Raw genomic sequence first — 461,373 nt, 5'->3', positions numbered from 1 at the left:
TGCTGGTGTTGCTTCCTCCTTCAGAAACCAAGTCCGATGGTGGCGCCGACGCCCCCCTCGACCTGGCCGAGCTGTCCATGCCGCAGCTCACCGACACTCGTGAGGTGCTGGTGTCGGCGCTGGTGGCCCTCGCCGCCGATGCGGAGGCGTCGCAGGAGGCCCTGGGCCTCGGCCCGACGCAGGCCGAGGAGATCGAGCGGAACGCCAAGCTGTGGGTGTCGCCGACCCGACCGGCGTTGGAGCGATATACCGGCGTCCTGTTCGACGCGCTCGACGCGAAGTCGTTCACCAAGGCACAGAAGTCGAAGGCGCTCTCGCGCCTCGCGATGGGATCGGCACTGTTCGGCGCGGTGCGCGCGGGTGACCTGATCCCCGCCTACCGGTTGTCCGGCGGGTCGAAGCTGCCCGGTCTGGGGACCCTCCGGTCGTTGTGGAAGCCGGAATTGAGCCGCGCGATCACGGCGGAAGCGGATGGCCTCGTCGTTGATCTGCGATCCGGGACGTATCAGCAGCTCGGACCGATTCCGGACGCGGTGATCGCCACCGTGCTCACCGAGAAGCCGGACGGCACCCGCACCGTCGTGAGCCATTTCAACAAACACCACAAGGGGCTGCTCGCCCGCGCACTCACCCTTTCCCGCGCCGAACCCCAGGACGTGCGCGGCGTCGCCCGCGTGGCGTCGAAGGCCGGACTCCGCGTCGAGGTCGCCTCGAAGCGGGAGTTGATCATCCTCACCGACTAACCCCTGTGAGTACTTGTCAACCGCGGGCGGTTGACAAGTACTCACGGGGGTCTACTCCGGTTTGACGGCCAGGACGGGCTTGCGGCAGGACAGCAGCAGGCGTTGCGCAGTGCTCCCCATCAGCAGCTTCCCGACGGGGGTGCGGTCGCGGATACCGATGACGAGCAGCTCGGCGGTCGGTGCTGTCGTCGCCTCGATGATGACGTCGACCACCTCGTCGCCGACGATTTGCCGGACCTCGTGTTCGACACCGCTGTCCGCGAGCTTCTCTTCCAGTTTCTGCAGCTGCGTGTGGTCGGCGAACGACTGATCCGCAAGAGCGTCGCCCTTCGAGGAGTTGATCACCACCAGCGACGTCCGGCGCAGCCGTGCTTCTGCGAGGCCGTGGTCGAGGGCTGCCTCTCCGTACCGGTCCGGGGTGTAACCGACGACGATCATGCGTGCGCCTTCTCTCTGGTGTCCGGGGAGTCGTCAGCGGACGGTCCCTCCGGGAGGTCGAGTGTGGGGACGGGAAGCCGCGAACGGACGAACTTCGCGACGAGCGGGGCGAGAAGCAGAAGCGCGATGATCACGTAGACGATGATTGCCACCGGCTCGGTGAACAGACTTCCCCAGTCGCCTCCACCGAGTTGCAGACTCTGCCGCAGTTGCCGTTCGATGCGCGGACCGAGGATGACACCGATGATCAGTGGCAGCACGGGCAATCCGAATCTGCGCATCATCAAACCCATCAGGCCGAAGACCAAAAGCAGCGCCAGGTCCAGCCACTGCAGGTTCACGGCGAAGGCGCCGAGTGCAGCGAAGAACAAGATTCCCGCATACAGGTAGGGGCGCGGGGTGCGGAGCAGCTTGGCCCACAGCGGCGCGAGCGGCAGGTTCAGGACGAGCAGGAGGAAGTTGCCGATGAACAGGCTGGCGATCAACGTCCAGATGAGAAGCGGTTCCTTCTCGAACAGGGTCGGTCCGGGCTGGATTCCGTACGAGACGAAGGCGGTGAGCATGACAGCCGCGGTCGCGTTGGTGGGCAGACCGAGCGACAGCATGGGCACGAGCGTGCCCGCCGCGGAGGCGTTGTTGGCCGCCTCGGGGCCCGCGACCCCTTCGATGGCGCCCTTGCCGAATTCGTCCTTGTGCTTCGAGAGCTTCTTCTCGGTGATGTAGGACAGGAAGGTGGGGAGTTCGGCGCCACCGGCGGGGAGTGCGCCGAACGGGAATCCGTACGCGGTCCCTCGCAGCCATGGCTTCCACGACCGCTTCCAGTCCTTCTTGCCCATCCACGGCCGGCCGACCGGAATGACCTCGGCCGGTCGGCGGCGCAGGTGCGCCGCCACCCAGAGGGCTTCACCGAGCGCAAAGACTGCGACTGCCACGACGACGATATCGATGCCGTCGGACAGCTGCGGGATTCCGAACGTGGCGCGCGGTTGCCCTGTGAGGAAATCGATCCCGACCAGCCCGATCGCGAGCCCGAGCAGGAGGGAGATGCATCCACGAAGCTTCGAGCTTCCCAGCACCGCCGTGACGGCAACGAGGGCGAGCAGCATGATAGCGAGATACGAAGGGGCACCCAAGGTTACAGCGAAACTCGAGACCGCGGGGGCGAAGAGTACGAGCAGCATCGTGCCGATCGATCCGGCGACGAAGGAACCGATCGCCGCGGTCGCCAGAGCCTGCGCCGCTCGTCCTGCCCTCGCCATCTTGTTGCCTTCGATGGCCGTGATGACCGAGGACGACTCCCCCGGGGTGTTCAGCAGAATGGATGTAGTCGAGCCGCCGTACATTCCGCCGTAGTAGATGCCGGCGAACATGATGAAGGCGGCGCTCGGACTGACGTTGTAGGTGACGGGGAGCAGGAGCGCCACGGTCATGGCGGGGCCGATGCCGGGAAGGACACCGACAGCGGTACCGAGCAGGACGCCCAGGCATGCGTAGAGGAGGTTCATCGGGGTGGCTGCCTGCTCGAACCCCTGCAGCAGCCAGTTCAGATTGTCCATGTCAGAGAATTCCGTCCAGAATGCCTGCGGGCAGCGGGATTCCGAGCCCGACGTAGAACGCGTAGAAGCTACCGAAGCCGAGCACCGCGCCGATGGCGATGTTGCGTACCCAGTGGCGGCTGCCGAGAATTGTTGCCGCCCCGGCGAAGAGGAACGTTCCGGTGATCGCCCATCCGAGGAAGTCGATCAGCGCGATAGTGGCGGCGAACAGACCGACGAGCAGCCCCACCGTTCGCCAGTCACTCGACGAATCGAGATCGACGTCCTCACCTCCGTCGGCCTCCCCCGTGGAGCCGCGCAGGATCGCGACAGCGAGGATCGCGGTGAGGACGAGCAAGCCGATGCCCACCGCCAGCGGAAACAGCCGCGGCCCGACCGGGTCCACCTTCGCGAACCCGGCGCTGAGGGTCAGTGCGTCGACGATGAGAAACACGCCCACCGTGAGCATGACCGCACACACGATGAACTGCGCCAGGTCCCGTTTGCGTGGCGCCGGGACCACGTCGGGGGCGCCGGCGGGCGGTGTCACGGGCGTGGTCATGCCAACCCCAGTTCGGACAGGGTGGACGAGACCCGCTCGTCCTGGTCGCGCAGGAACTGCTCGAAATCCGGTCCCGTCATGAAGGCGTCACTCCAACCGTTCTTCACCAGGGCCTCCTTCCATTCGGGTGTGTCGTGCAACTTCTCCAGCGCCTCCACCATGTCGGCCCGGGCACTGTCCGAAAGGCCTGGGGGCGCAAGGACTCCACGCCAGTTGGTGAAGGTGAGATCGATTCCCGCCTCCGACAACGTCGGCGCATCGACGCCCTCGACCCGTTCGCTACCCGACACCGCGAGCACGCGCACCTGACCGGCTTCGATCTGGTCGACGTACTCCCCCAGCCCCGAGGTGCCTGCGGTGATCTTCTGTCCGAGCAGCGCCGTCAACAGGTCACCTCCACCGTCGTAGGAGACGTAGTTCACTGCATTGGGGTCCACCCCTACCGCGCGGGCGGTCTCCATCGGAAACAGGTGGTCCGGTCCGCCCGGTGACGATCCCCCGCCGATCGTGACCGAGGCCGGGTCGGCCCGCCACGCCGCGACGAAGTCGTCGATGGTGCGCAACGGCGAATCCGCAGGCACCAGAATGCCTTCCTGCTCTTCCACTACCTTCGCCAATGCGGTCGCGTCGGACACCCGGGCGGACGACCCGTTGGTGTAACCGGCACCGACGACTCCGAGACCCATCATCATCATGAGATCGTCGTTGCCCGACTCGTTCATCAGTCGAGCCATGGCGACCGTTCCACCTGCACCGATGACGTTGAAGACCTCGACTCGGCCGGTAATGTCCTGATCTTCCATGATCTTCACCGCAGTCCGCGCGGTGAGGTCGTAGCCGCCGCCGGGGCTGTTCGGAACCATCATCCGTACCCTGTGCAAGCCTTCGTCCTCGCCACGGGTAACTCCGCACCCGGCCACGAGAAGGCCTACGAGCGCCAGCAGGAGCACCGCGCGTACGCTGCTTCCGCCACCTGTTCTCGCCATCGTTCCCCATTTCGCCATCGATGTGATCTTCGGCAATACTGTCCCCATTGGTGACGCACGTCACCTATGCGAACGAAATGGAACTTAAGTTCATTGTGGTCACCACGTCACCCCAGAGTGCGAAGTCTTGCCGGGCAGGTCCTGCTGCTCCAGCTGGTGGTCGTCGGCGTCGTCCTTCTCGCGGTCGCTGCCGTCTCGGTTCACCAATCGACGGTGGAGTTTCGCGAACTGCAGGGCCAGCGCATGATCGCCGTTGCCGAGAACGTCGCCTCGACCCCGGTGGTGCGTGACCGCCTCTCGGACCCGTCGGTCGAGCGGGTCCTCGCCCCCGAAGTGGATCGGGCAGTCAATCTGTCGGGCGCGACACTGGCGGAGATCGTCACACCCGAAGGGGTGACGGCAGTGTCCTCCGACCCCACCCGGATCGGGCTGCCCGCGGAACTCGGCGGCAGCGACGTGCTGACCGGCCGCGCCTGGTCGGGTGATGTCGTGGTCGACGACCGGCGCGCCATCGTCGGCCACGTTCCTATCCTCACGGCCACCGGTGACGTCCTGGCAGCGGTGTCGGTCAGCGACGACTACCCGTCGACCTGGGCCCTGCTCAGCAGTGCCGGTGCGCGCCTGCTCCTCTACCTCGGGATCGGCGCCGGGCTGGGACTTCTCGGTTCGTGGCTCCTCTCACGCAGAATCAAGACACACACCCGGGGGCTGGAGATCGCCGAGATCGCCAGTCTCGCCGACCACCGGGAGGCCCTGCTTCACAGCATTCGTGAGGGTGTGGTCGCGGTGAACACCGACGGCATCATCACGCTCCTCAACGACAGCGCCCAGGATCTACTCGACCTCAGCGGTGACGTCGTCGGCAGGCACGTCGACGACGTCCCACTCGACCCGGGCGTCCGGCGGTATCTGCTCACCGGCGAGGACGGCCGTGACGTGGTGCTCTCGACGTCCTCGCGCATGCTGGCGCTCAGCCGGCGGGCCGCTACCAGCCAGGGCCACAAGATCGGCACCGTCACCACCATGCGCGACAGCACCGAACTGGCGTCGATGCAGAGCCAGCTGTCGTCCCACAAGAGCGTCACCGACACGCTGCGCGCGCAGACGCACGAATTCGCCAACCAGTTGCACACCATCTCGGGACTCACTCAGCTCGGTGACTACGACGCCGTCACCGAATTCGTCGGAACCCTCACTCGACGCCGAGCAGAGATCAGCGACGCGGTGACGCAAAGGATTTCCGATCCCGCCGTGGCCGCCCTCCTGATCGCGAAGACCTCGTTGGCGGCGGAGACCGGAGTGTCTCTGACACTGGAGCCCGATTCACGCCTCCACGCACTCGACCCCGAACTCGCGACCGACGTCATCACCGTCGTCGGAAATCTCATCGACAATGCCGTCGACGTGTCCGAAGGCGGACCGCACGCGACGATATCGATTCGAATCACGGACGGCGACGGCATTTTGATCGAGGTCGCCGACTCGGGCCCCGGGGTACCCGAGTCGATGCGCGAGGAAATCTTTTCCCGGGGAGTCACGTCCAAGACGGGTGTGCCAGGCGGTCGCGGGATCGGGCTGGCCCTGGTGCGACTGGTCAGCGCGCAGCACGGCGGATTCGCCTCCGTGTCGGACGCGCCCGGCACCGGAGGCGCTTTGTTCACCGTCCACGTTCCCCGTAGTTAGACTCTCCGACCATGACCGTTCGGCGGAACGATGTATGAGGTGCTGGTCGTCGACGACGACTTCATGGTCGCGGAGATACACCGCCGGTTCGTCGACAAGACGCCGGGGTTCACCACCGTCGCAGTCGCGCGGACCGCGGCCGACGCCCTCGATGCCGTGCGCTCCCGTCGGCCGGATCTCGTGCTTCTCGACGTGTACTTGCCGGACATGTCCGGACTCGATGTCCTCCAGTCCCTCCGGGCGGAGGGAAATCCGGTCGGCGTGATCATGATCACGGCTGCACGAGAAATCGACACCGTCAGCAGGGCGCTGCACGGCGGCGCCTCCGACTACCTGGTGAAACCGTTCGAGTACGCCCACCTGCAGGAGAAGCTCGAGAACTTCCGGCGACGGGCACGGGCACTCGAATCGCAATCCGGCGCGGATCAGTCGTTGATCGACTCCCTGTTCGGCAGCGCAGGCAAGAACGCCGACCCGGGCCGTCTGCCCAAGGGGCTCAGCGTCGAAACTGGCAGGTTGGTCCTCGACATCGTGCAGGAGCGGGGCGAGTTGTCGTCCATGGAATGCGCCGAGCTCGCGGGACTGTCCCGGGTGAGCGTGCGCAGGTACCTCGAGCATTACCTGGCCGAGGGTTTGCTCGAAGTACGCCTCGAGTACGGGGGCGCGGGCAGACCTGTTCGCCGGTACCGGCCGGTTCGCCGCTGAGGCAGTCCGGCATCAGGACAGTCTGCCGTGGCCGGTCGCTACCCCACCGGCGTGCCCGCGTCGGCGGACACTTCGTAGGCTGCGATGTCGAAACGCTGTGTCTGGCGGCGGAATTTGAAGGTGAAGTCGGGCCACAGTGTGGTGTTGTTGCCATGCCGATCGAGGTACCAGCTGGCGCATCCGCCCGTCATCCAGACGCTGTTCGACAGCTTCTCCTGAAGGTCCCGGTTGTAATCGTCCTGAACCTCCTTGCGGATCTCGACCGTGCGAATTCCGTTCTGCTCCAACGCCGCAATGGCATCGGCGACGTAGTTGATCTGCGATTCGATCATGTACACCATCGACGTGTGGCCGAGCCCCGTGTTGGGTCCGACGAGAAAGAACATGTTGGGGAAGTTGGCGACAGTCGCGCCCTTGTAGGCCTGCATACCGGCTTCACCGAAAACCTGCGCCAGACTGCGTCCGTCCCGCCCGAAGATGACCTCGAACATCGGTGAATCCGTCACCTGAAATCCGGTCGCGATGACGATGGCATCCACCGGACGCACGGTGCCGTCCCTGGTCACCACCGCATGCTCTCGTATCTCCGCGATCGGGTCGGTGACGAGTTCGACGTCGTCCCGGTCGAGGGCCGCGTAGTAATCGTTGGAAATCAGCATTCTCTTGCAACCGATCCGGAAGTTCGGAGTGACCTTCTCACGCAGGGCCGGGTCCTTGATCTCCGTCCGGATCTTCATGCGCGCCATCCATTCCAGCGGTTTCATGAAGACGGGTGCCTTGGCGAGACCGACCACCTGCACTTCCCGGCCTCCGTAGATTGCGGCGCGGAGCAGTCGCTGGACGCCGGGCACGTGGTGGAAGGCCCACCGCTCGATCCGGGTATAGGCCCGGTCGAATCGCGGCAGCAACCAGGGGGCGGTGCGCTGATACACGTCCAGGTGTTGCACCTGGTCGACGATGGCAGGAACGATTTGAATTGCCGATGCTCCCGTGCCGATCACTGCCACGCGTGTGCCGGTGAGGTCGGCATCGTGATTCCATTGCGCCGAGTGGAAGATCTCGCCGTCGAATATGTCGATCCCGGGAATGCTCGGCAGAGAGGGCTCGGCCAGCGCCCCGAACGCGCAGATCACGGTGTCCGCGGAGAAGTGGCCGCGGCTGGTGGTGAGCTCCCACCGCGAGACGCCGCAATTCCACCGGGCCTCGGTCACGTCGCAATCGAAGACGTGCTTTTCGAGGACGTTGTACTGACGCGCAACCCTGCGAATGTAGTGCTGGATCTCCGGTTGTGCCGAAAACGAACGTGACCATTCGGGGTTGAGTGCGAACGAGTAGGAGTACAGGTGCGAGGGCACGTCACAGGCCGCGCCGGGATAGGTGTTGTCGCGCCAGGTGCCCCCGACGTCACTGTCCCGCTCGAGGACGAGGAAGTCCTCCCGCCCGTCCTTGCTCAGTCGTATAGCCGCACCGAGTCCCGCGAAACCACTGCCGATGATCACCGTGCGGACGTGCCGCACGCTGTCCTCCGGAACGACGCCGACCGCTGCAGTGTCTGTTACCCGGTCATCCATATAAATGACCCTAGACAGTTACAGAACGCCAGGCACAACGATTCCGGATGTTTTCGCCCGCACGCCCCGGGGAGGGAAAGTCAGGACTGCTGCGCTGCCTTTTCGGCCGCTTGCGCCTGCGCAACCTGTTGCGGAGTGAACCGGATGAACAGTGCCGCCAGACCGGCGATCAGGGCGCAGACGGCGCTGCCTACCAGGGCGAAGGTATAGCCCTCACCGAGCGCACTGATCTGCGCCGGCGTCATGTCGGCGATCTTGCCCGACACCCCACCGAGGGACAGCGTCCGAGATGTCGCCATCGCCCCGATGAGAGCGAGGGCGAGCGGGCCGCCGAGCGTCTGCGCTACCTGAGCAATGGCGGCCACCGGTCCGATCTCGGTTTCCGGCACTCCCGCGATGGCGCACAGAGGAAGCGGAACAACGGCAAGTCCGACGCCGAAACCGATTCCCACGACCGGCACGAACAGGTTGGCCGGATACGTCGCCGACGCGTCCAGGGTGGAACCGTAGAGCAGGCCCACCACCATGATGGCCGCCCCGGCGATCACCAGCCAGCGCGGCTGGATGCGGACGGCGAGTTTCGACGCCACGAAGGCCGCGGCTCCCAGACCGAACGCGAACGGGATGAAGGCCAGGCCCGCTTCGAGTGGGCTGTAACCGAGGATGTCCTGGACGAACAGCGCCACGAAGGCGGCGACTGTGAACATCACGGCGCCTGCGAAGAAGATGGCGACGAAGGTGGCCACCCTGTTCTTGTCGGTGAACAGCGAGAAGGGAAGCAACGGGTTGTCGGCGGTGCGCTCGACGTACAGGAACGCGACGAACAGCAGCAGACCCGCAATGAGCGCACCGATCACGAAGGGACTGGTCCACCCCAGTTCCGGACCCTCGGTGAGAGCGAACACCACACCGGTTGCCGCGACCGTCGCCAGAACGGCGCCCGGTACGTCCAGCGCCAGGCGCTCACCGGCCGTCTCCTTCAACGACGTGAAGGCGAACAGCACGATGACCACACCGATGGGCACGTTGATGAGGAAGATCAGCCGCCACGACACTTCGGTGAGTGCACCGCCGATGATCAGCCCCGCAATCGATCCGATCCCCGTCATTGCAGCGAAGATCGCGATGGCCTGGTTGCGCGCGGGACCGGCGGCGAACGTCGTGGCCACCAGGGCCAGCGCGGTGGGCGAGGCCACCGCAGCACCCACACCCTGCAGGAAGCGGGCACCGATCAGCATGAATTCGTTGACCGCGAGGCCGCACAACAAGGAGGCGACGGTGAAGAGCGCGACGCCGCCGATGAACATCTTCTTCCGGCCGAAGGCGTCCCCCAGCCGGCCCCCGAGGAGCATGAGCCCACCGAACGCCAAGGCATAGGAGGTCAGCACCCAGTTACGGCCGCTGTCGGTGAGACCGAGGTCTGCCTGCAGGGGGGCCAGGGCCAGGTTGGCGACGGTCCCGTCGAGGACCACCATCATTTGCAAGCCGCTCAGGACGATGATGGCGAGACCCAGCACGCGGGTCGCCGCGGCCGGGACCGCTGGGGCATCTGCCGCAGAGTTCACTGAAGCAGATTTCGGCACTCGGGAATCAGACACGAGCGTTCACGTTACCCAGCGTCCACGCTAAACCCTGCCACCGGTCCGATGACCACGATGGCGGGCGGCCGAATCTGCTCTTCCTTCACCCGGGCCGCGACACTCTGCAGATCCGCGCGGAGCGTGCGCTGAGTGCGCAGTGTGCCCTCCTGGATGACGGTGACCGGGGTATCCACGGGCCTGCCGCCCGCCATCAGGACCGTCGCGAACGCGTCGATGCGTTCGACCGCCATCAGCAACACGATGGTGCCCTTCAGCCGCGCCAGCGCCGACCAGTCGACGAGAGAATCGGGATGGTCGGGAGCCACATGCCCGCTCACGACCACGAACTCGTGGGTGACTCCTCGGTGGGTCACCGGAATTCCGGCGGCCGACGGGACCGAGATCGCGCTGGTGATACCGGGGACCACCGTGACGGGGACGCCTGCTGCCGCGCACGCCTCGAGCTCTTCGTACCCCCGTCCGAACACGTAGGGGTCGCCGCCCTTGAGACGAACCACGAACTTGCCCGCCTTGGCGTTGTCGATCAGGGCGGCGTTGATGGCTTCCTGCGCCATCGCGCGGCCGTACGGAATCTTCGCAGCATCGATCACGTCGACATCGGGACCGAGTTCGGCCAGAAGCTCCGGCGGCGCCAGGCGATCGGCCACCACGACGTCGGCGCGCGACAGCAGTCGACGGCCACGGACGGTGATGAGGTCGGGGTCGCCGGGACCTCCGCCTACCAGCGCCACACCGGCTGCGGGCGCCTCGTCGGTGTCGGGAACGACTCCGGACTGCAGGCCCTCCACCAGGGCGTTTCTCACGGCCGCGGAGCGGCGGTGATCGCCGCCCGCCAGCACACCGATGCTCAAGCCGTCGTAGCCCGCACTGGCCGGGGTGACGGCTGTGCCGTACCGGGCGTTGTCTGCCCGGACACAGAACACCCTGTTCCGTTCGGCCTCGGCGACGATCGCCGCATTGGTGTCGGGTTCGTCCGTGCAGGCGATGGCGTACCAGGCGCCGTCGAGGTCACCGTCCCGATAGTCGCGCAATTCCAGGGTGATCTGACCGGACGTCGCCATCCCCTCGACCGCGGGAGTGACGGCGCGGCTGATCAGGTGCACGCGTGCTCCCGATGCGATGAGCAGGCCCAGTCGACGCTGTGCGACGCTTCCGCCACCGATCACGACCACACGGCGATCGGTCAAATTGAGGCCGACCAGGTAGTTGGTCTCGTCTCCGGTGGCGGCAGTCACGCGCTATCCCCGTTTCTCCAGATTTTCCGGTAAGTCTTGTCTCGAACCTACGAAACTTTACGGGCTGCCGCGACGACGACGCCATTCGCGGACCGTTTGGGAATGATCAGTGGCCCGCCGCCGGCGCTCAGTACCGCCGCCGCCTCCGCGATACTCGGCGACCCGGTGTGTGCATGCACCACGTCGGACGGGTGTGGGACGACGACGGCAGCGAGAGTCTCGGTGTCGAATCCGAGGACCGGAACCCCGAGTGCCGCGGCCGCACCCACGACGGCAGGCTCGTTCGCCTTGCGGTCGAGAGTGCCCAGGCAGATCACTGTCACGGGCGCCTCGACGCTCGCGGACTCCAACGCCGCGCGCACCGCCGAGACGATGTCGGCGCTCGACGCACTCGTGCGGAACCCGACGCCCACGCAGACCTCAACCACGGTCGGCGAAGTCGCGGGCGGCGCTCACGAACCGCGCGACAGCGGTGGGGTGTCCCGCCGGATGCGTGTGAAGGTACGACGCGTGAATGCCCCCTCCGGCGAAACCTTCGCGCGCGGGTGCACCGTCCCACGGCCGCCATCCCCACGCCGGCGTATAGCCGGGCGCCTCTGCCCGGGTGAGCGACGTTCGATGAAATTCGTGCCCCACCACCCGCTCGCCCGCAGCGAAGAGCGGCGAATCGGTCAATGCCACGGCATCGCGGTAGCCCAGAGTCAGGCGTGAGCCGAACGAGGCGTCGACATCGATCACCGATGCCATCGCCGAACCATCGAGGCTGCGCGCGAGATACAGCAGTCCGGCGCATTCGGCGTGTATCGGTGCGCCGCCGTCGGCGAGTGCGCGTATCTGAGCGAGGAGGCGCCCGTTCCCGGCGAGCGCGGCGGCATGCTCTTCCGGGAAGCCGCCCGGAAGGACGACTCCGGACGTGTCCGCGGGCAGTTCGTCGTGCAGCGGGTCGAAGGTCACGACGCGCGCCCCGGCCGCCGCGAGCAGTTCTCGATGTTCGGCGTACCCGAAAGTGAAGGCCCGGCCGCCGGCGATTGCCACCGTCGGGCGAGCACCGGCGGGCACCTCACCCACCTCGACGGTGGGATCCCACGCCGGTCCGTCGACCGCGGAGCTCGCAAGCGCCCGGATCGCCGCCAGATCGAGATGCCGGGCGGCCAGCCGAGTCATTGCCTCCACGGCCTGCATGGCAGCGGCGCCGTGTTCGGCAGCGGGAATGAGGCCCAGATGCCGGCTCGGCACTTCCAGCTCCGCCATCCGGGGAACCGCGCCCAGCACGGGGAGCCCGACACGCTCGCTCGCCTGCCGCAGCACCTCCTCGTGCCGGGCGCTTCCGACCCGGTTGAGGATCACACCGCCGATGCGCACCGACGCGTCATACGTCGAAAATCCGTGAAGCACAGCGGCCAGAGACTGGCTGTGCCCGCGGGCATCTACCACCAGCACGACGGGAGCGCCGAGCAGTGCCGCGACCTGTGCTGTCGACCCCTCGGCCGACGGCTCCGCAGACGCGGCGTCGATCTTGCCGTCGAACAATCCCATGACACCCTCGACCACGGCGATGTCGCACTCGGTGCTCCCGTGACGGTAGAGCGGGCCGATTCGGTTGGCGCCCACCATCACCGGGTCGAGATTGCGTCCGGGCCGACCCGCGGCCAAGGCATGGTAGCCGGGATCGATGTAGTCGGGGCCGACCTTGAACGGCGCCACCGCATTTCCCGACTGACCCAGCGCACCCATCAAGCCCGTGGCGACTGTCGTCTTTCCGCTCCCCGAGGCAGGGGCCGCAATGACTACGGCGGGAACCGCGGAGTGCGCAGTCACCACTCGATGCCTCGCTGGCCCTTGCGGCCGGCGTCCATCGGATGGGCGATCTTCGTCATTTCCGTCACGAGGTCGGCCGCGTCGATCAACGCCTGTGGGGCATCCCTGCCTGTGATGACGACGTGCTGAGCACCCGGCCGGTCACGCAGCACCGCGACGACCTCGTCGACGTCCACCCACCCCCATTTGAGGGGATAGGTGAACTCGTCGAGCACATAGAAACGGTGTTCCTCGGCAGCGAGCCGCCGGGCGATTTCACGCCATCCCTCGGCAGCGGCCGCGGCATGGTCTTCCTCGGAGCCGTGCTTCCGCGCCCACGACCAGCCCTCACCCATCTTGTGCCATTGGACGGCGCCGCCGACCCCGGTGTCCTCGTGAAGTTGCCCCAGGGCACGGAACGCCGCCTCCTCCCCCACCTTCCACTTGGCGCTCTTCACGAACTGGAACACCCCGACATCGAAGCCCTGGTTCCACGCACGCAACGCCATCCCGAAAGCCGCGGTGGATTTTCCCTTACCCGGGCCGGTGTGGACCGCGAGTATCGGTGCGTTCCTCCGCTGCCGTGTGGTGAGGCCGTCGTTCGGGACGTTCTCGGGAACACCTTTGGGCATGTCCTACTCTCCTACCGTTCGATAACACCCGGCTTCTTGTATGCCGGTTCCGTTACGTCGAATGTCGTTAAGCCGCAGCGCGAACGACACCTGCGACGTGCTGCGCGGAGAGTTCACCGAGTCGGACGTACCCACCACGCAGATGCCGGGCGAGTTCCGCCGCCAGACCGAGCCGGACCATTCCGGTCTCGCAATCCACCACCACCGAGGCGACTGCACTGTCGGCGAGCAACCCTGCCGCCACTCTGGCGCGGAGCAGAGCGTCCTTGCCGCCCGTGGCCCGTCCGTCGGTGAGTGTGACCACGAGCGCCCGCCGTTGCGGGTCACGGAGCCGCTCACGCAATACCACCTGCCGAGCCCGCAGAAAGCCTTCCGCCAGAGGCGATTTACCGCCGGTGCGCATCCCGCGCAGCCGACGGACCGCGATGTCCACCGACGAGGTCGGTGGCAGAACCAACTCGGCGTCTCGTCCACGCACGGTGATGACGGCCACCTTGTCCCGGCGCTGATAGGCATCGCGCAGGAGTGAGACGACGGCCCCGGTGACCGCGGACAGCCGATCTCGTGCCGCCATCGAGCCGGACGCGTCCACGACGAACACCACGAGGTTTCCCTCGCGGCCTTCTCGGACAGCGCCTCGCAGGTCGGCCGAGTCCAGAATCATCCGGCCGGCCGTGCGTCCGCGAGCGGCCTGCCGTTCCGCTGCCGCGAACAGCGTGCCCACGAGGTGCAGGCCGTGACCTTGCTCGCTCGCCGCCCGCACCGCTCGACCACGCGACGAGCGGGAACGCGAGCGCCGACCCGGCGCGCCTTCACCGACACCGGGAATCTCGAGCAGCTTGGTGGTGAACTGCGAGCCCGCCGGCCCGGCAGGCCGCTCCGGCGGCGGCGCTCCGCCCCCGGGTCCGCCCGGGTCGTCGGGTCCGTCGGGATCCTCCGCGGCCTCGCCCGCGGTCGGCTCGGACGAATCCTCGCTCGACGGTGCTTCGGCGGGCGGTTCGTCGGCCGCCGCCCTGGTGTCCTCGTCGGCCTGACGCAACGCCTCGTCGAGTTGATTCTGGTCGAGGCCCGGCTCGTCGAACGGGTCCCGCCTGCGCCGGTGCGGCAACGTCAACTCCGCAGCAACCCGCACGTCCTCTGCCGTCACGGCGTCCGCACCGCGCCAGGCGGCGTGCGCGGTGGCCGTGCGAGCGAGGACGAGATCGGCGCGCATACCGTCGACGTCGAACGAGGCGCACAGGAACGCGATCCGGCGCAGTTCGGTGTCGTCGAGCTGCACCGAATCGAGTCGATTGCGAGCTTCCAGGATGGCGGTAGCCAGAGCGTGATCCTGCTCGGCATAGCGAGCGGCGAACGTCTGCGGGTCGCGTTCGAAGTCGAGGCGCCGCCGCACCACCTCCATCCGCACATCGACGTCACGCGATGCAGCGACATCGACAGCGAGGCCGAAACGGTCCAGAAGCTGCGGCCGCAGTTCGCCTTCTTCCGGATTCATGGTGCCCACCAGAACGAACCGCGCCGGATGCGAATGGGAGATGCCGTCCCGCTCGATATGCACCCGGCCCATCGCTGCGGCGTCGAGAAGAACGTCGACCAGATGATCGTGCAGCAGATTCACTTCATCGACATAGAGAACGCCCTGATGGGCAGCGGACAACAGGCCCGGACGAAAGGCGCGTTCACCGTCGCGCAGAACTTTCTCGAGGTCGAGTGAACCGACCACACGGTCTTCGGTGGCTCCCACCGGCAACTCGACCAGCCGCGCGGGCCGCGGGCCGTTCTCGTCACGGACCGCCGGCAACAACGTGGTGAGCGCCCGGACGACCGTCGACTTGGCCGTGCCCTTCTCGCCCCGCACCAGGACGCCGCCGATGCCCGGGTGGACGGCGCACAGGACGAGCGCCAGACGCAGCTGGTCCTGGCCGACCACCGCACTGAACGGAAAACCCGTCGAGGAGTCCCGTGGAGACTGGTCCACGTCACGGTTCGTGCGCACGATGCATCCCTTCACGCCCCGGTTTCCTCGCCGAGAGCTGTTGGCTGGTACGAATGCCGCGGCGATCTGGCTGGGACTTCCTATTCGCCGCGCCCGTGGCAGCAGCGAATCAGAGATCCGTCACAGTGGCGGGACCGCGCCTGATTGGAACAGGACTTCCCCGCGGACATTCCTTCGCCGACCCTAGTCGGCGCTCACCGGCCCGCCGTCGACGGGGCACCCTGCGCATCCGATACCGACGCCGTATCCCCCGCACCGCGGGGCGCCCCGCCACCACGCTTCATGGGCACGTGCGGGATACCGTCCTCGACGAACTCCTCGCCATCCGGCGTGAATCCGTGCTTCGCATACATATCCACCAGGTAGGTCTGGGCGTTGATCCGGCAGGGTGCGGACCCCACCTCAGCGAGCGCCGCCCGCAGGAGACGAGTGGTATGGCCCTGCCCACGCGCGGGCCGCGACGTGCACAGTCGCCCGATGCGGAACGAGGTGGTGCCGTCGCCGTGCTCCTCGAGTAACCGGAGCGTGCAGACCACCTGGCCGTCCTGCTCCAACCAGAAATGGCGCGTCTCCGCCAGCAGATCCTGCCCGTCCAGCTCCGGGTACGGGCAGGCCTGCTCCACGACGAACACCTCGACTCGAAGCTTCAGCAACTCATAGAGCGTCTTGTTATCGAGATCGAGTGCCCACGAACGCTTCAGTGCTGCAGTTGCCGTCATGACAAGCAACTATGGCACAGGCGCGCTCGGCGCGCGCCCGCAGCCGAGCCCGCCCGTCGTCGTCAGACCGCGGCGACCGAGGCCTCTTCCACCGCGATGGTATCGAGCTGAAGAACCTTGGACGTGTGCTCCCAGACCTGCGCGAACAGCCCCGGTTCGTCAGTGAGCTTCACCCCGAGCGACGGCACCATTTCCTGCAGCTTCGGCTTCCAGGACTCGTACCGGTCCGGGAAGCAGCGCTCGAGCACGTCGAGCATGGCCGGCACAGCCGTGGACGCGCCGGGAGACGCACCGAGCAGACCGGCGATGCTGCCGTCCTCGGCATTGACCACGGCGGTGCCGAACTCGAGGACACCGCCCTTGCCCTTGGCCCGCCGGATGACCTGGACACGCTGGCCGGCGGTGATCAGTTCCCAATCCTTGCCGACGGCCTTGGGTACGAACTCGCGAAGCGTGTCGATGCGTCCGGCCTCCGACTTCGTGAGCTCGCTGATCAGGTATTTGACCAGGCCGAGTTCACTGACACCGACGCCGAGCATCGACAGAAGGTTGTCGGGCTTGACCGAACCGGGGAGGTCGGTGACGCGACCTTCCTTGAGGAATTTAGGTGACCAGCCGGCGTATGGGCCGAACAGCAGTCCGGGCTTGCTACCGATCACCCGGGTATCGAGGTGCGGCACCGACATGGGCGGAGCGCCCACGGCAGCCTTGCCGTACACCTTGGCGCGGTGCTGGTCGATGAGTTCCGGATTGGTGCAGCGCAGGAATGCTCCGCTGACCGGAAATCCGCCGAAGCCCTTGGCCTCGGAGATACCCGACTTCTGCAGGAGATGCAGGGCACCGCCGCCGGCGCCGACGAAGACGAACTTGCTGCGCACCACCTTTTTGGCACCGTTGCGACGGTTCGTGACCTTGACGACCCAGCTGCCGTCGGACTGCTTGGTGAGATCGGTGACCTCGTGACCGAAATGCACGATGCCGCCGGATGCACCGACGTAGCCGAGAAGCTGCTTGGTGAGAGCACCGAAGTCGACGTCGGTGCCGTTCTCGGTCCAGTTCAGCGCGATCGGATCGCTGTAGTCACGGCCCTTCGCCATCAACGGCAGGCGGCGGGCGAACTCGACCGGATCCTCCACGTATTCCATGCCCGCGAAGAGAGGGTGTCCGGCGAGCGCGTCGTAACGGGCGCGCAGATACTTCACGTTGGCCTCGCCGTGCACGAAGCTGACGTGGGGAATCGGGTTGATGAATTCCTTCGGCTTGGTCAGGACGCCGTTCTCCACGGCGTGCGCCCAGAACTGGCGCGACACCTGGAACTGCTCGTTGACGTTGACGGCCTTCGCGATCTCGACGGTGCCGTCGGGGTTCTCGGGCGTGTAGTTGAGTTCACACAACGCGGAGTGACCGGTGCCGGCGTTGTTCCACGGGTCGCTGCTCTCGGCCGCGACGGCGTCGAGCCGTTCGAAGGTGGTGATCGACCAGTCGGGCTGCACCTGCCGCAGGATCGCCCCCAACGTCGCGCTCATGATGCCCGCGCCCACCAGCACTACATCCGTCTTCGTCTCTACCGCGTTCTGATCTGACACTGGAGAATCGACTTCCTTGTCCATTAGCCGTGCGCGCATCCGCCTGCCGTGTTCGCCGCATAGGTTACCCGCGCGTATGAGCGGAAGTTACCTGCCCCAATTGTGCCCCTCCCCGCGGCCCGGGATCGCCCATTAGATTGTGATCTGTGACTACATGGGCTCCCGACGTCCTCGGCGACGGATATCAGCAGTTGACCATCCCCCTCGGTACCGATCCCGACGGCGAAGGTGAGGTCGAGGCAACGTTGATCCGTTACCAGCCCGCACAGGAGACGAAGCGGACCGGCCGAGCCGTGCTCTACGTGCACGGGTTCACCGACTACTTTTTCCAGAAACACCTGGCCGAGCACTTCGCCGACCAGGGATACGCCTTCTTCGCCCTGGACCTGCGCAAGTGTGGTCGTTCCCTCAAACCCGGTCAGACGGCGCACTTCGTGTCGGACCTCACGCTGTACGACGCCGAACTGGACGAAGCGCTCCGCGTCGTGCGCGAGCAGACCGGCGAGGGCCAGGTCCTGCTGGTCGCACACTCCACCGGGGGACTCGTACTCCCGCTGTGGCTGCACCGACGGCAGAAGAAGGCCGGCGGCACCGCGGCCCTCGGCGTCAGCGGCGTCATCCTGAACAGCCCGTGGTTCGACCTGCAGGGGCCGTCGTATCTGCGAAATGTGGGAACGGTGGCCGTCGACGCACTGGGCCGTGTCAAGCGGAAGTCGATCGTTCCGAAGACCACCCTCGACACCTACGGGGTGAGTCTCCACGTCGACGGCAACGGAATCTGGAACTACAACCTGGACTGGAAACCGCTGGGCGGCTTTCCCGTCACCTTCGGCTGGCTCCGGGCGGTGCGCCGCGGGCATGCGCAACTGCACCGGGGTCTCGATATCGGTGTTCCTGCGCTGATTCTGCGTTCCAAGGCGTCGTACTTCGCTCCGAGGTACGACCCTCAGGTCGACACAGCCGATGCAGTCCTCGATGTCCGGCAGATCGCCCGGTGGGCCGGGTGTCTCGGCGACCGCACGACGATAGTGCCCATTCCGGGCGCCCGGCACGACGTCTTCCTGTCTTCGGACGAACCCCGCGCCCAGGCGTTCGCCGAGGTGGACCTCTGGCTCGACTGGCTGCACGGCCACAATTCCGCGGAGGCGCCGCGATGACCCACTTCGATCTCGCTATCATCGGCTCCGGGTCGGGCAATTCCCTTCCCGACGAACGCTTTTCGGACAAGAAGATCGCACTCCTCGAGAAAGGCACGTTCGGCGGGACGTGCCTGAACGTCGGGTGCATTCCGACCAAGATGTTCGTCTACGCCGCGGAAGTGGCCCGCACGGTCACCGATACCGCGAAATTCGGCGTCGACGCCCAGCTCGAGGGTGTGCGCTGGCCCGACATCGTCAAAAGGGTCTTCGGCCGCATCGATCCCATCTCCGCGGGCGGTGAGCGCTACCGCGCGGAAGACACCCCGAATACGACGCTCTTCCGCGGGCACGCGTCCTTCGTCGGGCCGCGGACGATCGACACCGGAACAGGTGAGGTCATCACCGCGGATCAGGTGGTCATCGCTGCGGGATCGCGGCCGATCATCCCGGACGTCGTGCGCAGTTCGGGCGTGCCGTACTACACCAACGACGACATCATGCGGCTCCCCGAGCTCCCCGAGCGCCTGGTGATCATCGGAGCCGGGTTCATCGCCGCGGAGTTCGCGCACGTGTTCTCGGCACTGGGCACGCGGGTGTCGCTGATCTCGCGGGGCGAGCACCTCTTGCGCCATCTGGACGACGACGTGGCCCGTCAGTTCACCGATCTGGCGGTCTCGAAGTGGGATGTGCACCGTGGCCGGACGGTGGCGTCGGTCCGCCCGGACGGTGCCGGGATCGCGGTGGAACTCGACAACGGACGGGTCGTGTCGGGCGACGCCCTCCTCGTGGCCACCGGCCGTCGATCCAACGGGGACGTGATCGATGCTGCCGCCGGCGGCATCGACCTCGACCAGGGGCGCGTCGTCGTCGACGAGTTCCAGCGCACCAGCGCCGAGGGGGTGTTCGCGCTCGGCGACGTCTCTTCGCCCTATCAGCTCAAGCACGTTGCCAACCACGAAGCGCGCGTCGTCCAGCACAACCTGTTGCGGGACGCGTGGCAGGACACGTCGGGCCTGCGCCGTACCGACCATCGTGTCGTGCCCGCGGCTGTGTTCACCGACCCGCAGATCGCCCACGTCGGGCTCACCGAGCGCGAGGCTCGGGACGCGGGCTGGGACGTCACCGTGAAGATTCAGGCCTACGGCGACGTCGCCTACGGGTGGGCCATGGAAGACGACGAGGGTTTCTGCAAGATCATCGCCGAGCGTGGCACCGGGCGACTGCTGGGCGCACATGTGATCGGCGCACAGGCCTCCACGGTGATCCAGCCCTTGATCCAGGCCATGAGTTTCGATGTGACGGCACACCGGTTGGCCCGGGGCCAGTACTGGATACACCCGGCTCTCCCCGAGGTCGTCGAGAACGCCCTGCTCGGACTCGACGTCGACGACAGCGGCCTGTAATCGACTCGGCGCTCGCTACCAGGGGCTGGTGCGGAGAACGATCTCGGTGGCGAGCGCGGCGGCAGCGGAGGCCGGGACATTGGTGACACCGTCGAGGTCCACGACGCGGAAATCCGAGTAGACGAACCGACCACTCGCATCGGCCTCGGCTCGCCGCGTGGGGCTTCCGACCATCACGGTGGTCGGGAGCTCCACCGGTGGGCATCCCGCCTCGCGGACCACACCTTTGTCGTCGGGCGCCGCCGGGTGACCCCGATCGGCAACGACGAGACTGGCGAAGCGCCCGAACTGGCGAGCGGCCAGCGTCCAGGCGAGCTCGGCGCCCTCGCGGCTTCCCACGAGGTTGACCCATCCCACCTTCAGCTCGTCGAGCAGCCCCATCACAGCGGAGTCGTCGAGACCTTCGATGGACTCGGGCACGATGGTGCGCAGATCCGAATTGTGCAGGCGGGCGCACACATCGTCGTAGACGTCCGGGGCGTCCCCCGCACCGGGCAGCAGCAGGACAGCGTGCCTGGTCGCCGGCCCGTCGAGCCGAACAGTGCAGTCTCCGTCTCCCACAGCCACGTGTGTCAGTTCCATGGCAGAAAACCTACGCGATCCGCGCCGCATTGCGCTCGCGCCTTACCCGGTCCGGTTCACAACGCTGGTCCGGCAGATCGGAGCATGGCCGATCGTGCGCGGGCAACTGCCTAGAAAGAGAGGCGGGAGCCGATGGTGGCCAGCCCCTCCGGGGCACCTTCACCGATCAAGATGTCCAGGGCGCCTACATCCACGTGCTTCTCGACGAGATCAGCCAACAGGTCGAGCTGCGCGACCCGCACGGCGGCCACGTCGGTGTCGGGGGCGGGGACGAAGCCGGTTCGACCCGAATGCTCCGCGACATCGTCGAGGAGTAGACGGCGGAATCGATCGTTCTCGAGCAGACCGTGCCAGTGCGTTCCGTAGACAGCTCCGCGGATACTGCCCTCCGCCGCCCCGGTGCTCGCGTAGAGCAGCGGCTGATCACCGTTACGCCGGACCCGACCGTGGTGTATTTCGTAACCGTCGACCGGGACGCCGTACGCGTCACCGGTGACCCGGCCCAGCACTTTGTCTGCCGCGAACTCCACCTCGAGGTCGAGCAGTCCCAGACCCGGGGTCTGGCCGCGACCGGATTCGACGTCGTCGACGATCACGGAGCCGAGCATCTGGTAGCCGCCGCAGACGCCGAGTACCGGGCGGCCGAGTTTCGCCTGCGCCACCACGGCATCGGCAATTCCGTTGCGCCGCATCCACTCGAGGTCCGACACCGTCGACTTGCTGCCGGGCAGGACGATCAGGTCGGCATCCTGCAGGCGGGAAGGGTCATTGACCCAGCGAACCGAAACTCCGGGTTCGCACGCCAACGCTTCCACATCCGTCGAGTTGGAAATTCGTGGCAGGCGGATCGCCGCCACCCGCAGCCATTCGCTTCCCACCGGCGATCCGGGACGCCCGACGGGGGCGTCGCCCACGACGCCGAGCGAATCTTCCGCGTCCAGCCACAGGTCGTCCGCGAACGGAATGACACCGAGGGTCGGCCGGCCGGTCAGAGCAGTCAACTGTTCGAGGCCGGGGGTCAGCAACGACACGTCGCCGCGGAACTTGTTGACCACGAAGCCGGCGATCAACGCCTGATCTTCGGGCGAGAGCACAGCCACCGTGCCGAAGAGGTGGGCCAGCACTCCGCCGCGGTCGATGTCGCCGACCACGAGCACCGGAATCCGGGCGGCGCGGGCAAGGCCCATGTTGGCCAGATCCGTTGCGCGCAAATTGACCTCGGCGGGTGAGCCCGCGCCCTCACAGATCACCACGTCGAACTCGTTCCGCAGGGACGCCAGTTCCTCGGCCACCACCACCCGGAGATGGTCGCGGTGCTCGATGTAATCGCGGGCACCGACGGAAGTGACCGCGCGGCCACGCACCACCAGCTGGGACGTCCGATCACTCCCCGGTTTGAGCAGCACCGGGTTGAAACGCACGCTCGGCTCCAGTCCACACGCGGCGGCCTGCAGCGCCTGCGCACGTCCGATTTCGCCGCCGTCGAGAGTGACGACGGAATTGTTGGACATGTTCTGCGCTTTGAACGGCGCCACCCGGACACCGCGACGCGCCAGCATCCGGCACAAGCCGGCGACGAGCACGCTCTTCCCCGCGTCCGACGTAGTTCCGGCGACGAGTAGTGCGCCCTTCAGTTGGCCCGGGCTCAAGGCAGGGTGAGAATCTCGGCGCCGGTCTCGGTGACCACGATCGTGTGCTCGAACTGGGCAGTCCACGAGCGATCCTTGGTGACCACGGTCCAGTCGTCTTCCCAGACCTCCCAGGCGATGTCACCGAGATTGATCATCGGCTCGATCGTGAACACCATTCCCGGTTCGATCACCGTGTCGACCGACGGCTCGTCGTAGTGCAGGATGACGAGGCCGTTGTGGAACGTGGTGCCGATGCCGTGGCCGGTGAAGTCCCGGACCACGCCGTAGCCGAAGCGGTGGGCATACGATTCGATGACCCTGCCGATCACGTTGAGCGCGCGTCCGGGCTTGACCGCCTTGATGGCCCGCATCGTGGCCTCGTGCGTCCTCTCCACCAGCAAGCGGTTCTCCTCGGCGACGTCGCCTGCGAGGAAGGTCGCGTTGGTGTCTCCGTGCACCCCGCCGATGTAGGCCGTGACGTCGATGTTGACGATGTCACCGTCCTGGATGACGGTCGAATCCGGGATCCCGTGGCAGATCACCTCGTTGAGCGAGGTGCAGCAGGATTTCGGAAAACCCTTGTAACCCAGCGTCGACGGATAGGCGCCGTGGTCGATCATGTATTCGTGAGCGATGCGGTCGAGTTCATCGGTGGTGACGCCGGGCGCCACCGCCTTTCCCGCCTCCTGAAGAGCGCGGGCGGCGATCTGGCTCGCCAGGCGCATGGCCTCGATCGTCTCGGGTGTCTGCACCCACGGCTCGTGACCCTCGTTGGCCGTCGGCTTCCACGCGTACTCGGGCCGCTCGATACTCGCAGGCACGGCGAGGACGGGTGACACGGTTCCGGGGCTCAATGCTGTGCGGACAGACATGGGTATCAGGGTAGACCTGCCCTTCTCCGTGCGCCTTTCTGGTAGCGGGAACTACCAGAAAGGCGCACGAGCGCGAAGCGCCTACCGCTGGCGCAGGAGGTAGCGCTGCACCTTGCCGCTGGGAGTCTTGGGAAGGTGCGGAACGAAGTGCACGGTGCGCGGATAGGCGTGTGCAGCGAACTTCTTCTTCACCAAGGTCTGCAGCTCGGCTTCGAGTGCGTCGGTGCCCTCGACTCCGTCGCGGAGGACGACGAAGGCTTCGAGTACCTCACCGCGCAGGTCGTCGGGCATTCCGACGACCGCGGCCTCGACAACGGAGTCGTGCATGACGAGCACGCTCTCCACGTCGAAGGGCCCGATCCGGTATCCGGCCATGATGATGACGTCGTCGTCGCGGGCCGAGAAGAAATAGAAGCCGTCCTCGTCGGTCTGGCCCGCGTCGCCGGTGAGGTACCAGCGGCCGTCGCCGGTGAAGCGCTGCGCGGTCTTCTCGGGGGCGTCGACGTACCCGGTGAACCACAACAGCGGGCTGTTCCGGGTGTCGATAGCGACCCGGCCCGGTGTCCGGGGCGGGGCGATCGCGTCGGAGTCGTCGGCGAGTACCGCGCAGGACCAGCCTGGGAGCGGCTTGCCCATCGAGCCGTCGCGGACCTCGTCCTGCAGACCGTCCGCCCACGCATTGGCGATGAACATTCCGTGCTCGGTCTGGCCGTAATGGTCGCGCACGAGCACCCCGAGGTTCGCCTTCGACCACGAGATCACGTCCGGGGTGAGTGGTTCACCGGCAGACGACGCACGCCGCAACCGCACCGTCTCGGGGATCGGCGTCGGATCCGCCCGCAGACTCCGGTAAACGGTCGGGGCGGCCGCAAAGTTGGTGACCCCGAAGCGTTCCATGACCTTCCAGGTGAGCGGCGCCGAGAATCCCGCGTGCAGCAGGATGCTGCGCGTCCCCGCGGCGAGCGGCCCGAGCAGTGCGTAGTAGAGGCCGTACGCCCATCCCGGGTCCGCGGCGTTCCAGAAGACGTCGTCCTTGCGAACGTCGAGCCCGAACTCCTGGTAGGCGTGGAACGACGCCAGCGCCCGAACCGGGACCGGCACGCCCTTGGGGGTTCCGGTGGTTCCACTGGTGAACAACTGGACGAGGGGTCCGTCACCGCCGACGGCAACGGCCGCACCCCGGGCATCGCTGGGATCGTGCGACGTCAACAGCGTCTCGAAGTCCACCGTGCCGGACTTCTCGCCGCCGACGACCACCACCTGCCAGGGCGCGTCTGCCGGAATGTCCTCACCGGGCGTCAGCTTGTCCAGCTGGTTCGCATCGGCGATCACAACTTTCGCTTTGCTCGCCTCGAGTCGGAACGCGATGGCCGGGGAGGCGAATGCCGTGAACAACGGAACGTGGACCGCCCCGCGACGCCAGATCCCGAGCAGGGCTACGACCAGTTCGGCCGACTTGCCCATCAGCGTCGCCACGTGCTCACCCGGTTCGACACCGAGGTCCGCCAAGGCTGCCGCACACCGTGACGACTGTTCACGAAGGAATCCGTAGGTGAGGTCCGTCGAGGTCAGATCCGCTTCCACAACGGTGAACGCCACGTCGTCGGCAGGGTGTCGATCACACAGCAACTCCGCCGCGGCGGCGGTCGGCGTGTCGTACTGGTCGAGCAATTCACGCACGCGTGCGGTGGGATCGGTGGTCATGCGGTACTCCTCGTATTCTGCGGGCTGGTAAATCGGGGTCCGAACGTTCGCGGGGCCGGGTCGGCGACGGCGTGGCCTCATCCGAACTCGCTACGGTTATGATCTAGCTCACAGACCGCCCTGACTACCCCCGGAAAGGGGTGACCCACTTGGTTCTCCCGTCGCTACTACGCCCCCGGGACGGCGACGCCCTGCGCGGTGAGCTGCGCACGATCGCCGCCCAGGGTGTCGTGCCGGTCCTCTTCGGCGGCGAAGTGAGCGACGACACTCTCCATCTCAGCGAATTCTTCGGAACGCGTACCAACAACCTCAAAGGGCTGGCCATCCCACCGCTGTCCGGCCTCGGCGGCCGAGTGGTGGCTCAGCGCAGGCCTGTCTCGGTCAACGACTACAGCTCCTCCCAGACCATCACGCACCACTTCGACCGCCCCGTCCTCAGCGAGGGGCTCCGCTCCATCCTGGCCGTGCCCGTCATCGTGCAGGGCAAATCCCGGGCCGTCCTCTACGCCGCCATCCGCGAGTGCGCCCCGATCGGTGATCGGACCGCGGATGTCGTCGTCGCGGCCTCGCGCCGACTCGGTACGGAGATCGCCATTCGTGACGAGGTCGACCGCCGCCTCCAGATGCTCACGACACTGGACGCGCAGGGTGTCGACGGCGCCACCACCGAAGAGCTTCGCGACATACACGCTCAGATGCGGAGTGTGGCCCAGACTGTCAACGATCCGTCGTTGCAGGAGCAGTTGCGCGGGTTGTCCGAGCGGCTCGCGGCAGTTGTCAGCCCCGGTGGCGGCGATGGTGCGGACGCGTCTGACGACCCTGGTATCACCCTCACCCCCCGAGAGATCGACGTGCTGGCGCACGTCGCGCTGGGATGCACCAACGCCGAGGTCGCCCAGCGGCTGTCGGTGGGAGCCGAGACCGTCAAGAGTTACTTGCGCAGTGCCATGAACAAGCTGGACGCGCGGTCCCGCCACGAAGCCGTGGTCACCGCACGGCGGCTGGGATTACTCCCTTAGCGACAAGCGTCTTCTCGGCCGGGAAGCGCGAGCGCAGCGAAAGGCGGTGGGTCATGGGATCGACAACGGATTCGAACGCGTCGAGCTCGAATGCGTCCGGTGCGAGTTCTTCCGAGCAGCCGAGCCTGAAGCGGGTCATGGGTCCCGGTCTGCTTCTGTTGTTCATCGTCGGCGACATCCTCGGAACCGGCATCTACGCGCTGACCGGCAAGGTGGCGAATCAGGTCGGTGGCGCGGTGTGGTTGCCCTTTCTCATCGCCTTCCTCGTCGCCATCGTCACGGCCTTCAGCTACCTCGAACTCGTCACCAAGTTCCCCAAGGCAGCGGGAGCTGCGCTGTACACACACAAGGCTTTCGGGGTGCACTTCCTGACGTACATGGTGGCTTTCGCCGTGATGTGCTCCGGCATCACGTCTGCCTCGACAGCGTCGCGTGCCTTCGCGGCCAACTTCGTCGAAGCCTTCGATCTCGATTTCACCACCGGAATCGGGATCACCCTCCTCGGTCTCGCGTTCATGACGGTCGTGGGAATCATCAACTTCCGTGGGGTCAGCGAGAGCGTCAAAACCAATGTGGTCCTCACGTGCATCGAGTTGTCCGGGCTTCTGATCATCATCATGATCGGACTGTGGGCACTCGGCGTGGGCGACGGCGACTTCTCCCGGGTCGCCACGTTCGACACCGGTGAACGGTCCCCGGTCGGCGCCGTGATCGCGGGTACCGCGCTCGCCTTCTTCGCGATGGTCGGTTTCGAGGATTCGGTCAACATGGCCGAGGAGTGCAAGGAACCCAGCCGAATCTTCCCCAAGGTGTTGCTGACGGGACTTCTCGTCACGGGGGCGATCTACGTGTTCGTCTCCATCACGGCCATCGCGCTCGTACCTGTGAGCGACCTCGGCGAAGGTGACACACCACTGCTCAAGGTGGTGCAGGCCGGCGCCCCCGGCTTCCCGATCGGGATCTTCGCCTTCATCACCATGTTCGCGGTCGCCAATACCGCACTGATCAACATGCTGATGGCAAGCCGGCTGCTGTACGGCATGAGCCGCGAGAAGGTACTCCCTCCTCCGTTCGGGAGAGTGCACGCCCGCCGCCGCACTCCGTACGTGGCCATCGTCTTCACCACGCTCGTCGCGTTCGGCTTGATCACGTTCGTCGGTGAGGTGCCCGAACTCGGCGGCACCACGGCCCTGCTCCTGCTGTGCGTGTTCACGATCGTGAACATCACCGTGCTGGTCCTCCGGAAACAGCCCGTGGAGCACAAGCACTTCCGGGTTCCGACGATTCTCCCGATCGTCGGCACCCTGACGTGTGGCTTCCTCGCCACACCCTTCGCCGACCGCCCGATCGTGCAGTATCAGATCGCCGGCGTGCTACTCGGGATCGGCGTCGTCCTCTGGGCGGGCACAGTGCTCGTGAACAAGAGGCTCGGAAAAGGCGGCCCGGAACTCGATCCCGAAAAGCTCGCCGAACACGAGTAGCACCTCAGAGAGCATCCCTCAGAAGGCGAGCGTTGCGGACGCTGACGCAGGGCACCCCACGGGCCCTCGCCTGCTGCATCGCCATGGCTTCCGCTGGGGTGCAGAGTCCGTCGAGGACGTCTTCGGTGGCGATGACGCACAGGACGTCTCCGTCGCAGGAGCTGATCGACGCGATTCCGCGGCCCGACGCCCACTGCTTCATCGCCAGCCACTGAGTCAATTCCGTGCCTGGGTCCGGATTGCCGACGAACAACAATGTGCGGACGCCATCCGATGCGTCCACCCGAGTTTCTTCCGAGACGAGTGTCATGTGTGAAAGTTCCTGTTTGCGTCGCTCTTCGATCCCGCGGTTGCGAAAATCTTCTGCCACCCACTATGGGCGCTCCCGGCGGCGGTGTCTGTCCCCCGACCGGGTCCCTGAACCGACTACACCTGTGTCCCCCGATCGGCCGATGGCTCCTCGGCACAACCCGATATCGATGGACACCGGCGCGGGGTCAATACCCTTCGGGCAACGCCGCGAACATGTCCCGGGTGACGGCGACGGCGTTGTCGGAGCTCCCGCCCCGGACCACCAGTGTGGCGAAGGCGAGATCGCCTCGATAACCGACGAACCAGGCGTGCGAGCCACCCTCGACTTCGGCCTCCCCCGTCTTTCCGTATACCTCGCCCTGATCCTCGATCCGTTCAGCTGTGCCACTGGTCACCACGAGCCTCATCATCGAGCGCAAACCCTCGACCATGTCGGGGCTGATCGGCGGATGGTCACCCTCGATCACGGTCTCGCGTCCGGCGATCAACCGCGGAACGGGAGTCGAACCGTGCGCGATCGTCGCCGCGGCCAGGGCCATTCCGAACGGACTGACCACGACCTTGCCCTGGCCGAAGCCGTCCTCTGTTCGTTGCACCAGCTCTTCGGCCGGCGGGACGGAGCCGGAATCGGTCGGCAGGCCCACGACCTGGTAGTCGGGGCCGATCCCGTACTGCGACGCCGCGACCGTCAGCGCGTCGGGCTTCATCTCACTGGCCAGTTTCGCGAACGAGGTGTTGCACGAGCGGGCGAATGCCGTGGCCATCGGCACGGTGCCCAGCGCGAACTCGTTGTAGTTGGGAACGCTGCGCTCCCCGATCTCGATACGTCCCGGACACGGCACCATCGTGTCGGGGCTCGCGATCCCCGAAGAGATGGCTGCCCCGGCGGTGATGATCTTGAACGTCGATCCCGGAGGGTAGAGACCTGTCAGGGCGACCGGCCCGTCCCGGTCTGCCGCCTTGTTCTGCGCCACCGCGAGAACGTCTCCGGTCGACGGCTGGATCACCACCATCATGGCCTGGTCGGTCCTGGCATTGACGGCGTTCTGCGCCGCAACCTGAATGGGCCGGTCGAGGCTGATCGAGAAGGACGGGGAGGTCTGCGGCGGGGTCTCGGTGAGGACATCCGTGTCGACGCCGTTCTGGTTGACGGTGACCACGCTCCACCCGGCTTTGCCGTCGACCTCGTCGATCACCGTCTTCTTCACCTGTCCGACGAGGTCCGGGGCGAAAGTGCGATCCGTGGCCACCAGGTCCGCCTCGTCCGAGACGCTGACTCCGGGAAGGGCACCGAGGACGCCCGCGACCCGCTCGTAGTCTTCGGACCGCAGTCGGGTGACGAGGTAGTCACCCTCGACCGCCGTCGCAGATTCCGCGATCGACTGCGCGGTGAGCGTGGTGTCGAACGGGGAGAGCGCGGCGGCAAGACCCTGCGCCGTGGAGATGACGTTGCCCGACTCCCCGGCGTCGAACTTGACGCGGTACACGACTCCGGGAACCAGAACATCCGAACCGGAGTGCTCGTTGACGCGAGCGCGGGGCGCCGCGGTCGACCGGAGCGACATCGTCTGCCGGTCGCCGAGCCGAGGGTGGATGTTGGTGGAGCTCCACCGGACCGCCCACTCCCCGTTCCGGCGCCCCATCTGCAGCTCACCGGAGTAGGTCCAGACTCGATTCTTCGGTAGATGCCATTCGTAGGCGTAGCCGACGGTGGCCGTGTCTCCCTTGATGTCCACGTCGGTCGTCTTCGCCTCGAGCGACTCCGCCTGCAGCGACTCCCAGGCCGACTCGAGAACTCGTTGAGCATCGTCGGGCCGATCGGACAATTGTGCGGCCTGCCCGGAATCGCGGTCGGCGAAGGCGGTGAGAAATGCCTGAGCGGCGGGCGCGGGGCCGTCGGGCTTCGGTGTGCACGCCGTCGAGCCGAGGATCAGCGCGGCCGCGCCGCCGAGGGCGATGGACCGCACGACGCGGAATCGAGTGGTTGGCCAGAGGTTCATCGCCGCTCATGGTATGTCTCCGACCACCGTCGGCACGGTAGGCGGCCAGCGAGTCAGTCCAGGAGAATTGTGGCGAACGTCGCGACTTGGCTGAAACCGATGCGCGCGTACGCACTGCGGGCCACGGTGTTGAAGCTGTTGACATACAGACTGGCGATCCGGCCGTCCGCGATGACGGCCTCCGCCACGGTTGCCGTTCCCGCGGCCCCGAATCCCTGCCCTCGATACATCGGGTGGACCCAGACGCCCTGGATCTGTCCCACCCGCGACGACACCGACCCGACCTCGGCCTTGAAGATCACCTGTTCGTCCTCGAACCGGGCCCAGGCTCGGCCGGCGGCGATGAGATTGGCGACCCGGCGCCGGTACCCGCGACCGCCGTCATTGGCGCGGGGGTCGACGCCGACTTCCTCGATGAACATGGCCACCGCTGCGGGAAGGTACTGCTCGAGTTCGTGCATCCGGACTTGGCGGACGAGCGGATCGGGGCGGCAGTGCGGCTTGCCGGCCAACGCGAGGAGAGGCTGGTCGGCCCGGACCTCGCGAGCGGGGCCCCAGTCCATTTCCAGCATCTCCCACAACGGCAGTGTCAGCTCGGCCCGGCCCACCAGCGACGAACACATGCGGGGCGTTCGGCAGGCTCGGTCTGCGAACGCGCGCATGTCGTCGACGCTGCCGCGAAGCGGAACGAAGTTGGCACCGGAGAAACACAGAGACTCGAGCGGTCCTCCTCGACTCCACAACTCCCCGTGGATCATCCGCGGATCGACTCCGCATTCTTCGACGCGCGCGGCGACCATGCAGGCGGCGACAGGATCGGCGTCGAGAACGCGGAGCACATGTGCCGCGTCTCGACTGCTCAACTGTTTGGCACCGAGGAGCTTGAGCATCTACCCAACCTTGTCAGCTAGTGGTTCTGCCCACCAGATTGCCACGAACACGCCAGAAACGGGAGACGTTTCGATGCCCAGGGGCGGGCGAGTCAGCTGACGGTCACGACGGGGGACCCGGCCGACGCGTCACCCTCCATCTCTTCCGCGATGCGCATCGCTTCCTCGATGAGCGTTTCGACAATCTGCGCTTCCGGCACAGTCTTGATCACTTTGCCCTTCACGAAGATCTGGCCCTTGCCGTTTCCGGAGGCCACTCCGAGGTCTGCCTCGCGAGCCTCGCCGGGACCGTTCACCACGCAGCCCATGACGGCGACGCGCAGCGGGATTTCCATGCCTTCGAGCCCGGCGGTCACTTCGTCGGCCAACGTGTAGACGTCCACCTGGGCGCGCCCACAGGAGGGGCACGACACGATCTCGAGCTTGCGCGGTCGCAGGTTCAGCGATTGCAGGATCTGCGTTCCGACCTTGATTTCCTCAGCGGGCGGCGCCGACAGCGATACCCGGATGGTGTCGCCGATGCCCTCGGAAAGGAGCGCACCGAAGGCGACGGCCGACTTGATCGTTCCCTGGAACGCCGGACCGGCCTCGGTCACGCCCAGGTGCAGGGGGTAGTCGCACTGCGCTGCCAGCTGACGGTAGGCCTCCACCATGATCACCGGGTCGTTGTGCTTCACCGATATCTTGATGTCGCCGAACCCGTGTTCCTCGAAAAGCCCGGCTTCCCACAGAGCCGACTCGACGAGCGCTTCCGGCGTCGCCTTGCCGTACTTCTGCATCAGCCGGGGGTCGAGCGACCCGGCGTTGACTCCGATGCGGATCGGAATGCCGGCGTCACCGGCCGCCTTGGCGACTTCCTTGACGCGTCCGTCGAACTCCTTGATGTTGCCCGGGTTCACGCGCACCGCGGCGCACCCCGCCTCGATGGCCGCGAAGATGTAGCGCGGTTGGAAGTGGATATCGGCGATAACCGGGATCTGGCTCTTCTTCGCAATCGTCGCGAGTGCGTCGGCGTCCTCCTGGCGCGGGCAGGCGACTCGGACGATGTCGCAGCCGGACGCGGTGAGCTCGGCGATCTGCTGGAGGGTCGCGTTGACGTCGTGGGTCTTCGTGGTGCACATCGACTGCACGGACACCGGAAAATCGCTGCCGACGCCGACTGTCCCGACCTGCAGTTGGCGGGTCTTGCGGCGGGGCGCGAGAACGGCGGCCGGGCCTTCGGGCATACCCAATCCGACAGGGCTGGTCACGTGGGTGCCTTCTTTCGTAGCTTCAGGTCCGAGTTTAGCGATCACTGGAAGAGCTTGATCGGGTTGACGATGTCGGCGGTGAGGGTGAGCAGCATGTATGCGCCGCCGATGACGATCACGACATAGGTCACGGGCAGCAACTTCAGGTAGTCCACGGGGCCGCCTCGGGGCAACCCTCGCCTGCTCCGGAACCAGTCGCGAATTCGCTCGTAGAGCGTCACTGCCATGTGTCCGCCGTCGAGTGGGAGCAGCGGGAGCATGTTGAACATGCCGAGGAAGAAGTTGAGGCTTGCGAGGAGGAGAACGAACGCTTCCCAGATCCCCTGTTCGGCGATCTGGCCGCCGATCACGCTCGCGCCGTACACGGAGATCGGTGTCTCCGGGTCCCGTTCCCCGCCGGTCACGGCGTGCCACAGGTCGACAGCCTTGCTCGGCATCTGCACCAGACGTTCGGCTGTCATGACGAACATGTCACCGGTGAATCCGAAGGAGGCCGGGACCGCGGACACCGCCGAATGCTCGACGACGGCCGGGGGCGCGGCGATGCCGACAGCACCGACGGTCGCCTCATGCGGTTGACTCTCCCCCTCCTCCTGGACCCACCGCTGCACCTGCTGGACGGGAACGACGACCGTCTGCTCGGTGCCGTCCCGTTCGATCGTGAAGTCCACTGCACCCGACAGAGGTCGCGTTGCGGCGGCGACGTCCGCGAAGGTAGGCGTCTCCTTGCCGTCCACCGCGACGATGATGTCGCCCGCCCGGATACCGGCCTCCTCGGCGGGCCCGGTACCGGTGCACGGAGACAGCGCGTAGTCGGGAGCGGGACCCTGGGTGGCGGCAACACAGCCGACCGCACCGACCTCGGCATGGCTGGGCCGGTTCAGGTCGGGCAGACCCCACCCGACGGCAAGGACGTACACCAGGACGAGACCGAGGAGGAAGTTCATGCCGATGCCCCCGGACATCACGGCGAGGCGTTTCCAGGTCGCCTTCTTGTACATCGCCCGGTCTTCTTCGTCCGGCGCGAGTTCGTCGAGGGCCGTCATTCCCGCGATGTCACAGAAGCCACCGAGCGGCAGGGCCTTGAGCCCGTACTCGGTTTCACCGCGGCGGAAGGAGAAGATTCTGGGGCCGAAACCGATGAAGTATCGACGGACCTTCATGCCGGTGGCCTGAGCCACCCACATGTGACCCGCTTCGTGAAGCGCGATCGACAGTGCGATTCCGAGGGCGAAGAGAACAACGCCCACTGCGAACACCATGCAGTTCTAGCCTTCCTGCTTGACGAGCTGACGTGCTCGGTCACGCGCCCAGCCGTCGGCGGCCAGTACGTCCTCCACGGTAGCCGGTGGCGCCGCCCACTCGTCCGCCTCGGATAGCACGGCGGCGACGGTGCGGACGATGGCCGGGAATCGGATGATCCCGTCCAAGAATGCCTGAGCCGCGACTTCGTTGGCAGCGTTGTAGACGGCGGTGAGGCAACCGCCACGCCTGCCGGCTTCCCGCGCGAGGTCGACAGCAGGGAAGACCGCCGAGTCGAGTGGTTCGAAGTCCCAGCGGGAGGCGCTGGCGAAATCGCACGGGGCGGCAGCTCCTGCGACCCGGTCCGGCCAGCCGAGCGCGAGCGCGATCGGCAGCTTCATATCGGGCGGGCTGGCCTGTGCGAGCGTGGAGCCGTCGGTGAAGGTGACCATCGAGTGCACGATCGACTGCGGGTGAACCGTGACGTCGATGCGGTCGTACGCGATCCCGAACAGCAGGTGGGTCTCGATCAATTCGAGTCCCTTGTTCACCAGCGTCGCGGAGTTCAACGTGTTCATCGGGCCCATCGACCAGGTGGGATGGGAGCCGGCCTGTTCGGGAGTGACCGAGTCGAGTTGCTGAGCGGACCATCCCCGGAAGGGACCGCCCGAGGCCGTGAGAACGAGGCGGGCCACCTCGTCGGCGCTGCCTCCCCGCAGGCACTGGGCGAGCGCGGAATGTTCGGAGTCCACGGGCACGATCTGGCCGGGGGCCGCGGCGGCGGTGACAAGCGGCCCGCCCGCTACGAGGGACTCCTTGTTCGCGAGCGCGAGCCGCGCGCCGGACTCCAGGGCGGCCAGGGTCGGTTCCAGACCGAGGGAGCCGACGAGGGCGTTGAGGACGACGTCCGCTTCGGTGTTCTTCACCAGTTCGGTGACCGCGCCCGGACCGCTCAACACTCCCGGCCGATCGAGTGTGGCAGCGGCCCCCGGATCGGCGACTGCGACGGATGTCACAGCCGTTTCGGCGATCTGCCGTGCCAGAAGGTCGACATTTCCACCACCGGCGGCGAGGCCGACAACGGAGAACTTGCCGGGGTTGGCCGCGATCACCTCCAACGCCTGGGTGCCGATCGAACCTGTGCTGCCGAGCAGCAGGACGCGGGTGGGCCTGGTTTCATCCACCCAGCCATTGTTCCTGATCGAACAGCGGTCGCCCGCCATGGATGGCCCCGGTACATACGACGGACGGTCGTATGTCACGATATGGCGAGTAGCGCAACCGAATCTGCAGGAGGATCGATCGTGGCCGGTACCCAGTTGGAGCCCTCGTCCAGCGACCCCGTCGTGGCCGCACACGTCGATACGGCCGAGGTCCCGTCGGCGGCATGGGGCTGGAGTGGTGAAGCGCCCAAGACGTTCCGCTTTCTCGGCTGGTTTTTCGCGCTGTTCCTGCTGCTGATGATCATCGGTAACCACACCGGCCGGGTCGAGGACCTGTGGCTGGTCGGCTGCGCAGGCCTCATGGTCGTCGTGCTGGTCCGCGACATTCTCCAGCGGCGCAAGCCCCGGTAAACCCCCGCTTTCCACGAAAACCCCTCGACCGAAGTCCTCGGCGAGGGGTTTTCGCGTGCCTGTTGTCGCTACTCGTGGCGGCGAATCAGTTTTCGGCGGCGAGTTGGCCGCACGCCGCGGCGATCTCCTGCCCCCGGGTGTCCCGCACGGTGCAGGACACACCTTGCGCGATGACGCGGCGAACGAATTCCTTCTCCACCGGCTTGGGGCTGGCATCCCATTCGCTGCCCGGTGTGGGGTTGAGCGGGATGAGGTTCACGTGCACGAGGGGACCGAGAGCCTTGCGCAGCTTCTTGCCCAGCAGGTCCGCTCGCCACGGCTGGTCGTTGACGTCCCGGATCAAGGCGTACTCGATCGAAACGCGTCTGCCCGACTTGTCCGCGTAGTAGCGGGCGGCATCGAGGACCTCGGCTACCGACCACCGGTTGTTCACAGGCACCAGGGTGTCGCGAAGTTCGTCGTCGGGTGTGTGCAAGGACACCGCGAGGGTGACGCTCAAATTCTCGTCGGCGAGCTTGCGGATGGCAGGCGCCAGTCCGACCGTCGACACCGTCACCGAACGCTGCGACAACCCGAGGCCCTCGGGCGGCGGGGAAGTGATACGACGCACTGCCGCGACGACCCGCTTGTAATTGGCGAGCGGCTCCCCCATACCCATGAACACCACATTCGACAGGCGCCCCGAACCTCCGGCAACCTCACCGTCGCGCAGGGATGCGGCTGCGGCCCGCACCTGGTCGACGATCTCGGCAGTCGACAGGTTGCGTTGCAGACCGCCCTGGCCGGTCGCGCAGAACGGACACGCCATTCCGCACCCGGCCTGACTCGAGATACACAGGGTCGCACGGTCGGGGTATCGCATCAGAACACTCTCGAGAAGTGTTCCGTCGTTCGCCTTCCACAGCGTCTTCCGGGTATCTCCACCGTCACACGCCAGATGTTTGACGGGTGTCAGCAGCGTCGGGAAGAGGGCGGCCCCCACCTGCTCCCGGACCGCAGCCGGAAGATCGGTCATCCTCTCCGGATCCGCCTCCAAGCGCGCGTAGTACTGCCGGGCCAGCTGGTCGGCACGGAAACCGGGCAGACCCAGTTCCTGGACGACCTTCCGGCGTTCGGCGGAGTCGAGGTCCGCGAGATGCCGGGGCGGCATCCCGCGCCGGGGCGCGGTGAACACGAGGGGGAGCGAGACAGCCATAGTTTTCCCATTGTCCCATTGATTCGGCGGCCGATGTCGCGCGGATACGTGATCGACGCCATTCCGCCGTCCGATGCGGGTGCAGAACCGCGCCGAGTGGGTGAAGATCGAGTTATGTCGACAACACCGGACGACCCCTCGCAATCCCCTACGGATGTCCCGGCCGGCGGTGGCCCTGTCGGCGGGCCCACGCCTGGCGATCCGCCTTACCCGGACACCACCCACCCAGGACCCCAGCATCCGGACGTCGCACGAAAGAAGGGCATCAGACACACCAGGGCGGGCGCGACCTGGACCGGCCTCGTCATCGGAATCATCGTTCTCGTACTGCTTCTCGTGTTCATCCTGCAGAACCTCGACAGCGCAACACTCGAACTGTTCGCCTGGGAGTTCACGCTTCCGCTCGGCGTGTCGTTGTTGCTGGCGTCGATCGCCGGCGCCGTGATCATGGCCCTCGCCGGGGGGGTCCGGATCATCCAGATCCGGCGAGCGGCAAACCGGCAGCAACGCCTGAACACTAATTACTGACTGAACAATAGTTACGCAAGTGGATCGGGTCGGCGCCGACCGCGCATGATGGTTGTCGTGGATATCACCGGAACGGTACGACTGTGAAGGCCGACATGGAGACGACTGTGGCACCGCGCATCGCTGCCGAGCAGGCGCGATCCTGGCTGCTGGTTCCCGCCGGCAAGCCCGAAGGTTTCGAGGCGGCGCATGCGAGCGCCGCGGACGCCGTCATCCTCGACCTCGAGGACGCCGTCACCCCCGACCGTAAGCCTCGCGCGCGCGCCGACGTGGTCGCCTGGCTCGGCGAGAATCGGCGGGCGTGGGTCCGCATCAACGATGCGACCACCCCTTTCTGGGCCGACGACCTCGCGGCACTGAACCACGTTCCAGGACTCGAGGGCGTCATGCTCGCCAAGACCGAGAGTGGAATGCAGGTCGACGCCACCGCCGATCGCCTTCCCGCCGGGACCAAGGTGCTCGCTCTCGTCGAATCCGCCATGGGTCTCGAAGCTGCGCCGGAGATCGCTCGCGCCGAGGCGACTTTCCGGCTCGCCTTCGGTAGCGGCGACTTCCGGCGCGACACGGGGATGGACGATTCGCCGCTGGCCATGGCCTATCCGCGCGCACGGCTGACGATCGCGAGCCGCGCCGCCCGGATCGCCGCACCGATCGACGGGCCTACCCTCGGTTCGGACGTCGAGGCGCTGGTGCGCGCGTCGGCGCTCACGCTGTCGATGGGAATGACCGGGAAGCTGTGCATGACCATCGCTCAGACGGCGTCCGTGAATGATGCGCTCAGCCCCTCCCCCGCCGAAGCCGAGTGGGCGATGGATGTGATCGCCGACCTCGGCGAAGACGGATCGCGGGTACGCGATGGTAGTGACCTGCCCAAACTCGCGAAGGCGAAGAAGATTCACGCGCTCGCGAAGCTGTTCCACATCGCGCCGCGTCGGTAATCATTAAGTGCGCGGTCCTTCCAGCCCGGCCGGCTTTCGGCGAATATGCACGCGGTAGCGCACGTCGACGGCCAGGCCGGGCGTCTGCCCATAGGCTTTCGCCGCCGTGCTTCGGGTGAACTCGATGCCCAGGACTCGGCGCAGCGACTCCCGATCCGGGAACAGCCACCGCGTCTGAACCCGGGTCAGGTCGAACCCCTGCGCCGCGAAGAAGGCTTCGACCGCGGCCGGTCTGTAGTGCGGCATGTCGGCACGCATCCATGCACCGTAGGGCTCCGCCGTCGCGTCGAGATCGATGACTGCGAGCGCTCCTCCCGGTCGGAGCACCCGCATCGCCTCGAGTATTCCCGGTCCGCATCCTGGGCCGAAGAAGTAGGCGGTTCGGGCGTGCACCAGGTCGACGCTCGAGTCTCCGAGGGGAATCTGCTCGGCCGATCCGGCGAGTATTCGCACGTGGGACAGGCCGGAGACCCGCTGCCGGGCGAGGTCGAGTAGAGGCGGATGCGGTTCGACGCCGATCACGGTGCTCGCTGCTTCGGCGAAGACCGGAAGATGAAAACCGGAACCGCAGCCGATGTCGACGACGGTCTTGCCTCCCCAGTCCAGGATGGACCGTAGATGCCGGAACAGCGCACCCTCGACGTCCTGCGCCCGGTTCTCGAGCTCGTAGGTGTCGGGCCAGTGCCAGATGTTGGGGCTGGGAATGGTCACGGCCGGTCGGTCACACGAGGACCGTGAGCACCAGCCACGTCACGAACGCCGACGGCAGCAGGGAATCGAGACGGTCCATGATTCCGCCGTGTCCGGGAAGCAGGGTGCCCATGTCCTTGATCCGCAGTTCACGTTTCACCTGGGATTCGATGAGGTCACCGAGCGTGGCCGTGACCACCAGGACCACGCCGAGCAGTACACCGATCATCGGGTTCTCGCCGAGGATGAGGGTGACCGTGAGCAGACTGCCGATCACACAGAACAGCAGGGAACCGAAGAAACCCTCCCACGACTTCTTCGGGCTGATCGCCGGCACCATCGGGTGCTTACCGAAGAGAACTCCGGCGGCGTAACCACCGACGTCGGAGCAGACCACTCCGATCATGAGGCAGAGCACCCGGCCCGCCCCGTCGTCCTGCAACACCATCAGCACCGCGAACGAGGCCAGAAGGGGAATCCACGCGGCCACGAAAACGGTGATCGCCGTGTCCCGCAGGTAATTTCGTGGGGTCGCCTTGAGTCCGTGGTCGAACAGGCGCCACACCATGCACACCAGAGCGGTTCCCGCGAACGCGCTGAGCACACCCTCCGGGCCGAATGGCCAGCCCAGCCACAGTACGGCTTGCCCGCCCACGAGCAACGGTATCCGAGGCGCGCTGATGTCCGCTTCCCGCAACCGCTTGGTGACCTCCCAGGTGGCCACGGCCATCGCGACGGACACGACACCGATCCACACCAGCGGTACGTACACGAGTATCAGGATCAGCGAGACACCGAGGCCGACGCCGACAGCGATCGCGGCGGGAAGATTCCTTCCCGCCTTCGATCCTGTGGCCGGGGGCACCTCCGACTGTGCGGGGCGCGTTCCCTCCGACTGCGCGGAAGGCTCGCCCTCGGACGTTGGCCCCCCTGGCGTCCCGTGTTCTGTTGGCACGGTCACTGTCCCCGATCCACTCCTCGTCCCGCGCTCAAACCTCGAGCAACTCGGCTTCCTTGTGCTTCACCAGCTCATCGATCTGCGCGACGTAACGAGCAGTCGTCTTGTCGAGTTCCTTCTCGGCGCGCCCGACCTCGTCCTCGCCGGCCTCACCGTCCTTCTGGATGCGGGACAGTTCGTCCATCGCCTTGCGGCGCACGTTGCGCACCGACACCTTCGCGTCCTCGCCCTTCGCCTTCGCCTGCTTCACGAGTTCACGGCGGCGTTCCTCCGTGAGCTGCGGCACGGAAATGCGGATCAGGTTGCCGTCGTTGGACGGGTTGACGCCCAGATCGGAGTTACGGATCGCGTTCTCGATCGGGCCGAGCTGAGAGGCCTCATAGGGCTTGACCACCACGAGCCGCGCCTCCGGGACGTTGATGCTGGCCAGCTGTGTGATCGGGGTGAACGCACCGTAGTAGTCGATACCGATCCGCGAGAACATTCCAGGGTTCGCCCGGCCCGTCCGGATGGAACCCAGGTCATCCTTGGCCACCGTGACAGCCTTCTCCATCTTCTCCTCGGCTTCGAAGAGAGCTTCATCAATCACGGCTGTTCCTCCATGTCATTCTGCATCGATTCGTCATGACTTGACGAGCGTTCCGATCTTCTCACCAGATACTGCCCTGGCAATATTGCCCTCGGTGAGCAGATTGAACACCATGATCGGCATTTCGTTGTCCATGCAGAGACTGAATGCGGTCGCATCGGCCACCTTGAGTCCCTGTTCGATGACCTCGCGGTGGGTGATCTGCGTGTACATCGTCGCGGTGGGGTCGAGATTGGGGTCCGCTGTGAATACGCCGTCGACCGCCTTCGCCATCAGCACCACCTCGGCGCCGATCTCGAGAGCCCGTTGAGCAGCCGTCGTGTCGGTCGAGAAATAGGGCATTCCCATCCCCGCCCCGAAGATCACGACGCGACCCTTCTCCAGATGACGCTGCGCGCGCAGCGGAATGTACGGCTCGGCCACCTGCCCCATGGTGATCGCTGTCTGCACGCGGCTGTCGACGCCTTCCTTCTCCAGGAAATCCTGAAGGGCAAGGCAATTCATCACGGTGCCGAGCATGCCCATGTAGTCGGAACGAGCACGGTCGAGGCCTCGCTGCTGCAGTTCGGCACCGCGGAAGAAGTTTCCGCCGCCTATCACTACCGCCACCTGCACGCCGGACCGCACGACCCCGGCGATTTGTTCGGCGACCTTGGTCACCACGTCAGGGTCCAGGCCGACCTTCCCGCCACCGAACATTTCGCCACCGAGTTTGAGAAGGACTCGATGAAATCCTGGACGTTCGCTGGCTGGTTCGGACATTGCTCTCCTCGGTTCATCCGCACTCGTCGGTTCCACTACAGCCGAGCGGACCGACGGGCCGGCTCGACACCTACAGACGGCCATCCTCATCCTGCCTCATCGAGGCAGTGGCGGCACACGTAGACCCCGCCGGGCGAGCGCACTCGTCCGACGGGGTCATACGACTGACACGACTAGCTCGAAGAACCGACCTCGAAGCGTACGAAACGCTTGATCGTCACGCCGGCCTCGTCGAGGATCGCCTTCACGGACTTCTTGGAATCCTGAACCGAGGACTGCTCGGTCAGCACGACGTCCTTGAAGTATCCGTTGACACGGCCTTCGATGATCTTCGGCAGCGCCTGCTCGGGCTTGCCCTCCGCGCGGGCGGTCTCTTCGGCGATGTGGCGCTCGTTGGCGACGATGTCCTCGGGGACCTCGTCGCGCGTCACGTACTTGGCCTTGAGCGCAGCAACCTGCATGGCGGCGGCGCGAGCGGCCTCGGCCGCAGCGTCGCCTTCGCCGGTGTACTCGACGAGAACGCCGACGGCGGGCGGCAAGTCGGCACTGCGCTTGTGCAGATACACGGCAACCGGCCCGTCGAAGGACGCGATCTTGCTCAGTTCGAGCTTCTCACCGATCTTCGCGGACTGTTCCTGCACGACGGTGTCGACAGTCTTGCCGTCGAGCTCGAGCGCCTTGAGGGCGTCGATGTCGGCGGGCTTCTCCGCGGCGGCGACCGAAACGATCGACTCGGCCAACTTCAGGAAGTCTTCGTTCTTGGCGACGAAGTCCGTCTCGCAGTTGATCTCGAGCAGGACGCCGTCCTTGGCAACGACCAGGCCCTCGGCCGTGGTGCGCTCCGCACGCTTACCCACATCCTTGGCACCCTTGATGCGCAGCTGCTCGACAGCCTTGTCGAAGTCGCCGTCGGCCTCGGCGAGGGCGTTCTTACAGGCCATCATTCCGGAGCCGGTCAGCTCGCGGAGCCGCTTGACGTCAGCGGCGGTGTAGTTCGCCATGGTGAGCGAGCCTCCTCATATGTCTGTCGGGACGTAAGTCAGGGTAGTACTCGGTGCAGACCGTGAAACGGCCCTGACCACTCGAGCTTCTGGTCAGGGCCGTTGTCATCGGATCAGGCCTCGGTGGCCGGTGCCTCTTCTGCGGGAGCTTCGGCTGCGGGCGCCTCGGCTGCCGGAGCGGCAGCGGCCTCGTCCGCGGGGGTCGCCTGGGACAGCAGTTCCTGCTCCCACTCGGCGAGGGGCTCACCGGCGCCGGCCTCGGGCTTCGCGTCCTTGTCGGCGCTCAGTCCGGCACGGGCCTGCACACCCTCGGCCACTGCGGAAGCGACGACCTTGGTGAGGAGCGCGGCACTGCGGATGGCGTCGTCGTTACCCGGGATCGGGTAGTCGACGAGGTCGGGGTCGCAGTTCGTGTCCAGGATCGCGATGACCGGGATGTTGAGCTTGCGGGCCTCGGCAACCGCCAGGTGCTCCTTGTTGGTGTCGACGACCCACACCGCGGAAGGAACCTTGGCCATGTCGCGGATACCGCCGAGGGTGCGGTCCAGCTTGGTCATCTCACGCGTGAGCATGAGGATTTCCTTCTTGGTGCGTCCCTCGAAGCCACCGCTCTGCTCCATCGACTCGAGTTCCTTGAGGCGGAGCAGACGCTTGTGGACGGTGGTGAAGTTGGTGAGCATGCCGCCGAGCCAACGCTGGTTGACGTAGGGCATCCCGACGCGAGTGGCCTCGGCCGCAATGGACTCCTGGGCCTGCTTCTTGGTGCCGACGAAGAGAACGGTGCCGCCGTGGGCAACGGTCTCCTTGACGAATTCGTACGCCTTGTCGATGTACGTCAGCGTCTGCTGCAAGTCGATGATGTAGATGCCGTTGCGGTCGGTGAAGATGAATCGCTTCATCTTCGGGTTCCAGCGACGGGTCTGGTGACCGAAGTGCGTGCCGCTGTCGAGCAGCTGCTTCATTGTTACAACAGCCATGGCTGTGTATCTCTCTTTCATTGCCGGTTGATGCACAGCACCGGTGATGCTGTGCCCTGACGCCCGTGACCACCGGAACTCACACCGAGATGCGAGACCAGCCGATGGCCGATAACCTGCGCGGGCGCGCGAAGTCGGACTGTGCGAGCACAGACCGCTCGATCAGTGTACGGCCTCGGCGGCGTTCGCCCTAACCGCGCCGCCTCACCCGGGCACACACGCGCCCGTCGCGCAAGTGGTGCCCGCGCATCTGTGGATCGACCCGGACCTGTCCACAGATTCCCCGGGCGCCGGGTTCGGGTCCCCGGACTGCGGCATGGTTCGAGCCGTGACGATGATCGGTGCAACCCTTCGGACGCTGGTGTCGGCAGTCGCCGTCGCCACCATGCTGTGCGCCTCGCTCGTCGCCGCCACGCCCGCTGACGCGGCTCCCACCGCGGAGTTCGATTGGCCGCTCCACCCACGACCACGCGTCGTCCGGGTATTCGACAATCCGGAGCACGACTGGCTTCCCGGTCACCGCGGCGTCGATCTGGGCGGCGTGCCCGATCAGGCGGTGCTCTCTGCGGGGGAAGGGGTAGTGGTATTCGCCGGCACGGTGGCCGGCAAACCCGTCGTGTCCGTCGACCACCTCGGTGGGCTACGCACCACGTACGAACCGGTCACCGCCCGCGTCACCGCCGGTCTCCGGGTAGGCAGGGGAACCGTGCTCGGCACGCTCGAACCCGGGCACCCGGGCTGCATCGCGCCCGTCGCCGCGTGCCTGCACTGGGGCCTTCGCCGCGACCGCGTCTATCTCGACCCGCTGGGTCTGGTCCGGGTGGCACCGATACGGCTCAAACCCGTCGTTCCGCGGTGATCCGGGGACTTACCGCCATTCCGCGACGGCGTGCCGGCCAGCCGACTCGGGGAAGTCGTCGGCCACCATCGCCGCCAGTTCCACGAATGCCTGACGTGTCTGCGGTCGCATGAGGTCGAGATCGACGACCGACCCCTCGGCGAGATGCTCGTCGAAAGGCACCACCTTCACAGCCCGGCAGCGCTGCAGGAAGTGATTGGCCAGCTCCGTCATATCGATTCCGGACGACCCCGGCCTGGCGGCACTGATCACCACGACGGTGCGGGAGACGAGGTGACCGTAACCGTGATGCCCCAGCCAGTCGAGAGTGGCCGCCGCGCTCCGCGCTCCGTCGATCGCGGGCGAGCTGACCAGAACCAACGAATTTGCCAGTTGCAGAACGCCGTTCATCGCAGAGTGCATGATGCCCGTGCCAAAGTCCGTCAAGATGATGTTGTAGTACACCTGCAGGATGTCGATCACGCGGCGGTAGTCGTCCTCGCTGAAGGCCTCGGAGATGGCCGGGTCCTGTTCGCTCGCGAGCACCTCGAGCCGACTCGGCGCCTGCGACGTGTGCGCGCGGACATCCGAATAGCGGCGGATCGTCGACTCTGCCGCAATGAGATCGCGGACCGTCGAATGGGTCTGAAGAGGTACCCGCTGCGCCAGCGTCCCGAAGTCGGGGTTTGCGTCGACAGCGATGACGCAGTCTCCACGCAAGGACGCGAAGGTCGAGCCCAGTCCGATGGTGGTCGTCGTCTTGCCGACACCGCCCTTGAGGGACAGGAACGCTATCCGATAATCCCCCTGAATCGGTTGCCGAATACGGGCGAGGAGTGCGGCGTCGCGCGCTTCCCCCGCGGACTCCCCCGGATTCAGCGTTCCGCCCGTCAGCCGGTGCAGACCCCGCCGCCACCCGCGGGCAGGGGCACGTCGCGGCCGCCTGAGCAGGGCATCCGCCACCAGGTCCTGGTTGCTGATCTGATGCTGGCTCGTCGCCGGAGGGTGTTCGTCCCACGACTGTTGCCCCCACGGATCCGTAGCCGCGGTCCCCCTCGGCGCTTCGCCGCCGTCGTTCAGCCACGCCGGCTGCGGCCCTGTCACGTTTTCGCGGTCCACGATTCCCCCGGGATAGTGCAGAAAAACTGCAGATTCGTGGGGCGACGCTACCAAATGGGCTCAGGCGCGGGGATGCGCCTGATCGTGCACGGCGCGCAACCTCGCCACGGACACATGCGTATACAGCTGAGTAGTGGCCAGGCTCGCGTGACCGAGCAGTTCCTGAACCATGCGCAAATCGGCTCCACCTTCGAGCAGATGCGTTGCCGCAGTGTGCCGGAGACCGTGCGGACCGAGGTCGGGGGCACCGGGTACGGCGGACAGAACCTCGTGAACGGCTGTCCTCGCCTGACGTTGATTCAGCCGCCTCCCGCGCTTCCCGAGCAGCAATGCCTGCCCGGACGCCTCGGTCGCCAGAGCCGGACGGCCGATATGCAGCCAGACGTCCACCGCCTCGGCCGCCGGCTTGCCGTACGGCACGGACCTTTCCTTGTCGCCCTTGCCGATCACACGCAGCAGCCGCCGCTCGCGATCCACCGAGCCGAGGTCCAGCCCGCACAGCTCACCGACCCGAATACCCGTGGCGTAAAGCATTTCGACGATGAGGCGATCACGCAGGGCAAGAGGGTCCTGCTCCCGCGCACCCGTTTCTGCGGCGTCCATGGCGTCGGCAGCCTGCGACTGTCGCAGAACCGCCGGCAACGTCCGGTGCGCTTTCGCCGCGCCCAGCCTGGCGCCCGGATCGAGCGGGATTCGCCTCGTACGTAACAACCAGGCTGTGAAGTTTCGCACGGAGGACGTCCGCCGAGCGAGTGTCGTGCGCGCGACTCCCGCAGCGGACTGGCCGGCCAGCCAGGAGCGCAGCACCCGGATGTCCAATTCCGCGAGTTGTGCGCCGGGGGCTGTCGACAGCCAGTGGTGCATCAGCGATCTCGCGTCCGTGAGGTACGCCTTCACCGTGTGCGGGGAGCGTCCGCGTTCGAGCCCGAGATGCCGCGCGTACTCGTCGAGTACCGTCTCGAGATGCGGCGGCAAGGCGGTACTCATGGTGGCAAGAGTCGCCGTGCGGGGACGACGAGTCAAGCGGCCGCGCCGGTAGAGTTCATTCGTGCAGCGAACGATCTCCATAGTTCAACTCACACTCACCACCTTCATGGCCGGGCTCGGCATCGGCCAATTGGTGGTGGGTCCACTGTCGGATGGTCTGGGTCGACGACGACTTCTCCTTGCGGCCACCGTAGTCACGACGATCGCGGCGATGGTGTGTGCTCTGGCACCGAGCGTCGAAACGTTGATCGCGGCACGACTTTTCCAGGGCCTCAGTGGCGGCGCCGCGATCGTGCTCGCACGTGCCTGCATTGCGGACCGCGCCCGCGGCGACAACGCCGCGCGGCTCTTCAGCATCATGATGATCATCGGCGGGGTCGCGCCCGTTATCGCTCCGCTGATCGGAGGAGCGCTGCTGGGACCGGTCGGCTGGCGGGGAATCTTCTGGGTGCTCGCCGGCGCGGGACTGGTGATGATGCTCGGCGTGCTCACGCTCGTACCGGAAACACTCCCTGTCGAGAAGAGGCACGGAGGCGGTCTCGCGGCTCTCGTCCGGAATCTCCGGTATGTGGTCGACAACCGCGTGTATCTCGGCTATGCGTTGACGTTCATCTTCGGATTCGGCGCACTCTTCGCCTATATTTCCGCTTCACCCTTCGTCGTTCAGAACGTGCTCGGGCTCAGCCCCGGCCAGTTCTCCGTCGTGTTTGCGATCAATGCTTCGGGCATGGTGATTGCCGCGATCGCGAACACGCGCCTGCTCGGCACTTTCCGCGCCCGTCAGCTGCTCGGGTTCGGGGTCACGGCGCTGCTTGTCGGCGGCGCGGTACTGCTCATCGCCGCAACAACGATCGATGCCCCGTCGTGGTGGATGATCCTGGTTCCGTTGTTCGTCTCGGTGGCGAGCATTGGGTTCGTCATGGGAAATGCGACCGCGCTTGCTCAAGGCGAGGTGACCGAGGCATCGGGAACTGGTTCCGCCCTGTTGGGTGCCGGCCAGTTCGGGTTGGCGGCACTCGTCTCCCCGCTGGTCGGAGTCGCCGGCCCCGACAGCGCGGTCCCGATGGCTGTCGCGATTCCGCTCTCGGGCGCCGTCGCGATGCTCGCGCTCGTGCTGCTGACGCGGCGGACGCACACTGCGTAACGTCCGCCGCGAAGATCAGCGCGCGGCGCCCTCGCTGGCGGCGAGTTCGGACTTCCACACGCGGAAGCCTTCCTCGGTGCGCCCGCGACGCCAGTAGCCGGAGATCGATGCGGAGGAGGCCGGCACTCCGCGCTCGTGTCGCACATAGGACCGCAGATTGTGCATGACGGCCTGGGCTTCGCCGTGGATGAAGACCTGCGGATTGCCGGACAACCAGTCGGCGTTCTTCACCGCCTCGATAAGAGGCGCGCTGTCTCCGGACGCGTCGTCACCGATTCGGTCTGCTGTGTCACCGCGGTGTATCCACGCTATGTCGACCCCTGCCGGTGCGTCGAAGCCGACCTCGTCTTCCGGTCCTGCCACCTCGAGGAAGACGTACCCCTTCGCCGCCGCGTCGAGCTTCTCGACCGACGCCGAGATGGCGGGGATCGCGGTCTCGTCGCCGGCGAACAAGTACCAGTCGGCCGCGCTGTCCGGAGCGAAGGCGCCGCCGGGACCCCGAAGCCGCACAATGTCACCCGCCGTGGCGGCTGCCGCCCACGGCCCTGCGACGCCGGCGTCGCCGTGGACCACGAAGTCGATGGCGATCTCCCGCTCGACAGAGTTCACCGAGCGGATCGTGTACGTGCGGAGCGTGGGCCGTTCGCTGGGGCCGAACTCGAGCTTCGCGTAGGCGTCGGTGAATACGTTGGGCACAAAGCTGTCGAATCCCGGGTCACCCAGGAAAACGCGAACCATGTGGGGGGTAAGCCACTCGGTCCGGCGAACGGTCAATGTGGCACTCGGCTTGGCCATACGTCACCTCTCCACTGCACATCAAGTTGGTTAGTCTTACCTAACTACGGTACAGGAGGGGTAACCAACGGCCTCGCACAGCGGGACTCCGACCCGTTTTGAAGAGGATCGGACCCCACCGCTTTCGGCTCTACGAGCCGGACGCAATCAACAAGCTCAACACGTGTGCGACGAAGTTCCGCCACAGATCACCCGCTGATCCCATGTCTCACTCCTTTACGTGATCCCGAACCTTGCCGGTTCGTCTGCGATTGGGAGGTGCGCACTACGAAAGTTGTACCTCAGCTCGTAGCCGATCGGGTGCTTCGACTCGCGCTTCACGTCACCGAACGAAGCGCCGACCATCTTCATCGCTGCCGCGACCACCCCGTGTCGCCGGAGTCCACGAAACCTTCCATTTCGAGCATCGGCAGCACCGCCCGCACCTTCTCGACCGCGATGCCGGAGGCCTCCGACAGCTCTCGCACTCCGCTGGCACCGAGCGCCGGCAACGCCTCGTACACCAGCAACGCATCCCCCGACAGTCCGTCGAGAGCACGCACGGCATCGAGATCGCGTTCGACATCACCATCGACTCCCGCACGCAACCCGATCGGACCTGCCTCGTCGACCACATCCACCGCATTCGCCACCAGACGAGCCTCCCCCTCCCGGATCATGCGATTGCACCCTGTCGAGGACACCGACGTCACCGGCCCCGGCACCGCCATCACCGGGCGCCCGAGCTTGCGCGCCCAACTCGCCGTGTTCCGGGCGCCACTGCGCCACCCTGCCTCCACCACGACGACACCGTCGGACAAGCTCGCCACAAGCCGGTTCCTGGCAAGGAACCGGTACTTCGCCGGTGTCGTCCCCGGCGGATACTCACTGATCACCGCGCCGTTCTGCGCGATCTGGCGCAACAAGCGGGCATGACCGGCCGGATACGCCCGGTCCACTCCGCATGCCAGCACCGCCACGGTCAGACCACCAACACCCAACGCCGCCCGATGCGCGGCGCCATCGATCCCGAACGCCGCCCCCGACACAATGGTCCAACCGTCGACGGCGAGGTCACCCGCCAGCTCTGCAGTGACGTGTTCGCCGTAGCCACTCGCCGCGCGGGTGCCCACAACAGAGATCGCACGTTCAGTCAGCTCGGTCAGCGAACGTGAACCCAGCACCCACAGCGCAAACGGCGCGCCGTCCTCCCGCGACGCCGACAGAGTGTCGAACCCGAGTAGCCGCCACTGTGGCCACTCGTCGTCGTCGGGAGTGATGAGCCGACCACCCATCCCGGTCACCAGATCGAGGTCGTGGTCAGCAGTATCTACGTGCGCCCGCGCAACAGTCTTCTCCCCCAGCAACTCCGACAGATCCCGTTCACGTACCGCGCGCGCAGCCTCCTCCGGTCCCACCTCGTCGACGAGTCGCGACAGCGCCGGGCACGGACCTTGCACCACCTTAGACAGATAGGCCCAGGCCAACCGGCGCGGATCGTGCGCACCCGGCCGATTGTCGGTACCGCCGCGGATCTCCACAGTCATTGAAAACTCCGATCACGAAATCCCAAGGCAGTCACCACTTGCTCCGGTCCGGGCATCGCGAGACCGGCCAGATCGCCTACCGTCCATGCCACCCGCAGTGCCCGATCGGCGCCACGCGCGGTGATCATTCCCTTCTGCAGCGCACGCTCCACCGGTGCAAGTGCGGGCCGGGACAAGCGGAACTTCTGGCGCAGAGCCGGCCCCGGCACCTCCGCGTTGGTACGCCAACCGTGGTCGTACCAGCGCTCCCCAGCCGCGGCGCGGGCATCGGCCACCCGCCGGCGGACGTTCTCGGTGCTCTCACCGACCTCGTCGATGAACGCGCCGGTCGCCACCGCCTGCATCCGCACACGCAGGTCCACACGATCGAGGAGCGGCCCCGACAATTTCCCCAGATACCGCCGCCTCGCCGTCGGAGCGCAGATGCAGTCGGCCTCACGGGCCGGGGCACACGGACACGGGTTCGCGGCGAGGATCAACTGGAAACGAGCGGGGTAGCGCGCCACACCGTCCCGGCGGGCGATCCGCACCTCGCCGTCCTCCAGGGGCGTACGAAGGGCCTCGAGTACCTTGGTGCCGATTTCGGCGAATTCGTCGAGAAACAGCACGCCCCGGTGTGCACGGCTCACGGCGCCCGGCCTCGCGACGCCACTGCCCCCGCCGACGAGAGCGCTGACCGTAGCCGTGTGGTGTGGCGCGATGAAGGGTGGGACGTCGATCAGCGGCCTATCCGGTGGCAGCAGGCCCGCCACCGAGTGAATCGCGGTCACCTCGAGCGACTCGTCTTCGGTCAGCGGTGGCAGTATGCCCGGAAGCCGCTGTGCCAGCATCGTTTTGCCGACTCCGGGTGGACCGGTGAGCATGAGGTGGTGCGCACCCGCCGCAGCAACTTCGATGGCCCAGCGCGCCTCCGCTTGACCGACCACCTCGCTGAGGTCACCGCGCACAGGCTGAATCAGACGCTCCGTCGGTTCGGGATACTCGAGTTCGTACTCGCCGCGCATCCATGCGACAGCGGACCGCAGATCACGCGCGCCCAGGACCTCGATCCCGCTGACGAGTCCGGCCTCGGGCAAGGTCTGCACGGGTACCACGACCGTCGACCATCCCGCGTTCTTGGCCGCGAGAACCGCAGGGAGCACACCGCGCACCGCACGAAGCCGGCCGTCGAGCGCGAGTTCGCCGAGCAACACCGTCTCACGGAGCCGATCCCGCTTGACCTGCTTGGCCGCATCGAGCACCGCCGCCACCAATGCGAGGTCGTATGCGGACCCGACTTTCGGCAAGGTCGCCGGCGACAAGGCCAGGATGACCTTCGAATCCGGCCACTGTTCGCCCGAATTGGTCACGGCGGCGCGAATTCGGTCGCGCGCCTCCTGTAGCGCCGTGTCCGGCAGTCCCACGAGGTGCACGGCCGGAAGACCGCGTCCGATGTCCGCCTCGATTTCCACCAGTTGACCGTCCACCCCCGTCACCGCTACCGAATGCGCGCGCCCCAGCGCCATCAAAACGCGTCCCGGACATGCTCGATCTGTGGTTCCCCGGCACGGTTCACCATGATCGCAACGACATCGAACCGCACCCGGGACCAGTGCCGGCCCGAGTCGCGCAGCCATTCCACCGCCAGCAATCGGATCCTTCGCTGCTTGGAGAACGTCACCGCCTCGGCCGGGCTACCGAAACCGAGACCGCGGCGTGTCTTCACCTCGACGAATACGAGCCAGTCACCCTCTGCTGCAATGAGATCGACCTCCCCGTACCGCGACCGCCAGTTGCGGTCGACGATCTCCATACCCGCATCGGTGAGATACCGGGCCGCCAGATCTTCCCCATGTGCGCCGAGCGCAAGATTGTGCGCCATCGCAGCCTCCGTCGACTCCCCCGGCGGTCCACCGATGCGGACCGCGCCCCTGCCTCACTGTGCCGCAGGGCGAATCGTGCGGGACCCTGCGAGCTGGTCGAAAAGATTGACCTGTGGAGCAACCACAGGTTGTGGACAACTAGGCGATCTACGCCTCGGATCAGCACTCGAACCGCTGGTCAATCGTGTCAAGCTCGGAAAATACATCACGATTCGAACTTCGCTGGCGGCCGACCGCACCGGGCGGAATGCTGGACGAAAGAACGTGCACCGGAGAACGAGAAGGAGAGTCGGCGCCATGGTGGTCGGATTCGACTATTGGCAGGTCATCAGCCACTATCCCGAGTATTTTCGCGAGCTCGCCGACATGCATCGGTCGGCCGGCCACGAGGTGGTCATCATCTCCGCCGTCGGGGATCGCACCGCAGGCACCGTCGAACGTGACGTCCGGACACTGGGATTCAGTACCGCCATACCGGTGTACGAGGTCAGGTTCGACCATCCGCGCCAAGCACCCGAACTGAAACTCGACAAGTGCCGGGAGCTACGGGTGAGCGTCTTCTACGACGATCGCGACGACGTGTGCCGCCTGATGAACGCCCACGGCATCCTCGCTCTGCGGGTGACTCGCCGAGACGGCTCGACGTACGACCTCGGTTCGGAGCGGGGTTAGGTCCCCGACATGCCGGTGTCCGATCCGGTGACGCCGGCAGAGTCCTCGACCGTGGGAGTCAGTCCGGCGTCAGCAAGGGCACTTTCGGTGCGGGCGCGACCCAGTTCGATCATCTCCGCCGCGCGATGGAAGTCGAGACTGCGACATGCGGTGCGCGGAATGCGGACGAGGACGTCCGGTGGGTACGCAGCGAGCTGGTATCGAGCCAGTGTTGCCTGCATCATGTCCAGCGAGCGATTCATTACTGCGAATCGGCTGAACTTGGGAACAGCCATCGCCCCGTCCGCATTCACGCTGTCCCCGCCCGGCACCTCGACCGTGTCGTCCAGCGAATCGAGCTCCGCATGGGCAGTACCGAATCGGCCGACGACCGATCGCACGATATCCAGTTCACGTAGCTGGGCAGTACTGCGGCGGAACCTCGCGAGCCACTCGTCGACAGGTCGGGAGTCCGCGCTCGCGTTCTCGGGAGCCTGAGACCGGTTTTCCCTGTCGTCGGCACCCAGACTGACCGCGATTCTGAGCGCCGGCCCCGCAGCCACGAGGGGGGCCAACGGCAACGGATCGAGCACCCCGCCGTCGGCAAGTACGCGACCATTGAGCACGGAGGGCGTGATAACTCCGGGGATGGCGATCGATGCTCGGATCGCGGCGTCGACAGGCCCCCGCTGGAACCACACCGATCGTCCCGCTGCCAGATCGGTCGCGACCGCGGTATACGGAATAGGAAGGTCCTCGATCCGGACCTCGCCCAGAACCTCACGAACTCTGTGGAGAATTCTCTCCGCGTGAATGGCACCGGGAGCCGAGACCGACAGATCCAGCAGGCGCATCACATCGAGCTGAGTCAGGCTCAACGCCCAGCGCGTGAAGTCGTCGAGCTTTCCGGCCGCGTACACACCCCCGACAAGAGCGCCCATGGACGACCCCGCAATCCCGACGATCTCGAAACCGTGCTCCTCGAGCACCTGAATCGCTCCAATGTGCGCATAACCGCGCGCTCCCCCGCTGCCCAGAGCGAGCGCAACGCGCCTCTGTTCGGCCATCGGCTGATCGTACGTGGACGAAACCTCAGGACAACCCGTTGTCGGGCAGCCGCAGGTCGGGTTTGTCCAGTTCCTCGATGTTCACATCCTTGAAGGTGATGACCCGGACATACTTCACGAACCGCGCGGGCCGATACATGTCCCAGACCCACGCGTCGGACATGCGCAGCTCGAAGTAGATTTCACCGTCCGCGTTGTGCGGCAGCAACTCCACCGAGTTGGCCAGATAGAACCGGCGCTCGGTCTCCACGACATAAGAAAACTGACCGACGATGTCCCGGTACTCGCGGTAGAGCGACAGCTCCATCTCGGTTTCGTACTTCTCGAGATCCTCGGCACTCATCGGTCTCGGAGTCCTCCTGCTCTGGTGTGAATAGTCATCATCTCGCACTTTCCGAACGGTTATCCACTCGGTGCCGCGGTGCCCTGCACTCGGTTCCGTACCGCGGCGACGTTCGCCCACGACCGGCGGTGCTCGCGACAGGGGCCCAACGCCTCGAGCGCGCTCGTGTGTGCGGATGTGCAATAGCCTTTGTGGATCGCGAACCCGTAACCCGGATACTCGTCGTCCATCTCCACCATGACGCGGTCGCGGGTGACCTTCGCCAGGATGCTCGCGGCCGCGATGCATGCCGCCGCGCCGTCACCACCGATGACCGGCAAGGAGGGAGCGGGGATGCCCGGCACGCGGAAACCGTCGGTGAGGACGTAACCCGGCGTGGTGGACAACCCGGCAACCGCCCGACGCATGCCCTCGATGTTGGCCACGTGTACTCCGATGCGGTCGACCTCCTCGGCCGAAATGGACACGACACTCCATGCCAGGGCAAGCCGGGTGATAGCCGGGTAGAGCTCCTCACGCGTCCGCTCGGTGAGCTTCTTGGAGTCGTCGAGCCGAGCCAGGGCGGGATAGGGCTTCGGGGCCAGGACGCAGGCCGCAACGACGAGTGGACCCGCACATGCTCCCCTGCCTGCCTCGTCCACGCCCGCCACCGGCCCCAGCCCGCTACGAATGAGGGCCGATTCCATCGTCCGCAGACCAGCCGACCTGCGGATGACGATACGTGGCGGCCAGGAAGTCACTTGCCCTGAATATCGGGGGAGCTGATGGTGCCCATCCGCGACGGTGGCAATGCGATGACGACCGCCTTGCCGATGACGTTGTCGAGCGGAATGGTGCCCTGCATGTCGTCGCCGACGTGATACCGCGAGTCCGCCGAATTGCTGCGGTTGTCACCCATCACCCACACGTGCCCCTCCGGGACGGTAACCGGACCGAAGCAGCGCGCCGATTTCAGCGCGGTGTCGCAGGCCTGCGAACCGGGCACGAACGGGAAGTCCGTCACGACGTACGGCTCGTCGAGGGGTTTGCCGTCGACGAGGATGCGTCCGTGTTCGTCGCAGCATTCGACGGTTTGGCCGCCGGTGGCAATTACTCGCTTGACCAGGTCGTTCTCGTCCGGCGGCACGAGGCCGACCAATGAACCGAGTTCCTGGGCGCCGCGAACCACCACATTCGAGGAACGAATGGAGACGAAATCCTGCGACCAGGAGTCGGGACCACGAAAAACGATGACGTCACCCGGCTGAGGTTCACCGAAGTGGTAACCGACCTTTTCGACGACGATGCGGTCGCCGGTGCACCCGGCACATCCGTGAAGGGTGGGTTCCATCGACTCCGACGGGATGAGATAGACGCGGGCAATAAAGGTCTGCAGAAGAAAACTCAGCACGAGCGCGACCAGAATGAGGATCGGCAACTCGCGCAGGAAAGAGCGGGGCTTCTTCTCCGGCTTTGTCGCACCTGCAGGGGCGGATGCGACCGCGGGATCGCCGGTGGTATCGGATTCCGACGACAATGCCCGCTCCTTCGAAGAATCTGTCACGAAATCAGATTAGCCCGGCACTGCGCGAACGCAGTGCCGGGCTTCTGGGAAAGCTCAGCGCTTTTCCTTGATCTTGGCAGCCTTGCCACGGAGATCGCGGAGGTAGTACAGCTTGGCGCGACGGACGTCACCGCGGGTGACGACCTCGATCTGGGCCAGGTTGGGGCTGTGCACGGGGAAGGTGCGCTCGACGCCGACGCCGAAGGACACCTTGCGGACGGTGAAGGTCTCGCGGACGCCGCCGCCCTGGCGGCGAATGACGACACCCTTGAAGACCTGCACACGCTCCTTCGAGCCTTCGATGACCTTGACGTGCACGTTCAGGGTGTCACCGGGACGGAAGTCGGGGATGTCGTCGCGGAGGGACTTCTTGTCCAGGAAATCGAGCGTGTTCATCGGTGTTCCATCCTTGCGTATTCGCAGGAGCAGAGGAACCGAGCGGCACCCGGACGTTCGTGAAACGCCGTTGCTCGTCTGGTTCGTGCCCAGTTCACGTAATGCTGCCTGGTCCAGGCAACCCGTCCATTGTGCCAGACGCGACCGCGCGAGACGAAATCGGCGGGGGCGCCGGATGCACCACCTCGTCGAGTTCCGCCTCCGCGGCCACCTTGGCGTGCTCGGCAGCCTCCTTCACGTGCTCGGCGCTCGGAGTCCCCGCGATGAAGTCCTGCACGAAGATCTTGGCCCGGATCACCGGCCGGCGCAATTTCCGTTCGCGCTCGAGCGCGCGAAGCATTCGCTTGGGCTTGCTGGTGTATCGCCAGCGGGCCCACGGCGCGCTCGGCCTGCTCAACCGGATGGCACCCACTAGCAGGATCGGAAAAATGAACAGACCCAGCAGCCCGGTCCAGATCTTCCCTTTGAGCAGCACCACGCCGGCGATGAGCAGATTGACCACGGAAAGCACGCCGATCGCCACCCGAACCCACGGATCGGGTGAGTCACGGAAACTGGTGACGTCCATCAACTCGAGCGGTCTGAGTCCGAGCAGCAGCAGGCCTGTGACGGCGATCGCCACGAAGACGGCGTCCACCGACGCCCTCCCCTCGTCGGCCCAGTACACGTCCTGCAGATAGAAGATCAGTGCGAACTCGTCGAGTACCAGTGCGGCGCCGATTCCGAACAAGGTGGCGAGCACCGCGCCAGTGGTCTGTGTCCCGTCCACGTAGACGGCGACGAGCGCGACACCCGAGATCAGCATGGTGACTACACCGAACACGACGTGGTGCACATGGTGCCCGCCGGGCTTGACATTCCCCGGCCACCACGACACCTCCGCGCGGATCATCCGGACGCTCAGTCGAATGAACAGGAAGGCCCCGAGAAACCCCAGCAGGAAGAAGAGCAGGGGCAGGCGCCCGTGCCCGACGATCTCCCGATCCAGCCATTCGTACATGGACATCCACTATCCCAGCAAAGAACTGGTCACTCCATCGAAAAGCGAATGCTCGTGCCCGACACGGTGCTGATTACTTGCCGAAGCCTGCCTTCCGCAAAGCATCCGCCATCGAACCACCGGCGGGGGCCGGGCGCGCGTCCCGACCGCCTCGTTCGCGGCCACCTTGCTGGGGCTTACCGCCCCCGCGGCGATCCTGCCGTTGTCCCCCGCCGCGCTGGCCCTCGCTTTTGCGCGCCGCCGCGCCCACCTCGTCGTCGAGCCGCAGAGTCAGCCCGATGCGCTGGCGCGCCTCGTCCACCTCGAGCACCTTCACCTTCACCACATCACCCGACTTCACGACGTCGCGCGGGTCCTTCACGAAGTTGTGAGACATGGCAGAGACATGGACGAGGCCGTCCTGGTGCACGCCGATGTCGACGAAGGCGCCGAACGCTGCCACGTTGGTGACCACGCCTTCGAGCGTCATCCCGGGCTTCAGGTGCGCCACTTTTTCGATGCCCGCGGCGAACGTCGCCGTCTTGAACTCCGGCCTCGGGTCGCGCCCGGGCTTCTCCAGCTCACTGATGATGTCGGTGACCGTGGGCAGTCCGAAGCGGTCGTCGACGAAGTCTGCGGGATTGAGGCGGCGGAGAACCGCCGTGTTGCCGATGACGTCGCGCACACCGCTGCCGCTGGCGCCGACGATCTTGCGCACCACCGGGTACGCCTCCGGGTGCACGCTGGACGCATCGAGCGGATCGTCGCCGTTGGGGATGCGGAGGAAGCCGGCGCACTGTTCGAACGCCTTGGGCCCGAGTCGAGCGACATCCTTGAGTCCCTTGCGGCTCCGGAACGGGCCATTCTGGTCCCGGTGCGCGACGATGCTCTCGGCCAGGGAGCCTGCGATACCGGACACGCGGGACAACAACGGCACGGACGCCGTGTTCACATCGACACCGACCGCGTTCACCGCGTCCTCGACTACAGCGCCGAGGGACCGGGCGAGCAGCGTCTCCGAAATGTCGTGCTGGTACTGCCCGACACCGATCGACTTGGGGTCGATCTTCACCAGCTCCGCCAGGGGGTCCTGCAGTCGACGGGCGATCGACACGGCGCCGCGGATGGAGACGTCGAGGTCAGGCAGTTCCTGCGACGCGTACGCGGACGCCGAGTACACCGACGCACCGGCCTCGGACACCACGATCTTGGTGAGGTTGGTGGCACCGGACTTCGCGATCAGTTCGGTGGCGAGCGCGTCGGTCTCACGCGAGGCGGTGCCGTTTCCGATAGCGATCAACTCCACGCCGTGGCGAGCCACCAGGTCGGCGAGGGTGGCGAGCGCGGCGTCCCACTTGTTGTGGGGCTGGTGCGGGTAGATGGTGTCGTGCGCAACTACCTTGCCGGTCGCGTCGACGACGGCCACCTTCGTTCCGGTGCGGAAACCCGGGTCGAGACCCATCGTGGCGCGGGTGCCTGCCGGCGCCGCGAGCAACAGGTCGCGGAGATTGTTGGCGAAGACGTCGACCGCGTCCTTCTCTGCCGACTGACGCAACCTCATCCGGACGTCGATGCCCAGCGTGACGAGCAGCTTCGTCTTCCACGCCCACCGCACCGTGTCGAGCAACCACTTGTCGGCCGGCCGGCCACGGTCGGCGATCCCGAACCGGCTTGCGATTCGGCCCTCGTAGACGGTCGGTTCACCGGGAACCGGCTCATCCTTGTCCGGTGCCAGCGTGAGCGTCAGTACCTCTTCTTTCTCACCACGCAGCACGGCAAGGATTCGGTGCGAGGGGAGGGTGGTGAACGGCTCGGAGAACTCGAAGTAGTCGGCGAACTTCGCGCCTTCTGTCTCTTTGCCCTTGCGGACGACGGAAACCAGCTTCCCGCGCGTCCACATCAGCTCGCGCAGATCGCCCACCAGGTCGGCGTCCTCGGCGAAACGCTCGACGAGAATCGCTCGCGCACCCTCGAGTTGCTCGGCCGTGTAAGACGCGGGGTCGGTAGCGGGATCGGTGATCAGCGCATCGGCGACAGGCTCGTGACCCGCCTCGCGGGCGATCTGCGCCTTGGTGCGCCGCTTCGGCTTGAAGGGCAGATAGATGTCCTCGAGCCGGGCCTTGGTCTCGGCCGTCATGATCTGTCCGCGCAACTGGTCGTCGAGCTTGCCCTGCGATTCGATCGATTCGAGTACCGCGGCGCGCCGTTCGTCGAGCTCACGCAGGTAGCGGAGCCGTTCTTCGAGCTGGCGAAGCTGAGCGTCGTCGAGGGTTCCGGTGACTTCCTTGCGGTAACGGGCAATGAAGGGAACGGTGGCCCCGCCGTCGAGGAGGTCCACAGCGGCCGCGACCTGTCCCTCCCGGACGTCGAGCTCCTCGGCAATGCGTTGGTTCACGGTCTTCAGAGTCACAAAAATGGACCCTACCGCTACCCGGGGACACCCTCGTCGGCGGTGAGGCGGTCGGGAGCGCAAAAGCGGCGTTTCGTGCGGACCGTCGCCCCCCGCGAGCAGATCCGGTGCGCGGGCATCGACGACCGGGGACAGCCGCTGGGCCGACTCAGGGCAACAGGTCCGGCCGGCGCTCCGCGGTGCGCTGCAACGATTGCTCGTGGCGCCACTGCGCGATCTTGGCGTGGTCACCCGACAAGAGCACCGGTGGGACGTCGAGTCCTCGCCACGTGGCAGGCCGGGTGTAGCTCGGGCCTTCGAGGAGCCCGTCGCTGAACGAATCTTCCTGGTGTGACTGCTGATTGCCCAGGACACCGGGAATCAGCCGAACGAAGGCCTCGACCATGACGAGCACTGCCGCCTCACCCCCGATGAGGACGTAGTCGCCGATGCTGACTTCTTCGACCCGCACGCGCCGGGCAGCGTCGTCGATGACTCGTTGGTCTATGCCTTCATATCGCCCACAGGCGAAAACGATGTGGCGCTCCCCTGCCCAGCGTTCCGCCGTCGCCTGGGTGAAGGGGACGCCCGCCGGTGTGGGGACCACCAGAAGTGTGTCGGCGTCGTCGCCGCCCCTGGCGAGGACGTCATCCAGGGCCGGTCCCCACACACTGGGTTTCATGACCATTCCGGGGCCACCGCCGTAGGGCGAGTCGTCGACAGCTTTGTGGACGTCGTGCGTCCAGTTCCTCAGATCGTGCACGTCTACCGAGAGGAGTCCCTTGTCGATCGCCTTGCCGAGCAGGGCAGCGCGAAGGGGCTCGAGATACTCCGGGAAGATGGTGACCACGTCGAGACGCATGGTTACCGGCTCATTCGCCGACAGGAGATTCACCGAAGTCAGGGTCGAGCAACCCTTCCGGTGGGTCGATCTCGACGACACCGTCCGCAACGGACACCGAGGTCACGATCGCGGTGACGAACGGAACGAGTAATTCCGGCGCCCCCTCACGACGGACGGACAGGAGTTCGCCTGCCGCCGAATGCAGTACCTCGACGACGGTACCCACCGGAGTGCCGTCCGCCAGCCGAACGGCAAGGCCCTCGAGTTCGTGATCGTAGAACTCGTCCGGGTCGTCGGACGGTTCGAGTTCCGCACTGTCGATGACGAAGAGCGTGCCGCGCAACGCATCGGCGGCGGCACGATCCGCTACACCCTCGAGGCGCAGCAGAAGCCGCCCGGAATGCTCCCGGGCGGCTTCTACCGTGTACGTGGTGAGCTTCTGCTCGCGCGGCTTCCGTCCCCGCAGCACGGCACCGAGAGCGAAACGCTGTTCGGGTTCGTCGGTGCGAACCTCGACGACGACTTCCCCTTTGATGCCGTGTGACTTGGCGACACGGCCGACGACGAGCTCCACTGCTGTGCGGCCGCTACTGATCGGTGTCGACGACGTCGACACGGATCCCGCGGCCACCGATACCGGAGACCAACGTGCGCAGCGCTGTCGCCGTGCGACCGCCACGTCCGATGACCTTGCCGAGGTCGTCAGGATTGACGTGAACCTCGACAGTGCGCCCCCGACGCCCGGTGATCAGCTCGACACGAACGTCGTCGGGATTGGCGACGATGCCACGAACGAGGTGCTCCACGGCATCGGCGACGACGGCACTCACTTGTCAGCAGCCTCGGAGTTCTCGGCCTCTGCACCCGACGCGTCGGCAGCAGCCTCGGCGTCGTCGGCCTTGGCCTTCTTCTTCTTGGGGGTGATGGCCTCGGACACCGGCTCGTTCTCGGCCTGCGCCAGCGCAGCCTGGAACAGCTCCAGCTTGGACGGCTTGGCTTCCTTGACGCGGAGAGTGCCCTCGGTACCCGGCAGGCCCTTGAACTTCTGCCAGTCGCCCGTGATCTTCAGGAGTGCCTCGACGGGCTCGGTGGGCTGCGCGCCCACGCCCAGCCAGTACTGCGCCCGCTCGGAATCGATGTCGATCAGCGAGGGCTCTTCCTTGGGGTGGTACTTGCCGATGGTCTCGATCGCGCGGCCGTTGCGACGGGTGCGGGCGTCGGCAACCACGATGCGGTACTGCGGGTTCCGGATCTTGCCGAGCCGGGTGAGCTTGATCTTGACAGCCACTGCTGTACTTCTCCTTCGGTGCGCACACCAAGTGCACACATTGTCACGTGCAATTCAGCGACGCACAGGAATAGTGCGTCCGGTTTTGCCTCTCACCTGTGACCGCCGCGCGGTACGGAACCGGATGCGACGAACAGCGGATCATTCTGCCAGACGAGCACCGTCAGGGTAAAACCAGGTCATCGCGTCTTGACGACATTTCCGCGCAGCACCACGATGTCGGGTGCGGCGAGGGCATCGTTTCCGGTACGTGGGTCGTCCCGGTAGACGAGCAGATCCGCGGGTGCGCCCGGTTCCAGCCCGGGATGCCGCAGCCAGGTCCGGGCGTTCCAGCACGCAGCGCCGAGCGCGTCGGTCGGCGACAGCCCGACGGCCTTGAGCTCCTCGACCTCGTCGGCGATCCGGCCGTGCACGATGGATCCGCCGGCATCGGTGCCCGCGTAGATCGGAATCCCGGCGTCGTGGGCCGCGCCGATCGTGTCTTTCACCCGCGAGTGCAGGTCCCGCATATGAGCCGCGTACACCGGGTAGCGCGTCGCAGAGTCGGCGATCTCGGGGAAGGTGGCGATGTTGATGAGCGTCGGGACGAGGGCAGTGCCGTGCCCCACCATCAGCTCGATCGTCTCGTCGGTGAGCCCCGTACCGTGCTCGATGCAGTCGATACCGGCGTTGATCAGACCGGGAAGCGCGTCCTCGGCGAAGACGTGGGCCGTGACCCGTGCGCCTTCCCGGTGGGCGGCGGCGATGGCTTCCACCAGAATGTCGTCGCTCCACAAGGGTGCGAGGTCACCGATCGACCTGTCGATCCAGTCACCGACCAGCTTGACCCAGCCATCACCGGCGCGCGCCTGCCGCGCAACCTCGGCCGGCAACTGCTCCTCGTCCTCGAGGTCTACCGGCAGCCCCGGAATGTATCGCTTGGGTGCGGCAATGTGCTGACCTGCCCTGACGATTCGCGGCAGGTCGACCCGCTCGTCGAGGAATCGGGTGTCCACGGGAGACCCGGCGTCGCGGATCAGGAGGACACCGGCATCGCGCTCGGTCTCCGCCTGCGCGATCAGCCCCTCGATGCTCTCACCGCCGCCGCCGCCGAACTTGATGCCGACGTGGCAGTGCGCATCGACCAGTCCGGGAACTATCCACCCCGAATCACAGATGGTCTCGGCACCGGCGATCGGCTCGGTGGAAACGACCCCTTGATCCACCCAGTATTCGACGGGCTGTTCGCCGGGCAGGCCGATACCCCGCAAGTGCAGTGCGCTCATCGCTCTACTTCTTCGGCAGCTTCAACTGCGACAGGTCGATGCCTTCGAGACCGGGCGGTAACTCGTCCAGCCCCTTCGGCATGCTCGACAAATCCGGCATGCCTGCCGGAAGGCCACCGGGCATTCCGGGGAAACCACCCGGCATGCCCCCGGGGAATCCTCCGCGCACCTTCGGCGGCGTCGGACCCTTCCCGCCCTTCTTGCCTTTCTTGCCCTTCTTGCTGCGCTGCGGCTTGCGGGATCCGGGCATGCCCATCCGACCGGCCATCGCCGCCATCATCTTGCGAGCTTCGAAGAAGCGGTCGACGAGCTGATTGACGTCGGACACCTTGACGCCCGAGCCGTTGGCGATCCGCAGCCTGCGCGAAGCGTTGATGATCTTGGGGTCTTCGCGCTCCGCCGGCGTCATGCCCCGGATGATGGCCTGCACCCGGTCGAGTTGCTTCTCGTCGACGTTGGCGAGGGCGTCCTTCATCTGTCCGGCGCCGGGAAGCATCCCGAGGAGGTTGCCGATGGGCCCCATCTTGCGGACGGCCATCATCTGTTCGAGGAAGTCCTCGAGGGTCAGCTGCCCCGAGCCGATCTTCTGTGCGGTGGCCTCGGCCTGCTCGGCATCGAAGTGCTGCTCGGCCGCCTCGATGAGGCTGAGGACGTCACCCATGCCGAGGATGCGGCTGGCCATCCGGTCGGGGTGGAAGACGTCGAAGTCCTCGAGCTTCTCACCCGTGGAGGCGAAGAGGATGGGCTGTCCGGTGACCTCACGGACGCTCAGGGCCGCGCCGCCGCGGGCGTCACCGTCGAGCTTGGTGAGCACTACACCCGTGAATCCGACGCCTTCACGGAAGGCTTCGGCGGTGCTGACCGCGTCCTGGCCGATCATCGCGTCGAGAACGAAGAGAGTTTCGTCCGGATCGACAGCATCGCGGATGCCCGCGGCCTGCGCCATCAGATCGGCATCGATACCCAGGCGCCCCGCGGTGTCGACGATGACGACGTCGTACTGCTTGTTGCGAGCCTCGTCGATTCCGGACCGCGCGACTTCGACCGGGTCTGCCGCGGTGATCCCGAGCGGGTTGTCACCGCCGCCGATCGACGTGCCCGGGTGGGGCGCGAACACGGCGGCGCCTGCGCGTTCACCGACGATCTGCAGCTGGGTGACGGCGCCCGGACGCTGCAGGTCGCACGCCACCAGCAGCGGGGTGTGTCCCTGATCGCGCAGCCACTTGGCGAGCTTGCCGGCGAGAGTGGTCTTACCGGAACCCTGCAGACCGGCGAGCATGATCACGGTCGGCGGTGTCTTGGCGAACGCGAGTCGACGGGTCTCACCGCCGAGGATTCCGACGAGTTCCTCGTTGACGATCTTGACGACCTGCTGCGCCGGATTGAGCGCCGCGGACACCTCGACGCCCTTGGCCCGCTCCTTGATCCTCGCGATGAACGCGCGCACCACGGGCAGCGCGACGTCCGCCTCGAGGAGAGCCAACCGGATCTCACGACACGTGGCGTCGATGTCGGCCCCGGAAAGGCGACCCTTGCCACGCAGATCCTTGAGGGCTCCGGTCAACCTGTCGGAAAGGGATTCGAACACCGAGTGCGCTCCTGAAGTCGTGCGAGTATGCGGTGGATATTCTCGGGCACCAGCGTAACCGCTCCGGTCCGGCCGATCACTCCCGCCCGCTGCCCTCCTGCTTCTTCGGCTTCGGCAGCGGAACGACGCCGAGGATGGCGCGCTCGACCTCTTCCCTACTCGCCCGCGTGTCGTGATCACCGAGATCGAGGCAGAACGAGTCGACGACCGATGATCCCAGCGTCGTCACCTTCGCCCACCGGACGTCCGCGCCGCAGTTGTCGAACGCGGCGGCCAGCCGGCACAGGAGACCCAGCCTGTCTTCCGCGCGCAGTTCGAGAATCACCTCACCGGGGGCCGCGGTGTCGAACCAGATGACCCGCGGCGGGGCCTGCGCATACAACACGGGAACGGCGTCTCCCCGCTCTTCCTCCGCCGCGACGCGCTGGCTCTCGCGGGCCTCGTCCTCCTTGGCCGTGAGCATGTCGAGCAGATCCAGTTCGCCGGCCAGCGCCCGGATCAACTCCTGCCGGAGCAGCCCTGCCTGCGGCGGTGCTCCGAAGCGCGGCGACACGACGAAGGAATTGACGGCCGAATCGCCGGAGCTGCCCAACGAGGCCGAATAGACCCGAAGGGAATGCAGCGCAAGCACTCCGGCGGCTTTCGACAACAGTCCGCGCTCGTCGGGGGCGATCACGGTGACCACGTAGGTGTGGGGACTGTCGGCCGGGTTCAGCGCGACATGGACCCCACCGCCCGCCGCCAGCGCGACATGTTCCGGATCGAGCGGATCCGGCGCGGGAAGATCCTCACCCGCCATGACCATGCGGCACCTGCGGACCAGCTCCCCGATGAGCGACGACTTCCAGTCGCCCCACACGCCAGGACCCGTCGCGAGCGAATCGGCCTCGGCCAACGCGTGCAGCAGCTCCAGGAGTACCCCGTCCCCGCCGAGCGCCTCCACGACCCGTTCCACCGTTTCCGGATCGTCGAGGTCGCGTCGGGTCGCGGTCTGCGGCAACAGCAGGTGATGGCGCACCATCGCCGTCAACGTCGCGATGTCCGACGGCCACAGCCCGAGCCGCTTACCGATCTGGATCGCCAGTTCGGCTCCCACGACGCTGTGGTCACCTCCCCGCCCCTTCCCGATGTCGTGCAGCAGGGCGCCGAGCATCAGCAGGTCGGGCCGGGCGACGCGCGTGGTGAAACCGCTCGCGTACGCCGCGGTTTCGACGAGATGACGATCCACGGTCCAGGTGTGCACGGCGTCCCTCGGCGGTAGGTCGCGGACGGCTCCCCACTCCGGCAGAAGCCGCCCCCACAGTCCCGTACGGTCGAGCGCTTCGATCGCGGCGACGGCCCTGCTTCCCGAGCCGAGAAGGACCAGAAGGTCGTTCACCGCCTCCTTGGGCCATGGTTCCCGCAGCTCCGGCGCGTGGTCGGCCAGGCGGTTCAGCGTCGAAGCGGACATCGGCATGCCCGTGGTTGCCGACGCTGCCGCCACCCGCATGACGAGACCGGGGTCCTTGCCGGGCCGGGCATCGCGCGCCAGAACCACTTCGCCGGCATGCTCGACCACACCCTCGTCGAGAGGTCGCCGCACAGGCGGCCTCCGCAGGCGCGCGAGACCACGGCGGGGCAGGGCATTTCCCGCCGTCCGCACCCCGACATCCACCGAGTAGCTGATGGTGCGGGCGGCGTCGCTGAGCATGCGGGCCAGGTCGAAACGATCCCCGATCCGCAGCGCCGCGCCGATCTCGTCGGCGTCCTGGGCCCGCAGCTGGTCGCGGGGGCGTCCGGCGACCCGGTGCAGCTCGGTACGCACGTCGAGGAGACGACGATGCGCCAATGCGAGTCCGCCACCGGGCGATTCGGGTCCGAGTCCGGGCATGCCGTCGGTGAGCTGCGCGATGGACAGCGCGTTGAGCAGCTGTACGTCCCGCAGTCCACCGCGACCGCTCTTGAGGTCCGGTTCGGCGCGATGGGCGATTTCACCGCTACGTTCCCACCGCGACCTGGTCTGGGCGATCAGCTCGTCGAAGCGGTTGCGGATGTCGGTGCGCCATTGGCGCCGCACTCCGCTGATGAGAAGGTTGCTCAATTCGACGTCGCCGACGATGTGCCGCGCCTCGAGCATCCCCAGTGCGGCAGTGATATCCGTGGATGCGACCTGCAACGCCTGCGGGATGGTGCGGACACTGTGGTCGAGTTTGATGTGTGCGTCCCACAGCGGATACCAGAGCTGATCCGCAACCCGAGACACCACGGCGGGATCCATGTCGTCGTGGAGGAGCACGAGATCGAGGTCCGAGTACGGCAGCATTTCGCGGCGGCCGAGCCCGCCGACCGCGACGAGCGCGAACCCGCAGTCGGGCTTGATACCGAGTTCGGCGCCTTTCGTGGTCAGCCAGAATTCGTGCAGGTCGACGAGGGCGTGCCGGAGCGCAGGCGCGTCCAGCCTTCGGCCGTGTCCTCCCCTTGCACCCGGAGTGCTCTCCGAACCGCCACTGAGGAGCTGTCGGCGTGCGCGGGCCAGGTCCGCAGCTTCGTTCGATCCGCCTGACGCAACCGGCCCTGGTGCCGTCGCCTTCGCGACGGGACCAGGGCCGGTCTTACCGGACCCGTTGGGGTCAGAGCGCATCCGCGCCGCGTTCCCCGGTGCGTACCCGGATGACCGACTCGACGGGTGACACCCACACCTTGCCGTCACCGATCTTTCCGGTGCGGGCCGCTTCGACGATCACCTCGACGACCTTGTCCACTGCCGCATCGTCCACGACGACCTCGACTCGAACCTTCGGTACGAAATCGACCGAGTACTCGGCCCCGCGGTAGACCTCGGTGTGACCCTTCTGGCGGCCGTAACCCTGGACCTCGCTGACGGTCATTCCGAGGACGCCCGCCTGCTCGAGTCCCGTCTTGACGTCCTCGAGAGTGAACGGCTTGACAATTGCGGTGATCAGCTTCATTTCCTCATCCCTCCTTGCCGGACACGCGAGCGGTTGACGAATTTCCGCCGAGTGCAGCGAAATCGTAAGCCGTTTCTGCGTGTTCCGACTCATCCACTCCCAGTGATTCACCCTCGTCGCTGACCCGCAGACCGATGGTGAACTTCACGATCAACGCAACGATGGCCGTACCGACGAGCGAGTAAAGCAGTACTGCTCCGGCGCCCACTGCCTGACGCCAGAGTTGATCGAAACCTCCACCATAGAACAGTCCGTCGACGCCCGCGGGTGCCTCTGTGGTTGCGACGAGTCCGACCATCAGAGTTCCGACGATGCCGCCGACGAGGTGCACTCCCACCACGTCGAGTGAATCGTCGAAGCCGAAGCGGTACTTGAGCCCGACGGCGAGTGCGCAGAGGGCACCGGCGACAACACCGATCGCCAACGCACCGAGGACGTTCACGGACGAGCAGGAGGGGGTGATGGCAACCAGACCGGCCACGATTCCGGACGCGGCACCGAGGGTGGTCGCATGCCCGTCGCGGATGCGTTCGACGAGAAGCCACGCGAGCATCGCTGCACACGTTCCGACGACGGTCGTGATGAAGGTCGCGCCGGCAATCCCGTTGGCGCCGACGGCAGAACCTGCGTTGAAGCCGAACCAGCCGAACCACAGCAGGCCCGCGCCGAGCATCACGAAGGTCAGGTTGTGCGGGCGGAAGGGCGTGCCCGGCCAGCCGCGGCGCTTCCCGAGGATGATGCAGAGGACGAGTCCGGCGGCGCCGGCGTTGATGTGCACGGCCGTACCACCGGCGAAGTCGATGGCGGCGAGTTTGTTGGCGATCCAGCCACCGGTCTCGGCGGTGACGCCGTCGAAGGCGAAGACCCAGTGCGCCACCGGGAAGTACACGACCGTCGCCCAGAGGCCGGCGAACAGCAGCCAGGGACCGAAGCGCAGGCGATCTGCGACGGCACCCGAGATCAGTGCAACGGTGATGATGGCGAACATGGCCTGGAAGGCCACGAAGACCGTCGCGGGGATCGTCCCGACGAGGGGGATCGCCGAGTCGGCGATGACCGAACCGGCGTCATCGGTTTCCGCGAGGTACGAGCCGCCGATCAGTCCCTTCAAGCCGAAGTACTGGAACGGGTCACCGAAGAGGTTCGACTGGTCTTCACCGAACGCGATGGAATAGCCGTAGAGCACCCAGAGGATGCCGACGACGCCCATGGCGCTGACGCTCATCATGACCATGTTCAGCACGCTCTTGGCACGAACCATGCCGCCGTAGAAGAACGCAAGACCCGGAGTCATGAGCAACACGAGCGCGGCGCTGGTCAGCATCCACGCTGTGTCCCCGGTGTCCGGTGCACCGATAGTGGGGAAATCCACCTTGAGCCTCCTCCTTCTCAGCCCAGCCCGTTGCTGGCTGACGACCTGAGAAGAAGGGTGCTCATGCGGTGTTTCAGCCGTGCCACTGCACTGTTTCGCGCAGGTGAACGCATCACCCATTTGTGTTGCGTACAGGTTTCGTCACGGCAGTTCCATGTTTTTTCGGGGGTCGTTCCGCTCAGCCCAGCAGGGCGTCGACGAATGCGCCCGGCTCGAACGGGGCGAGATCGTCGGCGCCCTCGCCGAGTCCGACGAGCTTCACCGGAACACCGAGTTCGTGTTGCACCTGAAAGACGATGCCACCCTTGGCCGTGCCGTCGAGCTTGGTGAGCACCACTCCGGTGATGTCGACGACCTCGGCGAACACGCGTGCCTGCGCCAGACCGTTCTGGCCGATCGTTGCATCGAGAACCAGAAGCACGTCGTCGACCGACGCCTTCTTCTCGATCACCCGCTTCACCTTGCCGAGCTCGTCCATCAATCCTGTCTTGGTGTGAAGGCGGCCCGCTGTGTCGATCAGCACGGCGTCGACGCCGTTCTCGATGCCCTTCGATACGGCGTCGAAGGCGACCGCAGCCGGATCCGCTGCTTCCTTGCCCCGAACCACCTCGGCACCCACCCGTTCCGCCCACGTCTGGAGCTGGTCCGCGGCCGCGGCGCGGAACGTGTCCGCTGCCCCGAGCAGGACGCGTCTGCCGTCGGCAACGAGCACACGCGCGAGCTTGCCGGTGGTGGTCGTCTTGCCGGTGCCGTTGACTCCCACCACCAAGAGGACCGCAGGGTGGTCGTCGTGCGGCAGCGCACGAATCGACCGATCGAGCTCGGGCCGCAGCTCGGCGATCAACACTTCGCGCAGCAGTGCCCGGGCGTCTGCCTCGGTACGGACGCTCCGCGCCGCCATCTGCTCGCGCAGCGCGGTGACCACCTTCGTGGTGGTCGCCGAGCCGAGGTCCGCGATCAGAAGAGTGTCCTCGACCTCTTCCCACGAATCCTCGTCGAGGTCACCGCCACCGAGCAGGCCCAGCAAGCTCTTCCCGACAGCGGATTGAGAGCGGGACAGCCGACCGCGCAGGCGGTCGAGTCGGCCCTCGGTCGGGGCGATCTCGTCGAGCGCGGGCACGGGCGGCGCTGCCGGTTCCGGCGTTACCACCGGCTCGGGTGCGACCACGGGTTCGGGTGCGACTACCGGCTCGTATGCGACCACGGGCTCCGGCGCGACCACGGGCTCGGGCGCGATCACGGAATCCGTGTCCGCGGGCTTTTCGGGAGCCGGAATCACCTCGTCCGGCGTCGTCGTCGGCTTCGCGGGCGGGACCACCTCGGGAGTGGGCGCCGGTGTCGGGGCCGGGGGTCGTGGCGCCGGCGCGGGTTCGCGCGGCGGAGCAGTCGCCGTCGACCCTTCACTGAAACTGAAACCGGTGCCTGCGCGATAGCCGCCCGAGCGGTCCTTCTCCGCGGCGATCTGTGGAGTGTCGGGCGCCTTCAGGGAGATCCGGCGTCGCCGGTACAGCACTGATCCGACAACGAGAACGACGAGAAGAACGGCCAATGCGGCCGCGATGGCAATCCAGGCTCCGGTAGTCACGCCGCCCATTGTTTCAGGCTCCGGTTTCGCCCGCGCAGTGCCTTCCCACGTGCGAGGGCTCCCACCGCACCCGGATCAGGCCCCGGCGGCTGCCATGTCCTGACCCCGCAGGCGCTGGGAGATGACGGTAGTGATGCCGTCACCGCGCATGCTCACACCGTAGAGAGCGTCCGCAACTTCCATCGTCGGCTTCTGGTGGGTGATGACGATCAGCTGCGACTTCTCCCGCAGCTGCTCGAACAAGCCGATGAGACGACGCAGGTTCGTGTCGTCCAGCGCCGCCTCGACCTCGTCCATCACGTAGAAGGGTGACGGCCGGGCCCGGAAGATCGCGACCAGCATGGCGACCGCGGTCAGTGACTTCTCGCCACCTGACAGCAACGACAGTCGTTTGACCTTCTTTCCGGGCGGACGGGCCTCGACCTCGATGCCGGTCGTCAGCATGTCGGACGGGTCGGTGAGCACCAACCGTCCCTCACCACCGGGGAACAATTTCGCGAACACCTGCACGAACTCCCGTTCGACGTCGGCGTACGCCTCGGTGAACACCTGCAGGATCCGGGCGTCCACGTCGGCGACGACACCGAGCAAGTCCTTGCGGGCCGTCTTGACGTCTTCGAGCTGAGTCGACAGGAAGTTGTACCGCTCCTCGAGTGCCGCGAACTCCTCGAGGGCCAGCGGGTTGACCTTGCCGAGTGTCGCCAGATCTTTCTCGGCGCGCTTCGCGCGACGCTCCTGCGCAGCCCGGTCGTAGGGAATTGGCGCAGGCATCGTGACCTGCTCCCCCCGCTCCTTCGCCTGCTCATACTCCTCAATCTCCAGCGGCGAGGGCGGCAACGGCACATCCGGCCCGTATTCTGCGATCAGGTCGTCCAACCCGATGCCGTGCTGTTCGAGGATCGATTCCTCCAGCTGCTCGATGCGCGTCGCGGCCTGGGCGCGAGCCACCTCGTCGCGGTGGACGGCGTCGGTCAGGGAAGCCAGCTGTGCCGTCAACTGACGCACCTTCTCCTTGACCTGCTCGAGCTGCTCGGTCCGCTCGGTGCGCGACCGGGCGAGTTCGTCGCGGTGCGCCATCGCCGCTGCAACCACCTCGCCGAGATGGTCGGCCACCCGCTGTCCCGATTCGGCCACCGCAGCCGCGACCGCGGCCGCGTTCTGCCGTGCCTTCATCGCACGTTCCGCACGCGCCCGGGCGTCGCGTTCCACCTGTGCTGCCCGGCGCAGCGAATCCGCCTTTCCGCGCACCGACTCCGCCCGCTCCTCGGCTGTGCGAACCGCGAGCCGGGCCTCCACCTCGACGGCGCGCACTTCGGCGAGCGCAGCGGCTGCCATTTCGCGCTCGTAGCTCGTGGAGTCGGACCCACCCGATTCGGCGCCGCCGGGCTCCTGCTCTGCCATGCGCAGCCGCTCTTCGAGTTCGGCGAGAGCCGCCAGGGTCTCCTCACGCCCGCTTTCCGCCTTCTCCCGCTGCCGGGTGAGGCGATCGGATTCGGCATGTGCCGCGCGAGCGGCCTGCCCGAGGCGGCCGAGCCGCTCGTAGATGGCGGACATCGCGGCGTCGGACTCGTTGAGGGCGGCGAGGGTCTGCTCGGCGTTCTCCTGTCGGGCGACCTGTTCGGCAAGCGCTCCCGACAACGCCGCGGACAATTCCTCGGCACGCCGTTCGGCTTGAGCCAGATCGCTCACCGAGTTGTCGATCGCGGCCTGAACCTCGAGGGTGCTGGGCTGCCTGTCCGAACCGCCACTGATCCACCCGGCACCGAGCAGGTCTCCGTCCCGGGTGACGGCGCGCAGTTCCGGTGCCGAGTCGACGATCTCGACGGCGTCGTCGATCGAGTCGACCACCACTACACCGGCGAGGAGCGCGAATAGGCCTGTTCGTAGCTCGGCAGGGCACTCGATGACGTCGGCCGCCCAACGAGCGCCGAGGGTGAGCGAGGCACCGGACGAGGGAATCCGGTCACTTCCGATCACCAGAGCGGCCCGTCCGCTGTCGGTATCTTTCAGCGCGCCGACCGCTGCGCGGGCCGCATCGAGTGAGTTGGCGACGACGGCATCGGCTGCCGGACCTAACGCCGCTGCGACCGCGCCTTCGTACCCCTTCTCTACGGTGATGAGGCCGCCGAGCGGTCCCGCAATGCCGTCGTCGCGGCGATTCTCGACGAGCCAGCCTGCCCCGTCTTTGCGTTCGAGTCCCATCGACAGGGCGTCGATCCGGGCGCGAAGCGACGCCACTTCCTGACCTGCCGCACGTTCGGCGCTCTGCAGTTCGGTGACACGCTCGGTGACCAGCCGCAGCGCTTCGACGGCTCGCTCGTGGTGGGAGTCGAGTCCGACCTCCCCCGCGTCGAGGTCACCGATCTCGTCCTGGACCACTTCGAACTCGGCTTGCGCTGCGTCGCCGCGCGCCCTGGCTTCCTCGATCGCCACCGTCAACCGCGACACCTCGGCGTCCACCGAGTCGGCGCGAGTCCGCAGGGTGTCGACCTGGCCCGACAGTCGGGCAAGCCCCTCCCGGCGGTCGGCGATGGCACGGACGGCTGCCATGTGCGCGCGTTCCGCTTCTGCGGCCGCCTCCTCCCCCGCGGCGAGCTGCTCCTTGGCCGCGTCGAGTGCCGCGCGCGCCATCTCGACAGCCTCGGCCAGTTCTTGTTCCTCCGCGGCGAGCCGATCGGCACGCGCCTCCATCTCGTCGGGATCCTGACCGCGATGCGCTGAAGGCTCCGAATCGAGATGCCGAGCCCGTTCGCGGGCGATCCGAATGGTGGCATTGACGCGCTCCGCGAGGGCGGACAACCGAAACCACGTCTGGGCTGCCGCCTCGGCGCCCGGCGTCAACCGCGACAGCTCCTGCTCGTGACGGCCGAGCTCGAGAGTGGCCTCGTCGAGTGCCTCGGTGACGGCATCGTGCTGCTCACGGGCTCTCTTCTCGTCCTGCGCCTGATTCGCCAGCTCCGCCCGGCGGGTCACCAGGTCATCGGCAGCGAGCCGCAGCTTGGCATCGCGAAGGTCGGCTTGCACGGTCTGCGCGCGCCGAGCCACCTCCGCCTGCCGCCCCAGTGGCTTGAGCTGACGACGCAACTCGGCGGTCAGATCGTTGAGCCGGGCGAGGTTGGCCTGCATGGAGTCGAGCTTGCGGACGGCCTTCTCTTTACGCTTGCGGTGCTTGAGCACTCCCGCTGCTTCTTCGATGAACGCACGCCGGTCCTCGGGCCGCGACTCGAGGATGGCCGCCAGACGCCCCTGCCCGACAATGACGTGCATTTCCCGACCGATGCCGGAGTCGCTGAGCAGCTCCTGCACATCCATCAGTCGGCAGGAGCTGCCGTTGATCTCGTATTCGCCTGCACCGTCGCGGAACATTCGACGGGTGATCGAGACCTCGGAGTAGTCGATGGGGAGTGCGCCGTCCGAGTTGTCGATGGTGAGCGTGACCTCGGCGCGGCCCAGCGGCGCCCTGCCCGCCGTGCCCGCGAAGATGACGTCCTCCATCTTGCCGCCGCGCAGGGCTTTCGCGCCCTGCTCCCCCATCACCCAGGTGAGGGCATCGACCACATTGGACTTTCCCGATCCATTGGGTCCCACGACGCACGTGATACCGGGTTCGAATCGCAGAGTCGTTGCGGACGCAAAGGATTTGAATCCCTTCAGCGTCAGACTCTTCAGATGCATGACGGACGACTTTACCTTCGGTTCACCGTTCGACGAACCCGGTGACGTCTCCGCGAGCGGAATCCCATTGCTCGACCACCAGGTCCACGGTGCCCGGTGTGTTGCCCGAACGCAGGAGTGCGAGCAGCGCCTCCAGCTTGTCGCGCGGGCCCTCGGCGATCACCAGCACCCGGCCGTCCGCCTGGTTGGCCGCATAACCGACGAGACCGAGTTCCAGCGCCCGCGCGCGCGTCCACCACCGAAACCCCACGCCCTGCACGTACCCGTGAACCCATGCTGTCAGTCGTTCCGTCGTCATGTCACGGCCGTTCCAGTCGGTAAATGGTTCCGGTGAAACTCGTCACGTACAGCGCGTCCGCGTTCCAGCCCGGTCCGGCGCCGAATCGCACCGACGACACCAGCGGAAGCCCGGACGCGAGTGCACAACTCTCCCCGGTCGCCGGATCGACGCGCACCACCTTGCCACCGCCGTTGTACGCGACGTACACGATGCCGTCCGGCCCTACGGTGAGGTCGTCAGCGGCATTGAGCGGACCGGCCCCTGGCAACGGTATCGACACCACCGGGCCGGTCAGGTCGTCCTCTCGCAGAATGCGCAACGTGGTGGTCGTATCGAACGTCGTCACCGTGTAGATGTTCCCGTCGTGGGCAGCGAGGCCGTCGACGGTTCCCAAGTCGGTGCGCACCACTTCGGGTGTGTGTGGATCCGCGGCCGGAACACGGGTCACTCCTGCGCCCGACCCCAGATTCCGCGCGGTGAGGAGGTCACCGTTCCCGAGGCGCACCAGCCCGTTCGGCATGACGAGTCCCTCGGCCACCGTGTGCGTATCCCGGGTGTCGAGATTCACGACGTCTATCGTTCCACTTTCCGTCCCGGCAACTCCGGCGGAGAACGAATTTCCGGTGGCGAAGTAGGCGTCGGAGCCGTGCATCGCGATTCCGCCCGGCGCGTCGACATCGGGCACGATCGAGCGGACCGTTCCGTCCGGCTCCACGCCGTCCAGGGCGCCGCCGCCGACGAGACCGGTCCGCGACACCAGCATCGTTCCCGCCCCGTCGAATGCGAGGTTCTCGAGGATGCCCGCGCCGGAGACCACTTCGGACACCGACCAGGGCGTGCACGCTCCGACCGGCGGCGCGAACGCCGGTCCGGCAGCAGCGGGCGCGGCCGCGAGAAGGCCGGCGCTCAATACCAACCCTCCGGCGAGGGCGGTCAGCTCACGCCGCATCATGCGTCGCTTTCGATGGTCAGTGTGACTTTCGTTCCTGTCTTCAGAGTCCGGCCCACGGTGCATACCTTGTCGATCGAGCGCTCCACCAGCGCGACGAGACGCTCCTGCGCCGCAGCGTCGAGCTCACTCAGGTCCAGTTCGAAGACCTCGTCCAGCTGCGGGTACACCTCGTTCTCCCGGTCGGCCGCACCCGACACCCGGATCGTGGCGTCGTAGTTGTCACCCAGCCGTCGAGAGAGAGGGAAATCAGAACTCATCCCGCTGCATGCCGCGAGCGCGATCTTCAGCAATTCACCCGGAGTGAATACACCTTCGACGCCCTCCGAGCCGATCAGGACCTCGGCGCCGCGTGAGCTGCGTCCCGTGTAGCGGCGGGTGCCCGTTCGCTCGACCCACAACGACGTAGTGGCCGGCGTGTCGGAAGTCTGTTCTGCCATGCGCACAATCCTGCCACCCGGGGCCGACGGACCTGCACCGTGGGCGTCCATCCTCCCGACGGGCAGTCGTGGGGCGGCTGTGGATTTGCAGGCACCGAAGCACGGCACGGTCGATCGGTGCACCGTAGGGTGAACCGACCAATGACACCGACACGTAAGCGGGGCAATGCAGATGGGCCAGATCGGTAGCGCGGGTGAGCGCACCCTTCAAGTCGAGTACGGCACCGAGGACCGCGCCGCGAAATTCTACTCTGACCAGGTGCTCGACCACCTCAATCCGACGATGATCGATTTCGTCGGCCGCCAGGAACTCGCGTTCGTCGCTACCGCCGACGCATCCGGCGAATGTGATAACAGCTTGCGCGCCGGCGCACCCGGTTTCATGCACGTCATCGATCCGAAGACGGTGGCGTATCCGGAATATCGTGGCAACGGAGTGATGGCGAGTCTCGGCAACATCCGGGAAAACCCACACGTGGGAATCATGCTCGTGGACTTCGTCCATGACCTGATCGGCTTGCACGTCAACGGTTCCGCCCGGATCGTGGAAGACGCGGACCTGCGTTCCGAGATCCCGGATCTACCAGCAGATCACACCAAGGGCCGGGTGCCCGAGCGATGGGTCGTCGTGGACGTGGAGGAGGCGTATATCCACTGCCGCAAGCACATTCCACGAATGGCGCCCGTACCGCACCACCGGGAGTGGGGCACGGACGACGTCAAGCGCAAGGGCGGCGACTATTTCGAGGCGAAATCGACTCTGCGACACGATGAAGAGCTCAGGCAGGGCGTTTCGGCGGACTTCGCCGCGGCGCAGGCTGGCACCTCGGGCAGCTGAACGACGAGCGATTCATGAACTTTTCACGACGAATTGCAGTGCCGCACCGCGGGCAGGGACGATCCTCCTGCCCGTATGCGGACAGCGATCGATCGAAGTAACCGGACTCGCCGTTCACGTTCACGTACAAGGCATCGAAGGACGTGCCGCCCTGATCCAAGGCTTCGCGCATGACCTCTCGAGCGGCCCCGAGTAGCTGGCGGAGTGTCGCAGCAGTCAATCGATCGGTGAGGCGGGTCCCGTGGATCTGCGCGCGCCACAGGGCCTCGTCGGCGTAGATGTTCCCGATTCCCGACACCACCGTCTGGTCGAGAAGAGCACGTTTGATCTCGGTGTGCTTGCGGCGCATCACCGTAACGGTCGCCGCAGAGTCGAATCTCGTGTCCAGTGGATCCCGGGCGATGTGCGCAACCGAATCAGGGACGAGTGAGCCGTCGACATCGACCAGAGGCGCGAGCGCCCATCCACCGAAGGTGCGCTGATCCACGAACCGCAGATCGAGCCCGGAATCGAGCCGCGCCCGAATGCGCAGATGCTTCTCGGTGACGGCCTCGGGTGGCTGCACGAGCATCTGCCCGCTCATCCCCAGGTGGACCACGAGCGCGACGGCACTGGGTTCGAGGACCAGCCACAAATACTTTCCGCGGCGGTCAGCTCGCGCGATTCGTTCGCCCGTGAGCTGTCCGGCGAGATCCGCTGCGCCCAGAAGGTGCCGCCGGATCGCGCGGGGGTGCAGGACGTCGACCGAATCGATCGAAGCTCCTACAATGTGCCGTTCGAGTCCGCGGCGAACTACCTCGACCTCGGGAAGTTCAGGCACTGACGTCGTCGGCTGCTACGTCCGGACCACCGTCGGACAGAGCGTTCCACGCAGTACTCGCGGCCTTCTGCTCGGCTTCCTTTTTGGATCTGCCGATTCCGACACCGAACGCCTTGCCGCCCACCACGACGGTGGCGGTGAATTCCTTGTCGTGGTCCGGTCCCGTCGCGGTGATCTCGTACGAGGGCACTCCGACACCACGTTCCGCAGTGAGTTCCTGCAGGCTCGTCTTCCAGTCGAGCCCTGCGCCGAGACGCGGAGCGCGTTGGAGTAGGTCGCTGAACAGATCGAGTACCACTCGCCGCGCCGTCTCGATCCCGTGCTGCAGATGGATCGCACCGAGTATCGACTCCATGCCGTCCGCCAGGATGCTCGGCTTGTCGCGCCCGCCGGTCATCTCCTCACCCTTGCCGAGGAGCAGATGGGCCCCCAGCCCGCCGTCACCGAGTGCACGAGCCACCTCGGCGAGCGCGTGCATGTTGACGATGCTCGCCCGGATCTTCGCGAGGTCGCCCTCGGACTTTTGCGGATGCGCAAGGTACAGCTGCTCGGTGATGGTGACTCCGAGCACGGAGTCGCCGAGGAACTCGAGTCGCTCGTTGGTGGGAAGGCCACCGTTCTCGTAGGCATACGAGCGGTGGGTCAACGCCAACGTGAGCAGCGAAGGTTCGATTTCTACGCCGAGAGCGGCGAGGAGGGAAGCATGATCCTCCTCGCCGCCGGCGGGTGTATTACTGATGTCGCTCGTCACGACGCCTCTCCGTGGCGAACTAGACGGCGGCAGTGACCTGGCGGCCCTTGTATGTGCCGCAGGACGGGCACGCGATGTGGGGCAGCGTCTTCTCGCCGCAGCCACGGTTGGGGCAGGTAACGAGGGTGGGCACAGTGGTCTTCCACTGGCTGCGACGCGACCTCGTGTTGGATCGCGACATTCTGCGCTTGGGGACAGCCACTTCTACTTCTCCTCGGCTTCGTTGTTCACAAGATTCTTGCTGGGATCTGATTCCACGCCAAATTTGGCTGCAAGACCAGCCCAGCGAGGATCAAGTATGTCATGCCCATGGCCAGATTCGGCAATCGCCAGGCGAACGCCACATTCTGGGCACAGTCCTTGGCAGTCGTCGCTGCAGAGCGGCTGCAGAGGAAGCGCGAGTCCGACCGCGTCGATGATGACGGGCTCGAGGTCGATCTCGTCGTCCTCGACGCGATAAATCTCATCCTCGTCCGTGGTCTCCTCGGTGGCGCTGTCCGGGTAGGCGAACAGCTCGGTGAGGCTGAGATCGACAGATCCGCTGAACGGCTCGAGGCATCTCGAGCACTCGCCGACGGTGTCGGCGCTGACGGAACCGGTGACCAGGACGCCCTCGGACACGGCTTCCAGGCGGAGATCGAGATCAATCTCCGATCCCTCCTCGATTGCAATCATGTCGAGTCCGATGCGCCGCGGCGCCGTCACCACCCGTTCGACGGTGCGCATCGAACCAGGACGACGGCCTAGCTTGACCGTGTCCAGCACGAAATCCGCGTCCCTACGGGAACGCGATGAGCTGCGGCGATGGGTTGACAAGACACTTCACTTTCGAGATGAGGAGAACGACTTTGGGCAACCACTCCACGATACGCAATCGGCGTGGATGATCCAAATGCCGGTCAGCGGCGGCGCTCGGCCCGCCGGTCGTCTGCGTCGTAGTCGGAAGCATAGTCGGGCACGCCCGAACCCGTCCGTAGCTGCTGGCGTCCCCGTCCGACGGAGCGAATAGTGCCGGACAGGAACTCTTCGAACTCGGCGAGTTTCGTGTCGACATACAGGTCACAGTCGGACCGGAGCCGGTCGGATTCGGCGTGTGCGGCGTCGATCACCCGGGCGGATTCGGCATGCGCCTGCTGCACGACCTCGGTCTGGGATACCAGGCGTTCCTGCTCGGCGGTGCCTTCCGCAACCGAGCGCTCGTACGACGCCTTCCCCGCCTCGATCATGCGATCGGCCTCGGACCGGGCGCGGGTGGTGAGAGTGTCGTACTCGCGCTGGCCCTCGGCGATGGTCGCCTCGGATTCTGCCTCTGCGTCGGCGACCAGCTGCTCGGCGTGCGCACGCGCCTCCGCGACCATCCTGTCGGCCTGAGCTTTTGCGTCCGCGAGGATGCGATCGGCGTCATCCCGTGCATTCTCGATCGTCGACGTAGCTTCGGCGTTGGCGCTGGCGACTGTCTTTTCAGCGTTGGACCTGGCGTCACCGACCAGCTTGTCGCGGTGGTCCAGCACGTCCTGGGCGTCGTCGAGTTCACCGGGAATGGCATCGCGCACATCGTCGAGCAATTCGAGAACATCGCCGCGTGGGACCACACAGCCGGCGGTCATGGGCACACCGCGTGCCTCTTCGACAATCGCGACAAGTTCGTCGAGCGCCTCGAAAACCCGGTACACGAGCAACCCCAATCTTTCATGACCTCAGCAGGTCGGCGCAGCCTTCTTCGTGCAAGTCTGCCGGATGGGGACGCCAGGGGTGTGCCGTGACGGCCGGTGTGTCGGGTATCAGCTCTCGGCGGCCCGCTCGGCGATCCTCGTCAGCAGACGGGCGTGCACTTTCTCGGGCAGCATTCCCGTGACGTCGCCGCCGAAGGTGGCCACTTCCTTGACCAGTGAGCTGGAGAGGTAGCTGTAGGCCGGGTTGGTGGGAATGAACAACGTGTCGACGCCAGTGAGTTTCTGGTTCATCTGCGCCATTTGCAGTTCGTAGTCGAAGTCGTTGGCGCCACGTAGACCCTTGACGATCGCTGTGATCCCTTGCTGCTTCGCGTAATCCACGAGCAGGCCGTGCCAGGAACTGACTCGCACGTTCGGCAGTGCACTGATGGCATCCTCGAGCATCTCGATCCGCTCTTCGACCGTGAAGAGGCCCCGCTTGCTCTTGTTGATCATCACCGTGACGATGACCTCGTCGAACTGCGCGGCAGCTCTGCCGATTACGTCGAGATGACCATTGGTCACAGGGTCGAAGGATCCGGGGCAGACAGCGCCAGTCATGAGTCCAGACCGTAGCAGGTCGCCAGCTCGATCCGAGCCTCGCCGTACTTCTTCGCCTTGACGGGCGCATAGCCCTCCGGCCACGACGTCTCCGGTGACCGCGACGAGCGCTCCAGGACCACGATCGACCCGTCGGCCACCCAGCCGTGGCCCCGCAAATCACTCAGCACCGTCTGCACTGCGCCGTCATCCACCGCATACGGCGGATCCGCGAGAACCAGGTCGTACACGCGGTCGGCGGTGCCGGCCAGCACCGCGGACACCGGAGCCGTCCGCACCGCGGCACCCGGCAATCCCACCGTACTCACATTCTGCGAGATGACCCCCGCAGCTTTCGCATCCGATTCGACGAGCAGGACACGATCGGCGCCCCGCGAGAGCGCCTCGAGCCCCAGGGCCCCCGAACCTGCGTACAGGTCGAGAACCGAGGCGCCCTCGAGATCCATCCGGCTGTTCAGGGCGCTGAACAACGCCTCACGGACCCGGTCCGAAGTGGGCCGGGTTCCGCTCGGCGGGACCCGCAGGCGTCGGCCGCCCGCGAGCCCCGCGATGATGCGGGTCATCGAACGTCCGTCACTCGCTTGCGGACTCCTTCGTCGAGACGACGGCGAGGAGGTCGCCGCCCTCGACTTGCTGGACCGAGCCGATGGCCAGGCGAGTGACGGTTCCGCCGCGAGGCGCGGTGATGGCCGCTTCCATCTTCATCGCCTCGATCGTGGCGAGAGTATCGCCGGCCTCGATGTGCTGCCCCTCGGTGACGGAGAGGGTGACGACGCCGGCGAACGGGGCGGCGACGTGGCCGGGATTGCTCTTGTCGGCCTTCTCCGTGGCGGGGATTTCGCTGGCGATGGAGCGGTCACGCACCGACACCGGACGCAACTGGCCGTTGAGAATGCACATGACGGTGCGGTAGCCGCGCTCGTCGGGCTCGGAGATCGCCTCGAGACCGATGATCAGCTCGACACCCGGGGCGAGCCGCACCCGATGCTCGTCGCCGCGCCGAAGGCCGTAGAAGAACTGGTTGGCCGACAGCTGGGAGGTGTCGCCGTACTTGTCGCGGTGCTCGAGGAATTCCTTGGTCGGACCGGGGAAGAGCAACCGGTTGAGCGTCGCCCGGCGTTCGGCGGAGGTACCGGACAGCGCCTTCTCGTCCTCCACCGACAGGGCGACTTCGGGTTTGGCCGGCCCGCGGCCCTCGAGAGCCCGGGTACGGAACGGTTCGGGCCACCCGCCGGGCGGGGTGCCCAGCTCGCCGCGCAGGAAGCCGATGACCGAATCGGGAATGTCGAAGCGGGCGGGGTTTTCCGCGAACTCGTCGGTGGAGGCACCGGATCCGACGAGGTGCAGGGCGAGGTCGCCGACCACCTTCGACGACGGCGTCACCTTGACCAGGCGTCCGAGCATGCGGTCGGCGGCCGCGTAGTTGGCTTCGACGTCCTCGAAACGGTCGCCGAGACCCAGGGCGACGGCCTGGGTACGCAGATTCGACAACTGCCCACCGGGGATCTCGTGGGTGTAGACGCGACCGGTCGGGGCCGGCAGCCCGGACTCGAACGGCTTGTACACCTTGCGCAGTGCCTCCCAGTACGGCTCGAGGTCGCACACCGCTTGCAGGTCGAGCCCGGTGTCGTACTCCGAGTGCGCGGCCGCCGCCACGATCGCCGACAACGCCGGCTGGCTGGTGGTGCCGGCCATCGCCGCGGAGGCGCCGTCGACGGCGTCTGCGCCCGCCTGCCAGGCGGCCAGATAGGTGGCGAGCTGGCCACCGGGGGTGTCGTGGGTATGCACGTGCACCGGCAGGTCGAAGTTCTGGCGCAGCGCCGTGACCAGGGTGGTCGCGGCCGGGGCGCGGAGCAGCCCGGCCATGTCCTTGATCGCGATGATGTGCGCTCCGGCCTCGACGATCTCCTCGGCCAGGCGGAGGTAGTAGTCGAGGGTGTAGAGCTTCTCGTTGGGGTTCGACAGGTCGCCGGTGTAGGACAGGGCGACCTCGGCGAGCGCGGTACCGGTCTCGCGGACGGCGTCGATGGCCGGCCGCATCTGGTCGACATTGTTGAGGGCATCGAAGATGCGGAAGATGTCGATACCGGTGGCCGCGGCCTCGTCGACGAACGCCCGCGTCACCTTCTCCGGGTACGGGGTGTAGCCGACGGTGTTACGTCCGCGCAGCAGCATCTGCAGGCAGATGTTCGGTACGGCCTCCCGCAGCGCCGACAGCCGATACCAGGGGTCCTCGTGCAGGAACCGCAGTGCTACGTCGTACGTCGCACCGCCCCACGCCTCGATCGAGAGCAGTTCGGGAGTCATCCTGGCCACGTGCCCGGCGACGTCCAGCAGACCGCTGGTCCGCACCCGGGTCGCGAGCAGCGACTGGTGGGCGTCGCGGAACGTGGTCTCGGTGACGGCGAGGGCCTTCTGCTCCCGCAACGCCCGGGCGAATCCCTCCGGCCCCAGGGCGAGCAGCTTCTGGCGGCTGCCGTCCGGCGGCGGGGTGGAGAGGTCGATCTGGGGCAGCTTGTCACGCGGGTACACCGCGGACGGCCGTTCCCCGTGCGGCTTGTTCACCGTCACGTCGGCGAGGTAGGTGAGGATCTTGGTGCCGCGGTCCGCGGAGCTGCGCAGCGTGAGCAGCTGGGGGCGTTCCTCGATGAACGAGGTGGTGACCCGGCCCGCCTTGAAATCGGGGTCGTCGAGAACCGCCTGCAGGAACGGAATGTTCGTCGAGACCCCGCGGATGCGGAACTCCGTGACCGCCCGGCGCGCCCGGGCGACGGCGGTGTCGAAGTCGCGGCCGCGGCAGGTGAGCTTGACGAGCATCGAATCGAAATACGCCGAAACCTCGGCCCCGACCGACGTACCGCCGTCGAGGCGGATACCGGCACCGCCCGGAGTGCGGTAGCCCGTGATCCGACCGGTGTCCGGGCGGAACCCGTTGGCCGGGTCCTCGGTGGTGATCCGGCACTGCAGCGCCGCGCCACGCAACGTGATCTTGTCCTGACTCAGGCCCAGATCGGCGAGGGTCTCCCCCGAGGCGATCCGCAACTGCGACTGCACCAGGTCGACGTCCGTGACCTCCTCGGTCACCGTGTGCTCGACCTGGATCCGTGGGTTCATCTCGATGAACACGTGATTGCCGCGGGTATCGAGGAGGAACTCGACAGTGCCCGCGCACGAATAATTGATCTCCTTCGCGAACGCCACCGCGTCCGCGCAAATCCTCGCCCGCACCTCGTCCGGCAGGTTCGGGGCCGGCGCGAGCTCGATCACCTTCTGGTGACGGCGCTGCAGCGAACAATCGCGCTCGAACAGGTGGATGACGTTGCCCTGACCGTCGGCCAGGATCTGGACCTCGATGTGACGCGGATCGATGACCGCCTGCTCGAGGAACACCGTCGGATCGCCGAACGCGGACTCCGCCTCCCGCGCGGCCGCCTCGATCGATTCCCGCAACTGGTACCGCTCGGCCACCCGGCGCATGCCGCGGCCACCGCCGCCGGCGACCGCCTTCACGAAGATCGGGAACTGCATCGACTCCGCCGCCGCGAGCAACTCGTCCACATCCGCCGACGGCTCCGACGACGCCAGCACCGGCAGGCCGGCCGCCTTCGCCGCCGCGATTGCGCGGGCCTTGTTACCGGTCAGCTCGAGGACCTCCGCGGACGGGCCCACAAAGGTGATACCCGCCTCGGCGCACGCCGCAGCCAAATCCGGATTCTCGGACAGGAACCCGTACCCGGGATAGACCGCGTCGGCACCTGCCTGCTTCGCGGCGGCGACGATCTCCTCGACCGAGAGGTACGCCCGAACCGGGTGCCCCTCCTGACCGATCTGATAACTCTCATCGGCCTTCAGACGGTGGATCGAGTTCCGATCCTCGTACGGAAACACCGCAACAGTTCCAGCACCTAGTTCGTAGGCGGCACGGAAAGCGCGGATCGCAATTTCGCCACGGTTGGCGACCAGGACTTTGGAGAACATTGGAGCAAACTACCCCGCCAACTCCGGCAGCGGAGAAACGGTATCCCATTATGCAGGATCGTCCGCAATCTTCACAAAGCGGCCCCTGACGTGTGCGAATTCTGCAATGGGCCCGAAACAGAGCAGCGAAGAATTACGTGACCGGAAGTAACTGCTTCACCTTGCTCGTCGACTTCTCACGTTTTCTCGAGAAATTCGATCCGGTCCGCATCGAGAGCCGAAGTGACCATCGCAGAAAGACCCGGGTGGTTCTCCAGGCGTGGATCGTCGGCAGTCACCGACCGGGCGAACTCGGCAGCCGCGGCGATCACGTCCTCGTGGCCGAGAAGTGAGAGCAACCGCAGCGTCGAGGTGGTACCCGACTGCGCTGCCCCGAGAATGTCACCCTCCCGCCGGGTCGCGAGGTCGAGTTGGGCGAGTTCGAAGCCGTCGTTGGTGGAAGCCACGTTCTGCAGGCGTCCGAAGGCAGGCGCACCCGGATTCATCTCCGTGACGAGAATGCACAGCCCCTGGTGGGCACCCCGGCCGACCCGGCCGCGGAGCTGATGGAGCTGGCTGACCCCGAAGCGGTCGGCATCAAGGATCACCATGATCGTGGCGTTCGGGACGTCGACGCCCACCTCGACCACCGTGGTGCAGACGAGGACGTCGATGTCGCCGGCCGTGAAGTCGCGCATCACGGCGTCCTTCTCGTCCGTGGGGAGCCTGCCGTGCAGCAGACCGACGCGGAGGTCGGGCAGGATGGTGCCGCCCAGTTCCTCGAAGACTTCCACGGCCGACTTGGTGTCGGGTTGCTTGTCGTCGACAGTGTCCTCGCCGTCGCCCTTCTCACCGTCACCGATGCGCGAGCAGACGACGTATGCCTGCCGTCCCTCGGCCACGTCCTCGCGGATCCGTTCCCACGCGCGTGTGACCCACTGCGGTTTCTGGGACGCTGGTACCACACTGCTCTTGATCGGCGAACGGCCCTTCGGAAGCTGGCGCAAGGTGGACACGTCGAGGTCACCGAGCACCGTCATCGCGATCGTGCGGGGTATGGGCGTCGCCGTCATCACCAGAAGATGCGGGCTCAGGCCTGCGCGCGCCCGCGACCGGAGCCGGTCGCGCTGTTCGACGCCGAACCGATGCTGTTCGTCGACCACCACCATGCCGAGGTTGAAGAACTCGACGTTGTCCTGGATGAGGGCGTGCGTGCCGATGACGATGCCTGCGTCGCCGGTCACCACCTCGAGTAGTGCGGCCCGTTTCGCAGCGACCGGCATCGACCCGGTCAGCAGCGCTACGCGGGTCGCCTTCTCGTCGGCGCCGAGTTCGCCCGCCGTCGCCAGTGAACCCAGCAACGCCCGCAGCGAACGCGCATGCTGCGTCGCGAGCACTTCGGTGGGGGCGAGTAAGGCGCACTGATACCCCGCATCGACAACCTGCAGCATGGCGCGCAGGGCAACGATGGTCTTACCGGACCCCACCTCACCCTGCAGGAGCCTGCTCATCGGATGCGGCTGGGACAGATCCGCGGAGATCTCCTCGGCCACGGCGTGCTGGCCGTCGGTCAGCTGGAAGGGAAGTCTGCGCTCGAACTCGTCCGCGATTCCACCCGGCACCGGCGGGCACTCGGGCGCCACCCGCTCGGCGTTGTCGTGCCGGCGTCGAGCGAGCACCAGCTGCAGGGCCGCCGCCTCGTCGAAGCGGAGCCGGTCGTGCGCATTCTCGATGTCGTCACGAGTGTCGGGGAGGTGGACGAGGCGGAGCGCCTCGTCCAGACCGATGAGGTTGCGCTCGTGACGAATCCGTTCGGGGAGCGGGTCGTCGATCCGGTCGAGTTGGTCGAGGACCTGCCGAACGCACTTCATGATCGTCCAGCTCTCCACCTCCCGCGTCGCCGGATACAGCGGGATCAGGGCGCGGTCGAACACGGACATGTCCACGCCCGCGCCCGGCTCCTGGGCGGCCCGGGCGATACCCGCGAGATCCCCCGCCCCACGAATCCGCCCGACGTTCACCACCGGGTCGTCGCTGCCCGCACGGGGCTCCGGGAGGATCAGGTAACTCGGATGAGTGAGGCTCCACTTGCTGCGGAAATACTTCACGGTGCCGGAAAACATCGCGCGCACACCGGGTTTGATGACGTGTTTGACCTTCTGAGGACTGAAGAACGTGACGTCGACGTTCTGCGTATCGGTCGCGAGAACCACCTTCAGCATGCTGCCGGGACGGTTCTTCATCTTCACGACTGCCGCCGACGACACCCGCGCGATGATGGTGATGTGCTCGCCCTCCGGCGGATCCTTCTCGGCAAGTTCACGGCCCTGGGAGGCGTACCGGTGCGGGTAGTGCCGCAACAGGTCCTCGACGGTGCGAATGTCGAACGCCGCCTCCAGCGCGTCGGCGGTCTTGCGCCCCAGCAGGTGGTCGAGCCTATCGGCGAGTGTGGCCATCGAATTCCTCATTCCACCCCGAGTTGCAACAGATCTCCCGGTTGTCCGCCGTGGTAGACCATCACCTCGACGCCGGGATGCCGCTGGGAGATGTGATCGGCCAGTTCCGTGTCCAGCCCGGCCGGTGCTTCCGCGCCCATCAGGAGCGTGACCAGTTCGCCGCCTGCCCCGAGAACGACGTCGACCAGACGCTTTCCGGCGGCGACCGCGTCCGGTTCGATCACGATCACCTCGTGCCCCATCAGACCGATACCGTCTCCCGGTTCGCAGGTGCCCACATAGGTCAGGGCCCGCTCCCGCGCGATGCGCAACGAACCCCACCGGGTGGCGGCCGCGGCCTCGGACATCGCAAAGGCGTCGTCGACCGCTTCGCGTTCCGGATCGTGCACTGCGAGGGATGCCAGCCCCTGCACCATGGACGAGGTTGCGAGGAGAAGTACCTCGTGCCGGGAATCGCGGGCTGCGGCACTCACCGCGACGAGTTCCTGGGCCGACAGCGCCCCGTTGGGAAGGACCAGCACCTCTCGGCGTCCCAACTGGCGGATGATGCCGAGCAACTGCGCGCGGGTGACGGGGGCGGCGTCGCATCGGAGCACGGTCGCACCCTCCCCCGAGAAGAGGTCGGCCGCGCCGTCGCCTGCCACGACCGCGACGATGCCCCGATCGTCCTGATCGGGGCGAGTGCGGACGGGAGGTAGAAGCCTGCCCTGTTCGCGCGCGTCGACGAGAAAACTGCTGACGCGAATCCTGTGTAGGCGTCCGGCATCGAGACCGGCCTCCACAGCAGCCCCGGCGTCCGCACAGTGCACGTGCACCGACCATCCCCCGTCGCCGTCACCGACGATGACCGTGGAATCCCCCAGCTCGTCGAGTGCGTTCCGCAGTTCTGCCATCCGGGCTTCGTCTGTGTCGGCCACCAGATACATGACCTCGAAATCCTGATGTGAGCTCTCACAGGCTGAGTGGTGGCCACGATGCGCGAGGTCGTCGCCGGCGTCCGGCAACTCGACGTCCGACGACTGCGTGCCTGAATCCGGGGACGGCAGGCGGCGCGGCACTCGCAGCGCGATCGGGGCGCGGACGGGCCGCTCACCGGTGACCGCCGCGACGAAGGCATCGAGAATGACGACGAGCCCCAGCCCGCCGGCATCGACCACACCGGCGGTCCCGAGCGCGTCGAGCTGGCCGGGCGTGCGGGCAAGTGCGGCGGCCGCGGCATCTGCCGCGGAGCGCGCTGTGTCGGCGACAGGCGCATCGTCCGGGAATTCCGCTGCCGCGTCCGCAGCGCAACGCAGGACCGTGACAATCGTTCCTTCGACCAGGTAGCTGACCGCGTCGGTCACCAGGTTGGTGGCCATCAACAGTCCGGTCCGGACAGTCCTGGTGTCGACGACGCCGGAGACCGCTGCCTCGGCGACACCGCGCAACACCTGGGAAAGGATGACCCCCGAGTTGCCCCGGGCACCCGCCACAGCGCCGCGGGCCAGCGCGATGGCCACTTGACGGACGTCCGTTTGGTGGCCGTCGCTCCCGGCATACTTGTCGATTGCCTCGAGGGCAGCCCGCATGGTGAACAGCAGATTGGTTCCCGTGTCGGCGTCCGGAATCGGGAACACGTTGAGACTGTTGATCTCCTCGCACCGTGCCTCGAGTCCCGCGACCGCCGTCCTCGCCCACGACGTCAGGACTCGGCCGTCCATCGGGCGCTCAGGAACCACTGGCATCCTCTCTCACGGGTTCAATCGAAGGTGCCGTCAGACTAGTCGCGGGACGCCGATCGAGCCTGACGTGCTCGGCCATCCGGCCGAGTTTGGCCAATCAGCACTCGAGCGGCTACTCTTGCACGGTTGCCTCGTAAGGGCCGCGATCACTGCGGCCTGCCTACGTGGGGCCAGTTAAATTTCACAGTTCACTATCTTGAAGGAGTTCGCGACTATGGCTGCCGTCTGCGACGTATGCGCCAAGGGGCCCGGCTTCGGTAAGTCGGTCTCGCACTCGCACCGGCGTACCAATCGTCGCTGGAACCCGAACATTCAGACTGTTCGTGCCGAAGTTGCCCCCGGAAACACCCGGAAGCTCAACGTCTGCACGTCCTGCCTGAAGGCTGGAAAGGTTGCTCGGGGCTGACCCGACGCTGCGTGTGTTCCGAAGCCCCCGACACCTCGGTGCCGGGGGCTTCGTCATGTCGCATCGATGCAGCACATCGGGTCCTGGTGATGCCGGGTCGGGCGCCACGTAGGGTGCAACCGTGACTTCTCTCGATGGACTCAGCAAAGTACAGCTCGACGAGGGCGTGCTCCGCATCACGATTTCGACCGCCGACAACGGCACATCGCTGGACGGCGAAGGCCTCGATCAGGGCACACGTGCCCTCGAGGCCGTGGGCGATCGGATCGGCAGCGTTCTCCTCGTCGGCGAGGGGCCGAACTTCTGTGCCGGCGGTAATGTCCGCGCCTTCGCCGCCGCACCCGTGCGCAGCGAGTACGTCGCCGAGATCGCGCGCGTCTTCCACGCCTTCGTGCGCGCTCTCGACGCGGTGACCGTTCCGGTGATCGCCGGTGTGCACGGGTGGGCTGCGGGCGCGGGAATGAGCCTCGTCTGCCTCGCCGATGTCGCGATCGGCGGGCCCGGCACCAAGATGCGTCCGGCGTACCCCTCGATCGGTTACACACCGGACGGCGGTATGTCGTGGACTCTTCCGCGGATCGTCGGCATCGCCCGTGCTCGCGAAATCCTGCTGACCGATGCGGTTCTCAGCGGCGACGAGGCAGTGCGCCTCGGAATTCTCAGCCGCTTGGTCGGTGACGACGTGGTGCAGGACGAGGCGCTTCGACTCGCGCGAACCCTGGCTGCGGGTCCGACCTCCTCGTACTCCGGGATCAAGACCCTGCTCTCCGCATCGACCACACGCACTCTGGCAGAGCAACTCGACGCGGAGGCCGCCTCGATCGCCGTCGCAGCGGACAGCCCGATCGGACGTGAAGGCGTCGATGCCTTCGTCGAGAAGAGACGCGCAGACTTCGCATCGATCAAGGAAGTGCGGGCGTAAACGCTAGGGAAGTTCCCAATTCACGGGTTCGGCGCCGAGGCTGTCCAGCAGTTCGTTCGCTCTGCTGAACGGACGCGAACCGAAGAAGCCTCGTGAGGCGGACAGCGGTGAAGGGTGAGCGCTCTCGATCGTCGGCACGTCTGCAAGCATCGGCTTCAAGGTGGACGCGTCCCGGCCCCAGAGAATGGCGACGAGGGGTTCGGTTCGCTCCACCAACGCGCGAATTGCCTGTTCCGTGACAGCTTCCCACCCCTTCCGCCGATGGGAGGCCGGAAGTCCGGGCTGGACGGTCAGGACCCTGTTCAACAGCAACACACCCTGCCGGGACCACGGTGTCAGATCCCCCGTGGACGGCGTCGGAAAACCGAGGTCCTTGCTGTACTCGGCGAAGATGTTGCCGAGACTGCGGGGAACGGGTCGCACGTCGGGCGCCACCGAGAAGCTGAGCCCCACGGCGTGCCCGGGAGTCGGATACGGGTCCTGACCGACGATCAGCACCTTCACTTCGGCGAAGGGGTGCGTGAACGCGCGCAGCACGTTGTCGCCGGACGGAAGATACTCCCTGCCCGCGGCAATTTCCGCGCGGAGGAATGCACCCATCTCGGTGATGCGATCGGCTACCGGAGCGAGAGCCTCGGCCCAGCCGGCCTCCACCAGATCGGATAGCGGCGCAGCCATCAGTCGAGCCTGCGCAGGGCGTCGCGGTAGTACGCCGCGTTGGCCGAGTACATCTTCACGTTCATTTCCACGTGCCCCTCGGGAACCTCGTAGCCTTCTCGGATCTTGGCGGGCACGCCGAGTGCCATCCGTCTCGGCGGCACCTCGAACTTGAACGGAATGACAGCGCCCGCCCCGACCACGGAACCGGCCCCGATCACCGAACCGTTCAACACCACCGAACCCGACGCGATGAGGCAATAGTCGCCGATCGTGGAACCCTCGATGTGTGCCGCGTGTCCGACGACGCATCCGGACCCGATGACGGTGGGGTCGATCGGCGTGCAATGGATGACGGTGCCGTCCTGGATGTTGGTCCCGGCTCCGATGGAGATGGTGCCGTAATCGGCGCGGAGCACGGCCTGCGGCCACACCGATGCGCCCGCCGCGAGCGTGACGTTCCCGATCACCACCGCGTCGGGGTGGACGTAAGCGTCCGGGGAAATGTCCGGTTCCTGCTCGCCGAGTGCGTAGATAGCCATGGGTGCAACCTATACCGAGAAACTCTGCCAGCCGGAGGCCCCCGGCCACCGCCCGCCGTCGACCGTGATGCCCGTCCCGTCATGGACCGTTCCGATGCGAAGCCAGCCCTCGGGTAGCGGCACGCCGGAGGGGAAGGTGGCGGCGAAACCGTGGTCTTCTCCCCCGGTCAGTACCCACTCCCAGTAGTCGGTCCCCAGGATCGCAGCTGCGGACACCAGGTCCGGCGACACGGCGATGTCGTCCCGCGCGAGCGCCATCCCGACTCCCGACGCGGCGCCGATGTGCCCGAGATCGGCGAGTAGCCCGTCGGAGATGTCGGTCATCGAGTGTGCGCCCGCCTCGGCGGCGGTCCACGCCGCTGCATACGGTGGGTGCGGTACGCGGTGGGCGGCGAGAAGGCCAGGAAACCGAGTCGATTCCGCGAGGAAGAGAGCCAGACCGCAGGCGGATGCACCCAGCGTGCCTGCGACAGCGACGACGTCGCCCGCCTGGGCGCCCGAACGAAGGACGGCACGCTGCCCCGCGAGGTCACCGAGCACCGTGACAGAGATCACGACGGAATCCGCCTGAACCAGATCGCCGCCGACCACGCCGGCACCGAGTTCCTCGGCAGAATCCCAGATTCCCGCGGAGATACCGTCCGCCACCTCCACCGGGGTATCCGGCGGCAGACCGAGCGACACGAGAAACGCGGTGGGCCGCGCCCCCATCGCCGCGACATCGGCCGCGTTCTGGGCCACCGCCTTGCGCCCGACCTCACGCGGAGACGACCAGTCGAGCCGGAAGTGCCTGCCTTGCACCAGCATGTCGGTGGACACGACGACGCGGCCGTCTCCCGCCCGGACGAGCGCGGCATCGTCGCCGGGCCCGAGAAGTGTGGTGGGCGGCTGGACGCGACCCTCCACGGCGCGGTCGATCACGGCGAACTCCCCGACATCCGCGACGGTGCGGGGAACGGGGGAACCCGGGGTATCCGTTGGTGTGATGGTGTGCCTCCACGAGCGCCGTTGTGTCGGATCACCCGGCGCAGCGCCAGTGTGGCCGGTCGACGGAATGTGCGACTGCGGTACCTTTTAGCTGTTGCCGGGACTCTCCGGCACGTGACCGATCAGCGCGCCGAAGCACCCGCGACTCTACCGAGATCCATGCGGGGCGGAGCAGGGAAGGGCCGGAGCGAGAGTGCAAGCGTTCATCCTGATCCAAACCGAGGTCGGACGAGCTTCGGCCATTGCGGCGCAGATCGCGCAGATCACCGGGGTGCAATCAGCGCAGGACGTGATCGGGCCGTACGACGTGATCGCGCGGGTCAGCGCCGACGACATCGCGCCGGTGACGCAGGAGATCCGTCGGGTCCCCGGTATCACCCGCACCCTCACCTGCGACATTCCCGAGAAGCCGAAGACGATCTGAGCATGCCCGAACACGAATCGCGCCCGACCGACGCAGCTACCGATACCGAACCCGTCGAGCGGCGTAATCCTGCTCTCATCGCCACTGCGGTGGCGCTTCCGGTCGCGTTGGTGATCGGCATCGTCGTCGCCGCGGTCATTGCCGGGCGCAACCCTGCGAAATCCCCCGTGTCGCTGGGTCCGGTGCCCGCTCCCGCGGCTGCCTCCGCGGAGTGCACGGCGTTGATGGCCGGTCTCCCGGACGCATTGGGCGAGTACACGCGAGCCGAACTCACTCCACCGGCACCCGCGGCGACCGCGGCGTGGCAACCGGCCGAGGGTGAACCACTCGTTCTGCGATGCGGCCTCGACCGTCCCGCAGAGTTCGACCAGGCGTCGTCATTGCAGGTGATCAACGGGGTGCAGTGGTTCGAGATCTCCGGGGAGAGCGCAGGAATCGACGCGAGCAGCTGGTTCGCCGTGGACCGCGGGATCTACGTGGGACTTACCGTCCCCCGGGGCGTCGGACCCACGCCGCTGCAGGAAATGTCGGATGCGGTGTCGAAGGTTCTGCCACAGAAGCCGCTGGATCCCGCACCCGTCCCCCATCCGTGAACCACAGCGCGCACAGCGAGCCGGGCGCGCACATCGTCTAGCGCAGCCCGGTGCCCCGGGCGAGCGCCGTATCGACCAGGGTGGACACGAGGGTGCCGTAGTCGACTCCGATCGCTCCCCACATGCGCGGATACATCGAGATCGAGGTGAACCCGGGCATGGTGTTGATCTCGTTGATGACCGGACCGTCTTCGGTGACGAAGAAGTCGACACGCGCGAGACCCTGGCAGTCGAGGGCGGCGAAGGCGCGCACCGCGAGAGCGCGAATGTCTTCGCTCACCGATTCGTCGAGTTTCGCGGGCACATCGAACTCGCACACATCATCGAGGTACTTGCTGTCGAAGTCGTAGAACGCCTCGTCGCTGCCCGACGCAGCCGGCATCCGGATCTCGGCGACGACGCTGGCCCGGACTTCGCCGTCCGGGAATTCGAGAACCCCGCACTCCACCTCACGTCCACTGATCCCCGATTCGACGATCACCTTGGGATCGTGCTCACGGGCGTGGGCGATGGCATCGTCGAGGGCGGCCCAGTCGGCGACCCGGGTGATACCGATGGACGAGCCCCCTCGCGCGGGCTTCACGAACACCGGCAGATCGAGGCGGGACTTCTGCTCCTCGGTGAGATTGTCGGTGCCCGGCCGCAGCACCACCTGAAATCCGATGGGCAACCCCTCGGCAGCAAGCAACTTCTTGGTGAACTCCTTGTCCATTCCGGCAGCGCTCGCGAGTACGCCTGGGCCGACGTACGGGATTCCGGCGAGCTCGAGCAAACCTTGGATCGTGCCGTCCTCGCCGTAGGCGCCGTGCAGGACGGGGAATACCACGTCCACCGAGGCGAGGATCTTCCCTGCTTCACCGTCGTCGAGAGCAACGAGGTCGCCCGAGCGGGTGGGGTCGGCCGTCAGGGCCAACGCGGAACCACCGGCATCGACGCTGGGCAGGGACCGGCCGCGGATGGACAGGGAGGCGGGATCGGTGGAGCCGAGAACCCACGACCCTTCGGTCGTGATACCGATCGGCACCACCTCGTACCGTTCGGGGTCGAGGTTCCTCAGGACGCTCCCGGCGGAGACGCAGGAAACGGAATGCTCGTTGCTACGGCCACCGAAGATGACGGCTACCCGGGTACGCGGTGTGCTCACGAACAAACCGTACCGCCGCCGCGTCGTGCTCACCGCACCCACCTCCGATCGCCGATACTTCGCCGACCTCACGACTTCGAGCCGACAACCGCGGTCACACTCCCGACAGTGCCCGTTCGACGTCGGCAAGGAGATCGTCGGTGTCCTCGATCCCGCAGGACAGTCGTACGAACCCGTCGGGAACCGCATCTCCCCACCTCGCCCGGCGATCGGCCGTGGTGTGGATGCCACCGAAGCTCGTCGCCGAAACGAGTAGTTCGCTGCCTGCCACGAAGCGATGGAACTGCTCGGCGGAGCCGAGCTCGAAACTCACCAGCCCACCGAATCGGCGCATCTGCCCCGACGCGACGGCGTGGGAAGGATCACTCGCCAGGCCCGGATAGCGCACCCGTTGCGCCGCGGGGTGCGCGGCCACAAGGTCTGCGACAGCCGACGCGTTGGCGCACTGCCGCTCGAAACGCAGCCCCGCAGTTCCGAGACTTCGGTGGGCAAGCCATGTCTCGAAGGGTCCGAGCACCGTTCCCGACAAAGCTCTTTCCCGCTCCATCGCGGCGAGGAATTCGGGGTCCGATACCGCGATGTAGCCCATGAGGAGGTCGCTGTGCCCACTCAATGCCTTTGTGCCACTGGCAACAACGACGTCTGCGCCGAGTTCCAGAGGTTGCTGGGCGAGCGGGGTCGCCGTCGTGTTGTCGACGACGAGCACGGCCCCGGCGTCCCGGCACCGCTGCGACAGCGCGCGTAGGTCGACGACGTCGAGGGACGGGTTGGCGGGAGTCTCGGCGACGACAACCGTCGTTCCTTCCGCCGACGCCAACAGCGCCGCGGTGCTCTCGCTCGCCATGTCCGAGGTCGCCACTTCGTGCACGGTGATGCCCAGCGGCTCCCACCGCTCCCGCGCGTAGGCGCGGACTTGGTAGTACCCGTCCGCGGGAACGATCACCGTGTCCCCTGCCGTGAGAAGAGTGCGCACTGCGACGGTGACCGCAGACATCCCCGAGCCGACCACCAGTGCCCCGGAGGCGCCTTCGAGCATGGCGAGCGCCGATTCGAGATCGCGCCAGCCAGGATTCGATGCCCGGGCATATGTGTCCGACTCGGTTCCTTCGTCGGCGCTCAGCTGGTACGGGGCGGCGAACACCGGACCCCGCTGCATCGGAGACCCTGGTTGCTCTTCTGTCGCAACAGCTTTGACACAGCGGGTGGAATCTCCGCTCACCCGGTCACTCCGACTTCGTACGACGGCCGAGCAACTGGCCGATCGCGTCCTGCACGACGAGACCTTCATGACACACGCGGTGCACGGCGTCGGTGAGCGGCATTTCGACGTCGTAGCTGGATGCGAGCGCCCGAACCGACGAGCAGGATTTCACGCCCTCGGCCACCTGTCCGTGAGTGGCCTCCTGCGCGGTCTCCATGGACCCGCCCTGCCCCAGCCGCTCACCGAAGGACCGGTTCCGCGACAGCGGTGACGAGCACGTGGCTACCAGGTCGCCCACGCCGGCGAGCCCTGCAAGGGTGGTCGGTTTTGCGCCCAAGGCAACACCCAGACGAATGATCTCCGCCAGGCCGCGCGTAATGATGCTCGCAATTGTGTTGTCTCCCAATCCACTTCCGGCTGCCATGCCGCACGCGAGGGCGATCACGTTCTTGCATGCGCCGCCGATCTCGCAGCCGATCACGTCGGAGTTCGTGTACGGACGGAAGTACCCCGTGGCCGACGCCTTCTGCAGCGCGAGCGCGCGCGTCGAGTCGGTGCACGCGATCACTGTCGCCGCCGGTTGTTCGATCGCGATCTCGCGGGCCAGATTGGGTCCCGACAGGACGGCGACACGCCCCGGATCGGCGCCCGTGACCTGGACGATGACCTGACTCATCCGCATCAGAGTGCCGGTCTCGATCCCCTTCGCGAGGCTGAGGAGGGTGGCATCCTCACCGATCATCGGACTCCACTCCGCCAGATTGCTTCGCAACGACTGGGAGGGAACGGCGAGAACGACGAAATCGGCACCGTCCAGCGCGGCCGCCGCATCATCGGTGGCAGTCAGCGTCGACGGAAGCGCGACGCCGGGCAGATAGTCGACGTTTTCGTGCCGCCCGGCGATCGATTCGGCGACCTCGGCGCGGCGCGCCCACATGGTGACATCGGTTCCGGCATCGGCCAGGACCTTCGCAAAAGCCGTCCCCCACGAGCCTGCCCCCAGTACAGCAGCCTTGCTCACACAGCCCCCTCATCATCGATTCTCTTCGTATCCCGCTCACAGTAGCGCCGATACCGGGGCACGACACCGCAGCGTCTGGACTGGCAAGATATCGGGCATGAGCACCGCGACTCCACCCGTGATGCCGCGCGCGCACGTACTGGTCGCGGTCAAAGAACTTCACGTGGCCAAAACCCGCCTGTCCGGAGTGTTCGACGTCGCCGACCGCACCGGCCTGGTGCTGTCGATGCTGCGCGACACCCTGACGGTGGTCCGTGACGTCGACTCCGTGGTGGGTGTCACGGTGGTCACGCCCGATGCGGCAGTCGCGCGTCTCGCGCGCAGCGTCGGCGCCCACGTCTATGCCGATCCCACATCGACGCCGGTCGAGGGCGGTGTGGACGAGCAGGGTGGCGAGGGAGACCAGGGCGAGCACGGACTCAATGCGGCGCTGGCGGCCGCGGCCGACCATGTTCGGAAGAATGAGCAGGGTGTGGATGTCGTCGCCCTGCAGGCCGATCTCCCGTCGCTGCGCAGTGACGAATTCGGCGAAGCTCTCGCTGCGGCCAGAACCGGCGGCCGATCGGTGGTCGTCGATCATCACGGAACCGGCACCGCGGCACTGTTCTCGTGCGACCCTTCCGTTCCGCTCGATCCGCAGTTCGGGCCAGGATCGGCGCGGCGACACCTCGAGTCGGGGGCCCGCCCGTTGCACGGGCACTGGCCGGGTTTGCGAACCGATGTAGACACGGCCGACGACCTGGATTCCGCTCGCGCACTCGGAGTCGGGCCTGCCACGCGCGCTGCGCTCGACGCGGCAACCCCTATCGCCGCTTCCCCGGGCGGAAAGTCGTAGCCGACGACCAGTGTGAATTTGCCCCATCGATTGTCCGCAGGAGTTTCCTCGAGGGATGATCGTGATGTGAGTAATGGCGAAGCACTCGACCAGCAGACCGACGTCGACGACAAGAATGGATCGCACGACGGGACCCTCGTGGTGAACTCGACGAGCATCCCCATGGCGCCTCCTGCGGCTACGAATGCTCCCGCGAGCGTCCTCACCGAGGGACTGCCCGAAGATCGTTATCTCAATCGGGAACTCAGTTGGCTCGACTTCAATTCGCGTGTTCTCGCGCTTGCCGAGGACACGTCACTGCCGCTCCTCGAGCGTGCCAAGTTCCTCGCAATCTTCGCGTCCAACCTGGACGAGTTCTTCATGGTGCGGGTCGCGGGCTTGAAACGCCGGGACGAGACCGGTCTGTCCGTGCGTTCCGCAGACGGTCTCTCCCCCCGTGAACAGCTCGCGCTGATCGCAAAGCGCACCCAGGAAATTTCCGACAGGCATGCTCGGGTGTTCCTCGACTCCGTGCGTCCGGCGCTTGCCGCGGAAGGGATCTCCATCATCGGGTGGTCCGATCTCACCGACGACGACCGGGTACGCCTGTCGGTGCACTTCCAGGAGCAGGTCTTTCCGGTACTCACTCCCCTCGCTGTGGATCATGCGCACCCGTTCCCCTACATCAGCGGGCTCAGTCTCAACCTCGCGGTGACGGTGAAGGACGCGGCCACCGGCGGCGAACACTTTGCTCGCGTCAAGGTTCCGGACAACGTGGGTCGGTTCGTACGCGTCAACCGCAACGAGACTCCGTCGTCGATCGACGCCTTCCTCCCCATGGAGGACCTCATCTCGGCCCACCTCGACGTGTTGTTCCCCGGTATGGAGATCGTGGAGCACCACGCTTTCCGCATCACGCGCAACGCCGATTTCGAAGTCGAGGAAGATCGCGACGAAGACCTCCTGCAGGCGTTGGAACGGGAACTGGCCCGTCGGCGCTTCGGATCACCGGTGCGTCTCGAAGTAGCCGACGACATGACCGAGCACATGCTCGAATTGCTGCTGCGCGAACTCGACGTCGACCCGGGTGACGTCATTCAGGTACCCGGACTCCTGGACTTGTCGTGCTTGTGGCAGGTGTACGCGGTCGACAGGCCGGCACTCAAGGACCGGCCGTTCGTGCCTGCGACCCATCCGGCTTTCGGCGAGCGGGAGACTCCGAAGAGTGTCTTCTCCACACTTCGCGACGGCGACGTGTTGGTGCACCACCCCTACGACTCCTTCTCCACGAGCGTGCAACGTTTCATCGAGCAGGCGGCGGCCGATCCGCAGGTTCTGGCGATCAAGCAGACCCTGTACCGGACTTCGGGTGATTCGCCGATCGTCAACGCCTTGATCGCCGCCGCCGAGGCGGGCAAACAGGTTGTGGCTCTAGTCGAAATCAAGGCCCGGTTCGACGAGCAGGCCAACATCAAGTGGGCCCGCAAACTCGAACACGCAGGCGTTCACGTGGTGTACGGACTCGTCGGACTCAAGACGCACTGCAAGACCTGCCTCGTCGTCCGGCGTGAAGGTTCGGCGATCCGCCGCTACTGCCACATCGGTACCGGCAACTACAACCCGAAGACGGCCCGGCTCTACGAAGACGTGGGGCTGCTGACAGCCGCTCCCGAGATCGGCGCGGACCTCACCGATCTGTTCAACTCGTTGACGGGCTATTCCCGCAAGACCCACTACCGCAATCTCCTCGTTGCGCCCTACGGAGTCCGCCGGGGAATCATCGAGCGGATCGACGCCGAGGTGGCCCGCAAACTACAGGGCCACGAAGCCGGAATTCGCATGAAGGCCAACGCGCTGGTCGACGAACAGGTGATCGACGCGCTCTATCGTGCGTCCAAGGCCGGCGTTCCGGTGGACATCGTCGTCCGTGGAATTTGCGCTCTGAAACCGGGAGTTCCGGGGATGAGCGAAAACATCGTGGTTCGTTCCATCCTCGGCCGATTCCTCGAACATTCCCGAATCTTCCATTTCCGCGGCGCCGACGAGTTCTGGATCGGCAGCGCCGACATGATGCACCGCAATCTCGACCGGCGCGTCGAAGTGATGGCGCAGGTGAAAGATCCTCGCCTCACAGCGCAGATGGCGGACATTCTCGACTCTTCCCTCGACCCCACCACTCGGTGCTGGTTGCTGCAGCCGGACGGACGTTGGGCGGCGGCACCGGCGGACGGTGAGGATGTGCGCGAGCACCAGGAGGCCATGATGCGGACGCGGATGGGTGGCGGATCCTGAACGCGACGACGGCGCGGCAGAAGGAAGGAACCCGTTGAGCAGCTCAGGTGACAAACCCGTCAGAGCCAACATCTTCGCCGCCGGTGCGGTGTTGTGGCGAAAGTCTCCCGACAATCCCGACGAGACGGAGGTCGCGCTCGTTCACCGGCCGAAATACGAGGATTGGTCTTTCCCGAAGGGCAAGCTCGATCCCGGTGAGACCGCGGTCGTTGCCGCGGTGCGCGAGGTAGAGGAAGAAACGGGCCTCCGAGGACGTCTCGGTCGCCACCTCGGGGCATTGACCTACCCCATCCCCGGACACCGGCGATTGAAGCGCGTCGAATACTGGGCAGCCGAGGCGCGGGAAGGCGCTTTCGAGGCCAATGACGAAGTAGACGAATTGCGCTGGCTTCCCGTCCCCCAGGTCGCCGATCAATTGTCGTATCCGATGGATCGCAAAATTCTGCGCCGATTCAGCGCCTTACCTCCCGACACCGCAACAGTGTTGCTGGTGCGCCATGCGAAGGCAGGGAGTCGGAAACGGTACAAGGGTGACGACGACACCCGACCGCTCGATCCGACCGGCGAATTGCAGGCAGACGCACTCGTCACGCAGCTCCGGGCTTTCGGAGCCACCGAGATTTCTTCTGCAGATCGCACGCGGTGCACCCAGACCATGGAACCGCTGGCGCGCTCGCTGGACACCACGATCCGGGTCGAGCCGCTGCTGTCCGAGGAGAGCTACAAGGCCGATCCCGCCGCCACACGGACCCTGGTGCGCAAAATTGCCGCACGCGGTGGAGTACAGGTGATCTGCAGCCAGGGCGGGGTCATTCCCGATCTGCTCGAGTGGTGGGCGAAGACTGATGGTGTCTCACTACCGCCGGCGCGCAACCGGAAAGCGAGCACGTGGGTGCTCTCGCTCTCCGGCGGCAAGCTCATCGCAGCCGACCACATCGACAGCCCCCTGCCACTGTCTCGTCAAGACTGACCTGCCCGGAGCATCACCCGGGGCCGTACACACACAGGCGCCGACCACGAGATCGTGGTCGGCGCCTGCTGTCACGCGGAGCGCTGCGTGCGCGCAGCTCTACTTGCTGCGCTTGGCCGGAGCCTTCTTGGCGGCAGTCTTCTTCGCCGTCGTCTTCGCCGGAGCCTTCTTGGCGGCAGTCTTCTTCGCCGTCGTCTTCGCCGGCGCCTTCTTGGCGGCGGTCTTGGTGGCCGTCGTCTTCGCGGGCGCCTTCTTGGCGGCGGTCTTGGTGGCCGTCGTCTTCGCGGGCGCCTTCTTGGCGGCGGTCTTGGTGGCCGTCGTCTTCGCGGGCGCCTTCTTGGCGGCGGTCTTGGTGGCCGTCGCCTTCGCGGGCGCCTTCTTCGCGGCCGTCTTCTTGGCCGCCGACTTCTTCGCCGCTGCCTTCTTCGCCGCAGCCTTCGTGGCGGTTGCCGATGCACCGCGCTTGACCGCGGGACCCGTGGCCGGAAGCTTCTGGCCGCCAGCGATAACCGCCTTGAACTGGGCGCCCGGGCGGAATGCCGGCACCGACGTGGGCTTGACCTTCACGGTCTCACCCGTGCGGGGGTTACGTGCGACACGGGCCGCACGGCGGCGCTGCTCGAAAACGCCGAATCCGGTGATGGTCACACTGTCGCCGCGGTGCACTGCCCGAACAATGGTGTCCACAACATGCTCGACAGCTTCAGTTGCCGTGCGCCTGTCCGAACCCAGCTTCTCGGTCAGAACATCGATGAGCTCTGCCTTATTCATTGAAAATCCTCCGCGAACTAATGGCCCACCATTGGACCGACTACGAACTACGGTAAACCTGAATACCGCAGGAGTCTATGTGCCACGCCAATTCTCATACAACGCGGCACCATTCTCAGGGAATTGTTATCTGGCGGAGAGACTCGGATTCGCTCTGTCAGTCGGTCGAAACAGGCTCCGGAAGCGTCGTTGGTTTCCAAGAAGGCCTTGACTTTTCGAACTCAGAAATGGCCTCTACCTGCCGTAATGTCAATCCGATGTCATCCAGACCCTCGATCAGACGCCAACGGGTGTAGTCATCAATCTCAAAGGGCACCACAGTGGTTCCGGCCGTGACCGTCTTGTTTTCGAGATCGACAGTCAATTCGAGACCCGGCTGCTCGTCGAGCAACTTCCAGAGCAGTTCCACGTCCGACTGGGCCACCTGAGCGGCCAGCAGACCGGCCTTGCCGGCGTTCCCACGGAAGATGTCGGCGAACCGCGACGCGATCACGACCCGAAAGCCGTAGTCGGATAGCGCCCACACCGCGTGCTCCCGGGACGACCCCGTGCCGAAGTCGGGACCAGCGACCAGAACGCTGCCCTTGTCGTACGGTGCGACGTTGAGAACGAAGGAGGGGTCGCCCCGCCACGCGGCGAAGAGGCCGTCCTCGAAACCTGTGCGCGTCACTCGCTTCAGATAGACGGCCGGAATGATCTGGTCCGTGTCCACGTTGGATCGCCGCAGCGGAACGCCGATACCTTTGTGTGTGCTAAAGGATTCCATCGAAAAATCTCCTAAATTCCTTGAGTCCTAGGCCAGATCTGCCGGAGCGGACAACGTTCCCCGGACCGCGGTCGCGGCGGCCACGAGCGGCGAGACGAGATGCGTCCGACCTCCCTTGCCTTGACGTCCCTCGAAGTTTCGGTTGGACGTGGAGGCCGAACGTTCCCCCGGCGCCAGCTGATCCGGGTTCATTCCGAGGCACATCGAGCACCCGGCCTGACGCCACTCGGCACCCGCGGCGGTGAAGATCTCGCCGAGTCCTTCCTTTTCCGCCTGCGCGCGAACCCGCATCGAGCCGGGCACAACGAGCATCCGGACGCCTTCCGCAACGTGGCGGCCACGCAAAACCTCGGCAACGGCACGAAGATCCTCGATCCGGCCGTTGGTGCACGAGCCGACGAAGACGGTGTCGATCGCAACCTCACGCAACGGGGTCCCGGCTTCGAGTCCCATGTAGGTCAACGCTTTCTCGGCCGCCTGCCGTTCACTCTCGTCGGCGATATTTGCCGGATCGGGAACGGCCTCACCGAGCGGCAGACCCTGACCGGGGTTGGTGCCCCACGTCACGAACGGCGTCAAAGTGCTCGCGTCGATATGGACCTCGTTGTCGAAAACGGCGCCCTCGTCAGTCTTCAGCTGTTCCCACGCCGCCACTGCGGCGTCCCAGTCGGCACCCTGGGGAGCATGGGGACGACCCTTGATGAATTCGTAGGTGGTCTCGTCGGGTGCGATCATCCCGGCGCGGGCACCCGCCTCGATCGACATGTTGCAGATGGTCATCCGCGCTTCCATGGACAGCTTCCGGATCGCCTCACCGCGATATTCCAGAACGTAGCCCTGACCGCCGCCGGTTCCGATCTGCGCGATGACGGCGAGAATGAGGTCTTTACTCGTGACACCGTCGGGCAATTCGCCGTCGACGGTGACGGCCATCGTCTTGAAGGGCCGCAGCGACAGCGTCTGGGTCGCCATGACGTGCTCGACCTCGCTCGTGCCGATTCCCATGGCGAGTGCGCCGAAGGCACCGTGCGTGGAGGTGTGGCTGTCACCGCACACCACCGTCATGCCCGGCTGTGTCAGACCCAGCTGAGGGCCGACCACGTGCACGATGCCCTGATCGATGTTTCCCATCGGATGAAGACGGACACCGAACTCCTCGCAGTTCCGCCGGAGCGTGTCGACCTGAGTCCGGGAGATGGGGTCTGCGATCGGCTTGTCGATGTCCACGGTGGGAACGTTGTGATCCTCGGTGGCGATCGTGAGATCCGGCCGGCGCAGGGGCCTGCCGGCGAGCCGCAATCCGTCGAACGCCTGCGGGCTCGTCACTTCGTGAACGAGATGCAGGTCGATGTAGATGAGATCGGGATTGTTCCCCTCACCCCGAACAACGACATGGTCGTCCCACACCTTCTCTGCCAGGGTGCGTGCTTTCTCCGCCATCTTCTCCACCTCTGTGTGTCACTTCGCACAGCGGGCTTCGGGCCGGTCCGCGGTGCGCTTGATGTCGTCAGTCTCATCCCGGTCACGCACTCGACGGAAGCCGTAGGTGCGCTATGATCCCACCATGCGAGAAACTGGTATCGACCTATGAGACAGCATAGCGGCATCGGAGTGCTGGACAAAGCGGTAGGCGTGCTACATGCCGTGGCCGAGAAGCCCTGCAGCCTCACCGAACTGTGCTCGCGCACCGGACTACCCCGCGCCACCGCACACCGGCTGGCCGTAGGTCTCGAAGTGCACCGCCTCCTCACCCGGGACACGGACGGACTCTGGTGCCCCGGTCCCGGCCTGGCCGAACTCGCTGCCACAGCCAATGATCCGCTCGTGTCGGCAGCAGCGCTCGTGCTTCCGCGCCTGCGCGAGATCACCGGGGAGAGCGTGCAGTTGTACCGCCGGGAAGGCACCCAGCGCATCTGTGTGGCGGCCATGGAACCGCCGACCGGTCTGCGCGACACCGTCCTCGTCGGTGCCCGGCTTCCGATGAGCGCGGGCTCGGGCGCCAAGGTGTTACTCGCGTGGGCGGATCCCCAGACTCAGCGCGCCGTTCTTCCCGACGCCGCGTTCGGCGAACGCGTCCTCCTGGAAGTCCGTCGGCGAGGCTGGGCGCAAAGTGCCGCCGAACGCGAACCGGGCGTCGCCAGCGTCGCCGCGCCCGTTCGCGACGGGAACGGTTCTGTCATCGCCGCCATTTCGGTGTCGGGGCCCATCGACAGAATGGGTAGACGGCCCGGTGCCCGGTGGGCGGCTGATCTCCTCGCCGCTGCGGAAGCGTTGCACAAGCGACTGTGAATATGCTCGGTCTCATCCGTACCGCGACAGGAGAGACTTGATGGGCAGCAATCAGCGAGCACAGATCACGATGACGGATTCGGAGATCACCGAATTCGTCGACCACAGCAGGGTCGCGACTCTCGCAACGGTGGGTGCGGACGGCCGCCCGCACCTCGTGGCCATGTGGTACGCCGTGATCGACGGCGAGATCTGGTTCGAGACCAAGGCGAAGTCGCAGAAGGCCGTCAATCTGCGCCGAGACGACCGTGTCACGATCCTCATCGAGGACGGTGACACCTACGACACCCTGCGGGGTGTGTCGATCGACGGACGGGCCGAGGTCGTCGACGATCCGGACGCGCTGTTTGCCGTCGGCGTCAGCGTCTGGGAGCGGTACACGGGGCCCTACTCCGACGAACTCCGGCCCGCGGTCGACCAGATGATGCACAAGCGGATCGCTGTTCGGGTGGTTCCCGACCGTGTCCGGAGCTGGGACCACGCAAAGCTCGGTCTCCCGGCCATGCCCGTCGCCGGGACCACCGCCGCCTACCTGACACAGCCCGCTCGCCGACAGTGACGCGCGACGGCTGATTCTTCTGCCACTGCCGCGCGCCCCGGGAAAAATGAGGGGCATTCTCCATTCCACCGGCGTAACTTCACACAGTGAACCATCTACCGAGGGAGTTCGCCGTGGCCGAAGCGAGTAACGAAGAAATGCGAAAGAAATTCCGTGAGGCACTCGAACGGAAGAATCATCAGGCCGGAATGTCCACTCAGCACAAGGACGGCAATTCCAAAGTGCATCACGTGCACGGCCCGGCCGATCACAAACGCGAATTCCGCCGCAAGAGTGGATAAGCGAGCACACTGACAGAAAGAGAAACACCCTCCACCGAAGTGGAGGGTGTTTCTTGTGTAGCCCCGACGGGATTCGAACCCGCGCTACCGCCTTGAGAGGGCGGCGTCCTAGGCCGCTAGACGACGGGGCCAAGAACTTGGTATTGCACTCACTGGTGTTGCACGAACCTGGTGTTGCTCTGGAAGCTCAGCAAGCATAACTTGCTGAAGTTCGGTAACAAAATCGGCCGAACTTCCGCTGGGGTACCAGGACTCGAACCTAGAATGGCGGTACCAGAAACCGCTGTGTTGCCAATTACACCATACCCCAATGGCCTGTTCGGACCGCTGAGCCGGAGGGCTCCGCGGGCCGCTCGGGCCGAAGAAGAGATTACCAGCCTAGTGGCGGGATTTACCAAATCGCCTGGTCAAGGGCGGTTTCTCTCATCCTTCGGCCGTCGGCCACTCTCACTCGGCGATACTCGCGCGAGCTGAACGCAACCGGGACAGTGACACGTCGCGCCCGAGCAGTTCCATCGACTCGTAGAGGGGCGGGCTGATGTGCGAGCCGGTGATGCCGACTCGGACGGGGGCGAACGCCTTCCGCGGCTTGAGACCCAGTCCGTCGACGAGCGACGCCTTCAGGGCCTCCTCCAGCGCCGCTGCATTCCACACCGCGACGGCTTCCAACGAAGCCAGGGCGGCGTCGAGGACGGGCGCGGCATCGGCACCCAGGTTTTTGGCTGCGGCGGCGGGATCGATGGTGAAATCGTCCTCGTCCACGAACAAGAATTTCAGCAGTCCCCAGGCGTCGGACAGCACCACGATCCGCGTTTGGACGAGTTCTGCTGCCGTCGCGAACACCGCCTCGTCGACCGTCTCCCCCAGATGTCCGTGCACGGTGAGGAAGGCGCGCAACCGCGCCGCGAAATCGGCGGGCTCGAGGAGCCGGATGTGCTCGGCGTTGATGGCGTCGGCCTTCTTCTGGTCGAAGCGCGCGGGATTGGAGTTGACCTTCGTGATGTCGAAGGCTGCGACCATCTCGTCCAGCGAGAACACGTCGTGATCGTCGGAAATGCCCCAGCCGAGGAGGGCGAGGTAGTTCAGCAGACCCTCGGGCACGAAGCCGCGGTCGCGGTGAATGAACAGATTCGACTCGGGATCCCGCTTGGACAGCTTCTTGTTGCCCTGACCCATGACGAACGGGAGGTGGCCGAATTGCGGCGTGAAATCCGCCACACCGATGCGCTGCATAGCCTCGTAGAGGGCCAGCTGCCGGGGCGTCGACGAGAGGAGATCCTCGCCGCGCAGCACGTGGGTGATCTTCATCAGGGCGTCGTCGACCGGATTGACCAGGGTATACAGAGGAATGCCGTTTCCACGGGTGAGCGCGAAGTCGGGCACCGTACCGGCCTTGAACATGGTGTCACCACGGACGAGGTCGACCCAGCCGAGGTCGTGCTCGGGCATACGCAACCGGACGACGGGCTTGCGCCCCTCGTCCAGATAGGCCTGGCGCTGCTCCGGGGTGAGATCTCGGTCGAAGTTGTCATACCCCAGCTTGGGATCGCGGCCGGCGGCCTTGTGCCGCTCCTCGACCTCTTCCGGCGTGGAGAACGACTCGTAGGCTTCACCCGCCGCGAGAAGCTTCCCGACCACGTCCAGGTGGAGTTCGCGTCGCTGGGACTGCCGGTAGGGCTCGTAGGGCCCACCGATCTCCGGGCCCTCGTCCCAATCCAAGCCGAGCCAGCGCAGCGCATCCAGGATCGCCTGGTACGACTCCTCACTGTCACGGGCAGCATCGGTGTCCTCGATACGGAACACGAACGACCCGCCGTTGTGGCGGGCGAAGGCCCAGTTGAACAGGGCGGTACGGACGAGCCCCACGTGCGGGGTTCCGGTGGGCGACGGGCAGAAACGGACGCGAACTTCGCTTGTGGTCATGGCTCACTTGGGTCGGCGCTGGGAAAACGGACCTCTACAGGCTAGTCCGCCCCCCCAGGTCGACACGAGAGCCGTCAGCGCTTTGCGGTCACGGGGTTGGTGAGTGTCCCGATACCACCGATGGTCACGCTGACACTCTGACCCTCGACGATCGGCCCGACGCCTTCCGGCGTGCCAGTGAGGATGACGTCGCCCGGGAGGAGAGTCATGACCGCGGACACCCATTCGATGATCTTCGGAATGTCATGGAGCAGAAGCGAAGTGTTGCTGCTCTGCTTCACCTCTCCGTCCACCTCGGTCGTGATGTCGACGTCCGACGCATCGAGCTGCGTTTCGATCCAGGGCCCGAGGGGGCAGAAGGTGTCGTGGCTCTTCGCTCGAGTCCACTGAACGTCCTGGCGCTGATGATCACGCGCCGACACGTCGTTGGCGGCCGTGTAGCCGAGAACGACGTCGAGAGCCTTGGCCGCTGGGACGTCCTTGCACGGCCGGCCGATCACCACGGCCAACTCCCCCTCGTAATGAACCTCGTTCGAGGATTTCGGCAGGACGATCGCCGCGTCCGGGCCCACGATCGACGTATTGGGCTTGAGGAAGATCACCGGGTCCGCAGGCGCTTCCCCACCCATCTCCGCGGCGTGGGCGGCATAGTTCTTGCCGACACAGATCACTTTGCTGGCGAGTATGGGGGCGAGCAGGCGAACGTCGTCCAGTGGCCAGCTCCGACCGGTGAAAGTAGGAGTGCCAAAAGGGTGCTCGGCGATTTCCCGGGCAGTCAGGGAACCGTCCTCCCCCTCGATACTCACAAACGCAACACCATCGGGACTTGCCACTCGACCAAGACGCATGCCCGAGAGTCTATCGCCCGGCGGCGGGCGGCCTCCGGCATTCCCACCCGGGAGGGTATAGACTCCGACCGTTCGCCAATATATGGGACCTTCATCCTAGATACTGAGATTGACATGACTACAACGAACGTCGAGGCCACCGCCGTCGGATCGGCGCGCAAGTGGTGGATGCTCGCACTCGGGATGTTTGCGCAGGCGGCGCAGGCTGTCTTCGTCAATGGCGTGGCCTTCCTCATCCCGGAACTACAGGCGAGCCACGGCCTGAGTTTGGCCCGCACCGGACTTCTCGTCGCCGCGCCCACCGTCGGCGTGATGCTGACGTTGATTGCGTGGGGCGCGCTCGCCGACCGGTACGGCGAACGCACCGTGCTCGCCATCGGAATGGCGGTGACCGCGGCCGCCGGACTCGGAGCCGCCTCGTCCGGATCACTCTCCGCCACGGGCGTGTTCCTCGTCCTCGGCGGTATGGCCGCAGCCTCCGCGAACGCGGCGAGTGGACGAGTCGTGGTCGGCTGGTTCCCACCCGAACGCCGGGGTCTCGCCATGGGAATCAGGCAGATGTCCCTCCCCCTCGGGATCGCGTGTGCTGCGCTCACCATGCCCTCCCTCGCACACGAACACGGGATCGGCTGGGCCCTGGCCTTGCCGACCGCCCTGTGCGCGGCCGCAGCACTCGCCTGCGCAATCGGAGTCGTCGACCCGCCACGACCGAGTCGCACGTCGGCCGCGGGTCTCGAGATGCTGGCTAATCCGTACCGGAACAGCAGTACCCTGTGGCGAATTCACGCCGTATCGGTTCTACTCGTCGTCCCGCAATACACGGTATGGACCTACGCCCTCGTCTGGCTCATCTCCGAAAGGCATTGGGAGGCAACCGCTGCAGGCCTACTGGTGACCGTCGCTCAGGTTCTCGGCGCACTCGGACGGATGGCAGTCGGCGTCTGGTCGGACGCCGTCGGTAGCCGATTGAAGCCACTTCGCTGGGTGGCCGCCGCCGGTGGACTGTCGATGGCGGCGCTGGCCCTGTCGGATTCGGCCCCGTCCCTACTGGCGATACCGGCGCTCGTCGCCGCTTCCGTTGCCACCGTAGCTCCCAACGGCCTCGCGTTCACGGCCGTCGCCGAGATCGCCGGTCCGTTCTGGGGCGGACGCGCACTCGGAGTCCAGAACACGGGACAATTCGTCGCTGCGTCACTGGTCCCGCCCACCTTCGGGGCGCTGATCGGAATACTCGGCTTCCCACTGACCTTCGCTATCGCGGCGGCCTTTCCGGTGATTTCCATACCGATGATCCCCCTGGCCGGGTCCGCAGACCCGGCCAGGGGGACCGGAAAAGATTAGAGACCAACCGCGTTTCTAGAGCGCTGCGGCAATCCGGTCGCCCACCTCTGCGGTCACGACCGCAGCGTCACCCCGCGAAGCCAGATCCGCTTCGACAGCGGTCTCGATACGGACGGCATCCTCGTCACGCCCGAGGTGGCGCAGCAGCAGGGCCGCAGACAAGATGGCCGCCGTGGGATCGGCGATGCCACGACCGGCGATGTCCGGGGCACTACCGTGAACCGGTTCGAACATCGAGGGATTGGTGCCGGACGCATCGATGTTGCCCGACGCCGCCAGACCGATACCCCCGGTCACCGCACCCGCGAGATCGGTGATGATGTCACCGAACAGGTTGTCGGTGACGATGACATCGAAGCGCGACGGATCGGTCACCATGTAAATGGTGGCCGCGTCGATGTGGCAGTACGCCGTCTCGACGTCCGGGTACTCGGCCGAGACAGTCTCGACCGCACGGGTCCAGATTGCACCGGCATTCGAGAGCACGTTCGTCTTGTGGATCAGGGTGACGTGTTTGCGTCGAGTCTGCGCGAGCTCGAAGGCATAGCGCACCACTCGCTCCGCGCCGAACCACGTATTGACCGACACCTCGGTGGCAATCTCGTGGGGAGTACCGACTCGGATTGCGCCACCGTTACCCGTGTACGGACCCTCGGTCCCCTCGCGCACGACCACGAAGTCGATGTCCGGTTGCGCCGCGAGCGGCGACTTCGTTCCCGGATAGAGCTGGGAGGGACGAAGATTCACGTGGTGGTCGAGCGCGAACCGCATGGTGAGCAGGAGTCCTCGCTCGAGGATGCCCGGTGTCACGGACGGGTCGCCGATGGCACCCAGCAGGATCGCGTCGTGGGTGCGGATCGCCGCCAGATCAGCGTCCGGCAGGAGTTCACCGGTGGCGTTGTATCGACGGGCGCCGAGGTCGTACTCGGTGGTTTCCAGGTCGGGTACGAGCTTCCGCAGCACCTTCAGCGCCTCGGCAGTGACCTCGACACCGATTCCGTCACCGGGAATGACCGCAAGCTTCATGAACGTCTCACTTCATCAGAGAACTGTGCGCGTGTTCCGGCACGAGGTGCCGGAACACGCGCACGAAAGGATTTCAGGCCAGGTCGACGAGTTCGATCTTGGTGGCGCCCACTGCGGTGGAGATCGCGTCACGCACGTCGGCAGGAACCTCCCGGTCGACCCGCAGGAGAATGGTGGCACCCTCACCCTCGGCGTCCTGGCTGAGCTGTGCGGCCTGGATATCGATGCCGGCGTTGCCCAGCTGGGTGCCAATCTTGCCGAGCGCACCCGGCTGATCGGTGTAGTTGATCACCAGGTTCAGGCCTTCGGCGCGCAGTTCGAAGTTGCGTCCGTTGATGTTGACGATCTTCTCGACCTGCTGAGGACCGGTCAGGGTACCCGACACGCTGATGACGCTGCCGTCACCGAAGACGCCGCGAAGGTCGACGACGCTACGGTGGTTGGGGCTCTCGGCGGCCTTGGTGACCTCGGCCGTCACGCCACGCTCTTCCGCGAGGGCAGGCGCGTTGACGAAAGTCACGGCGTCCTCGATCACCGCCGAGAACACGCCACGCAGAGCCGACAGTGCCAGCACCTCGACGTCCTCGGAGGCGAGCTCGCCGCGCACATCGACGGACAGATTGACGGGGACCTCGCCCGACAGCGCCCCGAGGAGCACACCCTGCTTGCGAACGATTTCGAGCCACGGGGCGACTTCCTCACCCACGGCGCCACCGGACACGTTGACGGCGTCGGGAACGAAATCGCCTGCAAGAGCCAGCAATACGGACTTCGCGACATCGGTGCCGGCGCGGTCCTGAGCCTCACTCGTGGAGGCGCCGAGGTGCGGCGTCACGACGACCTCGGGAAGGTCGAACAACGGGCTGTCCGTGCAAGGCTCGGTCTCGAACACGTCGAGGCCCGCAGCACGCACGTGACCCGACTTGATGGCCTGGGCCAGCGCCGCCTCGTCGATCAGGCCACCGCGGGCGGCGTTGACGATGACGACACCCTTCTTGGTCTTGGCCAGGTTCTCCGTACCGATCAGGCCCTTGGTCTCCGGAGTCTTGGGGAGGTGGACCGAGATCAGATCGGCGCGCTGCAGCAACTCGTCGAGCGAAACCAGCTCGATGCCCAACTGGGCGGCACGGGCCGCGGACACATAGGGGTCGTAGGCGATGACGTGCGTCTCGAACGCCGCAAGACGCTGAGCGAAGAGCTGACCGATTCGGCCGAGCCCGACGACGCCGACGGTCTTGCCGAAGATTTCGACACCGTTGAACTTGCTGCGCTTCCACTCACGGTCACGCAGGGTGGAATCGGCTGCGGGGATCTGGCGGGCCGCGGCGAGCATCAGCGCGACAGCGTGCTCGGCTGCGGTGTGAATGTTGGACGTCGGCGCGTTGACCACCATGACACCGCGCTCGGTGGCGGCCGGTACGTCGACGTTGTCGAGCCCGACACCGGCGCGGGCGACGATCTTGAGCTTGGTACCGGCGGCGAGCACCTCGGCGTCGACGGTGGTGGCGGAGCGGACGAGGATCGCGTCGGCCTCGGGCACCGCCGCGAGCAGGGCCGGGCGATCAGGTCCATCGACCCAACGCACCTCCACACCGTCGCCCAATGCCTCGACGGTGGACGGCGCGAGCTTGTCGGCGATCAGAACAACAGGACGGCCTGGCTGGCTCACGTGCAAACTCCCTGATTAGGTGGGTGTGGAGGTGTTTTAACCACACACAGCTTAGTCCGCCCTCACCGGGAATCCGCATCCCGGTAGGCAATACCACATAGTGGACGCCCGCGACAGCGCAGATGGTCCGATACGACGCCGGCCCAACGCCACACCCGGGTGCTCTGTCGAGACCGAGGTGACATTGGGCCGGCGTCGTGCGCGCAACGGTAAAGCGATGAAACCTAAGCGGTTTCGGTGATCGGCCGGTCGACCCAGCTCATCAGGTCGCGCAGCTTCTTGCCGGTGACCTCGATCGGGTGCTCGGCGTTGGCCTTGCGCAGGCCCTCGAGCTCGGTGTTGCCGTTCTCGACATTCGCGACGAGGCGGCGGGTGAACTCACCGGACTGGATGTCGGCGAGGATCGCCTTCATGCGCTCCTTGGTGCCGGCGTCGATGACGCGCGGGCCGGAGAGGTAGCCGCCGAACTCCGCGGTGTCGGACACCGAGTAGTTCATGCGGGCGATGCCGCCCTCGTACATGAGGTCGACGATGAGCTTGAGCTCGTGCAGCACCTCGAAGTACGCCATCTCGGGCGCGTAGCCGGCCTCGACCATGACCTCGAAACCGGTCTTGACCAGTTCCTCGGTGCCACCGCACAGCACTGCCTGCTCGCCGAAGAGGTCGGTCTCGGTCTCTTCCTTGAACGTGGTCTTGATGACGCCGGCGCGGGTGCCGCCGATGGCCTTGGCGTAGGACAGCGCGAGCGCCTGGCCCTCACCCTTGGGGTCCTGGTCGATCGCGATGAGCGCGGGAACACCCTTGCCGTCGACGAACTGACGGCGAACCAGGTGGCCGGGTCCCTTCGGGGCGACCATGCCGACCGTGACGAACTCCGGGGCCTTGATCAGGTCGAAGTGAATGTTGAGGCCGTGTCCGAAGAACAGCGCGTCGCCGTCCTTCAGGTTGGGCTCGATGTCGTTCGTGAAGATCGACGCCTGAGCGGTGTCGGGTGCGAGCACCATGATCACGTCGGCCCACTCGGACACCTCTGCCGGCGTGCCGACCGTCAGGCCCTGCTCCTCGGCCTTGGCGCGCGACTTCGAGCCTTCCTTCAGACCGATGCGGACATCGACGCCCGAATCGCGCAGGCTCAGCGAGTGCGCGTGGCCCTGGCTTCCGTATCCGATCACAGCGACCTTACGGCCCTGGATGATCGACAGATCGGCATCGTCGTCGTAGAACATCTCGACTGCCACAGTTCAACCTCTTTCTTGGAATTTGCGTATCTAAAGTACTAGCGAGTGGCCGTGATGGACTTCGGCCCCCGTCCCACGGCCACGACCCCGGACTGCACGATCTCCCGGATGCCGTACGGATCGAGCATCCGCAACAATGCATCCAGCTTGGATCGCGTTCCTGTCGCCTCGATCGTGACCGACTCCGGGGAGACGTCGATCACCTTGGCGCGGAACAGATTCACTGTCTCGATCACCTGAGTGCGCACGCTGGCGTCGGCACGCACCTTGATGAGCAGCAACTCGCGGGCGACGGAGGCGTCACCGTCCTGCTCGACGATCTTGATGACGTTGATCAGCTTGTTGAGCTGCTTCGTCACCTGCTCGAGCGGGAACTCGTCGACGGTCACGACGATGGTCATACGCGAGATCTCGGGGATCTCGGTGCCGCCGACGGCGAGCGACTCGATGTTGAATCCACGACGGGAGAACAGCGCGGCCACCCTGGCCAGCACGCCCGGCTTGTCCTCGACGAGAACACTGAGGGTGTGGCTGGTGCTCACTGATCTTCCTTCCCGGCCGCTGTGGCCGCGCCCGAACGCTGTTCGCGTTCCATGGCCTCGTGAATGACTGCGGGCTCCGCCGCGGCCTCGTCGTCGTCGAACAGCGGCCGGATGCCCCGAGCCGCCATGATCTCGTCGTTGCTGGTGCCCGCTGCGACCATCGGCCACACCTGGGCGTCGGCGCCGACGATGAAGTCGATCACCACCGGCCGGTCGTTGATGGACTGCGCCTCACGGATCGCCGCCTCGACGTCCTCCTCGCGCTCGACCCGGATTCCGTGACACCCCAACGCTTCTGCGAGCTTGACGAAGTCGGGGATGCGGATCGCACCGTGCGTACCGAGGTTGGTGTTGGAGTAGCGCTCGTCATAGAAGAGCGTTTGCCACTGGCGAACCATGCCGAGGTTGCCGTTGTTGATGAGCGCAACCTTGATCGGGATGCCCTCGAGCGCGCACGTCGCAAGTTCCTGATTGGTCATCTGGAAGCAGCCGTCGCCGTCGATGGCCCACACCTCGGTGTCCGGCTTGCCCATCTTCGCGCCCATGGCGGCAGGCACGGCGTAGCCCATCGTGCCGAGGCCACCGGAGTTGAGCCACGTACGGGGCTTCTCGTAGTTGACGAACTGCGCAGCCCACATCTGGTGCTGTCCGACTCCGGCGCAGTAGATCGCGTCGGGACCGGCGAGCTTGCCGACCGCCTGGATGACGAACTCGGGAGACAACGCTCCGTCCGAGGGGCGGTCGTAGCTGAGCGGGTACGTCCGCCGGATCCCGTCGAGATACGCCCACCACTCGGTGAGGTCGAGAGTCGTCCCGGTCGCCCGGTCCGCCTTGATGGCCTCGATCAGCTCGACGATGACCTCTTTGCAGTCGCCCACGATCGGAACGTCCGCGTACCGGTTCTTCCCGATCTCGGCCGGGTCGATGTCGGCGTGGATGACCTTGGCGTCGGGCGCGAACGAGTCGAGCTGACCGGTGACGCGGTCGTCGAACCGCGCGCCCAGGGTGATCAGCAGATCACTGCGCTGCAAGGCGGCCACGGCCGCGACCGTGCCGTGCATGCCGGGCATGCCGCAGTTCAGGGTATGACTGTCCGGGAACGCACCGCGCGCCATGAGGGTGGTGACAACCGGGATACCGGTCAGCTCGGCGAGCTCGAGCAGTTCGGGTGAGGACTCCGACTTGATCACACCGCCACCGACATACAGCACCGGCTGCTTGGAGTCGGCGATCAGGCGCGCTGCCTCACGGACCTGCTTGCCGTGCGGCTTGGTGACGGGACGGTAGCCGGGCAACCGCATCTCCGGCGGCCACGAGAACGTCGTCTGCGCCTGCAGGACGTCCTTCGGGATGTCGACGAGTACCGCACCCGGGCGCCCACTCGACGCGAGATAAAAGGCTTCCGCGATGATCCGCGGGATGTCGACGCCGTCGGTGATGAGGAAGTTGTGCTTGGTGATCGGCATCGTGATGCCGGAGATGTCGGCTTCCTGGAAGGCGTCGGTTCCGATCAGGCTGCGGCCCACCTGGCCGGTGATCGCCACGACAGGAACGGAGTCCATCTGAGCGTCCGCCAGTGGCGTGACCAGGTTGGTGGCACCCGGGCCGGACGTCGCCATGCAGACACCGACCTTGCCGGTCGCCTGGGCGTACCCGGTGGCGGCATGGCCTGCACCCTGCTCATGACGAACGAGGACGTGCCGGACCTTCTTCGAGTCGAAGAGAGGGTCGTAGACAGGCAGAACCGCACCACCCGGAATACCGAATACCGTGTCGACCTCGAGCTCCTCGAGGGCTCGGACCACGGACTGGGCGCCGCTGACCCGCTCGGGGGCGAGTTGGCGGCGGCTACCGGTCTGCGTCGCGGCGGCCGCGGTCGTAGGGCTGGCAGCCCCCGACTTGCGCGGCGTGGGTTGAGGCCGTGCGGTTGGTGCGCTCACTGGGAAATCCTCTGATTCTGGCTCCGGGCAACAAAAAACCCCCGTCAGCGAATGCTGTACGAGGGTGGCGCGTCGTTTCTGGCGAGTTGAAGAAATCGACTCAGGCGACGACGCGCCGGCCGATTACGAGCAACTCATTCTGTTTCACGCGCTCGACGGTAGGCGCGCTAATGGTGAACAGTCAACTTGGTGAGTCGGCCGTCCCAGAATGTGAGATACGTCGGCTGCGGTGCGAAGATGTAGAGGTGTCAACTCCGCAGCAGCCCGTGCCACCAGACTCATCATCCCACACGACCGACATCCCCAAGCAGGTCATCCGAATTTCGCCACTCGCCTATATCGGATGCGCCTTCCTGCTCTTCGCCGTCTCGTTCCCCATCTTCGGCTGGCCGGCCGCCTTCGGGTGGCTCCTCGTGGCCCCGATCCTCGCCGCGGCGTGGGTCGCCCGGGTTCGGACCACGGTCACACCCGAGGGGCTTCACGTGCGAAGACTGGTCGGCGGGCGGGCCCTCTCGTGGTCGGAGATCACCGGATTCCGCTTCCCGAAACGCGGCTGGGCGCGCGCCACGCTGACCGACGGCGGCGAGGTGGCTCTCCCTGTCGTCACCTTCGATCGCCTTCCCCAGCTCGCCGCGGCGAGCGGTGGGCGGATCCCCGACCCCTACGCGGCGGCCGCAGCGGACGCGGAGCAGGCGCCCGACCCGGCCTCCGACGGTGAAGACCCGGACAAGAACCAGCCGCGCACTGACGGCGGATAACGCGCGAGTAGCGTTGATCAGTACTTCCGTACGCTGACTAAGGAATACGCTCATGCCCCCGCTGAGGTCCCGAACCACCACCGCAGGACGAAATGCCGCCGGCGCCCGCGCGCTGTGGCGTGCCACCGGAATGACCGACTCCGACTTCGGTAAGCCGATCGTCGCGATTGCGAACTCCTACACCCAGTTCGTCCCCGGGCACGTCCATCTCAAGAACGTGGGCGACATCGTCGCCGACGCCGTGCGCGCTGCCGGTGGGGTACCTCGCGAGTTCCACACGATCGCCGTCGACGACGGAATCGCCATGGGACACGGCGGCATGCTCTACTCCCTCCCCAGCAGGGAAATCATCGCCGACTCCGTCGAGTACATGGTCAACGCCCACACCGCCGATGCACTCGTGTGCATCTCGAACTGCGACAAGATCACTCCGGGCATGCTCAATGCCGCACTGCGGCTGAACGTTCCCACGGTCTTCGTCTCGGGTGGGCCCATGGAAGCCGGCAAGGCGGTGGTCGTGAACGGTGTGGCCCAGGCGCCGACCGACCTCATCACCGCCATCTCGGCGAGCGCCAGCGACGAGGTCGACGACGAAGGGCTCGCCGAGGTCGAGCGCAGTGCCTGCCCGACCTGTGGGTCCTGTTCGGGCATGTTCACCGCCAACTCGATGAACTGCCTCACGGAGGCACTCGGACTCGCGTTGCCCGGCAACGGTTCCACGCTGGCAACCCACGAGGCCCGGCGCGCGCTCTTCACCCGCGCGGGCACCACCGTCGTCGAAGCAGCCCTGCGCTATTACAAGGACGACGACGAGTCGGTCCTCCCGCGCAACATCGCGACGCCCGCCGCGTTCCGCAATGCGATGGCCCTCGATGTCGCGATGGGTGGTTCCACCAACACGGTGCTGCACACCCTCGCTGCTGCCCAGGAGGGCGAGGTGTACGACTTCGATCTCGACAAGATCGACGAGATCAGCCGCAAGGTGCCGTGCCTGTCCAAGGTCTCACCCAACTCGGACTATCACATGGAAGACGTGCACCGAGCGGGTGGAATCCCCGCGATCCTCGGCGAACTCCGCCGGGCCGGGCTGCTCGAAAGCGACGTCTCGACCGTGCACACCAAGAGCTTCGACGAGTGGCTCGACACGTGGGACATCCGGTCGGGCAAGGCTTCCGACGAGGCCGTCGAACTTTTCCATGCCGCACCCGGTGGTGTCCGCACCACCGAGCCGTTCTCGACGAACAACCGCTGGTCGTCACTCGACACGGACGCCGCGAACGGCTGCATCCGCGACTTCGAGCACAAGCACACGGTCGAGGGCGGTCTGGCCGTGCTCCGCGGCAACATCGCCGTCGACGGCGCAGTCATCAAGACGGCGGGAATCGACGAAGACCTGTTCCACTTCCAGGGGCCCGCGCGCGTCGTGGAGTCGCAGGAAGAGGCGGTGTCGGTGATCCTCGGTAAGAAGATTCAGCCCGGTGAGGTCCTCGTCGTGCGCTACGAGGGTCCCGCCGGCGGGCCGGGAATGCAGGAGATGCTGCACCCCACGGCATTCCTCAAGGGTTCCGGCCTCGGGAAGAAGTGCGCGCTGATCACCGACGGCCGGTTCTCCGGCGGTTCCTCGGGACTGTCCATCGGCCACATCTCCCCCGAGGCGGCCAGCGGCGGCGCCATCGGCCTCGTGGAGGACGGCGATCAGATCCTCATCGACATCGCGACCCGCACGCTGAAGCTCCTCGTCGACGACGAGGTGCTCGCCGAGCGCCGGGCGAAGATGGAGTCGTCCGAGCGTCCGTGGCAGCCGGTGAACCGCGAGCGCACGGTCACTACCGCACTGCGCGCCTACGCGGCGTTGGCGACCTCCGCCGACAAGGGAGCGGTGCGCCAGGTCCCCTGACCGACGATCTATTCGGGTGCACGATGCCGGGCACCGCTGCGGAGATTCCTTCGCCGCGGTGCCCGGTTTCTTTCTGCATCAGCGAGGGCCGTCCGCCGTGACGTGACCGCAATCACGAGGTAGTCAACTCGCTCAGAGCCCGAGCCGCTCGCCCGACCTCCACTGATCATTCTGATCAGTTACCGGCCCGCTCCTTGCACATGGCGCTCAGTAGTGGTTCCCTCAGTTGGCCGATGAGACCTACATCACATCGGCGCACAGCCACCATCCTCCGGCCCACGAGGCCACCGGGAACACAACCTAGGAGCGACACATGCCAGGAGTCGGCATATGGCGAACGAAATCCGTCGAGCAATCGATCGCGGACACCGACGAGCCTGACACTCGGCTGCGGAGGGAATTGACCGCCAAGGATCTCACCGTCTTCGGCGTGGCTGTCGTGATCGGTGCCGGCATCTTCACGCTCACGGCCCGCACCGCAGGCAACGTCGCCGGGCCGTCCATCTCGCTCGCGTTCGTACTCGCCGCCATCGCGTGCGGGCTCGCCGCGCTGTGTTACGCCGAGTTCGCGTCCACCGTTCCGGTGGCCGGAAGCGCATACACCTTCTCGTACGCCACCTTCGGCGAATTCGTCGCCTGGATCATCGGCTGGGACCTCATCCTCGAATTCGCACTCGCGTCGGCCGTGGTGGGCAAAGGCTGGTCCCTGTATCTGGGCAACGCGCTCGGCTTCAGCGGCGCCACCACAGCACATCTCGGGCCGATCGACTTCGACTGGGGTGCGCTGATCATCGTCGGCGCCATCACCGCCGTGCTCGCCATCGGCACCAAGGTCTCCTCCCGCGTCTCTGCGATCATCACGGCCATCAAGATCGCCGTCGTTCTTCTCGTCATCGCAGTGGGCGTCTTCTACATCAAGAAGGAGAACTACGCGCCCTACATTCCGCCCGCCGAGGGTGCGTCGAGTACTGCGCAGGGCGTGCACCAGACCCTGTTCTCCTTCCTCACCGGCGCCGACGGCAGCAGTTACGGCTGGTACGGCCTGCTCGCCGCGGCCAGCCTCGTGTTCTTCGCCTTCATCGGATTCGATGTCGTCGCCACCACCGCCGAGGAAACCAAGAACCCGCAGAAGGGTCTGCCCCGCGGCATCCTGGGCTCCCTCGCCATCGTCACCGTCCTCTACGTCGCCGTCACCCTCGTCCTCACCGGCATGGTCAAGTACACCGATCTGAAGACCGGGAGTCCGCTGGTCGGTGACAGCAGCGCCACTCTCGCCACCGCTTTCGAGGCACACGGCATCACCTGGGCGCAGACGGCCATCAACTTCGGCGGCCTCGCCGGCCTGACCACCGTGGTCATGGTCATGATGCTCGGACAGACCCGAGTGCTCTTCGCGATGTCTCGGGACGGACTGATGCCGCGCGGGCTCGCCAAGACGGGCACCAAGGGGACGCCAGTTCGGATCACCCTGATCGTCGGGGCGGTCGTGGCTTTCCTCGCCGCGTTCTTCCCCATGGGCACGCTGGAAGAGATGGTGAACATCGGCACGCTGTTCGCATTCGTGCTGGTCTGCATCGGTGTGATCATTCTTCGCCGCACGCGGCCCGACCTGCCGCGCGGTTTCCGCGTCCCGCTCGTTCCGCTGGTTCCGATCCTCGCCGTCGCCGCCTGCGGATGGTTGATGCTTAATCTCTCGGTGGAGACGTGGATCCGGTTCGTCGGGTGGATGGCACTCGGTGTGCTGATCTACTTCGCCTACGGCCGGCGCAAGTCCGTCCTGGGCCGGCGTCTCGCCGCCGAGGCGGAGCCGCCGGAAGAGGAGAAGCTCCCCGAGTTCGCCCAGAACTGATTCGCACAGAACTGACCTGAGAGACACGACTCCGCCGCACCTCCCTGAGGAGGTGCGGCGGAGTCGTCTGCGAAGTCAGATGAGCGGGTTGGCCCCGTTGAGGAAGATCCAGGTGCAGACGCCGGCAGCGACACCCAGAATCAGCGCGACGAACGAACCGATGAACGGACGGGTCGCCCAACCCCGCCGCCCGTCGAGAGAGATACGACCGGGACCGGTGAGAATGATGACCCCGGCGCACACACCGAGCAGGGTCTCGTACTCGGTTCCCGCAGGCGCGAAGTACTCGAGGCCCGGTTCCGCCGTCTGGCGGAACGCCCACGCGTTGATCATGACCGCGAGAACCGAAGCAGCGGCCAGTGGCGTCACCAGTCCGAGGATCAGCAGCGCCCCACCGGCGACCTCACCGACAGCACCCAGGATTGCAAGGAGCTTCGCCTGCTGGAATCCGGAGTTCGCCAGCATCTCCTCGAACCCGTCGAGACCCGGGCCGTTCCATATCCCCGTCAACTTCTGCAGTCCGTGCACCAGAGCCGTACCGCCCACTGCCAGGCGCAGAGCGAGCAACCCGAGGTCCAGGGTTCCGCGACCGATTTTCACGTCACCGTCATCCGCCGTCCCGACCGCGGTCGTACCGGGCGATGCGGCCGCTGCGGCGGAAGTGCCGCCGAGAACCTCCGTCGGCTGATCCGATCCGAAAGACCCCGAGTCCCGGTAGGCCGGGATCTGCTCGGTCGGCAGACCCGCGCCCCGCGCGTCACCGAAATCCAGTTCGTCGTCGGTGTGCGGAAGCGTGCGTCCCCCGGAACCCGGCGCCGGCGTGGCCGTCGGAAAACGCTCCGTCGGAGAGTCGTACGGGCTGGAGACCTTGCCGTAGTCCGGTGAGGCGCCGTGGTTCGGGGCACCGGGGTCCGGCGACTCGCTGGGATCTTTCCGCATGTCAGTCACACCGTCCAGGGTAGGTCGGCGCGGGGAACATCGCCGGGAAGCAGGTGCGGCGTGGCGGTGACGCCGCACCCTTCCGTAACGTTTCACTCATGATGGTGGGTGGGCTGAGCCGCAGGGCGACCGGCAGATCGACATGGATGGTGTCTGTGCTGTGCGTCACCGCGTTGCTCGCGGCAGGCTGTGCGAAGTTCGACGATTCGGCGTCCTCACCGTTCAGCCCCGAACCTTCCGAGGCGTCGGGTGCCGAGGTAGAGCCCGAGAGTCCGCCTCCGTCCACCACCACACCCCCACCGCCCAGCGGGCCGCTCGGACCGTGCCAGGATCCGGACCCCAGTGTCATCGCCACCTGTCTCGACACCACGGGCGGGCTCGTCGTCCTTCCCGACGCAGCCACCGCGCTGGTCGCAGAACGACGCACCGGACGCATCCTCGAGGTCGCACAGGGCCGCCAGCCCAGAGAGATTGCGCACATCGACGTCGACGCCAGTTCCGACGGTGGACTCCTCGATATCGCCCTGTCACCGAGCTTCGTCGAGGACAACTTGATCTACGCCTACATCTCGACTCCCACCGACAACCGGGTGGTGCGCGTCGCACCGGGCGATACGGCCAAGGAAGTGCTCGGCGGGATTCCGCGGGGAAATGTCGGCAATGCCGGTTCACTCGAATTCTCCGGCGACGAACTCATGGTGCTCACCGGAAACGCCGGCAACCCGGCCGCCGCGTCCGATCCCGCCTCACTCGCCGGCAAGCTGTTGAAAGTCACCGCACTGTCACCCGCCCCGACCCCCGCACAGCCCCGCCCGCAGGTCGTCCTGTCCGGCATCGGGACCGCCGGTGGGGTGTGCGTCGACCCCGGTGTGGCGGTCTGGGTCACCGACCGCACACCCCTCGAGGATCGCCTGCAGCGCGTAAGCGCCGACGGTGCCGTGTCCTCCCCGGTGTGGACGTGGCCGGAGCGCCCCGGAGTGGGCGGCTGCGTGGCCGCGCAGGATGTCGTCGCGGTGTCGTTGAGCACGGCCAAAGCAATGTCCGCGCTCGCCGCCGACCCGAGCACCGGAGCGGTCACCACTGCCCCGGGCGTCATCGTCCAGGACCGGTACGGCCAGCTCGGTGGGGCCGCCCTCGGACCGGACGGGCTGATCTGGGTCAGCACGGTGAACAAGACAGCCGGTCAGCCCGGCCCCAACGACGACCGCGTGATCAAGATGCCATTGCCCTCGGGCGGCGGCGGGTTCGACTGATCGGCTCCGCTCCGCCCCGCGTGCACCCCCTGCACCCATGTACGAACGGGACGTCCGTTCGGTTGAACCGAACGAACGTCCCGTTCGTGCACCGGCGGGCGTGGCTGACTCGACCGCCGTGGCCAGCGCGACAGCGAGAGACTAGCTGCACGCCTCGATGACGAGTTCCTTGACGCGTGCGGGATCTGCCTGACCCCGCGTCGCCTTCATGACGTCGCCGACGATCTTGCCTGCAGCGGCCAGCTTTCCGCCGCGAATCTTGTCGGCGATATCAGGGTTTGCTGCCAAGGCCTCGTCGACGGCCGCCTTCAGCTTGGTGTCGTCCCGCTCGACCACGAATTCCGGATGGTTCGCAACAACCTGCTTGGGGTCGCCCTCGCCGTCGAGGACGCGGTCGACCACCTGGCGTGCCACCTTGTTGTTCAGTGTGCCGTTGTCGATGAGCGCGACCACCTCGGCCACCTGCGCCGGGGTGATCGGCAGGGCCGTCAACTCCACGCCGCGGGTGTTGGCCTGCTGGGCGAGGTACGACACCCACCACGACCGTGCGGCTTCCGGGGAGGCTCCGGCCTCGGCCGTGGCGATCACCAGGTCGAGGGCACCTGCGTTCACGAGGTCGCGCATCACCTCGTCGGAAACACCCCAGTCGGCCTGGATCCGGGCCCGACGGACCCACGGCAACTCCGGCAGTGTGCCGCGGAGTTCCTCGATCCATTCGGCGCTGGGCGCTACGGGCTCGAGGTCGGGTTCCGGGAAATAGCGGTAGTCCTCGGCGGTCTCCTTGCGCCTGCCCGGCGAGGTGGTGCCGTCCGCCTCCTGGAAGTGGCGTGTTTCCTGGATCACCGCACCCCCCGACTCCAGCACGGCGGCCTGACGGCGCATCTCGTACCGGACCGCCACCTCGACGCTCTTGAGGGAGTTGACGTTCTTCGTCTCGGTCCGGGTTCCCAGTTCGGTAGCACCGATCGGCATCAGCGACACGTTGGAGTCGCAGCGCATCGAGCCCTGGTCCATGCGCACGTCCGACACCTTCAGCGACTTCAGCAGATCACGGAGGGCGGTGACGTAGGCGCGGGCCACCTCGGGCGCGCGCGCACCGGCACCGCTGATGGTCTTGGTCACGATCTCGACCAGCGGCACGCCCGCCCTGTTGTAGTCGAGCAGCGAGTGGCTTGCTCCGTGGATACGGCCGGTCGCGCCGCCGACGTGCAGCGACTTCCCGGTGTCCTCTTCCATGTGTGCACGCTCGATCTCGACGCGCCAGGTGGTGCCGTCGTCGAGGACGACGTCGAGGTAACCGTCGGTGGCGATCGGCTCGTCGTATTGCGAGATCTGATAGTTCTTGGGCTGGTCCGGGTAGAAGTAGTTCTTCCGCGCGAAACGGCCCCACGGCGTGATCGAGCAGTTCAGCGCCAGACCGATCCGGATCGCGGACTCCACGGCCGCCTCGTTGACCACCGGCAACGACCCCGGCAGGCCCAGGCACACCGGGCACACCTGCGTGTTCGGCTCCGCACCGAACTCGGTGGGGCACGGGCAGAACATCTTGGTGTTGGTGCCGAGCTCTACGTGTACCTCCATGCCGAGAACAGGCTCGTACTTGGCGAGCACATCGTCGTAGTCGAGGAGGGCAGGCGCGTCGACAGCAGTCATGCAGAAGAGTTTATGCGCCTGCTCGTGTGCCGAAAAACGCGGTCAGCCGAAAAAGGCGGCTGCCTCGTCGTACCGCTCGCGCGGCACGGTCTTGAGGTGACGGGTGGCGTCGGTGAGCGCCACCAATTCGATCGACGTGCCGTGCAGGGCGACCATCTGCCCGAAGTCTCCGCGGTGGACCGCGTCCGTGGCGTGCACCCCGAAGCGGGTAGCGAGTACCCGGTCGTACGGGGTGGGAGTGCCGCCCCGCTGCACGTGCCCGAGAACCGTTGTCCGTACTTCCTTGCCGATGCGGCGCTCGATCTCGGCGCCGAGCTGCTGCGCGACACCGGTGAATCGTTTGTGCCCGAACTCGTCGATGCCGCCTTCGCGCAGCGTCATCGACTCGGGGGTGGGTGCCGCACCCTCGGCGACGACACAGATGAAGTGGGAGTCGCCCCGCTGGAACCGCTTCTTCACCATGTCGCACACCTCAGCGACGTCGAACGGCACTTCGGGAACGAGCGTGAGGTGCGCGCCCGTCGCCAGACCCGAGTGCAGCGCGATCCAGCCGGCGTGTCTGCCCATCACCTCCACGAGCATGACCCGTTGGTGCGACTCTGCCGTGGTGTGCAACCGGTCGATCGCATCCGTCGCGATGGACAGCGCGGTGTCGAAGCCGAACGTCACGTCGGTGCAGTCGATGTCGTTGTCGATGGTCTTCGGAACCCCGATGACCGGGACACCGCTTTCTGCCAACCATCCTGCGGCAGTGAGCGTTCCCTCACCTCCGATCGGAATGAGGGCGTCGATCCCGTTGTCGTCGAGTGTCTGCCGGATCTGGTCCAGTCCGGCTTTCAACTTGTCCGGGTTCACCCGGGCCGTTCCGAGGATGGTGCCACCGCGGGTGAGGATGCGGTCGATCCGGTCGTCGTTGGACAACGGAACCTTGCGATCCTCGAGCAGGCCGCGCCACCCGTCCCGGAATCCGACCACCGAGCTGCGGTACCGACCGTCGGCAGTGCGCACCACCGCCCTGATCACCGCGTTGAGTCCGGGGCAGTCGCCGCCGCCGGTCAGGATCCCGATCCGCATCCAAGCACCCCTCGTTCTCCCGTTGCGGCGCCGTGCCCTAGAGGGACGGCACCTCGTGTGGTGATGGTGGTTCTCTTTATCCATCTTGCCGCTCCGGCGCCGTGAGAGCACCTCGGACCGCCGGGTTCTTTTTCAGCCCGGTGTGACGAGGCCACTCTCGTAGGCGAGTACCACGGCCTGTGCGCGGTCGCGGAGATCGAGCTTGGACAGCACCTTTCCGACGTGCGTCTTGACGGTCTGCTCGGCGACGAACAGGCGGTCGGCTATCTCGGTGTTGGACATCCCGCGGGCGATGAGTTCGAGAACCTCCCGCTCGCGCGGGGTGAGCGCCGACAGCGCAGCGGGTTTACGACGCGTAGTGCTGCGTCGGCTGGTCACGTCGGCGATGAGACGCCTGGTGACGGTCGGCGCCAGAAGTGCCTCCCCGTCGGCGACGACGCGGACCGCACGAACCAGTTCTTCGGCGGGCGCATCTTTGAGCATGAAACCGCTGGCTCCGATGCTGAGTGCTTCGTAGACATAGTCGTCGACGTCGAAGGTGGTGAGCATCAGCACACGAACCGGGGGGTCGAATCCGGCCGACAGGATCAGGCGCGCCGCATCGAGGCCGTTCATCTCCGGCATCCGGACATCCATGAGCACCACGTCGGGACGCAGACGTTTGACCTCGGTCACCGCCACAGCCCCGTCCGGTGCGTCGCCGATCACGCTGATGTCGGGCTGTGAGGAGAGGAGGGCGCCGAAGCCCTGACGGACCATGGCTTGATCGTCTGCGATGAACACGGTGATGGCCACGCCCGTCAGCCTAGGCTGACGCGGCCGCAAACTCGGCGTGCACCTCGAATCCACCGTTGTCGTGCATCCGGGTGGTGAGCACTCCCCCGACGGCCTGCGCACGCTCGCGCATGCCGATGATTCCATTGCCTCCGGTGGACTCGTGCCTGGTCAGCGCGGACGCGAGACTCCGTTTCGCCGGACCGTTGACCACGGCAAGCGACACGATCGGAGATTGGTACGTGATTTTCACCTCGACCGCCGCACCCGATGCGTGCCGCGCAGTATTGGCCAGTGACTCCTGCAGGATGCGATACATCACCAAGCCGACCGACTCGGACACGAGTGTCTGATCACCGGACACAGTCCAGGTGACCGGAATCCCGGCCCGCCGACTGCCCTCGAGCAACTCGCCGATCTGGTCCACCCCCGGCTGCGGGGCGTGCTCCGCGAGCTGGCCGTCGCTCCGCAAGACGCCGAGCAGTCCGCGTACCTCGTTCAGTGCGGCGCGCCCGGCGGCGCCGATCGACTCGAATTCCGCGCGGGTCTCGTCCGACACGTTCGCGATGCGGTATGGGGCGCTCTGCGCCTGCACGACGACCATCGACATGTGATGTGCGACAACGTCATGCAGGTCGCGGGCGATGCGTGCCTTCTCCTCGAGAATCGTGCGACGCGTGCGTTCGAGCTCGCTCAACTCCTCCTGCCGGGCGAGTTGCCTGCGGGAGAGCACGAGCCAGCGGATCAGCAGGCCGAAGACGACGATCGCCGTGAGCCCGACGGCCCAGCCGCGGCCGTTGGTGCCGGGAGTGTCGGCGAGGAAGAGGAGCACCGTCGAGATCCACGCGACACCGACCACGGGAATGGCCGCCCGCATACTCACAGCCGCCAGGAGTGCGAGGATCACCAGGATATGGACTACCTGCCAGGGATAGTCGTAACCCTCCTGCAGTCCGAAGACCCGCGGAATGACCAGAGCGGACACTGCAGAGACAGCCCACCCGAGTGCGGGGTTGGCGCGGATCAGAACGAAAGGGAACGCTGCGAGGGCCGCAACGAACGGCTGAATCGGCGGGCTGACCTGGTGCGTCAATTGCAGTGTCGGCCACGCGACAGCGAAGAGAATCGCTGTGACCGAGGCAATTGCCACGTTGAGCCACTGACCTCGAGCAACGCTCCGGATTCGCGTCTTCTTGTCCACACGTCGAGCGTAGGAGCTGCCTTCGCAGCGCGTCCTCACTCCGCGGGCCGAGGTACTTCTAGTACCGAGGTATGAGATTGCAGCCGACTGGTCCTCCGAAGCCAGGAATCGAACCGGACTCCGGTGTGATGTGGCTGCGTAACGCTTGTTCATACCGTCGTCCTCATGCGAACGACGGGGACACGGAGAACTACGTGGGCAGCAGTGGCCTGTGCCGCAACGGCACTTCTGACCACTACCGGGTTTTCCGGCACCGGGACCGCGGGCACACCCCGGGCGGAGAACGCCGCCGCATCGGACGCGGTACGCACGCTCACCTCCGCCGAGGAGTTCGGCGAAGCGTCCATCCCCGAGGACTTCGAATCCGTCATGGGGTACACACCCCAGCGCGTCGAGGGAATGCTCGCCGACCCGGACGGCGACTGCTCGTCCCCGGTTCCGCTGCCGGTCGAATTCGTTGCGTCGTGCAAGGCCCACGACCTCGGATACGACCTCCTCCGTTACGCCTCCCTGTCTGGGAACGACCTCGAGCCGTGGGCCCGACAGAGCCTGGACGCACAGCTCGATCGACGCATGCACGCGGCCTGTGACACGCGCGTCGACGAACGAGCTCGCGCATCCTGCTACGTCATGGCGAACATCGCGGCCACTGCCGTCACGGGAAATAGCTGGCGCCAGGGATATTCCGCGCCCGTCACGGAGTCCGGAGTCAAGTACGGGCTCGCAGGCGGTCTCGGTGTGACGCTTCTCGCGGGCGCCGTCTGGTCCCTCCGCCGCCGTCCGGAACCCGAGGGAGCCGTCGCATGAGCACGACCACCGTCCTGGGCACCCGGCCTCCCGGGGACTACGGAAGCCCGGTACCGGCATCTGCGCTGCGCCGGGCCTTCGCCACGACGATTCCGGTGTCGGCACTCCCTCGGGCGTCCTCCACGATCGTCGTCACTCTCTGCGTACTCGCTTCTCTCACACCGTCATTGCTCCCTCGAAGCGCCCTGACGCAGGCACTGTTCACCGGGGTCTTCGCTGCGGCGGGGCTCGGGATGCTCGTCCTCGCTCGTCGGTTGCGACAGGTGCTCACCCGCTCCTCCGGCTCCCGGGTACCACGGGAATCCGTTCGACTCCTCGCCTTGCTCGGCGCGATGGTCACCACCACCTGGGCGATGGTCGCGGCCGATCACTGGCAGGACTCCCTCCGGCAGGTGATGGGGATGAGCAGCGTCGGCCCGGGCCACTGGATGCAGGTGATCCTCGGAGCCGTAACGACGTTCGTGGTCGTGGTCGCCGCCGGTGCGACCGTCTCCTCGGTGGCCCACCGTCTCGGCTGGATCGGCAGTGCTACGACGGCCGTCGTTCTCGCGACCGGTCTGCAACTGGTTGCCGGGCCCGCCGTGTGGGAGATGATGTCGCGTTCCTACAGCGATTCCAATGACGTGGTCGACGTCTCGTCGCAGCGCCCGATGTCCGCCGCACGAGCGGGGAGCCCCGAGTCCGTTGTCAGCTGGGAGTCACTCGGGCGACAGGGACGTCGCTTCGTGGCAGCCGGTGAACAGTCCGGGAGTATCCGCACGTACGTCGGAATGAACTCGGCACCGGACGTGAAGTCCCGTGCGGCGCTGGCAGTCTCGGAACTCGAGAGGGCCGGCGGATTCGCCCGCTCGGCCATCGTCGTCACCGTCCCCACCGGCTCCGGCTGGATCGACGAGAACGCGGCGGAAGGATTCGAGGACCGCTTCGACGACGACGTCGCGATAGTCGGGCTCCAATATTCCTACGCACCGAGTTGGATCACCTTCGTCTTCGGCCGTTCGGCGGCCGACGAATCGGCGGCAGCATTGTTCGATGCGGTCGCCGATCGCATCACGGCACTACCCGATTCGATCCGTCCCGCTCTCTACGTCTACGGTCAGAGCCTCGGATCCGTCGGCGGGAGTGCGCAATTCACCGACGCGGCAGACCTCGGTCGCCGAGCATGCGGGGCGCTGTGGGCCGGACCGCCCGCCGGGTCTGTGATGACCGACGGCGCAACGGTTCTGGCCAACACGTCCGATCCCGTCGTGTGGTGGTCACCCGACCTGATCCTGCGCCGGCCCGATCTGTCGCGGGCCGTGGCCGATGCTCCTGTCCCACAATGGATTCCCGGCCTGACGTTTCTCCAGGCGAGCGTCGACCTGGTGTCGGCGCTGAATTTCCCCGCCGGGCACGGGCATCGCTACGGGACGGAACAGGGCACCGCCCTACCCGACTGCGACCTCACTCGGTGATTCGAGGGGACCACGAGCAGCTTCGAACGCCGCACCCACCCGGTAGAGCCGCTCGTCGGCCAGCGCCGGCGCCATGATCTGCAACCCGACCGGAAGACCGTCGTCCGCCGACAGCCCGGACGGAACGGACATCGCGCAGTGGCCCGCGAGATTGGTAGGCAGGGTGCACAGGTCCGACAGATACATCGCGAGCGGATCGCCGACCTTCTCCCCCAGCTTCCAGGCCGTGAACGGACTGGTGGGCGACACGAGTACATCGACCTTCTCATAGGCCCTGTCGAAGTCGCGGGAGATGAGAGTCCGGACCTTGAGCGCCTGGCCGTAGTACGCGTCGTAGTACCCCGCCGAGAGTGCGTAGGTACCGATCATGATGCGACGCTTGACCTCCGGGCCGAAGCCCGCGGCACGGGTAGCTGCCATCACCTGATCCGCGCTCATGTCACCCTCGTCGATGCGCAGTCCGTAACGCATGGCATCGAACCGGGCGAGATTCGAGGACACCTCACTCGGGAGGATCAGGTAGTACGCCGCGAGCGCGTACTCGAAGTTGGGACACGACACTTCGACGACCTCGGCACCCAGTTCGGTGAGCTGTGCCACGGCAGCGTCGAACGAGGAGAGGACGCCGGGCTGGTAGCTGTCGGAGTGCAGTTCCTTGACTACGCCGACCTTCACACCTCGCAGGTTGCCGCCCGCGCCCTCCCGCGCCGCGGCGACCACCGGGCGGACCGGCGCATCGATGGAGGTGGAGTCGCGCGGATCGTGCCCGGCGATCACCTCGTGCAGCAGGGCGGTGTCGAGAACTGTGCGACCACAGGGCCCACCCTGGTCCAGCGACGACGCACAGGCGACCAGGCCGAAACGGGACACCGTGCCGTAGGTCGGCTTGGTGCCCACCGTCGCGGTGAGGGCGGCGGGCTGACGGATCGATCCACCGGTGTCGGTACCGATCGCGAGCGGGGCCTGCCGGGATGCGAGCGCCGCGGCGCTGCCGCCACCCGAGCCACCCGGGACGCGCGTGGGGTCCCACGGGTTGCGGGTGGGGCCGTACGCGGAGTTCTCGGTGGAGGAGCCCATGGCGAACTCGTCGAGGTTGGTCTTGCCGAGGATCGGGATTCCGGCGGCGCGGAGCTTGCCCGTGAGAGTCGCGTCGTAGGGGGCGACCCAGTTCTCGAGGACCTTCGAGGCACACGTGGTGGGCATGTCGGTGGTCGTGAAGATGTCTTTGAGCGCCAACGGAACTCCCGCCAACGGCGATGCAGGAGCCGCACCGGCCGCGAGTGCGCTGTCCACCGCCTTCGCCGACACGAGGGCCTGCTCCCCCGCAACGTGCAGGAAGGCTCCGAGTCCGCCGTCGACCTCCGCGATGCGGTCGAGATGCGCCTGGGTGACCTCGACGGACGACACCTCACGGCTGTGAATCTTCGACGCCAGTTCTGCCGCGTCGAGTGTGGTCAGTTCGGCGCTCATTCGCCCTCTCCGAGAATCTGCGGGACGGCGAAGCGATCCTGCTCGACAGCGGGCGCGCCGGACAGCGCCTGCTCCGGGGTGAGCCCGGGAACGATCACATCCGGACGGGTCACGTTGGTGACCGCGTTCGGGTTCGCCATCGGCTGGACGTCTTCTGCGGGAACCTCGGTGACCACCTTCACGTGGCTGAGAATCGAGTCCAGCTGACCCGCGAACTCGTCGAGTTCGGCGTCGGTCAGGGCGAGTCGAGACAGCCGCGCGAGGTGCGCGACCTCGTCACGGGAGATGGCAGGCACCGCGGGGCCCCTTTCAGGTCGGACGTACACAATGTCCTTCCCAGCCTAGAGCGTGGCCGGATCAGCCGTGCAGCCAGCGCCGCTTCCTGACGGTCGGGAAGGGTGGTGGAACCACCAAGACCACGACCGGAGTGGTGGTGATGGGCCCAGGTTTCGAGTCGACATGTTTCGCGAATGAGGCGATTCGGTATCGGGGGTGTCAACTAATCGAGCGCGACCAGCAACTCCCGCGCAGCCGGTCCCCGAAGGCGGAGGGGGGACCGCATACTCGGAACCGAAAGTGCAAGGATGGTCGTGACGGGGGTCGCAGGTAGCACTCCCGCGTTTATCTCGTGGTGAAAGGGACGCACGTGTCGTATCTGCTTCGCGTCCAGCTCCCCGACCGACCAGGTAGCCTCGGCTCGCTCGCCGTCGCCCTCGGTTCGGTGGGCGCTGACATTCTGTCGCTCGACGTGGTGGAGCGGGGTGCAGGATTCGCCATCGACGACCTCGTGGTCGATGTCGAGCCGGGGTCCCTCCCCGACACCCTGATCACCGCCGCCGAGGCCCTCCCCGACGTCACCATCGATTCCATTCGTCCCTACGCCGGAATACTCGACACCCACCGCGAACTCGAGTTGATCGATCAGGTGGCCACCGCGGCGGACGACCGTCTGCAGGTCCTGGTCGACGGCGCTCCGCGGGTGCTGCGCGTCGGCTGGTCCGTGGTCGCGGACCTGGGACCGCGGGGCGCTTACCGCGTGGTCGGAAGTTCCGGAGCTCCGGAAACCCATGCCACGGACATCCCGTGGATGCCCCTCGAGAAGCCGATGGCGCTGGACGGTGAGGGTGACTGGGTACCGCGGGTGTGGCGCGATATGAACACCACCCTGGCCGCGGCCCCACTCGGCGCCACCGGCCGCGTGCTGATGCTGGGCCGGCCCGGGGGTCCAGAGTTCCGCCCGTCGGAAGTCGCGCGGCTGGGGTATCTGGCCGGCATCATCGCAACCGTGCTGGGCTGAGGGCCTTACCCGCGGCCTGCCTCACACCAGTTCGCGGACCAGGACGGTCAACTCCACGCCAGGTACCGGATGCCAATTCCGTTCGGCCACAGGAACAAATCCGTTGCGGTCGTAGATGCGCCGGGCAGCTTCCATCGACGGCTGCGTCGACATCACGACGGCCCGGTCGCCCCGGTCGTAGGCGGTGTCCAGTACGTGCCGCACCAACGCCGAACCGACGCCGGAGCCGCGCGCGTCCGGCGACACCGCGAGCATGCGGAACTCGAGTTCGCCCGGCTGTGCCACATCCGCGTAGGGCGACGCCGGATCCGCGATCGTGACGGAGCCGACGACCCGGCCGTCGATGACGGCAACCCGGACATCCGCCTTCTCCACACGTCCGGCCGTATCGCGCAGGCGTTCGGTGTACGGATCGTGTGCTTCGACGAATCCGCCGCCGACGTACGCGATCACCGTCAGGTCGCCGACGACCTCGTACTCGTCCGGGGTCACATCCCGTATTTCGATCATGTCCAGAACTATGGCAGGACACCTCACGGTGCCCAAAAAACGGGAGTGAGGTACCGGTCACATCGCCGAATCGGTCACAGCCTCAGGCCCACCTTCGAGCAGTCGCCGGAATCCGTCCTCGTCGAGAACAGGAACACCGAGTTCGACGGCCTTGTCATGCTTCGAGCCCGGTGATTCCCCGACCACCACATAGGCCGTCTTCTTCGACACCGAACCTGCGGCCTTGCCGCCTCGGACGAGGATGGCTTCCTTGGCCTGATCACGCGAGAACGTCTCGAGCGATCCCGTCACCACGATCGACAAGCCTTCGAGGTTGCGCGGGATCGATTCGTCACGTTCATCTTCCATGCGCACCCCGGCCGCCGCCCACTTCTCGACGATCTGCAGATGCCAGTCGACTCCGAACCATTCCGCGACCGCGGCGGCGATGGTGCCGCCCACGCCGTCCACTGCCGCCAACTCCTCGACAGAACTCTGGCGGATCCGATCGAGCGAACCGAACTCGCCGGCAAGCGCACGGGCAGCCGTGGGTCCCACATGTCGAATCGACAACGCCACAAGCACCCGCCACAGCGGTTTGTCCTTCGCGGAGTCGAGGTTGTCGAGGAGCCGCCGGCCGTTGGCGGAGAGAGCCCCCGCCTTGGTCCGGAAGATCGACGTCTTCAGGAGATCGTCCTCCGTGATCGAGAACAGGTCACCCTCGTCCTCGATCGCCCCGGCCTCGAGCAGACCCGTCGCGGCCTCGTAACCGAGCACCTCGATGTCGAACGCGCCCCGGCCCGCGACGTGGAAGACCCGCTCCCGGAGCTGCGCGGGACAGTAGCGCTGATTGGGGCAGCGGATGTCGGCATCCCCCTCCTTGGCCGGGGCCAGGAGGGTGCCGCACTCGGGGCAGTGCGTCGGCATGACGAACTCGTGCTCGTCGCCAGTACGCACATCGACGACGGGCCCCAGAACCTCTGGGATGACGTCACCAGCCTTGCGGATCACCACGGTGTCACCGATCAGCACACCCTTGCGCTTGACCTCGGAGCCGTTGTGCAGGGTGGCGAGTGACACGGTGGAACCGGCGACGGTGACCGGTTCCATGTAGGCGAAGGGTGTGACCCGTCCCGTCCGCCCCACATTGACCCGGATGTCGAGGAGCTTGGTGGTGGCTTCCTCGGGCGGGTATTTGTACGCGATTGCCCACCGCGGGGCTCGCGAGGTGGAACCGAGCCGGCGTTGCAGCGACATCTCGTCGACCTTCACCACCAGTCCGTCGATTTCGTGCTCGACGTCGTGCCGGTGTTCGCCCCAGTACTGGACCTTCGCCACCACCGCGTCGGCGCCCACGACGCGGGAGGTGTGTGAGGAGACGGGCAGACCCCACGCGGCGAGCGCCGTGTAGGCGTCGTACTGCGAGACGGGCTCGAACCCTTCGATCCGGCCGAAACCGTGACAGATCATTCCGAGACGGCGACGGGCAGTGACCGCGGGATTCTTCTGCCGCAGCGAGCCGGCTGCGGAGTTGCGGGGATTCGCGAAGGGCGCCTTGCCTTCGTCGACGAGCGCGGCGTTCAGAGCCGCGAAATCCTCGAGCCGGAAGAACACCTCGCCGCGCACCTCGAGCAAGGCGGGAACCGGGTATTCGTCTGTGCCGGTGAGTCTTTCCGGAATATCGTCGATCGTGCGTGCGTTGAGTGTGACGTCCTCGCCCGTGCGCCCGTCACCGCGAGTGGCTGCGCGCACGAGTCGGCCGTTCTCGTACACGAGGTTGAGTGCGACGCCGTCGATCTTCACCTCGCAGAGGTAGGGCAGATCGGCGCCCGCCTCCTGTTCCACCCGGCTGATCCAGGTGCGCAACTCGTCGGTGGCGAACACGTTGTCGAGACTGAGCATGCGCTCGAGGTGGTCGACGGAGGTGAAATCGGTCGCGAAGCCGCCGCCGACGAGTTGGGTCGGCGAGTCGGGGGTGCGCAGGTCCGGGTACTGGTTCTCGAGGTCGTTCAACTGTCCGAGCAGCGCATCGAACTCACCGTCGGAAATGACGGGCGCGTCGCGGACGTAGTAGCGGAACTGATGCTGCCGCACTTCCTCGGCCAGTTCGTTCCACCGCTCCCGTACGTCGCCGGGGGCGGGTGTCGGGGCTTCGGTCGATTCAGTCACGTCCGAAGATTAACCGGTCGGGCCGACAGCCAACCCGCGAGTCACAGTGATTCGGGGTCGTCGGTGAACGCACTACTCACTTCAGTGCTCAGACGCAGGGCCTCACGACTCCACTGCTCGTCTGCTCCGGCGAGCCCACATGCCGGCGTGACCGCCACCTGGGTGCGCAGTGTCGTGCGGGGAAAGCCGAGTCGGTCGATCAGCGTCACGGCCGGTGCGGCGAGGTCACGCCACGTGGTGGGGATCGACGGCGCCACGCTGGGAATCAATCCGAGAGCCAGCTCCTTCCCGGCGTCGAGCAGTTCCCCGATGCCGTCCAGATCGGCTGCTGTCAGCTGCGCCACGTCCAGGCCGACCGCTCGTGCCGTACTGCGCCGCAGCAGGTCGGTGGGTATCCCCGCGGCGCAGCAGTGCACCATCGTGACACCACCGGAGCCGGTGAGAGCCGCCTCGAGCACCGCGAGGCCCTCCGGCTCGGGCAGCGCGCGAACCGTCTCGAGACGGGTCCGGCCGGACAACGTGCCAGCCAGCACCGCAGGCAACCGCGGTTCGTCGAACTGGATCAGGACCTGCGCACCGAGACGTCGGGTCACCTCGGCGGCATGCCGGGCCACACCCTCGCCCAGCGACTCGGCGAAGTCCCGCACCGCGCCCGGATCGGTGAGGACGCGGCGGCCCGTGCCGAACTCCACTTCCGCGGCCAAGGTGAGCGGTCCGACCGCCTGCACTTTCACCACATGGTCGGCGCCGACCAGACCGGCTGTCTCCCAAGCTTCTTCGAGTGCGTCGAGGTCCTGGTTCAGCAGGTCGGTGGCCCGCTTGGCCACCGAACCTCTCCGCGAGACCACTCGGTACGCCGTCGTGGATACGTCCAGCTGCAGATCGACGAGAAGTGCGCTCGCACGGCCGATCATGTCTGCTCCGAGCCCCCGCGCGGGCAACTCCACCAGGTGGGGAAGCCTGCCCAGTTCACCGAGAACGATCGTGGCGGCTTCGCGTGCATCGGTTCCGGGCCACGAGCCGACGCCGGTGACGGCACCGGCCAGCGAAACAGTTTGTGTCACTGCGCGGTCGGACGGGAGTCGGTACCCGAGATCGTTCCACTGCCGAGGACGATGTCGCCCGCCGGATCCGTTCGGTAGAGGACCACTGCCTGACCCTTGGCCACACCGGTGAGGGGTTCGCGCAGCGAAATGGCAATGCCGCCGTCGACTGCCTCGGCCACGGCCTCGGCCAGGCCGCCGTGCGCGCGTACCTGAACCGTGCACTCGATCGGCGCGTCCGGCACCCGGCCCGACGTCCAGACGGCTCGCTCGGCACTGATCGTGTGCACCTCGAGGTTGCGAGCAGAACCCACGCGGACGGTGCCCGTCTCCGGCTCGATCGCCGTGACGTACCGCGGCTGTCCGTCCGCTGCGGGACCCTGGACGCCGAGGCCCTTGCGCTGGCCGATGGTAAAGCCGTGTACGCCTTCATGCTCCGCGAGAACTTCACCCGAGTCGGCGTCGACCACACTTCCGGGGCGCACACCGATCCGCGCGCCGAGGAACGCCCTGGTGTCGCCGGAGGGGATGAAGCAGATGTCGTGGCTGTCGGGCTTGTTCGCCACGGCCAGACCGCGCTCGGCCGCCTCCGCCCGGATCTGCTCTTTCGGAGTGTCACCTACCGGGAACATCGCCCGGGACAACTGCTCGGCGGTGAGCACACCGAGAACGTAGGACTGGTCCTTGTCGGCATCGACAGCGCGCCGGAGAACCCCGTCGTGAAGCTGCGCATAGTGACCCGTGGCCACTGCGTCGAACCCGAGTGCGATGGCGCGGTCCGCCAGCGCCGCGAACTTGATCTTCTCGTTGCAGCGCAGGCAGGGGTTGGGTGTCTCACCGGCGGCGTAGGACGCCACGAAGTCGTCGATCACGTCTTCCTTGAAGCGATCGGCGAAATCCCAGACGTAGAAAGGGATTCCGAGAACGTCCGCCGCACGCCTGGCATCACCGGCGTCCTCTTTGGAGCAGCACCCCCGCGATCCGGTCCGCAAGGTTCCCGGTTCGGCGGACAACGCCAGGTGCACACCGACCACGTCATGCCCTGCAGCCACAGCCCGGGCCGCAGCGACGGCGGAGTCGACTCCGCCACTCATGGCCGCCAGTACTCGCATCAACGATTCCCTCCACGCGCTCCGACACCGGCGAGCCCCGCGGCGCGGGCTCGCTCCACTACTTGCGGCAGTGCCGCGATCAACGCTTCCACGTCTCCCGCCGTCGACGTGTGCCCCAACGAGAACCGCAGCGAACCCCGCGCGGTGGCTGGGTCCACACCCATCGCCGTCAGGACGTGACTCGGGCGAGCCACGCCCGCCGTACACGCCGATCCGGTGGAGCACTCGATTCCCGCTGCGTCGAGCAACATCAGCAGGGAATCACCCTCACAGCCGGGGAAAGTGAAATGGGCGTTGCCGGGCAGGCGTGCAGCACCGACCGGCCCGTTCGACACGGCGTCGGGAAGAATTTCCTGCACTCGGGTGATCAGCTGGTCCCGCAGGACGGTCAACTCCTCGGCGCGCGCGTCGAGGTTTGCGGTGGCGTGCCGCAATGCCGCTGCCATCCCCACGACACCGGCCGTGTCCGGGGTACCCGAACGCAGGTCGCGCTCGTGACCGCCGCCGTGCAGTAACGGAACGCATGCCACCTGCCGTCCGAGCAGCAGTGCACCGACTCCCTGCGGGCCGCCCACCTTGTGCGCGGCGATACTGAGCGCGGAGAGACCGCTCGCGGTGAAATCGACGGGCAGATGGGTGACGGCCTGGACCGCGTCGCTGTGCATGGGAATCTCGAACTCCGCCGCGACCGCTGCCAGTTCGGCGATCGGCATGATCGTGCCGACCTCGTTGTTGGCCCACATAATTGTGACCAGTGCGGTTTCGTCGGCATGGCGGGCCAATTCGTCGCGCAGCACGTGCGGGGACACCCGACCGCGTTCGTCGACCGGAAGCCACGAAACCTGGGCGCCTTCGTGCTGCTCGAGCCACTCCACCGCGTCGAGGACGGCATGATGCTCGACGGAACTCGTGATGATCCGCACCCGGGCGGGATCGGCGTCGCGGCGGGCCCAGAAGATGCCTTTGACCGCCAGGTTGTCACTTTCGGTTCCGCCGGAGGTGAAGATCACCTCGGACGGACGGGCCCCGAGGTCGGCCGCGATCGATTCGCGCGCCTCCTCGATACGGCGGCGGGCGGCACGCCCCGAGCCGTGCAGCGAGGACGCATTGCCCACGGTCGAGAAGACGTCGGTCATCGCCTGGACGGCCGCGGGCACCATGGGAGTGGTAGCTGCGTGGTCCAGGTAGACAGGGCTGTCGGCACTGCGGGCAGAGGTCATGACCCGACCAGGATAACTCAGGCGATCAGGCGCTCTTCCGTCTCGATCCGGGTACCGGTCCGCTGGGCGGGCTCCCGCGTCGGATCGAGGATGTCGTGCGCTGCGAGATCGATGGGCTCGGAACCCCGCACGGCGCGCTCACAGCGGGCGGCGAGATCGCGGCGCGACTCTCCCGGGTACTCGATCGGCGCCAGCCGGACTTCGGCGACGACGCCTTTGTGTCGAATGATTCGCCGAATCGACCCGCCGATCGTCTCCTCACCCACGAAGCACGGCCCGGTGGTCAATTCTCCCCCGCGCATCGTGTATCGCAGGGACACCGGCTGCACCGGGCACTCCGCGTCGATCGCCGCCTGGAACAGCGCCGGGCGGAAACCTCCGTACGCGCGCCCGCACCACGTCGTCCCCTCCGGGAAGGCGGCCACCCTTTCGCCGTCTCGCAGTCGTGTCGCTGTTGCGGCCACGGTGCCGGGCAGCGCCCGCAGGTCGTGCCGGTCGATCGGGACGATCCGCATCCGCCGCGCGAGCGACCCCAGGATCGGCCAGTCGAGAAGGTCTGCCCGCGCAACGAAGCTTGCCGGGTGAAGAGCACTGAGAACCAGGACGTCGGTCCAGGAGACGTGGCCCGCCACCACCAGGATGCCACCCTCGTGCCGCCGCTTGCCGCGGTGATCGACCACCTCGAGCCGCAGGCCCACACACCGCAGCAGCATTGCCGCGTACCGACGTTGAAGACCGGTCCGCCACGTCTGTGGCATCACGCACCCGGCCGTCAGCAGCGGCGCGGTCATCAGGGCGGAGGCTACGAGGAACCAACGGATCGCGACGACAACGGCCGAGACACCCGGCGCCTTCGGGGGCAGGCATCTGCTGCCGCATGGACTCGACGGCATCCAGGCGTGGACGGGAACCGGCGTCTCGCTCGAGGTGGTGCTCACGCCTGCGTCCCGGTTTCGAGGTACGCCGACGCCGAACGCAGCCGTTCGAGGTAACGCTCGTTCGCGTGATGCAGTCCCTGCAGCGCGACGAAGTCGGCGACACCGAATTCCGGGTCATGGGCCGGCTCCCCGCACACCTTCGCGCCCAGACGGAGGTACCCCCGCAGCAACGGGGGCAGCGAAGGCCGGGCAGGTGGCTCGATCTCGTCGAGGGATCGGCCGGCCACGCGGACCGGGTTGCGGGGAACGACCCGGGCCGCAGGGTCGTTGCCGTGCTTGCTCAGGAGCAGATCTCGCACGCCGCGCACGTTGGAGCCGGCCGGGACATCGGGATGCTCCTGCATGGGCACGGACACGCAGCCCATCACCCAGTCGTAGCCGGTCAGCTGCAGGTAGTGGAGGATTCCGGACCACATCAGGCTCAGTACCGAGCCGGAACGGTGGTCGGGGTCGACGCACGCCCTGCCCATCTCCACGATCCGATTGCCTCGCGGGTCCAGGGCCGAGATGTCGAACTCGGTGGCCGTGTAATAGCCACCGGCCTGCGCGGCGGCATCCGGCGGAAGCATGCGGTAGCAGCCGACGAATTCGCCGGTGGCCTCGTGGCGGACGAGTAGATGGTCACAGAATTCGTCGAATCGGTCGGCCTCGAGCCCAGTGGTGGTGGCGGGAACCGAAAAACCCGGCTCCGCGGCGAACACGCGGTAACGCAGCCGCTGGGCCGCCACCCGATGCTCGCGGTCGGAGGAGACGACGAGGGAGTACCGGGGTGGAACTACAACGGTATCGGCGGTGTCACTCGCTGCGCGAAGAACAGACGAAGTTGTCATGGCGCAGGTTTACCGAGCAGGGGCGGCGGCGGGGCATCGACGAGGTGTCGTGTCGATGCAGCCGGGGTGAACGGTATAGATACGACAGCGGCCCCGCTCCCTCGAGGGGAACGGGGCCGCCGACAAGGCGATTTCTAGCCCTTGTGGGTCTTGACAGCCTCGGTGAGCTGCGGAGCCACGTTGAACAGGTCGCCGACGATGCCGAAGTCGGCGATCTCGAAGATCGGCGCTTCCTCGTCCTTGTTCACGGCGACGATGGTCTTCGAGGTCTGCATACCGGCGCGGTGCTGGATGGCACCGGAGATGCCGAGCGCGATGTACAGCTGCGGGGAGACCGTCTTACCGGTCTGACCGACCTGGAACTGGCCCGGGTAGTAGCCGGAGTCCACAGCGGCACGCGAGGCGCCCACCGCGGCGCCGAGCGAATCGGCGAGTTCCTCGACGACGGAGAACTTGTCTGCGCTGCCGACGCCACGACCACCGGAGACGACGACGGTCGCCTCGGTGAGCTCGGGCCGGTCGCCGCCGACGATCGGATCACGCGAGGTGATCTTGACGACGCCCTCGTCTTGTGCGGGAACCTCGACCTCGACCTTTTCGCCCGCACCTGCCTCCGGCTTCGCCTCGATGGCACCCGGACGCACGGAGATGACCGGGACGTCACCGTTGGCCTTCGCCTCGACGGTGAACGCGCCACCGAAGATGGAGTGCACAGCGCTGCCGTCGGACTTCACGTCGACGACGTCGCAGAGCAGGCCGGATCCGATGCGGGCGGCGAGACGTCCGGAGACCTCTTTGCCTTCGATGCTCGCGGCGGTGATGACCGCGGCCGGGGCAGCGGACTCGACGAGCGACGCGAGGACGTCGACCTTCGGGGTCACCAGGTAACCCTCGATGTCGTCGGACTCGGCGACATAGATCTTGGCTGCGCCGGCGGCCGCGAGCGCGTCGGCGAGCTTGTCCGCGGTACCGGCGGGACCGGTGACCACTGCGGCCGGCTCACCGAGCGCGCGAGCGGCGGTGATCAGTTCGGTGCTGACCTTCTTCAGTGCACCCTCTGCGTGCTCGACGAGCACCAGTACTTCTGCCATGTCTAACTCTCCCTGTATATGTCTGCTGGTCTGTGGAGGGCGCGGATCAGATGATCTTCTGGCCGACGAGGTATGCGGCGATCTTGCTGCCGCCGTCGCCCTCGTCGACGATGCGCTCACCAGCGGTACGCGGGGGCTTGGGCGTCGAGGCGGTGACGGTGGTGCCCGCGTTCGCGACACCGACGGTCTCCGGGTCCACACCGAGGTCGGCCAGGGTGTAGGTGATGACTTCCTTCTTCTTCGCGGCCATGATGCCCTTGAAGGAGGGGAAACGGGGCTCGTTGATCTTCTCGGTGACGCTCACGATGGCCGGCAGGTTCGCCTCGAGGCCGAACACACCCTCGTCGGTCTCCCGCTCACCGGTCGCGACGCCGTCGGCAACCGTGAGCTTGCGCAGCTGCGTGAGCTGCGGGATGCCCAGGTATTCGGCGATGATCGCGGGAACCGCGCCCATCCGGCCGTCGGTGGCCTCGTTGCCGGCGATGATCAGGTCGGCGGGCTCGTCGTTCTCGAACGTGATCTGTCCGAGAGCGGCAGCAAGCGTCCACGCCGTCTGGATCGCGTCGGAACCGTGGAGTGCGGGGTCATTGATGTGCACAGCCTTGTCGGCACCCATGGACAGGGCCTTGCGGATGGCGTCGGTGGCGCGGTCCGGACCTGCGGACAATACGGTCACCTCGCCGCCCTGCGCCTCCTTGATGAGAAGCGCTTCTTCGACGGCCCGCTCGTTGATCTCGTCGAGCACGGCGTCGGCGGCCTCGCGGTCAAGCGTGTAGTCACCGTCGGTCAGCTTGCGCTCGGACCATGTGTCGGGGACCTGCTTGATCAAAACAACGATGTTCGTCATGGGTCTTCGTCGACCTCCTGTGTGTACTTGCCTGGTTATCGCGAGTTGCTCCGCATGAGCGGAGCTCCCGTCTTCGTATGTCCTCGCACAAATGCTCTGCGACAGATTACCTCACGCTAAGTTACCCACTGGTAACTTGCGCGAAAGCCTCGTTCACCATAAGCCTGAACATCACTTTCGGTGCTGTGATGTGGACCACCTGGACGAGCGACCTCGTCGGTGGCACTAATCTCGCACCGGTGAGCGAATCATTTGTCGGCGACCGCGAGAACGCACCGCTGCCCGCAACCGGAGACGAGCAACTGCCCCTCACGGGCGAGCGGACCGTGCCCGGCATCCCCGAGGAGAACTACTGGTTCCGGCGTCACGAGGTGGTCTACCGCGACCTCCTGCCCCGCTGCGCCGGCCGGACCGTCCTCGAAGCAGGGTCGGGAGAAGGCTACGGCGCCAACATGATTGCCGACGTGGCGAAGCGCGTCACCGGCCTCGACTACGACATTTCCGCAGTCGAACACGTTCGGGCCCGGTACCCCCGGGTCGAGATGCTGCACGGCAACCTGGCCAAGCTTCCCCTCGGCGATGCCTCGGTGGACGCCGTCGTCAATTTTCAGGTGATCGAACATCTCTGGGATCAGGCGCAGTTTCTGCGGGAGTGCTTCCGCGTGTTGACGCCGGGCGGAGAACTTCTCGTCAGCACCCCTAACCGAGTTACGTTCTCGCCCGGTCGGGACACACCGCTCAACCCTTTCCACACCCGTGAACTCGACGCCACCGAGTTGACCGAACTGCTCGAGGAAGCGGGGTTCACGGTGTCGCTGATGACCGGTGTCCACCACGGTGAACGGCTGAAGGCCCTCGACGCCAAGCACGGCGGTTCTTTCATCGGCGCCCAGATCGACCGGGCCCTCGCGGGCGAACCCTGGCCGGCGGAACTCACCCGTGACGTCGAGGGCATCACGGTCGGCGACTTCGTCTTACGCGAGGGCAACATCGACGACAGCCTCGACCTCGTGGCCGTCGCGGTGAAGGATCCCGTGCAGTGACCGATTCCACACGAACGGGGGGCGTGGGAAGCGGGACACGCCCGCCGGACCACACGGAGCCGGGCATGTTCTGTCTGGTTCTGCACTCGCACCTGCCCTGGCTCGCCCATCACGGCCGCTGGCCCGTCGGAGAGGAGTGGCTGTACCAGTCGTGGGCCGCGTCGTACCTCCCTCTCACGGCCCTGTTGCGGCGACTGTCCGACGAAGGCCGCTCCCATCTCCTGACTCTGGGGATCACCCCGGTCCTCGCTGCACAACTCGATGATCCGCACTGCCTGACGGGCATGCATCACTGGCTGGGGAATTGGCAGATCCGAGCTCACGAAGCTGCCGGAATGCCCGATGACGCACACCGCGCTCTCGGCGCCCGGGAGCACCGCGCCTCCGCCGACGCCCTCACCGATTTCGAACTGCGGTGGCGGCACGGTGGCTCGCCCGTCCTACACGATCTCCTCGATCGGGAAGCCTTCGAGCTTCTCGGCGGCCCCCTCGCGCACCCGTTCCAGCCGCTGCTCGACCCACGACTGCGCGAGTTCTCCTTGAAGGAGGGACTCGCCGACGCGAAGAACAGGTGGAACACCACACCCACGGGCATCTGGGGTCCCGAATGCGCCTACACCCCGGGCATGGAGATCGGCTACGCCGAGGCGGGGGTCACCCACTTCATGGTCGACGGTCCCGCCCTGCGCGGGGACACCTCCCTCGGCCGGCCGGTCCGAGACTCCGACGTGGTCGCATTCGGCCGCGACCTGCAGGTCAGTTATCGGGTGTGGTCGCCGAAGTCGGGTTACCCCGGCCATGGCGCCTACCGGGACTTCCACACCTACGACCATGCCACCGGACTGAAGCCCGCCAGGGTCACCGGCCGCACGGTGGACTCGGCGGACAAGGCGCCGTACGACCCGGAACTGGCGTCCGCCGCCGTCGACCGGCACGTCGCCGACTTCGTTTCCACGGTCCGCAGGCGACTGCGCGGAGAGGCCGAGCGAATCGGGCGCCCAGCGGTCGTCGTCGCGGCCTTCGATACCGAATTGTTCGGGCACTGGTGGCACGAAGGCCCCGAGTGGCTCGAGAAGGTGCTGCGCGCTCTCCCCGAGGCGGGAATCCGGGTCGGCACCCTCGAGGACGCCCGCACCCAGGGATATGTCGGTGCGCCGGTCCCCCTGGAGAACTCGTCGTGGGGGTCCGGCAAGGACTGGCGGGTGTGGGCGGGCGAGAAGGTGTCCGATCTGGTGGCACTCAACTCCGAGGTGGTCGCGGCCGCACTGGACACGGTCGACAAAGCCCGTAGCCTCGGGTCTGCACCCGGAAGACCCGAACTCCGCAACCGCGTCAACGATCAGATTCTGCGAGAGGCACTCATGACGGTGTCGAGCGACTGGGCATTCATGGTCAGCAAGGACTCTGCGGCGGAGTATGCGCGCGACCGGGCACACAAGCACGCGCACGCGATGCGCGAGATCGCGGCCGCGGTGGCTGCGGGCAACGACGCGTCGGCGGCGCGCCTCGCGGCCGGATGGAACGCTGCCGACGGCCTGTTCCCCGGCCTCGACGCCCGGCGCCTGCCTGTCCGTTCCGCAGCATCGGCGGTCGGCGTCTCGGGAGTGGCCTCGTGAAAATCCTCATCGTGTCGTGGGAGTACCCGCCCGTGGTCGTGGGCGGCCTCGGCCGCCACGTGCACCACCTCGCGACCGCTCTTGCCGCCGCCGGCCACGAGGTGGTGGTGCTGTCGCGGCGGCCGTCGGGAACCGATGCGTCCACACACCCCACCGTCACCCACATCGAAGAAGGCGTACTCGTCGTCGCCGTCGCGGAAGATCCGCCGCATTTCGTGTTCGGCGAGGACATGCTGGCGTGGACACTCGCGATGGGGCATGCCATGGTGCGGGCCGGCGTCGCCCTGCACAAGCCCGGTGTCGGAGAAGGCTGGCAGCCCGACGTGGTGCATGCCCACGACTGGCTGGTGGCACATCCGGCCATCGCACTCGCCGAATTCTACGATGTCCCTTTGGTATCCACGTTGCACGCCACCGAAGCCGGCCGCCACAGCGGCTGGGTGTCGGGCCGCATCAACCGTCAGGTGCATTCGGTCGAATGGTGGCTGGCCAACGATTCCGATGCGCTCATCACCTGCTCAGCATCGATGCAGGATGAGGTGACCACCCTCTACGGGCCGCAACTCCCGCCGATCACTGTGATACGCAACGGGATCGACGTGACCACGTGGAATTTCCGTCGACGCGCGCCGCGATCGGGTCCACCCAAACTGTTGTTCGTCGGCCGCCTCGAGTACGAGAAGGGGGTGCAGGATGCGATCGCCGCGCTTCCCCGTATCCGCCGGAGTCACCCGGGGACCACACTGTCGATCGCGGGTGAGGGCACCCAGTTCACCTGGCTCTATCAGCAGGCCCGCACTCACCGCGTTGCCCGCGCCGTCAACTTCCTCGGCAATCTCGACCACTCCGAACTGCTGAGCTGGCTGCACGGCGCCGATGCCATCGTGCTCCCCAGCCGTTACGAGCCGTTCGGCATCATCGCGCTCGAGGCTGCCGCCTCCGGAACTCCGCTGGTGACGTCTACCGCCGGCGGTCTCGGCGAGGCGGTCGTCGACGGAGTGACCGGCATGTCTTTCCTCCCCGGCGATGTCACGGGACTCACCTCCGCGGTTCGGGAGGTTCTCGACGATCCGGCGGCGGCGCAGCAACGAGCAGTGGCCGCCCGCGACCGCCTCACCGCGGATTTCGACTGGCGCACAGTGGCCGAGGACACGGCGCACGTGTACGCCGGCGCCAAACGCCGCGTGCGACATCCCTTGGCGCGCCCGGTTATTCCCGAGCGCCCCCTGCCCGGACGCTGAGCCGCGGGGCGAATGTACCGCCGGACGCCTCCAGCGCGCCGAACGGTACATTCGCCTCACTCACGGACACGGCGAATCCGGATCGGACCGCGCACCGAGTCCGGATCCACCACCGCACCCCGCTGGGTGATCTCGACTTCCCCTGCCGCGACAAGGCGTCGGGCGGCCTGGCGCACCGGCTCCATGAGAGGTCGCCACTCGTCGGGGGCGATCGCGCGGGCCACATCCGACGGGCAGATACTCGAATCCGCCGCCCGCGCATACAGCAGCTCGCGGATACGATCCTCGAGTTCGCGGTCCGAGACGCCCATGGGTCGACTATGCCACCCGGCTCAGCCCTCCCGGGCCGCCTTCTTGCGGGCAATGTCCTCGAGTGCGGCGATGTACTTGGCCCGCTCCTCGGCGCCGGCCTCCCACTCGGCCCTGCGATTCTTCACGGCCTTCGCGGGCGATCCCACTGCGATGCTGAAATCAGGGATGTCGCCCTTGACGACGGCGTGGGCGCCGAGCACGCAACCGCGTCCCACCCGGGTGTTGCGGAGCACCGTGACCTTCGCAGCCACCCAGGTATCGGGACCGATGCGTACCGGGCCCTTCACGATGCCCTGATCCTTGATGGGCACGTTGATGTCGTCCATGCGGTGATCGAAGTCGGTGATGTAGCACCAGTCGGCGACGAGCGTGGACGCTCCGATCTCGATGTCGAGGTACGTATTGACCACGTTGTCCTTGCCGAACACCACCTTGTCGCCGATGCGCAGCGACCCCTCGTGGCACCGGATCGCGTTGCCGTCACCGATGTGGACCCAGCGACCGATCTCGAGGCGGGACAGATCCGGAGTCGAGTGGATCTCCACGCGCTTGCCGAGGAACACCATGCCCCGCAGGATCACGTGCGGGTTGGCGAGCTTGAACTTGGCCAGCCGGTAGTACCGCACCAGGTACCACGGGGTGTACGCCTTGTTCGCCAGCACCCAGCGCAGCGAGTCGAGGGTCAGGAAGCGGGCCTGCTCGCTGTCCTTCCGCCGGGATCCCTTCCACCTCGTACGCAACGGTGCGCCCCACATGCTCGTCATAGCCCGTCAGCCTACGTTCACCCGCCGGAGCCGTGCGCGGGTGTGTCCGGACACCGACACCGTTCGGGGTGTGCCGATCGTGCGTGCCTCGGCGGGATAGTCTCTGGGCCGAGCGTTTGTCGAAAACTGAGGAGATGTAATGCGGCGGGTCCTACGTTCGTCAGTACTGGCGCTGGCGACGATCTCGGCTGTCGTCCTCAGCGGCTGCGGGGGCGGGGCGCACGTCGACGACATCTTCTCCGCGGGTGGGTGGCCGGGGATGCATGCGGACGCCCGCAACAGTGACACCAGTCCGGTGACCGGGTCGCGCGACATCGCACTCGCGTGGTCGCGGCCCCTCGGTGGGCCGGTGGCGAACTACGCATCCGTGGCGGCAAGCGGCCAGATCTTCCTCACCGCTCGCACCGAGAAGGGGTGCAATCTCTTCTCCTTCCAGATGGAGAGCGGCCGCAAACGCTGGTGCCGCCAGCTTGCCCCCGGAGTCGTGGCGTCCACCCCGGTGGTCGACGGCGCCGCCAATGTCTACGTGGGCGAGAACGGGGCCATGAACTCGTTCAACGAACACGGCCAGTTACGTTGGCGCACACCGGTGGTCGGAACGCCGCTGTCGGCACAATTCACGGGCGACGGCAACCTCCTGTTCATCACCCAGCTCGGGCAGATCAGCGTGCTGGATCCGCAAACCGGGCAGAAAGTGGTGGCGTCGTACGACCTCATCCCACCGCCGTCCGTCGCCGACGGCGCGAACGTGAACATCCTTCCCGACGACAAGGGCCTCAGCGGCTGCTTCTTCGGCTCCCCCGACTGCCCGGTGGCCAACATGCCGGCCATCGACCTGGCGTCCGGCACGTTCTACTTCACGTTCTATGCGCCCGGCGCGACCGAGGCGGACCTCGTCGCGATGAAATACTCCGGCGGCGACAATCCCACGATCAGCCAGGAGTGGTCCAGCGACACCCTGCCGGGGGGCAGCGCATCGAGTCCCGATCTGTCGGCTGACGGTTCCGTCGTGTACATCAACGACAACTGGGGCACGGTGTGGGCGATCGACGCTGCGACCGGTGGTCCGAAGTGGAGTTACGACATCGGGTACGCCGCAGCGGGTAGCCCGTCGACGTCCGCGGACGGTCTGATCATTCCCGCGGGTGGACTCGACGGCCATCTCCTTGCACTGCAGGACAAGGGCGACCACGCAGAACTCGCCTGGGAGCGCAGGGATCTACGGCATTGGGGAGTCCCCGCCCAGACGGCCGGATCCACCGGCTACTCGGTGGTCCGCGAGGGTGTGGACGGACTGGCGATGCTCACGTTCGACACCTCCACCGGCGAAACGCTCGATCAGGACACCTTGCCGGGAGCCAAGGGATTCACGGTCGGCACGTCTATCGGCCCTGAGGGTGAAGTCCTCACTCCGACGCTGCTCGGTGAGCTGTTCGTCCTCCGCTGACCCCGTGAGTACTTGTTAACATCCCGTAGTTGACAAGTACTCACGGGGCGGAGCGCAGATGAAGGCGACGCCCGATCGGCCGATCCGCGTGATCACCACACTGAGCGAACGGCTTCCGCGGAGCTTCAACTTGGGACGCAGCACGGCCGGATCGACGTCGACGCCGCGCACGAGGATCTCCGCCGCACCGCAGTCGTGGCGGGCGAGCTCCTGCCGCAGCGACTTCTCCGAATATTTCACCTGCTCGAGAATCCGAAAGCCCCGCACGCCCGCGGGAACCGAATCGCCCGTGAGATAAGCGATCCGAGGATCGAGTTGCCACAGTCCGTGCCGGGCGGCGTAGTGCCGCACCAAACCCGCCCGGACCACAGCGCCGTCAGGATCGACGATCCACTCCCCCGGCGCGCGTTCGGGGATGTCGTCGTCCTCGGCGTCCGTCACCGTCCACACCGCGCCTCCGGAGTCGAGGACGCTTGCCCGGCGAGTGACTCCGGCGCCCGACAGTCCGGCCGACCACAGGCACGCCTCACGGACGCCACCGTCGAGGGACACGACCTCGACCTCGCCTTCCCAGTCGAGCCGATCGAAATCGAGGCCGGGAGCGCACTTCACCGCGAGATCACGGCCTCGGTACGCGTCGATGAGGTCGGGTAGTGGCGGCTCGAGAGCAGCGGGATCATGTGTGCGCCTGCCACCCGACCGCCGCGCCGGATCTGCGAGCACGACGGTGTCGCGGGTACACGGCACCAATGCGTCTGCGCGCACGATCGCCGCAGCGGGAACATTGTGCCGGGCCATGAGCAGCCGGACGGGATCGATGTCGCTGCCGACCACCGTATTGGCCGTCCCGATGACAGCTGCGAGTTCCGCACCGATCGAGCAGGTGACGTCGTGAACGTTCCGCTCTGCCAGGCGCGTCGCGCGGTGAGCTGCCACGGCACGCGGAGTCGCCTGTTGCAGTGCATCATCGGTGAAGAGCCAGTGCTCGCTGCCGGGCAACTTGACCGAGGCCTTGCGCCGCAACAGCACCGTCTCCACCAGCATGGCCACCCGAGAGCCGAAACGCGAACGCGCCTGGCCGATATCGGCCAGGCGCGTCGACGTGGTCAGCGCAAGTTCGTCTACCTCGGCGAGAGCTGCTGCGCCTGCAGCACTCTGCAGGAACTCCACGTCTTCGGGAGTGAACGCATAGCCCAATTCAGTTGCCGGGCTTCACGCCGGTGATCATGACGTTGTAGAAGAAGCCGCGCGGCACCACATGGCGGAGGATCTTCTCGTCGACCCAGCTGAGCGTCTTCCATCCGGTGAACGCGAAACGGCCCCAGCCCCAGCCCAACTTCTCCGGCGGAACAGCGGCCTCGAAGGTGCGGACGGGCCACCCGAGCAGGGCGGCTGCGAACTCCTCGGTGGCGGCGTGCACCTGCGCGGCGCCCGCGGACTCGGCGATCTTCTCGAGATCACTCGGATCGAACGTGTGGAGATCGACGACGGCTTCCAGTGCCGCAGCGCGGGATGATTCGTCCAGCTCCGCCTGCGGGCGACGCCAATCGGCAAGGAAGGGCAGCTTGGTGACACGCGTCGTGGTCTCCCACGTGACGCGGCCGAGCCAGCGGGCGTAGAAGTTGCCGATGGTGGTGGGCTCGCCGGCGAACACGAAGCGCCCACCGGGCTTCAGCACCCGCAGTACCTCGCGGAGCGACTGCTCCACATCCGGGATGTGATGTAGCACAGCGTGCCCGACCACGAGGTCGAACGTGTTGTCGTCGTACGGAATCGTTTCGGCGTCGGCGACACGACCGTCGACGGGCAACCCGAGACCCTCGGCGTTGCGCAATGCCACCTTGACCATGCCTGGCGAGAGGTCGGTCACCGAACCGGTCTTCGCGACCCCGCCCTGCATCAGATTGAGAAGGAAGAAGCCGGTACCGCAGCCCAGTTCGAGCGCCCGCTCGTACGGAAGGGGCTGATCTCCCGCGACGGCGTCGAAGCGACCCCGCGCATAGTCGATGCACCGCTCGTCGTACGAGATGGACCACTTCTCGTCGTACGTCTCGGCTTCCCAGTCGTGGTAGAGCACCTGGGCGAGTTTGGTGTCCTTCAGCGCCGCCTCGACCTCTTCGGCGGTGGCGTGCGGATGAGGAGCGGGGTCGTCGTGGGCGCTAGCAGTCATGCGGCAAATCCTACTCGCTGGTAAGAGTGAACAGGTTCTAGTTTTCCCGGGCTCAGACTACTCGCCGGTGAACTGAGCCTTACCGGGGCCGTTCTCGATGAACGATTCCATCCCGATCGTGCGGTCCTGGGTGGCGAACAGGGACGCGAACAGCTGGCGCTCGACCGCCAGTCCGCTGTGCAGGTCGACGTCCAATCCCTGGTCGATGGCAGCTTTCGCCGCGGCCAGCGCGCGGCCGGCGCCCTTCGTGAACTGGGACGCCCATCGTCGAGCTGCCTCGTACACGTCGTCGGGCGCCACCACCTCGTCGACCAGACCGATCGCCAGCGCCTCGTCGGCGTTGACGAAGCGCCCGGTGAACACCAGGTCTTTCGCTTTCGAGGGACCGATCAGCCGAGCGAGACGCTGAGTGCCGCCGCCACCGGGAATGATGCCGAGAAGGATCTCGGGGACACCGAGCTTGGCGTTGTCGCCGGCGATCCGCCGGTCCGCCGAGAGTGCGACCTCGAGGCCGCCGCCGAGCGCGTACCCCGTGATCGCGGCGACGGTCGGCTTGGGAATCTCCGAGACCGCGGCCAGGTCCGATTGCAGATCGGTGATGACATCCGCCATCTGGCCGAAGCTCATCTCGGCCATTTCCTTGACGTCGGCGCCTGCGGCGAACACCTTCTCTCCGCCGTACACGATCACTGCCTTGACGTCGGGATGCACCGTCGCTTCCCGTGCGGCGGCCCGCAACTCCTGTTGCACCTGCCGATTCAGTGCATTCATCGGGGGACGCGCGAGTCGAATGGTGCCGATGCCTTCGGAAACCTCGAGAGTGACGAATTCAGCCATGAGGCAAGAGGCTACTTGCTCCGCTCGGCCGACTCGGCGCGACCCGGCGGTGTCCGCTTCCGTCCCCGCACCGACCACGGGTGCGGGCCTGCCTCGTAATAACCGTCCTGCCCGGGAAACTCGACCCGAATCGTTTCCTCGTCCGTGATGAGAGTCGGCAGGATCACCGGGATCTCCGGCTCCGCGGCGAGGACCTCTGCCACCGAATCGAAGTTCTGCAATGCCGTCAGCTGACTCCACGTGGGTGGGAGCAGGACGCTGCCGCCCCCCTTCCATGCGTCCAGGGCCGCCGCGGGGCTCAGCCACGTCACTTCCTCGGCTTCGGACGTGGCTCCGTCCGCGATCTGCCCGTCGGGAGCTGCCGCGACGAAGAACCGGGTGTCGTAACGCCGCCCTTCGCCGATCGGCGTGATCCAGTTCGCCCAGGGGCGCAGGAGGTCGGCTCTGAGCACGAGTTCCTCGCGCGCCAGGAAGTCACCGAAGGAAAGTTCACGTCGTTCGAGCGCAATGCGCGCCTGCGCGTAGTGCGACGTGTCGGCCACTACCGTGTCCGTGCTTCCGCCCGCGAGCAGCACGCCACATTCCTCGAACGTTTCACGTACCGCCGCGCACACCAGAGCCTTCGCCCGGGCGGGGTCGGTGGAGAAGCGTTCGGCCCACCACTCGACGGGAGGTCCGGCCCACTGCACGTCCGCCACGGCATCCGACGGGTCGACACCGCCTCCCGGAAACACCGTCATACCTCCGGCGAACGCCATGCCCTTGACGCGGCGCAGGAGGAATACCTCGATGCCGCCCCCCGCGAGTTCCGGTGTTGCATCCCTGATCAGGATGACCGTCGACGCGTCCTTCGGTGACACGTCGACTGCCGCCCGTTCTTGCTTCGAGACCATGATCTTGGAACCTACGCCTCCGGTGATGTGCGTCGCACCGGCACCCCACTGGAACAGGTGCCCGTTTCGACCCTCACGCCCGGTGGGCGCCCGGGATCCGGCTGCGCCGCGCGAAGTACCGTCCATCGACCTTGTCGAGGCTGATGGACTGGCTGAAGGCCTCACTGAGGTTCTCCGACGTGATCACGTCGTCGAGCAGCCCCTGCGACACCACCCGGCCCTCGTTCAGGAGCAGCGCGTGGGTGAAGCCGGGTGGGATCTCCTCGACGTGGTGGGTGATGAGAACGGTTGCGGGAGCGTCGGGATCTGCAGCCAGGTCGGTCAGTCGCGCGACGAGTTCCTCTCGCCCGCCGAGGTCGAGTCCGGCGGCGGGTTCGTCGAGGAGGAGAAGTTCGGGGTCGGTCATCAGTGCACGGGCGATGAGCACGCGCTTGCGCTCCCCCTCGGACAGGGTGCCGTAGCTGCGATGGGCCAGGTGCTCGGCCCCGAGACTTTCCAGCATCTCGACCGCCCGCTCGGTATCCATGTCTTCGTACCGCTCCCGCCAGCGACCGAGTACGGCGTAGCCGGCGGACACGACGAGATCGCTCACCACCTCCTCGGCAGGCACCCGGTTCGCCAGCGCCGACGACGACAGCCCGATCCGCGGTCGTAGCTCGTTGATGTCGACTCGCCCGAGCCGCTCCCCCAGAAGGTGGGCGCTACCGCTCGTCGGATGCAATTCGGCAGCCGCGATGCGGAGCAACGAGGTCTTGCCGGCTCCGTTCGGGCCGAGGACCACCCATCGCTCGTCGAGCTCCACTTTCCAGGACACCGGCCCCACGAGAGTGTTACCCCCGCGCCGGAGGAGGACGTCGTCGAAATCGATGAGGAGATCAGGATCAGGTTGATGCACGGATCCATCTTCCCGCACATCTTCGGCGCATTCGCGGCAGGATCAGTTACGTGTCGTCTCACATCGATTCACGTGCCGGCGAGAGAGCGTCGTTCCCGCCGAGCCTGCGCCTGCCCGGATCGCCGTTTCCCCTGGGAGCACACGTGCGAGGCACCGGCACCCAGTTCTCGGTCCACGCTCCGGACGCGGAGCTGGTACAGGTGTGCCTGATTTCTCCGGACGGTGCGGAGACACGAATCGACCTCGTGCAGCGGACCTACGGAATCTGGCACGGGGTGGTCGACGGCGTCGGTCCCGGCCAGCGCTACGGCTACCGGGTGCACGGAGAGTGGAATCCCCGCGCGGGAGTCCGGATGAACCCGGCCAAACTCCTCGTCGACCCGTGGGCGAAACGCATTACCGGCGGGATCGGCGACCACCGTGCCCTGATCTCGCATGCCGGAGACCCGTTCAGCGAACCTTCGCAGCTCGACAGCCTCGGCCACGCGCCGCTGTCCGTGGTCACGCCCGCCGCCCCCCGGACCACCGGTCCCAGGATCGAAAGGCCCTGGGAGGAAACCGTCCTCTACGAACTGCACGTCGGCGCGTACACCGCCCGACATCGGGGCGTCCCTCCCCAGTACCGCGGCACGTATCTGGGGCTGGCGGAGCCCGCCGTCATCGGTCATCTCGTTCGACTCGGGGTGACCGCGGTCGAGCTACTTCCGGTACATGCACACCTGACCGAACAGACGGTGCGTGAACGGGGAATGCGTAACCACTGGGGCTATTCGACAGCGTCGTTCTTCGCGCCCCATCCCGGTTACGCGGCCGTGGAGGGCGAGGAGATCGCCGAATTCCACACCATGGTCGACGCCCTGCACGCTGCCGGAATCGAGGTGATCCTCGACGTCGTCTACAACCACACGTGCGAAGAGGGCGTCGACGGGATCAGCCTCAGCTGGCGTGGTCTCGACGCCCCGGGCTACTACCTTCTCGATGCCGACGGCCGCGACGTCGACCTCACGGGATGCGGCAACACGGTGGACGCGCACTCCCCCATCGTCGTCCGGATGATCTGCGACAGCCTTCGGTACTGGGCACACGACATGGGGGTCGACGGCTTTCGTTTCGACCTGGCCTCCGCCCTCGGCCGACCCGGAGGAGGCCGATTCGACTCTCGCGCTTCGGTGTTTTCCGCCATCACCGCGGATCCTGTTCTGTCCCGCTGCAAACTCATCGCCGAACCCTGGGACGCCACGTCCGATGGTTACCGGGTCGGGCACTTCGGCGCCCAGTGGTCGGAGTGGAACGACCGATACCGCGATACTGTCCGCCGCTTCTGGAATGGCAACACCGGCGTTCGCGAATTGGCCTCCAGAGTGGCCGGCTCGGAGGACCTGTTCCACAGTCGCCGGCCCTGGGCCTCCATCAACTTCGTGACCGCACACGACGGCTTCACCGCGGCGGACCTCGTCGCGTACCGGCGCAAGCACAACGAAGCGAACGGGGAGGACAACCGGGACGGCGCCGACCACAACGAGTCCGTCAACCACGGCGTGGAAGGCCCCACCGACGACCCGTCGATCACCGACGCCCGCAAGCGTCATGTCCGCGCTCTGCTGGCCACCCTCGCCCTCTCCACGGGCACCCCGATGTTCACGGCAGGCGACGAATTCGGCCATTCGCTGGGCGGGAACAACAACGCGTACTGTGTCCCCGCCGACACTGCGCGCGAGGATTCCTGGGCGCTCGACTGGAGCACCGGTGACCGGACGCTCACCGCGTTCGTCACGCGCGCTCTCGATCTGCGCCGTGCGTCCCCCGCACTGCGGCAACCGGAATTCTTCGAAGGACGGCATACTCCCACCGGTCACCCGGACCTCGTGTGGTTCGGCGCCGACGGTGCGGAGATGGACGACGATGCGTGGCACGACGACTCACGCCGCACGCTGCAGGCATGGATCGACGGGTCCGACATCCGGTCCCACACCGAGGACGGATTTCAGCTCACCGACGACAACTGGCTCCTCGTCTTCCACTCCGGCGGACCGGTCGAGGTGGCATTGGGCAGCCCCGACTGGTTCTACGGAATCCTGCTCGCCGAATTCGATTCCAACTCCCCTGACGGCGCGCCGGAACCGGGTGGCCCCATTTCGGGAGACTCGACGATCAGACTGTCCGGACCCGGGCTGCTCGTCTTCCGAGCGGTCGGATAGAGACCGCCGGCGCGCATCATCAACTGGATCAGCGGACCGATCCCCAGCGCGTAGACCACGGTCCCCACTCCCACGGTGCCGCCGAGCAGCCACCCGGTCACCAGCACCGCAACTTCGATCGACGTCCGAATGAGGCGCACGGACAATCCGCTTCGTCGTACCAGACCGGTCATCAGTCCGTCCCGCGGTCCCGTACCCATACCGGCGCCGATGTACAGCACGGTCGCCAGAGCGTTGAGCACGACACCACCGACCATCATCGCCACCTGCACGGCCGGCGACCCGACGGGCCGGAGAAACACCAGTGACGTGTCCACGGACACCGCAATGACCACAACGTTGGCGATCGTGCCGAAACCCGGCTTCTGACGCAGCGGAATCCAGAGCAGCAGAACACCGGCACCGGTGAGGGCGGTCACGGCGCCGAAACTGAGCGACGTGCGGCCCGCGACGCCTTGATGAAATACATCCCACGGATCGAGGCCGAGGCCGGCTGTAATCATCATGGCCATCGAGAAGCCGTACAACCAGAGTCCGGCGAAAAGCGTGATCACGCGTCGAGCGAGCATGGGGGCCAGTGTTCCCCGATTGTTCCCGGCGCCCCATAGCCAAGCCGCGGGCACTGGACCCGCCGCGCCTCACAGGGCGGCGATCACCGTCACGGATCCGGGAGCCACCTCGGTGAAACCGGCATCGCGCACCGCGACCGCATGCCCCGCGGACTCGAGCTCGCGCAACGCCGTCCACCTCGCCGCATCGGCGTCACGGACGGCGCAGCGGTAACCCGTATCCGCCCAGTGCCTCGCATCTTCGACGCTCATCGCTCCCGCGAGCAGCATCGACGCGTGGCCCACTTGTGCAGCGGCCTTCCCGACGGTCATGTCCAGGGTCGAGTCGATCCACAGCACGGGTGTCCCGTCGGGCGCCGGGCCGGGGTCGTCGTGCTCGAGGTCGGTTCCGCCGATCTGCAGCTTCTTGATGCGCGGGTCGAGCGCACCGACCGCGACGGGGACGAGTGCCCGCGCCTCGGCGCCGTCGACCTCCACGGTGATGCCGTCCACCTCCTGCGCGGCGCGCCACTGCGCACCGCGAGCCCGGCGCGACACCTTGCGGATGCGAGACCCCACCCACGCGAGGTAGTCGGAGCGCCAGGGGCCCGGTTGCCCGTCCGCATCGACGCCGACCCGTGGGTCGAGGCACAGCGCCACCGACGCCGTCGCGGCCGCCGCCAGCACCGCACTACGCGCAGGCGGGTTCGACTTCGGGATGTGTAAAACGATCGGCATCGCGAGGACCAGGGCAGCATCCTCGGGATCGGGTCGTCCACCGTAACCGGCCGCGAGGACCGCGTGGCGTGCCTCCCACAGCGCGGCGTCGCCGGCGATCGCGGCTGCACACGGTTCCGTCACGACAGGGGAACTCGTCTCACCACGCCGTCCACGGCGTCGGCGGCTTCGACCTCGTCCCGAGTGACGCCGAGGATGAACAGTACGGCGTCGAGGAAGGGATGCGAGAGCGCCGTGTCGGCGACCTCACGTAACGCCGGCTTCGCGTTGAAGGCGATACCGAGACCGGCGGCATTGAGCATGTCGATGTCGTTGGCGCCGTCACCGACCGCGACCGTCTGCTCCATCGGCACGCCCACCTGGGCAGCGAACTTACGCAGCGCCGTCGCCTTGGCGGCCCGGTCGACGATGTCGCCCACGACTCGTCCGGTGAGCTTGCCGTCCACAATTTCGAGAGTATTGGCTTGAACGAAGTCGAGCTCCAGTTCGTGAGCGAGCCCCTCGATCACCTGACGGAAGCCACCCGACACCACCCCGCAGTGGAATCCGAGGCGTCGCAACGTGCGAATGGTGGTCCGGGCACCCGGCGTCAGTTCGAGGCCCTCGGCGACGTCGTCGATCACGGAGGCGTCGAGACCGGCGAGCGTCGCGACCCGCTGGTGCAGCGACTCCGTGAAGTCGATCTCGCCGCGCATCGCCGATTCGGTGACCGCACGGACTTCGTCCTCGACCCCGGCTCGCGCTGCGAGCATCTCGATGACCTCGCCTTGGACCAAGGTCGAGTCGACGTCGAAGACGATGAGCCGCTTGGCCCGGCGCGCAAGACCACCCCGCTCGACCGCGATGTCGACGCTTTCCGCCACAGCAACCTCGGCCAGCACCGTGCGCAGCCGCTTGTCCACCGCCGCCGTCGCGGGAGCACTGACGAGGAGTTCGAGACCGGTCACCGGATAATCGGCGACGCCCCGGATGGAGTCGATGTTGACACTCAGCTTCGCCATCTCACGCGCGACCGATCGCAGGGCCCGCGCGGACACCGGAGAACCGAGAATGACCACCGCGTGCGTGGACAGCGACTGCCGGCCGGGGTCCGCCCCGATCTCGACATCCACCGACATCCCGACGGTGGCCATCGCCTCCTCCAGTTCCTCCTGGAGGGCTTCCCCGTCCTCCGGGCACGCCACGAGCACGCCGAGGGTCAGGCGGCCACGGATCACCACCTGTTCCACATCGAGCAGGCTCACGTCGTGGCGGGAGAGCGCCGCGAAGAGCACCGATGTGACACCGGGGCGGTCGGGCCCCGTGACGGTCACCAGGACAGTCGTGTCAGCTGCGCCCACTACGAACTCCGTTCGTGTTACTCACGCTGGAAAGAACTCCGTTCGTCTCACGTGCGCAGAAGCACGGAAGGTCGTCGTGCTCGCGCAGCTTGTCCGGCACCCATTGTGCCAAGGGAAAGGCCCCGCCCGATGGTGGGGCGGGGCCTTTCGGCAACGATCTGTATCAGCGGCCGGAGTCGGTGCCGGGCTCGCCTTCACCGCTCACGGTGAGCGGTGCGTGGCGTTCCTCCTCCAGGACCGTGCTGGCGTGCTTGCCGCCGTGCCCGGGTCCGACGTGCGCTTCTGCCTTCATCCGCTCCACCATGTGCGGGTAGTGCAGCTCGAACGCAGGACGCTCGGAGCGGATGCGCGGCAGTTCCGTGAAGTTGTGACGGGGCGGCGGGCAGGTGGTGGCCCACTCGAGCGAGTTGCCGTAACCCCACGGGTCGTCGACGGTGACGACCTCGCCGTACCGGTAGCTCTTGAAGACGTTCCAGATGAACGGGAGCGTCGAGGCACCGAGGACGAAGGCGAAGATGGTCGAGAACGAGTTCAGCATGGTGAACCCGTCGGACGGCAGGTAGTCCGCGTACCGGCGCGGCATACCTTCGGCTCCCAGCCAGTGCTGCACGAGGAAGGTGCCGTGGAAGCCGATGAACGTGGTCCAGAAGTGCCACTTGCCGAGGCGTTCGTCCATCATCCGCCCGGTCATCTTCGGGAACCAGAAGTAGATACCGGCGTAGGTGGCGAACACGACCGTGCCGAAGACCACGTAGTGGAAGTGGGCGACCACGAAGTAGCTGTCGGTGACGTGGAAGTCGAGCGGCGGGCTGGCCAGGATGACGCCGGAGAGGCCACCGAAGAGGAAGGTGATCAGGAAGCCGACCGAGAACAGCATCGGCGACTCGAAGGTCAATTGCCCCTTCCACATGGTGCCGATCCAGTTGAAGATCTTCACACCCGTCGGCACCGCGATCAGGAAGGTCATGAACGAGAAGTACGGCAGCAGCACCGCGCCCGTGGCGTACATGTGGTGCGCCCACACGGCGATCGACAGGGCAGCAATCGCGATCGTCGCGTACACCAGACCGCTGTAGCCGAAGATCGGCTTACGGCTGAAGACCGGGAAGATTTCCGAGACGATGCCGAAGAACGGCAGCGCGATGATGTACACCTCGGGGTGACCGAAGAACCAGAACAGGTGCTGCCACAGCAGAACCCCGCCGGTAGCCGGATCGAAGATGTGGCCGCCGAGGTGACGGTCGACGAACAGACCCAGCAGCGCGGCCGTCAGCAGCGGGAACGCCAGCAGGATCAGGATGCTGGTGATGAAGATGTTCCAGGTGAAGATCGGCATACGGAACATGGTCATACCGGGGGCGCGCAGGCAGATCACCGTGGTGATCATGTTGACGCCACCGAGGATGGTGCCGAGGCCACCGACCGCGAGGCCCATGATCCACAGGTCGGCACCGACACCCGGGGAGTGCAGGGCACTGGTGAGCGGCGTGTACGCCGTCCAGCCGAAGTCGGCCGCGCCGCCCGGAGTGATGAAGCCTGCGGTCGCGATGATGGCGCCGAACAGGTACAGCCAGTAGCTGAAGGCGTTCAGACGCGGGAAGGCAACGTCGGGTGCGCCGATCTGCAGCGGCAGGATGTAGTTGGCGAAGCCGAAGACGATCGGGGTCGCGTACAGCAGCAGCATGATCGTGCCGTGCATGGTGAACAGCTGGTTGAACTGCTCGTTCGACAAGAACTGCATACCGGGCACAGCGAGCTCGGCACGCATCATCAGGGCCATCAGACCGCCGATGAGGAAGAAGATGATCGAGGTCGTCAAATACATGATCCCGAGCACCTTGGGGTCGGTGGTCGTGATCATTTTGAAGATGAACGAGCCCTTGGGTCCCTGCCGCGGCGGGTAAGGCCTGGCTGCAGCTATCGCGGGGACTGGCTGGGGCGCTACGGCAGTCACTGATCCTCCTGAATGCGCGTCCGTCCCCGGGCTGCGAGGCGAACGGTCTCTGGCTTGCGCTCATCGAATCGTAGACGGTGCCCCGAGCGGCCTCGGACTCGGTCCTACCTCCTGTCGTACTTACCCCGGCTCAGCGCCCACGGGGGTATCGCCGACCAGCGGATTGTCGGCAGGAGCGTGCTCTTTCTCACCCGAGACGGCGTGTCGCGGATGTCGGCGGGAGAGGCGGGGAGACCACCCGGATTCGGACTTCTCCGGTGCTAAGGTATCGCTCACCTAACTTCTACCAGGAGCTCCACGTGAACATTCTTTCCCGACGCCGCGCCCTGGCCGCCGTCGTCGCTTTCGCGGCCGCGGTCGCCGTCACGTCCTGTTCCAGCAGCGACGACGCGTCCTCCACGGCCGACGCCGCCGCATCGGCGCAGTTCCCCCGCACGGTCGAACACTTCCGCGGCAACACCGAGATTCCCGCGGCACCGCAGCGGGTCGTGGCCCTCGACAACAGCTTCACCGATGCCGTACTCCTCCTCGAGACGCCGCTCGTCGGGTATGTCGACTACCGGGACCCCGGGCTGCCCGACTACCTCGGCAGCACCCGCGACGAGTACGCAGCCGAAGCCGAATCGGTGGGCAAGGTGAGCACCGCGAGCCTCGAGAAGATCGCCGCACTGCAGCCGGACCTCATCATCTCGGCCGAGGTTCGCGACGGTAAGAACTACGAACAGCTGTCGGCCATTGCGCCGACCATCTTCACCGAGACGACCGGTCCCACGTGGAAGGAGAACATCCGTCTCGTCGGTCAGGCGCTCGGCAAGGAAGAACTCGCCAACGAGAAGATCGCCGCCTACGAGCAGCGCGCCGCGGCCGTCGGTTCCGCCATCAACACCAAGGCGTCGAACCCGGTGGTATCGGTGATCCGATTCGCCGGTGAACCCACCGCCCGCCTCTATCGCACCACCTCCTTCAGCGGCATCGTGCTCGAGGATGCGGGCATTGCCCGGCCCGCCAGCCAGGGACCGGACCCCGCCGACCCGACCAGCATCATGCAGTCGATCAGCCCGGAGTTGCTCAGCGAGGCCGACGGCAACGTCATCTTCGTCAGCACCTGGCAGGATCCGGCGGGAAAGAGCGCCGAAGCCGCCCGCCCCTTCCTCGAAAGCCCGCTGTGGCAGACCCTGCAGGGCCGCAAGGTCGACGTCGACGACGCCCGCTGGATGTCGCCCGTCAGCATCCAGGGCGCGCACCTGATTCTCGACGACCTGTCGGACACGTTCGAGGTCGACAAGCACAGCGGCTAACCTGAACGCGCCCGCTCACACAGGAAGTCGCCGCATTGTCCCTTCGCAGGTTTTCGACCGTCCGCCGCGCGTCCATCGGTCTCGTTGCCGGTGTCGCCGCCTTCGCTCTCGCCGGTTGCTCCCAACCGGCCGACGACGACCCCGCGTCCTCGATCGTCCGGACCACGACGAAGATTGCGGGCGCGGCGGTGGTCGGCATCGAGAGGGACACCACGACGGCGTGCCCGGAGCCGGCACCGGTCGACCCGGAGCTGTCGGGGTCGACGACGCATCGGGTGGTTCATACGACGGGCACGAGTGAGGTGCCCGCCGATCCGCAGCGAATCGTGGTGCTCGACAGTGCCGCGCTGGACGCGGTATGCGCACTCGGTCTGTGGGAACGCGTCGTCGGCGCCGCCACGAGCGGAGACGGCGACTCCCCACAGCCGGGGTACCTCGGCACGGGCATCTCCGAACTTCCGAGTGTCGGGCCGGCCGGCGCACCGGATGTCGCCCGGATCGCGCAGGCGGCGCCGGATGTGATCCTCGGTTCGAGTCCGGCCACCGGCGCACTGTACGGCGAACTCTCCTCCATCGCGCCCACCGTGTTCGTCGGTTCCGACCCCGTGTACTGGAAGACGCAGTTCCTCCTCGCGGGCAACGCCCTCGGCCGGGCCGATGCCGCCGCAGCCGCGCTCGAGCGATACCAGGCGGACGCGAAGCAACTCGGCATCGATATCGACGCCGCCCAAACCCAGGCTTCAGTCGTGCGTTTCGGCGCCGACAGTCTGGAGGTGGAGGGACCGGCGGCGTTCGCCGGTCAGGTACTCACCGACGCGGGAGTCCGCAGGCCCGCCTACCAGAACCTCGACGGTGCGGTGACCGAATCGATCGACGATGCCGAACTCGACCGCGCCGAAGGCGATCTCATCTACGCCGTCCTCGTCGGCAAGGACGGCACCGAGCATGCCGAGGAGGTCATGTCCGGGCAAGCGTGGGAAGACCTCGGGGCCGCCGCCGACAGTCGCGTGTTCGCCGTCGAGGGCGAGGTCTGGAACGGCAACGGCCTGGTGGCCGCGCGGGCTGTGCTGACGGATCTCCGGAACACCCTGAACGGATACGCCGGCTAGGAGGACTCGTGCCCGTCCCGGAGTTCGTGGCCGCACTGCGCAGGCATGTCGGACACGCGCCGCTGTGGTTGTCGGGAGTGAGCGTCGTCGTCCGCGATGACGACGGGCGGCTACTGCTGACCCGCCGCGCCGACAACGGCCGGTGGGCGGTGGTGTCGGGCGTTCTCGAACCCGGCGAGGAGCCCGGGCCCGCCGCGCTCCGGGAAGTACGCGAAGAGACCGGCGTCGACGCGGAACTGGTGCGTATCACCAGCGTCGATGTGACCGGACCCATCGCCTATCCCAACGGCGATGTCGCGCAGTACCTCGACGTGTGCTTCCTCGCGCGATACGTCGGCGGAGCCGCGGCGGTGTCCGACGACGAGAACCTCGAGGTGGCATGGTTTTCCCCGGAGGCAGTGCCGTCCGACCTCACCCCGTCTTCGCGACTGCGACTCGAGAAAGCGCTGCAGGACGTGCCCGAGGCGTGGTTCCAGCGCTGAACGCAGTTCGCCCAATGTCGCACCGGTGCAGTCGAACTGCGCCGGTGCGGCATTGGGCGAAACTGTCCGGGCGTTAGAAATCCTGAGCGGGTCGCTCTAAAAATCCCGAGCGGGTCGCTCTAGAAGTCCCGAGCGGGTCGCTCTAAAAATCCCAGTCTTCGTCTTCGGTGTTGACGGCCTTACCGATGACGTAGGAGCTGCCGGAGCCGGAGAAGAAGTCGTGGTTCTCGTCGGCGTTGGGTGAGAGCGCGGACAGGATGGCCGGGTTGACGTCCGTCTCGTCCTTCGGGAAGAGCCCCTCATAGCCGAGGTTCATCAACGCTTTGTTGGCGTTGTACCGCAGGAACTTCTTGACGTCCTCGGTGAGACCGACCTCGTCGTAGAGGTCCTGGGTGTAGTCGACCTCGTTGTCGTAGAGCTCGAAGAGCAGCTCGAACGTGTAATTCTTCAGGTCGTCGCGCTCGGCCTCGGTGAGCTGCTCGAGACCCTTCTGGTACTTGTAGCCGATGTAGTACCCGTGCACGGCCTCGTCACGGATGATGAGACGGATGAGGTCGGCGGTGTTGGTGAGCTTGGCGCGCGACGACCAGTACATCGGCAGGTAGAAGCCCGAGTAGAACAGGAAGCTCTCGAGCAGGGTGGACGCCACCTTGCGCTTGAGCGGCTCGTCGCCCTGGTAGTAGTCCATGACGATCTCGGCCTTGCGCTGCAGGTTCGGGTTCTCCTCGGACCAGCGGAAGGCGTCGTCGATGTCGCGGGTGGAGCACAGCGTCGAGAAGATCGAGCTGTAGCTCTTGGCGTGCACCGACTCCATGAACGCGATGTTGGTGTACACCGCCTCCTCGTGCGGGGTGATCGCATCGGGGATGAGGCTGACCGCACCCACGGTGCCCTGAATGGTGTCGAGGAGCGTCAGCCCCGTGAACACCCGCATCGTGAGCTGCTTCTCCTGCGCCGTGAGCGTTCCCCACGACGGAATGTCGTTGGACACCGGGACCTTTTCGGGCAGCCAGAAGTTGCCGACGAGACGGTCCCACACCTCGGCGTCCTTCTCGTCCTGGACGCGGTTCCAGTTGATCGCGGATACGCGACTCACCAGCTTGACCATTGAATCCTCACTTCGTTCGGCTGTGAGTACTTATTAACCGCCGCCGGTTAATAAGTACTCACGGGCGGCGGAGCCGCCTACAGCATGCAGGAAACGCAACCTTCGACCTCGGTGCCTTCGAGGGCCATCTGACGCAGACGGATGTAGTACAGCGTCTTGATCCCCTTGCGCCACGCGTAGATCTGCGCCTTGTTGATGTCGCGGGTGGTGGCGGTGTCCTTGAAGAACAACGTCAGCGACAACCCCTGGTCCACGTGCTGGGTGGCCGCGGCGTAGGTGTCGATGATCTTCTCGTAGCCGATTTCGTACGCGTCCTGGTAGTACTCCAGGTTGTCGTTGGTCAGGTACGGCGCCGGGTAGTAGACGCGGCCGATCTTGCCTTCCTTGCGGATCTCGATTTTCGACGCCACCGGGTGAATGGAGCTGGTGGAGTAGTTGATGTAGGAGATCGACCCGGTGGGCGGGACGGCCTGGAGGTTCTGGTTGTAGATGCCGTGCTTCTGCACGGACGCCTTCAGCTCACGCCAGTCGTCCTGGGTGGGGATGTGCACACCGGAGTCGGCGAAGAGTTGACGCACCTTGTCCGTCTTCGGCTCCCACACCTGATCGGTGTACTTGTCGAAGTACTCGCCGGACGCGTACTGCGACTGCGGGAAGCCCTTGAAGTACGTTCCCCGCTCGATGGCAATCCGGTTGGACGCCTGCAGCGCATGGAACACCACGGTGTAGAAGTAGATGTTCGTGAAGTCGACGCCCTCGTCGGAGCCGTAGTAGATCCGCTCGCGCGCCAGGTACCCGTGCAGGTTCATCTGGCCGAGCCCGATGGCGTGAGAGTCGTTGTTGCCCTCCTCGATCGACGGCACCGAGTAGATGTGCGTCTGATCGGACACCGCGGTCAGTCCGCGAATCGCCACCTCGATGGTCCGCGCGAAGTCCGGCGAGTCCATCGTCTTGGCAATGTTCAGCGACCCCAGGTTGCAGGAGATGTCCTTGCCCACCTTGCTGTACGAGAGGTCGTCGTTGAACAGCGACGGCGTCGACACCTGCAGGATTTCGGAGCACAGGTTGGAGTGCGTGATCTTGCCCTCGATGGGGTTGGCCCGGTTCACCGTGTCCTCGAACATGATGTAGGGGTAGCCCGACTCGAACTGCAGCTCGGCGATGGTCTGGAAGAACTCGCGCGCCTTGATCTTCGACTTCCGGATCCGCTTGTCGTCGACCATTTCGTAGTACTTCTCGGTGACGTTGATGTCCGCGAACGGAACGCCGTAGATGCGTTCGACGTCGTACGGCGAGAACAAATACATGTCCTCGTTCTTCTTCGCCAGCTCGAAGGTGATGTCCGGGATGACCACGCCGAGGGACAGCGTCTTGATGCGGATCTTCTCGTCGGCGTTCTCACGCTTGGTGTCGAGGAACCGGTAGATGTCCGGATGGTGGGCGTGCAGGTACACCGCGCCCGCACCCTGACGCGCCCCGAGCTGGTTGGCGTAGGAGAAGGAGTCTTCGAGGAGCTTCATGATGGGGATGACACCCGAGCTCTGGTTCTCGATTCGCTTGATCGGGGCGCCGTGTTCACGAACATTGGTGAGCAGCAATGCGACTCCGCCGCCGCGCTTGGACAGCTGCAGGGCGGAGTTGATGGAGCGGCCGATCGACTCCATGTTGTCCTCGATGCGGAGGAGGAAGCAGGAGACGGGTTCACCGCGCTGCTTCTTGCCGGAGTTGAGGAACGTGGGGGTGGCGGGCTGGAAGCGTCCGGCGATGATCTCGTCGACCAGCTTGGTGGCCAGGTCCTCGTCGCCTGCTGCAAGGGTGAGCGCCACCATGCACACTCGGTCCTCGAACCGCTCGAGGTAGCGCTTTCCGTCGAACGTCTTGAGCGTGTACGAGGTGTAGTACTTGAAGGCGCCCAGGAAGGTCGGGAAGCGGAACTTCTTGGAATACGCGTGGTCGATCAGGAACTTCACGAAGGTACGCGAGTACTGGTCGAGCACCTCCGGCTCGTAGTAATTCTCCTCGACGAGATAATCGAGCTTCTCGTCGAGGTTGTGGAAGAACACCGTGTTCTGGTTGACATGCTGCAGGAAGTACTGGCGGGCCGCGGCGACATCCTTGTCGAACTGGATCTCGCCGTTCGGCCCGTACAAGTTGAGCATCGCGTTGAGCGCGTGGTAGTCGAGACCGTTCGTCGAGTCCCCACCGCGCGCGTCACGCTCTACGCTCCCCGCATCGATGGTGTCTGTGATGGTCGGCGCCACAGCTCCTGCTCCTTGTCGTCTAAGTGTTCCCAGAATTCACCCAGACCGACCTTCACCCGTTCGACGTCCTCGGCTGTGCCCATGAGTTCGAAGCGGTAGAGGTAGGGAACGTGACACTTCTGAGAAATGATGTTTCCTGCAAAGCAATAGGACTCACCGAAATTGGTGTTTCCCGCCGCGATCACTGCTCGGATCAGCGACCTGTTGTGTGGATTGTTGAGAAATCGGATGACGGGCTTCGGAACGTAACTGGTGTCCCTGCCCATCGCCGTGGTCCCGCCGCCGTACGTGGGGAGGATCAAGACGTAGGGCTCGTGCACCTCGAAGGTGCCGTCGCGGTCGTGGATGGGTATGCGCGTCGCAGGCACCCCGAGCCGCTGAACGAATCGGTGCGTGTTCTCCGAGGCGCTGGAGAAGTACACCAGCGAAGTCATCGGTACTCACCATCTCGAGTGGAACTGTCGGTCAGTGCTGCTCCGGAATCGGTTCGCTCTCGCTCGCGGAGGGTGCGATCGTGTCGCTTCAAGCAGCGTTTGCCGAGAGGGTCTTGATCCGGTCGGGCCGGAAGCCCGACCAGTGGTCGTCACCGGCTACGACCACGGGCGCCTGCAGGTATCCCAGCGCCATCACGTAGTCCCGGGCTTCGGCGTCTTCGGTGATGTCGACGACGGCGTAGTCGATACCCTCCTTGTCGAGGGCCCGGTAGGTGGCATTGCACTGAACGCAAGCGGGCTTGGTGTAGACGGTGATGCTCATGAAGTCCCTCTTTCCACTGCCGAAAATGGAGCTGACGAAGTGTGTGTTCAGCACCCGAGATCTCCCCTGATCGAGAGGACGGTCACCCCAGCGGAGGGGTTCACCGAGCCGATTCCCGTAGTGGTCTCTCAGTGCTCAAGACACTACACCTAGTGGCCGACAGAAACACTTAACCCGAGATGTTGTGAGTCACATCGATGAAATTCCCTGGTCGACTTCTGCTGGACGGCAAATTTCGTCGTCCCGTCGGCGTGTCGCGCATCACTTTTCGGCGAGCCTCGGAACGCTCCCGCCGGCAAGGTTCGTACACCCGAGGCTCGAGGAGCCTACGTCACCTGTGAGCAGGCTCCAGCATTCCCCAGCGCACCCCGAGCAGTGGACTGTAGCGGCCCTCATTTCAACCGGATTCCACTCGACCCACTCGACCCGCTCGGCGGACGCCGACCTTCGGCCGAGACCCGACTCCCCCCGCCGCCGCGTGCACCCGGCGCCCCGCCTCCACCGCCGCTTGCCGGCCGGTAACTGCCTGGCTCCCGGTACCGTGACCGGATGCCCGTGCACTCCTCCGAGCAACCCGACCGCTGGGCGCCCGTCGTCCACACGGAGCGGGTGACGCCGAACATGCTGAGGATCACCCTGTCTGGTGGTGATCTGACGGAGTTCGAGTCGAGTGGCGTGCCCGACGAGCGCGTATTGCTCGCCTTTCCGCCCGGTGGCGAGGAGCAGAGGAGCTTCACCGTCCGCCGCTGGGACCCGTCGGCCTGCGAGATGGACATCGATTTCGCCGTCCACGCGGGCGGCGCTGCGATTCGGTGGGCGCTACAGGCGTCGCCCGGCGATGTTCTGGGGTTCTCGGCCGCCGCCGGTTGGTATTCACCGCCCAGCGATACGGCATGGCAACTTCTCGTCGCCGACATGACCGGTTTACCTGCCGTCGGCCGGATCGTGGAGGAATTGCCCGGTTCTGCGCACGTGCACGTGATCGCCGAGATTACGGCCGCCGAGGATCGGCAGCACTTCACCACCGAGGCCGACGTGACGGTCACCTGGTTGCACGGCAGCGGCAACGGCACCGGACCCAGCAGGCTGGCGGAGGCTGCACGCTCCTGGCCGCGACCCTCCGAGCCGGGATACGTGTGGTTTGCGGGCGAAGCGCGTACATCCCGAGACGTACGCCGCCGCCTGCGCCACGAATTGGGCTGGCCGGCGAATAGATATGACGTCATGGGTTATTGGCGCCCAAACAAGGAGGATTGGGTCGCGCGGTACGAGACGGTCCGTGAGCAGATAGAAGCCGCCAGGGACTCTGCCCTGGCGGCCGGTGAAGACTTCGACGCGGTGCGGGACGCCGTCGACGCAGCCCTCGAGAGATCAGGGCTGTAGCGACGGCGGTCCCGCGAGCGACTCAAGCGTCGACGAGCTGCTTGGTGGCGTCCACGAGGCTGGTCACGACATCGGCGACCTGCTGTGCGACCTCGGCGTTCTCCCGCGGGTGGCGGTCACCGAACTTGTCGATCGTGCCGCCGATGGCGAGCGTGACGTCCTCGAGCACCTTGCCGCCGGCGATACGGACTGCCTTGCGGGTGTCTTCATGGGCCCACTGCGCACCGTTGCCGCTGGGGGACGCGCTGATGACGGCGACCGGCTTGTCCTTGACGGCGCCGGTTCCGTACGGACGGGAGATCCAGTCGATGGCGTTCTTGAGCACGGCGGGAATCGTGCCGTTGTACTCGGGGGTGAGGATCAGTAGCGCATCGGCGCGGCCGGCGGCGTCACGCAACGCCTCGACGGCGGGGAGGGAACCTGCGACGTCGATGTCCTCATTGTAGAAGGGCACCTCACCGAGCCCTTCGAACACGGTGACGTCGGTCCCTGCCGGAGCAACCGAGACTGCCGTCTCGGCGAGCTGGCGGTTGACCGACGCGGCGCGCAGGCTGCCGACGAGTACGAGAATGTTGGTCTTCGACATGTCAATTTCCTTCGATGGTGCGGTGGGCGACTCGAAACAGGTATATCAGCTAAACGGACCATGGTCCACTTACATTCCCCGCGCGGTAGGATTGGCGCCGTGACCCGCCTCCTCCTTCCCCAGATCGGGGTCGAACCGCCCGAACGGTGTGATGCCGCACGTAATCGGCGGCTACTGCTCGATGCTGCGGCCCTCTTGGTGTCCGAGCGGGGCGTCGACGCGGTGACGATGGACGCCGTCGCCTGCAGGGCTGGTGTGGGCAAGGGCACAGTGTTCCGCCGGTTCGGAAGCCGATCGGGACTCATGCTCGCCCTCCTCGACCATTCCGAGCGCGAACTCCAGCAGGCGTTCATGTTCGGACCCCCACCGCTGGGGCCGGGCGCCGATCCGGTCGAACGGCTCATCGCCTACGGCCGGGCGCGCATCGCCACCGTCGAGGTCGAGGGCGAGGTCCGGCGGGCCGCGGAGAATTCTCCGGGCACTCGTTTCGCTGCGCCGGCTCGCGCGGTGTCGGTGACGCACGTCGTGTCGCTGCTCCGCGAGGCGGGCGTCGAAGGAGATCACGAACTGCTGGCGTGCTCGCTCCTCGCACCCCTCGAGGCGACGCTCGTCCTGCACGAGATCCGCGACCTCGGGATGTCGACCGAGCGCCTCGAGGCTGCCTGGGAGGATCTCGTCAGGCGTGTCACCCGCGCCTGACGGTCACAGGGTGCGCAGCCACAGCGCCAATTCCCTGGCGCTTGCGTCGATGCGCGCCGGCCAGTCGAGCGCCGAGTCGTCGGCCGTATCGCTCACGTGCTTGACGAGGCGGCATTGTGCACCGACCTGTGCGCACGCGTAGGCGACGGCGAAACCTTCCATGTCGACGAGATCGGCCCGCTCCGCGAGCACGTCGCGCACCCCCGCGTCGGATACGAAGACGTCCCCGGTTGCCAGCACCGAGCCGTCCCCCTCCGGCATCTCGAGCCGGTCCGCGACCTCGTGTCCCAAGGCCCGGATGGCGTCGCCGCTGATGTCGTGGTTGAGCACGGTCGACGGCGTGAAAAGGCCACTGTGGTGTTCGTGCAGGGCCCCCGCGGTGCCGATGTTGACCACCAGCGGTCTCTGCGACGACGGATAGTCGCCGAGCGCCTTCGCGACGGCCACCGCGGCGCTCACCTTGCCGATGCCCGTGATCAGCACGTCGAACTCCGGTGGGACGTGCACAGCCTCCGCCTTGGTAGCGCTGACGACGAGGATGTCCGATCTGCTCATGCGCGGAACCGTACCGGGCCTTCCCCACCCTGCGTCCCACGTGCCCACTCGCTACAGTTTCTGGCATGGCGAATCTACGTGCGCAGATACTCGAGGAACTCGGTGCCCAGCCCACCATCGACGCGGCGAAAGAAATTCGCACCCGCGTCCAGTTCCTGAAGGAGTACCTCCTGTCGACACCCGCGAAGGGCTTCGTCCTGGGCATCAGCGGCGGCCAGGACAGCACTCTCGTCGGGCGTCTCGCTCAACTCGCGGCGAGCGAACTTCGCGATGAGGGACACGAGGCCGAGTTCGTCGCTGTCCGTCTTCCCTACGGCACCCAGGCGGACGAGTCGGACGCACAGATCGCGCTGAAGTTCATCCAGCCCGACCGGTCGGTGTCGGTCAACGTCAAACCCGGCGCCGACTCCACTGCCAAGGAATCGGCCTCAGCCCTGCGGGACATCCTCGGCGACGGCGGCGAACTGCGCGACTTCGTCCGCGGAAACATCAAGGCCCGAGAGCGCATGGTCATCCAGTACTCGATCGCGGGGCAACTCGGCTACCTCGTACTCGGTACCGACCATGCAGCTGAAGCCATTACCGGGTTCTTCACCAAGTACGGCGACGGTGGCGTGGACCTCACTCCCCTGACCGGCCTCTCCAAGCGTCAGGGCGGCGCCCTGCTCCGCGAACTGGGGGCACCGGAGACCACCTGGAAGAAGGTGCCCACCGCCGATCTCGAGGACGACCGCCCGGCGCTCCCCGACGAGGAGGCGCTCGGTCTGACGTACACGCAGATCGACGACTACCTCGAGGGCAAGGACGTTTCCCCGGAGGTCGCCGAGAAGCTCGAGACCATGTACCTGAACACGCGTCACAAGCGCACGGTTCCCGTCACGCCTCTCGACACCTGGTGGCGGTGATCCGGTGACCCTGGCTCTGGTCGCGGGCGGTACCGGTACGGCGGGCAGGCAACTGGTCAAGGAGTTGCTTGCCCGCGGGCACTCGGTCCGTGTCCTCACCCGGCACGGTGGTGCGCCGGGCACCGAGATCGTCCATGTCCACGGCGACTTGGTGACGGGCGAGGGGCTCGCAGAGGCGCTGGACGGGGTCGACGTGGTGGTGGACACGACCGACGGCAAGACCCGCCGCACTCGGGCCGTGCTGGACGAGGGCGCCACCAATCTGCTGGCGACAGCGGACGGTGCGGGTGTGCGACGCGCGGTGCTGCTGTCCATCGTGAACGTCGACCGCGGCGAGTTCGCCTACTATCAGGCCAAGCGACGGCAGGAACGGGTCTACGAGAGCTCGCCGCTCGACACAGTCGTCGTGCGCGCCACCCAGTTTCACGACTTCATTCCCATGGTCGCGAAGCCGCCGAGCCATGTCGGGGTGATTCCGGCGTTCACGAGAACGCGATTCCAGTCGATCGACACCCGCGATGTCGCGCGGGCGCTTGCGGACGCCGCCCTGGCGACCGAGCCGGCGGCCGAAAATCTCATCACCATCGGCGGCCCGGAAGTCCGCACGGCCCGTGACCTCGTTGTGGCATGGAAGAAGGCCACGGGGACGCACGGACTCGTCGTCGATGTGCCCCTGCCGGGAGCACTGGGTTCCTTCCTGAGGGCAGGGCACAACCTGGCTCCGGGAAAAGAGTTCGGGTCGATCACCTTCGACCGGTGGCTGGCCGACACGACGATGGCCTGAGCGGCTCCCGGAGTGCTGTAAATCCTCTAGCCTCCCGCGAACGGCGGCAGGACGTCCACCTGGTGTCCGGCGGTGCGCGTGAGGTCGCGCGTGAGCTCTGAATCGACGAGGAAGGCCGCCACCGACAGCACCCGCTCCATGTCGGCTCCGTACTTGGCGACGAGGGCGGTCTTCACCTGATCGAGTGGGGCGTCCGTCGGCAGATCGAGGGTTTCCTTCGTACAACCGGCGGCGTCGGCGGCCGCCGCGAAATACCGCACCGAAATGCCTGTCACCGTGTCAACCACCGATAGCTCCCATACTGCGCTGCGGCGGCGCGAATCCGTCCGCATTGATTCCGTGTCCCGCCCACTTGTTCCACATCGCGCCACGCCACAACTGGGCCAGGTCCTCGTCGCCGGCACCGGAACGCAGTGCCCCCCGCAGGTCGACCTCCTGGTCACTGAACAGGCACGACCGTACCGTTCCCTCGGCGGTCAGACGGGTTCGGTCGCAGTCGGAGCAGAACGAGCGGGTGACCGACGCGATGATCCCCACGGTGGCCGGACCACCGTTCACCAACCACTCCTCCGCCGGTGCGGACGCGTCCTCCCTGCCGTGTTCGACGAGGGTGAACCGCTCACCCAGAACCGACAGCAACCGGTCGGCGGACACCATCTGCTCACGTGCCCACTCGTGGTCCGCGTCGAGGGGCATCTCCTCGATGAAGCGGAGCGCAATCCCTTCGGTCAGGCACCATTCGAGGAGATCCGCCGCCCCCGCCAGTGTCTCGGGCATCAGAACTGCGTTCACTTTGAGCGGCGCGAGGCCTGCATCGGCCGCGGCCCGGATCCCGGCGATCACCGACGGCAACCGATCGCGTCGCGTGAGCCTGGCGAAGTGCTTCCTGTCGATCGAGTCGAGGGAGACGTTGACGCGGGTGAGGCCGGCGCGGGCGAGTGCAGCAGCCCGGTGTTCGAGCCCGACTGCGTTGGTGGTCATCGACAGCGGCACACCCGGAACCCGTTCGGCGCACCCGGCGATCATGGCTTCGAGGTCGGCGCGCATCAGCGGCTCGCCCCCGGTGAACCGGACCTCCCGGACCCCGAGCTGATGCACCGCGATACCCACCAACCGGACGATTTCCTCAGCCGTGAGCAGATTGTGCGCCGGGATGGCAGGCAGGCCCTCCTCCGGCATGCAATAGGTGCAGCGCAACGAGCATTTCTCGGTGATCGACACCCGAAGGTCGCGCGCTACCCGACCGAATCTGTCGACGAGATCCCCCACGTCGGGGCGGCCCGCGAGCGAGACGGCCGACCGCACGGTGGGAATACCCATCTCCACCATTGTCATCGCGTTGCCTTTCCCCGCATTGGTCCAGTATGCCGTGAGGCGGTGATCCGTGCCGCACCGCCGTGCATAGGATTGGTAACCATGGCCGGAGGAACGTCGTGACCACGCGGACGGTGGAGCAGCATGCTCAGCACGTCGCCGAACTTCTCGCACCGCTCCATACGCGCCCCGGCGAGGAGATTCCACTCGGTGAGGCGCTGGGACGCGCCCTCGCCGCCGACGTCCATTCACCCGTCGATCTGCCCCTGTTCCGGAACTCCCAAATGGACGGCTACGCCGTCGACGCCGCATCCATCACGACGGTCCCCGTGATGCTGCCCGTGCGCGGGGTGATCGCGGCCGGGCCGGCCGAACCCGTCACGCACCTTCCCGGCACGGCCTACCGAATCATGACCGGAGCACCGGTTCCGCCGGGCGCAGACGCGATCGTCCCCGTCGAGGACACAGTCACCTCGGATGGCGAGGTGCGAATTGAAAAACCCCGCTCTGCCGGGGAATTCGTGCGCGAACGTGGCAGCGACGTCCGGGCGGGAACCCTTCTCCTCGCCGCGGGCAGCCTTCTCGCTGCCCGTCACATCGCCGTGCTCGCCGCTGTCGGGCTGCAGCGCGTATCGGTACGCCCGCGGCCGCGTGTCGCGGTGATCACCACCGGCGCCGAGCTCGTCGACGCGGGAAGCGCACTGCGTCCCGGCCAGATCTACGATTCGAACGGCATCGCACTGGCGTCGAGTGCACGAGCCAACGGTGCAGAGGTGGTCTCCATCGCCCGTAGCACCGACGACCCCGCCGAGTTCCGCACCCTGCTCGCCGAGGCGGTCCTCACCGCCGATGTGGTGCTGACGTCCGGCGGTGTATCGATGGGCGACTTCGAGGTGGTGAAGGAAACGCTGTCCCCGCTGGGCGCGCAGTTCGCTCACGTGGCCATGCAGCCGGGCGGGCCGCAGGGGACAGCCGTGGTCAACGGCGTCCCGGTATTGAATTTCCCGGGCAATCCGGTGAGTACCCTCGTCTCCTTCGAGATCTTCGCCCGTCCGGACATTCGCCGCGCAGCGGGCCTTCCTCCCACGGAAGCCGTGGAGGGGCCACTCGCGGCGCCGCTCACCTCCGTCCGGGGCAAGCGGCAGTTCCTCCGCGCCCGCCGCACCGACACCGGGGTAGAACTCGTCGCCGGTCCAGGCTCACATCTTGTCGCAGCGATGGCGTGGGCGGATGTCCTCGTCGATGTTCCCGCCGATGTCACCGCACTCGACGCCGGCCAACTCGTGAAGGTGATTCCCCTGTGAGCGATTTGACGCACCTCGACGGCGAGGGTCGTGCACGTATGGTCGATGTGAGCGCGAAAGCCGATACCACCCGGACTGCCGTGGCGGCAGGACGACTCGTCACGACCCCCGAAGTCATTGCGCTCGTCCGAGCCGACGATCTCCCCAAGGCAGATGTACTCGCGACTGCCCGGATTGCGGGTATCTCGGGTGCGAAGAAGACGTCCGAGCTCATTCCGTTGTGCCATCAGCTTGCGCTCTCGTCGGTCAAGGTGGAGTTCGGATTCGCCGACGATGCCATCACGATCGAGGCGACAGCGAAGACGAAAGGGCCGACCGGCGTCGAAATGGAGGCACTGACCGCGGTGGCCGTGGCCGGGCTGACTCTGCACGACATGGTGAAGGCCGTCGATCCCGCTGCCACCCTGGACGGTGTCCGCTTGCTCACGAAGGACGGCGGCAAGCGCGGGCACTGGACCCGGGAGCCGGCAACCGACTCCGCATCACCGAGAGGGCGCACCGCCGCGGTCCTGGTCGCCTCCACAGGCGGCGCCGCGGGCACGCGGGAAGACACGACCGGTCCGGCCATCACCGCCTGGCTCGACGAACGCGGGTTCCGAACGCGCGGCCCCCTGGTCTACGCCGACGCCGAGATCGCGGCCGGCCTCGCCGACGCGCTGTCCGGTAGCCCCGCACTGGTCATCACCACCGGCGGGACGGGTGTCTCCCCCACCGACGCCACTCCCGAAGCCACCCGGGCCGTACTCGACCGCGAACTGCCCGGCGTCGCGGATGCCATCCGCAATCGGGGAACGACAGTGACGCCGCATGCGTCACTGAGCCGGGGCCTCGCCGGTGTGTCGAATGGCACAGTGATCGTGAATCTGCCGGGTTCACCGGGCGGAGTGAAGGATGGACTTGCGGTGCTCGACCCCATCGTCGATCACCTTCTCGCACAGATCGCCGGTGGAGGTATGCACGATGAGTGACATTCTTGCCCAGATTTCGGACCTGCCCCTGGACGCGGCCGTTGTCGATGCGGCCGTGGCGGGACCGGAACACGGCGCAGTAGTGGTTTTCACCGGGGTGGTACGTAATCACGATGCCGGACAATCCGTTTCGGCACTCGAGTATCAGGCACACCCCGATGCCGAGCGCTTTCTCCGCACGTGTTGCGAGGAGGTTGCGTCGTCGACGGGACTGCCTGTTGCCGCGATCCACCGGGTGGGTGCGCTGACCGTCGGGGACCTGGCGCTCGTGGCTGCGGTGGCGGCACCGCACCGGGCCGAGGCGTTCGCGGCCTGCGCCGAACTCGTCGAACGGATCAAGCACGAGGTACCCATCTGGAAGCGGCAGCATTTCGCCGACGGCGCGTCCGAATGGGTGGGACTGTGAGTCCTGAGTCGGACCGGCGTCGCATCACCGGGTAGACTCGGCGGCACTAGGTGACCATGACGGTCACCCAGCGTCGTAGAACGCATTCAGTTCGGGAACGTCCGAATCCTGTTGGGTGTGCACACGCGTGTGCATCCGCTCTTCTTACGGCGAAGAAGCTTGCCGACCGGCAACGCCGCCAACCTGTGCTCGAGCTCCGACGGGATCGCTTTTCCGTGTCGGCCCTCCGGGCACAACCCTGTGCCCGAAAGGCTCTGACACTTGTCTGACACGACGACACCCGACACCACCTTCGCCGCTCTCGGCGTCCGCGAACCGCTGGTGCGGGTGCTCTCCTCGCAGGGCATCACCGCGCCCTTCCCCATCCAGGTCGACACCCTCCCCGACACGCTGTCGGGCCGCGACGTGCTCGGCCGGGGCAAGACGGGCAGCGGTAAGACGCTCGCCTTCTCCATCCCGATGGTGTCCCGCCTCGCGGGTGAACTGTCGGGCGGAAAGCGTCGGCCCGGCCACCCCGTCGGTCTGATCCTGGCCCCCACCCGCGAGCTGGCCACCCAGATCACCGCCACACTCGAACCGCTGGCGCAGGCGTACGACCTGAAGGTCACCACCATCTTCGGTGGCGTCTCCCAGAACCGCCAGGTGTCGGCGCTCAAGGCAGGTGTCGACATCGTCGTCGCATGCCCCGGACGCCTCGAAGACCTGATGAAGCAAAGGTTCGTGAGCCTCGACGCCGTCGAGATCACCGTGCTCGACGAGGCCGACCACATGGCCGACCTCGGCTTTCTGCCCGTCGTCACGCGCATCCTCTCCGCCACGCCGCAGCAGGGCCAGCGACTGCTGTTCTCCGCCACGCTGGACAACGGTGTCGACAAGCTCGTCAAGCGGTTCCTGAAGAACGAGGTCCTGCACTCGGTCGACGAGGCGAACTCACCCGTCGCGGCCATGACGCACCATGTATTCGACGTCGACAGCCCCGAGACCAAGCGCAAGCTGGTCGAGAAGCTGGCGTCGGGCACCGGACGCCGAATCCTGTTCATGCGCACCAAGCATCAGGCGCGGAAGCTGGCGCGTCAGCTCACCGAAGCGGGGATCCCGTCGGTGGATCTGCACGGCAATCTGTCGCAGGCCGCCCGCGACCGCAACCTGGCCTCGTTCTCGGCCGGTGAGGCGCGCGTGCTGGTGGCCACCGACGTGGCGGCGCGAGGCGTCCACGTCGACGATGTGGAACTGGTGGTGCACGTCGATCCGCCCGCCGAGCACAAGGCTTACCTGCACCGTTCGGGCAGAACCGCGCGCGCAGGCAGCGCCGGCGACGTCGTCACCGTCGTACTGCCCGAGCAGCGCAAGGATCTGTCCATCCTCATGCGGAAGGCAGCGATCAAGGTCACTCCCGTCCGCAGCACCGCGGACTCCGCGCACGTTCTCGAGCTCGTCGGTGACCTCGCACCGCATGTGACGCCGGCGCCGAAGGCCACGCCGGTGTCCAGCACCGGCGGACGCACTCAGCGGCCCGGCGGTGGCCAAGGCGGTCAGGGTGGACGAGGCGGCCAGGGCGGACGCGCCCACGGTCAGGGCGGCGGCGCTCGTCGCTCCCGTTCCGGCGCTGCGGGCAGGCCACGGGCGGCGTCGTCCACGGGCGGCGGAACTCGTACCGCGTCGGCCGGCGCGTCACGCCGCCGTCAAGGCTAGAACTCGTCGAGGTGGATGGCGTCGGCCAATGGCCGGCGCCCCCGCCACCCGAAGCGCTCGAGGTCGGGTACCTGCTGGAACTCGGCGACGTGTCCCACACACAACCAGGCGATGGGACGCACCGGCTCGGGAATCCCCAGCAATTCGGTGAGGTAGGGCTCGTCGTAAAAGGACACCCAGCCCACTCCGATGTTCTCGGCGGCGGCCGCGAGCCACAGATTCTGAATCGCCAGCACGGCTGAGAACAAGCCGGTGTCGTCGACCGTGTGCCTGCCGAGAATGTGCTCGCCGCCGCGACTGCGGTCATAGGTGACGACGACGCCCATGCCGCTCTCACGTATTCCTTCGATCTTGATCGGATCGAACGTCGTCCTGCGATCGTCGGGTAGCGATTCGGCGAACCTTCTGCGGGCATCGGCGACGTGCTCGGCGAACACGTCGAGAGTCTTCGGCCTGCGCACGACAACAAAATCCCACGGCTGCGTGTTGCCGACGCTCGGGGCGCTGTGCGCTGCCCCCAGGATGCGGTTCAGAACCTCCTCCGGTACCGGCTCCCCCGTGAACTCCGCTCGCACGTCCCGTCGGCGGCGGATCGCCTCATACACGGACAGCATCGGTTCGGGATACGACGGCGTGCTAGACGCGGGCTCGGTCACGCCGTCACGGTATAGCGGTGCACCCCCAGCATCGCGCCGGGGTCGACATCTTCGCCCTCGGCCACGATGCAGTCCTCGAGGCCCGCGCGCACCTTCTCCGGTTCGATGTCCGCACCGATGAGTACCAATTGCGTCGTGCGTTCCTCCCCCGATTCCCAGCGCGTGGAGGTGAACCGGATGTGTGGCCCCACCGTCTGCACCTCGAACTTGCGCGACTGCCCTGGTACCGCGAAGTGCACGAATCCCTTGATGCGATAGATGCCGACGGGCCTGCTTTCGAGGAAATCGACCAGCCGCCGTGGATCGATCGGATCGGCCGACGTGAAATCGACTGACTCGTAGGACGAATGCAGGTGGTCGTGACCGCCACAACCCTCGTCGCAGTGCTCGTGCTGATCCAGCAACAGCCGATCGAGCGTGAGCTGTTCGCCGGGGGCCGGATCACGTCCCGGTTCCTGATCGAAGAGCAGAGTGGGCTCGATGCGCCCGTGCGCGGTCGCGAGAATCGGGGCACGATCGTTGTAGTCGCGGACCAGCTGCTTCACCGCACCGAGTCGTGGTTCGTCGATCCGGTCGGTCTTGTTGAGTACGACGAGGTCGGCCAGGGTCACGTGCTTCCCGAGATCAGGATGCCGGGCGGACGTTTCCTCGAACTGCTCACCGTCGACCATCACCACCAGCCCCCCGTACACGACGTGCGGATTCCTGCTGCCGAGCACGAGCCGAATCATGTTGCGCGGCTCGGCAAGCCCGCTGGCCTCGACGATCACCACATCGATCTGCGAAGAGGGATTCGCCAGACGATCGAGCATGTCGTCCATGTCGCTGACGTCGACGGCGCAGCACATGCACCCGTTGCTCAGAGACACCATCGAATCGACCTGCCCGGCCACCATCATCGAATCGATGTTCACGGCTCCGAAGTCGTTGACGATGACACCCACCCGGACACCGCGATTATTGCGCAGCACATGATTGAGCAGGGTGGTCTTACCGGAACCGAGGAATCCAGCGACGATGACCACCGGAATCCGCTTCTTCGCCAACTGCCCCGACCTCCATGGATTTCGCTGAGCCACCGGGCGCCCATGGTAGCGCCCGGCCGAACGATCTCAGCTCACCGCGCCGACTATCGCCGCGCCGATGGCGGCAGGCACCATCGGCATCGTGTGGTGAGTGGCTCCCTCGATTGTCGTGACCCTCGCCGAGGGAAGCCTGCGCCGGATCGTGGCCGCCACCGCCGCCGCGTCGTGCGCGCGGCTACTTCCTGCCAGCAGCACGGTGGTCGGGACGGTCATCCGGGCGAATGCGGCAGGCTTCGGACGGCGCGGAACCACGACCTTCGCGCCGGCGAAGGCAACCGCCCCGAGGGCGGCCACCTCGAGCCATCGGTCGTCCAGGCCGACGCCACCTGTCTCCCAGCGGATCAGCGCGCGTTGACGCTCCGCAGTGGGACGAAGCAGCAGCGGTGCGGCCCGAAGCAGGTAGCGGGTGCTCAGTCCCGCAAAACACGATGTCGGGTCGAGCAGCACCACACTGTCGACGTTTCCGCGTCCGCTCGACGTGTATCCGAGGGCGATCATCGCCCCGTAGGAATGTCCGACGAGTGCGGTCGATTCCAGACCTAATCCATCCAGTACCTCATCGAGCCAGGTGAACAAGTCGCTCGTGCTGCGCAACGGGGTGCCATCGCTTACGCTCCGCCCGGCGTCCTGCATGATGTCGACGGCATAGACACGATGGCGACGCGCCAGGACCTCGACGTTGGCCGCCCAGACCGTGGAAGTCGCTCCGCCTCCGGGCAGGAGAAGCAGTGGTGCGCCCGATTCGGGACCGCACACGTTCACACGAGTGATGCCGTAGGCCGTCGGCACGTCGACCGGTGTAGCCGCCACCGGCCAGCTGCCCAGCAGGACGTCGTAGGCGCGATAGAAGTCATCGAGTTTCGCCACAACGCCTCCTCCATTTATCTCGATGATCGAGATATTATCTCCTCGGCCGCGCTCCGGCAGTACATTCAGGTCTCGTGAATCTCGACGAAAGCGCGCAGACAGTGCACAAGCTGCGCGCTCTCGCGGTGGAGCTGAATCTGCTCGGCGCCGAGTTCGCCCAGCTGCACGGACTGCACACCACCGATCTCCGGGCACTTATCAGCATCCTGGACGCCGGTCGCGCAGATATCGCTGCAACCCCGGGTTGGCTCGGCGACCGCCTCGGGATCAATTCGGCATCCGTCACTGCACTTCTCGACCGCATGGAGAAGGCCGGGCTCGTCCGTCGCACGCCGGACGCCGAGGACCGGCGCCGCTCCCGAATCACGGTCACTGCCACAGCGATGAACCTCGGTGAAACCTTCTTCGGCCCGCTCATCGACCGGACGACAACCATCCTCGAAGGGTTCGAACCTTCAGACCGACAGACTATTTCACGATTTCTCGACGGCATGAACGCCGCTGTCGCCGTCGAACGGCAAGGGGCCGTTCAGCCGAGCGAAGACTCGGTGTCGAGATCGCGGACGCGTCGCGCGGGTGAGCCGACGTAGAGTCCGTTCGGCGCGCAGTCGCGGGTGACTACCGCTCCTGCACCGACGACACAACCTTCGCCGACCGTCACTCCGGGCAGGATGATGGCCCCTGCGCCGATCCAGCAGCCGTCACCGACCACGATGGGAAGGTCTACCGCCGCCCCGCACCGCCCCGACACCGGACCCAGCCGATGTGTGCTGGTAATGAACTGGACGCGGTGACCGACCGCCACTTGCCGGCCGAGGGTGATGGAGGCGGTGCCATCGAACAGCACGCCGCGGTTGATGAAGGTACCGAGACCCAGACTGACATCTTTGCTGCCGAAATAGCATCCTGAGTAGATTCCAGCACCCCACACTTTCGCCCCGGCAGCCAGCAACAAGAGAATCCGCAGCCAGATCGGCACAAATGCGGACGATTGGACGATCGTGAGGAAGCGCACCCGCCAACCCTAGCCAGTGATCGCGCCCCGCGCTGGATGGTCGTCTGCTCGGTCGGCACGAATGCGACTCGGTAACGGATCCGACACCGAGCCCGATGATGTTCCCGAGACCCAAGGGGGCCGAGTGGCACAACTCGATAGCGAAGGATTCGCTGCCATGCTCGAATCAATCCCGCATGCGATCAGCGTCCACGACAAGAACCGCCAGGTCATCTTCCGCAACTCGGCCTGCGCCGCTCTGATCGGCGCCGGCATCCACGAGTTCGACAGTCTCCGGCACGAACAACTCTTCCATCCCGACGACAGCGACCTGTGGAGCGAGATGCTCGCCCGCTCGCTGGGCGGTGAGAGGGCAAGCGCGACGGCACACCTGCGTATCCGTCACCGCAATGACCATTGGCTCTGGGTTCACGTCGCAGTGTCCGCCTTTGACGTGGGCGATGAGACGTTGATCGTTCTGGTTCTCCAGGATCAATCCGACACCATCTGGGGCGACCCGCGTTCCGTCAAGCAGAAACTCTGACATCTACCGACCGTGACAGGTCGGCCGACTGCGACAAGGCGGTGTGCGGATCGTGACACCACACCGCCGGCAGAAATGCGTGCGGTGCCCGCCGTTCTTCGACGTGCCGCAGTCGCACACTTCCCACCCGACAAGGCAGGTGTTGGCACCGAGCAGGTGCCCGTTGGGGCATCGCCGTGGGGCGAACTCGGTCCGGCGCGTCACAGAGCCGAATCTACACGTTCATCGAACGTATGTTCTATTCACATGTAGTTGCCCGGAGCCCCCGCACTGCCATCGGCGCGCTCCACCAGGAACCAACTTCCCGGCGCATAGACCAGTTCCCGGTCTTCGCGGACGATGACGAGCGCACCACTGTCATGGATGCTGTAGGTGTCGTCGCCGCTGAAGTCGGTGACGGCGAACTCTGCCAGTTGGTCGAACGACCGATGCGTCACGGTGAAAGTCATACCGCCAGTGTCCCACTGCGACAACGTGCCGACCCGAGATCGCTGACGTAGCTACTACTTCACATGTGGGGCAGGGCGGCAGCGAGAAAGACGATTCCGACCGCGATTCCGAAGGCACCGGTGAGTATGCCGATCAGAGCCTCCAGGGATGTCGACTCGTCCGCCTCGACCGACGGATTACGAGATGCGACGATGCCCGTCGCTATGGCTCCGGCGCCGAGGAGAATTCCGAAGCCGAACATCCAGAACATCACAATCGACAGCGCGCCGAGCATCACCGAGACGTCGCTGCAGTAGGCGCCGAGAGGCCGCGTCGACGTCATCAGCCATGGCAGGTGGCCGCGCCGGCGATCGGACGAGGGAGACGGTGACGTAGTCGTGGTCATGGTTGCGGTAAATCCTCTCCGTGCAGACGTACGGGGACAGTGACGGGGCGCGCGATCGACTCAGCGGCTCACCGTTGCGCGTGATCCGACCGCGACTGCCCTCAGCTAAGCGTCGGCGACCGAGCGGGACTGCGGACCGGGCCCGAAGGGAAGCACAGCAATCCATCCTCCGGGTTCGGTCCACAAGCGCCTGCCACCTGGTCGGACGCCGCATCACTGTGCATCAAGAATTTAGCACTCTCCTACATTGAGTGCCAATTCAGAAGAGGTTCACAGCGGCAGTTCACAGACTGCCCATACTGGTTACTTTGTCGTTACCGATCGGTAGCGCTGGCACGCGACCGATGTGAGTGCTAATTTCCGAGATGCACAGGCATCCGTGTCCGTCGCCGTGGCGGGCACGCCGGGTAATGGGGAGGTGCACAGCTGTGCGGTACCGCAAGCACGGATCATCCGACGTGAAAGACCGACGCGACCATCGAACAGCGCATACCGAAGAGTGTGTGCGCTGGCCGGATCCGAGTCCACTGAGCAGCTGGTGGGAACGCGTCGTGTGGGGTGATCGGAGCGTGACATGAGCGGTGGAACTGTTCCCCCGCGCCCCCGCGCATGGGACTTCCATTGTGACCACTGTGACCACACGTACCGCGCCCTGGCTGACAGTCGAACCGCTGCCCGCTGCACAGCCCGGTTGAACGGCTGGGTCACGGACGGCACGACTCTCTGCCCGGGATGCGCCGTCGTCGCCGCCGTCGAACAACAGCTTCTGCTGCCCGGGAAGGCAACGGGCTAGTCGCCGGCCAGGTTCGACTGCCCCGACCGGCAACAGCGGACGAAGGCCACGGGAAAGGCATGTGGTCACGCTCATGAAGAAGTCCCCCACCATGCGCTGCATGGTGGGGGACTTCTCAGTGGGTGGAGCTAAGGGGACTCGAACCCCTGACCCCCACACTGCCAGTGTGGTGCGCTACCAGCTGCGCCATAGCCCCGTATTCAGTTCTTTCTCTCGCACCAGGAATGACTTCCGCGTGCTCGAAGAAAGTTACACCATCGTCGACCTGGCCAACAAATCGCCTGCTCAGAGGCGCTTCGCGCCCGTGCGCCTTTGTGGTTGCCGGGACAACCAGAAAGGCGCACGGGCGGCGGAGCCGCCTACAGCTGGGACACCCAGTTCTCGTTGGAAAGCGCGTCGATGACGGTGCCGTCCTGAACCACTGCCGGGGTGCCCGTTGCACCGCTCGCGCTCAGAGCTTGACGGCCGGCCTCCGCGTCGATCGCAGCCTGGTCGACCTTCGCCCCGGTGGTGATGCACTGCGCGGCCTCGTCGGACGCTCCGGCGTCGCGGGCCATCTGCGCCAGTTCCTCGTTGGAGTGGTCGGAATCGCCGTTCTCCGCCGGTTGGTTCTCGGGCGCGAACAAGGCAGCGTGGAAGTCCGAGTACGCCGACGCGTCACCGGTCGCCGCAACGCACTGTGACGCCGCGACAGCGCGCGTGGAGTAGTCACCGCTGGCCGACAACCGGTTGAGGAAGTTCAGAATGTGGTAGCGGACAGCCACTTTCCCGTCGTCGACGGCCTTGGCCAGTTCCTGTCCGTTCTTGTTCTCCAACTCGGCGCAGTAGGGACACATCGGGTCCTCGAACAGATCGATCGTGGTGGCTGCGTCGGGACGGCCGAGGAGCACCACGCCGTTGTCTTCGACCGACACCCGGACCTCGGAGTTCTGCACTCCCCCGTAACCGTCGTTGCGCGGCTTGCTTCGGTTGTTCTGCCAGATCACGCCGCCTATCACGAGGGCTGCGATGACGAGTACGGCGAGCCCACCGAGGATGTAGGTGGACCGGCTGGACTCCGGCTGCGGGGTGTACTTGTTCTTCGAGCTCACGTGGATGCAGTCCTTCGATGTCGGATCGATTTACCAGGTGCTTACTCTGCCATCGTCGGCTGAGGGGCCACTGAGAAAGGCGCCCGCGATGCGAGCCCCAGCGCGAACGGAGTACGGGGGAACACGATCAACCAGGCCGCCAGCGCGAGGAATCCGATGTCCCGCAGGATTTCCTTGGTGTAGTCCCAGCCATCGACGTCGGCCGCTCCTCCACCGCCGAAACAACCGCAGTCGATGGACAGGCCACGCGCCCACACCGAAATGATGACGCCGACGAGGACGAGCAGCAGGGCCGCCGACACCACCGCCGTGGCCCGGACCCCGAGCCCGATCAGAAGCAGTAGGCCGAGGGCGATTTCGAAGAACGGTAGGGCGTTGGCAACGGGACGGACGAGGTCTTCCGGGAGCAGTTGGTAGGCGCGAACCGCGATGATCGTCTGTGCGGGATCTGCCACCTTGAGCGCGCCGGAGACGAGCCAGACGGCGGCGAGGGACACGCGGGCGACGAGGGAGACGATCCTGATCCACACCGAAACGAGAGTACAGACGTCGCCGGTCAGAGCGCTTCGACCGACACCTTCGGGGCCGGCTTGTTCGGCACCAGCAACCAGCCTGCTGCGGCGACGAGCATCACACCACCCGTAACGGCAAAGGAGACCGCGTAGGACAGGTGCTGGGCGAGTAGACCGGCGCCGACCGGACCGAGAACGCCGCCCACGTCGGCCACCATTTGGAACGTGGCGAGGACAGGCCCGCCACGCGACTTCGCACCTACGACGTCCGCCACGGCCGCCTGCTGGGCGGGACTCATGATGCCGGAACCGATACCCGCGACACCGGAGAGCACGAGGAAAACGACGAGATCCTCGCTGAGTCCCATGCCGACGGTGCTCGCCCCGCACACCAGGAGGCCGAGCACGACGAAGAGCTTCCTGCCGTAGGTGTCGGAAAGCCTTCCCGACACGATGAGAACCAGCGCGTTGCCGACGGCGAACACGGCGAGTGCGATTCCGGCGAGCGCTTCCTCGCGGTGGAGCGCCTCGACGACGAACAGCGGGACCATCGCGACCCGTACGCCGAAGATGACCCCACCGAAGGCGAAGTTGGATCCGAGCGCGGCGCGGTACACGGACGACCTCAGGGCCTCTCGCAAGGTCATGGCGGCCCCCGCAGCGGTGGCGTCCGGTGCGGTGAGATGCGATCCCTTGAGGCTGATGAAAACGACTGCGGCTGCGATCACGAGCGCGATGGCGTAGATGACGAACGGGACACGCAGACCGAATCCGACGAGAAGCCCGCCGACGAGCGGTCCGCTGATCGAGCCCAGCAGGAAACTGGTGGCATACAACCCGGATACCCGGCCGCGACTGTCGACCGGTGCGATCCGGATGACGAGACCCATTGCGGACACGGTGAACATCGTCGAGCCGATCCCGCCCAGTGCGCGGAAGATCAACAGCTGCCAGTAGTCACCTGCCACCGCGCAGGCCGCCGTGGACGCCGCAACGATCAACAGACCGGTGATGTAGACCGGTCGCTCCCCCAACTTCTGCACCAGCCGCCCACTGAGCGGGGCGAACACCAGCCGCATGAAGGCGAAGGACGAGATCACGACCGTCGCGGCCGTCACGCTGACGTCGAAGCTACGCGCGAACTGCGGCAGCGCCGGCGCGACGATGCCGAAACCCAATGCGATGACGAAGCTGGCCGACACCAGCACCCAGATTTCCGAGGGAAGTCGGGGTTTGGTCCCGGAGAGCGGCCCAGCTTCACGAGTGTTCATCGGGAATCGATGCTATGTGCAGCCGCCGACACGGAGACACTCACCCCGGGTCGCCTCGGCGCGGGGTTACCGCAGTGCGTCGGCCACCAGTTCCTTGGCGGCCGCCTGCACCTGTGCGAGATGCTCGGGACCTTCGAACGATTCGGCGTAGATCTTGTACACGTCCTCGGTCCCCGACGGCCGGGCCGCGAACCACGCGTTGGCCGTGGTGACCTTCAACCCGCCGAGCGGTGCCCCGTTTCCCGGAGCAGTCGTCAGGGTCGCGGTGATGGGCTCCCCCGCGAGTTCGGTTGCCGTCACCTGTTCCGGCGACAGCTTGGCCAGGACTGCTTTCTGCTCCCGCGTCGCGGGCGCATCGATACGGGCATACGCCGGACTGCCGAACTTCTCTGCCAGCTCCCCGTAACGAACCGATGGTGTCTTACCGGTGACCGCCGTGATTTCCGAGGCGAGCAGCGCGAGGATGATGCCGTCCTTGTCGGTGCTCCACACCCGGCCGTCGTGTCGCAGGAACGACGCCCCCGCGCTCTCCTCCCCGCCGAATCCGAGTGATCCCTCGAGAAGTCCGGGGACGAACCACTTGAAACCCACCGGGACCTCGAGTAGGTCGCGGCCCAGGCTGTCGACCACCCGGTCGATCATCGACGAACTGACGAGTGTCTTGCCCACCCGAACCGCCGGACCCCACCCCGGCCGGTGGGCGAACAGGTAGTCGATGGCTACGGCGAGATAGTGGTTGGGGTTCATCAGTCCGCCGTCGGGAGTGACGATTCCGTGCCGGTCCGCGTCGGCATCGTTGCCCGTGGCGATGTCGAAGCGGTCCCGTGCTCCGATCAGGGACGCCATGGCATCCGGGGACGAGCAGTCCATGCGAATCTTGCCGTCGGTGTCGAGAGTCATGAACCGCCAGGTGGGGTCCACGAGCGGGTTCACGACTTCGAGATCGAGATGATGCGTGTCGGCGATGGCACCCCAGTAGTCGACACTCGCACCGCCGAGCGGATCGGCTCCGATCCGCACTCCCTCGCGGCGAATGGCATCGAGGTCGAGCACGCTCGGTAGGTCGTCGACGTAGAAGCGGAGGAAGTCGTATCGCTCGGCGCGCTGGATGGCCCGCTCCGCAGACGCGCGCTTGACTCCCGACAGATCGCGGCGCAGTAAGTCGTTCGCGCGGTCGGCGATGATCGTTGTCGCCTCGGAACCAGCGGGACCCCCGTGTGGTGGGTTGTACTTGAATCCGCCGTCGCGCGGCGGATTGTGCGAGGGCGTCACCACGATCCCGTCCGCCACGGACTCGGGACGGCTGCTGTTGTACCGCAGGATGGCGTGGCTGACCGCGGGGGTCGGCGTGTAGCGGTCCCGTGAATCGATGAGCACCGTCACGTCATTGGCGGCCAGCACCTCGAGTGCCGACATCCAGGCGGGTTCGGACAGCGCGTGCGTATCGCGACCCAGGAACAGCGGACCGTCGATACCCTGCGACGCCCGGTATTCGACGATGGCCTGCGTCGTGGCGAGGATGTGGGCCTCGTTGAACGCCGAGTCGAGGCTCGATCCGCGATGCCCGGAAGTCCCGAACAGCACCTGCTGCAAGGGATTTTCGGGATCGGGCACACGGCTGTAGTACGCAGTGACCAGATGCGCAATGTCCACCAGATCCTCCGGCAGTGCCACCTGACCCGCCCTGTCGTGCGCCACGAGACCTCCTCCACATCGACGATGCCGTACTCGACTATCGGTCCCATCCTGCACCCTCGCGGCACAGTCCGCGATCAATACGTCCATCGGAAGCCGAGCCAGGCGGCGCCCAATCCGGCTCCGACGCTGGCAACCACGTAAAGGAGCGAGGTCGCGGTGCGCCGGATACGCGCGAGCCCGACCGACTCGACCGCGAAGGTGGAATAGGTGGTGAGACCACCGCAGAAACCGGTGCCGAACAACGCGAACAGCTGCGCAGACATCGCTGCGCCCGACACCATTCCGAGGATCAGGCAACCGCTGATGTTCACCACGAACGTGGCGACGGGAAAACTGCGGTACGGCACCACATAGCGCGCAGCGAGGTAGCGGGCGGCGGATCCGAGTCCGCCACCGAGGGCAACGAGGAGCAGGGTCATACGAGCGCTCCACGAGCCCGGCGATGGCGGTGGCCGACGAGCATGCCCAGTCGTGCCGCCAGGAGGGCAGGCAGCAGAGTGGCCGTCACATACAGCGCGGCGCGTCCGGCATCCTCCCCCACGGCATCGACGGCAAAGGTCGAGAACGTGGTGAATCCGCCGAGGACACCGACCCCGAGGAACAGCCGCAACGGTCGGTCCGGCCCGAGCATCTCGGCGAGGTACCCGAGCAGCAACGAACCGACGACGTTGATGGCCAGAATGGTCCAGATACCTGGCCACTGCTGGGCCAGTATGAACCGGACGGTGGCTCCGAACGCTCCTCCCGCGGCGACCACGAGGACGGATTTCGACACGGGCACCGGCGTTCCTTCCCTCGCGGACACGATTCGGGCCGGACACCTGGTGTGGTGTCCGGCCCGGAATCGGGGTGGAGCTGCCGGGAATTGAACCCGGGTCCTACGCAGCAAAGCTAGGGCTTCTCCGTGTGCAGTTTGCTATGCCTCTACTTGGATCTCCCAGTCTCGCAAACAAGCCAGGATGACGATCCCAGTCGCTGTGAGTTGTCCCGTTCGGCTCCGCGACCGAGCCGAACGGTAAAGCCCTCTAGCTGATGCCAGTACCCGGGCCGAGGGCGAACCCGGACTGACAGACACGCAGTCGCTACTTAGGCAGCGAGTGCGTAGTCGCGCTGATTGGAATCGGCGCTTATATGTTTGCAGCGACGCTTACGGTGGTCTCTTGCCTGCACCGACACGCTTCCCCTACCTCAACGTACGCAGTCGAAACCGTTCAGCCCCGTACGTCCCCCACGACTCTCGGGGGGCCACCCAGTGTAACGCGAACCCGGCGCGGTTTCATCCCACTTGTCTGCAGCGGCGTGTGGGCGGTCTCAACTGGCGACGGCGATCATCCCGACGGCCGCCAGCGCCAGCAGCATTCCGGCCTGTTGCACCTTGCTCACCCGTTCGCCGAGCATCACCATGGCCAGCAGCACGGTCGCTGCGGGGTACAGCGATCCGATCACACTGACCAGGGAGAGCAACCCGCCCTGGAATGCGTAGAGCATTGCGGCGTTGGCCGCGACATCGAGGAAACTGACGTAGACGGCGAGCTTCATCGGCTCTCCGTGTGGCAGAAGGAAATGACCGGACGCCAGCGCCACCACCCACACCACGGCTGTGGCGGCGGCGCGCGAGACGGCCAGGGGCCACAACCCGCCCTCGGCACCGATCTGGTGCAGCGCCACGAACGCGATGGCGAAGGCGACACCGGAACCGACGGTCAGCAACGCGACGGACTTCGTGAACGTGAGCACTCGCCCACCCGCCACCTCGCCGGCCGTCTCGTCGGGCGACTCTCGGCTGACCAGCACGACGGCGACGAGCGCGACAGCAATCCCGGCGTACGCAATCGATCCGGGCCGTTCCCCGAAAGCGAGACCGACGAGAACAGGGATGCCCGCCACCAGGACGGCAGTCAACGGCGACACCACCGACATCGGGCCTGCTGCCAGCGCCAGATAGAACCACCACACGGCGACACCGCCGGCCACGCCGGAGACCGCGCCCCACAACAGGGACGAGGTGGTGAACGTGCCCGCCACGAACGGCGCGATCACCAGCACGATCACCAGCGACAGCGGATACGAGACGATGACCACCCGCAGTGCAGCCACCCGCCGAGAGGCCACTCCACCGACGAAATCGCTCACGCCGTAGCCGATGGCAGCGACCAGCGCGAGCAGGACGCCGGTCAGCGCATTCCCTTGACTCGTCGTCCGAGTTCGCGGGTCACCTCACGTTCGGCGGTGCGCTTGGCCAAATCCTGACGCTTGTCGTAATCCTGCTTACCCTTCGCGAGCGCAAGTTCCACCTTCACCTTGCCGTCCGAGAAGTACATCGACAGCGGCACGAGGGTCTGATTACCCTCTCTCGTCTTCCCGACGAGGTGATCGATCTCACGCTTGTGCAGCAACAGCTTCCGGGTGCGCCGTGGCGCGTGGTTGGTCCACGTGCCCTGGGTGTACTCGGGAATGTGGAGCGATCGCAACCACACCTCGCCGTTGTCGACGGTGGCGAATGCGTCGACGAGCGACGCCTTTCCCTCGCGCAGGCTCTTCACCTCGGTTCCCACGAGTGCGATGCCCGCTTCGTAGGTGTCGATGATGGCGTAGTTGTGACGCGCCTTGCGGTTGGTCGCAATGACCTTGCGGCCCTTTTCCTTCACGTTCCGGGCCTTTCAGTCCGCGATGTTCATGAGCAGTTCGTTGTCTCCAGCATAGGAGAGGGAGCAAACCGAATTATTCGCGCACATACAAGCGCAACGTCACGTAGGCGGTGACCGCCGCCATGCCCACACCGACCAGCAGGAGCACGGGTGAGACGAACAGCACGTCGCTGTTGGAGATCCGGGCGACAATGTTCGCCTCGTACACATCGGCCAGCACGTCGTCGATGAACATGTTCTTCGCGGTGAACAGGCCGACGATGGCGAGTACGGCACCGATCACCGCCGCGACCACCGCCTCGAGGAGGAACGGCAACTGCGTGTACCACCGCGTAGCGCCCACCAACCGCATGATCCCGACCTCCGTCCGCCGGGTGAACGCCGCGATCTGCACCATGTTCGCAATGAGAAGCACAGCGGCGACCGCCTGCACGACGGCAATCGCGAACGCCGCATTGCGCACGCCGTTGAGGACGCTGAAGAGACGCTCGACAAGTTCACGTTGGTTGAGCACGCTCTCGACCCCGGGACGGGTACCGAACTGGTCGTTGATCACCCCGAACCGTTCGGGGTCGCTCAGCTTGACCTTGAACGACGCCGGGAAGCTGTCGGGGCTGACCAGTGCAGCGAGCTCGGGCTGATCCTTGAACACCCGCTCCGTCGCGTCCTTCACGGCATCGTCCCGGTTGAGGTACTCCACCGATACCACCGACGGGGTGTCGTCGAGTTCCGTGCGTAGCGAACGGCAGATCTCCGCCTCGCAGCCGGGATCCGAGGTGGAGATGTCGTCCGTGAGGAAGATCTGCACCTCCACCCGGTCGAGGAAGATCTGCTGCGTCTTGCCCGCCATCTGCACCACGAGGAGTCCGCTTCCGAACAGCCCGAGGGAGATCGCGGTGGTGAGGATCATCGCGATCGTCATGGTGACGTTGCGACGGAGTCCGGTGAGGAGCTCACTGACAATGAAACTGGCACGCATCGGAAATCGGAGTCCTTCGTCGAATGGCTTGCGGACGGGCTGGCGTCGAGGGAGGGCGGGCGGCTAACGCCCCACTCCGTACACACCTCGGGCTTCGTCCCGCACCACTCTTCCGAGGTCCAGTTCGACCACTCGACGACGCATCGAGTCGACGATGTGATGATCGTGCGTCGCCATCACCACGGTCGTGCCCGTGCGGTTGATCCTCTCGAGCAACAACATGATGTCCTGGCTGGTCTCCGGGTCGAGGTTGCCGGTGGGCTCGTCGCACAGCAACACCAACGGCCGATTCACGAACGCCCGCGCAATCGCGACGCGCTGCTGCTCACCACCGGAGAGTTCGGTCGGCAAGCGGTCCGCCTTGCCGGACAGACCCACCATCTCGAGTACCTCGGGAACCGTGCGCGCGATCATCGCTCGCGGCTTTCCGATCACCTCCAGAGCGAAGGCGACGTTCTCCGACACCGTCTTCTTCTGCAGAAGCCGGAAGTCCTGAAACACCACGCCCATGCTCTGACGCAACTTGGGCACACGCCGAGCCGACAGCTTGTTGACGTGGAAATCGGCGATGTGAATGTCGCCCGAGGTCGGTGACTCCTCCTTGAGGAGCAGACGCATGAAGGTCGACTTGCCCGAGCCCGACGGGCCGATGAGGAAGACGAACTCACCCTTGTCCACTTCGACGCTCACCTTGTCCAGGGCGGGTCTCGTGGAGGTCTTGTACGACTTCGACACATTCTCGACGCTGATCACGAGGAGCCAGTCTAGCCGTTATCGAACAGTGACCAAGTGACGCGCAGGCCGAGCGTCATGGCCCCGTCTGCGAGCTGGGCGCGGTCGGGACCGGGGACATCGTTGTCGGCGTTCCGGGTGCTGCAGGAGCGGGGAAGAGTTGCGGCAATCCGAACGGCTGCGTGGTCGTGGTCGGCTGCGTGCTCTGCGACGGCATCGTCAACCCAGGGGTGGATTGGGGCGTCGGCTCGGTAGTGGTCGACTCCGTCGTCTCGGTGATCTCGGTCAGGGTGTCGACCGTCGACGACGGCAGTGACGTCACCGGAACCTGTTCCTCACTGGGCACGGGAGTGGTGATGGTCGGGGCCGGCGGGGGTGCCTGTCCAGCGTCCTCGGCGGGATTGAGCGAGGTGTACAAGGTGTACAGCGCCACCCACAGCAAGCACAGCACCAGCGTCGACGTCCGTACCCGTCCGCCGAACAGCTTCGACGGAACGACATGCGAGTGCAGGATCCGATCGAGTCCGCGCCTCGGTTCTTCACTCATACCGCGTCCTCCCCCACCCGGACGGTCTGCAGGTCCGGGGACACGGTGATCCCCTGCCGGCGCATCGCGGTGGCGACGCGCACCCGGAGAGCCCGCCCGACCTGGAACTGCTTACCCGGAAGGGTCCGGGCGACCATACGAACGCTCACCTCGTCGACGGTCAGGCGTTCGACACCCATCACCGTCGGCTCGTCGAGCAGCAGCTTCTTCAGTCCGCGATCCGCATAAGCTTCGACGCCGACCTGGTGCAGTACTTCGTTCACCTGGTTGATGTCGGCGGCCGCGGGCACCGGAACGTCGATCACGGCGCGCGCCCAGTCCTTCGACAGGTTGATCGCCTTCACGATCTGTCCGTTGGGAACGGTGATGACTTCGCCGTCGGTGTTCCGCATCCGCGTCACACGCAGCGTCACGTCCTCGATGACACCCTCGGCGTCATCCGAGGCCCCGGTGACGGAAAGCCGGACCGTGTCACCGAAGCCGTACTGACGTTCGGTGATGATGAAGAATCCGGCGAGGATGTCCTGGACCACGCGTTGCGCGCCGAAACCCAGCGCCGCACCGAGTACGGTGGCCGGCGCCACGAGACTGCCGATCGGCAAGCTGAGCTGATCGAGCACCTTCATGGTGGCGATGACATAAATGATGGTGATGACCACCCAGGTGATCACCTGAGCTACCGAGTGCCTGTGCTTGGTGGTCTCGGATCGGACCAGGGCGTCGCCCTGCATGTAACTGTTGTCGATGCGGTCGGTGATCTTGTCGCCGCCCCAGCTGACGAGTCTCGCCATCAGCAGGGCACCGAGCACCGTCAACGACACGGCCAGCCCTGTGGAGCTGAGCCAGTCGAGGAGATTCCGAGTGGGAGCGAACATGGTTGCGGTGATCTCCATAGGCGTCTAGGCCTGGTTCTCGCGCATCCGCCACCGGATGCCGGACTCCAGGAATCCGTCGATGTCGCCGTCGAGGACGGCCGACGGGTTGTTGACCTCGTACTCGGTACGCAGGTCCTTCACCATCTGGTAGGGGTGCAGCACGTAGGAACGCATCTGATTGCCCCACGAACTGCCGCCGTCGCCCTTCAATGCATCCATCTCCGCGCGCTCCTCCTTCCGCTTGACCTCGAGCAACTTCGCCTGCAGGACGCGCATCGCCGACACCTTGTTCTGCAGCTGCGACTTCTCGTTCTGACAGGTGACGACGATTCCGGTCGGAATGTGCGTCAGGCGCACCGCCGAGTCGGTGGTGTTGACCGACTGCCCACCCGGACCGGAGGAGCGGTAGACGTCGACGCGGACGTCGTTCTCGTTCACGTCGATGTGGTCGGTGGTCTCGACGACCGGCAGTACTTCCACCTCGGCGAAGGACGTCTGCCGACGCCCCTGGTTGTCGAAGGGGCTGATCCGCACGAGGCGGTGGGTGCCCATTTCCACCGACAGGGTGCCGTAGGTGTACGGCGCCTTGATCGCGAACGTCGCGCTCTTGATTCCGGCCTCCTCGGCATACGAGGTGTCGTAGACCTCGACCCCGTAGCCGTGCTTCTCCGCCCACCGAATGTACATACGCATCAGCATCTCGGCCCAGTCTGCGGCATCGATACCTCCTGCGCCGGATCGAATGTTGACCAGCGCGTCACGCTGGTCGTATTCGCCGGACAGCATGGTTTTGACTTCCATGGCCTCGATGTCGGCCCGCAGCGACTCCCGCTCGGCATCGGCGTCGGCGAGCGCCTCGGCACCCGCATCCTCCTCCGCGAGCTCGTAGAGAAGAGGAAGGTCGTCGAGCCGCTGGCGCAGCTCCTCGACGCGGCGCAGTTCGGCCTGCGAATGCGAGAGCTGGCTGGTGACCTGCTGTGCATGCTCCTGGTCGTTCCACAGGTCAGGGTCGGCCGCCTGGTGTTCGAGTTCGTCGATGCGGCGACGCAGCTCCTCCACATCCAGCACCGATTCGACGGTACGGAGGGTGGTGTCGAGCTCGCCTAGTTCTGCAGATACGTCGGGATGCACGGTGTTCAAGGTTACCGGGTAATTCTGCGGGCGATTTCACCCCCGCGCGCGATGGCAGTCACCCCTTCCGATCAGCCGACGTCGAACCCTTGCGGTCGCCGACGTGCCAGGCGTTCGATGCACGGGTGCGCACATGCCTGTGCGGTCCCCATTCCGCAGTTTCCCCGGACGGAGTCGACGATGACGGTGACAGACGAGTACCTGAAGAACAATGCACGGTACGCCGAGACGTTCAGCGGACCTCTGCCGCTTCCGCCGAGTAAGCACGTCGCCGTTGTCGCCTGCATGGACGCGCGTCTGGACGTGTACCGGATCCTCGGCCTCCAGGAAGGAGAGAGCCACGTGATCCGAAACGCCGGCGGGGTGGTGACGGACGACGAGATCCGCTCACTCGCCATCAGTCAGCGGCTACTCGGCACCACGGAGATCATCCTGATCCATCACACCGACTGTGGGATGCTGACCTTCACGGACGACGACTTCAAGCGATCCATTCAGGACGAGACAGGCCTGAAGCCCACCTGGGCGGCCGAGGCATTCTCGGACCTCGACGAGGACGTCCGGCAGTCGCTGCGCCGGATCGAGTCGAGTCCCTTCATCACGGCCACCACCTCACTGCGCGGATTCGTGTTCGACGTGGCCACGGGAAAACTCAGGGAAGTCACGAGCGACTGAAGCGGGGCGGGCGCCGCCGAGTAATCTGTGCGACCGTGACCGACCTCGACGCCGACCTCCAGCTCGCACTCCACATCGCAGACGAGGCGGACGCGATCACCACGGCCCGGTTCGGCGCTCTCGATCTCGCGGTCGACGACAAACCCGACCTGACTCCGGTGTCCGACGCCGACCTGGCGGTGGAGCGGGCGGTCCGGTCGACGCTCGAATCGGAGCGCCCGGGCGATGCCGTGCTGGGTGAGGAATTCGGCGGCGATGCCCAATTCTCGGGACGTCAGTGGGTGGTGGACCCGATCGACGGGACCAAGAACTTCGTCCGCGGCGTTCCCGTGTGGGCAACTCTCGTCGCCCTCCTCGACGACGGAGTGCCCGTCGTGGGCGTGGTCAGCGCTCCTGCACTGGCTCGCCGATGGTGGGCGGCCGCGGGCGCCGGCGCCTGGGCCTCGTTCGCAGGGGCCGCGCCGAGCCGTATTTCCGTCTCCGCCGTGGACCGAGTCGAATCGGCGAGTCTCACGTTCTCCAGCCTGTCGGGGTGGAGGGATCTCGGCATCCGCGAGCAGTTCCTCTCCCTCACCGACGACGTCTGGCGGGTCCGTGGCTTCGGCGACTTCTTCTCCTATTGTCTGCTCGCCGAGGGCGCCGTCGACATCGCCGCGGAACCCGAGGTCTCGCTATGGGATCTCGCTCCGCTCGATGTACTGATCCGGGAGGCGGGCGGGCGCTTCACCGACCTCACCGGTGCTGACGGACCGCACGGTGGGAGCGCTGTGGCCACCAACGGCCTGCTGCACGACGAGGTCCTCGACCGTCTACGAAAGCCCCACCTGCACGCTCACTGACGTCGCCGAACGACGAACGGCCCGGCCTGGAACTTCAGGCCGGGCCGTTCGTCGTTCAGGACCTGACGCCCGCAACTTACTCAATAGTAGACACCAACCTTACTGCTGAGTAAGATAGCTGGTGTCCACGCCCGAACACCGAGAAACAGCTGGTGATCATGAGCAAGCAAGACACAGTTGCCCCCCACGACAGCGGAAAGCGGAAGCCCCGCGACACGTCCGCGGTCGGACTCAACCCCGTCAGGCGCGACGCCATGGGTGCCGCGATGCGAGTGTTGACCAAGATCACGGGTTCCGATCTGGCAGAGAAGTACAACTTGCGTCAGACGATCGATCGGGTGACCTACGAAGGCACGAAGACGGGTTTCCGAACCCTCGGTGCCGCCACCCGCGGTTTCAAGAAGGTGTCCGGCGGGGGCGCGCCGAAACGGCTCCCTGACAATCCGAGCGCTGCAGCGGGCTATTTCGACCTGACCCCGACCGACGAGCAGCAGATGATCGTCGAGACCGTGCACGAGTTCGCCGCCGAGATCCTGCGCCCGGCCGGCCACGACGCAGACGCCGCCGCGGCCGCCCCGGCCGATCTCGTGAAGCGCGCCGCCGAACTCGGTATCACCCTGATCAACGTCCCGGAGGAACTCGACGGCGCGGCCAGTGAGCGCGGAGCCGTCACCAACTCGCTCGTCGCCGAGGCCTTGGCGCACGGAGACATGGGCCTCGCGCTTCCGATCCTCGCTCCCAGTGGCGTCGCGGTAGCCCTGACGCAGTGGGGTACCGACGCCCAGCAGAAGACGTACCTTCCCGCGTTCACCGGTGAGCAGGTTCCCAATGCCGCTGTCGTCGTGAACGAACCACGGGCGCTGTTCGATCCGTTCGCGTTGCAGACCAAGGCGGTTCGCTCGCCGAGTGGGTACCGGCTCAACGGTGTCAAGAGCCTGGTTCCGGCTGCCGCAACGTCCGAATTGTTCATCGTGGCAGCAGAACTGGACGGCAAGCCGTCCTTCTTCATCGTCGAGGCCGACTCGAAGGGACTCGTTGTCGAAGCCGATCCGAGCATGGGTCTGCGCGCCGCCGGACTCGGCCGCCTCGAGCTGACCGATGTCGCGGTGCCGGAGTCGGCGCTGCTCGGAGACGGTGACGCCGACGTGCGAAAGGCCGAGTACGCGGACGCCATCCGCCTCGCCCGCCTCGGTTGGGCATCGCTCGCGGTGGGCACCAGCCAGGCCGTGCTCGACTATGTCATCCCGTACGTGAACGAGCGGGTGGCGTTCGGCGAGCCGATCAGCAACCGTCAGGCAGTGGCCTTCATGGTCGCCAACATCGGTATCGAGCTCGACGGAATGCGTCTGGTCACGCTGCGTGGTGCATCACGGGCGGAACAGGGCCTCTCGTTCGCCCGCGAATCGGCACTCGCCCGGAAGCTCGCTTCCGAGAAGGGTATGCAGATCGGCCTCGACGGCGTGCAGTTGCTCGGCGGCCACGGCTACACGAAGGAACACCCCGTGGAGCGCTGGTACCGCGACCTTCGCGCCATCGGTGTTGCCGAAGGCATCGTCCTGATCTGAGCGGCCGGATTCGAACTAAGGAAACAGTCATGATCAACCTCGAACTTCCCAAGAAGCTCAAAGCCTCCGCGAACCAGGCACATCAGGTCGCCGCGGAGATTTTCCGGCCGATCTCGCGCAAGTACGACCTTGCCGAGCACGCCTACCCCAAGGAACTCGACACCATGGCCGCCATGGTGGAGGGGCTCAACGACTCCGGCAAGGGTGCCGCAGGCGCTGCCCTCGGGCGCGGTGACGAGCCCAAGGTCATCGGAAACGTCAACGGGGGCAACATGTCCTCGCTGATGAACGTGATCGAGACCTGCTGGGGCGACGTGGGACTCACACTCGCCATTCCGTACCAGGGGCTCGGCAACTCTGCGATCGCCGCGGTCGCCACAGACGAGCAGCTCGAGAGGTTCGGTAAGGTGTGGGCCTCGATGGCCATCACCGAGCCGGGCTTCGGTTCGGATTCCGCCGCGGTCACCACCACCGCGGTGCTCGACGGCGACGAGTACGTCCTGAACGGTGAGAAGATCTTCGTCACCGCCGGTGAACGTTCCACGCACATCGTCGTATGGGCCACGGTCGACAAGACCAAGGGCCGGGCAGCGATCAAATCGTTCGTCGTCCCCCGGGATGCACCGGGACTGAGCGTCGCGCGTCTCGAGCACAAACTGGGGATCAAGGCGTCCGACACCGCCGTACTTCTGTTGCAGGACTGCCGGATTCCGAAGGACAACCTCCTCGGTACGCCCGAGGTGAACGTAGAGAAGGGTTTTGCCGGCGTCATGCAGACGTTCGACAACACCCGTCCGATCGTCGCCGGCATGGCCGTGGGACTCGGCCGCGCCGCACTCGAGGAACTGCGCCACATCCTCACCGACGCGGGAGTCGAGATCTCCTACGACACCCCGGCATACAACCAGCACGCGGCCGCCGCAGAATTCCTGCAGCTCGAGGCCGACTGGGAAGCTGCCTACCTGCTGGCGCTGCGCGCCACCTGGATGGCCGACAACAAGAAGCCGAACTCACTCGAAGCGTCGATGTCGAAGGCCAAGGCCGGTCGCACCGGAACAGCGATAACCGTGAAGGCCGTCGAACTTGCCGGCACGTGGGGATACTCCGAGCGTCCGCTTCTCGAGAAGTGGGCTCGCGACTCGAAGATCCTCGACATCTTCGAGGGCACACAGCAGATTCAGCAGCTGATCGTGGCCCGCCGCCTGCTGGGGAAGTCGTCTGCCGAATTGAAGTAACAGCTCAGGACTAGTTTCAACGAGGGGTGTAGCCCCCGCTGCGGTCACCTGCGGCGGGGGCTTCTTCGTGTCCGAAATCCGGTGACGAGGACCGCCGTAACGGCAGTACACGACACCGACCGTCCTCTAGTCTGAACGTGACATCCGTCACGCCGGAAGGGGCATCCATGCCAGCTCAGCACCTTCTCACCAAGATCGCGGACACCGCGGGAGCAGTTCGGGTGATGAACCGCTCCGGCCTCGTGCCGTTCCCCCGGGTCGACCAGGGCATTCGTTCACTCCTGGCAGTCCGGAAATACGGCCCGTTCGCGGGTCCGGTGCACGCTCACGCCGAGGCCCGACTCGACGCGGTGGCGTTGATCGACGAGCGCGGGCCACTCACCTATATCGATATCGACGAGCAGTCGAACGCCCTGGTGCGCGCGTGGCAGGCAGAGGGCATCACCCCAGGGTCCGTCATGGGATGTATGTGCCGCAATCACCGCGGCCTGGTACTCACCATGCTCGCGGCCGCCAAGAACGGCACCCGCCTGGTACTGATGAATACCGGTTTCGCACGGCCGCAGCTCGTCGACGTGGCCGCGCGCGAGCAGATCGAAGCGTTCGTCTACGACGACGAATTCCGACAGGTCGCCGAGGCACTCCCCGATGACGTCACCTCGTACCGGTCGTGGGCAGAAGACGGCTCCGCGTCGCAGGTGCGCACCCTCGACGACCTGATCGACGGCGTCGATCGCGGCCCCGTCCCGGCCCCTTCCACCGAGGGTGGTTTCGTTCTCCTCACCAGCGGCACCACCGGAACGCCGAAAGGTGCGCCGCGGGGCCACACCTCGCCGCTGGCGTCCGCCCAATTCCTCGACCGGGTTCCCCTGCGGCGCGGGCAGACGATGATGATGGCCGCACCCGCGTTCCACGGAACGGGCGTCTCGCAGTTCGCGCTCGCGCTCGCCCTCGGCCAGACGGTGGTCATGCACCGAAAGTTCGACCCGGAGAACACGATCCGCCTGGTGGAGAAGCACCGCTGTGACGTTCTCGTCGTTGTTCCCACCATGTTGCAGCGCATCATCGATCTCGGCCCGGACACCCTGTCGAAGTACGACACCTCGAGCCTGACCATCATCTTCGCGGCCGGGTCGTCGCTGTCCCCCGATCTGTGCAAACGGACCACCGCAGCGTTCGGACACGTTCTGCACAACCTTTACGGGTCCACCGAGGTCGCCGTTGCCACCGTGGCGACACCCGCCGACCTCGCGTTGGCCCCCGGCACCGCCGGCCGTCCACCCGTCACCTGCCACGTGGAACTGTACGACGAAGCGGGACAACAGATCACCGAACCGGAAACGGTCGGACGAATATTCGTGGCCAGTGGGCTCAGCTTCTCCGGCTACACCGACGGCCGCGACAAGGAACGGATCAACGGCCTGCTCTCGACCGGCGACGTGGGCCACTTCGACCGCAACGGACTGCTCTTCGTCGACGGCCGCGACGACGACATGATCGTGTCCGGTGGCGAGAACGTCTACCCCCTCGAAGTCGAGAATCTCCTCGCAGACCGGGAAGACGTGATCGAGGCAGCCGTCATCGGTGTCGAAGATGCCGATTTCGGGCATCGGCTCCGGGCATTCGTCGTCCCTGTGCCGGGGTCCGCGAAGGATGCCGAGGAGATGAAGGCGTACATCAAGTCGAATCTCGCCCGGTACAAGGTTCCGCGCGACATCGTGTTCATCGACGAACTCCCCCGCAACGCCACCGGCAAACTGCTCCGTAGGGCGCTCATCGAGATGGAGCCCTGAGCCCAGACACACAGCGCGCAGCCATACACAACGAAGAACGGCGCCCTGGGAATCCAGGGCGCCGTTCTTCGTTGTGGTAGCGGGGACAGGATTTGAACCTGCGACCTCTGGGTTATGAGCCCAGCGAGCTACCGAGCTGCTCCACCCCGCGCTGCATGAACAAAGTTACACGAGCGAACGAACGGAAAGCAAATCGCGTCGACGGCCGCTCCCCAGGGGTCGCCGGCGGGCCGAGTGGACGGTCACGAGTTGCCGGGTTCGGCTTCCAGAATGCCCTTCAGGCGTGCGAGGTCCTTGTTGTTGGCTCGGCGCATGGCGCGGGCCGACACCGGCGCGCCGATCCTCGCGAACCCTGACGGCTCCCCACGGTTGCGCAGGGTCATTCTCGTACTCCCATCGGCTGCGTCTTCCCATTCATAGATCGTTCCATCGGGAAGGGACCCTCAGCAGTACGCATCACGAGGCGCGTGTCCGGTACGTGCTCGACGACCTCGTAGGTGTACACGAGACATCGCCCCAAGAACTCGGCGACGAAGGCGAACTCGGCGCCCGTCTCCACAGGGCCCGCGCAATCACCCTGCACCTCGGTGATATTCGCGTACCACGCGGTCGCATTTTCCGGGTTCGACGCGTACGCCGCGACCTCGTGTCGTGGTCGCGCAATCGTGGCCTGAGTCTCGACGTCCACAGCGACCATCCAGCTCTCCCATCGGCTACTTTCCAGCACCTCAACAGTCACTGGCGTTACCGGAACGTTATGATGCTCGTCACATTCTAGCGAATTCCTGTAACGGTCTCCGTGACCATTTCTCACCTTCCGACCTGCGGAAATCCCGACCATACGTCCCACTATTTGGACGGGCGTCACAAAAAACGACCCCGTGACCATTCCGTGATCGACGCGTACGTTCGTTGCCAGCCCGAAACTACCGGGCAACGCCGACCCGCCGCAGCTCGACCTGCCCCCGCGGATTCGGAATCCCGACACCTCGAGGGGCAGGGACGAAAACCGACCAGGGTCGGCACACCAGCCGACACGTGACGTACTTCGTCAGCACATTGCGGAGAGGAAACAGACTTATGACCAACACCAGCATCGTCAAGCGGACCATGGGCGCGATCGCACTCGCCGGAGCAGTCGTCGGCGTGCCGCTCGGACTGAGCACCGGTACGGCATCGGCCGCCTCCGGCAACTGGGACGCCGTCGCACAATGCGAGAGCGGCGGCAACTGGGCCATCAACACCGGAAACGGCTACTACGGCGGACTCCAGTTCTCTCAGAGCACCTGGGAGGCCAACGGCGGCAGCGGCACCGCATCCAACGCCTCGCGCGAAGAGCAGATTCGGGTGGCCGAGAATGTTCTGGCAACTCAAGGCCCGGGCGCCTGGCCGGTCTGCGGTCAGTACCTCTGATCCGCTTACCGCGATCGAACGATGCCCTGCGTGCAGTACGGCTGCGCGCAGGGCACTTTCGCGTCGCGCGTGTGCTCGAAGGCTGCCGGACAACGGAATTCGCGGACACGCTGACGTGAGCTACTCCACAAAAACGGCGTGATACGCACCACATAACGCGAAGGTAACGACGCGGCTCCGAATTGGTCTCGACACGCGTCTACCAGCAGATACGCCGGATTTCCCGGATCAGTGCTGTACCGGCGTACCACAAAATCGCCGGGTGAATCGGCGGCAAAGCTCCCGTACGGTCGCTCTCGGCCCGAAACAACCGGGCACAAGCCGGCCCGCCGCTGCCAACTCTGCCCCGCGGGTTCGGTAATCCCCGAAACCTTCGAGGGGCAGGGACGTGGCAACCGGTACACGTGCCGGGAACGACGAGAACGTCGCCCGCAGGCCGGCCACGCCAGCAAGCGCGGAGAGGATTTACCCCACATGACCAATTCCACCTTCAGCAAGCGCGCCCTCGGCTGGATCGCCGTCACCGGTGCTGTCGTCGCCGTCCCGCTCGGACTGAGCACCGGCACCGCCTCGGCTGCTTCCCACAACTGGGACGGTGTCGCGCAGTGTGAGAGCGGCGGCAACTGGGGCATCAACACCGGAAACGGCTACTACGGCGGACTCCAGTTCTCCCAGAGCACGTGGGAAGCCAATGGCGGCACCGGCACGGCGTCCAACGCCAGCAAGGCCGAACAGATCCGCGTCGCCGAGAACGTCCTCCAGACTCAAGGCCCCGGTGCATGGCCGACCTGCGGTCAGTACCTGACCACCGGTGGTGGCGACGTCGCCGAGGCCCCGGCCCCGGCCCCTGCGCCTGCGCCTGCCCCCGAGCCCAGCCCGGCGCCGGCACCGGTCACCGAGGTGCCCGCACCGGCTCAGCCGATTGCCCAGCAAGGGATCGACACCGCCCGTCAGCTCGCCGAGCAGAACGGCTTCGGACAGCAGTTCCAGCAGCTGATCGATGCGAACCCGCAGCTGATCGCCGCGTTGCGCTGATCGACCATTACACGACGAGGCCCTGTCATCCGCGCGGATGACAGGGCCTCGTCGTTCGTACTTTTCGTGAGGCTTACTTGGGGATGGCCTCGTAGGCGGCAACCGCCCGCTGTACGCGAGCGAGGGCGTCGCCGTATGCGGCGAAGTCACCGCTGCGCTGAGCCGCAGTCAGCGCATCCAGGGACGCATCCAGCTCGGCGACGGCGGCCGCAACATTTGACGAGGGCGGCGGCGAAGGTGCCGCGGGTGCGGGTGCCCCGCCCTGGCTGGCCGGCGGCGTGCCCCCGTCGGGGTCAGGGGGTGTGCTCTCTGCTGCGCTGGGCGCCGTGGCCACCGCACCGGTGCCCGCACCGAAGACCTGGTCGAGCGCCTGGGCCAACGTGGGGGCGTAGCCGACGCGAACGCTGTTACTCGGCGGTGGCTCGCGGTAGCTCACGAGAACCCGCGACAGCTGTGGGAACGTGGACGTGTTCTGGCCGGTCGAACTCCGCTCCGTATACATCGGCTCGACGTACAGGATTCCGCCGTCGGCGATGGGCAACGTCAGTAGGTTGCCGTACTGGATCTTGTTCGAACGCTCGAGCAGAGTTCGTTCCGAAGCCACCCGCGGATCGGAAATCATCGAGTTCTGTGTCTGCTGCGGACCCTGGGTCTGCGTATCCGTCGGCAACTGGAGCACGGTGAACTTGCCGTAGTCCTCCGGATCCGATTTGACCGACAGATAGGCGGACAGGAACTCGCGACTGTAACCCACCATCGCACTGGTCAGGTTGAACGAGGGTTTCCCGGTTTCGGGGTCGCCCACGAGGACGTAGTACGGCGGCTGATTGGCGCTCGTGTCGATCGTGGGATCACTCGGCACCGACCAGAAGGCGTTGTTCGTAAAGAATTCCTTCGGGTCGTCGACGTGGTACTTGGCCAGCATTTCGCGCTGAACCTTGAAGAGGTCCTCGGGGTAACGGAAGTGCGCGCCCAGTTCCTCGGGAATCGAGTCCTTGGCTTCCACGGCCCCGGGGAACACTCCCATCCAGGCGTCGAGGACGGGATCGTTGTCATCCACCTGGTACAGCTTGACGGTTCCGTCGTACGCGTCGACGGTGGCCTTCACGGAGTTCCGGATGTACGAGACCTCTTTGCGCGGAAGCAATCGACCTGTGTTCTGGTCGATACTGTCCTCGACGAGTCCGTCGAGGGAGCTGCGCTGCGCGTACGGGTAGTTCTCCAACGTGGTGTAGGCGTCGACGATCCACACGATCTTCCCGTCGATGACCGCCGGGTACGAATCCCCGTCGGCCGTGAGCCACGGTGCCACATGCGTGACACGCTCGCGGGGATCACGGTTGAAGATGAGCTTCGAATCCGAGCCGATGGCACCCGAGAACAGGATGTTGCGTTCCGTGTACTTGGCTGCGAAGGCCAGCCTGTTGAACCAGTTCCCGATGGGAACACCCCCGGCCCCGGTGTAGCGGTACCGCGCCTGGTCGGTGTCGTACTCGCGAGGATCGGAACCGTTTGCACCACCGACGATGGCGTAGTCGGCATCGGTGTCCGCGATGACCTCGCCGTAGTAGATACGCGGCTGTTCGACCGGGATGACCTGGTTCCCGGCCTGCTGCGACGCGATGTCGCTGACCATGTACACCGGGTAGCCGCTGTTACTGTTGGCGGCCTCCTCGGCGGATTCGCCCGCGGCGGCGTTGACCCGGTTGGCCGGCGCCGCGACCAGCCCGTTGCCGTGGGTGTAGACGGTGTGCTTGTTGATCCAGTCCGTCTGGTTACCCGTGAGGCTCTTCGACGACAGTTCACGCGCCGCGACGATGTAGTCACGCACTTCGCCGTCGATGTCGTACCGATCGATGTCGAGCGACGGTGGGAAGCCGTAAAAGTTCTTGAGCTGCTGCTGCTGCGTGAACGTCCGGGACAGGATGTTGGGATCGAGCAGGCGCGTGTTCGCGATGGTGGACACGTCTGCCGGTACGTCTCGTGGCGGCTGTGTGCCGTACCCCTGATAGTCCTTGTACTCGACCTTGTCGTCGGTGATGCCGTACGCCTGCCGGGTGGCCGCGATGTTGCGTTCGATGTACGCGCTCTCCTTGTCGGCCGCGTTGGGACGCACCGAGAATTGCTCCACGACCAGCGGCCACACGGCCCCGACCAGAATGGACGACAGCACGAGAAGCGCGGTGGCCATGGCCGGGATGCGGAGGTCACGCAGAACGATCGCCGCGAAGAAGGCGCCGGCACAGATCACCGCGATGGCGAGCAAGATCAGCTTCGCCTGCAGCACTGCATTCATGTCCGTGTAGCTACCGCCGGTGAAGGTGGGTTCCTTACGACTACTCGACAGAAGTGAATAGCGATCGAACCAGTAGGCGACCGCCTTGAGCAGGATGAAGGTACCGGCGAGCACGGCCAGCTGGACACGGGCCGCGTTGGTGAGCGCACCTCCCCGGCCGGCCAACTTGAGCCCACCGAAGATGTAGTGCGTCACCAGACTTGCGAAGAAGGCGAGCAGCACTGCGACGAACAGCCAGTTGAGAACGAAACGATAGAACGGCAGATCGAACGTGTAGAAACCGACGTCGAGCCCGAACTCGGGATCGGTGACCCCGAACGCGCCACCGTTCATGAACAACTGCACGGTGACCCAGCTCGACTGCGCGATCAGCCCGGCAAGAAGGCCCACAGCGATCGGAATGGCCAACCCGAACAGGCGCAGACGCGTCATCACTGTGGTCCGGTACCGCGCCACCGGATCGCTCGGCCCCGAGACCGGAACGAACACGGGACGCGAACGGTACGCGAGCAGCAGTGCCAGCCAGACGATTCCGCCGACCACCAGGCCGACCACGAGGAAGAGGAGCAGCCGGGTGACGAGCACCTTGGTGAAGACGCCGCGGAAGCCGACTTCACCGAACCACAACCAGTCCGTGTAGGTAGTGATCAGCCGAGGGCCCACCAGCAGCAGGGCAGCGACGACAAGCGCCAGCACCAGCAGCACTCGACTGCGTTTGGACAACGACGGTAATCCTGCGGGGGGCCGCATGCCCACGTGCCACACTCCAACGACTCGGCGACGCTGACGCGCCGCGATCAACTGCACCGTTCTGCCGTCCACACCCGAACTGCGTGGGCGTGACCGTTTCGTCCCACTCTACGTAACAACGGGCGGACGCGACCGCCGGTCCTCCTCGGAGGGTGCGAAGATGAGTCCGTGAGTGAAGAGAATGTGAACCCGGAGTCCGACGCCCTTGCCCGTTGTGTGCGCGAGGTCGTCGAATTCGTCGATGCAGGAGGGTGGGACCAGCCCCCGCAGATGTTCGCACTCGTCCCGACCGAGCTTCTCGCCGCCGCCGAACCCAGCCTGCTCGACCAGCTGGCCGACGGTGCGGAATTGACTCCTATAGAACAAGATCCGTTCCCCGACGACATTTCCGGCGGGTCACGCGCTCTCGACGAGTTCCTCGCCACCACCAGCTGGCCGGAATCGGTGGCGGGATGCGCGCTCGTGCAGGAAATCGTCATTCTGCCGCCCGAGGCGGAATCCGACCTCGACGAGGCACTGGTACCCCTGCTGTCCGATCGGGACGCCGCCGACGACGCCGCGCGGGCCGCCGCCGAGTCCCATCCCGACCGTCGATCCGCCCGATTGATCGCAGCGGTACTGCGAGACGGACCGTCGCTGTGCCTGATGCAGCTGCGACCCGACGAGGACGCCGATCCCTACGCGCCGATCGAGCTGCTGACATACGAGAATCTGGCACCGAATCTCGTCAGCGCCCTGTACGCCACCCTCGATGCAGCCGAGGACGACGACTAGGCCGGACCCGGTCTCAGCAGACGACTAGCCGGGCCGGTCTCAGCAATGGGGGGCGTCGGCTCCGGAGTTGACGGCCGCGAGTGCGTCGACCGCCCCGTCGAGGTTCTCGACCTTCACCAACCGCAGCCCGTCGGGAGCACCCTGTCGCGCCTCGTCGCAGTTCATCGCGGGAACGAGGAACGTCTCGGCGCCTGCCTCGCTCGCGGCGATCAGCTTGTACTTGATACCGCCGATCGGCCCGACGTCTCCGTCGGAGTCGATCGTGCCGGTGCCCGCAACGAACTTGCCGCCGTTCAGTTCACCCGGGCTGAGTTTGTCGATCAGCGCGAGCGCGAACATCAGTCCCGCCGACGGGCCGCCGACGTCGGCGAGATTGAAGTCGACGGTGAACGGGACGTCCGGCGACTCCTCCGGAGTGATGCCCAGATAGCCTTTCGACCCGTCGTCCGGGCGCGCGCCCAGGACCACCGGGACGGAAGTTTCGACGCCGTCGCGGACCACCACGACCGGCACCTCCGTCTGCGGCGCGGTGTCGGCCACGGCTTGCTGGACGTCACCTACCGTGGACACCGGTGTGCCCGCGACACTGACGAGCCTGTCGCCCTGCTTCAGGATGTCCCTGGACGGGCCGTCCTCGCCGACCTTGGCGATCTCGAGCACCACCGGCTTGTCGAGAAAATGAAGGGCCGCCAGTTCGGCGCTGTTCTCGGACTGCTGGAAGTCTGCATCGTTTTCCTGCTTCACTTCGTCCTTCGACTTGTCCGGCGGGTACACCTCCTCGCGGGGAACGATTCCCTGGCGCCCGCTGGCCCACAGGCCGAAAGCCTCGAACACGTTGAGGTTGTCGCGCACTGCCACGGTGGTCATGTTGAGATGTCCGGTGGTGTCGTCCACCTCGGCCCCCTCGATGGCGACCACCTCTTCGCCGTCCACCTCGCCGAGCGTGTTGAAGGTCGGGCCGGGACCGAGGGCCACATAGGGCACCGTGATGACCGTTCCCAGCACTCCGAGCACCACGATCGGGGCAAGGGCAGCCAGGAGTGTCACTATCCGTCGATTCACCTGGACCAGGGTAGAGCGCGCAGCCGCCGTCACCCCGCGCGACCGCGGGCGTGTTCGCCGTCAGCGTGACGCGGAGAGGGACCCCGGGACTGTCGGCCTTGTACCGTTGAGTCATGAGCAATATGCCGTTCGGCTTCTCGAACTCCGACGACGATCCCGACCGTGACAAGGACAAGGGAGACCAGTCCGGGCCCGACAGCGCCAAGAATGCGGGCGGCCCCGGGGACTTCGGTTTCGGGGCGGGTGGTTTCCCCTCGGGTGATTTCGATCCGGCGGCCCTCGGCCAGATGCTCACTCAATTCGGTCAGATGCTGAGCGGCATGGGGTCGTCGATGGGTTCGGGCGAGCAGACCGGGCCGGTCAACTACGAGATCGCGAAGAAGCTCGCGCGCCAGCAGATGGGGTCGGTCACACCGATCACCAAGGGTAATTCGGAGGCGATCGCCGACGCGTCGCGCCTCGCGGAACTGTGGCTGGATGCGGCGACGACCCTGCCTGCCGGAGCGACGAGAACCGTCGCGTGGACGCCCAACGACTGGCTCGACAACACCCTCGACACGTGGAAGCGGCTGTGTGATCCCGTCGCCGAGAAGGTGTCGGGAATGTGGGTGCAAGGGTTACCCGAAGAGGCGAAGCAGATGGCCGGGCCCATGCTCGGCATGATGAGCCAGATGGGGGGTCTCGCGTTCGGGTCACAGTTGGGCCAGGCTCTCGGCCAGCTGTCGAAAGAGGTGCTGACCTCCACCGACATCGGGTTGCCCCTCGGCCCGGCCGGTACCGGAGCACTTCTTCCCGCCGCCGTGGAAAGGTTCAGCAAGGGCCTCGAACAGCCCGACCGCGAGATACTCGTCTTCCTCGCCGCCCGGGAGGCCGCCTACCAGCGCCTTTACAGCCATGTCCCGTGGCTGCGGCAACGACTCCTCGCCACCGTCGAGGAGTACGCGCGCGGAATCACCATGGACTTCTCCGCCATCGAAGACATGGCGAAGGGACTCGACCCGTCCGCACTGACCGACCCCTCGCAGCTCGAGAACATCCTCCAGCAAGGCGCATTCGAACCGCAGACCACGCCGGAGCAGAAGCAGGCCCTCGAGCGTCTCGAAACGCTCCTCGCCCTCATCGAGGGGTGGGTCGAGGTGGTCGTGTCCGCCGCACTGAACGACCGCCTGCCCGGAGTCGCGGCGTTGAGCGAGACACTCCGGCGCCGACGTGCCAGCGGTGGACCGGCAGAGCAGACATTCGCGACCCTCGTCGGTCTCGAACTACGCCCCCGCAAGGTGCGCGAGGCTGCCCAGCTCTGGAGCCGTCTCACCTCGGAGTCCACCATCGACGCCCGCGACGGTGTCTGGGCTCACCCCGACTTGCTGCCGGACTCGTCCGACCTCGACAATCCCGGCATGTTCGTCGATCGCGTCCTCGGCGGTGGGGAGAGCGGAAACTTCGACGATCCGATGGCGCAGCTCGAGGCGACTGAGGCGCGCGAGCGAGCCGAGGAAGCCGAGCGCGGCGATTCCGGCGCGGGCGACGAACCGATCTCCTGAAAGTCGCCGTGTCCGAAATTTCGGTGCGGCCGAGAGTTGGCAGGTCAGCCACCGTTTCGTCCTGTGGATAACCGTCGTCGGACCGGTAGGGGCGCGGATGCGTCGTGACACGCTCTGCGTGTGACCGTCCAGCATCCGCGTCCCATCGGCCCCACTCTCGACCCTCGCATCGCGGTACTGACCCGCCCCGACGGCCGCGTCCAGTTCGGCTGGGATCCCGAGCGTGCTCTGATCCTCGAGCCGCCGCCCGGAATCCTCACTGAGCAACTCCTGGCAATTCTCCGACTACTCGACGGCAAGACCTCACGACCGCACGCGCTCTGGACGGCGGTCGAAAGCGGTATGTCGCCCACCGACTTCTCGAAGCTTCTCGGGGACCTCGACAGGGCAGGACTGCTCGACGTCACGGACTCCCCCGACGCCGCCGAGACCCATACGGTTCGGGTGCACGGTCGCGGACCGCTCTCGGACGCAGTCTCGGCCGGACTGACCGATGCCGGCATCCGCGTCTCGCGGTCGTCCCGCTATTCCGCAGAAGGCGACGTGCGACGGTGGAACTCCACCTGCGCCGTGCTCGCCGACGATCTGGTTGCCGAGCCGCGACTGGTCGCCGATCTCGTCCGCAGCGGGATCCCCCACCTCCCCGTGCGGGTACGTGACGGGCGAGGAGTCGTAGGTCCCCTCGTTCTCCCCGGTCACACCAGCTGTCTCCGCTGCGCTGATCTGCTTCGCTCGGCCTACGACCAGGACTGGCCGCATCTGGCCGCACAACTCCTCGGCACGGTGGGGCATGCAAGCCCCGCGGTCATCATGGCGACCACTGCCGTGGCGCTGGGGCAACTCGAGGTCGTCCTGTCCTCTCCTCGCGGGCATGCACCTGCCAGCCTCGACGCGACCCTCGAGATCGACCTCGGCGCTCACCGACTGGTGACCCGAAGGTGGCCGAGGCAGGTGACCTGCAGCTGTGCGTACCTGGCACCCGCTGTGGGCGAATCGAGCCGTCTTCCGTCATGATGGTGGAGTGTCCGACATCCCCCGCAGGAGTTCTGCCCGCACCGCCAAACTCGCGAGCATTCCCTTGGGGATCGCCGGTCGTGCCGCCGTCGGGTTCGGCAGGAAGCTGACCGGCGGCGACCGGGTGGAGATCGACGCGCAGCTGAGCGCACGGGCAGCGGAGCAGTTGTTCGCCGTACTCGGTGAACTCAAGGGCGGGGCCATGAAGCTCGGTCAAGCCCTCAGTGTGATGGAGGCGGCGATCCCCGAGGAGTTCGCCGAACCCTACCGGGAGTCGCTCAACAAACTTCAGGCGCAGGCTCCTCCCCTTCCTGCACGCGCTGTGCACAGAATGCTGGACCAGCAGCTCGGTACCAAATGGCGTGAGCGGTTCATGTCCTTCGACGACACGCCGACCGCCTCGGCCAGCATCGGACAGGTACATCGCGCCGTGTGGGCCGACGGCCGGGACGTCGCCGTCAAGGTGCAGTATCCGGGGGCCGACGAGGCCCTGCGAGCAGACCTCAAGACCCTCGGACGTTTCGCGGGTCTCTTTGCGTCGGTGATGCCCGGCGTCGACGTGCGTCCCGTCATCGACGAGTTCACTGCCCGCACCGAAGAGGAACTCGACTACCGCATCGAGGCGAACAATCAGCGCCGGTTCGCCAAGGTCTACGACGGCGATCCGCAGTTCGCGGTCCCGCATGTCGTCGCCAGCTCCCCCAAGGTGGTAGTGAGCGAGTGGATGACCGCGAAGCCGCTCTCGGCCATCATCGCCGACGGAACACCCGAGGAACGCAACACTGCGGGTGCTCTGCTGGCCGAATTCCACTTCGCCTCCCCCGCGCGGGTCGGACTGCTGCACTGTGATCCCCATCCGGGAAACTTCATGTTGCACAGCGACGGTCGGCTCGGCGTCATCGACTTCGGCGCTGCCGCACCCTTTCCCGACGGCCTGCCTCCCGTCCTCGGCACGATGGTGCGTCTGGCACTGCACGAGCAGTTCGACGAGCTGACGGAGTTGCTGCACGCCAACGGATTCGTTCTTCCCGGTCGGACAGTAACCGACAAGGAGATCGCCGACTACCTGCGTCCGCTGACGGATCCGATTCGGACCGAATCCTTCCACTTCACCCGTGCCTGGCTACAGAAGGCTGCCGGCACCGCAACGGACTTCAACAGCGCACAGTTCCGGACGGCCCGAGCCCTGAGTCTGCCACCCGAGTACCTCATGATCTTCCGAGTCCTCGTCGGCTCGGTAGGTATCTGCGCTCAGCTCGATGCGTACGCACCCTATATGGCGATCCTCACGCGGTGGCTACCCGGATTCGACGATCCGACGCAGGAGGGCGACGGCACCACCGTCCGCTGAACGACGTCAGGCGTCCGCCCAGACAACTCGTGTGAGTTCCCGGGCGGACGCCGTTGTCATGCACTCGGTCGTCAGGCACACACCAGAGTCTGCGCCTTGCGCGGGCGGCCGCGAGGACGCTTACGGGCGACCACGACTCCCTGATCGAAGATTTCGCCGCCCCAGACGCCCCACGGCTCGCCCCGATCGAGCGCTGCATCGAGGCAGCGCAACCGGATCGGACACGACGCGCACAGCGCCTTGGCCTGCTCCAGTTGGGTGGGGGAATCCGCGAACCACAGGTCCGGATCGTCGGCCCGGCAGGGCAGATCCCGTCGGGTGGAAACAATGTCAACAAATCCGCTTGTGGCGGTTGAGGTTTCGGATACCCCTCGGCATGTCACGGTAGACACGTCGTTCTCCTCTGCTCTCAGTGCGTCGGTCGTTTGTCGGTTCGATGTACAAGGTGCGAACCAGAGCCGAGGCTGCGAGCGAGGAAAGTGCTCGAACTACGAAGGCCACGGTCCGCGATGCGGGTCCGTGGCCTTGGAAAGACGGGTGGGAGTGTTCTAGCGAGGAATTCCTCGACAACTCCGCGACACGGACTCGGCTGCTGCTGCGGGACGACGACGGGATGCCGACCAGGCAATTGCCGGTGCCGCCTCCGTCGCGCTCATGCCGAGCAACGCAGAGGTGGCAGCGACTGCCGTCTTGTGTACGGAGTAGAACTTCATGTCGGGGCCACCTCCATTTCTTGTCGAACCGATGTGAACTGCACGAGTCCCCCCGTGCGCTGAAACCACAGTAGGCAAAATTCCATATCCGCACAACCTATTTTTGACCTGCGGCGATGCGCCTATTGTTCGCCTGCGGACGGAGGGCCGTCATGGCGATCCGCTCGACCTGATCACACCGAGCACATCCTCACCGAACTGTTCGAGCTTCTTGGCGCCGATCCCGGGGATCGCAACAAGTCCCCGGTCGTCCTGCGGGCGCTGTTCGGCGAGCGCCGTCAGCGTGTTGTCGCTGAACACCACATACGCGGGCACCTTCAACTCCCTGGACTTCTCGAGCCGCCACGACCTCAGCGAATCGAGCAGTTCCACATCCACATTCGACGGGCAGCCTTCACACCGTCCGAGCATCGTGGCCGTGGTACCGATCAGTGGCTTCCCGCACAGTCGGCACCGCGGACGCTTCTTCGCGTTCTGGGGCGGAGCGGCGATGCGCGACGCCGGCGAGTCTTCCGGAATCAGCCCGTGCAGGAACCGGGAACGCCGACGGCTCTTGCGGCCGCCCTCGTTGCGGGAGAGCGCCCAGGACATCTGCAGGTGTTCGCGCGCGCGGGTGACCCCGACATAGAGAAGCCTGCGCTCCTCCTCGATCGCGGCCTCGTCGGGGGCCGAGTTGGCATCGCCCAGCACGTGCTGAATCGGCAAGGTGCCGTCCGTCAGACCTACCAGAAACACCGCGTCCCACTCGAGTCCCTTCGCGGCATGCAACGAGGCCAGCGTGACGCCCTGTACCACTGGTGGGTGCCGCGCCTCCGCGCGAAGGCCGAGTTCGCGGAGCAGTCCGTCGAGCGTCAGATCGGGATCCTGCGCCAGCTGTTCCTCCGTGAGAGCGACGAGCGCGGACAGCGAGGACCATCGCTCGCGGGCCTGCGCACCGGAAGGTTCCGTGTCGGTCAAACCCAGCGGCACCAGCACGGCACGCACCAGGGTGACGAGGTCGGCACCGACCGCATCGGGCAGGTCGTCGCGACCGGCCGCCTGACGCAGTGCTGATACGGCCTGACGAACTTCGGTCCGCGTGAAGAAGCCCTCGCCGCCGCGGACCTGATACGGGATGTCGAGCTTGGTCAGGGCCTGCTCGTGCACCTCGGACTGGGCGTTGATCCGGTACAGCACCGCGATCTCCGCGGCAGGCGTTCCGCGGGCGATGAGCCGCTTGATCGCACGGGCCACTCCGGCGGCCTCGGCAGGCTCGTCGTCGAACTCCGCGAAAGTCGGTTCGGGCCCCGACTTCCGCTGGCCGATCAACTGCAACCGCGTACCAGCGATCCTGCCCCGCGCCGCGCCGATCACCCGGTTGGCCATCGAGACCACCTCGGGGGTCGACCGGTAGTCGCGCTCGAGGCGGACAACGGTGGCTTCGGGGAACCGTCGCGAGAAGTCGAGCAGATAGTTGGGCGTGGCGCCCGTGAACGAGTAGATGGTCTGGTTGGCATCGCCGACGACCGTGAGATCGTCCCGTTCGCCGAGCCAGGCATCGAGCACCCGCTGCTGCAGTGGCGTCACGTCCTGGTATTCGTCGACCACGAAGCACCGGTACCGGTCCCGGAACTCTTCGGCAACCGCCGAATGCTCCTCCAGGGCGGCCGCGGTGTGCAGCAGGAGGTCGTCGAAGTCGAGCAGCATCGCATCCTGGCCTCGAGCCTTGAGTTGCTCGTAACCGTGATAAACCTCGGCCACTTTGGCGGCGTCGGCAGGCGCCTCGCGGTGCACCTTCGCCACCGCGCGCGGATAGTCCTCCGGCGCGATCAGTGACGCCTTGGCCCATTCGATCTCACTTGCCAGGTCCCGAACACTCTCGGTACTGGTGGACAACCCGACACGGCCGGCCGCAGCGGAGACCACCGCGAACTTTCGGTCCAGCAGCCGCCATTCGGTGTCCCCGACCACCTGCGGCCAGAAGTACCTCAGCTGGCGCAGCGCGGCCGCGTGGAAGGTGCGCGCCTGTACCTGGGTGCCACCGTCACCGATTCCGAGGCTCCTCAGCCTGCCTCGCATCTCCCCCGCAGCCCGGGCCGTGAACGTGACCGCCAGTACCTGTCCCGCCGCGACGTGTCCGCTGGCGACGAGGTGGGCGATCCTTCGGGTGATGGTCCGCGTCTTTCCCGTGCCCGCGCCCGCCAGCACGCACACCGGACCACGAGGCGCGAGGACGGCCGCGGACTGTTCGGGATCGAGGCCGGTACTCGTCACCTCGGGGGCACCTGCTGACATGGCGTCCATCATGGCAGGGACAACCGACACCCCGCGCAGCGGTGGAAGAGCCGCATGGGAACACTTCACTCGGCCGTGGTGTTATATGCGCCGTGACTGCTACAGACAACAAGGCCCTGACCATCTACTCCACCACCTGGTGTGGCTACTGCCGCCGCTTGAAGAAGCAGCTGGACGAGTCCGGCATCGGCTACGTGGAGATCGACATCGAGGAGGATCCGGCTTCGGCCGAGTTCGTCGGTAGCGTGAACGGTGGCAACCACGTCGTCCCCACGGTCAAGTTCGCCGACGGCAGCACCGCGACCAACCCGTCCCTGTCCCAGGTCAAGAAGGCACTCGGGGTCTAGGCCTTCGCCCCGTCTGCTCCCACCCAGGATTCGATCATTCCGCGGGCAATGGAAATCGAGCCGGGGAGCAGCAGGGGTGCGTCGCCGTCGGATGCCCAGTCACCGAACTCGAGTGCACTGCGCACCTCGTCGCGGGTGAACCAGCGAGCCTCGGCGATCTCGCCGTCCGCGAAGATCAACGCGGCGTCGGGATCGCCGACGGCAGAGAAGCCGATCATCACGGACCGCGGAAACGGCCACGGCTGACTACCGAGATACTGCACGTCGCGGACCTCGAGACCCACTTCTTCCTTGATCTCGCGCATCACACACGTCTCGAGCGACTCCCCCGCCTCGACGAAGCCGGCCAGAATCGAGAACCGGCGCGGCGGCCATGTGGGTTGCCGTGCCAGAAGCACCCGGTCTCCATCGTCGTGGACGAGGCAGATGACGGCGGGATCGGTGCGCGGAAACTCCTCATGCCCGGTGCTGGTCGAAATTCGTGACCAACCCGACATCGTCGGTTCCGACGCAGCGCCGTCGAGGGCGCTGAAACCGGCACTGTCGTGCCAGTTCAACATCGCGATCGCGCCGGTCAGCACGCCGGCATCCGCATCGTCGAGCGTTCCGCCAACCACGCGTAGGTCGGCCAGCTCGCCGGTCATGGCCTGCACGCGCACCGCCCAGACGTGCCGGTCCTTGCGGATGCCCAGAAACACCGCACCGCGGACGGGCTCCGGACCGAGCTCGGTTGCCGCTCCGAACACGAGGCCGTCGTCGTCGACACGGACCTGACCGCGATGGTTGACCCGCAGAAGTACCGCATCCTGCCATCCCGTTCGCAGGGCGTCGGTGTCCGAACGCAATTCTTCGGCGCGGCCGACCGCGGAGCGCGACAGGAGCGGGGTTTCGTTCAACCGGAATGCAGTCACACGTCGACAGTACTGCCGGTCAATTAGCGACCCTACGGATGTACAGCAACCGGTCGTTCTCCTCCACCGAATCGACCTCCGGGGAGCCGACCCGCACCAGTCGCCCGTCCCGGACGACACCCAGGACGATGTCGGCGAGATGCCGCGGTGAACCGCCGATCTCGTCGCGTTCCACTGCCCGTTCGGCGATCGCGAAGCCGGCCTCCGGAGTCAGCAGATCCTCCATCATCTCGACGACACTGGGAGTGGTCGTCGCGATACCGAGCAGCCGGCCCGCGGTCTCGGAGGACACCACCACCGAGTCGGCGCCCGACTGCCGCAGCAGGTGGGTGTTCTCCGACTCTCGAATGGCCGCGACGATCTTCGCTTGCGGCGCGATCTCGCGTGCCGTCAAGGTGACGAGAACGGCGGTGTCGTCGCGGTTGGCCGCCACGATGATGGCCGCCGCATTCTGGGCCCCCGCCAACCTCAGGACATCCGACTTGGTGGCGGAACCGTGGACGGTGACCAGCCCTTTGCTTGCCGCCGATTCGAGGACCGCCTGATCGGTGTCGACGACGACGATGTCCGACGGGGTGACCCCGTCGCCGAGCATCGCGTCGATCGCGGTGCGCCCCTTGGTTCCGTAACCGATCACGACCGTGTGGTTGCGCACGTGCTGCCTCCAGCGCTGGATTTTGAACGCCTGGCGGGAACTCTCCGTGAGTGCGGAGAGAGTCGTACCGACCAGGACGATGAGGAAGAAGATTCGAAGGGGTGTGATGAGCAGAACGTTGATCAGTCGCGCCGACGGCGTGAACGGGGTGATGTCGCCGTACCCCGTCGTCGACAGCGACACCGTGGCGTAGTAAACGCAGTCGAGCAGTGACAACTCGTTGTCCTGGGCGTCGCGATACCCGGCGCGATCGATGTAGACGATCAGGACGGCCAGGGCCAGAGCGGCGAGAGCGATCGCCACTCGGCGGTAGATCGCCCGCGCAGGACTGGTCTGCAACTGGGGAATCCTGAGGACACCCACCAGTGCGAAGTCCGGCCGGTCCGTCAAGGTGTCCGACCTGTTCAATCTCGCACGTAGCCTACCGGCCATATATTCGTCTCCACTGGGCACAGAACTCCGACATCGGCTGGCAGCCTAACCCCGATTCTCCATGAATCGACACAGCGGCGTCTCGCTCAATCGACACAGCGGCGTCTCGCTCAATCGACACAGCGGCGTCTCGCTCAATCGACACAGCGGCGTCTCGCTCAATCGACACAGCGGCGTCTCGCTCAATCGACACAGCGGCGTCTCGCTGTCGTGCCGGGAGTGATTCGGGCAAGCTGTCGTCATGCAACGTGACAGCACCCTTTCCCGGACCGGCCGCACGCCCGCGCTCCGACTCGCCGCCCTGCTTCTCGGCATGGGCGTGCTTCACTTCGTCACCCCCAAGTTCTTCGACGCGATCGTTCCCGAGCGACTCCCAGGCGACCCGCGGACGTACACCTACGCGTCCGGTGTGGCCGAACTGGCGGTGGGTGCGGCGCTCGTGGTACCGAGAACCCGCCGGCTCGGCGGCGGACTGGCCGCGCTTCTCTTCCTTGCGGTTTATCCGGCCAACATCTCGATGGCCGTCGACTGGCTGAAGAGCACCGAGACGTCGCGCCTGCAGAAAACTGGTGTGCTGCTGCGCCTTCCGTTGCAGATCCCGTTGGTCACCGAGGCCCTGAAAGTGCGCCGTCAGGCCTGACGCGCTTCCTCGTCCGCGCCGGCGGTGCGGATGAGGCCGGCGAGAGCGTCGGCGTCCGGCAGGGTGTCCGGCGCGATCGTGCGGCCTGTGCGGACGTAGTGGAACGCGGCCCGCACACGCTCCAGGGGTACGTCCATCAGCTCGGCCCAGGCAAGCCGATACGCGGCGAGCTGCATCACCACTGCCTTCTCCTTGTCGGCACTCGGCTCCGCTCCGGTCTTCCAGTCGATCACCGTCCACCCGCCGTCCGGGTCCGCGAACACCGCATCGATCCGCCCCCGCAGAACCGTCCCTGCCACCGCCGTCTCGAACGGAACCTCCACCTCGATGGGACTGCGATGAGCCCACGACGAACGCAGGAATGCGTCCTGCAAAGTCACCAGGTCCGTGTCCGGTCCTGCATCGGTGTCGGCCGCCCCCGGGAGTTCGTCGAGGTCGAGCAGCCGGGTCGCCCCGAACCGGCGCTCCACCCAGGCGTGGAACGCGGTCCCTCGCCGTGCCAGCGGGTTCGGCGGATACGGAAGTGGCCTGCGTAACCGCGCAGCCAGCGCATCCGGGTCCGCTTCGAGTTCGACCAGCTGACTCACCGACAGCTGCGCAGGCAGAACCACTTCGAGGCGAGCCTGCGCGCGGGCTTCGCGTTCAGCGAGGAGCGCGTCGACGTCGGCCGCCCAGTTCTCGGGGTCTTCTTCGCCTTCCAGGGACGCATCGCCGATTTCGGTCAGCGCCGCGAGCACCAGGGAAGCACCGTGTTCGACCGACTCACGTCGCAGACCTAGCGGGTCCGGCGGCCACGCTGCCGCTTTGGGGGTTCGGGTGAGCGGATTCTGCGCCTCGGGGTCGGGTGCGGGCGCCCATACGTCCACGACGCCGAGACCCTCGTGTGTCTCGTCTGCGATCGAGTCGCGGAGTTCGGTGAGGAACTCGGACGGGCCCTTCGGTTCGCTGCCCGACTCCGCCCAGTGATGACCGGAAGCGAACAGCACCCGCTCCGTCCGCGTGAGCGCAACGTAGAAGAGCCGGCGATCCTCGTCGAGTTTGCGTGCCGCGAGGGCCGCCTTGTGCGACTTCACCGCATCCTCGAGATCCTTGCGGCTGTACAGGTTTTCGAGATCGAGAACCGGTACGCCGTCTGCGGCTTCTCCCATCCGCGCGCGGTCGCCGCGCAACGACGGCGGCAATTCACCGAGCGCGCCGAGCCAGGTTCCGGTCGCGGTCCGTGACGGGAACACGCCTGCGGTGAGATGGGGCACCGCCACCACTTCCCATTCGAGCCCCTTCGCCGAGTGCACCGTGAGCACCTGGACGCGGTGCGGATCGACCTCCACTTCGCCGGGCGCCAATCCCTTTTCGACGGATTCGGCCGCGGAAAGGAACGCGAGCAATCCGGTGATGGTGGCCGAGGACCGGCTGGCGTATCCGGCAACGACATCCGCGAAGGCGTCCAGGTGTTCGCGCCCTGCGCCTGTTCCCGCGCCAGTGCGGGTCCGGGCCTGCGCCTCGATGCCGATGCCGAGTACCCGTTCCACCTCGGCCACGAGTTCGGTGAGGGGCTGCCCGATCCGCTCACGCAGGGATGCCAGCTCGGCTGCGACTGCGGTGATGCGCGCGTACCCCACCGGTGAATATCGTTCGGCTGGTCCGGGATCCGCCAACGCGTCGGCGATCCCGGCCTGCTCGGCCTGTTCGCCGGGCAATGCGCCCTCGACCGCCTCCGCCAGTGCCGAGGAGTCGGTGACGGCGCCGGCGGTGCCGTATCCGGTTCCGATGGCCAGCTCCCTCGCTCGCCGGGACAACGCCGTCAGGTCTGCAGCCCCGATCTGCCACCGCGCACCCGTCAGCAACCGGACCGCAGCGCTGCCTGCCATGGGGTCGGCGACCACGCGCAGCATCGCGATCACGTCGGCCACCTCGGGAGTGTGCAGCAGGCCACCGAGGCCCACCACCTCGACGGGAAGCCCGCGCGAGCGCAGCACCTCCGCGATCGGGGCGGCGTCGGCGTTGCGCCGGATCAGTACCGCCGCAGTCGGTGGATCCTCTCCCCTGCTCGAGGCCTGCGCGTACTGCTCGGCGATACGGTCGGCAACCCACGCACGTTCCTCGGCCACGTCGCCGGTCAACGCGAGCCGCACATCGCCCGGAACAGCCTGAGGCCGCGCCCGCAGCGTACTGACCTGCACTCCCCGCTCCCGTAGCGGCGCCGAGACCAGGTTGGCGAGCGCCAGCGCCTCGGGCGGGTTCCGCCAACTGGTCAGCAAGTCCAGTGTCGGCGCCGGTGTGCCGTCGGGCAGCGGAAAATCGGTGGCGAACCTCGGAAGGTTGGCCGCCGACGCGCCACGCCAACCGTAGATCGACTGCATCGGGTCACCGACCGCGGTGAGGGCGAGCCGCCCGTCGAGGCCGCCGCCGAACAATGACGACAGCAACACACGCTGGGAGTGCCCGGTGTCCTGGTACTCGTCGAGCAGCACCACCCGAAAGCGCGCACGCTCGGCGTGCCCCACCTCGGGGTGGTCCGACGCCACACGTGCCGCGAGCGACATCTGACTGCCGAAGTCGAGAGCGCCCTCCCGCCGGAGCGTCTCCGCCAGGCGGTGCACCAGCGGAAGAAGTTCCACCCGCCGATGCTGTGTGTCGAGAATGTCGAGCAATTCCTTACCCGGCCCGCCTCGCTGGCGCGGTCCCGCCGGCAGTGTGTGCACAAGCTTGTCGAGTTCGGTGTGCGCCTCCCGAAGATCCTCGGGTTCGACGAGGTGCTCTGCCAATTGTCCGGAAAGCGCCAGCACGGCCTCGGTGACCGACGCCGGATTCCGGTCGGTGTCGAGGTCGCCGTCCCACGAACTGACCACGCGATGAGCGAGCTGCCACAGTTCCGTTTCCGACAACAAGGTGGCCGACGGTTCGATGGGCAGTAACAGCCCGTGCTCGGACAGCAGCCGCCCGGCGTACGCGTGATAGGTGCTCACCTCCGGCTCACCAGCGAGGAGCTTCGACCTCAGCTCGCCGCTGGGATCGACTCGCCGAAGAAGATCCGAACCCGCCAGCCGGGCAAGCCTTTTCCGGATTCGACTGGTGAGCTGCTGAGCAGCCTTGCGGGTGAAGGTGAGGCCCAGCACCGCTTCCGGGTCGACGAATCCGTTGGCGACGAGCCACACCACCCGCGCCGCCATCGTCTCGGTCTTTCCCGCTCCGGCGCCGGCGACGACCAGCGTCGGCCCCAGCGGGGCGGCGATGACCGCCGCCTGTTCCGGTGTGGGTGGGTGCTGACCGAGTCCGATGGCGAGTTCCACCGGGTCGATGTGCGCTGTCATTCGGACGTCACCTGCCTGCCCTCGTCGTGCGCTGGGCAACTCGTCCGCACCGGGCAGTGCCGGCAACCGTCATTGACGCGGGCAAGGAACTGTGGCCCCCTGGTGGCGGCGGCCGCGGCGGAAATGACGGCCAGCCAGGTGTCGACGTCCTCGTCCGACAACGGCGCCTGCACACGTTGCGTAGCGCCCTCCTTCTTGTGCGGCTTGGCCACGAACACGAGTCGGGCCCCGCCGGGTTTCGACGCCGGTTCGCCCTCGATCGCACCGACGGCGGCCGCCACCTGGTACGCCGCGAGCTGCGCGTGTTGCTGCGCGTCCTCCTTGCTCACGGGCGCACGAGCGGTCTTGACGTCGACGATCACGGGCCTGCCCTCGGCGTCACGTTCGAGCCGGTCGATGCGTCCACGCAGTCGAATCGCCGGCGCACCCTCCTCCCTCGGCTCCAGCACACCGTCGACGGCGACCTCGACACCGACCTCGGTGAGCTCGGACCGTGTAGTGCCGAGCCATGCGGTGAACGTGGCCAGCATGTCCCGGGTGCGTGCGAGTTCCCGTCGCGAATACCACTGTGAACCCAGATCGATGGAGTCCCAGGCGTCTTCGAGGGCCCGTTCCACCTGATCCGCCGGTATTCGCCCGGCGAGCGCCTGCACCAGCGTGTGCACGAGCGTTCCCGCGATGGCGTGCGTGTTGTCGCCGTCGGATCCGCCGTGGCGTTCGAGTAGCCAGCGCAGCGGGCAGGTATTGAGGAGGTCCACGGTGGACGGTGACAGCGACACCGGCCCGTCCTCCTCCGTCCACAACGCCACTGCGGTACTGGGCTCGGCCGTGCCGTACCACTGGTCCGGATGCGCGCCACGGACACCGGCCCGGGCGAGTCGGGCCAGTTGACGAGCAGCCCGGCGCTGCCGATCCGGGTCGTCTCGGGACACTCGAGGATCACACACCACTCCGCGCAACTCGGCGACGAGTGCGGGCAGGGCAAGGACCCGGGTGGACGGATCCGTCACCGGTACCACCGCGTCCGCGACGTCCGCGCCGTCCGCGCCGACGAGTAGTTCGTCGACGAACCGGGAGTGAACGAGATCGGTGTCGCTCCCGGCAGAGTCGACGGCGGTCACCAGCAGACTCCGCCGTGCCCGGCTGCATGCGACCAGGAAGAGACGGCGTTCTTCCGCGAGAAGCGGTGCGGTGCGCGACAGCCGATCGGCCGCCTCCGCAGTGCCGTCGGACACTCCACTGACGAGGTCGATCAGCGCCTCGGTTCCGAGCAGGCTTCCGCGCGTCCGCAGACTCGGCCACAACCCCTCCTGCACGCCTGCGACCGCCACCACGTCCCACTCACGACCCGCCGCGGAATGCGCGCTCAGCACCGTCACCGCGTCACTCGGCACTACCGAAGCGGTTCGCGACGAACTCGGGATGGCCTGGCCGGTGAGATAGTCGACGAATCCGGCGAGCTGAGCGCGCGGCAACCGGTCGACATACCCCGCGGCGGCGTCGAACAGGGCGACCACGGCGTCGAGGTCGCGGTCTGCCTGCGCACCGATGGGGCCGCCCCGCGCCGACGCCGACGCCCAGCGTCGTTCCAGTCCCGTCGCCTGCCAGGCAGCCCACAGGACCTCCTCGACACCGCGTCCGCGGTCGAGCTGCGCACGCGCTTTGCGGAGTACGGACAACACTCTGTTGAGGGAGGCCGCCTCCACATCGGTGAGTTTGGCGACGACCTTGCGGGTACTGCCGGTCTCCCCGGTCAGGATGAGGCGCAGCAACTCTGCCGAGTCGCGGTCACCGCCGGAGGCGAGTTCTGCGCGACGCAGACCGCGCCGGAGCCGTCGGAGAGCCACTGGTTCGGCCCCACCGATCGGTCCGGCGAGCAGAGCGAGCGCGTCCTCACCGGTGAATTCCTCACCCGACAACGCGCGGAGCACCAGCATCAGACCGGACACGCCGTGCCTGCGGGCCAGCGGCAACTCGGACGCGGGTGTGGTGACGGGCACTCCCGCACCGAGAAGTGCCCGCCGGAGCGGCGCCAGGGCACGGGGCACCGAGCGCACGATGACGGCCATGTCGGACCACGGGATCCCGTCCAGGAGATGCGCGCGGCGCAAGGTGTCGGCGATGACCGCGGCTTCCTTGGCGGGTGTGCTCAGTACATGCACGGACGTTCGGCCGCCGTCGTTCGACGGTACCCACGTCCGGTGGGGCAGCCGGCCGGGCAGCCGGGAAGTGATGCGTGCCGACGTCGCCGCCACCTCGGAGGCGCTGCGGAAATTGAGTGGAAGAACGATCTGACGCTCGTCACCCTTGTCCGCGAGCCCGATCAGGAATGCGGGATCCGCTCCACGGAAGCCGTAGATCGACTGGTCCGGATCGCCTGCGACGACGGTGGTCCGGGTACCGGTGCCCACGAGGCGGACCAGCTCCGCCGCCTGGGGATCGAGGTGCTGAGCATCGTCGACCAGGAGGTGGCGCACGCGTGCCCGTTCCGTCCGCAGGAGGTCGGGGTCGGTGGCGAAGGCCGTGAGTGCGGCACCGATGAGCTCGGCGGCGTCGAGAGCGGGGGCCGTGGCCTCGGGAGCCTCCACACCGACCGCCCCTCGCAGCAGCATGCCGTGTTCGTATCGCGCGGCAAACTTTCCGGCAGCCACCCACTCGGGTCGCGAGTGCCGACGCCCCAGCGCGACGAGATCCTCCGGGCCGAGCCCACGTTCGCTCGCACGCAGCATGAGATCCCGCACCTCGACCGCGAATCCCCCCAGCCCCAGGGCGGGACGCAGCCGCTCCGGCCAGAGGTGGGCGCCGTCGGCGATGTCGCCGTGCAGCATCTCGCGCAGCACCGCGTCGTGTTCGGCGCCCGTGATGAGGCGCGGCGGCGGGTTTCCGTGTGCTGCCGCCTGGAGTCGCAGGACTGCGAAGGCATAGGAGTGCACGGTCCGCACGAGTGGTTCGCGCGTGGCACGGGCACCGTGCTGTTCGCCCTGTCCGAGCAGCGCCGCGGTGATCTCCTCACGCAGACGGCCTGCCGCCCGCCGCGACTGGGTGAGGACCAGCACGTGCTCGGGATCTTCTCCACCGGTAATGCGGTCGACAGCCACGTCGACGAGCAGTGACGTCTTGCCCGTTCCCGGACCGCCGAGTACCTGCCAGGGATTCCAGCCCACACCCGGTGCAGTGGTGGCGAAGACGCGCTTCGTCGATTCGTCCCAGACCCGGGGTGCTTGCTCGGGCCGACGACGGTGCACGAGCCGGGCACGAGGAGCAGCCGTCCTGGTGCGCACCGTCGAATCCGTCATGCGGGCATTCCATCAGAACGGTCCGACATCTCGCCCGTCGGCCCGATCCGGCATCATGGACCCGTGTCAGCACTGCATACCTATCTGTTCGGCGCCGAAGACGGTCCCGAGATCCTTGCTCTGCACGGAGTGACCGGTCACGGCAAGCGCTGGCAGGCCCTGGCCACCGACCACATCCCCGACGCGCGCTGGATCGCGCCCGACCTGCTCGGTCACGGCCGGTCCAGCTGGTCACCGCCATGGAATTTCGAATCGCACGTCTCGTGCGTGATCGACACCTTGCGTACTCACGCACGGGGTCCGGTTCTGGTCGTGGGCCACTCGTTCGGCGGCGCGCTGGCTCTCCACCTAGCCCGGGCACTCCCCGAACAGGTCCGGGGTCTTCTCCTGCTGGATCCGGCGATCGGGCTGGATCCCGAGAAGATGCGATCGGCGGCGGACGACACGATCTCGTCGCCCGACTACACCGATGTCGACGAGGCACGTGCCGAGAAGATGCACGGTTCCTGGGGTGAGGTGGACGCCGAGGTACTCGAAGCGGAGATCGCCGAGCACCTGATCACTCTCGCGAACGGCCGGGTCAACTGGCGAATGTCCGTACCGGCGCTCGTCGCGGCTTGGGGCGAACTAGCGCGTCCCGCCGTCCTTCCGCCGGCGAACCTGCCCACCGTTCTCGTTCAGGCGGCCAAGGTGCAGCCGCCGTATGTCACGCCCGAGTTCCGACGCGCCCTCACCGACCATCTGGGTGAACAGCTGACCGCCGTCGATCTCGACTGTGACCACATGCTCCCGCAGGCCCGGCCCGACGAGGTGGCTCAGCTCATCCGCACGCTCCTCTGATGCCCGCCACAACCGAGGAGCAGGTCGAACGCGTGCGCGAACTGGTCGCGTCGATTCCTCCCGGCCGCGTGGCGACCTACGGCGACATCGCCACAGCCGCCGGGTTGTCGAGCCCACGGACGGTCGGCTGGATCATGCGCATCGATTCCGCGGATCTGCCCTGGCACCGGGTGCTGGGGGCCGGCGGTCGTCCGGCTGCGCATCTCGCGGACCGCCAGATCGCGAAGCTGGAACTCGAAGGCGTGCCGGTGCGGGACGGCCGCGTAGATCTCGCGGCGGCACGCCACCGGTTCTGACGGACTGCTCAGCAGGTGCTGGGAGGGGGATCCCCGCGGAAGCGAGCGTCCATCCAGTCCAGCCCCTGGAATACCCCGAGAGCGGCCGCGGACAGATGGTCGGGTGTCGGAGTGAGCAGCGTCTGCACGGGTGTTCCGGCTTCGCAGTAGCGCCGGAGCGTGTTGTCGATGGAGTCCACCGGTATCAGGGCGTCGGTGGGGCTGTGCCATTCGAAGATCGGCGCCTTCGGCACGCCGGGATACAGCTCGACGCTGTTCTCGTCCATCACCTTCCAGGCTTCGGGGTTGTCCATGAAGTTCTTGTTGTCGGTCATTTCCGCCGCGCTTCGGCCAACGCCGAACAGCATGATTTCGTTGGTGCACCCGTTGCCGATCATCTGCTTGAGCCAGCGGCCCTGAGCGTTGAGTTGGCCGCTGACGTCGATGCGGTCGGGATACTCACGTTCCAGCCCGAGCGCCGCGGCCATCGCAAGGCCGAAGGCAGGGTGGGGATTGGTACCCAGACCTTGGGCCATCTTCCCCAGATTCATCGGTGCACCACCGATGGCCGCACCGACGATGTCGAGTTCCGGCGCGTACGTGGGGGCCAGCGCAGCCGCCCAGGCGGTGGCCATTCCCCCACCGGAATATCCGCCCAACCCGACCGGGCTGTTCGTGACCTGGAGTTCCGGCACCCGCTTCACGGCCCGGATCCCGTCGAGGGTGATCTGGCCACCCAGCTTCGCCGCGCCGTAGGCCATCCGCGGTCCCAGGTGATCGGGCAGCGACACCGCCCACCCCCGTGCCAACGCGATGTTGAGGCCGGCAGCCTCACGAATCTGATGGAGCGGGTCGCTGGTGTACAGCTCGGTGACGATCTTGCACTTGTGCCCGAGCGAATTGATGATGTGCTGGTACGACACCAGGGGCCCGTCGGGGGCGTGATTCGCCGGGAGTACATAAGTGGTGTTGGCCGCGATGGGGTTCCCTTGCGAGTCGGTGGACCGGAAAAGCACCTCCCACATCGCGCTGCCGGGGAAGTAGTACGACGGCGGTAGCGGGCGCACCTTCAGGACGTCGCCTGGCGCTCGCGCCGCGATGTTCGGCGTCGGCTGGTAGAACGGATCCGGGTCCGGGATGGGAAACGCTACGTCCGCCGCCGGGGGCGGCGGCAACAGCGGCTGCGCTGCACCGGTGCCAGCACTTGCGAGGGTGACGGCCAGGCCGGCAACGAGGACCGCGGCGGCGGCGCCCAGAGATCGACGAATCAACGAGCACATGAGAAACCCCACAATCCGGCGAGCAGGTCGGCGGCCATCACTATGCCAGACAGTTGCGGAGGACCCGCCGGTTTTCCGGGTACCGAACAGGTCTCTGACCGATACTCCGGTTCACAGGTATCTTTTTCCGGCCATGACCGGGCAGTCAGATTACGACGGTTGTCGCCGCGGACAGCGGCGGTTCGCCCGACATCACCAGGGTGGCCAGCACGTCGACGGCGGCGGTCAACTCGGTGACCGGTCTGGTGAAAGGGAGTCGCTGGTGGTCGTCGAACAGATGACCCGTACCGAAGCGGGGTCCGGGCGCGAGCAGAAGATTCCTGGCGCGTGCGGCTGCTACGAGTTCGCTCGAACCGATCCCCGCCGGGAGGCGGCACCACAACGACAGCCCGCCCGAGGGCAGCTGGAAGCTCCAAGCCGGCAACCGCTCGGTGACGGCCGCTGCGAGGGCGTCACGCTGCCCCCGCAACTCGCGACGACGGCGTACCACCAGTCCTTCGTGCTGGGCGAACAGCCGCACAGCGGCGAGTTGGTCGAGAACGGAGACCGACAACTGTCTCCGCGCCATGATCTTCGCCATCTGCGCGGTGCGGGCGGCCTCGGCGCGCACCCAGCCGATGCGGATACCTCCCCACACGGTCTTGCTGAGGCTGCCGATCGCCACGGTCGCCGATTCCGGGACCGGGACACCGAACGGCTCGAGGTCGCCCGAACCGTCCAGCACGAGTTCCGCCGCCACCTCGTCCACGACGGTCACCACGCCGTGGTGGGCCATCGTCGCGGCCAGCCGCCGCCTGCCGTCGGGAGTCGCCCTGGCTCCCGACGGATTGGAGAAGTCCGGCATCAGGTACGCCACGGTGGGAGCGCTCTGCCGGGCAGCGCGATCCGCCTCGGCGACGAAGGCGTCGGGATCCCTCGCATCGATCGGCACAGGGACAGGGCGGCCCCCCGCCGCCTGCACGGACTCGACCGCGCCGGGATAGGTCGGATGTTCGACCAGGACCCGGTCGCCCATCTCGACCAAAGCCTCGAACACCACTTCGGTCGCATCACCCGCGCCGCCGGTGACGAGGATCTGGTCCGGGGTGGTCGGGCGACCCCTGCGGGTGTAGTGGCCTGCTATCGCCGCACGCAGCGTCGTCAGTCCACCGGGGTGGTAACCGTGCTGAGGCATGAAACGGGGCAGCTCGTCGACGGCGTCCAGATAGGCCTCCCTGAGCTCAGGGGCCGCGGCCGGCGCGGCGTTGACGAGGTCGATGACACCGTCGACGGGCGCACCCACCATGCTTCCCCACGCCGGCGGACCGGAGGGCATCGCCACGTACGTCCCTGATCCGTGTCGCGCCGATGCCCAACCGGCCTCGCGCAGTTCGCGATACGCGGCACTGACGGTCACCCGGCTGAGCCGGAGTTCCTCCGCGAGGGCCCGTTCGGCGGGCAGCCGAACTCCCACGGCCATCGATCCGTCGGCGACCCTCTCGCGGAGGGCGTCGGCGAGTCCGCGGTACAGCGGTTGCCCACCGGTGGGCGCCGCGCCGAGCAGCACCGCCAACTCGGCTGCCGAGACGGTTCGGACCGGTTCACCACTCATACAGGCCACTTTCCCACAGAGGACTGGAAATCGCGGTCCACTTTGCATCGACAATCGATACATGCTGGTTATTGGAATCCTCTTGGCCCTCAGCCTGGCGTCGGTGGCCTGGCTCTGCGTCAGCACCACGAACGGTGGGCGGTCCGGGCTCGCCGGACCTCCGCGCAGCCACCTGCACAGCGACTGAGGGTGTGCGGCAGCATGAAGGAATGAACCCTGCCGCACCCGTTCACGCGATCGTCCTCGCCGGTGGACGAGCCACTCGTATGGGCGGCGTCGACAAGCCTGCCGTGGTGGTCGGCGGACGCCGGATGCTCGACACCGCTCTCGACGCCGTCGACGACTGTGCGCGCATCGTCGTCGTGGGACCCCGGCGCTCCGACCTCGATTCGACGGTGCTCCAAACGCAGGAGACGCCGCCGGGCGCCGGGCCGGTGGCGGGGGTGGCCGCCGGACTGGCGGTGCTCGACGCCGAACCGGGAGACCGGGTGATTCTGCTCGCGTCGGACCTGCCGTTCGCGGAACCCACGATGGTGGAGGCTCTCGCCGCCGCCGTGCAGGACGCCGACACCGTGTTCGCGGTCGACGAGTCGGGCCGCTTGCAGTTCCTGTTGTCCGCGTGGCGCGTCGGCGCGTTGACCGACCGTGTGCGCTCGCTCGGGTCGGCGGTCAATCAGCCCATGAAGGCGCTCGTTCCCGAAACGTTCGACACGGTCCTCTTCCGCGGCGTCACCGACTGCGACACACCAGAGGACGTCGAGCGGGCCCGCGGCCGGGCCGCTGCGTCGCCGGTCTCGATCGCCGAGGCCAGGCGCGCGATCCTCGAGGCGGTTCCCCCACTTCCGCCGCGATCCGCGGCGCTCGGCACGTCGCTCGGCGCCACACTCGCCGAGCCGCTCCTTGCCGCCGAAGCTCTGCCGCGCATCGCCGTCTCCGCCATGGACGGATACGCCGTTGCGGGCGACGGTCCGTGGGTGCTGCGCGACGACATCCGGTATGCGGGAAGCTCCGAGGAACTCGAACTGGCGGACGGCGAGGCGGCCCGGATTGCGACGGGCGCGCACCTCCCCAGCGGCGCCACCGCCGTCGTGCGCGACGAATTCGCCGTGGTGACAAACACTTCCGACGGACCGAAACTGTCCCGCAGTCAGGACGCCCCCGTGCGCGACGACGCGCGGCGGCGCGGCGAGGACTGGCACGAGGGCTACCGGCTCGCGGTGGAGGGCACGGCCGTCACGCCGGCACTCGTCTCCGCAGCCGCGAGCGCGGAGGTGACCACTGCGGGGGTACGCGGCCCCGTCCGCGCGCACGTGGCGGTGACCGGAGACGAGATCCGGCGGGAAGGTCCGCTGCGACGAGGGCAGACGCGGGACGCTCTGGGACCCGTTCTTCCCCAGTTCCTCTCGTGGTGTGGCATCCGGACGGTCGCGGACACGCACCTGCGGGACACGTCCGACAGCTTCGACGAATTGTTCCGGGAGGTCCGCCAGCCCGATCTGATCGTGATCGTGGGGGCGACCGGTGGCGGCGCGGCGGACCAGTTGCGTGCGGCACTCGACCGGGCGGAAGCCCGGATCGTGGTGGGGAGGGTGCAGTGCCGCCCCGGTGGTTCGCAGGTGACCGCCCTGTTGCCGGACGGACGGGTGGTGCTCGGGCTGCCCGGAAATCCGTACGCGGCGGTGGTGACGTTGCTCATCACTGTTCCGTCCATCGTGGCCGCACTCACGGGTCGCACCCCGGCGCCACGTCAGCTGGCGCGTATCGCGAATGCATCCGAGGTCAGTGGCGACGCCACCCGGATCCTGCCCGCCGTCCCGCAACCCGACGGCATGTGGCGGGTCGACCCCGGAATCCGGACCGCGCATCTCGCGGGCATCATCGACCGCGAAGCGTTGGCGTTGGTCCCGGCGGGCGCAGCCGACGGGGATCTGGCAGAGCTGGTGCCGCTGCCGCGCTGACGGGTCAGCGCTGGAACGACAGGGTGTGCTGAGCGGCAGGTATGCCACTGCGGTAGCGCTCGGACACCAACCCGACGATGGCCGGATCGACTCCCAACGGCTCCGCGACACCATCCGCGCCTGCGTCACCGAGTCGGGCGTGGAAGAGTCCGTGCGCGAGGAGGTAGGAGGCGATGAACACCCGCTTCTCACCCTGCGCGCGAAGCGACGCGACGACAGCCGGTACGCGGGGCTCGGCGGTCGCCACGAATCCTATGCGGACCCGCGTCGCCGCGAGTTCCGCCAACATCGCCGCGGCGCGGCGCACGTCACGGAGTGCGCGTGGGTCGGACGATCCCGCCGCAGCGAGGACGACGGCATCCCCCGGCTGCCACCCGGCATCGACGAGACGCCGCAGGAGCACCTCGGCGAGTACGGGGTCAGGACCGAGTGCCCGCGTGACGGCGACCGACGGGTGCCCGCTGTCCGCGACTTCCCGGGGAACGTCGGTGTGGACGTGATACCCGGACGCCAGAAACGCCGGAACCACGACCGCGGGGCCGGTGATGTCCCGCAGTACCTCGGACGGCGACGGTCCGAGAACGTCCACGAAGGCGACGCGCGTCGGACCGACCTGCTCGGCGACGGCATCCGCGAGCGTGGCGATCATCTCCACGCCGCGCGAACTCCGCGTGCCGTGTGCCACCAGTACCAGCGCTGTCTCGTTCATCGAACGCCCTCCTCACGAGAATCGACGCAGTCGACCGGGTCGAGCGCCAGGCGATAACCGCGCTTGACCACCGTCTGCACCGCTTTCGGTGCTCCCAGGGACGCGCGGAGCCGAGCCACAGCCGTCTCCACCGCATGGGTGTCACCGCCGCCCCCGGGCAACGCGGCGAGCAACTCCTCGCGGGGAACGACGCGCCCCGGACGTGCGCCCAGTGTCCGCATCAACGACATCGCTGCGGGCGGCAACTGCCGGACCTCACCGTCGACCACCACACAACCTCCCCGGATGCTGAGTTCATGGCCCGCAGTCTGGATCTTGTTGGCGCGCCGGGGCAGCTCGTCGGCGATGTGCCGGGCCAGGGCGCCGAGTCGCGAACGTTCCGGCATCGTCGTCGGGACCTCCAACTCACGCAACGGTCCGGCCGTCACGGGTCCCACACACACGGCGAGCACGCGATGGCGGAGCGAGTGCAGCACCATCTCGATCAGTCCGGTTTCCTTGGCTCGCGTCAGGAGCGACGCCACTGCCGGTGCGCTGGTGAAGCTCACCGCGTCGAGTCCGCCGCTGGCGATGAGATCGATCATCCGGTCCATCGGGGCCTGATCTTCGAGCGGTGTCCACCGATAGACCGGCACGGCGATCACGTCGGCGCCGGCGCACCGAAGCACCTCGCAGAAGTCGGCGATCGGTTCCCATTCGGTGGTGGCGCCATGTAGCTGCACGGCGATCCGTTTGCCTTCGACGCCCTCACCGAGGAGGTGGTCGAGTACTTCCGCCGACGACTCCGACGCCGGGGACCACTCCTCCCTCAGGTCGGCGGCGCGGATAGCACCCTTGGCCTTGGGACCCCGGGCCAGCAGTCGGCTCTCTGCCAGTGCCCGGCCGAGCTCTTCCGCTTCGCCCCAGCCTTCCGCGGCCTCCATCCAGCCGCGGAAACCGATTCCCGTCGTGGCGACCACGATGGCGGGCGGACTGTCGATGATCTGGCGCGTGACGCGCTCGAGCTCGGTGTCATCGGCCAGCGGAATGATCCGGATCGCCGGAGCGTGAACCACGGTGGCGCCGCGCCTCGTCAGAAGTGTCGCGAACTCTTCGGCACGTCGTGACGCAGTGATCCCGACCGTGAACCCACACAGGGGTGTCCCCTCGTTCACGAACTCGAAGCCCCCGCCACGGACACGTCGTCAGCCGGTGCTTCCGCGACATTCCCATGTGAGCTGTGAATCTGGACGACACCGGCCCAGACGCGCACGTCGTACACGGGCAGGCGAACTGATTCGTCATCGAGGCAACGACCGTCGATCAGCGAGAACACCTGCTTGAGCAGCGGCGACGCCACGGTGGGCTCGCCTGCCCGGTCACCGACGAGGCCGCGGGACATCACCGCTGCGCGCCCGTACGGATCGATGTTCCCGACTGCGCGCAGGGATCCGTCCTCGAGAAGAAACAGCGCCACCTGCTCACCGCCGCGCAGCAGGACTGCCACGCCGAGTCCGGGGATCAATCGGCTGAGTGGGCATGCGGACGTCCATTCGAGCCGGCCTGACTGGACGCTCTCACGCCTGTTTCCACTGGCACTGTGCACGCTCACGTCGACGACGGTCATCACAGTCCTCCTTTGGGGCTGGTGCATTTCCGTGTGGGGTACATACTTCGGGTCTGGTGTTTCCTGGGCGTTAAGAAGGGATTACTCCGAGGTAGAAGCTGCGAATTTCGGCATTCCCATCAGCACGGGAACCTTCCGGACACCGGTCTCGTCGAAGGCGACGGTCGGATCGGCCTCCTCCGGCGCGTTGACGAACGACACGAATCGGGACAGCTTCTCCGGATCCTCGAGCACACCCGCCCATTCGTCCCGATATCCCTCGACGTGCTTGTCCATCGCTGCTTCGAGCTCGGCCGCGATGCCCAGGCTGTCCTCGCACACCACTGCCTTGAGGTGCTCGAGCCCGCCCTCCAGGGAATCCACCCACGGCGCCGTGCGCTGGAGGCGGTCCGCAGTGCGGATGTAGAACATGAGGTAGCGGTCGATGTAGCGGACCAGCGTCTCGTCGTCGAGTCCACCTGCCAGCAGCTGCGCGTGCTTCGGCGACTGACCGCCGTTACCGCCGACGTACAGGTTCCAGCCGTTCTCGGTGGCGATGACGCCGACGTCCTTGCCGCGCGCCTCGGCGCATTCGCGGGCACAACCCGAAACACCGAACTTGAGCTTGTGCGGCGACCGCAATCCGCGGTAGCGGTTCTCCAGGTCGACCGCCATGCCCACGGAGTCCTGGACTCCGTAGCGGCACCAGGTGGACCCGACACAGCTCTTCACGGTGCGCAGCGACTTGCCGTAGGCCTGACCCGACTCCATGCCGGCGTCGACGAGGCGTTTCCAGATGGCAGGCAACTGCTCGACGCGGGCACCGAAGAGGTCGATGCGCTGACCACCGGTGACCTTGGTGTACAGACCGAAGTCGCGGGCCACCTCGCCGATGACGATGAGCTGCTCCGGCGTGCACTCGCCGCCGGGCATCCGCGGCACCACCGAGTAGGTGCCGTTCTTCTGGATGTTCGCCAGGAAGTGGTCGTTGGTGTCCTGCAGGCCGGCCTGGTTGCGGTGCAGGATGTGATCGGAATCGGTGGACGCGAGGATCGAGGCGACCACCGGCTTGCAGATGTCACATCCGGAACCTTTGCCGTACTTGGAAATCAGCGCGGAGAAGGTGCGGGTGTCGGTGGCCTGCACGATCTCGAAGAGTTCGGCACGCGACTGCTCGAAGTGCTCGCACAGCGCCTTCGACATCACCACGCCCGACGAAGCCAGCAACTGCTTGATGGTGGGAAGGCAGCCGCCACAGGTGGTTCCGGCGTTGGTGCAGCTCTTCACCTGCGCGATGTCGCAGGCGCCCTCCGCGATGGCCCCGCAGATCGCGCCCTTCGTGACACCGTTGCAGGAGCACACCTCGGCGTCGTCGGGAAGCGACCCGGCACCTGGCTTCTCGCCAGCCGGGGAGATGAGGGACGCCGGATCACCCGGCAGTTCGCGTCCCACCAGCGGACGCAGCGACGCATACGCGGACGCATCGCCGACGAGAATGCCACCCAGCAGGGTTTTGGCGTCGTCCGACACGACGAGCTTGGCGTACGTGCCCTTCGCGGCGTCGTTGAGGACGACCTCGAGCGCGCCGGGGGTCTGCGCAAGGGCGTCACCGAAGCTGGCGACGTCCACACCCATCAACTTCAATTTGGTCGACAGATCGGCGCCCGGGAATTCGGCGTCGCCTCCGAGGAGGCGGTCCGCGACGATCTCCGCGGTGGTGTAACCGGGAGCGACGAGCCCGTAGCAGCGGCCCTCCACCGCGGCGCACTCCCCGACCGCATAGATGTTCTCGTCGGACGTACGGCACCCGAGGTCGGTGACAATTCCGCCGCGCTCGCCGACGTCGAGCCCCGCGTCGCGGGCCAGCTGATCCTGGGGCCGCACGCCGGCGGAGAAGACCAGAAGCCCTGCCTCGATGGTCGAACCGTCCGACAGTTCGACAGTGATGCCGTCGGGGCCTTCGGTGATTCCCGCGGTACCGACACCCGCGTGGACGGTGACGCCGAGGTCGGTGACGAGTTTGGCCAGCAGCGCTCCACCGCCCTCGTCGACCTGGAGCGGCATCAGCCGGGGTGCGAACTCGACCACGTGCGGGGTCATGCCCAGCAGCTTGAGTGCATTCGCTGCCTCGAGACCGAGCAGACCGCCGCCGACCACGACGCCGACAGCGCCGGGACCGGCCGCCTCCGCCCGGGCCCGGATACCGTCGAGGTCGTCGAGCGTGCGGTAGACGAAACACTCCGGCCGATCGTGGCCCGGGATCGGCGGAACGAACGGGTACGACCCCGTCGCCATGACCAGAGCGTCGTAGGCGACGACCTCCCCCGAATCGGTCGTGACCTTGCGCGACTCACGATCTATGGACGCGGCCCTGCGGCCGATCCGGAGGTCCACCAGGGCATCACCCTGGTAGTCGTTGCCCGCGAGCGCAAGCTCCTTGGGGTCCCACGCACCCACATAGGAGGAGAGGCCCACGCGGTCGTACGCGGGGAGGGGCTCCTCGCAGAGCACCGTCACCGACCAGTCGTCCGACTCGTCGCGTGCGCGGAGCGCCTCGACGAAGCGGTGCCCGACCATTCCGTGCCCGATAACTACTGCTGACTTGCGGCTCATGCCGTCGCTCCTTCTAGCTGAAATACTCGAGTTCTTGCGGTAACTGCTCGTTGGTCACGCCGAGACGGAGACCTTCTCGTCGCCGTCGGTGACGGAGATGCCGCGAGCGATGGACGGGCGGCGCAGGAAGACGACCCAGGTGACGGCGATGCAGGCGACATAGAAGGCGAGGAACACCCAGAACGCCATGGTCGCCGACTTGGCAGACCCGCCGTAGGAGGCGCGCAGCACCAGGTTGATGCCGACACCGCCGAGGCCTCCGATAGCGCCCGCGAAACCGATGAGGGCTCCTGACATTGCACGCGACCAGGCCGCCTTGGCCTCCCGGCTCAGCCCGTCGAGGCCCTGCGCCTTGGCCTCGAAGATCGACGGAATCATCTTGTAGACGGAACCGTTGCCGATTCCTGCCAGCAGGATCAGGGCGATGAAGCCGAAGACGAAGGCCACCATCACTCCTGCCGTGGCGGCGCCGGGCGTGCCGTCGTCGATGGTGCCGGCGGTCACGAGCACGGAGGCGGCGAGCGCCATGGCAACGAAGGTGTACAGCGTGATCTTCCCGCCACCGATCCGGTCGGCGAGCTTGCCGCCCATCGGTCGCGCGATGGAGCCGAGCAGCGGACCGATGAAGGCGATCTGCGCCGCATGCAGTGCAGCCTGTGCGGGAGTCTCACCACCGGCGAGGAAGTTGATCTGCAGAACCTGGCCGAACGCGAAGCTGAACCCGATGAAGGATCCGAAGGTGCCGATGTAGAGGAAGCTGATGACCCACGAATCGGAGAACTTCAGCGCCTTGGCCATCGAGCGGAGATCGGACTTCTGGTTACCGAGGTTGTCCATGAACAGGGCGGCGCCGACCGCTGCCACCGCAATGAACACCAGGTAGACCGCACAGACGATCCACGGTTCCGTGTTGCCCACGGTGGCGATCACGAGAAGACCGACCAGCTGGATCATCGGGACACCGATGTTGCCGCCGCCCGCGTTGAGGCCGAGGGCCCAGCCCTTGAGCCGCTGCGGGTAGAAAGCGTTGATGTTGGTCATCGACGAAGCGAAGTTTCCGCCGCCGACTCCGGCGAGCGCGGCCACGAGCATGAACGTCGTGTACGAGGCCCCGGGGTTCATCATCAGGTACAGGGTGAACAGCGTCGGGATCAGCAACACCAGGGCACTGAAGATGGTCCAGTTACGGCCGCCGAAGCGGGCCGTCGCCACGGTGTAGGGAATCCGGAGCACCGAGCCGACCAAAGTGGGAACGGCGACGAGGAAGAACTTGCCCGCTGCGTCGATGCCGTAGATATCGGTGGGCATGAAGAGAACCATGACCGACCAGATCGACCAGACGGAGAAGCCGACGTGTTCGGCGACGACCGACCAGATCAGGTTCCGCTTGGCAATGTTCTTGTTGCCCGCCTCCCAGGCGTCGACGTCTTCTGCGTCCCAGTGCTCGATGTAATGCTTCACCCGGGCCTCCTCGTTGTGTGGGAGACCCAAAGGTAGAAAACGGGTGTTGCGGCGGTGCTGCGGTCGGTGACCGCAACGTCAACTGATCCTCACTTCCCGACGGAGTCGATGTGAGGTTTCGTGGACGTTTCCGCAGCGTGTCGACGAGCGTCCGAAACGCCGTTCCAGCTGTCCTCGAGCATCCGCGGCTTACAGGCCTGAGCTCCCGCTATGACGAGGATCACTACCGCGACGGTCAAGAATCCGAACGACAGCGCCCAGCCGTCGGTGGAATCGTGGAACACGCCGAACAGTAGCGGACCGAGACACGCGACGGCGTACCCCACACCCTGCGTGAAACCCGACAACGTCGCCGAGCCGAGGTGTGTGCGGGTGCGCAGATTGATGAGCGTCAGCGACATCGGGAAGGTACTGGGCCCGAGCCCGAGCAGCACCACCCACAGGACCGGGGCCGCCATCGGCGCGAACAGCAGGCCGGAGAAGGCCACGAGGTAACAGAGCGCGCAGCCGATCACCACCGGGAAGGGATTACGCATTCGTGCGCACAGAGTAGGAGCACCGAACGCGGACACGAGCCCCATGAAGGAGAAGAGACCCACCATCGCGCCACCGAACGCCTCGCTCGCACCGGCATCGGCGAGGACGTCCGGAATCCAGGTGAACATCGAATACGTGATCATCGACGTCATCCCGAACATTCCCGCCATCCCCCAGCCGACGGGTGATCGCCACGCCTTGCCGTGTGGCGTTCCCGGGGGAACACCGACAGCCGCTCCCGCCGGCGTGGAGGCTGCCCGGCGACGCGCCCGCGCCAGCACCACGGTCCACGGAAGTGCTGCCGCGAAACCGAGCACGGCCCACACACCGATCGAAGTACGCCAGCCGAAAGCCTCCGCGAGGGGGACTGCAACGAAGGCCGGGACGATGGTCCCGATCTGCACGCCGACGATATACACCGAACTCATCGCCGCCAGGGAGTCGGAGAAATAGCGCTTGACGAGCGGGGGGATGACAACATTGCCGATACCCATCCCCGCGAGCGCGAGCGCCGACAGCGCCAGCAACGACCACGTGTCGTTCACCAGCGCCCGGGTGAGCATTCCGACCCCGGCCATCAGCATTGCCACGAGCGCCGTCCGTTCCAGCCCCCACCGCTTGGCGGCGAGCGGGGTGGTCAGGCCGAACAGCGCGAACATCGCCGTCGGCACCATCCCGAACACTCCGACGACGGTGGGTGAGAAGCCGATGTCCTCACGAATCTGAGACGCGAGAGGGCTGAACGACGTGACCGCCAACCTGAGGACGAGCGCAGACATGGCGATCGCGCTGAAGACGAGTAGGCGACCGCGCAGAAGTTTCACCTGAGAAATCATAGGATGACCGGATGACCTTTGGAAAACCGATTCGGCGTGCGAGCCTCATCTCGCAGGTCACCGAGCAGTTGCGGGAAGAGATCTGCAGCGGACGCTGGGCGGTCGGCGAGAAGATTCCGACCGAGACGGCGTTGTCGGAACTGACCGGAACGGGACGCAACACCGTCCGGGAAGCCGTCCAGGCGCTGGTCCATACCGGGCTGCTCGAACGGAGGCAGGGGTCGGGGACCTACGTCGTCGCCACCTCCGATGTCGGCGGAACGCTCGGAAAGTACTTCGCCGGGGCCCACGAGCGCGACGTCCTGGAACTACGCCAGGCCCTCGACGTGACCGCCGCCACGCTCGCCGCCCGGCGGCGCACGCCCGAGGACGTCGCCCGCCTCGAGGATCTGCAGCGCGAACGCCGACGCCTGTGGGAGGAATCCGCGACGGATGCCGCGATCACAGCCGATGTCGCCCTGCACCGCGCGATCGTGGAAGCCAGTCACAACGCGGTGTACCTGGAGTTCTACGACTCGCTGCTCCCCGCTATCGAGCACACCGTGGATCAGCACGTGCACGCCACCGGTGAGGGATTACACAAGGAGCACGAACGCCTCGTGCGGGCCGTCATCGACGGAGACGAGCATCGCGCATCGCTCGCCGCGCGGGACCTCTTCGCCGAACTTCTCGACTAGCCGGGCCTCCTTCGGCACGTCCACTCAGAGCAGCAGCCGCACCACGTCGGCGGTACGGGCGAGTCCGGGGAAGGCTTCGGCCGTGGATCGGGGATGCAGCACATGGACGGCAAGACGGAACAGAACGGCACGCAACAGCATCTGCGGCCACTCGGGAAGGTCTTCCCAACGTCCGATCAGGGCCTCGTCCGCCCCACCCCAGGAGATGGCGTCCACGACGGCCACCGCGGCCGCCCACGCCGCGGGCCGCCAGTACGGGGTGATGTCGGTGATGCCGGGTGCCAGGGCACCCGAGAACAGCACGGTGCCGAACAGATCCCCGTGCACGAGCTGATCGGGGCTGATCACGGGTTTACGCAGAGTCGCCAGCCCGGTGATCAGTTCCAGGCTCTTGCGCCCGTCCGGCGACGGCGTTTCGAGTTGCTCGGCACCCTTCGCGCCGCGCAGGGGAATCTTCTCCCACGCGGCCCGATCGGCCGCCACGAAGACGTCGACCTCCGCCCACGGGGCGACGGGAGGCTGCACCAGGAATCGGGGACGCTCCAACTGGGACGTCGCGGCGTGCAGCCGTCCCGACATCGACACCACCTCGTCGTGCCGGGGTTCGGGCGTGCCCTCGATGAACGTGTCCGCACGCCACCCCGACACCACGTACCGGCCGTCGGTGGAACGCACCGGACGAGCGAGCCGCACCCCGTCCACTTCGAGGGTTTCCCGGACCTTGGCCGACCAGGCGGCACGGGCGTGGTCGGCGACGGCTGAGAGGACTACGTCTCCACAGAGCCACCCGCCGTCCCAGTCCGCACCGAGTGGAATGGGCTCGACTTCCCGGAGGCCGAACGTGGAGCACACGTGCTGAGGGGGTTGTCCTGTGCTCACGATGTCAACGCTACCGCCGGGTGACCCGGCGACCCCGGAAGGCGCGCTGACCAGGTGCCGCCGAAGTCAGTAGACAGGCAGGCTGGTGTCCACCTGCCTGGCCCACGCGATGACTCCGCCCTGTAGATGTGTCGCGTCGGAGAAGCCCGCCTTCTTGAGGGCGGCCAGCGCTTCGGCCGAACGCACCCCGGTCTTGCAGTGCAGCACGATCGGCTTGTTCTGCGGCAGCTCGGCGAGAGCCTCCCCCGACAGGATGCGGTCCTTCGGGATCAGCACCGCGCCGGGCAGATGGACGATGTCCCATTCGACGGGTTCGCGCACATCGACGATCTGAATGTCCTTCCCCGCATCGAGAAGGTCCCGCAGCTCCGTCGCAGTGATGGTCGACCCTGCCGCTGCCGCCTGACCCTCGTCGGAGACGACGCCACAGAAGGCGTCGTAGTCGATCAGTTCGGTGATCGGCGTGCGTGCCGGGTCACGGCGAAGGGTGATGGTGCGATACGTCATGTCGAGCGCGTCGTAGACCATGAGCCTGCCGAGCAGCGATTCACCGATTCCGGTGATCAGCTTCACCGCCTCGGTGGCCATGATCGACCCGATCGAGGCGCACAGCACCCCCAGCACTCCCCCTTCGGCGCACGACGGGACCATTCCGGGTGGCGGCGCCTCCGGGTACAAGTCGCGGTAATTGAGTCCGCGCCCATCCGGTGCGTCCTCCCAGAACAGCGACGCCTGTCCCTCGAAACGGTAGATGGAACCCCACACGTACGGCTTGTGCGCCAGGACCGCGGCATCGTTGACCAGGTAGCGGGTGGCGAAGTTGTCGGTACCGTCGAGGATCAGGTCGTACTGACCGAACAGCTCCACGGCGTTGTCGGGTTCGAGCCGGAACTCGTGCAACCGGACGTCGACGTGTTCGTTGATTTCCTTGATGGACTCGCGGGCGCTTTCCGCCTTCGGCCTGCCCACGTCCGAGCGGCCGTGGATGACCTGACGTTGCAGATTGGACATGTCGACCTCGTCGAACTCCACGATCCCGAGGGTTCCGACACCTGCCGCGGCGAGATAGAGCAACGCCGGCGAGCCCAGGCCGCCCGCGCCGATGACGAGGACCTTGGCATTCTTCAGCCGCTTCTGCCCCGCCATGCCGACGTCGGGGATGATCAGGTGCCTGCTGTAGCGAGCCACCTCGTCACGCGAGAGTTCGGCGTCCGGCTCCACGAGCGGTGGCAGTGGCTGCGGGGTTTTTCCAGAACGGTCAAGCGACACGATCCACTCCTGACGATTGCACAACGGCTTCCGACTCCGTCGAGGCGCCTTGAGGACACCTCGACGGTGTCCTCAATGTCGACTCCTCGACGATGTCACTGTCAACACCCCGGCAACCCCCATTCTTCCCCCCGCCACGCCGGCGGGACACATGGGCTCAACTCAGCCACGCGGGAACGGCCAAGGATTGAAATGGCACGTCAGGCCATTCTTGGGCACTATGCCTTCGGGGTCGAGTTCGGCGATGTCGTTGTTGGAGGTGCCGAACGACTGCTGCATCATCACCGGGGCGAGACCGCCCTCCGTTTCGCAGGGTTGGTGATCCTGGTAGCCGATGGCATGACCGACCTCGTGGTTGATCTGATACTGCCGATACGAACCGATGTCGCCTTGGAAGGCGATGGCTCCGCGCACCCAGCGGGGTTCGTTGAGGAGGACGCGGTCGATCCCGGGGTTGTAGCAGGACACCTCGAGCTGGATGTCGTATCCGCAGGCCTCCCTGATGGTCATTTGGGAGGTCAGGGACACGCGGAAGTCGGGGTCGCCCTGGTCTACCCGCCGGAACGCGAACCGTGGGTCCTTGGTCCAGCTCTTCGGGTTGGACAGGGTCTGGTCGACCATGCGCCCGAATGATTCGTCGCCCCCGAATCCCGAGGTGTCGACACCGTCCTCGATTTCGACGGAGTAGGTGAACTCCCGCTCGGTACCCTGTCCGACCTTGGGACCCGAGCCGGGCACCACCCGCCACGTGCGGGCCCCCGCAGTGGTGAACGGGCCGCCTTCCGGCAACGCTCCGGACGGCAGATCCGCCGCGAAGTTTCCATCCGCCTCGGGAGGCACTCCGATGACGCTCGAGCCGTCCGTGTCCCGGGACAGCGTCCCGAATCCGGGACTGTCGGTGCTCGCTGCCGAGTCTCCGGCGCCAGTGCCGCGCACCGCGTCGACCACGACGAAGATCGTGACCACGAACAGGATCGGTATCGCATAGGCGCGCCACCCATAGGTGGAGACGAATCGGCCCACCCTGCTCTGTTTCCGAACCTGCCGTTCCGGCCGCGGGGTCCGGGGTTTGGTGACGTCCCCGGTGATCGGATCCCACTGCGCACGGAGAGGTTGATGGGATTGCGCCCGGGAAGTGGACCGAGAGGCACCGGGTGCGGCGGCACGCTGATTCAGGCTGCGCGATTGCCACTCCCCGTGATCGGAGCTCTCGGGAGCCCTGCCGCGCACGCGCGGTCCTCCTCGGTCAGTCACGACGCCAGAATCTCACAGTCCGGCATCAGCTCGTCCCAGCCGTCCACCGATGTCCTCTTCGGCGTGTCCGCCCCGGACCACCCGCAACACTGCGGCAACCCGTGCCAGCTGGTATGGCCGCAAGCGGGGATCCGGGCAGTTACCGGTCAGGCAATATTGCAGTCGGACATCGACCTGTGAGTCCACCATGAACGGATTCCTACGCGCGGGTATCGTTCACACAGTTACACAGAATGTGACGCGGAATACTTGTGCAGATTGGAAAGCGCTATGACTGAACTCGCAGATCGGACGAACTCCGATCGCGACGCCACCACCGGAAAGGGTAACGGGCCGCGGCGCAGTACGCGTCTCCCCCGCGACGCCCGGCGACTGCAGCTACTCGCTGCAGCCAGCGAGGTCTTCGTCACGCGCGGGTACCACGCTGCCGGTATGGACGAGATCGCGGAGTGCGCCGGTGTGAGCAAGCCCGTCCTCTACCAGCACTTTCCCGGCAAGCTCGAGTTGTATGTCGCCGTTTTGCAGAGCTATGTCGACAGCCTGATCTCGGGTGTCCGTCAGGCATTGCGATCGACCACCGACAACAAGCAGCGCGTCCGTGCGGCGGTCCAGGCGTTCTTCGACTTCGTCGACAACGATTCGCAGGGCTTCCGGTTGGTGTTCGAGTCGGACCTGATGGGAGAACCTCAGGTTCAGAGCCGTGTCGAGCAGGCCACCGAGGCGTGCGTCGACGCCGTCTTCGACCTCGTCAGTCACGACTCCGGTCTCGATCCCTATCGCGCCCGCATCCTGGCCGTGGGATTGGTCGGCGCAAGTCAGTTCACGGCGCGCTACTGGCTCGAAGCGGCGCGTCCCATTCCCAAGGAAGAAGCGGTCGACACCACCGTCACCCTGGCGTGGGGTGGTCTGTCCCGCGTGCCGCTGCATCCTGAGCAGCGCTAGAACCTCGGTGTACGAGAAAGGGCCCGCAGCCGGTTACGGCTGCGGGCCCTTTCTCGTACACCGTCACGCAGTGGGGGCGAACCCGACCTTGCGGATATCCGACGGACCGATCTCCACGTACGCAATCTTCGCCGCCTGGATGAGGAACTTGCGTCCCTTGTCGTCCTGCAGGGACAGGATCCCGTCACCGCCACCGAGGGCGCCCGAGACCAATGTCTCGACCTCGTCCGGGGTCTGCTCGCTGCTGACGATGAGCTCACGTGGGCTGTCGATTACACCGATCTTGACCTCCACGGTCAACCTCCGAACTCTCCGAGAAACATCAGCTGTCCTGGCCAGGCTAATGCAGTCGGCCCCGCCGGGGCGCGCAGGTGCGCTGTGCCCTGAGCGAACAGGCCGCCCGCACGGGCGATGTCACACGAGACCGAGCACCGCCATGCGCTCGGCGTGCATCTTCTGCATGCGGTCGAACAGGGCGACGACACCATTGAGGTCTCCCGACGCGGAGATCACGAGATCGGTCAGCGCCTCGCGCTGCGCCAACACGAACTGCGCCTGCGTGATCGCTTCACCGAGCAGACGCCGGCCCCACAGCATGAGGCGGTCCTTGTCCCGGTTGCTGGCGGCGATCGCCCGCTGCACCTCGTGCACGACGAACTCCGAGTGGCCCGTCTGCGACAGCACTTCTTCGACCGTTCCGGCCGCCTCGGCGGGCAGGGAATGGCCGATTTCGCGGTAGAAGTCGGCGGCGATTCCGTCACCGACATAGGCCTTGACGAGCGCCTCGAGCCAGGTGGAGGGCGTCGTCGAGGCGTGGTAGTTGTCCAACGCGCGCACGAACGGGTCCATGGCTTCGTAGATGTCGAATCCGCGCGCGGTCAACGCGTGCTCGAGCATTTCGAAATGGCCCATCTCGGCGGCTGCCATGCTGGCGAGCGCGACCTTGCCCTCGAGGGTTCGCGCCATCTGCGCGTCCTCGGACAAGCGGTAGAAGGCGGAGATCTCGCCGTATGCAAGGACCGCGAAGAGTTCGCTGACACCGGGATGATCAGCGGGAATGGTCGAGTTCGACGAGGCAGGGGTGTTGGGCTCCATGGCGCCCCAGCCTAGTGCGTCGGGGAGTGACATTCCCCATGAGCAACCGGCGAGCGGGCGTTGTCCGGCTACAATGATGGTGGATAGCCGCTCGTCGCCACGTTCGTCACCATCGAACGCCGGTCCGGCAATGATCGCGTTCACGATGTGATCAGCGGTTCTCCACCGATAATGTGCGCGCACCTGATCGACGGTCCCAGCCGCGCCTCGCCGAAATTTTGCGAATTTCCGCGCTGAGGCAGAGGCAGGATCACTCGGAAGAGGACCTCGACAAGCGTCGACTGGGAAATCGGGCCGAACAGCGGCCTGGCCCTTACCTCGTGCGTGCGTGCAGCTACGAGGAAGGCTAGTCCCCTGAGCAAGATCACTGTCGACCATGAAGACGACGCGACCGAGACCACGCTGTCTGCGCAACTCGACTCCACTCACGTTGCTCCCACCTTCGCTGAACTCGGTGTCCGTGACGAAATCGTCCGGGCTCTCGACGAGCAGGGCATCGAGCGCACGTTCGCCATCCAGGAACTGACCCTGCCGCTCGCCCTCGCAGGCGACGACCTGATCGGTCAGGCCCGCACGGGCATGGGAAAGACCTTCGGTTTCGGTGTCCCGCTGCTCCACCGCATCTCCAGTGGCACCACCGGAACGGCCAAGCTCGACGGCACCCCCCGGGCACTGGTCATCGTGCCGACCCGCGAGCTGTGTATCCAGGTCACCAAGGACCTCGACAACGCGGCGAAGTACCTGAAGGGCGAGAAGAACAAGCTCGAGGTCCTCGCCATCTACGGTGGCCGCCCTTACGAAACGCAGATTGCGACGCTCCAGAAGGGCGCCGACGTCGTCGTGGGCACCCCGGGCCGCCTGCTCGACCTCGCCAACCAGGGTCATCTGATCCTGGGCAAGGTCGAGGTCCTCGTTCTCGACGAGGCCGACGAGATGCTCGACCTGGGCTTCCTGCCCGACATCGAGCGCATCCTCGGGATGGTGCCGGACAAGCGTCAGACGATGCTGTTCTCGGCGACCATGCCGGGCCCGATCATCACGCTGGCCCGCACGTTCCTCACCCAGCCGACGCACATCCGCGCCGAGCAGGCCGACGACTCTGCGGTGCACGACCGGACCAGCCAGCACATCTACCGGGCGCACGCGCTCGACAAGGCGGAGATGGTGGCCCGCGTGCTCCAGGCTGACGGCCGCGGCGCGACGATGATCTTCACCCGCACCAAGCGCACCGCCCAGAAGGTCGCCGACGACCTCGCCGAGCGCGGTTTTTCCGTGGGCTCCGTCCACGGCGACCTCAATCAGGTCGCTCGTGAGAAGGCGCTGAAGGCGTTCCGCACGGGCAAGATCGATGTCCTCGTCGCCACCGATGTCGCCGCCCGCGGTATCGACATCGACGACGTCACCCACGTCATCAACTACCAGTGCCCGGAGGACGAGAAGACGTACGTCCACCGGATCGGCCGCACCGGCCGGGCGGGCCGCACCGGCATCGCGGTCACCCTGGTGGACTGGGACGACATTCCGCGGTGGCAGCTCATCGACAAAGCCCTGGGCCTCGACATTCCCGACCCCGTCGAGACCTACTCCAGCTCACCCCACCTGTACGAAGAGCTGTCGATCCCGGCGGAGGCGACCGGCTCGGTGAAGGCGGCTCCGGTGGCGAAAGCCGAGAAGCCCGCGCCCGTCGAGGACGGCGACAGCACCGAGCGGGCTCCTCGCCCGACTCGCACCCGTACCCGGCGCCGCACACGGGGTGGGCATCCTGCCGACAGCGTCGGCCCCAAGTCGGTCTCAGCCGAGACGACGGCCCCCGAATCCGCTGCTTCCGGCGACACCGAGGGTGACGGTGCATCCACGCCGCGCCGTCGTCGTCGCCGCCGGACCTCGAAGGTCGGCGCCACGACGAACGCGGAGTAAATTACTACCGTGCTCGCACCTGAGCGGCGCTCGCGCGCCGATCTCGCCGTCGCGGCCGGAATCGCACTGATCGTGACGGTCGCCCTGGTCGTCGTGTGGTTCCGTAGCGACGCCCGGGGCACCACTTCGGTGACGGCGGCCGAGCCGCCCTCTGCACTCGTCACGGCTCTGGCCGTGCCCGAGACTCTCGATCCGCTGTGGGAAGCGTCGAGCGCCGTCACCACTGCACCTCTCGTCGTCGCCGGCGCCGTGGTGACCGCGGACGGTGGTGACGTCGTCGGACGTGACCGTACGTCCGGTGACGAGCTGTGGCGGTACTCCCGGGATCGTGAGCTGTGCGGTGTGACCGCCTCGTGGGACAAAGTCGTGGCGGTCTACCGCGACGAGCGAGGGTGCTCTCAGGTGACGGAACTCGACGGCGGCACCGGTGCCCGGGTAGCGCAGCGTTCCAGTGATGCCGACCCCGAGGTGATGTTGTCGGCGGATGGAACCTATGTCACCGCGCGTGGGAACAGCCGCCTCGAGCTGTGGCGCTCCGATTTGGTGCGCACCGTCGAATACGGCCACGTCGGCGCACCCGTCAACCCCGGTAAACAGCCTCGCAGCGGATGTACGTTGCTCGACGCCGGTTCCAGCAGTAGCCGGCTCGCCGTGCTCGAGCGTTGCCCCGGCGAGGAGGGCGACCGACTGACCGTCATGAACCCGTCACCGAAGGACAATCAAGAGCCTGAAGAGTACGGGTCCAGCGTCCTCGCCGGCGTCGAGGCAGGGGTCGAGGGTGCTCGGGTTCTCGGCGTGTCCGGTGAAACCATTGCCGTTTATCTACCCGGCGGGATGTCCACCGGTCCGCGGATCGGTCTGTTCGACGGCACCGGCAACGCAGTCTCCGAGTACTCTCTCACCACTGCAGTCGGGCCCGATTCGGTCACTGCGGCAAGCAGTTCCGTCATCACGTGGTGGACGGGTTCCGATGCCGTGACTTTGGGCGCCGCCGATCTTGTGCCACGGTGGAGCTTTCCCGGCGCCCTGGGTCCCGGGGCCGTCATGGCGGGCAGCCTCCTCGTCCCGGTCGACGACGGGATCGCCGTTCTCGACCTGTCGACGGGTGCACGGCTGAGAACCATTCCGGTCGAACGCGATCCCGGTACGGGACCGATCACCACCGCTGTGGCGGGCGACCTCGTCATCGAGCAACGTGGCGACCGGATCACCGTCCTACGCTGACGGGGTGGAGGATTCCGCGATCACAACAAGGTAGCCGTCGAGGTCACGCAACCAGATTTCCCGGTGGCCCGCATTGGGATTGAAGTGAACGTCGGTGACGACGTCGGCATCCGAATCCCGTATTCGTGTCAGCACATCGTCGAAGTCACCGGCCTCGAACCAGATCGCCACCCCGTTACCCCTCGGCAGCGCCGGGTCACACAGCGCGCCGTGATGGTGGCCGAGGTCGATCCTGTGCAATTGCAGGATCAGAACTCCGTCGACGAGAAGTTGCTCGTACTCGCATCCCCCGTGGCCGCTCACCGCTCCGAGGACGTGGCAATACCAGTCGGCGGCCCGTTCGACGTCGGCTACGGAGACGAGCGGTTGCGCCCGCATCTTCGGGATCGTGCTCGGTGGCGTCATGCCTGCGACGGTAACGTGGCCGAACCCCAGGGGCTTGGACGAATGAGCACACACACGACGCGTCCGGTCAGCGGAAGGTGGCACGGTAGGCAGTTGGGGACACCCCGAGCGTGCGGCCCAGATGCTGCCGCAGGGAGGTGGCGGTGCCGAAACCTGATGCGTCCGCGACCTCGTCGACCGGCAGGTCGGTGTTCTCCAGCAATTCCCGGGCGCGGTTGATGCGCTGCTCGACGAGCCACCGGGTCGGAGACATGCCTGTTTCCCTGCGGAATTTCCGCGTGAACGTGCGCACGCTCATCGACTCCTGCGCAGCGAGTTCGCGCAGGGACACTGGTTGGTCGAGCCGGGACAACGCCCAGGCCCGCGCAGCCGAAGTCGAGGTGGTGCCGGTCTCCGGAACGGGTTCGGTGATGAACTGGGCTTGACCCCCGCTCCGATGCGGCGGCACCACGGTGCCCCTGGCCACCTCGTTCGCTGTCGACGCCCCGTGGTCGCACCGAATCATGTAGAGACACAGATCGATTCCCGAAGCCACACCCGCCGCGGTGAGCACCTCGCCGTCGTGGGTATAGAGCACCCCGGGGTCGAGATCGACGTCGGGATAGAGCCGTCGGAACGCGTCGGCCGATTTCCAGTGCGTGGTCGCGCGGCGGTTGTGCAGCAGGCCGGCGGCCGCGAGAACGAACGATCCCGTGCAAATCGACGCGACACGGGTGCCGGGACGGATTCGCGCGAACACGTCGGCCAGCGGACGTGGCAGTTTCCCGTCCTCGGGAGGATCGTAATCCTGCTCCGACGCCGGGACGACCACGGTGTCGGCGGTATCGAGCAGTTCGGGTCCGTGTGTCACCGAGAGCGTGACGTCGGTGTCGGTACGGATGTTTCCGGGGGCGAGCGCGCAGGTCCGGACCTCGTACAGCCGCTCACCCTCCGCCGTCCTCGCCTCACCGAACAGTCGGTGGACGATCCCGAATTCGATCGGGAGGACACCATCGCGCACGAATACGACGACACGGTGAGCCATGGCCCGATTCTTTCACATAGTGGCTGCCCGGCCACTGTTGGTGCGCTCGCGTCCGGTGAACACTCGACAAAGACGAGGAACCCGACACGAAGGGGTGCTGATGAGAATTTTGTGGGTATCCGCTCATCCCGAACCCAGGTCGCTGAACGCCGCGCTGCGGAAGGTGGCGCTTCGAACCCTGACGGTCGACGGGCACGAGGTCCGGTCGTCCGATCTCTACGCGATGGACTGGAATCCCGTGGTGACGGCAGCAGACTTCCGCCACGAGCACGATCGACGCCTCCATATCGGGCAGCGCTCACGCCAGGCGCTCGAGCAGGGGACACTGGCCGCCGACATTCTCGCCGAGCAGCGCAAACTGGACTGGGCCGACGCACTCGTCGTTCAGTTCCCGCTCTGGTGGTACGGGATGCCGGCCATCCTCAAGGGATGGTTCGATCGGGTCTTCGTGGAGGGGTACGGCTACGGAGTGCGAGGGGCGGACGGTTCGACGCGGCGATACGGCGATGGAATGCTTGCCGGCAAGCGGGCCCTGACGGTGGTGAGCTTCGGCGGTAGCGCGGACAGTGTCGGGCCGCGTGGCATCAACGGAGCAATGGACGAATTGTTGTTCCCTATCCAGCACGGGATCTTCTGGTACACGGGCATGTCGGTGATGCCACCGTTCCTCGTCGACAGTGCCGACCGGCTCGCCGAGGAGCAATTCGGCCAGGTAGCGGCGCGTCTCGAGCGACATCTCGCCGGCTTGTTCACGAACCGACCGATTGCCTTCCGCTCCCAGAACGGTGGCGACTACGACTCCCGATTCGTGTTGCGCGCCGATCGCTCTCCCGGAACCACGGGATTCCGGGCTCACTATGGCGAAGTGACACGATCCGAGCAGAACTCCCACCCTCGCCAGACCTGTAACGTGTTCTAATTCTTCAATGGCAACCTACGTGATCACGGGCGCCGCGTCAGGCATCGGCGCCGCCACCGGTCAGCTACTCACCTCTGCCGGTCACACCGTCATCGGTGTCGACCTCGCGAACACCGACGTCGTCGCCGACCTGTCGACCCCGGAAGGCCGGTCTGCGGCGGTGGCGGCAGTAACCGAGGTCAGCGAAGGAGTCGTGCACGGGCTCGTGTGCTGTGCGGGACTCGGACCGCTCTCCCACGCTCCCGGCGGGACACTCGTCGCTGTCAACTACTTCGGCGCTGTCGACCTCGCCACCGGACTGCGGCCGGCGCTCGAGCGGGCCGAGGGTGCGTCGGTGGTCCTGATCTCGTCGAGCAGCACTACCACCCAACCGGGCATCCCGGAACACCTCGTAGCCGCATGCCTCGATGGCGACGAGGCCAGAGCCCTGGAACTCGGGGACGAGGCCACCGCCATTCCGGCATACCCGGCGTCCAAGCTGGCGCTGGCCTGGTGGGTCCGGCGCGAAGCCGTCCGCGCCGAATGGGTCGGGCGGAAAATCCGCCTCAACACGGTTGCACCCGGGATGATCGACACACCGATGACGAACGGACCCGACCTCGACCCCGAGCTGGCGAAAGCCCTGGATTTCTACCCCGTACCACTGGGACGCCGCGGTCGGCCCGAGGAGATCGCAGCCGTGGTCGAGTTCCTGGTGGGACCGGGCTCCACACTACTCTGCGGAAGTGTCGTTTTCGCCGACGGCGGCACCGATGCACTACTCCGGCAACAGGATTGGCCCGCGGCCTGGAACCCGACCCCTGAGGACCTTACTCGGCACTTCCAGTCGAGAACGTGACCAGCTCGGATCCGGCCCAGTGCTTCGCCAGGTTGTCCGCCAGGTCACGATAGGCCTGCGCACCCTTGTTCTTGCGCCCTGCCAAAACGGTGGCGCCGGACGCCGTCGCCTCCGCGAACCGGACGGTCCGCGGAATCGGCGGCGACAGGACCGGCAGATCGTATCTGTCGGACACATCGGACAGTACGTCGCGACTGTGCGTCGTCCGGGCGTCGTAGAGCGTGGGCAGCGCACCGAGCAGCACGAGGTCGGGGTTGGTGATCTGCTGGACCTCCCGGACCGTCCGCAGCAGCTGGCCCACACCGCGATGGGCGAGCGTTTCACATTGCAGCGGGACCAGCACCGATTGTGAAGCGGTGAGACCGTTGAGCGTGAGCACCCCGAGCGACGGCGGGCAGTCGATGATGACGGTGTCGTAGTCGTCCAGAAGCGATGCCAGAGCGCGCTTGAGGGCGAACTCGCGGCCGGGCCGCATCAGGAGCAACGCTTCCGCACCGGCCAGGTCGATCGTGGCAGGAAGCAGATCGACACCGTCCTCGGTGGGGATCACGGCATCCTTCGCAGCAAGATCGCCGGTCAGCACCTCATGGACCGAGGCCTCGAGACGGTCAGGATTGTGGCCCAGGGAGAAGGTCAGACATCCCTGCGGATCGAGATCGACCACCAAAACTTTGTTGCCCAGCGCAACGAGCGCCGCACCCAGAGAAGCGACGGTGGTGGTCTTGGCGACCCCACCCTTCTGATTTGCCACTGCAAGAACCGTTGTCACGGCTCGATCCTGTCCTACTTCGCCCCTCGAGGCGAGCCTTACACGCGATTCGACTGACATGATGGATCAATGCCACCGAGTGATTCGCCGTCAGAACGTCGGATCGTCCTCCTCCGGCACGGCGAGACAGAATGGGCGCGTTCCGGTAAACACACAGGTCGCACGGATATCCCGCTCACCGACGTGGGCGAACGGCAGGCCCGGACGCTGGGCACCGCACTCGACGCTCTGCGACTGCGCAATCCACTCGTGATTGTCAGCCCCCGCCGCCGCGCCCAGGACACCGCTCAGCTCGCGGGACTGAAGATCCACCGCACGTGGGACGCGCTCGTCGAATGGGACTACGGCGCCTACGAGGGTCTGACGACGCCGGACATACGCACGAAGGTGCCCGACTGGACGGTGTGGACTCATCCCTGTCCGCGCGGAGAACAGGCGGAGCAGATTCATGCCCGGTGCGATCTCGTCCTCTCGGTTGCCCATTCGCAGCTTCCCGACCGCGACGTGATCCTCGTCGGGCACGGCCACTTCTCTCGCGCCCTCATCGCGCGGTGGGCGGATCTGCCGGTCAGCGAGGGCCGCCGATTCGCACTGTCGCCCGGCGCCTACTCGATACTGGGTTTCGAGCACGGCGCACAACAACTGGTCACTCACAACGTGACGATCGAGGAAGGTTCCCGATGATCAGACGCGCACGACCCGAGGACGTCTCTGCCATCACGGCCATGATCTACGAGCTCGCCGAACACCAGAAGGCGCGCGACGCGTGCACCGTCACGGCAGAGCAAATGCAGGACGCGCTCTTCGGACCGCAGCCGTCCACCTTTGCGCACGTCGCCGAGAGCGACGACGGGCGCGTGGTCGGTATCGCAGTCTGGTTCCGCAACTTCTCCACGTGGGACGGCACCCACGGTATCTACCTCGAGGACCTGTTCGTCAGCCCTTCCGAACGAGGTGCCGGGCACGGCAAAGCGCTGCTCGCCACACTCGCCAAGGAGTGCATCGACAACGGCTACACGCGACTGTCGTGGTCGGTGATCAATTGGAATACTCCGTCGATCGAGTTCTACGAATCGCTCGACGCTCATCCTCAGGACGAGTGGACCACCTACCGGCTCACCGGGGACCCGCTGGGAAAGCTGGCATCCGAGGTGAGCTGAGCTGTCATTCGTTCTGACCGTATTCGGCGGCCATCCACTTCGACGTGGGGCTGCTGAACAGGCAGCCGAGAGCACCGATCACCACGACCCCGAGCAGGACACCGAACACGGGCTGGTGTGAATCGGTGAGAAGCGACCACGCCACCGGGAGCAGGAGCAACTGCGCGACGATCGCGATGGCCCGACCCCAGCGCCTGCCGAAGATCAACGCCACGCCCGCGGCGAGCACTGCGCCACCGAGGATGGCGAACCATGCCGCGGTTCCATAGCCGCTGCTCACACTCTGATCGTGGCCGAGCAGCCCACGCACGACCAGCACGACGGCCACCCCGACGGCGACGGCACCCTCGAGCGACACCAGTGCACCCGCGGAGCGGACCGTTGCGGGTGTGGACTGGCTGAGAGGCGGCTTCGGCACGCGGCAAGCCTAGAACACCGAGACGCCGGCAGGCTCGGGACGGTGACACACCACGCCCCACTAGTCTTGGTCCCTGTGCGCGCGCTGCTGATCGTCAATCCGAATGCCACCTCGACGACCCCCGCCGGGCGCGACCTCCTCGCCCATGCACTGTCGAGCAGAGTGCGATTGACGGTGGCGCACACGACGCACCGCGGCCACGCCGCCGAACTTGCGCAGCAGGCCTGTGTGGACGGAATGGGGTTGATCATCGTCCACGGCGGCGACGGCACCGTCAACGAAGTCGTGAACGGCCTCCTGGGTACTCCCCCGCCGGGGTCGACACGAGTCGAGTCGGTGGGACTGGTTCCGCCGATCGCCGTCGTACCCGGAGGTTCGGCGAACGTGTTCGCCCGGTCACTCGGCATCGCCGCCGATCCTGTGGATGCCACCAACCAGCTCATCGACCTGCTGGCGCGCGGCGAGCTGCGCAGGATCGGTCTGGCCCACTGCGACAATCGCTGGTTTGCGTTCAACGCGGGTCTCGGGTGGGACGCCGCGGTCTGTGAGGCCGTGGACGCCCACCGCAAGAACGGCCGACCGGCCACGCCCGCCCAGTACGTGCGGGCAGCGGTCCGGGTCTTCTTCCGGTCGAAGAACGCCGAGCCGACGCTCACGGTGCACGTTCCCGGGCAGGAACGGGTCGAGGGCGTCCACTACGCATTCGTGTCGAATGCCAGTCCGTGGACGTATCTGAACAAACGGGAGGTCCACACCAACCCGGACACGAACTACGACAGTGGGCTCGGCCTCTTCGCGATGACCTCCACGTCGATCGTCACCACACTTCGTGTCGCCCGCCAGTTGTTGACCCCCGGTGCCAGTCCGCGCGCGAAGAAGCTCATCAGGGTCGACGACGTGCCGTCGGTGCGGATCTCGGCGTCCCGGCCGATCGGACTGCAGATGGACGGCGATTACATCGGCCTGTGCAACGACGTGGAGTTCGTGTCGGTGCCGGAGGCCCTGGACGTGGTTGCGCCCAAATCCTGAGCAGACCTCGAGAAATTGGGTTTTCCACCTCGCGGGCCGGGCTGCCATGGGGTACAAAGGACGGCGCGCCTCATAGGGTGACCTTAGAAAGTGAGTTCCCCCACGGTGCGGCGGATTTCTATTGACATCCCGCCAGTTCGTGAAAGCATTCACAAGCAACAGTGCGGAAACATTCTCTACGCACAGATGAACTCACCAAGACAAAACGGTGCATTACGCACCCAGTTAAGGAGCAGAAGGATGGACTGGCGCCACAAGGCAATCTGTCGCGACGAAGACCCCGAGTTGTTCTTTCCCGTAGGCAACAGCGGTCCGGCTCTCGCGCAGATCGCCGATGCCAAGGTTGTCTGCAACCGCTGCCCGGTCACCGCCGAATGCCTGTCCTGGGCTCTCGAGTCGGGCCAGGACGCCGGTGTCTGGGGCGGCATGAGCGAAGACGAGCGACGCGCACTCAAGCGCCGTAACGCGCGCACGCGGGCCCGCACGACCGTTTAGAAGTACTTCGAGGAAGACGGGCCCGGCACCACATGGTGTCGGGCCTCTTGCTTTGTGCACCCTCTTGCTTTGTGCACCCTCTTGCTTTTGTGGGCCGTCACGTCGCGTTCCAGTACCGAGGTCCGCGGCGGCCGAGCGGAACCCGCAGCACTGCGTCCGTTCCGCCGTCCGTTCCCGGGTGCAGACCCAGGGAACCGTTCAGTTCGGCGGCCACGAGTGTCCGCACGATCTGCAGGCCGAGACGATCGGAACGTTCGAGGCTGAAACCGGGCGGCAGGCCTTTACCGTCGTCGTGGATCACCACGTCGAGCCAGCGTGCGGACCGCTCGGCGCGCATCGTGACCGTCCCGGGCGCACCGGGCTCGAAGGCGTGCTCGATGGCGTTCTGCACGAGTTCGGTCAGGACCATCACGAGCGGTGTGGCCCGTTCCGCGGAGAACACCCCCAAACTTCCCTCACGCCGGACCTTGATGGGTGTGCTCACGGTTGCCACGTCGGACAGGATCGGCACCAGCCGGTCCACGACCTCGTCGAGGTTCACTTCCTCGTCCACGGACATCGACAACGTGTCGTGCACGAGCGCGATCGAGGTGACCCGGCGCACGGATTCCGTCAGCGCCTGGCGCGCTTCCTCGTTGTTGGTGCGCCGCGCCTGCAATCGGAGCAGGGCGGCGACAGTTTGCAGATTGTTCTTGACTCGGTGATGAATCTCACGGATCGTCGCATCCTTGCTGAGGAGCGCTCGATCGCGCCTCTTGACTTCCGTGACATCGCGTACGACGACGGCAGCGCCCACCCGCTTACCGCCGGGCTTGAGGACCAGCGCACGCAGCAGCACCGTCGCTCCCCGCGCCTCGATCTCCATCCGCCTGCCGGGGATATCTGCCAGAGTGTCGCGGATATAGCCGGCAACCTCCTGCGACTCGAACGGGTCGGTGACCAGTGACCGCGTCGTGGCCGCCAGGTTGCGTCCCACCAGGTCGGAGCTCAGACCCATGCGGTGATAGGCGGACAACGCGTTGGGGCTGGCATAGACGACGCGACCCTCGGTGTCGAGGCGGATGAAGCCGTCGCCGGCGCGGGGACTGGAATTGGTGTCCGACCGCGACTCCCGGATCGGGAAGGTGCCGTCGCTGATCATCTGGCACAGGTCTTCGGCGCAGTCGAGGTAGGCCACTTCGAGCGGGCTCTGCGCCCGCTGATGCGACAGGTTCGTGTCCCGGCTGAGTACCGCGATCACCTCGCCGCCCCAGCGCACCGGGACGGCCTCGCCCCGCGGCGGCAGACCGGCATGCGTGCCACCATCCGTCGGCCGCACCACCCGCTCCTCGACGAGGGCCTGCAACACCTGCGGATGCTGGGACTCCGAGGCCACCGTTCCGACGACGTCCTCGGGATACGCGGTCGACGCGGTGGTGGGCCGGCAGTGGGCGACGCAGATCACCGTCCGCGTTTCTTTCGGGGACGCAGAATCCTCGACCCACAGCAGCACGTCGGCGAACGACAGATCGGCCAGGAGTTGCCACTCCCCGACCACTCTCTGCAGGTGATCGACGGCGGATCCGGGAAGATCGGTGTGCTCGGCGAGCAGATCGCTCAGTGTGGACATCGGCTGAGGGGACTTCGGGTCAGCTCACGAGATGACGGCGATGAGGTCGCCCTGCTGGATCACGTCGCCGACCTTGACGTCCACGGAGGTGACGGTGCCGGGCTCCTCGGCGATGACGGGAATCTCCATCTTCATGGACTCCAATATGACGAGGGTGTCGCCTTCCTTCACCTCGTCACCGGCACTGACCACAACCTGATACACCGTCGACACCATCTCGGCGCGCACGTCTTCTGCCATCGTGATCCTTACTCCCGGGGTCGAGAAAGCCCTGTTGCACAGACACCCAACCACACGTGGAACACTGTAGTGAAAAGAAGGGAGATCTACTCATGGGTAAGCGTGGTCGCAAGAAGCGCAGTCGCAAGGGCAATGCCGCCAACCACGGCAAGCGTCCCAACGCCTGACGCGCCGTAGAACGCACATCAGGGGCCGGAAAGCAGCACGCTTTCCGGCCCCTGATTGCTTGTCTGACGCCCTAAGCCTCGCGTTCGGTCTCGGTGATCAGGATGGTCCGCCGTAACTCGACGGAGAGCCGCTGGCGCAGGCTCTCGGGGGCGTGCTCGCCACCGCACTTGCGGCTCACCAAGCTCTTGACCTTCTCCTCGATCCCGTAGGCCTCGAGGCAGGAGCCACACTCGTCGAGATGCCGCTGCAGCCGCGCGCGCGCGGCTGCATCACATTCGCGGTCCAGCATCAGCCAGACGTCGGCGATCACCGCGGAGCAGTCGAGCTGCTCGAATTCGTCCTGCTCGCTCACCGGGAAACCTCCTGATCCGCACCTACGGCTGCCTCGGCCGGCAGCTCTCCGTCACCCCGGTTGAAGCCGCGTTCACGTGCGACGTCACTCAGCAGGCCGCGCAGCTGCTTACGTCCGCGGTGCAGACGCGACATCACGGTCCCGATGGGGGTACCCATGATGTCGGCGATCTCCTTGTACGGGAATCCCTCGACATCGGCGTAGTAGACGGCCATCCGGAACTCCTCCGGCAGCGCCTGCAGCGCCTCCTTGATGTCGTCGTCGGGAAGGGCATCGAGCGCCTCCACCTCGGCGGACCGCAAACCGGTGGACGAATGCTCTGCCGTCGCGGCCAGCTGCCAGTCCGTGATCTCGTCGGTGGGATATTGCGCGGGCTGCCGCTGCTTCTTCCGATATGAGTTGATGTAGGTGTTGGTCAGGATCCGGTACAACCAGGCCTTGAGATTGGTGCCCTCACGGAACGACCGGAATGCCGTGTATGCCTTCACGTACGTTTCCTGCACCAGATCTTCGGCATCCGCAGGGTTGCGCGTCATCCGCAGCGCAGCACCGTACAACTGATCCAGAAGTGGAAGCGCGTCCCTTTCGAAACGCGCGATCAACTCGTCCTGGGGCTCGGGTCGGTCTGCCTTCGGACGGTCATGTTCGTGCACGCTGATCCCTTCGGTCGCCGTGGGCGTCAAGGTTACCGCCAACTGCAGACGCGACGTGGGCTCCGCTACCGTGGCCATCACGAGTAGGACCACTCCCTTCACTGGACGCTTGCTTCTGCCCGTACCAACACGGCTGCCCCCGACTGTGTTCCCGGGACGTACTCCTGAGGCCGCCGGGAGGAGATGGCACAGTGTTCACCCATGGCCGGAACTGCGACCCCCGCGACCACCCTGCTCGGTAAACAGCGCGTCGCGCACCGGATACACACCTATGCGCACGACGCGCGCGCCGAGTCGTACGGCTCCGAGGCCGTCGACGCGCTCGCCGAAACGGTAGGGGTCGCGGCCCGTCAGATTCTGAAGACCCTCGTGATCAAACTCGACACCGGCAAGCTCGCCGTCGCGGTTGTGCCGGTGCCGGACATGCTGTCGCTGAAGGCCGCAGCGGCGGCACTCGGGGCGGGTAGAGCCGTGATGGCCGATCGGAGCGAGGCGGAGCGGTCGACGGGTTACGTTTTCGGCGGCATCTCGCCGCTCGGGCAGCGGAAGATCCTTCCCACCGTGATCGACGCCTCCGCCATGAACTGGGATCGGGTGCTGTGCAGTGCGGGACGCCGGGGTGTGGAGATCGAACTCGCGCCGGCCGACCTGGTGCGGCTGAGCGGAGCGGTGGTCGCCGCCGTCACAGCAGGCTGAGCTGCTCCCCTGCCCGCGCTTCGTCGGGCGTGCCCGGATCGGGCTCGAGTAGCTCGGGTCCGTTGTTCCGGACGCTGTTCACTCGCGTCGACACCCGGACGATCCCGATGTCGGCGATGGCCTCGGTCGAGGCCGTGAGTAGATCGGCCGACGCGGGTTGCCGAGGATCGAGCCAGGCGTCCCACCGATCGCGCGGCAACACGAGCGGCATCCGGTCGTGCACCTCCGCCAACTGGGCAGCGGAGTCGACCGTGACGATGGCGCAACTCAGGACAGGTGCGGGGTCGCGCACCGACCGGTCGTGCCATACGGACCACAGACCCGCCACGTACAGACGGGAACCGTCCTGCGGCGACAGATAGTACGGAATCTTCTCGGTTCGGCCCGACGCCCGTCCCTGGCCGCCCGCGGCTTCGTTCTTCCACTCGAACCACCCGTCCATCGGCACCAGACACCGCGTGTGGGTGAACGCGTTCCGGAACGCGGGTTTGTCGATCGAGTCGGCGCGGGCGTTGAACAGGACCGGTCCGCCGCCGACTTTCCTCGACCACGGCGGGACGAGCCCCCATCTCATCCGCCGGACACGACGCGCGTCGTGACGGTCGAGGACAGTGAGTACCTCGGTGGTCGGGGCGACGTTGAAATCCGGTCGACCCGGCTCCTCCCCCACCTCGTCGATGGCATTGAGGTCGGTCGCCAGCGTTGCCGGATCCGCAGTGGTCGCATACCTGCCACACATACCTACCAGAGTGGCACAGACAACCGACAACGGGCCGAGCCGTCCATCCACCCACCCGACACGCCGCCCAGCCGTGTCCCTCACCCCTCGCGTAGGCGAAGATGGAGACCGTGAGCCTGAGCCAGTGGAAAGCACCCCGCGCCGAAGAGCCCGTCGTTGCGACGGTTGTCCTGCCCGGATCGAAATCCATCACCAACCGTGCACTGATCCTCGCCGCGCTCGCGCAGGGCCCCTCGACTTTGCGCGGTGCGCTCCGCAGTCGCGACACCGACCTCATGATCGACGCTCTCCGCACACTAGGGACCACTGTCGAAGAGCAGGACGACACCACGACGCTCGAGGTCACCCCCGGACCCCTCCGCGGTGGATCGGTGGAGTGCGGTCTGGCGGGCACGGTCATGCGCTTCCTGCCACCGGTGGCAGCACTCGCGTCGGGCACGGTCCGGTTCGACGGGGACGAACAGGCCCGCACGCGACCCTTGGGCACCATTCTCGACGCGCTGCGCGGGCTGGGCGCGGACATCGACGGAAACGCACTGCCGTTCACCGTCGAGGGCCGCGGCTCACTCCGAGGCGGACACGTCACGATCGACGCGTCCGGTTCCTCACAATTCGTCTCGGGCCTGCTGCTGTCTGCGGCTGCGTTCGACGAAGGTGTCACCGTGCATCACGACGGCAAGTCCGTTCCCTCGATGCCCCACATCGAAATGACCGTCGAGATGCTGCGCGCAGCCGGTGTCGCGGTGTCCACGCCGGCAAGCGGCGGCGACGCCGACACGTGGCGGGTGAGCCCAGGCGCGATCCGGGCCGTCGATTGGGCGATCGAACCGGACCTGTCGAACGCCACGGCCTTCCTCGCGGCCGCCGCCGTCACCTCCGGAGAGGTGACGGTGCCACGATGGCCCAGCCGCACAACGCAGCCCGGTGATGCGATACGCGAGATTCTCCTCGCCATGGGTGCGCAGGTGCGGCTCGACGGCGACGAGTTGACGGTCACGGGACCGGGCACACTGACCGGAATCGACATCGACCTGCACGACGTCGGCGAACTCACTCCCACCGTCGCCGCCCTGGCAGCCCTGGCCGAAGGGCCCTCCCATCTGCGGGGAATCGCGCACCTGCGCGGTCACGAGACCGACCGGCTGGCAGCGCTCTCCACCGAGATCAACGCGCTCGGCGGGAACGTCACCGAAACAGAGGACGGTCTCACCATCGTTCCCACGACGCTGCACGGCGGGACCTGGCACTCCTACGCCGATCATCGGATGGCGACGGCAGGCGCCATCATCGGACTCGTCGTCGACGACATGACGGTCGAGGACGTGGGCACCACGGCCAAGACGCTGCCGGGCTTCGAAAACCTCTGGGCCGCAATGGTGACCGCAGCTGCGGGCACCGGTCGGAAGGCGAGCTTCTGAGCCGCCGCGAGTACGACGAGTCCGATGTGCGGGTCCGTCCGGGTAGGGGGACGCGGCCACGGACCAAGACACGACCGGAGCACCTGAGCGCGGAGTCGGCCATGGTGGTGTCCGTGGACCGGGGACGGTGGGGCTGCGTACTGGGCGGCGATCCGGACCGCCTGATCGTCACCATGCGCGCCCGGGAATTGGGCCGCACCCCCATCGTGGTGGGAGACCAGGTCAGCGTAGTGGGCGATCTCTCCGGCAAGCCCGACACTCTCGCCAGGATCGTGCGGGTGGCCGAGCGCTCCACCGTTCTGCGGCGGACGGCCGACGACACCGATCCGTACGAGCGGATCGTCGTCGCCAACGCCCAGCAGTTGCTGATCGTGGTCGCGCTCGCCGATCCCCCACCGCGCACCGGTTTCGTCGAGCGTGCGCTGGTCGCCGCCTACGTCGGCGGGCTGAACCCCATCATCTGCCTCACCAAGAGCGACCTCGAGCCTCCCGAGGAATTCGCGAGCGCTTTCGCGGAGCTCGATGTTCCCGTGGTGGTCGCCGGACGAGACGATCCCGTCGACGACGTCATGACCATGTTGTCGGGAAAGCTCACCGCATTGATCGGTCATTCCGGTGTGGGCAAGTCCACGCTGGTCAACCGGCTCGTTCCGGACGCCGATCGGGCGGTGGGTGTGGTGTCCGGGGTCGGGAAGGGGCGGCACACCTCGACACAGTCCGTCGCGCTGTCCCTACCGACGAGTGGATGGGTGATCGACACCCCCGGAATCCGGTCGTTCGGGCTTGCCCATATCTCCCCCGAGAATGTGGTGGCCGCCTTCTCCGACCTGGCCGCGGCGATCGAAGACTGCCCGCGCGGGTGCACCCATCTGGGCCCGCCCGCCGATCCGGAGTGCGCGCTCGATCAGCTCGAAGGGAAAGCGGCCCGACGCGTCGACGCGGTCCGCCACCTCCTCACCGCGATCGCTTCCAACGAAGCGTGGTGACGAAGGGGCGAACCGCGCCCGGTGAAAACTTCTTCTAGCGCGACAACAGCGCACGCAGGCCGCGGCGCCCGCGTGAGCGCTGGATCGCGCTGCGGAGCCCCTGCCGACGGCCGGTCACGGGATCGATTGTGGCTGTGGTCTTTCCACCGAACTTGCGCTCCGACGCGGTTTCCGGTGCGTCGTCCGCCGTGGCCTTGAGGTACTTGTTCGGCAGCGACAACTTGGCGATGGTGCGCCACGACTTCGCGTACTGCACGAGGAAGGGTCCCGTCGTATACGGCAGGTCGTACTTGTCGCACAGCTCACGAACGCGGACCGCGATCTCGGCGTAACGGTTGCTCGGCAGATCGGGGAACAGGTGATGCTCGATCTGGTAGCTGAGGTTGCCGGACATGAAGTCCATGACCTTGCCGCCCTCGATGTTTGCGCTACCCAGCATCTGGCGCAGGTACCACTCGGCGGGCGTTTCCTTGTCGATATCCGCCTTGGTGAACTTCTCTGCGCCGTCCGGGAAGTGACCGCAGAAGATGATGGCGTTGGTCCACACATTGCGGATCATGTTGGCGCTCACGTTGGCCGTCAGCGTGCTCTTCCACGCCGGGCCGGTGATCGCGGGGTGCACGACATAGTCCTTGAGGAGCTGCTTGCCGATCTTCTCGCCGACCTCGCGGAGCTTCCGCTGAGTCTCCTCCTTCGGCACCCGCCCCTTGGCGACCTTGCCGAGCTCGAGGTGCTGGGCCGCAATGCCGTATTCGAAGAACAGTGCCAGCAAGGTGTTGTACACGAGGTTGCCGGTGTTGAACGGCTTCCACCGCTGATCACGGGTGACGCGCAGAAGCCCGTATCCCACGTCGTCGTCCATACCGAGGACGTTGGTGTACTTGTGGTGAATGTAGTTGTGAGTCTGCTTCCAATGGGCGGACGGCCCCGTAACGTCCCACTCCCACGAGGTGGAGTGGATCTCCGGGTCGTTCATCCAGTCCCACTGGCCGTGCATCACGTTGTGGCCGAGTTCCATGTTCTCGATGATCTTCGAGAGGGCGAGCATGGCGGTGCCCGCCAACCAGGCCGGGCGGCGCTTGCTCGCGAAGAGAACGGCCCGGCCACCGATTTCGAGCGACCGCTGCAACCGAATGGTATTGCGGACGTACCGTGCGTCACGTTCGCCGCGAGATTCCTCGATATCGCGCCTGATCGCATCCAGCTCGCGTCCGAGCGCCTCGATGTCGGCTTCGGTGAGATGTGCGTATTCCTTGACGTCTGCAATCGCCATGGGGAACCTCCTCCTGGCTGGGTCGACAGTTCACACCCGTAGGCGCTGACATGACCTACCGTACCGTAAGTTACGACACCGTAGGTTACCTCAGCGTAGGTGTGAGGGAAATCACCGTCGACGGCGAGGAATCTTGGCCTCAGCACGGGCCCGGAGGGCCGACAGCAGACCTCGACGCTGCCCCGTCACAGGGTCCGTACGCAGCGTTTCGACCATGGCGGCACCAGCGTCGCGAGCGTCGCGGAACTTGCGCTCCGAGGAGGTCTCCGGAGCGTCGTCCGCCGTCGCCTTGAGCATCCAGTCGGGTAGCGCAAGTTTGTGGATGGTGCGTAACGCCAGCAGGTACTGCTTGGCCAGCGAGCCCGTCGTGTAGGGCAGGTCGTACTTCTCACACAGCGCCCGCACCTTCACCGCAATCTCGGGGTAGCGGTTGCTGGGCAGATCAGGGAACAGGTGATGCTCGATCTGGTAGCTGAGGTTCCCGCTCATGAAACCCATGACTTTGCCGGAATCGAAATTGGCGCTGCCGAGCATCTGTCGCAGATACCACTCGTGCCGGGTTTCGTTCTCGTATTCCTCCACGGTGAACTTTTCGGCACCGTCCGGGAAATGGCCACAGAAGATCACCACGTACGCCCACAGGTTGCGGACCAGATTCGCGGTGGTGTTCGCCGACAACGTCGACTTCCACGCGGGTCCCGCGAGCACCGGGAAGAGAAGGAAATCCTTGCCGACCTGGCGGAAGATCTTGCGTGCGAAATCCTTGTTCGCCTGCGAGTTGAGCTGACCCTTCTCCACACCCTCGAGCTCGGCCGCGAACGTGAGGTCGTGCAGCGCGATACCCCATTCGAAGGTAGCTGCCAGAACGATATTCGCGATCGGCTGCAGCAGATTGATCGGCCGCCACTCCTCGTCGCGGGTCATCCTGAGAATGCCGAAACCCACATCGGAGTCCATTCCCACGATGTTGGTGAACGTGTGGTGGGAGTAGTTGTGGGCGCGCTTCCAATGCTCCGACGGACCCGTCTGGTCCCACTCCCACGACATCGAGTGGATCTCCGGATCGTTCATCCAGTCCCACTGGCCGTGCATCACGTTGTGGCCGAGTTCCATGTTCTCGATGATTTTCGAGAGGGACAGCATGGCGGTGCCGGCGAGCCAGGCCGGGCGGTACTTGCTTCCGAACAACGCGAGCCGGCCACCGAGCTCCAGCAGCCGCTGGGTCCGGATCGCTCGGCGAATGTAGCGGGCGTCGCGAACGCCCCGCGAATCCTCCACATCGAGCCGAATCGCGTCCAGCTCCCGCCCGAGCGATTCGATGTCCGCTTCGGTGAGGTGTGAGAATTCTTTGATGTCGGTGATTGCCACCGTGCTCCTCCGTCTGGTCAGAGACTCCGAGAATAGCCGAGACAGATGAACAACACGCCGACGCTCACGCGTCGAGCGTGCAGTCACCCGCCGCGGACGAGATGCACGTCTGGACGCGGTCTCCCTCGGCGTGCTGCTTCCCGGACCTCAGATCGATGGCGTGTCCCGACAGAATCGGCACGACGCAGGTCTGGCAGATACCCATCCGGCAGCCGAAGGGCAGCAGTGCCCCGGCCTTCTCGCCGGCCTCGAGCAGGGTGGTGGCGCCGTCGATCGTCATCACTTTGTCCGCTTTGGCGAAGGTCACGGTGCCGCCTTGACCCGAGGTGTCCGCCCGGGAGACCGCGAACCGTTCGAGGTGCAAACGATCCTCGATGTCCTCGTCCCGCCACAGCGTCTCGATTTCGTCCAGCATCGGCAGCGGCCCGCAGGCCCACGTCTGCCGCTCCCGCCAGTCCGGACACACGTCGTCGAGGGAGGACAGCGCAAACTTGCCTTCGGTGCGGGTGAGCTGGATCTTGCACCGGAAGTCATCGTGTTCGTCGTGCAGGCGGGTCAGTTCGTCCGCGAACATCACGTCGGCATCGGTGGGCGCCGAGTGGACGTGGAAGACGTCGGGAAGCTGGCCGCGCCGGTTCATCGTGCGCAGCATGGCCATGACCGGAGTGATCCCGCTGCCGGCGGTGAGGAACAGGATTCGCTCCGGCGGGGGGTCGGGCAGGGCGAAGTTCCCCGTAGGCGTCGCGAGTCGCACGATCGTCCCGGACGGCACGCCGTTGACGAGGTGACTCGACAGGAATCCCTCGGGCATCGCCTTGACCGCAATGGAGATGAGCTTGTCGTCCCAGTTCGGCGGGGAGGTGAGGGAATACGAACGCCAGTGCCATCGGCCGTCCACGTGAAGTCCGATGCCGATGTACTGACCGGGCTCGTAGTTGAAGTCGAATCCCCAGCCGGGCTTGATGACGATCGTGGCGGAATCGGCCGTCTCGGCGCGCACGTCGACGATCTGGCCGCGCAGCTCCCTGGCCGACCACAGCGGATTGGCCAGATGTAGATAATCGTCCGGGAGCAACGGCGTCGTGAGCCGTGCGGCCGCACCACGCAACCAATTGAGTTTGGACCGCTTGGCGGGCACCACCGCTGCTGCGGGCGCCTCGATCCAGTCCTTCAGACCCATCAGACCTCCACCTGTCTCGTCGTGACCTACGGTACCGTAGGTTACCGACTTACGGTACCGTAGGTTACCTTGAGGTAGGGATGCGGTCCTCTCGGGACGACCCTGAGGTCAGAGCAATTCCAGAAGAAAAGAAATCTCCTGGGTGGCATACCATGCGAGCACGTGATCCTCGGCGTCGCCGAGCACGAATTCCGCATCCGGATCGCCCAGGTCCGCCTCGTCGATCGCCGCGACGGCCCGCTCGATGTCCGGTTCGGCCTCCGCCAGATCCACATGGACCGACGCCACCTGCGAAAGAGTCACCGGTCCCGGCAACCGCACCACGGCATCGTCGAGATCGGGGCGCGGCGTGACGTCGTCCACGTCTGCTGCGACGACCACCCGCCGGAAACGGATTCCGTCGCCGCCCTCTGACAACCGGCCCGCGATCAGCCGGAGCGAAGCCCGCGCGGCCTCACCCATCGCCACCTCGGCCAGCTCCTCGTCGTCGCCCGACGAGTAAGCCTCACGCAGGGTGGCGGTGACAGCGAACGCGGTCCGGCTCATCGGATCGAACTTCGACTCGGTCACCAGCTCGTGCAAAATTTCGATGGTCGCGGGAACGTACACCCTCGTCATGTGTCACCCGTCATTCGCAATGCGGACTTTTCACCGGCTGGCATCCAACAACTCCTCCAGAGATTGGTACAGCAGCGCCGCCACCACGTCCACATCGGCCATCGCATCACGGTCTGCATTCAAACCGTAGTAGACGTTGCCGTCGTAAGAGGTCAGCGCAATGCTCAATGTCTGATTTTTCAGCAGCGGCGACACCGGGTACATCTCGAGCATGCGCGCTCCGCCGACGTACAGCGGCATCTGCGGACCGGGCGCATTGGTGATCATCAGATTGAACATCCGCTGCGAGAAGCTGCTCGCCGCACGGGCACTCATCGCGTGCAGGGTGGCAGGCGCGAACCCGGACAGCCGCACGAGCGTCTGAGCCGTCACGCGCCGACTCTGCTTCGCGTGCGCCTCCATCGCATGCGCCACGTGTGAGAGTCGCACCACCGCATTCGGTTCCCCCACGGGCAGGTCGATGAGGAACGACGACACCATGCTCCGCGGATCCGACCACTCACCACGCTGGCCCAGGTCGACGTCCGTGTCGGGGTCGACGTACACCGACATCGGTACCATGGCGCGCACCGTGGTCGATTCGGCGACCGGCTCGCCGCGCGAAAGCAACCAGTTCCGCAGGGCACCCGACACCACGGCGAGGATGACGTCGTTGACCTCGCACCCGTACCGAGCGCGGATCTTCCGGTAATCCCCCAGTTCGGTCTTGACCACGGCGAAGCGCCGGTTACGGGAGATGGTCGCATTCAGCGGGGTCGCGGGCGCGACCTGTGTGGCGGTACGCACCACAGCGGCCAACTTCCCCACCGCGCGCACGGTCTCGCCGAGCGCAGACGCCATGCCGCTCAGGGTCATTCGCAACGACGCCAGCCCCTCCCCGGGCCGCGCCAGGATGTCGGCGAGGGCGCCGGCGACGAGGGTGGTCTCGCTCGGCTCCGGGCTGGGCATCCACAATTCCTCCGCCATGGGTCTGCGTGTCTTCGCCGAATCGAGAATCACCTGACCGATTTCCGGTGCCGTCTCCCCGTCGACGAGGGAGGAATGCGACTTGGTGAAGATCGCAAAGCGGTTGTTCGACAAGCCCTCCACCAAGTACATCTCCCACAGGGGGCGGGTGTTGTCGAGCGGCCGCGAGGTGAGGCGCGCGACCAGATCATGCAGCTGCGCGTCCGAACCCGGCTTCGGCAACGCCGAACGCCGAACGTGGTACTCGATGTCGAAATCCTGATCGTCCACCCACACCGGACGTGACAATCCCAGCGCCACCTCCCGCACCTTCTGCCGGTACCGCGGCACCAGACTCAGGCGTTCCTCGACGAGACGAAGTAATTCCTCGTAGGACAACCCATTTCGGGGCTTGCGAAAGATGGCGAGCGAACCGACGTGCATCGGCGTGCTACTTGCCTCGAGAAAATAGAACGACGCGTCCTGCGTTGTCAGTCTCGTCACCATGTCGACGCCTGTTCCCCTTGCATTCCGTCTCGATCCACGTCGAGAAGCACCGCCAGCTCGCTCGCGGTCACCACGCCGTCGACGTGGTGCACACCCACCATCCCGACAGACACCGCACCGCGAACGTTGACCGCCAGGTCGTCGACGAAGATACAGTCCCGCGGTTCCAGGCCGAGCACTTCGGCCGTCAACCGGTAGATGCGCGGATCGGGTTTGGCCACACCGACATCGCCGGACAGCACCACCCGGTCGACCAGCCGGCCGTCACCGAGTTCCCGCAACCACTCACCCCCGGGACCGCCGGGGTCGTTACTCAGGATCGCGGTCCGGACGCCGCGACGCCGCGCGTCGGCGAGGACCGCCGACAGCCCGTCGAAGTCCGAACCGGGGCCCATGAGCACACCACCGACGTCCACAATCAATCCCCGCACGACCCCACCCTAGGGTTCCCTGCGGGGTTCGGCGACACGACCGCTGAATCCGTGCAAGGATGGCCGCTACGACGGCCGTCTCATGCCGAAACCGGGGGGAAGAAATGAGTGAGTCCTACACGTTCCTGTCACGCGTGCCCAACTACGAACCGCCGACCGGTGAGGCGCTGGGCGCGGCCGGTCCAGCCGGGTCGTCCGGCACTCGGCGAGCACCGGGTCGGGGCCGTCACTCGTCACCGGCGCGTAGCTCGGCGCACTCCGGCACCTCGCCGCGCTCCTCGCCCGACGTCACTCGTCCTCGCGCCGCACCCGACGCACAGCGCTTCACCGAACGCGCGTTCCGGCTGGTGCTGGAAGTACTGGATCGGCGGCGCAACGTGCGGCAGCTGCGGCCCGTGGTCGTTCCCTCACTGCTGGACGTGGCTCGGACTCTCGCGCTTGCCGAGTCACCGTCGAGACGGCTCGGAGTGGCAACCCTGCTCCGTGTCCACCTTCGGGTACTCGACGACAACACACTCGAGGCGTTCGGCACCTACGGACGGGGACCGCGGGTGTTCGTGATCGCAGCCCGTGTCGAACGGAAATCCGACACGGGCTGGATCGTCACCTCGATGGTGGTCGGCTGACGAAGCGGCTCAGCGCTTGCGCTTGGACCGCGGCGCCTTCTTGCCCTTCGACTGCGACCGTGCAGCATCGCGTCGCTGGCGCCGGGTTCCTGGGTCCGAGTTGGTGTCGCTGCCGGTGCCGCGGCGGCTGAGCTGGGCGTTGCCGTCCTCCGCCGGGCCCGAATAGGTCAGGCCACGCGGCTCTGCCTCGTCCAGTCCCTTCGCGCGCAGGGCGGACGGTGCAGCGGTGCCCTGAGACTGACGTGCCGCCTCCTGGGTGGGCAGCGGGCGGGCAGGAGCGGGCGTCGGCGAGGCGGACGCCGTCGCGGCCGCCGAGGACGCCGTCACATTGACGCCGGGGGCGGCCGCCTGCTGCGGCGCAGCGGCCTCGACCTGCAGATTGAACAGGAATCCGACCGACTCCTCCTTCAGGCCCTCGAGCATGCCGGTGAACATGTCGAAACCCTCGCGCTGGTACTCGACCAGCGGATCGCGCTGCGCCATCGCACGCAGACCGATTCCCTCCTTGAGGTAATCCATTTCGTACAGGTGCTCGCGCCACTTGCGGTCGAGCACACTCAGCAGCACACGCCGCTCGAGTTCGCGCATGGCACCCGCACCGGCGGCGGCGTCAATTTCTGCTTCCCGGCGTGCATACGCCTGGTGTGCATCCTCGAGAAGCATCTCGCGAAGTTCGTCGCTGGTGACGTCCTTCACCTCACCGTCGGAGCCGTCTCCGACGATTTCCTTGTAGTCGAGGCCGATCGGGTAGAGCGTCTTCAGCGCGGTCCACAGCTGTTCGAGATCCCAGTCCTCGACGTACCCCTCGGAAGTGGCACCGTCGACGTACGCGGTGACCACGTCCGTGATCATCTTCTCGACCTGGCCCTCCATGTCCTCGCCTTCGAGGATCTGGCGGCGCTCCTTGTAGATGACCGTGCGCTGCTGATTCATCACCTCGTCGTACTTCAGAACGTTCTTCCGGATCTCGAAGTTCTGCTGCTCCACCTGCGTCTGCGCGCTCTTGATGGCCTTCGAGACCATCTTCGCCTCGATCGGAACGTCGTCGGGAAGATTGAGCCGGGTCATGATCGACTCGAGCGCCGCGCCGTTGAACCGTCGCATCAACTCGTCACCGAGCGAGAGGTAGAACCGGGACTCGCCCGGATCGCCCTGACGTCCGGAGCGACCACGAAGCTGGTTGTCGATTCGCCGGGACTCGTGCCGCTCGGTACCGAGTACGTACAGTCCGCCCGCTTCCCGGACCTTGTCCGCATCGGCTTTCACCTCGGCCTTGACCTGCTCGAGGACCTCGTCCCACGCCGCCTCGTATTCCTCGGGCGTGTGGACGGGATCGAGTCCCCGCTTGCGCAGGGCGATGTCCGCGATGATGTCGGGGTTGCCGCCGAGTACCACGTCGGTTCCACGACCGGCCATGTTGGTTGCCACCGTGACAGCCCCGGACCGGCCGGCCTCGGCGATGATCGTGGCTTCCTGCTCGTGGAACTTCGCGTTCAGCACGTTGTGCGGCAGGCCCCGCTTGGTGAACTGCTTCGACAGATACTCGGACCGCTCGACGCTCGTGGTTCCGATCAGGACGGGCTGTCCCTTCTCGTGCCGCTCCACCACATCGTCGACGACGGCGTCGAACTTTGCTTCTTCGGTCTTGTAGATGAGGTCGCCGTTGTCGACGCGGACCATCGGCCGGTTGGTGGGGATCGGGATGACACCGAGGTTGTAGATCTGGTGTAGCTCGGCGGCCTCGGTTTCCGCGGTACCCGTCATGCCCGACAGCTTGTCGTACAGCCGGAAGTAATTCTGCAGCGTGATGGTGGCGAGCGTCTGATTCTCGGCCTTGATCTCCACCTTCTCCTTGGCTTCGATCGCCTGGTGCATGCCCTCGTTGTAGCGGCGACCGACGAGGACACGACCGGTGAACTCGTCGACGATGATCACTTCGCCGTCACGGACGATGTAGTCCTTGTCCTTCGTGTAGAGCTCCTTCGCCTTGATGGCGTTGTTGAGGTAGCTCACGAGCGGCGAGTTGGCAGCCTCGTACAGGTTGTCGATACCGAGCTGGTCCTCGACGAGCTCGACGCCCGCTTCGTGCACACCGATCGTGCGCTTGCGGATGTCGACTTCGTAGTGGACGTCTCGCTTCAACATCGGCGCGATGCGCGCGAACTCCGCATACCACTTGCTCGACGCATCGGCGGGTCCGGAAATGATGAGGGGGGTTCGGGCCTCGTCGATGAGGATGGAGTCGACCTCGTCGACGACGGCGAAGGCATGACCACGCTGAACGAGATCGTCCAGCGAGTGCGTCATGTTGTCGCGGAGGTAATCGAATCCGAACTCGTTGTTCGTGCCGTAGGTGATGTCTGCGGCATAGGCCGCGCGCCGCTCGGCGGGAGACATTCCGGACAGGATCACGCTCGTCTCCATACCCAGGAAACGGTGAACTCGTCCCATCCACTCCGAGTCGCGCTTGGCGAGGTAGTCGTTGACCGTCACGACGTGGACGCCGTCGCCGGCGATGGCATTGAGATAGGCGGGCAGAACGCAGGTGAGAGTCTTGCCTTCACCGGTCTTCATTTCGGCGATGTTGCCGAAGTGCAGCGCAGCCCCACCCATGATCTGCACATGGAAGTGCCGCTGGTCGATGACGCGCCACGACGCCTCGCGGGCCACCGCGAACGCCTCGGGGAGCAACTCGTCGAGCGATTCACCGTCGCGGTACCGCGAGCGGAACTCGTCGGTCTTCGCCCGCAACTGCTCGTCGGTCAGGTCTTCGACCTCGGACGACAGCGAGGAAACGTGGTCGGCGATGTGCTTGAGCCGCTTGACCATGCGACCTTCACCAACACGGAGCAGCTTGGATAGCGACAGCGACGGCACAGTCTTGTTCGTCCTCAATCTTCGGCGGTGGGTGGGTGACACACAAAATCCGGCCGGAGGTCCGAGAACCCCGGCCGGATTCCATGGTAGGCGCTCTTCGGTGCGGACGAGTAGACCGACCGCTCACACCGTCACGTGGGACGAGTGCAGATCACGCCAGGCGGATGAGTCCGTAGTCGAACGCGTGCCGCCGGTAGACGACGGAAGGCTTGTCCGACTCCTTGTCGTGGAACAGGAAAAAATCGTGTCCTACCAGCTCCATCTCGTACAGAGCATCGTCGATGGTCATCGGTGTGGCCTTGTGTTCCTTGGTCCGCACCACCTGACCCGGCCTGTGCTCGTGCGGCTGCGATTCCTGGCCGTCGAGGGAGATGTCGGGGTTGATACCGAGACTCTCGTCCTCGGCGAGTGCTGCAGTGGCCTCTGCCACCGATACCGGGGTCTTCTCCCCGTAATGGACCTTCTTTCGGTCCTTGGTGCGGCGGAGCCTGCTCTCGAGCTTCGCGGTGACCGACTCGAATGCTGCATAGAAACTGTCGGCCGACGCTTCGGCTCGGGCTACCGGCCCTTTGCCTCGGGCAGTGATCTCGACGCGCTGGGCGCTCTTCCTCTGGCGTCGATTGCGTTCGTGCTGTAGTTCGACATCGAACAGGAAAATGGAGGGGTCGAAGCGCTCGAGGCGCGACAGCTTCTCGGAGACGTACACACGAAAGTGGTCGGGAACCTCGACGTTGCGTCCCTTGACGACAATATCGGCGCTAGGGGCATCGGTCTTCTCTTGTGCATCCGTGGTGCGTTCGTCGATGAAAACCGAAGCTTGCGAAGGGGTCGTCACTCGTACCTCCCGATTACGGCCCCGCCCCGAAATGGGCGGCGGCGGATTTGAGCAATGCCGGGAAGGGGTCCGCCCGGCACCAGGTTCGAAGTACCACCTCCTACCTGTGTTTCGGGTGTGTCCGCGACGCTAGTACGTAACTCGCGCGAGTGCCACTGTTCGGCGCAATTTCATCCAGCCGACACCGAGATTGTCGCGGCCTCGCCGCGAGGTCAGCCGACTCCGGCCAGGACGACCACCGAGGAAACCGGAATGCCGGCGCCGGACAGCACCCGGATCGACTCGGCCGCGGTCGCCCCCGTGGTCGAGACGTCGTCGATCAGGACTACCGTCTTACGTTGCGCCGCAGACCTTTCCGAACACAGATGCTGTGCGAATCGGTGGCCGCGCGAGGTGAGGAGAACACCACCCTCGAGGTTTACTCTACGTTGATCCGCGGACAGTCCGACGGAATCCCGCACCCCTCTGCGCATGGCCAGCGCCGGACACACCCGGGACGCTCCCACCGCGGCGACAGCAATCCGGGTTACGGGATCGCCACCCCGCATCCTGGCCGCCCGCGAACGCGTGGGAGCGGGCACGAGGACCACCGGCGCGACCTCGGGCGGCGCCAGTTCACCCCATTGGTGCAGCCGCGCGAGTGCGCCCGCGACAGCGGAACCGAGCGGCACCGCGAGGTCGCGCCGGCCCCGTTCCTTCGCAGCGATCACCGCCCGGCGACGTGGACCCGAGTACGGTCCCAGCGCCCACACCGCGACTCCCGGATCGACCCGCGGCTGCAGGAGAATCGGATCGTCGGCCAACTCGGCGGCGCAGCCCTGGCACCATTGCGTGCCCGGCTCCGCGCACCCACCGCATTCTGCCGGCAGAATCAGATCGAGCAGCGTCCGTGAGCCGGGCAGTATGCGCATGCCGTCATCTTCCGCACCCCCACCGACAGATCGCCCCACCGGAATCAGCCCGGCAGAATCGGTATCGCTTTCACACCCGTCAGCCCGGGAACCTCGCGCCAGTACCGATCCCCCGCCGGATCGTTGTTGTTCAACTGGAAGACGGCGCGCGAATCGGCGACGAACTCCGTCGTCGTCGAGGCGTCCACAGCCACCACCGGGGCCGTGAGGTTACGGCTCGGCAGGGCGTCCATCCGTGAGCCGTCGACCGCGATCTGCACCACCGGAATATCCGAGGCCGCACGCGCGACGACGATCGTGTCACTCGTGCTCCAGTCGAGCGACAGAGCCGGACTTCCGAGGCCGATCGCCACCGCGCGCGGGTTGGTGAGGGCGTACCCGCCACCGGGCTTCTGCGCCACGATGGCCAAATACACCTTGCCGTCCACGATGAGCGCCGCACGCACTCCGTCGCGAGAGAGCCGAAGCTCGGTGATGGTAGACCCCAGTGCAGTGACAGCACCCACATCCACGTTCTCGACCGAGGTCCGCCCTGTTCCTGGCTCGCGCAGCACCCGGATCACGGCATTGCCGTTGACCGCCGCCCAGATGGCCGAGTTGTCGGGCGCCCACGTCGGACGGGTTATCGCGCCCCCCTCGAGCACGGACGCCGCGCCGTCCTCATAGGCGCCGACCATCAGGGCACTCGCCGGCTCGGGCGGTGGACGTCCGGTGTCCGCGACGGCGGCCACGAGTTTGCCGTCCTGCGACAGCGCGAGGGAACGCATGCTCCGCGCCGAACCGAAGTATCCCGGCACCGGGGTCACCCCGGTCTCGGTGACACTCACCATCGACCCGTCGCGGAGGGCATGCAGACCCACCGTGGCACTCGAGGTCGCGAACGGATTCATCGACGCGACGTCGGCGGTGGTCCAGCCGTTGGGGAAACGATCGTCGAAGGGCTCACCGTCCGCGAGCAGCACGTAGGGACCGGAGATTTCCGCGTTCGCGAGGGTCCAGATCACCTGCGCCGCAAACAATCCCTTCGCCTGCTGATCCATCGGCCGTACACCGGAGAAATCGATCCGGATGCCCCCGAGCCCCACACCCACCTGAGCGGTGCGCCCGTCCGCCTTCGTGATCGGTCCCCGGACCGACACACCCTCGCCGAGCTCGTTACGCACAGCGGGGGCGAGTGCCGACTTCGGCCCGTCGATCAGCAGACCCATCAATTGGGCCGCCATCTGATCCTGCGCGCCCGACACCCAGCGTGGATCCGGCACCACCGTCGTCCCGGCAGGGTCGAGGAAGTACAGCGATTTGCGTTGATAGGTGTTGAGGAACTGGGCCCGGTCGAGAATTACTCCGGACGGCAGCTCCGAGATCCGCCACTCCCCGCCCTGCATCTCCAGACTGATCTTCGTCTCGAAACTTCCCTCTTCTGCGACGTACAGTCCGCCCGGTTCCAGTTGCCCCACCTTGTTGGCACGGATGGTGTAGGTCGCGCGATCGGTAGACCGGGCCTCGGGCAGAACGTCGACCTTGTCGACGATGGTGGCGCTCGCCGCATCGTCCCACCTGCCGGACACCCCGGGGGTGAGGAACTGCCGTGCAGCAAGGTGGCGGCTCGACGGATCGGTGCTGGCCTTGAAGAAGTCGCGCAGGAGCAGGTCCGGTTCCCGGCCCGGTGCGGGTGCGGCCACGCTCGATCCCGGCGAATCGCGGTTGATCGTGCCGATTGCCTGGGGTGTCGACGAATCAGGCAGGCTGGCGCATCCACCGACCGTGACGAGTACGGCTCCGACCACAGCAGCCCAGATCGATCGGATCACGGGCGTCGACGACGAGCGCATCATCCGTCCCGCTCCGTTGTATGCGGCCCTTCACGGTCGCCGACGTGGGCACTCTCGCGCTCGCGTGGCCCGGGGGGCCCGGAATGTTCAGGCAACTCGCGTTTCTGCGGCACGGTCCGGGATTCGTCGACGGCGGTTTCGGGGCTGTCGTTACGCAGCGGCATCGACGTGTCCCCCGGGAAGGGCTGTCCCTGAACGTATTTGCCGGTGCCGGGTTTGAGCGGCAGCGGACTCGAGACCACTTTCCGGCCCCGCACCCTCGGCAACGTCAACCGGAAGCAAGCGCCCTGACCGGGCTCACCCCACGCCTCGAGCCGGCCGTCGTGCAGGTTCGCGTCCTCGACACTGATGGCCAGTCCGAGTCCGGTGCCGCCGGAGCGGCGCACTCGCGAGGGGTCCGACCGCCAGAACCGATTGAACACAAGTTTCTCCTCGCCCGGCCGCAACCCGACACCTTGGTCACGCACGATGAACGCTGCGGCACTGTCGTCGGCACGCAGACGCAGGAGCACCGGTTTGCCCTCCCCGTGGTCGATGGCATTGGCGAGGAGGTTGCGCAGTATGCGTTCGACGCGGCGCGGATCCACCTCCGCCATGACAGCCTGGTCCGGCAGGTCGACGATCAATTCCGTCCCGCTCTCGCGCGCGAGGTGCCGCACCGTGGACACGGCGGCTCGCGCGCACATCCGCAGGTCGAGTTGCTCGGCCGCCAGCTCGGCGACACCGGCGTCGTGGCGGCTGATCTCGAGCAGATCGACCAACAGGCCCTCGAACCGGTCCAGTTCGGCGACAAGTAGCTCGGAGGAGCGCCGGAGTACGGGGTCGAGTTCGTCACTGCCGTCGTGGATGAGATCGGCCGCCATCCGCACGGTGGTGAGCGGCGTGCGGAGCTCGTGACTGATGTCCGAGGTGAAGCGCTTCTGCAGGTTGCCGAACTCCTCCAGCTGGGTGATCTGCTTGGACAGACTTTCAGCCATCTCGTTGAACGACATCGCCAGCCGGGCCATGTCGTCCTCACCGCGCACGGGCATACGCTCCTTCAGACGGCCGTCGGCGAACCGCACCGCGATCCGGGAGGCGGACCGAATCGGGAGGACCACCTGCCGGGCCACGAGGAGCGCGATGGCCGCCAGGAGCACGGCAAGCACCGCGCCGCCGACGAGCAGAGTCCCGCGTACCAGCGACAGGCTGCGGTCCTCGCTCGCCAACGGGAAGATGAGGTAAAGCTCGAGTGTCGAGATGGCCGAGGCCGTCGGGCTCCCGACGATCAGCGCGGGACCGGAGTATCCCTCGGGGTCGTTCACGGTGGCGAACTGGTAGCTCACCTGACCGGCCTGCACGAACGCCCGCAGCGACTCCGGTATCTGATCGGCAGGACCACTCGAGGTCGGCGCCCGCGACCCGTCACCGGGCACGATCAGCACCGGGTCGAAGGTGCCTGCCGATCCGGAATCCTGACCGGCGTCCGGCTCCCTGTTCGTGAGGGCAGCGCGGGCGCCGTCGAGCTGTGTGGTGGGCGAACTGGTGTCTTCGGCCCCGGCCAGCTGCCCTTCGACCGTGCTCCGGGCGCGGTCCATCTCCTCGGTCGCGGCGTTGATCTTCGTCTCGAGCAGCCGATCGGTGATCTGGCTGGTGAGCACGACTCCGAGGACGACGATGACGATGAGCGACAACGTCAGCGTCGACACGACCACCCTCAACTGCAGCGAGCGACGCCACGTGTGCGCGAGGGTATTACTCAGTGAGTGACCCCACCGAAGGATCGGCGATACGCGTCGGTTGACACGACGCCGCCATCGGGAAACACCTGTCACGGCGGTCCGGCCTTGTAGCCGACCCCCCTGACCGTCAAAACCACTTCGGGATTCTCGGGATCAGTCTCGACTTTGGCGCGCAGACGCTGAACGTGCACGTTGACCAGTCGGGTATCGGCTGCATGACGGTAACCCCACACCTGCTCGAGCAGAACCTCACGGGTGAACACCTGCCGCGGCTTGCGGGCCAGCGCAACCAGGAGGTCGAATTCGAGGGGTGTGAGGGAAATCAGTTCTTCGCCCCGGCTCACCTTGTGAGCGGGAACATCGATGACGATGTCGGCGATGCTGAGCAGTTCGGCGGGTTCGTCCTCGGTCCGGCGAAGCCGCGCGCGAACCCTCGCCACCAGCTCCTTCGGCTTGAACGGCTTCATGATGTAGTCGTCCGCGCCGGATTCCAATCCCAGAACCACGTCGACGGTGTCCGTCTTCGCCGTCAGCATCACGATCGGCACACCGGAGTCGGCGCGGAGCACCCGGCACACGTCGATACCGTTCATCCCTGGCAGCATCAAGTCGAGTAACACCAGGTCCGGGCGAGTCTCCCGGACTGCGGTGAGCGCCTGGGTCCCGTCCCCCACCACGTACGGGTCGAAACCTTCGCCGCGGAGAACGATCGTGAGCATCTCCGCGAGCGCAGTGTCGTCGTCGACAACCAGAATCCTTGGCTTCATGTCCCTATCGTTGCATCTTCGGAGCCCGTAACAGTCCGTTCGCCGTTACGGCGTGCCGTGTTCTTTCTCGCCACGGCGTCCCGTGCCGTCATTCAAGAGTGCCAGGTTTTCGGCGAGCGTGAGCGGATCGGTGTCCGGGGACAGCACCCACCACGGCGACATCCAGTCGGCCGCGGCCAGTTGTCGGTACACCTCACCGGTGCGTTCCTGCAGCCCGCGGTCGCGCTCGTAGGCGTCGAGCGCCCGGCTCGCGTCTTCCGACTCACGTCCGCGCGCACGTTGTTCGGCCAGAGCCACGGGCACATCGAGGTACAGCTGGAGGTCGGGCCGGGGCAGTGCCAGGCGACCGAATTCGAGCTCCCGTACCCAGTCCACGAATTCGCCGTCTGCGCCCTGATGCAACCGAGCGGCCCCGTAGGCGGCGTTGGACGCCACGTAGCGATCGAGGAGGACGATGTCGCAGCCGGCGAGCAGTTCGGACATCTCCGCGATCGCGCCGGACCGGTCGAGGGCGAACATCACCGCCATCGCGTGCACCGATCCGCTGAGATCGCCGTGTGCCCCCTTCAGCGCCTCCGATGCCAGATCGGCATGGACGGAGCGACCGTATCGAGGGAAGTCGAGGGTGCCGACCCGGAGCCCCGCCTCGTCAAGTCGCTTTTGGACGGCCGTGACCAGTGTCCGCTTGCCTGCGCCGTCGAGGCCTTCGAGCGCTACGAGCGTTCCGACAGAAGTGGTTCCCACGGGGAAGAAGGCTATCCCCCGGCCCGCACGCAGCGGACCGGGGGACGCCATCATCTCTAGTAGCGGTAGTGCTCGGGCTTGTACGGTCCCTCGACGTCGACGCCGATGTACTCCGCCTGCTCCTTGGTGAGCTTGGTGAGCGTGCCACCGAGTGCCTCGACGTGGATCTTCGCGACCTTCTCGTCCAGGTGCTTGGGCAGCCGGTACACCTCGTTGTCGTACTCGTCCGGCTTGGTCCACAGCTCGATCTGAGCGATGACCTGGTTGGAGAAGCTGTTGCTCATCACGAACGACGGGTGGCCGGTGGCGTTGCCGAGGTTCAGGAGTCGTCCTTCGGACAGCACGATGATGGAGTGACCGTCCCCGAAGCGGAACTCGTCCACCTGGGGCTTGATGTTGATACGGGTCACCTCGCCGGATCGCTCGAGACCGGCCATGTCGATCTCGTTGTCGAAGTGACCGATGTTGCCCAGGATGGCCTGGTGCTTCATCTGCTTCATGTGCTCGAAGGTGATGATGTCCTTGTTGCCGGTGGACGTGATCACGATGTCCGCCCAGCCGATAGCCTGCTCGACCGTCTTCACCTCGAAGCCGTCCATGAGCGCCTGCAGCGCGTTGATCGGGTCGACCTCGGTCACTGCGACGCGCGCACCCTGTCCGCGGAGCGCCTCGGCGCAGCCCTTGCCGACATCGCCGTAGCCACAGACCAGCGCGGCCTTGCCACCGATCAGGACGTCGGTACCGCGGTTGATGCCGTCGAGCAGCGAGTGGCGGGTGCCGTACTTGTTGTCGAACTTGCTCTTGGTGACCGAGTCGTTGACGTTGATCGCCGGGAAGGTGAGCTCACCGGCAGCCGCGACTTGGTACAGGCGCAGAACTCCGGTAGTGGTCTCCTCGGTGACACCCTGCACGGATTCGGCGATCTTCGACCACTTGCCCTTGTCGGCCTCGAGGGAGCGGCGCAGCAGGTTGAGGAAGACCTTGTACTCGTCGGAATCCTGGTCGTCGTCGGTGGGGGGCACGACGCCGGCCTTCTCGAACTGCGCACCCTTGAGGACGAGCATCGTGGCGTCGCCGCCGTCGTCGAGGATCATGTTCGCCGGCTTGTCGGCGTCCGGCCAGGTGAGCATCTGCTCGGCGGCCCACCAGTACTCCTCGAGTGTTTCGCCCTTCCACGCGAAGACCGGGGTTCCCTTCGGCTCCTCCGGCGTCCCGTGCGGACCGACCACGATGGCGGCAGCGGCGTGATCCTGGGTGGAGAAGATGTTGCACGATGCCCAGCGGACATCGGCGCCCAGCGCGGTGAGCGTCTCGATGAGAACTGCGGTCTGAATCGTCATGTGCAGCGATCCGGAGATGCGTGCGCCCTTCAGTGGGAGCACCTCCGCGTACTCGCGGCGAAGCGCCATCAGTCCCGGCATCTCGTGCTCGGCGAGCCGGATCTCCTTGCGGCCGAACTCCGCGAGCGAAAGGTCCGCCACCTTGAAATCGATCCCGTTACGGCTCTCGGCCACGGGCGTGGTTGAAACTGAGGTCGTCATCTGCCTCTCCTGGTTGGCTGCTGTTTCGATCAAGGCTATCGGTACGGCCGCCGAAGGGTGACACTCAGACGACCGTCCGCGGACTCAGCCTTCCAACCGATCGGCCCCGTCGACTGCCCTGTCCACGAAAGGTCCGAGAAGAGCACCGAGATCCTCGGCAACGTTGGCCTCCGACTCGGGGGGCATCGAGATGTAACTCATAGCCAGCCGCACGATGGCGCGACTCAGAATTCCCGCGTCCACCACACTCGCTCGCACCCAGCTACGGTGGAAAACTTCTGCCAGCCGGGTCGATGCACGCTCGATGATGGGTGCACTCTCGGTCGTGATCAACCGCAGCAGGTCCGGTTTGGTCTCACCGCGTAGCAGCGACTGCACCAGCGGATCGGAGAGACTCGCGGCGAAGAACGCGGTGAAGCCCGACAGCAGTGCGGCTCGCCCCTGCCCGACGTGGGCGACCAGCGCCTCGTCGACCGCATCGACCAATTCGTCCGCCAACCGAAGGGCGTATGCCTCCGCAAGCCCCTGACGGGACTTGAATTCGTTGTACAGGGTCTGCCTGCTTACCCCGGCACCGGCCGCGACGTCCGACATCGTGATGTCGGACCAGTCCTTCTCGAACAACAGATCGCGCATGGCGTCGAGCACCGACTGACGCAGCAGCAGCCGCGTGGCCTCCTGGTAGGTCACTCTGACACGCGACGAAGTCATGCTCACGACATTAGTGCCCGGCATCGCACGCCGGTGCGTCCGGTACGTGGCCACGCCGGGCACTGTCATCCGGAAGTCAGCTCCGCTCGATCTCGACCATGAAGAAGTCCGCTTTCGCAGCGCCGCAATCCGGGCAACTCCAGTTTTCCGGTATGTCGTCCCAACGAGTTCCGGGTTCGATGCCGTCTTCCGGCCACCCCAGCGCCTCGTCGTATTCGAACCCGCATTGCACACACTGGTAGAGCTTGTACTCGGTCATGTCGTGCCTCCTGTTGTGGTCGCCGCCTTCTCGAAGTCGAGCTTCTCCCGCACCCCGCAGTCGGGGCAGCACCAGTCCTCGGGGATCGAATCCCACTGCGTGCCAGCCGGGAATCCTTCCCGGGGTGCGCCGGTCGCCTCGTCGTAGACGTACTCACAGACCGGACAGCGGTACGCGCTCATGCCCGGGCCCCGTACTTCGCGAGAACCTCGGCGCGCTTCGCGGGGTGGATGTTGACGCGGGTGACGTCCCCGTCGTAGTGAGCGAGGACCCGGGGATCCATCACCTTGCGCCACAGCGGCGGGAAGTAGGCGAGCGTAATCATGCTCGCGTAACCGCTGGGCAGATTGGGGGCGCCGTCCATGCTCCGCAGCGTCTGGTAACGCCGGGTCGGGTTGGCGTGGTGATCGCTGTGTCGCTGCAGGTGGTACAGGAAGATGTTGGTGCAGATGTGGTCGCTGTTCCAACTGTGCTCGGGAGTGCAACGTTCGTAGCGACCACTGGCTGTCTTCTGCCTGCGCAGCCCATAGTGCTCGAGATAGTTGACCGTCTCGAGCAGACAGAAGCCGAAGACGGCCTGGATCACCAGATACGGTGCGATGCCGAGGCCGAACGTTGCCAGCAGAGCGCCGAACAGCACCACCGACATCGCCCAGGCGTTGAGGACGTCGTTGTGAATCGTCCACGGCCCCTTACCCAGGCGGTCCAGCCGGGCCTTCTCGAGTCGCCAGGACGACGTCAGGCTCCCCCACACGCTGCGCGGCAGGAACGCCCACAAGGTCTCGCCCATACGGGAACTCGCGGGATCCTCGGGCGTGGCTACCCGCACGTGGTGACCGCGGTTGTGCTCGATGTAGAAATGGCCGTAGAACGATTGCGCCAAGGTCACCTTCGACAGCCACCGTTCGAGCTCGTCCTTCTTGTGGCCAAGCTCGTGTGCGGTATTGATCCCGATTCCTGCCACACAGCCGATGCTGATCGCGAGGCCGATCTTCGAGAGCACCCCGAGGCCACCCTCGATACCCAGCCACCCGAGATCGGACGCGGACCATAGGTAGCAGGCCGTCACGAGACTGAGAATCTGGAAGGGAATGTAGGCGTAGGTGCAGTACCGGTAGTACCTGTCGTTCTCGAGCCGGTCCATCACCTCGTCGGGCGGGTTCTCGCCGTCCGGACCGAAGAACACGTCCAGAATCGGCAGCAGGACGTAGACCAGCAGTGGACCGATCCACCACCACACGAGCGCCACCGCGTCGAGACCGAGTCGACCCGAGGCCCACACGAGTCCGATCGCGAGAAACACCGCAGTGGGCGGTATCAGTCCCAGTAGCCATAAATAGCGCTTCTTGTCCCGCCACTGTTCGGTCGGTATCGCCGGTTCCGCTTGTGGACGTGTTGCCATGTCCGCTCCTTCGCTTTCACCTCATACGTGAGGCAGGTCACCAATGAGGTAGACAATATCTGGCTTTACGTCCTTGATCTATACAAATCTACCATTTTGTAAACTTGATCGATCAAGAAGGTCGCGGGCAAGACAAATCCGCCGGGAAAGCACCGTGGTGCTTTCCCGGCGGACCGGATACCCGAGGCGGGTTGCGGGTCAGATCACCTCGCCGCGACTGCGCCTGCCCATCATGGAATGTCTGCGGCCGTACGCGAAGTAGATGATCACGCCGAGCAACATCCACACGACGAACCGGATCCATGTTTCGACGGAGAGGTTGAACATCAACCACAGGCAGGCCAGTACCGCGAGAATCGGCACCAGCGGCACCAGCGGGACGCGGAACCCACGGGGCAGATCGGGCCGGGTCCGGCGTAGCACGATGACGCCGACCGAGACCAGGACGAAAGCGAACAACGTGCCGATGTTCACCATCTCTTCGAGGGTGCCTATCGGAAAGAAGCCGGCGAGAACAGCTACCACGACACCGACGAGCACGGTGATGCGGACCGGCGTGCCGTGCTTGCCGGTCGGCGCGAGACGCCTCGGCATCAGGCCGTCACGCGACATGGCGAACAGCACCCGGGTCTGGCCCAGCATGAGCACCATTACTACCGTCGTCAGACCGGCCAGTGCACCGAACGAGATGAGATTCTTCGCCCACGTGATGCCGTGAATGTCGAAGGCGGTAGCCAGATTGGACGTGTCGCCGGCCAACTCCTTGTAGTCGACCATCCCGGTGAGAACCAGGGTGACTGCGACGTAGAGAACGGTGACGATCGCGAGTGAGCCCAGGATGCCGCGGGGCAGAGCCTTCTGCGGATCCTTGGTCTCCTCGGCGGTAGTGGCAACGATGTCGAAACCGATGAATGCGAAGAACACGAGACTGGCCGCGGCGAGGAGCCCGTACCAACCGAACGTGCTGCCACCGGCGCCCGTCACATAGGAGAACAGCGACTGGTGAATACCCTCACCGGTCTCGGCGGGCTCGGACGGCGGGATGTACGGCGAATAGTTGTCACTCTCGATATAGAACGCGCCCACCACTACCACCACGAGCACGACCGCCACCTTGATCGTCGTGATGACGAGCGACACGCGTGACGACAGCTTTGTACCGGTGACGAGCAGAACGGTGATGACCGCGACGATCAGCACCGCGCCCCAGTCGAATTTCCACGACCCGAACTGGGCGATCGGCGTGTGATTGCCGATCACCTCGCCGAGATAGAGGGACCACCCCTTGGCGACGACCGAGGCGGCGAGGGCGAACTCCAGGATGAGGTCCCAGCCGATGATCCAGGCGACGAACTCACCGAACGTCGCGTACGAGAAGGTGTATGCACTGCCTGCCACCGGAACGGTCGACGCGAACTCGGCATAGCACAGTGCCGCGAGACCACACGCGATTGCGGCGATCACGAACGCCGCCGACACTGCAGGTCCCGCGACGTTCCCGGCGGTCCGGGCGGTAAGGGTGAAGATGCCGGCACCGATGACGACGGCGACACCGAACACCGTGAGGTCCCACGCCGTGAGGTCTTTCCGGAGCTTGGTCTCGGGCTCGTCCGTGTCGCGGATCGACTGCTCGATCGACTTGGTCCGGAACAGTCCATTGGCGCGACCGCTCACCTCCGGTCCACTGCCTTTGTCCTGGATGGCCACATCAGCCTCCTCATTCGAAAGTTGCGGTTCAGCCTATGCTTCGGCGGCCCTGAACAGGTCGGGTTCGAGGTAGATGCGACGGCCGCCGAAACCGCTCGTCGCACCCGGACCTCGGTCCGCAAAGGCGGCTCACAGGCTACGCGATGGGTGCGCCGACTCTCGCATTGAACAGCTGGACTCGGTCCGATGTCGCGGTCACCGACACGTCGGGGTCCTCCGCGGCGATCCAGACTGCACTGCCCTGTTCCACATCGAGGCGCTCGCTACCGCACGCCACCTGAACCGAACCCGCGGTGCAGAGCAGAATCTGCGGACCTTCCGTCCGGAAGCGATGTTCGACAGCACCGTTCGACGACAGATCGATCCTCGTCAAACAGAATTCGGGAGCGGGCGAGACGTACATGGCCTCGGCGCTGCCGGGCAACTCCTCGGCCTCGAGGACAGGGATGTCGACGGAATCGAAGTCGAGCACCCGGAGGAGTTCGGGAACGTCGACGTGCTTGGGAGTGAGTCCACCGCGGAGAACGTTGTCGGAGTTCGCCATGATCTCCACGGCCATCCCGTGCAGGTACGCGTGGAGGTTTCCCGCGTCGAGGTAGAGCGCCTGCCCAGGCTCGAGGGTGACCCTGTTCAGCAGGAGAGCGGCGAGGACGCCCGCATCACCGGGATACACCTCACTCAACTCGAGTGCGGTTCGGACCTCGGCAACGAAGTCACCGTCCTTGGCTCCTGACAGATACTCGACGCACCCGTCGAGCACACGCGGCATCAGCGCACTGAGGACGGGCTGGGGCAGAGTGATCCAGGTGGTGAACAGGGCACGCAACCCATCCGAGTCGGGTTGCCCCGCAATGAGCCCGGCGTAGGGCTGGAGTTCGGGCACCGCGATCGCGTCGAGCAGCTCCACCGTCCGCTTCGGATCCCGGAAACCGGCCAGAGCGTCGAACCGGCTCAGCGCGACCACGAGCTCCGGTTTGTGGCTGTCGTCCTTGTAGTTGCGAATCGAGGATCCGAGCGGGATGCCCAGCTCGTTCTCGCGCGCGAAACCTTCGCGGGCCTGTTCCGCACTCGGGTGCGCCTGGAGCGACAGCGGCTCCTCGGCGGCAAGCAGTTTGAGGAGGAACGGAAGGCGTTCGCCGAAGGTCTCGACGCTGCGGCGACCGAGTTGGCGCTCCGGCTCGGTGCGCACCAGGTCCAGGAGCGACCGCTCCCCTTCGTCGGTGACGACGCGTGCGGGATCCGCCGGATGAGCACCGAGCCACAGTTCCGCCTCCGGATGTGCCGTCGGAACGGGCAGTCCGCGCAGCTCAGCGATAGCGGTGCGCGATCCCCATGCATAGGATCGGAGCGCACCTTCGAGTCGGTGCACTAGATACCGCCGATCAGCTGCAGGTATGCGGCAGTCATGTCGAGCCGCCCTACGAGGACCGCGGCCTGCTCGAGTTCCGACCGCTGCGACGGCGACGGGCCCTCGTCGGAAGCTGCGACGACGATGTCGGCGTCCCCCAGCACCGCGGTCTTGCGTTCGGTCAGCATCAGCTCGGCCTCGGCCGAGAAGACAAAGGTGCGGACGGGACTGGCGGAGGGCGGGCCGTCGAGTTCCGGATCGTGGAAGATCGAATCGGGAACGGCCGCCGGCGCACGGAATGTGTTTGCCGCACTCAGGACGTCCGACAGTTCGGACGCGGTTGCCACCCGGCCCGCGTGCAGTAGCGCCTCGGCGCCGTGACGCGCCAGTTCCATCGCGCTTTCCGTGTCGCCGGTGAGTACGACTCGTCGTCCCTGCATCCGGGAGGCGAGAGACTTCGCCGGATTGTGGAAGACCTCGTTCGTCGGTCGATCGCGGAGGGCTTCGCTGTCGACGGCGTCGGCGAGCTGCTCGAGATCGGGCACCTCGTCGCCCCACCGCTCCGATCCCACCACGCGCAGGACCGCGAGGAGGACCGCGAAGTATCGCAGCAGACCATGACGGGTCAGAGCCCGAACCCTGGGCGCGAACATCAGCACGCGCCCCGCCGCGGCCGCCTGCAGAGGCCCCTCATCGGGTGCAGCCACCACTACCTCGGCGCCCCGGCGCACCGCCGCATCGATGGCCTGCACGAGTCGAGGATCACCGGCGTCGTCGCCGGCCACCACGACCACGTCGAGGGGTCCGACCCATACCGGCGTACTGGCGGCACGGACGAGGGGGAACCCGATCCGTTCGGCGAGGACCGCCGTGAGGATCGCCGCGCCACGGCTAGCCCGTCCCGAGCCGGTCACCACCACCACACTGCGCGGCCGAAGACCGTGCAGGCGTTCGAGAACCCCCTCCTCGACGGCGGCTCTGGTGGCCCGGATCTGGGCGCCGCCCATCGCCGCGGACCGAAGGACTCCCACGGTGTCCGCGGCAACCAGTGCGTCACCGTCGTCGAGATCCAACAGGGGCGTCGGCGCTGTCATGACACCGCACCCCCTTTCTCTTTTCTCGGAACAAGCCTCATCGAAACTTGTGTGCGTGCAAAACCTGTTATTCCAACTATGGCAGTCAGGATCGGACGATGCCCAGTATCTCGGTAACGAGTGCGTCTACGTCTTCCGCCGTGGGCGCTTCCACGTTGAGCCGTAGCAGCGGTTCGGTATTGGACGCCCGCAGATTGAACCAGGCACGGCCGGCCAGATCGACGGTCACGCCATCGAGCCGGTCGACACCCGTGCTGCGATCGGCGAACGCAGACACGACTGCAGCGGTGCGCTCCGCAGCGTCGGCGACGGTGGAGTTGATTTCCCCGGAGGCCGTGTACCGCTCGTACTTGGCCATCAGCTCGGACAACGGACGCTCCTGCTCCCCCAGCGCAGCGAGCACGTGCAGTCCCGCCAGCATCCCCGAGTCGGCGCCCCAGAACGAGCGGAAGTAATAGTGCGCGGAGTGCTCACCACCGAAGACCGCACCGGTTTCCGCCATCTGTTGCTTGATGAAGGAATGGCCGACCCTTGTGCGCACCGGCGACCCGCCCAGCTCGGTGACCAGTTCCGGGACCGCCCGCGACGTGATGAGGTTGTGGATGATGGTGGCGCCGGGCTCCTTCGCCAGCTCCCGCTCGGCGACGAGGGCCGTCACCGCCGACGGCGAAACGGGATTTCCCAGCTCGTCCACGACGAAGCAGCGGTCGGCGTCACCGTCGAATGCCAGACCGATGTCGGCACCCGTCTTCCGCACATGCTCCTGCAGATCGACCAGATTGGCAGGGTCGAGCGGATTCGCCTCGTGGTTGGGGAACGTGCCGTCGAGTTCGAAGAACAGCGGTTCCACGGTCACCGCCATGGGCTCGAGCACGGCAGGCACAGTGTGCCCACCCATCCCGTTCCCCGCGTCGACCGCGACCTTCAAATGTCGCATGTCGGCGAGATTGACGAGGCCGCGGACGAAGCTCGCGTACCGCTCGAGTACGTCCTCGTCCGTCACCGCGCCGGGCGCTCCGTCGAACTCGGGAACTCCCTCGATCACCTCGGCGGCGATCGTCGCCAGGCCGGTCTCCTGACCGACCGGCTTGGCTCCGGCACGGCAGAGTTTGATCCCGTTGTACTCGGCGGGATTGTGGCTCGCAGTGAACATCGCACCCGGGCAGTCGAACAGCCCCGACGCGAAATACAACTGGTCGGTCGACGCCAGGCCGATGAGAACCACGTCGACACCCTGCGCGGTGACACCGTGGGCGAAGGCCTTCACGAGGTCCGGGGAGGATGCCCGCATATCGTGGCCGACGACCACCTTTTTCGCCCCGTCGTCGCGCACGAGTCGCGCGAAGGCGCCGCCGACATCCTGGACGAACGCGGCATCGATGAGTTCACCGACCACACCACGCACGTCGTAAGCCTTGATCACGGCATGTACGGACTCGGCTGATCGCGCCACTTCTGTTTTCTCCTTTACGAGCACCAGTGCTGGCGCCAGCCTAATGCCTGCCCGGCGCGGGCACGTCCCGGCAACCGCGAGACGGCGCTCACGCCAAGGACGGACGAACAGGAAGTCAGTTGGCCGGGTCGGGAAGAACCCGCAGGTGACCACGGCGACCGGTTCGGACCGGTGGGGTGTGCATGCCGGTGTCGGCACGTTCTTCGGCGGAGGCGGCTCGTTCGGAACGCCCGCGCTCGCCCAACCCGGCCTCGCGCACGGCCTCCGCCAATGCGGTCAGATCATCCTCGTCCGGCGTGCTCGAGGAGAATCCGCCCTCGTACCGGACCAGTTCCCACCCCTTCGGTGCGGTGATCCGCGAAGCGTGGGTGTCGCACAGATCCCAGGAATGAGGCTCGTCGACGGTGGCCAGAGGACCCACGACAGCGGTGGAATCCGAATAGACGTACGTGAGCGTCGCGACAGCGGGGTTCTTGCACCCGGGGCGGCAGCATCGACGCAGAGATCTCACAGCTAGGGAGCCTAGCCCCACGGAGGCCCGGCACCTACTCGGACACACCGAGAGTGTGCGGCTGTCGTAATGTCCAGTCCATGTCCAGAGCACGACGCAGGCGTCCGGTGACCACCCGATCAGTCGACCGTCGGGGACGCGGAATTCGCGGGTCGGTGTTCCCGCCCGACGCGCCCGCACGGCGCAGTCGCGCGGAAAAATTCGATCTCGTGGTGCTCGAAGCGTTTGCGCCGATCGACGCACAGTGGCGTGAGCGCCTCACAAAGCTGGACATCGCCGTTGACGAGGTCCCGAAAATTCATGCGCTCGATCCGGATTCGGTGAACTGGCCGCCGGAGGTCGTGGCGGACGGACCGGTGCCGCTGTCGCGGCTGATACCCGCGGGCATCGACCGGCACGGCACCGCTACCCGCGCGCGGGTGGTCCTGTTCCGCCGTCCGCTCGAACAGCGTGCTAAAGACCCGGACGATCTGACCGACCTGGTGCACGACGTGCTCGTACAGCAGGTGAGCACCTACCTCGGCGTCGAACCAGAAATCATCGACCCCGATCTGCCGGGCGAGGAGGACTGACTAGACGATCCCCCGCTTGAGCCGACGGCGCTCGCGCTCCGACAGGCCACCCCAGATGCCGAACCGCTCGTCGTTGGCCAACGCGTAGTCCAGGCACTCGTCCTTGACTTCACAGCCCAAGCAGATTCGCTTCGCTTCCCGCGTGGAGCCGCCCTTTTCCGGGAAGAAGGCCTCAGGATCGGTCTGCGCGCACAGCGCGCGTTCCTGCCACTGATCCTCGATGGTCTCGAAAAGATGGTCGAAACCCGTCACCACGCTCAACGCCGGGCGAGTGCCCGCCGTCTCGATCTCCTGCGCGACGAGTTGTCGCACCGGATTCTCACTTACCTTGTCTTCTTGCACACAGACTTCTTGAACACAGACGCCGTCTGCTGCGCCTGCTTCGGAATTGGTCTGCGGTTCGTCGCTTACTGTGCTCCAGCGAGTCTCCGACTCGACCTGCTCATTGGGCATCGCTCCGCCTCCTCACCTGTGATAGCGCAGAAAATTTCGATCGTTCACGTACCCCGAACCGAACACCCCTGCCATCCGTTCGAACAACCGTTCGAATTGATCCCCGCTGCAAGCGATTCCACGCCTACAACGTCGGAATGACATATTTGTGATTAGACACGCCCAGCGTGTCGCGGTCAAGCTAAGCCGAAAATGTCCATTACTATTTCGCGCTCGAATTCGCGGAGGGAAGCGGCCGACCGCCTCCGCCGGAGCACCGCCTAGGCTTTGCTTCGTGAACGTGACTGTATTGGTTGGCGGAGTCGGTGGGGCTCGATTCCTGCAAGGCGTACGCAGACTCCTCGGCACCGACGGGGCGCAGGAGGGCGACTCTCCCACCCCTCGGATCACCGCTGTCGTCAATGTCGGTGACGACGTGTGGATGCACGGCCTGCGCATCTGCCCCGACCTGGACACCTGCATGTACACCCTCGGCGGCGGCATCGACACCGAGCGTGGATGGGGTCATGCGGGAGAGACCTGGAACGCCAAGGAGGAACTTGCGGCGTACGGTGCCAAACCCGATTGGTTCGGTCTGGGCGACCGCGACATCGCCACACACCTGATTCGCAGCCAGATGCTGCGCACAGGGTACCCGTTGTCGGCTGTGACCGAGGCCCTGTGCAATCGCTGGCAGCCGGGTGTCGCCCTGTTGCCGGTCACCGACGACCGCAGTGAGACGCATGTCGTCATCACGGATCCGGAAGACGGTGAGCAGCGCGCAATCCACTTCCAGGAATGGTGGGTCCGGCACCGCGCCCAGGTCCCGACACACAGTTTCGCGCACATCGGAGCCGAGCAGGCGAAGCCCGCCCCCGGAGTGGTGGAGGCGATCGAGTCCGCGGACATCGTCCTGCTCGCCCCGTCGAATCCGGTGGTCAGCATCGGGGCGATCCTCGCCGTCCCGGGCATCCGCGGGGCCTTGCGCACGACGGCCGCGAAGGTGGTCGGCGTCTCCCCGATCATCGGCGGAAAGCCGTTGCGCGGCATGGCGGACGAATGCCTGGACGTCATCGGGGTCGAGACGTCGGCGGAGGCGATCGGGCGCTACTACGGGGCGCGCAGCGGGACCGGAATCCTCGACGGCTGGCTGGTCCACGACACCGACACCGCCGACGTTCCCGGGGTCGAGGTCCGGAGTGTGCCGTTGATCATGACCGACCCCGACGCGACCGCGGCAATGGTCCGGGCCGCCCTGGACGTGGCAGGGGTGCCGCTGTGAACGATCACGCGCCGGGCGGCCCGCTCGAAATCCTGCCGGTCCTCGGTCTGCCCGAGTTCCGCCCCGGCGACGATCTCGCCGCCGCCGTGGTTGCGGCGGCATCGTGGCTTCGCGACGGTGACGTGCTGGTGGTGACCAGCAAGGTGTTCTCCAAAGTGGAGGGCCGCATCGTCGCCTCCCCCACCGATCCCGACGAACGAGACGCCGCCCGGCGGCGCCTCGTCGAGCAGGAAGCCGTCCGCATCGTCGCCAGGAAGGGACGCACACTGATCACCGAGAATCGCCTCGGGATCGTCCAAGCGGCCTCGGGGATCGACGGTTCGAACGTCGAGGGGTCCGAACTCGCTCTGCTGCCCGAGGATCCGGACCGCAGCGCTCGTGGTCTCCGGGACGCGATCAAGGCCGCCCTCGGTGTCACCGTCGCTGTCGTCGTCACCGACACGATGGGACGGGCGTGGCGTAATGGTCAGATCGATGCCGCGATCGGTGCGGCCGGTCTTCCCGTCCTGCACGCGTATGCCGGGGCCCGCGACGGCCAGGGCAACGAGCTGATCGTCACCGAAGTGGCGATCGCCGACGAGATCGCCGCGGCAGGCGATCTCGTGAAGGGAAAGCTCGGCGGCGTGCCCGTCGCTGTCGTGCGGGGCCTCGACGTCGGCGACGACGGGTCCCGCGGGGCGGATCTGATCCGGCGCGGACCTGAAGACTTGTTCTGGCTCGGCACCGCCGAATCGCTGGCTCAGGGCCGATCCGAGGCCCTTCTGCTGCGGCGCTCGATCCGGCAGTTCTCCGACGAGCCTGTCGACGCCGACGCCGTTCGCGCCTCGATCTCCGAAGCGCTCACCGCTCCTGCGCCGCACCACACTCGCCCGGTCCGGTTCGTCTGGATCCGGACCCGCGCGATCCGGGACGAACTGCTGTCCCGCATGCGGGATCAGTGGCGGGCCGACCTCATCTCCGACGGCATGGACGCGGCGGCCGTCGAAGCCCGGGTGGCGCGGGGGAACATTCTCTTCGACGCCCCCGAGGTCGTCATCCCCTTCTGTGTTCCCGACGGCGCCCACAGCTATCCCGACGCACGCAGGCAAACGGCCGAATCCACGATGTTCACCGTGGCCGTCGGCGCGGCTGTGCAGGGATTGCTCGTCTCCTTGGCCGTCAAGGGGATCGGCAGTTGCTGGATCGGCTCGACAATTTTCGCCGCCGACGTCGTGCGCAGCGTCCTCGAATTGCCCGCCGACTGGCAGCCTCTCGGTGCCGTCGCGATCGGCCATCCCCTGGAGCCGCTCGCGCCGCGAGATGTTCCCGACCCCGCCGACGCCCTTCTCGAACGGTAATCGCCGCGACATGAGCGCCGAATCTCTGCACCGGTCTGCGACCGAGGTACTCGAGGCCTGGAAAACAGGTAGCGAGAGCGACGAATCGTTACGCCACACCATGCTTGCGTTCCTCGGTTCCGCACCTCTCGGCTGTCTCCGCGAGCACGCCCCGGGTCACATCACGGCGTCGTCGCTGGTTCTGGACGAAGGCGGCTGCCACGTGCTCCTCACCTTGCATCCCCGTGTCGGCCGGTGGATCCAGCTGGGCGGGCACTGCGAGGCCACCGACGAGACCGTCGTCGACGCGGCCCTGCGCGAGGCCTGCGAAGAGTCGGGTATTCCAGATCTACGGATCGACCCCGAATTGCTTTCGGCGCACACACATCCCATCACCTGTTCACTGGGACAGCCGACCCGCCATCTCGATCTGCGCTTCCTCGTACGAGCCCGGCCCGACGCACACATCGTGCGCAGTTCCGAATCCACAGACCTGCGCTGGTGGCCGGTGGACGCGCTGCCGCCCGCCGCGGAGAAGTCGACGATCGACCACCTGGTCCATCTCGCCGGGCTGCGCTGAGCAGGACTACCTGCGCCAGGTGGCGCAGTAGTCCTGTGTGCCTACGCCTTTCACACGTCGGTGCTGAACCGCACTCCGCCGTCCGGAAGCGTCACACCCGGCCACACCCGGGCCCCACGCAACAGCTCACACCGGGCACCGATGTCGGCTCCGTCGCCGATCACCGCATCGCGGACCAGAGCCCGCGGACCGATGCGCGCACCGAAACCGATGATGGACCGTTCCACGGTCGCCCCTGCCTCGACGACCGCACCGTCGAACAGCACGGCGCCGTCGAGGCGTGCACCCGCCCCGACCTCGGCCCCCCGGCCGACCACGGTGCCGCCGATCAGCAAGGCACCCGGGGCGACACCCGCTCCTGGGTGAACCAGGGATTCGCCGCGGGGCCCGTCGAGTGCCGGCGAGGGGGCAATGCCCCGGACGAGGTCCGCCGAGCCGCGGACGAAGTCCTCCGGAGTGCCCATGTCACGCCAGTACGACGAGTCCACGTGCCCGTACACTCGGGCGCCCTCCGCCAGCAGAGCCGGGAAGACCTCGCGCTCCACCGACACCGGCCGTCCGGATGGGATCTGTTCGATGATGTCGCGCTTGAACACGTAGCAGCCAGCGTTGATCTGGTCTGTCGGCGGGTCCTGAGTCTTCTCCAGGAACGCCGTGACGCGTCCGTCCGCGTCGGTGGGAACGCAACCGAACGCCCGCGGATCGCCCACCCGCACGAGGTGCAGCGTGACGTCGGCTTCGGTGGTTCGGTGTGTGTCGAGGATCCCGCCGAGGTCGGTGCCGCCGAGCACGTCACCGTTGAACACCATGGTGTTCTCACCGCGCAGTTTCGGAAGCACGTTGCGGATGCCGCCACCGGTTCCGAGCGGCTCGGTCTCCGTGACGTAGTCGATCTCGAGACCCAGCTTCGACCCGTCACCGAAGTATTCTTCGAACACCTCCGCTTTGAAGGACGTGCCCAGGACGACGTGGTTGATTCCCGCCGCCGCGATACGCGCGAGCAGGTGGGTGAGGAACGGCAGACCTGCCGTCGGCAGCATCGGCTTGGGCGCCGACAACGTCAGCGGGCGAAGCCGAGTGCCCTTGCCCCCCACCAGCACCACTGCATCGGTCTTCTGTTCACCTGTCATCGGACGTCGCCCCCTCGTTGGTCATTCTTGTGTCGTTCGCGCACTGCCGCGGCCACCGCCAACCTCGACCGCACCGCCAATCCTCCCCGGAGGGCCCACCGCAACGGCGCCTGCCACCAGTGCGGGTGCCGGTCTGCCTGGAAGCGGTAGGCACTCTGGTGATGGGCAGGCAACATCAATTCGGGATGCTTCCCGGCTGCATGCCCCTTGGCGTGCGTGACCTCGGCCGACGGGACGTAGACGTTGAGCCAACCCGCCTTGCCCAGCCGGTCACCGAGATCGACATCCTCCATGTACATGAAGTAGCGGGAGTCGAAACCGTTGATCGAATCGAATGCCGCCCGGCGCATCAGCAGGCATGAACCGGACAACCAGCCGACCGCGCGCTCGCTGAGCGACTCGTTCTCCTGGCGGTAACCGGCGGTCCAGGGATTGGACGGCCACACCGTGCCCAGGACCGCGTGGCCTGCCCCCGACACCAGGTCGGGCACCTGGCGCGCCGAGGGATACACGCTTCCGTCAGGTTCGAGCACGAGGGGACCGAGGGCTCCCGCCCGTGGCCACCGCTCCGCAGCCGCGAGAAGAACGTCGATCGATCCGGGCGCCCACCGAACATCCGGATTGGCCACGACGACGAACTCGATCTCTTCGTCGATCTCCGCCACAGCCCGGTTGACGGCACCGCCGTAACCGATGTTCCCGCCGGTGCGTAACAGGCGCACATGCTCGTACGCCTTGTCCGCAGCCTCGGGAGCGCCGTCCGTCGAACCGTTGTCGGCCATCACGACCTGCGGCTCTTCTTTCGTCGCCTCGGCGAGAGTGTCCAGGAAATGCTCCAGATGCTCGCCTGGCGAATAGGTCACCGTCACCACGGCCAGCTTCGAACTCACGCGGGCAAGCGTAGCCGTTCCGGCGCGCTCCGCCTCACACGACCGTTGTCAGCGCTGCGCGCAAGGCGTCACGCCACGGCCGCATAGGTGTGAGCCCTGCGCCTACCCAGGCGTTCTGTGACAGAACAGAGAACGCCGGGCGCGGGGCGGGGCGCACGAACTGCGTACTCGAGCATGGGCGAACCCGCTCCGGGTCGGCCCCTGCCTCCTCGAAAACCGCCCGGGCGAGGTCGAACCAGCTGGCCTTCCCTGCGTTGGTGGCATGCAGTACCGGGACCGTGACATCGGTGCGGAGTACCAGTTCCAGGAGGGCGGCCGCGAGGTCGCCGGCGAAGGTGGGCGAACCCACCTGATCGTTCACCACGTCGATCGTGTCGCGCTCACGTTCGAGGCGAAGCATTGTGGCCACGAAATCGGAACCCGCACCGCTGTAGACCCACGCGGTCCGCACGACGTGGGCGGTGGGAAGCGCTGCGTGCACAGCGCGCTCACCCGCCAGTTTCGTGCGCCCATACGCTGTCGCCGGCCCGGTCGGCGAATCCACCTCGTACGGCGTGTCCGCCTGGCCGGCGAACACGTAGTCGGTGGAGACGTGCACCAGCCGCGCACCCGCACGGGCACACGCCGCCGCGAGATTCGCCGGGCCTCGCTCGTTGACGGCGAGTGCCGTCGCCTCGTCGGATTCGGCGGCGTCCACTGCGGTGTACGCAGCGCAGTTGATCACGACCGATCCGCTCTCCACCTGCGAGTCCACGGCGCCGCGGTCGGTGATGTCGAGTTCGTCCGATCCCACGCCGCGCACCGCGATTCCTGCCGCCTCCGCGCATCGGACAAGGTGTCTGCCCAGTTGTCCCCGGGCACCGGTCACCAGTATTTCCGTCACGCGGTCAGTCTGGCACGCCGATCGCCGCGTCCCGACTCCGAACGCGCCGACCAGTAGCCTGGTTTGCGTGTCACACGAGCAACCCGTTCCGGGCGACCCCCCGAGGACGCGCCGGCATCCCGTCCACATCGCGGCGGCCGTGCTGTCGGTGCTCGCACTCGTCGTCACGGGCTTCGCGTGGCGGAGCATCGATTCCTTGCGGAACAATCTGGCGACGGCGGGCGGTCTCGGACTCGGCGGAAGCGCCGACGGCGCCGTCGACATCCTCATGGTGGGTACGGACAGCCGCACCGATGCGCACGGCAACCCGTTGTCCCAGGAGGAACTCGATTCGCTGCGGGCCGGCGAGGAGGTGGCGTCCAATACCGACACCATCGTCCTGATCCGCGTACCGAACGACGGCAGTTCCGCCACCGCCATTTCCATCCCCCGCGACTCCTACGTCAACGTTCCGGGAATCGGCAAATCCAAGATCAATGCGGCATACGGCGCCACCAAAGAAACGGAGCGGTTGAAGCTCGTCGAGGGCGGCGCGACCGATGAGGAGGCCGAGGAGCAGTCGACGGAGTCCGGCCGGGAGGCACTCATCAAATCGGTCGCGGAATTGACCGGCATCACCGTCGACCACTACGCCGAGGTCGGGTTGCTCGGATTCGTCCTCCTGACCAACGCGGTGGGCGGCGTCGACGTGTGCCTCAACGAGCCGGTGGACGAGGACATGTCCGGGGCACATTTCCCCGCTGGTGAGCAGTCGCTGAAGGGCGCCGACGCGTTGAGCTTCGTCCGGCAACGCCACGACCTCCCCCGGGGTGACCTCGACCGCATCGTGCGACAGCAGGTGTTCATGGCGTCGCTCGTCGGCAAGGTTCTGTCCGCGAAAACCCTCAGCGATCCGGGCAAGCTGAACGAACTGAGCGCTGCGGTCCAGCGTTCCGTCGTACTCGACGACGACTGGGACATCATCGAATTCGCCACCCAACTCCAGGACCTGGCCGGTGGCAAGGTGCAGTTCGACACCATTCCGGTAGCCGATCTCAACGGCATGACCGACTACGGCGAGTCCATCGTCGAGGTCGATCCGAAGGCCGTGAAGAAGTATGTGGCGGGTCTCGTCGGTGAAGAACCGAGCGACTCGGAGGACCCGACCACCACCACACCGAACATCGACGCGTCCACTGTGACCGTGGATGTCGCGAACGCCAGCGACATCGGGGGCCTCGCCACCGGTGTCTCCGATGCCCTCACCGCGCTGGGCTACATACAGGGTGAGGTGGGTAACTACACCGGCACCTCGGTGAGTTCCACCACGGTCTTCGCCCACTCCGCGGACGACGACAGCGCCAAGGCGGTTGCATCGGCACTCGGTGGGCTGCCCACCGACACCGATTCGTCTCTGCCCGAAGGCTCGGTTCGCGTGGTGCTGTCCGACGACTACAACGGCCCGACCTCTGCGGAGACCACCGCCACGAGCGGAACTACCGAGACCGCCGGCACGTCCTCCGCGGCAGGCACCTCGCCCACTCCGGCACCGTCCGGCCCGCCCATCGACGCCGGCTCCTCCGGCCCGCGCTGCGTGAACTAGAGAACGAGAAACGAGCTGTGTCCATGAACCATGCCTCCCGCACGCTGACCGATGCCCTTCTCGACCCCATCCTGGCGAGCGACCCGGCGGGTCCACGAGTGACGTTCTACGACGACGCCACCGGCGAACGGGTCGAACTCTCCGCGCTCACCCTGACCAACTGGGCCGCGAAGACCGCCAATCTGCTGCGGGACGAGTTCGCCCTCGAACCGGGGGCGCGGGTGTGCGTGCTGCTTCCCGCGCACTGGCAGACCGCCGCAGTCCTCCTCGGTGCCTGGTGGGCTGGGGCCGAGGTCGTCCTCGAGCCCGACGAGCGGGCGGAAGTCGCACTTGTCGCGGTAGACCGTCTCGACGACGTCGACGACGTACCCGAGGTCGCGGTGCTTTCTCTCGACGCATTCGGACGCCCCGTCCCCGATCTCCCGGTCGGCATTACCGACTACGCCACCTCCGTCCGCGTCCACGGCGACCAGTTCCGGCCGACCGTCGCCGGACCGGCACTCGCCGGGGCCGGCGTGGACGACGTTCTCGAGGCCGCACGAGCGTCGGCCGACGCGCAGGGAATCACGTCGACGGATCGGGTGTCGTCCGATGCCGATTGGGATTCGCCCGATGCACTGATCGGCGGGCTGATCGCCGTCTTCGCGGCCGGCGCGTCGCTGGTGCAGGTGGCCAACGCAGACCCGTCGGCTCACGCGCGGCGGATCGATACCGAGAAAATCACGCGTCAGCTGACGCGGTAGCCACCGTCCGCCAGTCCCGCGGCGATCTCGAATCTATTGCGCCTCCCGGGATGCCGTAACTCCTCGAACAGGTACCGCAGCGCGAAGGTCCACCCGTACGTCGCCCACTGGTCGGCATGCACCGACTCGTGTCGCAGTAGCGGTCGCGCCGGCATCCGGCCCGTGAGGAACGCGCCGCCGATGGTGGTGCCCCCACGCGCGAAACCGCCCCTCATACCGCTGCACACGAAGATGCCGAACTCGTCGTCGAAGGCAATCCGTCCACCCCACGCCCGCGCATACACCAACGCCAAGCGGGTGATCGCCGCCGACTGTGCATTCCCCCGTGACGCACGGATGACCGCGATCCCACGACTGCGTCTCATCCGTGGAGGATAGGTGCTTGCGGCGAGCTTCATCCACAACATCACGCCCATCCACAGACCAACCGGAAGTCCCAGTTCCCCGCAGGAGTGACCCAGCGGTCACCGCGATGCTGTCGACCATGACCACAAGCATTCGTCCCCTGAAGGAACTGACCGACGCCGGAATCCCGCGCAGCACGATCGCCGCCCGGTGCCGGAGTGGCCGCTACCACCGCGTCCTGCCATCGGTGTACTCCCTCGTCGAACCCGACACGTATATCCGGTGCGCCGCAGTGTCCGAGTGGCGCCCGGACGGGGTCCTGAGTCACCGCACAGCAGCCTGGCTCTACGGGTGGTTACCCGAGCCGGTGGTCGTCGAGGCGACGATCCCCAGGCGCTCCGCGTGACGCCCCCGGACTGGTTACGGCTGTACCGCCGCGACCTCCCGACATCGTCGGTATCGATGGTGTCGCTGCTCCCTGTGGTCTCGTCCGCTCGAGCGCTCTTCGACTGCGCCGTCGTCATGCCAGAGCGCGACGTCGCGTCGCTTGTCGACGCGAACTCAACCGAAGCGTCGATCCCGACGAATTCCGGGACCTCTGCATCACCCACCGCGGTCGGCACGGCGCACCCGCAGCACGGCTGCTTCTACGCCACGCGGCCCTCCGCGCCGCGTCGGAACCCGAGCGGGTACTCGGTAGAGAGCTCAGCCTCCGCGGTTGTCCGCTCGAGGCCAACCACCCAATCGGTCCGTACTCGGGTGATTTCGTCGATGAGCAGGCGCAGATCGTCGTCGAGGTCGACGGCCGCGAATTCCACAGCGACCCGAAGGTGTTCCGGAACGACCGACGGCGTCAAAATTGGCTCGTCAGGGAGGGGTGGATGGTGCTCCGCTTCGCGGCCTACGACGTCCTGGCGCATCCCGATGTGATCGCCGACGAGATCGTCACTGCGGTGCGTCGGCGCCGCCGCAGTCGGCGCTGACAGTGCACTCAGCCGAGCAGCTTCTCGCGCAGGGCTTTGTCCTTGTCGAGAACCATCGATTCGAGCCCGTCCTGGAACGCGGCCATCTGCCGTTGCAGGGTGGGGTCGGCGGCACCGAGGATGCGGACGGCGAGCAGACCCGCATTACGGGCTCCGCCGATGGAGACCGTCGCGACGGGAACGCCCGCAGGCATCTGCACGATCGAGAGCAGGGAATCCATGCCGTCGAGGTACTTCAGCGGAACCGGCACACCGATGACGGGCAGTGGGGTGGCCGAGGCGACCATGCCGGGCAGATGCGCGGCGCCGCCGGCACCGGCGATGATCACCTTGACGCCGCGACCGGCAGCGGACTTCGCGTAGTCGAGCATCCGCTGCGGTGTGCGGTGGGCGGAGACGACACCGACCTCGAACCGGACACCGAACTCCGCGAGGGCCTCCGCGGCGGCTTCCATGGTGGGCCAGTCGGAGTCGCTGCCCATGATGAGCCCGACCTGCGCGCCCTGCTGTGCTGCCGATTCACTCACCGTGTACATCCCATCCGTCGGTCCATTCCGCGTGTGAAAGCCAATGCGCCGCCCGCTCGGCCCGCTCACGCACCGCGGCCACGTACTGGGGGTCGTCGACGGACCCGGGGCCGCCCACGATGTTGACGTGGCCGATCTTGCGGTCCTTGCGTTCGCCCTTGCCGTAGAGGTGCACCTTGGCGTCGGGCATCCGCGCAAACAGGTGGTGGACCCGTTCGTCCATGCTCATCTCCGGAGCGGTGGGCGCCCCGAGGACGTTCGCCATGACGGTGAGCGGCGCGATCGGCGCGGTATCACCGAGGGGGTAGTCGAGGACGGCACGCAGATGCTGCTCGAACTGCGAGGTGCGGGCGCCGTCCATGGTCCAGTGGCCCGAGTTGTGCGGGCGCATCGCCAGTTCGTTGACCACGAGGGTGCCGTCGGAGGTTTCGAAGAGCTCTACCGCCATGGCGCCCACCACACCGAGTTCGGAGGCGAGCCGCAACGCCAATCCCTCTGCCGCTGCGGCGAGGGACTGGGGCAGCTGCGGAGCCGGAGCCAGGACGACGGCGCACTGGCCGTGCCGCTGAACGGTTTCCACGACCGGCCACGTGGCCCCCTGGCCGAACGGTGACCGTGCCACCATCGCCGACAGTTCGCGGCGCATGTCGACCTTCTCCTCCACGAGGAGGGCGACACCGTTGTCGAGTTGCTGCGTGACGATGCGCTCGGCTTCGTCCGAATCGTCGGTGATCCAGACACCCCGGCCGTCGTATCCGCCGCGGACGGCCTTGATCACCAGCGGCCATCCGTGCTGCGCGCCGAACTTCACGACGTCCTCGGCCCACGTCACTTCGGCGAAGGCCGGGACGGGCGCACCGAGCTCGCCGAGCTTGCGACGCATCGCCAGCTTGTCCTGCGCATACACCAGCGCCTGCGGCGGCGGCTGCACATTGACGCCCTCGGCGACGAGGACGTCGAGGTGCTCGGTCGGGACGTGCTCGTGGTCGAAGGTCAGCGCATGCGAACCGACTGCCGCCTCACGCAGCGCGTTCAGGTCGGTGTGGCTGCCGAGAACGACGTCGGGGCTCACCTGTGCGGCAGGTTCGTCGAGCGCACCCGAGAGCACGCGCAGCGTCTGGCCGAGCGCAATCGCGGCCTGGTGCGTCATCCGCGCGAGTTGGCCACCGCCGATCATCGTCACGACGGGTTGCCCGGCGTGCAGATCGCGGGGGGTCGTGGGACGCGGTGAGGAGTCAGAGTTGCCGGTCACGGGTCATAAGTTTGTCACGTCCGGTGCCGGGTCCCCGCGCCGAGGTGGTAGCACGTCACTTTCTGTGATTCTCCTGATGATTTCACCGCCAGTTAGTGGTATTGCGTCCTGCTTTCGTAAACTTCTCCGTTGTGTCATTCGTCGATGGTGTCCTTGCACGCGTACCCCAGCCTTTCCGGGCTCTCGCGTTGCGGCATCACGAACTGATCAAGTTCGCCATCGTCGGCGGCACCACTATGGTGTTCGACCTGGCCATCTTCTACTCGCTCAGCCTCACGATCCTGGAAGAGAAGCCGGTCGTCGCGAAGGTTCTTTCCGGCGTCCTGGCAACAGTGCTGAGCTACATCCTCAACCGCGAATGGTCCTTCAAGAATCGCGGTGGACGCGAGCGCCACCACGAGGCGTTGCTGTTCTTCACCATCAGTGGCATCGGAGTTCTCATCGCCGCTGCCCCCTTGTGGACCGCCAACAACGTCTTCGATATCCGTGCCAACCAGGAAAATCTCACCACTCTGGTGATCGTCGACTTCGTGCTCAACTACATCATCGGGAATCTTCTGCAGATGGTCTTCCGGTTCTGGGCGCTGCGCCGGTTCGCCTTCCCGGAACAGACCGTCCGCATCGATCCAGATCTGGTCGACGAGGCCGCCGAGGAAGAAATCGGCCACGCTTGAGCCGAGGGAGCGCTCCTACCGTGGCTCCCTGATCCCGGCCACCCGGGTCGGCACGTGCTCCCGCGCGACCGGGACGAAGATCGCGAACAACGCCGGCCGGCGCCGCTGCAACTCGAGCCGGCCCCCGTCGGCCTCTATCAGCGCCCTGGCCAGCGCGAGCCCGACACCGGTGGATCCGGCCCCGGAGAACCCGCGGTCGAAGATGTGCGGCGCGAGGTCGTTGCTCACCCCGTCGCCTTCGTCGGAGACCTCCACGCACACCGTCGCTTCGCGGATGGAAGCATCCGGACCCGCCGCCCTGAGCGTCTGCCCGTGAATCAGCCGCACCGCGACAGTGCAGGTACCGGCGCCGTGCATGAGGGCATTGTCGACGAGCACCGCGACGGCCTCACGCAGCCGTGAGCCCGTCGTCGACGCCATCACCGTGGCATCACCGCGCAGCACCAGGTCGCGGGAGGCATCCTCGAAAGGCCGCTTCCAGTCGGCGATGACAACGCCGAGTTCCCGGATCACGGAGACATGGTTTTCGGTACCGCTGTTACGCGAGGAGCGCACCAGTTCGTCGATCGCGACGGTGAGGCGGTCCACCTGCGCCATCGCCTCGTCCGCCTCGACCACGACAGCGGGGTCGGAGTGCTCCGACAGTTCGTCGAGGCGCAGGCGCACAGCGGTCAGGCGGCTGCGCAACTGGTGCGACACATCGGCGACGAGGGCGTGCTCACGCTGCAGCCTGCCGGCGATCTCGACAGTGGCGGAATCGAGGACATCGGACACCCTGTCCAGTTCGGGAATGCCGTGGCGACGACTGTCCGGGCGAAAATCGCCCTCGGCGAGACGGGCAGCGCGGCCGGCCACGTCCCGCAGCGGGTCGGCGAGCCGGTTGGCCGTGACGACCGCGACCACGGTTCCGGCTGCGACCGACACCAGGACCAGCAGCGCCACGGCGCCCACCGCCTGGCGTTGCTGAGTGCGCATCTCGTCGGACGGCACCTCGAGGCGCAGGGAACCGGACGTGCCCATCGCCAGCGACTCGACCAGCGGTGAGGGGACGACGGGTTCCCCGATATCGACGCGGGCGGCGCCGTCGTCGGGGGTCGGATATACCACCACCAACCGGCCGTCCGATGGGGTCAGAAGACGCAGCGAATCGATGTCGAGGGCCCCCTCCACGACACCGTCCGCACCTTCTTGGGCGATGATTTCCGTCGCCATCCGGTCGAGGCGAATTTGGAGGTCACTGCGGGTGAAGTCCTCCACCCACAACCAGGCGGTGTAGATCAGCGGGACACCGAGCAGTAGCGCCGTGAGGATGACGACAGCGAGGATCGACTGGAGAATTCTGCGGCGCACGAACCGGCCTAGTCGGTGTTGATCCGGAAACCGACGCCGCGGACCGTCGCGATCCGTCGTTCGGCGGCGGGCCCCTCGTCACCGATCTTTCGGCGCAGCCACGACATGTGCATGTCCAGCGTCTTGGACCCTCGCAGTTCGACGTCGCCCCACACCTCCGCGAGGATGGTGTCGCGCGAGACCACCTGTCCCGCATGCTCGAGCAGGACCCGAAGCAGTTCGTACTCCTTGTTGGCCAGCGCAATTTCGGCGCCGTTCACCATTACTCGCCGGGCGGCCGGTTCGAGACGGATGCCCCCGACCTCGACGACGGAATCCTCGCCGCCGCCGCGGCGACGCAGGAGGGCACGGACCCGCGCCATCAGCTCCGCCAGCCGAAACGGCTTGCCGACATAGTCATCGGCGCCGGCGTCGAGACCGACGACGAAATCCACTTCGTCGGTGCGGGCGGTGAGCATGAGCACCGCCAGGTCCGAACTGTGGGCGCGGACTTGCCGGCAGACCTCGAGACCGTCCATTCCCGGCAATCCGAGGTCGAGGATCAACAGGTCGTACGCACCGTCGAGCGCCTGTTCCAACGCCGCCGGCCCCGTGTGCTCGATGGTGACGTCGTATCCCTCCCGACCCAGTGCCCGCGACAGCGGGGCGGCAATGGCTTCGTCATCTTCGGCAAGCAATACGGCAGTCACCTACACAGGGTACGGAGATGCGCGAACAGCTGTGACCGGTTACCAGCCTTTGCCGGGATCGACGTCCCCGCGAGGGTCTTCGCGCTCGCGACCACGGTGCAGATCCATCGCGTCGAACACCTGGTGGTAGAGGAGCGAGTGGACACGCTGCACGTCGGGAATGTCGTCGAACTCGAGGGGATCGTCGGAGGACGAGACGATGACCAGTGTGCCGGTACGAAGCATCCGGTCGAGCAGGCCGTGCCGGAACTGGACGTTGCTGATTCGTCCCATCGGAATGTCGATGCCTGTGTGGGTCAGCACGCCGTGCCGGATGAGTACCCGACGGTCGGTGGCGATGAAGTGTGTGGACTTCCAGCTGAGGAACGGCGCCAGGCATCGCCAGATCACGACCGCGAGCCAGAGCGAGACCACGACGATCATTGCGACGTTCAGCGACGACCCGTCGAGTTTGTTCCCGGCGAAGCCGAGCGCGAATCCTGCAACGGCCGTTGCCGCTACCAGGGTGACGGCAGGCAGCAGCAACATCTTCCAGTGCGGATGACGATGGAGTAAGAGTTCCTCGTCGTCGGCGAGGGCGTCCTCGGGGTATCCCATACGGAAGAGTCTGCCCTCACCGCATACGGCTCAGCACGATCGGGGTGATGACGATGACGATGCCGTACAGCACCATCCATACTCCGACGACGATAACGAATACCTCGAGCGAGAGTTCGGGTTGCAGCAGCACGATCGCTCCGGCCACGACGCTGATGACGCCGAGCACGATGCTCAGCCCACGGTCCGCGGCAGTTCCCGACGCGCCCTCGACAATCTCGAGCACGCCACGGAACACCCACCACGCACCGACGACGAGGGCGATGATCACCACCGTCTGGAGCGGGCTCCGCAGCACCAGGAACGCCAGAAGTATTGCGAGCGCACCGGATACGCCGACGAGCGTTCGAGCGGCCCCGCCCGCGTCGACGTCGGCGAACGCCCGGATGATCTGCACCAGACCGAAACCGAAGAACTGGATGGCGATGAGGACGGCGACCACTGTGAGGGTGACGTCCGGCCATACCAGCACCGCGACCCCGAGACCCAGCGTCAGCAGTCCGAGTACCACGGTGAGACCGGTCATTGTGCGCCGAACGGTGAGGTCGGCCGATTCGGGACTCGAGGTACTCATGTACCACAGTGTGGCATCACTCCATGCGCACCGGACGCAAATGTGTGATGTCGCCCGCGGAGACCGCTACCGTGTCTGCTCGGCCGTCCGGCGCGATCACCACCCGCCCTTCGGTGTCGATGTCCGTCGCGATCCCGAGAAGTTCAGTGCCGCCAGGCAATTCTGCGCGCACCCGCTGACCGAGTGTGCCGCAGCGGGCACGGTAGGCGTCCGCGAGATCGGTGACGTCCCAGTTCGTGTCGTGCCATTGCTGCCACCGATCCGCGATGGCGCGCAGCACCGCTCGCACGAGTGTGTTCCGGTCGGTGACCTCCGCGCCTTCGAGCAACAACGACGTCGCGTGTGGAACGGGCAGCTCATCCCGGGCGAGGGTGACGTTGATCCCGATTCCGACGACGACCGCCGGATCAGGCGTCGTGGTGGCCACTTCGGCAAGAATTCCAGCCACCTTGCGGCCGTCGATCAGCACGTCGTTCGGCCACTTCAATTCGGCGGGCACCTTCGCGACGGCGCGCACCGCGTCGACCACCGCAACTCCGGTCAGCAACGGCAGCCAGCCCATGTCGCCGACGCTCATGCCAGGCATCGTCAGCAGCGCGGAGACGGCGATCTGCGCCTGGGGTGGGCTGACCCAGGCGCGCGAGTGGCGCCCACGCCCGCTCCCCTGAAATTCGGCCAGCAGGACGTGCCGGTCACAGTCCGCGTGGGCAGCCCGCGCAAGGAGGTCCGCGTTGGTGGAACCGGTCTCCTGCACGACGTCCAGCCGCGACCAGAACGCGCGCGGATCGCCGCCGGCGGATCCTTCGTCGTCGCCGCGGACGAGGGCTTTACGCAGTGCGTCGGCGTCGAGCGGGGGTCGGTTCAGATCAGTCCACATTTCTCCAGCCTATGGTGGGCCCGAAAATGTACTGGTCAGTAGCCGCGTTCGGACGCCCACCTCCCTTGGCCACGGCCCCGCCACTCTCGTTAAGCTGACCTGTCATGACCACTGTTCAGGAGCCGAGCGCGCCGGAGTCGGCGAGCACGCCCGATATTCACACGACCGCGGGAAAGCTCGCCGACCTGCGTAATCGTCAGGCCGAGGCGCAGCACCCCAGCGGTGAAGCAGCGGTCGAGAAGGTCCACGCCAAGGGCAAGCTCACCGCCCGCGAACGCATCACCGCATTGTTGGACGACGGCAGCTTCGTCGAACTCGACGCCCTCGCCCGCCACCGCAGCGTGAACTTCGGCCTCGCCGACAACCGCCCCGTCGGCGACGGCGTCGTCACCGGCTACGGCACCATCGACGGCCGCGACGTGTGCGTCTTCTCCCAGGACGCCACCGTCTTCGGCGGCTCCCTCGGCGAAATCTACGGCGAAAAAATCGTCAAGGTCATGGACCTCGCCCTCAAGACCGGCCGCCCCCTGATCGGCATCAACGAAGGCGCCGGCGCCCGCATCCAGGAAGGCGTCGTCTCCCTCGGGTTGTACGGCGAAATCTTCCACCGCAACGTCCAGGCCTCCGGCGTGATCCCCCAGATCTCGCTGATCATGGGCCCCGCCGCCGGCGGCCACGTCTACTCCCCCGCCCTCACCGACTTCGTCGTGATGGTCGATAAAACCTCCCAGATGTTCGTCACCGGCCCCGACGTGATCAAAACCGTCACCGGCGAAGACGTCACCATGGAAGACCTCGGCGGCGCACACACCCACATGGTCAAATCCGGCGTCGCCCACTACGTCGCCTCCGGCGAACAAGACGCCCTGGACTACGTCAAGGACCTGCTGTCCTACCTGCCCAGCAACAACCAGGCCGCCGCCCCCCGCACCCAGCCCACCGACCCGATCCCCGGCGCCATCGAAGACTTCCTCACCGACGAGGACCTCGAACTCGACACCCTGATCCCGGACTCGGCCAACCAGCCCTACGACATGCACGAGGTGATCCGCCGGATCCTCGACGACGACGAATTCCTCGAAGTCCAGGCCGAACGCGCCGGCAACATCGTCGTCGGCTTCGGCCGCGTCGACGGCCGCTCCGTCGGGATCGTCGCGAACCAGCCCACCGTCTTCGCCGGCTGCCTCGACATCGACGCCTCCGAAAAAGCCGCCCGCTTCGTGCGCACCTGCGACGCGTTCAACGTCCCGATCATCACCCTCGTCGACGTCCCCGGCTTCCTGCCCGGCACCGACCAGGAGTTCAACGGCATCATCCGCCGCGGCGCGAAACTGCTCTACGCCTACGGCGAGGCCACCGTCGGGAAGATCACCGTGATCACCCGCAAAGCCTACGGCGGCGCCTACGACGTGATGGGCTCCAAACACATGGGCGCCGACGTCAACCTGGCCTGGCCCACCGCCCAGATCGCCGTCATGGGCGCCTCCGGCGCCGTCGGCTTCGTCTACCGCAAACGCCTCCTCGAGGCCGCCAAGAACGGCGACGACGTCGACGCACTGCGCCTGCAACTGCAACGCGAATACGAAGACACCCTCGTCAACCCCTACGTCGCCGCCGAACGCGGCTACGTCGACGCCGTCATCCCGCCCTCCCACACCCGCGGACAGATCGTGGCCGCCCTGCGCCTCCTCGAACGCAAAATGGTCACCCTCCCGCCCAAGAAGCATGGGAACATCCCCCTATGACCGCTTTCACTGAAGAGCGCACGGAGAACGGTTCGGACACGGCTGCCGAGAGGTCGTCGGTCAACGGTTCCGCCGCCGAGGCCGCCCTCGCGAACGCGGACACCACGCTGTTGCCCGGTGCGGAACCGGGTGCCGCCGCCACCGAACCCTTCGTGACGGTGATCAAGGGCTCGCCCACCGATGAGGAGATCGCGGCCCTGGTCATCGTGTTGACGGCCGCCGCGAACAGCGGCAGCGGAAACCCCGATTCGCATCTGCCACCGGAGTCCTGGGGCGCTCCCACGCGTATGCACCGCAGTGTGGCGCCCTTCTCGCCGTACGCGTTCCCGAATGTGTCGGCATCCCGGCGTTGACGGTGACGCTGCCGGTGGTCGTGAGGCGCCAACTGTGACGGCGTTCGTACTTGCCTCGGCCTCCCCGGCGCGGCTCGCTGTGCTGCGCAGCGCCGGGGTCGAGCCGATCGTCCGGGTGTCCGGCGTCGACGAGGACGCGCTCATCGCGGCACTCGGTGCCGAGGCGCCCCCGGAGCACGTCGTCACCGAACTGGCCCGCGCCAAGGCGAAGGATGTGCTGCCCGGCCTGACGAGCGAGGGCCTCTCCGACTTCGTGGTGGTCGGATGCGACTCCATGTTGCTGCTCGACGGCGAGTTGCAGGGCAAACCCGGGTCGGTCGAAGTGGCGCGCTCTCGCTGGGCGTCCATGGCCGGCCGTAGCGCGACCCTGCTTACCGGGCACAGTGTTCTGCGGGTGGTGAACGGCTCCGTGATCGGCGACGCATACGAGTCGAGCGCCACGGTGGTTCACTTCGCCAGCCCTGAGGACTCCGACCTCGAGGCGTACCTAGCCACGGGAGAGCCCCTGCAGGTTGCGGGCGCGTTCACACTCGACAGTCTCGGTGGGTGGTTCGTCGAGCGCATCGACGGTGATCCGTCGAGCGTGATCGGGATCGGTCTACCCCTCGTGCGCACTCTGCTCGGCCAGGTGGGCGTCGGTATCGCCGAGTTGTGGGCGACGTCGGGCCGTACCGCCTGACTCTGCTTCGCCCTGCCGGTTCCGCCGCGGAAGGGTGAGCGACGCCACGCCGATTGCCGCGGCCACCGCCGAGATGATCCACAGGATGCGCCGCTCCGCCTGCAGGAAGGCCTCACCCGCCGCCGCACGCGTGGATTCTCGGGCGGCGACCAGGGCGGAATCTGCGATCTGCTGCCCCGAAGCACCCAAGGCCGTAGCGCTTCCCGACCCGAGCGACCGGCAGTCGTCAGGCACCTTCATCGGCGAGGTCGACCCGAGCTGGTCCGTGGCACACCGCACGAAGGTCTCCTCGGCCCGCGGAACGAGGGGCGCCGGCACACCGACCCGTACCAGTTCCGCGGTGAGGGAAGATCTCTCCGCCTGGACAGCCTCCGACGACTGCGTAGCCACCAGGTTGAAGAACACCACCCCGATCACGGCGAGGCCGAGGGAACTGCCTACCTGCTGGACCGTGGGAAGCAACCCGGACACCGAGCCCGCATTGTCCGGTCGCACAGTGGCGAGGATCGCCGTCTGCAGCGGGGCGACGAACAACCCGAGCCCGGCACCTCCCAGGAACAACGGACCTGCCAAGGCCCCCCACCGTGGATCGGTTCCCTCGTGCTGTAACTGAGCGGCCAGCACGACGAGCGAGCCCGCGAACAGGAGCATCCCCAGCGGAAGTACGAGGTTGCCGATTCGCCGGTAGACCACCGAAGACGTCAGCGCGGCGAGACCCGTACCCAACGCCCACGGCAACGTCATCACCCCCGCCCGCAACGGCGAAAATCCGAAGCCGAACTGGAGCGTGAGCGAGATGGTGAAAATCAGCGAGGTAAGTGTCCCGAAGAATACGAAGGCGATGACGGCGCCGATCGAAAACGCACGATCGGCGAACAGTTCCACCCGCAGCACCGGGTCACCACCCCGGCGCCCGAGACGCCACTCGTACACGACGAAGGTGATGAGCACCGGCACCGAGCAGGCCAGCATCACCACGATCGAGGTCGGCCAGTCCCGCTCGCGTCCCTCCGCCAGCGGGAAGATGAGCAGGAAGAGGCCCACCGCCGACAGGACGGCGCCGCCCACGTCGAGTCGCCGGACACCGTCAGCCTTGGCGTCGACGAGATAGAAGTACCCGAGCACCAGCGCGGCGATGCCGAGCGGGATGTTCACGAAGAAGATGAGGCGCCACCCCCAACCGAGCAGATCCCACTGGATGAGAAGCCCCCCGACGAGGGGACCTGAGATCGTCGCAAGCCCGATGGTCGCTCCGTAGATACCGAAGACCCGCGGGTGGGCACGTTGGGGAAACAGGCCCGAGATGATGGCGAAGGTCTGGGCAGACATCGATCCGGCAGCCAGGCCCTGCCCGGCCCGCGACAGGACCAATTCCATCGGCGTCTGTGCCAGCCCGCAGAGCAGGGATGCGAGAACGAACACGGCCAGAGCGGTGAGGAAGACCCGGCGCCTGCCGAGCAGATCACCCAACCGAGCGGCCGTGATCAGCGAACATGCGAACGAGAGGGTATACACGCTCACCATCAGCAGCTGGGCAGACACCGAAGCGCCGAGGTCGACCGCGATGCTCGGCAGCGCGACGTTGACGATCGTGGCGTCGAGGAGTTGCATGAACACGGCAGCGAGACTGGTGGTGAGACCCAGCCACGGGGCCCATCGACCGAGCTCTCTGCGGTCGGGGATTTCATGCTGTGTCACAGGCATCCGCACAGGCTAGTAGCCCGAAGTGTGCCGCGGGTTGTGAGGTAGTTCAAAAAACCGAGATATTACGCCAGGAAGTTGCAGCGTAGGGGGCGTTTGATCGACACTTGACTGGACCGGAACCGACCTGTAATCAGTCTCCGTACTCCGTTACCTCTCGCGGTAAGGCACTCAGTGCCGCATCCTGTTGCGAGACGCGCGTGCACGACCGAACTCGCACACCTCGACATTCGACTACCTCAGGAGCCGCTCGATGGACTTGAACTTGATCACCCACTGGACACCACAGCCTGGGAGGGTCGTCGAGTGGAAAGTCACGGACATAAGTGCACGAGCGGCTGCGCAGGCCCCGGTCGACCCTGCCCTGCCGACCACCATGCAGGAACGACACCTGAGGCGGGCACGACTCGCCGCGCAGAACGGGGAGACGCAATCCCCCTGGATCGGTATCGCGTTCGATTTCCCCGGCAGACTCGACAGGGCCGCCATGACGCGAACCCTCGAGCGGTACGTTCTGCGGCACGACACCCTCCACAGCTGGTTCTCGTTCGCCGACCCAGCAGCAGATCCCACGGATACGACGAATCCCGTTCGGCGACACGTCGTTCCGGCCGAGTCCATCAACCTCGCCCCAGCCGAGGGCGCCGTTCTGGACAGGCCTGAGCAGGTACGCGACCACGTCGCGGCGCGCTTCGCGAACGACACCAGTGCACTCGCCTGGCCGGCCTTCGTATTCGGTGCGGTAGAGCACTACGCGACTGACGCCCCCGACGCCGAGGAGAGCTTTACTCTCTTCCACGCGATCGACCATGCGCACACCGACATGCAGTCGATGATCCTGATGTTCGCCGAGACAAGAATGATCTACCAGGCCGAACTCGACGGCGTGGAGCCGGAATTGCCGGACCCCGGCAGCTACGTGGACTACAGTCGGCGCGAGCGTGAGAAGGCCGCGACGTTGACGATGGCGTCTCCGGAGGTGCACGGCTGGATCGGTCACCTCACCCGTAACGGAGGAAGCTTCCCGAGCTTCCCCCTCGACCTCGGAGCGTCCGACGCGCCGAAGCCGGCCATCGGCAGCCGGTTCGAGCTGGCCGACGCACGGGACTGCGAACTGTTCGGGGTCGCATGCAAGGCCAATGGTGCCAACTTCATCGGTGGTGTATTCGCGGCGCTGGCCATCACCGAGCACGAGCTCGTCGGACGCGACCGTTACATGGCGCTCTCCCCGGTCACCACCCGCAACGATCCGCAGTTCTACTGGTCACAGGGGTGGTTCATCAATCTTGTTCCGGTCGGATTCGAATTGGACGGCGCCACCACGTTTTCCGGGCTCGCGCAGCGCGCGCAAGAGGCATATCGCTCAGGGAAGACTCTCGGCGAAGTCTCGGTGCAACAGGTGATCGACACGGTGCTGGCCGCCTCGGGCCCCGGCACCCTGTCACAGCACACGACACTCACGCCTCCCCCGATCGTGTCGTACATCGACGGACGCAGGTTGCCCGACACCGAGAACTTCTCGTCCACCCGCGCCACCGGCATCGTGGGAGGGAAAGCAACCCAGATCGCCTCCATCTGGATCAACCGGGTCCTCGAAGGAACGTGGATGGCCATCTCCCATCCCGATACCCCGGAAGCACATCGCTCCGTCGCCGCCTATGCAGGACGCCTGTCGACCATCATGAAAACGGTAGCCCGCGAGGGTGATTACCGCTCGCCGGAGGGGGTGCGCTAGTGCACGTCACGTCCATCGACAAGTACATGCTCGAACCCGGCATCGTGACCGAATGGTCCGTGGACCCGGGGGTGGTGTCGCAATCGGCGGTGCCGCCGTCCTACAACCAGCAATTCCACCTCGACACGGCGCGCACCCACGGTATCGGCCGGAGTGTATGGATGGCAGCGGCTTTCGATCTTCCGGGCCGGCTCGACAAAGAAGCCCTGGAACTCGCGCTCGTTCACTTCATCCGGCGTCACGACACCCTGCAGACCGGGTTCGATGTCACCTCCGACGTGTTGATGCGGGTCGATCTCGACCCTGCCCTCGCCTCGGTGGTCGCCACCGATCCGGTGCTCACGTCGTCACCAGACGAGCTTCGTGACCATCTGCGACGCCGCTTCACCGAGGCCTGCGACCCGTTGACGTTTCCCGCGTATCTCTTTGCGACCATCGAGCGGGACGACCACTACACCGTGGTCAGTGCCTTCGATCACACTCTGGTCGATGGCTACTCGCTGGTCATTGCGCTGGGTGAACTCCGACAGATCTATCAGAAGCTGTTGTCGCACAGCGTGTCCCGCGACATCACCGCGGCGGAGTTGACCGAGGGACTCGGCGATCCCGGCAGCTTCCTGCGGTATTGCGAACTCGAGGCCGAGACACCGGTCACCGAGCTGGGTGACCCCCGGGTTCGTGAATGGGCACGGTTCTACGAGCGGTGCGGTGGCACCGCGCCGAGTTTCCCGTTGGACCTGGGTGTCGAAGCCGGCAAGCCTGCACCGCAGGGCGCCGACGTCCGCCCACTATTGGGCACCGCCGACGCCGAACGCTTCGAGGAGATCTGCTTCGACTCCGGCGGAAGTCTGTTCACCGGCACGCTTACCGCGATGGGGTTGGCTGTCCAGTCGATCAACGGCACATCCCGGATGCCGCTGCAGTTTCCGCTGCACATTCGCCAGGACCCGCAGTGGGCAAACGCACTCGGATGGCTCACGACGAGTGCCCCCCTGACCGTGGAGGTGACTCCCGACGGCGACTTCCAGTCCTCGCTGGCGCACACGCATGCGTCCTTCCGCACCGCCCTGACCTTGAAGGGCGTCACGATGGCCCAGGTCCGCGAATCGCTCGGCGACGCGTACCGGCGAACCCGGACGGACGTGTTCATGGTGTCCTACATCGACTACCGCCGACTCCCGGGCACCGACGATCACGACGAGTTGAACGCCCACCACATCAGCAACGTGACGGTGGCCGACGACGCACAATTCTGGATCTCACGAACAGGGAGGGGCCTTGCGCTGCGCTCCCGATTCCCCGAAACCCCGACGGCAAGGCGTGCGGTCACCGACTTCCTCGAACGGCTGCGCGAGATCATGCTGAACATTTGCGAGAACGGTGTCGCACCCATCGCCGAACTGACCACCCAGCTGCACCTCGAGGGCACTCCCGTCATCTGACGCCTGCCCAGCTCGCTCGGACGGATCGAGAATGCGTTGCCGCATGGTCAGCGCGATGTCGGCCGCTCGCACCCGTGCACGGCATGCGACCTCGCCGCCGAACAGGTCGTCGACACTGGCGGTCCACAGCTCGACCCATCGGTCGAAATGCCGGTCGGTGAACCCGTGCTGACCGTGCAGCGCGCGGTGGACGGCGAGGACGCCGCCGCGGTAGCTGCCGGACCCCAGAAGGACCGACTCCCAGAAGTCGCACATCACGGGAAGATGGTCGTCGAGTCCGACGGTCGCGAGTGTGTCGAACGCTGTTCGGAGGATCGGATCGGTGAACGCCCGTGCGTAGAAGTGCCTCAGCAGCAACTCCAGGTCGGCACGGGTCGAGATGTCGGGCATGAAACCTCCGTTCACGGGGCGAATCTACGCATGCCGAACGCGCTGCGGCGAACCCCCGGACGGTTACTGTGAACGCCGTTCGGACGAACTCGAGCCGTCGGCCTAGAATTGGCTTTCGTCCCACCGAGTCTGCCCCGTCGTCCAATCCCGCAGGAGCCCGCCCGTGCCCGTAGCGCCAGATCCCACGCCCTCCTTCGCCGAGTACGCCCACCCCGAACGGCTGGTGTCGACGGAGTGGCTCAACGCACATCTGGGAGCGCCCGGCCTCAAGGTGGTGGAGTCCGATGAAGACGTCCTTCTCTACGACGTCGGTCACATCCCCGGCGCCGTGAAGGTCGACTGGCACCTCGACCTCAACGATCCGGTCACCCGCGACTACATCGATGGCGAGAAGTTCGCGGAACTGATGAGCCGGAAGGGCATCAGCCGCGACGACACCGTCGTGATCTACGGCGACAAGAGCAACTGGTGGGCCGCATACGCGCTGTGGGTGTTCACCCTCTTCGGGCACGAGGACGTCCGCCTCCTCGACGGTGGCCGCGACGCGTGGATCGCCGAGAACCGGGACACCGCATTCGACGTACCCGACATCACACCCACCGACTACCCGGTGGTGGAACGCAACGACGCCCCGATCCGGGCGTTCAAGGACGACGTGCTCGCCCACCTCGGCAAGGGCCCGCTCATCGACGTGCGTTCACCACAGGAATACACCGGCGAGCGCACACACATGCCCGATTACCCGGAGGAAGGCGCACTGCGCGGCGGTCACATCCCGAGTGCGCAGAGCATTCCGTGGGCCAAGGCGGCGGCGCCGGACAGTCGTTTCCGCTCCCGCACGGAATTGAACGAGATCTACAGCGGCGTGTCCGCCGCCGACGACATCGTCGCGTACTGCCGAATCGGTGAACGCTCGAGTCACACCTGGTTCGTGCTCACCCACCTGCTCGGTTACCCGCAGGTCCGCAACTACGACGGATCGTGGACCGAATGGGGCAACACCGTGCGCGTTCCCATCGTCAGGGGTGAGGAACCGGGCGAGGTCCCCGGCTCGTCGTCATGACCCTGATGCCCGATTCGCTTGCCGAGATCGTCGACGACTTCGCTGCCGTCGACGGTTCCGACAAGCTGCAGCTGCTGCTCGAGTTCAGCCGTGAACTGCAACCTCTGCCCGCCGAACTCGAGCAGGACGCCATGGAGCCCGTTCCGGAGTGCCAGTCGCCACTGTTCCTGTCGGTAGACAGTTCCGATCCCGAGCACGTGCGACTGCATTTCAGCGCGCCCCCGGAGGCGCCGACGACGCGCGGTTTCGCGTCGATCCTCCAGCAGGGTCTCGACGGCCACAGCACGGCCACCATCCTCGGCGTACCCGACGACTTCTACTCCGCCCTCGGGCTGGCCGACGCCGTCAGCCCGCTCCGGTTGCGCGGCATGTCCGCGATGCTCGCACGCATCAAGCGGCATCTGCGCGGCTAGGCAGATTTAGACGACAGCCTATGGAATTCACAGAACTCGCCGATTACCCCATACCCGTGGGAGCACTCACCGAGTGGTTGCCGTGTGCGCGCTCGGCGTGGATCGACGATCCACGCCCGGCGTCGTACATCCATGAGGCGCACCTGCGCCGCTGCGCCGCTGCCGACGGGCGTGAGTCCTGGCTCGGGACCGCTTTCGAGATCGAGGGCCGCCTCGATGTCGCCGCTTTTCAGTCGGCACTCGAGAAGTGGACCGACCGGCACGAGGTGCTGCGCTCACACACCTCGTTCGATCCCGCCCACGACACCATCCGACGGCGCACAGTGCCGGCCGGCGGATTACACATCGGCGTCATCAGCCACGGTTACGACGCTGCGGGCGGTGACAACTTCGCCCACCTCCAGCAACTGTTCGACGAGTACGCGTCTCCGCACAGCTGGCCGTCCTATGTGTTCGCGACGCTCGAACCGGTGGAGCGCGATCGGTTCACCGTGTTCTTCGCTGCCGACCACTCGATCATCGACGGGTTCTCGATCGTGCTGGTCGCGCACGAGTTGACGGCGCTGTACGAAGAAATTCTGTCGGGCCGCGCCGCCAACCTGTTTCCGGTCGGAAGTTACGTCGATTTCGGGCGGGACGAGCGGGAGTCACCCGCCGACGCCGACGTGCAGCGCGAGGCACTCGACGTGTGGCGGGGTGCTCTCGCCGATCGAGGACTGCCCGAGTTTCCACTCGAGATCGGGCCGCGCACACACGATGCGCAGCAGAACCTGTCGGCCTGGATTCTCGACGCCGATCAGGCAGCGGCCTTCTCTACGGCTTGCAGAGACGCCGATGTGGGGTTCTTCTCCGGGCTCCTGGCGTGCTTGGGCCTGGCAGGCGCGGAAGTCGCCGGGCAGCAACGTTTCCGCACCATCACGCCGGTCCACACCCGGCATGCGCCCCAGTGGGCGTCGGCGCTCGGATGGTTCGTCGGACTCAGCCCGGTCGATTTCGAGCTTCCCTCCCACGAGTTCGGGGAGGTGGCCCGCGCCGCGGAAGCGAGCACGGCCCGGACCAAGCCGATCGCCGTCGTCCCGTTCGACCGGATCGAGCGAGAACTCCACCTCCCCATCCGGCCTCGCTTCGTCGTCTCCTACATGGACGTCCGATTCGTCCCGGATGCGGGCCAGTGGGTCGACCGCAATGCCCGGGCGCTGCGGAGCCGGCAATACACCCACGATGTCTATGCATGGATCAATCGCACACCTCGGGGAGTCAATCTGGCGGTCCGATATCCGGGCAACGACATCGCTGCGGCGAGCGTCCACACCTGGGTGGCGAGCCTCCGGCGGCAACTAGAACAGGTTGCAGTAACCTACTCGTCGGTAGGGCGCGAAGTGTCGCTGAAGCCCTGACGGAAATCTCGATCCGGTGACGACCGCGTTCGGTTCAGTGCTTAGACTCCGAAGTGATGCCCGTATCCCACCGCTGGTGCGACTTCACGGAACCACCGCGGCGACCGACCACATGAACCACAGGAGGCTCAGTGCCCAGTCATGCCAGCGCGCACATCACGAAGGTGCTCGTCGCGAACCGCGGTGAGATTGCAGTGCGGGTGATCCGGGCCGCCGCCGATGCCGGGTACACCAGTGTCGCGGTCTACGCCGAACCCGACGCCGATGCCCCGTTCGTGCGCCTGGCCGACGAAGCGTTCGCGTTGGGCGGGCAGACCTCCGCCGAATCGTATCTGGTGTTCGACAAAATCCTCGACGCCGCCGCCAAGTCCGGTGCCGATGCCATCCACCCCGGCTACGGCTTCCTCTCCGAGAACGCCGACTTCGCCCAGGCCGTGATCGACGCCGGCCTGATCTGGATCGGCCCCTCCCCGCAATCGATCCGCGACCTCGGCGACAAGGTCACCGCCCGGCACATCGCCGAAAAAGCGAAGGCCCCGATGGCCGCCGGCACCAAAGACCCGGTCAAAAACGCCGACGAGGTCGTCGCGTTCGCGAAGGAATACGGGGTTCCGGTCGCGATCAAGGCCGCGTTCGGCGGCGGCGGCCGCGGCATGAAGGTCGCGCACACCATCGAGGAAATCCCCGAACTGTTCGACTCCGCCACCCGCGAGGCCGTCGCCGCGTTCGGCCGCGGTGAATGCTTCGTCGAACAATATCTGGACAAGGCCCGCCACGTCGAAGCCCAGGTCATCGCCGATCAGCACGGCAACGTCATCGTCGCCGGCACCCGCGACTGCTCCCTGCAGCGCCGCTTCCAGAAACTCGTCGAGGAGGCCCCCGCCCCGTTCCTCACCGACGACCAACGCAACCGCATCCACACCTCCGCCAAGGCGATCTGCAAAGAGGCCGGCTACTACGGCGCCGGCACCGTCGAATACCTGGTCCAGGGCGATACCGTCTCCTTCCTCGAGGTCAACACCCGCCTGCAGGTCGAACACCCGGTCACCGAGGAAACCGCCGGGATCGACCTGGTGCTGCAACAGTTCAAGATCGCCAACGGCGAGAAACTCGACATCCTCGAGGACCCCACCCCCCGCGGGCACGCCTTCGAGTTCCGGATCAACGGTGAGGACGCCGGCCGCGGGTTCCTGCCCGCCCCCGGCCCGGTCACCAAGTTCGTCCCGCCCACCGGCCCCGGTGTGCGGATGGACTCCGGTGTGGAAACCGGGTCGGTGATCGGCGGCCAGTTCGACTCGATGCTCGCCAAACTCATCGTCACCGGCGCCACCCGCGACGAGGCCCTCGCCCGCGCCCGCCGCGCCCTCGCCGAATTCCAGGTCGAGGGGCTGGCCACGGTCATCCCGTTCCACCGGGCCATCGTCTCCGATCCCGCGTTCATCGGTGACGGCACCGGCTTCGACGTCTACACCAAGTGGATCGAAACCGAGTGGAACAACCAGATCGAACCGTTCACCGGCGGCCAACCGGTCGACGAGGACGACTCCCTGCCCCGGCAGAACGTGGTCGTCGAGGTCGGCGGCCGCCGCGTCGAGGTGTCCCTGCCCGGCCAGTTCAGCCTCGGCGCCCCCACCACCGGTGGTAATGGTGCCGTCCGGAAGAAGCCGAAGGCCCGCACCCGCGGCGGCGCCGGTGGCGGTGCCGCGTCCGGTGACGCCGTCACCGCCCCCATGCAGGGCACCGTCGTCAAGGTCGCCGTCGAGGAAGGCCAACAAGTCGCCGAGGGCGACCTCATCGCCGTCCTCGAGGCCATGAAGATGGAAAACCCGGTCAACGCCCACAAGGCCGGCATCGTCACCGGCCTGACCGTCGAACCCGGCGCCGCCATCACCCAAGGCACCGTCCTCGCCGAACTCAAATAGGTCCGAGATCACTCGCATGTCCGACCTCCCCGACATCCGTATCGGCACGGCCGAACGTGAGCAGGCCCTCGACCTGCTGAGCGAACATTTCGCGGCCGGCCGCCTGACGGTCGTCGAGTTCGACGAGCGCAGTGCCACAGTGGCCGGGGCGACCACCCGCGGCGAGCTCGATCGGGTGTTCGCAGACCTCCCGACTCCCGCCGTCGCCGCCCCGGCCACAGCTCGCCCCACGTCGACGAAACCCGACGGTGACCACAACTGGCGTCGCATCGTGATGTCGGTGATCCCATTGGTGGCGCTCGTGTTGTTCTTCGTCGTCCCGGTCGACAACAGCTGGCTGTTCTTTCTGATGATCCCGGCCGGCGGAGCAATCCTTTTCGGGATGCGGAACGACCGCGAGCGGGATCGCTGACATGGAACCGGTCGAAGTCAATGCCGGCGGCTGGTATCTGCGGGCACTCCGCGCGGATGAACGAGTCGACGACCGGCCGGCCCTCGCCGACGGCGGTATCGACGACGCCGACTACATCGCCCGACGGACCGCGCAGTGGTCGAGCGACGAGCACTATTCGTGGGCGATCTGTCAACCCAACACCGGTGAGATGCTGGCCGAGGTCGGGCTGACTCGATCGGGTGATACCGCGGTGCTCACCGGATGGGCTCGGAGCGGGCACGACGCCGCCCTTGCCAGTGGCGCCGATGCCGTACAACGCTTCGCGGAGGGCGCGTTGGGGTTGACGGTCCAGCGGTTACGATGCGGTCCGTTCCCGTAGTCGCGCTCACTGGGTTGGCGCTGATCATGCTGCTGTCGCCGGCGTCGGCGACGCCATCGGGTCCCGAACACGCCGACAAGGTGGTGCACGCCCTGCTGTTCGCGGCGCTCGCAGGCGCCTCCCGCTACGCACTGCTACCGGTTCGGGTCACGGTGCTGTGGCTCACAGCCTTCGCTGTGGTCACAGAGATCCTGCAGGGCATTCTGCCGATCGGGAGACACGGATCCGTGTGGGATCTGCTTGCGGACACGCTAGGTGTAGGACTGGGCCTCGCCGTTCACTCCGCAGTCATGCGCTCCCGGAGCAACGCCTGACGCTCCGCGTCGAGGCCCAGGCCGTCGGAGAAATAACCCTCGATTGTTCCGAATGACGTCCGCATCGTGGCGAGGGACACCTCCAGATATTGCCGGCGTACACCGAGCACCGGCTCGAGCAGCGAGGGGTCTCCACCTGCATCGGTGAACTTCTCGAAGACCCCGGCGAAGGACGGCAGTAGAAGTTCATTGGTCAGCAGGTAGTCGTCGAACACGTCCTCTTCACTGACACCGAGCAACAGCAGCAGGGCTGCGGTAGCCCATCCCGTCCGGTCTTTGCCGGTGGTGCAGTGCACGAGGGCGGGTGTGCTGTCATCCGCCGCAAGGTCCCGGAAGAGCTCCCGGTACGACGACACCGCGCTCGGCATCGATACGAAGTCACGGTAGCTGCCCTCGAAGTATTCGATCGCCCGGCCGCCGCCGAGTTCACGTTCGGCAATCATCGGGTCGGCGATCACCTGGAGCATCTGCGCGGGGATCGATCGGATCCCCTTGTCGGCGAGAACGTCCAGGGCAACTGCTCGGGCCCCGTCCGGCAGCTTGTCGGGTGCGACTTCGCGTTCGTCGGCGGTACGGAGGTCGTAGACGGTCCGAATTCCGAGGTCCGCGAGTAGCGGCATGTCTGTGTCCGCTACCCGACTGAGATCGGTCGAGCGATACAACACGCCGGTGCGCACCTTGGCCCCACTCTCTGTCCGATATCCGCCGACGTCTCTGAGGTTGGGCACGGAGGTGAGCGCAATGGGGGTCATCCGTCGACGGTACCGCCCACCACTCGGCCCAGCGCATCGACGGCGGCGTCGAGTTCTGCGGTAGTGACGTTCAACGGAGGACGGAACCGTATCCCGCACTTACCTGTCGGGAGAACAAGTACCCGTTCGCGCTCTCGCAGTGCCGTGACCACTTGGTCCCGCCGCGATGTCGTCGGCAGGCTGATTGCGCACATCAGACCGCGACCACGCGGCTCGGTGATCTCTGGCACTGCCGCGGCCAGCTGGCGGAGCCGCTCGAGAAGGTGCGCCCCCATCAACCGGGCGCGGTCCACCAGCCGATCGTCCTCGATGACCTCGAGGATCCGGCGCGACCGCACCATGTCGGTGAGGTTGCCACCCCAGGTGGAGTTGATGCGGGAACTCACTGCGAACACGTGGTCCGGGATCTCGTCTACCCGGCCACCGGCCATGATTCCGCACACCTGGGTCTTCTTGCCGAATGCCACGACGTCGGGGCGAACACCCAGTTGCTGATACGCCCAGTTGGTTCCGGTCAGTCCACACCCGGTCTGCACTTCATCGAGAACGAAGAGGGCATCGTTCTCGCGGCACAACTGCTCCATCGCCTGGAAGAAGTCCGGCCGGAAATGGTGGTCGCCTCCTTCGCCTTGGATGGGCTCGGCAATGAAACATGCGATGTCGGAGGGGTTGTCGGCAAACGCGCGCCGCGCTTGTTCCAGGGCACGGCGCTCGGCCACCTCGACGTCGCGTCCCTCGGACAGGTAGGGAGCGTCGATCCGCGGCCACTGGAATTTGGGGTATCGCGCTACTTTCCCCGGTTCGGTGTTCGTCAGCGACATCGTGTATCCGCTTCGGCCGTGGAAAGCCTCGGTCAGATGCAATACCTTCGTTCCGAGCGCGGGGTCGATACCGCGGCGTTCGTTGCATCGGCTCTTCCAATCGAAGGCGACCTTCAACGCATTCTCGACCGCGAGGGCACCGCCGTCGACGAAGAAGAGATGCGGCAGTGCGGGATCCCCGAGTACGCGGAAAAAAGTGTCGACGAAGCGCGCCATCGGCACCGTGTAGATGTCCGAGTTACTCGGCTTGTTGATCGCCGCTTCCACCAGCTCCTCGCGGAAGTCGTCGCTCTCCGCCAGAGCCGGATGATTCATGCCGAGCGCGGATGAACCGAAGAACCCGAACATGTCGAGGTAATCCGTTCCGTCCCGCTCGTCCACGAGGTGCGTTCCCCGAGACTGCTCGAGATCGAGCACCAGGTCGAAACCATCGACCAGAATGCGCGCACGCAGTACGTCCTGGACCTGGTCGGCGGACAACTCGCCCCCGCCGCCGGGAAATCGAATCGCTGTGCTCATATCGAGAGATTACGTCATATTTCCTGCCATCCGCGTGTCAACCGAGAAAACATACGGTGATCCCGCTAGCTATCGTAAAATGTCTGGAGGATGATCGTGCTGCGGGTGTGTACGTTGGCGGTAGCGCGGATCTCCTGAAGGAGATGTTCGAGCTCCCGGGGGGACGCCACCCGCACCAGAAGAACGTAGCTTTCGTCCCCCGCCACCGAATGACACGCCTCGATGGCGGGCAAGTGGCGCAGACGGGCAGGCGCATCATCCGGCTGAGACGGATCGAGAGGGGTGATGGCGACGAACGCCGACAAACCATGGCCCAGCGCTTCGGGGTCGATCTTCGCGGTGTACCCGCGGATGATCTTTCGGGCTTCGAGCCTGCGGACCCGGGACTGGACCGCAGAAATCGACAATCCCGCCTTCTCGGCGAGAGTCGCCAGGGTCGCACGGCCGTCGGCAACCAACTCCTGCATCAGAACCCGATCGATGTCGTCGAGAGGAGTATGGGGTGTGTCGCTGCGAAAAGATTCCACCACCAGCGCAGGCTAGCCCAGCGGAGGTGCGTCATGGTTGAAACGTGGGAGCTCCGAGCCCGGTTCGCCCGTGCACTGTCGGTGATGTACGGCCGTGAGGTACCGACTTACACCACGCTCCGACAGGTGACCGGAGAGGTCAACGCCGATTTCGCCGAACGCGAGCCCGCGGAGGCGGAGCGATGGGGCAGCCTCGATCGAGTCACCGCGGAGCTGCACGGCGCGATCCGCTTGGGTAGTGCCGCAGAACTGCGTCAGGCCGCGATACTGTTTGCCGGATTCGGGATGCACCCCGTCGGCTTCTACGACCTGCGCGATGCCGCCACCCCTGTACCCGTCGTCGGGACCGTCTTCCGTCCGATCGACTCGTTCGAACTGAACCACAACCCGTTCGGCATTCTCACCTCGGTGCTCACGACTGCGGATCACCGGTTCTTCGACGCCGATCTACACGCACGCCTCGAGAGGTTTCTCGCCGGGCGGTCGCTCTTCCCGACGGAGCTGCTGCATCTCGCCGCGCTCGCCGCCGAGGAGGGAGGTGTGACTGCTCCCTCGGCCGAGCGGTTCGTGTCACTCGCGACCACGGTGTTGGCGCGGACGGAACTACCGGTCGACAAGGGGTGGTACTCCCAGCTCGAAGCGGTGTCGCCGGTCGCCGCGGAGGTCGGCGCAAGCGCCGGCACCCACATCCACGCCCTCAGGCCCCGCGTGCTGGACATCGACGAGTTGAGCCGCCGCATGAGGGCGCTGGGCTTCACGATGGTCGACGGCATTCAGGGACCTCCCGAATGGGATGGGCCTGCCGTTCTCCTCCGTCAGACCTCGTTCCGTGCGATGTCGAAGCCCCACCGGTTCATCTCGAGCGGCGGAACAGTCGTGGGAGAACGGTTCGCGGGGGCCGAGGCTCGTGGCCTGGCCCTGACGCCTCCCGGACGCGAAATCTACGACCGGTTGGCTGCCGCGGACGCCGACGCGGCCGAGTGGGACCGCCGGTTCCCGCGCACCGAAGCCGAACTCGGCAGTCGAGGGATGGCGTACTTCACGTATCGGCGCGAGGGTGACCGGCACATCGCCGAACCGATCGTCTACGAAGACTTCCTCCCTGCTCCGACGGAAGACGCCTGCACCCGCGCCGAGGTCGACTGCGGCGCCCGGTACCACCTACCCTGGCTCGCCGAGACACTCGGCCGGGCCGTGCACGACCCGTTCGCGCTCTATCAGGAGCAGCAGGACAGATCCCGAGAGAGGACAGCATCGTGAACCTTCCCGACCCCGAGGAGTTGCGCCGACGCGCCGAGGAAGCACTGATCAGGTGCGGTGCCGACATCGGTGCTCCCAGCGGTGCACTCGTGGCCCGAAGCCCCATCACCGGAACCGACTTGCGGACGGTCGACACGAGTAGCGCCGACGACGTCGACGCGGCGATCTCCGCGGCACACGAGGCCTTTCTCACGTGGCGCTCGGTTCCGGCACCCCAGCGCGGTGCCATCGTGCGGCGGCTCGGACAGCTACTGACAGAACACAAACGCGAACTGGCGGAACTTGTCACCCTCGAGGCCGGAAAAATTCCCTCCGAGGCGCGGGGCGAGGTGCAGGAGATGATCGACATCTGCGAGTTCGCCGTCGGTCTCTCCCGGCAGCTGTACGGCAGGACGATGGCATCGGAACGTCCGGGGCACCGCTTGATGGAGACCTGGCATCCGCTGGGTGTCGTCGGTGTGATCTCCGCCTTCAACTTCCCTGTCGCGGTGTGGTCCTGGAACACGGCGATAGCGTTGGTGTGCGGGGACACCGTGGTATGGAAGCCCTCGGAGAAGACTCCGCTGACGGCGATCGCCTGCGACGCCCTGCTGGCGCAGGCCGCACACGATGTGGGAGCGCCCACGGGCCTGCACGCACTGGTGCAGGGATCCGTGGACGTCGGCGAGCAACTGGTGGACGACGCCCGGGTCGCCTTGGTCAGTGCCACCGGATCTGTGCGGATGGGCCGCGCCGTCGGACCGCGGGTCGCCGCGCGTTTCGGCAAGAGCCTGCTGGAATTGGGCGGCAACAACGGCGCAGTCGTGGCCCCGTCAGCCGATCTCGACCTCGCTGTGCGCGGCATCGTCTTCTCGGCTGCAGGGACTGCAGGTCAGCGTTGCACATCGCTGCGCCGGTTGATCGTGCACTCCTCCATCGCGGACGAGCTGGTGAACCGGATCTCCGCGGCCTATCGAACATTGACGGTCGGAAACCCCTTCGACGACGGCGTCCTCGTCGGCCCCCTCGTGGACTTGCAGGCATTCGACGCCATGCAGACGGCCCTCGACAAGGCTCGCGCCGACGGCGGGATAGTAATCTGTGGCGGCGAACGTCGCGGGACGGACAGCGCCGCCTACTACGTCTCCCCCGCATTGGTACGCATGCCGGCACAAACATCGGTGGTGCGGGAAGAAACGTTCGCGCCCATCCTCTACGCCCTCACCTACGACACATTCGACCAGGCCATCGCGATGCACAACGAAGTCCCGCAGGGGCTTTCGTCGTCCATCTTCACCACAGACCAGCGTGAGGCCGAACGGTTCCTCGCCGCGGACGGTTCAGACTGCGGCATCGCCAACGTCAACATCGGCACGTCGGGGGCGGAGATCGGCGGGGCGTTCGGCGGAGAGAAGGACACCGGCGGCGGACGGGAATCCGGATCCGATGCCTGGAAGGCCTACATGCGTCGCGCCACGAACACCGTCAACTACTCCGACCAATTGCCGCTCGCGCAGGGTGTCGAGTTCACCTGATCGCGCCGGTGGAGCGGTTACGCTCGGGACGTGAGCAACTGGGCCGAAATGGCGCGAGAGATCGCCGAGAACGTCCTGTTCCCGGTGGCGGACAGCGTCGATGCCGATGGCGAGATCCCCGACAGCCATTTCGAGACTTTGGCCGCCGACGGTTTCTACGGTCTCGCAGCGCCTGACGACGAGAGCGTGACACCGTCCGTCCTGGTCGATGTACTGGAAACCTTGTGCGGCGGGTGCCTCGCGACTGCCTTCACGTGGATGCAGCATCACGGAGTGGTCGCCGGTCTCGCGGCCTCACCCAACACCACCCTGCAGGGACGGTACCTCGACGGGCTCGTCGACGGCACCGTGCGAGCCGGAGTCGCGCTGGCCGGAGCCATTCCGGTACCACCCACGCTGTGGGCGCGCCGGGTCGAGGACGGGTACGTGCTGGACGGCGTCGCACCGTTCGTCACCGGTTGGGGCATCGTCGATCTGCTTCAAGTTTCGGCCCGCGACGAGTTCGACGACACCATCGTGCACGTCATCATTCCCGCCCAACCGCTTCGCGGGCTCACCGCAGCAGACCTACCGCTGATCGCCGCCCGCGGTTCCAACACCGTTCGCCTCACCTTCGACGGCCTCGCAGTGCCAGGCGAACTGGTAAGCGCCGTCGTCTCGCCCGACGACTTCGCGAAGAGCCAACTGTTCGGCTCCTGGATCAACGGGTGCATGGCCATGGGCATCACCCGCCGCGCGATCAGTGAACTCGAAACTCTGGGGGTCGATTCGGATCCGTTCGAGGAGCAAGCTGCCCGGGCACGACTCGACCTCAACGCGGCGCTGGAGGGCAGGGCCGACATCGCCGACGCGCGGGCACGGGCATCCGAACTCGCCGTGCGGACCGCGACGGCGCTCGTCACCGCCAAGGGCAGCTCCGCTCTGATCGCGGGCAATACCGCCGAGCGGTTGGTGCGTGAAGCTACCTTCACCCTGGTCGCCGCCGGACGTCCTGCAATCAAAGCCGCACTGCTGGAACGCCTGAGCCGCGACTGACCGTCCCACTCCGACGTGTCGGTACGTTCGTCTACGGTCTGACGATTGCCCCGCGAAGCCGGGCCCCTCCGACCGAAGCGAGTCAACGTGTTCAGGATCGTCCGCGCAGTGGCAGTGGTGTTGCTCGCGTGCGTCATCGGTGCGTATGCCGCGGCGGCCGCGCAGCCGCCCGACACGGTCGAAGTGCCGTGGCCGTTCGCGCCGGCGTCCGCAGATTCCGACGTCGTCTGACCAAGCTTGGCAGCGGCCACAACTTCGCTACGGCACACCATCATCCCCTTCTCGTGGTGCACGCATTTCACGCCGTGCGTGGTCGATCAACTCGCCGGGATGATGGCGATGATTGATGCGAGGTCTTCGGTCGGGGTCGACGTGCGGCGGCGGAATCCATTCGGTCCTGCCGGGATATCGACCCTCGGCAGTCCTGGTGACCCACCCGGTGGCGCTGTCATCGACCCGAGCGTGGCAGGCATCGCAAGCGAGAGCGAGGCCGTCGATGTCGGTGGTACCGCCTTTCTGCCAGTCCGTGACGTGGTGGACCGCGCACATGCTGGCCGGCGTCGCGCATCCGGGGCGGGTGCATCCGCCGTCGGCGGCGATCAACGCAAGCCGCTGATCCGCACTGGCCAGACGTCGGCGGCGTCCAAGATGCAGGGGACGGCCGTCATGGTCGAACAACACCAAGACCGGGTGGGCCTGCTCGGCCAGCGCCAACGCATCCTCGATCGGTAGAAGGCCCCCGCTGGCTGTGGTGGCAACCCCTCCGATCGCCCTCTCGAGTTGCTCAAGCGTCATGGTGATGATCGTGGTGGCAGGCAGACCCCGGTGCCGGCCGAGAATTCCTGATTCCAGCACGGCTCGAAACATGGCACTGAACGCGTCGTGGTTGCGTTGCGCCGTGGTGCGCGTGTCCCGGGCGGCCGCGGCGGCGAGAACGTCCGAATCCACAGTGGGGTGCTCGGCATCACCGGTGGGCGAGGATGGATCGGCCGGATTGTTCATGCCCGGTCGCGCCCACTTGTCGAGAATCGGATCGAGCAGTGCCCGCGCCGTGGGGTCGAGTTCACCGGAGATTCGCGACATCAGTTCTGTGTCCTGCCGGCCGAGGGTGAGTGCCCGGCGGCGGGTGCGGTCGATGTCGTCGCCGAGATTCCCGTCCGGATTCAGATACGCGACAAGTCGGTGCCCCGCCTGCTCGACGTCCTCGGGTGTCCCGTCACAAGCCACTCGCGCGAGAGTCGATTCCGCGGCCTTGATGTCGTCGGCGTCGACCGCGTGCGGGATCTTGCGCAGAATTCTCGACACGGCTCGGGCATGATCGGCGCCTATGTCGCCGTTCCGCTGCGCGGCCGCGGTATCCGGCAGCGCGGCCGGGAGAGATTCTCCGGTCGAGGTGTGCCACACCCCCAGTTGGCGGGCCGCGCTGACCCGGGCTGATGCGTCGGCCGCGGATATTCGCAGGACGTCGACGAGGAATTTGTGGGGCGAACGTAGCCGAAGGATGCGGGCAGGGACCGTTCCACGCTCTCCACAACCAGCCTGTGCGACACCGCACCGGCGCGGCGAAGGGCGCGTTCCAGGTTCCTGATCGCGTCGACCACCTCGGCGTCCGACAACCCCACCACGTCAGCGCCCAGCAACCCGTCCACCGCAGCGGTGAGCAGCGACAGCTGCCCCGCCACCCGGCTCTCCGCCGACCCCCCAGTCGAACTCATGTGCGAAACCTATCTCATCGCTCCGACACACTTCTCCAGGCGCACTCTCGCCCTCTCGGCCGTTCCGAGCAGACGTGCGGTGTCTGTCGGACCTCCGGTGCACTATGGAACGGTGACCGAAGTCCTCGGCAAGTTCTCTGCCGCCACCAGGGAGTGGTTCGACGGCGCCTTCCCCGCGCCGACGAACGCGCAGCTCGGCGCCTGGGAGTCGATCGCCAGCCGCGCCAACACGCTGGTGGTCGCACCTACGGGGTCGGGCAAGACCCTCTCGGCCTTCCTGTGGTCCCTCGACCAGCTCGCGGCGACGGGCGAGAAGAACCGGTCCACCAAGGTTCTGTACATCTCACCGCTGAAGGCACTCGGCGTGGACGTGGAACGCAATTTGCGAGCCCCACTGGTCGGCATTACCCAGACAGCGAAACGGCTCGGCCTGACTCCGCCCGAGATCTCGGTCGGTGTCCGCTCGGGCGACACCCCGCCCGCCGACCGCCGCGCGCTGATCAAGAATCCGCCGGACATACTCATCACCACCCCCGAGTCGCTGTTCCTCATGCTCACCTCGTCGGCGCGGGAGACGCTGACCCGGGTCGATACGGTGATCGTCGACGAAGTGCACGCTGTCGCAGGAACCAAGCGTGGGGCGCACCTGGCACTGTCGCTCGAGCGACTCGACCGGCTCGTCGACACCCCAGCGCAGCGCATCGGACTGTCGGCGACGGTGCGCCCGCACGAAGAAGTCGCACGCTTCCTCTCCGGTTCGGCGCCGATTCGGATCGTCGCTCCGCCGTCACCGAAGACGTTCGACCTGACCGTTCAGGTTCCCGTCGAGGACATGACGGAGCTGGGTCTCGCCGAGCCTGCCGAGGGCTCGGCATCGTCGACTCCCCAGGCCGGGTCGATCTGGCCACACGTCGAGGAACAGATCGTGGATCTCGTCCTCGCACACCGATCGTCCATCGTGTTCGCCAACTCGCGGCGACTCGCGGAGCGACTTACCGCACGACTCAACGAAATCTATTCCGAGCGTAGTGGCACCGACGTCGACAGGAACCCGAAGCCCGCCTCGCAGATCGGCGCCCCTTCCGAGGTCAACTTCGGCGCCGACCCTCTGCTCGCGAGGGCTCACCACGGTTCGGTCAGCAAGGATCAACGAGCCCTCATCGAGGACGACCTCAAATCCGGACGGCTCCGCTGTGTCGTCGCGACGAGCAGCCTCGAACTCGGAATCGATATGGGGGCAGTGGATCTCGTGGTCCAGGTGGAGGCTCCGCCCTCGGTGGCGAGCGGCCTGCAACGTGTGGGCCGCGCCGGACACCAGGTCGGGGAGATCTCCCGCGGCGTCGTGTTCCCCAAGCACCGCACCGACCTGATTCACTGCGCCGTCACCGTCGAACGCATGGTGACCGGCAAAATCGAAGCACTCGCGGTGCCGGCCAACCCACTCGACATCCTCGCTCAACACACCGTTGCGGCCACCGCACTCGAACCGCTCGACGTCGACGACTGGTTCGAGACGGTCCGCCGCAGTGGATCCTTCGCCTCTTTGCCGCGCTCGGCTTACGAGTCCACGCTCGACCTGCTGGCAGGGCTGTATCCTTCCGACGAGTTCGCGGAACTGCGCCCCCGGCTCGTCTGGGATCGCGAAGCCAACACACTGACGGGTCGTCCCGGCGCGCAACGTCTCGCGGTCACCTCGGGGGGTGCCATCCCCGATCGCGGACTGTTCACCGTCTACATGGTGGGCGAAAAAGCTTCTCGGGTCGGCGAACTCGACGAGGAGATGGTGTACGAGTCTCGGGTCGGGGACGTCTTCGCGCTCGGTGCCACCAGCTGGCGGATCGAGGACATCACCTTCGATCGGGTACTGGTCAGCCCGGCGTACGGTCAGCCCGGCCGTCTCCCCTTCTGGCACGGTGACGGCCTCGGCCGACCGGCGGAACTCGGTGAGGCGCTCGGACAGTTCCTCCGGGAGATTTCGCTCGGCCACGAAACGGAGGTGAAGGAACGGTGCCTCACAGGAGGTCTTGACGACAATGCCACGAACAATCTAGTTCAGCTGGTCAACGAACAGAAGACCGCCACCGGTCAGGTTCCCACTGATCGCACCCTGGTGGTCGAGCGATTTCGCGACGAGCTCGGCGACTGGCGTCTGATCCTGCACTCACCTTATGGACAGCGTGTGCACGCACCGTGGGCTCTGGCTGTCAGTGCTCGGCTCAGCGAGCGCCACGGTCTCGACTCCAACGCGACCGCATCGGACGACGGCATCATCGTCCGCCTTCCCGACACGGAGGACACACCGCCCGGGGCAGACCTCTTCGCCTTCGATACCGACGAGATCGAGGACATCGTCACGGAACAGGTGGGCGGGTCTGCGTTGTTTGCCTCGCGGTTCCGTGAATGTGCCGCTCGCGCTTTGCTGTTGCCGCGCCGCAATCCTGGAAAACGGGCGCCGCTGTGGCAGCAGCGTCAACGTTCGGCGCAGCTCCTCGACGTCGCCCGCAAGTATCCGACGTTTCCGATTCTGCTCGAGACCGTGCGCGAATGTCTGCAGGATGTGTACGACCTTCCGGCGCTGAAGGATCTGTTCCGCCGGATGGCGCGGCGGCAGATCCGCATCGTCGAGGTCGAGACACAGTCACCGTCACCCTTCGCCGGCGCGTTGCTGTTCAACTATGTCGGTGAATTCATGTACGAGGGCGACAGCCCGCTGGCCGAACGCCGGGCCGCCGCCCTCTCCCTCGATTCTGCCCTACTCGCAGAACTGCTCGGCCGTGTCGAGCTGCGCGAACTTCTCGACGCCGATGTCATCACGCAAGCGGAGCTGGAATTGCAACGCCTTCTCCCGGACCGCAAGGCGAAAGACCTCGAAGGCGCGGCCGACCTGCTCCGCATTCTCGGCCCCCTCACCACGGAGGAGGTCACCGCACGCTCGACGCAGGATCCCACACCGTGGCTGGACGAGCTGGTTCGCGCCAAGCGTGCGCTCGCCGTCTCCTTCGCCGGTGCCCGCTGGTGGACGGCGATCGAGGACGCCGCGCGCCTGCGAGACGGACTGGGTGTTCCGTTGCCCATCGGTACGCCGGCCGCATTCATCGAACCCGTCGACGACCCACTCGGTGACCTGCTCAGCCGGTACGCGCGCACCCACGGACCATTCTCGCTCGGTGACGCAGCCGGGCGCTTCGGCATCGGGTCCGCTGTCGCCCGCGACGTTCTGCAACGACTCGCCTCGGAAAAGCGGGTCATGGAAGGGGAATTCCGCCCCGGTGCCTCCGGTAGTGAGTGGTGCGATTCGGAGGTCCTCCGTCGCCTCCGCAGGCGTTCACTCGCTGCGGCCCGCCAGGAAGTGGAGCCCGTCAGCACTGCCACCCTGGGCCGCTTCCTCCCGAGTTGGCAACATGTCGGCGGCACTCTGCGCGGAATCGACGGAGTCGCCACGGTTGTGGAACAGCTTGCCGGCGTGCCGGTTCCCGCGTCGGCGCTCGAGTCGCTGATCCTGCCGTCCCGTGTCGCCGACTACTCCCCCGCCATGCTCGACGAACTGACCTCCACCGGAGAGGTGTTGTGGTCGGGCGCGGGAAACATTTCGGGAAAGGACGGGTGGGTGTGTCTTCACCCGGCCGACACCGCCCCCCTGACGCTGACGACCCCCGCCGAGTCGGATCTGTCCGACCTGCAACGTCGGATCCTGGACACGCTGTCCGGCGGCGGTGCGTACTTCTTCCGTCAGCTCGCCGACACGCTGGAGATGTCCGAGGACAGTGCATTGGCCACTGCTCTGTGGGATCTCGTGTGGCTCGGGCACATCGGCAACGACACCCTCGCCCCGTTGCGTGCTCTCCTCTCGGACACGTCGAGAACCACCACCAGCCACCGTTCGCCGCGGCGCCCACCGCGCGCCCGTGCGTACCGCAGCCTCGCGACCCCGGTTCGCACGGCGCCGCCCACCGTCGGCGGCCGGTGGTCGATTCTTCCGGGCGCCGAGACGGATGCCACCCTGCGTGCCAGCGCTACTGCCGAACTTCTCCTCGAACGCTACGGCGTGGTGACACGCGGATCCGTGACGACCGAGAACGTTCCGGGTGGATTTGCTCTGATGTACAAGGTGCTCGGCACCTTCGAGGACAACGGGCGGTGCCGCCGTGGGCACTTCGTCGAGTCGCTCGGCGGCGCACAATTCTCCACTCCCCATGTCGTGGACCGGTTGCGAAGTTACGGTGATTCGCTGGAGGGCCGGCACACGTCGCTGCCCGCCGTGACACTCGCCGCCAGCGACCCCGCCAACCCGTACGGTGCGGCGCTGCCATGGCCGAAGCGCGGCGACGACGCACCAGGTCATCGCCCCGGGCGCAAGGCAGGCGGCCTTGTGGTCCTGGTCGAGGGCGAGTTGATCCTGTTCGTAGAACGCGGCGGGCGAACAGTTCTGACGTTCACCGACGATCCCGGTGTACTACGCACTGCGGCGTCTGCTCTCGCCGGAGTGGTCAAACGTGGGGGAATCGACCGAATCGTCGTGGAGAAGGTCGACGGCGAGACCATCCATGGCAGCGATTTCGCGCCGATTCTCACCGAGGCGGGGTTCGCGCCGACGCCCCGCGGCTTCCGGTTGCGAGCCTGACATGCCCGAAGGCGACACCGTCTGGCGCACGGCCAACTCGCTGCGTGACGCACTCGAGGGTCACGTACTGACCACGTGTGATGTGCGGGTTCCGCGGTACGCCACCGTGGACCTGTCCGGGTTGAAGGTCGACGAAGTCGTCAGCCGTGGCAAACATCTCCTCATCCGGGTCGGTGGGTACTCGATCCACACCCATCTGAAGATGGAAGGTGCGTGGCATATCTACCGGGCGGACGCACGGTGGCGTCGCCCAGCCCATCAAGCCCGTATCGTGCTGGCCACCGAAGAACGTGTCGCTGTGGGCTTCTCCCTCGGCATCACCGAGATACTCGACCGGAGTGCGGAAGCCGCCGCGGTCGGTCACCTCGGGCCCGACCTTCTCGGGCCGGATTGGGATGCAGACACGGCCGTCCGCAATCTCCGGGCTGCCGGTGATCAACCTATCGGTGTTGCCCTCGTCGATCAGCGCAACCTCGCGGGTCTCGGCAATGTCTACCGAAACGAGGTGTGCTTCCTCCGTGGCGTCGATCCCTACACTCCCGCGCGCGAGGTGACAAACCTGCCGGCCATGGTCGCGCTTGCCCATCGCATGATCCACGCAGACAAGAACAATCCGGTCCGGCACCGTCCGTGGGTGTACGGCCGCGCGGGCAAGCGTTGCCGCCGGTGCGGAACGGTGATCCGAAGCCGGGAACTCGGGCAGCAGGACATCTTTTTCTGCACCTACTGCCAGCCACCGTTCGACCGCTAGCGCAACACCGTGGTCGGCGGTCCGAGCGGTGGAGGCTTGCGCGTCACTCGGCGGCCGAACAGCCAGGCGGTGACGTCCGGTATCCACAGCACTGCCGCGGTCGCCAACGTCAGTAGGTAGGTCGGTGCGACCACCGGAAGGAGTATGCATCCGAGCAGTGCCACGGGAAAGTCCCTGCGCCACAGGAGTGAGAGGACACACGGAAGTGTGAGAAGGCCGACCGCTGCTGGGTAGTGGGAGGTGGTGATCGCCCACGGCACTCCCAACACCCAGCACACCATTCCGAGGATGTGATGGGCGATCAGCAGGAACCTCGTGTACGTGGTGAAAGTCCAGATCCGCCCGACCTCTACCCCGACCCAGAAGATCCGGCTGCGAAACGGTCCGACGCCCTCGTCGAGCAGCGCAGTCCGGAACAACTCGTCGGCCCGGCGGCGTAGCGCCATGCCGGATTTTCCGTGAGCTTCCGCATGGTGACACAGATCGTCGTGCATGATCGCGGGAAGCAGCTGGCGGCCGTACGGAGCGAGCAGCCCCCGGAGCGGCGCGGGCACGGAGGCGAGGTCGGTCCGGAGTACACACTGCTCCGGCGCGCAACCGGGCACCGTCTCACCGTGGACGTACACGAAGTGGTCGGTGAGCTGAAAGTATTTGTGGTCGAGCACCCGAAGGGACGGCTGTGGACGAGCCGGATCGTCCGCTGATACCTGAAACGGCATGCTCACCTCATTCGTGGCCGGACCGGTTGGCCTCCATCACCAGAGTGACGCAATGGGCGACGAATTGCTCGCGCGACGCGGCAACGGTTCCGTCGAGATATCCGATGAACAACGTCGTAAGCGCGCCGACGACGCCGATCGCGACGAGCTGCTTCTCCACCTCGTCGTCCACGGCCGAGAGTTGGTCGTGGACGAGCGCTACGAACCCGGGCATGAGGTCCATTCCCCGCCGGCTCAGCGCGGGTTCGGACAGCGGCGCGAGCAGCAGTACCCGGCCCCTCTCGGGGTTGTCGACCATCAGCTCGACGAACGCTTCGACGGCGGCCTCGGCTCGCGCCCGCGCGGTGTGGGTCGACGACACCGCGCCCAGAAGCACCGCCTGCGCCTCGTCGCCGACCGCGGCGTAGACGGATCGGACGAACTCGTCGCGGTCGGCAAACGACTCGTAGAAGTAGCGCTCGGTCAACGAGGCCGCACGGCAGACGGCCCGGACGTTGACTGCAGGCCCTGCAGGGGCGCCCAGGAGCGTGATTCCTGCCCGCAGGAGCGCCGTTCGCCGGGCCTCGCGACGGTCTTCCAGCGTCACGCTTCCAGTTCCCACTGTTGACTACGCACGTTGTCAGATCCTAGTCTGACAACGTGCGTAGTCAATCGATGTCGAACAGCGCGTCCGTGCAGGACACCGCGCCCACACCGCTTGGACCCGACTCCCTGACCTGGAGGTACTTCGGCGACTGGCGCGGAATGTTGCAAGGCGTCTGGGCCGGCTCGATGCAGAACATGCATCCGGGCCTCGGCGCTGGAGTCGAAGAGCATTCCGAGTTCTTCGACGAGCGGTGGGAACGCTTGTATCGCTCGCTCTATCCGATCGGCGGCGTGGTGTTCGACGGTGAACGCGCCCAGCACACGGCCGAGCAGGTCCGGGGTTACCACAACACCATCAAGGGCGTCGACAAGCACGGGCGGAAGTATCACGCGCTCGATCCCGACACGTTCTATTGGGCGCACGCCACCTTCTTCATGGGCACGATCCTCACGGGCGACAATTTCATGGGCGGCCTCACCGACGAGCAGAAGCGGCAACTGTTCACCGAACACATCCAGTGGTACCGCCTGTACGGAATGAGCATGCGTCCGGTCCCGGAGACCTGGGAAGCGTTCCAGGAGTACTGGGACCACATGTGCCGCAACGTCCTCGAAGACAACAAAGCCACCCGTGACGTGCTCGATCTGTCCGGCCTGGGCGTCCCACCGTTTCTGAGATGGCTACCCGACCGAGTATGGGCCCTCGCGCGCATCCCAGTCGCCAAGGGCTTCGTCTGGCTGACGGTGGGAATGTACGACGAAGCGGTACGAGAGCGACTCGGGTACCGCTGGACGGCGCGCGACGAACGCCTGCACACCCTGGTAGGCCGGACGGTGAATGCCCTGTTCCGCCTCGTCCCGTGGCGCTACCGTTACCATCCTCGCGCCCGCGCCGGGTGGGACCGTGAGACGGGGCGCACCCGCCGGGACGCCCCGCTGGTGCATACGCCGCCGCGGAACCTCCCGCCCCTCGGGCGTCGCGACGACCCGAAGCACTACAGCCCGCGGGTGTGATTCCCAGGGAGAACACAGGCAAATCGTGACATGCTCGAAGGATGGAGTGGGACCTTCCGAGGCTCTTGAATCGCCCGCCGCTGATGAGCGAGAAAACGCTGTCGCCCGACCATGCGGCAAGCCGCATCAGCGCGTATATCTACGGCAACATTCTTGTGCTCGCCGCGCTCATTCCCGTTACCAAATCCCAGGAGACCCTGGGCATTGCCATCGTGGTGGGCGCCGCTCTGTCCACGTTCCTCGCCCACGCTTTTGCCGAGTCCGTGGGCCAGACACTCCGGCTCGGCAGATCGCTGTCCAGAACCGAAAGAGTTCGGGAATTGCGGGACGGTCTCCCTATCCTGACCTCCGCGGTGGTGCCCACCGTGATCCTCGGCACAGCTTATGTGGGTTGGCTCGAGCCGCGAACGGCGCAACTGACCGCGGAGATCGTGATGATCGTCCGCATCGGCTCGATCAGCTACGTGATCAGCCGGCTGCGGCGCGAAGAGGTCACCCACATGACGCACTGGGCGGCGATCGGCCTAGCGTTCGTTGCCGCAGTGATCGTGGTGGTCAAGGTACTTCTGACACACTGACGGGCGGTTCGAGCAATTCGACGCGAGATTCGGGTGCCGCCGCCCGCAACGCGTCCGCGGAGAGGTCGTCCGGCTGCGCTTGGGACTGCACCTCCGCCTCCACACGCGCACGGTAGGTCTTCAGTTCGCGGTCGATCATGTCGGCGTCCCACCCGAGGACGGGGGCCACCAGCTGTGCGACCTGCTCGGCGCAGTTCACACCACGATGCGAGTATTCGATCCCGATACGCGTCCTTCTGGTCAGGATGTCGTCGAGGTGCAGCGCGCCCTCCGCCGCAGCGGCATAGACGGCCTCGACCTGAAGGTAGGCCGGTGCGTCGGTAATGGGCTGCAGCAGTTCGGGTTTACCCTCCGCCAGATCGAGCACTTCACCGATCAGCGAACCGTACCGATCGAGGAGATGCTTGACGCGGTAGGGGTGAAGTCCGTACAGCTGACCCAGGTGCACGGTCTGGTTGACCAGCGCGTAGTAGCCGTCCGCACCTGCCAGCGGCACCTTCTCGGTAATCGAGGGCGCGACCCTGGCTGGAATGTCATCGGCAGCCAGATCCACCGCGTCCTCGGCCATCACCCGGTACGTGGTGTATTTGCCGCCCGCGATCGCGACCAATCCGGGCGCCACGCGCGCGACTGCATGCTCGCGCGACAGCTTGGAGGTCTCGTCGCTTTCCCCCGCGAGGAGGGGGCGCAAACCTGCGTAGACACCGTCGATGTCCTCGTGCGTGAGGGCCGTCACCAGGACCTTGTTGACGTGCCCCAGAATGTAATCGATATCGGCTTTGGTAGCTGCCGGATGGGCGAGGTCGAGATTCCAGTCCGTGTCGGTGGTTCCGATGATCCAGTGGCTGCCCCACGGAATCACGAACAGCACCGACTTCTCGGTCCGCAGGATGATGGCGGCATCGCTCACGATGCGATCCCGCGGTACCACGATGTGCACACCCTTGGAGGCGCGGACACGGAATCGGCCGCGCTGTCGGGAAAGCGCCTGTATCTCGTCCGTCCAGACACCGGTCGCGTTGATGACGACGTGCGCCTGCACCTCCGCGGTTCGTCCGTCTTCACAGTCACGGATCCGAACGCCGGACACGCGATCCGCTTCCCGCAGGAAACCCACGACCTGAGTGGACGTGCGTACCACCGCGCCGTAGTGGGCAGCGGTTCGGGCGACGGTCATGGTGTGGCGCGCGTCGTCCACGACGGTGTCGTAATACTGGATGCCGCCGGTCAGCGAGTTCCGCTTGAGTCCCGGTGCCATCCGCAAGGCACCTGCCCGGGTGAGGTGTTTCTGCGCAGGCACCGATTTGGCCCCGCCCATCCGGTCGTAGAGGAAGATCCCCGCCGCCATGTAGGGGCGTTCCCATACTCGATGGGTGATGGGAAACAGGAACTTGAGCGGCTTCACGAGATGGGGAGCCAGCGTCGTCAGCGACAATTCACGTTCCCGCAGGGCCTCCCGCACCAGCCCGAACTCGAGCTGTTCGAGATAGCGCAACCCGCCGTGGAACATCTTCGACGAGCGGCTCGACGTTCCGGACGCATAGTCCCGCGCCTCGACCAGGGCGACCTTGAGTCCGCGGGTGGCTGCGTCGAGGGCCGCACCGGCTCCGACGACACCGCCGCCGATCACGACGACGTCGAACTGTTCGGTCTGCAGCTTCTCCCACGCAGCGTCGCGCTGCCCGGGACCGAGGAACTGCACACCTGGCGAACTACTCAACTCGGGCTCCTGTGAGATGACGACGGATTGATGCCCAGGCTAGTAGCTTCATGCGTGTGATTCAGTACATCGCTGCGATAGACCAGGGCACCACCTCGAGCCGCTGCATGATCTTCGATCACGACGGAGCGGTGGTCAGCGTCGCTCAGAAGGAACACCAGCAGATCCTTCCCCGTGCCGGTTGGGTGGAGCACGACCCGAAAGAGCTGTGGATCAATACGCGCGAAGTGGTGGCATCCGCCCTTGCGAAGGCGGATCTCACCAAACGTGACATCGCCGCCATCGGTATCACCAATCAGCGCGAGACTGCGGTGGTGTGGGACCGGAACACCGGAGAACCGGTGTACAACGCCATCGTCTGGCAGGACACCCGGACCGACGAGCTGTGCATCCGGCTCGGCGGCGACGAGGGGCCCGGGCGTTATCAGAAGCGTACGGGTCTGCCGCTGTCGACGTATTTTGCAGGACCCAAGGTGCGGTGGATCCTCGACAACGTCGACGGCGCCCGTGCGCGAGCAGATGCCGGCGAACTGTGTTTCGGCACCATCGACAGCTGGATTCTGTGGCATATCACGGAGGGCACGCACGTGACGGATGTCACCAACGCCTCGCGTACGTTGCTGATGAATCTGGAGACGCTCGACTGGGATCCGGACATCTGCGCCGACTTCGAGATCCCACTGTCGATGCTTCCCGAAATACGCAGTTCCTCCGAGATCTACGGCGTGGGCCGTCCCCACGGCACCCTTCCCGGAGTACCGGTCGCAGGGATCCTCGGTGATCAGCAGGCCGCGACATTCGGGCAGGCCTGCCTGTCCGAGGGGGAAGCGAAGAACACGTACGGGACGGGGAACTTCTTACTCCTCAACACGGGGACCACCCCCGTGCACAGTAAGCACGGCCTCTTGACCACGCTGTGCTACAAGATCGGGAACGCTCCTGCCGTGTACGCGCTCGAGGGGTCGGTGGCGGTCACCGGTTCACTGATCCAATGGCTGCGGGACAACCTGGGGATCATCTCGTCGGCCGAAGACATCGAGCCGCTGGCGAATTCGGTCGACGACAACGGAGGTGCCTATGTCGTCCCGGCGTTCTCCGGGTTGTTCGCACCTCGGTGGCGACCGGACGCGCGCGGTGTGATCGCAGGCCTCACCCGTTTCGTGAACAAGGGTCACCTCGCCAGGGCGGCTCTCGAAGCCACCGCCTATCAGACCCGGGAAGTGATTGAGGCCATGCGTGCCGACTCCGGAGTCGAGCTCGCCTCACTCAAGGTGGACGGCGGCATGGTCGTCAACGAAACACTGATGCAGTTCCAGGCCGACATCCTGGGAGTTCCGGTCATCCGCCCCGTCGTCAGCGAGACCACCGCGCTGGGCGCCGCCTACGCCGCGGGACTGGCCGTCGGCTTCTGGTCCGGTGAACAGGATATTCGCGACAACTGGGCCATGGACAAGCGGTGGGAACCCGGGATGGACGAAGCGGAGTCCACCAGGCTGTTCGCCGAGTGGAACAAAGCCGTCGAGCGCACCTACGACTGGGCGTGAGCCAGGTAGGCGCTGCCGAGTCTCTCGCAGGCACCTGCCAGAACTTCCTCCGGGCAGGTGGCGAAGCACAGTCGTAGTGCGGCGCCGAGATCTGCACCGACACCGAACGCCGACCCGGGGACGAACGCCACCCCGTGCTCGACCGCCGTCGGCAGCAGATCCGCAGTGTCGATGGTGTCGTCGGTGAACTCGACCCAGCAGAACATCCCGCCCTGCACGTCGGACAGCGTCGCAGCATTACCGAAAGTGGTCGTCATCGCGGCGGTCAAGGCTCGGGCCCGGGCACCGTAGCGGGTACGGAGCGTGTCGAGGTGAAGTGCCAGCCACGCCTCGTCCGACAGCATCGCCGCCGTGATCTGGTGAGTGAGCGAGGAGCCGCACAGATCCGCGCCCTGTTTGAGAAGTTCCACCGCCTCGCACACAGCGCGATCACCGTGCAACCAGCCGACCCGCAACGCCGGAGCCAGAATCTTCGAGGCACTGGACAGGCGGATCACCCGGTCCGAGAATGTAGCGACCGGAGGGGGCGGCGTAGCGTCGAAGAACAACTCGCCGTACGGGTCGTCCTCGATGACCCAGAAACCGTACCGGTCGGCTAGCGCCGCCAAGTGCTCCCGCCGATCGGCGGCGAGAACGACGCCACGCGGATTGTGGAAGTTACTCACCGTGTGGACGACAGTGGGGCGCACGCCCGCTTCGAGTAGTTCCTGCAGTGCGGTCGTGTCCATGCCGTCGCGATCGAGCGGCACCGCGCGGACGTCCGCCTGAGCCGCCCGAAATACCTGCAGCGCACCGGTATACGCGGGCTCTTCGACAACCACGATATCGGCCGGGTCGAGTAGAACCTGAGCGAGGAGGCTCAACGCCTGCTGCGATCCGTGGGTGACGACCACCTGGCCCGGGTCCAACGGCCGTCCGATCCGGCGGCCCTCACGGGCAGCGAGCACGTCACGCAATCGGCGCAGGCCCGTGGTTTCACCGTACTGGACCGAGGCAGGATCGGCGAGCGCACACTCCGCTTCCTTCCGAATCCGTTCTCGCGGAATGAATTCGGGGTCAGGGAGACCGCCGGCCAGGCTGACGACGTCCGGGCGGGCGGTAAGGGTGAGGAGGTCACGGATGGCGGAACTGCGCAAGCCGTCCATCCGGCGGGAAAATGTGTGCGGCATATCGACTCCCAGGGGCACATCGAGACAGAGGTCAGGAGAAGAACACCCTGTCCGTCCTGGGTCTGCGGGGCGGTAGAGCGCCGAGGCACGGCCGATGATTGTGGACCGTGCCTCGACTATCCCACCACTGCTGTCAGTATGTGAAATGCATTTCCCAGATATCGGGATCAGTCAAGGTCGTCGTGGCGCATCAGCTGGCGGGCGGCCTCGGTGATCGAGCCGGTGAGCGACGGGTAGACCGAGAACGTCGCTGCCAAGTCGTTGACGGTCAGGTTGTTCTGGACGGCGATCGCGATGGGCAGGATCAGCTCCGACCCGTTGGGCGCCACCACGACGCCACCGATCACCACACCGGTGGCAGGTCGGCAGAAGATCTTCACGAAGCCGCGCCGCAGGCCGGACATTTTTGCCCGCGGATTGGTGTTGAGCGGGAGCATGACGGTGCGGGCCGGCACTTCGCCGTTGTCGATCGCGGCCTGACTGACGCCTACCGTGGCGATTTCGGGCCGGGTGAACACCGCCGAGGCCACCGTCTTCAGCTTGATGGGACTCACGCCCTCGCCCAGAGCGTGGTACATCGCGATGCGACCCTGCATGGCGGCAACCGAGGCCAACGGCAGCAACCCAGTGCAGTCACCCGCAGCGTAGACGCCCGAGACCGGCGTCCGCGACACTCGGTCGACTCGCAGATATCCGCCCTTGTCCAGTTCGATGCCGACCTTCTCGAGTCCGAGGTTCTCGGTGTTGGGAACCGAGCCGACCGTCATCAAGGCGTGACTGCCCTCCACGGTTCGTCCGTCGGCGAGCACGACGACCACACCGTCTTCGGTGCGCTTGACCGCGTCGGCCCGCGCGTGCTTGACGAGGGTGACACCACGTTCGGCCAGAACGTCCTCGAGTACGAGTGCGGCGTCGGCGTCCTCACCGGGGAGCACCCGGTCTCGGCTCGACACCAGCGTTACCTTGACACCCATTTCGGTGTAGGCGGACACGAACTCCGCGCCGGTCACACCGGAACCGACGACGACGAGGTGGGTGGGCAGTTCGTCGAGGTCGTAGAGGTCACGCCAGGTGAGGATGCGCTCACCGTCCGGCTCGGCCCCGGCGATCACCCGAGGACTGGCACCGGTGGCGATGAGGACGACGTCGGCATCGAGCGTCTTCTGCTCGCCGTTCGCGAGGGTGGCGCGGACCTGATGTGATGCCATGCCGAGGCGCGGGTCGGTGAGCTCCGCAGTACCCGAGAGCAGCTCGACACCAACCGTCTGGAGCCTGGTTCGGATGTCGGCGGACTGAGCCTGAGCGAGACTCTTCACCCGGGCGTGGATCTGAGGCAGGGCAATGGTGGCCTGCGCCGGATCGAGAGCGATACCCAGATCGGTGGCGCGTCGCATGTCCGTGCGCACACCCGTCGAGGCGATGAATGTCTTGGAGGGCACACAGTCGTACAGAACGCACGCCCCGCCCACCCCGTCCGAATCGATCAAGGAGACGGCGGCGCCGTGCTGAGCGGCCACCAACGCTGCCTCGTATCCGGCAGGCCCGCCACCAATGATCACGATTCGGGTCATCTGTCCTCCAAATAGACGTGCCGACCAGGGTCTCCGGTCTGCAACTCGAGCATCACAGCGCGTCGTGTCGTGCACTGCCAGGGAACAGATTACTAGTCGCAGATCGGGGCCGTCGCCGCGTAGACCGCGGGCGGCGACTCGGCGCGGGATCGAGCGGTCAGGTCAATGGAGTGCCGCCGGTGACGCCGATGATCTCACCGGTGATGTAGCTCGATTCCTGGGAAGCCAGGAAGACGTACGCGGGCGCCAGCTCCGCCGGTTGCCCCGGGCGGCCCAACGGCACGTCGCCTCCGAACGACTCGAACTTCTCGGTCGGCATGGTCGCCGGAATCAACGGCGTCCAAATCGGCCCCGGGGCAACGGCGTTGACCCGAATGCCCTTCTTCGCGACATCGGCGGCGAGCCCCTTGGTGAAATCGATGATGCCGGCCTTGGTGGTGGCGTAATCCAGCAACTCCGGGGATGGGTTCGCGCCCTGGATCGAGGACGTGTTGATGATGGTCGATCCCGGCTCCATCACCGCGACCGCAGCCTTGCACAACCAGAACATCGCGTAGAGGTTGGTCTTCAGAACACGGTCGAACTGTTCCGTACTGATCTCGGCGATTCCGCCCATCCGCACCATTTGATAGGCAGCGTTGTTCACCAAGATGTCCAGCCCACCGAGTTCGGACACGGCAGTATCGACGAGCGCTCGGCAGTGATCCTCCGACCTGATGTCACCGGGCACCGGCACCGCCTTACGGCCGGCGTCCTCGATGAGCCGAACCGTGTCCCGGGCGTCCGGCTCTTCCGCTTCGAGGTAGCTGATCAGCACGTCGGCACCCTCGCGCGCGAACGCAATTGCGACCGCTCGCCCGATACCAGAATCACCTCCGGTGATGAGAGCCTTCCGCCCTTCCAGCCGCCCGCTCCCCCGGTAGGTCTTCTCACCGTGGTCGGGTGCCGACACCATGTCCGAGGTGAGCCCCGGATGTTCGATCTCGCCCTGCCCTTCGCGGTCCGGCATCGGGTACGCGGTGGTGGGATCCTGTTTCGTGTACTGATCTGTCATTGCTCTCACCCTTTCGCTACGCCGACCAGGTCCCCTCCGATGTACCCAGTTTCACGGATCGAAATCGAGTGAACGACAGGTGAGCTGCGCCTCGCGCGTCTCCCGCGCGGTCGTGCAACTCCTCACGGTTCATGCCTACGCCTTTGCATCCCTGAGCAACCCGGTATGTAGTCTGACCTGCGTGAGTTACTACGCCGCCTATGGGTCCAACATGCATCCGGAGCAGATGCTGCAGCGCTGCCCTCACTCGCCGATGGCGGGAACGGGCTGGTTGCACGGTTGGCGGCTCACATTCAGCGGCGGTGACATCGGCTGGGAAGGCGCGCTCGCCACGGTGGTCGAAGACCCCGATTCCAAGGTCTTCGTGGTGCTGTACGACGTACCGGAGGAGGACGAGGTGAGCCTCGACCGCTGGGAGGGCTCCGAACTCGGGATTCACCGCAAGATCCGGGTACGGGTCGACACCGACGGAGAACCGGTGCTGGCCTGGCTGTATGTGCTCGACGCCTACGAGGGTGGGCTCCCGTCTGCGCGGTACCTCGGTGTCATGGCCGATGCCGCCGAAATCGCCGGGGCACCCGCCGACTACGTGCGCGACCTGCGTACCCGCAACAGCCGCAACGTCGGCCCGGGCACCGAATAGGGCGTCTCGGAGCAGTCAGCCCAGCACGAGGCTGGACAACACCCGCACGCCGACACCGAGCGCCCGCTCGTCCAGATCGAATGTGGGTTGATGGATGTCGAGCTGTTCACCGACGCCCGACCACACGCCCAGCCTGGCCATGGCACCCGGAACTTCCTCGAGATACCAGGAAAAGTCCTCGCCACCACCGGACTGCGGGGTGTCGGCGAGGGCGTCCGCACCCACGGTGCGGATAGCATTCTCGAACATTCGGGTCGACACCTCGTCGTTGACGACGGGCGGCACGCCCCTGCGGTAGTTGAGTTGGTATCGCACTCCCGTGGGCGCCAGCAGTCCGTGCACGATGTCGCGAACGAGCGGCTCGAGCATTTCCCACGTCTCGTGGTCACCGGTCCGCACCGTGCCGGTCATCATGCCGGTCTGCGGAATGGCGTTGGGGGCCCGGCCCGCGCTGACCGCTCCCCACACCATGACGGTGCCTGTACGTGGATCGATTCGCCGGCTCAGCATGCCCGGCAGGCCGGTGACCACGGTGCCGAGCGCGAAGACCAGATCGGTGGTGAGGTGCGGCCGCGACGTGTGACCGCCGGGTGAGTCGAGCACAACCTCGATCGTGTCGGCAGCAGAGGTGATGGCGCCGAGCCGAATTCCGACGCGCCCGGCCGCGAGACGGGGATCGCAGTGCAGCGCGAAGATGCGGGAGACGCCTTCGAGTCGTCCTGCCGCGACCACCTCCAGTGCGCCGCCGGGCATCACCTCTTCGGCGGGCTGGAATATCAGGCGGACACCGACCGGTAGTTCCGGAATCTCGCTGAGGGCCAGGCCTGTCCCGAGCAGGATCGTGGTGTGGGCGTCGTGGCCACACGCGTGGGAGACACCCGGCACTGTCGACGAGTACGTCGCCCCGGTGAGTTCTTGCAGCGGAAGCGCGTCCATGTCGGCGCGCAACGCGATCCGGGGTCCGGTGTCCGGGCCGAGATCACAGGTGAGTCCGGTACCTCCCGGGAGCAGTTCCGGTGAAAGACCCGCGGCAGCAAGCCGGGTCGCCACGAACTCCGTCGTGGCGTACTCGTGCCGCGCCAACTCCGGGTTGGCATGGATGTGCCGACGCCAATGCGAGAGGTCATCGGTGTGAGCACTGATCCATTTGTCGACGGCCGCATTCACCGGCGATCAACTCCTTCCAACAGCCGCACCCGCTGTGTGTCGTCCGTTGCAGCGCGAACTGCCGTACGAGCCAACGCAATTGCCCCGTCTACCACGGCGCGATCCGCCGACTCGGTGATACATGCCGCCGCGAAGCCGGGCTGATGCGTGACAGCACCGCCCGAGTCCAGTCCGATGATCGGATGGATTCCGGGTAGGACGTTCGTGACGTTCCCCATGTCGGTACTGCCCAGCGGACGTGTGCCTTCCCACTCGAGTGGCACCGGTGTCCGTCCCATATCGAGAATCTCTTCCCGGTAGGTCGCGACGAGCCACGGGTCGGGGGTGAGTTCCGTGTACGTCGGGGACACCGTGCGGATCTCATGGGTACATCCGGTTGCGAGTGCGCCTGCAGCGAAACACGCCTCCGCACGCGCGGTCAGTTCGGACAGCGCCCACGCCGTCTCGGCGCGCAGGTAATACAGCATCTCGGCCCGCGCCGGCACGATATTGGGTGCGGTGCCACCGTCCGACACGATCCCGTGAATCTGCTGGCCCGGCGAAAGATGCTGGCGCAGCAGGCCGATACCGACCTGCGCCACAGTCGCGGCATCTGCCGCATTGCGGCCGAACTCGGGCGCGGCCGACGCGTGCGCCTCCCGCCCGGTGAAGGTGATCGCGATGTCCGCGAGCGCCAGCGATGTGGCACCCGTGATGTCGACCGGCCCAGGGTGCACCATCAGGGCGGCTGCCACACCGTCGAAGATGCCCTGCTCGAGCATGGTGATCTTTCCGCCACCACTTTCCTCGGCAGGAGTCCCGATCACTCGCACCGTGATGCCCAGGCGCTCGGCGACCGTCGCGAGGGCAACTCCGGCACCGACCGCCGATGCCGCGATGATGTTGTGCCCGCAGGCGTGGCCGATCTCGGGAAGCGCGTCGTATTCGGCGCAGATGCCGAGCACCAGATCACCGCTGCCGAAGGTCGCGTCGAACGCGGTCGGCAGGCCCGCCACTCCCTGCCGCACCTCGAAACCGCTCCGTTTCAGCAGCTCGGTGACCTTTGCGACACTCCGAAACTCCTCGAACGCCAGTTCCGGTTCCGCGTGGATCGAATGGGACAGCGCAACCAGATCGGTCTCGATGGACCGGACCGCCGCCTCCATATCCGCATTCACGTGCTCATTCTCTCACCCGAAGCTGAAGTTGCTCTTGTCCGTCACCGTGGCGAGGGCGGTGAGGGCTTCCTGATGGATTCCGCGCTTGATGCCGGCCAGATTGTCACCGCGTGTCGCGGTGAGCGCGGATGCCCGGGTCACGGCCGCCGTGAGCACGGAATTCCCGTCCGCAACCTCCTCCACGATGCCCGTGGCGAGCGCATCTGCGCCGCCATAGCGACGGCCCGTCGTCATGGCCTCCACGGCGGTCTGTTTCGGCAAGCGGGTGGTGAGCAGCGCCGACATACCCACGGTGAACGGCATGTTCAGCGTCACTTCCGGCAGGCAGTAGAACCCGCGGTCGGCGCGCATCACCCGGAAATCGTGGGATGTCGCGAGCATGGCGCCCGCGCCGAATGCGTGCCCCTGGACGGCCGCGACCGTGGCCATCGGAAAAGTCAGCAGCCGGGTGTAGAGAGTGTGGACGCGGTCGAGGTACTCCGGGAGCTTGTCGGCGTTGGAGAAAATCCAGGTGGTGTCCAGTCCATTGGTGAAGAACTTGCCCGTTGCGGTCGTGACCAGCGCGGCGGGACCTTCGTGCGACTCGATCTCGTCGAGCGTGGCGTGGGTGGCATCGATCCAGTCCGGGGAGAAGCGGTTCTCGTTGTCCACCTCCCCCTCGTTCCCGAGGTACAGGATGAATACGTCACCGTCGCGATCGACATAAGGCATGAGTGGAAGACTATCGCCTCATGGGAACGCCAGACGCCGCGGCTGCCGCGCTCGCCGAGTACACCGACTGTGCCGAACACCCGATTGCCGTCGTCCTCGGATCGGGGTGGAACGCCGCCGCCGACCGGTTCGGGGAACCGTTCGCCACCGTGCCGATGGCCGAACTACCAGGCTTCACGCCGCCGTCGGCGCTCGGGCACGCAGGGACGATCCGATCCGTCGACGTGGGCGGGCGGCGGGTACTTCTTCTCCTCGGACGTACGCACGCCTACGAAGGTCATCCGCTGGACTCCGTCGTGCATCCCGTGCGGACTGCCGTCGCCGCGGGCGCGCGCACCGTCATCCTCACCAACGCCGCCGGCGGAATCCGGAGCGAGTACGCGGTCGGGCAGCCCGTCCTCGTCAGCGACCACCTCAATCTCACCGGACGTTCGCCCCTCGTCGGCGCGGAGTTCGTCGATCTCGTCGACGCCTACGACCCCGAATTGCGGGCACTCGCCCGCGACATCGACCCGAGCCTTGCCGAAGGGGTCTATGCCGGGCTGCCCGGACCGCATTACGAGACCCCGGCCGAAATTCGGATGCTGCGCACGCTCGGCGCCGATTTGGTCGGTATGTCCACCGTGCACGAGACGATCGCGGCGCGTGCCCTCGGTGCCCGGGTCCTCGGAATCTCACTGGTCACCAATTTTGCTGCCGGGATTACCGGTGAACACCTCGATCACGAAGACGTGCTCGCCGCGGGCCGCGCGTCCGCTGACCGCATGGGCGGGCTTCTGCGCAAACTGGTGGAGCGCCTGTGAGCGACGTCGTCACCCGGTGGATCGCCGAGGACCCCGAGCCACAGTCGCGCGCCGAACTCGCCTCGCTGTCCGCCGACGAACTCGCTGACCGCTTCTCCGCGCCGCTGAGCTTCGGCACCGCCGGCCTGCGCGGGCCGGTCCGGGCGGGGCCCAACGGCATGAACGTCGCGGTGGTGGTCCGCACCACTGCCGGCCTCAGCGCCTGGTTGAAGGACCGGTGCCTGGGCGGTTCCACCGTCGTGGTCGGCCGTGATGCGCGGCACGGGTCCGAGAAGTTCGCCCTGGCCGCGGCGGAGGTACTGGCCGGTGCCGGTTTCTCCGTTGTCTTGCTGCCGCGTCCGCTCCCCACGCCGATCGTCGCGTTCGCGGTACGCCGGCTCCGCGCGGCGGCCGGAGTGCAGATCACCGCGTCGCACAACCCGGCATCCGACAACGGCTACAAGGTGTACCTCGACGGCGGCGCACAGTTGATCTCGCCGTCGGACCGGGAGATCGAGGCCGCCATTGCCGCGGTGGGGCCGGCACACCTCGTCCCGCGCAGCCCGGTGATCCCGGCGTCCGACGAACTCGTGCAGTCGTATCTTGCGCGGGTCGCCTCCCTTCCGAGGGGAACGTCGCGCACGGTGCGCATCGCACTCACCGCGATGCACGGCGTCGGCGGCGAGACAGCGGTGGCGGCCCTAGGGGCTGCCGGGTTCACCGATATCCACACCGTCGCTTCCCAATTCCACCCTGACCCCGACTTCCCGACTGTCGAGTTCCCGAATCCGGAGGAACCCGGAGCGTCGGACGAGCTTCTCGCACTCGCCGATCGGGTCGACGCCGACCTCGCACTCGCCCTCGATCCCGATGCGGATCGTCTCGCCGTGGGTGTGCCGGGACCGGACGGCTGGCGCATGTTGCGTGGCGACGAGACCGGGGTCCTGCTCGCCGACCACGTCCTCGCGTGCGCACCGCCCGACCCGCTCGTCGCCACGACGATCGTGTCCTCGGACCTGCTCGAGAAGCTGGCGTCGGCGCGCGGTGCGCGAAGTGCGCGGACGCTCACTGGTTTCAAATGGCTCGTCCGCGCAGGGCACGGGCTCGTGTACGCCTACGAGGAAGCGATCGGCCATTGCGTCGACCCGGAGGTGGTGCGCGACAAGGACGGAATCTCCGCCGCCGTCGTCGCCGCCGACCTCGCCGCTACCCTGCGCAGCGAGGGCTCGACCCTGCTGGACCGCCTGGACGATTACGCGCTCGAATTCGGTCTGCACGCCGGCGACCAGGTGTCCCGTCGAGTCGCAGACATCAGCGAGATCGGGGCCATGATGCAGCGCCTGCGGGCGAACATGCCGACGGAGTTGGCCGGCGAGCCGGTGCGGGCAACCGACCTGGCGGAGCTGCGCGGCCCATCCCGCACCGACGCCGTCGTCCTCACCGGTTCCTCCGTCCGGGTGGTGGTCCGGCCCTCCGGAACGGAACCGAAGCTCAAGTGCTACCTGGAGGTCGTGGTCGGGGCACCGGACCGGGAGGGGCTCGGCGCTGCCCGCGCCACGGCACGCGAGCGGCTGACCGTTCTACGCCACTTCGCCCACGCTCTCTGAGTCAGCGGGGGCCGAACTGACGGTCACCGGCGTCCCCCAGGCCTGGCACGATGAAGGCGTCCTCGTTCAGCCCCTCGTCGACGGCAGCGGTGACGAGCCTGACCGGATGTCCCGACTCTTGCAGCGCCGCAACACCTTCGGGCGCCGCCACGACACAGACTGCGGTGACGTCGGTGGCCCCACGGGCAACAAGTAGATCGATGGTGTAAATCATCGACCCACCCGTCGCCAGCATGGGGTCGAGAACGAAGACCGGCATCCCGGAGAGGTCCTCCGGCAGCGACTCCAGGTACGGAACCGGCCGGTGCGTCTCCTCGTCGCGGGCCATCCCCACGAAACCGACCCGGGCCTGTGGGATCAAGGAACTGGCCTGCTCGACCATGCCCAGTCCGGCACGCAGCACGGGAACCAGGAGAGGTGGCTGTGCGAGCCGCACCCCGTCCGCGACCGCGACCGGAGTTACCACGTCGAACGTTGCGACGGGAGCCTCACGCATCGCCTCGTACACCAACATGTGCGTGAGCCTTCTCAACGCGCCGCGGAAGATGGCATTGTCGCTGCGCGCGTCGCGCATGGTTGTCAGGAGGACCGCTGCGAGCGGATGGTCGACCACGTGCGTGTTCATGCTCGAAGAATAAGGGGATCAAGCGGGGATTCCCTCGGGATCGACTTCGCCGGGCCACACGGGTCCGTCGACATGGGTATTCGGATTACCCGTGCAGCACGTCTCGGGTGTCAATGGGGGGTGGAACCGTATCGATGTCGACGGCGTCCAATAAGGTGACCGGTATCAAATCCGACTGGGGGGATTGACGATGAACGACTTGAGGGCGGATACCGCGAGTATCGCCACGTTCGCGGCCACGGCCGCGACCATGGGGGCGGAGATGCAGGCGGCCGGGCTGGCCGCTGCAGCGGCGGGCCCGCTGCTGCTGGGACCGGTGTTCGGCGTGATCGGCGCAGACTTCGTCGCCGCCTTCGCCACGGCGCACGCCGCGCACCTGGCGTCGATCGAGAAGCTAGCGGGTGTTCTCGGCGGGATCAGCACGACCGCGCTGGCCAACGCCGCCAACTACGACAGCACCGACATGGCCACGACGGCTGCGCTCGCCGCCGATGCTGTCGGGCTGGGGGCCTGATCATGATCCCCATCGATCTGCTCGCCCGCCCAATGCTCGATCTCCTCGGCGCCTTCGGCAGCGGTGTCCTCCCCGCGGGCGGTCCGGCTGACGCTCTCCGTACATCCTCGGTCGCCATCGACGCCGTGCACGACACCGGGCGAACCGGGATCAGCGCCGTCTACGGAGACTGGGAAGGCCGAGGCGGTACGGGCGCGATCGTGAAGACCGAAGAGGCGCAACGATCCACGGTCGCCGTCGCCGATCGCGGCAACGACATGGCTGCCGTCGTGGCCGAGGCGTCCGAGATCGTGCGGGCAGGAATGGCGCAATTGCAGGAGATCCTGCAGTCGTTCCTCTCCCTCGCGATCGCGGCCGGACCGGCGCTCGCCACCCCTCCGGGACAAGCCATGATCATCGCTGCCGCGATCGACCATCTCGGGAGAGCGACCACCGTCGTCGCCGCGGTACGGACCCAACTGAGTGAGCAGACCGCGCGAATGGTGGAGCTCACCCCTGCCGAGGACACACCGACCGCGCCCGCCGCAACCGCGCCCGCGAGCACGTCCACCGCGAGCACGTCCGCCGCCAGCACCGTGCCCGCGTCCGCAACGCCGGTGTCCCCCGCGGGCGCCGACCCGATGAGTCGCGCGGCGTCCGGATTCGCGAGTTCGTCGAGCGCGCCGTCGATGTCCGGATTGATGAGTCCGGTGTCGAACATCGCCTCTTCGGGTGGCCGGGGCGCGAGCGGGAGCCGATCGGATTCCCTCATGGGCAATTCCGGAGTTACCGGCCGCGGCGCCGCCACTTCCGACGCCACGCACAGCGGTGAGGGCGTCGAGGTTGTTCTCCCGGACGGCAGCACTGCCCTGGCACCCAACAAGGAAGCCGCCGACGCCGTCCGCAATGCGCTGTCACAACAGGGTGTCCCGTATGTCTGGGGTGGCACCGCTCCCGGCGAGGGCCTCGACTGCAGCGGTCTGACGCAATGGGCGTATGGCGAAGCCGGAGTAGGGATTCCGCGTCTTGCACAGGAGCAGAACGTGGGTACCGCGGTCGACCCGGGCGACTTGATGCCGGGCGATCTGGCCGTGTGGGACGGACACGTGGCAATGGTGATCGGCAACGGCCAACTCGTGGAGGCCGGTGACCCAGTGCAGGTGGGTCCCATCCGAACCAGTAACAGCGGCATGGGCTTCTACGGCTTCTATCGACCTACCGAATGACAGGAATCATGTTTCCTCCCACCCCACCCCCGGCCGGAGTCACGGCAGCAGTGAGCAATCGATCGGGCACCGTGTCGGTGCGCACCACCGAGCACGGTCTCCCCCTCGAACTTCGCATCGATCCACGAGAACTGCGCTACGGCGGCCAGCGCCTCGCCGACGAGATTCTGACGCTGTGCCGTCGTTCCGCCATGGAAGCCGGCGCACGGCGCCGCGACGAACTGGCCCGTGACGGAATGCCTGCCGACGTGCTCGACAAGCTCGGTCTGCCCACCCGCGCCGACGTGGCAGCGGCCCAGGCCGCCGCGGACGAGGAAGAACCCGCCCCGACGAGCTGGATGCGACCACTGTGAGCGAACACGAAATGGACACCATCGTCGGCCGTGCCACCGAACAGGTCGCGCTCCTCGAGGAAGCACTCGAGGGACTGCGGTCGATCAAGGCCCGCGCCTCGAGTGAGTCCGATCACGTCACCGCCGAGGTGGACGGCAACGGAACCCTGACCGGCCTGTGGATGAACGATTCCATCGCCGGCCTCGACCCCGTGGCCCTGGCCACGCTGATTACCGGCACCACCCAGGAGGCCGCGAGCCTGGCCGCCGAACAGCGCAGCCAGGTCATGACGACGTTGCACGACGAGTTCGGGAAGGTCTAGCCATGGGCCGGGTATATCTTTGGCCGCCGGGTCGATAGGCTTCCCGCCATGGCTGGAGACATCGTCCCGATCGAACTAGGTCTCACCGACGGCGACCTCGTCACACTGTGGGCCCCACGGTGGCGTGAGGGCGACGACGAGTGGGAAGCATTCCTGGGTCACGAGGAAGACCTGTACGGGTTCGAATCGGTGGCGGAGTTGGCTGCGTTCATCCGCACGAATACCGACAACGATCTCGTCGAGCATCCTGCGTGGAGCGTCGTATCCGGGCTGTCCGCCGCCGAACTCGAACCGGACGAGAACTTCTGTTTCGATCTGATCGGGGTGCCGGAACTCGCTGCGAGCGACCCCGACGCCATCGTCGTCAGCGAACTCGAAGACACGCTCAACATGGTGCGCAACATCGGCGAAGTCTGCGAGCTCGACGCCGTCGTCAAATTCTTCAGCGCCAATCCGATCCTCGGCGCGCTCCCCGCAGGTGTGAGTGCATTCGAGGGTCGCGAAGGCGAAGAGCTCTGGAGCCAGATCGGAACGGCCATAGCGAAAGGCTGGGACGACGTCCTCGACGCCATCGACGGCATCGTGTCCACCCCCGACGTCGACGCCGATGCGGTGGCCGTTGCGGAAGCAGAGTTGCTGGCCGCCGACGAGAACACCGTGGACGTGGACGACGCCGCGGAGGCCGAAGAAGAGGAGGAGTTCGTTCCCCTCGATCTGGAAGAAGAAGACGACGACGAGGACGACTCGTTCTGGGGTTCGGTGGGCGTCGATCCCATCAAGATCATCACCTCGGGCGGCACGTACTTCACCCTTCGGTGCTATCTCGACGATGACGCTCTCTTCCTGGGAAGTGAAGGCATGATCTTCGTGTTCACCTCGGAGCGCGCCCTCTCGCGTTACCTTGCCGACAACCACGATCACGCCCTTGCCCAGGTCAGCACCTACGAAGAGATCCAGGTGGCGGCCGTGGACGGCTCACTCGAGGTGGAGGTCACGGACGAGAACGTGTACGTCCTTCCCGGTTTGGCCGACGACCTGGCCGCCGGACCGAAAGCCGTGGACGCGGACCAACTCGACCTCGCCGTCGAATTGTTCACCGATGCAGCGGACTTCGCCGACGACGACTCTGTGGAAACCGCGCTCGCCACGTCCAACCCGCTCGGCTGGTACGTGTCGTTCATTCTCGACCCCGACCCGACCCGCCTGGCGCCCAGCGCGCCGTACGACGCCGAGGCCGACGCATGGCGCACCCTCGAGCGCGAATTCGAGGCTCGCCTGCGCGCGGTCTAGGCACGAAAACGCTCAGCCCACGAGGACGGCGAATCCCGGCTTGATCACTTCGTCGATCAGCTGGAGTCGCTGATCGAACGGGATGAACGCCGACTTCATGGCATTGATCGTGTAGCGCTCGAGGTCCGTCCAGCCGTAACCGAACGTTTCGACCAGTCGAAGCATCTCGCGGCTCATCGTGGTATCGCTCATCAACCGGTTGTCGGTGTTGACCGTCACCCGGAACCGCAACTGTGCGAGCAGGCCGAACGGATGATTCTCGAGGGCATCGACCGCCCCGGTCTGAACGTTCGAACTCGGACACAGCTCCAACGGAATCCGCTTGTCGCGCACATAGTTCGCGAGCGATCCCAGAACGGGGACACCGTCGTCGCCGATCGTGATGTCGTCGGTGATGCGAACCCCGTGCCCCAGCCTGTCCGTGCCGCAGAAGGCGATGGCCTCGTGGATCGACGGCAGGCCGAATGCCTCGCCGGCATGGATGGTGAAGTGTGCATTGTTGTTGCGCATGAATTCGAAGGCGTCGAGGTGACGGCTCGGCGGGTTACCGGCCTCGGCTCCGGCGATATCGAAACCGACCACACCGCGGTCGCGGAACCGCACTGCGAGTTCTGCGATTTCCCGGCTTCGCGCCGCGTGCCGCATCGCGGTGAGCAGGACTCCCACGCGCACTCGCTGACCGCGCGTCTCCGCGGCCGACTCCCCCGCCCGGAAGCCGAGCAGTACCTGCTCCACCACCTGATCGAGCGTCAGCCCCTCCTCGAGGTGCTGCTCGGGAGCGAAGCGGACCTCGGCGTACACCACGCCGTCGTCCGCCAGATCCTCCGCGCATTCCCGGGCCACCCGCTCGAGCCCGGTCGGTGTCTGCATCACCGCAACCGTATGAGCGAACGTCTCCAGGTAACGCTCGAGCGACCCGCTGTCCGCAGCCTCGCGGAACCAGGTGGCGAGTGCCGGCGCGGTATCGGCGGGCAATCCGTCGTACCCGCAGTCGCGGGCCAGTTCGAGAACTGTCTCGGGCCGGAGACCTCCGTCGAGATGGTCGTGCAGCAACACCTTCGGCGCTCGGCGCAGGGCCGACAGATCCAGTGCGGTCATGCGTCGACGTTAGCCTGAGGGCTCCTCGATTCGCTCGATGACGAGCGGAGCCGTCACGCTCGGCGCGTCGGCGACGATGGTCCATGCATTGGCGAGCGACACCTTCGCCGCCCTGAACCGCTCCGGCGTGTCCGTGTGCAGCGTGGCGAGCGGAGTGCCGACCGTGACGGTCTGCCCGGGTTTCGCGTGCATCTCGATGCCTGCCGCCGCCTGCACCGCCTCACCTTGGCGCGCTCGACCCGCGCCCAGCCGCCACGCAGCGAGACCGACCGCCATGGCGTCGAGACCACACACCACACCCTCGGTCTCCGAGAGAATCACCTCGGTGTGGCGGGCCTTCGGAAGCGGGGCGTCGGGGTCGCCGCCCTGCGCCCCGATCATCGCCCGCCAGCGGTCCATGGCGGATCCGTCCCGGAGCTTGTCCGCGGGGTCGACTCCGTCGATTCCCGCTGCTTTCAGCATCTCTCGGGCCAGCTCGAGGGTGAGCTCGACCACGTCGGCGGGGCCGCCGCCCGCCAGCACCTCCACCGCCTCCCGCACCTCGAGGGCGTTGCCGGCGGTGAGCCCGAGGGGTGCGTCCATCGCCGTGAGCAACGCCAGTGTCCGCACCCCGGCGTCGTTCCCCAGATCCACCATCGTCTGCGCGAGCTCGCGCGCATCGTCGAGCTTCTTCATGAACGCGCCCGACCCCACCTTCACATCGAGCACCAGCGCTTCGGTGCCTTCCGCGATCTTCTTGCTCATGATCGAGCTGGCGATCAGAGGAATCGATTCGACGGTCCCGGTCACGTCGCGGAGCGCATACAGCCGCCGGTCGGCGGGGGCGAGGTCGGCGCCGGCCGCGCACACCACGGCCCCGATAGCCGGGTCGGACAGGATTTCGGCCATCTCGGAGGTGTCGAGGTCGGCGCGCCAGCCGGGGATCGCCTCCAGCTTGTCGAGTGTCCCCCCGGTGTGGCCGAGGCCGCGGCCGGACAGCTGCGGTACGGCGGCCCCGCACGCGGCGACAAGCGGCGACAACGGCAGGGTGATCTTGTCGCCCACTCCCCCCGTCGAGTGCTTGTCCACCGTGGGGCGTCCCAGGTGCGTGAAGTCGAGCCGGCGACCCGAGGAGATCATCGCGGTGGTCCATCGGCTCACCTCCTCGCGGGTCATGCCACGGAAGTAGATCGCCATCGCCAGCGCCGACATCTGCTCGTCGGCGACGACTCCGTGGGTGAATGCCTCCACGACCCAGTCGATCTCTGCACCGGTCAGCTCCCGGCCGTCTCGTTTGGCGGCGATGATCGAGGCAGCATCATGCACGGCGGATCCTTTCGGTCTCGTCCGGACCGAAGGCGTCCGGCAGCAACTGGTCCAACGGCCGGATTCCGGCTCGGTGATCGACGAGCAATCGAGGGCCTCCGTGCTCGAGGAGTAGCTGACGACAACGTCCGCACGGCATCAGTATCTCCCCGGCCGCGTCACAGCAGGTGAAGGCCAAAAGCCTGCCTCCCCCGCCCGCAAATAAGTTACCGACCAGTACACACTCGGCGCAGAGCCCTAACCCGTATGAGACATTTTCCACATTGCATCCGACGACAATTCGCCCATCGTCCACCAGTGCAGCCGCACCCACGGCAAATCCCGAGTAGGGCGCATAGGCCCTACTCATCACCCGTTGCGCGTTGGCGCGCAACAGATTCCAATCGATCTCGCTCATGGTTGACCATCCAATCATGCCCACTGAATGGATGCAGAGAATCCCCCCGAAGCCGTCATTTCGATTTGGGGAGGCAAACCTAACTTCGTTTCCGCAGGCTGTACGAATCCGGAGTCGAGTTAGTTCCCGAGATTCTGTTGGGTTTACAGTTCAGAGAAGTCGGTTCAGGATCTCGTCGGGTCCAGCTGAGGTACCCCCGAAAAGCTACGCAGGCTCGACGCGTCCACCAATGACGTTGGAGGCACAGCACTCGATGAGTAGCACGACTGAAGCCGCTCCGGCCAAGGAGCGCACACGGTCGCTTTACCGGGGCGACCCCGGAATGTGGTCCTGGGTTTTGCACCGGATCACAGGCGTAATGACGTTCTTCTTCCTTTTCGTCCACGTGCTGGATACCGCGCTGGTGCGCGTGAATCCCGACACGTACGACAGTGTCATCGAGACCTACAAGAACCCGATCGTCGGGCTCATGGAACTCGCGCTCGTCGCCGCGGTGCTGTACCACGCACTGAACGGTGTCCGGGTGATGCTGGTGGACTTCTGGTCCAAGGGGCCGCAATACCAGCGCCTCATGCTCTGGGTCATTCTCGCGATCTGGTTCCTGGTGATGATCCCGGGCGCCGGCCGCATCTTCTACAACATGTTTGCGGGGCACTGACATGACGACAGAAGCCAAGAGTCTCGGCAAGACCTACGACCGTCCCGCCAGCCTGGACAACCCGCGCTCACCACGCCGGACGTCGAAGAACAACTTCGAGCTGTACGCCTGGCTGTTCATGCGGTTCTCCGGTCTCGCGCTGATCTTCCTCGTCCTCGGCCACCTGTTCATCATGCTGATGCTCGACGACGGTGTGCACCGCATCAACTTCGCGTTCGTCGCAGGCCGCTGGTCCAGCCCGTTCTGGCAGTTCTGGGACCTCACCATGCTCTGGCTTGCCCAGCTGCACGGCGGCAACGGACTCCGGACCGTCATTGCGGACTACTCCCGCAAGGACTCCACGCGCTTCTGGCTGACCACGATCCTCGTTCTCTCGATGATCCTGATCATGGGCCTGGGCACGTACGTCATCTTCACCTTCGACCCCAATATCTCGGCGAGCTAGGGGAGCACAGACTTCATGCAGGAACACCGTTATGACGTGGTCATCGTCGGTGCCGGCGGCGCCGGCATGCGCGCAGCGATCGAGGCCGGGCCGCGCGCCCGCACCGCGGTACTGACCAAGCTCTACCCCACCCGCAGCCACACGGGCGCTGCCCAGGGCGGCATGTGCGCGGCACTGGCGAACGTCGAGGAAGACAACTGGGAGTGGCACACCTTCGACACCGTCAAGGGCGGCGACTACCTCGCCGACCAGGACGCCGTCGAGATCATGGCGAAGGAAGCCATCGACGCGGTGCTCGACCTCGAGAAGATGGGTCTGCCGTTCAACCGCACTCCCGAGGGCAAGATCGACCAGCGTCGTTTCGGTGGCCACACCCGCGATCACGGTAAGGCCCCCGTGCGCCGTGCGTGTTACGCCGCCGACCGCACCGGCCACATGATCCTGCAGACGCTCTACCAGAACTGCGTCAAGCACGACGTCGAGTTCTTCAACGAGTTCTACGCGCTCGACATCGCCATCACCGAGACGGAGAACGGCCCGGTTGCCACCGGCGTCATCGCCTACGAGCTGGCAACCGGCGAGATCCACGTATTCCACGCGAAGTCGATCGTGTTCGCCACGGGCGGCTCGGGACGCATGTACAAGACGACGTCCAACGCCCACACCCTCACCGGTGACGGCATGGGCATCATCTTCCGCAAGGGCCTGCCGCTGGAGGACATGGAGTTCCACCAGTTCCATCCCACAGGCCTGGCCGGGCTCGGCATCCTCATCTCCGAGGCGGTGCGTGGTGAAGGCGGCATCCTCCGTAATGCGGACGGTGAGCGCTTCATGGAGCGGTACGCCCCCACCATCAAGGACCTCGCCCCGCGTGACATCGTCGCCCGCTCGATGGTGCTCGAGGTACTCGAGGGCCGCGGCGCCGGACCGAACAAGGATTACGTCTACATCGACGTGACCCACATTCCCGAGGAAGTTCTCGACGAGAAGCTCCCGGACATCATGGAGTTCTCCCGCACCTACCTCGGTGTCGACCCGGTCAAGGAACCGGTGCCGGTGTACCCGACGTGCCACTACGTCATGGGCGGTATCCCCACCAAGATCAACGGTGAGGTCCTGCGCAACAACGAGGACATCGTCGCCGGCCTGTACGCCGCCGGTGAATGCGCCTGCGTCTCCGTGCACGGCGCCAACCGCCTCGGCACCAACTCGCTGCTCGACATCAACGTCTTCGGACGCCGCGCCGGCATCGCCGCCGCGGAGCACGCGAACACCACCGAGTTCGTGCCGCTCCCCGACGCCCCGCAGAAGATGGTCGAGGACTGGATGGAACTCATCCTCTCCGATCACGGCCACGAGCGTGTCGCGGACATCCGCAGCGAACTGCAGCAGTCCATGGACAACAACGCGTCGGTGTTCCGGACCGAAGAGCGCCTCACTCAGGCCCTCAAGGACGTACGCGCCCTCAAGGAGCGCTACAACCACATCACGGTGCAGGACAAGGGCAAGCGCTACAACAGCGACCTGCTCGAGGCCGTCGAGCTCGGCTTCCTGCTCGAAATGGCAGAGGTCACCGTCGTCGGTGCGCTCAACCGCAAGGAATCCCGCGGCGGCCACGCTCGCGAAGACTTCCCCGACCGCAACGACGCCGAGTACATGAAGCACACGATGGCATACAAGGAGGGCGACGGCCTGCTCTCCGACATCCGTCTCGACTACAAGCCGGTAGTCCAGACCCGTTACGAGCCGATGGAGCGTAAGTACTGATGAGCGCACCTGCAGTCGACAAGAGCGAAGACAAGTCGGATCTCCCTGCCATCCCCGAGGGCGCCGTCATGGTCACCCTCAAGATCGCGCGGATGAACCCGGAGTCGGGCGAGGGTCAGCACTGGGACAGCTTCCAGGTGCCGGCGCTGCCCACCGACCGCATGCTGAACCTGCTCCTCTACGTGAAGGGCTACCTCGACGGCACCCTCACGTTCCGGCGCAGCTGCGCCCACGGCGTGTGCGGCTCGGACGCGATGCGGATCAACGGCGTGAACCGTCTGGCCTGCAAGCTCCTCATGAAGGACATGCTGCCCAAGGACGGCAAGCCGGTCACGATCACCGTCGAGCCCATCAGGGGTCTGCCGGTGGAGAAGGACCTCGTCGTCGACATGGAACCCTTCTTCGACGCATTCCGCGCCGTGAAGCCGTTCCTCATCACCACCGGCAACGAGCCCACCCGCGAGCGCATCCAGTCGCAGCACGATCGCGCACGTTTCGACGACACCACCAAGTGCATCCTGTGCGCCTGCTGTACGACGTCGTGCCCCGTGTACTGGAGCGACGGCAGCTACTTCGGTCCCGCTGCCATCGTCAACGCGCACCGCTTCATCTTCGACAGCCGTGACGAGGGCGCCTCGGAGCGCCTCGACATCCTGAACGACAAGGACGGTGTCTGGCGCTGCCGGACCACCTTCAACTGCACCGACGCATGCCCGCGTGGCATCCAGGTCACGAAAGCGATCCAGGAAGTCAAGCGCGCATTGCTGTTCGCGCGCTGAGCGAATTTCCCAGCACACCAGCAGTTCCCGAGCGCCTGCGGTAACCGGACACGGTTACCGCAGGCGCTCGTCTGCGTCGAGCAGCATGCGGGAATCACCTCGCCGTCGACAACCTCGGTCCAGCCGGTGACACGGGCACGCTCTGCTCGAAATTGAAGACGTTGTCCGGATCGTAGGCGGTCTTCACCTGACGTAGCCGCTCGCAGTGCGAGCCGTAGTACTCACGCTCCCAGTCCGATGCGGCAGCGTTGGGTACGTTGACGTAGGCGCCGTCGCCGTAGGGGCGCAGTGCGCGCCAGAAGTCGGCCGCCCAACTCAGTGCCGTGGAGTTCAGGGCGGGGTCGTTCCAGGCCGCGCCCGGCTCGCAGTAGAACAACGCGTCGCGGTGCGGGAACGCCGATCCACCGGGTGGCGCGTGCCGTACGGCTCCGCCGAAGCTCGAGCAGAAGAAGTTGCTCGGCGGACTGGGCGTGTTGCCCATATAGCGGACGATCAGATCGATTGCCTCGTCGGGGAATGGACGACTGACGAACTGGGAGTGGAACTTCCAGAACGGAACGTCGTCCGGACCTCTGTCGACGTCGCCGTAGATGGTCGGCCAGGCGCCCTCCGTCACGGTGACGTCGGGCGTGCCGATCGCGAGTAGCGAACGTAGCTCGTCCTCGAGCCCTGCCCGTGAGCCACCGTGCAGCAGGGCAGACAGCTCGACCGCCGTGGAATCCACTTCCAGCGCACTGGTCAGCCGCTCGTCGGCGATCGGCGCCTCGCGCTGCCATGTGCGCAGCAGTTCGCCCAGGTGGTCATGGCCGGTCCACCTCGCGACCAGGTAAGTGGCGGTCGAGAGCTCGTGCAGCTTCAACGTGTACGAGGTCGCAATTCCGAAGTTGCCTCCACCGCCGCCGCGGCACGCCCACAGCAGGTCCGGGTTGTCGTGCTCGGTGGCCTGGACGACCGTCGCCGAACGGGAGCCGTCGGCCACCACGATGTCGGCGGCGAGGAGATTGTCGCAAGCCATGCCCAAGCTGCGGGTCAGTAACCCGAAGCCACCGCCGAGGACCACACCGCCCAGACCGACCCCACCCTCCGAGCCGGTCGGAACAACGAATCCGCGTTGTCCCAGCGCCGCGACCGTCTCCTGCTGTGTCAGCCCCGTCCCGACCGTCGCCGTGCGCGCGGTGTCGTCGATGACGACGCTCTTCATCCGACTGACGTCGATGACCAGGCCCCCGTCGAGCGAAGACCAGCCTTCGAGACTGTGGCGTCCGCTGCGCACCCGCAGGGCAATGCCTTCCGTTCGTGCCCATCGGACCGCGTTGATCACGTCCTGGGTGCTGCAGCAGAACACGATCGCCTCGGGATAGTGCGAATACACACGGTTCCAGCCGACCCGCGCCGCTTCGTAGCCGTCGTCACCCGCACGCACGACCTCGCCCGTCAGATTTGCCGTGGTGAGAGTCATCGGTTCACTTCCAGGTCAGTGCGAGAAGACATCGGCGTCTCCCGGCTCGGTTTCCAGTACCTCGCGTGTGAACACCAGTAGGTAGAGGAAGTACACCCCTCCCGCGAGGAGCACACCGAGCGCAATCAGGAGTGACGTCACAGCACTCGAGGGCGACATGATCACGAACAGCACCACAGCCGACCACACGAGGGCGCCGTACGCGATCGGCATCTCGAAGTGCCCGAGGTCGAACGCGCCCTCCTTACGATCCAAACGCTTGCGCACCGCAAGGTAGAGGACAATTATCGCGCCGTAGAGGACCGCTGAAATGACCGTCCCCACTGTGAGCAGCTCGAGCAGTGCCCCACCCGGCAGCGCGGCCATCAGGACCACCCCCACGACGACGATCAAGATGGTCGCCGGAATCGGTGTCTGCGTGCGCGGGTTGACCCGGCGCATCAGCCGGTGAGCAGGGAAACGTGCGTCGCGCGACATGGCGAACACCATCCGCGAGCAGGTGGCCAGGGTCACCATCCCGGCACCGAAGAAGGCGAACGCGATCGCGACCAGCAGCGTCCTCTCCATCACCGGACCCAACTGATCGCGCAGAATCGCCGCCACCGGTGTGTCGCTGGCGCTGACCCGGGCGACGTCGTCGATCGCAATGGTGAGTGCAACCAGGAACACCAGTCCCAGCACGCCTGCCGCCACCACCGAACCCACGATCGCCCGCGGAACGCTGCGGAACGGGTCTTTCGCCTCCTCGGCCATGTTCGCCGCGGAGTCGAACCCGACAAGCGTGGCAAGCCCCATGATCATCGCAGCCATCAATCCACCGCCGACGGCGAAATAATTGGGGGCGCCCTCGGCGATACCGCGTGAGGTGAGGTTGCCGATCGAGCCCTTGCCCGAGAACGCCACAGCGACGAAAAGCCCGATCGCCAGCACCACGACGATGACCAGCTCCAGCCCCACCGCGCCCGACGTGATCAAGCCGACGAGACGCGTGGAGAACACGACGAAGACCGCCTGAATGAGCACCACGACGAGCGTGATCACCCGCGCGGTGCCTTCGTCGGGCTGCATGCCGAACAGGGGCATGAGAGCACTGCTTGCCATCGCATTGTCGACCGTCACCACACCGATGGCGAGATAACAAAAGGTCAGCCACCCGAACAACCAGCCGACTTTCGGGTTCGCCAGCCGCGACGCCCATTGGTAGGAGGAGCCACTGAGCGGTATTCGGGCCGCGAATTGAGCGATCACCAAGGCGATCAGGGTCTGACCTAGCGCGACGACGACCCAGAGCCAGATGCCGACCGGACCGGCGTCCCGAAGGACGTCGTTGTACGTGCCGAAGATCCCGACCGCCACCGAGATGAACGCGAACGACACCGCGAACACCTGGAAGGAGCCCAGAGTGCGCTTCAGCTCCGGCTCGTAGCCGCTATCGCGACATTCTCGGTCTGCGGTCTGCGCGCCCACCACATCTTCTGCCGTCATCTCGGCCGCCTCACATCAGAATCGGGAATTGCCGGAAGTGCGGATCGCTGGGAACGACGATGTCGCGACGCTCGCTGCCACCATTAGAGCGAGACTGGTCTGTTTCATACTCCCCCTACTGGGCACGTATGTCAGCGTTGGTTCGGCTCCCTAAATACTCTGCTCCGGCACATTCGGGGTGAGGCCTGCCACACTCGGCGCGACGTCTTCGCTCGGGCAGGAGGGCACGCGCTCGCCCCGACGTCACGAATGGATGTCACTCGGCCAGTGCTTTTCTCGCGCTCGGTACCCATGACATACGCTCCTTCTCCGATGAGGTGGCGTCGAGTGGGTATCGCAGTCGTGTCCGGGGTTCTCTTCGCCGGACTCTCGGTGACGTCTGTGGGCGCCATTCCTCCCGTCGTTCCGTCGCCGCCCACGTCGACGCCGTTCACCACTCCCAACACCGACAACTGTCCGAACCGGTCGTCTCCCGCTCCCGCCGTCGACTCTTCAGAGGTTCCTCGGCCGGGTGATCCGACACCGAGCGCGATGGCCGTGCCCGACCGCCCTGTCGGTGGTGCGAAGCTCGGTGCCTGCGGGGTGGTCCTTCCCGACGACGCACCGCCACCTCCCGCGGACATCTCCGCGTCGGGATGGGTCGTCGCGGACATCGACAGCGGGGCCGTGCTCGCTGCCAAGGACCCGCACGGCCGATACCGGCCTGCCAGCACCATCAAGATGCTGCTGGCGCTCGTGGCTCTCGACGAGCTCGACCTCGACAAGACTGTGACGGCCACCGCCGAAGACGCCGAGGTGGAGGGCAGCGCCGTAGGAATCGGCAAGAACGGCCGATACACCAATCGACAACTGATGCAGGGCCTGGTGATGGCGTCGGGCAACGATGCGGCTCATCTACTGGCACGGCAGTTGGGCGGCGACGATATCGCGGTCGAGAAGATGAATCGCCTCGCCGACACTCTCGGCGCCCACGACACCCGTACGGCGACGCCGTCCGGGCTGGACGGGCCCGGCATGAGCAGCTCCCCGTTCGACCTGGCCCTGATCTTCCACGCCGCGATGAAGAACCCGACGTTCGCCGAGCTGATCTCCACGGAGACTGTGCAATTCCCCGGATTCCCCAGGGACCCCGCGATACCCGGGGATCAGGACCGTCCCCCATTCGCGTTGGCCAACGACAACCAACTGCTCTACAACTATCCCGGCGCACTGGGCGGCAAGACCGGATTCACGGACGATGCGCGCCACACCTACGTCGGCGGCGCCGACCACGGTGGCCGTCGATTGGTGGTCACCCTCATGGGCGCCGAAGCTCAACCCATCCGGCCCTGGGAACAGGCCGCCCGATTGCTGGACTACGGGTTCGGGCTCGGTTCAGACGCGGAGGTGGGTTCCCTCATCGATCTCGAACCGTCCGAGGACTCCTCCGGCGCGGTACTTGCAGCAACGCCGGATCAGAATTCGGCTGACACGACCAGCTCTGGCGTCGCCTCCAGCTCCGATCGCGCCGACGACACCACGGCTCTGCGCATCGGTGTAGGCGTCGGCGGTTCGGCGATCATCCTCGTGCTGCTGCTGTGGGCGTGGCGCCTCCTGCGCCGTCGTTGACTGCCGCCGTCAGCGTTTACTGCGGAACAGAAGGCCGGACAGTCCCAGCGCGGCGAGTGCGCCTGCGCCGACGAGAGCGAGTCCGCCGCCGATCCCGGGACCTTCGTTGACCTGGACGCGAGGCGTGATGACCGCCGGATCCGGCGGGGGGACGAATGCGAGCGCCAGACTCTCCTGGGTAGTGGCCGCCCACGCGGTCGCGAAGAGCAGCATCCGGCACGTCAGATAGATGAAGACCAGGAGACCGATGATGGGTCCGAACGCCACGCCGGCCGGACCGCTGGTGACGATCGAAAGATAGATGGCCCCGACCTGCTTGAAGGCCTCGAACACCACCGCGGCGAGCACAGCCGCTTTCATCGCACTGCGGAAGGCAACAGGTTCGCGGGGCAGGCGGGAGATGACCCAGGTGAACACTGCCCAGGTGGCGACCAGGGACACCAGCGTCGACAGGACGCGCAAACCGAGGTCGATGCCCGCGATGTTGTCGAGGTTCAACACCCTCACGACTGTGCCTGCCACCGGACCACTACTGAGGGCCGACGCGCCCAGCGACACCACCATCGCCAGACCGAGTCCGATGAGAGCCCCCGCATCACCCAGCTTGGTCTTCAGGAAGCCCGGGGATTCGTGGGTACTTTCCCACATCGCGGTGAGGGCATCGCGCAGATTCGCCATCCACCCGAGCCCCGCGTAGGCGGCGCCGAGCAGGCCGAGGACACCCACGCCGGCGCGGGACGCAATCGCCGAATCGATGACGGTGTTGAGCGTGTCCCCGAGACTCCCGGGAACATTCTTGGTGATGCTCTCTTGCAGTTCCTGCAACAACTCCGGCTGGCCGGCGAGTATGAAACCGGCGATGGCGAACGCGATCATCAGCATTGGAATGAGTGACAGCACACTGAAATACGTGATTCCGGCGGCGTAGTAGTCGCCCTTCTGCTGCTGGTATCGCCCGGCGGCCCTTATCACGTGGTCGAACCAGGGGCGCGCTGCCCGCTGTTTCTCGAGGATGCTCGCTTCGTCCGCCACAGTGCTCAACCCTTCGGTGTCAGGAACCCGACCTTCTCGTACACGGTCGCCAGCGTCTGCGACGACACCTCACGGGCGCGGTGCGCACCGGCGGCGATGATCCGATCCAGTTCGGCCTCGTCCGCGAGGAACTCGTCGACCTTCGCCCGTAACGGTGTCACGAAGTCGGTGAGAACATCGGCCGTATCGGATTTCAGATCGCCGTATCCCTTGCCCTCGTAGCCCGCCACCAATGTCTCGATGGGCGTGCCGGACAGTGCGGACTGAATGGTCAGCAGGTTGCTCACACCGGGTTTGGTCTCCCGGTCGTAGCGGATCTCCCGCTCGTTGTCGGTCACCGCGGACTTGATCTTCTTCGCGGATACCTTGGGGTCGTCGAGCAGATTGATCAAACCGGCGGGACTCGGCCCTGATTTGCTCATCTTCGACGTCGGATCCTGCAGGTCGAAGATCTTGGCGGTGCCCTTGATGATCTGGGCCTCGGGGATCACGAACGCCTTGCCGAACCGGGTGTTGAACCGCTGGGCGAGATCGCGGGCCAGTTCGAGGTGCTGGCGCTGGTCTTCGCCGACCGGTACACGCTGCGGCCGGTAGAGCAGGATGTCGGCGGCCATCAGCACCGGGTAGGTGAACAGGCCGACGCTGGCGTTCTCGGTGCCCTGCTTTGCGGACTTGTCCTTGAACTGCGTCATGCGGCTGGCCTCACCGAAACCGGTGATGCAGTTGAGGACCCACGCCAACTGCGCATGCTCCGGAACCTGGCTCTGCACGAACAGCGTCGAGCGGTCGGGGTCGATTCCGACGGCGAGCAACTGGGCCACAGCGATCTTGGTGCGACGACGCAATTCCTTGGGATCCTGCGCGACGGTGATCGCGTGCAGATCCGGGATGAAGTAGAACGCGTCGAATTCGTCCTGCAGAGGAACCCACTGCTGCAGCGCGCCCAGGAAGTTACCGAGATGGAACGAGTCGGCGGTGGGCTGGATGCCGGAGAGCACCCGGGGCCTGGCGGTGGGCTTCTGATCTGCAGGGGTCGACATGAGTACTGATCTTTTCACGTGGGGCGGAACGAGACGAATCAGATACCGGGGTCAGCGGTACTGGACGGTGACGGGTGCGTGATCCGACCACCGCTGGTCGTAACTCTCCGCTCGCTCGACCACGGCCTGCTTGGCGCGTTCCGCGAGCGCTCTGGTGGCGATCTGGTAGTCGATGCGCCACCCGGAGTCGTTGTCGAACGCCTTTCCCCGGTAGGACCACCACGAGTACGGGCCGGCGATGTCGGGGTGGAGGAGACGCACCACGTCAGACCAATAGGCGTCCTCCGCGAAGAGAGCGCTCATCCATTCACGCTCGTGCGGCAGGAACCCGGAATTCTTCTTGTTGGTCTTCCAGTTCTTCAGGTCGAGTTCGGTGTGAGCGATGTTCCAGTCGCCGCACACCACCATGTGCCGCCCGGCGGCGACCGCGGCGCGCGCGCTGTCTGCCAGGTAGCGGCCGAAGGACTGCATGAACCGTTCCTTCTCCTCCTGCCGAGGCGTTTGTGCCTCGCCGGACGGCAGGTACAGGCTCGCGACCGTCAGATCGTCGAAGTCGGCCTCGAGGTACCGGCCCGCTCCCAGGAACTCCTCGTCACCGTGACCCACCCGAAAGGCGTCCGCCGGTCTACGCGAGAGGACGGCGACACCGTTGCGTCCCTTCGCCGACGGCTCCGCGGACGCGAGATGCCAGCCGCTCGCCAGTGCAGGCGCGAGAGTCTCGGCCAGCTGTTCGTCGGATGCCCGCGTCTCCTGCAGGCACACGACGTCGGCCTCGGTGCGCTCGATCCACTCGGTGAGCCCCTTGCGGGCGGCGGCGCGAACGCCGTTGACATTGACGGTGGTGATGATGTGTGGCACGGCAAGCACCGTAGCGGACGCGTACGACAGCGCGACTACCGAGACGAACGGGCGCTGCGGCGTTCCATGGCGACCGCCACAGTGAGGACCACGAGGCCCGCCACGGCGAGCAGCGCACCGACCGCGGCGGGCGCCGTGTACCCGTAGCCGGCCGCAATCACGACACCACCGATCCAGGCTCCGAAGGCGTTCGCGATGTTGAGCGCGGCGTGGTTGAGGGACGCCGCGAGCGTCTGGGCGTCCGCGGCGACGTCCATCAGCCGGGTCTGCAACCCGGGCACCATCGAGGCACCCGCCGCGCCCACACCGAAGACGAGCACCAGCGCCGTGTACGGGTTGTGGGAGGCGATGACGAAAACCGCGAGGAGCACCCCGAGCGCCGTCATCGAGACGAAGAGACCGGGAACCAGTGCCCGGTCGGCCAGTCGGCCGCCGAGGAGATTGCCCGCCACCATGCCGAGCCCGTAGATCATCAGCGCCAGTGGCACCAGGGAACGGGAGAGGCCGGCGACGTCGGTGAGCGTCGTACTGATGTACGTGTAGACGGCGAACATGCCACCGAACCCGACCATGCCGATGATCAGCGTCATCCACACCTGCGGGCGGCGGAGGGCGCCGAGTTCGGTGAGCGGATTGGTCATCCGCATCGCCGCGAGTGGAGGCAGCCAGGACCAGATGGCGACGAGGGTCACCGTGCCGATGCCGGCAACGAGGACGAAGGCGCTACGCCAGCCGAGATTCTGGCCCAGCCACGACGCGGCGGGCACACCCACGACGTTGGCCACGGACAGACCCATCATTACGAGGGCCACCGCCTTGGCCCGCTTGCCGCGCTCCGCGAGGTGCGCGGCGACGAGTGCTGCGACACCGAAATAGGCACCGTGCGGTAGGCCCGCCACGAAGCGTGCAGCCATCAGGACCCCATAGTTCGGTGCCAGCACGGTGGCGGCGTTGCCGAGCGTGAAGGCGGCCATCAACGCGATCAGCAGCGTCTTGCGTTGCACTCGCGCCGTCAGGGCGGCGATGAGCGGCGCCCCGACGACCACTCCCAGCGCGTACGCCGAGATGACGTGCCCCGCAGTCGGCTCGCTGATGCCCAGGCTCGCCGCCATGTCGGGCAGGAGGCCCATGGCGACGAACTCGGTGGTCCCGATGCCGAACCCACCCAGGGCGAGCGCGACCATGGCGAGCGTGCGGACCGATGAATGATGCGCGACGACACCGGCCGGCTCGGGGCGGACGGACGTGGAGGTGCTCACAGAAGACACACTTTCGGATAGAGACGTACACGACTACACGGCAGAGAGCGCCTCAGTCGGCAACCACCTCCGGAAGGATTCTCTTCCCTGATCCGGCCCCGCCGTGCATGGAACGGCCGTGAGCTCACTCACCCACGGCCGACCTGCGAACACAGAACGGGACGTCCCCACAGAGGGAACGTCCCGTATCTGTACCGCTGGAGGTGCTGTGCGCTTACTGCTCGGCGATGGCCTTCTGGAGGTTGATGTCGAGCGCACCGAGGAACTCCTCGGTGGTCAGGAAGCCCTGATCGCCGCCGACCAGCATCGCGAGGTCCTTGGTCATCTGGCCACCCTCGACGGTCTTGATGACCACGTCCTCGAGCTTCTGCGCGAAGGCGATGACGTCGGGGGTGTTGTCCAGCTTGCCGCGGTGCTCGAGTCCACGGGTCCACGCGAAGATGGACGCGATGGGGTTCGTGGACGTCGGCTTGCCCTGCTGGTGCTGACGGAAGTGACGCGTCACGGTGCCGTGTGCGGCCTCCGCTTCACAGGTCTTTCCGTCCGGGGTCAGCAGCACGGAGGTCATGAGGCCGAGCGATCCGAAGCCCTGGGCCACGGTGTCGGACTGCACGTCGCCGTCGTAGTTCTTGCACGCCCAGACGTAGCCGCCCTCCCACTTGAGCGCCGACGCCACCATGTCGTCGATGAGGCGGTGCTCATAGGTCAGACCTGCCGCGTCGAACTCCGACTTGAACTCGGTTTCGTAGACGTGCTGGAAGATGTCCTTGAACGCGCCGTCGTAGGCCTTGAGGATCGTGTTCTTGGTGGACAGGTAGACCGGGTAGTTCTGCTGCAGGCCGTAGTTGAGCGAGGCCCGGGCGAAGTCCGTGATGGACTTGGTGAAGTTGTACTGACCCTGGACGACGCCGCCGTCCTCGGGGAAGTTCACCAGCTCGTGCTCGATCGGCTCGCTGCCGTCTTCGGGCGTGTAGGTGATCATCACCTTGCCGGGGCCGGGAACCTTGAAGTCGGTGGCGCGGTACTGGTCACCGAAGGCGTGGCGGCCGATGATGATCGGCTTGGTCCAGCCCGGAACCAGTCGCGGAACGTTGGAGATGATGATCGGCGCACGGAAGATCGTTCCACCGAGGATGTTACGGATGGTGCCGTTGGGCGACCGCCACATCTTCTTCAGGCCGAACTCCTCGACACGGGCCTCGTCCGGGGTGATGGTCGCGCACTTGACGCCCACGCCGTGCTTCTTGATGGCGTTGGCCGCGTCGACGGTCACCTGGTCGTCGGTCTCGTCCCGGTATTCGATGCCGAGGTCGTAGTACTCGAGGTTCACATCCAGGTAAGGATGGATCAATTTGTCTTTGATGAACTGCCAGATAATGCGCGTCATCTCGTCGCCGTCGAGTTCGACGACGGTGCCCTCAACCTTGATTTTGGACATGGGTGCTTCGCGTCCTCCTAGGAAGTTTCCCTGGTTACACGGTTGCGGGCACACTTTGTGAGTGGGTCCGCGAACGGTTCGCTTATCAAACGTAGACGGTCAGGACGGTCGCTGGGAGACCGCGCCTAAACAAGACAAGCGTACTGCTATGCGCCGGGCTCGCAACACCTGGGGCCCTGCAACCTGCTCCTACTCGCGGGTAACTTTTCCCTGCTAGGGGCCCTGATCGGTGCAGTTTCCGGTCGTTCGGCTCCAGCCGCTAAGATCACCAGAGGTCATGAGTGCCAGCAACGAGCCCCGGCTAGCTGGCCGGCAACCCTCCACCGCGGTGGGGTGCCCCGGGTGATGACCTGGTTCCCTGATTAACACGCAGTCGGGTGACAAGCGCGGGTCCGACATCGGAGGTTCATGATGTGTTGTTGTTGTCGTAGATAGACCCCAGCCACGCCCTGTGCGCGAACGATCCCGAATATGTCGTCCGCGCCTCGTCAGACCACTGGAGTAGACAGCACATGACCGAGAACTGGTCGTTCGAGACCAAGCAGATCCACGCCGGGCAGACATCCGACGCCACCACGAAGGCGCGGGCACTGCCGATCTACCAGACCACCTCGTACACCTTCGACAACACCGATCATGCTGCCGCACTGTTCGGCCTGGCCGAGCCGGGCAACATCTACACCCGCATCATGAACCCCACCCAGGACGCCGTCGAGCAGCGCATCGCCGCACTCGAAGGGGGGGTCGCCGCGCTGCTGCTGTCTTCCGGACAGGCCGCGGAGACCTTCGCGATCCTCAACCTCGCCGAGGCCGGCGACCACATCGTCTCCAGCCCCCGTCTCTACGGCGGCACCTACAACCTCTTCCACTACACGCTGCCCAAGCTCGGCATCGAGGTCTCGTTCGTCGAGGATCCCGACGACCTCGAGCAGTGGCGCAGCGCGATTCGCGACAACACCAAGGCCTTCTACGGCGAGACCGTGTCGAATCCGCGTAACGACGTCCTCGACCTCCCGGGCATCTCCGGCATCGCGCATCAGCACGGCATTCCGCTGATCGTCGACAACACGGTGCCCACGCCCTACCTCATCCGCCCGCTCGAACACGGTGCGGACATCGTGGTGCATTCGGCTACCAAGTACCTCGGCGGGCACGGCACGGCGATCGCCGGTGTGATCGTCGACGGCGGCACCTTCGACTGGACCCAGGGCCGTCACCCGAACTTCACCACCCCCGATCCCAGTTACCACGGGGTCGTCTTCGCGGAACTCGGTCCGCCGGCGTACGCGCTCAAAGCGCGGGTGCAGCTGCTGCGCGACCTCGGTTCCGCGATCTCGCCCTTCAACGCGTTCCTCATCGCACAGGGCCTCGAAACGCTGAGCCTTCGCATGGAACGGCACGTGTCGAACGCGACCACCGTGGCCCAATACCTCGAGGCCCGGCCCGAGGTCATCTCGGTCGGCTACACCGGGCTCGCTTCCTCACCCTGGCACGAGCGCGCCAAGCAGATCGCTCCCAAGGGCGCAGGCGCCATCGTGACGTTCGAACTCGCCGGCGGAATCGACGCCGGAAAGAAGTTCGTCAACGCTCTCACCTTGCACAGCCACGTCGCCAACATCGGTGACGTGCGTTCCCTGGTGATCCATCCCGCGTCCACCACCCATTCGCAGCTGACCCCCGAGGAGCAGGCCGCCAGCGGCGTCACCCCCGGGCTGGTGCGCCTCGCCGTGGGCATCGAGGGAATCGACGACATCATCGCCGATATCGAAACCGGCCTGACGGCGGCGGCATCTTGACCGTGAGCGCACTGCAGCAGCTGCCCGTGTCGGACGGACGTCTGGGCTATATCGACATCGGTTCTCTCGAGCTCGAGAGTGGAGCCGTCCTTCCGTCGGTCACCCTCGCCGTGCAGCGCTGGGGCGAGCTGTCCCCCACCCGGGACAACGTGGTTCTGGTCGAGCACGCTCTGACCGGCGACTCCCACGTGACCGGCCCCATGTCCGACGAACATCCTTCCCCCGGCTGGTGGAGCGGGATGGTGGGTCCGGGTGCACCGATCGACACCGACGAATGGTGCGTCGTCGCCACCAACGTGCTCGGCGGTTGCCGGGGCACGACAGGGCCGGGTTCGATCGCCGAAGACGGCCGTCCGTGGGGCAGTCGCTTTCCCGAGATCTCCATCCGCGACCAGATTGCGGCCGAGAAGAAGCTCACCGACCTTCTCGGCATCGGGAAGCTGGCGTCTGTCATCGGCGGGTCGATGGGCGGAATGCGCGCCCTCGAATGGGCCGTCACCTACCCCGACCGGATCGCGTCCGCACTCGTCCTGGCTGTCGGTGCCCGCGCGACCGCGGACCAGATCGGTACCCAGACCACGCAGATCGAAGCGATCATCAGCGACCCCGACTGGCAGGGCGGCGACTATCACGGCACCGGGCGGATTCCCCGTACCGGGCTCGGCATCGCCCGCAGGATCGCGCATCTCACCTACCGCAGCGAGAGCGAGCTCGATTCACGGTTCGCGAACTCCCCGCAGGTGGGCGAGGACCCGTGGCGTGGCGGCCGGTATTCCGTCGAGAGCTATCTGCAGCACCAGGCGGACAAGCTGGTCGGCAGGTTCGATCCGAGCACCTATGTGCTTCTCAGCGAGGCGATGAACAGGCACGACGTCGGCCGCGGCCGCGGTGGGGTCGCCGCTGCGCTCGCCACCGTGACTGCACCGGTGATCGTGGGCGGCGTCGATTCGGATCGGCTGTATCCGATCCGCCTGCAGGAGGACCTCGCCAACGAGATCCCCACCTGCGACGGCCTCCGGGTACTCAACTCCCGGGACGGCCACGACGGGTTTCTCACCGAGGCCGATGCCGTGGCCAAGTTGCTTGCCGAGACGATGGAATTGGCCCGCACAGGACGCTGACGTTCCGCCTGCTCGGGACCGTCAGTCGGTCCCGAGCGGGTCGATCGACACGGCGAGCCAGACGATGGCTCCCCCGACGGCCACCAGCGCGCCGACGTCGAACGACTTGCTGCGGACGGCGAGAAGGCCCACGCGCTCCGAGGGCATCGTCAAGCGGAAGATCGCGGCCAGCAGCGTCGCGGCGCCGAATACGAACGCTCCCCGTCGCCACCGTTCGGCCAGCACGAAGACGACGGCAACCGCGATGACGAGGAGAACGGCGAGCATCGGCAGATTCTTCTTCGCGAACTGCCCCCAGTCCGCCATCTCAGCCGCGAGAAGCCGCGACGCGTTCGGCCCGCTCCACGACGTTACTCAGCAGGAATGCGCGGGTGAGCGGTCCGACACCACCCGGGTTCGGTGACAGGAAGCCGGCGACCTCGGCGACATCGGCCGCCACGTCTCCGCGCAAACCGTCCTCGGTGCGGCTGACACCCACGTCCAGCACGGCGGCGCCGGGCTTGACCATGTCGGCCGTGACCAGCCCGGGGACACCCGCCGCGGCGATCACGATGTCGGCGCGGCGAACCTCGGCGGCCAGGTCCCGCGTGCGGGTGTGGCAGAGCGTGACGGTGGCGTTCTCGCTACGCCGGGTGAACAGCAGACCGATCGGCCGGCCCACGGTGACACCGCGACCGACGACGACCACGTGCGCCCCCTCGATCGGCACCTCGTAGCGCCGGAGCAGGTGCAGGATTCCGCGCGGCGTGCACGGCAGCGGCGCCTCCTTGCCCAGGACGAGCCGGCCGAGGTTGACGGGGTGCAGTCCGTCCGCGTCCTTATCGGGGTCGATGCGCTCGAGGGCGGCGTTCTCGTCGAGCTGCCGGGGCAGCGGCAGCTGCACGATGTATCCCGTGCAGTCCGGGTTGGCGTTGAGCTCGTCGATCGTGGCGTCGAGCTTCTCTTGGGTGATGTCACCGGGAAGGTCTCGTCGGATCGACGTGATCCCGACCTTGGCGCAGTCGTTGTGCTTGCCGCGCACGTACGCCGCCGATCCCGGATCGTCGCCCACCAGGACGGTCCCGAGCCCGGGTGTGATGCCCTGGTCCCTCAGTGCGGTCACCCGCACCTTCAGGTCTTCGAAAATCTCGTCGCGGGTGGCCTTGCCATCGAGGATCGTTGCAGTCACGGAGCCCATTCTCTCAGGTACCCGATACCCGCGTCAGGTCGGTTCCACCACCAGCCCGTGGGCGGCGGCGTAGGCGATGGCCTGGGTCAGTTCGATCTGCGCCCCGTCGAGTGAGGCCGCCGTCCACAGATGTGCGTCGACGTGGGCGCCCCGCAGGTCGGCGCCGCCCAGTTTCGCGCCCCCGGTGCGGGCACCGAGGAGGTCGGCCGCACGCAGAACCGTGCCCCGCAGGTCGGTTCGCACGAGGTTGGCCTCACGGAACCGGCAGTCGGTGAAGTCGAGGTCCCGCAGATCGGCGCCGCCGAGCGAGGCGAGCGTGAAATCGCATTCCTCGACGGTCATCGGGCGCAACCGGCAGCCGTCGAACTCGGAACCGAGGAAGCTGCAATGCCGGAACGTGCTGTGCCACAACGTTGCCCGCGTGAACGAACAGGACCGAAAGGCCGTTCCGATATGCTGCGACTCCGACAGGTCGGCACCGGTGAAGTCGCAGTCCGTGAAGATCACCGATTCCGTGCGGAGTCCACTGAGATCGGCGTCCCGGAAGTGGCACTTCGTGTAGTGCCGCCGACGCCAGTCCTGACCTGGGAGTCGCGCGTCGCCGAAGTCCTCACCCACCACTTCTTCCACTGCATCCATCCGTCCATCATGCCGCCCGACGGTGTACCCCTAAGCTGTGCGGGTGTTCCGAGTGATGTTCCACGAACCCCGTATCCCACCCAACACCGGCAACGCCATCCGCCTGGTGGCAGGCACGGGATGTGAGCTGCATCTGGTGGGGCCGCTGGGGTTCGACCTCTCGGAACCGAAACTCAAGCGCGCGGGGCTCGATTACCACGACCTGGCGTCCGTGACCGTCCACGAGAATCTGGAGGCCGCGTGGGCAGCAGTCGAACCGGCGCGAGTGTTCGCCTTCACAGCCCATGCCACCGTGTCGTACGCCGATATCTCCTACGAACCGGGCGACGTACTGCTCTTCGGCCCCGAACCCACCGGGCTGTCGCAGGAGGTGCTGTCCGACCCGCACGTGACCGAACGCCTGCGCATCCCGATGTTGCCCGGCCGGCGGTCGTTGAATCTGTCCAATGCCGCTGCCCTGGTGACGTACGAGGCGTGGCGGCAGCACGGATTCAGAGGGGCTGCGCTGTAAGTCCCGCTCCCGCGGTGGCCCCGACCGCGATGTCGAGGAAGTCCCGTGCGGCCCCGCGCACTCCCCGCACCGGATCCCAGACGGCCGACAACCGCCGCGGGAGGGTCAACCCCTCCACCTGTACCGAGGCCAGCCGCCCGTCGGTGAGGTCGGCTGCTACCGCGAGGGAAGACAGCACCGCCGGGGCGTTTCCGGCGATCACCGCAGCCTTCACCGCAGTGCACGAGGTGAGCTCCAATAGAGGTGGGACACAGTGCGGTACCGCATTCTCGAGCGTGGTGCGCGTTCCCGAACCCGACTCCCGTTGGATCATCGGCGTGGTTGCCAACTCCGACACGGGGATCGGCGAGCGTCGAACCCAGTGATGGTCGGGCGGGACGACCACGACGAGATGATCCCGGCCGATCTCCCGGGACTGCAGCCCCGGCGGAATGTCGGGTCCCTCGACGAAACCGAGGTCGGCCTCACCGGACAACACCCGCGCCGTCACCTCGGACGAGTTGAGCAGACGCACCGATGTGACCACGTTGGGGTACTTGCGCCGCATCGCAACCGTCCAGCCCGGAACGAGGTACTCGGCGATGGTCATGCTGGCCGCCACCGTGAGCCCGGCCTGCCTCTCCCCCCGCAGTGCCGCGACTCCGGACGCGAGCTCCTCCGCTGTCGCCAGGATGTGACTGGCCCATTCGAGAATGAGAGCCCCCTCGGCCGTGGGCCGCACTCCGCTGGCGCCGCGGCTGAACACCTTGATGCCGAACAGACGCTCCGCCGTGCGGACCCGCGCGCTGACCGCCTGCTGACTGAGTCCGTGTTCGCGGCCCGCCGCACCCATGCTCCCGAGACGCTCGACCGACAGCAGTACATCGAGGGCATTGAGTTCGGGGACTCGGGGAGAGAGCGGCACATCCCAAGGCTAGTCCCACAAACGCGATTTGTGGGTACGCAACCGCAAGCCTTCTACCGGCGACGACAGGTACTCGGCAGGCTGTGAGCATGACGCCGAACTGGTTCGCAGCAGTGATGGGAACCGGCATCGTCGCGGTGGTGGCCGCCTCGCTGCCGACCGAGGTTCCCGGCGTACGCGGCGTGTCCGAGGTGTTCTGGCTGCTCGCCGCCGCGCTACTTCTCACATTGGCCACCGCTCTCGGGCGCCACTGGTTCCGGTGTCGCGACCAGGCCCTGGCCGACGTCCGCAGCCACACCATGTTCCCCTTCTACGGCGCCGTGTCGATGGCTATGTCGACGGTCGGCGCTGCCACCGGCTCGGCCGGTCACCACCGTCTCGGCGAACTGTCGGTGACCGTGGCGGCAGCACTGTGGTCGATCGGGACGATCGTCGGCGTCGTCACCTACACGGTGATGGCCGGCCGACTGCTGCAGCCGTACCGGGTGACGCCCACGCCGTCGTGGTTGCTGCCGGTGGTTCCCCCGATGGTGTCCGCCTCGGGCGGCGCCGCACTGGTCCGGCATCTCCCGGAAGGCGCGCCGCAGATCACATTGCTGGTGTTCTGCTACGCACTGTTCGCGCTGGCTCTCACGGCGGCAGTGGCGGTCACCGTCGTCGTCGGCCGGCAGTTGCTACGCGACGGCCTTCCGGGCACCGCACTCGTCCCGACCTTGTGGATACCGCTGGGCGTGATCGGGCAGTCGGTCGCGGCGATCAACCTACTCGGCGCCGCGTCCGGGCACACCTGGCTCCACACGGTCGGCGTCGTCTACGGAACTACCGTGGGCGCGGGCGGTGTTCTCGCCCTCGCAACCGTGATCACGGTGACGGCGCGGGCATTCCACCGAGGACTCGACTTCACGCCCGCCTGGTGGAGTTTCACGTTTCCCGTCGGCACCTGCGCTCTGGGCGCCAACGCACTGGGCAGCGCGATGCACTCGACGGTGATCGTGGGCGCGGCAACGATGCTGTGGTGTGCGCTGCTTCTGATCTGGAGCGTCGTGGTGTTCCGCACGCTGCGCTACCTGCATCGACTGCTGGTCGAGCGTGCGCTAACCGGTTTCGACAGGTCGTCCCGACTGCAACCACGCCGAGGTGCCGCCGGCGACGGACACCGCGTTGATTCCTCGACCGTTCAGGTATTCAGCGGCCTGCAGGCTGCGCCCACCGACCGCACAGATCACGTACACCACATCGGCGTCGGGTATCTCCCCGACCCGGGAGACGAACTCGCTCAACGGGATGAGGGTCACGCCCGGCACCCTCACTTGCGCGTACTCGTCGGCTTCACGCACGTCGATGACGGGGGCGCCTGACGCCAACGCCTCGTCCAACGCCGACAGGTCGACTTCGATCATTCTGTGTTCGCCTCTTCTTTCTGCGGCGCCGTACCGGTCGTGGGCCGGCGCGGCGTGTTGTACATCCGGCGCAGACGGTACGCGCCGTAGACGACCAGTGCGATGACGGCCACGAAACCGAACCAGGGAATCAGCGCTCCGACGACCACCGCGCCACCCTTGATCGCCGACAGCAGAGCATGCCACCCGGCGACGAGACCCTCCCAGAAGTTGTCGGGGCCAGAGCTCGGTCTTTCCGTGTCAGTGGTGGTGACGTCAATCGTGAGGGTGGCGAGTGCGATCTGATCGCTGAGCAACCGCTTCTGCGCGGTCAGGCTGTCCAGTTCACCCTGCCGCTCCGACAGTGCCCTCTCCGCTTCGATCAGATCGGCCGTGTTCGCAGCCGACGTGATGAGCCCCTGGAGCCGGGTGACCGACGCTGTCAATGCACCGATCCGGGCATCGAGATCCTGCGACTGCATCGTCACATCGCTCTTGGTGACGCTGACGCTGGTGACCTTGCCGAGTTCTCGCAGATCGTCCAGCGTGCGGGTGAGGTCGTCGGCGGGCACACGGATGGTGAGGGAACTGCTGGCATCCTGATCCTCGGAGCCGGGCTGCTCGGTGAGCTGATCGACGCGACCACCCACCGCATCGACCTTGTCGACGATCTGCCTGCCCACCGCAACCGGGTCGTCGGCAGTGATCGATACCTGGCCGGTGATGATTTCCTGCCGTTCGGTGGGTGCCTGATCCTTCGCGGGCGCCTGCAGCGCACCCCCGGCTTCCAGCGACCTGCTGTCGCCGGGCACCGGCGCGGGCTGGGAAGAGTCGCTGTCGGAACCGCCACACCCCGCGAGCCCCAGCGACATGAGGACGATGGCCGACAGAACGTATCTCTTCATGCCCGAATGCTAGCGGTGTGCCGAAGGCCCGGTTGACGATCGACGACGACATGCGCCCGCGCCCGATCACCGAGCGCGTTCAGCGGAAGTCCCGGGACTTGGCCTTCATCCGCAAGTCCATCAACTGCAGGCGATCCGCCACCACCGTGACGGCCCCCTCCGCATTTTGCACCTTGCCCCGCACCAGGAGCGCAGGTGCAGTGTTCGCGAGCTTCCGGTACTTCGCCCACAGCCCCACCGAACACACCACATTGACCATCCCGGTCTCGTCCTCGAGATTGATGAACGTGACACCGGCTGCAGTCGCCGGGCGTTGCCTGTGTGTCACGGCACCGCCCACCAGGACCCGATCCCCGTCGGGAATCTGCAGCAACCGGGCTGCCGGAATCACCCCGAGCGCATCGAGTTGCGGGCGCAGGAACTCGGTGGGATAGGTATCCGGGGACACTCCGGTGGCCCACACATCCGCTGCCGCCAGTTCGAGATCACTCATTCCCGGCAGGGTCGGCGCCCGAGTGGACGCCCCCATTCCGGGAAGCCGGTCACGCCGCTCCCCTGCCGCGGCGCCCGCGGCCCACAACGCCTCCCGCCGGGTGATGCCGAAACTGTCGAGGGCCCCTGCAGTGGCGAGCGACTCGGCCTGGGCAGTGTTCAGTTCCACCCGGCCCGTGAGATCGAGGAAGGAGGTGAACGGACCCCCGTCGTTCCGGGCTTCGACCATGCGCTCGGCCAGTGCGGTACCGATGTGCCGCACCTCTCCGAGACCGAGCCGCACTTCCATGCCCCCGGCCTCGACGGTGGCGTGCGCGAGGCTGGCGTTGATGTCGGCACCGTGCACCCGCACACCGTGCCGTCGGGCGTCGGCCACCAGCGACTGCGGCGAGTAGAACCCCATCGGCTGTGCCCGCAGCAGACCTGCGCAGAATGCGGCCGGGTGATGCAGTTTGAACCACGACGAATAGAACACCAGCGCCGCAAAGCTCTGCGAGTGACTCTCGGGAAAACCGAAATTGGCGAAGGCGTACAGCTTCTCATAGATCCGGTCGGCCACGTCGCCACCGATTCCGTGCACGTCCCGCATGCCCTGATAGAGCCGGTCCTTCAGCTGTTCCATCTTCTCCGTCGAGCGTTTGGACCCCATGGCCCGGCGAAGCTGGTCGGCCTCGGCCGGAGTGAACCCCGCGACATCGACCGCTACCTGCATCAGCTGCTCCTGAAACAACGGCACACCCAGGGTGCGTTCGAGTGCCTTCTCCAGCGACGGGTGGTCGTAGGTGACCGGTTCGAGCTTGTTGCGACGGCGGATGTAGGGATGCACCGAACCACCCTGGATGGGTCCGGGCCGGATGAGAGCCACCTCCACCACCAGGTCGTAGAAATTCCGCGGCTTCAGCCTCGGGAGGGTGGCCATCTGCGCCCGCGACTCCACCTGGAACACCCCGACCGAGTCGGCCCGCTGCAACATGTCGTAGACGGCCTCCTCGGACAGGTCCAGTTGCGCCAGATCCACTTCGATCCCTTTGTGCTCGGCCACCAGATCGATCATGTAGTGCAGGGCGGAGAGCATGCCGAGTCCCAGCATGTCGAACTTCACCAGACCCACCGCCGCGCAGTCGTCCTTGTCCCATTGCAGGACGCTGCGGTTCTCCATGCGCGCCCACTCCACCGGGCACACGTCGGCGATGGGCCGATCGCAGATCACCATGCCGCCGGAGTGGATGCCGAGATGCCGTGGATATCCCTCGATCTGGGCCGCCAGTTCGAGCACGGCAGGGGGTATGTCGGTGCCCTTCCCCTTTCCGACGCCTCCCCAGCGATCGACCTGTTTGCTCCACGCATCCTGTTGGCCCTGCGAGAAGCCCAGGGCCCGTGCCATGTCCCGCACCGAGGACTTCCCCCGGTACGTGATGACGTTGGCCACCTGCGCCGCGTACTGCCGCCCGTACTTCGCGTAGACGTGCTGGATGGCCTCTTCGCGGCGGTCCGATTCGATGTCGACATCGATGTCCGGCGGGCCGTCGCGTTCGGGTGAGAGAAAACGTTCGAACAACAATTTGTTGCGCACAGGATCGACGTTGGTGATGCCGATGGCATAGCAGACCGCCGAGTTGGCCGCCGAACCCCTTCCCTGACAGAGGATGTCGTTGTTCTTGCAGAACGACACGATGTCGTGGACCACCAGGAAGTAACCAGGGAAGTTCAACGTCGTGATGGTGTCGAGCTCGTGCTCGATCTGCCGGTACGCCTGCGGGTGGTCCTCCGGTGCACCGTAACGGCGGCGCGCCCCTTCCATCGTGAGCTGACGCAACCAACTGGCCTCGGTGTGGCCGTCGGGCACGTCGAAGGGTGGTAGCTGCGGTGCGATGAGCCGGAGGTCGAAGGCGCATTCCAGCCCGAGTTTCGCCGCACCGCTGACCGCTTCCGGGTACGCGGCGAAGAGATGGGCCATCTCCTCGCCGGAACGCAGGTGGGATCCGCCCGTCGGAGGTAGCTGCCCGGCCGCGTCGTCGAGGCTGCGGCGACCCCGGACCGCGGCCATCGCCATCGCCAGCCGCCGGCGCGGGGGGGCCGCGAAATGTGCTGCAGTGGTGGCTATTACACCCAGTCCGTGCTGCTGCGCGAGTTCGGCGAGGCAGTCGTTGCGTTCACCGTCCTCCGGAATGCCGTGGTGTGTGAGTTCCACCGTGACCCGCTCGGCCCCGAACCGGTCGATCAGCTCGCGCAACCGGCGGGCCGCCGCGTCCGGACCGCCGTGGGCCAAAGCCTGACGCACGTGCCCCTTGCGGCAACCGGTCAGGATCTGCCAATGACCTCCCGCCGCATCGGCGAGCCGGTCCATGTCGTAGAGAACTTTGCCTTTCTCGCCTCCCGCCAGGTGCGCTGCCGCGATCTCCCGAGACAGACGGCGATACCCCTCCTGCCCTCGTGCGAGCACCAGCAGATGGGCGTCGCCCACGGTGAGCTCGGAACCGAACACCGTGCGCATGTTCAATTCCTTCGCCGCCTCCGCGAACCGGACCACACCGTAGAACCCGTCGTGATCGGTGAGCGCGATGGCCTCGAGACCCAGTCGGACCGCCTCTTCCACCAATTCCTCCGGCGGGGAGGCACCGTCGAGGAAGCTGAACGCCGAATGCGCGTGCAATTCGGCGTAGGGGACGGTGGAGCCGGCACGTATCTGCTCGCCTGCCCGATACTCTCCCCGCTTGCGTGACCACGCCGGACTGTCGCTGCCGTCGCCCGGATACAGCGACTGCGGGTCGACGCGTCCGGGCCTGCCCGACAGGACCCGCTCCATCTCCGACCACGACGGCGGACCGTTGCCCCAACCCACTACTACACCTCTTCATGCCGCGCACGTGCCGTGCCGAAACCATGGAAGATGCCACTGGGGAAGACGCATCATTCGAACGCGCGTTCGAACACTCTCAGTGTGCCATCACACTCGCGGGCAGGTCAACGCGGGCCACCGGAGTCAGGTCACGAGCGCGGCCAGACCACTCAGACGATCCTCGGCCGGCCTCCGCGGGCAGCTCACACACTTGGCCGACCCGGGGGTCTCGTAGATCAGGCAACACGACGCCCGCTGCGTGAACCGGCGGGTCACCGCACCGGCATGCACGTCGACGAACCGCGGCCGGGGCAGTACCGTCCCGTCGGCACGCATGGCGTCGACGAGCTGCCGGGCGAACATGCTCCCTCTCACACGATCACCGATGCCGTCGCCGGCGTCGAGCGCGCGGTTGGCGATCGAATCGGTGGTGATCGCCCACAACACTGCCCGCCGCACCCCGGACGCCTCGGCCAGTGCGTCGATGAGAACGGTCAACGTTCCGGCGAGTTCCGACGCCAGATCCGCCACCGGCAGCACCGATGATGCCGTCAGACCGCCGAGGTATCCATCGCCGGTCAGGAACGCCCGGGCGCCCTCCAATCGAGGGCAGGCAGCGACACCGGCGACGAGGGCCGTCGCGATCGGGATCCCGGTCAGGGTGGAACTGGCCGAATACCACCACAGGATGCCGTTGACCCGGGGATTCCCACTGCCCCACCGGCGCGCGGTGTCCGTAAGCCGGTGGGCCATCCACTCGGCGTCCGCCATGTCTGCTGCCGGAAACGAGCGGCCGTCGGGAAGCGCCGTCCAGGTGGCCAGCAGCGGAACCCGACGGGCGGTCAGCGCGTACGTCTGAGCCAGGTGCTCATCCATCGGCCAACCCCAGAATGTCCATCGACCGCCTCGGCCCCGACCGCACAACGGCGCGGATTCCGAACACCTCGCCCAGCACCGTGTCGTCGAGGACGTCGGGAGGTGGGCCGGCGGTGATCACCCGTCCATGCTGCATCACCGCCAGCGTGTCGCAGTACTGCACCGCCAACCTGAGATCGTGCATGGTCACCACGAGTGCGAGTCCGCCGGCGGCGAGATCGCGCAGCAATTCCATCAGGATGAACTGATGACGAAGGTCGAGGTGATTAGTGGGTTCGTCGAGGAGCAGGACGCGCGGTTGCTGCGTGAGCGCCCGCGCGATCGCCACCCGTTGACGCTCACCTCCCGAGAGCGCCTGCACGTCGCGCCCCGCGAGTTCCGCCAACCCCACCTGCTGCAGGCACCTGTCGACGATCTCGCGGTCGGCGGCGCTGTCGCGCTCGAACCAACCCTGGTGGGGAATCCGGCCCAGCGACACCGACTCGCGCACCGTCACCCCCGCCGACGACTGCGGCTCCTGCGGAACCGCCCCGACCGTGCGGGCGAGTTGTCGCCGCGCCAGGTCGGCAACGTTCACCCCGCCGACGACGACGGCGCCCGCGGTGGCGGACACCGCGCGGTAGCAGCAGCGCAGCGCCGTCGTCTTGCCGGACCCGTTGGGCCCTACCAGACCGAGCATCTCGCCGGGCCGGACAGCGAAGTCGACCCCGTGCAGCACGTCGCGTGACCCGAGTTCGGCCCGGAGTCCTTGCACGCCCAGCCCGCTCATCGTTCGGCCCGTCGGTACCGGCGCTGCAGCATCCACACGAACAGCGGGGCGCCGACGAGCGCAGTGACCACACCGACCGGCACCTCGAGGCTCGATGAGATCGACCGTGCCGCGGTGTCGGCTCCCACCATGGCGATCGCACCGAGCAGCGCGGCGACCGGTAGCAACCGGGCGGCGCGGATACCGACGACGTAGCCGGCCAGGTGTGGCACGAGGAGGCCGATGAAGCCGATACCCCCTGCGACCGAGACTGCAGCGCCGGCCAGTAGTGACACTCCCAGCAGGTGGACGATCCGGAAGCGGGGCACGTTCATGCCGAGCACGGTCGCTCCGTCGTCCCCGGTCTGCAGTACGTCGATCCGGCGGGCACTCCACAGCATGGCAGTGCCGACCGTCGCGAGCGCCGATACGGGAAAGATCATCGTCGACCAGCGCGCGTCACCGAATCCGCCTGCGAGCCAATGCATCACCGAACCGAGTTGTCGTTCGTCGGCGAGCACGAGAAGCGAGAAGGTGATCAGTGCCGAGAAGACCTGTGCCAGCGCGACACCGACGAGGATGATCGCAGTGGGTTGCGGATACCGTCCGCCGATTGCCAGCGACAGGAACAACGGCACCATCGCGCCGACGAACGCCGCCACGGGAACGGTGAAGACCCCGAGCATTCCGGCGCCGAACCCGAGCACCGTCACGATCACGACACCGAAACCGGCACCCGAGGACACGCCGAGCAGGTATGGGTCGGCCAGCGGATTGCGGGTCACGAGCTGCGCCACCGCACCGGACAGTGCCAGCGCGGCGCCCACCGTCGCCGCGGTCAATGCCCGCGGCAGACGAGAACCGACGACGATGGATTCCCGTGCCTGCGACCACCAGACGTCGAACACACCGGGCAGCATCCGGTTCACCACGATGGCCCAGACGTCACCCACCGGTATGCGCACCGAACCGAACGACACGGCGAGCCCGATCACGAACAGCGTGGTCAGCACCAGAAGTACGATCAGCCCGGCAAATCCGAGAGGGGAACGAGCTGACCGCGAGGATGGGCGCACCTCGGTCCGTTCGGTGAGCGCCGTCATCGCGCGGAGAAGGCGCCCGGATGGACGGCGCGCGCGATGGTCTCGACCGACCGCACCAGGCGGGGGCTCTCGAAGAAGTCGTCGAGCGGTACGACGACGAAGCGGCCTGCCTTTACGGCAGGGGTCGCCGACATGATCGGGTGTGCGGTCAGGAAGTCGATCTTGTGTTGCGCACTCGTCGCGCCGTAGTCGAGGACGACGATCACCTCGGGACTGCGTTCTCCGACAATCTCCCAGGTGGCCGTCGAAAACGGTTTCTGCCCGTCGGAGAAGATGTTCGCGGCACCCGCATGGTCCGCGATGAGCTGACCGATTCCGACACCGCCGACAGTCAGCGGGACGTCCTCGCCGGAATCGTAGAAGAACACCGGGACGGCGGTACTGCCCGCAAGTGTCGCGCGCACGGACTGCAATGCGGACGTCACTCGGTCGCTGATCGCACGCGCCCTGTCTGGAACTGCGAGGATTTCGCCCAGCTGCGTGAAGTCGTCCCGCATCAGGGCGATGTCGGGGAAGCCCTGCCCGCAGTACTCGGAGAACAGGAACGTGGGAATGCCGTGCTCGGCGAGGAACTCTCGTGAACGCCCCTCCTTCTCGTCGAATGCGCTCCGCATTCCCCCCACCACCAGGTCTGGCTCGAGGTCGAGCAACTGCTCTCGCGTCGGATACTCCTTCGACCGATGCGGGATCTTCGCGAATTCCTCGGCGAATGGGGGTAGCGGGGTGGCGTCGCCATACCCGGTGCCGACGATACGGTCGCCGACACCCATCTCGATCAGAACCTCGGTGACATGATCGTTCATGCTGACGATGCGCTGGGGTGGTGCATCGAAGCTCTGCGCGAGCGAACAGTTGGTGATCGTCACCGCGGCGGTGAACGACTCGGCGGAAGTAGTGCCCGGGCCAGGTTCCCCACGCGAGCAGGCGGCAGCGAGCAGCACTGCCACGGCGGCGGTGAGCAATCCGGACCTTCGGAACAACGGACGGTGCATGTAAACCTCATTGCGGCTCAGAGCCACGAATGAAAGTCGTGCAGGTCACTCCACGACCGGAGTCGCGGTGCGCCTGCGGGACTCCGCTTCGTAGACCACGACGAATGGATGTCGCACACCACACACCGGGTAATCGGGCTCGCCACCGGAAAATACTCCGATGGCCCACCGTTGCGGGTCAGCGCCGGATTCGGACCGGCTTCCCCCATGTCTGTGGCTGCACGTGCACATCCGAGTATGCATCATGGCGCGGGAGCCGGATCACACCACCGCCGCTCACCGCCGCACCCGCACTACAGTCGGCAGTCGCACAATGCCGACCACGACCCGGAGATGACGCATGACACGTTGGGCCTCGACCGTTGTTTCCCGGCGATGGTGGATTCTGGTGCTTGCCGTGGCCGCCGTACTGGTGAGCGGCGTCTGGGGTACGGGGGTGTTCGCGAAACTGGGCTCGGGCGGCTACACCGACCCGGGCAGCGAGTCCGCTGAAGTGGCGAGGATCGTCGAGGCCAACCTGGGTCCGCAGACCGCGGACATCATCGTCGTCTACACCGCGCCCGAAGGGAGAACGCTCGACGACATCGGTCCCGAGGTGACCGCCGACCTCGAGCGGTTCGCCGCCGAGGTCCCCACACACAAGATCACCTCATACTGGTCCGCGGACACCACGACGAAGCAACGGATGGTGTCGGAGGACGGCACCAAGGCGTCGGCCGCGGTCACCGTCGACCCCGAAGCCGGAATCACGGTGGCCGCCTTCGACCGTCTGCTCCCCAAGCTCGAGGTCGAGGGCATCGACACCGAGTTCGCGGGCAACTCGGTGGTGGGTGTGGCTTTCAACAACCGGCTCCAGCAGGATCTGGTGCTGGCGGAGGCGATTGCGCTTCCCATCACACTGGTCCTGCTGGTCTTCCTCTTCGGCGGCGTGGTCGCCGCGGCCGTACCCGTCTTCGTCGGACTGCTCTCCATTTTCAGCGCGCTGGCCACCCTTCGGGTGCTCACCCTGTTCACCGACGTCAACTCCTTCGCGATCAATGTCGCCTCTCTGCTCGGTCTCGGGTTGGCCATCGACTACGGGCTCTTCGTCGTCGGACGTTTCCGTGAAGAACTGGAGTCGGGCGCCGACACTGCCGAGGCCACCCGGCGCACCGTGCTCACGGCCGGCCGCACTGTTCTGTTCTCCGGACTGCTGCTGGTGTGCGCCTTCTCGGGCATGCTCGTGTTTCCCCAGGACGTCATCGCATCGCTGGGATTCGGTGCCATGGCCGCGGTCGCGAGTGCGGCGCTGCTGTCCCTGACCGCCGTCCCGGCTCTCCTCGCGATCCTCGGCCCGCGCATCAACGCAGGGAGCTGGCGCAAGGACGCAGCCCAGCGCAGCGAAGCGCGGGCCCGCACGTTCTGGGGGTCCGTCGTCACGTGGGTGATGCGCAGGCCGGCCGCGATCGCGGTCGGAATCGTCGCCGGACTTCTCGTTCTGGCAGCTCCCCTGCTCAGCGCCTCCCTCGGAGAGGTCACGTACACCGCGCTGCCCGAGGACGACCCTGCGCGCATCGCCACCGACACACTCACCCAGGAGTTCCCGACGACGGGCAACGGAGCCACCCTGATTCTGCGAGGCACGGACGGCAGCAGACCGACTGCCGCGGACGGTGCCGCCGTCGCCGAACAGGCCGGACAGGTGGAGGGCATCGGTGCGGCCACTGTCGTGGCGTCGAACGGTGAACTGGTCGCCGTCCAGGCGGTATACGCGGAGGGCGTCGACAGCGACGACCAGAGTGGTGCGGTCGCGGCCCTGCGCGACATCGCAGTACCGGAAGGGACCGAACTCCTCGTCGGCGGTGGACAGGCCACCGTCGACGACAGCAACGCGGCGATCGTCCGCTGGTTGCCCGCGATGATGGCGATCATGGTGCTGTCGACGCTGATGCTGCTGTTCCTGGCGTTCGGCTCGGTGGTCCTGCCGCTCAAGGCGGTGGCCATGGCGGGACTGAGCCTGGCCGCCACCTTCGGCGTCCTGACCTGGATCTTCCAGCTCGGTCACGGCGCGAGCCTGCTCGGGGTCAGTCCGGCACCGCTCGAGGCGACGTTCGTCGTCCTGATCCTCGCGGTCGTGTTCGGCTTGTCCACCGACTACGAGGTGTTCCTGATGTCACGGATGGTGGAGGCGCACGCGGCGGGGGCGACCACGGAGGAAGCGGTGCGCTTCGGAACGGAGCGCACGGGGCGGATCGTGACCGCGGCCGCTCTGCTGCTCGTCGTGGTCACCGGAGCATTTACCGTGTCCGGCCTGTCGATCATGCGGTTCCTCGGAGTGGGCATGATCGTGGCGCTGCTCGTGGACGCCACCGTGGTGCGCATGTTGCTCGTGCCGTCGCTGGTGAAGCTGATGGGTCCGGCCAACTGGTGGGCTCCGGCGTGGATGACGAAGGTCCATTCCAAGGTCGGAATCCGTCACTAGTGCATCATCTTACTTCGGAGTAAGTTCGGGGAATGGCCACCTACCTCGTCACGGGCGGAGCCGGATTTCTGGGTCGACACGTCCTGCCTCTGATCCTCGACCGCGATGACACAGCAGAGATACACGTCCTCGTCCGCCCCTCCTCGCTCACCAAACTCGACGCCCTCACCGAAAGCATGCTCGGCGGCGATCGTGTGCATCCGCTGATCGGCGACCTGACCGAGCCCGGCCTCGGCCTCGCCGCGGTGCCGGCGGCCCAGCACGTTTTGCACCTCGGCGCGATCTACGACCTCACCGTCGGCGACGAGCAGGCGTCGACCAATGTCGACGGCACGCGCGCGGTGGCCGCCCTCGCGACAGAGCTGGGCGCAACCCTTCATCACGTGTCGTCGATTGCGGTCGCGGGCGATTACGCGGGCACCTTCGCCGAGTCGGATTTCAATCGGGGACAGAGTTTTCCGACGCCATACCACCGCACCAAGTTCGAGGCGGAGAAGATCGTTCGAGACAGCGAGGGACTGCGCTGGCGGATCTACCGCCCGGCCGTGGTGGTCGGCAGTTCGGTCACCGGTGAGATGGACAAGATCGACGGACCGTACTACCTGTTCCCCGCCATCTCGACTCTCGCCAAGCTCCCGGCCGCACTCCCGGTGGCTGTCCCCGACATCGGATCGACCAACGTCGTTCCCGTGGACTATGTGGCGGCGGCCATCGTGGAGCTGATGTCGGCACCGGACCGCGACGGTCAGGTGTTCCACTTGGTCAATCCGCGCCCGCAGCCGGTCCGCGAGATCTACGCGGGGCTCGCCAAGGCCGCCGGTGCCCCGCGCCCGGCGGCGAGCCTGCCCGGCGGACTGGTCCGCCCCTTTCTGGCACCCACCCCGGACTCGACTCTCGACACGGGCCGCAAGTTGGTCCTCGAGGGGCTCGGCATCCCGCCCGTGCTCGTGGCGAACATGACGCTGCCTACCGTCTTCGTCAACGAAGAAACGCGAAAGGCTCTGCAGGGTAAGAGAATCGAGGTTCCGCCCTTCGCCTCCTACACGAAGGCGCTGTGGACCTACTGGCAGAACCATCTCGATCCCCATCGGGCCCGCCGCTCCCATCCCGGCGGACCGCTCATGGGACGGCACGTCGTCATCACCGGGGCCTCCTCCGGGATCGGTCGCAGCGCGGCGATCGCCGTGGCCCGCAAGGGCGCGAAAGTTCTTCTCCTCGCGAGACGTACCGAGGAACTCGATGCCGTGGTCGCGGAGATTCGCGCGGCGGGCGGTGCGGCGTTCGGATATCCGTGCGACATCACCGACGAGACGTCGGTCGAACGCACGGTCGCCGCGATCCTCACCGAGCACGGTCACGTGGACATGCTCGTCAACAATGCCGGCCGGTCGATCCGGCGGGGCCTCTACCGCTCGACCGAGCGGTTCCACGACTTCGAACGCACCATGGCCGTCAACTACTTCGGCGCCGTTCGACTCGTCCTCGCGTTCCTTCCGCAGATGCGTGAACGCCGGTTCGGGCACATCGTCAACATCAGCAGCGCCGGGGTCCAGGGGGCAACGCCCCGATTCGCCGCCTACGTAGCCAGTAAGGCGGCGCTCGACGGGTTCACCGATGTCGCGGCCGCTGAAACACTGTCCGACGGCATCACGTACACCACCATCCACATGCCACTCGTCGAGACGCCGATGATCGCACCGACCGGCAACTACAACGTGGGACCCATCACCTCACCGGAGAAGGCGGCGGCCATGGTGGTCCGGGCCCTGGTCGAGCGGCCGAAGCGCATCGATGTCCCCAGCGGCACTCTCGGCGAACTCGGCAGTATGTTCGCGCCTGCCGTCAAAGACAGGATGATGCATCAGATGTATCGCATGTTCCCCGACTCGCCGGCGGCCAAGGGACAGAGCGTCACCCAGAGGACACCCGAACCTCCACGAACCGACGGGGTACGTGCGCACAGGTCGACACCGTGGGGACGCGCCGCCCGCAAGGTCGGAAGGCTGGTACCCGGCGCCCATTGGTGAGCGCACTCGGTCAGGCCAGCGGGCGTACCCCGGTGGCGACGACGGGACGAACCGGTTTCGGTGCGGCTCCGCAACTGGGCGGCCTGGGCGCGAGTTCCCGCTCCTCGACATCGACGGACCACCGGCGTCCGTCGATGTGGGTGACCACCGACGCCCCGTCCACCGCCAGCTCGTTCGGGCCCGCGGTCACCAGCTCCCGGACCGCGAGCTCGGCAACCTGGCCCCGCTCGTCCCAGCAGCTTCGTCCCCGCAGTCCCTGCGCGTACACCTCGTCCCGGGCGGCGGCGCGCACCGCCTCGACGCTCTGTTCCGCAGAGAGCCGGCCGTACGTATATCCGGTGGGCAGCAGAATCATCGACGGCGCGAACCGGTGTCCTCCCGTGTGCGAGCATTCCCACACGGTGTCGCCGAACTCTGTGGACAGCCGGGCGGCGATGGGCCGCCCCAGGACGGCACAGCACTGATCCCGTTTACCGTGCGCGCACACCAGCACCACCGGCTCCGCGACCGGCTCCCCCCACCGCGGAGCCGGACCAGCGACCGCACCGAGGTCGAGGTCGAGGAGGTCGGCCGGACTGCCGATGTCCAGGCGTTCACACCAGGCCGACGCGGGGTGCGAGTGTGCAAGGAGAACTGTGCGCCTCGCCGGATCGGTCGTGCTTCGTCCCGGCCGGCGGATGAACATGAACCGTACTCCGGCCGCCTTCGCACGGGCGTCGAGTTCCCCGGCGAGTTCGCTGCCCAGCGCGGTGCCGTCCACCACGTCCCGGCCCCACGCACCCGGGTGTTCGAGACACACCCAGCCCGTGACGTGCGCCGCCGTTCCCGGCAGGGGTTCGTCGGCGGCGGACAGCGCGGAGCAGGCAGTAGAGGTGATCGTGTCGTTCACGAGGCCATTGTGTCAGGCCGATTTTTCGCTCAGTCGTGGAACTTGCGCCGTTCCGACAACTGCTGAACGAACTTCTCGATGCGCCGGGCACGCGTCTCCGGACGTTTCGCGTCCTGCAACCGGTAAATGACCGCGTAGCGGTTGTGGCTGTTCAGCGTCGCAAAGAACGCCTCGGCCTCCGGATTCTGCGCGAGGGCGGCAAGGAAGTCCTCCGGGATTTCAGCCGCCTTCTGTCCGGTATAGGCACGGTCCCACCGCCCGTCGGCTCTGGCCTTCTCCACTTCCGCCGCACCGGCAGCCTCGAGGGCCCCGGCGGCTTCCAGTTTCTCGGCATATTCGCGGTTGCGTTTCGACCACGGACTGCGCGCCGATCGTGGGGTGAACCGTTGGACATAGAAATTTTCGTCGACCCGGCGGACTTGGCTGTCGATCCAGCCGTAACACAACGCCACCTCGAGTGCCTGGTCGTAGGTGATCGACGAGTGGGCCGATCCCTTCTTCGCCATCTTCAGCCAGATACCGGGTTTGGTGGCGTGATGAACTGCGAGCCACTGGCGGAATTCGATCTGCCCGGTGAAGTACTCGACCGGCAACTCTGCTGCACTCATGCGCCGGTATCTATCGGCCCCGTGCCCACACCCGCACGAAACCCTGCGACAGATACGCAAGCGAGCCGAGGGCCAGCACCCACTTGGTGATGCTGACCGCGGAGGTGGCGCGGACGGTGGCATCGGTGATGTGCTCCCGATGGGTCAGCATATGCAGGCCGACGACATTTTCGACGTAGTCACCGGCCGCGGCTACGACCGGCGCAGCCGCCAGCATCTTGCGCGTGGTGGGCGACAACGGCGTCAACTCCGCCAGCCGTCGCGCACCCGTACGCAGAGCGACGGCGTAGATGGCGGGATGGATGAAGTCTGGGTAGTAATGACTCCGATATCGCGCGGTCTCGGTGGCGTCCATGCCGTCGAGGATCGCGGTGTAGTCCCGGGCGGATCGCGCCGTCTGAATCTCGGCCACCCGGGGGGCAGCAGGACCGAGCAGTCGGGCGATATTCGCCTGTGAGATCACGAACGCGGCAGACCAGCCGAGGAGCTTGCGGTCGAGCGAGGTGAGCGCCATGGCCAGATCCTCCCATGGATACCCGACGGTTGATCGTCCCTTCGTCCGAGTCCGGTCAACCTGCTGCCTCGGTCAGCGCCTTGGCGTCCTCCTCGCCGAACCGCTCCTCGAGCACCTCCGGGGAGTAGTCGAGGTCTATTTCCTCGACCGGCCGGCCGCGTGCCGACTCGATCGCCGAGAGGCGACGCTGCGCACGGTCCGCGGCGTAGGCCAGGAACTCGTCGTTGTCGAGCCCGAACGGCTGAACCTCGAATTGTGCGTTGACCCAATCGATCATGCCCAGTGCCATCGGCATCAGCTCCGCCATCCGCTCCTGCACCACATTCCAATTGTTGTCGTCGGCCGCGACATGCCGTCGGCAGGTGAAGGTTCCCCAGGCCATGTGACGACGTTCGTCGTCGCCGATCCGCTTGACGAGATCCTGCATGCCGGGAAGTATCCCGCGGGTCGCGCACACCTTCTGCCACGCGTAGTACCCGGTCAGCGCAAGACTGCCCTCGATGACATGGTTATAGGTGACGCTGGCGCGAATCTGGTTGGCGGGGCTCGGATCCGTCTCGAGAACGCCCAGAGATCCGGGAAGCTCCTCGTAGAACAATTGGCGGTAGTACGGATTGTCGGCGACGAACGGATGCAGGTCCTGCGTGAGCCCGACCGCGTCCATCCACAACCGGAACACCTGCGTGTGCTTGGCCTCTTCGAAACAGAACTGAGTCAGGTACATCTCGTCACCGAACCGGCCCTCTGCGGCCATCGCCTTCATGAAGGGCTGAATGTCCTCGGTGACCGCCTCCTCACCGGCGATGAACTGCGCGCACAGGTACGTCGCGCTCCGCTGCTGCTCGCTGTTCAACTCCTCCCAGTCCTGCGCATCCCGGCTGAAATCGAGATCGACGGGATTCCAGAACTTGGCATTCCCCTTGGTGAACAGTCGCAGCGGAAAGGCGTCCCAGTTCAGGCCGCCGGAGCGGAGCGAACTGAACCCCTCCCTGCCGGGTGCGTACGGTCGTCCGGGTGTGATCGTCGACATCTCGTGCCTTCTTCCCGATGTACAAATACCTGTGCAGCCGGGTCCGAGCCCCCGCTTCTACTCCACGCTAGTCCTGCCCAGGCCGCTGCGGGTTTACATTTGCGGACTTTTGTCTGAATCCGGCCGACGGTGAACAGCGCACGCTCAGTTCGGCTCGGACTCCATCAGGAACGGCATCGCCGCCGCCTCGAACTCGTCGTACCGATCACGGTGAATGCTGTGTCCCCCGGGGAAAACCACCACCCGGCATCTCGGTATCGCGGCGACTGCGGATTCGAGTCGACGGGCATCCACCATCCCGCCGGGACCGCCGCGCAGGATCAGTGTGTCCGCCTCGATCCGTGGCAGCTGGTCCCACCACAACGGGTCCGGTCGGCGGAACTGCTCGAGCGCCGAGCGTGTCATCGACCGGTCGAAGGCGATCACGGCCCGCGGGTGCCGGATCAGGCTCGTCGTCGCATGCCACAGCTCCGGCAGGGACGGCAGCCTGTTCGAGAAGACCTGCTCCGGGTCACCGGGCCGCAGCGGAAGTGGGGCCTCCTCGATGACCAACCGCCGCACCAACTGGGGGCGGGTCTGGGCTGCGAGTGAGGCGGCATGACCGCCGAGCGAATGACCGACGAGATCGACCTGCGCCAGGCCCAGGTTGTCGCACACTTCCACCACATCGGAACCGAACTCTTCGAACAGGTACGACGCAGCGCGGGCACTGCGACCGTGTCCCCGTAGGTCGAGCACGACGACCCGGCGCCCGCGGGAGACCAGCGCCCGCGTGAACCGATCCCATGTTCCGCCGTCACCGCCCATTCCGTGCACGAGAACCACGGGCACGAGATGAGCGGCCGGGCCACTGCGCACTCCGCTGTCGCGGTACGCGAGGGCGACACCGGTGCGGGTCGCGGTCGTCCTGCTCGTCTCCACGAGGAGTAAGCCTAGGCGGACGGCCGCGTCGGCCCGCCCTGACCTCCCGAGCCGTACGGGCGGTCCGTTCACAAGTTGGGTTTCACGGTGTGGCGGGGACGACCCGATAGCGCAGCGTCACGATCCCCGACTCGTAACCCTTGGCCTCGAGGAGCGTGAGGGCGTGCATCCCGGTGTCCTCGTCGAGGAGACGCTGCCCGCGCCCCAGCAGCACCGGCACCACGCGCAACTGAATCTCGTCGACCAGATCTGCCGCGAGTAGCGACTTGGCCAGGGTGATACTCCCCCACACGACCACGTCACCACCGGGCTCCCGCAGCAACTGCCGCACCCGCTCGATCACGTTCCCGTCGTACACCTGCGCCGGTTCCCACGATCCCCACGGCGCCCTGCCGAGGGTGGACGAGAACACGAGCTTGGGAAGCGTGTTCACCACCTCGGCCACCACCTCGCCTTCCGCGGTGGGCCAGTACTCGACGAACATCTGATAGGTGTTGCGGCCCAACAGAACCAGATCCACGTCGGCGAGAAGATCTATGTTGTCCCGATCGACCTCACCGAAATCGGACACCGCCTCGAAGAAGTCGAGCTCGCCCGACGGCCCGGCGACGAACCCGTCGAGAGTGGTCAGTTCCTGCACGATCACCCGGCGAGTTGCGGGCGTAGACACCTCACTCATAGATTCCCTCCACCGTCCACCGATCCGCCGTGCAGATCACCAGCAGTGCCCGCGACTCCTCGAGCAGCACCTGCGCCCTGGCCGCCGTCCGGGCGGCCGGCGGATCCCACCACCGCTCGTCCACCGGCCACGGTCCCGCCCATCCGCACACCGTCCACTCTTTACTCCCCCAGCGCAACCGGGCGGGAGGCGCACTGAACACACCGCGTTCCGTGACCGTCACGGCAGCACCCCGTGCGTCCACGATGCCGACCTCGGGATGTGCCGTCAACACAGCGGAAGGTGCCGGTTCGGGGAGCGTTCCCGGCCACGGCTCCGACGGATCGGAACGAGGAATCAGCTCATCCCCCAACGGCAGCAGGGTGATGCGCTCCGCCGGACCCCGCCCACCACTGAGAACACCCACCTGCACGGCCTCCCCGCCGAGAAGTCCCTGCACCCGCACCAAGGCTCGCCGGGCCCTCTCGTCCTGATCTCCGACTCCACCCCACAGCCCCAACTGCAGGGCGCCGGAAGCCACCACCTCCACCGGCTCGAGCCGCAGGACCGCGATACCCGCGGTGGGACGCTTCTCGCTGCGCCCGGTCAACCACCCGTCCAACTGCCACCGCACCCGGTCCGCCGTCGCCTCCGGCGTCAACGGCTCCGCGCATCGCCACGTCCGGGACAACTGCTCCCCGTTGCCGGTGATTGCCGACACCGACAGCCGAGTACAGGCCACCCCCGCGTCGGACAGCGTGCGGTGCAGTTTCTCCGCCAACGCCCTGCCTGCGAACGCTGCGGCGTCGACCCGTTCGATCACGGGGTCGCAGTGTTCTTCCACCTCCAGGTCGGGAGGTAGCGATCGCGCCGACGGGGGACGCTCCGGCTCACCCCGCGCCGCACGATGGGCAAGCACCGCGTCGGTTCCGAAACGGGACGCCACATCACCTGCCGGCAGCGCCGCGAAGGCGCCGATGGTACGCAGTCCCAGCCGGTGCAGCAGATCGACCAGTTCACCACGGTGAGCTGCCGCGAGACTGGGTTCGGCAGCCAGTTCCCTCATCGGCAGAGGTGCCAGGAACTCCGCTCCCCGGCCGGGAGGCACGAGCACCCCTCTGCGAGCGGCGATCACGGCCGTGGACAGTTGATCGGCAATGCCCACCTGACACTCGACCCCCACAGCCGACACCTGGTCCACCAACCGCTCCGCAGCGGCTTCCTCGGAGCCGAAGTATCTGCTGACGCCCCGCGCCGACAACACCACGAGCCCGGGACGCAGCACCTCGACTCCGGGAGCCACGGCGTCGATGGTCGCGGCAACCGGCTCGAACAACCGCGCGTCCCGCTCGGCATCCGCTGTCACCACGTGCAACCGGGGGCACCGGGCCTGGGACTCGCGGCGACGCAGTCCCCGGTGCACCCCATCAGCCCGGGCCGTCGCCGAACAGGCCACCACACGATTACCCGACGTCACCGCCACCGGATGAGTGGGCGGGAGGTCCACGGCTGCAGCAGCTGCGACCGCAGGCCAGTCGGGACACCACAACGCCACTACGCGGCTCATAGCCCCACCACTTCCGCCGCTTCCGGAAAGCCTCCCTCCGGGAGACCGGTGTCCGGCGTGCTCACCCACTCCACTCGACCCTGCGCCGAACGCACGTCCAGCCGGGTGGTGCGCGGCTGAAACGACCGCCCCCGGGCGCACACCGCCAGGCTGAGGGAACGTAGCCGGCCGCACCCCCGTTCCTGAGATCCCTTGCCCAGTCCCGCATATCCGCGGACCCGGGCATCCAGTCGCATCTCAGCACCGTCCCAGTGTCCGTCGGTGACCACCAGGGTCGAACCCTTGCTCCGCGCGCGGGCCACCACCGCGCGGGCACGGGACGGCGCCACCGAGGCTCCACCCAGGCCGAGTACCACCAGATCCATACCGTCCAGCAGCACCGCGGCGATCTCCACCGGATCAGCTCCGGGGTCGGGAATCAGAGCGAGGCGTTCGAGCTGCGCCCCCATCTCGACAGCGGCGAGCAACCCGAGCTGGGGATGCCCGATCACAGCGACATGTCCCCCGTCTGCGGTGACCGACGCGACCAGCCCCAGCAGAAGCGAGGTGGCACCGGAAACCGATACCACGGAACCCCGCATCAGCCCGCCTCTCGGAAGAAGGTCGGCCAGCGCAGCCGGAACCGGGAGCACCCCGGCCGTGTCCGAATCGGGGGCCGAAGACTTGCCCGGTGTGTGCAGCGCTCCCTCCATCGGAGCGCGATTCGCCACCGCTTCCCCGCGAGCGGGGACCGCCGCCATCCTTCGCCGGAGGAAGTCCAGACGCTCCTGACGGGAGAGCCCCGATAACTCCGGCGGCGCAGCAGACTCCGGAACTGCGGCCACATCAGCCAACTCGACACCCCTGTCACTCGGCACCAACAGCGGTCGGCAACCACGGGGAAGACGCGGCTCGAACAGACGCTACGTTCGAACGTATTTTCGAACTCGTTTCCAGTAAAGCCGGTCGGTGAGTGCCCGTCAAGTGGACCACGTATTCGCAGGTCAGGAGCGTCACACCGCCCGTGTCCGCATCATCCTCTAACCTGAACGCGTGACTGAGCAGGCGCAGAGCGAAAGGGGCATCGGACCCGAATACCTAGTGGCGGGAAGGTACCGTCTGAGGTCCAAATTGGGCGGCGGCGGCATGGGTGCCGTGTGGCTGGCGAGAGACACACTGCTGCACCGGGACGTAGCCGTCAAACAGGTCACCACGACGGCCGGACTCGACCCCGACGAGGCCCGCCGCGTCCGTGAACGCACTCTCCGGGAAGGGCGCAACGCCGCCAAACTCACCCACCGCCATTCCATTGCGATGTATGACGTGGCGCTCGAAGCCGGGGAGCCCTGGCTGGTCATGGAATACCTACCGTCCCGCAGCCTCGCCCAGGCGATGAACATCGCCGACACGCTGCCGCCCCTCGAGGTGGCTCAGATCGGTGCGCAGGTGGCGGACGCCCTGGTGGCCGCGCACGCGGCGGGCATCGTGCACCGGGACATCAAACCGGGCAACATCCTCGTCGCCGACCGGGGCCGGGAACTCGGCACCGTCAAGATCAGCGACTTCGGCATCGCCCGCGCCAAGGGCGACGCCGCCGAATCCACGAACGGCGTCATCACCGGAACCCCCGCGTACTTCTCCCCCGAGGTTGCTCGCGGCCAGGATCCCACCGAGGCCAGCGATGTCTTCTCGCTCGGGTCCACGCTGTACACCGTGGTCGAGGGGCAGCCGCCGTTCGGCATCGATTCCGACTCCATCGCACTCCTGCATCGCGTCGCGAAGGCCGAGATCTACCGCCCGGCCAAGGCCGGGCCGCTCACCGAAACGCTGTTGCACCTACTCGAACCCGACCCGGCGCGACGTCCCACGATGGCCGAGGCCCGCGACGCGCTGGCCCGGGTGGCCATGGGCGGGGACGGTGATGTCGCCCACCTCGTCGGCTCACCCGTCTATTCCGCCGACGGCACGATTCCCTCCTGGGCCCACCGTTCCACTCCGTTGCCCCCTCCGCACCGACGGAGCAAGATCGGCTCCACTCAGGCCGGCCTCCCCGCGGTGCCCCAGAGCACGCCCTTGAAGAACGTTCCCCGCCCGCTGGGCAAACTGCAGTGGCCGCCGCGGCCCACTCCGCCCGCCCCCGGTGCACCCGAACCCACCGTCCGCGATCAGGTGGTGGCGTGGGCACCGATCGCCATGGGCGTGATGGTCGCCATCTTGATACTGGCCGTGCTCGTCGCCGTGGTCGTCCTGCTGGCCCAGCCCTGAGCGGACCGACGTATCAGTCGATCCGACGACGGTGCGCCCACCGGGTCAGCGCATTGCGGTTCGACTGCTGCGTCTTGCGCAGCACGTTGGACGCATGGGTCTCCACCGTCTTCACCGAGATGACCAGTTCCTCGGCGATCTCACGGTACGTGTACCCCCGCGCGAGCAGCCGCAGTACTTCCATCTCACGCGGGGTGAGCGAATCGAGTTCCGGATCCAGCTGCGGTTCAGGAGCATTGGAGCGGCCGGTGAAGGAGTCCAGCACGAATCCGGCCAGCCTCGGGCTGAACACGGCGTCACCCCCGGCGACCCGGCGGACTCCGTCGGCCAGCTCCCCACCCGAGATCGTCTTGGTTACATAACCGCGCGCACCCGCCCGGATCACGGCGATCACATCCTCGGCGGCGTCGGACACGCTCAGCGCCAGACACACCGGGCCCTCCTCGATGCCGCGCAATACGGCGACACCACCACCCTCGGGCATGTGAACGTCGAGGAGGACGACGTGCGGGGCGGTGGCGTTGATACCCGACACCGCCTCTGCCACACCGCCGGCCTCCCCCACGACCTCCATGTCTGCCTCCCGTCCGAGTTCGGCACGCACACCGGACCGGAAGACGGCGTGATCATCTACGAGAAAGACGCGATACGGCGGTGTTTCAGGCAAGCTCACTGTGGCTGTTCCTCGGCGTGGACGGTAGTGTCGCCCCACTCTAGGCCAGCGTCGTCCGTAATCTCGGTAGCATCCGCCCCGGCCTTGGCATGGCCGTTTCGCGGCATGGAGATCCGGACCTCGGTGCCCTTGCCGGGCGCCGACCGCACGTCCACGTGTCCACCCCGGCGATCGATCCGCCCGCGGATCGACTTAGCCAGTCCCTGCCGATCCGACGGCACCTCGTCGATGTCGAAGCCGACACCACGGTCCCGGACGAACACACTGACCTGTTCGCGCTCCGCCTCGGCGAAGAGGTTGATGTCGGTCTCGCCGGAATGCTTGGCCGCGTTGACGAGTGCCTCCCGCGTCGCACCGAGCAAGGCTGTGAAGCTTTCCTTCGACAGCCCCTCGCCCGTCCCCTCGACGTCGAGGGAGACGTCGCCCACCGTCACCGGCCGCACCGTCACACCGTGCTGGTCCTCGACCTCACCGGCGATGATGCGCAGCGCCTCCGCGAGACTCGACTGGTCGGCGTCGCCGCCGCCGAACAACCACTTGCGCAGTTCGCGTTCCTGTCCGCGCGCGAGCCGGGCCACCTCCTGTGGGTGATCTGCCTGTTTCTGGATCAGCGCCAGCGTCTGCAGGACCGAGTCGTGCAGATGCGAGGCGATCTCCTCACGCTCCTCGTTGCGAATTCTCGCTGCCCGTTCCGCTCCGAGGGCACGCCACAGCCGCAACCACAGGGGCACGGTCAGTAGGCCGGCGCCGACAAGGGTCACCACGACCGCCAGCAACGACGACCGCAAGGCCTCCAGATCGACCTGAGCGAGGATCACCACGCCCAGCCCGGAGACGATCAGTGTCACGCCACCGAGAACCCGCGCCCAGGTGAGAACGGTGGGCCGCTGCGGCAACCCGATCACGGTGCGCGGGCCCTCCGAATCGAATTCCCGCCACACCAACGCCGCACCCACCGCCACCACGATGATTGGCGCAATCACCGATCCCGCACGGCCACTGAACAACCACGACAATGCGGAGGCGCCAGCGAGACCGATGGCGATCAGGCCGATGGCCCTGCGTCGTTCGGACGCGCTGGGCTTCTCCGTGTCGGCACCCGCCGACGTGAAGATCCACAGGAGGCCGTACGCGACGATGCCGGCACCGGCCAGCGCCGCCAGAGCGGCGAACACGACGCGCACCTTCAGGACGTCGACACCCAGCTGATCGGCGATACCGCCCGCGACACCACCGACGACACGACCCGCGGCCCGGCGTTCGAGCCGCGGCATCGGCACATCGCCCGGCGCCACCGGTGGCATCAGCGGGCCACCACCGGTCTGCGCTGCAGAAGGCACGGCGTTCGACACAGATTGCACATACTCGATACTGGCACGATCACCCCGCCCGGGCATCAGGGTCCAACCCTGACTTCGCGGACCCGCACGGCCTCTTCCGAGTGGAAAGATCAGGGTAGTTCCCGATGTACGCGCGGGGCGTCGGCCGCAACGATGGTCGTATGAGCAATGGGAGTTTCCAAGAGCAGATGCACGATCTGTGGCGGACCCGGCCGGTGCGGTTGCCCGGGCGAGGTCACGTCGCCGGTGTCTGTGCGGGAATCGGATACCGCTACGGCGTCGATCCCGTACTGATACGAGTCGCTTTCGTAGTGTCGACCATCTTCGGCGGCGCCGGTGTACTCCTCTATCTGGTGTGCTGGCTCGGCCTGACCAAATCCGGTGACCCGGCCTCGCCGGCGGAGTCCCTCGTCGGCCGAGGCCACAGCTCGGATTCGGGCACCAAGACCGTCGTCCTCCTCGTCGCTCTCGCCATCGCCGCCAGCACGGTCGGGCCGTTCGGTGTCGGGCTCGGCGGATCGGGTCTGATCAGCATGGCGTTGATGCTCGGCGGACTGTGGTTGTTGTATCAACGGCAACCGGTGCCGCCGCCCCTCCCGCCCGGGGTCGCACCGACCGGAGTCGGAACGGGCTATCCGGGTACGAGTTACGCCCCCGGACCGTTCGGCGGCAACCCGTTCGGCGCCGACCCGTATGGCGCCGGTGCCTACGGCGGCAGCGCGTACGGCGCCGGCCCGCACCCCACCTACAGTCCGTACACGAAGCTCCCCGATTCCTACACGCCGAGCAGCGCGGCCACTCCCACCGCGGACAGCACGGATCGAACGAACACACCGTCCCCCACCGAACCCCCAGCGAGCGAGCAGAAGACGGTGTCGTTCGAGAAGTCTCCGGAGCCGACCCCCAGCAGCTTCGCGCCTCCGACACCGTTCGCACCACTCGAACCGCGTCCACCGGCCTGGGATCCGCTGGGAGTGGCCCCCTTCGCCTGGGACCTTCCCGAGCCGGCCGGAACTCCCGCACCCGCCGCGGCACCCGGGCGCAAGCACTCGCGCCTGACCACCATGGTCATCGGACTCGCCATCCTCGCTGCCGCAGCAGCGACGGCACTGTCGGTCGCCACCGGATCGGAATGGCTGAACCCGGGCCGTATCGGTGCCGTCGCCCTCGCCGTGATCGGCGCAGGCCTCATAGTCGGAAGTGTTGTCCGCAAGGGCTACGGCTTGCTCGTCGTCGCGGGACCACTGGTGGGATTCGTCGTTCTGGCCTCGCTCGTCGGCTCACTGAACTTCGACGGACGCAGCATGGGCGAACAGAGATGGGAGCCCATGTCGGCGGCCGACCTCGATTCCGAATACTCGGGCGGTTTCGGCAGCTTCACCCTCGACCTCCGCAGGGTCGAGCTCACCGAGGACAAGACGGTCACCGTGAACGGAAACGGTGAGGTGATCGTGCTCCTGCCACCGAACATGAACGTCCGCAATGACTGCTCGGTTCAGTTCGGTGACAGCCAATGCCTGCCCGACGGTCTCGACGGCGGAGCGGACGGACCGGAAGGACCCGTATTGAATCTCGACGTGAACGCACAATTCGGAAATGTGGAGGTGCGTCGTGGATGACATCGACGACACTCAGGACACCGGCACCACCTCACGGAAACGGCCGTCCCCGCTCCTGTTCCTCGCAGGTCTGGCAGCACTGCTCGTGAGCGGCTGGGCCCTCGTCGGTCCCTTTTCCCTCGAACCCCTCGCGAATGTCGAATTCCGCTGGCTGTTCGTCCTCGTCGCCGTGGTCGTCGGTGCAGTTCTCGTCTTCGCACCGAATAGAAAGAGATAGCCCGGCAACACGAAAGCGCGGTGGGCGGGTCCTCGGACTCACCCACCGCGCTTTTCAGTGCGTCACTCCCACTCGATGGTGCCCGGCGGCTTGCTGGTGATGTCGAGCACCACTCGGTTGACGTCGTGCACCTCATTGGTGATGCGGGTGGAGATGCGCTCGAGTACCTCGTACGGCACTCGCGTCCAGTCCGCCGTCATCGCGTCTTCACTCGACACGGGCCGCAACACGATCGGGTGACCGTACGTCCGCCCGTCACCCTGCACCCCTACGCTGCGGACGTCGGCCAACAGCACCACCGGGCACTGCCAGATCAACTTGTCCAGCCCGGCAACCGTCAACTCTTCGCGCGCAATGGAATCGGCGTGCCGCAGGATGTCGAGGCGCTCTTCGGTGACCTCGCCGATGATGCGGATACCGAGCCCCGGGCCCGGGAACGGCTGGCGTCCCACGATCTCCTCGGGCAGGCCGAGCTCGCGGCCGACGGCACGCACCTCGTCCTTGAACAGCAACCGGAGCGGTTCGACGAGCGTGAACTGCAGATCTTCCGGCAACCCGCCCACATTGTGGTGACTCTTGATATTGGCGGTTCCGGTGCCGCCGCCCGACTCGACCACATCCGGGTAGAGCGTGCCCTGCACCAGGAAGTCGACGGTGTCACCGTGCGCAGCGTTTTCACCCAGCACGTCGCTGACTGCGCCCTCGAAGCTGCGAATGAACTCGCGACCGATGATCTTGCGCTTGGTTTCGGGATCCGACACCCCGGCCAGGGCGCCGAGGAAGGTGTCCGCGGCATCGACGGTGATCAGTTTCGCACCTGTCGCAGCCACGAAGTCCTGTTCGACCTGCACTCGTTCGCCGGCACGCATCAAACCGTGATCGACGAACACACAGGTCAGTCGGTCGCCGATCGCGCGCTGCACGAGGGCCGCCGCGACCGCGGAATCGACGCCACCGGACAACCCACAGATCGCCTTGCCGTCTCCTACCTGCTCGCGCACCTGCTCGATCAGGGCGTCGGCAATGTTCGCGGCCGTCCACGCCGGCGGAATGTTCGCGATCTCGTGCAGGAAGCGGCTGAGTACCTGCTGGCCGTGCGGCGAGTGCAGAACCTCGGGGTGGTACTGCACTCCCGCGAGTTTGCGGGCCCGGTCCTCGAACGCGGCCACGGGGGCGCCCTCACTGGTCGCGGTCACCTCGAAGCCTTCCGGCGCTTCGGTGACCGCATCCCCGTGGCTCATCCACACCGGCTGGTTTTTGGGCAGGCCGTCGTGCAGCAGCCCGCCCTGCACCGTCAAGTCGGTGCGGCCGTACTCGCGTGTGCCCGTATGCGCCACCGTGCCGCCGAGAGCGCCGGCCATGGCCTGAAATCCGTAGCAGATTCCGAACACCGGGACGTCCAGATCGAACAACGCCGGGTCCAGCTGCGGCGCACCCTCGGCATACACGCTCGACGGCCCACCCGAGAGCACCACGGCGAGAGGTTTCTTCGCCTCGATCTCCGCGACGGTCGCGGTGTGCGGGACCACCTCGGAGTAGACCTTCGCCTCACGCACCCGCCGGGCGATCAGCTGCGCGTACTGCGCGCCGAAGTCGACGACGAGGACGGGTCTCTGTTGCTCGATATCTGTCACCGGGTCAGTCTAATCGGCGCAGCTCTGTGGTCTGCGCGACCCCATGTCCGTGCACGACCGCCGCTCTTCAGGCGACACCGTGACTCTGGGCGACACCGTGACTCTGGGCGACACCCTGGTTCTGGGTGACACCCTGTTCCTTCGCGGCCGCCGTCGAGGAACCGTTGCGGATTTCGACGATCGGCAGCACCAGCGCTGCGGGCGCGTCGGCGGGAACCACCGGCGCGGTCGGCGGCACCGGGTTCAGGCGGCGGTATCCCTCGCCCTGGGCGGGGCGTAAGTCCTTCTCACCCTTGTTCGGCCACAGCGACGCTGCCCGCTCTGCCTGCGCCGAAATGGTCAGCGACGGGTTCACCCCCAGGTTCGCCGACACCGCGGCACCGTCGACCACGCTGAGCGTCGGGTATCCCCACACGCGGTGGTAGGGGTCGATGACACCGTGCTCGGGGTCCGAGGCGATCGTGCAGCCGCCGAGGAAGTGCGCCGTGAGCGGAATGTTGAACACATCACCCCATGTGCCTCCCGCGCGGCCGTCGATCTTCTCCGCGATGCGCCTCGTGGCCTCGTTGCCCGCAGGAATCCAGCTGGGGTTCGGCTCACCGTGACCCTGTTTGCTCGTGAACTTGCGCCGGCCGAACAGGCCCTTCTTGGTGTACGTCGTGATGGAGTTGTCGAGATTCTGCATCACCAGTGCAATGATGGTGCGCTCACTCCACCGGTACGGGGTGAGCACCTTCAGGGCCTTCGGATCCTTCGCGAGTTCCCTGAGGAACGTCATCCACCGTCGGCCGCCGCCGTCGGTCATCAGTGTCTGCAGCAGCGCCATCGAGTTCGAACCCTTGCCGTAGCGCACGGGCTCGACGTGGGTGTCCGAGGTGGGATGGAACGACGACGTGATGGCGACGCCCTTGGTCAGCTCCAGCGTGGGATCGACCTTGTTCTTGGCCGCACCGAGAATCGACTCGGAGTTGGTGCGGGTCAGCACACCGAGCTGATCGGAGATCTTCGGGAGCGCGCCCGTCTCCTTCTGGTCGAACAGCAGGTGCTGCGTGCCCCACGTTCCGGCGGCCAGCACGACCTGGGCAGCCGTGTACGTCTTGCGCTTGCGGTTCTTGACCGGGCCGGTCCGCCGGGTGAAAACGTCCCAGGTGCCGTCCGACGCCTCCCGCAGACCGGTGACCGTCGTCATCGGGATGATGTCGGCGCCCGCCTTCTCGGCAAGACCGAGGTAGTTCTTCAGCAGGGTGTTCTTGGCACCGTGCCGGCAGCCGGTCATACATTCACCGCATTCGATGCACCCGGTGCGGTCGGGGCCCACTCCCCCGAAGTAGGGGTCGGGAACCGTCTTGCCCGGCTCACCGAAGAACACGCCCACCGGGGTCTGGATGAACGTGTCACCCGCCCCCATGTCCTCGGCCACCGACTTGATGATCTCGTCGGCCGGCGTCATGTGTGGGTTCTGAACCACGCCGAGCATCTTCCGGGCCTGGTCGTAGTAGGGGCTGAGCTCGTCGTACCAGTCGGTGATGTGCGCCCACTGCCGGTCCTGGAAGAAGGAGGCGGGCGGCTTGTAGAGCGTGTTGGCGTAATTGAGCGATCCGCCACCCACTCCGGCGCCTGCGAGGATCAGGCAGTCACGCAGGAGGTGAACCCGCTGGATGCCGAAAAGTCCCAGCGCAGGTGCCCAGAGGAACTTCTTCAGGTCCCAGCTGGTCTTGGCGAAGTCGGCATCGGCATAACGCCGGCCGGCTTCGAGGATGCCGACCTTGTATCCCTTCTCCACCAGCCGGAGCGCGGTGACGCTGCCACCGAATCCGGACCCGACGATGAGAACGTCATAGTCCGTCGCGCGTTGCTTCTTCATCCTCGACCTCCACCGAACCTGGGTTATTACTCGCCAGTATGCACCCCAGCGCTGTGACAGCTGCCACAAGGGTTACCTTAACTGTAACGACTGGTATCAGGAACGGCTGCGCACCTGCACAAGAAAATCGCCCAATGCCGCACCGGTGCTGTCGAACTACACCGGGGGCATTGGGCGATGAGAGAAAGTGGAGCGGACGAGGCCCTACGCGCGGACCGTCAAGCCCACCTTCTGAAATTCCTTGAGGTCCGAGTAACCGGACTTCGCCATGGATCTGCGCAGGCCGCCGACGAAGTTCAGAGAACCGTACGGATCGTTCGACGGGCCCGCGAGGACCTGGTCGAGCGACGGTCGTTCGCCGAAGGACACCGGCAGCATCGTGCCACGGGGAACCGACGGATGGGCTGCCGCCGACGGCCAGTACCAGCCGCCGCCCGGTGCTTCGGCCGCAACGGCGAGCGGCGCACCCAGCACCGCCGCGTCCGCACCGCAGGCGATCGCCTTGGCGAGGTCGCCCGAAGACGCGATGTCCCCGTCCGCGATGACATGGACGTACCGCCCACCGGTCTCGTCGAGGTAGTCACGTCGAGCGGCCGCTGCGTCGGCAATGGCGGTGGCCATGGGAAGACCGATGCCGAGCACTTCACCGGTGGTGGTAGCCCCCTCCGTGGAGCCGTACCCGACGATGACACCCGCCGCTCCCGTGCGCATCAGGTGGAGCGCGGTGCGGTGATCGCTCACCCCACCGGCCACGACGGGAACGTCCAGCTCGGAAATGAACGTCTTGAGGTTGAGCGGCTCACTGTCGCCGTGGGCGACGTGCTCGGCGGAGATGATCGTGCCGTGGACGACGAGGAGGTCGATGCCGGCCTCGATCAGATGCGGAGTCAGCGCCCGCGCATTCTGGGGGCTCACCCGCACAGCGGTGGTGACCCCGGAGTCACGGACCTGCGCCACCGCGGCCGCGAGCAGGTTCGGCTGCAGCGGCGCAGCGTGCAGTTCCTGCAGCTTCCGGATGGGAGCTTCGACGTCGACGTCCGATTCCGCTAGGGCGACGAGCTCGGCGAGTTTCGCCTCGACATCGGCGTGGCGCCCCCACAGTCCTTCACCGTTGATGACACCGAGACCACCACGCTTGCCCAACTCGATCGCGAACGCCGGCGACACCAGCGCGTCGGTGGGATGCGCGAGCACGGGAATGTCGAAGCGGTAGGCATCGAGCTGCCAGGACGTGGACACCTCCTTGGAGGAGCGCGTCCGCCGGGAGGGGACGATGTCGATGTCGTCCAGCTCATAGGTTCGTCGGGCTGTTCGGCCCATGCCGATCTCAACGAGGTCGCGCACGCGCGCCCCTTTCTCGTGACTGGTTGCTAGCGAGCGGTGTAGTTGGGAGCTTCGACCGTCATGGTGATGTCATGCGGGTGGCTTTCCTTCAGACCCGCCGCGGTGATCTGCACGAACTGGGCGTTCTGCAGCTCCTCGATGGTCGACGCTCCCGTGTAGCCCATGGCGGCCCGCAGACCGCCGGTGAGCTGATGCGTGACCTGGGACAGGGGGCCGCGGAACGCGACCCGGCCCTCGATGCCCTCGGGTACCAACTTGTCCTCGGACAGCACGTCGTCCTGGAAGTAGCGGTCCTTCGAGTACGACTTGGCCGCGCCGCGACTCTGCATGGCGCCGAGGGAACCCATCCCCCGGTAGCTCTTGAACTGCTTGCCGTTGACGAGGATCAGCTCGCCCGGCGACTCCGCGGTGCCGGCGAGCAGCGACCCGAGCATCGCCGTCGACGCGCCCGCGGCGAGCGCCTTCGCGATGTCGCCGGAGAACTGCAGTCCGCCGTCTGCGATGACCGGCACACCGTGCGGTTTCGCGGCGGCGACGGCCTCGAGGATCGCAGTGATCTGCGGGGCGCCGACGCCGGCGATCACACGGGTGGTGCAGATGGATCCGGGGCCCACACCGACCTTGACGGCGTCGACTCCTGCCTCGATGAGCGCCGCCGCACCGCTACGGGTGGCAACGTTGCCTCCGATGATCTGGACCCGCTCGTCCACTTCGGCTTTGAGCTTCGAGATCATGTCCAGCACGCCGGCGGAGTGCCCGTGCGCACTGTCGACGACCAGAACGTCGACGCCGGCGTCGGTGAGCGCCATCGCCCGACTCCACGCCTCGTCACCGACACCCACCGCCGCACCGACCAGCAGGCGCCCGTCTCGGTCCTTGGTGGCATCGGGGTGCTGTTCCGTCTTCACGAAGTCCTTGACCGTGATGAGGCCGGTGAGCTTGCCCTGACCATCCACGATCGGGAGCTTCTCGATCTTGTGGCGACGGAGCAGACCCAACGCCACCTCCGCGGTCACACCCTCCTGGGCGGTGATCAACGGCGACTTGGTCATGACTTCCGACACGGCGCGGTTCTGGTCGACTTCGAAGCGCATGTCACGATTCGTGATGATGCCGACGAGCTGACCGGCGTCATCCGTTACCGGGAGTCCGGAGATGCGGAAGCGCGCGCACTTGGCGTCGACCTCGGCGAGGCTGTCGGACGGCTTGCACGTGACCGGGTCGGTGACCATGCCCGCTTCGGATCGCTTGACCGTCTCGACCTGCCCGGCCTGAGCGTCGATGGACAGGTTCCTGTGCAGAACACCCATACCGCCTGCGCGGGCCATGGCGATGGCCATGCGCGCTTCGGTGACAGTGTCCATCGCGGAACTGACGAGGGGAACCCGCAGTCTGATGTCGCGAGTCAGCTGGCTGGACGTATCGACCTGGCCAGGGATGACATTCGACGCCGCCGGTAAGAGCAGGACGTCGTCGTACGTGAGACCCAGCATTGCGACCTTGTTCGGGTCGTCACCGCCGGTGTGTACATGCCCTGCTGAACTGGTCATGCGGTTCGGGCCCTCCATGGAACTCGGATGCAGCGCCGGTAGCGCCGTCGTGGAAATTTCGGGAATGCGGATACAGACAGAAAGGACGGAGCAACGATCGATATTCCCAGCTCCTCAGACCATGGTATCGGCTCCCCGGGATCCTCATGCGAGCCCACCCACGCTGGGCCTACGCCGAACGGCTGGCGCAGACCGGCCTGACCTGCGTACCGTGGTGCTGTGCGCGATCAACTGCCTCCCGGTCTGCCCCCGGACCCCTTTGCCGGCGACCCCGCCGACCCGTCCGCAGCTCTCGATGCGATCGAACCGGGCCAGCCACTCGACCCCCACGAGCGACTCGCTGTGGAGGAAGACCTGGCCGACCTCGCCGTATACGAGGCTTTGCTGGCCCATCGCGGGATTCGTGGCCTCGTCGTGTGCTGTGAAGACTGTCAGCAGGATCACTATCACGACTGGGACATGCTCCGGGCCAACCTCCTCCAGCTCCTCGTGGACGGCACCGTCCGGCCACACGAGCCTGCCTACGACCCGACACCTGAGGCGTACGTCACCTGGGACTACTGCCGCGGCTACGCCGACGCCTCGATGAACGACGCTCTGCACGGTGACGGCTTCGACGCCTGACCCGAATCACCCGTAGACGCAGCTGTGGCCCGACACGCGAAGTGTCGGGCCACAGCTGTGTGCGCCGGTAACGGCGCACCATGTCAGCTGGTGGGGGGCGGAGGCACCGGGACGGTGGTCGTGGTGGGCAAGGGCACCGTCGACTGCTGCTGTTGCTGCGTCGGCGGCTCAAAGGTCGGGAGATCGTCCGTCGGCTGTGTGGGAACCAACATGATCGTCGGATCGACCGTGGAGGGCGGCGGAGGCTGGGTCTGCGGCAGTTGAGGCAACTGCGGCAACGGAATCGGGGGGAGTCCCGGCAACTGGAGGTCGGTGCTCGGCAGAGTAGTTCCTGGCTGCGGTTCGACGCCCGGCAACGTGGTGCCCGGCAGTCCTGGCAGCGACGTCGGTAGCTGAGTGGTCAGAGCGGGCGCGTCCGTCGTGGTCGTACCGGGTGCGGGCGCCTGCGCGGTCGTGGTGGGTGCAATCTCGGCCAGCTGGGCTGCGAGCTTTGCACGCCAGACTTCGAGTTCGCGCCGCTGGTCGGCATCGCGGATGCCGCCGGCGCGGTCGGCCGCGTTGTCGAGCAGGTTCTTGACGGACTCGGCGTCGCCGGTCGCGAGCATGCGCTCGGCTTCCTGCAGCTGTGACGTGGTGTCGATCTGCGCCACCGTCGAATCGGCCTGCTGGCTGAAGACCACCGATTTGACGCTCCACAGCGGATCGCCCGGTTCGGCGTTGTAGGAGAAAATGGTGGCGCCGCCCATCACGACCGCGATCGCTGCGGCAGCGCCCGCGATCGGCCGTAGTAGACGCAACTTGCCGCGAGCGGCGCTCCGGGCTTCGCGAGCATCCGCCTCGTCCATGGCCGCGATGACGTCGTCGAGCAGCGGCCCGTCCGGCATCGGTGTCGCGACGATGTCTGCGCGCCAATTCGCGAGCAGGAGTGCCAGCTCGTATTGCTCCGGCGAATCCGTCGCAACAGGACCACCACCGGCGATTGCGTCGATCAGTGCATCATCACGGCGCACTGCCGCAACGTCCACTGGTGCGTCGCCGCCTGGGAGATCGGCATCGGGATTGCCGATCCGCTTGTTTCCCCTAGCCAAACCTCTCACCTGCCTTTGTCACTTCTTTTTTCAGTTTCGCGATAGCTCGGTGTTGAGCTACGCGGACAGCTCCCGCGGTACTACCCACGGCCGCAGCCGTCTCCTCTGCCGACATTCCGACCACGAGGCGGAGGATCAAGATCTCCCGGTGCTTCTCCGGCAGCGTGCTGAGCAGATCGTTCATCTGCCTGCTCGCTTCCGAGTCGAGCGCCCTCTGTTCGGGTCCGTCATCGTTGGCTACGACATCTGGTACTTCGGCGACCGGTTCCGATTTGTTACGTGCGGAGTTTCGATGCGCGTCTGCGACCTTGTGTGCGGCGATCCCGTAGACGAATGCCATGAAAGGCCGTCCCTGGTCCTCGTAGCGAGGTAAGGCGGTCATCACGGCGAGACACACTTCCTGTGCCACGTCATCCGCGGAGAGTTGTCCCCTCTCCGCAGCACCGACCCTGGCTCTGCAGTAGCGCACAACCAGGGGCCGAATGTTTTCCAGGACCAGAGCTAAAGCGGCCCGGTCGCCCTGCGTTGCAGCGGCGACAGCGGAGTCCAACTCCTCGCTCGTATTAGTCATCGTCCGTGAATATCCTGGCGTTACAGTGGCACCTCCCCCGATGGGTGTGCTCCCGCTCTCAGCGGAACACTTAAAGGGTAACGGTGCGGACCGAGCGGTATTCGCCCGGATTCACCCGGAAGCGCCCCTGGACGTCCGACCAGGACCATCACCGCCGGAAGTGTCCGCCGCGGCCCGCGACGATCTCCTCACACTCTTCGCGTGCCTGCTGTGCGCGCGGATCGCCGGTCACGCCGGCGAGCAACATGGCAGCGGCCCACTTCAGGGGTATCAGACCGTGTCGTTCACATCCCTCGAGTACTTCGGCGGCGAGGTGCGCAGCCGGTCCGGAATCGGATTCCCCTGTCATCGATGCGCTGCGGAGCAGTTGGGATTTCAGGTGGTGGCGGATCGAACCGGCGTGCGCGGAAATTTCTGTCGCGGCCACGGCGTGGCGGCGCGCCGACGAGAAGTCGGCGCCCGCCAGCGAAAGTTCGGCGCTCACCCAATGCAACCGGAGGTGCTGTCGCCAGAGACTCCCGGTGTCGTCCGTATCCGCGCCTTCCCCTCCGAGGTGCTGTCCACAACGATCGAGTAGACGCCATCCCAGGCCCAGGCGTCCGCATCCCAGTGCGTCGGCGGCGAGCCCGGTGAGAGCATCGCACCGTGCCGCCAGCTCGAGCGCACCCCCCGCGGGGTCGGCCGGTCCGCAGCCGATCAGGGCGAGCGCCCGGCCGTCGAGACCGGACGCGGCCCGGTGGTCCCCCAGCTGCCGTAACAACGAGGCTTGCGTGCTCCAGGCCAGGGATGCGACCGCCGGACCGGACTGCCGGTCGCGGGTGATGTCCGTGAGCTCCGCCCGCGCCCTGCTGTAGCGGCCTTGACCACCCAGCGCCACCGCCCGCATCCACCGCTCGACGGGACGCGTGGACGTCGGTAGCGGGTGCCGTCCCGGATCGGCGCCGAACGCCGCGCCGGTCAAGATCCGGGTGATATCGATGTGGCGACTAGTGGCGGGCACGACCGCATCCTGTCACCGCTGCGCCGCAGCTTCATGTCACCGCTGCGCCGGGGCTGGTCAGATCAGGGCGGTGACCGCGTCGACGGCGTCACCCAGATTCCCGACCGACTTCACCGACCGGGGCAGATGTGCCGCTGCGGCCCCGGGTCCGGCCGCCAGCAATGCAAGTCCACTGCGGCGACGCCGGATGGCGCGCGAGAGAGATGCCACGTCACAGTCTCCCGGCGGCAGCCAGAGCACGATCACGTCCGGTTCCGCGTTGGTCACGGACGCGAGTAGGGCGGTGCGGCCCACCGGCCTCGAGGTGCGGACGTCGACCGACGCCGTGGCCAGCGCGGCGCCGAGCGCGCGGAACCCGAGGTCGTGCGCGATTGACGGCCGTCGAAAGTCGAGGCTGGTGGGGACGTCCACGAGCAGCACCCGTCCGCCGACGGCGATCGGGGCGTCGAGTGTCATCGTCGACAGGATGCCCGTCATGCATTCGACGAAGGCACGGCAGTTCACTGCGGCGGCGTCCGAGTTCCGCCCCTCGTTCGCCCAGTCGAGGACCGGGACGAGCACGGCCTCCCACACGGCAGGCAATCCGCGCTCGGCGGCGGCGCGGGAAACGATGCGGCGGATCGTGACGATGTCGCGCGCGATCAATGCCCTCGACAGATTCCGCACTGCAGGCTCGGCGTCTTCGAGGACGGAAATCGTGGCCGAAAAGTGCGACGAGTTTGTTTTGCCTTCGTTTACAGAGTTGTCACCCAGAATTTGCGGAGAACTCGTCGGTTCCGAATTCGACGAATATGTAGCTATTGCGTTAATCGCATATCTCGCAGCTTCGGCCGGGCTCGCCCCCTCGTCGAGTGCTTGCTGCATACACTCCAGTCGAGCCACATCCCGCGGTGTGTATCGGCGGTGACTACCGTGAGCATGCGCGGACGGCCCGATCCCATAACGACGGTCCCAGGTGCGCAGCGTCGACGGCGCCACGCCAAGCCGTCTGGCCAGGGCGGATACCGCCATCGTCGGCTCGCTGCCGACAGGATTGTGAGCGTGCTGAGCGTCGGACTCCGCTGACTGGGGCACCTCGACATCGTTACCTGTGACCTATGGTCTTTCAACCCGAAACCGAATCACGGACCGGCCGGAATGTAAATATTTTCCAGGTTAACTTTCAGTTTGTGGGATATGTAAATTCCCACTGTGAACAACTATTGACGCGATTTCCGAAACGACTCTACGGTTAGCGACGTGAAAGATTAGCGGCTTGAACATCGAGCCCACGGTCCGCTCGCCGCCCGAGGCGAGCTTGCAGCTAAGGAGTCCATATGCCTGCACCCAACCACCTCCCCGGTCCGAACGCCGATATCTGGGATTGGCAGATGCACGGACTGTGCCGCGGAGTCGACTCCTCGATGTTCTTCCATCCCGACGGCGAGCGTGGGCGGGCGCGAGCACAGCGGGAGACCCGCGCCAAGGAGATGTGCCGCCGCTGCCCCGTCCTCGCACAATGCCGAAACCATGCGCTGAGCGTGTCCGAGCCGTACGGGATCTGGGGCGGAATGTCCGAGACCGAGCGTGAAATGCATGCGCGGCACCGCCGCGGGCGTATCGCGGTCTGACGCGCCGGGCGGACCGACCCCGGAACCCCTCGTCCAAGCCGGCGTCGAGCCGGCGCGTAGATACGGACGGGGGGTTCCGTGCATCACACACTCGGCCCGATCACCCATCCACTTCGATGCCGTCTCCGAATGCCTACCGGCTGGAGGAGATGACCGGACATGCACGCTACCGTGGTGCTCGATGAAGCGAGACGAGCGTTCGTGACCCACAACGAGGGCATCTCACCGGCCGAAGATCTGTGCCCGGTGGGCTCTGCCGATGCCGCTGCAGTGCGTGCCACCGACAACGCGGAACTTCGTGACGCGATGGTCCGCGTTGCGCGCGGTGATGCCGAGGCCTTCGCGGAGCTCTACGACCGCACGAGCGCCCGGGTCCACGGACTGGTCCTGCGCGTGCTGCGCGACCCTGGATACGCCGAGGAGACCACCCAGGAAGTGTTCCTTCAGGCATGGAACACCGCGTCGAATTTCGACCCGAGCCGCGGCTCGGTGATGTCCTGGCTGATGACGCTCGCCCACCGCCGGGCGGTCGACCGTGTGCGGTCCGAACAGGCGGGTACCGACCGTCAGGCGCTATACGAGAGCACCTCCGTTTCGGGGCCGTTCGATCACGTCACCGAAGAGGTCACCCGCCGGCTCGAGCATCAATCGGTACTCGCGTGCCTCGACACTCTCACTGCCACCCAACGCGAATCGGTCGCGATGGCGTATTACGACGGACGAACCTACCGAGAGGTCGCCGCTCACCTGGGCGTCGCCCTGTCCACGGTGAAGACCCGTATACGTGACGGGTTGACACGTCTTCGGGGATGCCTGGGAGGTCTGTGAGATGAACGAAGATCTTCTGGGCATGGCCTATCCGTACGCACTGGACGCGCTCGACGACCAGGAACGCCGCGAACTCGACGCCCGGGTCGCCGCCGCCGACGAGGACACCCGAGTCGCATTCGCCGCCGAGGTACGGGCTATTCGCGAATCCCTCGCCGTGGTCAGCGAGGTCGGCGCCGTCGCCCCGCCACCCCAGCTGCGGGCCCGGTTGCTCGAACAGATCGGGCAGGACGCACAGGCCGACACCTATGCGCCCGTCCGCCTCGACCACCACCGCAATCGCCGGCGTCGTTGGCGGATTGCGGTGGCGGCCGCCGCTGCGGTCGGAATACTCGCAGGCGGAACCGTCATTGCCCGGCAACTCACGGAAGGCCCCGACCCGACGGTAGCCGAGCAGGTACTCCAGGCCGCGGACATGCAGTCGTCGAGCACTCCCATTCCCGGGGGCGGCTCCGCCACGGCCAGCTACTCGAAGTCCGAGGACGCCGCCGTGCTCGTCATGAACGATGTCGTTCCGCCCGCCGCCGACAGCGTGTACCAGATGTGGCTACTGCCCGAGTCCGGCGACGCACCGGTCCCCGCCGGAACCATGACCCCCGACGACGTCCTGCAGACCACCACCGTCGTCCTCGACGACATCGGCTCGATGACGAAGCTGGCCTTCACCATCGAGCCGCCCGGTGGCTCACCACAGCCGACGTCGAACCCGTTCGCCGTGCTCACGCTGAGCTGAGCGAACCGGGTCGGCGGGAATACGGCCGCGACACGACGAAACCCCCGCGCGGAAGATCCGCACGGGGGTTTCGTTCGGCCGAAAGATGAGGACATCGATCGGTTCGCGGCTACCGCCTCAGTGGCTGTGTCCGTGACCGGTCTGCTCCTGCTCTTCTTCGGGCTTCTCGACGATAGCGCTCTCGGTCGTCAGGATCATCCGTGCCACCGACGCCGCGTTCACGACAGCGGAGCGGGTGACCTTGACGGGGTCGACGACACCGTCTTCGAGCAGGTCACCGTAGGTGAGGGTCGCGGCGTTGAAGCCGTGCCCCTTGGGCTGCTCGGCGACCTTGCTGGTGACGACGGAACCGTCGAGACCGGCGTTGCTGGCGATCCAGAACAGGGGCGCCTGTAGCGCTTCGCGCACGACCTTGACGCCCGTGGCCTCGTCACCGGTCAGACCGAGGTTGTCGACCAGCTCGGTGCTCGCCTGCACGAGGGCCGATCCGCCACCGGGAACGATGCCCTCGGCGACAGCAGCCTTGGCGGCGTTGACGGCATCCTCGACGCGGAACTTGCGTTCCTTGAGGTCCGTCTCGGTTGCGGCACCCACCTTGATGACCGCGACACCGCCGGCCAGCTTCGCCAGACGCTCTTCGAGCTTCTCGCGATCCCAGTCGGAGTCGGTGTTCTCGATCTCCCGGCGCAGCTGCGCGACGCGGCCCTTGATGTCGGCGTCGGTGCCGGCGCCGTCGACGATTGTGGTCTCGTCCTTGCTGACCACGACGCGACGGGCACTGCCGAGGAGGTCCAGTCCGGCCTCCTTGAGGCTCAGCCCGACCTCGGAGTTGATGACCGTACCGCCGGTGACGATGGCGAGGTCGTCGAGGAACGCCTTGCGACGGTCACCGAAGAACGGCGCCTTCACCGCGACGGCCTTGATCGTCTTCCGGATGGAGTTGACCACCAGGGTCGAGAGAACCTCGCCCTCGACGTCCTCGGCGATGATGAGAAGCGGCTTGCCGCTCTCGGCAACCTTCTCCAGCAACGGCAGGAAGTCGGGAAGTGAGCTGATCTTCTCGCGGTAGAGCAGCACGAGGGCGTCCTCGTACACGGCCTTCTGCGCGTCGAGATCGGTCACGAAATACGGCGACAGGTAGCCCTTGTCGAACTGGACGCCTTCGGTGATCACGAGCTCGGTTGCGAGGCTGGAGGATTCCTCCACCGTCACGACACCGTCCGTGCCCACGCGAGTGAGCGCCTCGCCGACCAGTTCGCCGATCTCTTCGTCACGCGAGGAAACCGTGGCGACCTGGGCGATGGACTTCTTGCCCTCGACCGGGGTGGCGGCCGCGAGCAGCGCCTCGACGACCTTCTCGGCGGCGGCGTTGATGCCGACTCCGAGTGCCATCGGGTTGGCGCCTGCGGCAATGTTCTTCAGACCGCCGCGAACGATGGCCTGAGCCAGCACGGTGGCGGTGGTGGTGCCGTCACCCGCGACGTCATTGGTCTTGGTGGCGACGCTCTTGACCAGCTGCGCGCCGAGGTTCTCGAAGGGATCCTCGAGGTCGATCTCCCGCGCGATGCTGACGCCGTCGTTGGTGACGGTGGGGCCGCCGAAGGCCTTCGCCAGTACTACGTGGCGGCCACGCGGACCCAAGGTCACCTTGACCGCGTCGGCCAGCTTGTCGACCCCGCGCTCGAGAGACCGGCGTGCGGTCTCGTTGAACTCAATCTGCTTGGACATGTGTTCCGTCTTCTCCTGGATTTCAGGGTTCTGCGCGTGAACGCACTCCGCCCCGGGATCCTGTAGGGACTCCGGGGCGGATCACGTATGGCCTTACTTGGAGACGACAGCCAGCACGTCGCGTGCCGACAGGATCAGGTATTCCTGACCGGCGTACTTGATCTCGGTTCCGCCGTACTTGGAGTAGATGACGGTGTCACCCTCCTTGACGTCGACCGGGATGCGGTTGCCCTGCTCGTTGACGCGGCCTTCGCCGACTGCGACGACGGTGCCCTCCTGGGGCTTCTCCTTGGCCGTGTCGGGGATGACCAGGCCGGAGGCAGTCGTCGTCTCAGCCTCGTTGGCCTGGACGAGGATCTTGTCCTCGAGCGGCTTGATGTTGACGCTCGCCACGATGAGCCCTCCACTTTGGGGTATCTGGGTCCGAGGAACATCCTCGGACACCTGTTTGAGTGTTCCGTTTACGGCACTTCACACAGCCCCGTCGTCGCGGGTGCCGGAGCTCGATCGGCGCCACTTGGCACTCTATACGTGAGAGTGCCAACGCTCAAGAAGGAGCCCCCGGCTGATCGCGCTCAGCGGAATCCCACCCTCCGGACGGGTTGTCGCCTAAGGTCGTCTGGTGTCTGACATGAACCGGCGTACCTTCCTCACGATTGCCGGACTCGGCGCCATCGGAGCGGTGGGCATCAGCGGACGTCCGTGGGGACTGCAGTACGCAGGCGCCGCCCCCCTTCCCACCTCCGGAGCGGGCACCACGCTCGAAGCGACAGCCGTCCCTCTGGGAACGTCCGGATACCGCAAGCTCGGCGCGGGTCCGGGTTGGCCGACGATCGTGCGCACCGAACTCGCCGAGGCCCGGAACGGCCGCGAAGACCGCCGCACCGCGCTCGCTTCGCTGGTGCAGCTCACGGACGTCCACCTCGTCGATGCCCAGTCCCCGGTGCGGTTCGAATACGTCCATCCCTTCACAGGTTCCGCGTTCCGTCCGCAGGAAACCCTCACGGCGCACGGGCTGGTCGCCCTCGTGCACCGCGTCAACGCTCTCGCCGCCGGCCCCCACACCCAGCGGCCGTTCGACGCGGTCGTGAGCACCGGCGACAACACCGACAACAAAGAATTCGCCGAGTTGAGCTGGTTTCTCACCGCCCTCAACGGTGGCACCATCGTCCCCAACACCGGTGCGCCCGACCGCTACGAGGGCGTGCAGAATTCGGGTGCGGATCTGTACTGGAACCCGGAGTCCCCAATCCAGGACATGTACAAGAAAGCCGGCTTCCCCGAAATTCCCGGCCTGCTCGGAGCGGCGATCGACCCCGTCACCAGCCCCGGACTTCGCACGCCGTGGTACTGCGTCTTCGGGAATCACGAAGACTCCGTCGAAGGCACTGTGCCCAGCGGTATCCCGCCCCTCGACGCGATGTACACCGGTTCACTGAAGTTCGAGGTTCCGGGATCGCCCGAGCAGGCGAAGGCGGTCGACATCGCGACGAAGTACGACCCCGGCGCCATCGCCGGCGTCCTCTCCGCCTTCACGACGCCACCGCGGGTGGTCACCCCCGATCCGACACGAGCCCCGTTCACACCACGCCAGTTCATCGCCGCCCATCTGGATCCGGCCAACACCGGCCCCGGGCCGGTAGGCCACGGGTTCGCTCCCGATGCAGGTGATACGGGAATCGGCTACTACGCCTTCGACATCGCTCCCGGTGTGGTCGGTATCAGCATGGATTCCACCAATCACGCCGGTTTCGTCGACGGCTCATTGGGCGCCGCCCAGTTCCGCTGGATCGAGGACACGTTGCTCGCCGGCAGCAGCGTCTACTACGACTCCGCGGGCGCCCGGGTGTCGCAGTCGCGTTCGGACACCTGGTTCGTCCTCTTCAGCCATCACACGAGCACCACCATGGACAACCTCGTCCCGGACCCGGCCAATCCGACCGAACCCCGAATACCGGCCGCACAATTGGTGAGCCTGCTCCATCGCTTCCCGAACGTGCTCGCCTGGGTCAACGGACACACCCACGAGAACCGGATCACTCCCTGGGCCGGACCCACACCGGAACAGTCGTTCTGGGAGGTCAATACCGCATCGCACATCGACTTTCCGCAGCACGGGCGAATCCTCGAAGTGGTCGACAACGCCGACGGCACGGTGTCGATCCTCACCACCTTGTTCGAAGCCGACAGCCCGTACTCGGTCGACTACACGGACCTGTCCGCGCTCGGACTCGCCTCTCTGTATCGGGAGCTGTCCTTCAACGACATTCACACCGACCCCGTCCGGCTGGGCGCTTCCGTCGACCACAACGTCGAACTGTTGCTGTCGTCGGGTCGTTAGTCACTTCCGTCCACGGGCCCAGCCGACGGCTGCCGCCACCACGCGGATGCCAACGCCGATGAGAATCAGGTTCCCGATGATCTGAACACTGACGACAGCGCGCGACGGATCGGTCGTCGCCGTAATGTCCCCGAATCCCACGGTCGAAAACACCGTCAACGAGAAGTACAGGGCATCCATCCGGCTGAGGGATTCGGAGAAGTATGTCGGGTAACTCTGGGACATCAGGCTGTATCCCACGGCGTAGCCGAGCAGATAGACGGGAAGAATCAGTGCCAGCGCCTCGATGGCCTGCAGGGTGGGCACGTCGGACCGCAGAATCTGCCGGATCTGCCACACGGCGACCAGCAGCACGACGAGCAGTCCCCCCACGAGGAGCGTGATCGTGGAGATGCCGTCGACCGAGGTCCATGGGAGCACGAAGTAGCCCACGCCGCAGAGCGCAACCGTCGCGACCGGGCGCACGAGCCCACGGCGCAGCAGGCGCCGACGATCACGCGGGTCGAGGTTGCGAAACTCGCTGGCATTTCCCATGAAATTCCTCCGGACAACTGCGCAGGTGGGACCGGATATCGAGCGCCATCCTCGTCTCGTCGGAGCGAAACTCGAGAGCGAAAGCCACCAGATTTCTGTAACGTTCGGGTAACGGTCGCCGATTCATGGGGCAGGGATGCTTCTCGTGGAGGGCGTTCCGGGAAAGACAGCAGGGCACGACGCGACAATGTGGGAGGGGGTGTGTGGAATGAATATGTCCTTGGGCATGTCCACGGGTGCTGCCGGAGTCGGTTCCGCCCTCGTCACCACCGACTCCAACGGTTCGCAGAGCGTCGAGTTCCGATACCTGTCGGCCGACGAGGCCCACACCGACCTCGGTGACCTCGTCCGTTCCTCTATCTCCCTCATGACCACCCAGGTGCCTGCCGACCCCACGACCCCCGACGCATTCGCCGTCACGTACCGCACTCCGGAACAGGCCCATTCGATTCGCAGTGCCGTCAGCAGGCAGCGGCATCGTGTGCACCTCGTGCCGGAAGCCGCTGCCACCCTCACGTATCTACGCCACACCGGTGAAATTGCCCAGCACGCGACGGTCGCCATCGTCGACTTCGGCGAGTCCGGTTTGTCGGTCTCGGTGGTCGATCAGGTCGACGGCACCGTGCTGCACGCCGACCGCACCGCGCAGGTGAGCGGCAGCGCGATCGACGATCTCGTGTTCGAGTACGCCGTCGCCAATCTCGCCACCCCCCACCACCTGCGGCATCTCGATCGCGAACTGCTCTCGGAGCGTTGCCGCGTCGCGAAGGAGCAGCTGTCGACCGACCTGAATGCCACGGTCGACGTCGAGTTCCGGGGCATGGCGCCGATCCGCATCAGTCGCAGCGCCTTCGAAGACTCCGCGGCACCGGTGATTCGGGTCGCTGTCGAGTTCATCCGATCCACCGTTGCGGACTCACCACGCGCACCGGAGGCCATCGCGCTGGTCGGGGGCGGAGCGAACATTCCCGCGTTGCGGGCAGCTGTGCGCAGGGCCTTCACTGCCCGTGTCGTCGCCGTCCCCGAACCGGAAACCGCCACCGCCAAAGGCGCCGCACTCCTTGCCGTGTCCAAGGCGATCGAGCAGTACCCGCCCACGGAGTCGACTCGGCCCAGTTCGACGGCCAAGGTGTCCGGCGCACTCGTCGGCGCGTTGGTGGTGGGCGGACTGGTACTGGGATACGGGGTACGTGAACTCGCGCCGGCACCCGACCCCAATGTCGCGCCCGCCGGGAGCGACACCTTCCACACGTCGCAGCAGCACGCGCCCAGTACGGACACACCGGCTGCTACGCGAATTCCGTCGTACGATCCCACACCGACGTCGGACTTCACCCCGGAGCAGGGTGTGCCGACCACGTCGTCGTCCCCGGGGTGGGATCGGAGCGCTGCCCGGATGCCCGACTCCACGACGAGCACAACGCCTCCCACCACGACACCACCGGCGCCGACCACCACTCCCGCGCCGACGCCCCGGCCTCCGACCGATCCCACTCAACCGGATTGGCCGCACATCGAATGGCCGGCTATTCCTCCGCTGTGGCCGCAGGTTCCCGGGGAGTCGACCCCGGATCAACCGAGCCCTGTCGCACCCTTGCCTGGAGAGAGCGCACCGCCCGCTGAGAGTGCGCCACTGCCACCGCCGCCGGAAGGCGCGCCCGCGCCGCTGCCGCCTATCGGTGACGCCGAAGAGGGAATTGCGGTGGTTCCGGCGCCGATGCCCGTGGCGCCGACTCCGGCATTCGCGCCCCCGAGTGTCTTCCCGTTCAGGTGAATACCTGACTGGTGGCCACCGAGAGGCCAGGATCGCTCGCCACGGTGAGCAGTGACGGCGCTGCACCCCCTGCGACGATGTGTGCTCCCAGCGAGGCGATCATGACCCCGTTGTCGGTGCACAACCGCGGTTTCGGCACGCGCAGCGTGAGACCGGCTTCGGCGCACCGTTCCTCGGCGAGCGAGCGGATGCGTGAGTTCGCGGTGGCACCGCCGCCGAGTACCAACGTGTCCACGCCCGTGTCGCGGGCGGCGCGTACCGCCTTCATCGTGAGGACGTCGGCCACGGCTTCCTGGAAGCTGGCGGCGATGTCGGGGATCGAATAGGTCTCGCCGGCACGCTCCTTGGATTCGACATACCGCGCGACCGCGGTCTTCAAGCCGGAGAAGGAGAAGTCGTGCCGCGCGTCCCTGGGCCCGGTCATCCCGCGGGGAAAGGGAATCGCGTCCCGATCGCCGTCTCGAGCTGCGGCGTCCAGTGCGGGGCCGCCGGGAAATCCGAGTCCGAGAAGGCGGGCCACCTTGTCGAACGCCTCTCCCGCCGCGTCGTCCACGGTGGTGCCGAGCTCGGTGATCGGCTTCGCGAGATCCTCGACATGCAGCAGGTGGGTGTGTCCGCCCGACACCAGCAACGCGACGCACGACGGCATCGGTCCGTGTTCCAGGGTATCCACCGCAACATGGCCACCGAGGTGGTTCACCGCATAGAACGGAATATCCCAGGCGGCCGCGTACGCTTTCGCGGCGGCGACACCGACCAGCAGTGCCCCGGCGAGTCCTGGACCGATGGTGACGGCGAGTGCGTCCGGCTTGCTGATGTCCGCTGCGGCGAGCGCACGCCGCATCGTCGGGACGATGGCTTCCAGATGCGCGCGGGACGCAACTTCGGGCACCACGCCGCCGTAGCGGGCGTGCTGATCGACGCTCGAGGCCACCTCGTCGGCGAGGAGCTCGCACGTACCGTCGCCGTTCCACCGGACGATACCGACTCCGGTTTCGTCACACGAACTTTCGATACCCATGACGATCATTGCACCGGCTCCTCACCCGCTCCGGCGCGACGCATGGTGTACGCGTCCGCGCCGCTCGGTTGGTAGTACTGCTTTCGGGTTCCCACGATGTCGAATCCTTCACGTCGATACAGTGCGATCGCCGCGTCGTTGTCGGTCCGCACTTCGAGAAAAACCGGTCCGCCCCGCGCATCGGCCAGTCGGAGAAGTTCGGCCAGAAGCGCTCCGCCGATCCCCCGGCGCATGTACTGCGGGTCGGTCCCGATCGTGTGCACCTCCGCTTCGGGATGTGAAGGGTTGCCCAGCAGGGCCAGTCCGGCATATCCCACCACCCGGCCGGTGTCGGTGCGCGCCACCACGTACCGCACGTGCGGCGCAGCCAGCTCGGCACGGAAAGCAGCTGCACTCCAAGGTCCGTCGCCCGCAAACAGCAGGCGCTCGAGCTCGGCGCACCGCTCGGCATCCGCGGCGACCATGGGTTCGATGGAAAACGTCACTTCGGGCGATCCGCCAATTCGACCGCATCCGGTCGTCGCAGATAGAGCGGAACGAGCGGCTCCGGCACGTCCCCACCGGCCAGCACCGATGCAGCAGCCTCGACCAGACCTGCGGGCGAGGGTGTTTCGACGGGTTCGACCGGGAGGTCGAAGAAGTCGACGTGCGACGGCGACCCCGCCACCACCTCCGACGGCATCGGCTCGAGCTCGCGGGGCTTGATCACGCCGGGCCCTTCCACCCGTCGGCCCGCCGAGTAGCGGGCCCAGTAGACCTCACGGCGGCGCGCATCGGTGACGACGAGGAGATTCCGCTCGCCGTGCACCTGCGCGGCGATCGCGTCGAGGCTGCAGACTCCGTACACCGGTGTGCCCAGGGCATCACCGAAAGCCGCTGCGGTAGCCATTCCGACCCGGAGGCCGGTGAACGGTCCCGGGCCTACCCCGACCACGATCGCGTCGAGATCAGCCGGCCTGTGACCCGACTCGGTAATGCACTCGAGGATGTGCGGCGTGAGGACCTCGGCGTGGGCGCGCGGGTTGACCGTCACGCGCACCGCGAGTGTGTCCACCGCGTCAGTGGGCGCGGATCCTGCCGAGAACCGGACGACTCCGGCGGTCACGGCGGGTGTGGACGTATCGATGGCGAGAACAAGCACGGTATCTGAGGGTACTCGCACGTCAGCACGGCTCCCGCGCCCCGGACCCGTCAGGAAATCCACTCCCACTCGGCGGTGCGCACATCCGACTCGGGCTCGCGGCTCAAGCGCACCCGGAGATGCCGGTCGGCCAACTGCTCGACAATGCCCTCACCCCACTCGACCACGACCACCGCTTCGGCCAGGTCGGTGTCGAGGTCGAGGGCGTCGAGTTCGTCCAAGGCGTGCGGACCGCTGCCCCCGAGACGGTAGGCATCCACGTGCACCATGCCCACCGGAGTCCCGCCGCCGGGACGCACCCCCGGACGATGTTCCCGGGCGATGACGAATGTGGGCGATGTCACTCTTCCCTGAACACCGAGACCGGCAGCAATCCCCTTCGTCAGTGCGGTCTTTCCCGCACCGAGAGGTCCGTCGAGGATGATCAGATCCCCGGGTGCCAAATCCCGGGCGAGATCACGCCCGAATCTTTCGGTGTCGGCGGCTGTCGGTAACACCACGGTCCCGCTCACCGCCAGCACTCTGTCTTCGGCAGACACGAGACCTACCGCCCACCGACATAGGTCCGCACGGTACGCCCACGCACTCCGGTCACCACCTCGTAGTGGATGGTGTCGAGCTTGTCCGCCCACTCCTGGGCGTGTGGCTCGCCGTGATCGCCGTTGCCGAAGAAGACAGCGGTGTCGCCCTCGCGGACGCCGCCGCCGTCCGGTCCGAGGTCCACGACGACCTGGTCCATGCACACCCGTCCGATCCCCGGACGACGCTCCGAACCGAGCAGGACTTCGAATCGTCCGCTGAGCGAACGGGGAAGCCCATCGGCGTACCCGAACGGCAACAGCGCCACCACGGTGTTCCGCGGCGCTATCCACTGATGGCCGTAGGACACGCCCTCACCTGCAGCCACCTTTTTCACCAGCGCGACGCGCGAACGCAGAGTCATCGCAGGACGCAGCCCGAATTCGCCGAGTTCGGGGGCTGGCGACAGTCCGTAGATCGCAATGCCGGGGCGCACCATGTCGAAACGAAGATCCGGGCGCGTGAGAGTGGCCGCGGAGTTGGACAGGTGCACCACCTCGGGAATCAGTCCGTGGCGTTTGGCGTCGGCCACGGCGCTCGACAACCGGTGACACTGGGCATCGATCACCGCATGATGCGGCTCGTCGGCGTGCGCGAGATGCGAGAAGATGCCTCGGAGCCGTACCGCGCCCTCGGCCTGTGCATGCGCCAAGTCGATGAGAACCTGCGCCAACTCGTCGGGCGCGACGCCATTGCGGTTCAATCCGGTGTCGACCTTGATCGTCACGGTCGCCGGGGTGCCTACCTCCCGTGCCGCGGCCACGACGGAGGCGAGGTGCCGCGGTGACGACACCCCGAGCTCGACGTCCGCTCGAATAGCGGGGGCGAAGTCTGCGTCGACGGTGTGCAGCCAAGCGAGGATCGGTGCGCCGATACCTGCCCGGCGCAACGTGAGGGCCTCCGAGACCGTTGTCACGCCGAGTTCCGCCGCACCGGCCGCGAGCACCGCGCGCGCCACGGGGACGGCGCCGTGGTTGTAACCGTCCGCTTTGACAACGGCCATCACCGCCGCGTCGCCGGCTTTCTCGCGCAAAATTCCGACGTTGTGCGCAATAGCGTCCAGATCGACCACTGCTTCGGCCTGCGGGGCCGGCGTCGCGTGGGCGGAATCGGCGGGCTCGACCCGGCCGTGTTCGTCCGACGGTACTGCTTCGGCAAGCGTCATACCTCCGATCCTGCCATTCACCGATGGACCGCCATTTCCTCGGGTGACACACCTGCACGGAGAACTCTGATCGACTCCCTCAGATGAGCGAGCAGATTTCCTGCGGAGATCGGCGCCGTCCCGCGTCCCGCTGCGAGATCTCCCCGGCCACCGCGAGCCGCCACGTTCGCCGCGAGCGAGTGCGCGCGTGCCCCCATCGCAGCCGCCCGGTCCGGGACTGTCCCCGCGGCCAGCAAGGCACCCACAATGCCCGCCAGAACGTCCCCGGCACCCGCCGTGGCCGACCAGGAACCGCCCGCCTCGTTGACGAATACCTGCCCACCCGGCGCCGCGATCACCGTGGCGCGGCCCTTGAGGAGGATGTACGTCCCCCACTCCGCCGCCAGCGACCTGGCGGCCGCGACTCTGTCCGGTCCGGGATCGCTTCCGGTGATGCGTGTGAACTCACCTGCATGCGGGGTAAGGAGGGTGGGCGCCGACCGGGAGCGCACCAGGCCGGGGTCTTCGGCCAGCAGGGTGAGACCGTCCGCATCCACGAGGACGGGAACGTCGGTGTCCAGCACGGCCCGCAGGGCACGACGTGCCGCATCGTCGGTGCCCATACCGGGACCCACCACCCACGACTGGACCCGTCCCGCTTTCGCGACGTCCGTCGTCGCGATCACCTCCGGCCAGTGAGCCAGCACCTCCGACGCGCCCGGACCTGCGTAGCGGACCAAGCCGGACGTGGCCGAGACGGCGGCCCCGGTGCACAACACTCCCGCGCCGGGATACTGCTCACTCCCGGCGACCACGCCCACGACGCCCTGCGAATACTTGTCGTCGTGCGGACCGGGCACCGGCCATGCCCCTCCCACTTCGGTCGCATCGAGCGACGTGATCCCGGCATCACCGAGCGTCAACCCGATGGGTATCACCTCGACGCGCCCGCACTGCGCCGCAGCCAGGACATGTACCGGTTTCAGCGCACCGAACGCCACGGTGACCGCCGCCCGTACCGCGGGCCCCTCGACGGCACCCGTCACCGGGTCCACCCCGCTGGGCAGGTCCGCAGCAATGATCGGCGCCTCCATGGACGCGACCAGAGTCGCCGCGTCAGGGCGCAGAGCTCCCCTCCCGGATATCCCGACGATCCCGTCGATCACCAGGTCGGGCGTGCCGACTTCCTCGAGCGCGCGGGCTGTTCGTCCGCCTGCTCGCCGGAAGGCCGCCAGTCCGGCCCGATGCGCCTTCTCGGGTTTCAGCAGCACGGCGGTGACCCCGACTCCACGCTTACGCAAGAAGGTGCCGGCCCAGAGGGCGTCGCCTCCGTTGTCCCCGGAACCGACCAGCAGCAGCACGGCCCGCCCGGCGACTCCCCCAGTCCGCGCGCGCAACTCCGCAACCACCACGCCCGCGAGTCCGTGCGCTGCGCGTCGCATCAAAGCGCCGTCGGGAAGGGATGTCAGCAGCGGCGCCTCGGCCGCTCGGATCTCGTCAGGGGTGTAGTAGCCCCGCATGGGCACTCCTCGTCCGGAACGGTCGGTACCGAGGCAAGACTACGCTCGACGGCATGCGTGAACGTGCAAGGTCCCGGATCGTCGGAGTCGCTCTGGCCGCAAGCATTTCGGCCGCGGGTGCCCTCGCCGGCTGCAGTTCGGAATCCGCCGAGGTGAACGAGCAGCCCAGCGGTCCGGTCGTCGAGGTCGCCGGCATGGCCTTTTCGCCCGCCCGGCTCACGGTCCGGGTAGGTGAAACTGTCACCTGGAATTTCGACGATCGCGGCGTCACCCACGACGTGGCGGGCGTCGGTGAGGCGAAGGGTGTACTGCGCAGTCCCCTGATGCAGACGGGCAGCTTCACCTACAACTTCACCGAGCCCGGAACCTACGAGTACACCTGTTCCCTGCACCCCGACATGCGCGGCACCATCGTCGTCACCTGAGCGGAGCCGTTATTCGACCGTGACGGACTTCGCGAGATTTCGGGGCTTGTCCACGTCGTACCCGCGCGTCTGCGCGACCTCGGCGGCGAAGACCTGCAACGGCACGGTCGACAGCAACGGCTGGAGTAACGTCGGCGCCGCCGGAATCTCGATCAGGTGGTCGGCGAACGGCCGCACGGCCTCGTCGCCTTCCTCCGCGATCACGACGGTCCGCGCACCGCGCGCCTGAATCTCCCGGATGTTGCTCAGCAGCTTCGAGTGCAGCACCGCGCGACCCTTGGGAGAGGGCATCACGACGATGACCGGCAACCCGTCCTCGATCAACGCGATCGGGCCGTGCTTGAGTTCGCCGGCGGCGAAGCCCTCGGCGTGCATGTACGCCAGTTCCTTGAGCTTCAGCGCGCCCTCGAGCGCCACCGGGTAACCCACGTGCCGGCCGAGGAACAGCACCGTCGACGACGACGCCAGTTCCCGAGCCAACGCACGGACCGGACCCACCGTCCCGAGGACCCGGCTCACCAGCTCCGGCATCGCCTCGAGATCTGCGTACTCGCGCGCCACCTCGTCCGGGTACTTGGTGCCGCGAGCCTGGGCCAGTGCCAAACCGACGAGGTAGTTCGCGGTGACCTGCGCAAGGAACGCCTTGGTCGACGCCACGCCGATCTCCGGACCGGCACGGGTGTAGAGAACCGCGTCGGCTTCGCGGGGAATCTGGGCTCCATTGGTGTTGCAGACCGCGAGGACGCGCGCCTTCTGGTCTTTGGCGTGCCGCACCGCCTCGAGGGTGTCGGCAGTCTCACCGGACTGGGAGATCGCCACCACGAGCGTCGAGCGGTCGAGGACGGGGTCGCGGTAACGGAACTCGCTGGCCAGCTCCACCTCGACAGGCAGCCGGGTCCAGTGCTCGATTGCGTACTTGGCGAGCAGACCCGAGTGGTACGCGCTGCCGCACGCGACGACGAAGACCTTGTCGACGTCGCGTAGCTCCTGATCCGACAACCGCTGTTCGTCGAGGACGATCTTGCCGTCCGAGAAGTGCCCGAGGAGAGTGTCGGCGACGGCAGCCGGCTGCTCTTCGATCTCCTTGAGCATGAAATAGTCGTGGCCACCCTTTTCGGCTGCAGCGAGATCCCAGTCGATGCGGAACGGGCGGCCCACAGCGACCGTTCCGTCGAAGTTGAGGATCGAGTAGCCGTCCGCGGTAATGGTCACCACCTGGTCCTGGCCCAGCTCGACCGCATCCCGGGTGTGCTCGATGAATGCCGCGACGTCGGAGCCGAGGAAGGTCTCGCCCTCACCGACACCGATGACGAGCGGAGTCGAACGACGCGCGGCCACGATGATGTCGGGATGGTCGGAATGGGTGAAGACGAGGGTGAATGCTCCCTCGAGGCGGCGGAGCACACTCAGTGCGCTCTCCACGAAGTCCCCGGCGGTCTCACCGGACGCATAAGCCCGCGACACCAGGTGCACCGCGACCTCGGTGTCGGTGTCGCTGGAGAGGTCGACGCCCGCCTGCTCGAGTTCGGCGCGCAAGGGCGCGAAGTTTTCGATGATGCCGTTGTGTACGACGGCGACGGTTCCGGTCGTGTCCCGGTGCGGATGGGCGTTCCGGTCAGTCGGGCGACCGTGCGTGGCCCACCGGGTATGCCCGATCCCCGTGTGCCCGGCGAAATTCTCGGCACCCACCTCGTCGAGTTCGGCCTCCAGGTTCGACAGACGACCGGCCTTACGCTCGACGGCCATCCCGCCCTTCCCGTCGAGCACGGCGATCCCTGCAGAGTCGTATCCGCGGTATTCCATCCGCCGCAAAGCCTCCACTACAACAGACAGAGCCTGCCGGTGGCCGACGTATCCCACGATTCCGCACATGGTTCATCAGGGTACTTGGACCGGACGGTGCGGCGAAGTCGGACACCAACGCGACGCGGGGACCGGGGACTCCGTCCCTGTGTGGTCGGCGCGGGGACTCCGTCCCTGTGTGGTCGGCGCGGGGACTCCGTCCCTGTGTGGTCGGCGCGGGGACTCCGTCCCTGTGTGGTGATCGGATAACGTTCTCTCCGTGGCGCCGAAACTGAAGAACCTGGCCCGTGAACTGTCGAAGCGGGGACCGCACCGCGTGCTGCGGGGAGACCTCGCGCTGGCTGGACAGCCGGGAGTCGTCTATACACCCGAGTCCGGCTTCAACTTGCCTGCGGTGGCGTTCGCGCACGGGTGGATGACCGGAGCTGACCACTACCGGAACACGCTGGAGCACCTTGCGTCCTGGGGCATTGTCGTCGCGGCGCCCAACAGTGAGCGGGGCCCGGTGCCTTCACACCTGGGCCTCGCGACCGATTTGCGGGCCACTCTCGACATCTGTGTCGGTGTCCGGCTGGGACCCGGCCAGATCAGTGTTCAGCCGGATCGAGTGGCCTTTGCCGGCCACGGTATGGGTGCGGGCGCGGCGGTGCTCGCCGCAGCACAGCGTGACGTGACCGCGGTGGCCGCGTTGTTCCCGGCGCCGACCGCCCCGAAGGCGGAGAAGTATGCGCCCAAGATCACAGTTCCGGGGCTGATCGTGGCGGGCGCGGATATCGACACTATGAACAGCAACGCCAAGGCCCTCGCCGAGGCATGGGGCGGCGAATCCGTACTGCGAGCCGTGGACGGCGCAACGGATTCGGGGTTGACCGAGGGGCGTCGACTTCTCGGTGCACTCGGCATCGGTGGATCCGAGCGCAAGACGCAGCAGGTGACGCGGGCGTTGCTGACCGGGTTCCTGCTCTACGAACTGACTAATGACAAGAAATACGCGGCCTTCGCGGACGCCGAGGCGCACATCCCCCGCACCACGGTCGTCGATCCGCAGGAGATCAATACGGACGCCGGCTTCCAGGGACTGATTCCCCACATCTGAGCGTTCTTCGACGGCTCCGGCTGTTCCGGCGTTACTCGACGAGCCAGCTCCGGGGGCGATAGAACTCGTCGTCGTCCTCGGCTGCGCTGCGACGAGGCGCGACCGCGTCCGCCGCCGTGCTCGTGTCTGCGGGGCGCCCCGCAAGCTGCCGTCGTCGCGTGGCTTCTGCCTCGTCTCGCACCCGCTGCTCCTCCAGTCGTCGTCGAAACAGCGCGAGTTCCGCCCTCATCTGCGCACGTCGAGCGCGCAACTGTGCGGCCCGCTCGCTCACAGCGGTCCGGCCTCGGCGAGTTCTGCGCCGCTGTCGAGCGCCGCCGACGGGCCGCTGGCAAGCTCCGGTGCAGGTGCAGGTGCGGGTGCGGGTGCGGGTGCGGGTGCGGGCTGAGGCTCAGGGACTGTGAGCGTTTCCGGAAGCGGCTCGTTCTGCACGGTCACGGGCTGCGGACCAGGTGCGGTGGTGGGCTCCGGTGGCGGCGGCTCGGCCTCGTGATGTTCAGGTTGGCCGACGTCGGGAGCGGCGGGCGGTCTGGCGTCGACAGCGCCGGTCTGCGGCACGTCGGTGCCGGACGCGGGCTCGGGCGCAGCCGCCGCCTGGTGCAGCGGGTCCTCCCCCGAGCGGGTTTCTGCGAAAATCTGAGGCAGGCCGTTCGGACCGATCTCCACACCGAAGCGCGACGTAGCGCCTTGGCCGTCGATGATGTCGAGGTGAACTCCGGCACCGTCTTCATCGACGACCAGAGTCCATGACTTGCCGTCGAGCTTCAGCTCGAGGCTCTTGTCCGAAGTGGTCGACACCGCTTGTCCGCCCTCGCCGCCAACACCCGGATCGCGCTCGTCCTCGAGGTCGGGCTCCTCCTCCGCCCTCATATCCCCGTCATCGTCCCGACGGGTGAGAGCCGACACCGCGTCCTCTATCAGTGGACGGATGAGCGACCCCAGGTCGCCGAGTCCACCGGCCAATCCCTGCACCGCCCCGGGGAGGTCGCCGAATCCGGTCATGCCCCCGATGCCGGGCACACCGGCAAGACCCGGCACACCGCCAAGACCTGGCACACCGCCGAGACTCGGCAGCACGGGAGGAGAGGCCGCGGGCAGGGACGTCGCGGGTTCGGTGTGTACATCCCGCGTTCCCACTCCTACGTCCCGAACTCCTAGGTCCCGAACTCCTAGGTCCCGGCCTCCGTTGCCGGAACCGATCGGCGCCGTCATCGGTGCCGGGTGGGCGGTGCCACTCGGAGTCGTTCCCGTCGGCGAACTCCATTCCGACGGTTGCCCAGCGAATCCCCCAGGCGCGGTGACAGTGGGTGCACCACCGGCAGGAGCTGTCGGCGCAGCGTCGACGGGAGTGCTCGGGGCGTTGAGAGGAGGCGAAGCGGGAGAGTGCCCCGGAGCGGTGCGATCCACGGAGCGAATATCGCTGTCCGACTGCAACATTCCGGCTTCGGCGATCACCGCCGCATACGACGCTTCCATGGTGTCTGCGCAGGCCTCGCACGCGGCCGCGAATTCGCGCTGTTTCTCTTCGTAGACCGGCCGGAAGTGCGCGTCGAGCCACGCGCGGGCAATACCTGCCGCGCGCTTCACGACGTCGTCTCGGTCGAGCCACCGCAGAGCGCCGCCTCCCCCGTCCTTGTACAAGCCGTTGATGTGCCGGTAGTCGTCGTCGGCAAGTTCGGGGAACCAGTACGACGCGTCTTCCATGCAATCCTTGGCGACGGAGTTGTCTCCATCCCGGCCGTACACGGCGATGTCGGCCAGCACTGCGATTTGGGCGGCGCTGTATCCCGCGACAGTGGACTGGTGCAGCGACACCACCCTGTACGCCTTGTCCGTCACTGCGGCGCTGAGGGTGAGGTTCGCTTCGAACAGCACGTCGACCAGTCCGCGTAACCGGTCGACATCGACCACTGCCCGGGCATTCCGGCGGCCCGAGGCATCGATTGCGGCGGCGGCTGCATCCCCACTCCACGCGGCGCTGACCGCAGCAACACACGCCTCGTGCTCCTCGAGTTCCCTGCGTGCAGAGTCGAGGGTGTGCTGCAGCGTGTCGATGTCCCGGCCCAGCACGTGAAGGTTCATTCCCCGCTCGGCGTCGAACCGCGCGTGGTACTCGGTGATCGCGCGGCCGTCGTACTGAAGCTTCTGTGCGGCAGGAAGGAACATCTCGAAGAACTCGAGCCCCCGTGCTCCGAGGTCCAGCATGTCGTCTGGGACATTGAGCGAATCCGGTCGCAGACAATCCTCCAAGTGGAGGCGGTCGGCGGCAGCAGATCGGGCATCGCTCCCATCCGCGAGGAGTGCGATGTAACGCTCGTCGGCGGACGGCGTGCGTTCGCGTCTGTCGATGCCGTACGCGTCGAAGTAGGGCTGCCACAACGCCACATCCTCTTCGCGGGACGAGGCCCAGGCCTGAAGGAGCTGCTCCTTGTAGTCGCGGCTCAGCGTCGGATCGTCCATCAACGAAGCCGGATCCGTCGTCACGGAAGCACCCGGTCGAGGCCGTCGGCAAAGGCACCGTCCGTGCCTGCATAACGCGTGGCGCCGGCTCGGAAGTTGTTACCGATGGCCTCCGTGTCGGTTGCCCACTCGTCGAGTGCCACGGACACGACTGCGAGTGCGTTCCGTAGCTCGTCGCCGAGAGCACAGTAGTCGCGTCCGGCCTGCACACCGCCGAACTCCAACCGGCCGGCGTCGATTGCCTCCTGCCTCAGCACCTCCGCTGAGCGCACCATCCGCGCGCCAACGCTCGCCACCGCCCTGACGTCGACCTCGAGTCCATCGCTCATGCCCCCACCCTCTCTTCACGACCTACTGCTTTAGACGCGCCGGCGCGCCGATCGGTTCCCCACACCGACCGATTCGCTGCGCCACTCAGACCGAGGCGACCGTACCTGCCAGCTTGTCGGCGAGGCGTTGAGCCAAGTCGAGGTCCGCTGCCTCCACCATCACGCGCACGAGCTGTTCGGTTCCGGAAGGTCGCAGCAGGACACGACCCTGATCACCCAGCGTCCGCTCCGCCGCCGCCACGGCATCCAGAACGACGGGGGATGCGGCCACGGCACGCTTGTCGGCGACTCGCACATTGACCAGCACCTGGGGAAGGGTCGTCATCGCCGATGCCAGTTCCGCGATCGGCCGCCCCGTCTGTGCCATTCGGCCCATCAATCGCAGGCCGGTCAGAATCCCGTCACCGGTGGTACCGAACGCGGGCAACACGACATGCCCCGACTGCTCACCGCCGAGAGTGAAACCGCCCGCCCGAAGTCCTTCGAGCACGTAGCGGTCACCGACCGCGGTGGTGATCAGCGAAATACCCGCCTCGCGCATTGCGATGTGTAACCCCAGGTTGCTCATCACAGTGGCGACCAGCGTGTTGTCGACCAACTCGCCGCTGTCGCGCATGCCGAGGGCCAGGACCGTCATGATGGCGTCACCGTCCACCAGGGAGCCACCGGCGTCGACGGCGAGGCAGCGGTCCGCGTCCCCGTCGTGCGCGAGGCCGAGGTCTGCGCCATGCTCCACCACGGCCTTCTGCAGGCTCTCGAGGTGCGTGGAGCCGCAGTTGTCGTTGATGTTGAGCCCATCCGGCTGGGCGTTGATCGCGATGACCTTCGCGCCGGCGGCGCGGTAGGCGGTCGGCGCCACAGCCGAGGCGGCGCCGTGCGCGCAGTCGACCACGACGGTGAGGCCGTCGAGGCGGTGAGACAGGGCCGTGGCCAGGTGTTGCAGATACCGATCGGCGGCGTCCGCCACCACTCGCACGCGCCCGATGCCGGCTCCGGTGGGCGCTCGCTTGGTCGTCGTGCCGACGGCGACCGATTCGATACGGTCCTCGACTTCGTCGTCGAGCTTGTGCCCACCCGCGGCGAAGATCTTGATTCCGTTGTCGGGCATAGGGTTGTGCGAGGCGGAGATCATCACACCGAGTGCAGCGTCGAGCTCTGCTGTGAGGTAGGCCACCGCAGGAGTGGGGAGAACGCCGACGTTCAAGACGTCGACACCCGCCGACGTCAAACCGGCGACAACGGCTGCTTCGAGCATCTCGCCGCTGGCCCGCGGGTCACGGCCGACCACAGCGGTGGCACGCCCCGAATCCGCTGATGCCAGCACCGTGGCAGCGGCCGATGCGATCTGCAACGCCAATTCGGCGGTCAGCTCTGTATTCGCCAGCCCGCGAACCCCATCCGTCCCGAACAACCGCCCCATAGACCAGACCCCTTGTACCTCGGAAACCACTACATCTCGGATAAAGCGCGAGAGCAGGCGTCCGGTAACGATGGACGCCTGCTCTCGGGAAGAACAGGTGCCGAAGCCGTCCCCTGAGGGCGGCTTCGGCGACACATCAGCGCTTGGAGTACTGAGATGCCTTACGGGCCTTCTTCAGGCCGTACTTCTTGCGCTCGACGGCGCGGGCGTCACGGGTAAGGAAGCCGGCACTCTTGAGCGCCGGACGGTCCTCGGGGGTGACCTCGATGAGCGCGCGGGCAATGGCGAGACGCAGTGCGCCGGCCTGTCCGGACGGTCCGCCACCGTGGAGCAGGGCGACGATGTCGAACGACTCGGCACGCTCGACCGTGACGAGCGGGGCCTTGATCAGCTGCTGGTGCACCTTGTTCGGGAAGTAATCCTCGATGGTGCGGCCGTTGAGCTTGAACTGGCCGGAGCCCGGGGTCAGACGGACGCGGACAACCGCTTCCTTACGACGACCGACGGTCTGGATGGGCCGATCGATCACGATCGGGGCCTGCGGAGCAGCAGCGGCCTCGATGTCCTCGGCAACCTCGGGCTCTTCGACGGACACGTACTCGTCCGCCGCGACCTCGACAGCCTCGGTGATCTCTTCGGGATTGGACACGTTCTGCTCCTCCGGCGACGTCACTGGGCCACCTGCTTGATCTCGAATGGCACCGGCTGCTGCGCGGCGTGGGGGTGGTTGGGGCCCGCGTAGACCTTCAGCTTGCTGCTGATGGCGCGACCCAACTTGTTCTTGGGGAGCATGCCGACGATGGCCTTCTCCACGAGGCGGTCGGGGTTCTTGTCGAGAACCTCGCCGACGGAGCGGGACTTGAGACCACCGGGATGTCCGGAGTGGTGGTACAGGAACTTGCCGTCACGCTTGTTGCCGCTGATGGCAACCTTCTCGGCGTTGATGATGACGACGAAGTCGCCGCCGTCAACGTGCGGTGCAAAGGTGGGCTTGTGCTTGCCGCGCAGCAAGTTGGCTGCTTGGACGGCAAGGCGGCCGAGCACCACGTCAGTGGCGTCGATGACGTGCCACGTGCGGGTCACATCTCCGGCCTTCGGGGTGTACGTAGACACAGAACTTCCTCGTCTTGTTCAATCCGCTGCTGGCCATTGCGTATCGTCGAGCGATTCCCGGCGGCCAGTTGAGACCCGAGAACCGCCAGCCACTGTGGCATGAAGACACAGCGACGCACGGCACGCCAACGGAGAACGATACCGGTCGCGGCGCCTCCGGGTCAAAATTCACTCGGCGAGCGCGTCAGCAAGCTGTTCGACCGCCCAGGTCAGCTCGTCACGTTCGACGACCAGCGGCGGGGCGATACGAATCGTTCCCTCGTGCGCATCTTTCGCGAGCACACGGCGCGCGAGAAGTCGTTCACACACTGCCCTCGCGGAGGGCATCCCCTCGGCCAGTTGCACACCGGCCCACAGCCCACGCCCCCGTACTTCTGCAACATGGCGGACAGGCAGCTCGCGCAGCATGCCGTGCAGGTAGGCACCCAACCGGCGGCTGCGCTCCTGGTATTCCCCGGTTTCGAGCAGCGCCACCACGGCACTGCCCACAGCGCACGCGAGGGGGTTGCCACCGAAAGTGCTTCCGTGTTGCCCGGGCCCGATCACGCGCATCACCGGCCAATCGGCGACGACCGCCGAGACGGGGACGAGGCCACCGCCCAGCGCTTTGCCGAGAACGTAGATGTCGGGTGTCACATTCTCGTGATCACAGGCAAAGGTCTCCCCCGTCCGGCCGAGTCCGCTCTGGATCTCGTCCGCGATCATGAGGACGCCGCGACGCGTGCACACCTCGCGCACCGCCGCGAGGTAGCCCACCGGGGGCACGAGGACGCCTGCCTCCCCCTGGATCGGTTCGAGCAGCACCGCTACGGTGTCGTCGGTTATCGCCGACTCGAACGCGTCGGCGTTCCCGTACTCGACGGAGACGAAACCTGCGGGATACGGCCCGAACCCGGTGTACGCGTCCGGGTCGGAGGAGAATCCCACGATCGAAATGGTGCGGCCGTGAAAGTTCCCGGAGCAGGTGACCACCTCGGCTCGCCCCGGCGGCACCCCCTTCACGTCGTACCCCCACTTGCGGGCAAGCTTGAGCGCCGTCTCGACCGCCTCTGCGCCGGTATTCATGGGCAGCACGGCTTCTTTGCGACACAATCGGCTCAGGTCTTCGCAGTACTGCGCGAAACGGTCGTGCTGAAACGCACGACTGGTCAAGGTGAGTCGGCCCAGTTGTTCGCGAGCGACGCGCACGAGAGCAGGATGGGCGTGGCCGAAGTTGAGGGCCGAGTACCCCGCGAGGACATCGAGATAGTCGACGCCGTCGACGTCCTTGACCCAGCAACCTGTGCCCGACTCGATCACGACGGGCAAGGGTGAGTAATTGTGCGCGCTGTGGTCCTCCGCCCGGTCCAGCTGCTCACGCGTGGCGCCGGATACCGACACGACACTGTCCGACATTGGTCCTCACCCCTCAGCTTCCCATCTCGCAGAACTGGCGATACCCGCGCAGTTCCATTGTGCTGCATTTGATTCCGCCGCCAGATTTCAGAAATTCCGAATAGTCCACCGGTACCGGGTCGTAGCCGCGGTCCACCAGCTGATCCGACAGCCGCGCTGCCTGCGCGGGCAAGACGACATGGAGTCCGTCGCTCACCAGGTTGAGGCCGAGCCACTGCGTATCGCTCTCCTCGGCGATCACCGCGTCCGGAAACATGCGGCGCAACAGGAGGAGGCTCTCCGGAGAGAAGGCGGCGGGAAGGTAGGCGATGGTCGCATCGTCGAGTACTCCGAGAGCGGTGTTGAGGTGGTAATAGCGCGAATCCACCAGAGTCAGCGGAACTACAGGACGCCCGAGATGCGCGGCAGCCTCCGCATGGGATCGAGGGTCGGACCGAAAGCCGGTACCCCCGAGGATCACGTCACCGACCACGAGGAAGTCGCCCTCGCCCTCGTTCACGAAACGCGGTGATCTGGGTCTGAGCAGTCCGTTCTCGCGGAACCACCGCAGGACGTGGCCCGCTTCCGCTCGCCTCTGAGCACATCGGTAGCGGGCGCCGAGAGCGACACCGTCGACCACCACGCCACTGTCGGTGACGAACACCATGTCCGGGAGCCCCTCGACGGCATCGATGACCACGACCTCGTGACCCAGCGCTCGATACGTGTCCACCAGGGTGTGCCACTGCGCGAGTGCCCGGGGTCGATCGACCTGCTCGCCCGGACTCATCCAGTCGTTGATCGCGTAGACGACATCGAAGTAGGTGGGCGGACACATCAGGTAGGTGCGGGGGTAACCGCGCCGGTCCGCACTCGCCACAGGCCCGGTCGCGTCCCCCACTGCACTTCCCGGGCCGATATCCACAGTCGGTGGCACGTTCCCCCCGTTCTCCGATGGTGCTGAGAGAAAGTATCCGCCCACCCTCAGCGACAAACAATGCGCTAGCGTTGCTCTATATGGACGATTCGTTGCGCCTGGACACCTTGGACCGACTGATCGTTGCGCAGCTGGAGCGCAACGCGAGGTCGAGCTTTGCCACCATCGGCGCCGAGGTGGGCTTGTCCGCTCCGGCGGTGAAACGGCGCGTCGACCGACTGGTCGACTCAGGGGTCATTACCGGTTTTCACGCGTCACTCGACCCGCAGGCACTCGGACACGGTGTGGAGGTATTCGTCGAGCTGTACTGCGACGGACGTACCTCCGCCGTCGAGATCGCGCGCATCGTCTCTCGACACGCCGAAGTGCAGGAGGCGTACACCATCACGGGTGACGCCAACGCACTGCTGCGCGTCCGGACGACCGACACAGCTCACCTCGAGAGGACGCTCGAAAATCTCCGGTCGGAACCAGCGGTACTCCAGACGAAGAGCAGCGTGGTGTTGAGCAGATTGATTCCACCGGCCGGCTGACGTCACCGAGATATTTCGCCGCACCTCTGACGACAGTGCCCCAGCATCCGTCGATTGCCGGGGCACTGCCGCATATCACAGGATTGTCAGAGCCAGGCAGCAGCGTTCCTGTCCTCGGCGCTCTGCATGTCGACAGCGCCGTCCTGGACGACCTTGGCGATCGTCTGGAGGACCTGGAGCAGGTCGTTGTGTGCGCCGTCCCACTTGGCCTGCACCGCCTGGTAGTTCTGCTGGGCACCGCTCTCCCACTGCGCGACCAGACCCTGCACGTAGCCCTGGAGCTCGTCGTGGGTTTCGCGCAGCTTGCCCTCGTTCGACCTGATGTCGCTCGCCAGGGCCTGCAGCTCGGCAAATCCGTACTTCAATGACATTCCGTGCTCCTTGTTGTTGTGTAACCGGTGTCGAACTCGGAACGCATGTCAGAGATCGAGCGATCCCGAAGCCCCGGCAGAATGGATGGCATCCTGGTTGGCCTGCTCTGCGGCGTCGTACCCCTTGCCGTTTTCGCGAATCTTCACGGCGATTTCGGCGAGCGAATCCTGCATCCGACGGGACGCATCGTTGTAGCGGACCATCAGTGCCTGGAACGCATCCTGTGCGCCACCCGCCCAAGCCGAGGACGATTCTTCGCAACGCCCCTTGAGGCCGGCGATAGTGGCTTGCAGCTGCCCATTCACCGTCTCCACATGGTTAGCCGCGGCCTCCATCTGGCCGACATCGGTAACAACTCCCGCCATGGGAACTCCTTCTGATCGTCTGGTGCGGCGGCCCCCACTGGACTGCCCTATCCACCCCTACACATGATTGGACGCATCAACCGTCCAATCGGTTCCACCACTGTGGAAGTTTTTCGGCTCTGCCGCCCGTCGGGTTCACTCATCGACTTCCAGTGACCGCACGACGTGCTCACACTCGGCTTCGATTTCGGCCCATTCCGCCGACAGGAACTGACATCCCACGCTGACCTGGAGGTCACGTTCGACGACGACGTGCCACCTCACCGCGGAGTTCTCGTCCGGGAATTCGCTGTACGTGATCCCCGGTCTCCCACCGAACACGACGTCTTTCTCCAGTTCGGCGAACAGCTCGGGTCTGCCGCGCTGCGCGATTTTCGCCGCAAGCGTGACCGCGACCTCGTCGTACCCGGCACCGCCCTGGAGGTTGTTCTGCGTCACGATGATTCGTCTGTCCGCGCCACCGTCGGGCACCAGTTCGATCCGGAACGGTGTCGCCGACTGTGGCCGCTCCCGCCATCGGTCGGGCGCCGTGAGTCGAACTCCCCCCACCGACACTTCCCGTCCCGTGCCCACCGCGGTCGAAGGAATCGTGGACTGCGATGGTGCAACGGACGACGACGCCGGAGCCGACGGCGACTGTGATCCTGCAACGACACCCTCGACGGTCGACGTCGAGACGGAATCGAGGGTTGATTGGATGAAGGCAACTCCGGCTCCGGTCACCACCGCCAGGGCCGCTGCGACCGCGACGAAAGTCGGCCACGACCTCCTCGTCCGTTCCTGTTGCTCCCGCTGCAGAACCGGTTGGAGCCAATTCCTCTGAGGTATCGCGACGATCGATTGCTCGTGTACCCCATCGCTGCCCGGCATTGCGAGCGCGCGAACGATGTCCACACCCGACACGCTCTCGACGGGTACCTCACGGCCGAAGGCAGCCACGACCGCACGCCGTACAGGTGCCAGATCATGCCGGGTGTCGAGATGGTCCGTCACCAGGATGCCGTCGAGCGCCCGGCCTCGGCAGACGCGCCCGACCAGGTCTGTGATTGCCTCGGCCTGCCGATCGAGATCGTCGACGACCAGCGAGGATTCGTGCTCGACTTCCACGACGCGGTAGTCACCGGATATTGCCGCCACGTAGGTGGAAGTGGTGCCCGTCGCCCGGCATTCGACGACCGCCCAGGTGCTGTCGCGCTCGGCCACGCCGGCGATTTCGGCTACGGCAAGCGCCACGGGCACAAGCACGGTGTCGGCGGCGATCGCCGAGCCTGCGTCGGCCAGAACCTGCTGTCGCGCCGTGCCCCACTCGGTGGGGTATGTCAGCACCGCGCCGACGGACGGTCCGCCCGCCACGGCCTCGACCGCGCCACGGAGAACGGCGGCGAGCACGTCCGGGACCGGAGCGATACCACCGTCCACATCGATGTACTCGTCGTCGATAGAGCACAGCGGTGACGATTCGGTGGAAGAAGTCTCGCGCACCGAAGTGATCAGCGAACCGTCGGTTGCGACACGGACCGAGGGCAGCCCCTCCACCGCCCTGTCCTGACAACACGACCACATGCCGGATTCAGTGAGGTGAATCGCGACCGCGGACCTCACTGCGGTGGCATCCATGCGAGCTGGATCAGTCCGCTGCCGCCGCGCGTCACCAACGTGCCCCGCCCGGGGGGCATGGCACTTGCCCGTACGGTTCCGATGAGGTTGCCTTCGTCTCGGCTTCCACTCATCACCAGGCCGGCGGATGCCAGATCGCGCATGCGTGCGATGACCGGTTCGTACAGCGCCCGTGCCGCGCCACCGGAACGGCGCGCGATGACGAGGTGGAATCCGATGTCCTTCGCATGGGGCAGGTACTCGACGATCGCGGCCACCGGATTGCCGCTCGAGGTCACGACGAGGTCGTAATCGTCGATGACAACGAAGATGTCCGGCCCCGTCCACCAGGAACGCTCGCGAATTTGTTGCTGGCTGATCTGCGGGTGCGGCATCCGCGATTCGAGCACAACCGCGAGGTCATTCATGTTCTTGGTCAGCACGCCCGACGACGGCGCATAGGCGGCAAGGTGCTCCGATTCCACTACCCCCAGCATGGTGCGCCGATAGTCACCGAGGATGATCTTCGCCTGTCCAGCGGTGTTGGACGCCATGATGCCCTCGCAGATGTTGCGCAGCAGCGTCGTCTTGCCGCATTCACTGTCCCCGAATACCAAGAAGTGTGGTTGCACGGCGAAGTTGAGGAATGTGGGCGCCAGTTCGGCCTCGTCGAGTCCGATCGGAATCTGGAGGCACTTCTCGGTCGGGTCGACGTAGGAGGGCCACGAACCGGCGGCGTCGAGAACCGCCTCGCGAGTGATCTGTCCCGGCAACATGCGTACGGCAGGAGCATGGCGGCCATGGGTGGCGGCAGCGATCGACGACACGGCATGAGCGACACCGGACGCAAGGTCGGCGGGGTCGGAGTTCCCGTCGATCCGGGGGAGGCCGACCAGCAGATGCAGACTGTCGCGCGTCATGCCTCGACCCGGCCTGCCTTCCGGCACGAGCGCAGCGGTCTTACGACCGAGGTCGGAGTCCGCGGGATCACCCAACCGGAGTTCGATGCGAGTTCCGAGCTGGTCCTTGAGGGCCGGCCGCACTTCACCCCACCGAGACGCCGTGATGACGACGTGGACGCCGTACGACAGGCCCTGTGCCGCAAGGTTGGTGATCTGTTGTTCCAGGGTTTCGAAATCTTGCCGAATGCTACCGAAGCCGTCGACGACGAGGAACACGTCGCCGAAAGGATCTTCGGCGATCCCGGCGGCAGGGGCGCCGCCGGACGGATCGGTAGCGCGTAGTCGCCGGAATTCGGCCATGGATTCGACCCCGAGGTCGCGAAATCGGGCTTCACGCTGTCGCACGATCGTGTTCATCTCGGCGACGGTGCGGCGAACCCGGTCGACGTCGAGACGGTTGGCAACCGAACCGACATGCGGCAGGCCCGACAGTCCGGCAAGCGTGCCACCGCCGAAGTCGAGGCAATAGAACTGCACCTGCTCGGCCGAATGAGTGGCGGCGAGCGACATGATCACCGTTCGGATCGCAGTCGATTTCCCCGACTGCGGGCCACCGACCACCGCCATGTTTCCGGTGGAACCGGACAGGTCCACCACAAGCAGGTCCCGCCGCTGATCGTAGGGCCTGTCGATGATCCCGATCGGTGCGCGCAGCGCACTGAGCGCCGGGACTGGTTCGGAGAGTATCGACCTCGGCAGCAGCGCGTCGAGAGTCGGTGCCGCATCGAGCGGGGGAAGCCACACCTCGTGCGCTCTCGAACCGCGGTTCCGGATGCGTTCGACGACGACGTCGATGGTGGTCCGAGTTTCCGCATGTTCCTCGTTGATGTCGAGGGAGAACGGTTCTTCCGGTATGTCGACGACGTCGACGGCGACGGGGGCGGCGGTGAAAATTTTCGGGCGCAGCTCGACGGGCGCCTCGCCCGGCCGTCGGACGCTGTCGACGTGACCACCCTCGTAGGTTCCCGACACGTAAGAGGCCTGGAAGCGCACGATTTCGGCCGAGTCACACTTCAGGTAACCGGCGCCGGGAGTGGCGGGCAGATGATAGGCGTCCGGGACACCGAGCACTGTGCGCGATTCGTTGGCGGAGAATGTCTTGAGCCCGATCCGGTACGAGAGGTGGCTGTCGAGACCGCGAAGCTTCCCTTCCTCGAGTCGCTGGCTCGCCAGGAGCAGGTGGATGTGCAGCGATCGACCGAGTCGTCCTATGGCCACGAAGAGATCAGCGAATTCGGGCTGCTGACTGAGCAATTCCGAGAATTCGTCGACCACGATGAAGAGCGCCGGCAGCGGGTCGAGGTCTGCGCCTGCCTGACGCGCCTTTTCGTAGTCGGTGACGTTGGCGAAGTTCCCGGCCGAGCGCAGCAATTCCTGCCGGCGATTCATCTCCCCGGCCAGCGCGTCGCGCATTCTGTCGACCATGGCCAGTTCTTCGGCAAGGTTGGTGATCACCGCGGCGACGTGGGGAGCCTCCTCGAGGCCGAGGAAGGTGGCGCCACCTTTGAAATCGACCAGTACGAGGTTGAGTGCGTCGGGCGAATGAGTAGCGATGAGACCCAGCACCAGCGTTCGGAGGAACTCGGACTTTCCCGATCCGGTAGCTCCGATGCACAGCCCATGAGGCCCCATGCCGTTTTCCGCGGACTCTTTGAGGTCGATCTCGACCGGATTCCCGTCGACTCCCACGCCGATAGGGACGCGTAAGCGGGCGCGACCCTGCCGGGGCAGCCACGCGTGATCGGGGTTGAGCCGGCCGACGTCGCCGACACCGAGCATTTGGCTCCACGTCTGTGCGGGTTGATCGTCGTCTCCCGTGTCGACCGATGTGTGCGACGTCGTACGGTACGGCGCGAGGCGACGCGCAAGAGTTTCCGCCTGATGAGCGCTGACGAGGTCGGCCGTCGCGAACATCTCGACACCGGTACCGCTGCGGGCTCCGAGCGACCCGTCCTGTGCCACCAGCTGGAGACCGCGGGTGGCCGTCAACCGCGGGCAGAATCCGGCGATGTCGAGGACCGTCACCGAATCCACTCCCCCGTCGGTGATCATGCCCGACTCGCCTTCGAGGATTCCGCCGTCGACGACGAGGACGAACTGGGGCACGCCCGGAGCAGCCGGAGCATTGCGGGAGAAGCGATTCCGCATGGCCAGCTGCGGGCCGAGCGCGGACTCGAGTTCGAGAATCGATCCGTAGATCATTCGGGAAGAACCCACGCCGTCGGAGGAATCCGGGTGCTGGGCGTGCGGCAGCCACTTCGCCCAGTCCCACTCGTGCTGGGTGTCGGGACCGCACACGACCGCAACGAGCAGGTTGTCGGGACCGTGGAAGGCGCACAATTGCATGAGCATCGACTGGACCAGGGAACGGGCCGCCCCACGCTCACCCTCGACGGAGATGGCGGCGAACCCCCGCAAAGAGACTGCGGTGGGCAACTCCTGGACCACCGAGTGCGCGCGGACGAATCGGCGAAGAGACACGGCGGCAACGGGTTCGAGATCTTCCACCGGGCCCGTTTCAGGCGCGATGAGACGAGTGGCGAGCCGCTGACTGCCCCGCCCCACGCGCACATGACAATAGTCCGGGTCGGTGACACGGCGCTCCCACATGCGGGCCGTTCCCGCGATGGTCCAGAGCAGGCCGGGTTCGGGATGGCTCCAGTCGAGCGCCTTGCGCTGTTGCTCGCCGGTCTCGGCGACATCACGCCGTAATTGATCGAGGTAGCGCAGGTAGTCCTTGCGGTCTTCGTTCGCTTCCGCTGCCTTGGGACCGCTGCGACCGCCACCCGCCAGCATGCCGAGCATCGAGACCATCATCATGAGGGGGAACAGCATCGACATGGGGTTGCGCGCCATACCCGACGTGAACATCAACGCCATCATGCCGACCATCGCGACGACCATCACGAGGGGGAGAAGCTTCGTGAGCAGATTTCCCGGGACCAATCTCGGGATTTCCGGCGGAGCCTGCAGACTCACCTCGCCGCCCGGAATACGCGGAACTTCTCGCCGCGCTTTACGCACGAAGCGAATAGTGCTCACTGCCCGTCCCCCCATGACGCCAACCGACCCGAACCGTGCATCAGATCCGATCCGGAACTTCCGGTTGCCCCCCTGGGCTCGGCCCGCGAAGTCAGAGATTAACCCATTCCGAGGGATTCGGCATACAGAAGGCATTTTCGCCGGATGCCCACTGGAGGCTGCGGCCCGGCTCACGTAGTGTTCCCGTGATCGAATCGGACGCCGGCCTCCGAGTGGTCGTCGATCAGTGCCGTAACGACGCAGGGTGGGGTGTGCGTCGCAAAGTGGGGGGAAATCGTATTGTCCGTCGCCCATGACGAGTTGCGCGCGTCCGCGCCGTCCACGCGTCCGAGTGCCGCAGCAGACCTGTGCCGAATCACCGTGCTCTCGACCCATTCACAGGTCGACATGGCGGTGCCGTTCGGTGTTCCGATCGCCATCCTCGTTCCGGGGATCGTCGACACGATCCGCAGCCATCGCAGCACCAATGACTTCGATGATTCACTCGAGCAATACGAACCGAGCGAGTGGGTTCTCGCGAAGATCGGTCAGTCCCCGCTCTCGACCACGCTGACGTTGCACGAGCACGGTATTCGCGACGGCGACCTGCTGGTCCTGCAGAGTGTGCAGGACAGTGCCCCGCCGCCCCTGTTCGACGACATCATGTACAACGTCGCCATCGCCGATGCCGATGCGGACCGGGAATGGACGCGCGGCTCCGCACGGGTCGTCGGTTCGGCCGCCGCCGTGCTCGGAACGGTGATCGGCTCGTTCGCGCTGCTGTGGTCCGAATCCGGGACGGACGGGTTCGTCGGTGCAGGTTGCGCACTGACATCTGCCTTCCTCTTCCTCGTCACCGGTGCGGTCACCGGCCGCATCTACGGTGACGCAGCCAGTTCCGTCGTTCTCAGTGGGTGCGCCGTTCCGCCGGCCTTCGCCGCCGGGATGCTCTTCGTCCCCGGCGACTTGGCCGCTGCCCACCTGCTCCTCGGGCTCGCACTGTCGGGCACCACCGCGGTCCTCGCGCTGCGACTCGGTGGTGTGGGGCTGAGAGTCTTCACGGCTCTGGCGGTAGCCTCCCTGTTCGGCACCCTCGCCGCGTTGGTATCGGCGACGACCGACACCGCAGCGCCCGCGGTCGCCGCCGGTGTCGTCGCCGCCGCATTGACAGGGCTCGCCTCATCGGCTCGCGTGGCAATACTCCTGGCGAAGCTGCCACTGCCGCCCGTTCCCGCACCGGGTACCTCGGTCGATCCTTCCGAGGACGATCCGGACGACGAGACCACGATGCCGTCGTTCGATTCCCTTGCCCAACGCGCCACACGTGCGCGCAGGTATCTCACCGGACTCGTCACCGCCATGACCATCCTCGCGGTCAGCGGCGCACTCCTGGCCGCGCAGCCCACCCTGCACGGCGAGATCTACTGGCCCGGTTTGTGTTTGGCCGTTGCGACCGCGACCGTCCTGATGTTCCGGGGACGCACCTACATCAGCGCCGAGCAGGCCGTTCCGCTGATCGGCGGCGGCGTGACGATCCTCGTACTGCTGCTCACCGCAGCCGCGGTCGCCGTCCCCGACTACGCGATAGTTCTGTTCGCCGTGGCAATGCTGTTCGCGGCGGGCGGGTTGGTCCTCGGCATCATCGCCCCGCGGCAGACGTTCTCGCCCGTCATGCGACGCGTCGCCGAATTGATCGACCTCGCCCTGATCACGTCGATCATCCCGCTGGTGTGCTGGGTGACCGGCCTCTACTCGCTGATGCGCGGGCTGTGATGCGGCGGCTGGGTCGCCTGGTTGTGGCCACCGCGGTGGTGGCCCTCATCGCAGCACTGGGTGAAGGCAGCGCCCTGGCAGTGGTACCCGCACCCATCGACGTGGGACTGGTTCCGCCGAAGGACAGCACCAAAGTGGAGAAGCGAAGACCGTGCAAAGATGCCGTACGGGTGCCCGATGGTCCGGAAGTCCCGGTGGCTCAGCGGGACCTCGATTTTCGTTCGGTGTGGCCGATCAGTCGGGGCGCCGGGCAGCTCGTCGCGGTCATCGACACCGGGGTGGCGCGGCATCCGCGACTTCCCGGTCTCGTCGATGGTGGTGACCTGGTCGGGACCGAGACCGGGACAACCGACTGCGACGCTCACGGAACGCTCGTCGCAGGCCTCATCGCAGCGCGACAGGTTCCCGGGTCCGGTTTCTCCGGCGGCGCTCCGGACTCCCGCATCCTCGCAATCCGGCAATCGAGCAGTGCCTACAGTCCCGCAGGGCAGACCGATCAGGTCGACAACGCCGGCAACTCGGTCGGTGGATACGGCAACGTCGCGACCATGGCCGCCGCTGTCCGGCGCGCCGCCGACATGGGTGCCGGCGTCATCAACATCTCCGAAGTCGCCTGCAAGACTGCGGCAGAAGGAATCGGCGGCGGCGACCGCTATCTCGGCGCAGCTGTCAAGTATGCGGCGACGGTGAAGGACGTCGTGGTGGTTGCTGCCGCGGGCAACTATGGATCCGCGGAATGCAAGATTCAGAATCCGGCGGCCGACCCGCTCCGACCCGGAGCCGACCTGTGGGATTCGGTGAGCACCATCGCCAGCCCGGCGTGGTACGACGACTACGTCCTGACCGTCGGGTCGGTCGAGTCCGACGGTCGGGTGAGTGACTTCAGCCTCGCGGGTCCCTGGGTCGACGTCGCGGCCCCGGGATCGGGCCTTACCTCACTGCATCCGACGACGGGCGATCTGACGAATACCGTGTACAGCGCTCAGGGAAGCGCGGAACCGGTCAACGGCACCAGTTTCGCGGCCCCCTATGTCTCGGCCACCGTCGCCCTGGTTCGCTCCAGGTTTCCTCAATTGTCGGCCCAGCAGGTCATCGCGCGTATCGAGGCCACGGCGCATGCGCCCGCGGAAGGGTGGAATCCGTTCGTCGGGCACGGCGTCATCGACCCGCTCGCAGCCGTATCTGCGAATGTTCCGACGGGCGGCTCAGCAACCGACGGCGCCGCACGCTCGGTCCCCCTGGAGGCCCTTCCTGCAGTTACTCAGCCCGATCACCGCCCTCGCGATGTCGCGCTGGTAGCGGTCGGCTCGCTCGCTGCACTGCTCATCCTCGGAGTGCTCGCGTCATTCCCACTCCGGCGGAAATTGCACTCCGCGACGCAGCACCGAAGCTGACTCGTTCTCCGAGTCAACCCGGGCCGACGCGAATGTGCGTCGGCCCGGATTGGCAGTTCGGTGTTTCAGTTCGAACCGGAGGCGACTGCGGCCGGGTCCGCGTCGGGCGCCACCCCGTCGTGTGCGACGAGCGCGGAGGACTTCGCGAGCGTGGGGCCCGGTGCGAGGAGTCCGAGTATTTGCCACGGAGCCAGCGGCGGCTCGGCTGTCACCCCCAATGCTTTCGCGGCGTCTGCGTCGGGAACGCCGAACCGTACTCCCGTGTCAGCCACGAAGAACGTGCTGTCTCGCCGGGTGCTGTGGCGTTCGATACCGGTCGCTTGCACGAATCCCCCCGAACCGGATTCGACGTAGACGAAATCGGCACTGTCCCCGCCACCGTCCGCCTGCGCCAGCTTCACCGTGTGCGCACCATCGGGGATGGGGAGACTACGTCCTGCAATAAGGGACAACTCGGCGGCCGGACCACTCGCTGCGGTCTCGTCCTGTCCGCGCAAAGGTTTCCAGATCAGGCAACTCACCGGACTCGAGATGGCGTCGACGATCTCGGGTGCCGACTCCGGGAAGCTCGACACGGCGATCTGCTCCACCGAAGGAATCCGGTTGGTGGCGTCCGGCGAGACACTCGACATCTCGGTGTCCCCGTGCGAATCCGAAAGGAAGATGAGGTTGGCCACAGCGGAACTGATCTTCTGAATTCCATCCCGCAACACGACGTAGTGGGTGGTTTCCGATCCGATCACTACCTGGAACACCGACCCGATCACCTTGTCGCGCAGAGCAAACCGCGGCTGGCTCCCCGCTCCCGGGATGCTGGGCGCTACCAGCGGCGGCACTTCCGGAACGGCGTTGACGAATCCGAGGCTTACCGGTCGTGGCGTGGCACCCTCGAGGCCGAGGGCACGGGTGATCGCGGGGTCGTGCAGGTCGATCTTCGCTCGGGTGCCGTTATACATCAGATAGGCGGCGTCCGAGGTGGACACCAGCAGCGCCTGGTCGCTGGCGAGGCCTCCCCCGCCCTCGATCGGGTCCGGCTCACCGACCACTACGGAGGTCGTGACCGCACGATGTCCGTCTGCCCCGACCGAGTCGCATACGGCCCACGGTGTCTTTGCTGCTGCGTCACCCGGCGGGAGCGCCGACGGTGCACCGGGGATTCCGACCAGCGCCCCGCGGGGCCGAGTGTCGATCTCCGATTCTTTGACGATTACCGGCTTCTCGGCCTGCCCCACAATGAGGCGGGCAGACGACAGATTGAGCACCGGGCGCAGCGTGTCCCCCATGACCACGAACATCGCACCGGAATCCTTGCCGACGACGATGGACGCGTCACCGATTTTGTCCTGGGGCCGGAACAGCGCCAGCGCTGCACACCCCGCGAGTCCTAGCGAGGCGATCACCACCCCCACCGCGAGTGCGCGCGACTGCGACCGCATAGGGTCGTGCAACATTCGTACGTCACGCCGCACCAGGGCGTGTTCCATCCGTCTGACCAGAAAGCGATACCCGTTGACCTGCCACCGAGTGGTGGGTGTTACAGCCATTGTTCCTCCCCCGTGCTGCACAACGCTCGGGGTGACACAGTACAGTTCGAATCACAGTCGTCACGGCGGACGGGTACGGGTCTGCCTGGGTTCAGGTATTCGGGGGAGGCACCGTGGACCGTTCGCGCGTCACAAGCTGGCAGTTGGCACATCGCGTTTCGGCGACCGAGGTCGTTGTCGCGCAAATAGTGGGAGTTCTGGCCGGGGCACTGGCCTCGGTGTGCGGAGTGGTGTGGTGGGGCGCCGTCATACTCGCCGTCGTCGTCGCTCTTCTGGCGGTCGTACCCATCGGCGGGTGGTCGACCCTGGTCTGGGCGCGAACGGCGTGGCGCTACTTCACGACACCGAAGGTCCCGCGCTTCCGCACCGTCAGTTTCGCCGGCCCGACAGGACAGTCCGTCGGTTTGCGGTGGGACGGCGCAAGCGTGGTCGCGGTGGTCGAGGTCCTTCCGCCGGCGGGAAGCCTGACCCAGATCACCCGGGACGGTTTCCAGTCGACGCACGACCTTCCCACCGAGGCGCTCGCCGGATGCCTTGTCCAGCACGATATCTCGCTCAGCGGCATCGATATCGTCAGCCATGGGTATCGCGCCGCCGCGGGCACGCCGGCCACCGATGTCTACGACCGCCTGGTCGGCCCCCTTCCCGCGACAGCCACCCGGACGGTGTGGGTCGCCCTCCGATTCGACGCCACCGGCAGTGTCGAGGCCGTCGCGCGCCGCGGCGGCGGTGAGCACGGCGCCTCTCGCGCCATCACCATCGCGGCAAGTCGCGTCGTACGCGCACTCGCCGACGCGGCATGCCGGGCCCGAATTCTCACAGCACCCGAGATCGACTCCGCAGCACTGGTCATCAGCCGCGGTGTCGACCCGAGATCTCTCACTCAGACGTGGAAGCATGCTCTGTTGCCGGGGGTATGCAATACCGGATACAGCGTCGATCCGCGCTTTCTCTCCAAAGAGTTGCTCGCGAAACTGTGGGTGCCGTCCAGTCTCGGCACCACCGTGACCATTCGGCTACGACCGAGCGCCAACGACGGGCAGGTACTGATCGGCGCCGGATGTCGGATCACCACCCGGACGATGCCGGAACCATTCGCTGTGCACGGGCTCGTCTCGATGCGAGGCCGCCACAAAGAAAGTTTGCTGTCCAATCTTCCTGTGGCAGTGTCTGATCTGGACGCTGTGATGCCTATGGCCGATGTGCCGGTCGACACAGTGCGACACCTCCAGTTGCCGCCGGCGGGGTGTGGCCAGTTGATCGGATCCGACGACTACGGTCACGGGATCACAGCACGCATCTTCGGCCCGGGCGTCGGCATGGTGTACGTCGCGGGCGAGCTGTACCTCGCCCAGCAACTTGTGTTCCGTGCCGTCGCCACTGGGGCCCGGGTCCTCATCCAGACAGATCGACCCGATGCATGGTCGTCCCTGATCGACTCGATCGCCACGCCCGACCGCCTGCGCGTCGCGGGACATAACTCCCAATCCGACAACAAGTTCAACACCGTGGTGTTCGACGGTGTCGAAGCTTCGACCCCCCGGGGCGGCGTCACTGCTCTCTACCTTTATGCCGAGCCCAGCCAGTGGCCGGGCGCCGAACCCGACCTGTCCATTGTCCAGCCGAGCGCGATGGGTGATCGGATTCTCCTGTCGACCGGCGGGACGAGTATCGAGTTGATGCTGGTCACCATTTCCTCCGAAACGGCATTCATCGGACGGCCCCGCGCGGTAGACGATTACCAGCTGGCCTACCAGTCCTAACCGGGGTAGCTCTCGGTCCCACGCTGGAGTCGCACAGCACGGGCCCACCAGACCAACTGCGCGAGCATCCGATCCGCCGAGTCGACGGCGGCGCCATCAGTGGTGCGACCGTTGTCGTCGAACTTCTTGCGCACTTGGTGGAAGCTCACACTTTGACGCACCGAAACCATGTGTAATTCCGCCACGACCTGGCGCAGTTGCTCGGTCGCACGCAAGCCGCCCGACACTCCCCCATACGACACGAAGCCGATGGGCTTTGCGCGCCACTCGTGTTTCACACTGTCGAATGCGGTCTTCAAAGCGGCCGGATACCCATGGTTGTACTCGGATGTGACGGCCACGAATCCGTGGGCGCGCCCCACCCGTGCCCGGAACGCGTCGGTGGCGGGAGAATCGTCGAGGTTCTGAGGCAGCGAGGTTTCGAGCAAGTCGATGACGCCCAGTTCCACGTGAGGATATGTGCGAGCGCGTTCGACGAACCAGTTCGCCACGACGGGGGCAATGCGCCCGACCCTGGTCGATCCGATGATGAGTTCTAACCGGACGGGCTCGATTTCGCTCATCAGAAAACGAGCTGCCCGGCAAGTTCGGCCGCGTGATCGAAATTCTCGGCGAGGTGGGTATCCGGGAAATTGCTCAGATAGTCGCCATGAATTCTGGACACCTTCTTGTTGGCATTGTCGACCAGGACGACAGGTTTGCCCATCAGTACGGCAAGGATTCCCGCATGCAGCCGATCGGTGACCACGAGCCGCCCCTGCGACAAGATCGCCACTGCATTGTCGACCACCATGTCCGCTTGCCAGTCGAAGGCACGGCGCGTCAGCGGGTACATACGGGACCGAACACCCGGCAGCTTGTTCAATAGCAGAAGTCCGAGCGTAGTGGGCCACCACTGGGCGTTGTCGGCGGCACTGACGTGCCAATCCGTCATGTACGCCGACGCGAGTGAGGCCGGAAGGCTCTTCGCGGACTGAACGGATTCGGGGTCGCGGCGTTTGAGAAGCACGATATCGCGCGTGGGTTCGGCGGAGGGCGCGATCCTTCCGACTCCCAATGCTGCATCAGCACAGAAGACGACGGTGTTCTCGGGAAATAGTTCACGGGCCAGTTCATAGCCGCGCCGGTCCCGCATCAGCAACGTGAGATCGGGATGCTGCGCATAGATTCGCTGCGCCCTCGCCAGCGCTGCGTCGTCATGGAACTCGATGGTCTGTGGCATCTGAACGATTTTTCGTTCCGGATGCTCCGCGATCACGCGCTCACGGAACTTTTGGTAGCCGAACCATCGATCGCCGAAATTCCCGCCGCCATTCAACAGCAACGGTCCTTCGGGAACACACGCGGACAAAACCTTCGTGTCATAGGTGTGCAGCGCGCAGACGTAATCCACGCTCGCACCCATCCTGGCCAGATAGCTGAGCGTCCCCTGGTAGATCAGAAGGTCACCCGCGTTGAAATGCGCCGGATAGTCGAGGAGAGCGACCGACTGTCCATGCTGCACAGTGGGTGCGAGCGCAGCGATGGTTGCTCGTTGCAGATCGTCCAAAGGGTCGTTCATGAAATCCTCACGGCTGGGAACTTCCTCGGGGCATCCTGCACGTTACTGCACCATCGCGATACCCGCCGGTATACGAACGACGCCTAGCCACGCTGCTGACACCTATCCCTTCGTCATACCCAGCCAGCGTCGGGTGATTCCACCGAGAACCTTGTCCCGCGTACGCCCTCGCCGAATGGCGCGCTCGAGCGCCGTTTCCAGCTCCAGGTCCCGGACCCGGGCCTCTCGTAACGCGTTCAGATTCTCCAGAGCGAAGAGTGTGCCCGTGCCGCTGAGCGACAGACGGTTCACTGCCTCCGGTGTCACACGGTGAGGGAGAGTGCGGGATGCGCCGTCGGCGGCACGAAGGCTGACCATTGTGCGAACACACTTCTCACACCGGCCACAGTTGAACTTGCCGTCACGGTTCTTCCAGCAGACCCTCAGATTGTCCATCGCGACGTCGTTTCGCGCGAGGAACGCAATTTTCTCCGTCCGCGTCAACGACGTGCCGTAGTGCTCCAGCCGCACCGCACTACTCGACCACAACGGGTCCAGATCCGGATGCGTACCCCAGGGATGCAGATCAGCCTCCTGAAAGGAGGACGGAATGAGCGCGGTGTGGATGTGATCCGACAACGAGTGCGCGACGGTCGCCAGCGCTGCTCCGTGATAGTCGGTGCCCCACAGACACCTCGCCTTGTCCGAGAGCTGCCTGAGATTCGTCCTGACGACGACAAGCGTCTTGCCGAGCGCGTCCGCCGCGTTTCGCGCTCCCGCCTCCGCCTTCGCCGCCAACTCGACATCCGAAAGCTTGATGTCGAACCCGTGAACGAAAATCAGATGCGTAATGCGTTCGCTCGCTGCGATTGCCGAGTGAAAGGAGTCGACACCTCCACTGAAGAAGCAACCCACTCCCCGCTGCGAACCGGCATCCGACCCGGCTACCTCGTCTGCCTCCACCCTTACCGACGAATACCGTCTCGGGTACCAATCGCGCAGAATCCGCTGAGCGTGCGGAAGATTCGACAACGCGAGAGCGTCGACTGGATCCGAGAAGATCAGATCGGAATGAAGACGCATCGCGACAACCGACAGCGCAGGGAGCCACGGTGTGGCCGATTTATCGACGTCGACGTTCGCGTCGACGTGCAACTCGAACGGCCCCTTGGGGGTAGTGACCCCGACCTTGGCTGTGCGGCTGCGTGCATCCTCCACTCGAACACGAATTTCTGATGGCATGATGCGGATTCTTGCACAGCCCGATTGGCTTCGTCGGCCGCGGGTTTTTCCGCCTCAGTCAGTCGCCACAGCAACCTTCGGGCAGAGTGCGAATGTCACGGGTGACTTCATTGCGCGCCGCAAGATCGGCGTCGTCGGGATAGTCGACCCGAACCAGCGACAGACCGTGCGCGGGTGCCACCAGGATCGAACTTGCCCTCGACCGCTCCCGCAGCAACTCGTCCACCCACCCGAGGTCGCGGCGGCCCTCCCCCACGGCGAGTACGGCACCGACGAGGCTGCGAACCATCGACCAGCAGAAGGCATCTGCGTTGACGAATGCGGTGAAAATCTCCCCGTCACGTTCCCAGTCGAAGCGTTGCAGATCGCGAACGGTGGTGGCCCCTTCTCTGCGCTTGCAGAACGCGGCGAAGTCGTGCAGCCCTATCAGTCTGGCGGACGCCGAGCGCATTACGTCGAGGTCGAGCACCTTCGGATACGACACGATGTCGCGGGCACGCAGGGGATCTGCTCCGTACTCCGCGGTGGTCAGGCGGTATTCGTAGTGCCGGCGCATCGCGGAGAAACGCGCGTCGAAATGCTGCGGCGCACGTGAGATGCGGGTGATTCGTACATCTTTCGGGAGGAAGCGGGCGAGTCTGCGGATGAGTCGGGACGGATCGTCCGGCAGCGACTCGGCGGGAACGTCGACGTGCGCGACCTGACCTGCCGCGTGGACCCCTGCGTCGGTCCGTCCCGCCACCGTCAGTTGCAGGGGGGTACGCAGGACGGCTCCGAGTTTCTCCTCGATTTCCCCGCAGACCGTGCGCAGCCCGTTCTGGCGAGCCCACCCGGAGAACTCGGTTCCGTCGTAGGCGATGTCCAGCCGCAATCGAACGAGCCCGTCGCCCCGAGAGGGGGTGACGGGCTCGTTCGATTCAGCGTGTGCCGAAACCAAGTGGACTAGTCCTTCTTGGCCTCGTCGGCCTCTGTCGCATCTGCGGCGGTGGCGGACTCGTCTTCGATGGCGTCGACGACGGCGTCAGCGTTCGCGACCTCGGCGGCGGTGGCCTCGGCCTCGACTGCGTCGACAACGTTCTCGTCCGACGCGGCGGGGGCCGCGGCCGGAGCATCCTTCGACGCCTTCACGCGACGTGCGCGGTCGGCCTCGGAGGTGACGGTCTTTTCCTTGACGAGCTCGATGATGGCCATCGGAGCGTTGTCACCCTTGCGGGGAACCGTCTTGATGATGCGGGTGTATCCACCGTCACGGTCCGCGTAGAACGGGCCGATCTCAGCGAACAAGGTGTGTACGACATCCTTGTTGCGGATGACCTTGAGAACCTCGCGGCGGTGCGCCAGGGTTCCCGCCTTGGCGTGCGTCACGAGCTTCTCGGCGTACGGCCGCAGGGCCTTCGCCTTGGACTCGGTGGTGGTGATGCGACCGTGCTCGAAGAGCGCGGTAGCCAGATTGGCGAAAATCGCCTTCTGGTGCGAAGCCGACCCGCCGAAGCGGGCACCCTTCTTGGGCTTGGGCATGATGATCTCCTAGTAAAGGACCGGAAGCGGCTACAGCTGTTCGGTCTCGGCGTAGTCCTCGGTACCGTCGGCATCGCCGAAGGAACCGGCATCCGTGTCACTCCACGTTCCGGTGGCGGCGTCGTAACCGGCAACGGTGGTGGGATCGAAGGACGCGGGGCTGTCCTTGAGGGACAAGCCCAGCGAATGCAGCTTGACCTTCACCTCGTCGATGGACTTCTGTCCGAAGTTGCGGATGTCGAGCAGGTCGGACTCGGTACGGCCGACAAGCTCACCGACGGTGTGAACACCTTCGCGCTTGAGGCAGTTGTAGGAACGGACGGTGAGGTCCAGGTCCTCGATGGGCAGTCCGAAGGAAGCGATGTGATCGGCCTCGGCGGGCGAGGGTCCGATCTCGATGCCTTCTGCTTCGACGTTCAGCTCACGGGCCAGGCCGAAGAGCTCAACCAGGGTCTTGCCCGCAGAAGCGAGCGCGTCCCGAGCGGTGATGGAGTTCTTGGTTTCCACATCGAGCACGAGCCGATCGAAGTCGGTGCGCTGCTCGACGCGGGTGGCCTCCACCTTGTAGGTGACCTTGAGCACCGGCGAGTAGATCGAGTCGACCGGGATGCGGCCGATCTCTGCGCCGGACGCCTTGTTCTGGACGGCGGGGACGTAGCCGCGACCGCGCTCGACGACGAGCTCGATCTCCAGCTTTCCCTTGTCGTTCAGGGTGGCGATGTGCAGATCCGGGTTGTTCACGGTGACGCCGGCCGGGGGCACGATGTCGCCTGCGGTCACAGCGCCGGGGCCCTGCTTACGGACGTACATGGTGACCGGCTCGTCCTCTTCGGAGCTCACGACGAGGCCCTTGAGGTTCAGGATGATGTCGGTGACGTCTTCCTTCACACCGGGGACCGTGGTGAACTCGTGCAGAACGCCGTCGATGCGGATGCTGGTGACAGCAGCGCCGGGGATCGAAGACAGCAGCGTGCGGCGGAGCGAATTGCCGAGGGTGTACCCGAAACCTGGCTCGAGGGGCTCGATGACGAACTTCGAGCGGTTGTCAGCGATGACCTCTTCGGTCAGCGTGGGTCGCTGAGAAATGAGCATTGGATTTCCTCCTGTACGGGCGTCCGCTATTTGACGCCCACGATGGGAAAGGCACTGCGCGCCCGTGCGCCTTTCTGGTAGTGGGAACTACCAAAAAGGCGCACGGGCCGGAGGCCTTACTTCGAGTAGTACTCGACGATCAGCTGTTCCTGCAGCGGGACATCGATCTGCGCACGCTCGGGAAGCTGGTGAACCAGGATCCGGAGCCGTCCGCCGACAACCTGCAGCCAACCCGGGATCGGGCGATCGCCCTGGGTCTCACGCGCCACCTGGAAAGGAAGCGTCGACAGCGACTTTTCCTTGACATCGATGATGTCGTACTGCGAGACGCGGTAGCTGGGGATGTCGACCTTCTTGTTGTTCACAAGGAGGTGACCGTGCGTGACCAGCTGACGTGCCTGGCGGCGGGTGCGAGCCAGTCCGGCGCGGTACACGACGTTGTCGAGACGCGACTCCAGGATGCGGAGCAGGTTCTCACCGGTCTTACCGGGGCGGTTGTTCGCCTCCTGGTAATAACGACGGAACTGCTTCTCCATGACGCCGTAGGTGAAGCGAGCCTTCTGCTTCTCCTGCAGCTGGAGCAGGTACTCGCTCTCCTTGATCCGCGCACGGCCGTGCTGGCCCGGCGGGTAGGGACGACGCTCGAACGCCTGGTCGCCTCCGACGAGGTCGACGCGCAGACGACGCGACTTGCGGGTGATGGGTCCGGTATAACGTGCCATTTTTTTTCTACCTATCCTTCCCGCTAGACCCGACGCCGCTTGGGCGGACGGCAGCCGTTGTGGGGCTGGGGGGTGACATCGGAGATGGTGCCGACCTCGAGGCCTGCAGCCTGAAGCGAGCGGATCGCGGTCTCACGGCCGGAGCCGGGTCCCTTGACGAAGACGTCGACCTTCTTGACACCATGCTCCTGCGCCTTGCGGGCTGCGTTCTCTGCAGCGAGCTGAGCGGCGAACGGGGTCGACTTACGCGATCCCTTGAAGCCGACGTGTCCCGAGGACGCCCAGGAAATGACATTTCCGGCGGGGTCCGTGATGGACACGATGGTGTTGTTGAAGGTGCTCTTGATGTGCGCGGCGCCGTGCGGGACGTTCTTCTTGTCCCTGCGACGCGCCTTCTGGGTCTTCTTCGGACCGGTGCTACGTGACTTGGGGGGCATTACTTCGCCTTCTTCTTGCCGGCAATGGTGCGCTTGGGGCCCTTACGGGTGCGGGCGTTGGTCTTGGTGCGCTGACCACGCACGGGCAAGCCACGGCGGTGGCGCAACCCCTGGTAGGCACCGATCTCGATCTTGCGACGGATGTCGGCCTGGACCTCGCGGCGAAGGTCACCCTCGACCTTCAGCGACTCCTCGATGTACTCGCGGAGCTTGGCCAGATCCTCGTCCGAGAGATCCTTGCTCCGCAGATCCGGGTTGACGCCGGTGGCGCCCAGGATCTCCTTGGAGCGGGTACGGCCGATGCCGTAGATGTAGGTGAGTGCGATCTCCATCCGCTTTTCGCGGGGCAGATCGACACCTGCTAGACGTGCCATGTGGCAGTTCCTATCGGTGAGCGGAGGTCTGCTCCCAGTCCATCCCCTGTGCCTCTTCAAACTCCGGCGGTCTCGCGACCGAAGGGGTCTCAACTAACTCAGTGGGGCCCCGGCCTCCGTGCCGGGGGTGGACCAGTACCTGCCGTGGGTGGTGAAACCCGGTGGCCGAAAGTACTGGCTGGTGCTGGGAGGTCATCTTTGCTTGTTGCCAAGCAGATCCTCGAAAAGCGGAGATCTAGCCCTGACGCTGCTTGTGACGCAGGTTCTCGCAGATCACCATGACCCGGCCGTTACGACGGATCACCTTGCACTTTTCGCAGATCTTCTTGACGCTCGGCTGAACCTTCACGTCTTCTGATCTCCTGTTTTGTGGCAGCCCACTACGCAGTTCCGCGGCGGACGTACTTCTCCCCGACCTGGTCAGAGCGGGGAAGCTTTTTACTTGTACCGGTAAACGATGCGTCCGCGCGACAGGTCGTAGGGCGAGAGCTCCACGACGACGCGATCTTCCGGGAGGATGCGAATGTAGTGCTGACGCATCTTTCCGCTGATGTGGGCGAGAACCTTGTGGCCGTTTTCGAGCTCAATGCGGAACATCGCATTGGGCAGCGGCTCGACTACTCGTCCCTCGACCTCGATGGCCCCGTCTTTCTTAGCCATATCCTCCGCGATCCATGTTGTTTGACGTGCTTCTTGCATCTGTTTCCGTTACCGTGGCGCCCAATGGCTTCTTCACCGGCCGAAACATGAACATTCCGGATCGAAACCGGCACTGGGCACGCAAACAACCGGCACGCATAGCGCACCGCTGATCCATGTTACGGGAAATTGCTCACCAGGCCAAATGCAGTCGGCGAGGCGAAGGATGGTGTTGCGCGTGCGCGCGCTGGTGCAGAGAGTCTCGGCCGCCTCCGTCCGGGTCGACGGAGTCGTGGTCGCACACATCACTCCCCCGCCTGCCGGCCACGGACTTCTCGTCCTGGTCGGCGTCACCCACACGGATGACGCGGCGAAGGCAGCGCTCCTGGCAAAGAAGGTGTGGACGATGCGAATCCTGGAGGACGAGCAGTCAGCCGCCGACCTCGACGCCCCGATCCTCGTGGCCAGTCAGTTCACGCTGATGGCCGACACACGACGGGGGCGACGCCCCTCGTGGTCCGCGGCCGCGCCCCGGCCCGTGGCGGAGCCGTTGGTCGAATCCTTCACGGTCGCGCTACGACAGCTGGGCGCGACGGTCGATACGGGCGTGTTCGGCGAGCACATGCAGATCGATCTCGTCAACGACGGACCGGTCACGCTGCTGATCGACGTGTAGCGGCGCAGTCACTCCGGGCGCAGCGTGAGAATCCGCGGACCATCCTCGGTGACGGCCACGGTGTGCTCCCAGTGGGCAGCACGCGTACCGTCCGCGGTAACCACCGTCCAGTCGTCTTCCAGCACAACGGTATCGGTGGTGCCGAGCGTCAACATCGGCTCGATCGCCAGCACGGATCCGACCACCAGCTGGGGACCCTTACCCGGAGCGCCCTCGTTGGCGAGGAACGGTTCCATGTGCATTTCCCGGCCGATCCCGTGCCCGCCGTAGCCGTCGACGATCCCGTACTTCCGGCCGTGTGTTACTTCCGCCGCGCGGGTTCCCAGCTCGATCGCATGGGAGATGTCGGTGAGACGGTTCCCGGGCAGCATGGCTGCAATTCCCGCGTCCATCGACAACCGCGTGGCTTCGCTCAAATCCTGATCAGCCTCGACGAGTTCGCCGACACCGAACGTCCAGGCCGAGTCACCATGCCACCCGTCGAGAATTGCACCGCAGTCGATCGAGACGAGGTCTCCCTCGGCGAGGATGTCCTGCGCCGAGGGAATCCCGTGCACCACACGATCATTGACGGACGAACATATCGATCCGGTGAACCCGTGATAGCCCTTGAACGACGGCACCGCACCTGCGTCGCGGATAACCGACTCGGCTACCTCGTCGAGTTCGAGCGTGCTCACACCAGGCTTGGCCGCATCACGCACCGCCACCAGCGCTGCACCGACGATGGCGCCCGCGGCCGCCATCGCATCGAGCTCACCGGCAGTCCGGAAGGGAACAACTTTGCGCTTGCGCCCGAAACCCATTTACTTGCCCAACGCTGCCAGTGCGCGCGAGTTGACCTCGTCGACCTCACCCAGTGCGTCGACGGTGAGCAGATCGTTCTTGTAGTAGTCGAGCAGCGGCGCCGTCTCCTCGCGGTACACCCGGAGCCGGTTGCGGATGACGTCTTCCTTGTCGTCGGCGCGACCACGCGCCAGCATCCGTTCCACGACGATGTCCTCGTCCGCCACGAACGAGAGAACGCCGTCGAGCTTGGTGTCCAGATCAGCCAGGATTGCCTCGAGTGCCTGCGCCTGATCGACCGTGCGCGGGAAACCGTCGAGAAGGAAACCGTTGGCGGCATCCGGCTCCGCGACGCGCGCTTTCACCATGTTGTTGGTGATTTCGCTGGGAACGAGATCTCCGGCGTCGAGGTACTTCTTCGCCTCGAGACCGAGCGGTGTCTCCTGGCCGATGTTCGCCCGGAACAGGTCGCCGGTCGAGATGTGCGGGACACCGAGCTTCTCGGAAAGAATCGCGGCCTGGGTGCCCTTGCCTGCACCGGGAGGACCAAGGAGGACAAGTCTCACTTGAGGAACCCTTCGTAGTTGCGTTGCATCAATTGACTTTCGATCTGCTTGACCGTGTCCAGGGCGACACTGACGAGGATCAGCACTGCCGCGCCACCGAAGATGCTGCTGGTGGTCTGGCTCCCGGACAGGAAGAAGTGGGGCAACACTGCGATCAGGCCGAGGTAGATGGATCCCGGGACCGTGATGCGGTTGAGCACGTAATTCAGGTAGTCCGCGGTGGGCCGTCCCGGGCGGATGCCGGGAATGAACCCACCGAACTTCTTCATCTCGTCGGCGCGCTCTTCGGGGTTGAACGTGATCGCGACGTAGAAGAACACGAAGAACACGATCAACGCGAAGTAGATGGTGATGTACACCGGATTGTTCGGGTTCACCAGATACTCGTTGATGATCCGCTGCCACCAGCTCGGATCTGCAGCCGACGTCGCCCCGGTGAGCTGCGCGATGAGGTTCGGCAGATACAGCAGAGACGACGCGAAGATCACCGGGATGATGCCGGCCTGGTTGACCTTCAGCGGCAGGTAGGTGGACGAACCGCCGTACATCTTGCGTCCGACCATGCGCTTGGCGTACTGGACGGGGATACGGCGCTGGCCCTGCTCGACGAAGACCACGCCGGCGATGATGGCGAGAGCGGCGACACAGATGATCGCGAAGATCAGCCCGCCGCGACTGTCGAGAATGGCTTTGCCCTCCGACGGTAGCCGGGATGCGATACCCGCGAAGATCAGCAGCGAGAAGCCGTTACCGACACCGCGTTCGGTGATGATCTCGCCGAACCACATGACGAGCGCGGCACCCGCCGTCATCACGAGGACGATGATGACGAGCCCGAAGATGCTCTTGTCGGCGATTATTTCTTCCTGACAGCCCTGCAACAGCTGACCGCGCGCTGCGAGCGCGACGATGCCGGTGGCCTGCAGAATCGCCAGCGCGATCGACAGATATCGGGTGTACTGCGTCATCTTCGCCTGGCCGGACTGGCCTTCTTTCCGAAGCTGCTCGAACTTCGGGATGACGACCGTCAACAGCTGAACGATGATGCTTGCCGTGATGTAGGGCATGATGCCGATCGCGAACACCGAGAGCTGGAGCAGGGCTCCACCGGAGAACAGGTTGATCAGCGAATAGATACCGGCGGAATCGCCGCCCGACAACTGGTCGACACAGGCTCGGACGTTGGCGTAGTCGACGCCGGGTGACGGCAGCACGGCACCGACGCGGTAGAGCGCGACGAGGCCGAGCGCGATGAGGATCTTCCGCCTCAGGTCCGGGGTCCTGAGGGCCGAGACGAAGGCGGAAAGCAAAGATCCTCCTGGCACGACGGTGGGTGGACGAGTCACTGGGACTGTGTCCGTGAATGAACTCTAGAACTCTAACAGTGGCGACTGAACGTGCAGTTGGGAGACCTGGGGCCGACCCGGTGCACAGCGGCAAATGGCCGCAGTACAGCCCGAAGCTGTACTGCGGCCATCTACTGGCTAGCGGTGATTGCTCACAGCTCGGTGGCGGTACCACCGGCAGCAGCGATCTTCTCCTTGGCGGAGCCGGTGAACTTGTCGACCGTCACCTGGACGGCGACAGTCAGGTCGCCGTCGCCGAGAACCTTGACGAGCTGGTTCTTGCGAACGGCGCCCTTGGCAACGAGATCCTCGACCGTGACCTGCCCACCCTCGGGGAACAGACGGGCGATGTCGCCGACGTTGACGACCTGGTACTCGGTGCGGAACGGGTTGGTGAAGCCCTTGAGCTTGGGCAGACGCATGTGCAGCGGCATCTGTCCACCCTCGAAGGCGACGGGCACGTTCTTGCGGGCCTTGGTGCCCTTGGTGCCGCGACCCGCAGTCTTACCGCGCTTGCCGCCCTCGCCTCGACCGACGCGGATCTTGGCTGACTTGGACCCGGGCGCGGGGCGCAGGTGATGCAGTTTGATGGTCATGGTTAGACCTCCTCAACTGTGACGAGGTGGCGCACCACGTTGATCAGACCGCGGTTCTGCGCATTGTCCTCGCGGACAACCGTCTGCCGGATGCCCTTGAGACCGAGGGTGCGCAGCGAGTTCCGCTGGTTCTGCTTGGTACCGATGGTGCTCTTGATCTGAGTGACCTTGAGTTCGGCCAT

Annotated in this window: 444 protein-coding genes, 4 tRNA genes, 1 other RNA gene, 4 pseudogenes and 2 riboswitches (2 of these 455 only partly in view); of the genes and pseudogenes, 148 read left to right on the top strand and 305 right to left on the bottom strand. The window is 66.3% G+C overall.

Features of this window, described 5'->3' with window-relative positions; all coding sequences use genetic code 11:
• A protein-coding gene (yaaA, locus tag L1080_RS07725; protein WP_250764291.1) for a peroxide stress protein YaaA crosses the window boundary here: on the top strand, positions 1–743 show its 3' portion. The gene continues 1 nt to the left of window position 1, outside the view; only the last 743 of its 744 coding nucleotides appear in the window; its start codon straddles the left edge of the window (only 2 of its three bases are visible, at positions 1–2); it ends in the stop codon at positions 741–743.
• A 51-nt stretch (positions 744–794) separates the two neighbouring features.
• On the opposite strand, the gene L1080_RS07720 is transcribed toward yaaA, so the two are convergent.
• The 4 genes from L1080_RS07720 to L1080_RS07705 are packed head-to-tail and all read right to left on the bottom strand — an operon-like array spanning position 795 to position 4,264.
• Positions 795–1,181, bottom strand: a complete 387-nt coding sequence (locus L1080_RS07720; protein ID WP_159926230.1) for a universal stress protein — start codon at positions 1,179–1,181, stop codon at positions 795–797.
• Positions 1,178–2,737 (bottom strand): tripartite tricarboxylate transporter permease, encoded by a 1,560-nt coding sequence (locus tag L1080_RS07715; RefSeq protein WP_159926228.1) that lies wholly within the window; start codon positions 2,735–2,737, stop codon positions 1,178–1,180. Before L1080_RS07715 ends, L1080_RS07720 begins: the two co-directional genes overlap by 4 nt.
• A gap of 1 nt (position 2,738) precedes the next feature.
• Positions 2,739–3,278 (bottom strand): tripartite tricarboxylate transporter TctB family protein, encoded by a 540-nt coding sequence (locus L1080_RS07710; RefSeq protein ID WP_159926226.1) that lies wholly within the window; start codon positions 3,276–3,278, stop codon positions 2,739–2,741.
• Positions 3,275–4,264, bottom strand: coding sequence for a Bug family tripartite tricarboxylate transporter substrate binding protein (locus L1080_RS07705; RefSeq protein WP_159927618.1), 990 nt, complete (start codon positions 4,262–4,264; stop codon positions 3,275–3,277). Before L1080_RS07705 ends, L1080_RS07710 begins: the two co-directional genes overlap by 4 nt.
• 66 nt (positions 4,265–4,330) lie before the next feature.
• Here L1080_RS07705 and L1080_RS07700 point away from each other — a divergent pair, with 66 nt between their 5' ends.
• A complete protein-coding gene (locus L1080_RS07700) occupies positions 4,331–5,947 on the top strand; it encodes a sensor histidine kinase (RefSeq protein ID WP_159926224.1) in 1,617 nt (538 codons plus the stop codon).
• 30 nt (positions 5,948–5,977) lie between these two features.
• Positions 5,978–6,652 carry a response regulator gene (locus tag L1080_RS07695; protein ID WP_159926222.1) on the top strand — a complete coding sequence of 225 codons (675 nt, stop codon included), beginning with the start codon at positions 5,978–5,980 and terminating at the stop codon, positions 6,650–6,652.
• Between the two features lie 38 nt (positions 6,653–6,690).
• Here the strand turns inward: L1080_RS07695 and L1080_RS07690 are convergent, their stop codons facing one another.
• The 9 genes from L1080_RS07690 to mqo form a co-directional block, all read right to left on the bottom strand.
• Positions 6,691–8,223 carry a flavin-containing monooxygenase gene (locus L1080_RS07690; RefSeq protein ID WP_250764303.1) on the bottom strand — a complete coding sequence of 511 codons (1,533 nt, stop codon included), beginning with the start codon at positions 8,221–8,223 and terminating at the stop codon, positions 6,691–6,693.
• A gap of 80 nt (positions 8,224–8,303) precedes the next feature.
• On the bottom strand, positions 8,304–9,701 hold the full coding sequence (locus tag L1080_RS07685; RefSeq protein ID WP_250764993.1) for an MFS transporter: 1,398 nt from the start codon (positions 9,699–9,701) through the stop codon (positions 8,304–8,306).
• A gap of 131 nt (positions 9,702–9,832) precedes the next feature.
• Positions 9,833–11,059, bottom strand: coding sequence for a uroporphyrinogen-III C-methyltransferase (gene cobA, locus L1080_RS07680; RefSeq protein WP_159926201.1), 1,227 nt, complete (start codon positions 11,057–11,059; stop codon positions 9,833–9,835).
• A gap of 47 nt (positions 11,060–11,106) precedes the next feature.
• Positions 11,107–11,472, bottom strand: coding sequence for a cobalamin biosynthesis protein (locus L1080_RS07675; RefSeq protein WP_236603304.1), 366 nt, complete (start codon positions 11,470–11,472; stop codon positions 11,107–11,109).
• Positions 11,473–11,479: 7 nt separating this feature from the next.
• Positions 11,480–12,880: a cobyrinate a,c-diamide synthase gene (locus L1080_RS07670; protein ID WP_159926196.1), complete on the bottom strand. Its 1,401-nt coding sequence runs from the start codon at positions 12,878–12,880 to the stop codon at positions 11,480–11,482.
• Entirely contained in the window at positions 12,874–13,488 is a 615-nt protein-coding gene (cobO, locus tag L1080_RS07665; RefSeq protein ID WP_109330876.1) for a cob(I)yrinic acid a,c-diamide adenosyltransferase, read from the bottom strand. The genes L1080_RS07670 and cobO overlap by 7 nt, the downstream gene beginning before the upstream one ends.
• Positions 13,489–13,555: 67 nt before the next feature.
• A complete protein-coding gene (locus L1080_RS07660) occupies positions 13,556–15,484 on the bottom strand; it encodes a magnesium chelatase subunit D family protein (RefSeq protein ID WP_374432503.1) in 1,929 nt (642 codons plus the stop codon).
• 194 nt (positions 15,485–15,678) lie between these two features.
• Entirely contained in the window at positions 15,679–16,203 is a 525-nt protein-coding gene (locus tag L1080_RS07655) for a GNAT family N-acetyltransferase (protein WP_159926192.1), read from the bottom strand.
• Positions 16,204–16,265: 62 nt separating this feature from the next.
• Positions 16,266–17,813: a malate dehydrogenase (quinone) gene (mqo, locus tag L1080_RS07650; RefSeq protein ID WP_159927616.1), complete on the bottom strand. Its 1,548-nt coding sequence runs from the start codon at positions 17,811–17,813 to the stop codon at positions 16,266–16,268.
• 122 nt (positions 17,814–17,935) lie between these two features.
• On the opposite strand from mqo, the gene L1080_RS07645 reads away from it, so the two are divergent.
• Positions 17,936–18,946, top strand: a complete 1,011-nt coding sequence (locus tag L1080_RS07645) for an alpha/beta hydrolase (protein ID WP_159926190.1) — start codon at positions 17,936–17,938, stop codon at positions 18,944–18,946.
• The gene (gene mtr / locus L1080_RS07640; protein WP_250764339.1) at positions 18,943–20,331 is read left to right on the top strand and encodes a mycothione reductase; all 1,389 of its coding nucleotides are present in this window, start codon (positions 18,943–18,945) and stop codon (positions 20,329–20,331) included. Before L1080_RS07645 ends, mtr begins: the two co-directional genes overlap by 4 nt.
• 15 nt (positions 20,332–20,346) lie before the next feature.
• On the opposite strand, the gene L1080_RS07635 is transcribed toward mtr, so the two are convergent.
• From L1080_RS07635 to L1080_RS07620, 4 genes are all read right to left on the bottom strand, one after another.
• Positions 20,347–20,913 (bottom strand): alpha/beta fold hydrolase, encoded by a 567-nt coding sequence (locus tag L1080_RS07635; protein WP_250764342.1) that lies wholly within the window; start codon positions 20,911–20,913, stop codon positions 20,347–20,349.
• A gap of 110 nt (positions 20,914–21,023) precedes the next feature.
• Positions 21,024–22,547 (bottom strand): cobyric acid synthase, encoded by a 1,524-nt coding sequence (locus L1080_RS07630; RefSeq protein ID WP_374432552.1) that lies wholly within the window; start codon positions 22,545–22,547, stop codon positions 21,024–21,026.
• A gap of 11 nt (positions 22,548–22,558) precedes the next feature.
• A complete protein-coding gene (gene map, locus L1080_RS07625; RefSeq protein ID WP_213571678.1) occupies positions 22,559–23,416 on the bottom strand; it encodes a type I methionyl aminopeptidase in 858 nt (285 codons plus the stop codon).
• A gap of 81 nt (positions 23,417–23,497) precedes the next feature.
• Positions 23,498–25,120, bottom strand: a complete 1,623-nt coding sequence (locus L1080_RS07620) for an AMP-binding protein (RefSeq protein ID WP_159926180.1) — start codon at positions 25,118–25,120, stop codon at positions 23,498–23,500.
• 140 nt (positions 25,121–25,260) lie between these two features.
• Here L1080_RS07620 and L1080_RS07615 point away from each other — a divergent pair, with 140 nt between their 5' ends.
• Positions 25,261–26,139: a LuxR C-terminal-related transcriptional regulator gene (locus L1080_RS07615; protein ID WP_159926178.1), complete on the top strand. Its 879-nt coding sequence runs from the start codon at positions 25,261–25,263 to the stop codon at positions 26,137–26,139.
• Between the two features lie 53 nt (positions 26,140–26,192).
• On the top strand, positions 26,193–27,620 hold the full coding sequence (locus L1080_RS07610; protein WP_250764351.1) for an APC family permease: 1,428 nt from the start codon (positions 26,193–26,195) through the stop codon (positions 27,618–27,620).
• 4 nt (positions 27,621–27,624) lie between these two features.
• Here the strand turns inward: L1080_RS07610 and L1080_RS07605 are convergent, their stop codons facing one another.
• The 6 genes from L1080_RS07605 to dxr all read right to left on the bottom strand — a co-directional run bounded on the left by L1080_RS07605 (position 27,625) and on the right by dxr (position 34,537).
• The gene (locus tag L1080_RS07605) at positions 27,625–27,930 is read right to left on the bottom strand and encodes a hypothetical protein (protein WP_250764354.1); all 306 of its coding nucleotides are present in this window, start codon (positions 27,928–27,930) and stop codon (positions 27,625–27,627) included.
• A gap of 187 nt (positions 27,931–28,117) precedes the next feature.
• The gene (locus L1080_RS07600) at positions 28,118–29,932 is read right to left on the bottom strand and encodes a penicillin-binding transpeptidase domain-containing protein (RefSeq protein ID WP_250764356.1); all 1,815 of its coding nucleotides are present in this window, start codon (positions 29,930–29,932) and stop codon (positions 28,118–28,120) included.
• Between the two features lie 53 nt (positions 29,933–29,985).
• A complete protein-coding gene (locus tag L1080_RS07595; protein WP_109330903.1) occupies positions 29,986–30,822 on the bottom strand; it encodes a GNAT family N-acetyltransferase in 837 nt (278 codons plus the stop codon).
• A gap of 92 nt (positions 30,823–30,914) precedes the next feature.
• Positions 30,915–32,072, bottom strand: a complete 1,158-nt coding sequence (gene ispG / locus L1080_RS07590; RefSeq protein ID WP_213571672.1) for a flavodoxin-dependent (E)-4-hydroxy-3-methylbut-2-enyl-diphosphate synthase — start codon at positions 32,070–32,072, stop codon at positions 30,915–30,917.
• Between the two features lie 41 nt (positions 32,073–32,113).
• On the bottom strand, positions 32,114–33,334 hold the full coding sequence (locus L1080_RS07585; RefSeq protein WP_159926166.1) for a M50 family metallopeptidase: 1,221 nt from the start codon (positions 33,332–33,334) through the stop codon (positions 32,114–32,116).
• A gap of 6 nt (positions 33,335–33,340) precedes the next feature.
• Positions 33,341–34,537, bottom strand: a complete 1,197-nt coding sequence (gene dxr / locus L1080_RS07580; protein ID WP_284707279.1) for a 1-deoxy-D-xylulose-5-phosphate reductoisomerase — start codon at positions 34,535–34,537, stop codon at positions 33,341–33,343.
• A gap of 81 nt (positions 34,538–34,618) precedes the next feature.
• Between dxr and L1080_RS07575 the strand changes: the two genes are divergently transcribed.
• Positions 34,619–34,888, top strand: a complete 270-nt coding sequence (locus tag L1080_RS07575; RefSeq protein WP_201453466.1) for a DUF2631 domain-containing protein — start codon at positions 34,619–34,621, stop codon at positions 34,886–34,888.
• 85 nt (positions 34,889–34,973) lie between these two features.
• Here L1080_RS07575 and rlmN read toward each other — a convergent pair whose 3' ends face one another.
• A complete protein-coding gene (gene rlmN / locus L1080_RS07570; RefSeq protein WP_250764391.1) occupies positions 34,974–36,083 on the bottom strand; it encodes a dual-specificity RNA methyltransferase RlmN in 1,110 nt (369 codons plus the stop codon).
• A 114-nt stretch (positions 36,084–36,197) separates the two neighbouring features.
• Here rlmN and L1080_RS07565 point away from each other — a divergent pair, with 114 nt between their 5' ends.
• On the top strand, positions 36,198–36,611 hold the full coding sequence (locus L1080_RS07565) for a LapA family protein (RefSeq protein ID WP_159926162.1): 414 nt from the start codon (positions 36,198–36,200) through the stop codon (positions 36,609–36,611).
• 83 nt (positions 36,612–36,694) lie between these two features.
• On the top strand, positions 36,695–37,549 hold the full coding sequence (locus L1080_RS07560) for an HpcH/HpaI aldolase/citrate lyase family protein (protein ID WP_201453465.1): 855 nt from the start codon (positions 36,695–36,697) through the stop codon (positions 37,547–37,549).
• A 3-nt stretch (positions 37,550–37,552) separates the two neighbouring features.
• On the opposite strand, the gene L1080_RS07555 is transcribed toward L1080_RS07560, so the two are convergent.
• From L1080_RS07555 to rpsB, 6 genes are all read right to left on the bottom strand, one after another.
• Positions 37,553–38,260, bottom strand: coding sequence for a class I SAM-dependent methyltransferase (locus L1080_RS07555; RefSeq protein ID WP_250764397.1), 708 nt, complete (start codon positions 38,258–38,260; stop codon positions 37,553–37,555).
• Between the two features lie 10 nt (positions 38,261–38,270).
• Entirely contained in the window at positions 38,271–39,200 is a 930-nt protein-coding gene (locus L1080_RS07550; RefSeq protein ID WP_374432504.1) for a phosphatidate cytidylyltransferase, read from the bottom strand.
• A gap of 28 nt (positions 39,201–39,228) precedes the next feature.
• Entirely contained in the window at positions 39,229–39,786 is a 558-nt protein-coding gene (frr, locus tag L1080_RS07545; RefSeq protein ID WP_109330917.1) for a ribosome recycling factor, read from the bottom strand.
• A 33-nt stretch (positions 39,787–39,819) separates the two neighbouring features.
• Positions 39,820–40,548: a UMP kinase gene (gene pyrH / locus L1080_RS07540; RefSeq protein ID WP_109330919.1), complete on the bottom strand. Its 729-nt coding sequence runs from the start codon at positions 40,546–40,548 to the stop codon at positions 39,820–39,822.
• A gap of 173 nt (positions 40,549–40,721) precedes the next feature.
• Positions 40,722–41,549 (bottom strand): translation elongation factor Ts, encoded by an 828-nt coding sequence (gene tsf / locus L1080_RS07535; RefSeq protein WP_109330921.1) that lies wholly within the window; start codon positions 41,547–41,549, stop codon positions 40,722–40,724.
• Between the two features lie 113 nt (positions 41,550–41,662).
• A complete protein-coding gene (rpsB, locus tag L1080_RS07530; protein ID WP_159926156.1) occupies positions 41,663–42,526 on the bottom strand; it encodes a 30S ribosomal protein S2 in 864 nt (287 codons plus the stop codon).
• Between the two features lie 334 nt (positions 42,527–42,860).
• Here rpsB and L1080_RS07525 point away from each other — a divergent pair, with 334 nt between their 5' ends.
• Positions 42,861–43,385 (top strand): M23 family metallopeptidase, encoded by a 525-nt coding sequence (locus L1080_RS07525; RefSeq protein WP_374432553.1) that lies wholly within the window; start codon positions 42,861–42,863, stop codon positions 43,383–43,385.
• A gap of 9 nt (positions 43,386–43,394) precedes the next feature.
• On the opposite strand, the gene L1080_RS07520 is transcribed toward L1080_RS07525, so the two are convergent.
• Together L1080_RS07520 and L1080_RS07515 are read right to left on the bottom strand one after the other, a co-directional pair.
• Entirely contained in the window at positions 43,395–44,468 is a 1,074-nt protein-coding gene (locus tag L1080_RS07520; RefSeq protein WP_250764413.1) for a MinD/ParA family ATP-binding protein, read from the bottom strand.
• A gap of 75 nt (positions 44,469–44,543) precedes the next feature.
• On the bottom strand, positions 44,544–45,470 hold the full coding sequence (locus tag L1080_RS07515; RefSeq protein ID WP_250764415.1) for a tyrosine recombinase XerC: 927 nt from the start codon (positions 45,468–45,470) through the stop codon (positions 44,544–44,546).
• 61 nt (positions 45,471–45,531) lie between these two features.
• Between L1080_RS07515 and L1080_RS07510 the strand changes: the two genes are divergently transcribed.
• Complete coding sequence (locus tag L1080_RS07510) at positions 45,532–46,614, top strand: multidrug effflux MFS transporter (RefSeq protein ID WP_268962527.1); 1,083 nt, start codon at positions 45,532–45,534, stop codon at positions 46,612–46,614.
• A 15-nt stretch (positions 46,615–46,629) separates the two neighbouring features.
• Here L1080_RS07510 and L1080_RS07505 read toward each other — a convergent pair whose 3' ends face one another.
• The 4 genes from L1080_RS07505 to L1080_RS07490 form a co-directional block, all read right to left on the bottom strand.
• Positions 46,630–47,409 (bottom strand): siderophore-interacting protein, encoded by a 780-nt coding sequence (locus L1080_RS07505; protein WP_250764420.1) that lies wholly within the window; start codon positions 47,407–47,409, stop codon positions 46,630–46,632.
• A gap of 347 nt (positions 47,410–47,756) precedes the next feature.
• Positions 47,757–48,935: a DNA-processing protein DprA gene (dprA, locus tag L1080_RS07500; protein ID WP_159926150.1), complete on the bottom strand. Its 1,179-nt coding sequence runs from the start codon at positions 48,933–48,935 to the stop codon at positions 47,757–47,759.
• The gene (locus L1080_RS07495) at positions 48,932–50,440 is read right to left on the bottom strand and encodes a YifB family Mg chelatase-like AAA ATPase (protein ID WP_250764423.1); all 1,509 of its coding nucleotides are present in this window, start codon (positions 50,438–50,440) and stop codon (positions 48,932–48,934) included. Before L1080_RS07495 ends, dprA begins: the two co-directional genes overlap by 4 nt.
• On the bottom strand, positions 50,440–50,796 hold the full coding sequence (locus L1080_RS07490) for a YraN family protein (protein WP_250764426.1): 357 nt from the start codon (positions 50,794–50,796) through the stop codon (positions 50,440–50,442). Before L1080_RS07490 ends, L1080_RS07495 begins: the two co-directional genes overlap by 1 nt.
• A gap of 298 nt (positions 50,797–51,094) precedes the next feature.
• Here L1080_RS07490 and L1080_RS07485 point away from each other — a divergent pair, with 298 nt between their 5' ends.
• The gene (locus L1080_RS07485; protein ID WP_250764479.1) at positions 51,095–51,469 is read left to right on the top strand and encodes an HAD family hydrolase; all 375 of its coding nucleotides are present in this window, start codon (positions 51,095–51,097) and stop codon (positions 51,467–51,469) included.
• On the opposite strand, the gene L1080_RS07480 is transcribed toward L1080_RS07485, so the two are convergent.
• The 21 genes from L1080_RS07480 to L1080_RS07380 form a co-directional block, all read right to left on the bottom strand.
• Positions 51,466–52,515 carry a patatin-like phospholipase family protein gene (locus L1080_RS07480; RefSeq protein WP_250764480.1) on the bottom strand — a complete coding sequence of 350 codons (1,050 nt, stop codon included), beginning with the start codon at positions 52,513–52,515 and terminating at the stop codon, positions 51,466–51,468. The genes L1080_RS07485 and L1080_RS07480 overlap by 4 nt on opposite strands.
• Positions 52,516–52,540: 25 nt before the next feature.
• Positions 52,541–52,858, bottom strand: coding sequence for a DUF2469 domain-containing protein (locus L1080_RS07475; protein ID WP_005240496.1), 318 nt, complete (start codon positions 52,856–52,858; stop codon positions 52,541–52,543).
• Positions 52,859–52,917: 59 nt separating this feature from the next.
• A complete protein-coding gene (locus tag L1080_RS07470) occupies positions 52,918–53,598 on the bottom strand; it encodes a ribonuclease HII (protein ID WP_109330957.1) in 681 nt (226 codons plus the stop codon).
• Complete coding sequence (gene lepB, locus L1080_RS07465) at positions 53,595–54,374, bottom strand: signal peptidase I (protein ID WP_250765022.1); 780 nt, start codon at positions 54,372–54,374, stop codon at positions 53,595–53,597. Before lepB ends, L1080_RS07470 begins: the two co-directional genes overlap by 4 nt.
• An 81-nt stretch (positions 54,375–54,455) precedes the next feature.
• Positions 54,456–54,797 carry a 50S ribosomal protein L19 gene (gene rplS / locus L1080_RS07460; RefSeq protein WP_072687550.1) on the bottom strand — a complete coding sequence of 114 codons (342 nt, stop codon included), beginning with the start codon at positions 54,795–54,797 and terminating at the stop codon, positions 54,456–54,458.
• Positions 54,798–54,891: 94 nt separating this feature from the next.
• Positions 54,892–55,797, bottom strand: a complete 906-nt coding sequence (locus L1080_RS07455; protein WP_250765025.1) for a hypothetical protein — start codon at positions 55,795–55,797, stop codon at positions 54,892–54,894.
• 73 nt (positions 55,798–55,870) lie between these two features.
• Positions 55,871–58,186 (bottom strand): Tex family protein, encoded by a 2,316-nt coding sequence (locus L1080_RS07450; protein ID WP_201453464.1) that lies wholly within the window; start codon positions 58,184–58,186, stop codon positions 55,871–55,873.
• Positions 58,187–58,334: 148 nt separating this feature from the next.
• Entirely contained in the window at positions 58,335–59,027 is a 693-nt protein-coding gene (gene trmD / locus L1080_RS07445) for a tRNA (guanosine(37)-N1)-methyltransferase TrmD (RefSeq protein WP_159926142.1), read from the bottom strand.
• 10 nt (positions 59,028–59,037) lie between these two features.
• The gene (rimM, locus tag L1080_RS07440) at positions 59,038–59,583 is read right to left on the bottom strand and encodes a ribosome maturation factor RimM (protein WP_159927602.1); all 546 of its coding nucleotides are present in this window, start codon (positions 59,581–59,583) and stop codon (positions 59,038–59,040) included.
• 13 nt (positions 59,584–59,596) lie between these two features.
• Positions 59,597–59,839 (bottom strand): RNA-binding protein, encoded by a 243-nt coding sequence (locus L1080_RS07435; protein WP_005240479.1) that lies wholly within the window; start codon positions 59,837–59,839, stop codon positions 59,597–59,599.
• Positions 59,836–60,297: a 30S ribosomal protein S16 gene (gene rpsP / locus L1080_RS07430; RefSeq protein ID WP_159926140.1), complete on the bottom strand. Its 462-nt coding sequence runs from the start codon at positions 60,295–60,297 to the stop codon at positions 59,836–59,838. The genes L1080_RS07435 and rpsP overlap by 4 nt, the downstream gene beginning before the upstream one ends.
• 179 nt (positions 60,298–60,476) lie before the next feature.
• Positions 60,477–61,562, bottom strand: coding sequence for an amidohydrolase family protein (locus tag L1080_RS07425; RefSeq protein ID WP_159926138.1), 1,086 nt, complete (start codon positions 61,560–61,562; stop codon positions 60,477–60,479).
• 4 nt (positions 61,563–61,566) lie between these two features.
• Entirely contained in the window at positions 61,567–63,150 is a 1,584-nt protein-coding gene (ffh, locus tag L1080_RS07420) for a signal recognition particle protein (RefSeq protein ID WP_159926136.1), read from the bottom strand.
• Positions 63,151–63,226: 76 nt separating this feature from the next.
• Positions 63,227–65,770, bottom strand: a complete 2,544-nt coding sequence (locus L1080_RS07415; protein ID WP_250764483.1) for a [protein-PII] uridylyltransferase — start codon at positions 65,768–65,770, stop codon at positions 63,227–63,229.
• Positions 65,760–66,098, bottom strand: a complete 339-nt coding sequence (locus tag L1080_RS07410; protein WP_005240467.1) for a P-II family nitrogen regulator — start codon at positions 66,096–66,098, stop codon at positions 65,760–65,762. Before L1080_RS07410 ends, L1080_RS07415 begins: the two co-directional genes overlap by 11 nt.
• Positions 66,099–66,102: 4 nt before the next feature.
• A complete protein-coding gene (locus tag L1080_RS07405) occupies positions 66,103–67,422 on the bottom strand; it encodes an ammonium transporter (protein ID WP_284707283.1) in 1,320 nt (439 codons plus the stop codon).
• Positions 67,423–67,648: 226 nt separating this feature from the next.
• Positions 67,649–69,064, bottom strand: a complete 1,416-nt coding sequence (gene ftsY / locus L1080_RS07400; protein WP_201453463.1) for a signal recognition particle-docking protein FtsY — start codon at positions 69,062–69,064, stop codon at positions 67,649–67,651.
• 66 nt (positions 69,065–69,130) lie between these two features.
• Positions 69,131–72,730 (bottom strand): chromosome segregation protein SMC, encoded by a 3,600-nt coding sequence (gene smc / locus L1080_RS07395; RefSeq protein ID WP_250764488.1) that lies wholly within the window; start codon positions 72,728–72,730, stop codon positions 69,131–69,133.
• Positions 72,731–72,752: 22 nt separating this feature from the next.
• Complete coding sequence (locus L1080_RS07390) at positions 72,753–73,028, bottom strand: acylphosphatase (RefSeq protein ID WP_250764491.1); 276 nt, start codon at positions 73,026–73,028, stop codon at positions 72,753–72,755.
• 1 nt (position 73,029) lies between these two features.
• Positions 73,030–73,959: an NHL repeat-containing protein gene (locus L1080_RS07385; protein WP_159927600.1), complete on the bottom strand. Its 930-nt coding sequence runs from the start codon at positions 73,957–73,959 to the stop codon at positions 73,030–73,032.
• A complete protein-coding gene (locus tag L1080_RS07380; RefSeq protein ID WP_159926126.1) occupies positions 73,959–74,399 on the bottom strand; it encodes an OsmC family protein in 441 nt (146 codons plus the stop codon). The genes L1080_RS07385 and L1080_RS07380 overlap by 1 nt, the downstream gene beginning before the upstream one ends.
• A 166-nt stretch (positions 74,400–74,565) precedes the next feature.
• Between L1080_RS07380 and L1080_RS07375 the strand changes: the two genes are divergently transcribed.
• The gene (locus tag L1080_RS07375) at positions 74,566–75,237 is read left to right on the top strand and encodes a pyridoxamine 5'-phosphate oxidase family protein (RefSeq protein WP_109330979.1); all 672 of its coding nucleotides are present in this window, start codon (positions 74,566–74,568) and stop codon (positions 75,235–75,237) included.
• On the opposite strand, the gene mutM is transcribed toward L1080_RS07375, so the two are convergent.
• The 10 genes from mutM to L1080_RS07325 form a co-directional block, all read right to left on the bottom strand.
• Positions 75,179–76,057, bottom strand: a complete 879-nt coding sequence (mutM, locus tag L1080_RS07370; RefSeq protein ID WP_159926124.1) for a bifunctional DNA-formamidopyrimidine glycosylase/DNA-(apurinic or apyrimidinic site) lyase — start codon at positions 76,055–76,057, stop codon at positions 75,179–75,181. The two genes, L1080_RS07375 and mutM, sit on opposite strands and share 59 nt — an antisense overlap.
• Positions 76,050–76,808, bottom strand: a complete 759-nt coding sequence (gene rnc, locus L1080_RS07365) for a ribonuclease III (protein WP_159926122.1) — start codon at positions 76,806–76,808, stop codon at positions 76,050–76,052. The genes mutM and rnc overlap by 8 nt, the downstream gene beginning before the upstream one ends.
• Before the next feature lie 19 nt (positions 76,809–76,827).
• Complete coding sequence (rpmF, locus tag L1080_RS07360; RefSeq protein ID WP_109330985.1) at positions 76,828–77,010, bottom strand: 50S ribosomal protein L32; 183 nt, start codon at positions 77,008–77,010, stop codon at positions 76,828–76,830.
• A gap of 2 nt (positions 77,011–77,012) precedes the next feature.
• Positions 77,013–77,624, bottom strand: a complete 612-nt coding sequence (locus L1080_RS07355; protein WP_284707201.1) for a YceD family protein — start codon at positions 77,622–77,624, stop codon at positions 77,013–77,015.
• Positions 77,625–77,707: 83 nt separating this feature from the next.
• Positions 77,708–78,481, bottom strand: a complete 774-nt coding sequence (locus tag L1080_RS07350; protein ID WP_109335185.1) for a DivIVA domain-containing protein — start codon at positions 78,479–78,481, stop codon at positions 77,708–77,710.
• 108 nt (positions 78,482–78,589) lie between these two features.
• On the bottom strand, positions 78,590–79,081 hold the full coding sequence (gene coaD / locus L1080_RS07345) for a pantetheine-phosphate adenylyltransferase (RefSeq protein WP_109330989.1): 492 nt from the start codon (positions 79,079–79,081) through the stop codon (positions 78,590–78,592).
• Positions 79,078–79,644, bottom strand: a complete 567-nt coding sequence (gene rsmD, locus L1080_RS07340) for a 16S rRNA (guanine(966)-N(2))-methyltransferase RsmD (protein WP_250764535.1) — start codon at positions 79,642–79,644, stop codon at positions 79,078–79,080. The genes coaD and rsmD overlap by 4 nt, the downstream gene beginning before the upstream one ends.
• A gap of 10 nt (positions 79,645–79,654) precedes the next feature.
• A complete protein-coding gene (locus tag L1080_RS07335; RefSeq protein ID WP_250764538.1) occupies positions 79,655–83,059 on the bottom strand; it encodes a pyruvate carboxylase in 3,405 nt (1,134 codons plus the stop codon).
• A 176-nt stretch (positions 83,060–83,235) separates the two neighbouring features.
• Positions 83,236–85,494 carry an ATP-dependent DNA helicase RecG gene (gene recG / locus L1080_RS07330; protein WP_250764541.1) on the bottom strand — a complete coding sequence of 753 codons (2,259 nt, stop codon included), beginning with the start codon at positions 85,492–85,494 and terminating at the stop codon, positions 83,236–83,238.
• A gap of 8 nt (positions 85,495–85,502) precedes the next feature.
• On the bottom strand, positions 85,503–87,194 hold the full coding sequence (locus tag L1080_RS07325; RefSeq protein ID WP_250765028.1) for a DAK2 domain-containing protein: 1,692 nt from the start codon (positions 87,192–87,194) through the stop codon (positions 85,503–85,505).
• 235 nt (positions 87,195–87,429) lie between these two features.
• On the opposite strand from L1080_RS07325, the gene rpmB reads away from it, so the two are divergent.
• Positions 87,430–87,621 (top strand): 50S ribosomal protein L28, encoded by a 192-nt coding sequence (gene rpmB, locus L1080_RS07320; RefSeq protein ID WP_109330998.1) that lies wholly within the window; start codon positions 87,430–87,432, stop codon positions 87,619–87,621.
• Positions 87,622–87,742: 121 nt separating this feature from the next.
• Positions 87,743–88,543 (top strand): enoyl-CoA hydratase/isomerase family protein, encoded by an 801-nt coding sequence (locus L1080_RS07315; RefSeq protein ID WP_109331000.1) that lies wholly within the window; start codon positions 87,743–87,745, stop codon positions 88,541–88,543.
• 3 nt (positions 88,544–88,546) lie between these two features.
• On the opposite strand, the gene L1080_RS07310 is transcribed toward L1080_RS07315, so the two are convergent.
• Genes L1080_RS07310 through L1080_RS07300 form a run of 3 tightly spaced genes read right to left on the bottom strand, consistent with a single transcriptional unit; the run spans position 88,547 to position 90,663 of the window.
• Positions 88,547–89,224: a uracil-DNA glycosylase gene (locus L1080_RS07310; protein WP_201453661.1), complete on the bottom strand. Its 678-nt coding sequence runs from the start codon at positions 89,222–89,224 to the stop codon at positions 88,547–88,549.
• A complete protein-coding gene (locus tag L1080_RS07305) occupies positions 89,221–89,742 on the bottom strand; it encodes a gamma carbonic anhydrase family protein (RefSeq protein ID WP_250764544.1) in 522 nt (173 codons plus the stop codon). Before L1080_RS07305 ends, L1080_RS07310 begins: the two co-directional genes overlap by 4 nt.
• A gap of 9 nt (positions 89,743–89,751) precedes the next feature.
• Complete coding sequence (locus L1080_RS07300) at positions 89,752–90,663, bottom strand: thiamine-phosphate kinase (RefSeq protein ID WP_374432511.1); 912 nt, start codon at positions 90,661–90,663, stop codon at positions 89,752–89,754.
• A 259-nt stretch (positions 90,664–90,922) separates the two neighbouring features.
• Between L1080_RS07300 and L1080_RS07295 the strand changes: the two genes are divergently transcribed.
• Together L1080_RS07295 and L1080_RS07290 are read left to right on the top strand one after the other, a co-directional pair.
• Positions 90,923–91,153: an Lrp/AsnC ligand binding domain-containing protein gene (locus L1080_RS07295; RefSeq protein WP_109331007.1), complete on the top strand. Its 231-nt coding sequence runs from the start codon at positions 90,923–90,925 to the stop codon at positions 91,151–91,153.
• A gap of 2 nt (positions 91,154–91,155) precedes the next feature.
• On the top strand, positions 91,156–91,746 hold the full coding sequence (locus tag L1080_RS07290; protein WP_250764548.1) for a DUF3515 domain-containing protein: 591 nt from the start codon (positions 91,156–91,158) through the stop codon (positions 91,744–91,746).
• Positions 91,747–91,783: 37 nt separating this feature from the next.
• Here L1080_RS07290 and L1080_RS07285 read toward each other — a convergent pair whose 3' ends face one another.
• The 3 genes from L1080_RS07285 to L1080_RS07275 form a co-directional block, all read right to left on the bottom strand.
• On the bottom strand, positions 91,784–92,890 hold the full coding sequence (locus L1080_RS07285; protein ID WP_109335186.1) for a D-alanine--D-alanine ligase family protein: 1,107 nt from the start codon (positions 92,888–92,890) through the stop codon (positions 91,784–91,786).
• A gap of 94 nt (positions 92,891–92,984) precedes the next feature.
• Entirely contained in the window at positions 92,985–94,109 is a 1,125-nt protein-coding gene (locus L1080_RS07280) for a cystathionine gamma-lyase (protein WP_159926104.1), read from the bottom strand.
• A 4-nt stretch (positions 94,110–94,113) separates the two neighbouring features.
• Entirely contained in the window at positions 94,114–95,112 is a 999-nt protein-coding gene (locus tag L1080_RS07275; protein WP_109331013.1) for an NAD(P)H-dependent glycerol-3-phosphate dehydrogenase, read from the bottom strand.
• Positions 95,113–95,230: 118 nt separating this feature from the next.
• Between L1080_RS07275 and cofC the strand changes: the two genes are divergently transcribed.
• From cofC to L1080_RS07260, 3 genes are all read left to right on the top strand, one after another.
• Positions 95,231–95,947, top strand: coding sequence for a 2-phospho-L-lactate guanylyltransferase (gene cofC / locus L1080_RS07270; RefSeq protein WP_308202100.1), 717 nt, complete (start codon positions 95,231–95,233; stop codon positions 95,945–95,947).
• Between the two features lie 66 nt (positions 95,948–96,013).
• Complete coding sequence (locus L1080_RS07265) at positions 96,014–98,218, top strand: RNA degradosome polyphosphate kinase (protein WP_159926098.1); 2,205 nt, start codon at positions 96,014–96,016, stop codon at positions 98,216–98,218.
• 34 nt (positions 98,219–98,252) lie between these two features.
• Positions 98,253–99,188, top strand: coding sequence for an NUDIX hydrolase (locus tag L1080_RS07260; protein ID WP_159926097.1), 936 nt, complete (start codon positions 98,253–98,255; stop codon positions 99,186–99,188).
• A gap of 99 nt (positions 99,189–99,287) precedes the next feature.
• Here L1080_RS07260 and L1080_RS07255 read toward each other — a convergent pair whose 3' ends face one another.
• From L1080_RS07255 to leuC, 3 genes are all read right to left on the bottom strand, one after another.
• Positions 99,288–99,959 (bottom strand): HU family DNA-binding protein, encoded by a 672-nt coding sequence (locus L1080_RS07255; protein ID WP_250764551.1) that lies wholly within the window; start codon positions 99,957–99,959, stop codon positions 99,288–99,290.
• 157 nt (positions 99,960–100,116) lie between these two features.
• Positions 100,117–100,725, bottom strand: coding sequence for a 3-isopropylmalate dehydratase small subunit (gene leuD / locus L1080_RS07250; protein WP_109331021.1), 609 nt, complete (start codon positions 100,723–100,725; stop codon positions 100,117–100,119).
• Positions 100,726–100,752: 27 nt separating this feature from the next.
• Positions 100,753–102,174 (bottom strand): 3-isopropylmalate dehydratase large subunit, encoded by a 1,422-nt coding sequence (leuC, locus tag L1080_RS07245; RefSeq protein ID WP_109331023.1) that lies wholly within the window; start codon positions 102,172–102,174, stop codon positions 100,753–100,755.
• 138 nt (positions 102,175–102,312) lie between these two features.
• Here leuC and L1080_RS07240 point away from each other — a divergent pair, with 138 nt between their 5' ends.
• From L1080_RS07240 to L1080_RS07230, 3 genes are all read left to right on the top strand, one after another.
• Positions 102,313–103,014: an IclR family transcriptional regulator gene (locus L1080_RS07240; RefSeq protein WP_109331025.1), complete on the top strand. Its 702-nt coding sequence runs from the start codon at positions 102,313–102,315 to the stop codon at positions 103,012–103,014.
• Between the two features lie 40 nt (positions 103,015–103,054).
• Entirely contained in the window at positions 103,055–103,573 is a 519-nt protein-coding gene (locus L1080_RS07235) for a pyridoxamine 5'-phosphate oxidase family protein (protein ID WP_109335188.1), read from the top strand.
• Between the two features lie 113 nt (positions 103,574–103,686).
• Positions 103,687–103,854 (top strand): DUF5302 domain-containing protein, encoded by a 168-nt coding sequence (locus L1080_RS07230; protein ID WP_159926095.1) that lies wholly within the window; start codon positions 103,687–103,689, stop codon positions 103,852–103,854.
• A gap of 58 nt (positions 103,855–103,912) precedes the next feature.
• On the opposite strand, the gene L1080_RS07225 is transcribed toward L1080_RS07230, so the two are convergent.
• From L1080_RS07225 to L1080_RS07210, 4 genes are all read right to left on the bottom strand, one after another.
• Positions 103,913–103,985, bottom strand: a tRNA-Glu gene (locus tag L1080_RS07225).
• A 107-nt stretch (positions 103,986–104,092) separates the two neighbouring features.
• Positions 104,093–104,164: transfer RNA gene (locus L1080_RS07220), tRNA-Gln, on the bottom strand.
• A gap of 137 nt (positions 104,165–104,301) precedes the next feature.
• Positions 104,302–105,777, bottom strand: a complete 1,476-nt coding sequence (gene gltX / locus L1080_RS07215; RefSeq protein WP_250764571.1) for a glutamate--tRNA ligase — start codon at positions 105,775–105,777, stop codon at positions 104,302–104,304.
• Between the two features lie 74 nt (positions 105,778–105,851).
• Positions 105,852–106,625 carry a fumarylacetoacetate hydrolase family protein gene (locus L1080_RS07210; RefSeq protein WP_109331029.1) on the bottom strand — a complete coding sequence of 258 codons (774 nt, stop codon included), beginning with the start codon at positions 106,623–106,625 and terminating at the stop codon, positions 105,852–105,854.
• 114 nt (positions 106,626–106,739) lie between these two features.
• On the opposite strand from L1080_RS07210, the gene L1080_RS07205 reads away from it, so the two are divergent.
• The gene (locus tag L1080_RS07205; RefSeq protein ID WP_159926093.1) at positions 106,740–107,966 is read left to right on the top strand and encodes an MFS transporter; all 1,227 of its coding nucleotides are present in this window, start codon (positions 106,740–106,742) and stop codon (positions 107,964–107,966) included.
• Positions 107,967–107,981: 15 nt separating this feature from the next.
• On the opposite strand, the gene L1080_RS07200 is transcribed toward L1080_RS07205, so the two are convergent.
• The 5 genes from L1080_RS07200 to L1080_RS07180 form a co-directional block, all read right to left on the bottom strand.
• On the bottom strand, positions 107,982–108,992 hold the full coding sequence (locus tag L1080_RS07200) for a 3-isopropylmalate dehydrogenase (protein WP_159926092.1): 1,011 nt from the start codon (positions 108,990–108,992) through the stop codon (positions 107,982–107,984).
• A 73-nt stretch (positions 108,993–109,065) separates the two neighbouring features.
• The gene (gene serA / locus L1080_RS07195) at positions 109,066–110,661 is read right to left on the bottom strand and encodes a phosphoglycerate dehydrogenase (RefSeq protein ID WP_159926091.1); all 1,596 of its coding nucleotides are present in this window, start codon (positions 110,659–110,661) and stop codon (positions 109,066–109,068) included.
• A gap of 224 nt (positions 110,662–110,885) precedes the next feature.
• The gene (gene ilvC, locus L1080_RS07190; protein WP_172652251.1) at positions 110,886–111,887 is read right to left on the bottom strand and encodes a ketol-acid reductoisomerase; all 1,002 of its coding nucleotides are present in this window, start codon (positions 111,885–111,887) and stop codon (positions 110,886–110,888) included.
• A gap of 50 nt (positions 111,888–111,937) precedes the next feature.
• Positions 111,938–112,441, bottom strand: a complete 504-nt coding sequence (gene ilvN / locus L1080_RS07185) for an acetolactate synthase small subunit (protein WP_109331036.1) — start codon at positions 112,439–112,441, stop codon at positions 111,938–111,940.
• Entirely contained in the window at positions 112,438–114,381 is a 1,944-nt protein-coding gene (locus tag L1080_RS07180) for an acetolactate synthase large subunit (protein WP_109331038.1), read from the bottom strand. The genes ilvN and L1080_RS07180 overlap by 4 nt, the downstream gene beginning before the upstream one ends.
• A gap of 266 nt (positions 114,382–114,647) precedes the next feature.
• Between L1080_RS07180 and L1080_RS07175 the strand changes: the two genes are divergently transcribed.
• From L1080_RS07175 to L1080_RS07165, 3 genes are all read left to right on the top strand, one after another.
• On the top strand, positions 114,648–115,139 hold the full coding sequence (locus L1080_RS07175) for a PH domain-containing protein (RefSeq protein ID WP_159927594.1): 492 nt from the start codon (positions 114,648–114,650) through the stop codon (positions 115,137–115,139).
• A 52-nt stretch (positions 115,140–115,191) separates the two neighbouring features.
• On the top strand, positions 115,192–117,036 hold the full coding sequence (gene ilvD / locus L1080_RS07170) for a dihydroxy-acid dehydratase (RefSeq protein ID WP_159926089.1): 1,845 nt from the start codon (positions 115,192–115,194) through the stop codon (positions 117,034–117,036).
• Positions 117,037–117,349: 313 nt separating this feature from the next.
• Entirely contained in the window at positions 117,350–118,885 is a 1,536-nt protein-coding gene (locus L1080_RS07165; protein ID WP_250764573.1) for an amino acid permease, read from the top strand.
• Positions 118,886–118,960: 75 nt separating this feature from the next.
• On the opposite strand, the gene L1080_RS07160 is transcribed toward L1080_RS07165, so the two are convergent.
• Complete coding sequence (locus tag L1080_RS07160) at positions 118,961–119,824, bottom strand: DoxX family protein (RefSeq protein ID WP_250765104.1); 864 nt, start codon at positions 119,822–119,824, stop codon at positions 118,961–118,963.
• Positions 119,825–119,922: 98 nt separating this feature from the next.
• Here L1080_RS07160 and L1080_RS07155 point away from each other — a divergent pair, with 98 nt between their 5' ends.
• Positions 119,923–121,077, top strand: coding sequence for a PQQ-dependent sugar dehydrogenase (locus L1080_RS07155; protein ID WP_213571632.1), 1,155 nt, complete (start codon positions 119,923–119,925; stop codon positions 121,075–121,077).
• Positions 121,078–121,218: 141 nt separating this feature from the next.
• Here L1080_RS07155 and gatB read toward each other — a convergent pair whose 3' ends face one another.
• The 4 genes from gatB to L1080_RS07135 form a co-directional block, all read right to left on the bottom strand.
• The gene (gatB, locus tag L1080_RS07150) at positions 121,219–122,730 is read right to left on the bottom strand and encodes an Asp-tRNA(Asn)/Glu-tRNA(Gln) amidotransferase subunit GatB (protein ID WP_159926085.1); all 1,512 of its coding nucleotides are present in this window, start codon (positions 122,728–122,730) and stop codon (positions 121,219–121,221) included.
• A gap of 42 nt (positions 122,731–122,772) precedes the next feature.
• Entirely contained in the window at positions 122,773–123,804 is a 1,032-nt protein-coding gene (locus L1080_RS07145) for an ATP-dependent 6-phosphofructokinase (protein ID WP_109331051.1), read from the bottom strand.
• A gap of 132 nt (positions 123,805–123,936) precedes the next feature.
• Positions 123,937–124,599, bottom strand: a complete 663-nt coding sequence (locus L1080_RS07140; protein WP_109331053.1) for a response regulator — start codon at positions 124,597–124,599, stop codon at positions 123,937–123,939.
• A gap of 10 nt (positions 124,600–124,609) precedes the next feature.
• Positions 124,610–125,779: a sensor histidine kinase gene (locus L1080_RS07135; RefSeq protein WP_159926083.1), complete on the bottom strand. Its 1,170-nt coding sequence runs from the start codon at positions 125,777–125,779 to the stop codon at positions 124,610–124,612.
• A gap of 165 nt (positions 125,780–125,944) precedes the next feature.
• On the opposite strand from L1080_RS07135, the gene L1080_RS07130 reads away from it, so the two are divergent.
• Together L1080_RS07130 and L1080_RS07125 are read left to right on the top strand one after the other, a co-directional pair.
• Entirely contained in the window at positions 125,945–126,586 is a 642-nt protein-coding gene (locus L1080_RS07130; protein WP_159926081.1) for a hypothetical protein, read from the top strand.
• Positions 126,583–128,040, top strand: a complete 1,458-nt coding sequence (locus L1080_RS07125; RefSeq protein WP_250764590.1) for an alpha/beta-hydrolase family protein — start codon at positions 126,583–126,585, stop codon at positions 128,038–128,040. Before L1080_RS07130 ends, L1080_RS07125 begins: the two co-directional genes overlap by 4 nt.
• Here L1080_RS07125 and gatA read toward each other — a convergent pair.
• Together gatA and gatC are read right to left on the bottom strand one after the other, a co-directional pair.
• On the bottom strand, positions 128,014–129,510 hold the full coding sequence (gatA, locus tag L1080_RS07120) for an Asp-tRNA(Asn)/Glu-tRNA(Gln) amidotransferase subunit GatA (protein WP_250764593.1): 1,497 nt from the start codon (positions 129,508–129,510) through the stop codon (positions 128,014–128,016). The two genes, L1080_RS07125 and gatA, sit on opposite strands and share 27 nt — an antisense overlap.
• Positions 129,507–129,806 (bottom strand): Asp-tRNA(Asn)/Glu-tRNA(Gln) amidotransferase subunit GatC, encoded by a 300-nt coding sequence (gene gatC, locus L1080_RS07115; protein ID WP_109331061.1) that lies wholly within the window; start codon positions 129,804–129,806, stop codon positions 129,507–129,509. Before gatC ends, gatA begins: the two co-directional genes overlap by 4 nt.
• 350 nt (positions 129,807–130,156) lie before the next feature.
• Between gatC and L1080_RS07110 the strand changes: the two genes are divergently transcribed.
• Positions 130,157–130,807 carry an ACT domain-containing protein gene (locus L1080_RS07110; protein ID WP_159926077.1) on the top strand — a complete coding sequence of 217 codons (651 nt, stop codon included), beginning with the start codon at positions 130,157–130,159 and terminating at the stop codon, positions 130,805–130,807.
• 21 nt (positions 130,808–130,828) lie between these two features.
• Here L1080_RS07110 and L1080_RS07105 read toward each other — a convergent pair whose 3' ends face one another.
• The 9 genes from L1080_RS07105 to L1080_RS07065 all read right to left on the bottom strand — a co-directional run bounded on the left by L1080_RS07105 (position 130,829) and on the right by L1080_RS07065 (position 140,546).
• The gene (locus L1080_RS07105; RefSeq protein ID WP_250764595.1) at positions 130,829–131,317 is read right to left on the bottom strand and encodes a GNAT family N-acetyltransferase; all 489 of its coding nucleotides are present in this window, start codon (positions 131,315–131,317) and stop codon (positions 130,829–130,831) included.
• A gap of 57 nt (positions 131,318–131,374) precedes the next feature.
• Entirely contained in the window at positions 131,375–133,465 is a 2,091-nt protein-coding gene (gene ligA / locus L1080_RS07100; RefSeq protein ID WP_250764598.1) for an NAD-dependent DNA ligase LigA, read from the bottom strand.
• A 41-nt stretch (positions 133,466–133,506) separates the two neighbouring features.
• The gene (locus L1080_RS07095; protein ID WP_250764601.1) at positions 133,507–134,529 is read right to left on the bottom strand and encodes a methionine synthase; all 1,023 of its coding nucleotides are present in this window, start codon (positions 134,527–134,529) and stop codon (positions 133,507–133,509) included.
• On the bottom strand, positions 134,526–135,620 hold the full coding sequence (mnmA, locus tag L1080_RS07090; protein WP_208961313.1) for a tRNA 2-thiouridine(34) synthase MnmA: 1,095 nt from the start codon (positions 135,618–135,620) through the stop codon (positions 134,526–134,528). Before mnmA ends, L1080_RS07095 begins: the two co-directional genes overlap by 4 nt.
• Positions 135,620–136,840 carry a cysteine desulfurase family protein gene (locus L1080_RS07085; RefSeq protein ID WP_159926067.1) on the bottom strand — a complete coding sequence of 407 codons (1,221 nt, stop codon included), beginning with the start codon at positions 136,838–136,840 and terminating at the stop codon, positions 135,620–135,622. The genes mnmA and L1080_RS07085 overlap by 1 nt, the downstream gene beginning before the upstream one ends.
• Positions 136,841–136,857: 17 nt before the next feature.
• Positions 136,858–137,778 (bottom strand): lysophospholipid acyltransferase family protein, encoded by a 921-nt coding sequence (locus L1080_RS07080; protein ID WP_250764603.1) that lies wholly within the window; start codon positions 137,776–137,778, stop codon positions 136,858–136,860.
• Positions 137,775–138,608 carry a GNAT family N-acetyltransferase gene (locus tag L1080_RS07075; protein WP_159926063.1) on the bottom strand — a complete coding sequence of 278 codons (834 nt, stop codon included), beginning with the start codon at positions 138,606–138,608 and terminating at the stop codon, positions 137,775–137,777. The genes L1080_RS07080 and L1080_RS07075 overlap by 4 nt, the downstream gene beginning before the upstream one ends.
• A gap of 134 nt (positions 138,609–138,742) precedes the next feature.
• On the bottom strand, positions 138,743–139,699 hold the full coding sequence (locus L1080_RS07070; RefSeq protein WP_109331078.1) for an electron transfer flavoprotein subunit alpha/FixB family protein: 957 nt from the start codon (positions 139,697–139,699) through the stop codon (positions 138,743–138,745).
• 46 nt (positions 139,700–139,745) lie between these two features.
• A complete protein-coding gene (locus L1080_RS07065; protein WP_159926059.1) occupies positions 139,746–140,546 on the bottom strand; it encodes an electron transfer flavoprotein subunit beta/FixA family protein in 801 nt (266 codons plus the stop codon).
• 239 nt (positions 140,547–140,785) lie between these two features.
• On the opposite strand from L1080_RS07065, the gene L1080_RS07060 reads away from it, so the two are divergent.
• The 3 genes from L1080_RS07060 to L1080_RS07050 all read left to right on the top strand — a co-directional run bounded on the left by L1080_RS07060 (position 140,786) and on the right by L1080_RS07050 (position 144,446).
• The gene (locus L1080_RS07060) at positions 140,786–141,589 is read left to right on the top strand and encodes a class I SAM-dependent methyltransferase (protein WP_250764606.1); all 804 of its coding nucleotides are present in this window, start codon (positions 140,786–140,788) and stop codon (positions 141,587–141,589) included.
• Positions 141,590–141,654: 65 nt separating this feature from the next.
• A complete protein-coding gene (locus L1080_RS07055) occupies positions 141,655–143,205 on the top strand; it encodes a 1,4-alpha-glucan branching protein domain-containing protein (RefSeq protein WP_250765107.1) in 1,551 nt (516 codons plus the stop codon).
• Complete coding sequence (locus tag L1080_RS07050) at positions 143,202–144,446, top strand: glycosyltransferase family 4 protein (protein WP_159926055.1); 1,245 nt, start codon at positions 143,202–143,204, stop codon at positions 144,444–144,446. Before L1080_RS07055 ends, L1080_RS07050 begins: the two co-directional genes overlap by 4 nt.
• Before the next feature lie 56 nt (positions 144,447–144,502).
• On the opposite strand, the gene L1080_RS07045 is transcribed toward L1080_RS07050, so the two are convergent.
• Together L1080_RS07045 and L1080_RS07040 are read right to left on the bottom strand one after the other, a co-directional pair.
• The gene (locus L1080_RS07045; protein WP_208961309.1) at positions 144,503–144,757 is read right to left on the bottom strand and encodes a DUF3253 domain-containing protein; all 255 of its coding nucleotides are present in this window, start codon (positions 144,755–144,757) and stop codon (positions 144,503–144,505) included.
• 21 nt (positions 144,758–144,778) lie between these two features.
• On the bottom strand, positions 144,779–145,522 hold the full coding sequence (locus L1080_RS07040; RefSeq protein ID WP_109331088.1) for an acyltransferase: 744 nt from the start codon (positions 145,520–145,522) through the stop codon (positions 144,779–144,781).
• A gap of 139 nt (positions 145,523–145,661) precedes the next feature.
• On the opposite strand from L1080_RS07040, the gene L1080_RS07035 reads away from it, so the two are divergent.
• Entirely contained in the window at positions 145,662–146,969 is a 1,308-nt protein-coding gene (locus L1080_RS07035; protein WP_250764614.1) for an outer membrane protein assembly factor BamB family protein, read from the top strand.
• 15 nt (positions 146,970–146,984) lie between these two features.
• Here the strand turns inward: L1080_RS07035 and L1080_RS07030 are convergent, their stop codons facing one another.
• The 5 genes from L1080_RS07030 to L1080_RS07010 all read right to left on the bottom strand — a co-directional run bounded on the left by L1080_RS07030 (position 146,985) and on the right by L1080_RS07010 (position 151,764).
• Positions 146,985–148,166, bottom strand: coding sequence for a THUMP-like domain-containing protein (locus tag L1080_RS07030; protein WP_250764623.1), 1,182 nt, complete (start codon positions 148,164–148,166; stop codon positions 146,985–146,987).
• Position 148,167: 1 nt separating this feature from the next.
• Positions 148,168–149,139, bottom strand: coding sequence for a class I SAM-dependent methyltransferase (locus L1080_RS07025; protein WP_159926045.1), 972 nt, complete (start codon positions 149,137–149,139; stop codon positions 148,168–148,170).
• A gap of 57 nt (positions 149,140–149,196) precedes the next feature.
• On the bottom strand, positions 149,197–149,976 hold the full coding sequence (locus L1080_RS07020) for an enoyl-CoA hydratase/isomerase family protein (protein ID WP_159926043.1): 780 nt from the start codon (positions 149,974–149,976) through the stop codon (positions 149,197–149,199).
• An 11-nt stretch (positions 149,977–149,987) separates the two neighbouring features.
• Positions 149,988–150,869: an NUDIX hydrolase gene (locus L1080_RS07015; RefSeq protein WP_159927586.1), complete on the bottom strand. Its 882-nt coding sequence runs from the start codon at positions 150,867–150,869 to the stop codon at positions 149,988–149,990.
• Between the two features lie 73 nt (positions 150,870–150,942).
• A complete protein-coding gene (locus tag L1080_RS07010) occupies positions 150,943–151,764 on the bottom strand; it encodes an ABC transporter ATP-binding protein (protein WP_159926041.1) in 822 nt (273 codons plus the stop codon).
• Between the two features lie 50 nt (positions 151,765–151,814).
• Between L1080_RS07010 and glgX the strand changes: the two are divergent.
• Positions 151,815–153,809 (top strand): annotated as a pseudogene (gene glgX, locus L1080_RS07005) (glycogen debranching protein GlgX); the annotation flags it as partial.
• A gap of 20 nt (positions 153,810–153,829) precedes the next feature.
• On the opposite strand, the gene yczE reads toward glgX, so the two are convergent.
• From yczE to ctaD, 4 genes are all read right to left on the bottom strand, one after another.
• Positions 153,830–154,531 carry a membrane protein YczE gene (gene yczE, locus L1080_RS07000; protein WP_250764626.1) on the bottom strand — a complete coding sequence of 234 codons (702 nt, stop codon included), beginning with the start codon at positions 154,529–154,531 and terminating at the stop codon, positions 153,830–153,832.
• Positions 154,532–154,600: 69 nt separating this feature from the next.
• A complete protein-coding gene (locus L1080_RS06995; protein WP_250764637.1) occupies positions 154,601–155,371 on the bottom strand; it encodes an aminoacyl-tRNA hydrolase in 771 nt (256 codons plus the stop codon).
• Positions 155,368–156,588 (bottom strand): phosphoserine phosphatase SerB, encoded by a 1,221-nt coding sequence (gene serB, locus L1080_RS06990; RefSeq protein ID WP_109331103.1) that lies wholly within the window; start codon positions 156,586–156,588, stop codon positions 155,368–155,370. Before serB ends, L1080_RS06995 begins: the two co-directional genes overlap by 4 nt.
• A 163-nt stretch (positions 156,589–156,751) precedes the next feature.
• Positions 156,752–158,542 (bottom strand): aa3-type cytochrome oxidase subunit I, encoded by a 1,791-nt coding sequence (ctaD, locus tag L1080_RS06985; protein WP_109331105.1) that lies wholly within the window; start codon positions 158,540–158,542, stop codon positions 156,752–156,754.
• 299 nt (positions 158,543–158,841) lie between these two features.
• On the opposite strand from ctaD, the gene L1080_RS06980 reads away from it, so the two are divergent.
• Genes L1080_RS06980 through L1080_RS06970 form a run of 3 tightly spaced genes read left to right on the top strand, consistent with a single transcriptional unit; the run spans position 158,842 to position 161,431 of the window.
• On the top strand, positions 158,842–159,840 hold the full coding sequence (locus L1080_RS06980) for an ABC transporter substrate-binding protein (protein ID WP_250764639.1): 999 nt from the start codon (positions 158,842–158,844) through the stop codon (positions 159,838–159,840).
• Positions 159,841–159,875: 35 nt separating this feature from the next.
• Positions 159,876–160,949 carry an ABC transporter substrate-binding protein gene (locus L1080_RS06975; protein WP_250764646.1) on the top strand — a complete coding sequence of 358 codons (1,074 nt, stop codon included), beginning with the start codon at positions 159,876–159,878 and terminating at the stop codon, positions 160,947–160,949.
• 8 nt (positions 160,950–160,957) lie between these two features.
• A complete protein-coding gene (locus tag L1080_RS06970) occupies positions 160,958–161,431 on the top strand; it encodes an NUDIX hydrolase (protein WP_250764652.1) in 474 nt (157 codons plus the stop codon).
• 142 nt (positions 161,432–161,573) lie between these two features.
• Here the strand turns inward: L1080_RS06970 and nrdF are convergent, their stop codons facing one another.
• The 4 genes from nrdF to L1080_RS06950 form a co-directional block, all read right to left on the bottom strand.
• Positions 161,574–162,539 carry a class 1b ribonucleoside-diphosphate reductase subunit beta gene (gene nrdF / locus L1080_RS06965; protein ID WP_015890191.1) on the bottom strand — a complete coding sequence of 322 codons (966 nt, stop codon included), beginning with the start codon at positions 162,537–162,539 and terminating at the stop codon, positions 161,574–161,576.
• A 77-nt stretch (positions 162,540–162,616) separates the two neighbouring features.
• Positions 162,617–164,800 (bottom strand): class 1b ribonucleoside-diphosphate reductase subunit alpha, encoded by a 2,184-nt coding sequence (gene nrdE / locus L1080_RS06960; protein ID WP_374432525.1) that lies wholly within the window; start codon positions 164,798–164,800, stop codon positions 162,617–162,619.
• Positions 164,758–165,234 (bottom strand): class Ib ribonucleoside-diphosphate reductase assembly flavoprotein NrdI, encoded by a 477-nt coding sequence (nrdI, locus tag L1080_RS06955; protein WP_159926029.1) that lies wholly within the window; start codon positions 165,232–165,234, stop codon positions 164,758–164,760. Before nrdI ends, nrdE begins: the two co-directional genes overlap by 43 nt.
• Positions 165,235–165,322: 88 nt before the next feature.
• Positions 165,323–165,556, bottom strand: a complete 234-nt coding sequence (locus L1080_RS06950; protein WP_250765121.1) for a redoxin NrdH — start codon at positions 165,554–165,556, stop codon at positions 165,323–165,325.
• A 549-nt stretch (positions 165,557–166,105) separates the two neighbouring features.
• On the opposite strand from L1080_RS06950, the gene L1080_RS06945 reads away from it, so the two are divergent.
• Complete coding sequence (locus L1080_RS06945; protein WP_159926027.1) at positions 166,106–166,939, top strand: siderophore-interacting protein; 834 nt, start codon at positions 166,106–166,108, stop codon at positions 166,937–166,939.
• 22 nt (positions 166,940–166,961) lie between these two features.
• On the opposite strand, the gene L1080_RS06940 is transcribed toward L1080_RS06945, so the two are convergent.
• Positions 166,962–167,525, bottom strand: a complete 564-nt coding sequence (locus L1080_RS06940) for an NAD(P)H-dependent oxidoreductase (protein WP_159926025.1) — start codon at positions 167,523–167,525, stop codon at positions 166,962–166,964.
• Positions 167,526–167,624: 99 nt separating this feature from the next.
• Between L1080_RS06940 and L1080_RS06935 the strand changes: the two genes are divergently transcribed.
• Positions 167,625–168,224 (top strand): TetR/AcrR family transcriptional regulator, encoded by a 600-nt coding sequence (locus L1080_RS06935; RefSeq protein ID WP_250764660.1) that lies wholly within the window; start codon positions 167,625–167,627, stop codon positions 168,222–168,224.
• A gap of 3 nt (positions 168,225–168,227) precedes the next feature.
• Here L1080_RS06935 and L1080_RS06930 read toward each other — a convergent pair whose 3' ends face one another.
• Positions 168,228–168,779, bottom strand: a complete 552-nt coding sequence (locus tag L1080_RS06930; RefSeq protein ID WP_159926021.1) for a nucleosidase — start codon at positions 168,777–168,779, stop codon at positions 168,228–168,230.
• A gap of 65 nt (positions 168,780–168,844) precedes the next feature.
• On the opposite strand from L1080_RS06930, the gene nadE reads away from it, so the two are divergent.
• Positions 168,845–169,684: an ammonia-dependent NAD(+) synthetase gene (nadE, locus tag L1080_RS06925; protein WP_250764667.1), complete on the top strand. Its 840-nt coding sequence runs from the start codon at positions 168,845–168,847 to the stop codon at positions 169,682–169,684.
• Positions 169,685–169,688: 4 nt separating this feature from the next.
• The gene (locus L1080_RS06920) at positions 169,689–170,468 is read left to right on the top strand and encodes an SDR family oxidoreductase (RefSeq protein WP_250764671.1); all 780 of its coding nucleotides are present in this window, start codon (positions 169,689–169,691) and stop codon (positions 170,466–170,468) included.
• 26 nt (positions 170,469–170,494) lie between these two features.
• Here L1080_RS06920 and L1080_RS06915 read toward each other — a convergent pair whose 3' ends face one another.
• Together L1080_RS06915 and moaA are read right to left on the bottom strand one after the other, a co-directional pair.
• On the bottom strand, positions 170,495–170,755 hold the full coding sequence (locus tag L1080_RS06915) for a MoaD/ThiS family protein (RefSeq protein ID WP_250764673.1): 261 nt from the start codon (positions 170,753–170,755) through the stop codon (positions 170,495–170,497).
• Positions 170,748–171,803, bottom strand: a complete 1,056-nt coding sequence (moaA, locus tag L1080_RS06910) for a GTP 3',8-cyclase MoaA (RefSeq protein WP_250764675.1) — start codon at positions 171,801–171,803, stop codon at positions 170,748–170,750. Before moaA ends, L1080_RS06915 begins: the two co-directional genes overlap by 8 nt.
• A gap of 98 nt (positions 171,804–171,901) precedes the next feature.
• Between moaA and L1080_RS06905 the strand changes: the two genes are divergently transcribed.
• From L1080_RS06905 to L1080_RS06890, 4 genes are all read left to right on the top strand, one after another.
• The gene (locus L1080_RS06905) at positions 171,902–173,086 is read left to right on the top strand and encodes a molybdopterin molybdotransferase MoeA (RefSeq protein ID WP_250764678.1); all 1,185 of its coding nucleotides are present in this window, start codon (positions 171,902–171,904) and stop codon (positions 173,084–173,086) included.
• Positions 173,083–174,054, top strand: coding sequence for a bifunctional molybdenum cofactor biosynthesis protein MoaC/MoaB (moaCB, locus tag L1080_RS06900; protein WP_159926011.1), 972 nt, complete (start codon positions 173,083–173,085; stop codon positions 174,052–174,054). Before L1080_RS06905 ends, moaCB begins: the two co-directional genes overlap by 4 nt.
• The gene (locus tag L1080_RS06895; RefSeq protein ID WP_250764681.1) at positions 174,047–174,460 is read left to right on the top strand and encodes a molybdenum cofactor biosynthesis protein MoaE; all 414 of its coding nucleotides are present in this window, start codon (positions 174,047–174,049) and stop codon (positions 174,458–174,460) included. The genes moaCB and L1080_RS06895 overlap by 8 nt, the downstream gene beginning before the upstream one ends.
• 261 nt (positions 174,461–174,721) lie before the next feature.
• On the top strand, positions 174,722–176,152 hold the full coding sequence (locus L1080_RS06890) for a DEAD/DEAH box helicase (protein WP_204164770.1): 1,431 nt from the start codon (positions 174,722–174,724) through the stop codon (positions 176,150–176,152).
• Here the strand turns inward: L1080_RS06890 and bluB are convergent.
• The 3 genes from bluB to L1080_RS06875 form a co-directional block, all read right to left on the bottom strand.
• Positions 176,149–176,766, bottom strand: a complete 618-nt coding sequence (gene bluB, locus L1080_RS06885) for a 5,6-dimethylbenzimidazole synthase (RefSeq protein WP_250765125.1) — start codon at positions 176,764–176,766, stop codon at positions 176,149–176,151. The two genes, L1080_RS06890 and bluB, sit on opposite strands and share 4 nt — an antisense overlap.
• Positions 176,767–176,804: 38 nt before the next feature.
• A complete protein-coding gene (locus L1080_RS06880; RefSeq protein WP_250764684.1) occupies positions 176,805–177,854 on the bottom strand; it encodes a CobW family GTP-binding protein in 1,050 nt (349 codons plus the stop codon).
• Positions 177,855–177,920: 66 nt separating this feature from the next.
• Positions 177,921–178,760 (bottom strand): alpha/beta fold hydrolase, encoded by an 840-nt coding sequence (locus L1080_RS06875; RefSeq protein WP_250764687.1) that lies wholly within the window; start codon positions 178,758–178,760, stop codon positions 177,921–177,923.
• Between the two features lie 74 nt (positions 178,761–178,834).
• Here L1080_RS06875 and L1080_RS06870 point away from each other — a divergent pair, with 74 nt between their 5' ends.
• On the top strand, positions 178,835–179,350 hold the full coding sequence (locus tag L1080_RS06870) for a MarR family winged helix-turn-helix transcriptional regulator (protein ID WP_159926004.1): 516 nt from the start codon (positions 178,835–178,837) through the stop codon (positions 179,348–179,350).
• Here L1080_RS06870 and L1080_RS06865 read toward each other — a convergent pair.
• Positions 179,290–179,775 carry an acyltransferase gene (locus L1080_RS06865; protein ID WP_250764694.1) on the bottom strand — a complete coding sequence of 162 codons (486 nt, stop codon included), beginning with the start codon at positions 179,773–179,775 and terminating at the stop codon, positions 179,290–179,292. The two genes, L1080_RS06870 and L1080_RS06865, sit on opposite strands and share 61 nt — an antisense overlap.
• 157 nt (positions 179,776–179,932) lie before the next feature.
• Here L1080_RS06865 and L1080_RS06860 point away from each other — a divergent pair, with 157 nt between their 5' ends.
• Positions 179,933–180,298, top strand: a complete 366-nt coding sequence (locus tag L1080_RS06860; RefSeq protein ID WP_250764697.1) for a PAS domain S-box protein — start codon at positions 179,933–179,935, stop codon at positions 180,296–180,298.
• A 242-nt stretch (positions 180,299–180,540) separates the two neighbouring features.
• On the opposite strand, the gene L1080_RS06855 is transcribed toward L1080_RS06860, so the two are convergent.
• The 17 genes from L1080_RS06855 to prfB form a co-directional block, all read right to left on the bottom strand.
• A complete protein-coding gene (locus L1080_RS06855; protein ID WP_159926001.1) occupies positions 180,541–180,747 on the bottom strand; it encodes a hypothetical protein in 207 nt (68 codons plus the stop codon).
• Positions 180,748–180,806: 59 nt separating this feature from the next.
• A complete protein-coding gene (locus L1080_RS06850; protein ID WP_374432557.1) occupies positions 180,807–181,070 on the bottom strand; it encodes a hypothetical protein in 264 nt (87 codons plus the stop codon).
• A 979-nt stretch (positions 181,071–182,049) separates the two neighbouring features.
• Positions 182,050–182,122: transfer RNA gene (locus L1080_RS06845), tRNA-Ala, on the bottom strand.
• 163 nt (positions 182,123–182,285) lie between these two features.
• Positions 182,286–183,017: a DsbA family protein gene (locus L1080_RS06840; RefSeq protein ID WP_159926000.1), complete on the bottom strand. Its 732-nt coding sequence runs from the start codon at positions 183,015–183,017 to the stop codon at positions 182,286–182,288.
• A gap of 41 nt (positions 183,018–183,058) precedes the next feature.
• On the bottom strand, positions 183,059–183,547 hold the full coding sequence (locus tag L1080_RS06835; RefSeq protein ID WP_159925999.1) for a MauE/DoxX family redox-associated membrane protein: 489 nt from the start codon (positions 183,545–183,547) through the stop codon (positions 183,059–183,061).
• Between the two features lie 26 nt (positions 183,548–183,573).
• Positions 183,574–184,800 (bottom strand): MFS transporter, encoded by a 1,227-nt coding sequence (locus tag L1080_RS06830; protein ID WP_159925997.1) that lies wholly within the window; start codon positions 184,798–184,800, stop codon positions 183,574–183,576.
• A 66-nt stretch (positions 184,801–184,866) separates the two neighbouring features.
• Positions 184,867–186,498, bottom strand: a complete 1,632-nt coding sequence (gene pgm, locus L1080_RS06825; RefSeq protein WP_159925995.1) for a phosphoglucomutase (alpha-D-glucose-1,6-bisphosphate-dependent) — start codon at positions 186,496–186,498, stop codon at positions 184,867–184,869.
• Positions 186,499–186,572: 74 nt separating this feature from the next.
• Positions 186,573–186,917, bottom strand: coding sequence for a fluoride efflux transporter CrcB (gene crcB, locus L1080_RS06820; RefSeq protein WP_159925993.1), 345 nt, complete (start codon positions 186,915–186,917; stop codon positions 186,573–186,575).
• Positions 186,914–187,279: a fluoride efflux transporter FluC gene (locus L1080_RS06815; protein WP_159925991.1), complete on the bottom strand. Its 366-nt coding sequence runs from the start codon at positions 187,277–187,279 to the stop codon at positions 186,914–186,916. Before L1080_RS06815 ends, crcB begins: the two co-directional genes overlap by 4 nt.
• A 66-nt stretch (positions 187,280–187,345) precedes the next feature.
• Positions 187,346–187,717, bottom strand: a transfer-messenger RNA (tmRNA) gene (ssrA, locus tag L1080_RS06810).
• A 92-nt stretch (positions 187,718–187,809) separates the two neighbouring features.
• A complete protein-coding gene (locus L1080_RS06805) occupies positions 187,810–188,664 on the bottom strand; it encodes a DMT family transporter (RefSeq protein WP_159927580.1) in 855 nt (284 codons plus the stop codon).
• An 8-nt stretch (positions 188,665–188,672) separates the two neighbouring features.
• Entirely contained in the window at positions 188,673–189,146 is a 474-nt protein-coding gene (gene smpB, locus L1080_RS06800) for an SsrA-binding protein SmpB (protein ID WP_109331155.1), read from the bottom strand.
• A 73-nt stretch (positions 189,147–189,219) separates the two neighbouring features.
• The gene (gene ftsX / locus L1080_RS06795; protein ID WP_159925989.1) at positions 189,220–190,125 is read right to left on the bottom strand and encodes a permease-like cell division protein FtsX; all 906 of its coding nucleotides are present in this window, start codon (positions 190,123–190,125) and stop codon (positions 189,220–189,222) included.
• 63 nt (positions 190,126–190,188) lie between these two features.
• Positions 190,189–190,878, bottom strand: a complete 690-nt coding sequence (gene ftsE, locus L1080_RS06790; RefSeq protein ID WP_109331159.1) for a cell division ATP-binding protein FtsE — start codon at positions 190,876–190,878, stop codon at positions 190,189–190,191.
• Between the two features lie 55 nt (positions 190,879–190,933).
• Positions 190,934–191,404 (bottom strand): hypothetical protein, encoded by a 471-nt coding sequence (locus L1080_RS06785; protein WP_159925987.1) that lies wholly within the window; start codon positions 191,402–191,404, stop codon positions 190,934–190,936.
• A complete protein-coding gene (locus L1080_RS06780) occupies positions 191,401–192,297 on the bottom strand; it encodes a mechanosensitive ion channel family protein (protein ID WP_159925985.1) in 897 nt (298 codons plus the stop codon). The genes L1080_RS06785 and L1080_RS06780 overlap by 4 nt, the downstream gene beginning before the upstream one ends.
• 6 nt (positions 192,298–192,303) lie before the next feature.
• The gene (gene prfB / locus L1080_RS06775; protein ID WP_109331164.1) at positions 192,304–193,410 is read right to left on the bottom strand and encodes a peptide chain release factor 2; all 1,107 of its coding nucleotides are present in this window, start codon (positions 193,408–193,410) and stop codon (positions 192,304–192,306) included.
• Between the two features lie 180 nt (positions 193,411–193,590).
• Between prfB and L1080_RS06770 the strand changes: the two genes are divergently transcribed.
• The 5 genes from L1080_RS06770 to L1080_RS06750 all read left to right on the top strand — a co-directional run bounded on the left by L1080_RS06770 (position 193,591) and on the right by L1080_RS06750 (position 199,517).
• On the top strand, positions 193,591–194,085 hold the full coding sequence (locus tag L1080_RS06770; protein ID WP_159925983.1) for a beta-class carbonic anhydrase: 495 nt from the start codon (positions 193,591–193,593) through the stop codon (positions 194,083–194,085).
• 35 nt (positions 194,086–194,120) lie between these two features.
• Entirely contained in the window at positions 194,121–194,924 is an 804-nt protein-coding gene (hisN, locus tag L1080_RS06765) for a histidinol-phosphatase (protein ID WP_250764700.1), read from the top strand.
• Positions 194,925–195,076: 152 nt separating this feature from the next.
• Complete coding sequence (locus tag L1080_RS06760; protein ID WP_250764721.1) at positions 195,077–196,489, top strand: acyl-CoA dehydrogenase family protein; 1,413 nt, start codon at positions 195,077–195,079, stop codon at positions 196,487–196,489.
• 29 nt (positions 196,490–196,518) lie between these two features.
• Positions 196,519–197,724 (top strand): acyl-CoA dehydrogenase family protein, encoded by a 1,206-nt coding sequence (locus tag L1080_RS06755; protein ID WP_159925977.1) that lies wholly within the window; start codon positions 196,519–196,521, stop codon positions 197,722–197,724.
• A 167-nt stretch (positions 197,725–197,891) separates the two neighbouring features.
• Positions 197,892–199,517, top strand: coding sequence for an acyl-CoA synthetase (locus tag L1080_RS06750; RefSeq protein ID WP_250764724.1), 1,626 nt, complete (start codon positions 197,892–197,894; stop codon positions 199,515–199,517).
• A gap of 74 nt (positions 199,518–199,591) precedes the next feature.
• Here L1080_RS06750 and L1080_RS06745 read toward each other — a convergent pair.
• The 3 genes from L1080_RS06745 to L1080_RS06735 form a co-directional block, all read right to left on the bottom strand.
• A tRNA-Met gene (locus L1080_RS06745) sits at positions 199,592–199,668 on the bottom strand.
• 91 nt (positions 199,669–199,759) lie between these two features.
• A complete protein-coding gene (locus tag L1080_RS06740; protein ID WP_250764727.1) occupies positions 199,760–199,900 on the bottom strand; it encodes an SRPBCC family protein in 141 nt (46 codons plus the stop codon).
• Positions 199,897–200,214: an SRPBCC family protein gene (locus L1080_RS06735; protein ID WP_284707308.1), complete on the bottom strand. Its 318-nt coding sequence runs from the start codon at positions 200,212–200,214 to the stop codon at positions 199,897–199,899. The genes L1080_RS06740 and L1080_RS06735 overlap by 4 nt, the downstream gene beginning before the upstream one ends.
• A 383-nt stretch (positions 200,215–200,597) precedes the next feature.
• On the opposite strand from L1080_RS06735, the pseudogene L1080_RS06730 reads away from it, so the two are divergent.
• Positions 200,598–200,927: pseudogene (locus tag L1080_RS06730) on the top strand (transglycosylase family protein); the annotation flags it as partial.
• 477 nt (positions 200,928–201,404) lie between these two features.
• Positions 201,405–201,965 carry a transglycosylase family protein gene (locus L1080_RS06725; protein ID WP_250764744.1) on the top strand — a complete coding sequence of 187 codons (561 nt, stop codon included), beginning with the start codon at positions 201,405–201,407 and terminating at the stop codon, positions 201,963–201,965.
• 73 nt (positions 201,966–202,038) lie between these two features.
• Here the strand turns inward: L1080_RS06725 and L1080_RS06720 are convergent, their stop codons facing one another.
• Positions 202,039–205,017: a UPF0182 family protein gene (locus tag L1080_RS06720; protein ID WP_159925967.1), complete on the bottom strand. Its 2,979-nt coding sequence runs from the start codon at positions 205,015–205,017 to the stop codon at positions 202,039–202,041.
• A gap of 162 nt (positions 205,018–205,179) precedes the next feature.
• On the opposite strand from L1080_RS06720, the gene L1080_RS06715 reads away from it, so the two are divergent.
• Positions 205,180–205,785, top strand: coding sequence for a PPA1309 family protein (locus L1080_RS06715; protein WP_159925965.1), 606 nt, complete (start codon positions 205,180–205,182; stop codon positions 205,783–205,785).
• A gap of 39 nt (positions 205,786–205,824) precedes the next feature.
• On the opposite strand, the gene L1080_RS06710 is transcribed toward L1080_RS06715, so the two are convergent.
• Positions 205,825–206,847 carry a YlbL family protein gene (locus tag L1080_RS06710; RefSeq protein WP_201453460.1) on the bottom strand — a complete coding sequence of 341 codons (1,023 nt, stop codon included), beginning with the start codon at positions 206,845–206,847 and terminating at the stop codon, positions 205,825–205,827.
• 113 nt (positions 206,848–206,960) lie between these two features.
• Here L1080_RS06710 and L1080_RS06705 point away from each other — a divergent pair, with 113 nt between their 5' ends.
• The 3 genes from L1080_RS06705 (at position 206,961) to L1080_RS06695 (ending at position 210,753) form a co-directional block, all read left to right on the top strand.
• Positions 206,961–208,388 (top strand): zinc-dependent metalloprotease, encoded by a 1,428-nt coding sequence (locus L1080_RS06705; protein WP_250764747.1) that lies wholly within the window; start codon positions 206,961–206,963, stop codon positions 208,386–208,388.
• A gap of 120 nt (positions 208,389–208,508) precedes the next feature.
• Positions 208,509–209,402, top strand: a complete 894-nt coding sequence (locus tag L1080_RS06700; protein WP_250764763.1) for a hypothetical protein — start codon at positions 208,509–208,511, stop codon at positions 209,400–209,402.
• Positions 209,403–209,409: 7 nt separating this feature from the next.
• Positions 209,410–210,753, top strand: coding sequence for an ABC1 kinase family protein (locus L1080_RS06695; RefSeq protein ID WP_109331188.1), 1,344 nt, complete (start codon positions 209,410–209,412; stop codon positions 210,751–210,753).
• Positions 210,754–210,824: 71 nt separating this feature from the next.
• On the opposite strand, the gene L1080_RS06690 is transcribed toward L1080_RS06695, so the two are convergent.
• Together L1080_RS06690 and L1080_RS06685 are read right to left on the bottom strand one after the other, a co-directional pair.
• Positions 210,825–211,166, bottom strand: coding sequence for a WhiB family transcriptional regulator (locus L1080_RS06690; RefSeq protein ID WP_284707313.1), 342 nt, complete (start codon positions 211,164–211,166; stop codon positions 210,825–210,827).
• 450 nt (positions 211,167–211,616) lie between these two features.
• The gene (locus L1080_RS06685) at positions 211,617–213,752 is read right to left on the bottom strand and encodes an ATP-dependent DNA helicase UvrD2 (RefSeq protein ID WP_109331190.1); all 2,136 of its coding nucleotides are present in this window, start codon (positions 213,750–213,752) and stop codon (positions 211,617–211,619) included.
• Positions 213,753–213,832: 80 nt separating this feature from the next.
• Between L1080_RS06685 and L1080_RS06680 the strand changes: the two genes are divergently transcribed.
• The gene (locus L1080_RS06680) at positions 213,833–214,087 is read left to right on the top strand and encodes a mycoredoxin (RefSeq protein WP_109331191.1); all 255 of its coding nucleotides are present in this window, start codon (positions 213,833–213,835) and stop codon (positions 214,085–214,087) included.
• Here the strand turns inward: L1080_RS06680 and nudC are convergent.
• Together nudC and L1080_RS06670 are read right to left on the bottom strand one after the other, a co-directional pair.
• Positions 214,084–214,998, bottom strand: a complete 915-nt coding sequence (nudC, locus tag L1080_RS06675) for an NAD(+) diphosphatase (protein WP_250764766.1) — start codon at positions 214,996–214,998, stop codon at positions 214,084–214,086. The two genes, L1080_RS06680 and nudC, sit on opposite strands and share 4 nt — an antisense overlap.
• Before the next feature lie 19 nt (positions 214,999–215,017).
• Positions 215,018–216,085, bottom strand: coding sequence for a potassium channel family protein (locus tag L1080_RS06670; protein WP_109331193.1), 1,068 nt, complete (start codon positions 216,083–216,085; stop codon positions 215,018–215,020).
• 241 nt (positions 216,086–216,326) lie between these two features.
• On the opposite strand from L1080_RS06670, the gene L1080_RS06665 reads away from it, so the two are divergent.
• The gene (locus L1080_RS06665) at positions 216,327–216,725 is read left to right on the top strand and encodes a DoxX family protein (RefSeq protein WP_250764769.1); all 399 of its coding nucleotides are present in this window, start codon (positions 216,327–216,329) and stop codon (positions 216,723–216,725) included.
• On the opposite strand, the gene L1080_RS06660 is transcribed toward L1080_RS06665, so the two are convergent.
• Positions 216,716–220,036 (bottom strand): ATP-dependent helicase, encoded by a 3,321-nt coding sequence (locus L1080_RS06660; protein WP_250764773.1) that lies wholly within the window; start codon positions 220,034–220,036, stop codon positions 216,716–216,718. The two genes, L1080_RS06665 and L1080_RS06660, sit on opposite strands and share 10 nt — an antisense overlap.
• A complete protein-coding gene (locus L1080_RS06655) occupies positions 220,033–223,332 on the bottom strand; it encodes an ATP-dependent helicase (RefSeq protein ID WP_250764778.1) in 3,300 nt (1,099 codons plus the stop codon). The genes L1080_RS06660 and L1080_RS06655 overlap by 4 nt, the downstream gene beginning before the upstream one ends.
• A gap of 63 nt (positions 223,333–223,395) precedes the next feature.
• Between L1080_RS06655 and L1080_RS06650 the strand changes: the two genes are divergently transcribed.
• Both L1080_RS06650 and L1080_RS06645 read left to right on the top strand, forming a co-directional pair.
• Positions 223,396–224,172 (top strand): alpha/beta fold hydrolase, encoded by a 777-nt coding sequence (locus L1080_RS06650; RefSeq protein ID WP_250764781.1) that lies wholly within the window; start codon positions 223,396–223,398, stop codon positions 224,170–224,172.
• The gene (locus tag L1080_RS06645) at positions 224,172–224,468 is read left to right on the top strand and encodes an MGMT family protein (RefSeq protein ID WP_250764788.1); all 297 of its coding nucleotides are present in this window, start codon (positions 224,172–224,174) and stop codon (positions 224,466–224,468) included. Before L1080_RS06650 ends, L1080_RS06645 begins: the two co-directional genes overlap by 1 nt.
• Positions 224,469–224,476: 8 nt before the next feature.
• Here the strand turns inward: L1080_RS06645 and L1080_RS06640 are convergent, their stop codons facing one another.
• Together L1080_RS06640 and yczR are read right to left on the bottom strand one after the other, a co-directional pair.
• Positions 224,477–225,727 carry a lipase family protein gene (locus L1080_RS06640; RefSeq protein ID WP_250764790.1) on the bottom strand — a complete coding sequence of 417 codons (1,251 nt, stop codon included), beginning with the start codon at positions 225,725–225,727 and terminating at the stop codon, positions 224,477–224,479.
• A 145-nt stretch (positions 225,728–225,872) separates the two neighbouring features.
• Positions 225,873–227,318, bottom strand: a complete 1,446-nt coding sequence (gene yczR, locus L1080_RS06635; protein ID WP_250764792.1) for a MocR-like transcription factor YczR — start codon at positions 227,316–227,318, stop codon at positions 225,873–225,875.
• A 61-nt stretch (positions 227,319–227,379) separates the two neighbouring features.
• Between yczR and L1080_RS06630 the strand changes: the two genes are divergently transcribed.
• Both L1080_RS06630 and L1080_RS06625 read left to right on the top strand, forming a co-directional pair.
• On the top strand, positions 227,380–227,505 hold the full coding sequence (locus tag L1080_RS06630; protein ID WP_268962526.1) for a hypothetical protein: 126 nt from the start codon (positions 227,380–227,382) through the stop codon (positions 227,503–227,505).
• Positions 227,506–227,527: 22 nt separating this feature from the next.
• Positions 227,528–229,276 carry an NTP transferase domain-containing protein gene (locus tag L1080_RS06625; RefSeq protein ID WP_250764794.1) on the top strand — a complete coding sequence of 583 codons (1,749 nt, stop codon included), beginning with the start codon at positions 227,528–227,530 and terminating at the stop codon, positions 229,274–229,276.
• Between the two features lie 4 nt (positions 229,277–229,280).
• Here L1080_RS06625 and L1080_RS06620 read toward each other — a convergent pair whose 3' ends face one another.
• From L1080_RS06620 to L1080_RS06595, 6 genes are all read right to left on the bottom strand, one after another.
• Positions 229,281–229,985 (bottom strand): sirohydrochlorin chelatase, encoded by a 705-nt coding sequence (locus L1080_RS06620; protein WP_250764796.1) that lies wholly within the window; start codon positions 229,983–229,985, stop codon positions 229,281–229,283.
• Entirely contained in the window at positions 229,982–231,139 is a 1,158-nt protein-coding gene (locus tag L1080_RS06615) for a uroporphyrinogen-III synthase (protein ID WP_159925937.1), read from the bottom strand. The genes L1080_RS06620 and L1080_RS06615 overlap by 4 nt, the downstream gene beginning before the upstream one ends.
• Positions 231,136–231,591 (bottom strand): nitrite reductase small subunit NirD, encoded by a 456-nt coding sequence (gene nirD, locus L1080_RS06610; RefSeq protein ID WP_109331215.1) that lies wholly within the window; start codon positions 231,589–231,591, stop codon positions 231,136–231,138. The genes L1080_RS06615 and nirD overlap by 4 nt, the downstream gene beginning before the upstream one ends.
• Before the next feature lie 81 nt (positions 231,592–231,672).
• Positions 231,673–234,183, bottom strand: a complete 2,511-nt coding sequence (gene nirB / locus L1080_RS06605) for a nitrite reductase large subunit NirB (RefSeq protein ID WP_159925935.1) — start codon at positions 234,181–234,183, stop codon at positions 231,673–231,675.
• Positions 234,184–234,237: 54 nt separating this feature from the next.
• Entirely contained in the window at positions 234,238–235,644 is a 1,407-nt protein-coding gene (locus L1080_RS06600; RefSeq protein ID WP_250764799.1) for a nitrate/nitrite transporter, read from the bottom strand.
• An 89-nt stretch (positions 235,645–235,733) separates the two neighbouring features.
• Positions 235,734–237,017, bottom strand: coding sequence for a CynX/NimT family MFS transporter (locus L1080_RS06595; RefSeq protein WP_250764801.1), 1,284 nt, complete (start codon positions 237,015–237,017; stop codon positions 235,734–235,736).
• A gap of 11 nt (positions 237,018–237,028) precedes the next feature.
• Here L1080_RS06595 and L1080_RS06590 point away from each other — a divergent pair, with 11 nt between their 5' ends.
• Complete coding sequence (locus L1080_RS06590) at positions 237,029–237,694, top strand: FadR/GntR family transcriptional regulator (RefSeq protein WP_250764802.1); 666 nt, start codon at positions 237,029–237,031, stop codon at positions 237,692–237,694.
• A 24-nt stretch (positions 237,695–237,718) separates the two neighbouring features.
• Here the strand turns inward: L1080_RS06590 and L1080_RS06585 are convergent, their stop codons facing one another.
• From L1080_RS06585 to L1080_RS06570, 4 genes are all read right to left on the bottom strand, one after another.
• Positions 237,719–238,573, bottom strand: coding sequence for a TIGR02569 family protein (locus tag L1080_RS06585; RefSeq protein ID WP_109331219.1), 855 nt, complete (start codon positions 238,571–238,573; stop codon positions 237,719–237,721).
• A 66-nt stretch (positions 238,574–238,639) separates the two neighbouring features.
• Positions 238,640–239,842 carry an adenylyltransferase/sulfurtransferase MoeZ gene (gene moeZ / locus L1080_RS06580; RefSeq protein ID WP_250764804.1) on the bottom strand — a complete coding sequence of 401 codons (1,203 nt, stop codon included), beginning with the start codon at positions 239,840–239,842 and terminating at the stop codon, positions 238,640–238,642.
• 162 nt (positions 239,843–240,004) lie between these two features.
• On the bottom strand, positions 240,005–241,018 hold the full coding sequence (locus L1080_RS06575; protein WP_284707320.1) for a DUF3152 domain-containing protein: 1,014 nt from the start codon (positions 241,016–241,018) through the stop codon (positions 240,005–240,007).
• A 90-nt stretch (positions 241,019–241,108) separates the two neighbouring features.
• Positions 241,109–241,285 carry a hypothetical protein gene (locus L1080_RS06570; RefSeq protein WP_250764812.1) on the bottom strand — a complete coding sequence of 59 codons (177 nt, stop codon included), beginning with the start codon at positions 241,283–241,285 and terminating at the stop codon, positions 241,109–241,111.
• Positions 241,286–241,366: 81 nt separating this feature from the next.
• Between L1080_RS06570 and L1080_RS06565 the strand changes: the two genes are divergently transcribed.
• Positions 241,367–242,038, top strand: a complete 672-nt coding sequence (locus tag L1080_RS06565; protein WP_109331224.1) for a TetR/AcrR family transcriptional regulator — start codon at positions 241,367–241,369, stop codon at positions 242,036–242,038.
• A gap of 63 nt (positions 242,039–242,101) precedes the next feature.
• Here the strand turns inward: L1080_RS06565 and L1080_RS06560 are convergent, their stop codons facing one another.
• Together L1080_RS06560 and L1080_RS06555 are read right to left on the bottom strand one after the other, a co-directional pair.
• Positions 242,102–242,332, bottom strand: coding sequence for a DUF3107 domain-containing protein (locus L1080_RS06560; RefSeq protein ID WP_109331225.1), 231 nt, complete (start codon positions 242,330–242,332; stop codon positions 242,102–242,104).
• Between the two features lie 120 nt (positions 242,333–242,452).
• A complete protein-coding gene (locus L1080_RS06555) occupies positions 242,453–243,133 on the bottom strand; it encodes a ferritin-like fold-containing protein (protein ID WP_159925921.1) in 681 nt (226 codons plus the stop codon).
• 324 nt (positions 243,134–243,457) lie between these two features.
• On the opposite strand from L1080_RS06555, the gene L1080_RS06550 reads away from it, so the two are divergent.
• Entirely contained in the window at positions 243,458–245,050 is a 1,593-nt protein-coding gene (locus tag L1080_RS06550) for a DEAD/DEAH box helicase (protein WP_250764817.1), read from the top strand.
• Between the two features lie 9 nt (positions 245,051–245,059).
• Positions 245,060–246,274 (top strand): Rv3212 family protein, encoded by a 1,215-nt coding sequence (locus L1080_RS06545; RefSeq protein ID WP_250764820.1) that lies wholly within the window; start codon positions 245,060–245,062, stop codon positions 246,272–246,274.
• On the opposite strand, the gene L1080_RS06540 is transcribed toward L1080_RS06545, so the two are convergent.
• Positions 246,266–246,652 carry a VOC family protein gene (locus L1080_RS06540; protein ID WP_159927574.1) on the bottom strand — a complete coding sequence of 129 codons (387 nt, stop codon included), beginning with the start codon at positions 246,650–246,652 and terminating at the stop codon, positions 246,266–246,268. The genes L1080_RS06545 and L1080_RS06540 overlap by 9 nt on opposite strands.
• Before the next feature lie 94 nt (positions 246,653–246,746).
• Positions 246,747–247,703 (bottom strand): GlxA family transcriptional regulator, encoded by a 957-nt coding sequence (locus tag L1080_RS06535; RefSeq protein WP_250764822.1) that lies wholly within the window; start codon positions 247,701–247,703, stop codon positions 246,747–246,749.
• Positions 247,704–247,803: 100 nt separating this feature from the next.
• On the opposite strand from L1080_RS06535, the gene L1080_RS06530 reads away from it, so the two are divergent.
• Both L1080_RS06530 and L1080_RS06525 read left to right on the top strand, forming a co-directional pair.
• Complete coding sequence (locus L1080_RS06530; protein ID WP_159925913.1) at positions 247,804–248,622, top strand: NAD(P)H-dependent oxidoreductase; 819 nt, start codon at positions 247,804–247,806, stop codon at positions 248,620–248,622.
• Positions 248,623–248,629: 7 nt separating this feature from the next.
• Positions 248,630–249,460, top strand: coding sequence for an SDR family oxidoreductase (locus L1080_RS06525; RefSeq protein ID WP_250764839.1), 831 nt, complete (start codon positions 248,630–248,632; stop codon positions 249,458–249,460).
• On the opposite strand, the gene L1080_RS06520 is transcribed toward L1080_RS06525, so the two are convergent.
• The gene (locus L1080_RS06520; protein WP_159925909.1) at positions 249,432–250,229 is read right to left on the bottom strand and encodes a ParA family protein; all 798 of its coding nucleotides are present in this window, start codon (positions 250,227–250,229) and stop codon (positions 249,432–249,434) included. The genes L1080_RS06525 and L1080_RS06520 overlap by 29 nt on opposite strands.
• A gap of 69 nt (positions 250,230–250,298) precedes the next feature.
• Between L1080_RS06520 and L1080_RS06515 the strand changes: the two genes are divergently transcribed.
• A complete protein-coding gene (locus tag L1080_RS06515; protein WP_250764841.1) occupies positions 250,299–250,913 on the top strand; it encodes an acid phosphatase in 615 nt (204 codons plus the stop codon).
• The gene (locus tag L1080_RS06510) at positions 250,910–251,389 is read left to right on the top strand and encodes a GNAT family N-acetyltransferase (protein WP_159925907.1); all 480 of its coding nucleotides are present in this window, start codon (positions 250,910–250,912) and stop codon (positions 251,387–251,389) included. Before L1080_RS06515 ends, L1080_RS06510 begins: the two co-directional genes overlap by 4 nt.
• 4 nt (positions 251,390–251,393) lie before the next feature.
• Here the strand turns inward: L1080_RS06510 and L1080_RS06505 are convergent, their stop codons facing one another.
• Complete coding sequence (locus L1080_RS06505; protein WP_250764846.1) at positions 251,394–251,807, bottom strand: hypothetical protein; 414 nt, start codon at positions 251,805–251,807, stop codon at positions 251,394–251,396.
• 75 nt (positions 251,808–251,882) lie between these two features.
• On the opposite strand from L1080_RS06505, the gene L1080_RS06500 reads away from it, so the two are divergent.
• Together L1080_RS06500 and L1080_RS06495 are read left to right on the top strand one after the other, a co-directional pair.
• Positions 251,883–252,836 carry a diacylglycerol/lipid kinase family protein gene (locus L1080_RS06500; protein WP_250764849.1) on the top strand — a complete coding sequence of 318 codons (954 nt, stop codon included), beginning with the start codon at positions 251,883–251,885 and terminating at the stop codon, positions 252,834–252,836.
• Positions 252,837–253,076: 240 nt separating this feature from the next.
• Positions 253,077–253,331, top strand: a complete 255-nt coding sequence (locus tag L1080_RS06495; RefSeq protein WP_005240099.1) for a WhiB family transcriptional regulator — start codon at positions 253,077–253,079, stop codon at positions 253,329–253,331.
• A 97-nt stretch (positions 253,332–253,428) separates the two neighbouring features.
• Here the strand turns inward: L1080_RS06495 and L1080_RS06490 are convergent, their stop codons facing one another.
• Both L1080_RS06490 and L1080_RS06485 read right to left on the bottom strand, forming a co-directional pair.
• Positions 253,429–254,940 (bottom strand): sensor histidine kinase, encoded by a 1,512-nt coding sequence (locus L1080_RS06490; RefSeq protein WP_159925903.1) that lies wholly within the window; start codon positions 254,938–254,940, stop codon positions 253,429–253,431.
• A 24-nt stretch (positions 254,941–254,964) separates the two neighbouring features.
• The gene (locus L1080_RS06485) at positions 254,965–255,180 is read right to left on the bottom strand and encodes a biotin/lipoyl-binding carrier protein (protein ID WP_005240095.1); all 216 of its coding nucleotides are present in this window, start codon (positions 255,178–255,180) and stop codon (positions 254,965–254,967) included.
• A gap of 92 nt (positions 255,181–255,272) precedes the next feature.
• Between L1080_RS06485 and L1080_RS06480 the strand changes: the two genes are divergently transcribed.
• A complete protein-coding gene (locus L1080_RS06480) occupies positions 255,273–255,347 on the top strand; it encodes a 50S ribosomal protein bL37 (RefSeq protein ID WP_022597109.1) in 75 nt (24 codons plus the stop codon).
• A 71-nt stretch (positions 255,348–255,418) separates the two neighbouring features.
• Here L1080_RS06480 and rsrA read toward each other — a convergent pair whose 3' ends face one another.
• On the bottom strand, positions 255,419–255,700 hold the full coding sequence (gene rsrA, locus L1080_RS06475) for a mycothiol system anti-sigma-R factor (RefSeq protein WP_159925901.1): 282 nt from the start codon (positions 255,698–255,700) through the stop codon (positions 255,419–255,421).
• A complete protein-coding gene (locus L1080_RS06470) occupies positions 255,697–256,353 on the bottom strand; it encodes a sigma-70 family RNA polymerase sigma factor (protein ID WP_374432561.1) in 657 nt (218 codons plus the stop codon). The genes rsrA and L1080_RS06470 overlap by 4 nt, the downstream gene beginning before the upstream one ends.
• A gap of 201 nt (positions 256,354–256,554) precedes the next feature.
• Here L1080_RS06470 and ybaK point away from each other — a divergent pair, with 201 nt between their 5' ends.
• The gene (gene ybaK, locus L1080_RS06465) at positions 256,555–257,049 is read left to right on the top strand and encodes a Cys-tRNA(Pro) deacylase (RefSeq protein ID WP_250764857.1); all 495 of its coding nucleotides are present in this window, start codon (positions 256,555–256,557) and stop codon (positions 257,047–257,049) included.
• Here the strand turns inward: ybaK and L1080_RS06460 are convergent.
• Complete coding sequence (locus tag L1080_RS06460; RefSeq protein WP_250764859.1) at positions 257,036–257,788, bottom strand: SOS response-associated peptidase; 753 nt, start codon at positions 257,786–257,788, stop codon at positions 257,036–257,038. The genes ybaK and L1080_RS06460 overlap by 14 nt on opposite strands.
• Positions 257,789–257,889: 101 nt before the next feature.
• Here L1080_RS06460 and aroA point away from each other — a divergent pair, with 101 nt between their 5' ends.
• Together aroA and rsgA are read left to right on the top strand one after the other, a co-directional pair.
• Positions 257,890–259,206 carry a 3-phosphoshikimate 1-carboxyvinyltransferase gene (gene aroA, locus L1080_RS06455; protein WP_250764861.1) on the top strand — a complete coding sequence of 439 codons (1,317 nt, stop codon included), beginning with the start codon at positions 257,890–257,892 and terminating at the stop codon, positions 259,204–259,206.
• The gene (gene rsgA, locus L1080_RS06450; RefSeq protein ID WP_159927572.1) at positions 259,203–260,192 is read left to right on the top strand and encodes a ribosome small subunit-dependent GTPase A; all 990 of its coding nucleotides are present in this window, start codon (positions 259,203–259,205) and stop codon (positions 260,190–260,192) included. The genes aroA and rsgA overlap by 4 nt, the downstream gene beginning before the upstream one ends.
• Before the next feature lie 34 nt (positions 260,193–260,226).
• Here rsgA and L1080_RS06445 read toward each other — a convergent pair whose 3' ends face one another.
• From L1080_RS06445 to L1080_RS06420, 6 genes are all read right to left on the bottom strand, one after another.
• Positions 260,227–261,465: a fatty acid desaturase family protein gene (locus L1080_RS06445; RefSeq protein WP_159925893.1), complete on the bottom strand. Its 1,239-nt coding sequence runs from the start codon at positions 261,463–261,465 to the stop codon at positions 260,227–260,229.
• A 111-nt stretch (positions 261,466–261,576) separates the two neighbouring features.
• The gene (locus tag L1080_RS06440; RefSeq protein ID WP_159925891.1) at positions 261,577–262,833 is read right to left on the bottom strand and encodes a fatty acid desaturase family protein; all 1,257 of its coding nucleotides are present in this window, start codon (positions 262,831–262,833) and stop codon (positions 261,577–261,579) included.
• A 64-nt stretch (positions 262,834–262,897) separates the two neighbouring features.
• The gene (locus L1080_RS06435) at positions 262,898–264,013 is read right to left on the bottom strand and encodes a ferredoxin reductase (RefSeq protein WP_109331255.1); all 1,116 of its coding nucleotides are present in this window, start codon (positions 264,011–264,013) and stop codon (positions 262,898–262,900) included.
• A 108-nt stretch (positions 264,014–264,121) separates the two neighbouring features.
• Positions 264,122–264,631 (bottom strand): DUF6912 family protein, encoded by a 510-nt coding sequence (locus tag L1080_RS06430; protein WP_250764863.1) that lies wholly within the window; start codon positions 264,629–264,631, stop codon positions 264,122–264,124.
• 30 nt (positions 264,632–264,661) lie between these two features.
• Positions 264,662–266,083 carry a WS/DGAT/MGAT family O-acyltransferase gene (locus L1080_RS06425; protein ID WP_159925887.1) on the bottom strand — a complete coding sequence of 474 codons (1,422 nt, stop codon included), beginning with the start codon at positions 266,081–266,083 and terminating at the stop codon, positions 264,662–264,664.
• Complete coding sequence (locus tag L1080_RS06420; RefSeq protein ID WP_250764865.1) at positions 266,077–266,514, bottom strand: HAD-IA family hydrolase; 438 nt, start codon at positions 266,512–266,514, stop codon at positions 266,077–266,079. Before L1080_RS06420 ends, L1080_RS06425 begins: the two co-directional genes overlap by 7 nt.
• Before the next feature lie 104 nt (positions 266,515–266,618).
• Between L1080_RS06420 and L1080_RS06415 the strand changes: the two genes are divergently transcribed.
• Complete coding sequence (locus tag L1080_RS06415) at positions 266,619–267,140, top strand: Rv3235 family protein (protein ID WP_250764871.1); 522 nt, start codon at positions 266,619–266,621, stop codon at positions 267,138–267,140.
• 9 nt (positions 267,141–267,149) lie between these two features.
• Here L1080_RS06415 and secA read toward each other — a convergent pair whose 3' ends face one another.
• The 17 genes from secA to L1080_RS06330 all read right to left on the bottom strand — a co-directional run bounded on the left by secA (position 267,150) and on the right by L1080_RS06330 (position 286,853).
• Positions 267,150–270,017: a preprotein translocase subunit SecA gene (secA, locus tag L1080_RS06410; RefSeq protein WP_250765128.1), complete on the bottom strand. Its 2,868-nt coding sequence runs from the start codon at positions 270,015–270,017 to the stop codon at positions 267,150–267,152.
• 151 nt (positions 270,018–270,168) lie between these two features.
• A complete protein-coding gene (gene hpf, locus L1080_RS06405) occupies positions 270,169–270,852 on the bottom strand; it encodes a ribosome hibernation-promoting factor, HPF/YfiA family (RefSeq protein ID WP_159925881.1) in 684 nt (227 codons plus the stop codon).
• Positions 270,853–271,064: 212 nt separating this feature from the next.
• The gene (locus tag L1080_RS06400) at positions 271,065–271,763 is read right to left on the bottom strand and encodes a ComF family protein (RefSeq protein ID WP_159925879.1); all 699 of its coding nucleotides are present in this window, start codon (positions 271,761–271,763) and stop codon (positions 271,065–271,067) included.
• A gap of 44 nt (positions 271,764–271,807) precedes the next feature.
• Positions 271,808–273,598 (bottom strand): MtrAB system accessory lipoprotein LpqB, encoded by a 1,791-nt coding sequence (gene lpqB, locus L1080_RS06395; RefSeq protein WP_159925877.1) that lies wholly within the window; start codon positions 273,596–273,598, stop codon positions 271,808–271,810.
• Positions 273,595–275,409: an MtrAB system histidine kinase MtrB gene (mtrB, locus tag L1080_RS06390; RefSeq protein ID WP_159925875.1), complete on the bottom strand. Its 1,815-nt coding sequence runs from the start codon at positions 275,407–275,409 to the stop codon at positions 273,595–273,597. Before mtrB ends, lpqB begins: the two co-directional genes overlap by 4 nt.
• Positions 275,406–276,083 carry an MtrAB system response regulator MtrA gene (gene mtrA / locus L1080_RS06385; RefSeq protein ID WP_005240059.1) on the bottom strand — a complete coding sequence of 226 codons (678 nt, stop codon included), beginning with the start codon at positions 276,081–276,083 and terminating at the stop codon, positions 275,406–275,408. The genes mtrB and mtrA overlap by 4 nt, the downstream gene beginning before the upstream one ends.
• A 45-nt stretch (positions 276,084–276,128) precedes the next feature.
• Positions 276,129–276,827, bottom strand: a complete 699-nt coding sequence (locus tag L1080_RS06380) for a dTMP kinase (protein WP_250764874.1) — start codon at positions 276,825–276,827, stop codon at positions 276,129–276,131.
• Positions 276,828–276,883: 56 nt separating this feature from the next.
• Positions 276,884–278,368 carry an adenosylhomocysteinase gene (gene ahcY, locus L1080_RS06375; RefSeq protein WP_250764877.1) on the bottom strand — a complete coding sequence of 495 codons (1,485 nt, stop codon included), beginning with the start codon at positions 278,366–278,368 and terminating at the stop codon, positions 276,884–276,886.
• Between the two features lie 84 nt (positions 278,369–278,452).
• Positions 278,453–279,079, bottom strand: a complete 627-nt coding sequence (locus tag L1080_RS06370) for a TetR/AcrR family transcriptional regulator (RefSeq protein ID WP_109335204.1) — start codon at positions 279,077–279,079, stop codon at positions 278,453–278,455.
• A gap of 76 nt (positions 279,080–279,155) precedes the next feature.
• Positions 279,156–279,338 carry a rubredoxin gene (locus L1080_RS06365; protein WP_250764881.1) on the bottom strand — a complete coding sequence of 61 codons (183 nt, stop codon included), beginning with the start codon at positions 279,336–279,338 and terminating at the stop codon, positions 279,156–279,158.
• Positions 279,335–279,520 (bottom strand): rubredoxin, encoded by a 186-nt coding sequence (locus tag L1080_RS06360; RefSeq protein WP_159925871.1) that lies wholly within the window; start codon positions 279,518–279,520, stop codon positions 279,335–279,337. Before L1080_RS06360 ends, L1080_RS06365 begins: the two co-directional genes overlap by 4 nt.
• Positions 279,517–280,740, bottom strand: coding sequence for an alkane 1-monooxygenase (locus L1080_RS06355; RefSeq protein WP_250764884.1), 1,224 nt, complete (start codon positions 280,738–280,740; stop codon positions 279,517–279,519). Before L1080_RS06355 ends, L1080_RS06360 begins: the two co-directional genes overlap by 4 nt.
• A gap of 198 nt (positions 280,741–280,938) precedes the next feature.
• Positions 280,939–282,447: an amino acid permease gene (locus L1080_RS06350; protein WP_109331269.1), complete on the bottom strand. Its 1,509-nt coding sequence runs from the start codon at positions 282,445–282,447 to the stop codon at positions 280,939–280,941.
• A 136-nt stretch (positions 282,448–282,583) separates the two neighbouring features.
• Positions 282,584–283,816: a mannose-6-phosphate isomerase, class I gene (gene manA, locus L1080_RS06345; RefSeq protein ID WP_159925867.1), complete on the bottom strand. Its 1,233-nt coding sequence runs from the start codon at positions 283,814–283,816 to the stop codon at positions 282,584–282,586.
• Positions 283,816–284,889: a tobH protein gene (locus L1080_RS06340; RefSeq protein ID WP_250764888.1), complete on the bottom strand. Its 1,074-nt coding sequence runs from the start codon at positions 284,887–284,889 to the stop codon at positions 283,816–283,818. Before L1080_RS06340 ends, manA begins: the two co-directional genes overlap by 1 nt.
• Before the next feature lie 85 nt (positions 284,890–284,974).
• Positions 284,975–286,342, bottom strand: coding sequence for a phosphomannomutase/phosphoglucomutase (locus L1080_RS06335; RefSeq protein ID WP_250764891.1), 1,368 nt, complete (start codon positions 286,340–286,342; stop codon positions 284,975–284,977).
• Positions 286,343–286,457: 115 nt separating this feature from the next.
• On the bottom strand, positions 286,458–286,853 hold the full coding sequence (locus tag L1080_RS06330) for a DUF3499 domain-containing protein (protein ID WP_109331273.1): 396 nt from the start codon (positions 286,851–286,853) through the stop codon (positions 286,458–286,460).
• Positions 286,854–286,933: 80 nt separating this feature from the next.
• Here L1080_RS06330 and L1080_RS06325 point away from each other — a divergent pair, with 80 nt between their 5' ends.
• Positions 286,934–287,425 (top strand): metallopeptidase family protein, encoded by a 492-nt coding sequence (locus tag L1080_RS06325; protein ID WP_201453459.1) that lies wholly within the window; start codon positions 286,934–286,936, stop codon positions 287,423–287,425.
• Here the strand turns inward: L1080_RS06325 and L1080_RS06320 are convergent, their stop codons facing one another.
• Positions 287,426–287,686: a WhiB family transcriptional regulator gene (locus tag L1080_RS06320; protein WP_201453656.1), complete on the bottom strand. Its 261-nt coding sequence runs from the start codon at positions 287,684–287,686 to the stop codon at positions 287,426–287,428.
• Between the two features lie 466 nt (positions 287,687–288,152).
• On the opposite strand from L1080_RS06320, the gene cofD reads away from it, so the two are divergent.
• Genes cofD through L1080_RS06305 form a run of 3 tightly spaced genes read left to right on the top strand, consistent with a single transcriptional unit; the run spans position 288,153 to position 291,035 of the window.
• Positions 288,153–289,139, top strand: coding sequence for a 2-phospho-L-lactate transferase (cofD, locus tag L1080_RS06315; protein ID WP_250764906.1), 987 nt, complete (start codon positions 288,153–288,155; stop codon positions 289,137–289,139).
• A complete protein-coding gene (locus L1080_RS06310) occupies positions 289,136–290,476 on the top strand; it encodes a coenzyme F420-0:L-glutamate ligase (protein ID WP_250764909.1) in 1,341 nt (446 codons plus the stop codon). The genes cofD and L1080_RS06310 overlap by 4 nt, the downstream gene beginning before the upstream one ends.
• 10 nt (positions 290,477–290,486) lie before the next feature.
• On the top strand, positions 290,487–291,035 hold the full coding sequence (locus L1080_RS06305) for an NUDIX hydrolase (RefSeq protein ID WP_250764924.1): 549 nt from the start codon (positions 290,487–290,489) through the stop codon (positions 291,033–291,035).
• Between the two features lie 50 nt (positions 291,036–291,085).
• Here the strand turns inward: L1080_RS06305 and manB are convergent, their stop codons facing one another.
• The 3 genes from manB to rfbD are packed head-to-tail and all read right to left on the bottom strand — an operon-like array spanning position 291,086 to position 293,938.
• Positions 291,086–292,165, bottom strand: a complete 1,080-nt coding sequence (manB, locus tag L1080_RS06300; protein ID WP_159925857.1) for a mannose-1-phosphate guanylyltransferase — start codon at positions 292,163–292,165, stop codon at positions 291,086–291,088.
• The gene (locus L1080_RS06295) at positions 292,162–293,055 is read right to left on the bottom strand and encodes a glycosyltransferase family 2 protein (protein WP_159925856.1); all 894 of its coding nucleotides are present in this window, start codon (positions 293,053–293,055) and stop codon (positions 292,162–292,164) included. Before L1080_RS06295 ends, manB begins: the two co-directional genes overlap by 4 nt.
• A 34-nt stretch (positions 293,056–293,089) precedes the next feature.
• Complete coding sequence (gene rfbD, locus L1080_RS06290; protein WP_250764927.1) at positions 293,090–293,938, bottom strand: dTDP-4-dehydrorhamnose reductase; 849 nt, start codon at positions 293,936–293,938, stop codon at positions 293,090–293,092.
• Between the two features lie 67 nt (positions 293,939–294,005).
• Here rfbD and L1080_RS06285 point away from each other — a divergent pair, with 67 nt between their 5' ends.
• Complete coding sequence (locus L1080_RS06285; RefSeq protein ID WP_459030553.1) at positions 294,006–295,520, top strand: LCP family protein; 1,515 nt, start codon at positions 294,006–294,008, stop codon at positions 295,518–295,520.
• Positions 295,521–295,543: 23 nt separating this feature from the next.
• Positions 295,544–296,263: a TIGR03089 family protein gene (locus tag L1080_RS06280; protein WP_250764929.1), complete on the top strand. Its 720-nt coding sequence runs from the start codon at positions 295,544–295,546 to the stop codon at positions 296,261–296,263.
• Here L1080_RS06280 and L1080_RS06275 read toward each other — a convergent pair.
• Positions 296,248–296,628: a hypothetical protein gene (locus tag L1080_RS06275; protein WP_250764933.1), complete on the bottom strand. Its 381-nt coding sequence runs from the start codon at positions 296,626–296,628 to the stop codon at positions 296,248–296,250. The two genes, L1080_RS06280 and L1080_RS06275, sit on opposite strands and share 16 nt — an antisense overlap.
• A gap of 119 nt (positions 296,629–296,747) precedes the next feature.
• Between L1080_RS06275 and L1080_RS06270 the strand changes: the two genes are divergently transcribed.
• A complete protein-coding gene (locus L1080_RS06270; protein WP_250764936.1) occupies positions 296,748–297,014 on the top strand; it encodes a type IV toxin-antitoxin system AbiEi family antitoxin domain-containing protein in 267 nt (88 codons plus the stop codon).
• Positions 297,015–297,024: 10 nt separating this feature from the next.
• Entirely contained in the window at positions 297,025–297,591 is a 567-nt protein-coding gene (locus tag L1080_RS06265; RefSeq protein WP_459032202.1) for an endonuclease domain-containing protein, read from the top strand.
• Between the two features lie 8 nt (positions 297,592–297,599).
• On the opposite strand, the gene purE is transcribed toward L1080_RS06265, so the two are convergent.
• Both purE and L1080_RS06255 read right to left on the bottom strand, forming a co-directional pair.
• The gene (gene purE, locus L1080_RS06260) at positions 297,600–298,127 is read right to left on the bottom strand and encodes a 5-(carboxyamino)imidazole ribonucleotide mutase (protein WP_159925851.1); all 528 of its coding nucleotides are present in this window, start codon (positions 298,125–298,127) and stop codon (positions 297,600–297,602) included.
• Complete coding sequence (locus tag L1080_RS06255) at positions 298,111–299,370, bottom strand: 5-(carboxyamino)imidazole ribonucleotide synthase (RefSeq protein WP_159925849.1); 1,260 nt, start codon at positions 299,368–299,370, stop codon at positions 298,111–298,113. The genes purE and L1080_RS06255 overlap by 17 nt, the downstream gene beginning before the upstream one ends.
• A 131-nt stretch (positions 299,371–299,501) precedes the next feature.
• Between L1080_RS06255 and L1080_RS06250 the strand changes: the two genes are divergently transcribed.
• The gene (locus L1080_RS06250; RefSeq protein WP_109331307.1) at positions 299,502–300,044 is read left to right on the top strand and encodes a GtrA family protein; all 543 of its coding nucleotides are present in this window, start codon (positions 299,502–299,504) and stop codon (positions 300,042–300,044) included.
• A gap of 15 nt (positions 300,045–300,059) precedes the next feature.
• Here the strand turns inward: L1080_RS06250 and L1080_RS06245 are convergent, their stop codons facing one another.
• From L1080_RS06245 to L1080_RS06225, 5 genes are read right to left on the bottom strand one after another with little or no spacing between them, the layout of a single operon-like run.
• Positions 300,060–301,394: a sensor histidine kinase gene (locus L1080_RS06245; RefSeq protein WP_213577272.1), complete on the bottom strand. Its 1,335-nt coding sequence runs from the start codon at positions 301,392–301,394 to the stop codon at positions 300,060–300,062.
• An 8-nt stretch (positions 301,395–301,402) separates the two neighbouring features.
• The gene (locus tag L1080_RS06240) at positions 301,403–302,083 is read right to left on the bottom strand and encodes a response regulator transcription factor (RefSeq protein ID WP_109331309.1); all 681 of its coding nucleotides are present in this window, start codon (positions 302,081–302,083) and stop codon (positions 301,403–301,405) included.
• A gap of 39 nt (positions 302,084–302,122) precedes the next feature.
• Complete coding sequence (locus L1080_RS06235) at positions 302,123–302,680, bottom strand: PH domain-containing protein (protein WP_250764958.1); 558 nt, start codon at positions 302,678–302,680, stop codon at positions 302,123–302,125.
• 16 nt (positions 302,681–302,696) lie between these two features.
• Positions 302,697–303,254, bottom strand: a complete 558-nt coding sequence (locus L1080_RS06230; RefSeq protein ID WP_250764961.1) for an HdeD family acid-resistance protein — start codon at positions 303,252–303,254, stop codon at positions 302,697–302,699.
• Between the two features lie 16 nt (positions 303,255–303,270).
• Positions 303,271–304,131, bottom strand: coding sequence for a biotin--[acetyl-CoA-carboxylase] ligase (locus L1080_RS06225; RefSeq protein WP_159925841.1), 861 nt, complete (start codon positions 304,129–304,131; stop codon positions 303,271–303,273).
• Positions 304,132–304,235: 104 nt separating this feature from the next.
• On the opposite strand from L1080_RS06225, the gene L1080_RS06220 reads away from it, so the two are divergent.
• The 3 genes from L1080_RS06220 to L1080_RS06210 are packed head-to-tail and all read left to right on the top strand — an operon-like array spanning position 304,236 to position 306,908.
• On the top strand, positions 304,236–305,876 hold the full coding sequence (locus L1080_RS06220; protein ID WP_109331314.1) for an acyl-CoA carboxylase subunit beta: 1,641 nt from the start codon (positions 304,236–304,238) through the stop codon (positions 305,874–305,876).
• Positions 305,873–306,229, top strand: a complete 357-nt coding sequence (locus L1080_RS06215) for an acyl-CoA carboxylase subunit epsilon (RefSeq protein WP_250769170.1) — start codon at positions 305,873–305,875, stop codon at positions 306,227–306,229. Before L1080_RS06220 ends, L1080_RS06215 begins: the two co-directional genes overlap by 4 nt.
• Positions 306,230–306,263: 34 nt before the next feature.
• Positions 306,264–306,908, top strand: coding sequence for a Maf family protein (locus L1080_RS06210; RefSeq protein WP_159925837.1), 645 nt, complete (start codon positions 306,264–306,266; stop codon positions 306,906–306,908).
• On the opposite strand, the gene L1080_RS06205 is transcribed toward L1080_RS06210, so the two are convergent.
• Complete coding sequence (locus L1080_RS06205) at positions 306,828–308,612, bottom strand: MFS transporter (RefSeq protein ID WP_159925835.1); 1,785 nt, start codon at positions 308,610–308,612, stop codon at positions 306,828–306,830. The genes L1080_RS06210 and L1080_RS06205 overlap by 81 nt on opposite strands.
• A 250-nt stretch (positions 308,613–308,862) precedes the next feature.
• Between L1080_RS06205 and L1080_RS06200 the strand changes: the two genes are divergently transcribed.
• The 10 genes from L1080_RS06200 (at position 308,863) to L1080_RS06155 (ending at position 318,058) form a co-directional block, all read left to right on the top strand.
• Entirely contained in the window at positions 308,863–310,344 is a 1,482-nt protein-coding gene (locus L1080_RS06200) for a condensation domain-containing protein (protein ID WP_159925833.1), read from the top strand.
• Positions 310,344–311,786, top strand: a complete 1,443-nt coding sequence (locus tag L1080_RS06195; protein ID WP_159925831.1) for a condensation domain-containing protein — start codon at positions 310,344–310,346, stop codon at positions 311,784–311,786. Before L1080_RS06200 ends, L1080_RS06195 begins: the two co-directional genes overlap by 1 nt.
• A 36-nt stretch (positions 311,787–311,822) precedes the next feature.
• On the top strand, positions 311,823–312,248 hold the full coding sequence (locus L1080_RS06190; RefSeq protein ID WP_459030545.1) for a hypothetical protein: 426 nt from the start codon (positions 311,823–311,825) through the stop codon (positions 312,246–312,248).
• A gap of 91 nt (positions 312,249–312,339) precedes the next feature.
• Positions 312,340–313,239, top strand: a complete 900-nt coding sequence (locus L1080_RS06185) for a sulfurtransferase (RefSeq protein ID WP_208961241.1) — start codon at positions 312,340–312,342, stop codon at positions 313,237–313,239.
• Positions 313,236–313,652: a SufE family protein gene (locus tag L1080_RS06180; protein WP_109331326.1), complete on the top strand. Its 417-nt coding sequence runs from the start codon at positions 313,236–313,238 to the stop codon at positions 313,650–313,652. The genes L1080_RS06185 and L1080_RS06180 overlap by 4 nt, the downstream gene beginning before the upstream one ends.
• A gap of 20 nt (positions 313,653–313,672) precedes the next feature.
• Entirely contained in the window at positions 313,673–315,049 is a 1,377-nt protein-coding gene (locus L1080_RS06175) for a condensation domain-containing protein (protein ID WP_250769167.1), read from the top strand.
• Positions 315,050–315,180: 131 nt separating this feature from the next.
• A complete protein-coding gene (locus L1080_RS06170; protein WP_250769164.1) occupies positions 315,181–316,971 on the top strand; it encodes an acetyl/propionyl/methylcrotonyl-CoA carboxylase subunit alpha in 1,791 nt (596 codons plus the stop codon).
• Between the two features lie 16 nt (positions 316,972–316,987).
• Positions 316,988–317,383, top strand: a complete 396-nt coding sequence (locus tag L1080_RS06165; protein ID WP_159925823.1) for a DUF1707 SHOCT-like domain-containing protein — start codon at positions 316,988–316,990, stop codon at positions 317,381–317,383.
• Between the two features lies 1 nt (position 317,384).
• Positions 317,385–317,744: a GNAT family N-acetyltransferase gene (locus L1080_RS06160; RefSeq protein ID WP_250769161.1), complete on the top strand. Its 360-nt coding sequence runs from the start codon at positions 317,385–317,387 to the stop codon at positions 317,742–317,744.
• A complete protein-coding gene (locus L1080_RS06155) occupies positions 317,726–318,058 on the top strand; it encodes a VanZ family protein (RefSeq protein ID WP_159927560.1) in 333 nt (110 codons plus the stop codon). Before L1080_RS06160 ends, L1080_RS06155 begins: the two co-directional genes overlap by 19 nt.
• Here the strand turns inward: L1080_RS06155 and L1080_RS06150 are convergent.
• The 3 genes from L1080_RS06150 to L1080_RS06140 all read right to left on the bottom strand — a co-directional run bounded on the left by L1080_RS06150 (position 318,022) and on the right by L1080_RS06140 (position 320,680).
• Positions 318,022–318,810 (bottom strand): tyrosine-protein phosphatase, encoded by a 789-nt coding sequence (locus tag L1080_RS06150; RefSeq protein WP_159925819.1) that lies wholly within the window; start codon positions 318,808–318,810, stop codon positions 318,022–318,024. The genes L1080_RS06155 and L1080_RS06150 overlap by 37 nt on opposite strands.
• Positions 318,807–320,150 carry an L-lysine 6-transaminase gene (lat, locus tag L1080_RS06145; RefSeq protein ID WP_250769158.1) on the bottom strand — a complete coding sequence of 448 codons (1,344 nt, stop codon included), beginning with the start codon at positions 320,148–320,150 and terminating at the stop codon, positions 318,807–318,809. Before lat ends, L1080_RS06150 begins: the two co-directional genes overlap by 4 nt.
• A 65-nt stretch (positions 320,151–320,215) precedes the next feature.
• Complete coding sequence (locus tag L1080_RS06140; protein ID WP_109331368.1) at positions 320,216–320,680, bottom strand: Lrp/AsnC family transcriptional regulator; 465 nt, start codon at positions 320,678–320,680, stop codon at positions 320,216–320,218.
• Positions 320,681–320,710: 30 nt separating this feature from the next.
• Between L1080_RS06140 and L1080_RS06135 the strand changes: the two genes are divergently transcribed.
• From L1080_RS06135 to L1080_RS06120, 4 genes are all read left to right on the top strand, one after another.
• Complete coding sequence (locus L1080_RS06135) at positions 320,711–321,937, top strand: 2-oxoadipate dioxygenase/decarboxylase family protein (protein WP_250769155.1); 1,227 nt, start codon at positions 320,711–320,713, stop codon at positions 321,935–321,937.
• Complete coding sequence (gene amaB, locus L1080_RS06130; RefSeq protein ID WP_250769152.1) at positions 321,934–323,451, top strand: L-piperidine-6-carboxylate dehydrogenase; 1,518 nt, start codon at positions 321,934–321,936, stop codon at positions 323,449–323,451. The genes L1080_RS06135 and amaB overlap by 4 nt, the downstream gene beginning before the upstream one ends.
• Before the next feature lie 30 nt (positions 323,452–323,481).
• Positions 323,482–324,486, top strand: a complete 1,005-nt coding sequence (locus L1080_RS06125) for an acyl-CoA dehydrogenase family protein (protein WP_159925811.1) — start codon at positions 323,482–323,484, stop codon at positions 324,484–324,486.
• 87 nt (positions 324,487–324,573) lie between these two features.
• Entirely contained in the window at positions 324,574–324,717 is a 144-nt protein-coding gene (locus L1080_RS06120; protein ID WP_250769149.1) for a hypothetical protein, read from the top strand.
• 27 nt (positions 324,718–324,744) lie between these two features.
• Here L1080_RS06120 and L1080_RS06115 read toward each other — a convergent pair whose 3' ends face one another.
• Positions 324,745–325,941: an HNH endonuclease signature motif containing protein gene (locus tag L1080_RS06115; protein ID WP_250769238.1), complete on the bottom strand. Its 1,197-nt coding sequence runs from the start codon at positions 325,939–325,941 to the stop codon at positions 324,745–324,747.
• Positions 325,942–326,313: 372 nt separating this feature from the next.
• Between L1080_RS06115 and L1080_RS06110 the strand changes: the two genes are divergently transcribed.
• The gene (locus tag L1080_RS06110) at positions 326,314–330,822 is read left to right on the top strand and encodes an ATP-dependent helicase (RefSeq protein ID WP_250769146.1); all 4,509 of its coding nucleotides are present in this window, start codon (positions 326,314–326,316) and stop codon (positions 330,820–330,822) included.
• A gap of 1 nt (position 330,823) precedes the next feature.
• Positions 330,824–331,573 (top strand): DNA-formamidopyrimidine glycosylase family protein, encoded by a 750-nt coding sequence (locus tag L1080_RS06105; protein WP_159925803.1) that lies wholly within the window; start codon positions 330,824–330,826, stop codon positions 331,571–331,573.
• Here L1080_RS06105 and L1080_RS06100 read toward each other — a convergent pair.
• Together L1080_RS06100 and L1080_RS06095 are read right to left on the bottom strand one after the other, a co-directional pair.
• On the bottom strand, positions 331,570–332,292 hold the full coding sequence (locus L1080_RS06100) for a DUF1353 domain-containing protein (protein WP_250769143.1): 723 nt from the start codon (positions 332,290–332,292) through the stop codon (positions 331,570–331,572). The genes L1080_RS06105 and L1080_RS06100 overlap by 4 nt on opposite strands.
• Positions 332,293–332,299: 7 nt before the next feature.
• Positions 332,300–332,878 (bottom strand): TetR/AcrR family transcriptional regulator, encoded by a 579-nt coding sequence (locus tag L1080_RS06095; RefSeq protein ID WP_159925799.1) that lies wholly within the window; start codon positions 332,876–332,878, stop codon positions 332,300–332,302.
• A gap of 68 nt (positions 332,879–332,946) precedes the next feature.
• On the opposite strand from L1080_RS06095, the gene L1080_RS06090 reads away from it, so the two are divergent.
• Both L1080_RS06090 and L1080_RS06085 read left to right on the top strand, forming a co-directional pair.
• Positions 332,947–333,891 (top strand): oxygenase MpaB family protein, encoded by a 945-nt coding sequence (locus tag L1080_RS06090; protein WP_159927558.1) that lies wholly within the window; start codon positions 332,947–332,949, stop codon positions 333,889–333,891.
• 41 nt (positions 333,892–333,932) lie between these two features.
• The gene (locus L1080_RS06085; protein ID WP_159925797.1) at positions 333,933–334,469 is read left to right on the top strand and encodes a hypothetical protein; all 537 of its coding nucleotides are present in this window, start codon (positions 333,933–333,935) and stop codon (positions 334,467–334,469) included.
• On the opposite strand, the gene glpD is transcribed toward L1080_RS06085, so the two are convergent.
• Positions 334,447–336,189: a glycerol-3-phosphate dehydrogenase gene (gene glpD, locus L1080_RS06080; protein WP_159925795.1), complete on the bottom strand. Its 1,743-nt coding sequence runs from the start codon at positions 336,187–336,189 to the stop codon at positions 334,447–334,449. The genes L1080_RS06085 and glpD overlap by 23 nt on opposite strands.
• A 50-nt stretch (positions 336,190–336,239) precedes the next feature.
• Here glpD and glpK point away from each other — a divergent pair, with 50 nt between their 5' ends.
• Positions 336,240–337,733 carry a glycerol kinase GlpK gene (gene glpK, locus L1080_RS06075; RefSeq protein ID WP_250769140.1) on the top strand — a complete coding sequence of 498 codons (1,494 nt, stop codon included), beginning with the start codon at positions 336,240–336,242 and terminating at the stop codon, positions 337,731–337,733.
• On the opposite strand, the gene L1080_RS06070 is transcribed toward glpK, so the two are convergent.
• The 3 genes from L1080_RS06070 to L1080_RS06060 all read right to left on the bottom strand — a co-directional run bounded on the left by L1080_RS06070 (position 337,718) and on the right by L1080_RS06060 (position 341,527).
• Positions 337,718–338,902 (bottom strand): aminotransferase-like domain-containing protein, encoded by a 1,185-nt coding sequence (locus L1080_RS06070; protein WP_250769136.1) that lies wholly within the window; start codon positions 338,900–338,902, stop codon positions 337,718–337,720. The two genes, glpK and L1080_RS06070, sit on opposite strands and share 16 nt — an antisense overlap.
• A 167-nt stretch (positions 338,903–339,069) precedes the next feature.
• Positions 339,070–340,473 carry an NAD(P)H-quinone dehydrogenase gene (locus L1080_RS06065; RefSeq protein ID WP_159925789.1) on the bottom strand — a complete coding sequence of 468 codons (1,404 nt, stop codon included), beginning with the start codon at positions 340,471–340,473 and terminating at the stop codon, positions 339,070–339,072.
• A gap of 157 nt (positions 340,474–340,630) precedes the next feature.
• On the bottom strand, positions 340,631–341,527 hold the full coding sequence (locus L1080_RS06060; protein ID WP_159925787.1) for an SDR family oxidoreductase: 897 nt from the start codon (positions 341,525–341,527) through the stop codon (positions 340,631–340,633).
• A 181-nt stretch (positions 341,528–341,708) separates the two neighbouring features.
• Between L1080_RS06060 and L1080_RS06055 the strand changes: the two genes are divergently transcribed.
• On the top strand, positions 341,709–342,170 hold the full coding sequence (locus L1080_RS06055) for a gamma-glutamylcyclotransferase (protein ID WP_109335211.1): 462 nt from the start codon (positions 341,709–341,711) through the stop codon (positions 342,168–342,170).
• A 15-nt stretch (positions 342,171–342,185) separates the two neighbouring features.
• On the opposite strand, the gene L1080_RS06050 is transcribed toward L1080_RS06055, so the two are convergent.
• The 3 genes from L1080_RS06050 to L1080_RS06040 are packed head-to-tail and all read right to left on the bottom strand — an operon-like array spanning position 342,186 to position 345,205.
• Complete coding sequence (locus L1080_RS06050) at positions 342,186–343,337, bottom strand: M20 family metallopeptidase (RefSeq protein ID WP_159925785.1); 1,152 nt, start codon at positions 343,335–343,337, stop codon at positions 342,186–342,188.
• Positions 343,334–344,482 carry a M20 family metallopeptidase gene (locus tag L1080_RS06045; RefSeq protein ID WP_159927556.1) on the bottom strand — a complete coding sequence of 383 codons (1,149 nt, stop codon included), beginning with the start codon at positions 344,480–344,482 and terminating at the stop codon, positions 343,334–343,336. The genes L1080_RS06050 and L1080_RS06045 overlap by 4 nt, the downstream gene beginning before the upstream one ends.
• Before the next feature lie 24 nt (positions 344,483–344,506).
• Positions 344,507–345,205 (bottom strand): enoyl-CoA hydratase/isomerase family protein, encoded by a 699-nt coding sequence (locus tag L1080_RS06040; RefSeq protein WP_250769133.1) that lies wholly within the window; start codon positions 345,203–345,205, stop codon positions 344,507–344,509.
• Positions 345,206–345,225: 20 nt separating this feature from the next.
• On the opposite strand from L1080_RS06040, the gene L1080_RS06035 reads away from it, so the two are divergent.
• Together L1080_RS06035 and L1080_RS06030 are read left to right on the top strand one after the other, a co-directional pair.
• Positions 345,226–346,008: a purine-nucleoside phosphorylase gene (locus L1080_RS06035; protein ID WP_250769130.1), complete on the top strand. Its 783-nt coding sequence runs from the start codon at positions 345,226–345,228 to the stop codon at positions 346,006–346,008.
• Positions 346,005–347,594 carry a phospho-sugar mutase gene (locus tag L1080_RS06030; RefSeq protein WP_250769127.1) on the top strand — a complete coding sequence of 530 codons (1,590 nt, stop codon included), beginning with the start codon at positions 346,005–346,007 and terminating at the stop codon, positions 347,592–347,594. The genes L1080_RS06035 and L1080_RS06030 overlap by 4 nt, the downstream gene beginning before the upstream one ends.
• A 1-nt stretch (position 347,595) precedes the next feature.
• On the opposite strand, the gene upp is transcribed toward L1080_RS06030, so the two are convergent.
• Positions 347,596–348,219: a uracil phosphoribosyltransferase gene (gene upp / locus L1080_RS06025; RefSeq protein WP_159925777.1), complete on the bottom strand. Its 624-nt coding sequence runs from the start codon at positions 348,217–348,219 to the stop codon at positions 347,596–347,598.
• Positions 348,220–348,409: 190 nt separating this feature from the next.
• Here upp and L1080_RS06020 point away from each other — a divergent pair, with 190 nt between their 5' ends.
• From L1080_RS06020 to L1080_RS06000, 5 genes are read left to right on the top strand one after another with little or no spacing between them, the layout of a single operon-like run.
• Positions 348,410–348,733: a type VII secretion target gene (locus tag L1080_RS06020; protein ID WP_250769124.1), complete on the top strand. Its 324-nt coding sequence runs from the start codon at positions 348,410–348,412 to the stop codon at positions 348,731–348,733.
• A 2-nt stretch (positions 348,734–348,735) separates the two neighbouring features.
• The gene (locus L1080_RS06015) at positions 348,736–349,938 is read left to right on the top strand and encodes a C40 family peptidase (RefSeq protein ID WP_250769120.1); all 1,203 of its coding nucleotides are present in this window, start codon (positions 348,736–348,738) and stop codon (positions 349,936–349,938) included.
• Positions 349,939–349,946: 8 nt separating this feature from the next.
• Complete coding sequence (locus L1080_RS06010; RefSeq protein WP_250769236.1) at positions 349,947–350,291, top strand: hypothetical protein; 345 nt, start codon at positions 349,947–349,949, stop codon at positions 350,289–350,291.
• Positions 350,288–350,593, top strand: coding sequence for a YbaB/EbfC family nucleoid-associated protein (locus L1080_RS06005; RefSeq protein ID WP_250769117.1), 306 nt, complete (start codon positions 350,288–350,290; stop codon positions 350,591–350,593). Before L1080_RS06010 ends, L1080_RS06005 begins: the two co-directional genes overlap by 4 nt.
• Positions 350,594–350,641: 48 nt before the next feature.
• Positions 350,642–351,883: a primosomal protein gene (locus tag L1080_RS06000; RefSeq protein WP_250769113.1), complete on the top strand. Its 1,242-nt coding sequence runs from the start codon at positions 350,642–350,644 to the stop codon at positions 351,881–351,883.
• 12 nt (positions 351,884–351,895) lie between these two features.
• Here L1080_RS06000 and L1080_RS05995 read toward each other — a convergent pair whose 3' ends face one another.
• Genes L1080_RS05995 through L1080_RS05985 form a run of 3 tightly spaced genes read right to left on the bottom strand, consistent with a single transcriptional unit; the run spans position 351,896 to position 354,683 of the window.
• Complete coding sequence (locus L1080_RS05995) at positions 351,896–352,981, bottom strand: adenosine deaminase (protein WP_159925767.1); 1,086 nt, start codon at positions 352,979–352,981, stop codon at positions 351,896–351,898.
• 9 nt (positions 352,982–352,990) lie between these two features.
• On the bottom strand, positions 352,991–354,286 hold the full coding sequence (locus L1080_RS05990; protein ID WP_159925765.1) for a thymidine phosphorylase: 1,296 nt from the start codon (positions 354,284–354,286) through the stop codon (positions 352,991–352,993).
• Positions 354,279–354,683: a cytidine deaminase gene (locus tag L1080_RS05985; RefSeq protein ID WP_159925763.1), complete on the bottom strand. Its 405-nt coding sequence runs from the start codon at positions 354,681–354,683 to the stop codon at positions 354,279–354,281. Before L1080_RS05985 ends, L1080_RS05990 begins: the two co-directional genes overlap by 8 nt.
• 253 nt (positions 354,684–354,936) lie before the next feature.
• Here L1080_RS05985 and sdhC point away from each other — a divergent pair, with 253 nt between their 5' ends.
• From sdhC to L1080_RS05965, 4 genes are read left to right on the top strand one after another with little or no spacing between them, the layout of a single operon-like run.
• Positions 354,937–355,341: a succinate dehydrogenase, cytochrome b556 subunit gene (gene sdhC, locus L1080_RS05980; protein WP_109335215.1), complete on the top strand. Its 405-nt coding sequence runs from the start codon at positions 354,937–354,939 to the stop codon at positions 355,339–355,341.
• Between the two features lies 1 nt (position 355,342).
• On the top strand, positions 355,343–355,786 hold the full coding sequence (locus L1080_RS05975; protein ID WP_005239887.1) for a succinate dehydrogenase hydrophobic membrane anchor subunit: 444 nt from the start codon (positions 355,343–355,345) through the stop codon (positions 355,784–355,786).
• 15 nt (positions 355,787–355,801) lie between these two features.
• On the top strand, positions 355,802–357,553 hold the full coding sequence (gene sdhA, locus L1080_RS05970) for a succinate dehydrogenase flavoprotein subunit (RefSeq protein ID WP_159925761.1): 1,752 nt from the start codon (positions 355,802–355,804) through the stop codon (positions 357,551–357,553).
• Positions 357,553–358,332, top strand: a complete 780-nt coding sequence (locus tag L1080_RS05965; RefSeq protein ID WP_109331418.1) for a succinate dehydrogenase iron-sulfur subunit — start codon at positions 357,553–357,555, stop codon at positions 358,330–358,332. Before sdhA ends, L1080_RS05965 begins: the two co-directional genes overlap by 1 nt.
• Positions 358,333–358,426: 94 nt before the next feature.
• Here L1080_RS05965 and L1080_RS05960 read toward each other — a convergent pair whose 3' ends face one another.
• Both L1080_RS05960 and L1080_RS05955 read right to left on the bottom strand, forming a co-directional pair.
• A complete protein-coding gene (locus L1080_RS05960) occupies positions 358,427–359,791 on the bottom strand; it encodes an FAD-binding oxidoreductase (protein ID WP_250769110.1) in 1,365 nt (454 codons plus the stop codon).
• Between the two features lie 15 nt (positions 359,792–359,806).
• Positions 359,807–361,276, bottom strand: a complete 1,470-nt coding sequence (locus L1080_RS05955; protein WP_250769107.1) for an APC family permease — start codon at positions 361,274–361,276, stop codon at positions 359,807–359,809.
• Positions 361,277–361,603: 327 nt separating this feature from the next.
• Here L1080_RS05955 and L1080_RS05950 point away from each other — a divergent pair, with 327 nt between their 5' ends.
• Positions 361,604–362,884, top strand: a complete 1,281-nt coding sequence (locus tag L1080_RS05950) for a D-alanyl-D-alanine carboxypeptidase family protein (protein ID WP_250769104.1) — start codon at positions 361,604–361,606, stop codon at positions 362,882–362,884.
• 9 nt (positions 362,885–362,893) lie between these two features.
• On the opposite strand, the gene yhjD is transcribed toward L1080_RS05950, so the two are convergent.
• The 5 genes from yhjD to L1080_RS05925 form a co-directional block, all read right to left on the bottom strand.
• Positions 362,894–363,916: an inner membrane protein YhjD gene (gene yhjD / locus L1080_RS05945; protein ID WP_250769101.1), complete on the bottom strand. Its 1,023-nt coding sequence runs from the start codon at positions 363,914–363,916 to the stop codon at positions 362,894–362,896.
• Between the two features lie 5 nt (positions 363,917–363,921).
• The gene (trpS, locus tag L1080_RS05940; RefSeq protein ID WP_159925751.1) at positions 363,922–364,956 is read right to left on the bottom strand and encodes a tryptophan--tRNA ligase; all 1,035 of its coding nucleotides are present in this window, start codon (positions 364,954–364,956) and stop codon (positions 363,922–363,924) included.
• A 51-nt stretch (positions 364,957–365,007) separates the two neighbouring features.
• Positions 365,008–365,814 carry an exodeoxyribonuclease III gene (locus tag L1080_RS05935; RefSeq protein WP_159925749.1) on the bottom strand — a complete coding sequence of 269 codons (807 nt, stop codon included), beginning with the start codon at positions 365,812–365,814 and terminating at the stop codon, positions 365,008–365,010.
• Positions 365,815–365,849: 35 nt separating this feature from the next.
• Complete coding sequence (locus L1080_RS05930) at positions 365,850–367,073, bottom strand: MFS transporter (protein WP_250769099.1); 1,224 nt, start codon at positions 367,071–367,073, stop codon at positions 365,850–365,852.
• Positions 367,074–367,287: 214 nt separating this feature from the next.
• Positions 367,288–368,511: an NADP-dependent isocitrate dehydrogenase gene (locus tag L1080_RS05925; protein WP_109331429.1), complete on the bottom strand. Its 1,224-nt coding sequence runs from the start codon at positions 368,509–368,511 to the stop codon at positions 367,288–367,290.
• Between the two features lie 273 nt (positions 368,512–368,784).
• A riboswitch (SAM riboswitch) is annotated at positions 368,785–368,904 on the top strand.
• A gap of 119 nt (positions 368,905–369,023) precedes the next feature.
• Here L1080_RS05925 and L1080_RS05920 point away from each other — a divergent pair.
• Together L1080_RS05920 and metX are read left to right on the top strand one after the other, a co-directional pair.
• Positions 369,024–370,307, top strand: coding sequence for a bifunctional o-acetylhomoserine/o-acetylserine sulfhydrylase (locus L1080_RS05920; RefSeq protein WP_250769096.1), 1,284 nt, complete (start codon positions 369,024–369,026; stop codon positions 370,305–370,307).
• Positions 370,308–370,309: 2 nt separating this feature from the next.
• On the top strand, positions 370,310–371,428 hold the full coding sequence (gene metX, locus L1080_RS05915) for a homoserine O-acetyltransferase MetX (RefSeq protein ID WP_374433350.1): 1,119 nt from the start codon (positions 370,310–370,312) through the stop codon (positions 371,426–371,428).
• Between the two features lie 21 nt (positions 371,429–371,449).
• On the opposite strand, the gene L1080_RS05910 is transcribed toward metX, so the two are convergent.
• The 3 genes from L1080_RS05910 to L1080_RS05900 are packed head-to-tail and all read right to left on the bottom strand — an operon-like array spanning position 371,450 to position 373,235.
• The gene (locus tag L1080_RS05910) at positions 371,450–371,734 is read right to left on the bottom strand and encodes a DUF3017 domain-containing protein (protein ID WP_109331438.1); all 285 of its coding nucleotides are present in this window, start codon (positions 371,732–371,734) and stop codon (positions 371,450–371,452) included.
• Between the two features lies 1 nt (position 371,735).
• The gene (locus tag L1080_RS05905) at positions 371,736–372,596 is read right to left on the bottom strand and encodes a bifunctional methylenetetrahydrofolate dehydrogenase/methenyltetrahydrofolate cyclohydrolase (protein ID WP_250769093.1); all 861 of its coding nucleotides are present in this window, start codon (positions 372,594–372,596) and stop codon (positions 371,736–371,738) included.
• A 33-nt stretch (positions 372,597–372,629) separates the two neighbouring features.
• The gene (locus tag L1080_RS05900; RefSeq protein ID WP_250769090.1) at positions 372,630–373,235 is read right to left on the bottom strand and encodes a pentapeptide repeat-containing protein; all 606 of its coding nucleotides are present in this window, start codon (positions 373,233–373,235) and stop codon (positions 372,630–372,632) included.
• 43 nt (positions 373,236–373,278) lie between these two features.
• On the opposite strand from L1080_RS05900, the gene L1080_RS05895 reads away from it, so the two are divergent.
• Positions 373,279–373,746: a tRNA (cytidine(34)-2'-O)-methyltransferase gene (locus tag L1080_RS05895; protein WP_159925739.1), complete on the top strand. Its 468-nt coding sequence runs from the start codon at positions 373,279–373,281 to the stop codon at positions 373,744–373,746.
• Here the strand turns inward: L1080_RS05895 and L1080_RS05890 are convergent.
• A complete protein-coding gene (locus L1080_RS05890; protein ID WP_250769087.1) occupies positions 373,727–374,650 on the bottom strand; it encodes a LysR family transcriptional regulator in 924 nt (307 codons plus the stop codon). The two genes, L1080_RS05895 and L1080_RS05890, sit on opposite strands and share 20 nt — an antisense overlap.
• An 89-nt stretch (positions 374,651–374,739) precedes the next feature.
• On the opposite strand from L1080_RS05890, the pseudogene L1080_RS05885 reads away from it, so the two are divergent.
• Positions 374,740–375,699, top strand: a pseudogene (locus L1080_RS05885) (TDT family transporter); the annotation flags it as partial.
• Between the two features lie 45 nt (positions 375,700–375,744).
• On the opposite strand, the gene L1080_RS05880 reads toward L1080_RS05885, so the two are convergent.
• From L1080_RS05880 to L1080_RS05850, 7 genes are all read right to left on the bottom strand, one after another.
• A complete protein-coding gene (locus L1080_RS05880) occupies positions 375,745–376,050 on the bottom strand; it encodes a rhodanese-like domain-containing protein (protein WP_159925735.1) in 306 nt (101 codons plus the stop codon).
• The gene (locus L1080_RS05875; protein WP_250769084.1) at positions 376,047–376,934 is read right to left on the bottom strand and encodes a DUF4349 domain-containing protein; all 888 of its coding nucleotides are present in this window, start codon (positions 376,932–376,934) and stop codon (positions 376,047–376,049) included. The genes L1080_RS05880 and L1080_RS05875 overlap by 4 nt, the downstream gene beginning before the upstream one ends.
• A 79-nt stretch (positions 376,935–377,013) precedes the next feature.
• Positions 377,014–380,268, bottom strand: a complete 3,255-nt coding sequence (locus L1080_RS05870) for an error-prone DNA polymerase (protein ID WP_250769080.1) — start codon at positions 380,266–380,268, stop codon at positions 377,014–377,016.
• A gap of 141 nt (positions 380,269–380,409) precedes the next feature.
• Positions 380,410–381,141, bottom strand: coding sequence for a (2Fe-2S)-binding protein (locus L1080_RS05865; RefSeq protein ID WP_250769077.1), 732 nt, complete (start codon positions 381,139–381,141; stop codon positions 380,410–380,412).
• Positions 381,134–381,910, bottom strand: a complete 777-nt coding sequence (locus tag L1080_RS05860; RefSeq protein WP_250769074.1) for an ABC transporter ATP-binding protein — start codon at positions 381,908–381,910, stop codon at positions 381,134–381,136. Before L1080_RS05860 ends, L1080_RS05865 begins: the two co-directional genes overlap by 8 nt.
• A complete protein-coding gene (locus L1080_RS05855) occupies positions 381,907–382,992 on the bottom strand; it encodes a FecCD family ABC transporter permease (RefSeq protein WP_250769071.1) in 1,086 nt (361 codons plus the stop codon). Before L1080_RS05855 ends, L1080_RS05860 begins: the two co-directional genes overlap by 4 nt.
• Positions 382,989–383,984 (bottom strand): ABC transporter substrate-binding protein, encoded by a 996-nt coding sequence (locus L1080_RS05850; RefSeq protein ID WP_250769068.1) that lies wholly within the window; start codon positions 383,982–383,984, stop codon positions 382,989–382,991. The genes L1080_RS05855 and L1080_RS05850 overlap by 4 nt, the downstream gene beginning before the upstream one ends.
• Before the next feature lie 107 nt (positions 383,985–384,091).
• A riboswitch (cobalamin riboswitch) is annotated at positions 384,092–384,239 on the bottom strand.
• A gap of 85 nt (positions 384,240–384,324) precedes the next feature.
• On the opposite strand from L1080_RS05850, the gene L1080_RS05845 reads away from it, so the two are divergent.
• Positions 384,325–386,445, top strand: coding sequence for an MMPL family transporter (locus L1080_RS05845; RefSeq protein WP_250769065.1), 2,121 nt, complete (start codon positions 384,325–384,327; stop codon positions 386,443–386,445).
• A gap of 32 nt (positions 386,446–386,477) precedes the next feature.
• Positions 386,478–388,472, top strand: a complete 1,995-nt coding sequence (locus tag L1080_RS05840) for an SDR family oxidoreductase (RefSeq protein ID WP_250769062.1) — start codon at positions 386,478–386,480, stop codon at positions 388,470–388,472.
• A 10-nt stretch (positions 388,473–388,482) separates the two neighbouring features.
• Here the strand turns inward: L1080_RS05840 and L1080_RS05835 are convergent, their stop codons facing one another.
• The 8 genes from L1080_RS05835 to L1080_RS05800 form a co-directional block, all read right to left on the bottom strand.
• The gene (locus tag L1080_RS05835; RefSeq protein WP_250769059.1) at positions 388,483–389,361 is read right to left on the bottom strand and encodes a sucrase ferredoxin; all 879 of its coding nucleotides are present in this window, start codon (positions 389,359–389,361) and stop codon (positions 388,483–388,485) included.
• A 29-nt stretch (positions 389,362–389,390) separates the two neighbouring features.
• Positions 389,391–389,969 (bottom strand): YdeI/OmpD-associated family protein, encoded by a 579-nt coding sequence (locus L1080_RS05830; protein WP_250769056.1) that lies wholly within the window; start codon positions 389,967–389,969, stop codon positions 389,391–389,393.
• A 10-nt stretch (positions 389,970–389,979) separates the two neighbouring features.
• Positions 389,980–390,483, bottom strand: coding sequence for a hypothetical protein (locus tag L1080_RS05825; protein ID WP_250769044.1), 504 nt, complete (start codon positions 390,481–390,483; stop codon positions 389,980–389,982).
• 55 nt (positions 390,484–390,538) lie between these two features.
• Positions 390,539–391,513 (bottom strand): R2-like ligand-binding oxidase, encoded by a 975-nt coding sequence (locus L1080_RS05820; protein WP_213577206.1) that lies wholly within the window; start codon positions 391,511–391,513, stop codon positions 390,539–390,541.
• Between the two features lie 144 nt (positions 391,514–391,657).
• Complete coding sequence (locus tag L1080_RS05815) at positions 391,658–392,434, bottom strand: alpha/beta fold hydrolase (RefSeq protein ID WP_250769041.1); 777 nt, start codon at positions 392,432–392,434, stop codon at positions 391,658–391,660.
• Positions 392,435–392,516: 82 nt separating this feature from the next.
• Entirely contained in the window at positions 392,517–393,113 is a 597-nt protein-coding gene (locus L1080_RS05810) for a dihydrofolate reductase family protein (protein ID WP_250769038.1), read from the bottom strand.
• Positions 393,106–394,659: a DNA polymerase Y family protein gene (locus L1080_RS05805; protein ID WP_159925707.1), complete on the bottom strand. Its 1,554-nt coding sequence runs from the start codon at positions 394,657–394,659 to the stop codon at positions 393,106–393,108. Before L1080_RS05805 ends, L1080_RS05810 begins: the two co-directional genes overlap by 8 nt.
• The gene (locus L1080_RS05800; RefSeq protein WP_250769036.1) at positions 394,656–395,519 is read right to left on the bottom strand and encodes a hypothetical protein; all 864 of its coding nucleotides are present in this window, start codon (positions 395,517–395,519) and stop codon (positions 394,656–394,658) included. Before L1080_RS05800 ends, L1080_RS05805 begins: the two co-directional genes overlap by 4 nt.
• A gap of 172 nt (positions 395,520–395,691) precedes the next feature.
• Here L1080_RS05800 and L1080_RS05795 point away from each other — a divergent pair, with 172 nt between their 5' ends.
• Positions 395,692–396,903: a serine/threonine-protein kinase gene (locus L1080_RS05795; RefSeq protein WP_109331477.1), complete on the top strand. Its 1,212-nt coding sequence runs from the start codon at positions 395,692–395,694 to the stop codon at positions 396,901–396,903.
• A gap of 13 nt (positions 396,904–396,916) precedes the next feature.
• Here the strand turns inward: L1080_RS05795 and L1080_RS05790 are convergent, their stop codons facing one another.
• Together L1080_RS05790 and L1080_RS05785 are read right to left on the bottom strand one after the other, a co-directional pair.
• Positions 396,917–397,576, bottom strand: coding sequence for a response regulator (locus L1080_RS05790; RefSeq protein ID WP_250769034.1), 660 nt, complete (start codon positions 397,574–397,576; stop codon positions 396,917–396,919).
• Positions 397,573–398,928 (bottom strand): sensor histidine kinase, encoded by a 1,356-nt coding sequence (locus L1080_RS05785; RefSeq protein WP_374433387.1) that lies wholly within the window; start codon positions 398,926–398,928, stop codon positions 397,573–397,575. Before L1080_RS05785 ends, L1080_RS05790 begins: the two co-directional genes overlap by 4 nt.
• Positions 398,929–399,077: 149 nt before the next feature.
• On the opposite strand from L1080_RS05785, the gene L1080_RS05780 reads away from it, so the two are divergent.
• Together L1080_RS05780 and L1080_RS05775 are read left to right on the top strand one after the other, a co-directional pair.
• On the top strand, positions 399,078–400,535 hold the full coding sequence (locus L1080_RS05780; protein WP_250769032.1) for a PspC domain-containing protein: 1,458 nt from the start codon (positions 399,078–399,080) through the stop codon (positions 400,533–400,535).
• Positions 400,513–400,752 carry a hypothetical protein gene (locus tag L1080_RS05775; protein ID WP_159925701.1) on the top strand — a complete coding sequence of 80 codons (240 nt, stop codon included), beginning with the start codon at positions 400,513–400,515 and terminating at the stop codon, positions 400,750–400,752. The genes L1080_RS05780 and L1080_RS05775 overlap by 23 nt, the downstream gene beginning before the upstream one ends.
• A 62-nt stretch (positions 400,753–400,814) precedes the next feature.
• Here the strand turns inward: L1080_RS05775 and guaA are convergent, their stop codons facing one another.
• The 4 genes from guaA to guaB form a co-directional block, all read right to left on the bottom strand.
• Positions 400,815–402,386, bottom strand: coding sequence for a glutamine-hydrolyzing GMP synthase (gene guaA / locus L1080_RS05770; RefSeq protein WP_159925699.1), 1,572 nt, complete (start codon positions 402,384–402,386; stop codon positions 400,815–400,817).
• Between the two features lie 67 nt (positions 402,387–402,453).
• The gene (locus L1080_RS05765) at positions 402,454–404,250 is read right to left on the bottom strand and encodes a GMC family oxidoreductase N-terminal domain-containing protein (RefSeq protein WP_250769030.1); all 1,797 of its coding nucleotides are present in this window, start codon (positions 404,248–404,250) and stop codon (positions 402,454–402,456) included.
• Between the two features lie 204 nt (positions 404,251–404,454).
• On the bottom strand, positions 404,455–405,594 hold the full coding sequence (locus L1080_RS05760) for a GuaB3 family IMP dehydrogenase-related protein (RefSeq protein ID WP_159925695.1): 1,140 nt from the start codon (positions 405,592–405,594) through the stop codon (positions 404,455–404,457).
• Between the two features lie 26 nt (positions 405,595–405,620).
• Positions 405,621–407,144 (bottom strand): IMP dehydrogenase, encoded by a 1,524-nt coding sequence (gene guaB / locus L1080_RS05755; RefSeq protein WP_250769026.1) that lies wholly within the window; start codon positions 407,142–407,144, stop codon positions 405,621–405,623.
• Between the two features lie 219 nt (positions 407,145–407,363).
• Here guaB and L1080_RS05750 point away from each other — a divergent pair, with 219 nt between their 5' ends.
• Positions 407,364–407,768, top strand: a complete 405-nt coding sequence (locus L1080_RS05750) for a DUF5319 domain-containing protein (RefSeq protein WP_005239778.1) — start codon at positions 407,364–407,366, stop codon at positions 407,766–407,768.
• 83 nt (positions 407,769–407,851) lie between these two features.
• Here L1080_RS05750 and L1080_RS05745 read toward each other — a convergent pair whose 3' ends face one another.
• From L1080_RS05745 to L1080_RS05725, 5 genes and pseudogenes are all read right to left on the bottom strand, one after another.
• Positions 407,852–408,865, bottom strand: a complete 1,014-nt coding sequence (locus tag L1080_RS05745; protein WP_159925693.1) for an anti-sigma-D factor RsdA — start codon at positions 408,863–408,865, stop codon at positions 407,852–407,854.
• Positions 408,849–409,427, bottom strand: coding sequence for a sigma-70 family RNA polymerase sigma factor (locus L1080_RS05740; protein WP_109331498.1), 579 nt, complete (start codon positions 409,425–409,427; stop codon positions 408,849–408,851). The genes L1080_RS05745 and L1080_RS05740 overlap by 17 nt, the downstream gene beginning before the upstream one ends.
• 148 nt (positions 409,428–409,575) lie before the next feature.
• Complete coding sequence (locus L1080_RS05735; protein ID WP_250769024.1) at positions 409,576–410,427, bottom strand: hypothetical protein; 852 nt, start codon at positions 410,425–410,427, stop codon at positions 409,576–409,578.
• 57 nt (positions 410,428–410,484) lie between these two features.
• Entirely contained in the window at positions 410,485–411,093 is a 609-nt protein-coding gene (locus tag L1080_RS05730) for a transcriptional regulator (protein ID WP_250769232.1), read from the bottom strand.
• A 159-nt stretch (positions 411,094–411,252) separates the two neighbouring features.
• Positions 411,253–411,438: pseudogene (locus L1080_RS05725) on the bottom strand (MerR family transcriptional regulator); the annotation flags it as partial.
• Positions 411,439–411,743: 305 nt separating this feature from the next.
• Here L1080_RS05725 and L1080_RS05720 point away from each other — a divergent pair.
• The 3 genes from L1080_RS05720 (at position 411,744) to L1080_RS05710 (ending at position 413,598) form a co-directional block, all read left to right on the top strand.
• Positions 411,744–412,037, top strand: coding sequence for a WhiB family transcriptional regulator (locus L1080_RS05720; protein WP_005239766.1), 294 nt, complete (start codon positions 411,744–411,746; stop codon positions 412,035–412,037).
• A gap of 159 nt (positions 412,038–412,196) precedes the next feature.
• Positions 412,197–412,865 carry a sigma-70 family RNA polymerase sigma factor gene (locus tag L1080_RS05715; protein WP_284707670.1) on the top strand — a complete coding sequence of 223 codons (669 nt, stop codon included), beginning with the start codon at positions 412,197–412,199 and terminating at the stop codon, positions 412,863–412,865.
• Between the two features lies 1 nt (position 412,866).
• Positions 412,867–413,598 (top strand): anti-sigma factor, encoded by a 732-nt coding sequence (locus L1080_RS05710; RefSeq protein WP_250769021.1) that lies wholly within the window; start codon positions 412,867–412,869, stop codon positions 413,596–413,598.
• Positions 413,599–413,715: 117 nt separating this feature from the next.
• On the opposite strand, the gene groL is transcribed toward L1080_RS05710, so the two are convergent.
• The gene (gene groL, locus L1080_RS05705; RefSeq protein ID WP_250769018.1) at positions 413,716–415,326 is read right to left on the bottom strand and encodes a chaperonin GroEL; all 1,611 of its coding nucleotides are present in this window, start codon (positions 415,324–415,326) and stop codon (positions 413,716–413,718) included.
• Between the two features lie 93 nt (positions 415,327–415,419).
• A complete protein-coding gene (gene groES, locus L1080_RS05700; RefSeq protein ID WP_003940763.1) occupies positions 415,420–415,719 on the bottom strand; it encodes a co-chaperone GroES in 300 nt (99 codons plus the stop codon).
• 229 nt (positions 415,720–415,948) lie between these two features.
• Here groES and L1080_RS05695 point away from each other — a divergent pair, with 229 nt between their 5' ends.
• Positions 415,949–417,667, top strand: coding sequence for a TIGR03767 family metallophosphoesterase (locus tag L1080_RS05695; protein WP_250769014.1), 1,719 nt, complete (start codon positions 415,949–415,951; stop codon positions 417,665–417,667).
• Here L1080_RS05695 and L1080_RS05690 read toward each other — a convergent pair whose 3' ends face one another.
• Positions 417,668–418,201, bottom strand: coding sequence for a potassium channel family protein (locus tag L1080_RS05690; protein WP_250769011.1), 534 nt, complete (start codon positions 418,199–418,201; stop codon positions 417,668–417,670).
• 208 nt (positions 418,202–418,409) lie between these two features.
• On the opposite strand from L1080_RS05690, the gene L1080_RS05685 reads away from it, so the two are divergent.
• Complete coding sequence (locus tag L1080_RS05685; protein ID WP_159925681.1) at positions 418,410–419,975, top strand: Hsp70 family protein; 1,566 nt, start codon at positions 418,410–418,412, stop codon at positions 419,973–419,975.
• Here the strand turns inward: L1080_RS05685 and tsaD are convergent.
• From tsaD to L1080_RS05655, 6 genes are read right to left on the bottom strand one after another with little or no spacing between them, the layout of a single operon-like run.
• Positions 419,968–421,005 carry a tRNA (adenosine(37)-N6)-threonylcarbamoyltransferase complex transferase subunit TsaD gene (gene tsaD / locus L1080_RS05680; RefSeq protein ID WP_159925679.1) on the bottom strand — a complete coding sequence of 346 codons (1,038 nt, stop codon included), beginning with the start codon at positions 421,003–421,005 and terminating at the stop codon, positions 419,968–419,970. The two genes, L1080_RS05685 and tsaD, sit on opposite strands and share 8 nt — an antisense overlap.
• Positions 421,002–421,481 carry a ribosomal protein S18-alanine N-acetyltransferase gene (rimI, locus tag L1080_RS05675; RefSeq protein ID WP_159925677.1) on the bottom strand — a complete coding sequence of 160 codons (480 nt, stop codon included), beginning with the start codon at positions 421,479–421,481 and terminating at the stop codon, positions 421,002–421,004. Before rimI ends, tsaD begins: the two co-directional genes overlap by 4 nt.
• The gene (gene tsaB, locus L1080_RS05670) at positions 421,478–422,137 is read right to left on the bottom strand and encodes a tRNA (adenosine(37)-N6)-threonylcarbamoyltransferase complex dimerization subunit type 1 TsaB (RefSeq protein ID WP_250769008.1); all 660 of its coding nucleotides are present in this window, start codon (positions 422,135–422,137) and stop codon (positions 421,478–421,480) included. The genes rimI and tsaB overlap by 4 nt, the downstream gene beginning before the upstream one ends.
• Positions 422,138–422,187: 50 nt before the next feature.
• Entirely contained in the window at positions 422,188–422,676 is a 489-nt protein-coding gene (gene tsaE, locus L1080_RS05665) for a tRNA (adenosine(37)-N6)-threonylcarbamoyltransferase complex ATPase subunit type 1 TsaE (RefSeq protein WP_159925673.1), read from the bottom strand.
• Positions 422,677–422,681: 5 nt separating this feature from the next.
• Positions 422,682–423,881, bottom strand: coding sequence for an alanine racemase (gene alr, locus L1080_RS05660; protein WP_250769005.1), 1,200 nt, complete (start codon positions 423,879–423,881; stop codon positions 422,682–422,684).
• A gap of 17 nt (positions 423,882–423,898) precedes the next feature.
• Positions 423,899–425,380: an NAD(P)H-hydrate dehydratase gene (locus L1080_RS05655; protein ID WP_159925669.1), complete on the bottom strand. Its 1,482-nt coding sequence runs from the start codon at positions 425,378–425,380 to the stop codon at positions 423,899–423,901.
• A gap of 53 nt (positions 425,381–425,433) precedes the next feature.
• Here L1080_RS05655 and L1080_RS05650 point away from each other — a divergent pair, with 53 nt between their 5' ends.
• Positions 425,434–425,805 carry a cupredoxin domain-containing protein gene (locus L1080_RS05650; RefSeq protein WP_159925667.1) on the top strand — a complete coding sequence of 124 codons (372 nt, stop codon included), beginning with the start codon at positions 425,434–425,436 and terminating at the stop codon, positions 425,803–425,805.
• 9 nt (positions 425,806–425,814) lie between these two features.
• Here the strand turns inward: L1080_RS05650 and glmS are convergent, their stop codons facing one another.
• The gene (glmS, locus tag L1080_RS05645) at positions 425,815–427,677 is read right to left on the bottom strand and encodes a glutamine--fructose-6-phosphate transaminase (isomerizing) (RefSeq protein WP_159925665.1); all 1,863 of its coding nucleotides are present in this window, start codon (positions 427,675–427,677) and stop codon (positions 425,815–425,817) included.
• Between the two features lie 190 nt (positions 427,678–427,867).
• On the opposite strand from glmS, the gene L1080_RS05640 reads away from it, so the two are divergent.
• On the top strand, positions 427,868–428,704 hold the full coding sequence (locus L1080_RS05640) for a poly(ethylene terephthalate) hydrolase family protein (protein ID WP_159925663.1): 837 nt from the start codon (positions 427,868–427,870) through the stop codon (positions 428,702–428,704).
• 31 nt (positions 428,705–428,735) lie between these two features.
• On the opposite strand, the gene L1080_RS05635 is transcribed toward L1080_RS05640, so the two are convergent.
• From L1080_RS05635 to ddaH, 8 genes are all read right to left on the bottom strand, one after another.
• Positions 428,736–428,885 carry a hypothetical protein gene (locus L1080_RS05635; protein ID WP_250769001.1) on the bottom strand — a complete coding sequence of 50 codons (150 nt, stop codon included), beginning with the start codon at positions 428,883–428,885 and terminating at the stop codon, positions 428,736–428,738.
• An 86-nt stretch (positions 428,886–428,971) separates the two neighbouring features.
• Positions 428,972–431,185, bottom strand: coding sequence for a hypothetical protein (locus tag L1080_RS05630; RefSeq protein WP_250768998.1), 2,214 nt, complete (start codon positions 431,183–431,185; stop codon positions 428,972–428,974).
• The gene (locus L1080_RS05625; protein WP_159925655.1) at positions 431,182–431,490 is read right to left on the bottom strand and encodes a type VII secretion target; all 309 of its coding nucleotides are present in this window, start codon (positions 431,488–431,490) and stop codon (positions 431,182–431,184) included. The genes L1080_RS05630 and L1080_RS05625 overlap by 4 nt, the downstream gene beginning before the upstream one ends.
• A gap of 85 nt (positions 431,491–431,575) precedes the next feature.
• A complete protein-coding gene (gene glmM, locus L1080_RS05620; RefSeq protein WP_159925654.1) occupies positions 431,576–432,910 on the bottom strand; it encodes a phosphoglucosamine mutase in 1,335 nt (444 codons plus the stop codon).
• 136 nt (positions 432,911–433,046) lie between these two features.
• Entirely contained in the window at positions 433,047–433,583 is a 537-nt protein-coding gene (gene rpsI / locus L1080_RS05615; protein ID WP_159925653.1) for a 30S ribosomal protein S9, read from the bottom strand.
• Complete coding sequence (gene rplM / locus L1080_RS05610; RefSeq protein WP_109331545.1) at positions 433,580–434,023, bottom strand: 50S ribosomal protein L13; 444 nt, start codon at positions 434,021–434,023, stop codon at positions 433,580–433,582. The genes rpsI and rplM overlap by 4 nt, the downstream gene beginning before the upstream one ends.
• A 168-nt stretch (positions 434,024–434,191) precedes the next feature.
• Positions 434,192–435,418 (bottom strand): ornithine--oxo-acid transaminase, encoded by a 1,227-nt coding sequence (gene rocD / locus L1080_RS05605; RefSeq protein WP_250768987.1) that lies wholly within the window; start codon positions 435,416–435,418, stop codon positions 434,192–434,194.
• 13 nt (positions 435,419–435,431) lie between these two features.
• On the bottom strand, positions 435,432–436,298 hold the full coding sequence (gene ddaH, locus L1080_RS05600) for a dimethylargininase (RefSeq protein ID WP_250768984.1): 867 nt from the start codon (positions 436,296–436,298) through the stop codon (positions 435,432–435,434).
• 116 nt (positions 436,299–436,414) lie between these two features.
• Between ddaH and L1080_RS05595 the strand changes: the two genes are divergently transcribed.
• Positions 436,415–436,867 (top strand): Lrp/AsnC family transcriptional regulator, encoded by a 453-nt coding sequence (locus tag L1080_RS05595; protein ID WP_109331547.1) that lies wholly within the window; start codon positions 436,415–436,417, stop codon positions 436,865–436,867.
• Positions 436,868–436,953: 86 nt separating this feature from the next.
• On the opposite strand, the gene L1080_RS05590 is transcribed toward L1080_RS05595, so the two are convergent.
• The 4 genes from L1080_RS05590 to eccCa all read right to left on the bottom strand — a co-directional run bounded on the left by L1080_RS05590 (position 436,954) and on the right by eccCa (position 443,204).
• Positions 436,954–437,238 carry a WXG100 family type VII secretion target gene (locus L1080_RS05590; RefSeq protein ID WP_109331548.1) on the bottom strand — a complete coding sequence of 95 codons (285 nt, stop codon included), beginning with the start codon at positions 437,236–437,238 and terminating at the stop codon, positions 436,954–436,956.
• A gap of 48 nt (positions 437,239–437,286) precedes the next feature.
• Positions 437,287–437,604, bottom strand: coding sequence for a WXG100 family type VII secretion target (locus L1080_RS05585; RefSeq protein WP_159925651.1), 318 nt, complete (start codon positions 437,602–437,604; stop codon positions 437,287–437,289).
• Between the two features lie 135 nt (positions 437,605–437,739).
• The gene (locus L1080_RS05580) at positions 437,740–439,221 is read right to left on the bottom strand and encodes a type VII secretion-associated protein (RefSeq protein WP_159925650.1); all 1,482 of its coding nucleotides are present in this window, start codon (positions 439,219–439,221) and stop codon (positions 437,740–437,742) included.
• Positions 439,203–443,204 (bottom strand): type VII secretion protein EccCa, encoded by a 4,002-nt coding sequence (gene eccCa / locus L1080_RS05575; protein ID WP_250768981.1) that lies wholly within the window; start codon positions 443,202–443,204, stop codon positions 439,203–439,205. Before eccCa ends, L1080_RS05580 begins: the two co-directional genes overlap by 19 nt.
• 279 nt (positions 443,205–443,483) lie before the next feature.
• On the opposite strand from eccCa, the gene eccD reads away from it, so the two are divergent.
• Together eccD and mycP are read left to right on the top strand one after the other, a co-directional pair.
• Positions 443,484–444,956: a type VII secretion integral membrane protein EccD gene (gene eccD, locus L1080_RS05570; protein ID WP_159925648.1), complete on the top strand. Its 1,473-nt coding sequence runs from the start codon at positions 443,484–443,486 to the stop codon at positions 444,954–444,956.
• On the top strand, positions 444,953–446,350 hold the full coding sequence (gene mycP / locus L1080_RS05565) for a type VII secretion-associated serine protease mycosin (protein WP_159927544.1): 1,398 nt from the start codon (positions 444,953–444,955) through the stop codon (positions 446,348–446,350). The genes eccD and mycP overlap by 4 nt, the downstream gene beginning before the upstream one ends.
• Before the next feature lie 65 nt (positions 446,351–446,415).
• Here the strand turns inward: mycP and eccB are convergent, their stop codons facing one another.
• Positions 446,416–447,894 carry a type VII secretion protein EccB gene (gene eccB / locus L1080_RS05560; protein WP_250768978.1) on the bottom strand — a complete coding sequence of 493 codons (1,479 nt, stop codon included), beginning with the start codon at positions 447,892–447,894 and terminating at the stop codon, positions 446,416–446,418.
• Between the two features lie 113 nt (positions 447,895–448,007).
• Here eccB and eccE point away from each other — a divergent pair, with 113 nt between their 5' ends.
• Positions 448,008–449,657, top strand: coding sequence for a type VII secretion protein EccE (eccE, locus tag L1080_RS05555; RefSeq protein WP_250768975.1), 1,650 nt, complete (start codon positions 448,008–448,010; stop codon positions 449,655–449,657).
• Here the strand turns inward: eccE and L1080_RS05550 are convergent.
• The 11 genes from L1080_RS05550 to infA all read right to left on the bottom strand — a co-directional run bounded on the left by L1080_RS05550 (position 449,654) and on the right by infA (position 457,242).
• Positions 449,654–450,220 (bottom strand): NADPH-dependent FMN reductase, encoded by a 567-nt coding sequence (locus L1080_RS05550; protein ID WP_250768973.1) that lies wholly within the window; start codon positions 450,218–450,220, stop codon positions 449,654–449,656. The two genes, eccE and L1080_RS05550, sit on opposite strands and share 4 nt — an antisense overlap.
• Positions 450,220–451,218, bottom strand: a complete 999-nt coding sequence (locus L1080_RS05545) for a polysaccharide pyruvyl transferase family protein (RefSeq protein ID WP_159925640.1) — start codon at positions 451,216–451,218, stop codon at positions 450,220–450,222. The genes L1080_RS05550 and L1080_RS05545 overlap by 1 nt, the downstream gene beginning before the upstream one ends.
• Before the next feature lie 102 nt (positions 451,219–451,320).
• Positions 451,321–452,439, bottom strand: a complete 1,119-nt coding sequence (locus L1080_RS05540; RefSeq protein ID WP_159925638.1) for an adenine nucleotide alpha hydrolase family protein — start codon at positions 452,437–452,439, stop codon at positions 451,321–451,323.
• A 58-nt stretch (positions 452,440–452,497) separates the two neighbouring features.
• Positions 452,498–453,310 (bottom strand): tRNA pseudouridine(38-40) synthase TruA, encoded by an 813-nt coding sequence (truA, locus tag L1080_RS05535; RefSeq protein WP_159927542.1) that lies wholly within the window; start codon positions 453,308–453,310, stop codon positions 452,498–452,500.
• A 71-nt stretch (positions 453,311–453,381) separates the two neighbouring features.
• Positions 453,382–453,957, bottom strand: a complete 576-nt coding sequence (rplQ, locus tag L1080_RS05530; protein ID WP_159925636.1) for a 50S ribosomal protein L17 — start codon at positions 453,955–453,957, stop codon at positions 453,382–453,384.
• A gap of 30 nt (positions 453,958–453,987) precedes the next feature.
• A complete protein-coding gene (locus tag L1080_RS05525) occupies positions 453,988–455,049 on the bottom strand; it encodes a DNA-directed RNA polymerase subunit alpha (protein ID WP_109331566.1) in 1,062 nt (353 codons plus the stop codon).
• Between the two features lie 116 nt (positions 455,050–455,165).
• Entirely contained in the window at positions 455,166–455,771 is a 606-nt protein-coding gene (gene rpsD, locus L1080_RS05520) for a 30S ribosomal protein S4 (protein WP_109331567.1), read from the bottom strand.
• Positions 455,772–455,794: 23 nt separating this feature from the next.
• Positions 455,795–456,208, bottom strand: coding sequence for a 30S ribosomal protein S11 (gene rpsK / locus L1080_RS05515; protein ID WP_005239680.1), 414 nt, complete (start codon positions 456,206–456,208; stop codon positions 455,795–455,797).
• Positions 456,208–456,582, bottom strand: coding sequence for a 30S ribosomal protein S13 (gene rpsM, locus L1080_RS05510; protein ID WP_109331568.1), 375 nt, complete (start codon positions 456,580–456,582; stop codon positions 456,208–456,210). Before rpsM ends, rpsK begins: the two co-directional genes overlap by 1 nt.
• Before the next feature lie 235 nt (positions 456,583–456,817).
• Entirely contained in the window at positions 456,818–456,931 is a 114-nt protein-coding gene (gene rpmJ, locus L1080_RS05505; RefSeq protein WP_003938068.1) for a 50S ribosomal protein L36, read from the bottom strand.
• Between the two features lie 89 nt (positions 456,932–457,020).
• Positions 457,021–457,242 carry a translation initiation factor IF-1 gene (gene infA / locus L1080_RS05500; protein ID WP_003418601.1) on the bottom strand — a complete coding sequence of 74 codons (222 nt, stop codon included), beginning with the start codon at positions 457,240–457,242 and terminating at the stop codon, positions 457,021–457,023.
• A gap of 217 nt (positions 457,243–457,459) precedes the next feature.
• Between infA and dtd the strand changes: the two genes are divergently transcribed.
• Positions 457,460–457,897 carry a D-aminoacyl-tRNA deacylase gene (dtd, locus tag L1080_RS05495; protein ID WP_159925634.1) on the top strand — a complete coding sequence of 146 codons (438 nt, stop codon included), beginning with the start codon at positions 457,460–457,462 and terminating at the stop codon, positions 457,895–457,897.
• A gap of 8 nt (positions 457,898–457,905) precedes the next feature.
• On the opposite strand, the gene map (L1080_RS05490) is transcribed toward dtd, so the two are convergent.
• On the bottom strand, positions 457,906–458,703 hold the full coding sequence (gene map / locus L1080_RS05490) for a type I methionyl aminopeptidase (RefSeq protein WP_159925632.1): 798 nt from the start codon (positions 458,701–458,703) through the stop codon (positions 457,906–457,908).
• Positions 458,704–459,249, bottom strand: coding sequence for an adenylate kinase (locus L1080_RS05485; RefSeq protein ID WP_109331573.1), 546 nt, complete (start codon positions 459,247–459,249; stop codon positions 458,704–458,706).
• Complete coding sequence (gene secY / locus L1080_RS05480; RefSeq protein WP_213577168.1) at positions 459,246–460,559, bottom strand: preprotein translocase subunit SecY; 1,314 nt, start codon at positions 460,557–460,559, stop codon at positions 459,246–459,248. Before secY ends, L1080_RS05485 begins: the two co-directional genes overlap by 4 nt.
• 188 nt (positions 460,560–460,747) lie before the next feature.
• On the bottom strand, positions 460,748–461,191 hold the full coding sequence (gene rplO, locus L1080_RS05475) for a 50S ribosomal protein L15 (protein ID WP_109331575.1): 444 nt from the start codon (positions 461,189–461,191) through the stop codon (positions 460,748–460,750).
• Positions 461,192–461,193: 2 nt separating this feature from the next.
• Entirely contained in the window at positions 461,194–461,373 is a 180-nt protein-coding gene (gene rpmD, locus L1080_RS05470) for a 50S ribosomal protein L30 (RefSeq protein WP_005253859.1), read from the bottom strand.
• A protein-coding gene (rpsE, locus tag L1080_RS05465; protein WP_109331576.1) for a 30S ribosomal protein S5 crosses the window boundary here: on the bottom strand, position 461,373 shows a 1-nt sliver of it. The gene runs 656 nt beyond the window's last position; a 1-nt sliver of its 657-nt coding sequence is all that appears in the window; the start codon falls outside the window, past its right edge; its stop codon straddles the right edge of the window (only 1 of its three bases is visible, at position 461,373). Before rpsE ends, rpmD begins: the two co-directional genes overlap by 1 nt.

This window comes from Rhodococcus sp. MSC1_016 (assembly GCF_023667485.2).
Lineage (GTDB): Bacteria > Actinomycetota > Actinomycetes > Mycobacteriales > Mycobacteriaceae > Rhodococcus_F > Rhodococcus_F oxybenzonivorans.
Note: the sequence above shows the minus strand (reverse complement) of the source record. Positions and strands in the feature narration are given on the sequence as shown.

Excerpts from the sequence above, each read along its gene's own strand:
- L1080_RS05715 (WP_284707670.1), top strand. The coding sequence starts at position 412,197 with ATGCACGCTACCGTGGTGCTCGATGAAGCGAGACGAGCGTTCGTGACC.
- L1080_RS06425 (WP_159925887.1), bottom strand. The coding sequence starts at position 266,083 with ATGGTGACGAGACTGACAACGCAGGACGCGTCGTTCTATTTTCTCGAG.
- L1080_RS06535 (WP_250764822.1), bottom strand. The coding sequence starts at position 247,703 with ATGGCTCACCGTGTCGTCGTATTCGTGCGCGATGGTGTCCTCCCGATC.
- ilvD (WP_159926089.1), top strand. The coding sequence starts at position 115,192 with ATGCCCCCGCTGAGGTCCCGAACCACCACCGCAGGACGAAATGCCGCC.
- trmD (WP_159926142.1), bottom strand. The coding sequence starts at position 59,027 with ATGCGTCTCGACGTGGTCACCATCTTCCCGGAGTATCTCGAGCCCCTT.
- lat (WP_250769158.1), bottom strand. The coding sequence starts at position 320,150 with ATGAGCACAGCGATTCGATTTCCCGGCGGCGGGGGCGAGTTGTCCGCC.
- mnmA (WP_208961313.1), bottom strand. The coding sequence starts at position 135,620 with ATGCGAGTACTGGCGGCCATGAGTGGCGGAGTCGACTCCGCCGTCGCT.
- L1080_RS06525 (WP_250764839.1), top strand. The coding sequence starts at position 248,630 with ATGGCAACCTACGTGATCACGGGCGCCGCGTCAGGCATCGGCGCCGCC.
- ybaK (WP_250764857.1), top strand. The coding sequence starts at position 256,555 with ATGGCCGGAACTGCGACCCCCGCGACCACCCTGCTCGGTAAACAGCGC.
- mtr (WP_250764339.1), top strand. The coding sequence starts at position 18,943 with ATGACCCACTTCGATCTCGCTATCATCGGCTCCGGGTCGGGCAATTCC.
- L1080_RS07715 (WP_159926228.1), bottom strand. The coding sequence starts at position 2,737 with ATGGACAATCTGAACTGGCTGCTGCAGGGGTTCGAGCAGGCAGCCACC.
- rlmN (WP_250764391.1), bottom strand. The coding sequence starts at position 36,083 with ATGGCTGTCTCGCTCCCCCTCGTGTTCACCGCGCCCCGGCGCGGGATG.
- crcB (WP_159925993.1), bottom strand. The coding sequence starts at position 186,917 with ATGACCCTGCTCCTCGTTGCCCTCGGTGGCGGACTCGGATCCGCCGCC.
- L1080_RS05860 (WP_250769074.1), bottom strand. The coding sequence starts at position 381,910 with ATGAGCGGGCTGGGCGTGCAAGGACTCCGGGCCGAACTCGGGTCACGC.
- nrdI (WP_159926029.1), bottom strand. The coding sequence starts at position 165,234 with ATGACTTCGCTGGTGTACTTCTCCAGCGCCTCGGAGAACACGCACCGA.
- L1080_RS05955 (WP_250769107.1), bottom strand. The coding sequence starts at position 361,276 with ATGACGGCAGAAGATGTGGTGGGCGCGCAGACCGCAGACCGAGAATGT.
- L1080_RS05845 (WP_250769065.1), top strand. The coding sequence starts at position 384,325 with ATGACACGTTGGGCCTCGACCGTTGTTTCCCGGCGATGGTGGATTCTG.
- L1080_RS07495 (WP_250764423.1), bottom strand. The coding sequence starts at position 50,440 with ATGGCGCTGGGGCGCGCGCATTCGGTAGCGGTGACGGGGGTGGACGGT.
- coaD (WP_109330989.1), bottom strand. The coding sequence starts at position 79,081 with ATGACTGGCGCTGTCTGCCCCGGATCCTTCGACCCTGTGACCAATGGT.
- L1080_RS07155 (WP_213571632.1), top strand. The coding sequence starts at position 119,923 with ATGATGGTGGGTGGGCTGAGCCGCAGGGCGACCGGCAGATCGACATGG.
- L1080_RS06040 (WP_250769133.1), bottom strand. The coding sequence starts at position 345,205 with ATGCCTTATGTCGATCGCGACGGTGACGTATTCATCCTGTACCTCGGG.
- L1080_RS06150 (WP_159925819.1), bottom strand. The coding sequence starts at position 318,810 with ATGACCCCCATTGCGCTCACCTCCGTGCCCAACCTCAGAGACGTCGGC.
- L1080_RS07025 (WP_159926045.1), bottom strand. The coding sequence starts at position 149,139 with ATGACTGCTAGCGCCCACGACGACCCCGCTCCTCATCCGCACGCCACC.
- L1080_RS07405 (WP_284707283.1), bottom strand. The coding sequence starts at position 67,422 with ATGCTGACCAGCGCCGCGCTCGTGTTGCTCATGACTCCGGGTCTTGCG.
- L1080_RS07565 (WP_159926162.1), top strand. The coding sequence starts at position 36,198 with ATGTCGACAACACCGGACGACCCCTCGCAATCCCCTACGGATGTCCCG.
- L1080_RS06400 (WP_159925879.1), bottom strand. The coding sequence starts at position 271,763 with ATGCGCATACTGCCCGGCTCACGGACGCTGCTCGATCTGATTCTGCCG.
- L1080_RS07695 (WP_159926222.1), top strand. The coding sequence starts at position 5,978 with ATGTATGAGGTGCTGGTCGTCGACGACGACTTCATGGTCGCGGAGATA.
- L1080_RS06770 (WP_159925983.1), top strand. The coding sequence starts at position 193,591 with ATGACGGTGACAGACGAGTACCTGAAGAACAATGCACGGTACGCCGAG.
- rplQ (WP_159925636.1), bottom strand. The coding sequence starts at position 453,957 with ATGCCCAAGCCCAAGAAGGGTGCCCGCTTCGGCGGGTCGGCTTCGCAC.
- L1080_RS06595 (WP_250764801.1), bottom strand. The coding sequence starts at position 237,017 with ATGATTTCTCAGGTGAAACTTCTGCGCGGTCGCCTACTCGTCTTCAGC.
- L1080_RS06100 (WP_250769143.1), bottom strand. The coding sequence starts at position 332,292 with ATGCCGTTTCAGGTATCAGCGGACGATCCGGCTCGTCCACAGCCGTCC.
- sdhA (WP_159925761.1), top strand. The coding sequence starts at position 355,802 with ATGCAGGAACACCGTTATGACGTGGTCATCGTCGGTGCCGGCGGCGCC.
- L1080_RS05540 (WP_159925638.1), bottom strand. The coding sequence starts at position 452,439 with ATGCCATCAGAAATTCGTGTTCGAGTGGAGGATGCACGCAGCCGCACA.
- rsmD (WP_250764535.1), bottom strand. The coding sequence starts at position 79,644 with ATGACCCGCATCATCGCGGGGCTCGCGGGCGGCCGACGCCTGCGGGTC.
- L1080_RS07620 (WP_159926180.1), bottom strand. The coding sequence starts at position 25,120 with ATGACCACCGATCCCACCGCACGCGTGCGTGAATTGCTCGACCAGTAC.
- L1080_RS07390 (WP_250764491.1), bottom strand. The coding sequence starts at position 73,028 with ATGACGACGGAACGACTGACAGCATGGGTTCACGGGTACGTGCAGGGC.
- L1080_RS06215 (WP_250769170.1), top strand. The coding sequence starts at position 305,873 with ATGACCGCTTTCACTGAAGAGCGCACGGAGAACGGTTCGGACACGGCT.
- L1080_RS06665 (WP_250764769.1), top strand. The coding sequence starts at position 216,327 with ATGCAACGTGACAGCACCCTTTCCCGGACCGGCCGCACGCCCGCGCTC.
- rpsK (WP_005239680.1), bottom strand. The coding sequence starts at position 456,208 with ATGCCCCCCAAGTCACGTAGCACCGGTCCGAAGAAGACCCAGAAGGCG.
- L1080_RS07655 (WP_159926192.1), bottom strand. The coding sequence starts at position 16,203 with ATGACGGCAACTGCAGCACTGAAGCGTTCGTGGGCACTCGATCTCGAT.
- dprA (WP_159926150.1), bottom strand. The coding sequence starts at position 48,935 with ATGACTGTGGAGATCCGCGGCGGTACCGACAATCGGCCGGGTGCGCAC.
- L1080_RS06165 (WP_159925823.1), top strand. The coding sequence starts at position 316,988 with ATGTCCGACCTCCCCGACATCCGTATCGGCACGGCCGAACGTGAGCAG.
- L1080_RS06630 (WP_268962526.1), top strand. The coding sequence starts at position 227,380 with ATGCTGGTTATTGGAATCCTCTTGGCCCTCAGCCTGGCGTCGGTGGCC.
- L1080_RS06220 (WP_109331314.1), top strand. The coding sequence starts at position 304,236 with ATGACCACTGTTCAGGAGCCGAGCGCGCCGGAGTCGGCGAGCACGCCC.
- L1080_RS06435 (WP_109331255.1), bottom strand. The coding sequence starts at position 264,013 with ATGGGTCTGAAGGACTGGATCGAGGCGCCCGCAGCAGCGGTGGTGCCC.
- L1080_RS05685 (WP_159925681.1), top strand. The coding sequence starts at position 418,410 with ATGAATATGTCCTTGGGCATGTCCACGGGTGCTGCCGGAGTCGGTTCC.
- L1080_RS06000 (WP_250769113.1), top strand. The coding sequence starts at position 350,642 with ATGGCTGGAGACATCGTCCCGATCGAACTAGGTCTCACCGACGGCGAC.
- L1080_RS07290 (WP_250764548.1), top strand. The coding sequence starts at position 91,156 with ATGCCCGAACACGAATCGCGCCCGACCGACGCAGCTACCGATACCGAA.
- gatB (WP_159926085.1), bottom strand. The coding sequence starts at position 122,730 with ATGACTGCTGTCGACGCGCCTGCCCTCCTCGACTACGACGATGTGCTC.
- L1080_RS05995 (WP_159925767.1), bottom strand. The coding sequence starts at position 352,981 with ATGACCGCACTGGATCTGTCGGCCCTGCGCCGAGCGCCGAAGGTGTTG.
- L1080_RS06940 (WP_159926025.1), bottom strand. The coding sequence starts at position 167,525 with ATGTCGAAGACCAACATTCTCGTACTCGTCGGCAGCCTGCGCGCCGCG.
- L1080_RS06515 (WP_250764841.1), top strand. The coding sequence starts at position 250,299 with ATGCCACCGAGTGATTCGCCGTCAGAACGTCGGATCGTCCTCCTCCGG.
- L1080_RS06570 (WP_250764812.1), bottom strand. The coding sequence starts at position 241,285 with ATGGTGGACTCACAGGTCGATGTCCGACTGCAATATTGCCTGACCGGT.
- L1080_RS07690 (WP_250764303.1), bottom strand. The coding sequence starts at position 8,223 with ATGGATGACCGGGTAACAGACACTGCAGCGGTCGGCGTCGTTCCGGAG.
- L1080_RS07160 (WP_250765104.1), bottom strand. The coding sequence starts at position 119,824 with ATGCGGAAAGATCCCAGCGAGTCGCCGGACCCCGGTGCCCCGAACCAC.
- L1080_RS07305 (WP_250764544.1), bottom strand. The coding sequence starts at position 89,742 with ATGGCTATCTACGCACTCGGCGAGCAGGAACCGGACATTTCCCCGGAC.
- L1080_RS06360 (WP_159925871.1), bottom strand. The coding sequence starts at position 279,520 with ATGAGCGCGTACCGCTGTCCGGTCTGTGAGTACGTCTACGACGAGGCG.
- pyrH (WP_109330919.1), bottom strand. The coding sequence starts at position 40,548 with ATGTCCGAACCAGCCAGCGAACGTCCAGGATTTCATCGAGTCCTTCTC.
- L1080_RS06735 (WP_284707308.1), bottom strand. The coding sequence starts at position 200,214 with ATGGTCGCTGTGGACGTCGAGACTCAGGCCACGATTGCGCGACCACGA.
- recG (WP_250764541.1), bottom strand. The coding sequence starts at position 85,494 with ATGGCCACACTCGCCGATAGGCTCGACCACCTGCTGGGGCGCAAGACC.
- L1080_RS05655 (WP_159925669.1), bottom strand. The coding sequence starts at position 425,380 with ATGCGGGGCTACTACACCCCTGACGAGATCCGAGCGGCCGAGGCGCCG.
- yczE (WP_250764626.1), bottom strand. The coding sequence starts at position 154,531 with ATGCTCGCTCGACGCGTGATCACGCTTTTCGCCGGACTCTGGTTGTAC.
- L1080_RS05855 (WP_250769071.1), bottom strand. The coding sequence starts at position 382,992 with ATGACGGCGCTCACCGAACGGACCGAGGTGCGCCCATCCTCGCGGTCA.
- L1080_RS06645 (WP_250764788.1), top strand. The coding sequence starts at position 224,172 with ATGCCCGCCACAACCGAGGAGCAGGTCGAACGCGTGCGCGAACTGGTC.
- L1080_RS07070 (WP_109331078.1), bottom strand. The coding sequence starts at position 139,699 with ATGGCAGAAGTACTGGTGCTCGTCGAGCACGCAGAGGGTGCACTGAAG.
- L1080_RS05820 (WP_213577206.1), bottom strand. The coding sequence starts at position 391,513 with ATGTCGACGATCACACCCGGACGACCGTACGCACCCGGCAGGGAGGGG.
- L1080_RS06540 (WP_159927574.1), bottom strand. The coding sequence starts at position 246,652 with ATGCGGGCGCAACCGCTCGTCTCCGTAGCCGACGTCGAACGGGCCGCC.
- L1080_RS07035 (WP_250764614.1), top strand. The coding sequence starts at position 145,662 with ATGCGGCGGGTCCTACGTTCGTCAGTACTGGCGCTGGCGACGATCTCG.
- L1080_RS06065 (WP_159925789.1), bottom strand. The coding sequence starts at position 340,473 with ATGACCCGAATCGTGATCATTGGTGGCGGGCCTGCCGGATACGAGGCA.
- L1080_RS06045 (WP_159927556.1), bottom strand. The coding sequence starts at position 344,482 with ATGGAGGCGGCGGTCCGGTCCATCGAGACCGATCTGGTTGCGCTGTCC.
- L1080_RS05590 (WP_109331548.1), bottom strand. The coding sequence starts at position 437,238 with ATGTCATTGAAGTACGGATTTGCCGAGCTGCAGGCCCTGGCGAGCGAC.
- L1080_RS05625 (WP_159925655.1), bottom strand. The coding sequence starts at position 431,490 with ATGAGCGATGGACTCGAGGTCGACGTCAGGGCGGTGGCGAGCGTTGGC.
- L1080_RS07055 (WP_250765107.1), top strand. The coding sequence starts at position 141,655 with ATGTTCTGTCTGGTTCTGCACTCGCACCTGCCCTGGCTCGCCCATCAC.
- rpsB (WP_159926156.1), bottom strand. The coding sequence starts at position 42,526 with ATGGCTGTTGTAACAATGAAGCAGCTGCTCGACAGCGGCACGCACTTC.
- L1080_RS07200 (WP_159926092.1), bottom strand. The coding sequence starts at position 108,992 with ATGAAGCTTGCGGTCATTCCCGGTGACGGAATCGGTGTCGAGGTCACT.
- L1080_RS07375 (WP_109330979.1), top strand. The coding sequence starts at position 74,566 with ATGCAGATGGGCCAGATCGGTAGCGCGGGTGAGCGCACCCTTCAAGTC.
- L1080_RS05585 (WP_159925651.1), bottom strand. The coding sequence starts at position 437,604 with ATGGCGGGAGTTGTTACCGATGTCGGCCAGATGGAGGCCGCGGCTAAC.
- L1080_RS06945 (WP_159926027.1), top strand. The coding sequence starts at position 166,106 with ATGCCCGTGCACTCCTCCGAGCAACCCGACCGCTGGGCGCCCGTCGTC.
- nrdF (WP_015890191.1), bottom strand. The coding sequence starts at position 162,539 with ATGGTCAAGCTGGTGAGTCGCGTATCCGCGATCAACTGGAACCGCGTC.
- L1080_RS05910 (WP_109331438.1), bottom strand. The coding sequence starts at position 371,734 with ATGGCGGACTGGGGGCAGTTCGCGAAGAAGAATCTGCCGATGCTCGCC.
- rpsD (WP_109331567.1), bottom strand. The coding sequence starts at position 455,771 with ATGGCACGTTATACCGGACCCATCACCCGCAAGTCGCGTCGTCTGCGC.
- L1080_RS07020 (WP_159926043.1), bottom strand. The coding sequence starts at position 149,976 with ATGGCTGAATTCGTCACTCTCGAGGTTTCCGAAGGCATCGGCACCATT.
- nirB (WP_159925935.1), bottom strand. The coding sequence starts at position 234,183 with ATGAGCCGCAAGTCAGCAGTAGTTATCGGGCACGGAATGGTCGGGCAC.
- L1080_RS07490 (WP_250764426.1), bottom strand. The coding sequence starts at position 50,796 with ATGGCGCACAATCTTGCGCTCGGCGCACATGGGGAAGATCTGGCGGCC.
- L1080_RS07685 (WP_250764993.1), bottom strand. The coding sequence starts at position 9,701 with ATGATGGTGGTCCTCGACGGGACCGTCGCCAACCTGGCCCTGGCCCCC.
- L1080_RS06705 (WP_250764747.1), top strand. The coding sequence starts at position 206,961 with ATGAGCAATATGCCGTTCGGCTTCTCGAACTCCGACGACGATCCCGAC.
- cobO (WP_109330876.1), bottom strand. The coding sequence starts at position 13,488 with ATGCCCAAAGGTGTTCCCGAGAACGTCCCGAACGACGGCCTCACCACA.
- L1080_RS07165 (WP_250764573.1), top strand. The coding sequence starts at position 117,350 with ATGCCAGGAGTCGGCATATGGCGAACGAAATCCGTCGAGCAATCGATC.
- L1080_RS06230 (WP_250764961.1), bottom strand. The coding sequence starts at position 303,254 with ATGAGTACCTCGAGTCCCGAATCGGCCGACCTCACCGTTCGGCGCACA.
- L1080_RS07585 (WP_159926166.1), bottom strand. The coding sequence starts at position 33,334 with ATGGTGTTCGCAGTGGGCGTTGTTCTCTTCGCCCTCGGAATCGCACTG.
- L1080_RS07255 (WP_250764551.1), bottom strand. The coding sequence starts at position 99,959 with ATGAATAAGGCAGAGCTCATCGATGTTCTGACCGAGAAGCTGGGTTCG.
- L1080_RS06430 (WP_250764863.1), bottom strand. The coding sequence starts at position 264,631 with ATGACGAGGGTGTACGTTCCCGCGACCATCGAAATTTTGCACGAGCTG.
- nirD (WP_109331215.1), bottom strand. The coding sequence starts at position 231,591 with ATGACCGTCGTCGACGTGAGCGTGCACAGTGCCAGTGGAAACAGGCGT.
- L1080_RS06325 (WP_201453459.1), top strand. The coding sequence starts at position 286,934 with ATGTCCAGAGCACGACGCAGGCGTCCGGTGACCACCCGATCAGTCGAC.
- rplS (WP_072687550.1), bottom strand. The coding sequence starts at position 54,797 with ATGAACACGCTCGATTTCCTGGACAAGAAGTCCCTCCGCGACGACATC.
- L1080_RS05830 (WP_250769056.1), bottom strand. The coding sequence starts at position 389,969 with ATGAGTGCAGCAGAGTTGCCGGTCGAGTACTTCACCGGGCAGATCGAA.
- L1080_RS07210 (WP_109331029.1), bottom strand. The coding sequence starts at position 106,625 with ATGCGTCTTGGTCGAGTGGCAAGTCCCGATGGTGTTGCGTTTGTGAGT.
- alr (WP_250769005.1), bottom strand. The coding sequence starts at position 423,881 with ATGACGCTTGCCGAAGCAGTACCGTCGGACGAACACGGCCGGGTCGAG.
- L1080_RS06070 (WP_250769136.1), bottom strand. The coding sequence starts at position 338,902 with ATGCCGCACACATTTTCCCGCCGGATGGACGGCTTGCGCAGTTCCGCC.
- L1080_RS05840 (WP_250769062.1), top strand. The coding sequence starts at position 386,478 with ATGGCCACCTACCTCGTCACGGGCGGAGCCGGATTTCTGGGTCGACAC.
- L1080_RS06640 (WP_250764790.1), bottom strand. The coding sequence starts at position 225,727 with ATGTGCTCGTTGATTCGTCGATCTCTGGGCGCCGCCGCCGCGGTCCTC.
- L1080_RS07125 (WP_250764590.1), top strand. The coding sequence starts at position 126,583 with ATGAGCACGACCACCGTCCTGGGCACCCGGCCTCCCGGGGACTACGGA.
- L1080_RS05900 (WP_250769090.1), bottom strand. The coding sequence starts at position 373,235 with ATGGATGCAGTGGAAGAAGTGGTGGGTGAGGACTTCGGCGACGCGCGA.
- L1080_RS06785 (WP_159925987.1), bottom strand. The coding sequence starts at position 191,404 with ATGAGTGAAGAACCGAGGCGCGGACTCGATCGGATCCTGCACTCGCAT.
- L1080_RS07505 (WP_250764420.1), bottom strand. The coding sequence starts at position 47,409 with ATGGCCAAGCCGAGTGCCACATTGACCGTTCGCCGGACCGAGTGGCTT.
- L1080_RS06830 (WP_159925997.1), bottom strand. The coding sequence starts at position 184,800 with ATGAACACTCGTGAAGCTGGGCCGCTCTCCGGGACCAAACCCCGACTT.
- L1080_RS05825 (WP_250769044.1), bottom strand. The coding sequence starts at position 390,483 with ATGGCGCTCACCTCGCTCGACCGCAAGCTCCTCGGCTGGTCTGCCGCG.
- L1080_RS05920 (WP_250769096.1), top strand. The coding sequence starts at position 369,024 with ATGACCGAGAACTGGTCGTTCGAGACCAAGCAGATCCACGCCGGGCAG.
- L1080_RS07105 (WP_250764595.1), bottom strand. The coding sequence starts at position 131,317 with ATGATCGAAATACGGGATGTGACCCCGGACGAGTACGAGGTCGTCGGC.
- L1080_RS07525 (WP_374432553.1), top strand. The coding sequence starts at position 42,861 with ATGATCGGTGCAACCCTTCGGACGCTGGTGTCGGCAGTCGCCGTCGCC.
- L1080_RS06670 (WP_109331193.1), bottom strand. The coding sequence starts at position 216,085 with ATGGCCGGTAGGCTACGTGCGAGATTGAACAGGTCGGACACCTTGACG.
- L1080_RS07610 (WP_250764351.1), top strand. The coding sequence starts at position 26,193 with ATGGGATCGACAACGGATTCGAACGCGTCGAGCTCGAATGCGTCCGGT.
- L1080_RS07480 (WP_250764480.1), bottom strand. The coding sequence starts at position 52,515 with ATGGCCGAACAGAGGCGCGTTGCGCTCGCTCTGGGCAGCGGGGGAGCG.
- L1080_RS06590 (WP_250764802.1), top strand. The coding sequence starts at position 237,029 with ATGACCTTTGGAAAACCGATTCGGCGTGCGAGCCTCATCTCGCAGGTC.
- L1080_RS06205 (WP_159925835.1), bottom strand. The coding sequence starts at position 308,612 with ATGCCTGTGACACAGCATGAAATCCCCGACCGCAGAGAGCTCGGTCGA.
- L1080_RS06685 (WP_109331190.1), bottom strand. The coding sequence starts at position 213,752 with ATGATGGACGCCATGTCAGCAGGTGCCCCCGAGGTGACGAGTACCGGC.
- L1080_RS06105 (WP_159925803.1), top strand. The coding sequence starts at position 330,824 with ATGCCCGAAGGCGACACCGTCTGGCGCACGGCCAACTCGCTGCGTGAC.
- L1080_RS05550 (WP_250768973.1), bottom strand. The coding sequence starts at position 450,220 with ATGAGCGAAATCGAGCCCGTCCGGTTAGAACTCATCATCGGATCGACC.
- glpK (WP_250769140.1), top strand. The coding sequence starts at position 336,240 with ATGCGTGTGATTCAGTACATCGCTGCGATAGACCAGGGCACCACCTCG.
- L1080_RS06370 (WP_109335204.1), bottom strand. The coding sequence starts at position 279,079 with ATGACTTCGTCGCGTGTCAGAGTGACCTACCAGGAGGCCACGCGGCTG.
- L1080_RS06565 (WP_109331224.1), top strand. The coding sequence starts at position 241,367 with ATGACTGAACTCGCAGATCGGACGAACTCCGATCGCGACGCCACCACC.
- L1080_RS07380 (WP_159926126.1), bottom strand. The coding sequence starts at position 74,399 with ATGGCAGAACAGACTTCCGACACGCCGGCCACTACGTCGTTGTGGGTC.
- L1080_RS06090 (WP_159927558.1), top strand. The coding sequence starts at position 332,947 with ATGTCGAACAGCGCGTCCGTGCAGGACACCGCGCCCACACCGCTTGGA.
- groL (WP_250769018.1), bottom strand. The coding sequence starts at position 415,326 with ATGTCCAAGCAGATTGAGTTCAACGAGACCGCACGCCGGTCTCTCGAG.
- L1080_RS06490 (WP_159925903.1), bottom strand. The coding sequence starts at position 254,940 with ATGTCCACACTGAGCGATCTGCTCGCCGAGCACACCGATCTTCCCGGA.
- L1080_RS06085 (WP_159925797.1), top strand. The coding sequence starts at position 333,933 with ATGGAGTGGGACCTTCCGAGGCTCTTGAATCGCCCGCCGCTGATGAGC.
- smc (WP_250764488.1), bottom strand. The coding sequence starts at position 72,730 with ATGCATCTGAAGAGTCTGACGCTGAAGGGATTCAAATCCTTTGCGTCC.
- infA (WP_003418601.1), bottom strand. The coding sequence starts at position 457,242 with ATGGCTAAGAAAGACGGGGCCATCGAGGTCGAGGGACGAGTAGTCGAG.
- lpqB (WP_159925877.1), bottom strand. The coding sequence starts at position 273,598 with ATGATGCGCTCGTCGTCGACGCCCGTGATCCGATCGATCTGGGCTGCT.
- L1080_RS06015 (WP_250769120.1), top strand. The coding sequence starts at position 348,736 with ATGATCCCCATCGATCTGCTCGCCCGCCCAATGCTCGATCTCCTCGGC.
- L1080_RS05880 (WP_159925735.1), bottom strand. The coding sequence starts at position 376,050 with ATGATCGAAGTCGACCTGTCGGCGTTGGACGAGGCGTTGGCGTCAGGC.
- L1080_RS06855 (WP_159926001.1), bottom strand. The coding sequence starts at position 180,747 with ATGACTTTCACCGTGACGCATCGGTCGTTCGACCAACTGGCAGAGTTC.
- L1080_RS06175 (WP_250769167.1), top strand. The coding sequence starts at position 313,673 with ATGGAATTCACAGAACTCGCCGATTACCCCATACCCGTGGGAGCACTC.
- L1080_RS06060 (WP_159925787.1), bottom strand. The coding sequence starts at position 341,527 with ATGACAGATCAGTACACGAAACAGGATCCCACCACCGCGTACCCGATG.
- L1080_RS05580 (WP_159925650.1), bottom strand. The coding sequence starts at position 439,221 with ATGGATGCCACCGCAGTGAGGTCCGCGGTCGCGATTCACCTCACTGAA.
- bluB (WP_250765125.1), bottom strand. The coding sequence starts at position 176,766 with ATGCTGTCCGTGTATGAGGCGATCCGCCGCCGACGGGACGTGCGAGCG.
- L1080_RS06950 (WP_250765121.1), bottom strand. The coding sequence starts at position 165,556 with ATGAGCATCACCGTCTACACCAAGCCCGCTTGCGTTCAGTGCAATGCC.
- L1080_RS06850 (WP_374432557.1), bottom strand. The coding sequence starts at position 181,070 with ATGACGTCGACGCGGCCTCTCGGCGCCTACTGCAGCGACGTCTCGGTG.
- gatA (WP_250764593.1), bottom strand. The coding sequence starts at position 129,510 with ATGAGCGCCGAACTGACCACACTCGACGCGGCAGAACTGGCGTCGAAG.
- L1080_RS06135 (WP_250769155.1), top strand. The coding sequence starts at position 320,711 with ATGGTTGAAACGTGGGAGCTCCGAGCCCGGTTCGCCCGTGCACTGTCG.
- L1080_RS07720 (WP_159926230.1), bottom strand. The coding sequence starts at position 1,181 with ATGATCGTCGTCGGTTACACCCCGGACCGGTACGGAGAGGCAGCCCTC.
- L1080_RS06780 (WP_159925985.1), bottom strand. The coding sequence starts at position 192,297 with ATGGAGATCACCGCAACCATGTTCGCTCCCACTCGGAATCTCCTCGAC.
- purE (WP_159925851.1), bottom strand. The coding sequence starts at position 298,127 with ATGTACACGGTGAGTGAATCGGCAGCACAGCAGGGCGCGCAGGTCGGG.
- L1080_RS06655 (WP_250764778.1), bottom strand. The coding sequence starts at position 223,332 with ATGACGGATTCGACGGTGCGCACCAGGACGGCTGCTCCTCGTGCCCGG.
- L1080_RS05525 (WP_109331566.1), bottom strand. The coding sequence starts at position 455,049 with ATGCTCATTTCTCAGCGACCCACGCTGACCGAAGAGGTCATCGCTGAC.
- L1080_RS05545 (WP_159925640.1), bottom strand. The coding sequence starts at position 451,218 with ATGAACGACCCTTTGGACGATCTGCAACGAGCAACCATCGCTGCGCTC.
- L1080_RS05780 (WP_250769032.1), top strand. The coding sequence starts at position 399,078 with ATGAGCAATGGGAGTTTCCAAGAGCAGATGCACGATCTGTGGCGGACC.
- L1080_RS06740 (WP_250764727.1), bottom strand. The coding sequence starts at position 199,900 with ATGACCCTGCGCAACCGTGGGGAGCCGTCAGGGTTCGCGAGGATCGGC.
- L1080_RS07075 (WP_159926063.1), bottom strand. The coding sequence starts at position 138,608 with ATGACAACTTCGTCTGTTCTTCGCGCAGCGAGTGACACCGCCGATACC.
- L1080_RS05690 (WP_250769011.1), bottom strand. The coding sequence starts at position 418,201 with ATGGGAAATGCCAGCGAGTTTCGCAACCTCGACCCGCGTGATCGTCGG.
- moaA (WP_250764675.1), bottom strand. The coding sequence starts at position 171,803 with ATGACAATGGTGGAGATGGGTATTCCCACCGTGCGGTCGGCCGTCTCG.
- L1080_RS06660 (WP_250764773.1), bottom strand. The coding sequence starts at position 220,036 with ATGACAGCGCACATCGACCCGGTGGAACTCGCCATCGGACTCGGTCAG.
- mqo (WP_159927616.1), bottom strand. The coding sequence starts at position 17,813 with ATGGACAAGGAAGTCGATTCTCCAGTGTCAGATCAGAACGCGGTAGAG.
- upp (WP_159925777.1), bottom strand. The coding sequence starts at position 348,219 with ATGAACACGCACGTGGTCGACCATCCGCTCGCAGCGGTCCTCCTGACA.
- L1080_RS06860 (WP_250764697.1), top strand. The coding sequence starts at position 179,933 with ATGCTCGAATCAATCCCGCATGCGATCAGCGTCCACGACAAGAACCGC.
- glmS (WP_159925665.1), bottom strand. The coding sequence starts at position 427,677 with ATGTGCGGAATCGTGGGATACGTCGGCCACCGGCAGGCTCTGTCTGTT.
- L1080_RS07705 (WP_159927618.1), bottom strand. The coding sequence starts at position 4,264 with ATGGCGAGAACAGGTGGCGGAAGCAGCGTACGCGCGGTGCTCCTGCTG.
- L1080_RS06755 (WP_159925977.1), top strand. The coding sequence starts at position 196,519 with ATGATCAACCTCGAACTTCCCAAGAAGCTCAAAGCCTCCGCGAACCAG.
- L1080_RS07085 (WP_159926067.1), bottom strand. The coding sequence starts at position 136,840 with ATGACCTCTGCCCGCAGTGCCGACAGCCCTGTCTACCTGGACCACGCA.
- L1080_RS05850 (WP_250769068.1), bottom strand. The coding sequence starts at position 383,984 with ATGCACCGTCCGTTGTTCCGAAGGTCCGGATTGCTCACCGCCGCCGTG.
- L1080_RS06445 (WP_159925893.1), bottom strand. The coding sequence starts at position 261,465 with ATGGCGATTGCAGACGTCAAGGAATACGCACATCTCACCGAAGCCGAC.
- L1080_RS05965 (WP_109331418.1), top strand. The coding sequence starts at position 357,553 with ATGAGCGCACCTGCAGTCGACAAGAGCGAAGACAAGTCGGATCTCCCT.
- L1080_RS07130 (WP_159926081.1), top strand. The coding sequence starts at position 125,945 with ATGCGAACGACGGGGACACGGAGAACTACGTGGGCAGCAGTGGCCTGT.
- L1080_RS05865 (WP_250769077.1), bottom strand. The coding sequence starts at position 381,141 with ATGGATGAGCACCTGGCTCAGACGTACGCGCTGACCGCCCGTCGGGTT.
- L1080_RS06620 (WP_250764796.1), bottom strand. The coding sequence starts at position 229,985 with ATGAACGAGACAGCGCTGGTACTGGTGGCACACGGCACGCGGAGTTCG.
- ilvC (WP_172652251.1), bottom strand. The coding sequence starts at position 111,887 with ATGTTCTACGACGACGATGCCGATCTGTCGATCATCCAGGGCCGTAAG.
- L1080_RS07040 (WP_109331088.1), bottom strand. The coding sequence starts at position 145,522 with ATGACGAGCATGTGGGGCGCACCGTTGCGTACGAGGTGGAAGGGATCC.
- eccB (WP_250768978.1), bottom strand. The coding sequence starts at position 447,894 with ATGGCTGTAACACCCACCACTCGGTGGCAGGTCAACGGGTATCGCTTT.
- rpmB (WP_109330998.1), top strand. The coding sequence starts at position 87,430 with ATGGCTGCCGTCTGCGACGTATGCGCCAAGGGGCCCGGCTTCGGTAAG.
- L1080_RS06460 (WP_250764859.1), bottom strand. The coding sequence starts at position 257,788 with ATGTGTGGCAGGTATGCGACCACTGCGGATCCGGCAACGCTGGCGACC.
- L1080_RS05740 (WP_109331498.1), bottom strand. The coding sequence starts at position 409,427 with ATGACTAATACGAGCGAGGAGTTGGACTCCGCTGTCGCCGCTGCAACG.
- L1080_RS07635 (WP_250764342.1), bottom strand. The coding sequence starts at position 20,913 with ATGGAACTGACACACGTGGCTGTGGGAGACGGAGACTGCACTGTTCGG.
- dxr (WP_284707279.1), bottom strand. The coding sequence starts at position 34,537 with ATGGCGGGCGACCGCTGTTCGATCAGGAACAATGGCTGGGTGGATGAA.
- L1080_RS05960 (WP_250769110.1), bottom strand. The coding sequence starts at position 359,791 with ATGACTCTCACCACGGCAAATCTGACGGGCGAGGTCGTGCGTGCGGGT.
- L1080_RS05805 (WP_159925707.1), bottom strand. The coding sequence starts at position 394,659 with ATGAGCCGCGTAGTGGCGTTGTGGTGTCCCGACTGGCCTGCGGTCGCA.
- L1080_RS05810 (WP_250769038.1), bottom strand. The coding sequence starts at position 393,113 with ATGAGTGAGGTGTCTACGCCCGCAACTCGCCGGGTGATCGTGCAGGAA.
- L1080_RS06725 (WP_250764744.1), top strand. The coding sequence starts at position 201,405 with ATGACCAATTCCACCTTCAGCAAGCGCGCCCTCGGCTGGATCGCCGTC.
- L1080_RS06530 (WP_159925913.1), top strand. The coding sequence starts at position 247,804 with ATGAGAATTTTGTGGGTATCCGCTCATCCCGAACCCAGGTCGCTGAAC.
- L1080_RS07600 (WP_250764356.1), bottom strand. The coding sequence starts at position 29,932 with ATGAACCTCTGGCCAACCACTCGATTCCGCGTCGTGCGGTCCATCGCC.
- L1080_RS07235 (WP_109335188.1), top strand. The coding sequence starts at position 103,055 with ATGGGCAGCAATCAGCGAGCACAGATCACGATGACGGATTCGGAGATC.
- leuD (WP_109331021.1), bottom strand. The coding sequence starts at position 100,725 with ATGGAATCCTTTAGCACACACAAAGGTATCGGCGTTCCGCTGCGGCGA.
- L1080_RS06930 (WP_159926021.1), bottom strand. The coding sequence starts at position 168,779 with ATGAGCAGATCGGACATCCTCGTCGTCAGCGCTACCAAGGCGGAGGCT.
- L1080_RS07455 (WP_250765025.1), bottom strand. The coding sequence starts at position 55,797 with ATGTACGAATGGCTGGATCGGGAGATCGTCGGGCACGGGCGCCTGCCC.
- L1080_RS06305 (WP_250764924.1), top strand. The coding sequence starts at position 290,487 with ATGAGCGCCGAATCTCTGCACCGGTCTGCGACCGAGGTACTCGAGGCC.
- L1080_RS06275 (WP_250764933.1), bottom strand. The coding sequence starts at position 296,628 with ATGAGACGCAGTCGTGGGATCGCGGTCATCCGTGCGTCACGGGGGAAT.
- L1080_RS07385 (WP_159927600.1), bottom strand. The coding sequence starts at position 73,959 with ATGCGGCGTGAGCTGACCGCCCTCGCCGGAGGGTTGGTATTGAGCGCC.
- L1080_RS05720 (WP_005239766.1), top strand. The coding sequence starts at position 411,744 with ATGCCTGCACCCAACCACCTCCCCGGTCCGAACGCCGATATCTGGGAT.
- L1080_RS06235 (WP_250764958.1), bottom strand. The coding sequence starts at position 302,680 with ATGGGATACCCCGAGGACGCCCTCGCCGACGACGAGGAACTCTTACTC.
- L1080_RS07475 (WP_005240496.1), bottom strand. The coding sequence starts at position 52,858 with ATGAGTGCCGAGGATCTCGAGAAGTACGAAACCGAGATGGAGCTGTCG.
- L1080_RS05595 (WP_109331547.1), top strand. The coding sequence starts at position 436,415 with ATGGACGATTCGTTGCGCCTGGACACCTTGGACCGACTGATCGTTGCG.
- L1080_RS06355 (WP_250764884.1), bottom strand. The coding sequence starts at position 280,740 with ATGGCAACACGTCCACAAGCGGAACCGGCGATACCGACCGAACAGTGG.
- L1080_RS07410 (WP_005240467.1), bottom strand. The coding sequence starts at position 66,098 with ATGAAGCTGATCACCGCAATTGTCAAGCCGTTCACTCTCGAGGACGTC.
- L1080_RS05650 (WP_159925667.1), top strand. The coding sequence starts at position 425,434 with ATGCGTGAACGTGCAAGGTCCCGGATCGTCGGAGTCGCTCTGGCCGCA.
- tsaD (WP_159925679.1), bottom strand. The coding sequence starts at position 421,005 with ATGATCGTCATGGGTATCGAAAGTTCGTGTGACGAAACCGGAGTCGGT.
- map (WP_213571678.1), bottom strand. The coding sequence starts at position 23,416 with ATGTCTGTCCGCACAGCATTGAGCCCCGGAACCGTGTCACCCGTCCTC.
- L1080_RS06035 (WP_250769130.1), top strand. The coding sequence starts at position 345,226 with ATGGGAACGCCAGACGCCGCGGCTGCCGCGCTCGCCGAGTACACCGAC.
- sdhC (WP_109335215.1), top strand. The coding sequence starts at position 354,937 with ATGAGTAGCACGACTGAAGCCGCTCCGGCCAAGGAGCGCACACGGTCG.
- rpsM (WP_109331568.1), bottom strand. The coding sequence starts at position 456,582 with ATGGCACGTCTAGCAGGTGTCGATCTGCCCCGCGAAAAGCGGATGGAG.
- ahcY (WP_250764877.1), bottom strand. The coding sequence starts at position 278,368 with ATGACGACCTCAGTTTCAACCACGCCCGTGGCCGAGAGCCGTAACGGG.
- L1080_RS06510 (WP_159925907.1), top strand. The coding sequence starts at position 250,910 with ATGATCAGACGCGCACGACCCGAGGACGTCTCTGCCATCACGGCCATG.
- L1080_RS07045 (WP_208961309.1), bottom strand. The coding sequence starts at position 144,757 with ATGGGCGTCTCGGACCGCGAACTCGAGGATCGTATCCGCGAGCTGCTG.
- L1080_RS07240 (WP_109331025.1), top strand. The coding sequence starts at position 102,313 with ATGAGACAGCATAGCGGCATCGGAGTGCTGGACAAAGCGGTAGGCGTG.
- L1080_RS07515 (WP_250764415.1), bottom strand. The coding sequence starts at position 45,470 with ATGAGTACCGCCTTGCCGCCGCATCTCGAGACGGTACTCGACGAGTAC.
- L1080_RS07700 (WP_159926224.1), top strand. The coding sequence starts at position 4,331 with ATGCGAACGAAATGGAACTTAAGTTCATTGTGGTCACCACGTCACCCC.
- L1080_RS07425 (WP_159926138.1), bottom strand. The coding sequence starts at position 61,562 with ATGAGCGCACTGCACTTGCGGGGTATCGGCCTGCCCGGCGAACAGCCC.
- L1080_RS06750 (WP_250764724.1), top strand. The coding sequence starts at position 197,892 with ATGCCAGCTCAGCACCTTCTCACCAAGATCGCGGACACCGCGGGAGCA.
- L1080_RS06270 (WP_250764936.1), top strand. The coding sequence starts at position 296,748 with ATGACCACAAGCATTCGTCCCCTGAAGGAACTGACCGACGCCGGAATC.
- L1080_RS05710 (WP_250769021.1), top strand. The coding sequence starts at position 412,867 with ATGAACGAAGATCTTCTGGGCATGGCCTATCCGTACGCACTGGACGCG.
- L1080_RS05875 (WP_250769084.1), bottom strand. The coding sequence starts at position 376,934 with ATGAAGAGATACGTTCTGTCGGCCATCGTCCTCATGTCGCTGGGGCTC.
- manB (WP_159925857.1), bottom strand. The coding sequence starts at position 292,165 with ATGACAGGTGAACAGAAGACCGATGCAGTGGTGCTGGTGGGGGGCAAG.
- L1080_RS06155 (WP_159927560.1), top strand. The coding sequence starts at position 317,726 with ATGCGGTCCGTTCCCGTAGTCGCGCTCACTGGGTTGGCGCTGATCATG.
- L1080_RS07710 (WP_159926226.1), bottom strand. The coding sequence starts at position 3,278 with ATGACCACGCCCGTGACACCGCCCGCCGGCGCCCCCGACGTGGTCCCG.
- L1080_RS07145 (WP_109331051.1), bottom strand. The coding sequence starts at position 123,804 with ATGCGGATCGGGATCCTGACCGGCGGCGGCGACTGCCCCGGACTCAAC.
- L1080_RS07325 (WP_250765028.1), bottom strand. The coding sequence starts at position 87,194 with ATGGACGGCCGAGTCCTGACGTCGTGGGCGAGGACGGCGGTCGCGGGA.
- L1080_RS06415 (WP_250764871.1), top strand. The coding sequence starts at position 266,619 with ATGAGTGAGTCCTACACGTTCCTGTCACGCGTGCCCAACTACGAACCG.
- L1080_RS06225 (WP_159925841.1), bottom strand. The coding sequence starts at position 304,131 with ATGTGGACTGATCTGAACCGACCCCCGCTCGACGCCGACGCACTGCGT.
- L1080_RS06485 (WP_005240095.1), bottom strand. The coding sequence starts at position 255,180 with ATGGCAGAAGACGTGCGCGCCGAGATGGTGTCGACGGTGTATCAGGTT.
- L1080_RS07485 (WP_250764479.1), top strand. The coding sequence starts at position 51,095 with ATGGTGGTCGGATTCGACTATTGGCAGGTCATCAGCCACTATCCCGAG.
- L1080_RS07015 (WP_159927586.1), bottom strand. The coding sequence starts at position 150,869 with ATGGTCTCGAAGCAAGAACGGGCGGCAGTCGACGTGTCACCGAAGGAC.
- mtrA (WP_005240059.1), bottom strand. The coding sequence starts at position 276,083 with ATGAAGCCAAGGATTCTGGTTGTCGACGACGACACTGCGCTCGCGGAG.
- L1080_RS06365 (WP_250764881.1), bottom strand. The coding sequence starts at position 279,338 with ATGACCGAGTACAAGCTCTACCAGTGTGTGCAATGCGGGTTCGAATAC.
- L1080_RS05925 (WP_109331429.1), bottom strand. The coding sequence starts at position 368,511 with ATGTCCAAAATCAAGGTTGAGGGCACCGTCGTCGAACTCGACGGCGAC.
- L1080_RS05985 (WP_159925763.1), bottom strand. The coding sequence starts at position 354,683 with ATGAGCGAGATCGATTGGAATCTGTTGCGCGCCAACGCGCAACGGGTG.
- L1080_RS06020 (WP_250769124.1), top strand. The coding sequence starts at position 348,410 with ATGAACGACTTGAGGGCGGATACCGCGAGTATCGCCACGTTCGCGGCC.
- map (WP_159925632.1), bottom strand. The coding sequence starts at position 458,703 with ATGGGTTTCGGGCGCAAGCGCAAAGTTGTTCCCTTCCGGACTGCCGGT.
- guaB (WP_250769026.1), bottom strand. The coding sequence starts at position 407,144 with ATGACCAGTTCAGCAGGGCATGTACACACCGGCGGTGACGACCCGAAC.
- tsf (WP_109330921.1), bottom strand. The coding sequence starts at position 41,549 with ATGGCGAACTACACCGCCGCTGACGTCAAGCGGCTCCGCGAGCTGACC.
- rplO (WP_109331575.1), bottom strand. The coding sequence starts at position 461,191 with ATGACCATCAAACTGCATCACCTGCGCCCCGCGCCCGGGTCCAAGTCA.
- ftsX (WP_159925989.1), bottom strand. The coding sequence starts at position 190,125 with ATGCGTGCCAGTTTCATTGTCAGTGAGCTCCTCACCGGACTCCGTCGC.
- rpmD (WP_005253859.1), bottom strand. The coding sequence starts at position 461,373 with ATGGCCGAACTCAAGGTCACTCAGATCAAGAGCACCATCGGTACCAAG.
- ftsY (WP_201453463.1), bottom strand. The coding sequence starts at position 69,064 with ATGGGCGGCGTGACTACCGGAGCCTGGATTGCCATCGCGGCCGCATTG.
- L1080_RS06160 (WP_250769161.1), top strand. The coding sequence starts at position 317,385 with ATGGAACCGGTCGAAGTCAATGCCGGCGGCTGGTATCTGCGGGCACTC.
- L1080_RS07065 (WP_159926059.1), bottom strand. The coding sequence starts at position 140,546 with ATGACGAACATCGTTGTTTTGATCAAGCAGGTCCCCGACACATGGTCC.
- glmM (WP_159925654.1), bottom strand. The coding sequence starts at position 432,910 with ATGGGGCGGTTGTTCGGGACGGATGGGGTTCGCGGGCTGGCGAATACA.
- L1080_RS06495 (WP_005240099.1), top strand. The coding sequence starts at position 253,077 with ATGGACTGGCGCCACAAGGCAATCTGTCGCGACGAAGACCCCGAGTTG.
- L1080_RS06200 (WP_159925833.1), top strand. The coding sequence starts at position 308,863 with ATGGACTTGAACTTGATCACCCACTGGACACCACAGCCTGGGAGGGTC.
- aroA (WP_250764861.1), top strand. The coding sequence starts at position 257,890 with ATGGAGACCGTGAGCCTGAGCCAGTGGAAAGCACCCCGCGCCGAAGAG.
- L1080_RS05765 (WP_250769030.1), bottom strand. The coding sequence starts at position 404,250 with ATGAAGAAGCAACGCGCGACGGACTATGACGTTCTCATCGTCGGGTCC.
- L1080_RS06180 (WP_109331326.1), top strand. The coding sequence starts at position 313,236 with ATGACCCTGATGCCCGATTCGCTTGCCGAGATCGTCGACGACTTCGCT.
- L1080_RS07595 (WP_109330903.1), bottom strand. The coding sequence starts at position 30,822 with ATGCTCAAGCTCCTCGGTGCCAAACAGTTGAGCAGTCGAGACGCGGCA.
- rocD (WP_250768987.1), bottom strand. The coding sequence starts at position 435,418 with ATGTCGGACAGTGTCGTGTCGGTATCCGGCGCCACGCGTGAGCAGCTG.
- yczR (WP_250764792.1), bottom strand. The coding sequence starts at position 227,318 with ATGAGTGGTGAACCGGTCCGAACCGTCTCGGCAGCCGAGTTGGCGGTG.
- trpS (WP_159925751.1), bottom strand. The coding sequence starts at position 364,956 with ATGTCGACCCCTGCAGATCAGAAGCCCACCGCCAGGCCCCGGGTGCTC.
- L1080_RS06010 (WP_250769236.1), top strand. The coding sequence starts at position 349,947 with ATGTTTCCTCCCACCCCACCCCCGGCCGGAGTCACGGCAGCAGTGAGC.
- L1080_RS06280 (WP_250764929.1), top strand. The coding sequence starts at position 295,544 with ATGAACCATGCCTCCCGCACGCTGACCGATGCCCTTCTCGACCCCATC.
- L1080_RS07415 (WP_250764483.1), bottom strand. The coding sequence starts at position 65,770 with ATGCGCTCTGACCCCAACGGGTCCGGTAAGACCGGCCCTGGTCCCGTC.
- L1080_RS06340 (WP_250764888.1), bottom strand. The coding sequence starts at position 284,889 with ATGACAGCGCCGACGCCCCTGTTGGATCTCGACGACGGTGACGCACTG.
- L1080_RS07335 (WP_250764538.1), bottom strand. The coding sequence starts at position 83,059 with ATGTTCTCCAAAGTCCTGGTCGCCAACCGTGGCGAAATTGCGATCCGC.
- L1080_RS07605 (WP_250764354.1), bottom strand. The coding sequence starts at position 27,930 with ATGACACTCGTCTCGGAAGAAACTCGGGTGGACGCATCGGATGGCGTC.
- L1080_RS05775 (WP_159925701.1), top strand. The coding sequence starts at position 400,513 with ATGTGGAGGTGCGTCGTGGATGACATCGACGACACTCAGGACACCGGC.
- nadE (WP_250764667.1), top strand. The coding sequence starts at position 168,845 with ATGGCGAATCTACGTGCGCAGATACTCGAGGAACTCGGTGCCCAGCCC.
- L1080_RS05975 (WP_005239887.1), top strand. The coding sequence starts at position 355,343 with ATGACGACAGAAGCCAAGAGTCTCGGCAAGACCTACGACCGTCCCGCC.
- L1080_RS06895 (WP_250764681.1), top strand. The coding sequence starts at position 174,047 with ATGAGTGACATTCTTGCCCAGATTTCGGACCTGCCCCTGGACGCGGCC.
- gltX (WP_250764571.1), bottom strand. The coding sequence starts at position 105,777 with ATGACCACAAGCGAAGTTCGCGTCCGTTTCTGCCCGTCGCCCACCGGA.
- L1080_RS06555 (WP_159925921.1), bottom strand. The coding sequence starts at position 243,133 with ATGGAGCCCAACACCCCTGCCTCGTCGAACTCGACCATTCCCGCTGAT.
- L1080_RS07205 (WP_159926093.1), top strand. The coding sequence starts at position 106,740 with ATGACTACAACGAACGTCGAGGCCACCGCCGTCGGATCGGCGCGCAAG.
- L1080_RS06625 (WP_250764794.1), top strand. The coding sequence starts at position 227,528 with ATGAACCCTGCCGCACCCGTTCACGCGATCGTCCTCGCCGGTGGACGA.